The 461373-nt window shown below is 55.3% G+C and carries 371 protein-coding genes, 3 tRNA genes and 7 pseudogenes (2 of these 381 running past the window's edge); 242 read left to right on the forward strand and 139 right to left on the reverse strand.

The genetic code is table 11. The features are described from left to right. The 3 genes from RGU70_RS09425 to RGU70_RS09435 form a co-directional block, all read left to right on the forward strand. Window positions 1-16, forward strand: partial view of a peptidase domain-containing ABC transporter gene (locus tag RGU70_RS09425; RefSeq protein ID WP_322209138.1) — the 3' end only. 1757 nt of this gene lie to the left of the window's left edge; 16 of the gene's 1773 nt are visible here — the last part of the coding sequence; its start codon lies beyond the left edge, outside the window; its stop codon occupies window positions 14-16. Between the two features lie 65 nt (window positions 17-81). Continuing rightward, entirely contained in the window at window positions 82-9879 is a 9798-nt protein-coding gene (locus tag RGU70_RS09430) for a hypothetical protein (protein WP_322209139.1), read from the forward strand. A gap of 80 nt (window positions 9880-9959) precedes the next feature. Beyond that, a complete protein-coding gene (locus tag RGU70_RS09435) occupies window positions 9960-10895 on the forward strand; it encodes a hypothetical protein (protein ID WP_322209140.1) in 936 nt (311 codons plus the stop codon). Window positions 10896-10951: 56 nt separating this feature from the next. Here RGU70_RS09435 and RGU70_RS09440 read toward each other — a convergent pair whose 3' ends face one another. Next, window positions 10952-11878: a LysR family transcriptional regulator gene (locus RGU70_RS09440; RefSeq protein WP_322209141.1), complete on the reverse strand. Its 927-nt coding sequence runs from the start codon at window positions 11876-11878 to the stop codon at window positions 10952-10954. Between the two features lie 294 nt (window positions 11879-12172). Between RGU70_RS09440 and aceB the strand changes: the two genes are divergently transcribed. Then, complete coding sequence (aceB, locus tag RGU70_RS09445; protein ID WP_322209142.1) at window positions 12173-13759, forward strand: malate synthase A; 1587 nt, start codon at window positions 12173-12175, stop codon at window positions 13757-13759. A 448-nt stretch (window positions 13760-14207) separates the two neighbouring features. Here aceB and RGU70_RS09450 read toward each other — a convergent pair whose 3' ends face one another. The 3 genes from RGU70_RS09450 to ispD all read right to left on the reverse strand — a co-directional run bounded on the left by RGU70_RS09450 (window position 14208) and on the right by ispD (window position 15870). Further along, window positions 14208-14411: a cold-shock protein gene (locus RGU70_RS09450; RefSeq protein ID WP_322209143.1), complete on the reverse strand. Its 204-nt coding sequence runs from the start codon at window positions 14409-14411 to the stop codon at window positions 14208-14210. Window positions 14412-14623: 212 nt separating this feature from the next. Next, entirely contained in the window at window positions 14624-15127 is a 504-nt protein-coding gene (gene ispF / locus RGU70_RS09455; RefSeq protein WP_322209144.1) for a 2-C-methyl-D-erythritol 2,4-cyclodiphosphate synthase, read from the reverse strand. After that, the gene (gene ispD, locus RGU70_RS09460; protein ID WP_322209145.1) at window positions 15124-15870 is read right to left on the reverse strand and encodes a 2-C-methyl-D-erythritol 4-phosphate cytidylyltransferase; all 747 of its coding nucleotides are present in this window, start codon (window positions 15868-15870) and stop codon (window positions 15124-15126) included. Before ispD ends, ispF begins: the two co-directional genes overlap by 4 nt. Before the next feature lie 357 nt (window positions 15871-16227). Between ispD and mfd the strand changes: the two genes are divergently transcribed. The 6 genes from mfd (at window position 16228) to RGU70_RS09490 (ending at window position 23358) form a co-directional block, all read left to right on the forward strand. Beyond that, window positions 16228-19689, forward strand: a complete 3462-nt coding sequence (mfd, locus tag RGU70_RS09465; RefSeq protein ID WP_322210752.1) for a transcription-repair coupling factor — start codon at window positions 16228-16230, stop codon at window positions 19687-19689. A gap of 145 nt (window positions 19690-19834) precedes the next feature. Continuing rightward, window positions 19835-20677: a phosphoserine phosphatase SerB gene (serB, locus tag RGU70_RS09470; protein WP_322209146.1), complete on the forward strand. Its 843-nt coding sequence runs from the start codon at window positions 19835-19837 to the stop codon at window positions 20675-20677. A gap of 87 nt (window positions 20678-20764) precedes the next feature. Beyond that, on the forward strand, window positions 20765-21127 hold the full coding sequence (locus RGU70_RS09475; protein ID WP_322209147.1) for a hypothetical protein: 363 nt from the start codon (window positions 20765-20767) through the stop codon (window positions 21125-21127). Between the two features lie 188 nt (window positions 21128-21315). Continuing rightward, window positions 21316-22014 carry a CoA transferase subunit A gene (locus tag RGU70_RS09480; RefSeq protein ID WP_322209148.1) on the forward strand — a complete coding sequence of 233 codons (699 nt, stop codon included), beginning with the start codon at window positions 21316-21318 and terminating at the stop codon, window positions 22012-22014. A gap of 143 nt (window positions 22015-22157) precedes the next feature. After that, entirely contained in the window at window positions 22158-22808 is a 651-nt protein-coding gene (locus RGU70_RS09485) for a 3-oxoacid CoA-transferase subunit B (protein ID WP_322209149.1), read from the forward strand. Window positions 22809-22902: 94 nt separating this feature from the next. Beyond that, window positions 22903-23358, forward strand: a complete 456-nt coding sequence (locus RGU70_RS09490) for a MaoC family dehydratase (protein ID WP_322209150.1) — start codon at window positions 22903-22905, stop codon at window positions 23356-23358. 209 nt (window positions 23359-23567) lie between these two features. Here RGU70_RS09490 and RGU70_RS09495 read toward each other — a convergent pair whose 3' ends face one another. The 4 genes from RGU70_RS09495 to RGU70_RS09510 all read right to left on the reverse strand — a co-directional run bounded on the left by RGU70_RS09495 (window position 23568) and on the right by RGU70_RS09510 (window position 27523). After that, entirely contained in the window at window positions 23568-24260 is a 693-nt protein-coding gene (locus RGU70_RS09495; RefSeq protein WP_322209151.1) for a glutathione binding-like protein, read from the reverse strand. 192 nt (window positions 24261-24452) lie between these two features. Beyond that, a complete protein-coding gene (locus RGU70_RS09500) occupies window positions 24453-25583 on the reverse strand; it encodes a GNAT family N-acetyltransferase (protein ID WP_322209152.1) in 1131 nt (376 codons plus the stop codon). A 229-nt stretch (window positions 25584-25812) separates the two neighbouring features. Further along, entirely contained in the window at window positions 25813-27024 is a 1212-nt protein-coding gene (locus RGU70_RS09505) for a pyridoxal phosphate-dependent aminotransferase (protein WP_416186500.1), read from the reverse strand. Window positions 27025-27037: 13 nt separating this feature from the next. Further along, window positions 27038-27523, reverse strand: a complete 486-nt coding sequence (locus RGU70_RS09510) for a putative toxin-antitoxin system toxin component, PIN family (protein ID WP_322209153.1) — start codon at window positions 27521-27523, stop codon at window positions 27038-27040. A 36-nt stretch (window positions 27524-27559) separates the two neighbouring features. Here RGU70_RS09510 and yaaA point away from each other — a divergent pair, with 36 nt between their 5' ends. Then, window positions 27560-28342, forward strand: a complete 783-nt coding sequence (gene yaaA / locus RGU70_RS09515) for a peroxide stress protein YaaA (protein ID WP_322209154.1) — start codon at window positions 27560-27562, stop codon at window positions 28340-28342. A 93-nt stretch (window positions 28343-28435) separates the two neighbouring features. Here the strand turns inward: yaaA and RGU70_RS09520 are convergent, their stop codons facing one another. Continuing rightward, window positions 28436-29239, reverse strand: a complete 804-nt coding sequence (locus RGU70_RS09520) for an outer membrane protein assembly factor BamD (RefSeq protein ID WP_322209155.1) — start codon at window positions 29237-29239, stop codon at window positions 28436-28438. A gap of 141 nt (window positions 29240-29380) precedes the next feature. Here RGU70_RS09520 and RGU70_RS09525 point away from each other — a divergent pair, with 141 nt between their 5' ends. Both RGU70_RS09525 and pgeF read left to right on the forward strand, forming a co-directional pair. Further along, window positions 29381-30370 (forward strand): RluA family pseudouridine synthase, encoded by a 990-nt coding sequence (locus tag RGU70_RS09525; RefSeq protein ID WP_322210754.1) that lies wholly within the window; start codon window positions 29381-29383, stop codon window positions 30368-30370. 21 nt (window positions 30371-30391) lie between these two features. Beyond that, a complete protein-coding gene (gene pgeF, locus RGU70_RS09530) occupies window positions 30392-31150 on the forward strand; it encodes a peptidoglycan editing factor PgeF (protein ID WP_322209156.1) in 759 nt (252 codons plus the stop codon). A 16-nt stretch (window positions 31151-31166) separates the two neighbouring features. Here pgeF and RGU70_RS09535 read toward each other — a convergent pair whose 3' ends face one another. Then, window positions 31167-31391, reverse strand: a complete 225-nt coding sequence (locus RGU70_RS09535; RefSeq protein WP_322209157.1) for a hypothetical protein — start codon at window positions 31389-31391, stop codon at window positions 31167-31169. Between the two features lie 72 nt (window positions 31392-31463). Here RGU70_RS09535 and RGU70_RS09540 point away from each other — a divergent pair, with 72 nt between their 5' ends. The 16 genes from RGU70_RS09540 to RGU70_RS09615 all read left to right on the forward strand — a co-directional run bounded on the left by RGU70_RS09540 (window position 31464) and on the right by RGU70_RS09615 (window position 47631). Continuing rightward, complete coding sequence (locus RGU70_RS09540; protein WP_322209158.1) at window positions 31464-33185, forward strand: class I poly(R)-hydroxyalkanoic acid synthase; 1722 nt, start codon at window positions 31464-31466, stop codon at window positions 33183-33185. A gap of 114 nt (window positions 33186-33299) precedes the next feature. Then, window positions 33300-34040 carry a 3-ketoacyl-ACP reductase gene (locus RGU70_RS09545; RefSeq protein ID WP_322209159.1) on the forward strand — a complete coding sequence of 247 codons (741 nt, stop codon included), beginning with the start codon at window positions 33300-33302 and terminating at the stop codon, window positions 34038-34040. A gap of 158 nt (window positions 34041-34198) precedes the next feature. After that, window positions 34199-34756, forward strand: a complete 558-nt coding sequence (gene phaR / locus RGU70_RS09550) for a polyhydroxyalkanoate synthesis repressor PhaR (RefSeq protein WP_322209161.1) — start codon at window positions 34199-34201, stop codon at window positions 34754-34756. Between the two features lie 140 nt (window positions 34757-34896). Then, window positions 34897-36282, forward strand: coding sequence for a 30S ribosomal protein S12 methylthiotransferase RimO (gene rimO / locus RGU70_RS09555; protein WP_322209162.1), 1386 nt, complete (start codon window positions 34897-34899; stop codon window positions 36280-36282). Window positions 36283-36284: 2 nt separating this feature from the next. Continuing rightward, window positions 36285-36815: a hypothetical protein gene (locus tag RGU70_RS09560; protein WP_322209163.1), complete on the forward strand. Its 531-nt coding sequence runs from the start codon at window positions 36285-36287 to the stop codon at window positions 36813-36815. 156 nt (window positions 36816-36971) lie between these two features. After that, window positions 36972-38135: a cystathionine beta-lyase gene (locus RGU70_RS09565; RefSeq protein ID WP_322209164.1), complete on the forward strand. Its 1164-nt coding sequence runs from the start codon at window positions 36972-36974 to the stop codon at window positions 38133-38135. Between the two features lie 418 nt (window positions 38136-38553). Next, window positions 38554-38871: a flagellar transcriptional regulator FlhD gene (flhD, locus tag RGU70_RS09570; protein ID WP_322209165.1), complete on the forward strand. Its 318-nt coding sequence runs from the start codon at window positions 38554-38556 to the stop codon at window positions 38869-38871. A gap of 82 nt (window positions 38872-38953) precedes the next feature. After that, window positions 38954-39520 (forward strand): flagellar transcriptional regulator FlhC, encoded by a 567-nt coding sequence (flhC, locus tag RGU70_RS09575; RefSeq protein WP_322209166.1) that lies wholly within the window; start codon window positions 38954-38956, stop codon window positions 39518-39520. Window positions 39521-39604: 84 nt separating this feature from the next. Continuing rightward, on the forward strand, window positions 39605-40330 hold the full coding sequence (locus RGU70_RS09580) for a class I SAM-dependent methyltransferase (protein WP_322209167.1): 726 nt from the start codon (window positions 39605-39607) through the stop codon (window positions 40328-40330). A 183-nt stretch (window positions 40331-40513) separates the two neighbouring features. Continuing rightward, window positions 40514-41374 carry a flagellar motor stator protein MotA gene (gene motA, locus RGU70_RS09585; RefSeq protein WP_322209168.1) on the forward strand — a complete coding sequence of 287 codons (861 nt, stop codon included), beginning with the start codon at window positions 40514-40516 and terminating at the stop codon, window positions 41372-41374. A 192-nt stretch (window positions 41375-41566) separates the two neighbouring features. After that, complete coding sequence (gene motB, locus RGU70_RS09590) at window positions 41567-42496, forward strand: flagellar motor protein MotB (protein WP_322209169.1); 930 nt, start codon at window positions 41567-41569, stop codon at window positions 42494-42496. 45 nt (window positions 42497-42541) lie between these two features. Beyond that, window positions 42542-43093, forward strand: a complete 552-nt coding sequence (locus RGU70_RS09595) for a chemotaxis protein (RefSeq protein WP_322209170.1) — start codon at window positions 42542-42544, stop codon at window positions 43091-43093. 132 nt (window positions 43094-43225) lie between these two features. Beyond that, window positions 43226-43591 (forward strand): response regulator, encoded by a 366-nt coding sequence (locus tag RGU70_RS09600; RefSeq protein ID WP_322209171.1) that lies wholly within the window; start codon window positions 43226-43228, stop codon window positions 43589-43591. 156 nt (window positions 43592-43747) lie between these two features. Continuing rightward, window positions 43748-45877 carry a chemotaxis protein CheA gene (cheA, locus tag RGU70_RS09605; protein WP_322209172.1) on the forward strand — a complete coding sequence of 710 codons (2130 nt, stop codon included), beginning with the start codon at window positions 43748-43750 and terminating at the stop codon, window positions 45875-45877. A gap of 24 nt (window positions 45878-45901) precedes the next feature. Beyond that, window positions 45902-46408, forward strand: a complete 507-nt coding sequence (locus RGU70_RS09610; RefSeq protein ID WP_322209173.1) for a chemotaxis protein CheW — start codon at window positions 45902-45904, stop codon at window positions 46406-46408. 242 nt (window positions 46409-46650) lie between these two features. Then, window positions 46651-47631 carry a sensor domain-containing diguanylate cyclase gene (locus tag RGU70_RS09615; protein WP_322209174.1) on the forward strand — a complete coding sequence of 327 codons (981 nt, stop codon included), beginning with the start codon at window positions 46651-46653 and terminating at the stop codon, window positions 47629-47631. A gap of 172 nt (window positions 47632-47803) precedes the next feature. Here RGU70_RS09615 and RGU70_RS09620 read toward each other — a convergent pair whose 3' ends face one another. From RGU70_RS09620 to RGU70_RS09640, 5 genes are all read right to left on the reverse strand, one after another. Then, window positions 47804-49039: a DUF2863 family protein gene (locus RGU70_RS09620; RefSeq protein WP_322209176.1), complete on the reverse strand. Its 1236-nt coding sequence runs from the start codon at window positions 49037-49039 to the stop codon at window positions 47804-47806. A gap of 217 nt (window positions 49040-49256) precedes the next feature. Beyond that, window positions 49257-51968 carry an aconitate hydratase AcnA gene (acnA, locus tag RGU70_RS09625; RefSeq protein ID WP_322209177.1) on the reverse strand — a complete coding sequence of 904 codons (2712 nt, stop codon included), beginning with the start codon at window positions 51966-51968 and terminating at the stop codon, window positions 49257-49259. A gap of 54 nt (window positions 51969-52022) precedes the next feature. Further along, on the reverse strand, window positions 52023-52580 hold the full coding sequence (locus RGU70_RS09630) for a hypothetical protein (protein ID WP_322209178.1): 558 nt from the start codon (window positions 52578-52580) through the stop codon (window positions 52023-52025). Between the two features lie 15 nt (window positions 52581-52595). Continuing rightward, window positions 52596-53591: a CoA ester lyase gene (locus RGU70_RS09635; RefSeq protein ID WP_322210755.1), complete on the reverse strand. Its 996-nt coding sequence runs from the start codon at window positions 53589-53591 to the stop codon at window positions 52596-52598. Between the two features lie 81 nt (window positions 53592-53672). Continuing rightward, window positions 53673-54662: a malate dehydrogenase gene (locus RGU70_RS09640; protein WP_322209179.1), complete on the reverse strand. Its 990-nt coding sequence runs from the start codon at window positions 54660-54662 to the stop codon at window positions 53673-53675. A 379-nt stretch (window positions 54663-55041) separates the two neighbouring features. On the opposite strand from RGU70_RS09640, the gene RGU70_RS09645 reads away from it, so the two are divergent. The 18 genes from RGU70_RS09645 (at window position 55042) to rlmD (ending at window position 76000) form a co-directional block, all read left to right on the forward strand. After that, on the forward strand, window positions 55042-55827 hold the full coding sequence (locus RGU70_RS09645; protein ID WP_322209180.1) for a GntR family transcriptional regulator: 786 nt from the start codon (window positions 55042-55044) through the stop codon (window positions 55825-55827). A 158-nt stretch (window positions 55828-55985) separates the two neighbouring features. Continuing rightward, window positions 55986-56396, forward strand: coding sequence for a succinate dehydrogenase, cytochrome b556 subunit (gene sdhC / locus RGU70_RS09650; protein ID WP_322209181.1), 411 nt, complete (start codon window positions 55986-55988; stop codon window positions 56394-56396). Beyond that, on the forward strand, window positions 56397-56765 hold the full coding sequence (sdhD, locus tag RGU70_RS09655; RefSeq protein WP_322209182.1) for a succinate dehydrogenase, hydrophobic membrane anchor protein: 369 nt from the start codon (window positions 56397-56399) through the stop codon (window positions 56763-56765). Between the two features lie 2 nt (window positions 56766-56767). Then, entirely contained in the window at window positions 56768-58546 is a 1779-nt protein-coding gene (gene sdhA, locus RGU70_RS09660; protein WP_322209183.1) for a succinate dehydrogenase flavoprotein subunit, read from the forward strand. 11 nt (window positions 58547-58557) lie between these two features. Further along, a complete protein-coding gene (locus RGU70_RS09665) occupies window positions 58558-59268 on the forward strand; it encodes a succinate dehydrogenase iron-sulfur subunit (protein WP_322209184.1) in 711 nt (236 codons plus the stop codon). An 88-nt stretch (window positions 59269-59356) separates the two neighbouring features. Continuing rightward, window positions 59357-59626: a succinate dehydrogenase assembly factor 2 gene (locus RGU70_RS09670; RefSeq protein ID WP_322209185.1), complete on the forward strand. Its 270-nt coding sequence runs from the start codon at window positions 59357-59359 to the stop codon at window positions 59624-59626. A gap of 141 nt (window positions 59627-59767) precedes the next feature. Beyond that, window positions 59768-61072 (forward strand): citrate synthase, encoded by a 1305-nt coding sequence (gltA, locus tag RGU70_RS09675; RefSeq protein WP_322209186.1) that lies wholly within the window; start codon window positions 59768-59770, stop codon window positions 61070-61072. A 349-nt stretch (window positions 61073-61421) separates the two neighbouring features. Beyond that, window positions 61422-64286 carry a 2-oxoglutarate dehydrogenase E1 component gene (locus tag RGU70_RS09680; RefSeq protein WP_322209187.1) on the forward strand — a complete coding sequence of 955 codons (2865 nt, stop codon included), beginning with the start codon at window positions 61422-61424 and terminating at the stop codon, window positions 64284-64286. 79 nt (window positions 64287-64365) lie between these two features. Next, window positions 64366-65601: a 2-oxoglutarate dehydrogenase complex dihydrolipoyllysine-residue succinyltransferase gene (gene odhB, locus RGU70_RS09685; protein ID WP_322209188.1), complete on the forward strand. Its 1236-nt coding sequence runs from the start codon at window positions 64366-64368 to the stop codon at window positions 65599-65601. Between the two features lie 143 nt (window positions 65602-65744). Continuing rightward, a complete protein-coding gene (gene lpdA / locus RGU70_RS09690; protein ID WP_322209189.1) occupies window positions 65745-67172 on the forward strand; it encodes a dihydrolipoyl dehydrogenase in 1428 nt (475 codons plus the stop codon). A gap of 154 nt (window positions 67173-67326) precedes the next feature. Beyond that, the gene (zapE, locus tag RGU70_RS09695; RefSeq protein ID WP_322209190.1) at window positions 67327-68424 is read left to right on the forward strand and encodes a cell division protein ZapE; all 1098 of its coding nucleotides are present in this window, start codon (window positions 67327-67329) and stop codon (window positions 68422-68424) included. Between the two features lie 25 nt (window positions 68425-68449). Beyond that, window positions 68450-69205, forward strand: coding sequence for a hypothetical protein (locus RGU70_RS09700; protein WP_322209191.1), 756 nt, complete (start codon window positions 68450-68452; stop codon window positions 69203-69205). A 121-nt stretch (window positions 69206-69326) separates the two neighbouring features. Next, the gene (locus tag RGU70_RS09705; RefSeq protein ID WP_322209192.1) at window positions 69327-69533 is read left to right on the forward strand and encodes a YdcH family protein; all 207 of its coding nucleotides are present in this window, start codon (window positions 69327-69329) and stop codon (window positions 69531-69533) included. A gap of 86 nt (window positions 69534-69619) precedes the next feature. Further along, complete coding sequence (locus RGU70_RS09710) at window positions 69620-71671, forward strand: ATP-dependent DNA helicase (protein WP_416186560.1); 2052 nt, start codon at window positions 69620-69622, stop codon at window positions 71669-71671. Window positions 71672-71832: 161 nt separating this feature from the next. After that, window positions 71833-72570, forward strand: a complete 738-nt coding sequence (surE, locus tag RGU70_RS09715) for a 5'/3'-nucleotidase SurE (protein ID WP_322209194.1) — start codon at window positions 71833-71835, stop codon at window positions 72568-72570. Beyond that, window positions 72567-73520 carry a protein-L-isoaspartate(D-aspartate) O-methyltransferase gene (locus RGU70_RS09720; RefSeq protein WP_322209195.1) on the forward strand — a complete coding sequence of 318 codons (954 nt, stop codon included), beginning with the start codon at window positions 72567-72569 and terminating at the stop codon, window positions 73518-73520. The genes surE and RGU70_RS09720 overlap by 4 nt, the downstream gene beginning before the upstream one ends. A 169-nt stretch (window positions 73521-73689) precedes the next feature. Further along, window positions 73690-74622: a peptidoglycan DD-metalloendopeptidase family protein gene (locus RGU70_RS09725; RefSeq protein ID WP_416186501.1), complete on the forward strand. Its 933-nt coding sequence runs from the start codon at window positions 73690-73692 to the stop codon at window positions 74620-74622. Window positions 74623-74626: 4 nt separating this feature from the next. After that, window positions 74627-76000 carry a 23S rRNA (uracil(1939)-C(5))-methyltransferase RlmD gene (gene rlmD / locus RGU70_RS09730; RefSeq protein WP_322209197.1) on the forward strand — a complete coding sequence of 458 codons (1374 nt, stop codon included), beginning with the start codon at window positions 74627-74629 and terminating at the stop codon, window positions 75998-76000. Between the two features lie 96 nt (window positions 76001-76096). On the opposite strand, the gene RGU70_RS09735 is transcribed toward rlmD, so the two are convergent. Next, on the reverse strand, window positions 76097-76789 hold the full coding sequence (locus tag RGU70_RS09735) for a Bax inhibitor-1/YccA family protein (protein ID WP_322209198.1): 693 nt from the start codon (window positions 76787-76789) through the stop codon (window positions 76097-76099). Between the two features lie 218 nt (window positions 76790-77007). Between RGU70_RS09735 and ndk the strand changes: the two genes are divergently transcribed. From ndk to RGU70_RS09815, 16 genes are all read left to right on the forward strand, one after another. After that, a complete protein-coding gene (gene ndk, locus RGU70_RS09740; RefSeq protein WP_322209199.1) occupies window positions 77008-77433 on the forward strand; it encodes a nucleoside-diphosphate kinase in 426 nt (141 codons plus the stop codon). A 61-nt stretch (window positions 77434-77494) separates the two neighbouring features. After that, a complete protein-coding gene (gene rlmN / locus RGU70_RS09745; protein ID WP_322209200.1) occupies window positions 77495-78664 on the forward strand; it encodes a 23S rRNA (adenine(2503)-C(2))-methyltransferase RlmN in 1170 nt (389 codons plus the stop codon). After that, complete coding sequence (locus RGU70_RS09750; RefSeq protein WP_322209201.1) at window positions 78664-79125, forward strand: hypothetical protein; 462 nt, start codon at window positions 78664-78666, stop codon at window positions 79123-79125. Before rlmN ends, RGU70_RS09750 begins: the two co-directional genes overlap by 1 nt. Next, window positions 79118-80113 carry a helix-turn-helix domain-containing protein gene (locus tag RGU70_RS09755; RefSeq protein ID WP_322209202.1) on the forward strand — a complete coding sequence of 332 codons (996 nt, stop codon included), beginning with the start codon at window positions 79118-79120 and terminating at the stop codon, window positions 80111-80113. Before RGU70_RS09750 ends, RGU70_RS09755 begins: the two co-directional genes overlap by 8 nt. Before the next feature lie 4 nt (window positions 80114-80117). Next, on the forward strand, window positions 80118-81380 hold the full coding sequence (gene ispG / locus RGU70_RS09760) for a flavodoxin-dependent (E)-4-hydroxy-3-methylbut-2-enyl-diphosphate synthase (RefSeq protein WP_322209203.1): 1263 nt from the start codon (window positions 80118-80120) through the stop codon (window positions 81378-81380). 103 nt (window positions 81381-81483) lie between these two features. Continuing rightward, complete coding sequence (gene hisS / locus RGU70_RS09765) at window positions 81484-82830, forward strand: histidine--tRNA ligase (RefSeq protein ID WP_322209204.1); 1347 nt, start codon at window positions 81484-81486, stop codon at window positions 82828-82830. A gap of 76 nt (window positions 82831-82906) precedes the next feature. Then, a complete protein-coding gene (locus RGU70_RS09770) occupies window positions 82907-83557 on the forward strand; it encodes a tetratricopeptide repeat protein (protein WP_322209205.1) in 651 nt (216 codons plus the stop codon). Between the two features lie 53 nt (window positions 83558-83610). Next, entirely contained in the window at window positions 83611-84783 is a 1173-nt protein-coding gene (gene bamB, locus RGU70_RS09775) for an outer membrane protein assembly factor BamB (RefSeq protein WP_322209206.1), read from the forward strand. Window positions 84784-84789: 6 nt separating this feature from the next. Further along, window positions 84790-86130 (forward strand): ribosome biogenesis GTPase Der, encoded by a 1341-nt coding sequence (der, locus tag RGU70_RS09780; protein WP_322209207.1) that lies wholly within the window; start codon window positions 84790-84792, stop codon window positions 86128-86130. A 143-nt stretch (window positions 86131-86273) separates the two neighbouring features. Continuing rightward, complete coding sequence (hfq, locus tag RGU70_RS09785) at window positions 86274-86516, forward strand: RNA chaperone Hfq (RefSeq protein ID WP_322209208.1); 243 nt, start codon at window positions 86274-86276, stop codon at window positions 86514-86516. Window positions 86517-86618: 102 nt separating this feature from the next. Continuing rightward, a complete protein-coding gene (gene hflX / locus RGU70_RS09790; RefSeq protein WP_322210756.1) occupies window positions 86619-87743 on the forward strand; it encodes a GTPase HflX in 1125 nt (374 codons plus the stop codon). 140 nt (window positions 87744-87883) lie between these two features. Further along, complete coding sequence (gene hflK, locus RGU70_RS09795) at window positions 87884-89170, forward strand: FtsH protease activity modulator HflK (RefSeq protein WP_322209209.1); 1287 nt, start codon at window positions 87884-87886, stop codon at window positions 89168-89170. Then, window positions 89171-90064: a protease modulator HflC gene (gene hflC, locus RGU70_RS09800; protein WP_322209210.1), complete on the forward strand. Its 894-nt coding sequence runs from the start codon at window positions 89171-89173 to the stop codon at window positions 90062-90064. Window positions 90065-90231: 167 nt separating this feature from the next. Continuing rightward, window positions 90232-91386 (forward strand): ATP phosphoribosyltransferase regulatory subunit, encoded by a 1155-nt coding sequence (locus RGU70_RS09805; RefSeq protein WP_322209211.1) that lies wholly within the window; start codon window positions 90232-90234, stop codon window positions 91384-91386. Window positions 91387-91389: 3 nt separating this feature from the next. Then, window positions 91390-92703: an adenylosuccinate synthase gene (locus RGU70_RS09810; protein ID WP_322209213.1), complete on the forward strand. Its 1314-nt coding sequence runs from the start codon at window positions 91390-91392 to the stop codon at window positions 92701-92703. A gap of 50 nt (window positions 92704-92753) precedes the next feature. After that, window positions 92754-93293 carry a phosphoribosyltransferase gene (locus tag RGU70_RS09815; protein WP_322209214.1) on the forward strand — a complete coding sequence of 180 codons (540 nt, stop codon included), beginning with the start codon at window positions 92754-92756 and terminating at the stop codon, window positions 93291-93293. A 124-nt stretch (window positions 93294-93417) separates the two neighbouring features. Here RGU70_RS09815 and RGU70_RS09820 read toward each other — a convergent pair. After that, window positions 93418-93502, reverse strand: a tRNA-Leu gene (locus tag RGU70_RS09820). Between the two features lie 211 nt (window positions 93503-93713). Between RGU70_RS09820 and RGU70_RS09825 the strand changes: the two genes are divergently transcribed. Continuing rightward, the gene (locus RGU70_RS09825; protein WP_322209215.1) at window positions 93714-93914 is read left to right on the forward strand and encodes a hypothetical protein; all 201 of its coding nucleotides are present in this window, start codon (window positions 93714-93716) and stop codon (window positions 93912-93914) included. 109 nt (window positions 93915-94023) lie between these two features. Here the strand turns inward: RGU70_RS09825 and RGU70_RS09830 are convergent. Then, window positions 94024-94108 (reverse strand) — tRNA-Leu (locus tag RGU70_RS09830). Window positions 94109-94427: 319 nt separating this feature from the next. Here RGU70_RS09830 and rnr point away from each other — a divergent pair. The 3 genes from rnr to cysE all read left to right on the forward strand — a co-directional run bounded on the left by rnr (window position 94428) and on the right by cysE (window position 98594). Beyond that, window positions 94428-96851: a ribonuclease R gene (rnr, locus tag RGU70_RS09835; protein WP_322209216.1), complete on the forward strand. Its 2424-nt coding sequence runs from the start codon at window positions 94428-94430 to the stop codon at window positions 96849-96851. Window positions 96852-97034: 183 nt separating this feature from the next. Beyond that, window positions 97035-97778: a 23S rRNA (guanosine(2251)-2'-O)-methyltransferase RlmB gene (gene rlmB / locus RGU70_RS09840; protein ID WP_322209218.1), complete on the forward strand. Its 744-nt coding sequence runs from the start codon at window positions 97035-97037 to the stop codon at window positions 97776-97778. Window positions 97779-97838: 60 nt separating this feature from the next. Next, window positions 97839-98594 carry a serine O-acetyltransferase gene (cysE, locus tag RGU70_RS09845; protein WP_322209219.1) on the forward strand — a complete coding sequence of 252 codons (756 nt, stop codon included), beginning with the start codon at window positions 97839-97841 and terminating at the stop codon, window positions 98592-98594. A 131-nt stretch (window positions 98595-98725) separates the two neighbouring features. Here the strand turns inward: cysE and RGU70_RS09850 are convergent, their stop codons facing one another. From RGU70_RS09850 to RGU70_RS09870, 5 genes are all read right to left on the reverse strand, one after another. Continuing rightward, window positions 98726-99523, reverse strand: a complete 798-nt coding sequence (locus RGU70_RS09850; protein WP_322209220.1) for a UDP-2,3-diacylglucosamine diphosphatase — start codon at window positions 99521-99523, stop codon at window positions 98726-98728. A gap of 9 nt (window positions 99524-99532) precedes the next feature. Then, entirely contained in the window at window positions 99533-100021 is a 489-nt protein-coding gene (locus tag RGU70_RS09855) for a peptidylprolyl isomerase (protein ID WP_322209221.1), read from the reverse strand. Between the two features lie 65 nt (window positions 100022-100086). Further along, window positions 100087-100647: a peptidylprolyl isomerase gene (locus RGU70_RS09860; RefSeq protein ID WP_416186561.1), complete on the reverse strand. Its 561-nt coding sequence runs from the start codon at window positions 100645-100647 to the stop codon at window positions 100087-100089. 53 nt (window positions 100648-100700) lie between these two features. Continuing rightward, a complete protein-coding gene (locus RGU70_RS09865; RefSeq protein WP_416186502.1) occupies window positions 100701-101936 on the reverse strand; it encodes a L,D-transpeptidase family protein in 1236 nt (411 codons plus the stop codon). A gap of 2 nt (window positions 101937-101938) precedes the next feature. After that, complete coding sequence (locus RGU70_RS09870) at window positions 101939-103267, reverse strand: tetratricopeptide repeat protein (protein ID WP_322209223.1); 1329 nt, start codon at window positions 103265-103267, stop codon at window positions 101939-101941. Between the two features lie 172 nt (window positions 103268-103439). Here RGU70_RS09870 and cysS point away from each other — a divergent pair, with 172 nt between their 5' ends. The 4 genes from cysS to tilS are packed head-to-tail and all read left to right on the forward strand — an operon-like array spanning window position 103440 to window position 108037. Beyond that, window positions 103440-104843: a cysteine--tRNA ligase gene (cysS, locus tag RGU70_RS09875; protein ID WP_322209224.1), complete on the forward strand. Its 1404-nt coding sequence runs from the start codon at window positions 103440-103442 to the stop codon at window positions 104841-104843. After that, window positions 104828-105496: a DNA-3-methyladenine glycosylase gene (locus RGU70_RS09880; RefSeq protein ID WP_322209226.1), complete on the forward strand. Its 669-nt coding sequence runs from the start codon at window positions 104828-104830 to the stop codon at window positions 105494-105496. Before cysS ends, RGU70_RS09880 begins: the two co-directional genes overlap by 16 nt. 56 nt (window positions 105497-105552) lie before the next feature. After that, window positions 105553-106533, forward strand: coding sequence for an acetyl-CoA carboxylase carboxyltransferase subunit alpha (locus RGU70_RS09885; protein ID WP_322209227.1), 981 nt, complete (start codon window positions 105553-105555; stop codon window positions 106531-106533). 1 nt (window position 106534) lies between these two features. Further along, window positions 106535-108037, forward strand: a complete 1503-nt coding sequence (gene tilS, locus RGU70_RS09890) for a tRNA lysidine(34) synthetase TilS (protein ID WP_322209228.1) — start codon at window positions 106535-106537, stop codon at window positions 108035-108037. 102 nt (window positions 108038-108139) lie between these two features. Here the strand turns inward: tilS and RGU70_RS09895 are convergent, their stop codons facing one another. From RGU70_RS09895 to RGU70_RS09910, 4 genes are all read right to left on the reverse strand, one after another. After that, on the reverse strand, window positions 108140-108379 hold the full coding sequence (locus RGU70_RS09895) for a hypothetical protein (protein ID WP_322209229.1): 240 nt from the start codon (window positions 108377-108379) through the stop codon (window positions 108140-108142). A gap of 87 nt (window positions 108380-108466) precedes the next feature. Further along, the gene (locus RGU70_RS09900; protein ID WP_322209231.1) at window positions 108467-108700 is read right to left on the reverse strand and encodes a hypothetical protein; all 234 of its coding nucleotides are present in this window, start codon (window positions 108698-108700) and stop codon (window positions 108467-108469) included. A gap of 89 nt (window positions 108701-108789) precedes the next feature. Then, window positions 108790-109023 carry a hypothetical protein gene (locus RGU70_RS09905; RefSeq protein ID WP_322209232.1) on the reverse strand — a complete coding sequence of 78 codons (234 nt, stop codon included), beginning with the start codon at window positions 109021-109023 and terminating at the stop codon, window positions 108790-108792. A 175-nt stretch (window positions 109024-109198) separates the two neighbouring features. Next, a complete protein-coding gene (locus tag RGU70_RS09910) occupies window positions 109199-109351 on the reverse strand; it encodes a DUF3096 domain-containing protein (RefSeq protein WP_322209233.1) in 153 nt (50 codons plus the stop codon). A 575-nt stretch (window positions 109352-109926) separates the two neighbouring features. On the opposite strand from RGU70_RS09910, the gene RGU70_RS09915 reads away from it, so the two are divergent. Together RGU70_RS09915 and RGU70_RS09920 are read left to right on the forward strand one after the other, a co-directional pair. Next, on the forward strand, window positions 109927-111810 hold the full coding sequence (locus RGU70_RS09915) for a methyl-accepting chemotaxis protein (protein ID WP_322209234.1): 1884 nt from the start codon (window positions 109927-109929) through the stop codon (window positions 111808-111810). Between the two features lie 287 nt (window positions 111811-112097). Further along, window positions 112098-112967 carry an ADP-polyphosphate phosphotransferase gene (locus tag RGU70_RS09920; RefSeq protein ID WP_322209236.1) on the forward strand — a complete coding sequence of 290 codons (870 nt, stop codon included), beginning with the start codon at window positions 112098-112100 and terminating at the stop codon, window positions 112965-112967. 53 nt (window positions 112968-113020) lie between these two features. Here RGU70_RS09920 and RGU70_RS09925 read toward each other — a convergent pair whose 3' ends face one another. After that, window positions 113021-113458 carry a lysozyme inhibitor LprI family protein gene (locus RGU70_RS09925; RefSeq protein ID WP_322209237.1) on the reverse strand — a complete coding sequence of 146 codons (438 nt, stop codon included), beginning with the start codon at window positions 113456-113458 and terminating at the stop codon, window positions 113021-113023. A gap of 273 nt (window positions 113459-113731) precedes the next feature. Between RGU70_RS09925 and RGU70_RS09930 the strand changes: the two genes are divergently transcribed. The 8 genes from RGU70_RS09930 to RGU70_RS09965 all read left to right on the forward strand — a co-directional run bounded on the left by RGU70_RS09930 (window position 113732) and on the right by RGU70_RS09965 (window position 121277). After that, the gene (locus tag RGU70_RS09930; protein ID WP_322209238.1) at window positions 113732-114286 is read left to right on the forward strand and encodes a hypothetical protein; all 555 of its coding nucleotides are present in this window, start codon (window positions 113732-113734) and stop codon (window positions 114284-114286) included. Between the two features lie 178 nt (window positions 114287-114464). After that, window positions 114465-115715 carry an aspartate kinase gene (locus RGU70_RS09935; RefSeq protein ID WP_322209239.1) on the forward strand — a complete coding sequence of 417 codons (1251 nt, stop codon included), beginning with the start codon at window positions 114465-114467 and terminating at the stop codon, window positions 115713-115715. A 104-nt stretch (window positions 115716-115819) separates the two neighbouring features. Next, a tRNA-Ser gene (locus RGU70_RS09940) sits at window positions 115820-115913 on the forward strand. A gap of 124 nt (window positions 115914-116037) precedes the next feature. After that, window positions 116038-117297 (forward strand): alpha/beta hydrolase family protein, encoded by a 1260-nt coding sequence (locus tag RGU70_RS09945; protein WP_322209240.1) that lies wholly within the window; start codon window positions 116038-116040, stop codon window positions 117295-117297. Between the two features lie 107 nt (window positions 117298-117404). Then, window positions 117405-118178 carry an ABC transporter ATP-binding protein gene (locus RGU70_RS09950; RefSeq protein WP_322210758.1) on the forward strand — a complete coding sequence of 258 codons (774 nt, stop codon included), beginning with the start codon at window positions 117405-117407 and terminating at the stop codon, window positions 118176-118178. A gap of 20 nt (window positions 118179-118198) precedes the next feature. Then, on the forward strand, window positions 118199-119113 hold the full coding sequence (locus RGU70_RS09955) for an ABC transporter permease (protein ID WP_416186503.1): 915 nt from the start codon (window positions 118199-118201) through the stop codon (window positions 119111-119113). An 81-nt stretch (window positions 119114-119194) separates the two neighbouring features. Continuing rightward, a complete protein-coding gene (locus RGU70_RS09960) occupies window positions 119195-120220 on the forward strand; it encodes an ABC transporter substrate-binding protein (protein ID WP_322209241.1) in 1026 nt (341 codons plus the stop codon). A gap of 136 nt (window positions 120221-120356) precedes the next feature. After that, a complete protein-coding gene (locus RGU70_RS09965) occupies window positions 120357-121277 on the forward strand; it encodes a DMT family transporter (protein WP_322209242.1) in 921 nt (306 codons plus the stop codon). 8 nt (window positions 121278-121285) lie between these two features. On the opposite strand, the gene RGU70_RS09970 is transcribed toward RGU70_RS09965, so the two are convergent. After that, entirely contained in the window at window positions 121286-121708 is a 423-nt protein-coding gene (locus RGU70_RS09970; protein WP_322209243.1) for a thioredoxin family protein, read from the reverse strand. A 70-nt stretch (window positions 121709-121778) separates the two neighbouring features. On the opposite strand from RGU70_RS09970, the gene tsaB reads away from it, so the two are divergent. From tsaB to RGU70_RS09990, 4 genes are read left to right on the forward strand one after another with little or no spacing between them, the layout of a single operon-like run. Then, window positions 121779-122480: a tRNA (adenosine(37)-N6)-threonylcarbamoyltransferase complex dimerization subunit type 1 TsaB gene (gene tsaB, locus RGU70_RS09975; RefSeq protein WP_322209244.1), complete on the forward strand. Its 702-nt coding sequence runs from the start codon at window positions 121779-121781 to the stop codon at window positions 122478-122480. Next, complete coding sequence (gene rimI, locus RGU70_RS09980; RefSeq protein ID WP_322209245.1) at window positions 122480-122980, forward strand: ribosomal protein S18-alanine N-acetyltransferase; 501 nt, start codon at window positions 122480-122482, stop codon at window positions 122978-122980. Before tsaB ends, rimI begins: the two co-directional genes overlap by 1 nt. A gap of 8 nt (window positions 122981-122988) precedes the next feature. Beyond that, window positions 122989-123804, forward strand: coding sequence for a uracil-DNA glycosylase (locus RGU70_RS09985; RefSeq protein WP_322210760.1), 816 nt, complete (start codon window positions 122989-122991; stop codon window positions 123802-123804). Then, entirely contained in the window at window positions 123794-124798 is a 1005-nt protein-coding gene (locus RGU70_RS09990; protein ID WP_322209246.1) for a DUF1853 family protein, read from the forward strand. The genes RGU70_RS09985 and RGU70_RS09990 overlap by 11 nt, the downstream gene beginning before the upstream one ends. A gap of 85 nt (window positions 124799-124883) precedes the next feature. Here the strand turns inward: RGU70_RS09990 and lplT are convergent, their stop codons facing one another. Next, a complete protein-coding gene (gene lplT / locus RGU70_RS09995) occupies window positions 124884-126143 on the reverse strand; it encodes a lysophospholipid transporter LplT (protein ID WP_322210761.1) in 1260 nt (419 codons plus the stop codon). Window positions 126144-126579: 436 nt separating this feature from the next. On the opposite strand from lplT, the gene alr reads away from it, so the two are divergent. From alr to RGU70_RS10035, 8 genes are all read left to right on the forward strand, one after another. Continuing rightward, a complete protein-coding gene (gene alr, locus RGU70_RS10000) occupies window positions 126580-127665 on the forward strand; it encodes an alanine racemase (protein WP_322209247.1) in 1086 nt (361 codons plus the stop codon). A 171-nt stretch (window positions 127666-127836) separates the two neighbouring features. Further along, window positions 127837-129213 carry a DNA repair protein RadA gene (radA, locus tag RGU70_RS10005; protein WP_322209248.1) on the forward strand — a complete coding sequence of 459 codons (1377 nt, stop codon included), beginning with the start codon at window positions 127837-127839 and terminating at the stop codon, window positions 129211-129213. 286 nt (window positions 129214-129499) lie between these two features. After that, window positions 129500-130978: a basic amino acid/polyamine antiporter gene (locus RGU70_RS10010; protein WP_322209249.1), complete on the forward strand. Its 1479-nt coding sequence runs from the start codon at window positions 129500-129502 to the stop codon at window positions 130976-130978. Window positions 130979-131057: 79 nt separating this feature from the next. Beyond that, the gene (locus RGU70_RS10015) at window positions 131058-132284 is read left to right on the forward strand and encodes an arginine deiminase (RefSeq protein ID WP_322209250.1); all 1227 of its coding nucleotides are present in this window, start codon (window positions 131058-131060) and stop codon (window positions 132282-132284) included. Between the two features lie 9 nt (window positions 132285-132293). Continuing rightward, entirely contained in the window at window positions 132294-133226 is a 933-nt protein-coding gene (locus RGU70_RS10020; RefSeq protein ID WP_322209251.1) for a carbamate kinase, read from the forward strand. Between the two features lie 345 nt (window positions 133227-133571). Continuing rightward, entirely contained in the window at window positions 133572-134396 is an 825-nt protein-coding gene (gene fnr, locus RGU70_RS10025) for a fumarate/nitrate reduction transcriptional regulator Fnr (protein ID WP_322209252.1), read from the forward strand. Window positions 134397-134564: 168 nt separating this feature from the next. Further along, on the forward strand, window positions 134565-135218 hold the full coding sequence (locus RGU70_RS10030; RefSeq protein WP_322209253.1) for a BON domain-containing protein: 654 nt from the start codon (window positions 134565-134567) through the stop codon (window positions 135216-135218). Between the two features lie 72 nt (window positions 135219-135290). Continuing rightward, window positions 135291-135728 carry an Hsp20/alpha crystallin family protein gene (locus RGU70_RS10035; protein ID WP_322209254.1) on the forward strand — a complete coding sequence of 146 codons (438 nt, stop codon included), beginning with the start codon at window positions 135291-135293 and terminating at the stop codon, window positions 135726-135728. 93 nt (window positions 135729-135821) lie between these two features. Here RGU70_RS10035 and RGU70_RS10040 read toward each other — a convergent pair whose 3' ends face one another. The 6 genes from RGU70_RS10040 to RGU70_RS10065 all read right to left on the reverse strand — a co-directional run bounded on the left by RGU70_RS10040 (window position 135822) and on the right by RGU70_RS10065 (window position 156545). Next, entirely contained in the window at window positions 135822-137222 is a 1401-nt protein-coding gene (locus tag RGU70_RS10040; RefSeq protein ID WP_322209256.1) for an ATP-binding protein, read from the reverse strand. A gap of 66 nt (window positions 137223-137288) precedes the next feature. Next, the gene (ompR, locus tag RGU70_RS10045) at window positions 137289-138050 is read right to left on the reverse strand and encodes a two-component system response regulator OmpR (RefSeq protein WP_322209257.1); all 762 of its coding nucleotides are present in this window, start codon (window positions 138048-138050) and stop codon (window positions 137289-137291) included. Between the two features lie 454 nt (window positions 138051-138504). Then, the gene (locus RGU70_RS10050; protein WP_322209258.1) at window positions 138505-140502 is read right to left on the reverse strand and encodes an ATP-binding cassette domain-containing protein; all 1998 of its coding nucleotides are present in this window, start codon (window positions 140500-140502) and stop codon (window positions 138505-138507) included. Window positions 140503-140704: 202 nt separating this feature from the next. Continuing rightward, the gene (gene prmB, locus RGU70_RS10055; protein WP_322209259.1) at window positions 140705-141589 is read right to left on the reverse strand and encodes a 50S ribosomal protein L3 N(5)-glutamine methyltransferase; all 885 of its coding nucleotides are present in this window, start codon (window positions 141587-141589) and stop codon (window positions 140705-140707) included. Between the two features lie 210 nt (window positions 141590-141799). After that, window positions 141800-148738: a hypothetical protein gene (locus RGU70_RS10060; RefSeq protein WP_322209260.1), complete on the reverse strand. Its 6939-nt coding sequence runs from the start codon at window positions 148736-148738 to the stop codon at window positions 141800-141802. A gap of 646 nt (window positions 148739-149384) precedes the next feature. Next, window positions 149385-156545: a hypothetical protein gene (locus tag RGU70_RS10065; RefSeq protein WP_322209261.1), complete on the reverse strand. Its 7161-nt coding sequence runs from the start codon at window positions 156543-156545 to the stop codon at window positions 149385-149387. A gap of 428 nt (window positions 156546-156973) precedes the next feature. On the opposite strand from RGU70_RS10065, the gene RGU70_RS10070 reads away from it, so the two are divergent. Beyond that, a complete protein-coding gene (locus tag RGU70_RS10070) occupies window positions 156974-157705 on the forward strand; it encodes an SDR family oxidoreductase (RefSeq protein ID WP_322209262.1) in 732 nt (243 codons plus the stop codon). A gap of 138 nt (window positions 157706-157843) precedes the next feature. Here the strand turns inward: RGU70_RS10070 and dapE are convergent, their stop codons facing one another. From dapE to RGU70_RS10100, 6 genes are all read right to left on the reverse strand, one after another. Next, window positions 157844-158971: a succinyl-diaminopimelate desuccinylase gene (gene dapE, locus RGU70_RS10075; RefSeq protein WP_322209263.1), complete on the reverse strand. Its 1128-nt coding sequence runs from the start codon at window positions 158969-158971 to the stop codon at window positions 157844-157846. Then, window positions 158968-159333 carry an ArsC family reductase gene (locus RGU70_RS10080; protein WP_322209264.1) on the reverse strand — a complete coding sequence of 122 codons (366 nt, stop codon included), beginning with the start codon at window positions 159331-159333 and terminating at the stop codon, window positions 158968-158970. Before RGU70_RS10080 ends, dapE begins: the two co-directional genes overlap by 4 nt. A 92-nt stretch (window positions 159334-159425) precedes the next feature. After that, window positions 159426-160262, reverse strand: a complete 837-nt coding sequence (dapD, locus tag RGU70_RS10085; RefSeq protein ID WP_322209265.1) for a 2,3,4,5-tetrahydropyridine-2,6-dicarboxylate N-succinyltransferase — start codon at window positions 160260-160262, stop codon at window positions 159426-159428. 98 nt (window positions 160263-160360) lie between these two features. Beyond that, window positions 160361-161569, reverse strand: coding sequence for a succinyldiaminopimelate transaminase (gene dapC / locus RGU70_RS10090; RefSeq protein ID WP_322209266.1), 1209 nt, complete (start codon window positions 161567-161569; stop codon window positions 160361-160363). Window positions 161570-162548: 979 nt separating this feature from the next. Then, window positions 162549-163097, reverse strand: coding sequence for a hypothetical protein (locus RGU70_RS10095; protein WP_322209267.1), 549 nt, complete (start codon window positions 163095-163097; stop codon window positions 162549-162551). Window positions 163098-163568: 471 nt separating this feature from the next. Continuing rightward, window positions 163569-164282: a contractile injection system protein, VgrG/Pvc8 family gene (locus RGU70_RS10100; RefSeq protein WP_322209268.1), complete on the reverse strand. Its 714-nt coding sequence runs from the start codon at window positions 164280-164282 to the stop codon at window positions 163569-163571. A 277-nt stretch (window positions 164283-164559) separates the two neighbouring features. Between RGU70_RS10100 and smc the strand changes: the two genes are divergently transcribed. The 7 genes from smc (at window position 164560) to RGU70_RS10135 (ending at window position 177388) form a co-directional block, all read left to right on the forward strand. Further along, window positions 164560-168090, forward strand: a complete 3531-nt coding sequence (gene smc, locus RGU70_RS10105; protein ID WP_322209269.1) for a chromosome segregation protein SMC — start codon at window positions 164560-164562, stop codon at window positions 168088-168090. A 376-nt stretch (window positions 168091-168466) separates the two neighbouring features. Next, window positions 168467-169627, forward strand: coding sequence for a cell division protein ZipA C-terminal FtsZ-binding domain-containing protein (locus tag RGU70_RS10110; RefSeq protein WP_322209270.1), 1161 nt, complete (start codon window positions 168467-168469; stop codon window positions 169625-169627). A gap of 17 nt (window positions 169628-169644) precedes the next feature. Further along, window positions 169645-171741, forward strand: coding sequence for an NAD-dependent DNA ligase LigA (ligA, locus tag RGU70_RS10115; RefSeq protein WP_322209271.1), 2097 nt, complete (start codon window positions 169645-169647; stop codon window positions 171739-171741). After that, window positions 171738-172652, forward strand: coding sequence for a UTP--glucose-1-phosphate uridylyltransferase GalU (gene galU / locus RGU70_RS10120; RefSeq protein WP_322209272.1), 915 nt, complete (start codon window positions 171738-171740; stop codon window positions 172650-172652). Before ligA ends, galU begins: the two co-directional genes overlap by 4 nt. A gap of 139 nt (window positions 172653-172791) precedes the next feature. After that, window positions 172792-173328: a peptide deformylase gene (gene def / locus RGU70_RS10125; RefSeq protein WP_322209273.1), complete on the forward strand. Its 537-nt coding sequence runs from the start codon at window positions 172792-172794 to the stop codon at window positions 173326-173328. Window positions 173329-173706: 378 nt separating this feature from the next. Further along, complete coding sequence (locus RGU70_RS10130; protein WP_322209274.1) at window positions 173707-174957, forward strand: sensor histidine kinase; 1251 nt, start codon at window positions 173707-173709, stop codon at window positions 174955-174957. Further along, window positions 174947-177388, forward strand: a complete 2442-nt coding sequence (locus RGU70_RS10135; RefSeq protein WP_322209275.1) for an EAL domain-containing protein — start codon at window positions 174947-174949, stop codon at window positions 177386-177388. Before RGU70_RS10130 ends, RGU70_RS10135 begins: the two co-directional genes overlap by 11 nt. Before the next feature lie 203 nt (window positions 177389-177591). Here the strand turns inward: RGU70_RS10135 and cphA (RGU70_RS10140) are convergent, their stop codons facing one another. The 3 genes from cphA (RGU70_RS10140) to RGU70_RS10150 form a co-directional block, all read right to left on the reverse strand. Then, the gene (cphA, locus tag RGU70_RS10140) at window positions 177592-180162 is read right to left on the reverse strand and encodes a cyanophycin synthetase (protein WP_322209276.1); all 2571 of its coding nucleotides are present in this window, start codon (window positions 180160-180162) and stop codon (window positions 177592-177594) included. 78 nt (window positions 180163-180240) lie between these two features. Next, window positions 180241-182439: a cyanophycin synthetase gene (cphA, locus tag RGU70_RS10145; protein WP_322209277.1), complete on the reverse strand. Its 2199-nt coding sequence runs from the start codon at window positions 182437-182439 to the stop codon at window positions 180241-180243. 319 nt (window positions 182440-182758) lie between these two features. Further along, window positions 182759-183946, reverse strand: a complete 1188-nt coding sequence (locus RGU70_RS10150; protein WP_322209278.1) for a hypothetical protein — start codon at window positions 183944-183946, stop codon at window positions 182759-182761. 385 nt (window positions 183947-184331) lie between these two features. Here RGU70_RS10150 and RGU70_RS10155 point away from each other — a divergent pair, with 385 nt between their 5' ends. Both RGU70_RS10155 and RGU70_RS10160 read left to right on the forward strand, forming a co-directional pair. Further along, window positions 184332-186614 (forward strand): ABC transporter ATP-binding protein, encoded by a 2283-nt coding sequence (locus tag RGU70_RS10155; protein WP_322210762.1) that lies wholly within the window; start codon window positions 184332-184334, stop codon window positions 186612-186614. After that, window positions 186614-187084 carry a DUF1854 domain-containing protein gene (locus RGU70_RS10160; protein WP_322210763.1) on the forward strand — a complete coding sequence of 157 codons (471 nt, stop codon included), beginning with the start codon at window positions 186614-186616 and terminating at the stop codon, window positions 187082-187084. The genes RGU70_RS10155 and RGU70_RS10160 overlap by 1 nt, the downstream gene beginning before the upstream one ends. A gap of 129 nt (window positions 187085-187213) precedes the next feature. On the opposite strand, the gene RGU70_RS10165 is transcribed toward RGU70_RS10160, so the two are convergent. From RGU70_RS10165 to map, 3 genes are all read right to left on the reverse strand, one after another. Then, window positions 187214-187960 carry a pseudouridine synthase gene (locus tag RGU70_RS10165; RefSeq protein ID WP_322209279.1) on the reverse strand — a complete coding sequence of 249 codons (747 nt, stop codon included), beginning with the start codon at window positions 187958-187960 and terminating at the stop codon, window positions 187214-187216. Between the two features lie 84 nt (window positions 187961-188044). Continuing rightward, window positions 188045-190597, reverse strand: a complete 2553-nt coding sequence (locus RGU70_RS10170; protein WP_322209280.1) for a [protein-PII] uridylyltransferase — start codon at window positions 190595-190597, stop codon at window positions 188045-188047. A 26-nt stretch (window positions 190598-190623) separates the two neighbouring features. Next, the gene (gene map / locus RGU70_RS10175; protein ID WP_322209281.1) at window positions 190624-191436 is read right to left on the reverse strand and encodes a type I methionyl aminopeptidase; all 813 of its coding nucleotides are present in this window, start codon (window positions 191434-191436) and stop codon (window positions 190624-190626) included. Window positions 191437-191733: 297 nt separating this feature from the next. Between map and rpsB the strand changes: the two genes are divergently transcribed. The 16 genes from rpsB to RGU70_RS10255 all read left to right on the forward strand — a co-directional run bounded on the left by rpsB (window position 191734) and on the right by RGU70_RS10255 (window position 207597). Beyond that, window positions 191734-192480: a 30S ribosomal protein S2 gene (gene rpsB, locus RGU70_RS10180; protein WP_322209283.1), complete on the forward strand. Its 747-nt coding sequence runs from the start codon at window positions 191734-191736 to the stop codon at window positions 192478-192480. A gap of 164 nt (window positions 192481-192644) precedes the next feature. Continuing rightward, window positions 192645-193526 (forward strand): translation elongation factor Ts, encoded by an 882-nt coding sequence (gene tsf / locus RGU70_RS10185; protein WP_322209284.1) that lies wholly within the window; start codon window positions 192645-192647, stop codon window positions 193524-193526. Window positions 193527-193678: 152 nt separating this feature from the next. Then, window positions 193679-194395 (forward strand): UMP kinase, encoded by a 717-nt coding sequence (pyrH, locus tag RGU70_RS10190; RefSeq protein WP_322209285.1) that lies wholly within the window; start codon window positions 193679-193681, stop codon window positions 194393-194395. Window positions 194396-194513: 118 nt separating this feature from the next. Then, on the forward strand, window positions 194514-195074 hold the full coding sequence (frr, locus tag RGU70_RS10195) for a ribosome recycling factor (RefSeq protein WP_322209286.1): 561 nt from the start codon (window positions 194514-194516) through the stop codon (window positions 195072-195074). Window positions 195075-195271: 197 nt separating this feature from the next. Next, on the forward strand, window positions 195272-196030 hold the full coding sequence (gene uppS, locus RGU70_RS10200) for a polyprenyl diphosphate synthase (protein ID WP_322209287.1): 759 nt from the start codon (window positions 195272-195274) through the stop codon (window positions 196028-196030). After that, complete coding sequence (locus RGU70_RS10205; protein WP_322209288.1) at window positions 196030-196848, forward strand: phosphatidate cytidylyltransferase; 819 nt, start codon at window positions 196030-196032, stop codon at window positions 196846-196848. Before uppS ends, RGU70_RS10205 begins: the two co-directional genes overlap by 1 nt. A 13-nt stretch (window positions 196849-196861) precedes the next feature. Further along, on the forward strand, window positions 196862-198034 hold the full coding sequence (ispC, locus tag RGU70_RS10210; RefSeq protein WP_322209289.1) for a 1-deoxy-D-xylulose-5-phosphate reductoisomerase: 1173 nt from the start codon (window positions 196862-196864) through the stop codon (window positions 198032-198034). Further along, window positions 198031-199398, forward strand: a complete 1368-nt coding sequence (gene rseP / locus RGU70_RS10215) for an RIP metalloprotease RseP (RefSeq protein WP_322209290.1) — start codon at window positions 198031-198033, stop codon at window positions 199396-199398. The genes ispC and rseP overlap by 4 nt, the downstream gene beginning before the upstream one ends. Window positions 199399-199620: 222 nt before the next feature. Further along, a complete protein-coding gene (bamA, locus tag RGU70_RS10220; RefSeq protein ID WP_322209292.1) occupies window positions 199621-201960 on the forward strand; it encodes an outer membrane protein assembly factor BamA in 2340 nt (779 codons plus the stop codon). Between the two features lie 67 nt (window positions 201961-202027). Next, window positions 202028-202546 carry an OmpH family outer membrane protein gene (locus RGU70_RS10225; RefSeq protein WP_416186504.1) on the forward strand — a complete coding sequence of 173 codons (519 nt, stop codon included), beginning with the start codon at window positions 202028-202030 and terminating at the stop codon, window positions 202544-202546. A 163-nt stretch (window positions 202547-202709) separates the two neighbouring features. After that, window positions 202710-203765: a UDP-3-O-(3-hydroxymyristoyl)glucosamine N-acyltransferase gene (gene lpxD / locus RGU70_RS10230; RefSeq protein WP_322209293.1), complete on the forward strand. Its 1056-nt coding sequence runs from the start codon at window positions 202710-202712 to the stop codon at window positions 203763-203765. After that, window positions 203755-204225, forward strand: coding sequence for a 3-hydroxyacyl-ACP dehydratase FabZ (gene fabZ, locus RGU70_RS10235; RefSeq protein WP_416186505.1), 471 nt, complete (start codon window positions 203755-203757; stop codon window positions 204223-204225). Before lpxD ends, fabZ begins: the two co-directional genes overlap by 11 nt. 5 nt (window positions 204226-204230) lie before the next feature. After that, on the forward strand, window positions 204231-205019 hold the full coding sequence (gene lpxA / locus RGU70_RS10240; RefSeq protein ID WP_322209294.1) for an acyl-ACP--UDP-N-acetylglucosamine O-acyltransferase: 789 nt from the start codon (window positions 204231-204233) through the stop codon (window positions 205017-205019). Then, entirely contained in the window at window positions 205003-206163 is a 1161-nt protein-coding gene (gene lpxB / locus RGU70_RS10245; RefSeq protein WP_322209295.1) for a lipid-A-disaccharide synthase, read from the forward strand. Before lpxA ends, lpxB begins: the two co-directional genes overlap by 17 nt. Before the next feature lie 16 nt (window positions 206164-206179). Further along, a complete protein-coding gene (gene rnhB, locus RGU70_RS10250; RefSeq protein WP_322209296.1) occupies window positions 206180-206815 on the forward strand; it encodes a ribonuclease HII in 636 nt (211 codons plus the stop codon). Beyond that, on the forward strand, window positions 206812-207597 hold the full coding sequence (locus tag RGU70_RS10255) for an RNA methyltransferase (RefSeq protein WP_322209297.1): 786 nt from the start codon (window positions 206812-206814) through the stop codon (window positions 207595-207597). The genes rnhB and RGU70_RS10255 overlap by 4 nt, the downstream gene beginning before the upstream one ends. 36 nt (window positions 207598-207633) lie before the next feature. Here RGU70_RS10255 and RGU70_RS10260 read toward each other — a convergent pair whose 3' ends face one another. Then, window positions 207634-208452: a pyruvate, water dikinase regulatory protein gene (locus RGU70_RS10260; protein WP_416186506.1), complete on the reverse strand. Its 819-nt coding sequence runs from the start codon at window positions 208450-208452 to the stop codon at window positions 207634-207636. Between the two features lie 338 nt (window positions 208453-208790). Between RGU70_RS10260 and ppsA the strand changes: the two genes are divergently transcribed. From ppsA to RGU70_RS10275, 3 genes are all read left to right on the forward strand, one after another. Next, a complete protein-coding gene (gene ppsA / locus RGU70_RS10265) occupies window positions 208791-211199 on the forward strand; it encodes a phosphoenolpyruvate synthase (RefSeq protein WP_416186562.1) in 2409 nt (802 codons plus the stop codon). Between the two features lie 160 nt (window positions 211200-211359). Next, window positions 211360-211812: an NfeD family protein gene (locus RGU70_RS10270; RefSeq protein WP_322209299.1), complete on the forward strand. Its 453-nt coding sequence runs from the start codon at window positions 211360-211362 to the stop codon at window positions 211810-211812. Between the two features lie 96 nt (window positions 211813-211908). Beyond that, complete coding sequence (locus tag RGU70_RS10275; protein ID WP_322209300.1) at window positions 211909-212829, forward strand: stomatin-like protein; 921 nt, start codon at window positions 211909-211911, stop codon at window positions 212827-212829. A gap of 163 nt (window positions 212830-212992) precedes the next feature. On the opposite strand, the gene smpB is transcribed toward RGU70_RS10275, so the two are convergent. Next, window positions 212993-213442, reverse strand: coding sequence for an SsrA-binding protein SmpB (gene smpB / locus RGU70_RS10280; protein WP_322209301.1), 450 nt, complete (start codon window positions 213440-213442; stop codon window positions 212993-212995). 68 nt (window positions 213443-213510) lie between these two features. On the opposite strand from smpB, the gene RGU70_RS10285 reads away from it, so the two are divergent. From RGU70_RS10285 to RGU70_RS10305, 5 genes are all read left to right on the forward strand, one after another. After that, a complete protein-coding gene (locus RGU70_RS10285; RefSeq protein WP_322209302.1) occupies window positions 213511-213942 on the forward strand; it encodes a type II toxin-antitoxin system RatA family toxin in 432 nt (143 codons plus the stop codon). Then, window positions 213935-214237, forward strand: a complete 303-nt coding sequence (locus RGU70_RS10290) for an RnfH family protein (protein WP_322209303.1) — start codon at window positions 213935-213937, stop codon at window positions 214235-214237. The genes RGU70_RS10285 and RGU70_RS10290 overlap by 8 nt, the downstream gene beginning before the upstream one ends. 46 nt (window positions 214238-214283) lie before the next feature. Further along, window positions 214284-215741 carry an IMP dehydrogenase gene (gene guaB, locus RGU70_RS10295; RefSeq protein ID WP_322209304.1) on the forward strand — a complete coding sequence of 486 codons (1458 nt, stop codon included), beginning with the start codon at window positions 214284-214286 and terminating at the stop codon, window positions 215739-215741. Window positions 215742-215916: 175 nt separating this feature from the next. After that, window positions 215917-217494 (forward strand): glutamine-hydrolyzing GMP synthase, encoded by a 1578-nt coding sequence (gene guaA, locus RGU70_RS10300; RefSeq protein WP_322209305.1) that lies wholly within the window; start codon window positions 215917-215919, stop codon window positions 217492-217494. 294 nt (window positions 217495-217788) lie between these two features. Continuing rightward, the gene (locus RGU70_RS10305; protein WP_322209306.1) at window positions 217789-219045 is read left to right on the forward strand and encodes a tyrosine-type recombinase/integrase; all 1257 of its coding nucleotides are present in this window, start codon (window positions 217789-217791) and stop codon (window positions 219043-219045) included. Here RGU70_RS10305 and RGU70_RS10310 read toward each other — a convergent pair. From RGU70_RS10310 to RGU70_RS10375, 14 genes are all read right to left on the reverse strand, one after another. Beyond that, window positions 219023-219394, reverse strand: coding sequence for a helix-turn-helix transcriptional regulator (locus RGU70_RS10310; protein ID WP_322209308.1), 372 nt, complete (start codon window positions 219392-219394; stop codon window positions 219023-219025). The genes RGU70_RS10305 and RGU70_RS10310 overlap by 23 nt on opposite strands. Before the next feature lie 151 nt (window positions 219395-219545). Continuing rightward, on the reverse strand, window positions 219546-219773 hold the full coding sequence (locus RGU70_RS10315) for a DUF2274 domain-containing protein (RefSeq protein WP_322209309.1): 228 nt from the start codon (window positions 219771-219773) through the stop codon (window positions 219546-219548). Next, the gene (locus RGU70_RS10320; RefSeq protein ID WP_322209310.1) at window positions 219770-221023 is read right to left on the reverse strand and encodes a TrbI/VirB10 family protein; all 1254 of its coding nucleotides are present in this window, start codon (window positions 221021-221023) and stop codon (window positions 219770-219772) included. Before RGU70_RS10320 ends, RGU70_RS10315 begins: the two co-directional genes overlap by 4 nt. A gap of 2 nt (window positions 221024-221025) precedes the next feature. Then, complete coding sequence (gene trbG / locus RGU70_RS10325; RefSeq protein WP_322210767.1) at window positions 221026-222003, reverse strand: P-type conjugative transfer protein TrbG; 978 nt, start codon at window positions 222001-222003, stop codon at window positions 221026-221028. Window positions 222004-222035: 32 nt separating this feature from the next. After that, entirely contained in the window at window positions 222036-222743 is a 708-nt protein-coding gene (gene trbF / locus RGU70_RS10330; RefSeq protein ID WP_322209311.1) for a conjugal transfer protein TrbF, read from the reverse strand. Between the two features lie 25 nt (window positions 222744-222768). Then, window positions 222769-224025, reverse strand: a complete 1257-nt coding sequence (gene trbL / locus RGU70_RS10335) for a P-type conjugative transfer protein TrbL (protein WP_322209312.1) — start codon at window positions 224023-224025, stop codon at window positions 222769-222771. 3 nt (window positions 224026-224028) lie between these two features. Continuing rightward, window positions 224029-224304: an EexN family lipoprotein gene (locus tag RGU70_RS10340; RefSeq protein WP_322209313.1), complete on the reverse strand. Its 276-nt coding sequence runs from the start codon at window positions 224302-224304 to the stop codon at window positions 224029-224031. 10 nt (window positions 224305-224314) lie between these two features. Next, on the reverse strand, window positions 224315-225037 hold the full coding sequence (trbJ, locus tag RGU70_RS10345) for a P-type conjugative transfer protein TrbJ (RefSeq protein WP_322209314.1): 723 nt from the start codon (window positions 225035-225037) through the stop codon (window positions 224315-224317). Further along, entirely contained in the window at window positions 225034-227472 is a 2439-nt protein-coding gene (gene trbE / locus RGU70_RS10350; RefSeq protein WP_322209315.1) for a conjugal transfer protein TrbE, read from the reverse strand. Before trbE ends, trbJ begins: the two co-directional genes overlap by 4 nt. A gap of 19 nt (window positions 227473-227491) precedes the next feature. Continuing rightward, entirely contained in the window at window positions 227492-227773 is a 282-nt protein-coding gene (locus tag RGU70_RS10355) for a VirB3 family type IV secretion system protein (RefSeq protein ID WP_322209316.1), read from the reverse strand. Beyond that, window positions 227770-228129: a TrbC/VirB2 family protein gene (locus RGU70_RS10360; protein ID WP_416186507.1), complete on the reverse strand. Its 360-nt coding sequence runs from the start codon at window positions 228127-228129 to the stop codon at window positions 227770-227772. The genes RGU70_RS10355 and RGU70_RS10360 overlap by 4 nt, the downstream gene beginning before the upstream one ends. Then, on the reverse strand, window positions 228126-229142 hold the full coding sequence (gene trbB, locus RGU70_RS10365; RefSeq protein ID WP_322209318.1) for a P-type conjugative transfer ATPase TrbB: 1017 nt from the start codon (window positions 229140-229142) through the stop codon (window positions 228126-228128). Before trbB ends, RGU70_RS10360 begins: the two co-directional genes overlap by 4 nt. Beyond that, the gene (locus RGU70_RS10370; protein WP_322209319.1) at window positions 229139-229624 is read right to left on the reverse strand and encodes a CopG family transcriptional regulator; all 486 of its coding nucleotides are present in this window, start codon (window positions 229622-229624) and stop codon (window positions 229139-229141) included. The genes trbB and RGU70_RS10370 overlap by 4 nt, the downstream gene beginning before the upstream one ends. Beyond that, window positions 229621-231606, reverse strand: coding sequence for a conjugal transfer protein TraG (locus tag RGU70_RS10375; RefSeq protein WP_322209320.1), 1986 nt, complete (start codon window positions 231604-231606; stop codon window positions 229621-229623). The genes RGU70_RS10370 and RGU70_RS10375 overlap by 4 nt, the downstream gene beginning before the upstream one ends. Window positions 231607-232022: 416 nt before the next feature. Between RGU70_RS10375 and mads1 the strand changes: the two genes are divergently transcribed. The 7 genes and pseudogenes from mads1 to RGU70_RS10410 all read left to right on the forward strand — a co-directional run bounded on the left by mads1 (window position 232023) and on the right by RGU70_RS10410 (window position 239678). After that, on the forward strand, window positions 232023-232223 hold the full coding sequence (gene mads1 / locus RGU70_RS10380; RefSeq protein WP_322209321.1) for a methylation-associated defense system helix-turn-helix domain-containing protein MAD1: 201 nt from the start codon (window positions 232023-232025) through the stop codon (window positions 232221-232223). Further along, window positions 232223-232550: pseudogene (locus RGU70_RS10385) on the forward strand (SNF2-related protein); the annotation flags it as partial. The gene mads1 and the pseudogene RGU70_RS10385, both read left to right, overlap by 1 nt. Window positions 232551-232573: 23 nt before the next feature. Then, window positions 232574-234136 carry a type I restriction-modification system subunit M gene (locus tag RGU70_RS10390; protein WP_322209322.1) on the forward strand — a complete coding sequence of 521 codons (1563 nt, stop codon included), beginning with the start codon at window positions 232574-232576 and terminating at the stop codon, window positions 234134-234136. Between the two features lie 92 nt (window positions 234137-234228). Then, window positions 234229-234609 (forward strand): annotated as a pseudogene (locus RGU70_RS10395) (restriction endonuclease subunit S); the annotation flags it as partial. Window positions 234610-234819: 210 nt separating this feature from the next. Further along, window positions 234820-235356 (forward strand): restriction endonuclease subunit S, encoded by a 537-nt coding sequence (locus RGU70_RS10400; protein ID WP_322210768.1) that lies wholly within the window; start codon window positions 234820-234822, stop codon window positions 235354-235356. 1 nt (window position 235357) lies between these two features. Further along, on the forward strand, window positions 235358-236584 hold the full coding sequence (locus tag RGU70_RS10405; protein ID WP_322209323.1) for an anticodon nuclease: 1227 nt from the start codon (window positions 235358-235360) through the stop codon (window positions 236582-236584). After that, window positions 236577-239678, forward strand: a complete 3102-nt coding sequence (locus RGU70_RS10410) for a type I restriction endonuclease subunit R (RefSeq protein WP_322209324.1) — start codon at window positions 236577-236579, stop codon at window positions 239676-239678. Before RGU70_RS10405 ends, RGU70_RS10410 begins: the two co-directional genes overlap by 8 nt. Before the next feature lie 52 nt (window positions 239679-239730). Here the strand turns inward: RGU70_RS10410 and RGU70_RS10415 are convergent, their stop codons facing one another. From RGU70_RS10415 to radC, 12 genes are all read right to left on the reverse strand, one after another. Further along, complete coding sequence (locus RGU70_RS10415) at window positions 239731-241698, reverse strand: DUF3363 domain-containing protein (RefSeq protein WP_322209325.1); 1968 nt, start codon at window positions 241696-241698, stop codon at window positions 239731-239733. Between the two features lie 336 nt (window positions 241699-242034). Further along, window positions 242035-242544 carry a S26 family signal peptidase gene (locus RGU70_RS10420; RefSeq protein WP_322209326.1) on the reverse strand — a complete coding sequence of 170 codons (510 nt, stop codon included), beginning with the start codon at window positions 242542-242544 and terminating at the stop codon, window positions 242035-242037. Then, the gene (locus tag RGU70_RS10425; RefSeq protein ID WP_322209327.1) at window positions 242541-243074 is read right to left on the reverse strand and encodes a DUF2840 domain-containing protein; all 534 of its coding nucleotides are present in this window, start codon (window positions 243072-243074) and stop codon (window positions 242541-242543) included. Before RGU70_RS10425 ends, RGU70_RS10420 begins: the two co-directional genes overlap by 4 nt. Further along, window positions 243071-243316, reverse strand: a complete 246-nt coding sequence (locus RGU70_RS10430; protein WP_322125610.1) for a chromosome partitioning protein ParB — start codon at window positions 243314-243316, stop codon at window positions 243071-243073. The genes RGU70_RS10425 and RGU70_RS10430 overlap by 4 nt, the downstream gene beginning before the upstream one ends. Further along, entirely contained in the window at window positions 243313-243951 is a 639-nt protein-coding gene (parA, locus tag RGU70_RS10435) for a ParA family partition ATPase (RefSeq protein ID WP_322209328.1), read from the reverse strand. The genes RGU70_RS10430 and parA overlap by 4 nt, the downstream gene beginning before the upstream one ends. Window positions 243952-244156: 205 nt before the next feature. Further along, a complete protein-coding gene (locus tag RGU70_RS10440; RefSeq protein ID WP_322209329.1) occupies window positions 244157-245047 on the reverse strand; it encodes a replication initiator protein A in 891 nt (296 codons plus the stop codon). 22 nt (window positions 245048-245069) lie between these two features. Further along, complete coding sequence (locus tag RGU70_RS10445) at window positions 245070-245363, reverse strand: helix-turn-helix domain-containing protein (protein ID WP_322209330.1); 294 nt, start codon at window positions 245361-245363, stop codon at window positions 245070-245072. Between the two features lie 134 nt (window positions 245364-245497). Beyond that, window positions 245498-246244: a DUF2285 domain-containing protein gene (locus tag RGU70_RS10450; protein WP_322209331.1), complete on the reverse strand. Its 747-nt coding sequence runs from the start codon at window positions 246242-246244 to the stop codon at window positions 245498-245500. 447 nt (window positions 246245-246691) lie between these two features. After that, the gene (locus RGU70_RS10455; protein WP_322209332.1) at window positions 246692-246997 is read right to left on the reverse strand and encodes a DUF736 domain-containing protein; all 306 of its coding nucleotides are present in this window, start codon (window positions 246995-246997) and stop codon (window positions 246692-246694) included. Between the two features lie 313 nt (window positions 246998-247310). Next, complete coding sequence (locus RGU70_RS10460) at window positions 247311-247484, reverse strand: hypothetical protein (RefSeq protein WP_322209333.1); 174 nt, start codon at window positions 247482-247484, stop codon at window positions 247311-247313. 179 nt (window positions 247485-247663) lie between these two features. Beyond that, a complete protein-coding gene (locus tag RGU70_RS10465; protein WP_322209334.1) occupies window positions 247664-249658 on the reverse strand; it encodes a ParB/RepB/Spo0J family partition protein in 1995 nt (664 codons plus the stop codon). A 473-nt stretch (window positions 249659-250131) separates the two neighbouring features. After that, the gene (gene radC, locus RGU70_RS10470) at window positions 250132-250638 is read right to left on the reverse strand and encodes a RadC family protein (RefSeq protein ID WP_322209335.1); all 507 of its coding nucleotides are present in this window, start codon (window positions 250636-250638) and stop codon (window positions 250132-250134) included. 593 nt (window positions 250639-251231) lie between these two features. Between radC and RGU70_RS10475 the strand changes: the two genes are divergently transcribed. Genes RGU70_RS10475 through RGU70_RS10495 form a run of 5 tightly spaced genes read left to right on the forward strand, consistent with a single transcriptional unit; the run spans window position 251232 to window position 255205 of the window. Then, window positions 251232-251954 (forward strand): DUF6088 family protein, encoded by a 723-nt coding sequence (locus RGU70_RS10475; RefSeq protein WP_322209336.1) that lies wholly within the window; start codon window positions 251232-251234, stop codon window positions 251952-251954. Then, window positions 251951-253027, forward strand: a complete 1077-nt coding sequence (locus tag RGU70_RS10480) for a nucleotidyl transferase AbiEii/AbiGii toxin family protein (protein ID WP_322209337.1) — start codon at window positions 251951-251953, stop codon at window positions 253025-253027. Before RGU70_RS10475 ends, RGU70_RS10480 begins: the two co-directional genes overlap by 4 nt. After that, window positions 253027-253962 (forward strand): AbiJ-NTD4 domain-containing protein, encoded by a 936-nt coding sequence (locus tag RGU70_RS10485; RefSeq protein ID WP_322209338.1) that lies wholly within the window; start codon window positions 253027-253029, stop codon window positions 253960-253962. Before RGU70_RS10480 ends, RGU70_RS10485 begins: the two co-directional genes overlap by 1 nt. A 32-nt stretch (window positions 253963-253994) precedes the next feature. After that, complete coding sequence (locus RGU70_RS10490; protein ID WP_322209339.1) at window positions 253995-254660, forward strand: Hachiman antiphage defense system protein HamA; 666 nt, start codon at window positions 253995-253997, stop codon at window positions 254658-254660. Next, entirely contained in the window at window positions 254660-255205 is a 546-nt protein-coding gene (locus RGU70_RS10495; RefSeq protein WP_322209340.1) for a hypothetical protein, read from the forward strand. The genes RGU70_RS10490 and RGU70_RS10495 overlap by 1 nt, the downstream gene beginning before the upstream one ends. 1041 nt (window positions 255206-256246) lie before the next feature. On the opposite strand, the pseudogene RGU70_RS10500 reads toward RGU70_RS10495, so the two are convergent. Then, window positions 256247-256453: pseudogene (locus RGU70_RS10500) on the reverse strand (transposase); the annotation flags it as partial. Between RGU70_RS10500 and RGU70_RS10505 the strand changes: the two are divergent. Then, a pseudogene (locus RGU70_RS10505) lies at window positions 256440-256811 on the forward strand (TolC family protein); the annotation flags it as partial. The pseudogenes RGU70_RS10500 and RGU70_RS10505 overlap by 14 nt on opposite strands. A 154-nt stretch (window positions 256812-256965) precedes the next feature. On the opposite strand, the gene RGU70_RS10510 reads toward RGU70_RS10505, so the two are convergent. The 8 genes from RGU70_RS10510 to dgoD all read right to left on the reverse strand — a co-directional run bounded on the left by RGU70_RS10510 (window position 256966) and on the right by dgoD (window position 266795). After that, window positions 256966-257997 (reverse strand): porin, encoded by a 1032-nt coding sequence (locus RGU70_RS10510; protein ID WP_322210769.1) that lies wholly within the window; start codon window positions 257995-257997, stop codon window positions 256966-256968. Between the two features lie 624 nt (window positions 257998-258621). Continuing rightward, window positions 258622-259665 (reverse strand): aldose epimerase family protein, encoded by a 1044-nt coding sequence (locus RGU70_RS10515; protein ID WP_322209341.1) that lies wholly within the window; start codon window positions 259663-259665, stop codon window positions 258622-258624. 19 nt (window positions 259666-259684) lie between these two features. After that, window positions 259685-260584 (reverse strand): SMP-30/gluconolactonase/LRE family protein, encoded by a 900-nt coding sequence (locus tag RGU70_RS10520; RefSeq protein ID WP_322209342.1) that lies wholly within the window; start codon window positions 260582-260584, stop codon window positions 259685-259687. Between the two features lie 133 nt (window positions 260585-260717). After that, window positions 260718-261494: an SDR family oxidoreductase gene (locus RGU70_RS10525; RefSeq protein WP_322210770.1), complete on the reverse strand. Its 777-nt coding sequence runs from the start codon at window positions 261492-261494 to the stop codon at window positions 260718-260720. A gap of 142 nt (window positions 261495-261636) precedes the next feature. Further along, window positions 261637-262584 (reverse strand): L-arabinose ABC transporter permease AraH, encoded by a 948-nt coding sequence (gene araH / locus RGU70_RS10530; RefSeq protein ID WP_416186508.1) that lies wholly within the window; start codon window positions 262582-262584, stop codon window positions 261637-261639. Next, entirely contained in the window at window positions 262581-264122 is a 1542-nt protein-coding gene (gene araG / locus RGU70_RS10535; RefSeq protein WP_322209343.1) for an L-arabinose ABC transporter ATP-binding protein AraG, read from the reverse strand. Before araG ends, araH begins: the two co-directional genes overlap by 4 nt. Window positions 264123-264349: 227 nt before the next feature. Next, entirely contained in the window at window positions 264350-265330 is a 981-nt protein-coding gene (locus RGU70_RS10540; protein WP_322210771.1) for an arabinose ABC transporter substrate-binding protein, read from the reverse strand. Window positions 265331-265646: 316 nt separating this feature from the next. Next, window positions 265647-266795, reverse strand: a complete 1149-nt coding sequence (gene dgoD / locus RGU70_RS10545) for a galactonate dehydratase (RefSeq protein ID WP_322209344.1) — start codon at window positions 266793-266795, stop codon at window positions 265647-265649. A 271-nt stretch (window positions 266796-267066) separates the two neighbouring features. Here dgoD and RGU70_RS10550 point away from each other — a divergent pair, with 271 nt between their 5' ends. The 8 genes from RGU70_RS10550 to RGU70_RS10585 all read left to right on the forward strand — a co-directional run bounded on the left by RGU70_RS10550 (window position 267067) and on the right by RGU70_RS10585 (window position 275722). Beyond that, a complete protein-coding gene (locus RGU70_RS10550) occupies window positions 267067-267888 on the forward strand; it encodes an IclR family transcriptional regulator (protein WP_416186509.1) in 822 nt (273 codons plus the stop codon). A gap of 523 nt (window positions 267889-268411) precedes the next feature. Next, window positions 268412-269392 carry a 2-dehydro-3-deoxygalactonokinase gene (locus RGU70_RS10555; protein ID WP_322209346.1) on the forward strand — a complete coding sequence of 327 codons (981 nt, stop codon included), beginning with the start codon at window positions 268412-268414 and terminating at the stop codon, window positions 269390-269392. A 138-nt stretch (window positions 269393-269530) separates the two neighbouring features. Further along, a complete protein-coding gene (locus RGU70_RS10560; protein ID WP_322209347.1) occupies window positions 269531-271273 on the forward strand; it encodes an IlvD/Edd family dehydratase in 1743 nt (580 codons plus the stop codon). Window positions 271274-271326: 53 nt separating this feature from the next. Then, window positions 271327-272634 (forward strand): MFS transporter, encoded by a 1308-nt coding sequence (locus tag RGU70_RS10565; RefSeq protein ID WP_322209348.1) that lies wholly within the window; start codon window positions 271327-271329, stop codon window positions 272632-272634. 70 nt (window positions 272635-272704) lie between these two features. Beyond that, window positions 272705-274003 carry an MFS transporter gene (locus RGU70_RS10570; RefSeq protein ID WP_322209349.1) on the forward strand — a complete coding sequence of 433 codons (1299 nt, stop codon included), beginning with the start codon at window positions 272705-272707 and terminating at the stop codon, window positions 274001-274003. Next, entirely contained in the window at window positions 274000-274146 is a 147-nt protein-coding gene (locus tag RGU70_RS10575) for a hypothetical protein (RefSeq protein ID WP_322209350.1), read from the forward strand. The genes RGU70_RS10570 and RGU70_RS10575 overlap by 4 nt, the downstream gene beginning before the upstream one ends. Window positions 274147-274172: 26 nt before the next feature. After that, window positions 274173-274829, forward strand: coding sequence for a bifunctional 2-keto-4-hydroxyglutarate aldolase/2-keto-3-deoxy-6-phosphogluconate aldolase (locus RGU70_RS10580; RefSeq protein WP_322209352.1), 657 nt, complete (start codon window positions 274173-274175; stop codon window positions 274827-274829). Continuing rightward, complete coding sequence (locus RGU70_RS10585; RefSeq protein WP_322209353.1) at window positions 274826-275722, forward strand: dihydrodipicolinate synthase family protein; 897 nt, start codon at window positions 274826-274828, stop codon at window positions 275720-275722. The genes RGU70_RS10580 and RGU70_RS10585 overlap by 4 nt, the downstream gene beginning before the upstream one ends. A gap of 233 nt (window positions 275723-275955) precedes the next feature. Here the strand turns inward: RGU70_RS10585 and RGU70_RS10590 are convergent, their stop codons facing one another. The 3 genes from RGU70_RS10590 to RGU70_RS10600 all read right to left on the reverse strand — a co-directional run bounded on the left by RGU70_RS10590 (window position 275956) and on the right by RGU70_RS10600 (window position 278206). Then, window positions 275956-276618, reverse strand: a complete 663-nt coding sequence (locus tag RGU70_RS10590; protein WP_322209354.1) for an RraA family protein — start codon at window positions 276616-276618, stop codon at window positions 275956-275958. 60 nt (window positions 276619-276678) lie between these two features. Continuing rightward, window positions 276679-277008: an L-rhamnose mutarotase gene (locus RGU70_RS10595; RefSeq protein WP_322209355.1), complete on the reverse strand. Its 330-nt coding sequence runs from the start codon at window positions 277006-277008 to the stop codon at window positions 276679-276681. A gap of 94 nt (window positions 277009-277102) precedes the next feature. Next, window positions 277103-278206: a mandelate racemase/muconate lactonizing enzyme family protein gene (locus RGU70_RS10600; RefSeq protein ID WP_322209356.1), complete on the reverse strand. Its 1104-nt coding sequence runs from the start codon at window positions 278204-278206 to the stop codon at window positions 277103-277105. Between the two features lie 512 nt (window positions 278207-278718). Between RGU70_RS10600 and RGU70_RS10605 the strand changes: the two genes are divergently transcribed. From RGU70_RS10605 to RGU70_RS10645, 9 genes are all read left to right on the forward strand, one after another. After that, window positions 278719-279030 carry a UxaA family hydrolase gene (locus RGU70_RS10605; RefSeq protein ID WP_322209357.1) on the forward strand — a complete coding sequence of 104 codons (312 nt, stop codon included), beginning with the start codon at window positions 278719-278721 and terminating at the stop codon, window positions 279028-279030. Continuing rightward, window positions 279020-280312 (forward strand): UxaA family hydrolase, encoded by a 1293-nt coding sequence (locus RGU70_RS10610; protein WP_322209358.1) that lies wholly within the window; start codon window positions 279020-279022, stop codon window positions 280310-280312. Before RGU70_RS10605 ends, RGU70_RS10610 begins: the two co-directional genes overlap by 11 nt. Before the next feature lie 55 nt (window positions 280313-280367). After that, window positions 280368-281438 (forward strand): sn-glycerol-3-phosphate ABC transporter ATP-binding protein UgpC, encoded by a 1071-nt coding sequence (locus tag RGU70_RS10615; protein WP_322209359.1) that lies wholly within the window; start codon window positions 280368-280370, stop codon window positions 281436-281438. Between the two features lie 14 nt (window positions 281439-281452). Next, complete coding sequence (locus tag RGU70_RS10620) at window positions 281453-282511, forward strand: aldo/keto reductase (RefSeq protein WP_322209360.1); 1059 nt, start codon at window positions 281453-281455, stop codon at window positions 282509-282511. Between the two features lie 11 nt (window positions 282512-282522). Continuing rightward, on the forward strand, window positions 282523-283374 hold the full coding sequence (locus tag RGU70_RS10625; RefSeq protein ID WP_322209361.1) for an amidohydrolase family protein: 852 nt from the start codon (window positions 282523-282525) through the stop codon (window positions 283372-283374). 57 nt (window positions 283375-283431) lie between these two features. Continuing rightward, entirely contained in the window at window positions 283432-284751 is a 1320-nt protein-coding gene (locus RGU70_RS10630; protein WP_322209362.1) for a sugar ABC transporter substrate-binding protein, read from the forward strand. 261 nt (window positions 284752-285012) lie between these two features. Then, window positions 285013-285903 (forward strand): sugar ABC transporter permease, encoded by an 891-nt coding sequence (locus RGU70_RS10635; RefSeq protein WP_322209363.1) that lies wholly within the window; start codon window positions 285013-285015, stop codon window positions 285901-285903. 1 nt (window position 285904) lies between these two features. Continuing rightward, window positions 285905-286747 (forward strand): carbohydrate ABC transporter permease, encoded by an 843-nt coding sequence (locus tag RGU70_RS10640; RefSeq protein WP_322209364.1) that lies wholly within the window; start codon window positions 285905-285907, stop codon window positions 286745-286747. A 249-nt stretch (window positions 286748-286996) separates the two neighbouring features. Next, the gene (locus tag RGU70_RS10645; protein ID WP_322209365.1) at window positions 286997-287881 is read left to right on the forward strand and encodes an IclR family transcriptional regulator; all 885 of its coding nucleotides are present in this window, start codon (window positions 286997-286999) and stop codon (window positions 287879-287881) included. A gap of 494 nt (window positions 287882-288375) precedes the next feature. On the opposite strand, the pseudogene RGU70_RS10650 reads toward RGU70_RS10645, so the two are convergent. After that, window positions 288376-288543 (reverse strand): annotated as a pseudogene (locus RGU70_RS10650) (GlxA family transcriptional regulator); the annotation flags it as partial. Window positions 288544-288722: 179 nt separating this feature from the next. On the opposite strand from RGU70_RS10650, the gene RGU70_RS10655 reads away from it, so the two are divergent. The 6 genes from RGU70_RS10655 to rbsD are packed head-to-tail and all read left to right on the forward strand — an operon-like array spanning window position 288723 to window position 294672. Beyond that, window positions 288723-289676: a sugar ABC transporter substrate-binding protein gene (locus tag RGU70_RS10655; protein ID WP_322209366.1), complete on the forward strand. Its 954-nt coding sequence runs from the start codon at window positions 288723-288725 to the stop codon at window positions 289674-289676. Window positions 289677-289719: 43 nt separating this feature from the next. Beyond that, complete coding sequence (locus RGU70_RS10660) at window positions 289720-291285, forward strand: sugar ABC transporter ATP-binding protein (protein WP_322209367.1); 1566 nt, start codon at window positions 289720-289722, stop codon at window positions 291283-291285. A 36-nt stretch (window positions 291286-291321) separates the two neighbouring features. Further along, complete coding sequence (locus RGU70_RS10665) at window positions 291322-292281, forward strand: ABC transporter permease (protein WP_322209368.1); 960 nt, start codon at window positions 291322-291324, stop codon at window positions 292279-292281. A 1-nt stretch (window position 292282) separates the two neighbouring features. After that, complete coding sequence (locus RGU70_RS10670; RefSeq protein ID WP_322209369.1) at window positions 292283-293305, forward strand: LacI family DNA-binding transcriptional regulator; 1023 nt, start codon at window positions 292283-292285, stop codon at window positions 293303-293305. Between the two features lie 31 nt (window positions 293306-293336). Next, the gene (rbsK, locus tag RGU70_RS10675) at window positions 293337-294275 is read left to right on the forward strand and encodes a ribokinase (protein ID WP_322209370.1); all 939 of its coding nucleotides are present in this window, start codon (window positions 293337-293339) and stop codon (window positions 294273-294275) included. A 4-nt stretch (window positions 294276-294279) separates the two neighbouring features. Then, entirely contained in the window at window positions 294280-294672 is a 393-nt protein-coding gene (gene rbsD / locus RGU70_RS10680; protein ID WP_322209371.1) for a D-ribose pyranase, read from the forward strand. A 314-nt stretch (window positions 294673-294986) separates the two neighbouring features. Here the strand turns inward: rbsD and RGU70_RS10685 are convergent, their stop codons facing one another. Together RGU70_RS10685 and RGU70_RS10690 are read right to left on the reverse strand one after the other, a co-directional pair. Beyond that, complete coding sequence (locus RGU70_RS10685; RefSeq protein ID WP_322209372.1) at window positions 294987-295556, reverse strand: nucleotidyl transferase AbiEii/AbiGii toxin family protein; 570 nt, start codon at window positions 295554-295556, stop codon at window positions 294987-294989. Then, entirely contained in the window at window positions 295549-295983 is a 435-nt protein-coding gene (locus RGU70_RS10690; RefSeq protein WP_322209373.1) for a hypothetical protein, read from the reverse strand. Before RGU70_RS10690 ends, RGU70_RS10685 begins: the two co-directional genes overlap by 8 nt. A gap of 306 nt (window positions 295984-296289) precedes the next feature. Between RGU70_RS10690 and RGU70_RS10695 the strand changes: the two genes are divergently transcribed. Continuing rightward, a complete protein-coding gene (locus tag RGU70_RS10695) occupies window positions 296290-296622 on the forward strand; it encodes a helix-turn-helix domain-containing protein (RefSeq protein WP_322209374.1) in 333 nt (110 codons plus the stop codon). Continuing rightward, window positions 296612-297874, forward strand: a complete 1263-nt coding sequence (locus RGU70_RS10700) for a HipA domain-containing protein (RefSeq protein WP_322209375.1) — start codon at window positions 296612-296614, stop codon at window positions 297872-297874. Before RGU70_RS10695 ends, RGU70_RS10700 begins: the two co-directional genes overlap by 11 nt. Window positions 297875-298570: 696 nt before the next feature. Here RGU70_RS10700 and RGU70_RS10705 read toward each other — a convergent pair. The 9 genes from RGU70_RS10705 to RGU70_RS10745 form a co-directional block, all read right to left on the reverse strand. After that, window positions 298571-299677, reverse strand: a complete 1107-nt coding sequence (locus RGU70_RS10705) for an HD domain-containing phosphohydrolase (protein ID WP_322209376.1) — start codon at window positions 299675-299677, stop codon at window positions 298571-298573. A gap of 109 nt (window positions 299678-299786) precedes the next feature. Then, window positions 299787-302852: a PAS domain S-box protein gene (locus tag RGU70_RS10710; RefSeq protein WP_322209377.1), complete on the reverse strand. Its 3066-nt coding sequence runs from the start codon at window positions 302850-302852 to the stop codon at window positions 299787-299789. A gap of 455 nt (window positions 302853-303307) precedes the next feature. Next, window positions 303308-304819, reverse strand: a complete 1512-nt coding sequence (locus RGU70_RS10715; protein ID WP_322209378.1) for an FAD-binding domain-containing protein — start codon at window positions 304817-304819, stop codon at window positions 303308-303310. Next, the gene (locus RGU70_RS10720; protein ID WP_322209379.1) at window positions 304816-306210 is read right to left on the reverse strand and encodes an FAD-binding domain-containing protein; all 1395 of its coding nucleotides are present in this window, start codon (window positions 306208-306210) and stop codon (window positions 304816-304818) included. Before RGU70_RS10720 ends, RGU70_RS10715 begins: the two co-directional genes overlap by 4 nt. Further along, window positions 306194-307780, reverse strand: coding sequence for a cryptochrome/photolyase family protein (locus RGU70_RS10725; protein WP_322209380.1), 1587 nt, complete (start codon window positions 307778-307780; stop codon window positions 306194-306196). The genes RGU70_RS10720 and RGU70_RS10725 overlap by 17 nt, the downstream gene beginning before the upstream one ends. Next, window positions 307773-307946 (reverse strand): DUF2256 domain-containing protein, encoded by a 174-nt coding sequence (locus tag RGU70_RS10730; RefSeq protein ID WP_322209381.1) that lies wholly within the window; start codon window positions 307944-307946, stop codon window positions 307773-307775. Before RGU70_RS10730 ends, RGU70_RS10725 begins: the two co-directional genes overlap by 8 nt. A gap of 11 nt (window positions 307947-307957) precedes the next feature. Beyond that, the gene (locus tag RGU70_RS10735; RefSeq protein WP_322209382.1) at window positions 307958-309064 is read right to left on the reverse strand and encodes an SDR family oxidoreductase; all 1107 of its coding nucleotides are present in this window, start codon (window positions 309062-309064) and stop codon (window positions 307958-307960) included. A gap of 114 nt (window positions 309065-309178) precedes the next feature. Beyond that, complete coding sequence (locus tag RGU70_RS10740; RefSeq protein ID WP_322209383.1) at window positions 309179-309613, reverse strand: DUF3429 domain-containing protein; 435 nt, start codon at window positions 309611-309613, stop codon at window positions 309179-309181. An 11-nt stretch (window positions 309614-309624) separates the two neighbouring features. Beyond that, complete coding sequence (locus tag RGU70_RS10745) at window positions 309625-310365, reverse strand: SDR family NAD(P)-dependent oxidoreductase (RefSeq protein WP_322209384.1); 741 nt, start codon at window positions 310363-310365, stop codon at window positions 309625-309627. 148 nt (window positions 310366-310513) lie between these two features. On the opposite strand from RGU70_RS10745, the gene RGU70_RS10750 reads away from it, so the two are divergent. From RGU70_RS10750 to RGU70_RS10810, 13 genes and pseudogenes are all read left to right on the forward strand, one after another. Next, window positions 310514-311080 carry a DUF393 domain-containing protein gene (locus tag RGU70_RS10750; protein WP_322209385.1) on the forward strand — a complete coding sequence of 189 codons (567 nt, stop codon included), beginning with the start codon at window positions 310514-310516 and terminating at the stop codon, window positions 311078-311080. Between the two features lie 97 nt (window positions 311081-311177). After that, on the forward strand, window positions 311178-312932 hold the full coding sequence (locus RGU70_RS10755; RefSeq protein ID WP_322209386.1) for a methyl-accepting chemotaxis protein: 1755 nt from the start codon (window positions 311178-311180) through the stop codon (window positions 312930-312932). Window positions 312933-313115: 183 nt separating this feature from the next. Further along, window positions 313116-314201, forward strand: a complete 1086-nt coding sequence (locus RGU70_RS10760) for a molecular chaperone DnaJ (protein ID WP_322209387.1) — start codon at window positions 313116-313118, stop codon at window positions 314199-314201. Window positions 314202-314233: 32 nt separating this feature from the next. After that, a complete protein-coding gene (locus tag RGU70_RS10765) occupies window positions 314234-315403 on the forward strand; it encodes an MFS transporter (RefSeq protein ID WP_322209388.1) in 1170 nt (389 codons plus the stop codon). Window positions 315404-316115: 712 nt separating this feature from the next. After that, window positions 316116-318551, forward strand: a complete 2436-nt coding sequence (locus RGU70_RS10770) for an autotransporter domain-containing protein (RefSeq protein WP_322209389.1) — start codon at window positions 316116-316118, stop codon at window positions 318549-318551. A 579-nt stretch (window positions 318552-319130) separates the two neighbouring features. Beyond that, window positions 319131-322475, forward strand: coding sequence for a hypothetical protein (locus RGU70_RS10775; protein ID WP_322209390.1), 3345 nt, complete (start codon window positions 319131-319133; stop codon window positions 322473-322475). 1027 nt (window positions 322476-323502) lie between these two features. Further along, entirely contained in the window at window positions 323503-328131 is a 4629-nt protein-coding gene (locus RGU70_RS10780) for a hypothetical protein (RefSeq protein ID WP_322209391.1), read from the forward strand. 693 nt (window positions 328132-328824) lie between these two features. After that, complete coding sequence (locus tag RGU70_RS10785) at window positions 328825-330819, forward strand: autotransporter outer membrane beta-barrel domain-containing protein (protein WP_322209392.1); 1995 nt, start codon at window positions 328825-328827, stop codon at window positions 330817-330819. Window positions 330820-330864: 45 nt separating this feature from the next. Next, complete coding sequence (locus tag RGU70_RS10790; RefSeq protein ID WP_322208986.1) at window positions 330865-332208, forward strand: IS1380 family transposase; 1344 nt, start codon at window positions 330865-330867, stop codon at window positions 332206-332208. Further along, entirely contained in the window at window positions 332201-332728 is a 528-nt protein-coding gene (locus tag RGU70_RS10795) for an autotransporter outer membrane beta-barrel domain-containing protein (RefSeq protein WP_322210772.1), read from the forward strand. Before RGU70_RS10790 ends, RGU70_RS10795 begins: the two co-directional genes overlap by 8 nt. A gap of 78 nt (window positions 332729-332806) precedes the next feature. Beyond that, window positions 332807-333637: pseudogene (locus RGU70_RS10800) on the forward strand (tetratricopeptide repeat protein); the annotation flags it as partial. Window positions 333638-333642: 5 nt separating this feature from the next. Next, window positions 333643-334809 (forward strand): glycosyl transferase family 8, encoded by a 1167-nt coding sequence (locus RGU70_RS10805; RefSeq protein WP_322209393.1) that lies wholly within the window; start codon window positions 333643-333645, stop codon window positions 334807-334809. 89 nt (window positions 334810-334898) lie between these two features. Continuing rightward, the gene (locus RGU70_RS10810; protein ID WP_322210773.1) at window positions 334899-335693 is read left to right on the forward strand and encodes an alpha/beta hydrolase; all 795 of its coding nucleotides are present in this window, start codon (window positions 334899-334901) and stop codon (window positions 335691-335693) included. A gap of 42 nt (window positions 335694-335735) precedes the next feature. Here RGU70_RS10810 and RGU70_RS10815 read toward each other — a convergent pair whose 3' ends face one another. Together RGU70_RS10815 and RGU70_RS10820 are read right to left on the reverse strand one after the other, a co-directional pair. Further along, window positions 335736-337286 carry an argininosuccinate lyase gene (locus RGU70_RS10815; RefSeq protein ID WP_322209394.1) on the reverse strand — a complete coding sequence of 517 codons (1551 nt, stop codon included), beginning with the start codon at window positions 337284-337286 and terminating at the stop codon, window positions 335736-335738. A 202-nt stretch (window positions 337287-337488) separates the two neighbouring features. After that, the gene (locus tag RGU70_RS10820) at window positions 337489-338499 is read right to left on the reverse strand and encodes a zinc-binding alcohol dehydrogenase family protein (protein WP_322209395.1); all 1011 of its coding nucleotides are present in this window, start codon (window positions 338497-338499) and stop codon (window positions 337489-337491) included. A gap of 631 nt (window positions 338500-339130) precedes the next feature. On the opposite strand from RGU70_RS10820, the gene queE reads away from it, so the two are divergent. The 4 genes from queE (at window position 339131) to ldcA (ending at window position 341962) form a co-directional block, all read left to right on the forward strand. Then, on the forward strand, window positions 339131-339766 hold the full coding sequence (queE, locus tag RGU70_RS10825; RefSeq protein WP_322209396.1) for a 7-carboxy-7-deazaguanine synthase: 636 nt from the start codon (window positions 339131-339133) through the stop codon (window positions 339764-339766). Window positions 339767-339883: 117 nt separating this feature from the next. Continuing rightward, on the forward strand, window positions 339884-340330 hold the full coding sequence (gene queD, locus RGU70_RS10830; RefSeq protein ID WP_322209397.1) for a 6-carboxytetrahydropterin synthase QueD: 447 nt from the start codon (window positions 339884-339886) through the stop codon (window positions 340328-340330). 95 nt (window positions 340331-340425) lie between these two features. Then, complete coding sequence (gene tadA, locus RGU70_RS10835) at window positions 340426-340887, forward strand: tRNA adenosine(34) deaminase TadA (protein ID WP_322210774.1); 462 nt, start codon at window positions 340426-340428, stop codon at window positions 340885-340887. Between the two features lie 106 nt (window positions 340888-340993). Continuing rightward, the gene (gene ldcA, locus RGU70_RS10840) at window positions 340994-341962 is read left to right on the forward strand and encodes a muramoyltetrapeptide carboxypeptidase (protein ID WP_322209398.1); all 969 of its coding nucleotides are present in this window, start codon (window positions 340994-340996) and stop codon (window positions 341960-341962) included. Window positions 341963-342024: 62 nt separating this feature from the next. Here ldcA and RGU70_RS10845 read toward each other — a convergent pair whose 3' ends face one another. Further along, a complete protein-coding gene (locus RGU70_RS10845) occupies window positions 342025-342654 on the reverse strand; it encodes a DUF1439 domain-containing protein (RefSeq protein WP_322209399.1) in 630 nt (209 codons plus the stop codon). 269 nt (window positions 342655-342923) lie between these two features. Here RGU70_RS10845 and RGU70_RS10850 point away from each other — a divergent pair, with 269 nt between their 5' ends. From RGU70_RS10850 to RGU70_RS10895, 10 genes are all read left to right on the forward strand, one after another. Next, on the forward strand, window positions 342924-344522 hold the full coding sequence (locus tag RGU70_RS10850; protein ID WP_322209400.1) for an ABC-F family ATPase: 1599 nt from the start codon (window positions 342924-342926) through the stop codon (window positions 344520-344522). Between the two features lie 59 nt (window positions 344523-344581). Next, window positions 344582-345709 (forward strand): quinolinate synthase NadA, encoded by a 1128-nt coding sequence (nadA, locus tag RGU70_RS10855; RefSeq protein ID WP_322209401.1) that lies wholly within the window; start codon window positions 344582-344584, stop codon window positions 345707-345709. Window positions 345710-346091: 382 nt separating this feature from the next. Then, window positions 346092-347042: a TauD/TfdA dioxygenase family protein gene (locus RGU70_RS10860; RefSeq protein ID WP_322210775.1), complete on the forward strand. Its 951-nt coding sequence runs from the start codon at window positions 346092-346094 to the stop codon at window positions 347040-347042. Window positions 347043-347261: 219 nt separating this feature from the next. Beyond that, complete coding sequence (locus RGU70_RS10865; protein ID WP_322209402.1) at window positions 347262-348350, forward strand: ABC transporter substrate-binding protein; 1089 nt, start codon at window positions 347262-347264, stop codon at window positions 348348-348350. Window position 348351: 1 nt separating this feature from the next. Beyond that, window positions 348352-349047, forward strand: a complete 696-nt coding sequence (locus RGU70_RS10870) for an ABC transporter permease (RefSeq protein ID WP_416186510.1) — start codon at window positions 348352-348354, stop codon at window positions 349045-349047. A gap of 557 nt (window positions 349048-349604) precedes the next feature. Further along, on the forward strand, window positions 349605-350933 hold the full coding sequence (locus RGU70_RS10875) for an MFS transporter (RefSeq protein ID WP_322209403.1): 1329 nt from the start codon (window positions 349605-349607) through the stop codon (window positions 350931-350933). An 11-nt stretch (window positions 350934-350944) separates the two neighbouring features. Further along, window positions 350945-353491 (forward strand): nitrite reductase large subunit NirB, encoded by a 2547-nt coding sequence (gene nirB / locus RGU70_RS10880; RefSeq protein ID WP_322209404.1) that lies wholly within the window; start codon window positions 350945-350947, stop codon window positions 353489-353491. Window positions 353492-353522: 31 nt separating this feature from the next. Then, the gene (gene nirD, locus RGU70_RS10885; protein ID WP_322209405.1) at window positions 353523-353870 is read left to right on the forward strand and encodes a nitrite reductase small subunit NirD; all 348 of its coding nucleotides are present in this window, start codon (window positions 353523-353525) and stop codon (window positions 353868-353870) included. Then, on the forward strand, window positions 353867-355099 hold the full coding sequence (locus RGU70_RS10890; protein ID WP_322209406.1) for an NAD(P)/FAD-dependent oxidoreductase: 1233 nt from the start codon (window positions 353867-353869) through the stop codon (window positions 355097-355099). The genes nirD and RGU70_RS10890 overlap by 4 nt, the downstream gene beginning before the upstream one ends. Window positions 355100-355112: 13 nt before the next feature. Then, the gene (locus RGU70_RS10895) at window positions 355113-357869 is read left to right on the forward strand and encodes a molybdopterin-dependent oxidoreductase (RefSeq protein ID WP_322209409.1); all 2757 of its coding nucleotides are present in this window, start codon (window positions 355113-355115) and stop codon (window positions 357867-357869) included. A gap of 409 nt (window positions 357870-358278) precedes the next feature. Here RGU70_RS10895 and RGU70_RS10900 read toward each other — a convergent pair whose 3' ends face one another. From RGU70_RS10900 to RGU70_RS10925, 6 genes are all read right to left on the reverse strand, one after another. Further along, entirely contained in the window at window positions 358279-359400 is a 1122-nt protein-coding gene (locus RGU70_RS10900) for a porin (protein WP_322209410.1), read from the reverse strand. A 316-nt stretch (window positions 359401-359716) separates the two neighbouring features. Next, window positions 359717-360253 (reverse strand): hypothetical protein, encoded by a 537-nt coding sequence (locus RGU70_RS10905; protein ID WP_322209411.1) that lies wholly within the window; start codon window positions 360251-360253, stop codon window positions 359717-359719. A 147-nt stretch (window positions 360254-360400) separates the two neighbouring features. Then, complete coding sequence (locus RGU70_RS10910; protein ID WP_322209412.1) at window positions 360401-361354, reverse strand: NAD(P)-dependent oxidoreductase; 954 nt, start codon at window positions 361352-361354, stop codon at window positions 360401-360403. A 13-nt stretch (window positions 361355-361367) separates the two neighbouring features. After that, entirely contained in the window at window positions 361368-362051 is a 684-nt protein-coding gene (gene ligK / locus RGU70_RS10915) for a 4-carboxy-4-hydroxy-2-oxoadipate aldolase/oxaloacetate decarboxylase (RefSeq protein WP_322210777.1), read from the reverse strand. After that, complete coding sequence (locus RGU70_RS10920; RefSeq protein WP_322209415.1) at window positions 362044-363111, reverse strand: amidohydrolase family protein; 1068 nt, start codon at window positions 363109-363111, stop codon at window positions 362044-362046. Before RGU70_RS10920 ends, ligK begins: the two co-directional genes overlap by 8 nt. Window position 363112: 1 nt before the next feature. Next, the gene (locus RGU70_RS10925) at window positions 363113-364252 is read right to left on the reverse strand and encodes a 4-oxalomesaconate tautomerase (protein ID WP_322209417.1); all 1140 of its coding nucleotides are present in this window, start codon (window positions 364250-364252) and stop codon (window positions 363113-363115) included. Between the two features lie 139 nt (window positions 364253-364391). On the opposite strand from RGU70_RS10925, the gene RGU70_RS10930 reads away from it, so the two are divergent. From RGU70_RS10930 to RGU70_RS10940, 3 genes are all read left to right on the forward strand, one after another. Continuing rightward, a complete protein-coding gene (locus RGU70_RS10930) occupies window positions 364392-365597 on the forward strand; it encodes a LysR family transcriptional regulator (RefSeq protein WP_322209418.1) in 1206 nt (401 codons plus the stop codon). A gap of 303 nt (window positions 365598-365900) precedes the next feature. Beyond that, entirely contained in the window at window positions 365901-367229 is a 1329-nt protein-coding gene (locus RGU70_RS10935) for an MFS transporter (protein WP_322209419.1), read from the forward strand. 140 nt (window positions 367230-367369) lie between these two features. Continuing rightward, entirely contained in the window at window positions 367370-368674 is a 1305-nt protein-coding gene (locus RGU70_RS10940; protein WP_322209420.1) for a gallate dioxygenase, read from the forward strand. Window positions 368675-368775: 101 nt separating this feature from the next. Here the strand turns inward: RGU70_RS10940 and RGU70_RS10945 are convergent, their stop codons facing one another. Then, the gene (locus tag RGU70_RS10945; protein WP_322209421.1) at window positions 368776-369390 is read right to left on the reverse strand and encodes a recombinase family protein; all 615 of its coding nucleotides are present in this window, start codon (window positions 369388-369390) and stop codon (window positions 368776-368778) included. Between the two features lie 176 nt (window positions 369391-369566). On the opposite strand from RGU70_RS10945, the gene RGU70_RS10950 reads away from it, so the two are divergent. After that, the gene (locus RGU70_RS10950) at window positions 369567-372575 is read left to right on the forward strand and encodes a Tn3 family transposase (protein ID WP_322209422.1); all 3009 of its coding nucleotides are present in this window, start codon (window positions 369567-369569) and stop codon (window positions 372573-372575) included. A 206-nt stretch (window positions 372576-372781) separates the two neighbouring features. Here RGU70_RS10950 and RGU70_RS10955 read toward each other — a convergent pair whose 3' ends face one another. The 5 genes from RGU70_RS10955 to RGU70_RS10975 all read right to left on the reverse strand — a co-directional run bounded on the left by RGU70_RS10955 (window position 372782) and on the right by RGU70_RS10975 (window position 376591). Continuing rightward, entirely contained in the window at window positions 372782-373558 is a 777-nt protein-coding gene (locus tag RGU70_RS10955; protein WP_322209423.1) for a peptidylprolyl isomerase, read from the reverse strand. Between the two features lie 121 nt (window positions 373559-373679). Beyond that, on the reverse strand, window positions 373680-373991 hold the full coding sequence (locus RGU70_RS10960) for a BolA family protein (protein WP_322209425.1): 312 nt from the start codon (window positions 373989-373991) through the stop codon (window positions 373680-373682). Then, the gene (locus RGU70_RS10965; RefSeq protein WP_322209426.1) at window positions 373988-374608 is read right to left on the reverse strand and encodes a septation protein A; all 621 of its coding nucleotides are present in this window, start codon (window positions 374606-374608) and stop codon (window positions 373988-373990) included. Before RGU70_RS10965 ends, RGU70_RS10960 begins: the two co-directional genes overlap by 4 nt. Window positions 374609-374628: 20 nt before the next feature. Continuing rightward, window positions 374629-375030 carry a peptide-methionine (R)-S-oxide reductase MsrB gene (msrB, locus tag RGU70_RS10970; RefSeq protein WP_322209427.1) on the reverse strand — a complete coding sequence of 134 codons (402 nt, stop codon included), beginning with the start codon at window positions 375028-375030 and terminating at the stop codon, window positions 374629-374631. Between the two features lie 43 nt (window positions 375031-375073). After that, complete coding sequence (locus tag RGU70_RS10975; RefSeq protein WP_322209428.1) at window positions 375074-376591, reverse strand: protein adenylyltransferase SelO; 1518 nt, start codon at window positions 376589-376591, stop codon at window positions 375074-375076. Window positions 376592-376800: 209 nt separating this feature from the next. Between RGU70_RS10975 and RGU70_RS10980 the strand changes: the two genes are divergently transcribed. Genes RGU70_RS10980 through RGU70_RS10990 form a run of 3 tightly spaced genes read left to right on the forward strand, consistent with a single transcriptional unit; the run spans window position 376801 to window position 379723 of the window. Beyond that, the gene (locus tag RGU70_RS10980; protein ID WP_322209429.1) at window positions 376801-377751 is read left to right on the forward strand and encodes a branched-chain amino acid ABC transporter permease; all 951 of its coding nucleotides are present in this window, start codon (window positions 376801-376803) and stop codon (window positions 377749-377751) included. Window positions 377752-377795: 44 nt separating this feature from the next. Beyond that, window positions 377796-378965, forward strand: coding sequence for a branched-chain amino acid ABC transporter permease (locus tag RGU70_RS10985; RefSeq protein ID WP_322209430.1), 1170 nt, complete (start codon window positions 377796-377798; stop codon window positions 378963-378965). Next, window positions 378965-379723, forward strand: coding sequence for an ABC transporter ATP-binding protein (locus RGU70_RS10990; protein WP_416186563.1), 759 nt, complete (start codon window positions 378965-378967; stop codon window positions 379721-379723). Before RGU70_RS10985 ends, RGU70_RS10990 begins: the two co-directional genes overlap by 1 nt. Window positions 379724-379769: 46 nt before the next feature. Here RGU70_RS10990 and RGU70_RS10995 read toward each other — a convergent pair whose 3' ends face one another. From RGU70_RS10995 to RGU70_RS11020, 6 genes and pseudogenes are all read right to left on the reverse strand, one after another. Then, window positions 379770-381089 carry an MFS transporter gene (locus RGU70_RS10995; protein WP_322209432.1) on the reverse strand — a complete coding sequence of 440 codons (1320 nt, stop codon included), beginning with the start codon at window positions 381087-381089 and terminating at the stop codon, window positions 379770-379772. A gap of 214 nt (window positions 381090-381303) precedes the next feature. Continuing rightward, window positions 381304-381507, reverse strand: a pseudogene (locus tag RGU70_RS11000) (LuxR C-terminal-related transcriptional regulator); the annotation flags it as partial. Between the two features lie 34 nt (window positions 381508-381541). After that, window positions 381542-382885: an IS1380 family transposase gene (locus RGU70_RS11005; RefSeq protein ID WP_322208986.1), complete on the reverse strand. Its 1344-nt coding sequence runs from the start codon at window positions 382883-382885 to the stop codon at window positions 381542-381544. Between the two features lie 45 nt (window positions 382886-382930). Further along, window positions 382931-383473 carry a response regulator transcription factor gene (locus RGU70_RS11010; RefSeq protein ID WP_322209433.1) on the reverse strand — a complete coding sequence of 181 codons (543 nt, stop codon included), beginning with the start codon at window positions 383471-383473 and terminating at the stop codon, window positions 382931-382933. Between the two features lie 257 nt (window positions 383474-383730). Further along, entirely contained in the window at window positions 383731-384489 is a 759-nt protein-coding gene (locus RGU70_RS11015; RefSeq protein WP_322209435.1) for a glucose 1-dehydrogenase, read from the reverse strand. A gap of 86 nt (window positions 384490-384575) precedes the next feature. Continuing rightward, a complete protein-coding gene (locus tag RGU70_RS11020) occupies window positions 384576-386024 on the reverse strand; it encodes an aldehyde dehydrogenase family protein (RefSeq protein WP_322209436.1) in 1449 nt (482 codons plus the stop codon). 267 nt (window positions 386025-386291) lie between these two features. Here RGU70_RS11020 and RGU70_RS11025 point away from each other — a divergent pair, with 267 nt between their 5' ends. The 8 genes from RGU70_RS11025 (at window position 386292) to RGU70_RS11060 (ending at window position 398765) form a co-directional block, all read left to right on the forward strand. After that, window positions 386292-387104, forward strand: coding sequence for a FadR/GntR family transcriptional regulator (locus tag RGU70_RS11025; RefSeq protein WP_322209437.1), 813 nt, complete (start codon window positions 386292-386294; stop codon window positions 387102-387104). A gap of 155 nt (window positions 387105-387259) precedes the next feature. Then, entirely contained in the window at window positions 387260-388204 is a 945-nt protein-coding gene (locus RGU70_RS11030) for a LysR substrate-binding domain-containing protein (protein WP_322209439.1), read from the forward strand. A gap of 607 nt (window positions 388205-388811) precedes the next feature. Further along, complete coding sequence (gene proV / locus RGU70_RS11035) at window positions 388812-390032, forward strand: glycine betaine/L-proline ABC transporter ATP-binding protein ProV (RefSeq protein WP_322209441.1); 1221 nt, start codon at window positions 388812-388814, stop codon at window positions 390030-390032. 74 nt (window positions 390033-390106) lie between these two features. Further along, window positions 390107-391363, forward strand: a complete 1257-nt coding sequence (gene proW, locus RGU70_RS11040) for a glycine betaine/L-proline ABC transporter permease ProW (protein WP_322209443.1) — start codon at window positions 390107-390109, stop codon at window positions 391361-391363. A 148-nt stretch (window positions 391364-391511) separates the two neighbouring features. After that, window positions 391512-392489, forward strand: a complete 978-nt coding sequence (proX, locus tag RGU70_RS11045) for a glycine betaine/L-proline ABC transporter substrate-binding protein ProX (RefSeq protein ID WP_322210778.1) — start codon at window positions 391512-391514, stop codon at window positions 392487-392489. Window positions 392490-392963: 474 nt separating this feature from the next. After that, on the forward strand, window positions 392964-396632 hold the full coding sequence (locus RGU70_RS11050) for an indolepyruvate ferredoxin oxidoreductase family protein (protein WP_322209444.1): 3669 nt from the start codon (window positions 392964-392966) through the stop codon (window positions 396630-396632). A 193-nt stretch (window positions 396633-396825) separates the two neighbouring features. Beyond that, on the forward strand, window positions 396826-397986 hold the full coding sequence (locus RGU70_RS11055) for an acyl-CoA dehydrogenase family protein (protein WP_322209446.1): 1161 nt from the start codon (window positions 396826-396828) through the stop codon (window positions 397984-397986). Beyond that, window positions 397983-398765, forward strand: a complete 783-nt coding sequence (locus RGU70_RS11060; RefSeq protein ID WP_322209447.1) for an enoyl-CoA hydratase — start codon at window positions 397983-397985, stop codon at window positions 398763-398765. The genes RGU70_RS11055 and RGU70_RS11060 overlap by 4 nt, the downstream gene beginning before the upstream one ends. A gap of 50 nt (window positions 398766-398815) precedes the next feature. On the opposite strand, the gene RGU70_RS11065 is transcribed toward RGU70_RS11060, so the two are convergent. Then, entirely contained in the window at window positions 398816-399523 is a 708-nt protein-coding gene (locus tag RGU70_RS11065; protein ID WP_322209449.1) for a phosphatase PAP2 family protein, read from the reverse strand. An 89-nt stretch (window positions 399524-399612) separates the two neighbouring features. On the opposite strand from RGU70_RS11065, the gene RGU70_RS11070 reads away from it, so the two are divergent. The 8 genes from RGU70_RS11070 to RGU70_RS11105 all read left to right on the forward strand — a co-directional run bounded on the left by RGU70_RS11070 (window position 399613) and on the right by RGU70_RS11105 (window position 406954). Continuing rightward, on the forward strand, window positions 399613-400812 hold the full coding sequence (locus RGU70_RS11070) for a class I SAM-dependent methyltransferase (RefSeq protein ID WP_322209451.1): 1200 nt from the start codon (window positions 399613-399615) through the stop codon (window positions 400810-400812). A 17-nt stretch (window positions 400813-400829) separates the two neighbouring features. Beyond that, complete coding sequence (locus tag RGU70_RS11075; protein ID WP_322209452.1) at window positions 400830-401219, forward strand: hypothetical protein; 390 nt, start codon at window positions 400830-400832, stop codon at window positions 401217-401219. A 135-nt stretch (window positions 401220-401354) separates the two neighbouring features. After that, window positions 401355-401912, forward strand: a complete 558-nt coding sequence (locus RGU70_RS11080) for an iron transporter (protein WP_322209453.1) — start codon at window positions 401355-401357, stop codon at window positions 401910-401912. A 112-nt stretch (window positions 401913-402024) separates the two neighbouring features. Then, entirely contained in the window at window positions 402025-402357 is a 333-nt protein-coding gene (locus RGU70_RS11085; protein WP_322210779.1) for a cupredoxin domain-containing protein, read from the forward strand. Between the two features lie 14 nt (window positions 402358-402371). Next, window positions 402372-403247, forward strand: coding sequence for an FTR1 family iron permease (locus RGU70_RS11090; protein ID WP_322210780.1), 876 nt, complete (start codon window positions 402372-402374; stop codon window positions 403245-403247). 47 nt (window positions 403248-403294) lie between these two features. Further along, on the forward strand, window positions 403295-404635 hold the full coding sequence (locus tag RGU70_RS11095; RefSeq protein ID WP_322210781.1) for a 4Fe-4S binding protein: 1341 nt from the start codon (window positions 403295-403297) through the stop codon (window positions 404633-404635). A 98-nt stretch (window positions 404636-404733) separates the two neighbouring features. Next, entirely contained in the window at window positions 404734-405699 is a 966-nt protein-coding gene (locus RGU70_RS11100; RefSeq protein WP_322209454.1) for a bile acid:sodium symporter family protein, read from the forward strand. Window positions 405700-405739: 40 nt separating this feature from the next. Then, window positions 405740-406954 carry an MFS transporter gene (locus RGU70_RS11105; RefSeq protein ID WP_322209455.1) on the forward strand — a complete coding sequence of 405 codons (1215 nt, stop codon included), beginning with the start codon at window positions 405740-405742 and terminating at the stop codon, window positions 406952-406954. A gap of 61 nt (window positions 406955-407015) precedes the next feature. Here the strand turns inward: RGU70_RS11105 and RGU70_RS11110 are convergent, their stop codons facing one another. From RGU70_RS11110 to RGU70_RS11120, 3 genes are all read right to left on the reverse strand, one after another. Then, window positions 407016-407786, reverse strand: coding sequence for a glycosyltransferase family 25 protein (locus tag RGU70_RS11110; protein ID WP_322209456.1), 771 nt, complete (start codon window positions 407784-407786; stop codon window positions 407016-407018). 360 nt (window positions 407787-408146) lie between these two features. Continuing rightward, entirely contained in the window at window positions 408147-409736 is a 1590-nt protein-coding gene (locus tag RGU70_RS11115) for an ABC transporter substrate-binding protein (protein ID WP_322209457.1), read from the reverse strand. A gap of 93 nt (window positions 409737-409829) precedes the next feature. After that, on the reverse strand, window positions 409830-412997 hold the full coding sequence (locus tag RGU70_RS11120) for an EAL domain-containing protein (RefSeq protein WP_322209458.1): 3168 nt from the start codon (window positions 412995-412997) through the stop codon (window positions 409830-409832). Window positions 412998-413347: 350 nt separating this feature from the next. Here RGU70_RS11120 and RGU70_RS11125 point away from each other — a divergent pair, with 350 nt between their 5' ends. The 16 genes from RGU70_RS11125 to RGU70_RS11200 all read left to right on the forward strand — a co-directional run bounded on the left by RGU70_RS11125 (window position 413348) and on the right by RGU70_RS11200 (window position 434695). Then, complete coding sequence (locus RGU70_RS11125) at window positions 413348-415864, forward strand: type VI secretion system Vgr family protein (protein WP_322209459.1); 2517 nt, start codon at window positions 413348-413350, stop codon at window positions 415862-415864. 151 nt (window positions 415865-416015) lie between these two features. Continuing rightward, window positions 416016-418682, forward strand: coding sequence for a M23 family metallopeptidase (locus RGU70_RS11130; protein WP_322209461.1), 2667 nt, complete (start codon window positions 416016-416018; stop codon window positions 418680-418682). After that, the gene (locus RGU70_RS11135) at window positions 418679-419347 is read left to right on the forward strand and encodes a hypothetical protein (protein ID WP_322209462.1); all 669 of its coding nucleotides are present in this window, start codon (window positions 418679-418681) and stop codon (window positions 419345-419347) included. Before RGU70_RS11130 ends, RGU70_RS11135 begins: the two co-directional genes overlap by 4 nt. Before the next feature lie 328 nt (window positions 419348-419675). After that, window positions 419676-420314, forward strand: a complete 639-nt coding sequence (locus RGU70_RS11140; protein ID WP_322209463.1) for a hypothetical protein — start codon at window positions 419676-419678, stop codon at window positions 420312-420314. A gap of 47 nt (window positions 420315-420361) precedes the next feature. Continuing rightward, complete coding sequence (locus RGU70_RS11145; RefSeq protein ID WP_322209464.1) at window positions 420362-420730, forward strand: hypothetical protein; 369 nt, start codon at window positions 420362-420364, stop codon at window positions 420728-420730. A 274-nt stretch (window positions 420731-421004) separates the two neighbouring features. Then, window positions 421005-421376 carry a hypothetical protein gene (locus RGU70_RS11150; protein WP_322209465.1) on the forward strand — a complete coding sequence of 124 codons (372 nt, stop codon included), beginning with the start codon at window positions 421005-421007 and terminating at the stop codon, window positions 421374-421376. Window positions 421377-421603: 227 nt separating this feature from the next. Beyond that, window positions 421604-422164 (forward strand): hypothetical protein, encoded by a 561-nt coding sequence (locus RGU70_RS11155; protein WP_322209466.1) that lies wholly within the window; start codon window positions 421604-421606, stop codon window positions 422162-422164. Between the two features lie 378 nt (window positions 422165-422542). After that, window positions 422543-423649, forward strand: coding sequence for an S-(hydroxymethyl)glutathione dehydrogenase/class III alcohol dehydrogenase (locus RGU70_RS11160; protein ID WP_322209467.1), 1107 nt, complete (start codon window positions 422543-422545; stop codon window positions 423647-423649). 9 nt (window positions 423650-423658) lie between these two features. Beyond that, the gene (gene fghA, locus RGU70_RS11165; protein ID WP_322209468.1) at window positions 423659-424501 is read left to right on the forward strand and encodes an S-formylglutathione hydrolase; all 843 of its coding nucleotides are present in this window, start codon (window positions 423659-423661) and stop codon (window positions 424499-424501) included. 104 nt (window positions 424502-424605) lie between these two features. Then, the gene (locus tag RGU70_RS11170; protein ID WP_322209469.1) at window positions 424606-425286 is read left to right on the forward strand and encodes a response regulator transcription factor; all 681 of its coding nucleotides are present in this window, start codon (window positions 424606-424608) and stop codon (window positions 425284-425286) included. Next, the gene (locus RGU70_RS11175) at window positions 425279-426628 is read left to right on the forward strand and encodes a HAMP domain-containing sensor histidine kinase (RefSeq protein ID WP_322209470.1); all 1350 of its coding nucleotides are present in this window, start codon (window positions 425279-425281) and stop codon (window positions 426626-426628) included. Before RGU70_RS11170 ends, RGU70_RS11175 begins: the two co-directional genes overlap by 8 nt. A gap of 258 nt (window positions 426629-426886) precedes the next feature. Beyond that, complete coding sequence (locus tag RGU70_RS11180) at window positions 426887-427423, forward strand: DUF2846 domain-containing protein (RefSeq protein ID WP_322209471.1); 537 nt, start codon at window positions 426887-426889, stop codon at window positions 427421-427423. A gap of 248 nt (window positions 427424-427671) precedes the next feature. Then, window positions 427672-428772, forward strand: coding sequence for an efflux RND transporter periplasmic adaptor subunit (locus RGU70_RS11185; RefSeq protein WP_322209472.1), 1101 nt, complete (start codon window positions 427672-427674; stop codon window positions 428770-428772). Next, entirely contained in the window at window positions 428765-431878 is a 3114-nt protein-coding gene (locus tag RGU70_RS11190; protein ID WP_322209473.1) for a CusA/CzcA family heavy metal efflux RND transporter, read from the forward strand. The genes RGU70_RS11185 and RGU70_RS11190 overlap by 8 nt, the downstream gene beginning before the upstream one ends. After that, the gene (locus tag RGU70_RS11195) at window positions 431868-433322 is read left to right on the forward strand and encodes an efflux transporter outer membrane subunit (protein WP_322209474.1); all 1455 of its coding nucleotides are present in this window, start codon (window positions 431868-431870) and stop codon (window positions 433320-433322) included. The genes RGU70_RS11190 and RGU70_RS11195 overlap by 11 nt, the downstream gene beginning before the upstream one ends. A 14-nt stretch (window positions 433323-433336) precedes the next feature. Beyond that, a complete protein-coding gene (locus RGU70_RS11200) occupies window positions 433337-434695 on the forward strand; it encodes a carbohydrate porin (RefSeq protein WP_322209475.1) in 1359 nt (452 codons plus the stop codon). Window positions 434696-434741: 46 nt separating this feature from the next. Here the strand turns inward: RGU70_RS11200 and RGU70_RS11205 are convergent, their stop codons facing one another. The 7 genes from RGU70_RS11205 to cyoA form a co-directional block, all read right to left on the reverse strand. Further along, window positions 434742-435275 (reverse strand): response regulator transcription factor, encoded by a 534-nt coding sequence (locus RGU70_RS11205; protein WP_322209476.1) that lies wholly within the window; start codon window positions 435273-435275, stop codon window positions 434742-434744. Continuing rightward, complete coding sequence (locus RGU70_RS11210) at window positions 435265-436620, reverse strand: ATP-binding protein (protein WP_322210782.1); 1356 nt, start codon at window positions 436618-436620, stop codon at window positions 435265-435267. The genes RGU70_RS11205 and RGU70_RS11210 overlap by 11 nt, the downstream gene beginning before the upstream one ends. A 37-nt stretch (window positions 436621-436657) precedes the next feature. After that, window positions 436658-437416, reverse strand: coding sequence for an SURF1 family protein (locus tag RGU70_RS11215; RefSeq protein ID WP_322209477.1), 759 nt, complete (start codon window positions 437414-437416; stop codon window positions 436658-436660). Between the two features lie 65 nt (window positions 437417-437481). Beyond that, entirely contained in the window at window positions 437482-437886 is a 405-nt protein-coding gene (gene cyoD / locus RGU70_RS11220) for a cytochrome o ubiquinol oxidase subunit IV (protein WP_322209479.1), read from the reverse strand. Continuing rightward, a complete protein-coding gene (cyoC, locus tag RGU70_RS11225) occupies window positions 437883-438518 on the reverse strand; it encodes a cytochrome o ubiquinol oxidase subunit III (RefSeq protein WP_322209480.1) in 636 nt (211 codons plus the stop codon). Before cyoC ends, cyoD begins: the two co-directional genes overlap by 4 nt. Then, the gene (cyoB, locus tag RGU70_RS11230) at window positions 438511-440514 is read right to left on the reverse strand and encodes a cytochrome o ubiquinol oxidase subunit I (protein ID WP_322209481.1); all 2004 of its coding nucleotides are present in this window, start codon (window positions 440512-440514) and stop codon (window positions 438511-438513) included. The genes cyoC and cyoB overlap by 8 nt, the downstream gene beginning before the upstream one ends. A gap of 157 nt (window positions 440515-440671) precedes the next feature. Further along, window positions 440672-441673 carry a ubiquinol oxidase subunit II gene (gene cyoA / locus RGU70_RS11235; protein ID WP_322209482.1) on the reverse strand — a complete coding sequence of 334 codons (1002 nt, stop codon included), beginning with the start codon at window positions 441671-441673 and terminating at the stop codon, window positions 440672-440674. Between the two features lie 226 nt (window positions 441674-441899). On the opposite strand from cyoA, the gene RGU70_RS11240 reads away from it, so the two are divergent. Beyond that, window positions 441900-443228, forward strand: a complete 1329-nt coding sequence (locus tag RGU70_RS11240; protein ID WP_322209484.1) for an MFS transporter — start codon at window positions 441900-441902, stop codon at window positions 443226-443228. A 199-nt stretch (window positions 443229-443427) separates the two neighbouring features. Here RGU70_RS11240 and RGU70_RS11245 read toward each other — a convergent pair whose 3' ends face one another. The 3 genes from RGU70_RS11245 to RGU70_RS11255 form a co-directional block, all read right to left on the reverse strand. Beyond that, window positions 443428-444993 (reverse strand): DHA2 family efflux MFS transporter permease subunit, encoded by a 1566-nt coding sequence (locus RGU70_RS11245; RefSeq protein ID WP_322209485.1) that lies wholly within the window; start codon window positions 444991-444993, stop codon window positions 443428-443430. Between the two features lie 17 nt (window positions 444994-445010). Next, the gene (locus RGU70_RS11250; RefSeq protein ID WP_322209486.1) at window positions 445011-446219 is read right to left on the reverse strand and encodes an efflux RND transporter periplasmic adaptor subunit; all 1209 of its coding nucleotides are present in this window, start codon (window positions 446217-446219) and stop codon (window positions 445011-445013) included. 113 nt (window positions 446220-446332) lie between these two features. Then, window positions 446333-447763, reverse strand: coding sequence for an efflux transporter outer membrane subunit (locus RGU70_RS11255; RefSeq protein ID WP_322209487.1), 1431 nt, complete (start codon window positions 447761-447763; stop codon window positions 446333-446335). 203 nt (window positions 447764-447966) lie between these two features. Between RGU70_RS11255 and RGU70_RS11260 the strand changes: the two genes are divergently transcribed. From RGU70_RS11260 to RGU70_RS11290, 7 genes are all read left to right on the forward strand, one after another. Beyond that, on the forward strand, window positions 447967-448593 hold the full coding sequence (locus RGU70_RS11260) for a TetR/AcrR family transcriptional regulator (protein ID WP_322209488.1): 627 nt from the start codon (window positions 447967-447969) through the stop codon (window positions 448591-448593). Window positions 448594-448746: 153 nt separating this feature from the next. Next, complete coding sequence (locus tag RGU70_RS11265) at window positions 448747-449376, forward strand: methylamine utilization protein (protein WP_322209489.1); 630 nt, start codon at window positions 448747-448749, stop codon at window positions 449374-449376. Between the two features lie 29 nt (window positions 449377-449405). Continuing rightward, window positions 449406-451778 (forward strand): EAL domain-containing protein, encoded by a 2373-nt coding sequence (locus RGU70_RS11270; RefSeq protein ID WP_322209491.1) that lies wholly within the window; start codon window positions 449406-449408, stop codon window positions 451776-451778. A gap of 13 nt (window positions 451779-451791) precedes the next feature. Further along, a complete protein-coding gene (locus RGU70_RS11275) occupies window positions 451792-452754 on the forward strand; it encodes a DUF3034 family protein (protein ID WP_322209492.1) in 963 nt (320 codons plus the stop codon). 18 nt (window positions 452755-452772) lie between these two features. Continuing rightward, entirely contained in the window at window positions 452773-453210 is a 438-nt protein-coding gene (locus RGU70_RS11280; protein ID WP_322209493.1) for a group 1 truncated hemoglobin, read from the forward strand. 132 nt (window positions 453211-453342) lie between these two features. Beyond that, the gene (locus RGU70_RS11285) at window positions 453343-453534 is read left to right on the forward strand and encodes a YjfB family protein (protein ID WP_322209494.1); all 192 of its coding nucleotides are present in this window, start codon (window positions 453343-453345) and stop codon (window positions 453532-453534) included. A gap of 125 nt (window positions 453535-453659) precedes the next feature. Continuing rightward, the gene (locus RGU70_RS11290) at window positions 453660-454571 is read left to right on the forward strand and encodes a pseudouridine synthase (RefSeq protein ID WP_322209495.1); all 912 of its coding nucleotides are present in this window, start codon (window positions 453660-453662) and stop codon (window positions 454569-454571) included. Here the strand turns inward: RGU70_RS11290 and RGU70_RS11295 are convergent. The 3 genes from RGU70_RS11295 to RGU70_RS11305 all read right to left on the reverse strand — a co-directional run bounded on the left by RGU70_RS11295 (window position 454549) and on the right by RGU70_RS11305 (window position 458379). Further along, a complete protein-coding gene (locus tag RGU70_RS11295; protein ID WP_322209496.1) occupies window positions 454549-456258 on the reverse strand; it encodes a TIGR01244 family sulfur transferase in 1710 nt (569 codons plus the stop codon). The two genes, RGU70_RS11290 and RGU70_RS11295, sit on opposite strands and share 23 nt — an antisense overlap. A 61-nt stretch (window positions 456259-456319) precedes the next feature. After that, a complete protein-coding gene (locus RGU70_RS11300; RefSeq protein WP_322209497.1) occupies window positions 456320-457204 on the reverse strand; it encodes an MBL fold metallo-hydrolase in 885 nt (294 codons plus the stop codon). A 260-nt stretch (window positions 457205-457464) separates the two neighbouring features. Next, the gene (locus RGU70_RS11305) at window positions 457465-458379 is read right to left on the reverse strand and encodes a LysR family transcriptional regulator (protein ID WP_322209498.1); all 915 of its coding nucleotides are present in this window, start codon (window positions 458377-458379) and stop codon (window positions 457465-457467) included. Window positions 458380-458633: 254 nt separating this feature from the next. On the opposite strand from RGU70_RS11305, the gene RGU70_RS11310 reads away from it, so the two are divergent. The 3 genes from RGU70_RS11310 to RGU70_RS11320 all read left to right on the forward strand — a co-directional run bounded on the left by RGU70_RS11310 (window position 458634) and on the right by RGU70_RS11320 (window position 460861). Further along, window positions 458634-459014, forward strand: coding sequence for a DoxX family protein (locus RGU70_RS11310; protein WP_322209499.1), 381 nt, complete (start codon window positions 458634-458636; stop codon window positions 459012-459014). A 102-nt stretch (window positions 459015-459116) separates the two neighbouring features. Beyond that, window positions 459117-459986, forward strand: a complete 870-nt coding sequence (locus tag RGU70_RS11315) for a pirin family protein (RefSeq protein ID WP_322209500.1) — start codon at window positions 459117-459119, stop codon at window positions 459984-459986. After that, window positions 459983-460861 (forward strand): pirin family protein, encoded by an 879-nt coding sequence (locus RGU70_RS11320; RefSeq protein ID WP_322209501.1) that lies wholly within the window; start codon window positions 459983-459985, stop codon window positions 460859-460861. The genes RGU70_RS11315 and RGU70_RS11320 overlap by 4 nt, the downstream gene beginning before the upstream one ends. 95 nt (window positions 460862-460956) lie before the next feature. Here RGU70_RS11320 and hmpA read toward each other — a convergent pair whose 3' ends face one another. After that, window positions 460957-461373 carry the final stretch of an NO-inducible flavohemoprotein gene (gene hmpA, locus RGU70_RS11325; RefSeq protein WP_322209502.1) on the reverse strand. It continues 765 nt past the right edge of the window, so 417 of the gene's 1182 nt are visible here — the last part of the coding sequence; its start codon lies beyond the right edge, outside the window; it ends in the stop codon at window positions 460957-460959.

Below are 461373 nucleotides of genomic sequence, written 5' to 3' on the forward strand. Positions count from 1 at the left end.
CCAGATATTGAAGTAATAACAAAATCTAACGAATCATTCGGCGGGGTCAATAGAGGCTCTGCCCAACAAGGCATATTTCAAATGGCAACAACGTCCACTCCGAATGCAGCAACGACCCCTCCTGCCGGCGATAAAAGCGGCGGAGCGATCAAGGTCGCCACGCCGGATCAGGATGGCAATTTCCATCTGAATGTTGCCAAGAGTGCCGTAAGCAAGGTGCAGATTGTCGATGTCGACATGATACTTACGCTGAAAGACGGTACCAAAGTGGTGCTGGCCGGCGGTGCTATCGGCGCGATGGATGAGAGTACTTCTGTTCAATATAGTGATGGCAAGGATAAAGCCGGTCACATGATGGAGCAGGTTGGCAAGATCGCTTTGCAGAAAGACGATCATCCGCTGGTGCTCAATTCCACGGCAAGCGCGGACGACCCCAATCAGGCGGCCGCCGCCCATGCAGAGACCAACAAGAACCTGGCGGCGCAAGCGCAGGCAGCCAACGCGACACTGGCTGCCATCAGTCAGGCGCTGGCGCAAATCGCCGCCGTCATCCAGTCCAATGCTCCATCGGTGCAATCGACTAAAACGGGCGACTTCGCTACGGCCGTCGTAACGAAGCCCACAACCCGCCCGGTGCCGGAGGCATTGCCAGAGCGCGCGCCGGTGACGCCGGAGACGACGGTGATCGGGCCCAAGGCTCCGTCGATGGCGGTCAGCCTGTTTAACCTGACTTCGATTACGCAGGTCGGCAGTACGCTCTACGGTAGCGGCGGCACCCTTAAATCGGCAACGGACAGCACGAACGACACGCAGTTCGCCGCGCAGGTCATCAATGGCACGGCGACTGCCACCACGATCTATGCCGATGGCACCATGCCGACCGGCCAATTCGTCAAGGTGCTGGACGTGCAGCTCGGCGGCGATGGCAAGATGCAGACGCTGACGGTGTCCGGTGTGCCTGACGATGTGCATATTCTCAACGCCATCAATCTGGGTGGCGGGCTGTATTCGGTGACGGTTTCGGCCAACATCAAGGATTACCAGCTTCAACTGGCTTACAACACGCTGTTGGCCAATCCGAATGGCCCGGTGCATGAGCAATTCACCCTCAATATTTCGGCCAATATCGTTACCGCGACCGGTGTGCAAACGGTGGGCGCTACCATGCTCGTTGCGATTAAAGACGTCAGCGCTGCCACCGATCTGGTGTATGTCGATCCGGCCACGGGCCTCAACGTGTATGTGCTGCCGGCGCAGGGTGTGGCGCACATCATTCATGCTGGTGACAGTGGGGTGACGATTTATGGCAGCAATGCCAAGGATGTGTACTACGGCGGTGCCGGCAACGATACGATTATCGGCGGCAACGGCAATGACTATTTCGAAGGCGGTGCCGGTGCCGATACGCTGCTCGGCGGCAGCGGCAACAATACCGCTGGCTATACCTTGTCGGCCTCCGGCGTCACCATCGATCTGAGCACCGGTTTCGGCACCGGCGGTGATGCGCAGGGCGACAAGCTCACCAATATCAATTCCATCATTGGCAGCTCTTACGACGATACCTTCATCATCGGTCCGGCCACCGCCACCGTGAGTGGCGGAGCCGGGGGCAGCGATACGCTCAGTTTCGCACTATCGACGGCAGCGGTAACGGTCGATCTGAACGCCGGTACCAGCAGCGGCGGCTATGCCTCGCATGTCACTTACAGCCATATCCAGAATGTGATCGGTACGGCCTTTAGCGATACCTTTGTTGCCAGCAGTGACGCCAATCATTTCGACGGTGGCAGCGGCGGATCGGACACCGTCTCTTATGCCGCTTCCACCGCCGGAGTGACGGTCAATCTGGCCACCGGCGTCGGCAGTGGCGGCTATGCGGCCGGCGATAGCTACACCCACATACAAAACGTGATCGGTAGCGCCTATAACGACACCTTCGGCGGCAACAGCGATATCAATTATTTCAATGGCGGCAGCGGTGGCCAGGATACGGTCAGTTACGCCAATTCAGCGGCCGGGGTCACGGTCAATTTCGTGACCGGTCGCGGTACCGGCGGCGATGCCGAGGGCGATACTTACCTCAATGTGCAAAACGTCATCGGCAGTGCGTATGATGATACGTTTATCGCCGCTGTCGATAGCCGCAGTTTCAATGGCGGTTCGGGCGGTGCCGACACGGTCAGCTACGTGACGTCGAATGCCGGCATCACCATCGACACCATCAATAACGTCGGTTCCGGCGGGTATGCAAATAACAATACTTACACCAACATCCGCAACTTCATCGGTACCGGTTATTCCGATACCTTCATTGCCGGTTCTTCTCCGCATAATTTCGATGGTGGTACGGGCGGTTCCGATACGGTGAGTTTCGCCACGGCACCCGGCGCAGTGACGGTTGACTTGTACACCGGTACTTCCAGTGGCAGCTATGCCCAGGGCGATACGCTGACGCACATTCAGAATGTCATTGGCGGGGCAGGCGACGATCTGTTTTACGCCAGCGCGGAAGCCAATAGTTTTAATGGCGGCGCCGGTTCGAATACGGTCAGTTATCTGCATTCCACACTGGGCGTAGTGGTGGATTTGACCAACACGATCGGTACCGGCACGGCCGACGGTTATGCTGCCGGTGACTCTTTCGTCAATATTCAAAATCTGATCGGTAGCGTCTACGACGATGCCTTCGTCTCCGGTGCCGCTGCCAATACCCTCGATGGCGGCACCGGCTCGCTGCACAACCGGGTTTCTTATGCGGCATCGACGGCCGCTGTGACCGTCGATCTGAACTACCAAAATGGCACCGGCACTTTCGGCGGTTATGCCAGCGGCGATATCCTGATCAATATTCAGGACCTGACCGGTGGCGCCGGGAACGATACCTTTGTGGCCAGTGCAGCCGCCAATTATTTCGATGGCGGACTGGGCTTGAATACCGTCAGTTATTCCGCTTCCACTGCCGGAGTTACGGTCGACCTGGTGTCGGGACTCGGCAGTGGCGGCTATGCGGCGGGCGATACCTACGCCAATATACAAAACGTGACAGGCAGCAGCGGCAACGACCTCTTTTATGCCACCGGCGTGGCCAATGTATTCATCGGCAACGGCGGGGTTGATACGGTCAGTTATTTCAAAGCGACCGATGGCACGGGCGTGACCGTCAACCTCGATAGCGGCGTGGGTACCGGCGGGTTTGCCGCCGGGGATAGCTACACGGGAATTCAAAACGTGATCGGCACCAGTCACGACGATCTGTTCATTGCCAGTTCGCTGGCCAATGCCTTCGATGGCGGGCTTGGCAATAACACCGTCAGCTATGTGACGGATACCACTGGCGTGACGGTCAATCTGGTCACCGGTATTGGTACGGCAGGCTATGCCGCTGGCGATACCTACGCAGCAATTCAAAACGTGATCGGCGGCAGTGGTAACGATACGTTTGTCGCCAACAATATCGCCGGCATCTTTGATGGCGGCGTGAGTACGGCGACTTCGCATAACCGTATTGATTATTCGAATTCCATTGCGGCGGTGACGGTCGATCTGATCCAGCAAAACGGAGGCGGGACTTCCGGCGGTTACGCGACTGGCGATGTCCTGAAAAACATTCAGGACGTGACCGGCAGTAGCTTCGACGATATCTTTATCGCCAGTGCGGCTGCCAATTATTTCGATGGTGGCGTCAGTACGGCGGCGTCGCACAATCTGGTCAGTTATACCAATGACACGGCAGGCGTGAGCGTTGATTTATCTACTCCCGGCGCGCTGGGCGTGGGTGGTCTGGCGGCGGGCGACACCTTCACCAATATTCAGGATGTGACCGGCGGCAGCGGCAACGACAGCTTTATTGCCAGCGCCGCAGCGAATAATTTCGATGGCGGCAGTGGTGCGCATAACCGCGTCAGCTACCTCAATGACACGGCGGGTGTGACGATAGATTTGTACACGGTCGGGGCCTTGGGCGTGGGCGGTTTTGCGGCCGGCGACAAGTACACGAATATTCAGGATGTCACGGGCGGATCGGGTAACGATACGTTTATCGCTAATGCTGTCGCCAATTATTTCGACGGCGGCGTGAGTACGGCTTCATCGCACAATCAGGTGAGCTACGTCAACGATAGCGCCGGCGTGACGGTGGATTTGTTTACGGTCGGTGCGCTGGGTGTGGCGGGTCTGGCGGCGGGCGATACGTATACCAATATTCAGGATGTGACCGGCGGTAGCGGCAATGACAGCTTTTTCGCTAGCGCCGCAGCCAATTATTTCGATGGCGGCGCCAGTACAGCCTCGTCGCATAATCTGGTGAGTTACGTCAACGATACGGCAGGCGTGACAGTCAATTTGTTCACGGCGGGCGCGCTGGGTGTGGGTGGTCTGGCGGCGGGCGACAAGTATACGAATATTCAGGATGTGACCGGTGGTAGCGGTAACGATACGTTTATCGCCAGCGCCGCAGCCAATTATTTCGACGGCGGGGTCAGTACAGCGGCCTCGCACAATCAGGTCAGTTACGCCAACGACACGGTAGGCGTGACAGTGAATTTGTTTGTCGCCGGGACGCTGGGCGTGGGTGGTCTGGCAGCGGGTGACACCTACACCAATATTCAGGATGTGACCGGCGGCAGTGGCAACGATACGTTTATTGCCAGCGCCGCTGCCAATTATTTCGACGGTGGCACCAGCACAGCGGCCTCGCATAATCTGGTGAGCTACGTCAACGATACGGCAGGCGTGACGGTGGATCTGTCATCGACCGTGACCTTGGGCGTGGGCGGACTGGCGGCGGGCGACACCTACGCCAACATCCAGGACGTGACCGGCGGTTCAGGTGACGATAAGTTCATCGCCAGCGCTGCCGCCAATTACTTTGACGGCGGCGCCAGCACAGCGGCTTCGCACAATCTGGTCAGCTACATCAACGATACGGCAGGGGTGACGGTGGATTTGTCATCGACCGTGACCTTGGGCGTGGGCGGACTGGCGGCGGGCGACAAGTACACCAACATCCAGGACGTGACCGGCGGTTCAGGTGACGATAAGTTCATCGCCAGCGCTGCCGCCAATTACTTTGACGGCGGCACCAGCACAGCGGCTTCGCACAATCTGGTCAGTTACATCAACGATACGGCAGGCGTGACGGTGGATTTGTCATCGACCGCGATATTGGGTGTGGGCGGACTGGCGGCGGGCGACAAGTACACCAACATCCAGGACGTGACCGGCGGATCGGGCAACGATACCTTTATCGCCAGCGCTGCCGCCAATTACTTTGACGGCGGCACCAGCACAGCGGCCTCGCACAATCTGGTCAGCTACATCAACGATACCGCGGGTGTGACGGTGAACTTGTTTACCGCCGGGACGCTGGGCGTGGGTGGGCTGGCAGTCGGCGACACGTATACCAATATTCAGGATGTGACGGGTGGTAGCGGCAACGATACGTTCATTGCCAGCGCGTCAGCCAATTATTTCGATGGCGGTGCGGGTACGCATAATCTGGTCAGTTACGCGAACGATACGGTTGGCGTGACGGTGGATCTGTCATCGACGGTGACGCTGGGCGTGGGCGGTCTGGCGGCGGGCGACAAGTACACCAACATCCAGGATGTGACCGGCGGGTCGGGCAACGATACCTTTATCGCCAGCGCCGTAGCCAATTATTTCGACGGTGGAACCGGTCTGCATAATCGGGTCAGCTACACCAACGATACGGCGGGCGTGACGGTGGATTTGTCATCGACGGCGATCCTGGGCGTGGGTGGTCTGGCGGCGGGCGACAAGTACACCAACATCCAGGATGTGACGGGCGGATCGGGCAACGACACTTTCATTGCCAGCTCCCTGGCCAATTATTTCGATGGCGGTGGTGGTCTGCATAATCGGGTCAGCTATGCCAACGATACGGCAGGCGTGACGGTGGATTTGTCATCGACCGTCACCTTGGGCGTGGGGGGACTGGCGGCGGGTGACACCTATACGAATATTCAGGATGTGACGGGCGGATCGGGCAACGACACCTTTGTCGCCAGCACTCTCGCCAATTATTTCGACGGTGGTGCCGGTTTGCATAATCTGGTCAGCTATACCAGCGATACGGCGGGTGTGACGGTGGATTTGTTCACCGCAGGCGCGCTCGGTGTGAATGGTCTGGCGGCAGGCGATACCTATACCAACATCCAGGACCTGACGGGCGGATCGGGTAACGACACCTTCATTGCCAGCTCCCTGGCCAATTATTTCGACGGTGGAACCGGCCTGCATAATCGGGTGAGTTACGCCAACGATACGGCGGGTGTGACGGTGAACTTGTTTACCGCCGGGACTTTGGGCGTGGGTGGTTTGGCGGCAGGGGACACCTACACCAATATCCAGGATGTGACGGGTGGGTCGGGCGACGACATCTTCATCGCCAGCGCGTCAGCCAATTATTTCGATGGCGGTGCGGGTACGCATAATCTGGTCAGTTACGCGAACGATACGGTTGGCGTGACGGTGAACTTGTTTACCGCCGGGACCTTGGGCGTGGGTGGTCTGGCGGCAGGGGACACCTACACCAATATCCAGGATGTGACGGGCGGGTCGGGCAACGATACCTTTATCGCCAGCGCCGTAGCCAATTATTTCGACGGTGGAACCGGTCTGCATAATCGGGTCAGCTACACCAACGATACGGCGGGCGTGACGGTGGATTTGTCATCGACGGCGATCCTTGGCGTGGGTGGTCTGGCGGCAGGCGACAAGTACACCAACATCCAGGATGTGACGGGCGGATCGGGCAACGACACTTTCATTGCCAGCTCCCTGGCCAATTATTTCGATGGCGGTGGTGGTCTGCATAATCGGGTCAGCTATGCCAACGATACGGCAGGCGTGACGGTGGATTTGTCATCGACCGTCACCTTGGGCGTGGGGGGACTGGCGGCAGGCGATACCTATACCAACATCCAGGATGTGACGGGCGGATCGGGCAACGACACCTTTATTGCCAGCACTCTCGCCAATTATTTCGACGGTGGTGCCGGTCTGCATAATCTGGTCAGCTATACCAGCGATACGGCGGGTGTGACGGTGGATTTGTTCACCGCAGGCGCGCTCGGTGTGAATGGTCTGGCGGCAGGCGATACCTATACCAACATCCAGGACCTGACGGGCGGATCGGGTAACGACACCTTCATTGCCAGCTCCCTGGCCAATTATTTCGACGGTGGAACCGGCCTGCATAATCGGGTCAGCTACACCAACGATACGGCGGGCGTGACGGTGGATTTGTCATCGACGGCGATCCTGGGCGTGGGTGGTCTGGCGGCGGGCGACAAGTACACCAACATCCAGGATGTGACGGGCGGATCGGGCAACGACACTTTCATTGCCAGCTCCCTGGCCAATTATTTCGATGGCGGTGCGGGTACGCACAATCTGGTCAGCTATGCCAACGATACGGTTGGCGTGACGGTGAATTTGTTTACCGCAGGGACCTTGGGCGTGGGTGGTCTGGCGGCAGGGGACACCTACACCAATATCCAGGATGTGACGGGCGGGTCGGGCAACGATACCTTTATCGCCAGTCTGGCAGCCAATTATTTCGATGGCGGTACGAGTACGGCTGCGTCACATAATCTGGTGAGTTACGCCAACGATACGGCCGGTGTGACGGTGAATTTGTTTACCGCCGGGACGCTGGGCGTGGGTGGTTTGGCCGTTGGCGATACGTATACCAATATTCAGGATGTGACGGGTGGGTCGGGCAACGATACGTTTATCGCCAGCGCGGCCGCCAATTATTTCGATGGCGGGACCGGTCTGCATAATCGTGTCAGCTACACCAACGATACGACGGGTGTGACGGTGAACTTATTTAATACCGCAATCTTGGGCGTGGGCGGACTGGCGGCGGGCGACAAATACACGAATATTCAGGATGTGACGGGTGGCACGGGCAACGATACGTTCATCGCCAGTCTGGCGGCTAATTATTTTGATGGCGGTAGCGCCGGCACGGATACGGTGAGCTATGTCTCCTCGACAGCGGCGGTGACGGTCGATCTGTCCAATACCTTATCGGTGGGCAGTGGCGGTTTTGCCGCCGGTGATACCTATGCGCAGATAACGAATCTGATTGGTACCGCTTACGCGGATACCTTGACTGGCCTGACTGCAGGCGGTTCGACCTTGTTGGGCGGTGCGGGTGCGGATACCCTGACCGGCGTGGGCAGTAACAATACCGTCAGTTATGTGGGGTCGGCGGCGGTGGCGGTGGATTTGTATACCGGCGTCGGGACGATTGCCAATACCGGCGGCGATGCGGCGGGGGATATTTTGAGCAATATCCAGAACATCATTGGTAGCGCGAACAACGATACGTTTTACGCCAGTCTGGCAGCCAATATATTTACCGGCGGCGGCGGGACGGATACCGTCAGTTATGTGCATTCGACCAGTGGCGTGACGGTCAATTTGTCGAACGCTTCTGCGGGGACGGGCGGCTTTGCTGCAGGCGATACTTATTCCGCTGTTACCAATCTGATTGGTAGCGCTTTTGCCGATACGCTGACCGGTCTGGCAGCGGGCGGTTCGACCTTGTTGGGCGGGGCGGGGGCGGATACGCTGACCGGCGTTGGTAGCAATAACACGGTGAGTTACGTAGGTTCGGCAGCGGTGCAAGTGGATTTGTATACCGGGGTCGGGACGATTGCCAATACCGGTGGCGACGCTGCCGGGGATATCTTGAGCAACATCCAGAACATCATCGGTAGCTCGAACAACGATACGTTTTACGCGAGTCTGGCGGCCAATATATTTACCGGCGGCGGCGGCGTTGATACGGTCAATTATTCCCACTCGACTTCGGCTGTGACGGTCGATCTTTTCAACGGCTCACTTACTGCTGGCGGTTTCGCTGCCGGCGATACCTATTCAGGCATTCAAAATGCAAGCGGCAGTGCTTTTAACGATACGTTTATCGCCAACTCTCTGAGCAATGCCTTCGATGGCGGCAGCGGCGGTAGCGATACGGTCAGCTATGCCAACTCGACGGCTGCTGTGACCGTCGATCTCTATAACGGCGTCGGCACTGGCGGTTACGCTGCCGGCGATACGTATGCAAATATCCAGAATGTGACCGGCACTGCCTTTAACGATACCTTTATCGGCAACAGCAGTGCGAATGCATTTAATGGCGGCTCCGGTGGCACTACCGATACTGTCAGCTATATCTATTCCACCGGTTCACCGATTATCGCCAGCCTGACGACCAATACCGGTACGAGCGGTGATGCCAGCGGCGATACCTATACGCATATTTTTAATCTGATCGGCAGCCAAAACGTCAACAGCACCCTGACCGGCGACGCCAACAGCAATGTGTTGACCGCGCTCGGCACGACGACCACCAATATCCTCAACGGCGGCGCAGGCGGTACCGATACTCTGGACGGCCAGCTGGGTGGCCATAACACGTTGATTGCCGGTAGCGGCAGCACGACGACGATTGATGTCAAGGCCAACGGAGCGACCATCAGCAATATCGATAGTGTGGATGGCAGCCTTGGTACCACGTCGACCATGCTGGTATCGAATCTGGGTACCACGCTGGATTTGTCGACTTTTTCAACGAAGGTGTCTGGCCTCTCGACATTGGATGTGCGCGGCAGCAGCAATTCAACGGCGATCATCATCACTGAAGCCGACGTGGCGCACATGGGACGGACTTCCGCGTCAGAACAGGTGCTGACGCTGCGAGTCAATGCGAATGAGTTCCTGCAGTTTTCCGCATCGGATTTCGTCCGGACCGCCTTGACGGCGGGTGGGTCGGATTATGCGTTTTATTCAAACAGTAGTTTTACCACCGAGATTGCACGGCTTCATGTGCTGCTCACATAGGGACATTTTCGCTGGATTTATAAAAAATAAGATAGGGGAGTGTGTTGCCACGCCAATGGTGTTCAGCCCACAAAAATGATATGAAAAATCGCTTACAGACATCCAGTTTTCCTCATGTTGTCCAATATTTCGCCGCGATGGCATCGTGGTGGGCGGCTTACCAGAGCGCACGCTTGTATTTTGTCGCCAAGCGTGACGGTGATCGTTTGCTGATCCTGGCGGCACGTCTTTATCTGGATGTCTTTCGTGTTGAAAATCCTATGTCGGATTACCTCACGGATGCCCTCTGCGCCGTACAACTGGATTTGTCGCCATCGCTGCCGGTGATCGAGCAGGTGATTGATGCCTTGCTCTCTTCTGAGGGCTACGAGCTTGCCGGTATCGGGCGGCTTATGCTGGCCCCTAAGGAGGATGGCACGCTGGATGTGCCGGCAGCTTTGCCACTGCATCCGCGCGGCGTCAGTACCGGTTGCCGGCTTTCGGTGTTGACGGCCCACGGTGCGCCACGCGCGGCACTGGCGCCGCAGCCGGAATACGACTGGATGGTAAAGGCAGGGGACAATCCTTTCGATACGCTCGATGAATTGATAGCGCGGTATGGATTGGATGCCAAGGACTCTGATCGGAGCAGCCTGGAAATCATCGCTCAAACGGCGGTGAAGGTGTTTGCCGGTTCCGGTATTGCGGGTCGCAGTGCATTGCTGGGATTGTGGACGGCGAAATCTCTGGATAAGGCACACCTGCGCCTGGGTTATCGGGTGCTGGTGGGTGACGAGGTGGTCAATCGCGGCGTGATCGTCGGGGACGATCTTCACTGGAGTGAATCCGGTTCGGCGATGGTCGGGAAAATTCTGATCGAGGTGCCGCAGGGGGCTTCGGTGCAGTGTATTACTTCGTATCAGGGACTGGCGCATCATGAGCAGTGGATTGGCGCTATGGAGGGCGCACCTCCTGCGGGTTTGAGTTCTCATGTCGCCGTTGCGAGAGATATTTCGCGCTTATCCAAGGTGGTTTGAGCTGGCATTGACCAGCGCGTATGCACTTCAGGTGCGGTTTCTTAAGACTTGATTTTTCACGGCAGTTTTTGAGTGGCAATTTGCGGTCGCCAATAATCAGGCTGCGCATAGGCATGGCGCAGGAAATCAACAAAGGTGCGAATCCGCAGCGGTAAATGCCTTCTTTGCGCGTAGACCGCGTGGATGGCGTTGCCGGGGGCGGCGAACTGGTCGAGCACCGTGACCAGCTGCCCTGATTCGATGGCGGCACCCACTTCCCACATCGAGCGCCAGGCCAGACCTTTGCCGTTGAGCGCCCAGTTATGCAATACCTCGCCATCGTTGCACACCATATTCCCCGCCGCTTTGACAAGGTTGTCCTTGCCGTTCTGACGCAGCGTCCAGCCGCGCTGACTGCCTTCGCTGCTGATGGCCAGGCAGTTGTGGCGGGACAGGTCGTCTGGCGTCTGTGGCGTGCCGTGTCGCTGCAGATACGCCGGTGAAGCGACGATCACGCGGTGGTTATCGGCCAGTTTGACGCTGACCAGGCTGGAGTCGTTGAGCGCGGCGATGCGGATGGCCACATCGACCCCTTCGCCGATCAGATCGACCATGCGGTCGTTCAGGTTGAGGGTGAGCACCACTTCCCGCTGCTCGGCCAGATAGGAGGGAATCAGCGGCGCAACGTGCTGGCGGCCGAAACCGGCGGGAGCCGAAATGAGCAGGCTGCCGGTGGCGCGGACGCTGCGTTCGGAGACGGCGGCTTCGGCATCTTCCAGATCGGCCAGAATGCGCTGGCAGTCTTCCAGAAATACGCTGCCTTCGTTGGTGAGGGCGATCTTGCGCGTCGTGCGTTGCAGGAGTTTGATGCCGAGCCGTTCCTCCAGCGCATCGAGACGCCGTCCTATCATGGCAGGGGCCACGCCTTCGGCCCGGGCCGCAGCCGACAGGCTGCCTTTGGCAGCGATTTCGACGAAGGTGGAAATTTGTTTGAACTGATCCATGGCAGGGCCTTATCCGGGTTGCATCACGGGGAATTGCAGGAGAACTTCAGGAGAAGTGCCGGGTCGTTCCACTTGTGACTAAAATGCAAAGATAAAGTGATAAAACGATCCACTTCTATGTATTTAGTTTACTTATACTATGGGGACTCTGCAAGCCAAACGCGGCAGTGCCGCGTAGTACGTGCAGTACGTGCAGTACGTGCAGTCCGTGCAGTATCGGTTAGTATCGTAAATTCACTTTTATCGCCGTTATGAGGTCTGTAACGGTTGCCAACATTTGACAGGAGCACCAGCATGACGCAATTGACTCTGCCTACGGGCATGGAAATCACCGGCGCAATCGCCCCCGGTTACGAACATATTCTGAGCGCCGAGGCGCTCAAGCTGGTCGCTGACCTGAGCCGCGCATTTGAGCCGCGTCGTCAGCAATTGCTGGCTGCCCGTGTGGATCGCGCTGCGCGTATCGATGCGGGTGAGCGTCCTGATTTTCTGGCCGAAACGGCATCGATCCGTAGCGGCGACTGGAAAATTGCTCCTATTCCTCAGGCGCTGGAATGCCGTCGTGTGGAAATTACCGGTCCGGTCGAACGCAAAATGGTGATTAATGCGCTCAATTCCGGCGCGGATAGCTATATGACCGACTTCGAAGATTCGAACTCGCCGGTCTGGGCTAACCAGATTACCGGTCAGATCAATCTGTTCGATGCCATCCGCCGTACGATTTCGTTGGAGCAAAACGGCAAAAGCTATCAACTCAACGACAAGACTGCGACTCTGGTGGTGCGTCCGCGCGGTTGGCATCTGGATGAAAAACACGTCACAGTCGACGGCAAGCGCGTATCGGGCGGTATTTTCGATTTCGCTTTGTATTTGTTCCATAACGCCAAGGAATTGCTGGCACGCGGCGCAGGGCCTTATTTTTATCTGCCGAAGATGGAATCGCATCTGGAGGCGCGGCTGTGGAACGATATTTTTGTGATGGCGCAGGACGCGATCGGCATTCCGCAAGGCACGATCAAGGCAACGGTGCTGATTGAGACTATTCCTGCTGCTTTCGAAATGGATGAAATTCTGTATGAATTGCGCGCCCACAGCGCCGGTCTGAATGCCGGACGTTGGGATTACATTTTTTCGTGCATCAAGAAATTCAAGCTGGATAAGGATTTCTGTCTGGCCGATCGCGCCAAGGTGACGATGACTGCGCCGTTCATGCGCTCGTATGCCTTGCTGCTGCTGCAAACCTGCCACAAGCGCAATGCGCCGGCGATTGGCGGCATGGCGGCATTGATTCCGATCAAGAACGATCCGGCTAAAAACGAGATCGCGATGGCCGGTGTCCGTACCGATAAGGCGCGTGATGCGACCGATGGTTACGATGGTGGCTGGGTCGCACATCCGGGTCTGGTCGAGTTGTCGATGGCTGAATTCAAGAAGGTGCTGGGCGACAAGAAAAACCAGATCGACAAGCAACGTCCGGATGTCCATGTCGTTGCCGCTGACTTGCTGAACTTTCAGCCGGAAACGCCGATTACTGAGGCGGGTCTGCGTTACAACATCAACGTCGGTATTCATTATCTGGGCGCATGGCTGGCGGGCAACGGCTGCGTGCCTATCCATAATCTGATGGAAGATGCGGCGACGGCTGAAATCAGCCGGGCGCAAGTCTGGCAATGGATACGCAGCACCAAGGGCGTGCTCGACGACGGCCGTAAAGTGACCGCCGACATGGTGCGCGCGATGATTCCGGAAGAACTGCTGAAGGTGAAAGAAATCGCCGGTAACGGAGCCACTTATGACCGTGCTGCGACGATCTTTGAAGAGATGTCGACGTCGGCTTCATTCGCTGAATTTTTGACTTTGCCGTTGTACGAAGAGCTGTAATCGGGCCTGGCGTTAGCCAGTTAGTTGTTGTCTGAAAATAGTTAAAGCGCCGTTCCGGATTATTTCGGAGCGGCGTTTTTTTCATGACCGAATGGCATTAGCTCTGAGAGGTGGTGTTTTGCCTTGGAGGGAGGGAGGGAGTGGGGTAGTGCTGAAGTCATGCGCAGTGACTTTGTTCTTTCGGGCAGTGATTTCGACGGATCGGAAATTTTAGGGTTCGTTAATGCCACTTTTTTTAATCGAGCGCACGGAATCGAATCGAGCGCACGGCGAAATTTCAGGCGTTGATGTTTGATTCAATCTGGTGCTGCGGCTCTTCTTATGCGGGTGCTGTGTGGCTCACCAGTTCAAGTAATTTTGACCGACCTTATGGCGTAGATGAAAGCACGGGACGAAAAAAATCCCCGACGAATCGGGGATTTTTGTACAGCGTGTGAATCTCGTGCGATTAGATCGGCGCGATGTTCGAAGCTTGCTTGCCCTTAGGACCAGCAGTCACTTCGAAAGAAACACGTTGGTTTTCTTGAAGAGACTTGAAGCCGCTCGACTGGATAGCCGAGAAGTGAGCGAACAGATCTTCGCCGCCTTCGTCAGGAGTAATAAAACCGAAGCCTTTAGCGTCATTGAACCACTTTACGATACCAGTTGCCATTGCAATTCCTATTTAGTTAATTGGGCATGCGCCCGTGTTATATCGTTCAAAACCAAGACAAGAATGACAGACTAATACCGCACTACTAGCTCGAATCTTAACGACTAGCGAATTATAACTGCTTATTTAAAAAAGCCAACAGTTTTTTTACTAACAATTGAAAATAACTAATCCATGAAAGACGGGGGAACGCATTTATATTAATTTTTGCATTAATTTGCGCTGCATTCCTGTGCGCGGTGCAATAACACCACGGCTTCCGCAGCAATGCCTTCTTCCCGTCCCAGATAGCCCAGTTTTTCATTGGTCTTGGCCTTGATATTGACCTGGCCAGCGATAATTCCTAAATCCTGCGCCAGATTGGCCACCATCTGCCCGATATGCGGTGACATCTTCGGCGCTTGCGCGATGATGGTGGCGTCGATGTTCCCGACGGCATAGCCGGCAGCCGCCACGCGTTCCATCGCGACGCGTAGCAAAATGCGCGAATCGGCACCACGAAACTGCGCGTCGGTATCGGGAAAATGACGTCCTATGTCACCCAACCCGGCCCCACCCAGCAGCGCATCGGTGATCGCATGCAGCAAGACGTCGGCGTCGGAGTGACCCAGCAGGCCGGTCGGATGCGGGATGTCGACCCCGCCAATAATCAGCTTGCGGCCACCGACCAGCGCGTGGCAATCGTAGCCCTGGCCTATTCTGAAGGGAAAACTCATGACGATCCTTTTACATTGGAGTGCGGACGTGCCTGAAGTAATAATGCCTCCATCAGGAGAACATCATCCGGCGCAGTCAGTTTGAAATTACGTGAACTGCTTTCGATTAATCGCGGTGCCAGACCCAGCGCTTCTATCGCGCTGGCGTCGTCGGTAAAGTCGGCCGCCCCATCTTGTTCCAGCGCACGCAGTAACAGCGCGTGGCGAAACATTTGCGGCGTTTGCGCCGACCATAATCCGGCGCGCGCCACCGTTGCCGCGATTCGGGCCGCGGTTGTGCCATCACCGCGCTTGAGGGTATCGGCCACTGGCAGGGCCAGCAAACCACCCACCGCATCGTCGGACAATCCATCGATCAATCGCTGCAATAAGGCGGGAGTCAAACCGGGACGGGCGGCATCATGGACCAGAATCCAGTCCTCGGAATCCACCTTGTCAGGCATTGCCGCCATCGCACGCAAACCGTTGCGCACCGTTTCCTGGCGACTAGCCCCGCCGTGGCGCAATACCGTCACCTTGCCTTGCAAATGGGGGGCAGCGGCCAGCAGCGCATCGATATAGGCATCCTCCGCACTGACGACGACGAAGGTGGCCGCGATGGATGGCGCAGCGGCAAAGGTATCCAGCACATGCTGCAACATCGGCTTGCCGGCCAGCGGCAAATATTGCTTGGGACAGGCCGCGCCCATGCGCGCGCCGACACCGGCGGCGGGAATCAAAGCGAAATGGCGGGGTGTAGGCATCGGAGCAACGTGGAATAGTAATAGCAAGGCTGAATTTTACGGTACAAATCCGGCATACCGCTCTTGATTCTCGGGTAAGTGGGGGGGTGAATCTCTGATTAAGTGCTTGCAAGGCACAATTCTGGCGTGCTGATGCGCATCGTGCCAGTTGGCGGTGCCGTTTTTCGTCTGCGTTTGCGCCGCACAGCAGGGTTAATCGGAAGATGCTTGGGATCACGCAATCCAGGAGCAGGGGCAGGAAACCCGCCCAGGCTCCTTGCTGGTAAGATAGCGGGCGGCAAGAGCTGGCAGCAAAACGGCCAGCTTTCGCTGCATTTTTAGATGATTTCCCATAGTGCCGTACCCACCTCTTTCTTCATGTCCTTCGATTTAAAAAAATCCCTTCCCAAGCCCGGCATGCGCTTCGTGCCGCCAGCAGTACACGGCTCCGCCGACGCCTGCCTGATTGCGCAAGCCGCACAGGAACTCAAGGCCAAGGGGCGCATGCTGGCCGTGATTGTCGCCAATGCGACCGACGCCCAGCGCCTGCTGTCCGAAATCCGCTGGTTCCAGCGCGAAGGAGGGGAAGAGAATGCACTGCGCTGCCATCTGCTGCCCGATTGGGAAACCCTGCCGTATGACGCCTTCTCACCGCATCAGGATCTGGTGTCGGAACGGCTGGCTACGCTCTATGAAGTGCAAAACGGCCAATCCGACGTCCTGATCGTCCCCGCCACTACCGCCTTGCTGCGCATGGCGCCGCCGCAATTTCTGGCCGCTTACACCTTCTTTTTCAAACAGGGCGAAAAACTCGATGAAACGCGCCTGAAACAGCAACTGACGCTGGCCGGTTATGCGCATGTCAATCAAGTCATGTCGCCCGGCGAATATTCGGTGCGCGGCGGTCTGATCGATATTTTCCCTATGGGATCGGTGCTGCCGTACCGGCTCGACCTGTTCGGCGACACCATAGAAACCATCCGCACCTTCGATGCCGACACGCAGCGCTCACTCTATCCAGTGAAACAGGTGCGCTTACTGCCGGGTCGTGAATTTCCCATGGATGAAGCGGCGCGTGGCGCATTCCGCAGCCGCTGGCGCGAAGTGTTCGAAGGCGATCCGTCGCGCTCCGGGATGTACAAAGACCTCGGCAACGGCATCGCCGCCGCCGGTATCGAGTACTACCTGCCGCTGTTTTTTGAGCAGACTTCCACCTTGTTCGATTACCTGCCGGCCGATGTCACTCTCGCGCTGGTCGGCGATATCGACCAGACCATCCAGCGCTTCTGGAGCGATACCCGCTCGCGCTACCGCTTCCTCAGCGCCGACCGCGAACGGCCGGTGCTGCCGCCGGAATCCATTTTTCTCGGCGACGAAGATTTCTTCACGCTGGCCAAACCCTACGGCCGCTGGGCGATTCAGAACGACGATGCCGCGTCTGAATTATCGGCCGCCATTCCCAATGTGGCCGTCAACCGCCATCTGGACGACCCGCTGACCAATTTGCGCAGCTATCTGTTGCAGGCCGGTAAAGCCGGTCGGCGCGTACTGATTTGCGCCGAATCGAACGGCCGGCGCGAAACCTTGCAGCAATATTTCCGCGAATTCGATCTGCATCCGCAACTGTGCGACACCCACGCCGATTTCCTCACGGCCAGCGCGCCGCTGATGCTGGGCGTCGCCCCTTTGCACATCGGTTTTGAATGGCATGCCGACGGCGAAACGCTGATCTTCATTACCGAAACCGAGTTGTACGCCGGCTCCGGCCGCCGCATCGGTCGCAAGAAGCAAGAGGGCGCGACTCAGGTCGAAGCCATGGTGCGCGATCTGTCCGAACTGAAAATCGGCGATCCGGTAGTCCACGCTAATCACGGTATCGGCCGCTACATGGGCCTGGTCAGTATGGATCTGGGCGAGGGCGAAACCGAATTCCTGCACCTGGAATACGCCAAGGAAACCAAGCTCTATGTGCCGGTGGCGCAACTGCATGTGATCGCCCGCTATTCCGGCGCCTCGCCGGACGATGCGCCGCTGCATGTACTCGGCTCCGGTCAATGGGAAAAAGCCAAGCGCCGGGCGGCGCAACAGATACGCGATACCGCCGCCGAACTGCTCAATCTGTATGCGCGCCGCGCTTTGCGCAAGGGCCACGCCTTCGAATATTCAGCACAGGATTACCAGACCTTTGCCGACAGTTTCGGCTTCGAGGAAACGGTCGATCAGGCCGCTGCCATTCAAGCCGTCATCCGCGACATGACCGACGGCAAACCGATGGATCGCCTGATTTGCGGCGACGTCGGTTTCGGCAAAACCGAAGTGGCCTTGCGCGCCGCCTTCGTTGCGGTACTTGGCGGCAAGCAGGTCGCGATACTCGCGCCCACCACACTGCTGGCCGAACAACACGCGCAAACCTTTGCCGACCGTTTTGCCGACTGGCCGGTGAAAATCGCCGAGCTGTCGCGTTTTCGCTCCGGCAAGGAAGTCACGCAAGCGATCAAGGGCATGGCCGACGGCACGCTGGATATCGTCATCGGCACCCATAAACTGCTGTCCGACGACATCAAATTTTCACGGTTGGGACTGGTCATTATTGATGAGGAACATCGCTTCGGCGTGCGCCAGAAAGAAGCGCTGAAGGCCTTGCGCGCGGAAGTCGATGTGCTGACGCTGACGGCCACGCCTATTCCGCGCACGCTGGGGATGGCGCTGGAAGGTCTGCGCGAATTTTCCATCATCGCCACCGCGCCACAAAAGCGGCTTGCGATCAAAACTTTCGTGCGCAGCGAAGATGAATCGACGATTCGCGACGCTTGTCTGCGCGAACTCAAACGCGGCGGTCAGGTGTACTTCCTGCATAACGAAGTCGATACCATCGAAAACCGCAAGGCCATGCTGACGGCGCTGCTGCCGGAAGCACGCATCGCCATTGCACACGGCCAGATGCACGAGCGCGAGCTGGAAAAAGTGATGCGCGATTTCGTCGCTCAACGCTTCAATGTCCTGCTCTGCACCACCATCATCGAAACCGGCATCGACGTGCCAACTGCCAACACCATCATCATGCATCGCGCCGATAAATTCGGTCTGGCGCAGCTGCACCAGTTGCGCGGTCGTGTCGGGCGTTCGCATCATCAGGCGTATGCCTATTTGCTGGTCAATGACGTCAAGGGACTGACCAAACAGGCGCAGCGCCGACTGGATGCAATTCAGCAAATGGAAGAACTGGGCAGCGGCTTTTATCTGGCGATGCACGATCTGGAAATTCGCGGAGCTGGCGAAGTGCTGGGCGACAGTCAGTCGGGTGAAATGCACGAAATCGGTTTTCAGATGTATTCCGACATGCTCAACGACGCCGTGCGCGCATTGAAAAGCGGCAAGGAGCCTGATCTGGCCGCGCCCTTATCGAGTACTACTGAAATCAACCTGCACGTACCAGCCTTGCTGCCCAGCGATTATTGCGGCGACGTGCATGAACGGCTCTCGCTGTACAAGCGCCTGGCCAATTGCGCCAGTCCATCCGCGATTGACGATTTGCAGGAAGAACTGATTGATCGTTTCGGCAAGCTGCCGGACGCCGCCCGCGCCCTGGTGGAAACGCACCGCCTGCGCATTGCTGCCAAGCCGGTAGGAATCATCAAGATCGACGCTCACGGCGAATCGGCTACTTTGCAATTCACGCCCAATCCGCCGATCGACGCGATGCGCATTATTAATCTGGTGCAAAAGAACCGTCATATCAAACTGAACGGGCAAGACAAATTGCGCATCACGGTCGCTATGCCGGATCTGGCTGCCCGCGTGGAACAGGTCAAAACGACGATTCGCGCACTGATGGGATAATCAATCAGATTCAAGGGCGGCCAGCGCAACGTTGGCCGGGGAATAAAAATAAGGAAGCGCTGAGTAAAGACGCGTGACGCAAGCACAGAGCTGCGCATTCGCCTCATCAGCGCTTGCGTCATGAACATGGTTTAGGGAAACAAGAATGAATGTGATTTTGCAAGGTGTGCAGATGGAGCGGGCCACCGCAGAACGACTCGCTGCACTGGTGCAGGCGTCGCATATCGAGGCGGTAGGCGAACATGCTTTCCGTTGCACCGGACTCGCTGCCGACGCGCTACAGCACAAGCAAGAACTCGAAGCGCAATGTCTCGCGGCGCAGGTCGATTGCACCTTCATGGCGGGCGAGCGTCGTCTGTCCGATTTTCGCTTGCTGGCAATGGACATGGACTCGACGCTCATCACGATTGAATGCATCGATGAAATCGCCGATATGCAGGGCCTCAAGCCGCAAGTTTCCGCCATTACCGAAGCGGCCATGCGCGGCGAAATCGAATTCAGTGAAAGCCTCCAGCGCCGCGTGGGTTTATTGGCGGGGCTGGACGTCAGCGCTTTGGATCGCGTGCTGGAGCGGGTCAAGCTTTCGCCGGGCGCAGCGACCATGCTGGCGGCGGTGCAGGCAGCGGGTCTGAAAACCTTGCTGGTTTCCGGCGGCTTCACTTTTTTTGCCGAACGCTTGCAGGCCGATCTGGGATTGGATTATGCCCACGCCAACCAACTGGAAATGATCGATGGAAAACTGACCGGCAAAGTGCTGGGCGTGATCGTCGATGCGCAGGAAAAGCGGCGCAAGGTCGAAGCTGTGTGCGCTGAGTTGGGCATTGCCACCAGCCAGACGATTGTGATGGGCGATGGTGCCAACGATCTGGAGATGATGCGTATTGCCGGACTGTCGGTGGCTTTTCGCGCCAAACCGGTGGTGCGCGCGCAGGCCAATGTGGCGCTCAATTTTGTCGGGCTGGATGGGGTGTTGAACGTCCTTCGCTGAGCCTGTTCTTATGTCGCACCGGCGCATGGCCATGCCTGCTGCCGTTTGGCTCTAACCTGACTCCTATTTATTGAAAGAGAGAATGCAATGACTGATGGACTCGTAATTGACGGCAAACTGTACGTGGATAAAACCCAGGCCTGGTGGCTCTATTTATTTCACGGTGCCAGTATGCTTTTTTCGCTGGGCGCGCTGTCTTTTTTGCCGCTGATAGTCAATTATCTGAAGCGCGCAGAAACGGCTGATTCCTTCGTCGGCACCCATCACAGCTGGCAAATCCGTTCGTTCTGGTGGTATGTCGTGTGGATGATTGTGGGCGGGGTGTGTTTCATGAGTTTCGTCGGCATTCCGCTGGCATTGTTGGTTTGGGGCGTGGCCTGGGTATGGAAGGCGTATCGCCTGATTCGCGGCGTGATTGACCTCGGCAATAATCGCGCTATGCCGGTTTGAACTGGCTTTGTTTTAATCGATTAGAATGATGCGGCGCGTCTGCCTGCTCAGCGCCAGAGATAACCATAATCAAAAGGGATTGTTGATGAGGCGACGATGCTTATTCAGCCATTCTGCAAGAGAAAAAATTACCAAGAGACAAGTTATTTCAAACGTCAGTTTGATTCCTTACCTAGAGAGGGTGCTGCATGAATAAAGTATATCCGGACGCCAATACAGCCTTGGCCGATATCGTCAGTAATGGTCAGACAATCGCCGTGGGCGGTTTTGGCCTGTGCGGTATTCCAGAAGCACTGATCGCTGCCTTGCGCGATTCAGGCGTGCAGGATTTGACCGTGATTGCGAATAACGCGGGTGTTGATGGCTTCGGTCTGGGCCAATTGCTGACGACGCGCCAGATCAAAAAAATGATCGCGTCCTACGTCGGAGAAAACAAGGAATTCGAACGCCAATATCTGGCCGGCGAATTGCTGCTCGATTTCACTCCGCAAGGCACGCTGGCTGAAAAGCTGCGCGCCGGCGGTGCGGGCATTCCGGCTTTCTTTACCAAAACCGGTGTCGGAACGCTGGTCGCGGAAGGCAAGGAAATCCGCGAATTCGATGGCGAAAACTATGTGATGGAGCGGTCGCTGGTATCCGATGTGTCGCTGGTCAAGGCGCAAAAAGCGGATAAGGCCGGTAATCTGGTCTACAACAAAACAGCGCGTAACTTCAATCCGAACGTCGCGATGGCCGGAAAAATTACGGTTGCAGAAGTGGAAGAACTGGTCGAAATCGGTGAACTCGATCCCGATCAGATCCACACGCCGGGCATCTTCGTGCATCGCATTATCGTCAATGCCCATCCAGAAAAACGCATCGAACAACGCACCGTCAGCACGAAATAAGCGCCGGTCTGAATCACGGATAGGCGCCAGGGACGGGCTTCAGGTACGTTTAGTTAAGCAGACTTAGACAACTTTAGTTGAGCAGACTTAAGCAGAGCCCAGGCATCAGCGATGCCTGAGCGCAAACAATACGGAGAATACACATGGCTTGGACTCGCGATCAAATGGCGGCGCGCGCGGCGCTGGAATTGAAGGATGGTTTTTACGTCAACCTGGGCATAGGATTGCCGACGCTGGTGGCCAATCATGTGCCGTCGAACATCGAAGTATGGCTGCAATCGGAAAACGGTTTGCTGGGCATAGGCCCGTTTCCTACCGAAGACAAGATCGACGCCGATCTGATTAACGCCGGAAAACAAACGGTGACGACTTTGCCCGGTTCTTCATTTTTCAGTTCTGCCGATTCCTTTGGCATGATTCGCGGCGGCAAAATCAATCTGGCGATTCTGGGTGCGATGCAAGTGTCGAGCAAGGGCGATCTGGCCAACTGGATGATTCCCGGCAAGATGGTCAAGGGCATGGGTGGCGCGATGGATCTGGTGGCTGGCGTCAAGCGCGTTGTGGTGCTGATGGAGCATGTCGCCAAGAACAAGGACGGCAGCATTTCGCAAAAACTTTTGCCGGAATGCAATTTGCCGCTGACCGGTGTGGGCGTGGTCAATCTCATCATTACCGATCTCGGTGTGATCGAAGTGACACCGTCGGGCCTGAAGCTTATTGAGCTGGCGACCGATGTGACTAAAGAAGAAGTGATTGAGAAAACCGGCGCACCGCTCGACGTCAGCGCGGTCTAAGCGGTTCGGCTGATTCCTTATCGGCCTGTTAAAAATTCTGCGGCGCCCTGGCATGTTTGTCAGGGCGCCGTTTTTATTATTCGAGAGGCGGTATATGCGCGAAATTTCCACGCTGGCGGAATTAAAAGAGTTGGTCGGGCAGGAGATTGCTCTGACGGAGTGGATGGTGATCGACCAGCAGCGTGTCAACCTGTTTGCGGAAGCAACGGGCGACCGGCAGTGGATTCATGTCGATGTGGAAAGAAGCCGGCGTGAGTTGCCCTCCGGCGGCACGATTGCGCATGGTTTTCTGACGCTGGCGCTGATTCCTATGTGGCTGGAGCAGGCCATCAGCATGTCGGCAGTGGAGATGGCGTTGAATTACGGATTGGATCGCGTGCGTTTTCCTGCGCCACTACCGGTGGGCGACAAGGTGCGGGCGCGCATCGTACTGCTGGCAATGCAAGACATTGCCGGCGGTGTGCAGTTGACCTGGGAAATTACAGTCGAACGTGAAGGGGGCGAGAAACCGGTGTGTGTAGCGCAGTTCTTGATGCGGGCTTATCCCTGACGCGTAGTTTGAAGATCAGTCCGGGTGATGGCGGAAAATTTTACGGACTTGCTGATGATCTTGCTGCACGATGCAAACTCAGCGGCAAAGTGCATCGTACTCAAGTACATCGTGCTTAACTACATCGTGCTCAACTACATCGTGCTCAAGTACGGCGGTGTGGCTTGCTTCAAGTTTGCTGCGGCCGCCGTACTTCAGTCAGCGCCTGCCTATCGTTTTTTGAACTGGCTGGCACCGAACAGAATGTCCTTGGCTTTGTCGTCGGTCAGCGGTTTGCGCTGGTCGGCCAATACAGTGACGCCTTTTTGTACCGCCGGACGCGCAGCGATCTCATCGAACCAGCGTTTGACGTGAGGAAAATCTGCCAGCTCTACCCCTTGGTTGGCCCATGAGCGTATCCACGGGAACGAGGCTATGTCAGCAATCGTGTACTGGTGGCCGGCAAGGTAGAGGGACTGCGACAAACGCTTGTCCAGCACGCCATACAAGCGCTTGGCTTCATTGGTATAGCGGTTGACGGCGTATTCGATTTTTTCCGGGGCGTACAAGCGGAAGTGGTGCGCCTGTCCGAGCATTGGTCCCAGACCACCCATCTGGAACATCAGCCATTCCAGCACCATAAATTTTTCGCGGTCGCTGTCGCCCAAAAATTTTCCGGCTTTGCCTGCCAGATACACCAGAATCGCTCCCGATTCAAAAAGCGAAATAGGTTTACCGTCAGGGCCGTCGGCATCGACGATGGCGGGAATTTTATTGTTCGGAGAAATGCTTAAGAAATCCGGGGAGAACTGCTCGCCTGCACCAATATCAATGCTGTGGACGCGGTAGGGAAGGCCGCATTCTTCCAGCATGATGTGCACTTTGTGGCCGTTTGGCGTAGGCCAGCTATAGACGTCGATCATGGCATTGCTCCTTGTGTGGATAACGAAGATTTTTTTGTGGCGCGCGGGTGTGTCGCGGGTGTGTGCAAGACCTACTTTGATGCTTGCCCAGCAGATAATTCAGTGTAGCTGAATGCGTTGAAACGCGCTGTCGGGTCGCGGTTTCGGGAGTCAGGCGGAATGAGGCAGGCGCAGTGAATCAGGTGGAATGAATCAGGTGGAGTGCGACAGGCGGTGTGCAATCTTATAGCCGCGCAGCTGCTTGTAGATTCTGAAGAGCGGTGCTGCACGCAGACGTGGGGAGAGTTGAACTGCGCTGTAGGTCCATAAAACTTGCGGTTGCCAGCGCAACTTTGAATAGTCATTGCCGGTGGAGAGGTTGACACATTCAAAGGACTGCGCAATGGCCCATTGGATGGTGCGGACAACCAGTTTGGTCATGATGCTGTAGCGGCCCCAGGCAATGTCGTAGCCGGAATAATAGAGATAAAGGTGGCGTCCGCAAATCAAGCCGATGCGCGTGGCAACGACTTCATCATTAATAACTATTTGGAAAATACGCAGGCAATTTTTTGCGGCCATTGCTTGTGCGTAAGCGGATAAAAATTGCTGGCTCTTATCTTCCGAAAAAGCATTTGCATGTGGCACGGTGTTGTTGATTTTTGATCGCAGTGCATGCAATCGGAAGAATGTTTGTAGTGCGAAGGGGGTCTCTTCAGCGCTGCTGATAATGCGGAAGTCATGCGTGATATTGGCGCGTTTGAGGCTATTGGTGCATTTGCGGAGTGCTTCTTTCATGTTGCGTGATAAGCCGGCTTTCAATGTGTCCCATGTCGCAGGCAGTGGCAGGTAATACATTGGACGTGGGCTGCAGGCAAGGGTATCGAAGGACGCGTGCTGATCGGCCTGGGATTGCGTCAGGTTGGGCCATTCCACCCAGTCCCATTGTTGCTTGTGTTGTGCGAGATAAATTTGTATCGCCGCCATTGCCTGGTCAGCGTATTCGGGACGGCAAAGCAATCCACGAACCTCGGTGAGGTTGGGGTCTGCGCCCAGGAATTGCAGTATTCGGATATCGAACATGCCCATACCTGGCAGGATGCTGATGCTCATGGGGGCAATGGCGACTAATTCGCCCGACGTATTGCGAAGGGCGAAGGTATGCAGCTCATTGCGTCTTAGTAGCGAGGTGGAGCGCAGATGCTGCCACCAAAGAATATTCCAGCATGCAGAGGTAAATGGGATGCGAAAAGAATGAATTGCGTCCAGTGCATCCCATTCGTGCGACAACGAAATCAAGCGATCGATATCGCGGATAATTTCGAGTTGTAATTCTTCGCACATTATTTGTCTTTACAAAATTTTGCACCAATTTACATCTTTTTCGCCTTGAGCATTGAAAAATGTAAAGAGTGATTCACTGTAAAAGATAAGCAGGTGCGGTCAGCGCATATCCGGCAGTGCCTTTTCGCTGCCGAGCATGATGGAAAGACAGCGAGATAAATCGTTTATTTCATTACGAAGTTTCATTGCGGGATTTCACTGCGGAATTTCAATGCGGGATTTCAATACATCAAATCGCCGCGAGCCGTTTTAGCGCGAGTTGAAGCGTTTCATCCTTTTTGGCAAAGCAGAAACGCACGATGCCGGATTCTTTCGGCTGGGCGTAAAACGCCGATACCGGAATCGCCGCCACACCCAGTTCGGTGGTGAGCCATTTTGAGAAATCAGCTTCCGATTTATCGGAAATGGCGCGGTAGTCGACGCATTGGAAATAGGTGCCGCCGGAAGGTACCAGTTTGAAACGGGTGTTTTTCAAACCGTCGAGAAACAGGTCGCGCTTGCGTTGATAAAACGCGGGCAGTTCCAGATAGGGTGCAGGATTTTTCATGTAAGCGGCCAGTGCGTACTGCACCGGGGTGTTGACCGTAAACACATTGAACTGATGCACCTTGCGGAATTCGGCGCTGAGCGCTGCCGGTGCGGCGACGTAGCCGACTTTCCAGCCGGTCACATGATAGGTCTTGCCGAAACTGGAGTTGACGAAGCTGCGCGCGGCCAGTTCGGGATGCCGGCAAAGCGAGGCATGCTCCCGACCGTCGAACACCATGTGTTCATAGACCTCATCGGACAGGATCAGGATGTCGGTGCCGCGGACGATATCGGCCAGTTTTTCCAGGTCGCTGGTATCGAGTACCGAACCGGTTGGATTGTGCGGCGTATTGACCATGATCATGCGGGTACGAGGGCTGACCGCCGCAGCGACTTTATCCCATGGCACGGTATAGCCGGTTTCGCCCAGTTGCATTTGCACGAATACGGGTGTGCCACCGGCCAGTTCGATCGCGGGGACATAACTGTCGTAGGCGGGTTCAATGACGATCACTTCATCGCCTGTGCGCACGCAGCACAGGAGCGTGGTGAGAATGCCTTGCGTCGCGCCAGCGGTGACGGTGATTTCGCTTGCTGCATCGTAGCGATGGCCGTACAGCGCTTCGATTTTGTCGGCGATGGCAGTGCGCAATACCGGCACGCCGGTCATGGGCGGATATTGATTTAAGCCTTGTTTCATGGCGTCGGTGACGGCATCGATCAGCGCGGGGTCGCAATCGAAATCGGGAAACCCCTGACCCAGATTGACCGCGCCATGTTCGCTGGCGAGCGCCGACATGACGGTGAAAATAGTCGTGCCGACGCGCGGCAGTTTGGTTTCCAGAGCGGGGGTGACGGGCAAGCGATCAGGTGTGGAATTAGTCATGGCAGTGGTGGAGTGAGGAATGTTCATCAAGGCGGTCATTTTAGAGCAGCGGACAAAACCCGGCTTGCGTTGTTGTGCCGGCCTTGTTTTCGTCCGCGAGAGCCCAGGCTTGCGGGGGAATGATCGCAAACAGGCCGCTACGTCTTGCTTTGCCGGCGCATTTGAGCAGAGCTTTGTCTTTGGTGATCAGATACTGCGCCCCCGATTGGTAGGCCAGTTCCAGAAATTTCTGGTCGTCGGGGTCGCTGCATACCGGCAGGCGGATGTCGCATTCTGATACGGGCATCGGCAGGCAGGGGATTAAAGCGTCGAAGTCGGTTTGCGTAGCGGGCAGCAGGGCGCTGGGCGGGAGATGCTTGTAGTTCAGTACCAGCTGCCACTCGCGGCGGCAATCCTCGCGTGTGATGGCTTGCAGCGTGCCATTGCGCAAGGCTGCCAGCAGCGCCGCCCAGCGCGGATCGTAAAAAACGAAGAGGTCGAGGCAGACGTTGGTGTCGAGTACGACGATGTCGGGTTTCTGTATCATGGCGGCATTGTAAATTCTTATTGGACGAGGGCGCATATGCTCATGGTTTTATCTCCGGCGAAATCCTTGGATTACGACACTCCGGCTAACACTGAGCTGCACACGCAGCCTGATTTTATCGATCATTCAGCGGAGCTGATTGCGTTGCTGAAACAGCAGTCGCCCGCGCAGATCGCCAGTCTGATGCATATTTCTGATCCGCTTGCGGCATTGAATGTGGAACGCTACGCCAGCTGGTCGCGCAAGTTCACCACGGCTAACGCTAAACAGGCGGTGCTGGCGTTCAATGGCGATGTCTACGAGGGACTGGGCGCGGCTTCGCTCACGGCAAAGCAACTGGGCTATGTGCAGTCGCATCTGCGTATTTTGTCGGGCTTGTACGGGGTATTGCGGCCGCTGGACCTGATGCAGCCTTATCGGCTGGAAATGGGAACGAAGTTGCCGAATGCCGGTGGCAAGGACTTATACGCATTCTGGGGCGACCGCGTTACACAGGCCCTGAATGCTGAATTGTCGGCGCAGGGCGGTAAAAATAAGGTGCTGCTCAATCTGGCGTCGGAAGAGTACTTCAAGGCAGTGCGCCCCAAAGTGCTGGAGGCGCAGGTGATTACACCGGTATTTGAGGATTGGAAAAATGGCAAATATAAAATCATTTCCTTCTACGCCAAACGCGCACGCGGGCTGATGGCGCGCTACGCGGCAGTCCATGCAGTGAAACGGCCGGAAGATTTGCTGGCATTTGATAGCGAGTCTTACGCGTATGAGGCCCAGGCATCGACGGCGACGACGTGGGTTTTCCGGCGTCGGATAGCGGAGTAACAATAAAAAAGCCCGCATCGAAATGCGGGCTTTGGGACGAAGCTGGATCAGTTTTCGGAAAGAAGCCGTTTGCAGGCTTCTTTTTTTATTCTGTTACCAGATTTTCCACCATGGTGATTTCTCGTCTTTCGGGGCATTCCTTGGATCAATGCCCAACTCGCTGTTTTTGATGATGCGGTCGGTGTCATCGCGCAACTGGTTTTGGCCTAAGGCGTTGTAGGAGTCACGCATGATATACAGCGCTTTGGTCGTCGCTTCAGAATTCGGGTAATCGCTCACCGCCGCCTGGGCGCGGTTGACTGCCGAGATATAAGCGCCGCGCCGGTAGTAGTACTCGGCGACGTGGACCTCATGCTGCACCATCGCGTTAATCAGGTACTTCATGCGGGCGATGGCGTCCGGCGTGTATGGACTGTTGGGGAATTTCGTCGCCAACATTTTGAAGGAGTCAAAGGCGTCCCGCATGGCTTTCGGATCGCGTTCGGTATCGTCCTGATGGGAGAAAATGTCGAAGATGCTCGAGTGCTCATTGAAATTGACCAGCCCGCGCAAGTAGTACATGTAATCGACGTTCGGATGATTCGGGTGCAGTTTGATGAACCGGTCTGCCGCTGCCAATGCTTCCGGCTGTTCTTTCAGGCGGTAGTGGGCATAGGCGATATCCATTTGCGCTTGTTGCGCAAAAGTGCCGAACGGAAAGCGGGATTCGAGTTTTTCGAAGTACTTGATGGACTTCTCATAACCACCCTGATCGAGTTCGTCCTTGGCTTCCGCGTATAATTTGCCGGCAGACCAACCGACTGTTTCATCCTTCTGCTCGGGAATTAAGCCGCAGGCAGACAGTGCGAAGGATAAGGCGATGGCGGTGGCGATGCATTTCAATAAGATTTTTTGCATGACGTTCTAAAAATATACGGGTAAAAGAAATATTCACCTGACCGATTTTCAATCAAACGATTTCTAAGACGATTATAGCTGATGGCATCATTAAGCAAGCCTTCCCTGGCTAAAAAGAAAACCAGCCCGGAAGTGATCGAGATGGAGCAGACCCCTGACGCCCATCCCGAACCCGAATTCGATATCGAACCAATTCACGTGCAATTCACCGACGACGACTGCGGGACCCGGCTGGACAAGGCCTTGTCTGCATTGTTGCCGCAGTATTCACGCGGCCGCATTCAGCAATGGATAGAAGAAGGGCAAGTGACCGTTGACGGTGCCACTGCCAAAATCAGGATGATTGTGCTGGGCGATGAAAAAGTACAGATTCTTCCGCAACCCGCGCCTGACGAGCAGGCATTCACGCCGGAAGATATTCCGCTCGATATCGTCTATGAAGATGCGGCGATCCTGGTGGTTAATAAACCTGCCGGTCTGGTAGTGCATCCTGGTGCAGGCAACTGGAGCGGTACGCTGCTCAATGGTCTGCTGCACTATTGTCCGTCTCTGGTGGGGGTGCCGCGCGCCGGTATCGTGCATCGTCTGGATAAAGATACCAGCGGCTTGATGGTCGTCGGTAAAACACTGGTGTCGCAAACCGATCTGGTGCGCCAGTTGCAGGCGCGTACGGTCAAGCGTCAGTATCTGTCGCTGGTATGGGGCACGCCGCAATTGTCGGGCACCATCGATGCGTCGATAGCGCGGCATCCGCGTGATCGCATCAAGATGGGCGTATCGGAAAGTTTGTCGGCCAAACCGGCCATCACGCATTACGAACGACTGGCCGGCGGTTTGCTGGACCGGCGCTCGGTCAGTCTGATGCACTGCAAGCTCGAAACCGGACGCACGCACCAGATTCGGGTGCACATGCAATCGCTGGGTTTCGCACTGGTCGGTGATGCGCTTTACGGCAAAACACATTTGACGTCGGCGTTCGATCGTCAGGCCTTGCAGGCCTGGCGCTTGGGGTTGATTCATCCCACTACCGGCGAGCAATGCGAATGGACCGTGCCGCTGGCAGACGATTTCCTTGAGTTGCTGGAACGCGCCGGTATTGATATCGACGAAGCGCTCGCTTCGCATATTTGAGTATCTGAGCATCGGACACGCATGGAGTTGCTGATCCCTGACTGGCCCTCTTTACCACCGCACATCGGTGCGCTGACGACGCTGCGCAGCGGCGGCTATAGCCAGGGTGTGTATGCCGGCAGCGATGGCCGCGGAGGGCTGAATCTGGGGTCGCATGTTAAAGACGATGCCCTGCATGTACAACAAAACCGTGCCTTGCTAGGCCGCATCCTGCCGACCGCGCCGGTCTGGCTGTCGCAAGTACACGGGATTCGCGTGCTGGATGTGACCGGTGCTGATCCTGCTGTTGTTCCGGCCGCCGATGCCTGTCTGGCAACCCGGTCCGGCAGCATTTGTTCCATTCTGACTGCAGATTGCCTCCCGGTACTATTTTGTGACGCGGGCGGCGAAGTGGTGGCGGCCGCACATGCTGGCTGGCGTGGTCTGGCCGATGGCGTGCTGGAAAGTACGCTGGCGGCCATGCGTCGCGCCGGAGCCCAGGAGATTAGTGCATGGTTGGGGCCTGCGATCGGGCCGCAATGTTTTGAGGTGGGTATGGAGGTAAGGCAGATTTTTATGGAGCGCAATCCGCTGCATGGAGCCGCCTTTCAGCCTCTTGAAAACAGACCGGGTAAATACATGGCGGACATCTATGCGCTGGCCCGACGCGTGCTGACAGGGGCCGGCGTGCGTGCCATTTTTGGTGGCGACCTATGCACAGTCAGTGATGCGCAGCGGTTTTATTCCTATCGTCGCGATCGCGATACAGGCCGCATGGCCACCTTAATCTGGATCAAGTAGCGCATCAACGCATGCGTCAACTTGCCGATTCGTCCTCTTTTTCAGCGGCGGATTGCATCGCTTTCAATTTCTCTTGCTTTTGACGATTCCGCTTGCGCTGCGGTGTTCCCATCAGGTATAAAACTACAGAGAGAGGGAAAACACCGTACAAGAGAAAAGTCATCACGCCCGCGGTAGCGGATTGCTCGGTGATCGCCATCATGAACACCACGTACATCCAACCGATGGCAACGATATACATAAAATTCCAATCCTTCTCTGAAGTCAAATTAAAGACAAACGATAAAAACCGCAACCATACGCGAAAACTCCCATGAGCATGGATAAGCCCGATTATTTAGCCGCATGGCTGTCGCAGTATGCGGATCCACAAAAATGGAACCTGCCGGTCGCCATGCCGTCTGGCATTGCGCCCGTTGTCCCAGACTTAGAAGAAACGCTGAAATCCTTCGACATCAGCCTCGACCAAGCGCAAACGCTCAAATTGCAGCAAGAATATATTGAGCAGTATTCTGCCCTTTGCAGCGATATGGCCGCCGCGCGCGAACCGGCGCTGACCGACAAACGCTTCTCGGCTCCTGCCTGGCACTCCAGCGCCTACTTCGCTTTTCAGGCGGCCAGCTATCAGTTAAACGCTCACTTTTTAAATGCGATGGCCGAGACGGTACAGGCGCAGCCGAAAGTGAAGCAGCGCATTCGCTTCGCAGTACAGCAAATGGTCGATGCCTTATCGCCGGCCAATTTTCTGGCGACTAACCCGGACGCACAGCAAAAAATCATCGATACGCAAGGCGAAAGTCTGACGCAAGGCATCACGCAAATGATTGCCGATATGGGTAAAGGCCATATTTCCCTGACCGATGAAACCGCATTCGAGATCGGCAAAAATGTCGCGACGACAGCCGGCGCGGTGGTGTTTGAAAATCCGCTGTTCCAGTTAATTCAATACGCGCCGCTGACGAAAACCGTGCATCAGAAGCCGCTGCTGATCGTTCCACCGTGCATCAACAAATTTTATATTCTCGATTTGCAGCCGCAAAATTCGCTCGTTCGTTACGCGGTAGAGCAGGGGCATACCGTGTTCCTCGTTTCGTGGCGCAATGCCGATGCCTCGCTGGAACAAGCGACCTGGGATGACTACATCAGCAAGGCCGCCATCGAGGCAATTCACGTTGTGCAAAACATCAGCGGACAAGCGCAGATCAACGCGTTGGGATTTTGTGTCGGCGGAACCATTTTGTCTTGTGCGCTGGCGGCGCTTTACGCCCGAGGTGAAAAGCCGCTGGCGAGTCTGACGCTACTGACGGCCTTCCTCGATTTTTCAGATGTCGGCGCGATCGACGTCTATATCGACGAAATGCAACTGGCGATGCGCGAACAAAAAATAGGGCAGGGCGGACTGATGGCGGGCGGAGATTTTTCCAGCGCTTTTTCCAGTCTTCGTCCTAACGATTTGCTGTGGAATTACGTTGAGTCGAATTACCTCAAAGGCGAGGCCCCGACCCCCTTTGATTTGCTCTACTGGAATGCCGACAGTACCAATTTGCCCGGCCCGATGTTTTGCTATTACCTGCGGCAGATGTATCTGGAAAACGCCCTCAAAACACCGAATCGCCTGACGATGACCGGAGAGTCTATCGATTTGCGAAAAATCGATGCGCCCTGTTTTATTTATGCCTCGCGCGAGGATCACATTGTTCCCTGGAAATCGGCATACGCATCGACGTCGCTGCTTAACCCGGGCAAGCCAAAGAAAAACCGTTTCGTGTTGGGCGCTTCCGGTCATATCGCCGGCGTGATTAATCCCCCACCGAAAAACAAGCGTTGTTACTGGATCAATGAGGCTCCTGCTGCGGATGCGGAAAGCTGGCTGGCCGGTGCTGAAGAACATCCGGGAAGCTGGTGGGGCGCATGGTCTGAATTTCTATCCGGTCATGCCGGGAAAATGGTCGCTGCGCCGCGCAAGCCGGGCGCTGCCGCTTATCCGGCGATTGAATCTGCGCCAGGTCGCTACGTTAAGGTAAGAGCGGTCTGATGGGGTATCGGGTGGAGGTCCGTTGGTGGACACCACCCTTGGGAGTGTTGTAAAGTTGGGACGCAGTAGTGAGCAGCTAAGAATAGCGATGACTAATCATAAAGGGGACAAAAAATGACAAAACGCATCGCATACGTGACCGGTGGCATGGGTGGCATCGGCACCCCGATTTGTACCCGTCTGTGCAAGGACGGCTATACGGTAGTGGCGGGATGCGGTCCGAATTCTTCGCGCAAGGCAAAATGGCTGACCGACATGCGCGCACAGGGTTTTGATATCCATGCGTCGGAAGGCAATGTTGCTGATTGGGAATCGACCAAGGCGGCGTTTGAAAAGGTGATCGCTGAAATCGGCCCGGTTGATATTCTGGTCAACAATGCCGGCATTACGCGCGACGTTCAGTTTCGCAAGATGACCAAAACCGACTGGGATTCGGTGATCGATACCAACCTCAATTCTCTGTTCAATGTGACGAAGCAAGTCATCGAGGGAATGGCTGAACGCGGTTGGGGGCGGATCATCAATATCTCGTCGGTCAACGGTCAGAAAGGCCAGTTCGGGCAGACCAATTATTCCACCGCCAAGGCCGGCATTCACGGGTTTACGATGGCGCTGGCGCAAGAAGTGGCGACCAAAGGTGTGACGGTCAATACCGTATCGCCGGGTTATGTCGGAACCGAGATGGTGCGGGCGATTCGTCCGGAAGTACTGGAAAAAATCATCTCTGGTATTCCGCTCAAGCGCCTGGCTGAACCGGAAGAAATTGCCTCTATCGTAGCCTGGATTGCCTCCGACGAAGGTGGCTATGCTACCGGCTCGGACTTCTCCCTGAATGGCGGCTTGCACATGGGTTAAGTTCGTTGATGCAAGGCGGGTGTACATTCGTATTTCTGCCTTGCACGTACAATGAACAGATTGAGTGATAAAGCGTAGCGGGTGTTGTGTTGGTTACACCGTTACTAAACCAGGATTACCGAGGTATTGCGGCACCGAACAGAAGGTGGGAATGAGTAATGAGTAAAGCAAAGAAAAGCACTGAGCGCCTGATCAAGAAGTATCCCAATCGCCGCTTGTACGATACGCAAACCAGTTCTTACATCACCTTGTCCGATGTCAAACAGCTGGTGCTGGAGGACGATGTGTTTACCGTAGTGGACGCAAAAACCAGCGACGACCTGACACGCAGCATCCTGTTGCAGATTATTCTGGAAGAAGAGTCGCACGGCATGCCGATGTTTTCCAGCGCAGCCCTGACGCAAATTATTCGATATTACGGCCACGCCATGCAGGGCATGATGGGCTCGTATCTGGAAGAAAATATCCAGGCTTTCATTGATATTCAAAACAAGCTGACGGGAAATTCCAAAGGTCTGAGTGACGGCAAGCCCTTCAGTCCTGAAATGTGGACTCAGTTCATGAACGTCCAGGGGCCGATGATGCAGGGAATGATGAGCAACTACATCGAACAGAGCAAGAGCCTGTTCATCCAGATGCAGGAACAAATGCAAAGCCAGACCAAAAACATGTTCGGCAATTATGCTTTTGTCCCGACTGAGCCGCCAAACAAGTAAGTTATTGGCGCACACCTGTTGCAAGCTTGCACCGCCGCATCTGCATCAATGATGCCATCTTGACCCTATCTGCGGCGGTCAAATCAGGCTTCGGTCCGCTAGAGGTACAATAGAGGATTCGTTTTAGTCACAAGTCCCTCATGTCCATAGCTCCCCCGCTTTCTCCCTCATCCCCGCCACTCACCGCACCCAAGATAGGTTTCGTGTCCCTCGGCTGCCCCAAAGCGCTGGTGGATTCTGAACAAATCCTGACGCAGCTGCGCGCGGAAGGTTACGATACTGCCGCCTCTTATGAGGGAGCGGATCTGGTCATCGTCAATACCTGCGGTTTTATCGATGCAGCGGTGCAGGAATCGCTGGACGCCATTGGCGAAGCACTTAGCGAAAACGGCAAGGTCATCGTGACCGGCTGTCTCGGGGCAAAAAAAGACACCGATGGCGACGATCTGATCCAGAAAATCCATCCCAAGGTACTGGCCGTAACCGGCCCGCACGCGCTGACCGAAGTGATGCAGGCGGTGCATATTCACCTGCCCAAGCCGCATGCTCCGTTTTTCGATCTGCTGCCGGCGCAAGGCGTCAAGCTGACACCCAAGCATTACGCCTATCTGAAAATATCCGAAGGATGCAATCATCGCTGCAGTTTCTGCATCATTCCATCGATGCGCGGCGATCTGGTGTCGAGGCAAGTGGCCGACATCATGCTGGAAGCGGAAAATCTGTTTAAAGCCGGGGTCAAGGAATTGCTGGTGATTTCGCAAGATACCAGCGCTTACGGCGTTGACATGCGCTTCCGCATGGGATTCTGGAATGGTAAGCCGGTCAAAACCCACATGACGCAACTGGTGACCGCGCTCGGTGAACTGGCGCAGCAATACGGTGCCTGGGTGCGTCTGCATTATGTCTATCCTTACCCGCACGTCGATCACATCATTCCATTGATGAATGGCGGCCATGTATTGCCTTATCTCGATGTGCCGCTACAGCACGCGCATCCCGACGTGCTCAAGCGGATGAAGCGTCCCGCCAGCGGTGAAAAAAATATCGAGCGCATCCAGGCCTGGCGCGCACTTTGCCCTGACCTGACGATACGCTCCACCTTCATCGCCGGTTTTCCGGGCGAGACGGAACAGGAATTCGAATATCTGCTGGACTTCCTGAAGGAAGCGCAAATCGACCGCCTGGGCTGCTTTGCCTATTCGGCAGTCGAAGGCGCAACGGCGAACGAGCTGGCCAATCCGGTCCCCGAAGAAGTGCGTGAAGAGCGGCGCGGCCGCGTCATGCTGCTGCAAGAAGAAATTTCTAAGAAGCGCTTGCAGGCCAAGATCGGCACCACGATCCGGGTGCTGATTGACGAAGTTGATCGCACCGGCGGCATCGGTCGGTCCAGTGCCGATGCGCCTGAAATCGATGGCGTTGTCTACGTCAAGCCTCCGTTTGAACCGCATAAAAAACTGACTGTCGGCAGCTTTGTCGACGTCACCGTCACTGCCGCTGACGCGCATGACCTGTGGGCTGCGGCCTGATCATGCGTGCTTTGTCGGTAAGCCTTGTTTTGTTGGTGTCTGCCGCAGTATCGGGCGTAGCGATCGCTGCTGATATGACGACCGGGTCGGCCGGCCCGTTGGCGGCCTCAGCGTCCAATCCACCTGTTGCGACTGTCGTAGTCCCTGCCGCAAGCTCGGCACTCGGCACTTTGCTGTCGCGGCCAGTGGTATTGAACGGCTTGCTTGGCGACGCTTCCATACAAGTGTATTTGCACCCAAAGACTGATGAAAAAGAAAGTGTCGAAGGGACCTACTTTTTCCTCGGACAGCCAAAACAAATCCTTCTCGCCGGCGAGTTCGAGCAAGACGATCTGGTCATGGAAGAATCGGCCAACGGTCGCGATGTATCCGGTCAGTGGCAAGGCAAGTTGACCGGGACGACTCTGAGCGGCACCTGGACTTCCGACGATGGCGATGTCAGTAAGCCGTTTGTGCTGACGGCCGAAGAGCGCCGTCCAGCTTCTTCGCTACCTTTGCCGGGGATACGACGTAAATACACGCCGGGACAATAAACGCTCACAGTGGTTGTAGCAGCGGCTGTAGCAGTGGCTCCAGACAGTTTGCCAGCGTAAGCGGTCAGATTGAACCCGGCGATAGGGAGGGAATTCCCACCGGCGTCCGTTATCAGTGCGGTACGCCGGTCATCATCGATTGAAACGAGGTCATCAGTGAACAAGCCCGCTTTGCAAACCACCATGATTCACAGCGACTATGAGGCACCTGCCGGTTTTGAGGCTTTGTCCGTCCCTATCCATCACGCTTCCACTATTCTGTTCAAGGATCTGGCGTCCATGCGCGCCCGAAACTGGCAGGAAAAAAATTCCTATACCTACGGACTCCACGGCACGCCAACGTCCTTCGCGCTAGAGGGTCGGCTGGCCGAAATCGAAGGCGGCAAGTATTGCCGTCTGGCCCCGAGCGGTCTGGCGGCGATTGCGATGGTCAATTTTGCTTTGCTCAAAAGCGGTGACGATCTCCTGATACCGGAAAATGCCTATGGCCCAAGTGGCGAACTGGGTCATTGGCTGCGGCGCGATTTCGGCATCACGGTGCGGACCTACGATCCTCTGATCGGCGCGGGAATTGCCGATCTCATCCTTCCCAATACCCGGCTGATCTGGACCGAGGCACCCGGTTCGGTCACGATGGAAGTGCCGGATATTCCCGCCATTTGCCGCGCGGCGCATGAACGTGGCGTTCCGGTTGCGCTGGACAATACCTGGTCTGCCGGGCTGGCGTTCAAGCCGTTTGCGCATGGGATCGATATCACGATGCAGGCGCTGACCAAATATCAGTCGGGCGGGTCTGACGTGCTGATGGGCGCTGCGATCACCTGCGATCCGGAACTGCATCAAAAAATTGAGCGCGCCCATATGCTGCTGGGGCTGGGTGTGGGGATGGATGACGTGTACCTGATACTGCGCAGCTTGCCGAGCATGAAGCTGCGTTTCGACGCCCACGATAGCGCCGCCAGAAAGCTGGCTGCCTGGCTACAGACGCGTACCGAAATTGCCACTGTGCTGCACCCGGCCTTTGCCGATTGCCCCGGCCATGAAAACTGGAAGCGCGACTTTACGGGTGCCGCTGGCTTGTTTTCCGTCGTTTTCGACCCGCGCTATACGGAAGAGCAGACCGATCGCTTCGTCGAAAGCTTGCAGTTGTTCAAAATCGGCTTTAGCTGGGGCGGTGCTGCCAGCCTGTGCGTGCCTTATCGGGTGCATACGATGCGTAAAAACTGGGCGCATCAAGGTCAATTGGTTCGGATGAATGTCGGACTGGAAGCCGTTGAGGATTTGATTGCCGATATGGAGCAGGCATTTTTAAGAATGTAAGCTCTGTTCGACGCTTTGTTTTGCGCTGGATTTGAGATGATATGAGCATGTCAGGACGCAGCCGTATTGTTAGCGAAATCCACTGCATTCTTTTGACATCGCAGCAAGATGACTGATTTTGTGACAAAAAATCAACAAAAAGCATTTTTTCAGCAATCAATTTGATTGTCTAAAAAACACATTTTGTATCATCTTCTCGCAACACCTTCTTGCGAAGATGCCGTCTCCAAGCCCCTCATCGATATAGTCCTACTGCGCTGAATCTGACGAATACTAATTTGTAAGACAAACGCCTACATTCGCTGTAGGCGTTTGTCGTTGAAAAATACCGAAAAAGACTTATTTGCCGTCTTCCGTAAGCCCTTCAGAATCCACCAATGGCAATAAACCGTAACCGGTTTTCTGGAGAGGGATGGACATGGACACAAACGATATGATGGGCGAGATTCGCGACGCTAATCTGAGCTATCTGATGCTGGCACAGCAAATGGTCCGTTCCGACAAGGCAACTGCCATTTTCCGCCTCGGTATCAGCGGTGAAATCGCCGAACTCCTGATCGGTCTGAGCAACGCCCAAATCCTCCGTCTGGCCGATACCAATATGATGCTGACCCGCTTTCGCTTCGACGATGTGGCGATATTGGGGATGTTGACCAATTACAACAAAGATAAAAATCTCGCCCAGTCGCATGCGGCGATTTTGATGGCAGGCCAACCGATAGAGGAAATTCAATAATTTCCCTACTGGTTAATACGAGGGAGATCCTCTCGCAGCGGCATCACATCAACGGTTTGCAATCAGTCATCAAAGGTGATCTATGGCGAAGAAAAGCGTAATCACGGAAGCACAGGACATTCAGTTAGCCATTGAACTGATCAGGCTTGGTGCGCGGCTGCAATTGCTGGAGTCAGAAACCTCGCTATCGCGTGAACGTCTGCTGAAGCTGTACAAGGAACTGAAAGGCATCTCGCCACCCAAGGGGATGCTGCCGTTTTCTACCGACTGGTTCATCACCTGGCAGCCGAATATCCATTCGTCGCTCTTCATCAATATCCATAAGTATCTGGTCGATCACGCCAGCGTGACTGGCGTCGGGGCGATCATGAAAGCCTATCAGCTCTATCTTGAGCAAGTCGGCCATATCAATAGTGCGGAACAAGCTGTGTTGTCGCTCACGCGCGCCTGGACTCTGGTGCGTTTCTTTGAAAGCAAAATGCTGAGCACGGCTCCCTGCAGCAAATGCGGCGGCCATTTCGTGGTGCATAGGCTGGACTTGCATCATGGCTATCTGTGCGGTTTGTGCCACATGCCTTCGCGTGCCGGCAAAACCAAGAAGGCTAAAGATCTTGCCATCGAAGCAGTCGCTATTGAAATACTCCTCTGATTACTGCCTCGTTGCGTGAGTAAGGCTCTCGCCCCTTCGGAATCGCTCCGCCGGTCTTTCTTGCATGCGCCAGCGATACAGGCATTGTTCATTTCCCTTTTGGCCGTGGCGCTTATCAGTCTGTCTGATTTTGCGTTGGAAAATTATGCCGGAATAGTTTTTCCTCGCTGGCTCAATGTTTTGCTACAGGGATTGGTTGCCGCGATCATTGCCCGGGCGCGTGGAATGGCCATGTGGTGGTGGGGCATCCTGTTGATCTTTCCTGGTGCTGCCGCGCTCGTGAATGCATGGCAATTACCGCCACTATTCTTCTTTGTGGGATTCATTTTTCTCCTGCTCCTGTTCTGGAGCACGTTCCGCAGTCAGGTTCCTTTTTACCCTTCGCGTCCGTCGACATGGGCTGCCGTCGCGAGTGTGCTGCCATCTGGACGACCCTTGCGTTTTATCGACATAGGCAGCGGTTTGGGAGGCTTGGTATTGAATCTGGCGCGAGTCCGCCCCGACAGTCATTTTGTCGGTATAGAAATTGCCCCGCTGCCTTGGTTGATCAGCCGTCTGCGTGCATTTTTCACCGGTAGCGCGAGTAGTTTTGTACTTGGTAATTACCATGCCCTGGATTTCGCCGGGTACGACGTCATTTTCGCGTATCTGTCACCGGCAGCGATGGTGCAATTGTGGGACAAGGCATCCCGGGAAATGGTAACCGGTAGCATCTTGCTCAGTTATGAATTCCTGATACCGGAGGTGCCTCCCGATTTTGTGATTCAGCCTCGACCAGGGTCGCCGATTTTGTACGGTTGGCATATGTAAGCGCAAAGAGCTGTGTTACATTTTCATCAAGCTATCAAGTTTCGTGCGTTTTTGACGTAATCGATAAATGCGGCATTGTTTCTGTGAAATTTTGGATTAGTTGCGCCAACGGAAGAGCGTTATCGGTTATAAGCTGTATGCGATAAAAAAATCATTGAATGTCTCAGCGCAGGGGAGTGCGATTTGTTTGTCATCATTGGATATGTAATTGTTTGTTTCTCCGTTTTTGGCGGGTTTGCCATGGGCGGCGGGCATCTCGGCGCACTGTTTCAGCCGCTTGAATTGCTGATGATCGGCGGTGCCGGTGCCGGCGCTTTCATGGTGGGCAATACCACCACGGCAATCAAGGCGACGATCAAGGCATTGCCGGGTATTTTCAAAGGCTCTCGTTATAACAAAGCCTTGTACATGGAATTGATGTCGATGTTGTTTGAGATATTGACCAAGGCGCGCAAGGAAGGCTTGATGTCGATCGAAAGCGATATCGAAGACCCTCACGCCAGCGCCATCTTCAGCAAATACAGCAATGTCATCGCCGATCATCATCTGATTGAATTCCTGACCGATTACTTGCGCCTGATGGTATCGGGAAATATGGATGCGTTTCAAATCGAAAACCTGATGGATAACGAAATTGAAACCCATCATCATGAAGGCGAAGTTCCTGCGCATTGCATCGCCAAACTGGGCGATGGTTTGCCGGCTTTCGGTATCGTGGCGGCGGTGATGGGGGTGGTGCATACGATGGAGTCGGTGGGTATTCCACCGTCCGAGCTGGGCATGCTGATCGCGCATGCGCTGGTGGGTACCTTCCTGGGTATTTTGCTAGCCTACGGTTTTGTTGGTCCTCTTTCGGGATTGCTGGAGCAGAAGCTGCACGAATCCACCAAAGTATTTCAATGCGTCAAAGTAGCCTTACTCGCCAGTCTGAACGGCTACGCGCCGGCGCTATCGATTGAGTTTGGACGCAAGGTTTTATTCTCCACCGATCGTCCGACGTTTCTGGAACTGGAATCGCACGTTAAAAACTCCAAAAACAAGTAAGGGAGCCGCTGATGAAGCTGCTGCGCAGTGCAATTTCAGGACGGCGACGTTCACCGCACTCAAGTACAGCGGCGTTCCTTACCCTCGATTTCGGGTGACTCACTCCCCTTTATCCGCGGTTCCATAAGGCAGTAGCTGGAAGACTGTCCCTGCAATCTTAACCATTAACCATTAACCGCAACAGGAGTTCGCATGGCCGATGAAGGGCTACGCCCCATTATCGTCAAACGCATCAAAAAAGGCGGTGGCGGCCATCATGGCGGCGCATGGAAGATTGCCTACGCCGATTTTGTGACGGCGATGATGGCGTTTTTTCTGCTGATGTGGCTGTTGGGTTCGACTGCCAAAGGCGATTTGAACGGTATTGCTGAATTTTTCAAGACGCCATTAAAGGTGGCTATGGCAGGCGGTTCTGGTAGCGGCGATGCGTCGAGTATCTTGCCGGGCGGGGGTAAGGATTTGACGCGGCAAGATGGCCAGCTGCGACGAGGTCAAAACGACACCCCTAGCAAGAAGACCACTCAACGCGCGGCCAAGCAGGAGGCGCAGCGCATTGAAATGGAAAAGCTCAAAGAATTGAAGAAGCGCATTGAAGAAGCAATCGAGGCCAGTCCGAGCCTGAGTCAGTTCAAGAAACAGCTCTTGCTCGACATCACAACCGAGGGGCTGCGGATACAGATTGTCGATGAAAAAAATCGTCCGATGTTTGCCTTGGCGAAAGCAGATTTGCAGCCTTACACCAGGGACATTCTGCGTGAAATTGGCAAGGTACTGAATGACGTGCCGAATAAAATCAGCTTGTCAGGACATACGGATGCGACTCCTTACGCGACCGGCGAAAAAAGATATAGCAACTGGGAGTTGTCGGCCGATCGCGCTAACGCCTCGCGTCGCGAACTGATTGCCGGCGGCATGGACGAGTCGAAGTTGCTGAGGGTGGTTGGTTTATCCTCCGCAGTTTTGCTGGACAAGGAAGATCCTTTCAATCCAATTAATCGCCGAATCAGCATTATCGTCATGAATAAAGAAACTGAAGAAGCAATTGAAAAAGACAGCGGCGCGTTGGAGGTATCCACTGATGCGGACGTAAAGGAAGGCTTGGCGATACCGGCCGGCAAATAACAAAAATTCACTGACCTCTCTGTTGCGCAGAAAGGAAAATATCAAATGACCAATACAAAAATGCTGCATGAGATCAAACGAATGCTGTTTGACGTCGCCGGAGGCGGCAGCAGGCAGCTGACGGAAGTCGAAACCGACTTATTGCAGACCAATATTCTGCTGTCGGAAGCGATCGATAAGTTGGGTGCCAGTTTCATCTTGCTGCATCAATCCGTGCGCAATCAACAAGACACGATGGAACTGCTGCTCGATCCCCGGCAATTGGCCGTTCCTCAACTCAAGGATCGTCTCAAGGAGATGGGTAACGATATCGATACGCAAGTTAACTCAGTCGTTACCTGTCTTCAGTTTCAGGATATGACTAGTCAGTTGATCGAGCGCATTCTCAAGCGGGTGATTGGTTTGCGCAATGTGCTCGGTGTGCTTGAAACCAGCAGCTTTGAATTTTCCGCAGAGAATGAAGAAACCGAGGCCGTGGTGGATCTTTTGAGGGCAACCAATCTGACGATGGAAGAACAATTGATAGCACTTGAAAACGGTTTATGGAAAACAGTTCGTCAAAAACACATGCAAAGTGGCGACATAGATTTGTTTTAGATATGTAGTTGCGGCTACGAGCGAAAACGCTTCGAGAAAACGCGTGAATTTATGTATCCATGACGGTTTTGTGCTGTGAATGCGGCATAATGCCTGAATGTAAGAATAAGCAATTGAGAACGGGGAATTAAGATGGCAAAAACGATACTTGCAGTGGATGATTCTGGTTCATTGCGTCAGATGGTGGTGTTCAGTCTGAAGGCTGCCGGTTATCAGGTCGTCGAAGCAGTTGATGGACAGGATGGTCTGGAAAAAGCGAAGGCTCAAACTTTTGATTTGGTGCTGACCGATCAAAACATGCCGCGCATGGATGGTCTGACATTTATTCGTTCTTTGCGCGCCCTGACGAGCTATCAAAAAATACCCATCCTGATGCTCACGACAGAGTTCAGTGAGGAAATGAAAGCCAAAGGTAAAGCAGCGGGTGCGAACGGTTGGCTGGTCAAACCTTTCGATCCGCAGCGATTGACCGAAGTCGTCAAAAAAGTCATCGGTTAGTCGCAGCCCGGACAACTTTTGCAAATGCTGACATAACGATAAAAACGGCGCGAACAACGAACTCGGTGTTTAGCGGTACTTTGAACGGCCATGACGCCGTGATGAAAAACCAGCGATAGCAAAATATGAGCAAAACAGCCGCGGTGGAGCTTTATCATGACCATTGATATGAGCCAGTTTTTTCAAGTGTTTTTCGAGGAGACCGACGAAGGTCTCGCGGAAATGGAAAAGCTATTGTTGGGAATCAATATCGCGGATCCCGATCCCGAAGATCTCAACGCAATTTTCCGTGCGGCCCATTCGATCAAGGGTGGCGCATCGACTTTCGGCATGAACGACCTCGCCGAAGTGACCCACGTATTGGAATCCCTTCTGGACGGCTTGCGCAAAGGCGAAATGGCCTTGACGTCGCAGCACGTCGATGCGTTTCTGGCAGCCAAGGACATGCTCAAGGCGATGGTGGATGGTCATCGTTATGGCTCTGCCGTTGACTTGAATTCCGTTACAGGGCTGACAGCCTTACTCAAAAAATTGTCACAAGGCGGCGCTGCTGTCCCAGTACCGGTCGCGGTAGTTGCACCGGCACCCGCACAGCCAGAAGAGGTGCTGCGTTACCGCATCGAATTACCGGCAATCACGGATCGTGATACCGAAGCATTGACCCAGGAACTCGGTTTGTTAGGGGCGGTAGAAAAGCTGGCGCTGGATCACGAGGGTTGTGCATTCTTGCTCAATACCAGCGCGAGCCGGGATGACATCATCGCTTTATGTTCCTTCATCGTGAACGCGGACGACCTGAAAATTACGTTTGTCGCGCAGACGCAAGAAGAGAAGCAGGGTTATGGATTTATTGCTCCTTTTTCGCCGATCAATGCCACCGAGGAAGAGCGCGGATTTGGTTTCTTCGCGCCTTTTGTGCCTCAAAATTTGAGCGACGAAGAACGCGGGTATGGATTTTTTACCGATGAGCCCTCTGCAAGTCCAGAGGAAATCGTCAGACCTGTGGACAGCGCAGCTGAGGCACTGACGGCAGAGGTTGTCGAAGACGCCGGTGAAAAAAAGCATGTCTCCAAGCGTGATGAGAAAGCAGTTGCGCATGAATCCTCGTCGATACGGGTCGGTATTGAAAAGGTCGATCAGCTGATTAACCTGGTTGGTGAGCTGGTAATTACGCAAGCCATGATCGAGCAGCGCACCGATTCGCTCGATCCCATGGTGCATGAACGCTTGCTTAACAGTGTCAACCAGCTGACCCGTAACACGCGCGACTTGCAGGAAGCCGTAATGTCTATCCGCATGATGCCGATGGATTATGTGTTCTCACGTTTTCCGCGCATGGTGCGTGATCTGGCGACTAAGCTGGGCAAACGGGTGGAATTTCTGACGCGTGGTGCCGGTACCGAACTGGATAAGGGCTTGATTGAGCGTATCGTTGATCCGCTGACGCATCTGGTGCGTAATAGTGTTGATCACGGTATAGAAATGCCGGACGTCCGTTTGAGTGCGGGCAAGGGCGATACAGGTCGTCTTACGTTGTCTGCCGAACATCACGGCGGCAATATTCTCATTGAGGTGATCGACGATGGCGGTGGTTTGAGCCGCGAGCGCATTCTCGCCAAAGCCCGGCAGCAAGGGATGCCGGTAAGTGATTCGCTTACTGATAATGACGTCTGGCAATTAATTTTCGAGCCGGGCTTTTCGACTGCGGAGATCGTCACCGATGTCTCTGGTCGGGGTGTCGGCATGGATGTGGTTAAACGCAACATTACCGCAATGGGGGGTACGGTTGGAATCACCTCCGCCAAGGGATTGGGCACGACGATTTCTATTTCCCTGCCTCTGACGCTGGCTATTCTGGACGGTATGTCAATTCGCATTGGCGAGGAAGTCTATATTTTGCCGCTGGGATACGTGATCGAATCATTGCAACCGGCCAAAGACGATATCAAAGAAATAAGCGGGCAGGGTACGGTGATCAAAGTGCGTGGAGAATATCTGCCTTTGATACCGCTATATCAACTTTTTGGTATTGTCCCGACGTATACTGACCCCGCACAAGGTTTAGTTGTCATCTTGGAGTCTGCAGGAAAGAAGGCCGCATTGTTCGTGGACGATCTGGTTGGCCAGCAGCAAGTCGTGGTGAAGAACCTCGAGTCAAATTATCGTAAGGTTGCCGGAATTTCTGGTGCTACTATTCTTGGTGACGGTGGAGTTGCCTTGATTATCGATGTTGCTGCGCTTTTGCGCTCCAGCCGGCAGTTAAGCCCTGAGGCTGTTTATTCGTGATTATTAAAAAAGAAGGTTCCTATCATGTCAGATAACGCTATCAAAAGTGCATCGAGCTTCGGTGAAAAAACCGACAACACAGGCAATGAATTTCTTGCCTTCACTTTGGGTAAGGAAGAGTACGGCATCGATATCCTGAAGGTTCAGGAAATCCGTGGCTACGAAGCCGTTACGCGTATCGCAAATTCCCCTGAATTTATCAAAGGGGTCGTGAACCTGCGAGGGATCATCGTCCCCATCGTGGATATGCGGATTAAATTCAAACTGGGCGAGCCGACATACGATCAGTTTACGGTCGTTATCATCCTGAACATTTTTGGTCGCGTGGTTGGCATGGTTGTCGACAGCGTATCGGATGTGATCACGCTCGATGCCGAGCAAGTCAAGCCAGCACCTGAAATGGGTACGACTTTCGATTCCGACTATCTGATCGGTCTCGGCACTCTGGACGAACGCATGCTGATTCTGGTGGATATCGACAAACTGATGTCCAGCGCCGACATGGGTCTGCTGGAAAAACTGGCGGCTTAATATGGCTCAATGCAGGTCAATGCAGTAAGCGGTGCAACGCCAGGATCCGATAGCGATCTTGTCTGGCGATGTAATAAAAAATGGGTGTTGTCAGCTTTGCTGGCAGCGCCTTTTTTTTACGTTAAATTTTTAAGCGATGAATGCGAGTAATTTTCTTGTTTGGCCTACAGAAAACCGCGGCACGGTCGATACCAAAGACATAGCGTGCAACATGGCACACCGGTCAACCTCGTGGGCAAGTGATGACAACAACAAATCTTCCCTTATTTGATTCATTCCCTGCCAATACCCTGCATGCCTTCGGGTTTTTCAACGTCAACGCAGAAATGCGTTTCGACCGGCTCTCTCGCCTGGCTCGGCGTTTATTCAATGTGCCGATTGCGTTCGTCAGCATGGTGGACGCCAGAAATGCCATCACCAAGACGCCGCATGTCAACGGACTCACTCCGCATGCCAGTGACGATATTCTGATCGTTCCGGATACGGTACTGGATGCGCGTTTCAATGACAGTCCGCTGGTAACGGGCAGCCCCAATATCCGGTTTTATGCCGGCTGCCCGATCAGCATTGGCAATGGCGAAAAATTGGGCACGCTTTGCCTGATCGATCAACAGCCGCGTTCATTTGATGCCGCTGATCTGGCACTGTTACTGGATCTGGCGCAGATGGCCGATCAGGAACTGGCCGCCATGGAGCTGGCGACGATAGATGAACTGACCAAACTGTACAACCGGCGCGGCTTCGAGGCAGCGGGATCGCATGGGCTGAGTTTGTGCGCGCGTCTGGAGACGCCGGTGTCCATGCTGTATTTCGATCTGGATATGTTCAAGTGCATTAACGATCGCTTCGGCCATGCGGAAGGTGATTTTGCGTTGAAAAATTTTGCGCGGATATTGACCGAGACTCTGCGCAAATCGGATGTGATCGGACGTCTGGGCGGCGACGAATTTGCCGTGCTGCTGACCAATACTTCACCGGCGCAAGCCGCGCGGACGCTGCAACATCTGGAGCAAGCCGTACGAGGCTATAACGGCAGTAACGAGCGTGGTTACGAATTACGTTACAGCGTTGGGTATGTGCAGTATCAGCCGACGTTGCATCCGACTCTGGCTGAACTGATGCAGCATGCCGATACGCTGATGTATGAAAATAAAAAGCAGTCACCGAATCTCATCGGAAAAACGGTAACGCGATTTTTGAAGCTGGTTTCCAGCCGCAAATAAGGGTGTCAGAGGGAAGGCTTGCTGCGCACATCGGCATGTCATCACGAAACATGGCTTGAGGAGGGCGTTGCGGCTTGCTTGGGCTTGCAGCAGTAGCGCAGCGGGGGTAGTCGCTTCGACTTTCGATTGCCCCTCCTGCCGCCTCTCCGTGTTTCTTTCCAGCCGTATTTTTCTAGTGCAGATGTCCCGGCACTACGGGCATGTCTTCCGGCATTTCGGCGTGAACCAGAATCCCTTCCTCGTCGGGGAAAAAAGGCGCGCCGCAGTCTTCGCACACTTCCATCTCAAAACAACCCGCATGTTGCCTGACATGCACGATGCCATTTTCACGTAGCGCGCCGAGAATTTCTTCCAGCGGCGTCGGTTCCGTTGGCATCCCTCCGGGGGTCATCGGCGAGGGTTCTGCTTCGGCATCTTCCTGCCCGTACAGTGGCCAAACTACGCCGTAGACGATGTCTCCACCGCCGACGCTGAAGCCGATGCGGTATTCATCAACACGACCTTCCGGGCCATCTTCGCTGAAGCCACCGATGTTGGCGTGCAAGTCTTTGGAGTCGACGTTCAGGTTGTGAATCAAATAGTGATTAGCAGCATGAATGGATGCCTTGCGGATTTTTTTATCTGCTTCCCGGCAGGCGCTGAAATAGGCGGCCGGAAACAGAAATTCCAGATTGCAGCCCGGGAGTATCTGCGAAAGCGAAGGTCCGGCTTGTTGACTCCATTGCGTCAGGACATCGGCCTTGCTGGCCGCAATGTCGACTGGGGCCGCCTCTTGCCAGCGCAGCAGGGGCGCGCCGCATGGCGCCACCACACAAGCCAGCAAATAGCGTGTATCAGCCATGAAGGGTGCTGTTGGCAGGGGTTTTGAGGCCGCCTTTGGCAAACCTTCCGTCAACGCGGCCTGTGCCATGCGGCGTGTCAGCGCATGAACTTCAACGTGATCGCGAGGCAGCTGATCGATTGCATACAGGGTAGGGGACAGTGCAATACGCGCGCCCGCTGCCAGGATGTGTCCATGCAACTGGGCAAACAGATTGGCTTGTACATCGGCAGGCAAGTTGCCTGAGGCGATGGAAAAACGCGTCCATGCCAGTACCGGGAAGGCGATCAGCAGTGCATTGCAGAGCATGCCCTGATCGTCAATGATGCAGGATTCACTGGCGTTTTCAATTGCTTCCACCAGCACGTCGTAGGCTTGAATATCGGAATTGAATAAATGTTCGAGTGCTGCGTCCAGCGTGTTCTGCTGTTTGGCACCCAGCACCTTGGTGGCGAGAGCATCCAGTTGTAGCTCCCAGCCACGCTGCTCGATACGACTGGAGGCCTGTTCCAGCGCTTGCGACAAGGCGGTCAGACGCTGGCTGTCAGCGGAAAATTTTTGAGTGCTTTGTTTAACAGGACGACGCATGTTTTCTTAGGGCGATCAAGTATTCGGGTCTCTATTGTAGTGGATTCGCCGGGGCGAATTCTTCTGTGAGGAATTGATTTGTTTTCGGCGTGAAAATCACGCTTCAAAGTGAGGCGATAGCATCGGGTTTGCCCATAAAAAACGCCGGCTTGTGGCCGGCGTTGTTCAAACCCGCAGTAGCGGGCAGGTACGACGTTTTTTCAGATGCCGGCTTCTATCAGGCCACCAGCAATTGACGCAGCACGAATGGCAGGATACCGCCATGCTTGTAGTAATCCACTTCGATTGGCGTATCGATGCGCAGCAGCAAGGTCACTTTTTTGGTTTCGCCATTTTTACGATGGATCACCAGAGTGGCTTTCTGTTGCGGTTTGATTTCGCCGTCGATACCGATCAGGTCGAAGGTTTCATCGCCGACGATGCCCAGAGTTTCGACGCTGTCGTTACCCAGGAATTGCAGCGGCAAAACGCCCATGCCTACCAGATTGGAGCGATGGATACGTTCAAACGAGCGGGTAATCACGGCCTTCACTCCCAGCAGTTGCGTACCCTTGGCTGCCCAGTCGCGGGAGGAGCCAGTGCCGTACTCTTCGCCGCCGAACACCATCGTCGGCACGCCATCCTTGACGTATTGCATGGCTGCATCGTAAATCGATGTTTCCTCGCCGGACGGTTGTTGCAGAGTGATACCGCCTTCAATGCGCGAACCATCTGGTTTCACCGGAATCATCAGATTCTTGATGCGGACGTTGGCAAATGTGCCGCGCATCATGATTTCGTGATTACCGCGACGTGAGCCGTAGGAGTTGAAGTCTGCCTTCAATACGCCGTTGGCTTGCAGCCATTTTCCGGCCGGGCTGGATTCCTTGATGGAACCGGCTGGCGAAATATGGTCGGTGGTGATCGAGTCGCCGAAGATGCCCAGTGCGCGTGCGCCCATGATGCTGGTAGCCACGGCTGCCGGGGTTTCGGTGAAATTATCGAAGAACGGTGGTTCGGCGATATAGGTCGATGCCGGCCAATCGTAGACTTCGCCTGCAGCCACGCCCTTGATGTTTTCCCACAGCTTGCCGGGAGCGCCCTTGACGTCGGCATAGTTTTCCTTGAACGTCTTGGCGTTCAAGGCGAACTTCATCAGTTTTTCGATTTCATGCGAAGTCGGCCAGATGTCGCCCAGGTAAATATCCTTGCCGCCCTTGCCCTTGCCGACTGGCTCGGTCATCAGATCGCGCGTCATGGTACCGGCGATGGCGTAAGCCACAACCAACGGTGGCGATGCCAGGAAATTGGCGCGGATGTTCGGATGGATACGCGCTTCGAAGTTGCGGTTGCCGGACAGAACGGCAGCGGCCACGACATCATTCTTGGCAATGGCTTCATTCATTGCAGGTGTCAGATCGCCGGCATTACCGATACAAGTGGTGCAACCGTAAGCAGTCAAACCGAAGCCCAGTTTTTCCAGGTAAGGCAGCAGACCGGCTGCTTCCAGATACTTGGTGACCACACGCGAGCCAGGAGCCAGCGAGGTCTTGATGTGCGGCGATACTTTCAGGCCGGCTTCCACTGCCTTCTTGGCCAGCAGACCAGCTGCGAGCATGACACTCGGGTTGGAGGTGTTGGTGCAGGAGGTGATGGCCGCAATCAGCACATCGCCACTCTTGACCTTGACGCCGTCGGTATTGGTAAAGCTGGTGTCGAGGTCGGCGGCATTCTTGTTGAAGCCATTTTCCGCAGTCGGCTTGGAATACAGCTCGGCAAAATTGCTCTTGACCTTATCCAGATCGATCCGATCCTGTGGCCGTTTAGGACCTGCCAGGGAAGGAGTGACGCTGCCGAGGTCGAGCTTGACGACGCTGGAGTAGTCGATGTCGCCTTCGTTAGGAATACCGAACAGTTTTTGCGCTCTGAAATACGATTCGAAAGCATCGATTTCTGCTTTGGTGCGGCCAGTGCCCTTGAAGTAAGTCAGCGTGGCTTCATCGACCGGGAAGAAGCCCATGGTGGCGCCGTATTCCGGCGCCATGTTGGCGATGGTGGCGCGGTCGGTCAGTGACAGCGAACGGGTGCCTTCGCCGAAGAATTCGACAAACTTGCCGACGACTTTAGTCTGACGCAGCAGTTCAGTCACGGTCAGCACCAGATCGGTGGCGGTGACGCCTTCGCGCAGCATGCCGGTCAGGTTGACGCCGACGACGTCAGGGGTCAGGAAATAAACCGGTTGGCCCAGCATGCCGGCTTCTGCTTCAATACCGCCAACGCCCCAGCCGACCACGCCGATACCGTTGATCATGGTGGTGTGGGAATCGGTACCGACCAGAGTGTCCGGGTAGTAGAGGTCATTCTTTTTGTGGACGCCGCGCGCCAGGTATTCCAGATTGACTTGATGGACGATGCCGAAGCCGGGAGGCACGACGCCGAAGGTGTCGAATGCCTGCATGCCCCATTTCATGAACTGGTAGCGCTCGTTGTTGCGCTGAAATTCCAGTTTCATGTTCAGATCCAGCGCTTTTTTCTCGCGGAAATGATCGATTTGAATCGAGTGATCGACGACCAGATCCACCGGAACCAGCGGTTCGATGTTCTTTGGATTGCGGCCCAGTTTTTTGGCGACGTTACGCATAGCGGCCAGATCGGCCAGCAGTGGAACGCCGGTAAAGTCTTGCAGCACGACGCGTGAAACGACGAAGGGAATTTCATCGGTACGGGTACCGACCGCTTTCCAGCTGGCCAGTTGGCGAACGTGTTCTTCGGTGACTTTTTTGCCGTCGCAGTTACGCAAGACAGATTCCAGCACGATACGGATCGAGACTGGCAGACGGGAGATATTGATACCCAGTTTTTTTTCTAACGCAGGGAGGGAGTAGAACTTGCCTTTCTTGGTGGCAGTGATCTTGAATTCCTTCAGCGTATTTAATGTATTGCGGGACATGGCATCTTCTCCTTGAAGGGCAAAAATTATAGTAATTGCGGTGTGAATTCTGAGTTAGTTCTTGGCTATTGGTGTAGCCAGTATTCCGGTTTCGGCAGCTTCGTGGTCGTTGTTTTTACATTCGTTGGCGAGTTGCTGTCCTTTTTTGGCGTCGAGCAAAATACCTTTCGCCGGGATGCCTATCCATACCAGGCCGACTTTGCGGTTTTCAAAACGGTTTGCTCCGGTCGTCGTGCCCACGCGCGTGAGGCGGTTCAGGTGTTTGTTCCAGCGGATGGCGATGTGTTTGTCATCGGCGTCGTTTTTGAAAATCGTCAGCTTTTGTCCCAGGTCGCAGGAAAAATCAGCGGATTTGGTGGTGCCGACATCCGGTTCGTTTTCATCGTCTTCGTCTTCAGAGGACAAGAGCTGTTTTGGCTTTGCAGACTCGGCAGAAGCTGCTCTTTCTCCGGTCTTGCTCTTGACTGTTTTCTTGGCTTTTTTGACCGGCTTTTTTGCGACCTTCGCGGCAGTTGCCGTTGCGTCAGGCGTTGCGGTTTGCGCGTTTGCTAAAGGAAGAGTGGCAATCAGTGCGACGCTTAACAGGAGAGCAAGTGAAGAATGTTTTTTCATGGAATGGAGTGATATTTACTGAGAAGAGGATTCAGGGGTGGAAAAATAAGACTGTACCGAAGCTGGTAGCGTCACGCCGCTGGCGGCGGCACGTTGCAGCAGCGTCCAATAATAGCGATAACTGGCGCGATCGTGCAGGGTGCCGTTATGTTGTATCGGTCCCCATTGTACTAGCTGGGCTTGCGTCAGAATGTCGGCCGCTTCATTGAGCTCATTGCTGGCTGGCGAAAATGCGTCAACAATCGCTTCGATCTGATCGGGATGGATGCTCCACATTCGCGTATAGCCGAACTCATTTTTGGCACGCAGTGCGTCAGCGCGAACGACTTCCGGATGGCGAATATCCGTGGTGACATTGTGCGATGGCGATTTGCCATGTGCATGGCAGGCGGCGGCGATTTCCAGTTTGGCGCGGGCGACGAGCGGGTGATCGAACTGGCCCGGCGAACGCATCGCGGCGGAAGGGATGGCACCGAAATGTGCCGATACAAAATCCATGACGCCGAAGGACAGCGATTGCACTTGCGGCAGGGCGGCGATGGCGTTGACGTCGGCCAGTGCGCCATGCGTTTCAATGAGTACGTGCAGCGGCAGGCAATCGCGTCCGGCGAAACCTGCGTGCAGATTGATGATCTTGAGTGCTTTCTGAACGTCCGCCAGACCGTTGGCCTTGGGCAACATCAGATAGGCGATACGGTTGCCGGCTTCCCCACAAATCAGCGTGACATCGCGCTCGAAAAAGGGGCTGTTGACATCGTGTACCCGCGCACCGATGCGCAGGAAACGGTTGTCGTCGCCTGCAATCAGTGAGGCGACCAGACGTGCATGTGCTTCTTCGTTACCGGCGCTGGCACCGTCTTCACAATCGAGGGTGATGTCGAATACCGGCCCCAGCGTGTGCTGAAGGGCAATCGACTTGCGCATGAGTTTCTCGGAACCGGCGTAATGATCACAGACCGGTAAAAAAACCGGTTGTGCTGTGCCTGGGAACAAGACCTGGGTGGGATGCATGGTGATGATGTCGTCTCCGACTAGGCGTGACGCGATGGCCGTGCTGGTCATCGCGTCATCCGGGTTGAACGTCTGGGCTAATTAGCCAACCAGATGCTTGACGCCGTCCCGTTCTTCTTGCAGTTCCTGGAGGGTGATGTTGATGCGCTCTTGCGAGAAAGCATCAATTTCCAGACCTTGCACGATTTTGTATTCGCCGTTTTCCGTGGTGACAGGGAAGCCGAACATGGTGCCTTCAGGGATGCCGTAAGAACCATCGGATGGAATGCCCATCGTGGTCCATTTGCCGTTGGTGCCCAGTACCCAGTCACGGATATGGTCGATGGCGGCATTGGCTGCTGATGCTGCCGAAGACAAACCGCGTGCTTCGATGATGGCTGCGCCGCGCTTGCCGACGGTTGGCAGGAACACGTTCTTGTTCCATTCCTGATCGTTGATCGCTTCCTGAACCGATTTGCCGTCCACTGTGGCGTAGCGGTAATCAGCGTACATGGTTGGCGAGTGGTTGCCCCAGACGAACAGTTTTTCGATCGCCGACACTGGCTTGCCGAGTTTGGCGGCAATTTGCGACAGGGCGCGGTTGTGGTCCAAACGCAGCATGGCAGTGAAGTTTTTTGCTGGCAGGCTTGGTGCCGACTTCATGGCGATGTAGGCATTGGTGTTCGCAGGATTGCCGACGACCAGTACTTTGATGTCGCGCGAAGCGACTGCATCGAGTGCCTTGCCTTGCACGGTGAAAATCTGCGCATTGACTTCCAGCAGATCCTTGCGTTCCATGCCGGGTCCACGTGGACGCGCACCAACCAGCAGGGCGACATCGGCGTCCTTGAACGCTGTCATCGGGTCGCTGTGGGCGGTGATGCCGGCCAGCAGAGGAAATGCGCAATCATCGATTTCCATGATGACGCCCTTGAGCGCTTTTTGTGCCTTTTCGTCAGGGATTTCCAGCAATTGCAAAATCACTGGTTGATCTTTGCCGAGCAAATCGCCATTCGCGATGCGGAACAGCAGTGAGTAAGCGATTTGTCCTGCGGCGCCGGTAATGGCAACGCGCTTAGGGGCTTTAGTCATGATGAATCTCCAAAGTGGTGAGCAAATTGATGAAAAGCGATTCCGTCTTAGATTCCGTCTTGCGTAGATTTCGTCTTGCTTAGTACAGCCCGTAATCATACCGACGAAATAAGACATGGTCAGATGTTTTGGCGAATGGGGAGTGGGCAGTGTTCGTAATCCGGGCCGCTCCGCCCTTTAAATACGGACGGTTTGGTTTGATTCTCGGTACTTTCTCTGTACTTTCTCTGTACTGCTCGTAATCCCGATACGAAAACTTGCCCGTGAGTGTAGGCTTGCTCAGGATGCCTGTCAAATAATATCTTATATCTTATATAAGACATATAACTAATACATTCTGCTGGACGGCAAAGGTCATTCTGTGTTGAAATCCGTGTCTATGAGTTCCATCCATCCCAATTCCCCTGCAGCAGAGTCGCAAGGTCCAGTAAGCGGCGTAGCAGGAGCATCTCCTACTTTTAGTCCCCTCTATCAGCAAATTAAATTGCTGATTACCCAGAGTCTCGAGTCGGGCGAGTGGAAGCCGGGCGAGCTGATTCCCAGCGAAGTTGAATTAGGCATCCGTTTCAAGGTGAGTCAGGGAACGGTGCGCAAGGCAATCGATGAGCTGGCGGCAGAAAATCTGGTGGTGCGCCGGCAGGGCAAGGGTACGTTTGTTGCCACGCATCATGAAACGCATTCCCAGTTCCGATTTCTGCGCCTCGTGCCGGATGTCGATGAACCACAAAACCCCGAAAACAATATCGTCGAAGTCAAGCGCTGCCGTGCCAGCGTTGAAGTTGCTCGTCAGCTCGATATCAAGGCGGGCGATTCCGCGATTTTCATTAAGCGTGTTAAATCCTTCAACGGTGTGCCGACGATCCTTGAAGACATCTGGCTGCCCGGTGTGATTTTCAAGGGATTAACGGCGGAACGTCTGATGGAATACAAGGGCCCCTTGTATGGCTTGTTTGAGACCGAATTTGGTACTCGCATGATTCGCGCCCTTGAGCGCATACGGGCAGGAGCGGCCGATGTTGAAACGGCTGCCTTGTTGGGAGTGGAGTTGCAGGCGCCTTTGCTGATTGTCGAGCGCGCCTCCTTTACGTATGGCGACAAACCGGTCGAATACCGGCGTGGACAATATTTGACCAGGAATTACTACTACCGAAGCGAACTTAGTTGAGTCTTCTGATTCGTCACAGGTCCTGCAAAGGAATCTGAACGATGCCATACTAGCTGGCCTGAGACGAAATTGCTGCATTACGGTATGAAACTGATGGCTTGCCGATGAAAAATCGGTAAAAATTGTGAAATTGTCTTAAATCTGAGGAGAGCTTTTTTATGTCTGAAGCCGCTAAACCGAAACGGCCGCAATTTCGGAACATAGGCATTACCCAAATTGCAGGATATCGTTTGCCGCTGGCCGGTTTCGTATCCATTCTGCATCGCATCAGCGGGTTGCTCATGTTTTTACTGTTGCCGCTGATCCTGTTCATGCTTGAACGCAGTCTGTTGTCGGAAGATTCTTTCGATTACTTCAAAGGTTTTACCTCTAACTGGTTCGTCAAGCTGGTCATCCTGGCCCTGTCCTGGGCTTATCTCCATCATTTCTGCGCTGGTATCCGTCACTTAGTCATGGATAACCACATCGGCCTGGATAAAGACAGCGCCCGCAAATCGGCAGTTGCCGTTTTGTCGATCAGTCTGACGCTGGCAGCGCTGGTGGCCCTGAAACTGTTCGGAGCATTTTAAATGGCAAATAACAATAATATTGGTTCCAAGCGGCTCGTTGTCGGCGCTCACTACGGACTGCGCGACTGGTTGGCGCAGCGCGCAACGGCCGTCGTCATGGCCGTCTATACAGTCATTTTACTGTTGAGCTTTTTGACGGCATCCGATTTTAGCTACAACGGTTGGGCCGGCATGTTTGCGCATCAGTGGTTCAAGATGGCCACTTTTGCAGTGCTGTTGGCATTGTTTTTCCACGCCTGGATCGGCGTGCGTGATATTTGGATGGATTACGTCAAGCCGGTGGCAATTCGCCTCGTCTTGCAGGTTGCCACGATTTTGTGGCTTGTAGCATGTGCCGGATGGGCGGCGCAGATTTTGTGGAGAGTGTAATCGTGGCAGCTATCAAATCCACAATTCCAACACGCCGCTTCGATGCGGTTATTGTTGGCGCCGGCGGTTCCGGCATGCGGGCGTCGTTACAACTGGCAGAAGCCGGTCTGAACGTCGCCGTATTATCAAAAGTATTTCCAACGCGTTCACACACGGTTGCCGCTCAAGGCGGTATCGGTGCGTCGCTGGGCAATATGTCGGAAGACAACTGGTACTGGCACATGTTCGACACCATCAAGGGGTCGGATTACCTGGGCGACCAGGATGCAATTGAATTCATGTGTCGCGAAGCGCCGAAGGCAGTCTACGAGCTCGAACACTTCGGTATGCCGTTCGATCGTAATGCAGACGGTACGATCTATCAGCGTCCATTCGGCGGTCATACCGCCAATTTCGGTGAAAAACCAGTGCAGCGCGCTTGTGCCGCAGCCGACCGTACCGGGCATGCTTTGCTGCATACCTTGTATCAGCGCAATGTCCGCGCCAAGACGCATTTCTTCGTCGAGTGGATGGCGATTGATCTCATTCGTGATGCTGCAGGCGACGTGCTGGGTGTGGTCGCGATGGAAATGGAAACTGGCCAGGTCATGATGTTGCAAGCCAAGACCACCTTGTTTGCTACCGGCGGAGCAGGTCGCATCTGGGCGGCATCGACCAACGCCTACATCAATACCGGCGACGGCATGGGTATGGCGGCGCGCGCAGGTTTGCCGCTGGAAGACATGGAGTTCTGGCAGTTCCATCCGACTGGCGTCGCCGGTGCGGGTGTGCTGATTACTGAGGGTGTGCGCGGTGAAGGCGGCATTCTGATCAACAGTCTTGGCGAACGTTTCATGGAGCGCTATGCGCCGACGCTGAAGGATCTGGCGCCGCGCGACTTCGTTTCACGCTCGATGGATCAGGAAATCAAGGAAGGCCGCGGTTGTGGTCCGAACAAGGATCACGTCTTGCTGGATCTGCGTCACATCGGCGCCGAAACCATCACGAAGCGTTTGCCATCGATTCTGGAAATCGCACATAAATTTGCCAACGTCGATGCAACCAAGGAACCAATTCCTGTGGTGCCGACGATCCATTACCAAATGGGTGGTATCCCTACCAACGTGTACGGCCAGGTGGTTGTGCCGAAGAACGGTGTATCCAACGACGTGGTGCAGGGCATGTATGCGATTGGCGAATGCGCCTGCGTATCGGTGCACGGTGCCAACCGTCTCGGTACCAACTCCTTGCTCGATCTAGTCGTGTTCGGTCGTGCCGCAGGTAATCACATTGTGCAAAGCAATCTCAAGGATCGCAGCCATAAGCCTTTGCCGGCTGATGCGGCTGATTTGGCTTTGTCGCGTCTGGCTCGTCTGGAAAATAGTACCGGTTCAGAGCGCGTGCAGGATGTGGCCAACGACATCCGCTCCACCATGCAGCATTATTGCGGCGTGTTCCGGACGGATGAGTTGCTCACTGAAGGCTACAAGAAGGTCATGGAGCTGGATGAGCGACGCAAGCAAGTGTCGTTCAAGGACAAGTCCAAAGTATTCAATACTGCCCGTATCGAAGCACTGGAACTGGACAACCTGATCGAAACCGCTAAGGCAACCATTTCGTCGGCAGTCGCGCGTAAAGAGTCCCGTGGCGCGCATGCGCACCGCGACTACGAAAAACGCGACGATGAAAACTGGCTCAAGCATTCGCTCTGGTATTCCGAGGGGAATCGTCTCGACTACAAGCCGGTCAATCTGACCCCGCTGACTGTCGAATCGTTTAAACCTAAAGCACGTACTTTCTAAGAGGTCGATCAATGACACGCACGCTGCAATTTAAAATTTATCGTTACGATCCGGACAAGGACGAAAAGCCTTACATGCAGGACCTGACCGTCGAACTCAAGCCGACCGACAAGATGCTGCTCGATGCATTGCAGCGGATCAAGGCCGATGTCGATGACTCATTGGCGCTGCGCCGCTCTTGCCGTGAAGGCGTCTGCGGTTCCGACGCCATGAATATCAACGGCAAAAACGGTCTGGCTTGCACCACCAATCTGAACGAGCTGACTCAGCCTATCGTTCTGAAGCCACTGCCAGGTTTGCCGGTGATTCGCGATCTGATCGTCGACATGACCAATTTTTTCAAGCAATACGATTCGGTGAAGCCATTCCTGATCAACGACAACGTACCGCCGGAAAAAGAACGTCTGCAAACGCCGGAACAGCGCGAAGAACTCGATGGCTTGTATGAGTGCATTCTGTGCGCATGCTGTTCGACTTCCTGCCCGTCCTTCTGGTGGAATCCCGACAAGTTCGTCGGTCCTGCCGGGTTGCTGCAGGCATATCGTTTTATTGCGGATAGCCGCGATGAAGCGACTGCCGAACGCCTGGATAATCTGGAAGATCCATACCGTCTGTTCCGTTGCCGCTCGATCATGAATTGCGTTGACGTCTGTCCTAAGGGTCTCAACCCGAATGCAGCCATCGGCAAAATCAAGGAAATGTTGGTACGTCGGGCTGTTTAGTTTTTGTCCTGTCTTGTTTTATGCCATGATCGGGGCGGCGTATGTTGTTGCCGCTCCGCATGGCCGTTATCGATAAGTGAATTAATTTATGTCAGTCACGCATCAAGCCGATCCTCTTAACCGCGCCCGTTTGCGTTGGCGCGCCCGTCGTGGCCTGCTTGAAAACGACCTGATGCTCACGCGCTTCCTGGATGCGCATGAAATCGAGATGACCGACGAAGAAGTCGATGCATTTTCCCGCCTGATGGATATGCCGGATAATGATTTGATGGACTTGCTGCTGGTACGTAAGGAGCCGCAAGCCGCGCTGGATGTGCCTCAAGTCCACGCACTGTTAAAGAAGATGCGCACGGTCTAGCCGATGCGCGCACCGGCGCAGGGCAAGCTTTCCGTTTATCGGAGCGGGCTTGCAGCGCATGGTACAAGAAAAAAGTTTGCCCCTATTTTTGCAAGTCTATGTGTTTGAAATTCGATTCACCATCTCAGCAGAGGAAGAACCATGCCTAATTCGGATACAAAAGCAACCTTGTCGTTCTCTGACGGCAGCCCATCAATAGAATTTCCGATCTATAAAGGCACCGTAGGTCCTGACGTTATCGATATCCGCAAGTTGTACGCCGGTACCGGTAAATTCACCTACGATCCCGGCTTCATGTCGACTGCAGCGTGTAATTCGTCGATTACTTACATCGACGGCGACAAGGGTGAATTGCTGTATCGCGGTTATCCGATCGAGCAGCTGGCCGTTAATTGCGATTTTCTCGAAACCTGTTATTTGCTGTTGCATAGCGAGTTGCCTAATGCGGAGCAAAAAGAGGAATTCGTGAAAATGGTGACCGAGCACACGATGGTGCACGAGCAAATGAATTTCTTTTTCCGTGGCTTCCGCCGCGATGCCCATCCGATGGCCGTCCTGACCGGTTCGGTCGGCGCACTGTCTGCGTTCTACCATGACTCGCTTGATATCACCGATCCTTATCACCGTGATGTCTCGGCAATCCGCATGATTGCCAAACTGCCGACCTTGGTCGCGATGGCATACAAATACACCATTGGTCAGCCGTTCGTGTATCCACGCAACGACCTGTCTTACAGCGCCAATTTCATGCGCATGATGTTCGCTAATCCTTGCGAAGAATACAAAATCAATGAAGTGCTGGTACGTGCGCTCGATCGTATCCTGATCCTGCATGCAGACCATGAGCAAAATGCATCGACCTCGACAGTTCGCCTGGCCGGTTCTTCTGGCGCGAATCCATTCGCTTGTATCGCAGCCGGTATTGCGTGTCTGTGGGGTCCTGCTCACGGCGGTGCCAACGAAGCGGCATTGACTATGTTGGAACAGATCGGCTCGGTCGATAATATTCCTGAGTTCATCAGCCAGGTGAAAGACAAGAACTCCGGCGTCAAGCTGATGGGTTTTGGTCACCGCGTCTACAAGAATTACGATCCACGCGCCAAACTGATGCGTGAAACCTGCTATGAAGTACTGGAAGAACTGGGATTGCATGACGACCCATTATTCAAGCTGGCCATGGCGCTCGAAAAAATTGCGCTGGAAGATGATTATTTCGTTTCGCGCAAGCTGTATCCGAATGTGGACTTCTACTCCGGCATCGTCCAACGCGCGCTGGGTATCCCGACATCGATGTTCACCTGTATTTTTGCTATGGCACGTACTGTCGGCTGGATTGCGCAATGGAAAGAAATGATTTCCGATCCAGAGCAAAAAATCGGACGTCCACGTCAATTGTTTGTTGGCGAGCCGCATCGCGACGTTACCAAGATCACTGATCGCGCTTAAGTTTTCTTAAGCGTCTTTTCGGTATGTTGGGAAGTAGATTTTTGTTTTCATTAATACAGTAACAACGAGGCAGCTATCAACCGCTGCCGATTGACCCGCCATCCTGCCTCGTCAGCATGGCGGGTTTTTCTATGGCGTCGTAGGAAATGTATTGCTTTAAACTTTGATAGCTAAGGGCTTTTATTGTTATAAAGGGCTATAATCTAAAGCTATTCGCCGGATACTAGAAATCCAGGCGAATACAAGTCCTTCCCCACATCTTGATGTGCAATCCGCTAACCGGTCAGGCCGTGTCGCGGAAGGTTAAACAACCCGCTAATCTCGCGAAACGCGAAGAAAGGTGAGCAGAATGACGCGTATATACGAGCAATACAATGCCAACTCCTATCTGTCTGGAGGAAATGCCCCGTACATAGAAGAATTGTATGAGGCCTATCTCAATAATCCAGGTTCGGTATCAGACAGCTGGCGTACTTACTTCGATGCCATCCAGCATTTGCCTGCAACTGACGGCACCAACAAACCCGATGTGGCGCATGCGCCCGTCATTGCTTCCTTCGCAGAACGCGCCAAGCAGGGACCGATCCGTACCGTGGTCGCTTCCGCTGATTCTGAAATGGGTCGCAAGCGTGTTGCGGTAACGCAACTGATCGCTGGTTACCGCGATATGGGTTCGCGCTTCGCGAACCTCGATCCGCTGCAACGCCAGGAACGTCCTCATATTCCCGAACTCGATCCCAGCTTCTACGGCTTTTCCGATGCCGATCTGGACATCGTCTTCAATATCAACAACACGTATTTCGGCACGGAGACCGCATCGCTGCGCGACCTGCTCAATTCTTTGCGCGAAACTTACTGCCGTTCCATCGGTGCCGAGTTCACCTACATCAGCGATCCGACCGAAGTGCGCTGGATTCAGGAACGTCTGGAACCGACCCGCTCGCTGCCGGCTTTCACGGTCGAAAAGAAAAAACACATTCTCGATCGTCTGACCGCAGCCGAAGGCCTGGAGCGCTATCTGCATACGCGCTACGTCGGTCAAAAACGTTTCTCGCTCGAAGGCGGAGAAAGTTTCATCGCTTCCCTGGATGAGACGATTCAACGCGCAGGTGCCAACGGCGTCCAGGAAATCGTGATCGGCATGGCCCATCGCGGCCGTCTGAACGTGCTGGTCAATACGCTGGGCAAGACGCCGCAAGAACTGTTCTCCGAATTTGAAGGCCATCACGCCGACGACCTGCCTGCCGGCGACGTCAAATACCATCAGGGTTTCTCCTCCGACATCAGCACCCCGGGCGGTCCGGTGCATCTCTCGCTGGCGTTCAATCCATCGCATCTGGAAATCGTCAACCCGGTAGTGGAAGGTTCGTGCAAAGCGCGTATGGAACGTCGCGGCGACAAGGATGGCTCCCAAGTGCTGCCTATCCTGGTCCACGGCGATGCCGCTTTTGCCGGGCAGGGCGTGGTCATGGAAACGCTGAATCTGGCGCAAACTCGCGGTTACAGCACCGGCGGCACCGTGCATATCGTGATTAACAACCAGATCGGTTTCACGACTTCCGATCCGCGCGATTCCCGCTCGACCCTGTATTGCTCCGACGTCGTCAAGATGATCGAAGCGCCTGTGCTGCACGTCAATGGCGACGATCCTGAAGCCGTCGTGTTCGCCACCCAAATCGCTGTCGATTACCGCATGACCTTCAAGAAGGACATCGTGGTCGACATCATTTGCTTCCGCAAACTGGGCCATAACGAGCAAGACACACCTGCGCTGACGCAGCCGCTGATGTACAAGAAAATTGCACAGCATCCCGGCACCCGCAAGCACTATGCCGACAAGCTGATTGCCCAAGGTATTTTGCCGGCTGATGGTGGCGATGCCCTGGTCGCAGCGTTCCGCGACGCGATGGACGAAGGCAAGCTGACTTTCGATCCTGTCATCACCAATTTCAAGAGCAAGTATGCCGTTGACTGGATGCCTTTCCTGAACCGGAAATGGACTGATGCTGCCGATACGGCCGTGCCGCTGACCGAACTCAAACGCCTGGCAACGCGTATCACGACTATTCCTGAAGGCTTCAAGCCGCATGCGCTGGTGGAAAAAGTTCTGAACGACCGCGCAGCTATGGGTCGTGGCGAACTGAATCTGGACTGGGGCATGGGCGAACATCTGGCCTATGCATCACTGGTTGCTTCCGGCTATGCAGTGCGACTGGCCGGGCAGGATGCCGGCCGCGGTACTTTCGTCCATCGTCATGCAGTATTGCACGATCAAAATCGTGAGCGCTGGGATGCCGGCAGCTATGTTCCGCTGCAAAACGTGGCAGATACACAGTCCCCGTTTGTCGTCATCGACTCTGTCTTGTCGGAAGAAGCAGTATTGGGCTTTGAATACGGCTACTCCACAGCAGAACCAAACACGCTGACCATCTGGGAAGCGCAATTCGGCGATTTTGCCAATGGCGCCCAAGTCGTGATCGACCAATTCATCAGCTCCGGCGAAGTGAAATGGGGCCGCGCATCAGGCCTGACGCTGATGCTGCCACATGGTTACGAAGGACAAGGTCCGGAGCATTCCTCGGCGCGTCTGGAACGCTACCTGCAACTGTGCGCGGACAACAACATGCAAGTCGTGCAGCCGACCACTTCAGCGCAGATTTTCCATCTGTTGCGTCGCCAGATGATCCGCCTGTTCCGCAAGCCGCTGATCATCCTGACGCCAAAATCCCTGCTGCGTAACAAGGATGCCGGTTCACCGCTGGCCGATCTGGCCAAGGGTACTTTCCAGACCATCATCGGCGAGCTGGATGAGACGATCGACGCGAAGAAGGTCAAGCGCGTGGTGGCCTGCTCCGGCAAGCTCTACTACGACCTGGTCAATGCGCGCAAGGAACGTGGACAAACCGATACGGCGATCATCCGTGTCGAACAACTCTATCCGTTCCCGCACAAAGCTTTTGCTGCCGCACTCAAACAGTTCCCCAATTTCAACGAATTGGTCTGGGCTCAGGATGAGCCGCAAAATCAGGGTGCCTGGCTGCAAATCCAACACAACATTTTCGAGAACCTGACAGACGGACAAAAACTGGCCTACGCCGGTCGTCCTGCCAGTGCTTCGCCGGCAGTGGGTTATTACGACAAACACTATGCGCAGTTGAAAGCCCTGATCGACACGGCTTTCTCCAAGCTCAAAGGTTTTGTCCTGACCAAATAAATTCATTAATCAATCCCTACTGCGAACGGCGCACCGCCTGGCGGCGCGCCGTGAACGAACAAACTGAACGGAGAATTACATGGCCATAATCGAAGTTAAAGTTCCACAATTGTCGGAATCGGTTGCTGAAGCAACCTTATTGCAATGGCATAAAAAAGTGGGTGACCCTGTCGCCCGCGACGAAAACCTGATTGACGTTGAAACAGATAAAGTCGTGCTGGAACTGCCTGCGCCAAGCGCCGGTGTCGTTACCCAAATCATCCGTCCTGACGGTGCGACTGTAGTCGCTGGCGAAATCATCGCGATCATCGATACCGACGGCGCTGCGCAAATCAGCCCGCTGGAAGTCAAAGCCTTACCGGTTCCACAAGAAGGCCATGCGCCGACACCTGTCGCCGCACCTGAGCTGGCAAGCAAGTCGAATGTCGCCATGCCAGCCGCTGCCAAATTGCTGGCAGATAACAATCTGTCCACTACAGATGTGCTCGGTAGCGGCAAAGATGGCCGCGTGACCAAGGGCGACGTGCTGTCGACTCTTAGTGCTTCTGCTGCGCCAGCCGCCAAGCCGGCACTGCAACAGGTTGCCGCTCCGGTGACGATGGCAGGCCTGCAAAATCGTCCTGAAGAACGTGTTCCGATGAGCCGTCTGCGCGCTCGCGTGGCGGAGCGTTTGATTCAATCGCAATCGACCAACGCCATCCTGACGACGTTTAACGAAATCAACATGCAGCCTGTGATTGATCTGCGCAACAAGTACAAAGACAAATTTGAAAAAGAGCATGGCGTCAAACTTGGCTTCATGTCTTTCTTCGTCAAGGCCGTCGTTGCTGCGCTGAAAAAATATCCTATCGTCAATGCCTCGGTGGATGGTAACGACATCGTCTACCACGGTTATTTCGACATCGGCGTAGCAGTCGGTTCGCCGCGTGGGTTGGTCGTGCCAGTGCTGCGCGATGCGGATCAGATGTCGATCGCTCAGATCGAAAAGAAGATCGGCGAATTCGGCGCCAAGGCAAAAGACGGCAAGTTGTCTTTGGAAGAAATGACCGGCGGTACTTTCACGGTATCCAACGGCGGCACTTTCGGTTCCATGCTCTCGACACCGATCATCAATCCGCCACAATCGGCCATCCTCGGCATTCATGCCACCAAGGATCGTGCTGTGGTGGAAAATGGCCAGGTCGTCGTTCGTCCGATCAACTTCTTCGCCATGTCTTACGATCACCGCATCATCGATGGTCGTGAAGCGGTATTGTGCCTGGTAGCGATCAAGGAAGCGCTGGAAGATCCAGCGCGTCTGTTGCTCGACATCTAAGCTTAGAACCGCAGGCGCAGGGAAGCAGAGCAGGCGTCAATCGCCACTCTGCTTCCACTGCGCTTTTTGCTTTTTCTTTGCTTTTTTTCGCGGTTTGCGTCTCCAGAGAGACCCTGCACCATTACCTGTATGAGGAAAAAATCATGAGTAAAAATTTTGATGTAGTCGTTATCGGTGGCGGTCCCGGCGGATATGTTGCCGCTATCCGCGCTGCCCAGCTTGGTTTTAGCGTCGCCTGTATCGACGAGTGGAAAAATGAAGCCGGCGGCCCTGCGCCCGGCGGTACTTGCACCAATGTCGGCTGCATCCCGTCCAAAGCCTTGCTGCAATCGTCCGAACATTACGAACACGCCGGGCATGCCTTTGCCGAACACGGTATCGAGGTCAAGGGTCTGAGTCTGAATCTGGGCCAGATGCTGGCGCGCAAGAATACCGTGGTCAAGCAAAACAACGACGGCATTCTTTATCTGCTCAAGAAAAACAAAATCAGCTTTTTCCACGGCCGCGGCGCGTTTGCCAAAGCGAGTGCGGAAGGCTATGAAATCAAGGTCACTGGCAAGGCGGAAGAATCGCTGATCGCCAAGCATGTGATCGTTGCCACCGGTTCCAATGCACGCGCCTTGCCGGGTGCTGCTTTCGACGAACAATTGATTTTGTCGAATACCGGCGCACTTGCGCTGACCGAAGTGCCAAAGAAACTGGGCGTCATCGGTGCCGGCGTGATCGGTCTCGAAATGGGCAGCGTCTGGCGTCGTCTGGGTTCTGACGTGACGATACTGGAAGGGTTGCCGACTTTCCTCGGCGCGGTCGATGAGCAGGTCGCCAAAGAAGCATTCAAGCAGATGACCAAGCAGGGTCTCAAGATTGAACTCGGCGTGAAAATCGGTGATATTAAACCGGGCAAAAAAGACGTGTCGGTGGCTTACGTCGACAGCAAGGGCGCAGCGCAAACGGTTGTGTTTGACAAGCTGATCATTTCGATTGGCCGCACACCTAATACGACGGGTCTGAACGCCGAAGGCGTGGGACTGAAGCTGGACGAGCGCGGTTTCATCGCCGTCGATGACAATTGCAAAACCAATCTGCCGAACGTCTGGGCGGTCGGTGACGTGGTGCGCGGCCCGATGCTGGCGCACAAGGCCGAAGAAGAAGGCGTGGCTGTGGCAGAGCGCATTGCCGGTCAGCATGGTCATGTCAATTTCAACACGGTTCCATGGGTGATCTATACCTCGCCTGAAATCGCGTGGGTCGGCCGTACTGAACAGCAACTGAAGGCAGACGGCGTGGAATACAAAGCCGGAAGCTTCCCGTTCCTGGCCAACGGCCGTGCGCGTGCGCTGGGCGATACCACCGGTTTCGTCAAGTTCCTGGCAGACGCCAAGACCGATGAAATTCTCGGCGTGCACATCATCGGCCCTATGGCTTCGGAATTGATTTCAGAAGCCGTCGTGGCGATGGAATTCCGCGCTTCGGCGGAAGACATTGCCCGTATCTGCCACGCCCATCCTTCGCTGTCGGAAGCGACCAAGGAAGCGGCACTGGCAGTCGATAAGCGCGCATTGAATTTCTGATCGCGTTCATCATCCTGCTTAGTTAAGCGGGGCGGGCAGTGGGGCTGATTCCCCATTGCCCGCCCATTTTGTTTATCGGTTACGAGTCGATATAAGCCGATAATAAGCCGATATAAATCGATAAACGCACCACAGTAAGGACGGCAACCCCACCATGGATGTACGGGAATTTTACGCACAAGCGCTGGCTGAACGCGGCTATGTGTCCGATGCAGCGCAGCAGATGGCGATCGACCGGCTGCAACGCGCCGATGATGAGTGGATTGCCTTCAAGGGGCAGCGTTCCAGCACCTTCAAGCGGCTGATTAATCGCCCGGAAGTCCCGCGCGGTATTTACCTTTGGGGCGGAGTGGGGCGCGGCAAATCGTTTCTGATGGACAGTTTTTATTCGGTAGTGCCGGTGCAGCGCAAGACGCGTTTGCACTTCCATGAATTCATGCGCGCCGTACACCAGCAACTCGATGAACTTAAAGGTATCGCCAATCCGCTGGATGAAGTCGCTATCCGTATAGCGAAAAAATACAGGCTCATTTGTTTTGACGAGTTTCACGTCTCCGACATCGCCGATGCCATGATTTTGTATAACCTCTTGCGCGGCTTGTTCGCCAATGGGGTTTCGTTCGTGATGACCTCCAACTACCATCCCGACACGCTGTATCCCGATGGCTTGCACCGCGATCGCATGTTGCCGACGATTGCCTTGCTCAAGGAGAAGATGGACGTGCTCAACATCGACGCCGGCATCGATTACCGCAAGCGTGCTTTGGCGCAGGTGCAAACCTATCTTTCGCCACTCAATGCGCAGAACGATGAAATCCTGCGTCAGTCGTTCGCCAGTGTGGCCGAGATCGCCGATGAAGATCCGATCATCCGCATCGAGGCGCGGCAAATCAAATCCCTGCGTCGCGCAGGCAGTGCGATCTGGTTCGATTTCGCCACCCTGTGCGGCGGGCCGCGCTCGCAAAACGATTATCTGGAAATCGCCAGCCAGTTTCAAACAGTGGTACTGTCCGGCATCCCGCAGATGTCGGTGGCGATGTCGTCGGAAGCGCGGCGCTTTACCTGGCTCATTGATGTGTTTTACGACCATAAGGTGAAGCTGATCATGTCGGCAGAAGTGCCGCCCGAGCAGCTGTACACTGAGGGCACGCTGGCAAATGAGTTCCACCGTACCGTTTCACGTATCATTGAGATGCAGTCGAAGGAATATCTGGAGGCGGAACGCCGCCATGTCGCCGACACCATTGTTTAACTTTTATTTTTATGTCGCTTTCTGAATGAAAAAACACGATCTGAACCGATTCGTTCCGCTTTGCCTGTTTTTGGCAGGTATGGTTGCCGGCAGCGCCTGCGCGACGGAGAAAGTCCCGCTGGAAACGCCCTCCGTGATCTCTCTCGTGGCGCGTTACCCGACCGGATCGATTACCTCCGTTGCCGTCTCAGAACAAATCCTGACCGAGACGGACAGCGAGCGGCAAGCGCTGGAAATCCGCAACATTCAGAATCAGCGTGCGTGCTATCAGAGATTTTTCGTTTCCTCTTGTCTGAATGACGCCAAGGATATTTACAGCTCGGAAAAGAAAGCCATTCGTGATGTCGAAATCCAGGCCAATTCCTACCAGCGTCAGGCGCGGGTCGATGAGCGCGACAAGGATCTGGCCGATCAGCGCGAGGCCAATGAAGCCGATGCAGCCGACCGCTTGCGTCAGCAGCAGGAAAAAACGGTTTCCAATGCTGCCAAGACCAAGGAAAGCGCACAAAAACTGCAGGATCAGCAAGCCAAGGATCAACAGCCGCAGATTTCCATCGATCAGCGTGTCGCCGAACACAATGCCAAGATCAACGCTATTCGCGCGCAGGAAGCAGCGGACGCATCGCAGCGCGCCAGCAATGTACGCGACTACAACGACAAGGTGAAAGCGGCGGCGGAACACAAGCTCGAAGTGGAGCAAAAGAAGGCGGCAAAGTTAAAAGAAATCGCCCGGAAAAAGGATCAAGAGAAACCGCCCGTTCCTGCTCCGGCGGCCCCCTGATTTCCGTGGCGCACCGTTCCTCGCTGCCAGGTCAATTGCACTGGTCCACTGTCCCGAACCGCTTGTCGGTGTCGGGAGTGAAGCACACACCTCCGTTTTTCCCACCTGCCTGAGCACCCTTATGACCATGACGCACCGGGAAGACATACAGCACCGCATTATTGAACTGGAAGTAGAGCATCGGGACCTCGATGCGGTCATTGAGGTGATGACGCAGGGGATTCGTCCTGAGGAATTACAGTTGCGTCGCCTCAAGAAGCGCAAACTCCAGTTGAAAGATCATATTTCGCTGCTCAAGATGCAGCTGATTCCCGACATTCCTGCCTGAAATGAGCCCGGCGCAAAGATGGCGCATTGCCTGTTCAGTTTCCTATTTCCCGTTATTTTCAGTCGTACTCCGGTATTGACGCCGCTATCTTGACTCAAGACCTCCCACCAGAACAGACTCCCGGCTTGCACGATGCGGAAGTCGATCGTATTTTCGGCGCAGACGGATCGCTAGGCGAAGCCGTGAATGGATTCCGCTCGCGCCGCTCGCAAACTGAAATGGCCAAGGCCATCGCTGAAGCCATCGGCCAGCAAAAGACGCTGGTCGCCGAGGCCGGCACCGGTACCGGCAAGACCTTTGCCTACCTTGTGCCGGCGTTGTTATGGGGCGGCAAGGTCATCGTTTCGACCGGCACCAAAAATTTGCAGGATCAATTGTTTCTGCGCGATATCCCCACCGTGCGCAAGGCGTTGAAAGCACCGGTATCAATTGCGCTGCTCAAGGGACGCGCCAACTACGTGTGCCATTTTCATCTGGAACGCACCTTGCAAAACGGTCGCATGACGGCACGGGAAGATGCCGGCTATCTGCGCGATATTTCCCGCTTCATGAAAACCACGACCTCGGGCGATAAAGCCGAGTTATCCAAAATCCCGGAAAACGCCGCCATCTGGAATCTGGTGACGTCGACCCGGGATACCTGCTTCGGCGCGGAATGCCAGTATTACCAGGATTGCTTTGTGATGAAGGCGCGCAAGGAAGCGCAGCAAGCGGATATCGTGGTCGTCAATCATCACTTGTTTTTTGCCGATGTCGCCCTGCGCGATACCGGCGTGGCGGAATTGCTGCCCTCGGCCAACACCGTCATTTTCGATGAGGCGCACCAGCTACCCGATACGGCCACGATGTTTTTCGGTGAAACCATTTCCACTTCGCAGGTGCTGGAGCTGTGCCGTGATGTGCTGGCCGAAGGCTGGGCGCATGCGCGTGACGGTGCCGATTGGGCCGCGCTGGTCGCGCCGGTAGAGCGTGCGGCACGCGATTTGCGCCTCACTTTTCCGCAGGATAGCGTCAAGCTGGCATTGCCGCAGATTGCCTCGTCCAGCGATTTTTTCCCGGCATTGGAAACACTCAAGAGCAGCCTCCACGTCATGCTGGAGACGCTGGAGAAGCAGGCCGAGCGCGCCGAAACGATAGAGCAGTGCCGCAGCCGCGCCATCGTGCTGGCGACGCAGCTCGATAACTGGAAACCGACCGACAACAAGGCGGCGGCAACTGCCGAGGCCGATGCCGGTCATGTGCTGTGGGTGGAAGCCTATTCGGCTTCGCTGCAATTGCACAGGACGCCCTTGTCGATTGCGCCGATTTTCAACAAGCAGCGCGAAGGCGTGCCGCGTGCCTGGATTTTTACTTCTGCGACGCTGGCGGTCAAAAACGATTTCGAGCATTACACCTCGCAGATGGGCTTGTGGGATGAGGCAGCGCAGTCCTGGCCCAGTCCCTTCGATTATGAAAATCAGGGCCTGCTATATGTGCCGTCCGGCTTGCCGCAGCCGCAATCGCCGGACTATACGGACGCGGTGGTGGATGCCGCGCTCCCCGCGATTGAAGCCGCCGGTGGTCGCACCTTCTTTTTATGCACGACCTTGCGCGCAGTCAATCGCGTTGCCGAACGCTTGCGTACCGAATTTGCGGCGCGGGGACTGACGTACCCGCTGATGGTGCAGGGGGATGTCGGCCGTACCGAATTGCTGGATCGTTTCCGCGCCAGCGGTAACGCAGTCCTGATCGGTAGCCAGAGTTTCTGGGAGGGCGTCGATGTGCGCGGGGATGCTTTGTCGCTGGTCATTATCGACAAGCTGCCGTTTGCCCCGCCTGACGATCCGGTGCTGGCGGCGCGTATCGGCGAACTGGAGAAAAAGGGCTTGAACGGTTTCATGCATCATCAGTTGCCGGCCGCCATCATCAATCTGAAGCAGGGCGCAGGGCGTTTGATTCGCGACGAGACCGATAGCGGAGTGCTGATGATTTGCGACCCGCGCCTCATTTCCAAGGGCTATGGTCGCCGTATCTGGCAAAGTTTGCCGCCGTTCAAACGTACGCGTGAAATCGGTGCCGTGCAGGAATTTTTCTCGCGCCGTACTGCTGATGCCGCTACCGTTACCGCCATTCCTGCGCCGACGGACTTGTCGCCCTGAAAATGGGGGCGAGTCTTTGATTAATTCATTGCCTGGTTCTCTGTACTTAACTCACCGTATTTAACGTGGTTCAGGCAAGTAGTGCAGTGCTGTTTAACCTTGCGCTTTTGCTGATGCTATTTGCCGTTAAATTTCGATGACGCTTCGGGTAAAATGCTTACATGAATATACTCATCAGTAATGACGACGGCTATCTGGCTCCGGGCATCATCGCACTGGCCGATGCACTTGCCGCCATTGCTGACATCACCGTGGTAGCCCCCGACAGCAATCGCTCCGGCAGTTCCAATTCCCTGACACTGCACCATCCGCTGGTGGTCGAACAGACCGAAAACGGGGTGTATTTCGTCAGCGGGACGCCTGCCGATTGCGTGCACATCGCCTTAACCGGCTTGATGGACAAAATGCCGGATCTGATTGTTTCCGGCATCAATCAAGGCCAGAACATGGGCGACGATACTTTGTATTCGGGAACCGTCGCTGCTGCCACGGAGGGCTTTCTTTTCGGCATTCCTGCGATGGCCTTTTCACAGGCAGACAAGGGGTGGAAAGAGCTGGCCAGCGCCGCACGTATCGCGCGCGAGTTGGTGCAGCGACGCTTCGAGCAGTTGGATAAACCATTTTTGCTCAACGTCAACATTCCGAATCTTCCTTACGCCGAGCTGAAACCAGCGCTGGCTACCCGACTTGGCAAGCGGCATATGTCCGAGCCAGTGTTTAAATTGTGCGATCCCTACGGCAAAGATCTCTATTGGATCGGCCCCGCTGGTGGGGCCAAGGATGCCGGAGAAGGCACTGATTTTCATGCGGTTGCTCAAGGCCATGTGTCCATCACGCCTTTGCAGATCGACCTGACGCATAATTTGCAGCTCAATGCCTTGAAGAGAGATCTGGAGTGACCGGTAAATCGAGCCGTTTTCCTTTGACTCTGTCGTCGGTAGTGACGACCAAGACGCGCGGTTCCACCGACAGCGGCAGGACTGCCACCCCCCAAACCGCAACCAGAAATGCCGCGCAGCAAGGAATGCGACCCGGCACGTCGGTGACGCAGGCAGCGGTTAATGCACTCAGACCCACATCTAAACCGACATCAGGGCCGCTTACCGCAGCGACACCGGCGCCGCCGCGTTCATTGGTAACGTCGCGCTCGTCGTCCTTGCCGGTGACTCAGGTCTCTTCTGCTACGGCGCCCAGCCGCTCGAATTCGATGGTGTCGGAAGCGGTGCGAAAAGCGATGGTCGCGCGGGTGGCGCGGCAGGGGGTTAAAGATGCGAAAGTACTGGCGGCGATGGAAGCGGTGCCGCGTCATTTATTCATGGAGCCGGGCTTGTCTAGCCAGGCGTATATCGATGCGTCACTGCCGATCGGTCACCATCAAACCATTTCCCAGCCCTATATTGTGGCGCGCATGATTGAAATCCTGCGCGAAACGGGTGGTGGAAAAGAACTCGATAAAGTGCTGGAAATCGGGACCGGTTGTGGGTATCAGGCGGCGGTATTGTCGCAGGTGGCGAAAGAGGTGTATTCGATAGAACGGATCAGGCCGCTGCATGAACTGGCCAAAACCAATCTTCGTCCTTTGCGTATTGCCAATCTGAGACTGCAGTATGGAGATGGTATGCTGGGTTTGCCTCAGGCTGCGCCATTCGACGGGATTATCCTCGCGGCGGCAGGGATGGAGGTGCCGCAGACGTTGCTGGAGCAACTCACCATCGGCGGCAGGCTGATTGCGCCTGTCGGAGGACGGCACCAGGTGCTGCAGTTGATTCGGCGCATCAGCAAATTTGAGTGGACTAACGAAACGATGGAAGAATGTCATTTCGTGCCGCTCCGGCCGGGCATCGTATGATGGCCGGTACTCAACGGGCTTCCAGATTGCCGTCTGAAAAATAGTCGCTGTCGGCTGCTTTCCTGTGAGGAAAGTGGTCTGACGTGCCAATATATTGTCTATGAACTGTCACTGAACTCTGAGGCGAGCTCCGCGTCGACCTCAGCATTGTCTAAATAAAGTAACCAGAATGAAAAAAACCAGTTTTTTGTTGCCCGCAGTAATCATGAGTCTGCTTGCAGCCTGCACGACTACTCCGCGCATCGCCGCTCCTGTTATTGATCGTAACGCGGCACCCAATCCCGATGCGTCGAAGTCGTCGGCTGCCAGCGGTGAGTCGCGGCTGGCGAATAGTCCCGGCTATTACACCGTAAAGAAGGGCGATAGTCTGTTGCGGATTGCGGTTCAGTTCGGGCAAAGCTATCGCGATCTGGTGGCGTGGAATAACCTGAATAACCCCAATGATATTAAAGTCGATCAGGTATTGCGGGTTATGCCGCCTGATGCCGGTGCGCCTCAGACCGCAGCAGTGTCTGTCGCGGCTTCCGGTGTGGAGGTTAAACAGCTTGGGGCGCAGAATTCGGCGGCGGCCGCCTCCGTCAACAAGACGGGACCTCGGGGCGATAAGCGCCCTTATTCGGAAAGTACATTGGCTGAACTCGAAAAACCGGATGCTGCTCCAAGCGCTGCTCCGGCACCGGTATCGGTTAAACCTGAGATTGCGCCGCAACCGGCAGATAAAACATCACAGGAAGAGGCTCCTGTGACCTGGATATGGCCGACCGATGGCAAGGTGGTCGGAACATATGCTTCCGGCAAAAAAGGGCTCGATATTGCCGGCAAAGAAGGTCAGGCAATCATGGCAGCCGGAGACGGGAAGGTCATGTATGCCGGTAGCGGCATTAGGGGTTATGGCAATCTGGTGATCATCAAACATACCAATAATGTGTTGTCGGCTTACGCACACAACAAAACGATTTTGGTCAAAGAGGGGCAAATGGTCACCAAGGGACAGAAAATTGCCGAGATGGGTAAGTCTGACAGCGATAGCGTCAAACTCCATTTTGAAATTCGCCAGCAAGGGAAGCCGGTTGATCCTTCCCGATTCCTTCCTGCACAGTAAGCGTATGCCGACGCAATCTATTCTGACGCAATCTATTCTCGATATCGAATCGCTTGACATGGAAGGCCGTGGCATTGGCCATCTGGCCAATGAAGACGGGTCTCCCGGTAAAGTGGTGTTTGTCGAGGGAGCATTACCCGGCGAACGGGTAGCATTTCATTCTTTTCGTAAAAAAGCTAAATGGGAGGCCGCCAATATGACGGCCTTGCTGCATCCTTCGTCGCAGCGAGTCACGCCACGGTGTCCGGCGTTCGGCATGTGCGGCGGATGCGCGATGCAGCACCTTGAGCCGGCGGCTCAGGTCGCAGTCAAGCAGCGGGCGCTTGAGGATAGTCTGGCGCACATTGGCAAGGTCAGGCCGGACATGATGATGCGCCCGATTCATGGGCCCACCTGGGGTTATCGCTACCGTGCGCGGCTTTCCGTGCGTAATGTCAAAAAACGCGGCGGGGTGCTGGTCGGGTTTCACGAAAAAAAATCTGCCTTCATTACGGACATGAGCAGCTGCGCTATTTTGCCGCCCAATGTGTCAGCTCTATTGATACCCCTTCGTCGCCTGATTGAAAGCCTGACGATTGTCGATCATTTGCCGCAGATCGAACTGGCGATTGGCGAGGAGGATGGCAAGCCGGTCACGATCATGGTGTTGCGCATCATGGCTCCGCTGGGTGAGGGCGACGAGGGTGTGCTGCATGCTTTTGCCGATTTGCATGCTGTCCAGTGGTGGTTGCAGCCGCAGGGGCCAGACAGTGCTTATCCCTACTATCCGGCGCAAACGCAATTGCACTATACCTTGCCGGATTTTGGTATCCGCATGCCGTTTCGTCCTACTGATTTCACGCAAGTCAATCATCAGATCAATCGGGTATTGGTCGCCAAAGCCCTGCGTCTGCTTGATGTGCAAGCACAGGATAGGGTGGCGGACCTGTTTTGTGGTTTGGGTAATTTCACTTTGCCTATTGCCACTCAAGCCAGCGCTGTGGTGGGGATTGAGGGAAGTACGGCTTTAACTGTCCGTGCGCTTGAAAATGCTCGCCTCAATGGGCTGGAAGAGAAAACAGTTTTTCATTGCCGCAATTTGTTCGAGGCGACGACGGAAGACTTGGTTGCATTAGGCAAATTCGACCGCATGCTGATTGATCCTCCCCGGGAAGGTGCGTTTGAAATTTGCAAGGCGATTGTCGGGTTGGGCGCTTTGCATCCTGAGTTGAAACCGCAGCGCATTGTCTATGTGTCTTGCAATCCGGGGAGTCTGGCGCGCGATGCGGGCTTGTTGGTCGAGCAGGGCGCTTATCGTCTGACGCATGCGGGCGTGGTGAACATGTTTCCGCATACGGCGCATGTGGAGTCGATTGCTGTGTTTGATCTCATCGGCTGATTGACTGGTTGCCACATCCCGATGGACGCTTTTCCGTTGGGCATAAAAAAATGCCGCTCAGCAGGGCTGAACGGCATTGGCGTTGAGTGAGGGAGTTTAGTCGCGTCGCCCGCTCATCAGGCCCAGTATCGACAGTAAGTTGACGAAGACATTGTAGACATCCAGATAGATGCGCAATGTGGCCGAAATGTAGTTAGTTTCGCCGCCGTTGATGACGCTCTGAACGTCATACAGAATGTATGCGGAAAAAATGGCGATGGCCACGACCGAGATGGTCAGTTGTAGTGCCGGCAATTGCAGGAATATATTTGCCAGCGAGGCAACGACAATCACCAGCAAGCCGGCAAACAGCCATTTGCTCATCCCTGAAAAATCCCGCTTGGACACGGTTGCCACGGTAGCCATGACACCAAAGATCAACGCAGTTCCACCGAACGCGGTCATGATCAGCGTGCCGCCGTTCGAATAGCCGAGGGTGTACTCGATCAGTCTGGACAGCATTAAGCCCATGAAAAACGTGAAGCCGAGCAACACGGCGACGCCTAGTCCGGAATCTTTGGTTTTTTCGATGGCATAGAAAAAGCCAAACGCGATTGCCATGAATATTACAAAACCAATCATCGGGCTGCCTGCAAACAGACTGAAGTGCATCTGTACCCCAAGCCATGCGCCAAATACGGTAGGAATCATTGAAATTGCCAGCAACCAATAGGTATTGCGCAGCACTTGATGGCGTACTTGCGAGTTGACGCCTAAGGTGCCGTATGAGCGTTGTAGATTTTGATCCATAAAATTTCTCCAGTTCATTATGATACTGCCCTTGAAGGATAACATGCCCATGAAGAAGACAGCGGATAGGGCGTGGCGTTCCATCTAATTGACTGGGGAGGGGTCTTATTGGAACTGGTTTGATCCTGTCTTAACAGGGTATTCCATGATAGAATCAAAGGTTGAGTGAATTGTTTGACAATAGCTTTAACCCTTTCTTTTTATTGGAGTTTTTACAAATGGCAATTGAACGCACCCTGTCGATTATCAAGCCGGACGCAGTAGCAAAAAACGTGATCGGTCAGATTTACACCCGTTTCGAAAACGCAGGCCTGAAAATTATCGCCACGCGCATGATTCATTTGTCCCGTGCTGAGGCGGAAGGCTTTTACGCAGTGCATAGCGCACGTCCTTTCTTCAAGGACCTCGTTGACTTCATGATCTCCGGTCCTGTCAGTGTGCAAGTGCTGGAAGGCGAGTCTGCTGTATTGACGCATCGCGACCTGATGGGCGCTACTGATCCTAAAAAAGCAGAAAAAGGTACTATCCGTGCCGATTTCGCTGATTCGATCGATGCCAATGCCGTACATGGCTCCGATGCAGCTGATACAGCACAAACTGAAATTGCTTATTTCTTCCCTGCGCTGAACATCTACTCGCGTTAAGCGATGCATCACTACCGCACTGAAAAACTTCAGTGCGGTCACGAACAAGACATAAGCTGCCATGACTGCTCTCACCAACTTGCTGGATCTTGACCCTGCACAACTGGTCGCTTATTGCGGCGAGTTGGGTGAGAAGCCGTTTCGCGCCAAACAATTACAGCGCTGGATACATCAATTCGGCGTTGCTGACTTTACCCAGATGACCGATCTGGCCAAATCGCTGCGCGACAAGCTGGCGACGCGCGCCAAGGTTCTGGCCCCTGCCGTTATTAGTGATCACACGTCCACCGATGGCACACGCAAATGGCTGGTTGATGTCGGTCAGGGAAATGCCGTTGAAACCGTATTTATTCCAGAAGAGTCGCGAGGTACTTTGTGTATTTCGACTCAGGCCGGTTGTGCCGTCAATTGCCGTTTTTGCTCCACCGGCAAGCAGGGATTTAACCGTAATTTGACTGTCTCCGAAATTATCGGACAGTTATGGATGGCCGAATTTGCTTTGCGTCGGACCAAGGGTATCGAAGGCGGTCCCAAGGGCGAACGACAAATTACCAACGTCGTCATGATGGGGATGGGTGAGCCGCTGCTCAATTTTGAGCCTACCGTTACTGCCTTGAAGCTGATGCTGGATGATAATGCCTATGGCTTATCCCGCCGTCGCGTGACACTGTCTACCAGCGGTGTGGTGCCGATGATTGACCGCTTGGGGCAGGAGTGCCCCGTCGCGCTGGCTGTGTCGCTGCATGCGTCCAACGATGCCTTACGTGACAGCCTGATCCCACTCAATAAAAAACATCCCTTGCGCGAATTGTTTGCGGCCTGCCAGCGTTACCTGGAGTTTGCGCCGCGCGATTTCGTGACTTTTGAATATTGCATGCTGGATGGCGTCAACGATAGCGACAGCAATGCGCGTGAACTGGTGGCGCTGGTGCAGACCGGCGCTACTGCAATTTCATGCAAATTCAATCTGATTCCTTTTAATCCCTTCCCTGAATCGGGACTGACTCGTTCGCCTAATCCGCGTATCAAAGCCTTCGCGCAAATTTTGATGGACGCAGGCATTATCACCACGATACGCAAGACGCGTGGGGACGATATCGATGCGGCCTGCGGACAATTGGCCGGTGAGGTACAGGATAGAACGAAGGTGCAAGAGCGGATGCAGAAAATGGCTGAATACCAGCAAAAATTCGGACCTAACTTTGGCCGTTTGGTCGAGGTTGAGGGGTGATGCGTCAAACGCAGCTCAGATTGAGCGCGCTGTTTTTCGCGCTTGGCCTCTTCCTTCTTTTCGGATGTGCCGCTCCGGTTGACAAGCCGGCAGCCGAAGCGCGCGCTACGCGCGCTTCATTGCATCTGCCATCCTGCCTCACTACGGCCAATGCATTGAGCAATATCGGACTCTGTAGTCTGACAGGTGGCAATAGCGACGCGGCTCAACGATATTTTTCGCAAGCTTTAAGCCATGATTCTATGCATCGGCAAATTAACGCACAGTTGGGACAAATGTACGTAGAACGCCGTGATGATGAAAAATTGAATTTGACCGCGTCGCTGCTTTGGCGGGTCATCTACGCAGAGCACAAGCTGGATAATCGGGCTGGAGTGGTGCAAGTGGTGGCATTGCTGGACCGCCAATATCCCGCCTCGACTCAATATGCGGCGCACAGACGTGGAGTTTTTGATGAGTGAAGAGCAGATAAACGAATCCCTTGCAACTGCGCCTCCGGTTTCTCCGGGAGCCGTACTTACGGCGCGGCGGCAAGCCAAGGGCTGGACGGTAGAGCAAGTGGCAAGTCAGCTGAAGATGTCGACGCGTCAGATCGTGGCACTTGAGTCAGATGATCACGCATCCTTGCCTAGCGCGGTGGTAACACGTGGTTTTTTGCGGACTTACGCTAAGTTTCTTGATTTGGATGCCGCTCCTTTAGTCGCGACCTTGCCGGAAAATCCGACCGCCTCGGTGCAATCGTTTGTCCCGCATCGCATGCTAGCTACGCCATTTTCAGAGTCACCGTTGCCTCTGGGGACGCATCGAAGCGGGTTATGGCTTTGGGTGCTGGCCGTAGTCGTCCTGGCCCTGGCTGCCATAGTGGCGGTTGAGCGAACCGGGGTACTGGGAGCGTTTCATCCTATGGATTGGTTGTCTGCCAGTCAATCGCCTTCCACTGAGCATCCTTTGACGATTGCCTCTGCCGAATCCACTGAGTCAGCCTCCGATCTGCCTGAAATTGCTAGCAGCAATGCATTGAAAGAAACCGAACCCCCTCCGGCAAGCAGCGCCGTAGAAAATAAGGCGTCAGCAAATCCGGTTTCGAGTGCAAGCACTCCAGAGACTCCCAATGTTGTCATGCCAGCCCCGGCTGCTACGGTTGCCGCACCGACAACCGCCACTATTCCTGCGACAATGCCGGTGAAAGTCGCTGCCGCATTAAAAACAACCTCCGGCAAACTGAATATGGTTGTCCGAGTGGATACATGGGTGGAAATTCGTCGAGCCGATAAAAGCACGCTGGTCTCGCGCTTATTGAAGGCAGGAACCACCGAATCATTCGATATTGATCAACCGGTAAGCATGGTGGTGGGAAATGTTTCTGGTATCGACGTCACATTGCGCGGCGTACCGCTTGATTTGAAGACCGGTAACACGAACAACGTCGCGCATCTCAATCTGGAATAACGCCATGCCTTTATCTTCTGCTATTGCCTCCGGTCCTCTTGAGCGACATCAACGCCGCAGGGCAGTGATTCGTTATGGCGAGCGCGAAATCGTTGTCGGTGGTTGCGCCCCGGTGGTCGTGCAGTCGATGACGAATACCGATACGGCGGATGCTATCGGTACCGCCGTGCAGATTAAAGCGCTCGCACTTGCCGGGTCCGAGCTGGTACGCATTACCGTCAATAACGCCGAGGCGGCAGCCGCAGTGCCGGCCATTCGCGAGCAGCTCGATCGCATGGGGATCGACGTTCCCCTGGTAGGTGATTTCCACTACAACGGTCATACGCTGCTCCAGGATTTCCCTGATTGCGCCCGGGCTTTATCCAAGTACCGTATTAATCCGGGTAACGTGGGCAAGGGTGCCAAGCGCGATACCCAATTTGCGCAAATGATCGAGATCGCCTGCAAATACGACAAGCCGGTACGCATTGGCGTCAATTGGGGCAGTCTGGATCAGGCCTTGCTGGCGCGCATCATGGACGAAAATGCTGCGCGTAGTGCGCCCTGGTCGGCGCAGACGGTGATGTATGAAGCGCTGGTCACTTCCGCCATCGAAAATGCGCAACGTGCTGAAGAAATCGGACTTGCCGGCGATAAAATTATTTTGTCTTGCAAAGTCTCGGGTGTGCAGGATCTGATTGCCGTCTATAGGGAGTTGGCGCGCCGCTGTGATTATCCGCTGCACCTGGGATTGACTGAAGCCGGTATGGGCAGCAAGGGCATCGTCGCCTCTACTGCCGCGCTGGCAGTACTGCTCCAAGAGGGCATCGGTGATACCATTCGCATTTCGCTGACCCCGGAACCGGGCGGCGACCGTACTCGTGAGGTGATTGTCGGTCAGGAAATTTTACAAACGATGGGGATGCGCAAGTTCACTCCCATGGTAATTGCCTGTCCTGGCTGTGGACGCACAACATCGACAGTGTTTCAGGATCTGGCTGACAAAATACAGACTTTCCTGCGCGATCAAATGCCGCAGTGGAAAGGGGAATACCCGGGTGTGGAGGGCATGAATGTCGCCGTCATGGGTTGTATTGTCAACGGACCTGGCGAATCTAAACATGCCAACATCGGTATCAGCTTGCCTGGCACAGGGGAGTTGCCGTCAGCGCCGGTTTTTATCGATGGCGAAAAACGCATGACCTTGCGCGGCGAACATATCGCTGAAGAATTCCAGGTTATCGTGCTCGATTACGTGCGCTCGCATTACGGCAAGCAGACTGCATAAACGGATAGACAAGCCTATTTATCTTCCCCCCCCCCGATACTTTTTGAGTCGAAGGCCGGGGTAGAACCAGTACTTCATCATCAGGATTAACATCAGTAAAAGCATGGCAGACATTAAAAAAATCGACAAAATCGTGGGCGTGAAAGGAATGAATGACATCCTGCCCAGCGACGCCCCAATGTGGGAACTCTTTGAAAATACCGTGCAGACAGTATTGAAAAGCTATGGCTTTCAACAGATCCGCACGCCTATAGTCGAGCCGACTGCTTTGTTCGCACGCGGCCTCGGTGAAGTGACCGATATCGTTGAAAAGGAAATGTATTCCTTCACCGATTCAATGAATGGCGACGCTCTCACTCTGCGCCCCGAGTGCACCGCGAGTATCGTGCGCGCCGCTATCGAACATAATTTGACCTATGACGGCCCGAAACGGCTGTGGTATAGCGGCCCGATGTTTCGTCATGAACGGCCGCAACGCGGACGCTACCGGCAGTTTCACCAGATCGGTGCCGAAGCGCTGGGTTTTACCGGTCCGGATATTGATGCCGAACTCATCATGCTTTGCTTGCGCCTGTGGGACGACCTCGGTCTGACCGACGTCAAACTGCAACTCAACTCGATTGGTGACGCAGCCGAGCGCAGCCAGCACCGCATTGATCTGATTGCCTATTTCGAACAGCATCAGGATTTGCTCGATACCGATGCGCAGCGGCGACTACATTCGAACCCGCTGCGGATTCTCGATACTAAAAATCCCGCGATGCAAGAGATGGTGGACGCTGCGCCCAAACTGCTCGATTACCTTGGTGCGGAGTCGCGCGCGCATTTCGACGGCGTGCAAAAAATTCTGAATCACAACAATGTGCCGTTCACTATCAACCCTCGTCTGGTGCGCGGCATGGATTACTACAACCGCACCGTATTCGAATGGGTGACTGACCAGCTGGGTTCGCAAGGCACGATTTGTGGTGGTGGTCGTTACGATCCATTGATCGAAACCTTTGGCGGAAAACCCACTCCGGCCTGCGGTTTTGCCATGGGAGTGGAGCGCGTTCTTGAACTGATGAAAGCCAATGGCGAGCAGCATCAGCCCAATCAGTGCGACGTCTACCTGGTTCATCAAGGAGAGGCTGCGCAGTTGCAGGCATTTGTATTATCAGAAAGATTGCGCAATGCAGGGCTGGATGTTGTGCTACATTGCGCAGCGTCAAACGCAGGCGGCGGCTTCAAGGCCCAGATGAAAAAAGCGGATACGAGCGGCGCAGCGTTTGCCGTCATACTAGGCGAAGACGAAATTGCCGCAAACACCGCCACCATTAAGCATCTGCGCGACGGTGACGGGCAACAATCCACGGTCGCATTTGATGCGGTACCGGATTTCCTGGTGGACGAAATCGTTGGCGCCAGCGGCGGCGATGAACACGTGCACGATGCCCACTGCCATCACTAATCATTAGTGTGTTTTACCCGACGACTTACCCGATAAATACAGATAGATGATCCTTCGTGATCAGGACGATACCAAAATGGCATTTGATTTAGACGAACAAGAGCAATTGGCATCCATCAAGGATTGGTGGCGGCGTTTTGGCAATGCGCTTACCTGGCTGCTCATCGTTGCGCTGGTGGCGTACGCCTCATGGAGCGGCTGGAATTATTATCAGCGCGGCCAGTCACGACAGGCATCGCAGTTGTATGAGGAGCAGCAAAAAGCCGTTGCGGCCAAAGACAATGTCAAAGTGCAGCGTGCTGCTGGCGATATGGAAGAAAAATTCAGCGGTACTTCCTATGCGCAAATGAGTGCATTGGTGGCAGCCAAGTCGGCTTTCGATGCCAACGATGCGGCAGGAGCCAAAAAGCAACTGCAATGGACGATCGACCATGCCCGTGATTCCGAGTACAAGGCGATTGCTGCTGTGCGTCTGGCGGGGGTTCTGCTGGACGAGAAGGCGTACGACGAGGGTCTGAAAGTGCTGTCGGGAGATTTTCCGAAGCAGTTCGCTGGTATTGTCTCCGATCGCAAGGGGGACTTGCTTGCGGCGCAAAACAAAAATGATGCTGCCCGTACAGAGTACCAATCGGCTCTTGATCACACCGAGCAAAAAGACCCTGCTCGGCAATTGATACAACTGAAACTGGATGCGGTTGGCGGTGCTACGGCGAAGTCTGCAGCTTAATCAAGACCGGACGATCGGCTGCGGTGGAATACCGGGGCAATAAAGGGAATCTCATGCGTAATACAGTTAAAAAAGCAGCAAAATTTTCTGCGACAGGGATGATGTTGACGGCAGTGGTAATGCTGTCGGGCTGTTCCTTGTACTCATCTCTGTTTGCTGGAAAAAAAGAATCAAACCCGCCTACGCCGCTGACCGACTTTAAATCGACGGAAACGCTCAAGACGGTGTGGAGTCGCAGCGTCGGAAAGTCTGATAGTTTTGTTTTTTCTCCGGCATTTGCCGCTGGCAGCATTTATGCAGCAGCCGCTAACGGGAACGTAGTGCGGCTCGATGTGGCAACAGGCGCGGAAGTGTGGCGTATCAATGCGGGCATGTCATTGACTGCCGGGGTTGGCAGCGATGGTAATACAACGGTAGTCGTGGGTGAAAAGGGCGTTGTTCTGGCGTTTGATTCCAATGGCAAGGAACGCTGGAGAGCACAGGGGCCTAGCGTTGTTCTTTCGGCTCCGGCAGTTGGCCAGGAGCTGGTCGTTGTACGCAGTATGGATAATCACATTACTGCTTACGATGCGAGCACAGGTGAGCGACGCTGGAGTGCCGTACGTGCTGCTCCTGCGCTGACTTTGCGCACTGCGCCCGGCATTGCCATGGCGGCACAAACTGCTTTCGTCGCCTTGCCTGGAGGCAAGCTGAGCGCATTGGCATTGAACAACGGTGGTGCGCGCTGGGAAATTCCGGTTGGCGACCCACGCGGAACTACCGAACTGGAGCGTATTTCCGATGTGTCAGGAATGCCTGCGCTGATCGGACGAGATATTTGCGCCGTGGCCTATCAAGGTCGTATTGGTTGTTTCGATGTTGCCAATGGGGCGCTACGCTGGATCAAAGATTTTTCCAGTGATGTGGGTCTCGGGATTGACGAGCGCTTTGTTTTCGCGGCGGATGAAAAAGGCGCTGTAGTCGAGTTTGCGCGTGATACCGGCGCCGCATTATGGCGCAATAACAAGCTGGCTTATCGGCAGCTGTCTGCTCCGGTTTCCTTCCGTAATACAGTAGCTGTCGGCGATTATCAGGGGTATGTGCATTTCCTGTCGCGCGAAGACGGTGCTTTTGCTGCCAGAACAGCAACTGATGGCAGTGCAATTGTGGCCAATCCGGTCGCAGCCGACAATATTGTCGTTTTTCAAACTCAAGCAGGAACCGTGGTTGCCTTGGCAGTCCAGTAAAAAAAAATGAAGCCGGTAATCGCCTTGGTAGGTCGTCCTAATGTCGGTAAATCGACGCTGTTCAATCGGCTCACTCGCTCACGCGATGCGCTGGTTGCCGATATGCCTGGTTTGACACGTGATCGTCATTACGGTGAAGGTCGTGTAGGAGAGGTGCCGTTTTTGGTCATTGATACCGGTGGTTTCGAGCCGGTTGCCAAAGAAGGCATCATGTATGAAATGGCTAAGCAGACCAAGCAGGCAGTGGTTGAGGCTGATGTGGTGGTGTTTATTGTCGATGGCCGACAAGGTCTAACGCCTCACGATAAAACCATTACTGATTTCCTGCGGAAATCGGGACGCTCCGTCATGTTGGTGGTGAATAAAGCTGAGGGCATGAGATATACGGCTGTAACAGCTGATTTCTATGAGCTCGGTATGGGTGACCCCTATGTTATTTCTGCTGCGCATGGCGATGGAGTTGTCGATTTAGTCGAAGAGGCGCTGAAGGTGGCTTTTTCGCAGCGCACGGATACCGAGGAAGCCGTTAAGACTGATTCCGGTATCAAAATCGCCATCGTAGGGCGGCCAAATGTGGGTAAGTCGACCTTGGTCAATACCTTGCTTGGTGAAGAGCGTGTGATCGCATTCGACATGCCCGGAACGACTCGCGATTCGATTGAAATTGCCTTCGAGCGAGAGGGTAAAAAATACACCTTGATCGATACTGCGGGTATCAGGCGCCGTGGCAAGGTATTTGAAGCAATCGAAAAATTCTCAGTGGTCAAGACACTGCAATCTATTTCTGAGGCGAATGTCGTCGTCCTGTTATTGGATGCGCAGCAGGATATTTCTGAGCAGGATGCGCACATTGCCGGATTTATTCTCGAAAGTGGGCGTGCACTGGTCGTTGCCGTCAATAAGTGGGATGGCTTGCAAAGTGAGCAACGCGATCTGGTCAAGGTAGACATGGATCGCAAACTGAGTTTTCTTTCGTTTGCGAAAACCCATTTCATTTCGGCATTGAAATCAACGGGTATTGCGCCGTTGATGAAGTCAATCAATTCTGCGTATGAAGCCGCTACGGCTAATCTGACTACGCCTAAATTGACACGCGCATTGATTGAGGCTGTAGAGCATCAGCAACCGCGCCGGAAGGGCTCTATCAGGCCTAAATTGCGCTATGCCCATCAAGGTGGACAGAATCCACCGATTGTTGTGATTCACGGCAACGCATTAGAGTCGATAGAAGATAACTACAAAAGATATCTTGAAAAACACTTCCGTGAAACTTTTTCGCTTGTGGGTACTCCATTACGTATCGAGTTTAGATCCAGTAAAAATCCATTTTCGCGCCAGGAAAAATAAATTTAATTTTCAGTGTGATATTTATTTTTTACTGGTTAATCTCGGTGCATTTTTCATTAGATGCTAGTCATTATCCCAGTAGCACTTGATTTTTCATAAAGTGCCTCCAAATCTTCAGTTCACAACAACATAGTGGAGCAGTCATGAGCAACAACAAAGGGCAATTGTTACAAGACCCATTTCTCAACGCCTTGAGGAAAGAACACGTACCCGTTTCGATTTACCTCGTTAATGGTATTAAATTACAAGGTCATGTTGAGTCGTTTGATCAGTATGTGGTATTGCTGCGCAACACCGTTACCCAAATGGTTTACAAGCACGCTATTTCAACCGTAGTTCCTGCTCGTGCAGTTACTCTCAATTTAGATACCCCGGAAGCTGAGTAATCAGGTCAATGGTATTTTCCCCTACTGGCGCATCCGCCATTGTCTCCCCGATTGGTCGACAATTTAGCCGTGATGTGTCCAGTAATATTTCCGTTTATTAAGATGCGCGCTGCACTGGTAGGACTAGATTTTGGCAAGGGTGATTTTGCCGCTAGTCTGGATGAGTTATTCCTGCTTGCTCAGTCCGCTGGCGCCCAACCCGTGACGACCATTACGGGTAAGCGCTCAAGTCCTGATGCGGCTTTGTTTGTGGGTTCCGGTAAGGCTCAAGAGGTCGCCGATGCGGTTGTTGAGCTTGGCCTCGATATCGTGATTTTCAATCATGCTTTGTCGCCGGCGCAACAACGCAATCTTGAGCGCGTACTCAATATTCGTGTTCTTGATCGTACTAGCCTGATCCTGGATATTTTTGCCCAGCGAGCCCAGAGTCACGAGGGTAAAGTTCAGGTTGAGCTTGCTCAGTTACAACACTTGTCGACCCGATTGATTCGTGGTTGGACCCATCTGGAGCGGCAAAAAGGCGGTATTGGTTTGCGTGGGCCGGGAGAAACACAGCTGGAAACTGACCGGCGACTGATTGGCGAACGAGTTAAGGCTTTGCGCGCACTGCAAGAAAAATTGCGTCGCCAGCATGCTACTCAGCGCCGTGCTCGTGGTCGCAGCGCAGCTTTTTCTGTGTCTCTGGTCGGGTACACCAATGCGGGGAAATCCACAGTCTTTAATGCGCTGGCTAAAGCCGGCGTTTACGCTGCGGATCAATTGTTTGCAACTTTAGACACGACTTCCCGTCGGGTCTATCTGGGGGAGGCTGGTCACGTCGTCATGTCGGATACGGTCGGTTTCATCAGGGAGCTCCCGCATCAGCTAGTCGCCGCTTTTCGAGCGACGCTGGAAGAAACTATTCATGCCGATCTGTTGTTGCATGTGGTCGATGCGGCCAGCCCGGTTCGAATGGAGCAGATTGAGCAGGTCAATCTGGTACTCAAGGAAATCGGGGCAGATCATATTCCTCAGATTTTAGTTTGGAACAAGATTGATGCGGCAGGTTTGGAGCCGGGGATTGAAAGAGATGAATATGATAGAATTCATCGGGTTTTCACTAGCGCAAAAACGGGTGCAGGTCTGGATTTTTTGCGATTTGCCGTTAGTGATGTGCTCAAGGCAAGGAACGTTCAAAGTGCGGCTCGCTCGTCGGCAGGCAATGTAGTAGAAAATCTGTCCACCTGAGCAGCCTTGCAGGCGGGCATTATAAGCATCGAAAACTGTAACAATTACTACAGATAAATAGTGCAAGGCCATAGTTTTAGCTATGGTAGTAAAGGCTCACATGAGCATTCCACCTATTTTCATTAAGCCGATTGCAACTAATGCTTGTTACATTATTCAGAAAACTGGGTGTCAAATTCTCTTTGAATGATCCTCAATGGGGACGCGGTTCAAAAGAGGATGGAAAACGTCCTGCTCCCAACAACGACAATCAACGTGACAATCAGCGTGCGGATGGCCCGCCTGATCTTGATCAGTTGTGGCGCGATTTCAATCAGCGCTTGAGCCGGCTGCTGAGCGGGAAAAAAGGGGGCGGCGCACCCGATCAAGGTGATGGCTTTAATAAGCGCGACATGAAAAGCACAGGTATTGGTGTCGGCTTGATTGCAGCTGTTGTCGTCGTCTTGTGGTTGGCTAGTGGGTTCTTCATTGTGCAGGAAGGCCAGACCGGTGTCGTCATGACCTTTGGCCGTTATAGCCACACAACATTGGCGGGCGTTAACTGGCGTTGGCCTGCACCGATTCAGTCACATGAAACAGTGAATGTCTCACAGGTGCGTACGGTTGAAATTGGTTATCGTGGCAGCACGAAAAATAAACAGCCGCGTGAATCTCTGATGCTGACCGATGATGAAAATATCATCGATATACAATTTGCCGTTCAATACACCCTCAAAAATGCCGCTGACTGGATTTTTAATAATCGTGGTCAGGAAGACATGGTTGGTCAAGTTGCGGAAACGTCGATTCGAGAAATTGTCGGTAAAAGCAAGATGGATTTTGTTTTGTATGAAGGCCGTGAAAAAGTGGCGCTGGATGTGAGCCAATTGATGCAACAAATTCTTGATCGCTACCGATCGGGTGTGCAAATCACCAATGTGACCATGCAAGGCGTACAGCCACCTGAGCAGGTGCAGGCAGCGTTTGATGATGCGGTGAAAGCAGGGCAGGATCGGGAGCGGCTGAAGAACGAAGGCCAGGCCTATGCTAACGACGTGATTCCCAAGGCGCGCGGAGCGGCTTCGCGTCTGATTGAGGAATCCGGAGCTTACCGTGCACGCGTGGTAGCCAACGCAGAGGGTGATGCATCTCGTTTTAAACAAGTGCTTACCGAATATCAAAAGGCTCCTGCCGTGACGAGAGACCGTATGTACTTGGAAACTATGCAGCAGATATTTGCGAACACAACGAAGGTTATGGTTGATGCTAAAAACGGCAGCAATATGCTTTATCTGCCACTCGATAAGCTGATGTCGCAAACTGCAGCAGAACCCGCTAAGTCAACGGTAACTTTACCAACGCCAGCGGCAGTGGGTGCTGCGGAGGTTGCCGTAGCCTATCCGGCAGACTCTCGTGCCAGAGATACTCGCGATCGGGAGGTACGTTAAATGAACCGACTTATCAGCGCCGTCGTTGCCATCATTATTGCTATCTGGTTATTGTCGTCTACCGTGTTCGTTGTGAATCAAAGGCAGTACGCCATTGTTTTTGCTCTAGGCGAAATTAAGCAAATAGTTAGCACTCCGGGCCTATATTTCAAACTGCCACCGCCATTTCAGAACATCATTTATCTGGATAAGCGCATCCTGACTATCGATTCTCCGGATACTGACCGCTTCATTACTGCGGAAAAGAAAAATATCCTTGTGGACGCATTCGTCAAATGGCGTATTGTCGAGCCGCGGCTCTATTTCATCAGTTTTAATGGCGATGAGAAGAGAGCTCAGGATCGTATGTCGCAAATTGTTAAGGCTGCATTGAATGAGGAAATTACCAAGCGCACGGTGCGTGAAGTTATTTCTGGCGAACGCGGAAAAGTCATGAGTGCCTTGAAAGGCAAGGTTGCGGCTGAAGCCAAGCAAATCGGCGTTGAAATCGTTGATGTCCGTCTCAAACGTGTAGATTATGTAGACCAGATTAATAATTCGGTTTATGAGCGGATGAAATCAGAACGCGTACGGGTTGCGAACGAACTGCGTTCCACTGGTTCGGCAGAATCAGAACAAATCCGTGCTGATGCTGACCGCCAACGTACAGTGATATTAGCGGAAGCCTATCGCGATGCAGAAAGCACGCGTGGTATTGGTGACGCAAAGGCCTCGCAAATTTATGCACAGGCCTTTGGTCAGAACCCGGAGTTCTACAAGTTCTACCGCAGCCTTGAAGCCTATCGCGCCAGCTTCAAAAATCGTTCTGATCTTATGGTTCTTGATCCGAGTTCCGAGTTCTTTAAGTACTTCAAGGGATCAGGCACTGCGTCCGCTGGCAGTAGTAAAAAATAAGAGAGCCTCGCGATCGGTACTTGTCGTTGCCGATGACGTAGCAGGCAGTTCTCACTTTTAGTCCCCCCCGGTAAGGCTGGCCCCTATTTGATTTAAGGGCTGGCCTCTTATTTTGCGGAAAGCGCCAAAGCTGACCCTGACATTTTTTCCCTGTTTGATTTCATCTTATGCCGAATTGGCTTTTGCCCGAAAATATTGCTGACGTCCTGCCGTCGGAAGCCCGCAAAATTGAAGAGTTACGGCGTGGCCTGCTGGATCACTTTCGCCTCTACGGTTATGAATTGGTCATGCCTCCTTTGCTCGAATACCTGGAGTCGCTGTTGACGGGGGCCGGGCAGGATACTGATTTGCGTACGTTTAAGTTGGTTGATCAGTTATCTGGCCGTACGATGGGTATTCGCGCCGATATGACGACCCAGGTTGCCAGAATCGACGCGCATTTGCTCAATCGGAATTCCGTGACTCGTTTGTGCTACGCAGGAAGCGTGCTGCAAACTCGTCCATCCGGGCTCTATGCCACCCGCGAACCTTTGCAGATCGGTGCAGAACTCTATGGCCATGCCGGGCTAGAGGCCGATGCCGAAATTCAGCAATTGGCGCTGGCTTCGCTGGCTTTAGCCGGTATCACTCAAGTGCGTCTGGATTTGTGTCATGTCGGAGTACTGCGGGCGCTAATCGCTGACGACTCCTTAGCTAGCAAAGACGAGGCACGACTGTTCGAATTGCTCCAGTCTAAGGATTTGCCAGAACTGGACGTCATCAGTGTTGCCTATGACGCTACAACACGTGCGGCACTATTGGCATTGCCGGGTCTCTACGGCGATCGCACTGTGTTGCAACGTGCGCGACAAATTCTGCCTGCTAAACCGGGCATCACTCGAGCGCTCGATGAACTGGAGTCGCTGGTGCAACTCGCCGGGGGTGCTACTACCGTCACCGTCGACTTGGCCGATTTGCGCGGATATCACTATCACAGCGGCGTCATGTTCGCCGCCTACGTGCCGGGTTTGCCGAACGCGGTAGTACGAGGCGGCCGTTACGACCATGTCGGCGAAGCTTTTGGCCGCGCGCGTCCGGCCACGGGCTTTTCAATGGACTTGCGGGAGCTGGCCAGATTGATGCCGGGAGCGGAGCGCAAACGCGCAATACGCGCACCTTGGGGCATGCAAGCTGATTTGCTTGAAAAAATTGCCTTCTTGCGTGCCGCAGGTGAGACAGTCATTCAGACTTTACCCGGGCATGAGAACGATCAGGACGAATTCGACTGTGACCGGGTGGTCGAGTGGAATAATAAAAATTGGATTATCAAACAGGTAGGTTGAGCTATGTCACAGAAAAATATTGCGAAAAATGTCGTCGTCATCGGTACTCAATGGGGCGATGAGGGCAAGGGGAAAATTGTTGATTGGCTGACGGATCATGCGCAAGGCGTAGTTCGCTTTCAGGGCGGCCATAATGCAGGTCATACGCTGGTGATTGGCGGGAAAAAAACCGCATTGCAACTGATTCCTAGCGGCATCATGCGCCCCGGCGTCGCCTGCTATATCGGTAACGGAGTTGTGTTGTCCGTACCTGATTTGCTGCGCGAAATAGACAAGCTGGAAGCTGCGGGTGTAGAGGTCGCGTCGCGTCTGAAAATTTCTGCGGCGTGCCCGCTGATTTTGCCTTATCACGTTGCATTGGATGTGGCGCGCGAAGCGGCGCGTGGCGAAGCCAAAATCGGCACCACCGGTAAGGGCATCGGCCCAGCCTATGAAGATAAGGTCGCCCGTCGCGCCATTCGCGTTGGCGATCTGTTGAATGAAAAACGGTTCGCAGAAAAATTGCTGGAAAATCTGGACTATCACAATTTCGTGCTGACCCAGTACTTGAAAACACAGCCAGTCGATTATCAAAAAGCCCTGGATGACGCCCTGGCGAATGTGCCGCGTCTGCGTCCTATGGTGAGCGATGTTTCCAACGATCTGCATGTGGCGCATCAAAATGGAGCTCGTCTGTTGTTTGAAGGCGCGCAAGGCAGTCTGCTCGATGTCGATCATGGCACCTATCCGTTTGTGACCTCGAGCAATTGCGTTGCTGGCAATGCTGCTGCCGGTGCAGGTGTCGGCCCTGGCATGTTGCATTATGTGCTGGGGATTACTAAGGCCTACACCACCCGTGTAGGCTCAGGACCATTTCCTGCCGAATTGTCGACTGAAGAGGGTGTTGGCAAACATTTGTCTAGTGTTGGTCATGAATTTGGTACCGTCACCGGTCGGGCGCGTCGCTGCGGCTGGTTCGATGCGGCTCTGTTGAGGCGTTCGGTCCAGATCAATGGCGTGTCAGGCATGTGCCTGACGAAGCTGGACGTACTGGACGGGCTCGAATCACTCAAGCTCTGCACTGGCTATACCTTCAATGGTAAGCAAGTCGATATTTTTCCAGTCGGCGCGGAAGAAGCCGCAGCATGTCAGCCGATCTATGAAGAAATGCCAGGCTGGACGGAGTCGACTGTCGGCGTTCAAACGCTAGAAGGCTTGCCTGCTACTGCGCGCGCCTATATCAAGCGTATCGAAGAGCTGGTGGGCGTTCCTATCGACATGATTTCTACCGGTCCCGACCGCGAAGAAACCATCGTGTTGCGTCATCCATTCAAATAATCACCGTATGCGGCGCACGGGTTGCGCTGCATAAGCCGGGCTCAAAAATAATGAAAATCTCTGACGACAAAGATCTCTGGATCTCTTGGGAGCAATACCATCGCAGTATCGAGCAGTTGGCGCTGAAAGTGCACGCATCGGATTGGCGCTTCGACCAGGTACTTTGTTTGGCGCGTGGCGGCTTACGGCCGGGCGATGTATTTTCGCGTATTTTCGATGTGCCGCTGGCGATTCTGTCGACGAGTTCGTATCGCGAGTCTGCCGGAACCGTTCGAGGTGATCTCGACATTGCCAAATACATTACGATTACCAAAGGCAGCTTGGGTGGTCGCATTCTTTTGGTCGACGATCTGGTGGACTCCGGCGTGACTTTGCAGCGTGTGCAGACCCATCTGAAGGAACATTATCCGGCGGTGACGGAAGTCAAATCCGCAGTGATCTGGTGGAAAGCCTGCTCTGTGGTTGAGCCAGATTACTACGGTGAGCATTTGCCAACGAATCCCTGGATACACCAGCCGTTTGAAGATTACGACGGCCTTGGTCCACATCAGCTTGCTGCCTGGATCAAAAAAGGGGAGTCGCCAGCCTGACCGTGATTTTGTGCAAGATTTTTGCGTGGAGGGCCTGCTGCTGCAGGCTCTTTCTTTTATTGTGATTGTCAGATGCTCATAACGAAAAAGGCCGGTTGATCAAATCAACCGGCCTTTCGTATTTTGGTGCCCACGGAGGGACTCGAACCCCCACACCCTAAGGCACATGGACCTGAACCATGCGCGTCTACCAATTCCGCCACGTGGGCTTGAATGTGTTGCCGTAAAAATTTCGCGGCAACTCAAGCGAAGCCGAATCATACGAGCTATGCGGGAAGAGGTCAATCGGAGATTGCGTGGTGGGGTATGTATTTATTGTCTTGGTGGCAAGAACCGCCTCGGTCGCTTTCGCGGTATTGGTACAATACTGCGCAGAGCCTTGCATTTCCACTCGATTTTTGGCATCCATTAAGGAGCATCATGAAATTCAAATTTTTGTCACTGCTGGTTTTGGTGAGCGTTTGTGCGGCTGCAAATGCTGGCTCTGCACCATGGTATCGCTGGAAGAACATAGTCGATAAGACACTTACCTGCGCTCAAATCACGCCGGGCAGCGCCTGGGAGTCCGAGAGCGGTCCCTATATGGAAAGCGCATGCCGAAAGTTGGGTAAGCCTGCCTGATCACCCAACCGGCACCCACTCGGCCAAAGGTGTGTTGGCATTTTTTAGATGATGGGATCATCAAAAACGAAAAAGGCCGGTTGATCAAATCAACCGGCCTTTCGTATTCTGGTGCCCACGGAGGGACTCGAACCCCCACACCCTAAGGCACATGGACCTGAACCATGCGCGTCTACCAATTCCGCCACGTGGGCTATTACGTGAAGGACGCGATTTTAACTGATGTGGATGGAATGTCAAGCTGTTATCGACAAAGTTCGGCATTTATTTTTTTAGAGAAGCGCTGATTTGTCATCGATTAGGCAAATGTTGCTGCAGTCCGGTACACTGACGAGCTATGGGATCGAAATCCAGCTTTCAGCTACTATGCATCATGACGCAAACGTCCCGGCGGTCGCGTAGAGAAGTTTATGACGCAGGCTTACTCGCTGCGGCGCAAGGTGCAAATGCACAAGCCGCCGTCTCATTTCCAGCTGATTTGCAGCTGACTAACAATAACTCGCAGAAACCCTTTTGAGCCAATACTCTTACACCATCCCCAGCCGCGAAGAAATTCTTGGCCTCCTGCGCACCTCGTCCGAGCCGCAAAACATCACTGCACTGACTGCCGCGCTAAGCGTCAAACCCGAAGAAATGGATGGTTTGACTCGTCGCCTCAATGCAATGGAGCGCGATGGCCAGATCAAACTCGACCGGGCTGGCAATTATCAATTAACGAATTCCCCCAATTTCGTCGAAGGCCGCGTTAGCAGTCATCGCGACGGCTACGGATTCCTGATCCCCGACGACGCCAGTGCGGATCTGTTCCTGCCGGAAAAAGAAATGCAAAAGGTCATGCACGGCGATCGCGTCAAAGCGCGCCTGATCGGCACCGACCGCCGCGGTCGTCCTGAAGGCACCATTGTTGAAGTCGTCACACGGGCCAATACCCATGTCATCGGACGCCTGCTTAATGAAAACGGTGTCTGGATTGTCGCCCCGGAAGATAAGCGCATCGGCCACGATGTCCTGCTGGCGGGGCCTCCGGGCAAGGCCAAGGTAGGGCAGGTAGTCAGCGTGCAACTGACGGAGCAACCGTCGCGCTATACGCAGCCGGTAGGGAAAATTGTCGAGGTCCTGGGTGACATCGATGATCCCGGAATGGAAATTGAAATCGCCGTGCGCAAATACGGCGTACCGCACGAATTCTCCGATGCCGCACAAAAACTCTCGGCCAAACTACCGAAGGAAGTCCGTGCCGCTGATTTGCAGGAACGCGTTGATTTGCGCGACGTGCCGCTGGTCACGATCGACGGTGAAGACGCCCGCGACTTCGATGATGCGGTCTACTGCGAACCGGTCAAGATCGGTCGCGCTAACGGTTACCGTCTGATTGTCGCTATTGCCGACGTCAGTCACTATGTCAAACCCAACGATGCTCTCGATGTCGATGCACTGGAACGCAGCACCTCGGTGTATTTCCCGCGTCGTGTGATTCCGATGTTGCCGGAAAAACTGTCCAACGGACTATGTTCGCTCAATCCCGGCGTGGATCGCCTGACGCTGGTATGCGATGCCGTCATCACCGCCAAGGGCGACATCAAGGCCTACCAGTTCTATCCGGCAGTGATTCACTCCGCCGCACGTCTGACCTACACCGAAGTTGCCGCCGTCCTTTCCAACACCAAGGGACCGGAAGCCGCCAAGCGCCCCGGTCTGGTGCCGCATCTGCTGAACCTGCATGCCGTGTTTCAGGCCCTGTTGCTGGCACGTCACGCGCGTGGAGCGATTGACTTTGAAACCACCGAAACCTACATCGTCTGCGATGCCGCAGGCAAGATTGAAAAAATCCTGCCGCGTACCCGTAACGACGCTCATCGTCTGATCGAAGAGTGCATGTTGGCCGCCAATGTCTGCGCTGCCGACTTGCTGGCGCGTAACAAGCATCACGGTTTGTATCGCGTGCATGCCGGCCCGACCAAGGAAAAGCTGACGCAATTGCGGACTTTCCTCAAACAGATCGGCCTCAATCTGGGCGGCGGCGACAAGCCGGCTGCCTCCGATTACGCCGAACTGATGCCGAAAATCAAAGCGCGGCCGGATGCCTTGCTAGTACAGACCATGCTGCTGCGTTCCATGCAGCAGGCCGTCTATAGTCCCGATAATATCGGTCACTTCGGTTTGTCGTACGACGCTTACGCCCATTTCACCAGCCCGATTCGTCGCTACCCCGATCTGCTGACGCACCGCGCCATCAAGGCCATCCTGCAAGGCAAGCGTTACGAGCCAAAGGGCATGGACACGTCGTCGCTCAACACCTTGCTGTCACCTGCAGCGCGCAGGAAGCAAGCGGAAGACAAAGCGGCTGGCAATGAACGCAAGGAAGGCGGCTCCGCCATATGGGAAGCGCTGGGCGTGCATTGCTCGGCCAACGAAAGGCGTGCCGATGAAGCTTCGCGCGATGTCGAAGCCTGGCTCAAGTGCTATTTCATCCGCGACAAACTGGGCGAAGAATTCACCGGTACCATTTCCAGCGTCGCCACTTTCGGTATTTTCGTGCAGCTCGATACCTTGTTCATCGAGGGCTTGGTACACGTGACCGAGCTGGGTGCTGATTACTTCCAGTACGACGAAGCCCGCCACGAATTGCGCGGCGAGCGCACGGGGATTCGCTATCAGTTGACCGACCGCGTGACGGTGCAGGTCAGCCGGGTCGATCTCGATGCACGCAAAATCGATTTGCGTCTGGTCACCGAACCCGGCATTCATACCGTGCTGAAAAATGAATCACGGCGTGCTGATTCGGAAAAAGGCGGTCGCGGCGCTCCCCGTAATACCACAGAAAAACCGGGTAAAGCGGCGACCAAGGCCAAGCCCGAAAGCGTTAAAGTCAAGGCAGCGACGGGAGAGAAAAAACGCAGCGGCAAAGGTTTTTCTCGCCCGAGCAAAAAACGCTAAGACCGCTTACCGTCGGGAAGGCTTGCCGTGTAACTCCTTATGAGGTGCGTAGCAGGCATTTCCTGCTTCCGGCGTCAGGCATCCTCTCTCTATTTCAACGGCACTGGCAGCGACTTCGTTGCCGTGCCGATATCGAACCATCAGCGGCGTTTTGCGTCTGCTGCAACAAAATAAAGTCAGATCATGAAAAGTAAAATAGTCTTCGGTTTCCATGCAGTGACAGCGCGTTTGCGCCATGAAGCTTCCAGTGTGGAAGAAATTTATGTTGACGCCGATCGCACCGATCGCCGCATGCTGGAATTGATCAGTGTCGCCAAGTCTTTCGGCGTGCGCATCATCATGGCCGACGACCAGCGCCTCTCAAATATCGTCGGTACCCGTCGCCATCAGGGCGTGGTTGCCAAAGCAGGTGAGTTGTCGCTGGCGCGCAATCTGGACGAGTTGCTCGATGCGATTGACGGCCCACCGTTATTGCTGGTGCTCGACGGCATTACCGATCCGCATAATCTGGGTGCCTGTCTGCGCGTGGCCGATGGTGCTGGCGCGCATGCCGTGATTGCGCCTAAGGATCGCGCTGTCGGACTCAACGCCACCGCCGCCAAGGTTGCCAGTGGCGCAGCCGAAACGGTGCCTTACATCACCGTAACCAATCTGGCGCGCACGCTGCGCGAACTCAAAGAGCGCGACATCTGGCTCATCGGCATGACTGACGATGGCGAAAAGGGCTTGTATGAAGCCGAATTCAGCGGACCAGCGGCCTTGGTCATGGGTTCAGAAGGCGAGGGCATGCGCCGCCTGACGCGCGAAACTTGCGATGTGTTAGTCAGCATCCCGATGTTTGGCGCGGTGGAAAGCCTGAACGTCTCGGTGGCTTCCGGGATTTGCCTGTTTGAAGCCCGCCGCCAACGGATGGCGGCTGAAAAATAACAAGGCCCCGCCTTGCCTGCGCTCGCGCTTCTGATTCCTCCAACTAACGACTTCTGATTTATGTTTAGCAGACTGCGTGAAGACATTCACCACATCATCGAACGCGACCCTGCGGCCCGCAATGCCTGGGAGGTGCTGACTTGCTATCCCGGCTTGCACGCCATCATGCTGCACCGGTTGGCAGCCTGGTGCTGGGGGATGGGACTCAAGTGGGCCGGGCGGTTCATATCTCAAGTGGCGCGCTGGTTCACCGGCATAGAAATCCACCCCGGAGCCAGCATTGGCCGCCGGGTTTTCATCGATCATGGCTTTGGTGTGGTGATTGGTGAAACAGCCGTGGTAGGGGACGATTGCACTATTTATCAGGGCGTTACCCTGGGCGGAACGTCACTGACCAAGGGCAGTAAACGCCATCCGACACTGGATGTCGGCGTTATCGTGGGGGCCGGTGCGCAGATATTAGGCGGATTTACCGTCGGCGCAGGTGCCAAGATCGGTTCCAATGCCGTGGTCGTCAAGGAAGTCCCTCCTGGCGCAACGGCAGTGGGCAATCCGGCCCGAATCGTGCAAAAGAGCGCCGGCGATAAGCTTGACGGTGTGACGACGGCCACTGAGCTGTTTACCGCCTACGGCGTGACGGTCAACGGCGACGATCCGCTATCCAAGGCATTGCATGGCTTGATTCAGCAAGCGACAGTGCAGCAAAAGCAGATGGATACGGTACTGGCAGCTTTGAAAGCTTCAGGGATTTCCTGTGAAAAATTGCTGGAAATAGAAAAATTCAACGCCGAGCAGTTGAACAAACTGGTGGACTAATAGGGGTGGGTAGTCGCGCTGACCTTGTAGCGTTTTACAGCGCTGCTCAATGTTGTCGGCGCAATCAGGTGCTTCTGCTGCCCTTTTTTTTACTAGTACTGAGTGCCTTCAGCAGAGTAGTTTTCCCTTACTTATCCCGGGATGATTTCGCCATCCACATCGTAACGCTGCAATACGCCATCGCCACCTAGCGTGATCCAGCCCCCTCTTGCAGGTTCGGCATCGTAATCCCAATCAGGCAAGACATAACGCAGGCGTTCACCGTTTGCGCCGGCATGGACATGCAGCGCCGGGCGATGCGTATGGCCGTGAATCAGAATGTTGGTATCCACGCTATCGAATAGCGCATCGATCGCCGCGCCATTCACATCCATGATTTCTTCCGTTTTTTCACTGGTAGCGGCCTGACTGTTCTTGCGCAAGCCTTCAATGATGGCCTTGCGCTGAGCCAGCGGCAGTGCGAGGAAAGTCTTTTGCCAGTCTGCCTGCCGGACCTGCTGGCGGAAGGCCATGTAGCTCGTATCGTCGGTACATTGCGCATCGCCGTGCGCCAGCGCGATACGCAGACCTGCGCTATCGAGAACAAAGGGATCGGGCAGCAGCGTTAAGCCTGCTGCCGCAGCAAAATCGGCACCGGCCAGAAAATCGCGGTTGCCGGCAATCCAGAATATCCCCACGCCAGCGTCGCTGACCTGCCGCAGCGCTTGCGCTACGGTATGGTTGAAGGGGGTAGTGAGATCGTCGTCGCCGGCCCAGTATTCGAAAATGTCGCCTAACAAGAATAACTGGCTTGTCTGCATTGCCTGCTCTTGCAGGAAGCGGAAAAAGCGGTCGGCCGTGCGCGGCAGCGACGCCTGCAAATGCAAGTCGGAAACAAAAAGCGCAACCGTGGAAGGTTGCGCTGCGCTGATCGAGTTCAGAGCGGGCATGATGACCGTTTAGATGACTTCAGCTTTTTCAATCACGACGTCTTCGCTTGGCACATCGGCAAACATGCCGGTACGCGTCGTCTTGACGGCCTTGATTTTATCGACCACATCGGTGCCTTCAGTCACCTTGCCGAAAACGCAATAGCCCCAGCCGTCCTGACCAGGATGATCCAGAAAACCATTGTTCTTGATATTGATAAAGAACTGCGCGGAAGCTGAGTGCGGATCGCTGGTGCGGGCCATGGCCAAGGTGTACGGCGTGTTCTTCAAACCGTTTCCAGCTTCATTTTCTACTGGCGCATTGGTTGGCTTTTGTTTCATGCCTGGCTCGAAACCGCCGCCCTGGACCATGAAACCGTCGATGACACGGTGGAAGATGGTGCCGTTGTAGTGGCCGCTATTGACATAGGCGAGAAAATTCTCAACCGTCTTTGGTGCTTTTTCAGCATCGAGTTCTATCGTGATATTGCCGTGATTCGTGGTAAGCAGAACAGCCATGAAAACATCCTTAAAAATGGAGGGGTAAAAGGGAACGCAAAAAAAGCGATCCTGATTGGGAGGCCTTATTTGACCAGGCTTGCCGTCTCGATGACGATCGGTTTGGTAGGCACATTCTGGAACATGCCCATGTTAGTGGTGGACGTTTGCTTGATCTTATCGACCACGTCGGAGCCGCTGATGACTTTGCCGAAGACGCAATAGCCCCATCCATCACTACCCGGGTAATCCAGCATGCTGTTGTCGGCGACATTAATGAAAAATTGCGCCGTGGCGGAGTGGGGCGCGCCAGTGCGGGCCATGGCAATGGTGTAAATCTGGTTTTTCAGTCCGTTTTTGGCTTCATTGCGGATGGGCGCGCGGGTGGGCTTTTCGTTCATGTTGCTGTCAAACCCGCCACCCTGAATCATGAAGCCGCTGATGACGCGATGGAAAATGGTACCACTGTACTGGCCATCTTTCACATAGCGCAGAAAATTGGCGACGGTCTCAGGCGCTTTCTCCGGGTAAAGTTCGATCACGATATTGCCCATGGACGTCTTGAGCAAGACTTGCTGGGCAGCAGCAGCGGTGGCAGCCGATGCCGGCGGCAAGGGCGACAGCGCGAGCAATGCTGCAGCGACCATGCCGGACAAAATAACGCGGCGGGGAGTGATTTTTTTTATGGTGGTGAGAGACATCAGGCAATTCCTTCGTAAACGATTTTCCATTCAGCGCCTTCTTTGACCCAGTACTGGCGCTTGCGTGTGATGCTTTTGCTTTTGCCGACCCAGCTTTCCTGGGTAAAGGTGCTGACGATCATGTCGTCGCGTCCCGGATAAAGAAACTGGCTTATATCGTGCAACTTGACGCTCTGGATACGCGCGCCGTTCAGCATTTTTTGCTGGCGGGCGAACCAGGCGCTCAGATTTTCACCAATATTGGAGCGAAAGTTGGCGGAATAACTGCCTAGCAATTTTTCAGTACTCGGCGCTTCCAGCGCCTGCTGCCAGCCGTTGAGCAGCTTGTTGGCGCTGGCTTTTTCACGGGCCCAGTCTTCCTTGTCGATGAACTCGACGTGTTCGCTGATGACGACTGCTGTCTTGCCCATGGCGGTGAGCGCATACAAGCTTTGCAGATCGGGATTGGTCAGCACGACGCAGCCGTCCGAAGACAGTGGCGGCCGGCTGTAGTTGTTCGATGGCGTGCCATGCAGCCAGATGCCGGAGCCGCTGCGGCCGTTTCGTTTATCCCATTCATTGGGATAGCTGAGCGGCAGCGCGCCGGGACCGTAAAACTCGGGCAGCTTGGGGCCGGGTATGCGGCCGTTGACGTAGTACACCCCAATGGGCGTGCGCTGATCGCCTTCCTTGGTTTTATTGACGCCCAGCTTGCCTTGCGAGATGTAGAAGTCGGACAGCAGTTTTAATTCGCCGCCATGATTTTCATACACATACAGGCGCGAACGCTTGGTATCGACGAACAACACGTTTTTCTGGTCGTCGCCAATCTGCAGCATCGACTTGGGAATCATCTGCGGGTCAGGCCGGTGTTGCTGAGATTTCAGTCGGACGATGGCTTCGGCGCGCAAATCCTTGAGTTTTTCCGGCGGGGCATCGGCGACCGCACCCAGCGTATTGACAGGCCGGGCGTGCATCATCAACAGGTCGCCCCGGACCAGGTGGCCGAGCCGGAAATTCGGATAGGCCTGCACCAAGGCATCGGCCTTGGCCTGAGCGCTGCTTAGCCGGTCGGCCGCCATATCCTTGTAGATCGAACGTAGCAAGGTCTCGGGATTTTGCTGGATCGTCGCCTGCATCGACGGCTGCGGCGCCGGGGAGGCAGCCTCGCCGTTGAGCATGCATAGCGCACTCAGACCCAGTAGCAGCCGGGCGCAGCCGGATGCCGTTTTTCCGAGAGAGGGCCTCGCGTTCATTGTCATCCTCCGGTGCGTTCTTGTTTGATATACCAGCGATTACCCTGTTTAACCATGACAAGCGTCTTGCGAGTATCTGCCGTGAGGCGGTTGGAGGTATAAATCTGACGGAAACTCACTACTGCATTGCCAGCCTTGGCGGTAATTTTGAAGGCTTCGACATGGACATCAATACTGCCCTTGTTTTCAATACGCGCGCGGCGGCCCTCAGCCCACTGTTTGCGGGTTTCGCCTTTGGGCGGTTCAAAATCGGCGCTGTAGTAAGACAGATAGCCCTTGACGTCCTTATCGCCCCACGACTTGGCCCAGCCATTGATGGCCGACATGATGGCGGTGCGATCCTGGGTATCCACGCCGGCGGTTTTTTCTGCTGCTTTATCAGCAGCTTTGGCGGCGGCTTTTTCTGCGGCCTTGTCGTTGCCTTTGGCTGTCGCTGCCGCTTTTTCGCTGGCTTTGGCTGCGGCTTTTTCAGCCGCCTTGTCGACCGGTTTATCTACGGGTTTTTCAGCCGGCTTGGGTTTCGCCGAGGCTAGCGGCGGCAGCTCCGGTTTCAGCTTGGTTTCCGGTTTCGTTTCTGGTTTCGATGCGGTAGGTGCGGCCGGCTTGACGTTTGGCTTCACATCCGGTTTCACGTCCGCTTTGGCTGTTGGGGGCGGGGTAAGGTCTGGTTTGTCCTGCTTGCGCTCCACCTTGGCTGGGAGCGGCGTTTCCTTGTAACTGAATGGTTCCGCGTTGCTGGCCAGTTTAGGATTGGTGCCGCCGGTAAAGTTGCCGCTCAGAGCCCGTACCAGATTGAGCTTGGGAGGCGCTGCCGTACCGCCGGTATCGGCTTGCAGTGCTTTGTCGTAGGCCTGGCTGGCCAGTTTGGCATACACGTCGCCCAGATTTTCATACGCGGTGGCGTAGATGGGGTTGGTACGGATGGCCATATCGAGCGCTACGCGCGCCTTGTCGTACTGGCCTGCCGCGGCATACAGCACGGCCAGGTTGTTGTAGGGCTCGGGTAAATCGGGAAAATCGTCGGTCAGTTTGGCGAATACGGCAATCGCTTCGACTGATTTGTTTTGTTCCGCCAGGATCAGGCCGCGATAAAATCGCAGCTGGGCGTCGCGTGGATGGCGCGCCAGCAAGGCGTCGGTTTTACCCAGCGCTTCGCTCAATTTTCCGCTGCGCATCAGTTTGTTGACGTCCTCGACCTCACCGGCCGCAGACGGACCCAGGTGCAATATTGCCAGGAAACCAAGCATGCCAAGCTGGATGGAAGGCTTGCTCCATATCCCGTGCAAGCGAAACCGCAATTTGTTGTTATAGGAGGAGAGCGGTATTTTCATCAATGCTATACTCGAACGAAAAGAAGCATTTTAACAAAGAAGCCTGTAAAAAGCTTTTGGCAATCTTGTTGTTCCCGTATTGTTTGCCGCATGTAATACACCGATGCGGAAAACAGCGCGATGTAACTCCCCTTATGCAACAACGATCAGTCGAAACAAATTTTCCCCATTGATGAGCAGCCTAAAAATTTATAACACGCTGGCGCGTGAGAAGCAGCTTTTTGTCCCCATCGTTCCTGGAACGGCACGCCTGTATGTGTGCGGGATGACCGTTTACGACTATTGCCACCTCGGTCATGCCCGTGTGATGGTGGTGTTCGACATGGTCCAGCGCTGGTTGCGGGCGTCGGGTCTGGCCGTCACTTATGTCCGCAATATCACCGATATAGACGACAAAATCATCCGGCGCGCGCTGGAAAACAAGGAAACCATCGGTCAGCTGACCTCCCGTTTTATTGCCGCCATGGATGAGGATGCCGCCGCGCTCGGCGTGCAAAAGCCCGACCATGAACCGCGTGCGACGGCTTACGTGCCGCAGATGCTGGGCCTGATCGGCCAGCTGGAGCGCAACGGACTGGCCTATCTGGCCGAGGATGGCGACGTCAATTATTCGGTACGGGACTTTCCCGGCTACGGCAAGCTGTCCGGAAAATCGCTCGACGATCTGCGTGCCGGTGAGCGGGTGGAGGTCAATACCGGCAAACGCGATCCGCTCGATTTCGTGCTGTGGAAGGCCGCCAAAACGAATGAGCCAGAGGAAGTCAAATGGAATTCGCAATGGGGTCAGGGACGTCCCGGCTGGCACATTGAATGTTCCGCCATGGCGGGCGATCTGCTGGGCGAGCATTTCGATATTCACGGCGGCGGACAGGATCTGCAATTTCCCCATCATGAAAACGAAATTGCACAGTCCGAGGGCGCGCACGGCCATGCTTTCGTGAATTACTGGATGCACAACGGCTTTGTGCGCATCGACAATGAAAAAATGTCGAAGTCGCTAGGTAATTTTTTCACCATCCGCGATGTACTGAAAAATTACGATGCCGAAGTGGTGCGCTTCTTCATTTTGCGGGCCCACTACCGCAGCCCGCTTAACTATTCCGATGCCCATCTCGATGACGCCCGCCAGGCGCTGAGTCGCTTGTACACCGCGCTGAAAGAAGTGGACATGCCGGACCCCATCGCTATCGACCCCTTGCAGGCGCACGCCGTGCGTTTCGTCGAGGCCATGAACGATGACTTCAATACCCCTCTGGCACTGGCCGTTTTGTTCGACCTGGCCAATGAAGTCAATCGCACCGGTTCGCAGCTGCTGGCCGCGCAACTCAAGGCGCTGGCCGGAGTGCTTGGTTTGCTCGGTCGCGATCCGACGGCCTTTCTGCAGGGACGTCCTGCGGATGCCGGCAGTGCCGATGCTGCCGATGACGTCGTAATTTTGGAGCGCATTGCCGCCCGCGCCGCCGCCAAAGCAGCAAAAGACTTTGCCGCTGCCGACGGTATCCGCGCCGCTTTGCTGGCCGATGGCATCGTGCTGGAAGATCAATCCGGCGGTCGAACCGCATGGCGGAGAAGTTGAGCGCCGTTGGAAAGACTCCCCCCGACGCGATCTATCGCGTGCCTGATTACTGGGAGCAAGCCAAAAGCGAACTCATGAAGCGCGACCGCATCATGCGTAAACTGATACCGCAATTCGGTGATTTGCATTTGACCGGGCGCAGTGAAGCTTTTGCCACTTTGGCGCGTTCTATCATCGGTCAGCAAATTTCGACCAAGTCGGCCGAAGCGGTCTGGCAACGGTTTTTGCTGGTCTGCCCCAAATGTTCGCCGGCACAGGTATTGAAGGCCGGAAATGAAAATCTGGCATTATGCGGTCTGTCCAAGCGCAAAGCGGAGTACATCCTCGACCTGGCCGAGCATTTCAAGGCCAAGCGTGTCCATGCGGATAAGTGGATAGAGATGGCCGACGAGGACGTGATTGCCGAAATGATCCAGATTCGCGGCATAGGACGCTGGACAGCGGAGATGTTCCTGATATTTAATCTGCTGCGTCCGAATATTCTGCCGCTGGACGACGTGGGCTTGCTCAAGGGCATTAGTAATAATTATTTTTCCGGCGAGCCCGTTTCACGCAGCGATGCGCGAGAAGTGGCCGCCAATTGGGAACCGTGGCGTACCGTTGCCACCTGGTATCTGTGGCGCAGTCTGGAACCGGTCCCGGTAGTTTATTAATTGTGTATTCGTATTCATGCACTACATCTGCCAATTTATTGGCCTGAAGGAACAGGATGAGCAAATCGACAACGACCTTTCTCGGCTTTGAACAAGCCATCGCGGAACTCGACTCAAAAATCGAAGAACTCCGCTTTGTGCAAGACGATTCAGCCGTGGATATCTCCGAAGAAATCGACCGCCTGGTGGTGAAAAGCCAGCAGTTGACCAAAGACATCTACGCCAAGCTCACCCCTTGGCAAGTATCGCAAATCGCCCGCCATCCGCAGCGGCCGTACACCATGGATTACGTCAACCAGATGTTTACTGACTTCCATGAGCTGCACGGCGACCGTACTTATGCCGACGATCTTTCCATCGTCGGTGGACTGGCCCGCTTCAACGGCCAGGCCTGCATGGTCATCGGTCATCAAAAAGGACGCGATACCAAGGAACGCGCACTGCGCAATTTCGGCATGCCCAAGCCCGAGGGATACCGCAAGGCGATGCGACTGATGAAAGTGGCCGAAAAATTCGGTCTGCCAATTTTCACCTTTGTCGATACCCCCGGCGCCTTCCCCGGCATTGACGCCGAAGAACGCGGCCAGTCGGAAGCCATCGGCCACAATCTGTACGTCATGGCCGAACTGAAAGTGCCGCTGATCGCCACCATCATCGGCGAGGGCGGCTCCGGCGGGGCGCTGGCTATTGCGGTCGGCGATTCGGTACTGATGCTGCAATACGCCACTTACTCGGTGATTTCGCCTGAAGGCTGCGCTTCGATTTTATGGAAAACGGCCGACCGCGCCTCCGATGCCGCCGAAGCGCTGGGTCTGACGGCGCATCGTTTGAAAGCCATGGGCCTGATCGACAAAATCGTCACCGAACCCTTGGGCGGCGCGCATCGCGATCCAAAACAGATGGCTTCGCTGCTCAAGCGGGCGCTGGCCGATACCTTGCGTCAGTTCCAGGGTGTCAAGAGCAAGGATTTGTTGGCCGCGCGCCATGAAAAATTGATGAGCTACGGCAAATTCAAGGAACTGAATCCACAGGACTAAGATGGCCGCAGCACAACCCGCGGCCGCAACGGCTATCGCCGCCGGCGTCGAACAGACGCTGTACCGGATAGCCCGCGAACACGCAGCACCCTCCCAACTCATCCCGACTACGACTACGACTGCTGCGCTGTCTGCCCCCGGCAACAGCGAAGCGCCGCCCTTGCCCGAAGCGGCATTCGTCGCACGCTTTCCGGTCGTCGCGGTGGCTTACAGCGGCGGCCTCGATTCTTCTGTTTTGCTCGATATCGCGCAGTCGTTCGCGCAACGGCATGGCGTGACGTTGCTGGCCTTTCATATTCATCACGGTATTAACGAGCAAGCCGATGCATGGCTGGCGCATTGCGAGCAAACCTGCGCGCAGCGCGGTGTGCGTTTCGATGCCCGCCGTATCGCCTTGCACAACAGCGAAGACAGCGGCATCGAAGAAGCCGCTCGCCTCGGACGCTACGCTGCCTTGGGCGAACTGTGTCGCCAGCATCAGGTGAGCTTGTTGCTGACCGCGCACCATCTGGACGATCAGGCCGAAACCGTTTTGCTGCAACTGTTGCGCGGGGCAGGCGTTGCCGGCTTATCCGGCATGGATAGCGCCAATACCGCCGCTGCTTTGCTGGGCGATGCGCAACTGCTGATTGCCCGGCCGCTACTCACACTGGCCCGCAGCGATCTCGAACGGTATGCCCAAGCACAGGGCATTACCAATGTTGAAGATCCCTCCAATGCCGATACCCGTTATGCCCGCAATGCGCTGCGGCACCAGGTCATGCCGGTGCTGGACGCCAGCTTTCCCGGCTTCCAGCACCGGTTTTCCCGCGCCGCTCGTCACATGCAGGCGGCACAGCGCTTGTTGGTCGAACTGGCGCAGCAGGATCTGGCGCGCTGCGCGCAGGGTTCAACCTTGAACGTGCCATTACTGGCAGAACTGAATGCCGATCGGCTCGATAACCTCTTGCGTTATTGGTTTGCCGAACGCGGTTTGCGCATGCCTTCATCGGCGTGGTTGCAAGAATTACGCAGTCAATTGCTGGAAGCGAAATCCAGCGCCCAGTTGTGCGTCACGCATCCTGCCTGCCATATTCGACGTCACCGCGACCGGGTGTACCTGACGCCGCGCCGCGCCCCAGTGCCGGAAGAAATGGAAGCGAGCCTGTTCCGCTGGAACGGCGAATCGCAGCTGGACATGCCGGCGTATGGCGGTACCTTGCATATCGAACCGGCCTTGACCGGAATCGATCCCGACTGGCTGCGCGCGCAGCCGCTGGCGCTGGCTTATCGTAGCGGCGGCGAACGACTCCGGATTGCCGCCAACCGTCCCGCCAAGAGTTTGAAATATCACTATCAAACGCTCGACATTCCCGCCTGGGAGCGTCCTTATCTGCCACTGGTCACTGCGGCGGAGGCGATGGTCTACGCAGCTGGCATCGGCCATGATTGCGGCGTCATCAGCGAAGGACCGGGGCGCGTACTCTTGCGCTGGCAGGATGCGTATTTCATGGCACCGCAATAAGGCCTCTTCTGCATTTTCATTTTCATCCACGCCGCTTAACTTTCCTTCAGACGTAAAAAAACCCGACGGCAATTACCGTCGGGCATGGGTATTGCTATGCAATTACTTGGCAGGTACTGCGGCAGTCGGGGTTGCTGCAGGAGCTGCTTTTTCAGTTTTGCTGGTTTTTGCCTTCTTGACGTGCTTGGCCTTTGGCTTGGCAGGTGTTGTTGCCTCAGTCGTGGTGGTTGTCGTGGTTGTTGCGGCTGGCTTGGTAGCAGGCGCAGCGGCAGGCGATTGCGCAAAAGCTGGCAGTGTCAAAGCGGACAACAGAGCGACGAGCAGGATGGATTTGGATTTCATGATGTTTTCCTCAGAGAGTGATATTCGTGGGTAGTTATCGCTTGCCATGCACTTTCAGTGTGCGTCGGTGCATGGCGGATTACGGTATTACTTAGCAGGTGTCGCAGCAGCTGGCATTGCGGCCGGAGCAGCTTTTTCAGTCTTGCTGGTTTTTGCCTTCTTGACGTGCTTGGCCTTGGCTGGTGCTGCTGCTTCAGTCGTGGTCGTTGTTGTGGTCGTTGCGGCTGGCTTGGCAGCAGGTGCAGCGGCAGGCGATTGAGCAAATGCTGGCAGTGTCAAAGCAGACAGCAGAGCGACGAGCAGGATGGATTTGGATTTCATGATGTTTTCCTCAGAGAGAGTGATATTCGTGGGTAGCTGTCGATTGCCATGCACCTGCAGTGTGCATCAGTGCATGGCGGATTACGGTATTACTTGGCAGGGGTGGCGGCGGGTGTCGCGGCCGGAGCTGCTTTTTCCGTCTTGACGGTCTTGGCTTTATGTTTGGTGTGCTTGACCTTGGCCGGTGTTGCTGCCTCAGTGTTAGCTGGGGTGGTCACGGCTGGCTTGGTGGCAGCGGCAGGTGCTGCGGCTGGAGATTGGGCAAATGCTGGCAGTGTCAGAGCGGACAGCAGAGCGACGAGCAGGATCGATTTCGATTTCATGATGTTTCCCTCAGAAGTGGAGTGGTATGTTTCGGCGCCTGCCTGAATGCCGCGCCGTACTACCAATAACGACGCGCAGCTTCAGGCGCTGACACGGAGTTGTTTCATCTTCTGCGAATGTTGTAACAAGAAATCATGCGCGCCGATGAGGTCCGTTCTTGCTGAGGGAAAGCGATTACAGATGCAGCGTGCCGACGCCGACCAGGCCGACGACGCCGATGATGATCAGATACATCGCAATAATGAAATTGAGCAATCGCGGCATGACCAGGATCAGGATGCCGGCGATCAGGGAAGCGAGGGGGCCGATGGAGAGGTGGAGGTTCATGGTGGGATCCTGATGAGTGATTAATGGAGCGGCCATGGTACAGCACCCGATGTGCTGGTTCACAGGTCGGACATCGACAGGACGATTAGTCGGGATGCGGCGACTTCAGTTGCCTCTTATTACGCTGGGCAGTGAATGACGGGGGCTTGTCAGGGACAGTTTTCGATAAATCTATATTTTTTAACCGCTGTGCTGTCGTGAAATAGCGGTTCAGTTATTTTTCAAAAACAAGAATTTTTATTATTTGTAATTAATATTGCAATATGGAAATTATTTAATTTATTAGTTAATTGAAAGTAAATATTGCTTTTTATATATACATAAATCACAATCAATTTTTATTTAATTTATATTTAAATAAAAATATATTATTGAATAAATCAAAATAAATATATTTAAAATGGAAGGGGGGATAATGCTAATGACGGTTGTCTGCCGCCCGAGCGACTTAAATTCCCTGCAAGTAATTTTTTAATTATTTGCAGTTATGAATAAAAAATTTTAATAAAAGGTCACTCGTGCTTAAAAACTGGTTTTCACCCGGAATGCGATTAATGCGCAGTTTGCGCATGCCAATGAAATTTTCCATTATCGTCATTACTTTGCTCATACCACTGGCAATGCTTTTGTATTTGTATGTCAGCAAAGCCAACGAAGATATTGCTTTCGCCAGGTCGGAATTAATCGGTGTGCGTTATCACAAGCAAACCAACCCCTTGATGGATTCCATATTGCAACAGCGGGGGCAAAGCCTGCTGCTCTTGCTTGGCATGGAGGACAAGGCGCAGTCAGCCGCTGCCGTGGCTATCATCGACCGCCAGTTATCCCTGCTGGAAACGGAGTTGAGTGCGGACGATCCTTTCAAGCTCCTTCCTCAGTTACAGAAAATCAAGGCCGCCTGGACGAAAGCCTTCCAAACCCAATACACGGACGTTAATCAGATTACGGCGCAATACACCGCAGTCAATAACACGCTCATGGAGTTTCGCCGGCAGATATCGGAAGAATCGCAGCTGGCGCTGGATCCTGATGCGGATAGCTATTATTTAATGCTTGCGACGACGGATAAATTGCCGTTGGCCATCCAGAGTCTGGCGCCGTTACGGGGCTTGGTGACGTACATTGCCGCACAACCGGATCAAGCGTTGCCGATTCGTTTGCGCGTCGCGGCTTTCCGGTCTGTGCTTCAGATGGCACTGGAAGATTCCCGCGATGCATTGAAACGTGTGGCGAAGGCAACGCCTTCCTTGCTCACCCATGTGGATGCCAGGCAGCTGGATGCGACAGATAAATATCTGGCGCGCGTTCAGTCTTCCATCATGGATGCCGTCAGCACAGACGGCAAGAGCATCTATGCCGAAGGGACATCCGCGATGGGCCAGATATCCTCACTGAATGTCTCGGCTCTGGATGCGCTCAAAGTGGCATTGGAAAATCGGATCGAGCAACTGGTCCTGCGACGTAACAGCATGCTGGGCGGGGTGGTCTTCGCGCTGTTGCTTGCAGCCTATGCTTTGCTGGCTTATTTTTTCTCTGCGCAAAACGGTTTCAAGGGGATTATCAATCGGGTTGACCGGCTTGGTGTGGGCGATTTATCTCCCTCCAAAAAATCGACCGGCGACGATGAAATATCGGACACCATCAATGTCCTGCGCAAGAGCATTATTTCGCTGGCCTTGATTGTCAAAGGGGTGCGTGAATCGGCCGACTCTATCAGCGTGGCGACTTCGCAAATCGCGGCGGGCAATTTGGACTTGGCGGAGCGCGGTTCGCAAACTGCCAGCACGGTACAGCAGGCGTCGGCCAACATGAATTCGCTGGCGGTGAAAGTGTCGCAGAATCTGGAAAATGCCACGCAGGCGAATCAACTGGCGCATTCGGCGCTGGATGTGGCCAGCAAGGGCGAATCGATTGTTTCTGCGGCCGTCGGCGTGATGGAAAAAATCACTATTTCGTCCAAAAAAATTGGCGATATTACCGAAGTCATTAATGGCATTGCCTTCCAGACGAATATTCTGGCGCTGAACGCCGCAGTCGAGGCGGCGCGCGCCGGTGAACAAGGTCGGGGATTCGCCGTCGTCGCCACCGAAGTGCGCAGTCTGGCGCAGCGAAGCGCTGGTGCCGCCAAGGAAATCGGCGATCTGATTCGTGAATCCATCGGCAATGTCGATGAAGGGTCACGGTTCATCATTAACGCAGGCTCAACGATGAAAGAAATTTTGACATCAGTCCAGCGTGTGACCGACATCATGGAAGGGATTACCGAAGCGTCCCATGCGCAGTCCCAGGAAATATATGTGATGGCCGGCGCGGTCGGCGAAGTCGATGCCAGCACTCAGCAAAATGCCGCCATGGTGGAGGAAATTTCCGCTGCGGTGACATCGCTCAAAGAGCGCGCCGATTTCCTGGCTGCATCGGTACAGACTTTCCGGCTGGAAGGGGAATTTCTGCTTGCCTGAGTTTGCCCGGCGTTTTCCTTTAGCTTTTTTCCTTAACCTTATCGCTTGAGCGAAAGACGCCGGAGCGTCCGATTCAGGACCTGCATGCTTGACGTATGATGCAAGACCAGAGCCATTCTGGTCTGAGCGCACAGTCGCCGCCCTATTGCTTTCACGCATAGACGCGCACTTCTTGTTTGCATGGCATTGCGCTTCACATCCATTTTTGGGGTAGGGCACTCAGACCGGAACTGTACTTGTCAGCGCGCATTTCAAGCCGTATTTTCTGCTTCGTCCAAAGGGTAACGATGAACATCAACATTGACAATTTCCGCGTGCAAGAGGGCAGTGTGGTTGCCCTCCAGGAATGGCCGACACTGGTGGCGCCCGTGTATAAATCAAAGGCGCATTACCAAAGGATTTTGTCCGAGCATGTGCAGCAACTGAGTGCGCTACAACAGCTTTTATTTGCGTCCAACCGGCATGCCGTACTGCTGATTTTTCAGGCCATGGATGCGGCGGGAAAAGATGGCGTCATCAAGCATGTGATGTCGGGGGTGAATCCGCAAGGCTGTCAGGTATTCAGTTTCAAACATCCCAGCCCGGCGGAATTGCAGCATGATTTTTTGTGGCGCAGCGCCCGCGATCTGCCGGAGCGTGGGCAGATCGGCATTTTCAATCGTTCATATTACGAAGAGGTGCTGATTGCGCGCGTGCATCCCCACATCCTGCACGGCGAAGAGCTACCGCTGACGGCCGCCGGTAAAAAAACTTTATGGCTGGATCGCTTCCGCTCCATCACCAGTCTGGAGCAACATCTCGAGGCCAATGGCACCAAGATCATTAAATTTTATTTGCATGTATCGAAAGAAGAGCAGCGCAAGCGTCTGCTGGAGCGCATTGATGAGCCGGATAAAAACTGGAAATTCAGCCAGGCCGATATCGAAGAACGGAAATTCTGGCCGCAGTACATGGCCGCTTATGAAGCCTGCCTTGGCGCGACCAGCACTGCCAGCTCGCCGTGGCATGTGATTCCGGCGGACGACAAGCAAAATGCGCGGCTGATCGTGTCGCAGATTGTGGTCAATACGCTGGCCGGATTGGGAATGGCCTACCCGAAAACAACGGCGGCACGGCGCGCCGAACTGGCGGCTATCCGCAAGCAGCTCGCAAAATGAGCGCTGGCGCGGCTCATTGCGTATGAGTAGAGCAGTGGCCATCGCAGGGCTGTTTAGCGCTGGCAGGTGCCGTCTGGTGCCTGGCAGTTAATCATTTCCTGCAAGTCTCTGGACCGGGTCTTGGTCAGTTCGCTCAGGCAGATGGCACGTTGCATGGATTGGATGGAGCCGCCTTCCCATTCCGCGGCTTTGAAGCGGCAGGACAGGTCGCGGTATTTGATCCACGCCATTTGCACGTCGCGCAGCTGGTTTTGCCGGGGAGTGTTCGAGAGGCTGCTGCGATACTGCAAATACAGCTTATTGAGTTGGCGGTCTGCGCGGCCCAGATCGTCGTCCGCACATTTGTTCATGTCGGCTTGAGTTTCGGCTTTGTTGCAATCGACGGCTATCGTGCTGGTGGCGGTTGCCGGAGGTGCTGCCAGTGAGTTTGCCGCAATCAAAATCAAGGGAGCGGTCAGGCAGGCGCAAAGAAGGCGATGGATGGAATTCATGGTGTCCTAAGGGTTGCGGGCGTGGAAAGCAGGCGAATGCCAGAGGGTTTTCATCCTACTCCCCTGCGCCTTTCATGCGGCAGTGAAGGACGCGGGCCGCTATTGTGCCTTGTTTGCATTGGTGTTGAAAGATGTGCTCTACAAGGCGCTGAAGAGCCCGGATGGAACAAAATTCCCGCTCGATCGGTCTGGCAGGCGATAATAGCGGTTGGCACGATCGAACAATAGCGCGTTGACTACGACGCGCGCGCTCTACTGAATGGAAAATTTATTTTGAATACGACGACAACCAAACCCGCCAAGACCACCCGCACCAAGCGTTGGGACGGCAAAATTGACAGCCTGACTCCGGCTTATCTGAAGAGCGTTACGGAACAAATGGATACGTATGGCGACCGCGTGCAATTTGCGATTGGCAGCGGACAACGTCCTCACTATCTGGTCATCAATCGTTCCGAGAAAAAAATCGCGTTTGACAGCAATAGTCATTTGCTTCAGCCCGCGGATGATGAATTTGACGGCGCGAACGCCACCGCAATCTATACGCTGGAACAAGTGCAGGCCGTTATCGCCAGCGGCGGCAAGCGTCCGGCAGCACCACGCGCCGCGCGCACCACCAAAGCTGCCGGCACCCCTGCTGCCCGTGGCATTACCGCAGCCGCCCGTGCGCGGGAAGCGATCGATACGGAAAAATATACGTATTACAAGACTAACCGGCAAACCCTGCCGGCTGCTATCGGCGAGCATTCCGAAGAAATTGCGCAATTGATGTCCAAGGGCATGTCGGCGGAACAAGCTTTCGGTGACGTTCTCAAGAACCACTTCTGATTGACCCCGCGGAGCGGTTCCGGCAGCTTGAACGCATGCCGGGGCGCTCTCTTGCGACAGCTCCTGTGAAAAGCCCCGCCTTCCTTGTTCTTTTCCCGGGCGAACGGTAAAATCCAAGGCTTTTCCGCGCACTCCATTTTTAATCCCGTCGAACTACGCGACTCTCTTTTTACCTCTTATGGCTTTATTCGTTCATAAATACGGCGGCACTTCGATGGGCTCGACCGAGCGCATCAAGAATGTCGCCCTCCGTGTTGCCAAGTGGCACGATGCAGGGCACCAGATTGTGGTGGTGCCATCGGCCATGTCGGGAGAAACCAACCGTTTGCTCGGTCTGGCGCGCGAAATCATGCCGCAACCCGATCAGCGCGAACTGGATATGCTGGCCGCTACCGGCGAGCAGACTTCCGTGGCGCTGCTGGCCATTGCGTTGCATGCGGTCGGTAAAGAGGCGGTCTCGTACGCCGGATGGCAAGTGCCGATTCTTACCGATTCCGCTTTCGGCAAGGCACGCATCCAGTCGATCGATGACGTCAAGGTGCGCAAGGATCTCGATGCAGGAAAGATCGTGATCATTACCGGCTTCCAGGGAATGGATGAAGACGGCAATATCACCACGCTGGGACGCGGCGGTTCCGACACTTCCGCTGTCGCTGTAGCGGCGGCAATGGGCGCGGCAGAATGCCTGATTTATACCGATGTCGATGGCGTCTATACCACCGATCCACGGGTCGTCAGCGACGCGCGCCGGCTCAAGACCGTCACGTTCGAGGAAATGCTGGAAATGGCATCGCTGGGTTCCAAGGTATTGCAGATTCGTTCCGTCGAATTCGCCGGCAATTACAAAATGCCGACCCGTGTCCTGTCCTCGCTGACCGACCCCCTGATGCCGCTGGAGGTGGAAACCGTCTCCGGCACCCTGATTTCGTTTGAGAAAGAGTCTTCCATGGAACAAGCCACCATCACCGGCATCGCCTTCAGCCGCGACGAAGCCAAAATTACCATTCTTGGCGTGCCGGACCGTCCAGGCATCGCTTATCAGATCCTCGGCCCTGTGGCAGACGCCAATATCGAAGTGGACATGATCATTCAGAATCAGTCCGTGGATGGCAAAACCGATTTCACCTTTACCGTTTCGCGCGCCGACTACCTCAAGTCCAGTCAGGTGCTGGAAGCCAGCGTCAAGTCGCACATTGGCGCAGGCAGCATTGCGGGCGATACCAAGGTGTCGAAAGTGTCGGTCGTTGGCGTCGGGATGCGCAGCCATGTCGGGATTGCCTCGCAAATGTTCCGTACGCTGTCGGAAGAGGGCATCAATATCCAGATGATTTCCACTTCGGAAATTAAAATTTCGGTGCTGATCGACGAAAAATACATGGAGTTGGCAGTTCGTTCGCTGCACAAGGCATTCGGTTTGGAAAACGACTGAATTTCCTCTGCCCAACATGCATATCGTGATTGACCAACGCGGCATGAGAAGCTATCATGCTGGACTTTACCGGGGCGAGTAGTTGTAACGCTTGCCTCCAGTGTGGAGATGTGGCCGAGTGGTCGAAGGCACTTCCCTGCTAAGGAAGCATATGGGCTTAAACCTGTATCGTGGGTTCGACTCCCACCATCTCCTCCAGAAATTCGTAGTCAGGCGTTTTGCGACGCTTAAAAAAGCCGCTTTTTTCTTCGGGGAAAAGCGGCTTTTTTGTTGCCGGTTTTTCCTCCTCAGTTTGTCCTCCAGCGGAATTGCATTGGATAACATGGCGCTCCTCCACATGACTGGTTTCCCGCTGTCGCACCGCTATCCACATGGTCGTTGGCGTCGATGGGCGGCGTGGTATGTCTTGTCGGGCTTTTTCTGCTGCCTATCGATTGCCCATGCGCAGACGGCAGTCGAGACCGAGCTGGATCAAGCATTGCATGAACAAGTCCTGGACATTCCCGGCGATCCGGTTCGCCCGGTCATGCTCCAAGTCACCATGTTCAAGCCGGACGGTCCCGGTCCGTTTCCGCTGGCGGTGATTAACCACGGTAAAGACCGGGGCGATCCCCGTATGCAGCCGCGTTATCGTTCCGCCTACATTGCGCGCTATTTTGTCTCGCGCGGCTATGCTGTGGTGCTACCCATGCTGCGAGGCTTTGCCGGGTCTGGCGGGACGTTTAGCTATCAAGGCTGCGATGCCGAAGGGGAGGGCCTCAGTCAGGCCCGTGACATTTTGTCGGTGATTGCTTACATGACACGGCAACCCGAAATTGATGCCGGCCGCATCGTTGTTGCGGGCCAGAGTTACGGCGGCTGGAATACGCTGGCGCTGGGATCGTTGAACGTCAATGGCGTACGCGCACTGGTGAATTTTTCCGGCGGACGCAATGCCGCATTTTGTCCTGCCTGGCCAAGCGATCTGGCGACCGGCGCCCGTCACTACGGGCAGCGCACTCGCGTACCGTCCCTCTGGCTTTACGGTGACAATGATCGCTGGTTTCCTGCGGCCACCTGGCGCGAAATGTATCGCCAATATCGCGATGCCGGAGGCCCTGCCGAGCTGGTGGCCTACGGACGCTTTCATAACGATGCCCATGAATTGATCGGATCAATCGAGGCGCTGCCGCTATGGGTGCCACGAATCGATGCTTTTTTAACCCGGGCGGGTTTGCCGGGCAGGGAAGTGCAGGCCGGAGTGCTGCCGATGCTGTATCCCGCGGCGACGGGCTTCGCCAACATCGATGCCATCGACGCTATCCCTTTTCTCAACGAGCCGGGCCGCAAGGCCTATGCCGCGTTTCTTGCCTTGAAAATTCCCCGGGTATTCGTCATTGCCGCGGATGGGCTGTCAGTCACCTCGCAGGGCGGTCTGGACCCCCTGGCGCGCGCGCTGGAACTGTGCAGGAAAAACAGTCACGACTGCCGCGCTTACGCTATCAATGAGCAGGTCGTCTGGTCTGAAAACGCAGCGCTGCTGTCCGGCAGCAAGCCGCGTGAGGAAGCGCTGTCATCGGAAGTCATTCACGCTCACGATTGAGCACCCGGATTTCATTTTTAATTGCCCGCCTGGTCGCTTAAGGCTCTAGTATCTGGGCACGCATTAATAAAAAATCCGGAGACCATGTGACCGCCCCTACCGACTTCATTCCAGCAGCCGCAGCGCTGCCGCCACCCTTGCTGGAAATCGACAACGTGACGCTGCAATACAAAACCAGCGATTTTCTGGTGACGGCGGCGCGGCAAGTCAGCTTTAATGTCTACCCCTCAGATCGCTATATTTTGCTGGGCCCCTCGGGTTGCGGCAAATCGACGCTGCTTAAGGCCATCGGCGGCTACATCCAACCGACGCAGGGCGAGATTCGCTTGCAGGGCAAGAAAGTCAGCGTGCCGGGGCCGGATCGGATGATGGTATTTCAGGAGTTCGATCAGCTGCTGCCCTGGAAAACCGTTCGTCAGAATGTCGAATTCGCCTTGCATGCCAGCGGCCGTCTGAAAGGCCGTGAAGCCGTCGAGCGCGCCGCCTATTACATCGAGAAGGTCGGTCTGGCCAAATTCATCGACAGTTATCCGCACATGCTGTCGGGCGGCATGAAGCAGCGGGTCTCGATTGCACGCGGCATGGCAATGGAACCGGCGGTCTTGCTGATGGACGAGCCCTTCGCTGCGCTCGACGCCCTGACGCGCCGCAAGATGCAGGACGAGTTGCTGCGACTGTGGGACGACACGCGTTTTACCGTGTTGTTCGTCACCCACTCCATCGAAGAAGCGATCCGCATCGGCACGCGCATCCTGTTGCTGTCGCCGCATCCGGGGCAGGTCAAGGCCGAGCTCAACAGCATTTCCGCCGAAGAGATGGGAACTGCCAGCCAGGCCCAGCTGGAAACGCGCATCAATGACATGCTGTTCGCCCAGCCATGAAGGCCGACATGAAAACTGACATGACTACTCCTACCCCTACTTCTGCTACTTCTGCTGCTTCTGCTACTTCTTCCGCCTTGCCGGTGTTTCGTCCGGAAATCCTTCTCCAGCCACAACAAGGGGAAATGGCGCAAGTGCAACGGCCTTTATCCACCTTCGACAACCTGTATCAAAAAAGCTGGCTGCGTAAGCTGGTGATTTTGCTGGCGCTGGCGCTGCTGTGGGAAATCTACGGCCGCTGGCTCGATAATCCGCTCCTGTTTCCCTCTTTCAGCCAGACGCTGGCGGCATTTTTTACCGATATCGGCAATGGCATTCTGTTGCAGCGCGCCGCCGTATCGATGCAGACTTTGCTCATCGGCTACAGCATGGGCATTGTGCTGGCGACCTTGCTGACCACTTTCGCCATCGGTTCCAAAATCGGCACCGATTTCCTCGAAACGCTGACGTCCATGTTTAACCCTTTGCCAGCGATTGCACTGCTGCCGCTGGCGCTGATCTGGTTCGGCCTCGGCACGGGCAGCATTATTTTCGTGCTGGTGCATTCGGTGCTGTGGGCGGTGGCGCTTAATATGCACAGCGGTTTCCGGGCGGTGTCCCAGACCATGCGAATGGTGGGGCAGAACTACGGATTGAAAGGCTTTACGCTGGTGCGGCTGATCCTGATTCCAGCGGCGTTCCCCAGCATCCTGACCGGACTGAAAGTCGGCTGGGCCTTTGCCTGGCGCACGCTGATTGCGGCGGAACTGGTCTTTGGCGTATCGTCCGGCACGGGCGGGCTGGGCTGGTATATTTTCGAAAATCGCAATCAACTGGAAACGCCGAATGTGTTTGCTGGGCTGTTGTTCGTGATCCTGATCGGTTTGTTCGTGGAAAACATCGTCTTTGCTGCCATCGAAAATCGCACCATCCATCGCTGGGGAATGCAGAACTAAAAGGACCTGGTGCTACACTCGGCTGGATTTTATCGCCTCAGAGCCTTAGAAAAATAACGAATGATTCGTATCGGAGACAGTATGAAATGCAGCGCAAGAAAAACAGTATCGGGTTTGTTGGTAGCGGCTACGCTTGCCCTGGCTAGTCTGAGTGGAAATGCCATGGCAGAAGCGACGACGGTGCGTCTGTCGCACGGCTACGGCATTCTTTACCTGCCGCTGATGGTGATACGCGACCAGCATTTGCTGGAAAAACAGGCCAAGAAAATCGGACTGGGCGAGGTGACGACGACCTGGACGATTCTGGACGGCGGCAATGTGATCAACGATGCCATGTTGTCCGGCAATCTGGATATCGCCGGCACCGGTGCGCCCGGCTTCATTACCTTGTGGTCGAAAGCGCATGGTATTCCACGCTCGGAAGTGATAGGACTCGGTGCGCTGAGCACCTCACCGCTGTGGCTCAATACCAATAACCCCAACATCAAATCGCTCAAGGATTTCACCAGCAAGGACAAGATCGCCATTCCCGGTATCAAGACTTCGCTGTCGGCGGTGGTGTTGCAGATGGCTGCGGCCAAAACCTTCGGTGCTGCCAGCTACGCCAAACTCGATCCGCTGACGGTCAGTCTCGGCCATCCAGAGGCGGTCGGGGCGCTGATGTCCGGGAAAACGGAAATTACGGCGCATTTCACCTCGCCGCCGTTTTCTTATCAGGAATTGAAGAACCCGAAAATATCGCGCGTGATGAGTTCTTCTGAGGTGTTGGGAGATATCACGCTGGACGTGGTGTTCGGTCTCAAACAATTTACCGATAAGAACCCGAAGCTGACGCAGGCATTCATGGCGGCGCAGGAAGAAGCGAACGCCTATATTGCCAGGGACAAGAAGGGCGCAGCGGAAACTTTCCTGCGCGTTTCAAAAATCAAGCTGACGCAGGCGGAAGTGGAAACCATGCTGGCCGATCCCGATACCTTGTTTTCCACCACCCCGAACGGTGTCATGCAATATGTGCAGTTCATGGGGCTGGCCGGCACGATCAAAACGCAGCCGGCAAAATGGAGCGATTTGTTTGTCGCCGATTTTGCGACACGTAAAGGCAGTTAAGGAAGTTGAGGTTCCCCTCAGGCTACGGTTTTCCTGATGTGTTCCGTTTGTCCGCCTGGCGGTAGTCGAGACCCATAGGCAGAAATCGACGCTGCCGCAAGAGTGCCGTTCAGTAAAGCGCTGGACGGCATTTTTTATGCGCTTGGTAAGATGGCTGTTTTTGCGCAATCCCCCTATAAAAATGAATAAAGCGATTTTCTTTGCGCTGTCATGCGTGTTGTCATGGAGCTTCATCCCCGTCATTTCAAAAATCGCGACGGCGGATATCTCCCCCTTGCAATTTTTGTTTCTGTCGAATGTGCTTTCCGCAGGCATGATAGGCGGCTTGCTTTTCGCCTGGCGACACAAAATCGACGGGATTTTCCTGCAATGTAAAAATGCCTTGCCGGCGACTTTTTTGCCCGGTTTTCTCGGCTGTTTTTTCTACTATTTATGCCTGTATTACGGCTATTCCAAAGCCAATGGCATTGCGGTGCTGGTCGTACAGTATTTATGGCCGGTGCTGATTGTTCTGCTGGCACCCTTCATTCTGGGTGAAAAACTGACTTCCCGAGGCGGCGTGGCGGCCGCATGTGGATTCATGGGGACCGTGGTCGTGGCAACGAAAGGGGATTTCACCAGCTTTGATACGCAAAGCCTGCCGGTGCTGGGCATTGTTTTCGCCGGTGCGCTGGCGTTTGCGCTTTTTTCCTTGCTGTCCAAAAAAGTACGTTGCCACACGCTGGTGGCGACGTTTCTCTTTTTTGTCTGGGCCAGCCTGTTGTCGCTGTTTGCCTTGCTGCTCACGACAGGTGTCCGTCTTCCCAGTACCCGCGCTGCATGGCTGGGGCTGTTGCTCAACGGAGCCATCGTGAACGGACTCTCGTATTTTTGGTGGCTGCGCGCTTTGCAGCTGGAAAAAGTGTCGCGCATTGCCCCGCTGGTTTTCTTAACCCCCATCCTGGCGTGTTTGTGGCTGGTGGTTTTTTGGGGGGAGACGTTTTACGTCAGCTATGCCGCTGGGATTTTGATGTGTGTCGCCGCGGGCTTGATCGCGTCGAAAGCGGAGCGGATTTAAAGCAGGACTTAGCCGCCGCGCAGGCGGGTTTGCAGATTGCATTCTTCCTGCCAGCGGACATGCTCGGCAGAGGCACGGGCATCACGCATCAATTCTTCCGGCGATTTGTCGCGTTGCGCCTTGAAGAGGCGGTCGGCCAGCTGGATGTCGGGCTTGACGGTACCGAAAAACGCCACCGTGCCACCATGCTGAATGAGCAGGGTCGGGAAATTATCGACATCCAGGTCGCCGACCAGGTCGGCTTCGTCTTCGATATCAATCCAGACGAAATGATGCTGCGGATGGCGTTGCGCCAGTGCGGCGAATTGCTCGCCATATTCACGGCAACTGCCGCACCACTCGGCGCACAGGCAGGCAATCACCCAGCTACCGCTGTCGAGGGCGGCTTCCAGTGTGCTGTGCTTGCTGTTATCGAGTATGAAAAAGGACATGATGTGCGCATTCTACCGGGTTGCCAGGGCTTGTCGTCCGAATGCGGGCCGGGGCGCGGTAAAATGCGGCATGCCTGTCATCCTCTCCATTGAAACTTCCGCCGATCTTGCTTCCGCCGCCTTGCTGCGGGACGGTCATCTTGCCAGCCTGCAAACGGCCGGCGTTCATACCCATTCAGACACTATCCTGCCTATGGTGCAGACATTGCTGGCGCAGGCCGGTGTGAAACTGGCCGACTGTGCCGCCATCGCTTTCGGTGTCGGCCCGGGATCGTTTACCGGTGTGCGCACAGCGTGCGGCATCGTGCAGGGTCTGGCTTTCGGCGCGGATTTGCCGGTGGTGCCGGTCGTGACTTTGCTCGCCATGGCGCAAGCCTGCCACGAGCGTTGCGGCGCGGAGGAGGTAGTGGCGGTGATGGATGCGCGCATGGGCGAAGTGTATTGGGCTCAGTATCGCTACCAGCCGCAAGAACAGCGCTGGGAGGCGGTCATCGAACCGGTTCTGAGCAGCCCTGCGCTGGTCGTGCCGGTTGGCGTGCCAGTGGCCTGCGGCAACGGACTGGCGGCCTATGCGGGTCTGTTTGCCGGCATGGCGTCGATTGCCGCTGCCGGCCATCCGGACATCATGCCGCATGCGGAGCAGATCGCACGTCTGGGGGCGATCGAAGTCGCGCAGGGACGCAGCGTAGCGCTTGATCTGGCGCAGCCTTTTTATTTACGTAATAAAGTGGCGCTGACCACCGCAGAGCGGATGGCGAAGGTCGCCTCCTGATGGGTGCCTCACGATCCGCTAAAGCGGGGCGAAATAGCTCCCGACTCGCCGACACCATGCAAGTGACACCCATGCTGTCGCTCGATCTGGAGGCAGTCGTGGCGATTGAAAATGCCGTCCATACCCATCCCTGGAGCAAGGCCGGTTTTGTCGATTCGCTGCTCAACGATCATTTGGCCGAGGTGGCGCGTGACGCTAGCGCCCGTTGTCTGGGATATTTCGTGCTCATGCTGGTCGTCGATGAGGCGCATTTGCTCAATATCAGCGTGCGGGCCGATGCCCAGGGGCAGGGCGTCGGGCGCGCATTATTGACTCGCGCTTGCGAGCTGGCGCGGAGCAAGTCCATGGAGTCGGTGCTGCTGGAAGTGCGCCAGTCCAACCTGCGCGCCATCAACACCTATACGCGCCACGGTTTTGTTGAAATTGGCCGACGCAAAAACTATTACACCGTCACGCCGACCGCACGAGAAGATGCGGTCGTGATGCGATTTACTTTATGAATGCGATGATGAACGACACGCACCGTAGGCAATTATTGGATGCTATTGGCATCGGCCCGACGTGGGTGCGGCGCGCTCTGCCTGCCGTGATGGTGGATGGGGGCGCAAGCGCTGCGTCGGTAGCGGATCCGGTGGCTCTTATGCCTATTGAAACGGCAGATACGGCAGATACGGCGCTGGCCGTTGATGCAAACCCGCCAGCAATGGGCGCGCCGGTTCGCATGGAAACGGCCACTGCGCTATCGCCGGCGACCAACATGGACTGGGCGCAATTGCAGGCGGCGATTGCGGCTTGCCGTTTGTGCGGCTTGTGCGAGGGGCGCACGCATACAGTACCGGGCGTCGGCGATGCGAAGGCGCGCTGGCTGTTTATCGGCGAAGGCCCTGGACAAAGTGAAGACTTGCAGGGCGAGCCCTTCGTCGGGCCAGCCGGCAAGCTGCTTGATAACATGCTGGCGGCCATCGGTTTGCGGCGCGGGGACAATGTCTACATCACCAATGTCGTCAAATGCCATCCTACCGACGAGAGCGGGCACGACCGTGCGCCCTCGGCGGCTGAAATCGCGGCTTGCCTTCCTTATCTGCAAAGGCAAATTGCCCTGATCCAGCCGACGATGATGGTGGCGCTGGGTAAAACAGCGGCGCTGTCCTTGCTCGGTCTGCCACCGTCCACGACGGTCGCTGCCTTGCGCGGCACGGTGCATCGTTATGGCGAGTTGCCGCTGATCGTGACCTATCACCCGGCCTATCTGCTGCGACAACCGAGCGACAAGGCCAAGGCCTGGGCAGACCTGTGTCTGGCGACGGCGACGTATGCCGCCTGACTCCGGACTTCCCGTACCCTTCAATCCCTATCAACTGCAATTCCATCAGCGTTGGGGCCATCTGCGCGACCCCCATGTCCGTGCGCTGACCTTTCTGCTGGATGCCCCTGAGTTACTGGATGCGATGTCGCCGCAATGGTCTGGCCGGATCGCGGTGCTGGACGTCGCCCGGCACGGCGATCCTGAACTGGCTGGCTGGCTGGCCGCGCTCGATGCCGCTCCGCAAGCCTTGCATGCGATACTCGCCGCGCAATCAACGGCCCGGCTGGGACGCTATGCCGAACAGTTACTGACGTTCTATCTGCGCCACGCCGGACGGCTGGTGGCGCATAACCTCCAGGTGCGCAGCGACGCCAAACTGACGGTGGGCGAATTCGATTTTCTGTTGCCCGATGCGAGCGGCACCGGCTTGCTGCACTGGGAATTTGCCACCAAATTTTATTTGCTGGAATCGGCCTCCGCCGCTTCGCACATGGAGGGCTTTATCGGCCCCAATCTGGCCGATAGTCTGGGCGCGAAGATGCAAAAAATCATGGAGCAGCAATTGCGCCTGTCGGCCCATCCTGCCGCACAAGCCTGTTTGCCGCAGCCAGTGCGTGCGGCGCAGGCGCTGGTGAAGGGCTGGTTGTTTTATCGGCAGCCGGAATTGCCCTTGTCAGCGACTCTGGGTGTGGCCGCAGACCATTGTCGCGGCTTCTGGTGCGCTCTGGGCGATCTGGATCAGACCGCGCCTGCGTATGCGATCCTGCCGCGTCTGCAATGGCTGGCCCCGGCGCGCCTTGCGCTGGCGGAGTGCTTATCTGCCGAGGCCTTGAATGGATTGCTGGAGGCGCATTTTTCTGGCGCAGACCGGTCACCGGTCATGGTGGCCTTGCTACAAGCTGAGCATGCCGGTGACGGCAGTGCCTGGGAATACGCGCGTGGTTTCGTGGTAGCCGACGACTGGCGCGATCGTGCGGCCGAGTTCATGCGCTACGGCATCGTTCACGTTTAAGAGATTTTGGCGATTGAGCGGCTTAAAAGACTTAAGAGACTTAAGAGACTTAACAGACGCTCCGCAGAGCGTCTGTTGTGAGGAATCAGTGCTTATGTTCGCCGATCAACGCCAGCGAGTCATGCTCGCGCTGATTAGCGGTGTGCTTGCGCATGATGAGGTACATCAGTCCGGCCACGAAGACACCGAACATCAGAATCACGATGTTGACATTCAGGTCGAATCTGACCATGAACGAGTACAACACCAACATCATCAGCACGGACAGATTTTCATTGAAATTTTGCACCGCGATGGAATGGCCCGCGCTCATCAGGACGTGGCCGCGATGTTGCAGCAAGGCATTCATCGGCACCACGAAATATCCCGACAGCGCCCCTATGATCACTAACAGGGGGTAGGCGACCCAGACGGAATGCACCATGGTCATGCTCATCACCACCACGCCCATCGCAATCCCCAGCGGCATGACTGACAGCGACTTTTTCAGCGGCACGAAGTGTGCCGCCGCCACCGCGCCGATTGCTACGCCTACCGCCACCACGCCTTGCAGAATGGCCGCTTTGTCGAGCGGCATTTGCAGCGATTTTTCCGCCCACTTCAGGACGATGAATTGCAGGGTCGCTCCGGCACCCCAGAACAGGGTCGTCACCGCCAGCGAAATCTGGCCCAGCTTGTCTTTCCACAGCGTAGTAAAACAGCGCGCGAAGTCGACGATCAGCTTGGCCGGGTTGCGTTCCTGATGCGGATAGCGTGCGCCGGTGTCCTTGATGTTCAGGTTGAGGACGGTGGCGATAATGTAAATGACAGCGACGACCGACAGGGCGGCTTCGGTAGGGGTGTCGATCCAGCTCAGTAGGGGAATATCGAGCGCCATCATCATTGCTGAGATGTCTGGATTGACCAGTGTTCCGCCTAGTACGGTGCCGAGGATGATGGAAGCGACGGTCAGCCCCTCTATCCAGCCGTTCGCGGCTACCAGGTTATCCGGCGGCAGCAATTCGGTCAGGATGCCGTATTTGGCGGGCGAGTAGGCCGCCGCGCCAAAACCGACGACGGCATAGGCAATGAGGGGATGCACCCCAAAAAACATCATGCCGCACCCGACGATCTTGATCAGATTGGTGTAAAACATGACCCGCCCCTTGGGGAGGGAGTCGGCGAAGGCGCCGACAAAGGCGGCCAGCAGGACATACGATAAGACGAAAAACAGTTTCAGCAGCGGGGTCATCCATTGCGGGGACTGCATTTGTGCCAGCAGAGAAATAGCGGCGATCAGAAGTGCATTGTCGGCCAGCGATGAAAAAAACTGCGCTGCCATGATGGTATAAAAACCACGATTCATCGGATTGTGAGAACTCATTTTTTCTTCAGCGGCGCGGCATTGTCAGAAGTGTCTAACCCTGCCGCATTTGTGCGATAAAAACAGTTTCCTCAGCCGCTTGCGCATGGCGTCCAGCAGTCGCGACGCGTCGGCGGCTTGCCGAACCTGTGCGAGATTCATGGCGAAAATGACATTGGTCGCGCTGGCGGTGTGCCGGCAGTCGGTCTCGGATGTCCGCTTTGCCACGAATTATTAATTAGTCCATCCCTATCGGGATTGCCACGTACCCAATGCCGGTCACGCTACGGTACCCCGGCTAGCGTTATACCATGAAAATATTCGATTTCAGGGATATTGCCATCGAGCATGCTTCCCTGAATGTGGCCACTGTATCGGGAAGGGGCGTCCGCTCCGGTAAAATGACGGTCTGTTCTCCATGTAGAGTCACACGCCCCCTATGCCACGTCCGCTCATTGCCACCATCGATATTAACGCTTTATCCCATAATCTTTCGGTCGCGCGCGCGCATGCTCCTTTGGCCAAGGTCTGGGCGGTGGTCAAGGCCAATGCCTACGGGCACGGACTGGAGCGCGGTTTGCGGGGGTTTGCTACGGCGGATGGTCTGGCGCTGATTGAGCCGGAAAATGCGGTGCGCTTGCGTGAAATGGGCTGGGACAAGGAAATTCTCCTGCTGGAAGGGTTTTTCGAGCCTATCGATATTGCCTTGCTGGTTCAGCACCGTCTGCAATTTGCGGTGCACTGCACCGAGCAAATCGCCATGCTGGAAGCGGCCGGGCTCGGTCGTGAGGCGCAGTTGCATGTGCATTTGAAAATGAACAGCGGCATGAACCGTCTCGGCTTCAGGCCGGACCAGTACCGCGCGGCTTACGAACGTGTGCGCCGCTTGTCTGCGGTGCAAAACATCACCCTGATGACGCATTTCGCCAATGCCGACGACGCCGATAATCCGGCGTTGCCGTTAGCGGAGCAGGTACGTCGTTTTGAGCAGGCCACTCAGGGTTTGCCTGACCCACGCAGTCTGTGCAATTCTGCCGCCGATTTGCTGCATGCCGAAATAGGCGGGCAATGGATACGCCCCGGCGTCATGCTCTATGGCGCCACACCGGGCGGAAGCAGTGCGCAAGAGTTCGGATTGCGCCCCGCCATGACGCTATCGAGCGAAGTGATCGGCATCCAGGATCTGCTGGCCGGCGATGCGGTCGGCTATGGCAGTCGTTTTGTGGCGCATGAGGCGATGCGCATTGGCATTGTTGCTTGTGGCTATGCGGATGGGTATCCCCGCCATGCGTCCACCGGCGGCCCTGTCGTGGTGGACGATGTGCGTACGCGCTTGCTGGGAGGCGTATCGATGGATATGTTGTGCGTCGATCTGAGCACCGTGCCGGGGGGGGGTATGGGGAGCAAGGTGTGCTTGTGGGGTGAGAGCATGCCGATTGATGAAGTGGCCCATGCCGCCGGTACTATCGGCTATGAATTGATGTGCGCACTGGCACCGCGAGTGCGGGTGCAGGTGCTTGAGTAGAGCTTGCGCAAAAGCCCGCTGGCGTGGTTGCATCGCCTTGCCGAGCAACTTGCGCTGTCTGCGGCAATGCTGCTGGCCAGCGGGCTTTTGCGCAAGCCCTATTGTGCAAGCCCTATTGCGTAAGTCCTATTGCGTAAGTCCTATTGAAAAAACGAAGGATTAAAGAATCAGATGGCCAAAGCAAAAACCAACTTTACCTGCAACGAATGCGGCGGTATCGCGAACAAGTGGACCGGGCAGTGCCCTGCGTGCGGTCAGTGGAACAGTTTGCAGGAAACCATCGTCGAGAGCGGCAACAATCGTTTTTCCAGTCCGCCGCAAAGTCTGGCGCAGACCGCGCCGGTGCTGAGTCTGGCCGATATTGAGGCGATTGACGTGCCGCGTTTCGGTACCGGTATCGAGGAATTCGACCGTGTTCTGGGTGGTGGTCTGGTACCGGGCGGGGTGGTGCTGATCGGCGGCGATCCGGGGATTGGTAAATCGACCCTTCTGTTGCAGGCGATGGCGAATATTTCGCAAATTAAAAAAGTCCTGTACGTCAGCGGCGAAGAATCCGGGGCGCAGATTGCCTTGCGCGCAAAGCGTCTGGCGCTCGATGCGGACGATTTGAAATTGCAGGCGGAAATCCAGCTCGAAAAAATTCTCGGCACGATTGCCGAGCATAAGCCTGACGTAGTGGTCATCGATTCGATTCAGACCATGTATTCGGATGCGCTCAGTTCCGCGCCCGGATCGGTAGCGCAGGTGCGCGAATGCGCTGCGCAACTCACACGTACTGCCAAAGTCACCGGCGTGACCATCATCATGGTCGGGCATGTTACCAAAGAGGGCGCGCTGGCCGGGCCGCGTGTGCTGGAACACATTGTCGATAGCGTGCTGTATTTCGAGGGCGATACGCATTCGAGTTTTCGTCTGGTGCGGGCGATCAAGAATCGTTTTGGCGCGGTCAATGAACTGGGCGTTTTTGCGATGACCGAAAAAGGCTTGAAGGGGGTATCCAATCCTTCGGCCCTGTTTTTGTCGCAGCATGGGGAGCAGGTGGCGGGGTCTTGCGTCATGGTGACGCAAGAAGGAACGCGGCCTCTGCTGGTGGAAATTCAGGCGCTGGTCGATACCTCGCATTTGCCGAACGCGCGGCGACTATCGGTCGGGCTGGAGCAAAACAGGCTGGCGATGCTGCTGGCGGTGCTGCACCGGCACGCGGGTGTTGCTGCCTTCGATCAGGATGTGTTCATCAATGCCGTCGGCGGTGTCAAGATTACCGAACCCGCGGCCGATCTGGCGGTGCTGCTGGCGATCAATTCTTCGATGCGCAATAAGCCCTTGCCCAAGGGCCTGGTAGTGTTTGGCGAAGTCGGTCTGGCCGGTGAGATTCGTCCTGCGCCGCGCGGTCAGGAGCGCTTGCGGGAAGCTGCCAAGCTGGGGTTTTCTATCGCCATGATTCCCAAGTCGAACGCGCCCAAGCAAGCGGTGGAGGGTCTGCGCGTGATTCCGGTGGAACGCATCGACGAAGCGCTGCAAAAAATAAGAGACATCGGCGACGAATAAAGCAGTATCCGTGGGCGCTACAACAATGGTCGCTACAACAATGGCCGCTATCAATGCGGCGATTGCCGGGAAAGTAAACCTGCCCTTGTTTTTTCTTCTTTACACCGCTCTTTTATGGCGCGACTGACTATTTCTATATCGATTTATTCGGTGCTTTTTCCTCAAGTTTGATCCACATCAATTGACCCGTAGTAGCGCCCCTTAGCATTCGTTTCGGGGCGGTTTCCTCGCGCCATTTTTTTCACGCGATTCGGCGGACGACGGATTATTCAGGGGGGCAATGCGCATGGACAAGATACCCAAACTATTGGAAAAATCGACCGCGACGACGCAGTCATCCGCTTCACGCAAGTTGGGATTGCCACTGTTGAGCGCGATCATTTTTGCGTCGATGGTCGGTGGTGGAGCATTCAATCTGCCGCAAAACATGGCGCATGGCGCAGGACTGAAAGCCGTGACGATTGCCTGGGTGATCACATTTACAGGGATGTTTTTTTTGTCGGCGGCATTCCGTGCGCTGGTCGATAAACGCCCGGATTTGAAAGCCGGAATCTATTCGTATGCAAGGGAAGGTTTCGGCTTGTTTGCGGGTTTTGAGATGGCCTGGGGATATTGGCTGGCAGCGGTGTTTGGCAATGTCGCGTTTGCGTTTCTTCTGGTCAAAACTGCCGCTTATTTTTTCCCTCCGCTTGCTACTCAGAATAGCTGGCCCTCAATGACGGCAATCTCGGCACTGATCTGGGTCATGCACTTCATCGCCCTCTCCGGTGTCAGGCGTGCAGCGGTACTGAATCTGCTTTCCAGCACGCTGAATATAGTGATGATGGTGATTGCGTTGGGGTTCCTGGCGTTGGCGTTCGATGCAGATGTGTTCGTCGGAAATTGGGGGGGAATGCAAGCGCGTTTGGGTGGTCTGTCCGATCAGGTAAAAAGCACGATGCTGGTGACGCTGTGGGTGTTTATCGGCATCGAAGGGGCGGTGGTGGTTTCTGGCCGGGCCGCCCGAAGCGCGGATGTGGGCAGAGCGACGCTGATCAGTCTGATTGTTTGCACGGGACTGTATTTCCTGATATCGGTGCTGCCCTTCGGATTGATGCGTCAAGGGGCGCTGGCTGGTCTGGCGACGCCCTCACTAGCGTATGTCCTGGAGCGTGCGGCGGGCGAATGGGGGATGCATTTCATGCTGAGCGCGCTGCTGATTTCGCTGCTGAGTTCATGGCTTTCCTGGACCATTCTGACGGCAGAATTGCCGCATGAAGGGGCGAAGGATGGCGTATTTCCGCGCTTTCTCGCACAGCAAAATCGCCATCATGCCGCCGTGCCAGCCTTGTGGGTATCGAGTGTCACGATGCAGCTGGTTGTTATTGTCACGCTGTTTGCGGAGGACGCCTGGATGTGGCTGATTTCGATGACCGGCGTCATGATTTTGCCGAGCTATCTGGCTAGTACGGCGTTTCTGTGGCGACTGGCGAGACAAACAGAGACGGTCGGATGCTATGGGAAAGGGCCATCCTGGTCGCTGTGCGTAGGGGTGTCAGGCACGGCGTATGCCTTGTGGTTGCTGTATGCCGCAGGACTTCAGTTCTTGCTGCTCTCGACCATTCTTTATGCTTTCGGCGTCCCTGTTTTCTGGTGGGCGCGGCGCGAGCGTGCGTCGGATCAAGCCGCATTTTCGTCCCGGGAAAAAATGGCGGTCGCCTTGTTGGGCTTGTTAGCCGTTGGTGCGGTGGTCTTTATCGTGTTTGGTTTTCTGTCGCTCGGGTAATGGCAGAACGAATGCGCTGTGACTATGTAGATCCGCGTCTTTCCTTTCACCTCTTTTAATTTTTTACACTGTAAAAATCATGGCAACTTTAGGAGTGCATTCTGAAGCGGGAAAGTTGCGCACTGTCATGGTGTGCCATCCCTGTTTAGCTCACAGGCGGCTGACCCCCGCCAATTGCGAGTCCTTGCTGTTTGACGATGTGATGTGGGTGGAAAGGGCAAGGGAAGATCATTCAGTATTTACAGAGTGGATGCGAACGAGGGGGATCGAAGTCCTGGAGTTTCATCATTTGCTGGAAGATGTTTGCGACGATCCTGTTGGACGCGACTGGATACTGGATCGGCGTATCGTCGAGTCGGAGGTCGGTACCGGCATGCTGCGCGAACTGCGTGCATGGTTTCAGGAAATGCCCGCGAAGCAGCTTGCGGAGCTACTGATTGGTGGTGTGGCCAAGTCTGAGTTGCCGTTCGATCCGCGCGGATTGTTCGGCGCTTATCTGGAACGATCCGATTTTGTGATTGCCCCGCTGGTCAATCTGATGTTTCAGCGCGATCCCAGCGCATGGATTTATGGCGGGGTGACGCTCAATCCCATGTTCTGGTCGGCGCGGCGCAAGGAAACCTTGCTGGCTGCGGCGGTATACCGATTCCATCCCCGGTTTGCCGGTCAGGTGAAGATTTGGTGGGGTGATCCTGATCGCGATCATCACGCCGAAACGCTTGAAGGCGGGGATGTCATGCCGCTCGGCCGCGGCATTGTGCTGATCGGCATGAGTGAGCGTTCAAGCCCGCAGGCGATCACGCAGGTGGCGCGCAGTCTGTTTGCGCAGGGCGCGGCAAGTCGCGTGATTGCCTGTCAGTTACCGAAGGAAAGAATGGTCATGCACCTCGATACGGTTCTGACCTTTCTTGACGGAGATTTTGTCTGCATTTATCCAGAGGTGGTCAATGGCATCCGTTGCACCAGCCTTTTTCCCGGTGATGCGGCAGGCGAAGTGCGCCATGAACGGCATGAAGAGCCATTTCTTTCAGTTGTCGCCGATGCCTTGGGCGTCGGCTCCTTGCGGATATTGACGACCGGCGGCGATGTGTACGAAACCCAGCGCGAGCAGTGGGACGATGGCAATAATTTGTTGGTGCTGGATCAGCGCATCGTGGTGGCTTATGACCGTAATACCGATACCAATCGCAAGCTGCGACAGGCCGGTGTCGAGGTCATTGAAATCCCGGGCGGTGAGTTGGGGCGCGGTCGTGGCGGTAGTCATTGCCTGAGCTGCCCGATTGTGCGTGATCCGATTACTTGGTAGGAGGTGCCTGTGCGAATAGTGGTCGCTTTGGGAGGGAATGCCTTGCTGAAACCTGGCGAGGCTGTGAGTGCCGTAGCACAGCGCCGGAACTTGCGGATCGCCACGGCGCAATTAGCGAAAATGGCCCTGAGTCACGAGTTGGCAATCGTGCATGGCAATGGGCCGCAGGTGGGTCTGCTGGCCTTGCAGGAAATGTCTCGTCCTGTGGAAACTCGGTTTTCTCTCGATGTGCTGGACGCGGAAACCGAGGGGATGATTGGTTATCTGATCGAGCAGGAACTGCGTAACTCATTACCTGCTGCTGGCTATGCCTGTGCCACATTGCTGACGATGGTGGAGGTATCGCGTGACGACCCGGCTTTCGGCCATCCCGATAAACCTATCGGGCCTGTTTATACGGAAGCCGAGGCGACTGCGGCCATGCAAGTTCATGGCTGGACGATGGTGCATGACGGTGGTTTTTATCGACGGACGGTGCCTAGCCCTGCGCCTGTCCGCATTTTGCAGTTGGAGCCAGTGCGATGGTTGCTGGAACGTGGAAGCATTGTGATTTGCGCTGGCGGCGGGGGTATTCCGGTGCTTGCAAAAGTTGGCGGCGGTTATCAGGGTGTGGAAGCTGTCGTGGATAAAGACAGGAGCGCAGCGCTGCTCGCGTGCGAAATAGATGCGGATCTGTTACTGATTGCGACGGATGTGGAGGGTGTTTTTTTGGATTGGGCCATGCCTGCTCGTCGCTTAATCCGGCAGGCGCATCCCGATGATCTCGCCGGATTGACATTTCCGGCAGGGACGATGGGGCCGAAGGTGGAAGCCGCTTGCGCCTTCGCAAAGCGGACCGGGAGGCGCGCGGTTATCGGCGCTCTTAATGACATCGAACGCATGTGTGCCGGAAGTGCGGGGACCTTGGTTTCTTGCGATCAGAGTGGGATTGCTGCAGATTAGCGTGAATTTCGTGGCGTATTTTAGTCAATAGTATTCTTGCTATCGCACATAATATTTCCATGCCGAAATCCAATTGTGTCTCTCTTAATTTGTACTATTCTTTTGTCCGGGTATGCACTGCCAGAAAGATGGGTAATTAGATTCATCTATCTTTTTTAGAAAGCTTATTTAAAAATAATAATGGCTGTGAAAAAAATTAGAATTCGGCCGCCAATTTATTTTATTTCTGAATAGCATATCTAAGAATAAAAACTCCCCGCATTTTCTATTTCCGTTACCCATCAATCTCATTCGCAAAGCTTATGAGGGTTCATTTCGACTTATCAATATGAAGCGTTATATGCAATGAGTATTCCGATCGGACAGCCCCTTCTCCACATAACGCAACTCAGCTTGAAAAAGCAGGTGCAGAAAGTAAATTGTAGCGATTGCCGCATGCGCCAGTTATGTATGCCAATGAATCTTGGCGAGGAAGAAATCAAGCGATTTTATGAAATTATTAGTCGACGTCGCATACGACGTGGAGATTATTTGTATCGAATGGATGACCCGTTCAATAACTTATACGCCATTCATTGCGGTTACTTTAAAACATACCAAACTGATTTCAGCGGCAGGCAGCAAATCAATGGTTTTCAAATGGCCGGCGCATTGCTGGGTATGGATGCAATTCACACGGGCCGACATCAGTGCCATTCGATGGCGCTGGAAGATGGCGAGATTTGCATCATTCCATTTTTCCGTCTGGAGACTTTGTTCCGTGAAATTCCCCGGCTGCTCCATCATTTCCACAAAATGATGAGTGAAGAAATAACGCGTGAGCAGAACATCATGCTGTTGCTGGGAAGCATGAGGGCAGAGCAGCGGCTGGCTAGTTTTCTGATCAATTTATCCTCCAATTATGCAGTGCGTGGTTATTCCTCCACTTGCTTTCAGTTGCGTATGTCACGTGCAGATATCGGGAACTATATCGGTCTGAGTTTGGAAACTGTGTGTCGCCTTTTGACCCGATTTAAAAAACAAGGTTGGCTGATGGTTAATCAACGTGAGGTGAAATTACTGGATATTGAAAAATTGACGATGCTGGCAAGTTGTGGCGGTGAAGGTAGTTTGAAAGCTAGCAAGGCTGAGATCGTCAATCAAAAAAATATAAAAATAAAAGTTGGCTGAGTTAAAAATTCAGAGAATAAAAAAATTATTTTTTTAATTTTCTGATGTTTATTCTGCCTCAGAGAAACATAAAAATGTTGACTGAAATCAATAAAAAAGCACGCTGCATTACCTAGTATTGAGGTCGCTTCACGAAGCGATTTTTATTCATGGAAAAGGAGAAGCAATATGATTTCCGATAGTGATTTGCAGCAGAAAGTAACAGAAGAGCTTCATTGGGAACCCAGTATCGATGCGACACATATTGGCGTCGCTGCTAAAAATGGCATTGTGACCCTGACCGGATATGTGACCCGATATATCGAGAAACGGAATGCGGAACGTGCTGCAGAACGCGTCGCTGATGTCAAAGCTGTCGTGGACGATATTGAGCTGAAGATTCCCGGAGCCTCACAGCGTAATGATCTTGATATTGCAGAGTCCAGCCTGACTGCATTGAAATTGAATGCATTGATTCCCCGGGAGCGGATCAAGTTGGCGGTCGAGAATGGATGGATCACTCTTGATGGTGAAGTCGACTGGCAGTATCAGCGGATTGCCGTGGAAGATGCGCTGAAATTCATGTTGGGCGTAAAGGGAATTACGAACAAAATCATGGTGAAACCTGTCGCGCTGATTTCCGATATTCAAACCAAAATCAGAAATGCCTTGATCCGCAACGCGCAAATCGATGCCAGTCAGATCACGGTTGAAACCAGTGGCAACAAGGCTATTCTTGGTGGGAAAGTACGTTCGTGGGCAGAACGGCAACAGGCAGAAACTGCTGCCTGGTCTGCACCCGGAATCAGCAATATTGAAAATAATATTCACGTCAATTTTTGATTGATGTGAGTTTCAACTATTTTTATTTTTCAGAAATCCAATTCTGGATATCTCATTTTTAAGGAATGCATCATGACAACGATTTCTCTCTATGATCCATTGACTCGGCGCTTCAATAAATTTTTCCATCAGGTTTTTTTGTCACCGGCTTCGATGGATACATCGAATGAAGGTTTGGACAGGCTGCAACTGAAACTGGATGTATCGGAAGATGCGGAAAATTACTCGGTGCGTGCCGATTTGCCTGGAGTCAAGAAGGAAGATATCCGCATAGATATTGACGGCAACCAGATTACGATCAGCGCTGAAGTCAAAAAAGTAAAAGAGGAGAAAGGCGACGGCAATCTGATTTATTCAGAGCGCTATGAAGGCAAAGTATTTCGTAGTTTTACACTCGATAGCAGCGTGGACGAGTCGAAGGCCGAGGCAAAATATGCAGACGGCGTTTTGAAATTATGCTTGCCGAAAAAAAATAGTGAACAGTCCAGGAAGCGACTGTCCATACAATGATTCAGATGTGAATTATTCGACCTTGCATTTTTAATAAAAAGAATTGCGGAAAGGTCGGTACCGTATTGATTTTTTCAGTTGGCAGGGCAGTGCTTAGCTTTTACGTTTAGCTTCCGCCTGCTTGCGTCCCGCCGGTGCCAGTGGCAACTGTATTTGTACCGACAATCCGCCTCCGCTGCGGTTGCTTAAAGAGAGCTTGCCGCTGTGTCGCAAAATAATGCGCGACACGATGGCAAGCCCTAGTCCTGCACCGTTTGCCTGGCCCCGCGCCGAATCGAGTCGGGTAAAGGGGCGCTGCAACTGTTCTATTTCCTGTTCCGGCACGCCGCTGCCATGATCGCTGATTTCTATGATCGCATTGCCGCCTTCGGCGCGGCACACCAAGTCGATTTCTGCGATACCACTGTCGCCCGATTTTCCATAACGGCGTGCATTTTCCAGTACGTTATGAATGACTCTGCCAAGGTCGGTTGGATTTCCCATCACTTCCAGACCAGGACTCACCTGAGTCTTAACGCGTAAATCCGATTGGCGACTGGTGGATATGCTGGCATCGTCAATCACGTCGGACAGATTGACTAGCCCGAAATTATTGGCATCCAGCGGTTTGGCGTAATCGAGAAACTGACTGATGATTGCATCCATTTGTGCAATATCGCTATGCATGCCGTCGCGCGCTTCGGGCGATAAATGCGCCATTTCCACTTCCAACAGCATGCGTGCCAGTGGCGTGCGCAGGTCGTGCGAAATACCAGCGAGGATCACAACGCGATCCGACTCAACCCGGTTGAGATCGGCCACCATGTGATTGAAGCTGCGATTGGCTTCTTCGATTTCAGTCGGCCCCGTTTCTGGCAAGGGCAGGGGTTGCTGTCCTTTGGCAATGGCACGCGCCGCAGCGGTGAGTTGTGCCAGCGGACGATTGATCAGCGCCGAGAAAAATGCAGCTCCGAACAGCGAGAGCATGAGCGCGACGGCTGCCCAGCCAAACCACTGAAGGCCCGTAACACGATCTAGCCGACCGCGATCAAGCATGAGCCAATAGGCGTCGCGGTCGATATCGAAACTGATCCAGAAGCCCTCTACGCCATTGACGCTTGCAGCGAATTGCGTATCGTCGCCCAGCATGTCTGTGACATTGGCTTCCAGCTCGGGAAGGGTGGTCGAAGACGTCAGTTGCTTGATGACATCGGTCTTTTCCAGCGGATAGATGCGGATGCCTTCATTGCTGGACAGATCGAATAGTAATTCCCGGCGCATTTCCGGTGCCGAATGGGTCAGCGCGGCGCGGGTAATGGTCACGATTGACACAATTTGTCCGGCTAGCTGTTCTGTTCTCGGGCCACGTTCGACCATGCGATAACTCAGAACCCATGCCACCATGCTGGCGGTGATCAGAAATCCGAGCAGGAAAAAAGTACGCCAGAACAATCCATTCCTGAACCATCCTAAACCGTATCCTGGCGGCAGCCGGCGCGTGCTTTGATTAAACATATTGAATCCGGTTGCCGCTGCATACCGATAGATCATCTATCAATACCTTACCGCGCGCAGTAGGCATTAGCGCGGTTTTCCCTCAGGGATGAAGACATAACCGAGGCCCCATACCGTTTGTATGTACAGGGGGTTGCTGGGGTCCGGTTCGATGAGCTTACGCAAGCGCGAGATTTGCACATCGAGACTGCGGTCGAATACTTCATATTCGCGGCCGCGTGCCATTTCCATCAGTTTTTCACGCGATAGCGGATGGCGGGCATTACGGGCGAATACTTTCAGTACTGAAAATTCGCCGGTTGTCAGCGGAACTGTCGCACCGCTTTTGGTAAGGCTGCGCGTACCCAGATCGAGAATGAAATCGCCAAATTCGAACGATTGCGGCGTTTCCGACGGCGCTCCCGGCAACTCATCCGGCTCTTTACGGCGTAGTACGGCATGAATGCGCGCGACCAGTTCTCGTGGGTTGAATGGCTTGGGCAGATAATCATCCGCGCCCATTTCAAGACCGATGATGCGGTCGATGTCTTCGCCCTTGGCGGTCAGCATGATGATCGGTGTTTTGTCGTCGGCGCCGCGCAGACGGCGGCAGATTGCCAGGCCGTCTTCGCCAGGCAGCATCAGATCGAGAACCAGCAGGTCGTAGCGTTCCCGCAACCACAGCTTGTTCATGGTTTGCGCATTTTCGGCCGTGATGACGTTAAAGCCCTGTTCTGTCAGGTAGCGGCGCAGAAGATCGCGCAGACGGATATCGTCATCGACGACCAGAATTTTGAACTGCCCGGTTGTGACAGGGGGCGTGACGCTTGGGGTATCGGTTGTATTCATGCCTGTATGGTACCGTCATAAAATTATTCTGTAAGGCGTGCCGCCTCAGGCATTACAAAGTGTTACATCCCTTACGAGAAACATCTTATACCATCCCGCCTGTCGTCCTACACTCAGGCTGCTGGTTCTTCTCGCTGCTCCATGTCGGAGCCTCTCCAAAAAGACTTATGAATTTTTCTTCTCTCAAATGCGCTGTCCTGGCTCTGCTACTTGTTTGCAGCGCTTTGCCATCGGCTGCGCGGCAGCAGGGGAATGAATCTCAGGGGCAGAGTAATCACGGCAGTGAGCGCAGGCAGGAACGCGAGGCCCAAGATCCGCGCCGTGGCAAGTTAAGTCCGGACGAACGTCGCGAACTGCGCCGGCAGATCAATGAAGCAGGGCACGATATCTACGGTCGCCCAAGGGAGTAAAAGACCTGCCGGGAGAGTGGCGAGTCCTTTGATCCTACAAAGCCTTACGCGATCGATGCCTCAAGTTGTTCCAGCGCCTCTTGCTGCGCCAGCCAATCTTCTTCCAGTTGCGCCATTTCCTTCGAGTAATAAGACTGATCCGCCAGCAACTGCTTCAGTTTTGCCTTGTGGGCGGCATCGTAAATGGCCGGGTCGGCAAGCTGGGTCTCGGTAGCGGTCTTTTTGACCTGGCATTTGCCGATTTGCTCATTCAAACGCTTGATGCGCGCTTCGATCGGCTTCTTCAAGGCTGCCAGTTGCTGACGTTGTTCTGCCTGCACTTTCTTTTGTTCGCGACGGTCGACTGCCGGGGCCTCTGGCGCTGATTCTGCGACGGCTTCCTTGAAGGTGGAAACAGGAAGGGCCGCGACCGTTCCGGCCGCCTTGGCGGCCAGCTTGGTTTTGAACAGCCAGTCCTTGTAATCGTCCAGATCGCCGTCGAATATTTCCAGCTTGCCTTCTGCCACGATCAGGAACTGATCGGTGGTCGCACGCAGCAAATGGCGATCATGCGAGACCAGTACCAGCGTCCCTTCGAACTGCGCCAGCGCCATCGTCAGCGCTTCGCGGGTTTCCAGATCCAGATGGTTGGTCGGTTCATCGAGCAGCAGCAGGTTGGGGCGCTGCCAGACGATCAGCGCCAACGCCAGTCGTGCTTTTTCACCGCCGGAAAACGGGGCGATGCTGGAACTGGCCATGACGCCGTTAAATTGAAAACTACCGAGGAAATTACGCAATTCCTGCTCACGCACATTCGGCGCAATCCGCGCCAGATGCCACAGAGGCGATTCATCGTGACGCAGCATTTCCACCTGATGCTGGGCGAAATAACCGATCACCAGACCTTTACCGAATTGGGCGTCGCCAGAAAGCGGTGCGAGTTCGTTGGCGATGGTCTTGATCAGCGTCGATTTACCCGCGCCATTGACGCCCAGCAGACCGATGCGCTGGCCGCCCTGCAAGGAAAAATCGATGCCCGACAGGATAATGTTTTCCTGCATGCTGTGGTCGGCTTGTTCTGTGCGATAACCGGCATTGACTTTATCCATCACCAGCAGCGGATTCGGCGCAGCCAGAGGCTCACGGAACTCAAAAGAAAATTCAGCCGCAGCGCGCAGCGGTGCCAGCTCTTCCATCTTGGCCAGCATTTTGATCCGGCTCTGCGCTTGCCGCGCTTTCGAGGCCTGGGCTTTGAAGCGGTCGATATAGGACTGCAAATGGGAGCGCGCCCGCGTTTGCTTGGCAATCATGCCCTGCGCCAGCTCCAGTTGTGCTGCACGTTGGCGTTCAAAACCCGAGTAATTGCCGGAGTAGCGTTTCAGTTTGCGTTCATCGATATGCACGATCACGTTCACGACGCCGTCGAGGAAGTCGCGATCATGCGAAATGATGATCAGGGTGCCGGCATAGCGCTTGAGCCAGTCTTCCAGCCAGATGATGGCGTCCAGATCCAGATGGTTGGTCGGTTCATCGAGCAGCAGCAGGTCGGAAGGACACATCAGCGCCTGCGCCAGATTCAGACGCATGCGCCAGCCGCCGGAAAAACTGGCGACCGGACGTTCCATTTGCTGTAGCGAAAATCCCAGTCCCAGCAACAATTGCTCGCCGCGTGAACGCACGGTATAAGCATCGGCATCGGCCAGCGCCGTGTAGACATCGCTGATAGCGATGCCGTTGGCGGTGCTTTCCGGTTCCGCTTCCAGCGCGGCCAGATCGGCTTCCAGCTTGCGCAGAGTGATGTCGCCGTCGATGGCGTAGTCGATCGCGCAGCGTTCCAGTGGCGGGGTTTCCTGGGCGACGTAGGCCATGCGCCAGCGGGCAGGGAAGTCGATATCGCCCTGATCGGGGTGCAGTTCGCCGCGCAGCATGCCGAACAGGCTGGATTTACCGGCTCCGTTGGAACCGATCAGACCGATCTTGTCACCGGGGTTGAGCGTCAAATCGACGTTGTCTAACAGCGGCTTGACGCCGCGCATGAGGCTGACTTGCTGAAAACGGATCATCTGGTGTCGTAAAAAGTGAAAGCGACCATGGCCGTTGGGAGGGCAATGGTCGTAAAAAATAGCAACATGCTGATAGTAGGGAACGCAACCTGGGGCGGATAAATAGCCGGCGACGCCCGGAGATCAGGGCTTGCGGCGCATTGGAAGAGCATCCGCGCCGCAAGGGCGGGGACGTCTGTTGCAATGCGTCAAAGCACGGATTTTACGGCAATTGCTCGGCTGTGAGCAAAAACACCATATCGTCGCCGGCGCTGGTGGTGAGCCAGGTGAAGGGAAGGTCGGGAAATGCCGCTTCTGCATGCGCGCGTTCGTTGCCGATTTCTACCATCAGCAGACCGCCCGGTTTGAGTCTTGACTTGGCACCGGCCACGATCTTGCGCACCAGATCCATGCCGTCGCTGCCACCGTCCAGCGCCAGTTGCGGTTCGCGCAAATATTCCTGCGGCAGCGCTGCCATGGCGGTGCTGTTGACGTAAGGCGGGTTGCTAATGATGACGTCATATTGCTTTGCCGGCAGTTGCGCATACAGATCGGATTCGACCAGCGTAATGCGTTCCTGCAACTCGTAATCGCTGACATTGCGTCGCGCCACACCCAGTGCTGGCGGAGAAATATCGACGGCGTCGACGTGCGCTTCCGGGAAGGCATCGGCCAGCATGATGGGCAGGCAACCTGAACCGGTGCACAAGTCGAGCAGGTCGGTGACGGCATCAGCGTCCTTGATCCAGGGCGAGAAGCGCTCCGGGATCAGTTCGGCGATGAACGAGCGGGGGACGATGACATTTTCATCGACATAAAAACGGTAGCTACCCAGCCACGCTTCATTGGTGAGATAGGCGGCTGGAATGCGATCTTCAGCGCGGTGAATAATCACGCGCAAGAGCGCATCGATTTCGTCTTGCAGCAAGCGGGCATCGAGGAAGGGCTCCAACTGGTCCAGCGGCAGTTTCAGCGTATGCAGCAGCAGATAGGCTGCTTCGTCGAAGGCATTGCTGCTGCCATGGCCGAAAAACAGGCCTTCCTGGTTGAAACGTGTGATGGCATAACGCAGCACGTCGCGCAGTGTGGCGAAATTATTGGGTGTCATGACAGGGGGTCTCGATTTATACATCAAAAAAATGGGGGAATTGGTAAAAGCGTACGTGCCACCACAATACCATGCCCGTATCCTGTCCGGCTCCGCAAGTTGCTTCGTATAGCCTCCCTGCGACAGATTGCCGGCGGGCAGCGCTGTCCGGGAGGGCTGCCCGCTCTTTGATGATGAGAGAAAATTATCAGAAAGTAATGAATTCGCTACTTATTGAAGAGAATCGTTACTGCCGCTGGCAACGAGCAGAGTCTCACGCTGGCGGTGATCCAGTCCGCGCTGTACTGTGACCTGATCCAGCGGTCCCAGCTCAGTAAAGCGCAATTGCAGCGTATTGTTTTCCCTGTCCCGGAGGTCGGCGGTAAAAATAACCGAGTCGTCACTGACTTTAGTCTGAATAAGCGATCCCGGTATCAGCGAAAAATGCTCCGACACCACCAGCGAGTAATGCTGTGAGCGGGTTTGCCCGCCGTTACCCAGCAGCCAGATGCTCATGTTGCTCAGCGGAAGCGTCGTATAGTGCAGGTAAAGCGCGTAGTGCCGGTGTATCGGACGGTTGCGCCACACCACATAGTGCCGGATGTTCTCGCCCATTTGCCCGAGTGTGCCCTCCGTCGCCTCGTTGGACGGCATGATCATAAAAGAGCGGTCACCGCTTTCGCCGAACATTTCCACTTCATCCAGCTTTCCCATGCTGCTCCATTGGACGCCATCGGTAATGAAATACCAGCTGCCATCGATATGGTCGCGCGTGCCGCGTTTCCACAAACTATAGGGCTCGGCCAGCGCGATATTGACGGGGAACAAATCGCCGCTGAGATCGCCGTTGGCGTGGCTCATCGGCAAATCGGAAGGCGGGGCAATATATTGTCCGCGTTCAGGCAAGTAGAAGCCGTTTTTATACGCACCGGCAGTAACCGGCAGGCCGATTGCAATCACATCTGCCACTAACACCGACGTTGCGGCATAACGGGGGTCGTTCGCAAAGTAATTTTTCAGCGTGCGGTTGATCGTCACCGTATCGGTAGAGGCAATTTTTTCCAGGGTGAACCAGTGCGGCGCGATACGGATTAAACACGGCGTAAAGGGCGCGTCTTCAGGGAAGTTGAGATCGATCGGAAATTCGAGCACGCGGCCATCCTGTGTCGTCAGTTGCAAACTGTCCTCGACGATGGTGGCGTCTTGCAGGGTAGCGTTGAAGCGTGTCAGCGAAAACGGGGGGGCATCGCTGGTTTGGTTCAGATGGCTTAACAGCGAGGAGAGGTCGGTGGCGTGCAACCCCTCAAGCGACTGAAAGCGGCTGCTATGCAGCGTGGTATCGTTGAAGCGGTAAAAACAAGCGAGGTGCTCGTCGTGCGCGATCATGATGCTGCCTTGCGGCACCATGGCCATGGTGTGCGTTCTGACGTGAAATATCAGACGCTGCTTGCCGTGTTCAATGCTGAGGGCGGGAGCCAGTTCCACGTTGGCTTCTACCGCGACCGTTTGCAACTGTTCGCTCAGCCAGGTCCCGAGTGCCACGAGAGGCTGGGCCTTGGTACTGAGCCGTTCCACAAAGCTGGCGGTGATGCCCCACAACATGCCCAAACCATGCGGTCCGGGGCCTATCAGGCAACCGCTGTCGGCCGGCAGAGTGGGCTTCCAGTCAGCAGGCGGCGGCACTTGCAGATAGGCTGTTTTGCCCGGAAGCGCGGCGACGCCTTCGCTGCTTGTCGTGAACTCGGCAAAGGTGTGCGCAATCTGGCTCACATCGATATGGGTCTGTTCAAAACTTCCCGTCTGGTTTAATCGTTGCAGTGTCAGAGAGGGGGAGACGCCACTGACCGTACCTCTGATGTATTGCACCGGATAGACATCCTCGGTAGCGGTCAGGAAGGCGACGCGTTGTTCGGTATCGACATGGAGTACCTCATTGCGGGGCAAGTTGAGGTGCAGCCAGCCAACATGCGCCGGCAGCGCATCTTTGAGCGATGCCAGCCCCGAGTAGTCATTGTTTTGCATGAAATGCTGACGCCACCACTCGGCCTTTGCCCCGCACAGCAAGGGCTTGCCATTCGGCGCAAGCGAATAAATCAGCGAGTGGGCCGAGAGAAATTTCACCACTTCGCCCGCTTGCCACACCTTGATGACTTTCATTTTCAGGCGGTAGTTTTCGCCCGCATTGGTCGTGGCGAAGCTGCCGATTTCGGGCGGCAAGAGTGGGGCGGAGGGATGTGCTGTGTGTTTTTCGGCTTTCTTGCGCAGGGTGGTGTAGGCGTCTCCCGCGTCATTGCGGATCAGCCACAAGGGGCCGCCCAGACCAGATTTTTTCACCATCAGCTCGAACGAGTGTCCTCTCCAGCCAACGGCTTGCGGCGAAAACAAATCGTTCTTCTCCGCATCGTAAAAATAAGTGGCGTTGTTGGCATCGAGAATATGCACCGGCAGTGGAAAGAGTTCCGGCCTTTCCTTGCATAAGCCGTACAGAATGTTGACTGCGCCGAACTGCTGGTATCCGTAGGAATTGAGTTGCTTCGCCAGAATGATGTCGTCCTGTTCGGGCAGTTTGGCGCTGTCGACATGCGACAGGCGAATTTTTGCACCCGCCAGCGGGAAATCGTTTTTATCGTTCACGTGGTTGTTCGTCGGGTGCAGCAAATATTGCACGCCGCGCAGTATCACCATTAACGGCCCAGCCGCTCTGGCAGCGCTCAGATCGATGCGCGCCGTCGCCACATGCAGCGTATCGCCTTCCCAATGCACGGTTTGCTTGCCGAGGCCAAAAACTGGCGCAGCGTCATCATCGCCCAAGATAATCGCGCTGCCGGGCAGCAGGATGCCTGTCACACTCGCCTTCGCGTTGGGTCGCATGATCAGCGTGCAGATGTGGTGATGGACCTCCATCTGAACCGGCTTGCTGTCCATGACGAAGCAGACGAGGGGCATCTTACCCCCGGCCACGATGCGCGTTGCCGTGGTGGTTTGCAACTCGGAACTGAGTTGCGTGATGTGGTTGCCGTCTTTGAGCAGCAGAGGGAAACCAGGAAAAGGGCCGTGCAGATCCTGATCCTCCAGGTTGTACAAACTACCGCTGCTCCAGCTGATATCGGCATCGGCTTTTCCGTCGGGGGCGTAGAGCACGATGTGCGTAGCGTTGCGTGGTAACGGGACATCCAGCCATTGCCAGTCTGCGACTTGAGACAATTCGGCCAGACGCAAGCGGTGGTTCAGATCGGGTTTCACCGGGTTCCAGATGACCCGGCGAGTAGGGATCACAAATTGGGTGCGGGATTCGATGATCCAGTCGCGCAGGGTTTTATGACGGGGTATATGCGCGGTAGGCGAGGCGATAGTGGCATTACCGGCTTTGACGCCGATTTTCCCTTCGCCTATGCGCGACAGGTCGATGCCTCCTACCGAATTCCAGCGATGCCGGGTGGCGTTGGTACCGGCAATTTCTACCAGATTGAAATCCAGCTTTAGCCAATGCTTATACATTTTTACGTCGAGTGGGGCGCGATAATCGTTACGCACTTCTGTCAGCGTCTGGTTCACCAATCGTAATCCAGCGCGCTGCTCGAGCGGATCAAAATGGAGTTGATCGACCAGCCAGGCCACGGTGCCGATAAACATGACGAACAGGCTCAGCCCACTCGCCATGCCCGCCACCCCGGCCCCGTAGGCCACCATGGCGGTCAGCGAAGTGCTCGCATCAAGGACGGAAAAAGTCAGTTTCCCGCTGACGGCGGTATAGCGGTCAGGGTCGCTCGTGTGCTGCAACTGGTTGGCGTAGAACCCCATGTTGACCATGCTGATAGCGGTGTTGGCTCCCAGCGCCGCATTACCGATGAATTCCAGGCCGCTGTGAATCATGTGGCCGCTGTATTGCAATGCGCCCGGAACTTGTGCCGAGACCACGGCCAGATTACGCGCCAGCGCGGCTTTCATGCCGGAGGGCAAGGCCGAGGCTAAAACCAGATTGCGTGCATTGGAGGCAGAGTCAGCGACCGTTTTCGTCAGGAAGCCCAATTGCGTCGGCGACAGGTTTTGTAATCGCAAGGACATGGCCCAGTTCAGGGCATGTGAGGATGGCTGGATGAGCCCGGTTGAGGCGCGCCCTCTGGATAATTGTTGCAGAATATATTCGGGACTTTCTTTCGGCACATCGGGACCCAGCAAGGCGAGGAAGTCTTGCACGCTGGTCAGCAGCGCGCCGAGTTTGGAAAACAAGGTCATCCGGCGATAGGCATGTTGTGCCGGCTGGGCTGGTGCGTTCATCCATTTCAGCGCGGTTTGAAATTCAGGTGCTGCTTGCCAGCCCGTCGTGGGTAAATTCCCCCGGATGGCCGATGCGTAAAACTGCCGCAGTGCCGTCAGTTGTTTCGGTGCATGGAGCTGTATGCTTTGCGCAATCTCTTGCGTGTGTTGGTAAAGCTCAATCCCCTCGTGTACTTCTACCGAAATCAGGCGCGCGTATTCGGCATTGAGCTGCACGCGCTCAGTGGCATAGGAAAAGCCGCTGGACAAGCGCCTGTCGCTGAGAATGGCGCGGGTGAACAGCCACTGGATTTCTTCTCGAATATAAAAATTCATCCGGTGACGGCGATAGTTGGCAACGATGCCCATATCGGTGATGGTGTGCAGCACGACCCCCTTGGTATCTTTGATTTCCAGGTTGCCACTGGAGCAGGGAGTCTCGCCGCGCAGGCAGCGCGTTTGCGTGAGTTTGATCTGCAGTGGTTCATCCGGCGTGATGACGACATCGTCGGGGATGGCTTGTCGGATCGCGGGCGGCAAGGTATCGGGCATGAGCAATATGCTGTCGAAGACGCCCATGTCGGTGGAGGCGGGCAGGAATGCGGCTTCATATTCCGGCACGATTTTCATTTGATCGAAGGGTAATTTCAGCTGCGGCAGGGTTTCGCGCAAAATATCAAAGCGCGGCAGCAGAAGCCGTTCCTGAAGCAACTTGTCGGCGTTCGGCACGATGCTGATTGCCTTGAGCGCAAGGTCCGGGAAATAAAAAAATGGCGGCGCAATGTTAGGCGTAGTGGCGTGCCGGATGAAATCGCTCAGGGAGTCCACATCGCGGAAATGGAATTCGCCGAAGGTAGGGTCGAATAAATAATAGTGCAAATGGTCGGAGTTTCGTTTGGCCACTCTGAGCACGCAGGTATGCCCTATTGGCAGGCCTTTAATGGCATGTTGATGGAACAAGGCATGCATGCCGACCGGCAGGTTGCGCACATGCTCGATCACCTCTTGCGGCGTGGAGACTTTGAGGTAATCGTGGCTGTCGAATTTACTTTCATCACGGAAGATGGCGCCCTGATACAGCGAATGGAAACTGGCCGCAATAAAGCGGGCTTTATCCAGATTGCCTTGTTGCAGGGGGTTGATGGGATCGAGCAAGCCGGGAATCACGGCGAGCGGATTATATTTTTGAAAGGCCTGCGTGTCCTGGACCTGCTGCGCAGCCCGACCCAGGTTATCGCGCATGTTCTCCATGATCGCGTGATCACCGCCCGAGCTCAGATAAAGCAGTGCCGTCGGCAGACAATGGCTATGGCCGAAGCCGGCATGACTTAAGGCATATTGGTGAAACGGATAAAACTGATCGTAGCCATAGGTCTTGCTATTGAAATAGGTGGCGCTGCTTCTGATGATGCCTAAGGCGTCATCCAGATTTGCGGTTTCTGCTTGCGAGCGATAAATTTTCCATGCTCTTACTGCCCACTGCCGCAGGGCTTCTTGCTGCCGGTCTTCAATCTGAAATAATTTCGGACCGTAATGCGCCAGGGAAAATAATTCAGACAGATTGTCGGTATTCAATCCATCGCTCCGGATGGCGTGGGCAAGCGAGGCCAGTGGCGGAAAGCTCATGCCGTTGTGGTACCAATCGGTTTTCAGCGCGGCTTTCCAATCGTCGGCATTGTCGGTATCGATCTGCAGCGTGTCTGCTTTTTGCTCCAGAGCGGTGTTCCGGTGCCACCGGATCAGTTTGCTGTATGCACGACTTACATAGTCTTCCCATCCGGGTTCGACGGCGGATTTCGACAGCTGGTCAAGAACCCAGGGGTGGTGCATGAACTTGGGGAAGTCGTCGGGGACGAAGTGCATGTTGCGGAAAATTTCCAGCTTCGATTGTCTTTGTTCTTCGTAGATGGCGGTTAAACCAGCGTCTTTGTGAATGCCTTCCGTGAGAAAAATTTGCAGACTGTCGGGGGCGCGTTTCTGGACATGCGAGTTCGCGTGCAAAGCGCCGACCAAGGGCGGGAAAACCGGCAGGTGCGGCAAGGTCGGCAAGGTCGACCACAAGGATGCAGCGCTGGAACGCATGCGATCCATGGTGTTGTACATCCTTTGCATGGAGGACGCGGCGTCGTGCGGGGAGGGGTGGGCTGTGCGGGATGCCGGCGGAGCAATTCCTGTTGATGCGCACAGAAAGACCAGTCCCCAATCGCGTGGTCGCTGCGGCTTTAAGGTGGGAATGTCGGGCGGCAATAGCTGTTCCAGGCAGTAGGGACCTTCGCGCAGGGCGACGCACACTTGTTGTAAAAGAAGCTCGCGAAATGTCAGGCTGGCATCGGATGCAGCGCGCGCGGTCAGTCTCTTGGTTTGCGCCATGCTTTCCATTTCATATTTCAGAAGACGTATTGCCTGCCGCATTTCTGTCAGCGGTATCTGGTCGCCTTTGGTATCGGTGCCGGGTGCATATTCCACTTGAGCGTGGAAGTGACTGCGCAATTGCGGAAGGCTGGCAAGTTGCGGAGCATGGATATGCGCTAGTAGCAGACATAATTCGCCAGCGATTTTTTGTGCCAGCAGACTGAGCAAAGCGCGACCGATCTGATCGGGGCCGGACTCCAGTGTTTTGTGGCCGCGCGCTTCCGCAATCTCGTTATAGGCGGCGTGAAGGCCGGCCAGCAAATCCGGCGGCAGCGTGGGAAAGTTGACAGACCAGGTTTGTCGCAGCATGTCGGCGAATTCGGCTTCGCCGTTTGTAGAATGAGCTTCGCGACTCAGGTGAGTTGCCAGCGGTTCCAGGAAGGGGGCGGTGAATTTTTCCAGTTGTTGTTCCAGCGCGGGTGACAGGCCGCTCGCTTCCAGTTCGGCAATGACCTCATGTAGCCCTCTATTTTCAATAACGGGCTGCAAGGGATGCAACACCGCAGAGCATAGTCGTCGCCAGTTTGATGGTGGGCGGGGATGGATGGCGAGCGAAGGGGTGTTTCGATGAGGGCAGGAGCTGGAATGTCCCTGAAATTGGCTGGAGAAGCAGGTGTTGTTATGTGAGTTTGATGCGGGTGCAGCGACGACGGGATATTTTTGTTGTGAATTTGGTGCAATGAGGCGTGTGTGCATGAGATGTCCGTTGAAAAATAATCGGCACGGCCTTTGCCCGACAATTGTTCAAGGAATCCTTGATTTGAGGGCGACCGGGAATCCAGGGTCTGTTGACGTTTCATTTGCGAGATGCGCTTTCTGGGGAAAACCCTCCGGCAACAGCTGCAGGCGTCGCCTGCCGCGCGTTCGCACTCGTCAATGAAACGTCAACAGACCCTAGGACAAGACCAGTCCTTTCCGGTTGCAAGTGATTTGGTTAAATTGTTTTTTTGTATGGGAAGTGGTGCGGGTAGTTTGTGAAAGACTGTATTCAATGATTTTGTCGGCCTGTGTGCTGTTATTGAAGACCTTTGTCGCCGCATTGGTAAAACCCGACCGCTCCTATACCTGAACTGCCTTGACGGCGGCGGTTCAGGTAAGGCCAGTACCCGGCCCAGCACCCGGCTCAGTAATCGGCCCAGCACCCGGCTCAGTCATTCTCATTACCGGCACTACTGGCGACGAGCAGGACGTCGCGCTGCCGATGATCGAGCCCGCGATGGACAAGGACCTGATCCGAGGGGCCGAGCTGGGCAAAATATAATTTCAAGCGGTTATTTTTTTTGTCCTTGAGTTCGGCGGTATAAACGAGGAACGCATCGTTGACCCGGGTTTTGCCCAGGGAGCCAGGTACCAGCGATAACTGAGACGACACCACCAGGGAGTAAATTTGCGGGCCGGCGTGTCCATCGTTGCCGAGCAGCCAGATGCTCATTTCGTTGAGCGGCAGTATTTGGCATTGCAAGTAAAGGGTGTAGAGCGGGTGTGCCGGACGATCGCGCCAGACCACATAGTGCCGGATACTCTTGCCGGACGGGGCGATGACGCCCTCTTTGGCATCGTTGGCGGGGATCATCGAAAAAGAAACATTCCCGTTTTCGCCATAGAGTTCCACATCATGCATTTTCCCCAGCCGGGTCCACTGAATGCCGTCGGTGAGGTAATGCCAGCTTTCATCGGAATAGTCATTCACGGCGCGCTTCCATAGGCTATAGGGCGAGTTGAGTGTGATATTCACAGGCTGCAAACTCGCCTGTTTAGCTTCGTCGGCATGGGCTATGGCGGCGTCCGGAGGCGGGGAAATATATTGCCCGCGTCCGGGCAAATAGTAGCCATCTCCGGAGATGCCAGCGACCCTGGGCAAACTAATGGCAATCACGTCCGGCACGATGACCGATGCGTTTGTGTAACGGGAATCCTGCATAAAGCGATTGCGCAAGGTACGACTAATCGTCGCCGTATCGGTAGGGGAAATTTTTTCTACACTGAACCAGTGAGAGGCGAGACGGATTAAGGGCGGCGCAAAGTTACTTTCTCCCATGAAATTGAGGTCGGCAGGAAATTCGAGTACGCGGCCATCCTCTGTAGTGAGACGCAAACTGTCTTCGATGATCGTGACTTCGTGCAAGCTGGCGTTGAAGCGGGACAGGGAAACCGGCGGCGCATCCACAGTCTGATTCAGCCGGGTGGGGACCGAGAGGAGATCTGTGGCGGACAAGCCCTCCAGCGACTGGAAGCGGGCGCTTTGCAGTGTTGCATCGTTGCGCGTGTAAAAGCAGGCAACGCGGTCATTGTGGCCGAGCAGGATGCCGTCGTCCGGAGCGATGGCCATCGTTTGCGTCTCCACATGAAACAGGGTTCGCTTCATGCCGTAATCGAGATGGATCGTCGGTGCCAGCTCCACGGTAGCAATGAGTGTGGCTGCGTGTAATTGTTCGGACAGCCACTGTCCAAGGGGCGCGGACGCGCTGGCCCGGGTCATCAGGCGAGATAGGGCATCGGCGCTGATGCCGCTCAGTATGCCGAGGCCTTGCTGACCGGGGCTGATTAACCAGTCGATGTCGAGCGCTTGGGTCGGCCACCACGCTGCTGGCGGGGGTAATGGCAGATAGGCTGTCTTGCCGGCTGCAACGGTGACGCCTTGCGGGCTTGCCGTGAAATCGGAAAAATGGTGGGCAATCTGGCTGACATCAACCCGGGTCAGCTCGAAATCACCGTTCTGCACTACGCGTTGCAGGGTCACGGTGGGTTTGTCGCTGTCGTCTTTGCCGGATCGGTATTGCACGGGATTCATATTGTCGTCGGGGGCGGTCAGAAGCGCGATCTGTTGTCTGGTATTGATGTGCAGCACGTCGTGGTTGGGCAGGCTCAGGTGCAGCCAGTCGGCATGCGTCGGAAAAGCATTGTCTAGTGTGGACAGTTCGGTACGCTTGTCTTGCGCATTGAAGTACCAGCCCCACCAGTCCGCTTGCGCTCCGCACAACATGGGTTTGCCATTGAGTGCAAGGGAATAAATCAGCGATTGGTCGGAAAGGAATTTCACGACGTCCCCCGCTTGCCATACCTTCTGTACTTTCATTTCCAGCCGGTAGCTTTCGCCCGTATCCGTGATATTAAAATTGCCCCCCTCCGGCGGTATATTCGTCACAGGCGAGCGGGGATCGTTCTTGCCTGATTGTTTGCGCAAGCTGGTGTAGCCAACCCCTTCTTCATTGCGTACCAGCCACAAAGGTCCGCCCAGGCCGGATTTCTTCGCCATCAGCACGAAGGTCTGTCCGCGCCAGCCAGCCGCCTGGGGTGAAAATAAATCGCGCGGTGCGGGGTCGTAAAAGAGCGTGATGTTGTTTTTATCGAGGATGTGTACCGGTAGCGGAAACAGTTCTGGTCGGACCTTGTACATGCCGTTGAGGATGCTGACAACGCCGAACTGGCTCACGCCGTACATGTAATGCAGATAAGGTTTTTGCAGATCGAGTTTTCTGACCATGGTGATGCTGTCAGGCTCGGGCAGCGTGGCGCAGTCGATGTGAGAGATGCGCAGTGCGGCTCCGGCTAAGGTGAAACCGCTTTTGCTTGAGACGGTTTCGGTTTTCAGATGCAGCAGGTAATGCACCCCGCGCAGTGTCACCATCAATGGGCCGGTTGCTCTGGCAGCGCTCAGATCGATTTGCGCCGACTCCACATGCAGAATATTCCCCTCCCAGTGCACCGTTTGCACACCCAGGCCGAAAACCGGTGCGGTCTCTTCGTCGCCGAACACGATCGCGCTGCCGGGCAGAAGCACGCCGCGGATGCTGGCTTTCGCGTTGGGCAGCATGAGCAGAATGCAGGTGTGATGATCGGCTACCAGTTCGACCGGTTTGCCTTCGAACACGATGCACACCAGCGGAACATCGCCCCCTGCCACGATGCGTGTTGCGCTTATCGCTTGCGGTTTGGCATGGAGCTCAGTGATGTAATTGCCGTCGTTGAGTCGCAGAGGGAGTTCGGGAAAGGGGCCGTTGAGTTCCTGATCTTCCAGCGTATGGAGACTACCGGCGTTCCAGCTGATATCGACATCGGCTTTCCCGTCGGGGGCGTAGATCACGATATGTGTGGCGTTTTCTGGCGAGGGGGTGTCCATCCATTGCCAGTCAGGGACCTTGCACAAGTGTTTTAGTAAAAAGCGTCGGTGAGGATCGGAGTTTATTTTGCTCGGCATGACAGGCAGATAGTGCGGGCCGAAGGAGTAAAAAGGTTCTCTTTGCAGTAATTCCTCCATGTTTTTATAAATGAATTGGTAGGGGATTGGTTGGGCGATAGTGGCGTTGCCGGCTTTGATGCCGATTTTCCCTTCGGCTATGCGTGACAGGTCAATCAGATCGACTGCATTCCAGCGATGCCGCAGTTGATTCGCGCTGATATTTTCGACCAGATTAAAATTCAGTTCTAGCCGTTGGTTGTGCATTTGCGCGTTCAGCGGACTGCGATAATCATCGTGTAATTCTGTCAGCGTTTGATTCACCAATCGTAAACCGGCGCGTTGCTCCAGCGGAGCGAAATGGAGATTCTCGACCATCCAGGTAACAACACCGATAAGCACGAGGAACAGGCCAATCCCGCTTGCTGCGCCGGTCATCCCTGCGCCATAAGCGACCAGGATGCCCACTGAGGCGCTGGCATCGACGACCGAAAACGCCAGCTTTCCGGTAACGATGGTGTAGCGATCCGGGTCGTTGATTTCCACCAATTGGTTAGCGTAGACCCCCATTCTGGCGAGGCTGAGTGCGGTGCTTGTGCCGACGGCTGCGGTGCCGAAAAATTCCATGCTGCCTTGAAACAGGTTACTGCCTTGTCGCAACAGGCCAGGAACTTTCGTGGCGCTGGAGACCAGGTTGCGTGCTAATGCTGCTTTCAGCTCCGGCGATAAGACGGTTTTAGAGAAGAGATTGGAGGCACTCGACAGCGAATTCTCAACCATGTTTGCCAGAATGCGCAGATGTAGCGGCGAGAGATTGCTGAGTCGCCGTGCAGCGGCCCAACCCAGCAGACTTGCCGAGGTTTGGCCGAGCACGGCAGAGGCAATTCCTTTTGACAATTGTTGCAACATATATTCCTGATTCTCTCTCGGCAAATCAGGAAGCAGCAGGGTAATCACGGTATGTTCGATGTTGAGCACGCTGACGATTTTGCCAAATAAAGCCCTGCGGCGATAAGCATTTCGTTCTGCTTGATTGGGTGCGTTCATCCATTTCAGCGCAGCATGGAATTGCGGTGCGGCTTGCCATCCCAGTGCGGGTAATTTGCCTGTCATGGCCGAGTCATAAAATTGCAACAGCCCGATTATCTTTTGTGCCGCATGCAGGCAGATGCTTTGCGCGATAGATTGCGTGTATTGCTGAAGCTGAATTCTTTCATGCATTTCTAATGCGACCAGTCGCACATATTGCGTCCTCAGCAGCGGTCTTTCAATCGTGACAACGAAGCTGTTCGACAGCAGCAAATCGCTGAGTCTGGCGCGGTTGAGCAACCACTGGATTTCTATACGCGCGCGCAAATCGATGCGGTTTTGACGATAGTGGGCAATGGCCTTGGTATCAGTGATGCGCCGAACGACAGCGCCTTTGTTGTTTTTGATTTGCAGGGCCTCGCTGATGCAGGGCGTGTTGTGGCGCACGCAGCGCGTTTGCGTGAGTTCGATCTCAAGTGCTTCATCCGGGGCGGCGAGGGCTTCGGCGGGGATCGTCTGTCGGATGGCCGGCGGTAAGGCATCGGGCAGCATCAATATGCGATCGAACACATCCATGTCGCTGGCTTGCGGCAGGAATGCCGCTGCATAAGCGGGGGCAATCTGTATTTTGTCGAAGGGGACGATCAATTGCGGCAAGGCTTGGCGCAAGACCTCAAAGCGCGCGGGTTGCAGTCGTTTTTGCAGCTTCGCGTCAGCATGCTGGACGATGCTGATTCCCTTGAGCAGGCCATTTTTGAAATAGAAGAGTGAGGGGACAATATTCTGCGTGGTGGCGTGCCGGACGAAATCGGTCAGAGCATCGCTATTCCGGAAGCGGAACTCGCCAAATGTCGGGTCGAAAAAATAATAGTGTTTGTTATTCGGATCAAGCTGAATCACTTTCAGCACACAGGTATGCCCTATGGCGTTGTTGTTGAGGTCGTGCTGGTGAAACAAGAGGTGCATGCCTTCTGGCAGAGACTGTAAATGTGTACTGACTTCTTCCGGGGTCGATACTCGCCGGTAATGGCGACTGCCGAATTTGCTTTCCTCCCGGAAGAGGCCGCCCAGATGCAGCGCGTGGAAGGTAGCCGCAATAAAACGGGCCTTCTCCAGATTGTTTGGCGGTAGCGCATTACCGGGAGGGATGACCTCGGAAGCGGGCTTGGCCAAATCGTTTTTCTTGAAGATTTCTGCGTCCTGAACATGCGCCGCTACTTGGCCCAGGTTGTGGCGCATATTGTCCAGCAGGGCGTGATTGCCTCCGGCAAACAGGTAGAGCAGTGCGGTCGGCAGGCAATGATTCTTGCCAAAGCCGGCGTGGCTTAAGGTGTATTGATGAAACGAGTAAAAGCGATCATAGCCATAAGCCTTGTTCTTAAAATACTGCGCGCTATTTTTAATGATGTTCAATGCACCGGCAAGACGAAGCGATTCTTCATTGGCAAGATAATTTTTCCACGCATGCACCGCCCACTGTTGCAGTGCCGCTTGCTGTCGCGGTTCCAGTGTGAATAATTTCGGCGCGTAGTGCGTGAGAGAGAATAGTTCCGACAGATTGTTGCCGTTCAAGCCGTCGCGGCGGATGGCACTGGCAAGTCTGGCCATGGGAGGGACGCTGATGCCGTTGTGATACCAGTCGATTTTTAGCGCCGATTTCCAATCGTCAGCAAGATCGGCGTTGGCCATGAGCGTGGCGGCTTTCGATTCCAGAGGCGTGTTCTGGTGCCATAAGATCAGTTCATTGCATATTTCCTCTTTCGATGCGACCTGCCTCAGTTTGTCGATGACCCAGGAGTGACTGAGAAATTCGGGTAAACGATCCGGCACAAAACGCATGCTCTCGAGAACCTGTGTTTCTATTTGCCATTGATAGTCGTAGACGGTCTTTAACTCACTGACTTCCTCCACACCCTTTGTGAGAAAAATTTCCAGGTTGTCGCTGGTTTGCTTGAGGAGAGGTGCTTTCGTGGCAACAGCCAAAGGCATCGCGCCCGCCAGGGGCGGAAACGTCGGTAAATGCGGCAAGGCGGGCAATGCCTCCCACAGGGATATCGCGCTTGAGTGCATGCGCTGCACGACGCTCTGTCGGGGAGGTACTGCTTGCATGGATGATGGGGGCGCAGTGGCGGTGGTGGCTGAGTTGCGCATTCCTGCCGGCAACGTACATCCTGCCGAGGCGCACAGGAAGACCAGTCCCCAATCGCGTGGTCGCTGCGGCGTGAGGGTGGCAAGGCCGGGCGGCAGTAATTGTTCCAGGCCATAAGGCCCTTCGCGCAAAGCGACGCTTACCTGTCGCAATAGGATATCTCGAAAAGCCAGGTCGGCATCAGGTGCTGCCGGTGCGGCGAGCGAGCCGGTCTGCGCCATATTTTCCATTTCATAGATCAGCAGTCGCACTGCCTGCTGCATTTCTGCGCGTGACAGCGAAGCCCTTTCGGCATCCTTAGCCGGCGCATATTCCACCTGAGGGTGGAGGTAGCGACGCAATTGCCTCAGGTCTTCAAGCTGTGGTGTCGCGATTTGCGCGAGCAGCAGACATAATTCGCCGGCGATTTTTTGCGCGAACAGGCTCAGCAGAGCGCGACCGATCTGGCCGGGGCTGGATTCCAGTTGTTTGTGACCGCGCTCTTCTGCAATTACGTTATAGGCAGCATGGAGGCCCGTCAGCAAATCTGAGGGCGGCGCCGGAAAGTCAGCCGACCAGGCTTGCCGCAGCATTTCTGCGAACCGGGTTTCGCTATTGCCCTTTCTTGGTTGGTGGTCGAGATACCTTGCCAGCGGTTCCAAAAAAGGCGAGATGAATTCTTCTAACTGTTGCTCCAACGGATTCGACAGACCGCATTCTTCCAGTTGGGTCAGCACCTCATGCAGACCATTGTTTTCATGGACTGGCTGTAAGGGATGCCGCAGAGCAGATAAAAAGCGTCGCCAGTTGGAGGATGGGCGCGGATGGCAAGCAAGCAAAGGGGCGCTGAGTGCCGGACAGGAGACCGACTGAAAGCGGCTAGGAAATGGGAGTTTTTCCGCTGAAATAGCGACGAATGGGACGGCGATTTGATGAAAATTTTTCGAACCTGATGCGATGGAAACCGTAGGCATGGGACCTCCGTTAAAAAATAATCGGCACGGTCGTTGCCCCTAAATCACACATGATTTGATCGAGTTGAGGTCGACCGAAAACATGAGACACAGGCCTTCTTTTCTGGTTTCAAAAATTTTAATTTAATTATTTATATGCTGGAATTGATACAAATCCATTATTGGCAGAGCTTCTCAAATAGCTTTTTCTGAACCGGAGTCGATATGTTATCAAACATTGAATGAGGCAAAAATGAGGCCAATCCAGGTGGTAAATACGATGAACTTAAGACAGAAATTCGAGCAGACTCTGCAGATTTTTCCGTGGTCGGGTATGGTGGTCTACAACAACAGCTTTGCTGTGCGCTGCTTGTTGACTCATGAATCGACGGAAACGCATCTCGTCAACGACATGTCAGCAGGCCCAAGAAACAATAATGAGGAAATTTATGAAAATGCAAGATCTTACCGGCAAGGTGGCGGTGGTAACGGGTGCGTCGAGCGGGATTGGCGAGGCTGCTGCGCGTCTTCTGGTACAGGAGGGGATGCATGTGGTGCTGGTCGCTCGGCGTCGTGAGCGTCTTGAGGCGCTCGCGGCGGAACTCGGTGATGCGGCCTCTATCGTGGAAGCAGACGTTGCCGATTTGGCGCAGGTGCAGGCATTGTTTAAAACTGTCGGCGAACGCTTCGGTGGGCTTGACCTGCTGTTCAATAATGCGGGTTTAGGGATCAATGCCAAATTTGAAGCCAGTCAGCCGGATGACTGGAAAAAAATGATCGACGTGAATTTGTTCGGTGTCTTGAATTGCACCCAGCTTGCGATTGCGCATTTGCGCGGTCGTAAAGGGGCAATGATCTGTTCAGTATCGAGTGTGGGCGGGCGTTATGGGGTTGAAAACTGGTCGGTCTACAGTGCGACCAAATACGCCGTTGTCGGTTTTCACGATGCGCTGCGTAAAGAGCTGGGTCCGGAAGGTATTCGGGTCACGGTGATTGAACCGGGTGCGGTGTGGACTGAGTTTGGCGAAAACGTTGGCCCGGCGCTGAACGAACGTCGCGAGAAACTCAATGCCCTGACATCCGAAGATATCGCTCAGGCGCTGGTGTATGCCTTTGCGCAACCGGGCAATGTGCTGGTGGAAGAGATTTTGATCCGACCGGTATTGCAAGTCGCGCCTTGATGGCGATTTAATCTGCAATGGATTTCAAGGTCTTAATTGACCTTACCTATACCGTGGCCTTGCTTACCCCGCCAGCCCAAGCCATCCATGATCGCTTGGGCTGATTTTTTATAAGCCGAGTTTCGTTAAGTAAGGACCCTAAGCCAGCAGATTTTCCAGTGTCGCGCGGTAGATGTTCTTCAAGGGGTCAATGTCGCTGAGCAGGATGTGCTCATCGATTTTGTGAATGCTGGCATTGATAGGCCCGAATTCGATCACTTGCGGGCAGATGTTGGCGATGAAGCGACCGTCCGATGTGCCGCCGGTAGTCGATAGTTCGGTATCGATGCCGGTGTGGGTCTTGATGGCGGCGGACAAGGCATCGCTCAGCGTGCCGCGCGGCGTCAGGAAGGGCATGCCGCTGACATTCCAGGTCAGGTCGTATTCCAGCGCATGGGAGTTGAGAATGGCATGTACTCGCTGCTGCAAGCCTTCGACCGTGCTGGCGGTGGAAAAACGGAAATTGAAATCGATCACGACTTCGCCCGGAATCACATTTGATGCGCCCGCGCCGCCGTGGATGTTCGACATTTGCCAGGACGTTGGCAGGTAATAGTCATTGCCCTGATCCCATTCTTCGGCTACCAGTGCGGTCAGCGCCGGTGCGGCCAGATGGATGGGATTTTTTGCCAGTTGCGGATAGGCGATGTGGCCTTGGACGCCCTTGACGGTGAGCTTGCCCGACATGCTGCCGCGCCGGCCATTCTTGATGGTGTCGCCCAGCTTTGTGCCGGAGGTGGGTTCGCCGACGATGCAATAGTCGAGCTGTTCGCCACGCGCCTTCAAACGATCGCATACGACCACGGTGCCGTCGGTGGCGGGACCTTCTTCATCGCTGGTGATCAGGAAGGCGATTGAGCCACGATGCTGAGGATGTGCTGCGCAAAATTCTTGTGTGGCCACGACCATGGCGGCAATCGAGGTTTTCATGTCGGCTGCGCCGCGACCATACAACTTGCCATCGCGATGGGTAGGTACAAAGGGCGGGGACGTCCACTGATCGAGCGGGCCGGTCGGCACCACGTCGGTATGGCCGGCGAACACCAGCAGCGGTTGCGCGCTGCCCTTGCGCGCCCACAGATTGGTGACGGCGCCGGACTGGATGGTTTCGCAGACGAAGCCTAGGGGGGCCAGCAATTCGGCCAGACGCGCCTGGCAACCCTGATCGCTGGGGGTCAGCGAGGAGAGGGCGATCAATTCTTCGGTCAGTGCGAGGGTTGGGCTCATGGGGTCGTCTTGAAAATGTGTTGATAGCGTTCAGCGGAAAATCCGACATGCGTGTGGCCGTCGAAATAAAGTACCGGCCGTTTGACGATGGACGGGTTTTCCAGAATGAGGGGCAGTGCAGTGGCCGCATCGACGATGCTTGCTTGCCGTTCCGGCGACAGTGCGCGCCAGGTTGTGCCTTTGCGGTTGACCAAGGTATCCCAGGGGACCTCCTTGAGCCAGAGGGCGACTTGCGCCGCATCGAGACCGGCTTTCTTGAAATCGTGGAAAGTGAAGACAAGCTCATGCGCGTCCAGCCAGGTGCGGGCTTTTTTGACGGTGTCGCAGTTGGGGATGCCGTACAGAGTGAAGGGTGCGCTCATGATTGTTTTGCCTTGCCTGAAAAAAACCTGCCCCGACGCAGCGCCGGGGCAGTGATATCAGCTAATTCAAACCACTGATTCAGTTACCTGATTCAAATACCGCGCAGCAATTCGTTGATGGCGGTTTTGGAGCGGGTTTGCGCATCGACTTTCTTGACGATGATGGCGGCGTACAGGCTGTATTTACCATCGGCCGACGGCAGGTTGCCCGGCACCACGACCGAACCGGCCGGCACGCGACCGTAAAACACTTCGCCGGTTTCGCGATCATAAATCTTGGTCGATTGGCCGATATACACACCCATCGAGATGACCGAGTTTTCTTCGACGATCACGCCTTCGACGATTTCCGAACGCGCACCGATGAAGCAGTTGTCTTCGATGATGACCGGGCCGGCTTGCACTGGCTCGAGCACGCCGCCAATGCCGACGCCGCCGGACAGGTGGACGTTCTTGCCGATCTGAGCGGCCGAACCGACGGTTGCCCAGGTATCGACCATTGCGCCTTCATCAACATACGCGCCGATGTTGACGTAGGAAGGCATCAGCACCACGTTGCGACCGATGAAGGAGCCGTGACGCGCCACTGCTGGCGGCACCACGCGGAAACCGCCCTTGGCGAAATCTTCGGCGGTGTAGTTGGCGAACTTGGTTGGTACTTTGTCGTAAAACTGCGGGTAGCCGGGTTCACCGGAACCGACGACGACATTGTCTTCCAGCCGGAACGACAGCAGGATGGCTTTCTTGACCCATTGATTGACCTGCCATTGACCGACGCTCTGACGCTCGGCCACGCGCAGGGTACCGTCGTTGAGACCGGCGATAACCGTAGCGACTGCTTCGCGGATGGCGGCAGGCGCTGCTTTCGGTGACAGGCTGGCGCGATCTTCCCAGGCTTGGTCGATGATGTTTTGGATGGAACTGGTCATGGTGTCTGGCCTATGTGCAATGAGTAAAACAACGGGAAATAAAAAAATTAAGTGCGGCAGAAAATCAAATGCGGCGGTTCAGCTCAAGCCAACTTGGCTCAGGCGCTCAGCGTGCGGGCGAAGGCAACGATGCGGTGCGCAGCTTCCAGGCATTCTTCAACCTCGGCAACCAGCGCCATGCGTATTTTTTGCTGACCCGGATTGATGCCGTGTGCGTCGCGTGCCAGATAGCTGCCGGGCAACACCGTCACATTATATTCGGCATAGAGGCGACGGGCGAATTCGGTATCGCTGATCCCGCCCAGCTTGCCGACGCCGGCCCACAGATAAAAACCGGCATCCGGCAGGCTGACATCGAGCACTTGTTGCAGCAGCGGCGTGACCTGCGCAAATTTGGCGATGTATTTGGCGCGGTTTTCACGCACATGCTCTTCATCGTTCCAGGCGGCAGCCGAAGCGGCCTGCGTGGTCGGACTCATGGAACCGCCGTGGTAAGTGCGGTACAGCAGAAACTTGGACAGGATGGCGGCATCGCCGGCAACGAAGCCGGAACGCAGACCGGGGACGTTGGAGCGTTTCGAGAGGCTGGAAAAAGCAATCAGACGGCGGAAATCGCTGCGGCCTAGCTTGTGCGCGGCTTCCAGTCCGCCTAGCGGGGCTTCGGCTTTGAAGTAAATTTCCGAATAGCATTCGTCGGAAGCGATCACGAAGCCGTAGCGGTCCGACAGCGCGAACAATTGTTCCCAGTCTGCCAGTGACAATACGGCGCCGGTCGGATTGCCGGGCGAGCAAATATAGAGCAGTTGTACCCGTTCCCAGATCGAGGCCGGCACGCTGGCATAGTCCGGCGCGAAATTACGGGCCGGGTCGGAATTGGCAAAATACGGTTGAGCGCCGGACAGATAGGCAGCGCCTTCGTAGATTTGATAAAACGGATTCGGGCACATCACCAGGGCATCTTTGGACCGCGGATCGACGACCGTCTGCGCCAGCGCGAACAGCGCTTCGCGAGAGCCGTTGACCGGCAGTATCTGCGTGGCGGGATCAATCGAAGGCAATTGATAGCGTCGTTCCAGCCAGCCGGCAATCGCCGTGCGCAAGGGGAGGCCGCCGATAGTGGAGGGGTAAACCGCCAGCCCGTCCAGATTGTCGGCCAGTGCCTGACGAATGAACGCCGGGGTAGCGTGCTTGGGTTCGCCTATACCCAGACTGATGGCGCGATGGACGGGGTCGGGCGTGATTCCGGCGAACAGCTGTTTGAGCTTTTCGAAGGGATACGGATGCAACTGGTCGAGTAATGGATTCACGGATTCACAGATTCACGGAGGAAAACGGCAGCGGCCACTCATGGAGCAATGGCCGTTCGGCAGTGTCGGGGGAAGGGCATGCACCTTCTCGGTACAGGTCGCCATTATACCGTTCGCCTGTCAGGTCGGCTTTGGCTGGCATGTCTTGCTGCGGGAGGGGGAATTTCTTGCTTTGTTCGGAGCAAGGAGGGGTAGTTTGGCGGGAGGGAAATGTCGGTTGCGAGTGGCCTGGTATTAAGTTGCTTTGGTTAATTTCTTATTTGTTTGCTTAATGATTATTTTCAGAATTTTTGGTTTTTATTAATTTTTATTAATTTTAATTTCCGCATTGGTAACTCAGAGTTTATTTATTTCGTAGGCAAATACGTTTCCCCGTTTTGTTGACATATTCCACTTTTTTGAGAGTTACGGAATGTTTTGCGCGGTGATTTTATAGAGTCATTCATTTGTTGGGGATACATTCATATCGGTTGGTTTGATCAGTGTATTTTGCTTTTTGAATAATAGTTACTCCCGCTTCATTCCGATCGAGACAATAATTGGTCTCATATTTACGATTTTTCTTTTTTGTATAGACGCCCAAATGTGCGTTATAGGGAACATCATAGCGATGTGGATGTGCAGGTATTTTTTCGTTCGCCCCCGATGGAATAACACCATATTCAATACAAGATTCTGGGTTAGACGGAGAGTAATTTTTATCGCTGCTTTGTAAATGCCACTCCTCAAAATAGGGGATTTCCGATTTTCCCCCACGCCGATAAACAGAAAATGCTTTAAAAAAATGGTTCCTTCTTTGTTCTTGAATCTATCGGATAGGAGTAGCAGGGCATTCCATTGCGCAAGGTAACGATAAGATCACCATCGCTGATGGAGGAAATGGCGCAGGCGTTATTTAACAGAAAAAACGTAAATGAAAATGCACTACTAATATAAAAAATATGGAATGCTCTGCGCGCTGGTTTTTTATGGGGATTCATTAGTTCGGTACACATATATATTTACTGGTTTTGTCGACGTACTTTGCTTTATGGATAATCGTCTCGCCGCTAAAGTTGTGACTGAGGCAATAATAAGTCATATATTTTCGGTCTTCAGTGGGCGAAAATACTGTCAAATGCGCTCTGTAGGGGACATCATAACGATGTGGTTTTGCTGGTAATTTCTCACTCGTCCCTGGGGCAACAACGCCATATTTCAGACAAGATTCTGGACTAGAGGGGGAGTAGTCTGCATTGCCGCTCTCCAACCTCCACGTATCAAACGGTGGGAGTGACGTCTCCCGATCATTCCAAGAAACGTAAAGTACCCCCATGAAATAGGATCTCTTCGCCGTATGTGAATCTATTGGATAAGAATAGCAAGGGATTCCATCGCGCAAAGTAACAATAAGATCACCATCGCTGATGGAGGACATGGCGTAAGCGCTATTTGCCAGACCGTACATAAATGCAAATACGCTACCGATATAAAAAATGCTGAATGCTCTGCACATTTTTTTATCGGCATTCATTTGTTGGGTACGCAAATATATTTACTTTTTTTGTCGACGTACTCTGTTTTTTGGATCGTTGTGGCTCCTGCTGAGTCATGGCTGAGGCAATAGTAAGTCATATATTTTCGTTCGCCCATTTTAGAAAATACTGTCATGTGGACTCGATATGGCACGTCGTAACGGTGTGCCTTTGCGGGGAATTTTTCGTGAGTTCCTGGTGCAACTACACCATATGTCAAACATGATTCCGGACTAGACGGCGAGTAAATGTCATCCGGACTCTGTAGACTCCATTTATCGAAGGATGGAAGCGATGATTCTCTGTCATTCCAGGATACATAAAGTGTCCCAAAAAAATAGGGTTCCTTTTTTGTTTGTGAATCTATCGGGTAAAAGTAGCAGGGCATGTCATTGCGTAAGGTAACGATAAGATCACCATCGCTGATGGAGGACATGGCACAGGCATTATTTATCGACACACATGACAATACGGATAAGTAAAAATTATTTCGGAAGAAGTTCAGCATTTTTTGGATCCTTTATAAATTCAGTTAGCACGCGGGATAAAAAGAGAATTTTTTTTGTATATTTCTCGTGCTGAAGCATCAATGCTGCAAAGTAATGAGCAATCAAATCTCCTTGCTGCTCCATGTTGTAGTCAGGAAGTTTTGTATGCGTGGCAGTTTCATCATATTCGTAGGCGCTGCCATTCCGATAGCCGTGGCCGCTAGGCAGCTTATAGCGGTAGTCACAGCGGATGGAGGGATAGTGACGGAAGATTTCCATCGCCTGATCGTTGAGGGTCTGGTGACAAAACACGGCGTTGTTCTTGCGCTGGCGAAGAAAAGCCATCCAGGGTTTGAGCACCATGCGGTAAAACACGACGTTGCCTTCACAGCGCTCGAGGCCGAATTCAAAGACGTAGCCGTTGAAGTAGCGCAGGCTGCCGTCTTTGCGTTTGAGTGAGAGCGTGACCAGCTTGCCTAGCACCTCAGTCAGAGGAATGCGCGGATCGTCGGACAGGACTTCGACGGTGTAGGTGAAATCGCGGGAAAGGCCTTCGTCGGCGTCGAGACGATTGGGAACAAAGAGCGCGTCGCGCTGGTAGCGTTCGGGGCCGCTCTGGGGGCAGTTGTTATCGGGGAAATCGAGGGTGAGGATGCGTTTGTGCTGGCGGTTGTAGATCCAGCGTTCGAGGTCTTTGATGGGGGGCAGCATGCGGTGGATTCTGTGAAAGAAGAATCCTCGCTAGTGTAGGCATCTGCCAAAAAGCGTCAATCCGTGGGCAATGACTTGTCCGGTAAATGCTGGGTATATTTTGAAGTCTGATTTTTAGTCATAAGAACCGGCGTTTGTTCAGACCAGGGTGAGGCGCAGATGGGGGGGAGCAGGTGAGGGCGCACATACAGTCCGCATAGAGCGAGAATGTTATGATAGCGGGTTGCAGCGGCCACTCTGGCTTGTTTTTGCTAAACTCATTCAAACAGACGATAACGTGCGCTTAACTTCCATTAAATTGTCGGGCTTCAAGTCCTTCGTCGATCCTACTAATTTCCAGGTGCCGGGCCAGCTGGTGGGCGTGGTGGGTCCCAACGGCTGCGGCAAGTCCAATATCATCGACGCTGTGCGTTGGGTGTTGGGGGAGTCGAAAGCCTCCGAATTGCGCGGCGAGTCGATGCAGGACGTGATTTTCAACGGCACGACGCATCGCAAGCCGGCCGGGCGGGCGTCGGTTGAGCTGATGTTTGACAACGGCGACGGCAAGGCTGCCGGGCAGTGGGGGCAGTACGCGGAAATCGCGGTCAAGCGCACGCTGACACGAGACGGCACTTCCACTTATTACATCAATAACCAATCTGTTCGTCGGCGCGATATTCAGGATATTTTCCTCGGCACCGGACTCGGTCCGCGTGCTTACGCCATTATCGGACAGGGGATGATTTCGCGCATTATCGAAGCGCGTCCTGAAGAGCTGCGCATTTTCCTCGAAGAAGCCGCCGGCGTTTCCAAATACAAGGAACGCCGCCGCGAGACCGAAAACCGGATCAACGATACCCGTGAAAATCTGGTGCGGGTGGAGGATATTCTGCGTGAGCTGAATGCCAATCTGTCCAAGCTGGAAGCGCAGGCGGCGGTGGCGCACAAGTTTCATGCGCTGCAAAACGATCAGGATGAGAAGCAAAAATTGCTGTGGCTGCTGCGCAAGAAGGAGGCGCAAGCCGAGCAGGAAAAATTCTTCCGCGATATCGAACGCGCCCAGACCGATCTGGAAGAGCAAACCGCCAAGCTGCGCCATGTCGAAACCGCCCTGGAGCATATGCGGCAGGCGCACTACGCCTCCGGCGATCGCTTGCATCAGGCACAGGGGCAGTTGTATCAGACCAATTCTGAAATCGGCAGTCTGGAAGCGCAAATCAAGTTCGTGATCGAATCGCGCAACCGTTTGCAGACACAGCTCAATTCGCTGACGGCGCAACGCGATCAGTGGCAGCGTCAGGGTACGCAACATCAGGATGAATTGGTCGAGGCCGAGCAGTTTCTGGAAGAGCACGCCATCCGGGTTGAGCAGGCGCAGCAGGGCGTGCAGGATTGCAGCGATCGTTTGCCGATGCTGGAGCAAGCCTGGCGTGAAGGGCAGCTCAAGACGGCCGAGTCGCGCGCCAAGATCATGCAGGCGCAGCAACAGATCGAGCTGGAAGCCGCGCATCAGCGCAATGCCGCCAACATTCTGACGGGTCTTGGCGTGCGGCGTGAGCGTCTGGTGCAGGAGAAAAACGGCCTCAATCTGCCGGATGACGCCCATTTGTCGAACTTGAAGCTGCAACTGGAAGAAAAGCAGGCGACGCTGGAAGAAGCGGCGATGCAGCTTGAGGAAGCGCAGGAGCAGCAGCCGCAACTGGAAGAGGATCGCCGTCTGGCGCAGGAAACGGTTAGCCGCGAAAGCAGCCTTTATACGCAACTTGATGCGCGTCTTTCGGCACTGAAGCAATTGCAGGAAACCGTGCAGTCCAAGGGCAAGGTACAGCCGTGGTTGCAAAAACACGGTCTGGCCGAATTGCCGCGTCTGTGGCAAAAGCTGCGCATAGAAACGGGCTGGGAAACGGCGCTGGAATCGGTACTGCGCGAACGTACTGCCGCGCTGGAAGTGTCCAATCTGGACTGGGCCAAGGCCTTTTTCAACGATGCGCCGCCAGCCAAGCTGGCCTTGTTTTCTCCGGTAGCCGCCGCCGCGCCAACGGTGCCGTCGGCCTCCGCTTTCAAACCTTTCCTGAATTTATTGCAATTGAACGACCCGGCCTTGCGCGCTCTGCTGCAAGACTGGCTGCACGAAGTCTTTATCGCCGACGATACCGCCAGCGCCTTCGCCGAGCGGGGCAATCTGCCGCCGGGCGCGTGTTTCGTCACCCGCGAAGGACATGTCGTCAGCCGTTCCAGCGTGCGGTTTTACGCTTCGGATTCAGAGCAGGACGGCATGCTGGCGCGCCAGCAAGATATCGAAAATACCGGCAAGCAGCAGCGCGCCCAGCAAATGCTGGCCGACGAAGCCAAAACCCGCGCCGTTCGCGCCGAATCGACTTTGTCGCAGGCGGCGCAGCGCTTACAGGAATTGCGTCAGCGCGTCAATTCTCTGACCCAAGCGGCACATGCTTTGCAAATCGAGGTGATGAAACTGGCCGAAGTGCAGGACAGGTTCAATCAGCGCAGCACGCAGATTGTGTCCGACCTGGCCGAAATCGCCGCGCAGGAAAGCGAACAGCAGCAGGTGCGCGAGGAATCCGAATCCCGCTTCGAGCAGCTCGATATGGAACTGGCGGATATTCAGGAGCAGCATGAAAACAGCCAGACCGATTATCTCGGCAAGGAGCAGCAGCTCAACGATGCGCGCCAGCGTCTGCGCGAGCTGGAACGGGCGGCGCAGGAAGCCGCATTCGCGGAGAAAACCCACCGCGCCAGAATCGACGAACTCAAGCGCAGTATCGGTACCGCGCTGGAGCAGGCGGCGCAGTTGTTTGCCAGCATGCAGCAGGGCAGTCTGGAACTGGAAAGTCTGGACGATCAGGCCGCGCAGGCTGGTTTGCAGGATCTGCTGGACAGGCGCACCGATCAGGAGCGTGCGCTGGCAGATGCGCGTCATGAACTTGATCAGCTCGCGCAAAATCTGCGGCAGCATGAAGAAAGTCGGATGCAGGCGGAGCGTAGTCTGCAACCGCAACGCGATCGTATTACCGAATTGCAGCTGAAAGAGCAGGCTGCACGACTGAATCAAGAGCAATACGCGCAGCAACTGGCCGAAGTGCAGGCCGACGAAGCGGCGTTGGCGGAAAAACTGAGCGACGATTTGCGCCCTTCTTATTTGCAAGGCGAGGTCACACGTTTAGGCAATGCGATTGCGGCGCTGGGGGCAGTCAATCTGGCAGCGCTGGACGAACTGGCGCAGGCGTCGGAACGCAAGAATTTCCTCGACGCGCAAAATGCCGATCTGACCGAAGCTATCAACACCTTGCAGGACGCGATTCACAAGATCGACAAGGAAACCCGCGAGCTGTTGCAGGACACCTTTGACAAGGTCAATACGCATTTTGCCGAACTGTTTCCTATCCTGTTCGGCGGCGGGCAGGCGCGTCTGACCATGACCGGCGATGAAATTCTCGATTCGGGCGTGCAGGTCATGGCGCAACCGCCAGGCAAGAAAAACGCGACCATCCATCTGCTGTCGGGTGGTGAAAAAGCACTGACTGCCACGGCGCTGGTGTTTTCGATGTTCCAGCTCAATCCGGCACCGTTTTGCTTGCTCGATGAAGTTGATGCGCCGCTGGACGACGCCAACACTGAACGGTTCTGCAAAATGGTCGAGCGGATGTCGGAGCACACCCAATTCCTGTTCATCTCGCATAACAAGATCGCGATGGAAATGGCGCAGCAACTGATAGGCGTGACCATGCAGGAACAGGGCGTTTCGCGTATCGTAGCGGTGGATATGGAATCGGCGATTGGTTTTACTGCACCAGAAGGGCAGTTGGTCTGAAGTCGCATGCTTGTAAGGCAGACGGGGGATAGTCGGCTTCATGGATTCTGTCAGAGGGCCTCTGGCTTGACAACTCTGGGGCGTAACACTACCCTGAATGGCTGGTCGCATAGGGAGATGTGCGCCAGTATTGCCGTTTTACCACTTTTCCTTCGTGCCGGAGTTACCCGCAGGGCGTGCATGTATGTACCAAAGGTGCATCCATCGTGCATAAGTTGTGCATGAGGCATACATAAGTCGCGCACTACGGCCAGCAGGTGCTGCTCGTTGGCACCTGTCCGGCATCCTCGAATTGCATCATTGAAATGAATATGAATAACAGCGCGCATCCTTACACTGAATGTTTTCACGGCGGTTTCACCCGGGCGCGTGAGGTATGACTGATCTGCAATCGAGCCTGATCGCGATCGGCGGCGTGATTCTTGTCGGCGTACTGTCCTATAACAAATGGCAGGAGCACAAGGCCCGTCGGAGCGTGGATCAGGCGTTTCCTGTTGCGCATGACGATGTGCTGATGAAGTCTGACGCCTCGTCCGGCGATACCCGCCACCTGCAACGGCAAGAGCCGGCCATGTCCCCCGCATCGACTGTCGCCTCAGATCAGGAAGCGGCGTCCGAATTTGAACCCTATCTGAAGACCGCCTTAGCATCTACCAGCGAGCAAGCCGGTCATGCCGCGCCAGTTTCGCTCGAAGAAGATGCGCCGCAGGAACCTGTCTTTTCGCTGCCCCGGCCACGCAAAACGCTGCCGGTCGATGAGCTGATTGATTGCACTATTCCTATCGCCCTCGATGCGCAAGTGCGCGGCGACAAGCTGTTGCCCTTGCTGCAAAAATTGCGTCAGGTGGGCAACAAGCCGGTGCAGTTCATCGGCCAGAACAGCAGCAACGGCGAATGGGAAGCCGTTTCCCGCGGCAGCGTCTATAACGCTCTGGCCGCCGGTGTGCAGCTCGCCAATCGCAACAGCCCGCTCAATGAGCTGGAATATTCCGAGCTGGTCATGCGCTTGCACGAAATTACCGAAACCATTGGCGCCTCTCCTGATGTGCCGGACATGATCAAAGTGATCCAGAACGCGCATATCCTGCATCGCTTCATTTCAGAACACGACGTGCAACTGAGCGTCAATGTCCGCTCCAACGGCGCACCCTGGAATATCGTGACCTTGCTGGCAGCGCTGACACGGCAAGGTTTTGACCGCCGTACCGGCAGCACGCTGGTGATGCAGGATGGCGAAAATGAAGTGCTGTTTTCGCTCACCACCAACGTCGGCGTCACAACGGAAGTGACCGATTGCCTGACCCTGCTGCTTGATGTGCCGCGTGTCGATCCCGAGCGCGACGGTTATGGCGCACTGGTCGCCTGCGCACGCTCGCTGGCAATGCGACTGGGTGGCACGCTGGTCGACGACGGCAATCAGGTCTTGTCTGAGGATGCGCTAAGCGACATCGCCGGTCAGGTCGGCGCGTTTTACGGCGCGATGGAAGCAGCCGAAATTCCGGCAGGTTCCGGTCGCGCTCTGCGTCTTTTCAGTTAAGGCCTCTTATCTCCCTCATGTCCCCGGATACTCCCCAGTCATCCGGCGCGACGCCCCCCGAATGGGTGGCTCGTGCCGCAGAGCTTACTGCGCAGCTGAATCACCATAGTTACGCGTATTACGCACTGGATCAGCCCTCGGTTCCCGACGCCGAATACGACCGTCTGTTCCAGCAATTGCAAGCGCTGGAATTACAGCATCCTGAACTGATCACTCCCGATTCGCCTACCCAGCGCGTGGGAGCGACGCCATTACCGTTTTTCCGGCAAGTCACGCATGCGGTGCCGATGTTGTCGCTGGGGAATGGTTTCAGCGATGAGGATGTGCTTGCTTTCGGCAAACGGGTTGCCGACGCATTGGCCGCTGCTGCCGGCGCAAATACGATGGACGGCAATGTTGTCGATACCGCATCCGCTCCCGTCGAATATGCCGCCGACCTCAAATTTGACGGTCTGGCGATCAATCTTCGCTACGAAAATGGACTGCTGGTCCAAGCGGCCACACGCGGCGACGGCGCGACCGGCGAAGACGTCACCGCCAATATCCGCACCGTGCGCGCTATTCCCTTGCGACTGCGGGGCGACAACATTCCGACGCTGCTCGATGTGCGCGGCGAAGTGCTGATGTACAAGGCCGATTTCGCCCGCCTCAATGAACGGCAACGCGCCGCTGGTTTGAAAGAATTCGCCAATCCGCGTAATGCCGCTGCGGGTAGTTTGCGTCAGCTGGATTCCCGCATCACAGCGCATCGCCGCTTGCGCTTTTTTTCTTACGGCATTGGTTTGCTGGAAGGCGCGGCGATGCCTGATTCGCATACCGGCTTGATGGACTGGTACCGGCAACTCGGTTTGCCAGTGTGTCAGGAACGCGCGCTGGTGCAAGGCGTCGCCGGGCTGCTCGATTTTTATCGCGACATCGGCCAGCGGCGCGCCGAACTGCCGTATGAAATCGATGGCGTGGTCTACAAGGTCAACCGTTTCGATCAGCAACAGCAACTCGGTTTTGTCGCACGCGCGCCGCGTTATGCGCTGGCGCATAAATTTCCGGCAGAAGAGGCGCTGACCACGGTGCTGGATATCGAAGTGCAGGTCGGCCGCACCGGTGCGATTACTCCGGTGGCGCGCCTGAAACCGGTAGCGGTCGGCGGCGTGATCGTGACCAACGCCACCCTGCACAATGAAGATGAAGTGCGACGCAAGGATATTCGTATCGGCGACAGCGTGATCGTGCGTCGCGCTGGTGACGTCATTCCCGAAGTGGTCGCCTATGTGCCCGAGGCAAGGACCGAGCAGGTGCGAGAATTTCAGATGCCGGTTGCCTGTCCGGTGTGCGGTTCCCCGATTGTCCGGCTGGAAGATGAAACGATTGCCCGCTGCTCCGGTGGCTGGATCAAATGCAGCGCCCAGCGCAAGGGCGGCTTGCAGCATTTCGTTTCGCGCCGGGCGATGGATGTCGATGGTCTGGGCGAGCAGCTGATCGATCAGTTGGTCGATAAAAACCTGATCGTGACTGCGGCCGATCTCTACAAACTGGGATTCGTCGCGCTGGCGGAACTGGAGCGCATGGCCGACAAGTCGGCGCAAAATGTATTGGCGGCGCTGGAGAAATCCAAATCGACGACGCTGGCGCGCTTCATTTATGCGCTCGGTATACGCCACGTCGGTGAAGCAACCGCCAAGGAATTGGCACGTCATTTCGGCAGTCTGGATGCGCTGGTCGATGCCAGCGAGCTGCAATTGCTGGAAGTGGCCGATGTCGGTCCGGTCGTGGCGCAGTCGATGATCGGTTTTTTTACCGATCCGCTGAACCGCGAATTGCTGGAACAGTTGCGTGCCGCCGGTGTGCATTGGCCGGAACATGCCGCTGCGGAACGCACACCCATGCCTTTGCAAGGCAATACTTTTGTACTGACCGGCACCTTGCCCAACCTGAGCCGGGAGGCGGCGCAGGCGCGGATTGAAGCCGCAGGGGGCAAAGTGGCGGGATCGGTATCGAAAAAAACAACGTACGTGGTGGCCGGTGCTGAAGCCGGGAGCAAACTGGCCAAGGCCGAAGAGCTGGGCATCACGATACTGGACGAGCAAAAACTCATCGCTTTATTGGAGAACGCATGATTAAGAAAGTCAGAAAAGCAGTGTTTCCTGTCGCCGGTCTCGGCAGCCGATTTTTACCGGCCACCAAGGCACAACCGAAGGAAATGTTGCCTATCGTCGATAAGCCACTGATCCACTATGCGGTGGAAGAAGCCGTTGCGGCTGGCATTACCGAAATGATCTTTATCACCGGTCGCAACAAGCGGGCGATTGAAGACCATTTCGATACCGCCTACGAACTGGAAGCGGAACTGGAAGCCGCCGGTAAAAAGGTCTTGCTCGACATCGTACGCAACGTGATCCCCAAGACGGTCAATTGCATTTTCATCCGCCAGTCTGCGCCCTTGGGTCTGGGACATGCGGTGCTGTGCGCGCGGCCGGTGATCGGCGATGAGCCGTTCGCGGTCTTGCTGGCCGACGATTTTATGGATGCTGCACCCGGCCATCCGGCGGTGATGGCGCAGATGACGAACGTCTACGCCCAAGAAGGCATGAGTCTGCTGGCCGTGCAGGAAGTGCCGCGCAGCGAAACCAAGCAATACGGTATCGTCAGCGCCACGCCATACAAGCAAGACCTCGAAAAAGTCGACGCCATCGTTGAGAAACCGAAGCCGGAAGAAGCACCGTCCACGCTGGCAGTAGTGGGGCGTTACATACTCAATAACCGTATTTTTCAGTATCTGGAAACCATCGGTCAGGGCGCAGGGGGTGAAATCCAGTTGACCGACGGTATTGCCGCTCTGATGCAGGCGGAATCGGTTCTGGCCTATCGTTATGCCGGTCAGCGCTACGATTGCGGCTCCAAGCTCGGCTATTTGAAGGCGACTGTGGCGATGGGCATGAAGCATCCCGAAACCGGTGCGGCATTTACCGAGTATCTGAAGGGTCTGGCGCAGGAGGCGCACTTTCTGTCACAGAAAACCGGCAAATAGAAGCAAACGGGGAGGGGCATGGTCTGAGTGGTGTTGCCGCCGCCTCACCCGGTAAGCCGGAAAGGAAAAACTCCCCGTCTGCATGAACTGCGCCGGGGAGTTTTTTTGAGTAAAAATTCGCTATCAGGAGTTAAACATTATGAGAATTCATCAGATATTAAAGATGGGCGATCCACGCCTGTTGTTGCAAGCCAAGCCGGTCACGCATTTTGGTACGCCGGAACTGGAGGCCTTGATTGCCGATATGTTTTACACCATGCGCGCGGTGGAAGGCGCTGGTCTGGCTGCGCCGCAGATTGGGGTCGATCTGCAACTGGTGATTTTTGGTTTCGGCAAAAATCAGCGCTATCCCGATATGCCGCCCGTGCCGGAAACGGTGCTGATCAATCCCATCCTCACGCCGCTCGACGCGACGCTGGAAGAGGACTGGGAAGGCTGCCTGTCGGTGCCGGGAATGAATGGCATGGTGCCGCGCTGGCGCGCATTGCGTTATAGCGGTTTTGATCAGCATGGTCAGCCGTTCGAGCGCGAAGTGGATGGTTTTCACGCCAGAGTAGTGCAGCATGAGTGCGATCACCTCAAGGGAATCCTGTATCCGATGAGAATCACGGATTTCAGCCGCTTCGGTTTCACCGAGGCGCTGTTTCCTGACGACGTGCCCGATATGGCCGATTGAGCGTAGCTCCGCTTTTTTGGACGCCTCATTTTTTTACTTCATATTTTTATTCCGTATTTCTGCTTCGTATAAGGAATGTCTGACGAATTTACCGGATGGCATCCCCTAGGAACGGTGATGTCCATCAGCCCCCATACGTCTGCGCTCTCACCCTGGTCTCGCACCGATGACCAGACTTCCATCAGTGCCGCACAAGAATATACAGAGTGCTGCAAGTTGGTATTTGTACTACTATCTGGCAATAGTTTCTGATAGGTAATTGAGCTGTCTTGGGCATGAAACGAGGTATTGCCCGGGTATTGTTGTTTGACCTATATGGATGCAGAGGGCAATCGGCAAGGCGATGTTTTTCCATCGCAATAGCAGAGGAGTTCCGGGGTGAAAAATGTCGCATTTGATGATGTGCAACAGTTATTGCGCTTCTTGTCCGGCAGTACCCGCCGGTGGTTATTGCGTTACCTGCCCTGGGTAAGTGAACAAGCCGGCGCAATGTCCGCCGCGGAAGTAAGGAAAGGTCTCTTTGCGATCAATCAGGATGCCGATGCCGTTCTTCCCGATCCGTCTTTCCCTCGCAGCGACCCCTTGCCTCAGTCGGAAGAACAGTTTCATTCCGTCATTGAATCGATTGATGACGCGATCATCACCAAATCCCTTCAGGGCATCATCACCGGCTGGAATTCAGCGGCGGTACGTTTATTCGGTTATTCAGCGCAAGAGGCGATAGGTCGTCCTGTCACCATCCTGTTTCCGCAATCGAATTTGCTGGACGAGGTGGCACTGCTGCGGCGGATCTATCTCGGTGAGCGCATCCCTTCCTTTGAAACGGTGCGTGTCCACAAAAGCGGCCAGCCAATCGATGTCTCGGTCACGGTATCCCCATTGCGTAACCGTCAGGGCGACATTATCGGTGCGTGCAAACTGGCGCGTGATATTTCCGAACAGAAGCAGCAGCGCGATCTGATCGCCCATGCGCTGGAAGAAAAAACGGCCTTGCTGCATGAAGTCCATCATCGCGTCAAAAACAATCTGCAAATCGTGTCGAGCCTGCTGAATTTGCAGGCGCGCAAGGTTTCGCCAGCCGGGGCGCAAGCCATTGCTGAATGTCAGGGGCGGATCAGGGCGATGGCGCTGGTGCATGAGCTGCTCTATGAATCGGACAACATGTCCGAAGTCAATTTATCCGAGTACCTGCACCGCCTGATCGTGCTGACCAAAGCCACCCATAGCGCCTCGTCGACTGGAATTGGGTTGACGTTTTCAGGTGGGAAAGAAAGCATCACCCTCGATATTCAACGAGCGATTCCCTGCGGCCTGATTATTCACGAACTGGTACTGAACGCCATCAAGCATGCTTTCATCAAGGCCAGGCAAGGCAGCATCGAGGTCAAACTGGAGCGTGTGTCGCCTGAATGCATACATTTATCGGTCAGCGATAACGGTTGTGGCATACCCGAATGGTTTCAGTGGGGCGGAACCGGTAGTGGCCTGGGAGCGCAGCTTATTCCCATGTTTGTCAGTCAGCTGCAAGGCAAATTATTGACTTCATCGTCTGAAAACGGTGCTTGTTTCACCATAGAGCTGAGCCCCGAATTGCGCCACGGTACGCAGAAAGTTGTACATGAAATTTGAAAAAATTCTGGTGGTGGAAGATGAGCCGGTAGTCGCCCTCGATTTGCAACAGACGCTGGAAGATATGGGGCATCAGGTATGCGCCATCCGCTCCACGCGGGAAGGCGCGATTGAAGCCGTGGAGCAGTACCACCCCAGTCTGGTGCTGATGGATATTCATTTGCAGGGAAGCGGCGACGGTATTGATGCCTGCGCGGCGATTTACCAGCAGTGGCAACTGCCCGTGATTTTTCTGACTGCCTATGCCGATGGAAAAACCGTTGATCGTGCTGCTGCCTGCAAGCCTTTCGGTTATCTGATGAAACCGTATCAGACGAATGAATTGCATGCCGTCATGCAGATTGCCCGATCGCGGCACGACGTCGAAATGTCCCTGATTAAATCCGAAGCGCGGCTGGCGCTGGCTATCGAAGCGGCCGAACTGGGGGCCTGGGAATGGGAATCGAAGCTCGACAGGATTAAAGGCGACACCCGGTTTTTAGGCATGTGGGGCAATACGCTGAGCCCGTTTTCTGCCGGTCTGGCTTCGCTGTTTGAGCGCATTCATCCTGAAGACCGGCCGCAAGTGGAAGCGCATTTTGAAATCATGGGATTTTTCAATTGCTGTTTCCGCGCCCAGCGCGATTCCGGCGACTACGCCTGGCTGGAAATGTACGGCAATCTGCAAAATTACGGTCCGGGAAATCAAATCGTCGTGGGTGCGCTCAGAGATGTGACGCAGCGCAAGAAAACCGAAGAAAGCCTGCGTCAGGCGAGCGTCGTTTTTGCGACCATATCCGAGGGCATCATGATCCTCGATGAATCCGGGAAGCTGATCTCGGGGAATCCGGCTTTTTTCAAACTGACCGGTTACGTGGAGAGCGAACTGCAGGGCTCTTCTCCGCGCGAATCGCTGCTGACCAAGCGCTTCGGCGATCCGACTTACGCCGAAATTGCCGTCATGCAAGAAGGTGTCTGGTCCGGCGAAGTGACCTGCCGCAGGAAAAATGGCGTCACTTTTTCCGCCTGGCAGCAGATCTGCGCCGTCCGGGATGGCTCAGGCACGCCGGTGCATTACGTCCATCTGCTGTCCGATCTGACCGGGATTCAGGAAACCGAACACCAGCTTTTGCATTTGGCTTATCACGACTTTTTGACCAAATTGCCGAATCGACGATTGATGCTCGATCGCCTGAAACACGCCATGTCTGCCAGTGCGCGAAGCGGGGAAACGGGCGCGCTGCTGTTCATTGATCTTGATGACTTCAAGACGCTCAACGACACCCAGGGACATGACGCCGGCGATTCCTTGCTGGAACAGGTCGCGGCACGTTTATTGGCCTGCGTCCGGGAGAGTGACACGGTTGCCCGCTTTGGCGGCGATGAATTCATGGTGCTGCTGGAACAATTGAGTCCAGCCCTGAGCGATGCCTGTCTGTATACGGAAATGGTCGGCAAGAAAATAGTCGCCGCTCTCAACCGCCCGTATCGACTGGGTTCCCATGAATACCACTGCTCCGCCAGTGTCGGTGCGACCTTGTTCGACGGTACCCGGCAGAAAATAGATGAATTGATCAAGCAGGCCGATATCTCCATGTATCAGTCAAAGAAAAACGGGCGCAATATGCTCAGTTTTTTCGATCCTGACATGCAGCAATCGGTCAATAAGCGCGCCGGGCTTGAGGGGGAGTTGCACAAGGCGCTTGAAAACGAGCAGTTCCAATTGCATTTTCAGATTCAGGTGAATGACAGCGGCAGGGCGGTCGGCGCGGAAGCACTGATCCGCTGGATGCACCCGCAACGGGGGGTGATTCAACCCAACGACTTTATTCCTCTGGCGGAAGAGACCGGTTTGATTCTGCCGATAGGAAGTTGGGTATTGGAAACTGCCTGTCTCCAGATTCAGGCCTGGCAACAAGACGAACAAACGCGGGACTTGGTATTGGCGGTCAATGTCAGCGCCCGGCAATTGCGTCAGCCTGATTTTGGCGATCGGGTCCGGATGTTGGTGCAGTGCTACGCTATTGCGCCCAAACTGCTGAAGCTGGAGATTACGGAAAGCATGCTGCTCTCCAACATCGAAGAAACGATTGAGACCATGACCATGCTGAAAAAAGCCGGCATTCAGTTCTCGCTGGATGACTTCGGTTCCGGTTATTCCTCCTTGCAATACCTCAAACGCTTGCCGCTGGATCAATTGAAAATTGATCAGTCTTTTGTGCGTGATCTTGCCAGCAATCAGAGTGACCGGACTATCATCAAAACGATTATTACGATGGCAAAAAATCTGAATCTGGAGGTCATTGCGGAGGGGGTGGAGACAGAGGATCAGAAAAATCTGTTACAGGGCAAAGGCTGCAACCTGTTTCAAGGCTATCTGTTTGGCAAACCGGTGGCGATTGATGAATTCCATGCCTCGTTGCGTCGCCTGCAGGTGCCGCCAGCGATCTAAGGGCTGCGCTTGGCGCTCGGGGCGCCGCATAAAGCAGGCTGACTAAATCCCACTGGCTAGGCCCACTGGTTAAGGCCCACTGGCTAAGGCCGGCTCACGCTGCCTACCGGCTCTCTGGCGATCATTCCTCCGCCAGAGAGCTACCGGGCATAGCAGACTGCATCGAGCCAGATACCCGGGGCGCGGCATTTGGCTTTCTTGTATTACGCTTCCTTTATCCGCTTTGCGATATGTTCCAGCGCCTCTTCGACCTGATCGATCAGAATCAGGCACAGATCGCCCGGTGCCAGTCGCGCCAGAGCGGTATCGATGGCAAGGAATTCGCCATTGATTTCTTCCGTATGGCGGGTGCGGCGCGCATTCTTCAGACCTTCGCGCAACAGCCCCAGCACTTCGCCGTCAGGACGGCCGCGCTGGCATTGATCCTGATACAGCACCACATCGTCGAAGGCGTCGCCGAGGATTTCGGTCTGATGCCGGATATCGATATCGCGCCGGTCGCCGGCACCGCTGATGACGACGGAACGACGCACTGCCGGCATGGCATCGACCGCCTTGACCAGCGCCAGGATGGCATCGGGATTGTGGCCGTAGTCGGCAATCAGGGTCGCCCCGCGGTAGTCGAAGACGTTGAAACGTCCCGGCGCAGTCGCCGCATCGTTGACGAAGCTGGCCAGACCGCTGCGCAGCGTTTCCCATGGCAAACCAAGCGCCCATCCGGCCGCCAGTGACGCCATGGCATTTTCAGTCTGGAAGCTGATCGCGCCGTTGCGCGTGAGCGGAACCGATGACAGGGCGATACGTTGTTCCTTCTTGCCTTCGATGGCGACGATATCACCGCCGTCGAGGAATACCACGCGCTGACCCTGGGCGCGATGGGCGGCCATGATAGGCAGGTGCTGGTCGATGGCAAAGAAGATCACTGCGCCAGTGCAGGATGCGGCCATTTTGGCAACCATAGGATCGGCCGCATTGAGTACGGCGAAGCCAGTGGGAGCGACGTTTTCCACTACCACCCGCTTGACCACGGCCAGATCTTCCACGGTACTGATATAGCTCAGTCCCAGATGGTCGCCCATGCCGATATTGGTCACGACAGCGACCTGGCAACGGTCGAATCCCAGACCTTCGCGCAAGACGCCGCCGCGTGCAGTCTCAAACACCGCCGCATCGACATCGGGATGGAACAGGATATTGCGGGCGCTGCGCGGGCCGCTGCAATCGCCGGTATCGATGCGTTCGCCAGCGACGTAGACGCCATCGGAATTGGTCATGCCGACGCGCAAGCCGCGACAGGCCAGCAAATGCGCGATCAGACGTACAGTCGTAGTTTTGCCATTGGTGCCGGCGACTGCCACCACCGGAATGCGGCCGTCATCGCCTTCTGCGAACATGGTGGAAACGATGGCCTTGCCGACGGCGCGCCCCTTGCCGTAAGACGGGTTCAGATGCATGCGCAAGCCGGGCGCAGCATTGACTTCGACAATGCCGCCTTCCTGCTCTTCCATCGGTTTGTGGACGCTGTTGCAGACCACATCGACGCCGCAGATGTCCAGTCCGACCATTTGCGCCGCGGCAATCGCACGCGCTGCCAGTTCAGGATGAACGTCATCGGTGACGTCGGTGGCGGAACCGCCGGTACTCAGGTTGGCGTTGTTGCGCAGGACGATACGGACACCGTGGGCCGGGACCGATTCGGCGTGGTAGCTCTGTTTTTCCAGAGTCGCCACGGCGATTGAATCGAAGCGAATCTTGGTCAGAGCGGTGGCATGACCGTCGCCGCGCAGGGGGTCGCTGTTGACCTGATCGACCAGCTGACGGATGGTATGCACGCCGTCACCGATGACTTGCGGCGGATCACGACGGGCGGCAGCGATCAGGTTGCCGCCGATGACCAGCAGGCGGTAATCGTGACCGGGCATATAGCGCTCGACGATGATCTCCGAGCAGATGTGGGACGCCACCTCGAAGGCCGCCATCACTTGCTGTTTGGTGTTGATATTGACTCCCACACCCTTGCCCTGATTACCGTCGCGCGGCTTGACCACCACGGCGCTGCCGATTTCTTCCGCTGCGGCCCAGGCGTCTTCGGCCGTGCTGACGACGCGTCCGTAAGGCACCGGCACGCCAGCTGCGTGCAGCAGCATCTTGGTTAATTCTTTGTCCTGCGCAATCGATTCTGCAATCGCGCTGGTGGCATCGGTTTCTGCCGCCTGGATGCGATGCTGTTTGCTGCCCCAGCCAAATTGCACCATGCTGCCGTCGGTCAGGCGACGGTAGGGAATGCCGCGCTGCAAAGCGGCCTGCACGATCGAGCCGGTGCTGGGTCCGAGACGGACGTCTTCGTCGAGTTCACGCAGACTGGTCAGTGCGGAAAGCAGGTCGAAGGATTGGTTGGCGCTGGCAGCCAGACAAAGCTGCTGCGCCAGTTCAAATGCCAGACGACCGACGGCTTCTTCGCTGTATTCGACGATGACCTGATAGACCCCAATTTCCGTCGTGGGGACGGTGCGGCTGAAGGTGACCGGGCAGCCGGCTTGTGCTTGCAGCCCGAGGGCGGCGACTTCCAGTGCATGCGCCATGGAGACATCGCCAGTGCGCCCGGCCGGTTGCAGAAAACCGATTTGCGGAAAGCGGGCGCGCAGCCGGGTTTCGAACCCTGCAATGTCGCTGATGGCGCGTTCACTGTCGCCGCAGGAAACGATTGCTTCGATTGCCGTATGCCGGCTCCACAAGTTGGGGCCGCGCAAAACGCGGATACGGGAGACGTCCATCAACGGTATTCCTGAAAGTTGGGCAGGTCGCAGCGACCTGTTGCGGTAGTGGGAGAGAGCACTGTCGGGCAGGTTGGCTCAGACTGCATGGATTTTACTTTTGGTGATTTGCTCGGCGGCCTGTTCGGTTCCGAACAGTTCTATGCCGGCGCGAATCAGATCGGCGGGCAAGTCCAGCGCCCAGGCAGCGGCGACGGCGGCCAGTACATTTTCGATCTGGAAATCGACCGTGCCGCCCGCCGTCAGCGGAATGGCGTCGATGCGGGTCAGGACGGTTTCCTGTTTACCGGTCGCCTGAATAATGCTGCCGTCGCGCACGAAGACGGCGCGCTTTCCTTCTGCCAGATGGGCGGCAATGACCGCTGCGTTGCCGTCTATGCCGAAATACAGCACTTCGCCGTCGCATAAGGGTGCCAGACCGACCACGAGAGTATCGTCGGCGTTGAGGACGGCCACGCCGCTTGGCAGGACGACGTCGATCTGGGTGCGCTTGACCTTGGCGGCCATGTCGTCGGCGTTGTGAATATAGTATTCCGGCAGGCTCACGGTGGAACCGATGTTGGCGATCACGCCGACCTGGCAGCGGTCGTAGGCCAGCCCGTCGCTCAGGATGGATTCAGCGCCATTTTCAATGACGGCGGCTTCCACGGCGCGGTTGAGCAGGACGCGGCGACCGGCGTTCCAGGTGGCGCAATTGCTCTTGTCGGCCAGCCGTTCGGCAAAGTACAGGCCATCGCCGCAGGCCAGACCGACATGCTTGCCGCTGAGGTGGATGATGCGCGCCACCAGACGGGCAATAGTCGTTTTGCCGTGGGTGCCGGTGATGCCGACCACGGGAATGCGGCCATTCTCGCCAGCGGCGAACAAATGGGCGACGATGGCTTCGCCCACCGGACGCGGATTTCCCCGCGAGGGTTTCAGATGCATGAGCAAACCGGGACCGGCGTTGACTTCGACGATGGCAGCGCGTTGTTCGGCCAGCGGACGCGAAATATCTTCAGCAACCAGATCAATGCCGGCGATGTCGAGGCCGACGATGCGCGCAGCCAGTTCCACCGCAGCAGCAACGCTGGGGTGGACTTCGTCGGTGACGTCGATATCGATATTGCCGCTGCGCAGCAGCAGGACTTCTCTGCCGTCTTCCGGTACTGAGTCGGCATCCAGTCCCTGACGCGCCAGTTCCAGCTGGGCGGCCGGGTCTCTGTCGAGTTTGACCAGATTGAAGGGATGCTCTTCGGTATCGCCGCGACGCGGGTCGGTGTTGAGGATGGCGATCAGTTGCGCGATGGTGGACCGACCGTCGCCGTGCAGCAGGGTCGGTTCGCCGCGTGCGGCAGCGGCCAGTTTGCCGCCGACGACCAGCATGCGGTGTTCATTGCCGCGGATGTAGCGTTCGACGATGACATTGCTGCCTTCGTTGAGTGCGACGGCGTAGGCGGTTTCTATGTCTTGCCGGGTGCTGAGGTCGATGAAGACGCCGCGACCGTGGTTGGCGTCGGAGGGTTTGACCACGACCGGCAAGCCGATGTCTTGCGCGGCGTCCCAGGCGTCATCGGGACTATCGACGATGCGGCCTTCGGGAATCGGCACGCCGCAGGCTTGCAGCATGGTTTTGGTCAGGTTCTTGTCGCGCGAAATGCTTTCGCCGATGGCGGTGGTCTGGTCGGTTTCGGCCGTCCAGATGCGGCGCTGGCGTGCGCCATAGCCGAGTTGCACCAGGTTGCCTTCGGATAAACGCATGGAAGGGATGCGGCGGGCATCGGCGGCATCGACGATGCAGGCGGTGCTCGGCCCCAGACAGAGGGAATCCACCATGTCGCGCAGCTTGGCAATGCCGGTGGCGAGATCGTAGGGTTTGTTTTCGATGGCGGCCATCACCAGATCGCGGCCGATGTGAAGGGCGGTGCGGGTGACTTGTTCGTGCCGGGCGCGAACGACGACCTTGTAGATGCCGCGTTCGCCGGTTTCGCGTGCTTTGCCGAACCCGCCGGGCAGGCCGGCCAGGTTTTGCAGTTCGAGCGTGACGTGTTCCAGAATGTGACCGGGCCAGGTTCCTTCTTGCAGACGTTGCAGGAAGCCGCCGCGTTCGCCATAGCTGCAACGGTGTTCGATCAGGGTGGGCAGCCAGGCGGTCAGTCGTTCATTGAAGCCGGGCAGGGTGTCGGAAGGGCAGTCTTCAAGCTCTCCGATGTCGATCCATACTTCCAGTGCCGAGCGATAAGTCCAGATATTCGGTCCGCGTAAAGACATGATGCGGAGAAATTCGATATTTTTCATGTAATGGTAGTCAGGGCAGTAGGTCGCCAGAAAAACAGCGCAACGAGAGAGAATAACGCTTTCAATGCGGTTTGGTTTACCGGAAGCCCTCTGGGGAGTGGATAAATTTTCGAATTTATCCAGAAATTACTGGAGGAGGAGGAGGACTTATACATTTTTAACAATTTTTTTGTTTTTAACGGTTTTGTATTCCGGGGCGGGCTGGTTGTGCAAGGGGTCCTGTCTTGGCTCGGTAGTGTCATGCAGGCTTGAGCCAGACAGGATTTTTCTCTTGAAAATGGGAGGTATGCCTGCCTTGCGCACGCCCTTTGTGGGAAAGTCAGAGTAATTTGTAGCGGAGAGGCTCTGGGAGTGCAGTCAATGGGGGCGGGGAGAAAAAGGGAAGGGGGATGATCGTGGATTTTTTTCTCTGGCCGCGCTCTGTCAGGCTGCTGTCTTCGTGCATGAGCTGCCTTAGGTAATCCGTAGAAACGCCATGCATTTCTGCAATGCCTCTCAAGCCACCAGCCGCCCGGATGCCTGCTCCTCCCAATGCCTCAATCTGAATTAAGAGCCGGGCGGTGATCGGGTTTTTATAAAAAGGGGAGCGCTTCATTTTCTCTTCGCCGCGATTTGTCAGATCTCCTTGCCGGTCGATCAGGCTGCGCAAGTAACTGTAGGAAATGTGGTGCTGCCTGGCGACGCCCTTTAATCCGCCGTTAGCGAGAATTTTTGCTTTGCCTCCCTCTTTGATTTCTTTGAGATGTGTTGCGCAAAAAGACCTCTCTCCCGGTATTTTGTACTGGACGCTGGTGTGGTTCTGCGGCTTAAGGCGAGGGGATATTCTCTTAAGGCCTGCTGCTGCTTTCTCAGGTGCTGGCCGCAGGCGGTGGCGACGGGTGATGATGGGCGGCGTTATTTCTTCCGGAAGAAGCGTGTTCTGTGCAGGCTGTAATGCCGTGAGCGAGGGCGTTTCTTTAAGCAGCGGCGGCAGGACGAGATTGCCGAGCAGATCAGGAGCGCGCGCCAGTAGATCGGCAACGGCACTGCGTAGCTGTTCGCTGTCGGTCCGGCCGCCGGCGTGTGGATTGCGTAAAAGCAGTACCTCCAGATCATCCGGTCCCAGCGCTTGCGCTATAGCGGAGAAAAAGCTGTCGCCCTTGCTGGTTTGTTTTGGGACCGGGGAGTGCCAGGCGTCCTCGATCATGTCGATTGCCGTGAAAAACAGGCCATCGGTAAGCAGTCTGACCGGCGCTCTTTTGCATTGCTCATCGCCAACAGAAAAGACCGGTTGCCTGGATGCGGTGGGATTGAAAATGTGTAAGGCTCTGTCGCATGGCCATCCCGGCAATCTGGGGAAAAGTTGTGCCAGTATGGGCAGGGCATCCGGCTGCCAGCGGCCGGGTTCGCGCAAGTCAGCGGCCCATTCCCTGGTGCGCTGGAGATCAGGCGATGCCAGGACAGGTTCCTGAGAGGTGAAGATGGTCACGGTAGGGTTGGCAGGGGAAGGAAATTTACAGGGATGCATTCGTGGCTCCTGGTGAGGGATGGGTCGAGGAAGGCAAGTCGGGGGAGTTTGTGTCAGTGCAGGCACTGTGCGTTAGGGGGAACATAGATTATTGAAAATCCAAACGGATGGGGCTTTTCACCTGAAAATATCGCTGGTTTTTTACGTTTATCCCGTCATTCTCCCGGCGGCGGTCAACGGTATGGAAGGTGCTGCGATATAATCGCGTCGCGTCGCCGCGCTGCCTTGGATGATTTTTGCGGCGCGCAGTTCATCCTGCACCTACGTTTCTGTTTCCCGTTTCGGTTCCTCTCTTGTCGTCGTCGGCATTGTCCGCAGGCGCTTTTTTCTCCTATTTGTGCCGATGACCAGCGACTTAATTTCTCCCGTATTTTCTTCTCGCACTATGGATGTCGCTGCGTACGGCGATCTGTCGGCGCAACTGGCGGCCGACGAACAGGTCCTGGCGCTGTTGCCGCTGGATCTGGATGCGGCGTTGCATTTTCAGGACGGGCTGGTGGCGCTCACTGAGCATCGCTTGCTGGCTAAAAGCGGCGTCGGTGCTGATTGGCAATCGTGGCCTTTGATGGCCGGGCTGGTGCTGAGCCACCACGACCATGCGGGCGTTGGCAGTCTGGAATTGCATGAGCAGCAAACGCCTCTGGCGCACTGGCGTTACACGCTGGCGCATAACCCGGCGGCCTTATTGCTGATTAATCGGTTTGAGCGGCAATTGCGGCTGTCCTTGCCCGGCCACGAATCGCCAGGAGAGGAAGAGGCCGTCTGTCCGCAATGTCAGGCGCAGTTGCCGCCCGGTCAGGACGAGTGCGCCATTTGTCCTGAAATGAAAGAAGCACCGCCTTCTACCTGGGCGCTGTTTCGGCTGTGGCGTTTCGCCAAGCCGTACCGGAAATCGCTGCTGGCCGGTTTTCTGCTGACGCTGGCCTCGACCGCCGCCACGCTGGTGCCGCCCTACATGACCATGCCGCTGATGGATAACGTGCTGATTCCTTTCCAGAACGGCGCGCCTATCGATACCCGGCTGGTGACGCTGTACATGAGCGGCTTGCTGGCATCGGCGCTGGTGGCGTGGTCGCTGGGCTGGGCCCGGACCTACATTCTGGCGCTGGTCAGCGAGCGCATCGGTGCCGATCTGCGCACCACCACTTACGAGCATTTGCTGCGCCTGTCACAGGAATATTTCGGCGGCAAGCGCACCGGCGATCTGATGGCGCGTATCGGCTCCGAGAGCGACCGTATCTGCGTGTTTTTATCGCTGCATTTGCTCGATTTTGCTATCGACGTGCTGATGATCATCATGACGGCCGCGATTCTGATTGCGATCAATCCCTGGCTGGCGCTGGTGACTTTGCTGCCGCTGCCGTTTATCGCCTGGATGATCCACGTCGTGCGCGATCGTCTGCGCCACGGCTTTGAAAAAATCGACCGTATCTGGTCCGAAGTCACCAATGTGCTGGCCGATACCATTCCCGGTATTCGCGTGGTCAAGGCCTTTGCACAGGAACAGCGCGAAGCGGCGCGTTTCAAGGAAGCCAACCGGCATAACCTGAATGTGAATGACAAGGTCAATAAAATCTGGTCCTTGTTCACGCCGACGGTGACGCTGCTTACCGAAATCGGCCTGCTGGTGGTCTGGTCCTTCGGTATCTGGCAGGTGGCCAACCATCGCATTACGGTCGGTGTGCTGACGGCTTTTCTAGCCTACATCAGCCGTTTCTATACACGACTCGATTCGATGAGCCGCATTGTTTCGGTGACGCAAAAGGCGGCTGCCGGTGCCAAACGGATTTTCGATATCCTGGATCATGTCTCCAGCGTGCCGGAGCCGGCCAATCCAGTGCATTTGCCCGAAGTGCGCGGTGCGATCGAACTGCGCAATGTGGGTTTCCGCTACGGCAACCGGGCGGTGATGCGCGGCGTCGATTTGTCGATTGCGCCCGGTGAAATGATCGGTCTGGTCGGCCACAGCGGTTCCGGCAAAAGCACCATGGTTAATCTGATTTGCCGTTTTTACGATGTGTCGGAAGGGGCGATTCTGATTGATGGCGTCGATATCCGTTCGCTGCCGATCAGCGAATACCGGCGCAATATCGGGCTGGTACTGCAAGAACCGTTTTTGTTTTTCGGCACCATTGCCGACAATATCGCTTATGGCAAGCCACAGGCGACGCGGGCGGAAATCGTCGCCGCTGCGCGTGCCGCACATGCGCATGAATTCATTCTGCGTTTGCCGCATGGCTACGATTCGCTGGTTGGTGAGCGCGGTCAGGCGCTGTCGGGCGGAGAGCGTCAGCGGATTTCGATTGCCCGTGCTTTGCTGATTGATCCGCGCATTCTGATTCTGGATGAGGCCACGTCCTCGGTCGATACCAGCACGGAAAAAGAAATTCAGAAGGCGCTCGATAACCTGGTTAAAGGTCGTACCACGATTGCGATTGCGCATCGCTTGTCCACTTTACGCAAGGCCGATCGACTGATGGTGCTCGATCGCGGCCGCGTTGTCGAGGTGGGCGATCACGATGCGCTGATGGCCAGCGAGGGCGCTTATTACCGCCTGTATCAGGCGCAGTTGCGCAATACCGAGAGTGATGCCGACAGCACCATCGGCAGTGACCCCGACAGCGCCATCGGCTGGACCGCAGCACCGCTGAAAAAGGAAGAGGCATGATGAACGAGCCGGATTTCACGCTGAGCCGTAATAGTGCCGGCAAGCTGGTATTTGTCGGGGCCGATGGAGTGCTGACCGAGGGGGTGGTGCCGGTGCGGGCTTTTCCTATTGCCGCTCCCGACGAGGGGCTGGCGCTGGTCAATGCGGATGGTATGGAGCTGGCATGGGTAGAGCAGCTCGCCGATTTGCCGCCGGCCATGCTTGCGCTGGTAGAGGAAGAACTGGCGCGGCGCGAATTCATGCCGCAGATTTCCCGGATTTGCAGCGTTTCGACTTACGCTACGCCCAGCGTGTGGGCAGTGCAGACTGATCGCGGCGATACCAGCTTCATCCTGCGCGGCGAGGAAGATATCCGCCGCTTGCCTGATGCCGCGCTGTTGATTTCAGACAGTCACGGTATCCAGTTTTTGATCCGCAACATGGAAGCGCTGGATCAAAACAGCCGCAAGATTCTGGATCGCTTTCTCTGACGCGATTGCTTGGATGCTTTAGTTGTTTTTGATTCGTTATTTTTGATTCGCTATCGCTGATTGCGCGACGACAATGCGCAATCGCAGGGTGGTGAGCCTGATCGGATTACGATCTCTCGCCACCGTAGATCAGAACCCTTCGTCCGGCCCCAGATAACGCCATGCGCCTACCGGCAGATCGCCCAATCGGATATTGCCGATGCGGACGCGCTTGAGGCCGACGGCGCGCAGGCTGACTGCTTCGCACATGCGTCGGATTTGTCGTTTTTTTCCTTCATGCAGCGTAAAACTGAGCTGGTCTTCGTTCTGCCAGTAGACGACGGCCGGTTTCAGTTCCTTGCCATCCAGCGATAAACCATGGTTCAACAATTGCAGATCGCTTTCCGGCAGTTTGCCCGGTTTGTTGTACTTCACGCGTACCAGATATTCCTTGTCGACATCCGAGTCTTCACCGATCAATTGCTTGGCGATACGGCCATCCTGCGTCAATACCAGCAAACCGGTGGAGTCAATATCGAGCCGTCCGGCCGCGACTAAACTACGCAGCTGGGTAGGGTGGAACGCGGTATCGACGGTATCTTCTTCCCAGCGGCTGGCAGCGTTGATGAGGGCGATGGCGGGGGTGTAGCCATCTTCGGCCTGACCGCTGACATAGGCCATGGGCTTGTTGAGCAGAATTGTCACGCGCTTGGATTGTTCGGCGCTGGCCTGCCGTTCGACGCTTACGCGCTGATGCGGCAAGACCTTGCTGCCGAGGACATTGACGACGACGCCGTCGACGCGCACCCAGCCGCGTTCAATCCATACATCGGCTTCGCGGCGGGAACATAGGCCTAATTCGGACATGCGTTTGGAGAGGCGTACTGGTTCGGTCATTGTGAAAAAATAGAAAAGTTAAAAGGGCTGCGGTTTTATTGGCAATCGGCTATCTGAGCGCATGGGGCGGGCGCGGCGGTCTGCTTATACGCGCAAGGCCTGCAACAGCTCGGTTTCCAGCTGGATCTGGTTGCGCGGATTATTGAGCGCCTGACCATCGACCAGAAACACATCCTCGACCCGTTCGCCCAGGGTCATGATCTTGGCGGTGTGCAGGTTGATCTGGTATTTGGCGAGGATGCTGGAGACGCTGTACAGCAAGCCGTTGCGGTCATTGGCGGAGATCGACAGCAGGTAATACTGGCCGCGTTCGTCCGGCCGCAAATTCACGGTCGGCACCAGCGGGAAGGTTCGCGACTGGCGCGACAGACGGCCGCGACTCGGTGAGGGCAGGGCTTGTTCCGAGCTGAGCAATTCGGCCAGTTCGTGTTCGATCAGGTTGATGATGTCGCGGTAATTGTGGGCGAACATCGGGGCGCTGATCAGGAAGCTGTCGAGTGCATAGGCGTGTTTGGTGGTGTGGATTTTGGCATCCAGGATGCTGAAACTTTTTTCGTCGAAGTAGCTGCAAATCCGGGCGAACAAATCATTTTTGTCCTTGACGTAGACGGCCACCTGGACGCCTTCGCCTATGGGGGCCAGACGGCATTTCACCAGTGGGATAGGGCTGTCGATTTTGTCGAAAAAGGAGCGTGTCTGCCATGCAATTTCGGAGGCATCGTGGCGCAGGAAGTAGGACAGGTCGAGCGATTGCCAGAAGGCTTCATGGGCATCGCTGTCCATGCCGTAGAGGCGCAGGGTTTTGATTGCTTCCTGCTGGCGATTTTTCAATTCACGGTCGGCCGATGGCGCTTCTCCACCGAGCACGCGCAGGGTCATGCGATACAGGTCTTCCAGCAGCTTGCCTTTCCATGCGTTCCAGACTTTTGGGCTGGTGCCGCGGATATCGGCCACGGTGAGCAGGTAGAGCGCGGTCAGGTGGCGCTCGTCTTTGACACTGGCTGCAAACTGGGCGATGACGTCTGGGTCGGACAGGTCGCGTTTTTGCGCGACTTGCGACATGCTCAGATGGTGTTGCACCAGAAATTCGATCAGTTCGGTATTTTCCGGCGAGATCTCGTGCTGCTGGCAGAATTGCCGCGCATCGGCGATGCCAAGCTGGGAGTGGTCGCCGCCGCGTCCTTTGGCGATGTCGTGGAACAGGGCGGCCACCAGCAGAATCCAGGGTTGGCTGAAATTGGCGATCAGTTGGCTGCAAAACGGGTATTCGTGCGCATGCTCGCTGCGCTGGAAGCGGCGCATGTTGCGCAATACCATCAGGATGTGCTGATCGACGGTATAGACGTGGAACAGGTCGTGCTGCATCTGTCCGACGATATGGCGAAAATTAGGCAGGTAGCGGCCCAAAATGCTGGTCTGGTTCATGCGGCGGAAGGCGTTGGTGACGCCTTGTTTGGCCTGGATGATTTTCATGAACAGCTGGTGATTGACCGGATCGCGCCGGAAGGCGTTGTCGATATTGAGACGGGCGTGCCACAGCGCCCGCATGGTGCGCGCTGACATGCCTTTCAATTCCGGATTTTCGGCCATCACCAGGAATACTTCCAGCATGGCACTGGGCGCTGTTTCGAAGGTGTCGTCGTGGCTGATGTCGACGAAACCGTTGAGTTCGTTGAATCGTTCATTGATCTTGCGCGGGACGCTGTGCTGCGGGAATAACTGCGCCTCGATGTTTTGCATCAGGATGGCATTGAGCTGCGTTACGGTTTTCGCGGCCAGATAATAGCGTTGCATCAGGTATTCGCTGGCGCGGCGGGTATCGGTGGTTTTGAAGCCGAAAGTTTTGGCGATCGGGGTTTGCAGGTCGAAGACCAGGCGATCTTCGCGTCGGCCGGCTTCGAGGTGCAGCCGGATGCGGATGTCCTTGAGCGCACGTTCTTTTTGCGTCAGTTGTCGGGCTTCGGTAGGCGTAATCAGGCCGCGTTTGGCCAGTTTGCTCCAGGAATCGCCCAGACCGGCGGCGCGCGCTACCCAGAGAATGACTTGCAGGTCGCGCATGCCGCCGGGGCTTTCCTTGCAATTCGGTTCCAGGCTGTAGGGTGTGTCTTCGTATTTGGTGTGGCGTTGCCGCAATTCGAGCATCTTGGCTTCGAAAAAGGCGGTTGGATCGAGCGCTTCCCGATAACGCTTGAGCAGAGTAGAAAACAAGATGGCGTTGCCGGCGACGATGCGTGCTTCGAGCAGGCAGGTTTGTACCGTAATGTCGGCCGCTGCTTCGCTCAGACATTCGTCCACGGTGCGGATGCTGTGCCCGATTTCCAGGCCCATGTCCCAAAACAGTTGCACCAGTTTTTCGAGCTTTGCCTGCAAGGCCTCGTCCGGTGCGTCGCTCAGCAAAACCAGGACGTCCACATCGGAAAACGGAAACAGTTCGCCGCGGCCGTAGCCGCCGACGGCCACCAGCGTTGCACTGGCGGGCATTTTGTAGTCGGTCCAGGCTTGAATCAGTGCGGCATCGACATTGCGCCGCAATTGCGCCAGCAGACGATCCGGCCTTTGGTCTTCCGTAAATGCTGCCAGTGCCGTCAGGCGCTGAGTCTTTAATTGCTTCTTGAGCGTGGCGGCGAGTGGCGGCATGGTCGTTTTTCTGATGGCGGGATCGGTCAGGCGGCTTTGTCGATGATGGACGATGGCGGCGGCATGCCGGGCGATACGGTCAGCACTTCATAGCCGGTCTCGGTGACCAGGACGGTATGCTCCCACTGCGCTGACAAGCTGCGGTCTTTGGTTTTGATGGTCCAGCCGTCACCCATTTCACGGATTTCACGACGCCCGGCGTTGATCATCGGTTCGACGGTGAAAATCATGCCGGCTTCCAGTTTTTCCAGGGTGCCCGGACGGCCGTAATGCAGCACTTGCGGTTCTTCGTGGAAAACGGTGCCGATGCCGTGGCCGCAAAATTCGCGCACGACGCTGTAGCCGGCTTTTTCTGCGTGCTGTTGAATGACGTAACCGATATCGCCCAGATGCGCGCCCGGTTTGATTTTGTCTATGCCCAACCACATGCATTCGTAGGTGATGGCGCTCAGGCGACGCGCCAGGATGGACGGTTCGCCGACGAAAAACATGCGGCTGGTGTCGCCGTGGTAACCGTTCTTGATGACAGTGACGTCAATATTGAGCACGTCGCCGGATTTCATCACTTTGTCGCCGGGAACGCCGTGGCAGATGATGTCGTTGAGGGAGGTGCAGACTGACTTCGGATAAGGCGTGTAGCCGGGCGGGCAGTAATTCAGCGGCGCGGGGATGGTGCCTTGCACATTGACCATGTAGTCGTGGCACAGACGGTCCAGTTCGCCGGTGGTGACGCCCGGTTTGACGTAAGGGGTAATGAAGTCCAGGACTTCTGCACCCAGTTTGCCTGCGATGCGCATGCCTTCGATATCGGCGTTCGTTTTGATGGAAATATTGCTCATAAGTACCAGTACCAGATAGAAATTCAATCATGGATTATAAGCGACGCAGCGTTTGCTTGTAGCTAACGGCACAATGTAAGGCTGGTTGTATCCTCGTAAGTGGGGTGGGTAGTTGCGCGGCGCTTGAACAGGAGGGTGCTTATAGGGTAGAATGCCGGGCTTGCTTGGAGGAACCTTATCCGGGCAGTGAATTGGTAGTCTTATTGAATTATTGAAGTAAAAATGCGAATTCATCCGACAAGGGTGCCCGGAAGGGTGACCGGATGGATTCCAGACCTAACCCTGGAGAAATAAATCATGTCCGTAACCATGCGCGAAATGCTGGAAGCCGGTGTCCATTTTGGTCACCAAACCCGTTTCTGGAACCCTAAGATGGCTCCGTACATCTTTGGTCATCGCAACAAAATTCATATTGTCAATCTGGAAAAAACCCTGGGCATGTACCAGGACGCGATGAAGTATATCGGCCAGTTGTCATCCAACCGCGGCACTGTCCTGTTCGTCGGTACCAAGCGCCAAGCGCGCGAAACCATTGCACTCGAAGCACAACGCGCCGGCATGCCTTTTGTCGACCAGCGCTGGCTCGGCGGCATGCTGACCAATTTCAAGACGATCAAGACATCGATCAAGCGTCTGAAAGACATGGAAGCGGCGATTGCTGACGGTTCGGCTGAAAAACAAAGCAAAAAAGAAGCACTGCTGTTTTCCCGCGAAATGATCAAGCTGCAAAAATCCATCGGCGGTATCAAGGACATGGGCGGCATTCCTGACGCCATTTTCGTGATCGACGTCGGCTACCACAAGGGCGCTATCACTGAAGCGGCCAAGCTGGGTATCCCTGTCATCGGTGTGGTCGATACTAACCACTCCCCTGAAGGCGTGGCTTACATCATTCCTGGCAACGACGATTCCGCTAAAGCCATCACCCTGTATGCACGCGGCGTAGCCGATGCAATCCTCGAAGGCCGCGCTGCTGCAGTCAACGAAGTGGTCGAAGCAATCAAGGGCGGCGATGAATTCGTCGAAGTCAGCGAACAGGCGTAATTGTTCCTGCCCATAGAAATAAGCGTCCGCTTCGGCGGGCGCTGGTAATAAAAAAGGGGTAACAGCGGTTCGCCCCTTTTTTTTAAGTAAATTTCGGAATTTTCTGTCGCTGCACTCAATGTATTGAGTCGCACCGACGAGCATCATCGTTTAGGAGAAACAATATGGCGGTAATTACGGCTGCACTGGTAGGCGAGCTGCGCGCAAAAACTGACGCACCGATGATGGAATGCAAAAAAGCACTGACCGAAGCCGATGGCGATCTGGTCAAAGCGGAAGAACTGTTGCGCGTCAAGCTGGGTAGCAAGGCCTCGAAGGCTTCGTCCCGCGTGACTGCGGAAGGCGTTGTTGCTTCGTACATCGACGGTAAAGTCGGCGCACTGGTGGAAATCAACTGCGAAACCGATTTCGTGACAAAAAATGATGAGTTCCTGGCCCTGTCCGCTGCGGTTGCGAAACTGGTTGCCGAGAAAAACCCGGCTGACGTCGCTGCTCTGGGCGCTTTGGCATTGGACGGCTCGACAGTCGAAGCCAAGCGCGCTGAACTGATCGGCCGTATTGGTGAAAACATGACGATTCGTCGTTTTGCGCGCTTCGAAACACCGGCCTCGCTGACTTCTTATCTGCATGGCACCCGCATCGGCGTGATGATCGAGTTTGAAGGCGCGGATGAGCAAGTCGGTAAAGATGTTGCCATGCATGTGGCCGCGATGAAGCCGGTAGCCTTGTCTTCTGACCAGGTGCCAGCCGAACTGATCGAAAAAGAACGCTCGGTTGCCGCACTGAAAGCGGCTGAATCTGGCAAGCCGGCTGAGATCGTTACTAAAATGGTCGAAGGTTCGGTACAGAAGTTCCTGAAAGAAGTTTCTTTGTTCAATCAGCAGTTTGTCAAAAACGACAAGCAAACGGTAGAACAGATGCTCAAGGCGACGAATACTGTTGTGAAGTCATTCACGATGTTTGTCGTCGGTGAAGGCATTGAGAAGAAGCAGGATGACTTCGCTGCCGAGGTTGCCGCGCAAGTGGCAGCCGCCAAAGCGCAGTAACAGCAGGAACAAGCGGGCCGAAAGGCCCGTTTTTTTGGCATGACTGATCGTGGTTGCTGCTTGCATTCACGGCAACGACGGGGCGCAAGCCACCACCAATCAGGACTGCAAGTACAATCAGTACAATCGAATAGCACGACGGAACCCAGCCAATGACAACACCAGCCTACAAGCGAGTACTCCTTAAACTTTCCGGCGAAGCGCTCATGGGCGATGATGCCTACGGCATTAATCGCGTCACGATAGAGCGAATGGTGGCGGATGTCGCCGAAGTCGCACAGCTGGGTATCGAGCTGGCCATCGTCATTGGTGGCGGCAATATTTTCCGCGGTGTCGCTCCCGGTGCGCAAGGTATGGACCGGGCGACTGCCGACTACATGGGCATGCTGGCGACCGTGATGAATTCGTTGGCCTTGGCCGATGCCATGCGTCAAGCCGGCATCGTTGCCCGGGTAATGTCTGCCATTGCGATCGAACAAGTGGTAGAACCGTATGTTCGTCCCAAAGCATTGCAGTATCTGGAAGAGGGCAAAGTCGTGATTTTTGCAGCCGGTACCGGTAATCCGTTTTTTACTACGGATACGGCGGCTGCTTTGCGCGGTGCTGAAATCGGTGCTGAAATCGTACTCAAGGCCACCAAGGTGGATGGTGTTTATAGCGCCGATCCGAAAAAAGACGCTGCTGCGACCCGGTATTCAACCATCACGTTCGATGAAGTCATTTCCCGGCATTTGCAGGTCATGGACGCTACCGCTTTCGCGCTGTGTCGCGACCAGAAATTGCCGATCAAGGTGTTCTCTATCGTCAAGCCGGGTGCGCTCAAGCGCATTATCATGGGTGAGGATGAAGGCACTCTGGTACACGTATAAACGGCGTTGCAATCTCTGTTGGAAGTTGCGCGGAAGACGCATGCAATGACGTATTCATCGCGGGGGTAATGCCCCGTTTTAAAATTATTTAAAGTTATCGGTTCCCATAGGAGGCAGCATGAGTATTGCTGAGGTTAAAAAGAATTCTGAATTAAGAATGGCAAAGTCGCTGGAAACGCTGCGAGCTGATCTGGCGAAGGTTCGTACCGGCCGCGCGCACGTTGGTATTTTGGATCATGTGCAGGTCGATTATTACGGTACGCCGACCCATATTTCGCAGGTCGCCAATCTGACTTTGATTGACGCTCGTACGATAGGCGTGCAGCCTTGGGAAAAGAAAATGGTGGGTGCCATTGAAAAGGCGATCCGCGATGCTGACCTGGGCTTGAATCCGGCCACACAAGGTGAAATGATCCGCGTCCCGACCCCGGCATTGACGGAAGAGCGCCGCAAGGAAATGGTCAAGCTGGTCAAGAGCGAAGCAGAAGATGCCAAGGTTGCTGTGCGCAATATCCGTCGCGACGCCAACGAAAGCCTCAAAAAGCTGGTCAAGGATAAAACCTGCTCCGAAGATGACGAGCGCCGCGCCCAGGAAGACATTCAAAAACTGACAGACAAATCGATTGCCGATATCGACAAGATGGTAATCGACAAGGAAAAAGAAGTATTGACGGTGTAGTTTTTGTGGCCGGCATAATGTCGGCCAGTTTCACGGCTGGTACAGGATGCGGGCATAACAAAAATTTTTTGCGTATTCCTGTTTTGTTTTTTTGTAAGCTCTTAGTCTTAGCTCTTAGATTCGTTCTCCCGTCCATTTTCAGGCCCGTTTTCACACCTTCATCGCCTAGCGTATGAATGGCCCATCACTTGAGTTTTATGAAACATCATAGTTCTACACAATCGGTACCGGCCGTTTCCGCTGTGCCGCGTCATGTGGCTATCATCATGGATGGTAATGGCCGCTGGGCGACCAAGCGTTTCCTGCCGCGTGTTGCAGGACATGGCAAAGGCGTCGAAGCCGTGCGCGCTATCGTCGAGGCCTGCGCGGAACGCGGTATTGAATACCTGACTCTGTTTGCTTTCAGCTCGGAAAACTGGCGTCGGCCGCAGGATGAGGTGTCCTTGCTGATGCGCTTGTTCATGACGGCGCTGGAGCGTGAAATCGGCCGGATGCACACCAATGGCATTCGGCTCAGAGTGATCGGCGATCTGTCTCGCTTCGATCAGAAACTGCAGGACATGATCGCTCGTGGTGAAAAATTGACTGCCGGCAACCAACGCCTGACGCTGAGCATTTGCGCTAATTACGGCGGGCGCTGGGATGTGATGCAGGCCGTCGGCAAACTGGTGCGCGAACACCCGGGTGTCGCTGATTTCTCCGAAGAAGCGCTGGCACCGCATCTGGCGATGGCTTATGCGCCGGAACCCGATCTGTTTATCCGCACCGGCGGCGAACAGCGCATTTCGAATTTTCTGCTATGGCAATTGGCTTATAGCGAACTCTACTTCACTGAAACGTACTGGCCAGACTTCAACGCTGCCGCGCTGGACGAGGCGATTGCCTCCTACCGTCAGCGTGAACGGCGGTTCGGCCGCACCAGCGCCCAGTTGGCCCAGCCAGGCGAGATCTCCTGATGCTCAAAACACGGGTACTGACCGCGCTGGTCTTGCTGGCAATTTTATTGCCGATACTGTATTTCCGGCATTTCGGCGCATTTGCTTTGGTCGCACTGGTATTTTTTTTTGCAGCATCATGGGAAAGCGCGCGGCTGTTTGGTTTCCGTCGCCCGCTGTTAATTGCCGTCGTCTGGTCCGCGCTGATCGTGGTGGCAATGCTCAATCCTTCTCCTCCCAATATCGCACTGTTATTTGTTCTGTGCGTGGCGCTGTGGGCGATTCGTTTCGTGCCTGCGCTCAGAACCGGTTTGCCGGTTCTGGCTTCACTCGGCAACAACTTGCTGGGGATAAGCTATGGCATGGCGATTTTCGGCTGCTTTATTGCTATCGCTACGCTGTTTTTGCGTTCGCCTCTGTATTTGCTGTCGGTGATGGCGCTGGTCTGGCTCGCTGATATCGGCGCTTATTTTTGCGGCAAAGCCTGGGGCAGGCGTAAGCTGGCTCCCAGTATCTCTCCCGGCAAGTCCTGGGAAGGCGCTATCGGCGGCTGGCTGGTAGTCTTGCTGGTGGCTGCAGGCAGCGCCATACTGCCATCCCTTCAGGACACTTTCTCTGCGCAGGTACAGCAGCGCTGGGGATGGGCTATCTGGTTCGTTATTCTTTCTCTGCTGGTTGCCGCCAGTGTCGTTGGCGATCTGTTTGAATCGCAACTCAAACGTCGTGCCGGGTTCAAGGACAGCAGCACGCTGTTGCCCGGTCATGGTGGTGTGCTGGACCGTATTGATGCTCTGATACCGGTGCTGCCGCTGGCAGCTTTGTTAACACTGTCGATCTAAGGCGCTATTCCTGATGCAGGCAATTACCCTCCTGGGATCTACCGGCTCGATTGGCAAAGCCACTCTTGACGTCGTGGCGCGTCATCCTGAGCTTTATACGATACATGCCCTGACGGCTCATCGCAGTGTCGATGCGCTGGCGGCTCAATGCGCGCAGTTTCGCCCACGCGTGGCAGTGGTCGGTACGGCAGCGGCAGCGCACACCTTGAGCGCTCTGCTGCGCGCGCAAGGTCTGCATACCGAGGTGGAGTATGGCGAGCAGGCGCTATGCGCGGTCGCCGCCGACGCTGCCTGCGATATCGTGATGGCCTCCATTGTTGGTGCCGCCGGGCTGGCTTCCACTCTGGCAGCAGCCCATGCCGGTAAGAAAATTTTGCTGGCCAACAAAGAGGCGCTGGTGATGTCCGGCCCATTGCTGATGGATGCCGTTGCGGCCAATGGGGCGGCCTTGCTGCCTATCGATAGCGAACACAACGCTATTTTTCAATGCCTGCCGCATGATTATCAGCGTTCTCTGACGTCGCACGGCATAGCCAAAATTATGCTGACGGCTTCGGGCGGGCCGTTCCTCCATCGCGCCGTGGAAAGCCTGACGACGGTGACGCCGGACGAGGCAGTAGCGCATCCGAAATGGGTGATGGGGCGCAAGATTTCGGTTGATTCCGCGACCATGATGAACAAGGGGCTGGAAGTGATCGAGGCGCACTGGCTGTTCGGCGCTCCGGCTGACAATATCGAAGTGCTGATCCATCCGCAGAGCGTGATTCACTCGATGGTGTCGTACGTCGATGGTTCGGTACTGGCGCAGCTTGGCAATCCCGATATGCGCACACCGATCGCCCATGCTCTGGCCTACCCGAACCGCATCGCATCCGGGGTTGCGCAACTCGATCTGGTGCAGATTGGTCAACTGGCTTTTATGCGTCCCGACATGCAACGTTTTCCCTGTTTGCAGCTTGCGTATGATGCCCTCAGAGAGGGCGGTAGTGCACCGGCCATCCTGAATGCCGCCAATGAAATCGCAGTGGAGGCGTTTCTGAACCAACAAATTGGATTTCGCATGATCGATCAACTGATCGCCCGGGTAATGGACAGTCTGCCATCGCAGCCAGTGACTGACATAGAGACGCTGCTGGAGCAAGATCGTCTGGCGCGTGCGACGGCGACGGCAGGGCTGAACCGATGAATTTACTGCATACCTTACTGGCTTTTGCGGTCGCTCTCGGCACGCTGATCGTCGTGCATGAACTTGGCCATTACTGGATGGCGCGCCTGTGCGGCGTCAAAGTGTTGCGTTTCTCGGTCGGGATGGGGCGTGTGATTTTTTCGCGTCGCTTCGGCCCCGATCAGACTGAATGGGCATTGTCGGTGCTGCCATTAGGCGGTTACGTGCAGATGCTCGATGCGCGTGAACAAGATGTCAGCCGCTTGTCGAGCACCGATCTGCGCCGCGAGTTTACCGGGCAATCGGTATGGCGGCGTATTGCGATTGTGGCCGCGGGTCCGCTCGCCAATTTTGTGCTGGCAATCCTGTTGCTTGCCGGTCTTTACATGCATGGCGTACCGGACCCATTGCCAAAACTGCGGCAGGTCGCCGAGCAATCGGTGGCTTATCAGGCCGGGCTGCGCGGAGGCGAGCTGATTACGGCGGTTAATGGACATCCGGTGCAGAACTGGACTGAGCTGCGCGGCCAGCTCTTGCCTCTGGTCCTGGATAAATCGACCGCGCGACTGGATACGAGTCGCGTGAATTCTGGCTCTGGCGGTGGAAATATACTCGACACCTATAGTTTGTCGCTTGCCTCGCTGACCGTGGAGGATCTGGAAACCGATTTTCTGGGCAAGCTGGGACTGGTATTGGCGAGGCCGCCAGCCACATTGGGGAAAATTGCACCGGGGCCGGCAGAACGCGCCGGCTTGCAAAGTGGCGATCTGATTCTTGATATCGATGGTCGACGGATTGTAGACGGCCTGGCGCTGCTTGAACTGGTGCGGGCGTCACCCGGCAAAAAATTGCAGATACATGGCTTGCGCGATGAACGTGAATTTAGTTCCGATCTGGTGCCGGATACCGTCGTTGAAAACGGCGTGGAAATCGGCCGCATTAAGGTAGAACTACCTATGGCGCCGGAAATGACGACGATTAGCGATGCTCCGATACCGGCCTTGTCGAAGGCAGTGCAGAAGACATGGAATACCAGTTTTCTGACCGTGAAAATGTTAGGGAAAATGCTTGTCGGGCAGGTGTCATGGAAAAATATCACAGGCCCGATTACGATCGCGGACTACGCCGGACAAACGGCGCGAATCGGCGTCGTGAGCTACCTCAGCTTCATTGCATTCATCAGTATCAGCCTCGGGGTAATGAACCTGCTGCCCATTCCCGTGCTGGACGGAGGGCATTTACTGTATTATTCGCTAGAGATTTTAACTGGTCGCCCTGTGTCGGAACGCTTCAGTAACATCGCGCAGCGCGCCGGAATGGGTCTCTTGCTGATGTTGATGCTGGTAGCGGCATTCAACGACATCGTGCGACTGGCATTTAGTTGATCGATTCTTGTGCTTGCGGTAGGTTTGGCGGCGATCCTGTTTTGGCATCTCCGTCGTTGTTGCCAAGGGTGAAAAGCAGGGAGCTTCCGAATAAACGTAACGATGCATCACATTGCCGCATAGAAATCCCGGAAGAATAGTTTTGTTTATCCCCGTCGCTACGATTTGATCTGCTGCAAACGTGGCGTGTTGCCGTATTACCGTTAATTAACGAATTAGCTAATGAAATTACATACTGCGTATTTCCCCTTGCCGAGTTTTTCCCGAAGCCTTGTTGCCGCAGCAGTATTCGCGCTCTGTTCCAGTCAGGCGCAAGCTGTCGAACCGTTTGTCGTCAAGGATATTCGCGTTGAGGGAATACAGCGAACTGAGGCTGGCACCGTATTCGGTTATTTGCCCGTGCATGTTGGCGATACCTTCAACGATGACAAGGCAGTCACGGCGATCAAGGCGCTGTATGCGACCGGTTTCTTCAAGGATGTGCGAATTGAGTCCGAAGGAAATGTGCTGGTCGTGCAAGTGGAAGAGCGTCCGGCAATTGCCAGCATCGAATTCATCGGTACCAAGGAATTCGATAAGGATCAACTGAACAAGGCGATGAAGGAAATCGGTGTCTCGGAATCGCGGATTTTCGATAAGTCGCTGGTTGATCGCGGTGAGCAGGAACTGAAGCGGCAATACCTGACGCGCGGCTTGTACGGCGCGAAGGTGACAACGACAGTGACTCCGGTTGAGCGCAACCGCGTAGCAATTACTTTCAACGTCGATGAGGGTGAAGTTTCACGCATCAAGCTGATCACCATCGTCGGCAACAAGGCATTTTCTGACAGCGCATTGCGCTCAGAGCTGAAACTGACTACTCCCGGCTGGTTCACCTGGTACACCAAAGCAGATCAGTATTCGAAGCAAAAATTGTCGGTTGATGTCGATGCCTTGCGTTCGTTCTATCTCGATCGTGGGTATCTGGAAATGCAGGTCGATTCCAGCCAGGTATCGATTACGCCAGATAAAAAAGACATTTACATTACGATCAATATCAATGAAGGTGAAAAATATACCGTGTCCGGCGTCAAGCTGGAAGGTGACACCTTAGGTCTGGAAGATCAGATCAAGCCGCTGATTCAGTTCAAGGCCGGCGAAATTTATTCAGGCAGCAAACTGACTGAGACCAGCAAAAAAATCAGCGAACGTCTCGGTAATTTCGGCTACGCATTTGCCAATATCAATACCATTCCTGCCGTTGACCGCGAAAAAAGAGAAGTTGCCTTTACTCTGCTGGTCGATCCTGGCAAGCGCGTCTATGTGCGCAAAGTCAATATCAGCGGTAACACCGGCACGCGTGACGAAGTCGTGCGTCGCGAGTTCCGGCAGTTTGAGGACTCATGGTATGACGGAGCGAAAATCAAGCTGTCGCGCGATCGTGTCGACCGCCTTGGTTACTTCAAGGAAGTCAATATTGATACGCCTGAAGTTCCGGGTGTCGTCGACCAGGTCGATGTCAACATGAGCGTGGTAGAAAAACCGACCGGCAATATCATGCTCGGTGCCGGGTTCTCCCAGCAGGACAAGGTCAGCCTGACAGGTTCGATCACGCAAGCAAACGTATTTGGTAGCGGCAATACTATCGGTGTTGAAGTCAATACAAGCTCAACGAATCGCACCATCGCCGTATCGCAAACGACGCCATACTTCACCGATGACGGTATTAGCCGTACGTATGATGCTTATTTGCGCACTACTCAGCCGTCGGTCTACACAACGGGTTACTACAAAGTGCGTACTACCGGTGCGGATGTTCGGTTCGGCGTACCATTTTCAGAGTTGGATACTATATTTTTCGGTCTCGGTATCGAAAATACGGCGGTCTACACGGATAGCACCAGTCCTAACCTTTACCAGCAATACGTGACGAGTTTTGGTAACAGCCCCTCCGGTATCGGAAGCGCAAATACGACCAGCTTCCCATTGACCGCCGCATGGCAGCGCGACAGCCGCGATAGCTCGATGGTGCCGACAGAAGGTCGTTTCCAGCGCGCCAATATCGAAGTGTCCGGTGTGGGTAATCTGCGCTACTACCGGGCAACATATCAGCATCAGTATTTCCAACCTTTGTTCAGCAAAGCTGTCACCCTGGCATTGAATGGCGAGCTTGATTATGGTCGCGGTTTCGGCGGTCAGCCGTATCCGATTTTCAAGAATTTTTATGCGGGTGGTATTGGTTCCGTGCGTGGCTATGAGCCGTCATCTTTGGGCGACAAGGTCGATCAATACGGTAATTCCATGGGTGGTGCTTCGCGGGTATTGATGAATGCGGAATTCCAATTCCCGTTTCCCGGATCAGGTCAGGATCGCACCTTGCGTTGGTTTACCTTTGTTGATGGCGGGAATGTATTCGCCGATCAGGCGCAGATCAAACTCAATGGCCTGCGCTACGGCGCTGGTATCGGTATCAGCTGGTTGTCGCCGATCGGTCCGATTAAGTTGAGCTACGGCAAACCTCTGAATGCCACATCGACAGACAAGGTTCAGAACTTCCAGTTTCAACTTGGAACAGGCTTCTAAGTAATAAGTACATCAGTGGCATAATAGTTAGTGGTCAACCTAGTAAATTGAATTGCGGAGAATTACCTTGAAGTTCATCAACAAATCATTCGTGTCGTTCCACGCTGCGGCGCTGGCCTTGTGTATTTTGACGATTGGCAGTGTTCAGGCGGAAGAGTCAAGCAAAATCGGTTTTGTCAGCACGGAACGGATTTTCCGTGAAGCGGCACCAGCCAAGGCGGCAACGGCCAAGATCGAGCAGGAATTTTCACGCCGCGACAAAGAATTGCAAGACATGGCTGCGCGCATGAAATCGGTATCGGAAAAACTCGACAAAGATGCTTCCGTTTTATCCGAGTCCGATCGCCTCAAGCGGCAGCGCGACCTGTCTGACATCGACAAAGAATTCCAGCGCAAGCAGCGCGAATTCCGCGAAGATTTGAATCAGCGTCGTAACGAAGAGTTGGCGATTGTGCTGGAACGCACAAACAAGGTGATCAAGCAAATCGCCGAAGCTGAAAAATTCGACATCGTATTCCAGGAAGCTGTGTACGCCAGCAAACGCATCGACATCACCGACAAAGTACTCGCCGCGCTGGGCAAATAATAGCGACAGTATTGCCGTTTCTGCGATTGGTCGGTAGCTGCCTTTGAGGCAGCTACTTGCTATAGAAGGGGATGTTTCATGCGTCGCCCATTTGATAGCGCCGCATGACTTCCACTGGCTCTCCTGATTTAATTCATTCTTCATTTACAGAATAAAGGCCCGTATGAGTATTCGGCTGGGAGAATTAGTCGAACGCTTGGGTGGTCAGCTGACCGGTGATGCCGATATCGAAGTGACCGGCATCGCACCGCTCGATACGGCCAACGCTTCGCATATCACCTTTCTCTCCAATTCAAAATTCCGTGCTCAGGCCGCGCAAACGCAGGCAGCGGCACTAATTTTATCTGCGGCTGACGCCGCCGTGATTCAGCCGGATTACCACGGTGCGTGCATCATTGCATCGAATCCCTATGCCTACTTTGCTCGCAGCGCGCAATTATTTGTCACGCTTTCGGAACCGGCCGCCGTGCCAGGTGTGCACCCCAGCGCCATCATTTCCGACAGCGCCCACGTAGCAAGCAGCGCAACGATCGGACCGCATGTCGTGGTCGAAGCCAACGCCAGCATCGGTGAGCACGCAATAATCGGCGCAGGGAGTTTTATTGGCCGCGATGCTCGGATTGGCGACGGCACTCGCTTCCATCCCCGTGTGACCTTCTATGCCGCCTGTGTAATAGGGCAGCGCGGGATTGTTCATTCCGGCGCGGTCATCGGTGCCGATGGTTTTGGTTTTGCCAACGATGGCGGGGAATGGGTCAAAATCCCGCAGGTGGGGCGTGTGCTTATCGGTGATGATGTCGAAATTGGCGCGAACACCACCATCGACCGTGGTGCGCTTGCCGATACCGTCATCGAGGAGGGCGTCAAACTGGATAATCAGATTCAGATTGCACACAACTGCCATATCGGCGCCCATACCGCCATTGCCGCCTGTGCCGGTATCGCGGGAAGCGCCACCATCGGCAAATATTGCTCCATCGGCGGAGCCGCCATGATTCACGGACACATCACCATTGGCGACCGGGTGCATGTGTCGGCGGGTACGCTGGCGATGCGTTCTATCCCGGAAGCGGGGCAATACACCGGTTTTTATCCAGTCACCAAACACGGCGAATGGGAAAAATCTGCAGCGCTGGTGCGTAATTTGCCAGCCTTGCGTGAGAGAATTCGGGCCTTAGAAAAAACCGTTAAATCGTTTACAGAAAATCATGATGACTAATATCCTCGACATCAACCAGATCAAGGAATACTTGCCCCACCGTTACCCCATGCTGCTGGTGGATCGCGTGTTGAGTTGGGAAAGCGGTAAAACCATTACCGCAATCAAAAACGTCAGTGCCAACGAAGAGTTCTTCAATGGCCATTTCCCGCACAAACCGGTAATGCCGGGCGTTCTCATGATTGAAGCGCTGGCGCAAACCGCCGCCTTGCTTTCCTTCCTGACCGAAGGCCGCAAACCCGATGCCAATACCGTCGTTTATTTTGCCGGCATCGATAAGGCGCGTTTCAAGCGTCCGGTCGAGCCAGGCGATCAGTTGGTCATGCAAGTGACCATCACACGCCGGGCGCGGGGAATCTGGAAATACACGGCCATTGCTACAGTCGACGGCAAGGTCGCGGTAGAAGCTGATCTGATGTGCACCATGCGCAGCGCCACCGACGCCAGCCAGGCGGGATAAGCCCGATGGTCAGAATTCATCCCACTGCCGTCATTGACCCAGCGGCACAACTCGACAGCACGGTCGAAGTCGGTGCCTATTCTGTCATTGGCCCCCATGTCTCTATCGGTGCTGGTAGCCGGATCGGGCCGCACGTCGTCATCGAAGGCCGGACCACGATCGGCAGCGACAATACGATTTTCCAGTTCGGCTCCATCGGTGCCGTACCGCAGGACAAGAAATATGCCGGCGAGCCGACCGGCCTGGAAATCGGCGACCGCAACACCATCCGCGAATTCGTTACGCTCAATCTGGGCACCGCGCAAGACGCCGGTGTGACTCGCATCGGCAGCGATAACCTGCTCATGGCCTACGTCCATGTGGCGCACGACTGTCAGCTCGGCAATCATCTGGTGCTGGCCAACAATGCCACGCTGGCCGGCCATGTCCATCTTTACGACTGGGTATTTTTGGGCGGATTTACCTCCGTGCATCAATTCTGCCGTATCGGCGCGCACGCCATGACCGCTTTTACCGCCGCCGTCAGCCAGGATGTGCCACCGTTCGTGACTGCCGCCGGTAACCGTGCCATTCCGGCCGGTATCAACAGCGAGGGATTGCGTCGCCGTGGCTTCAGCAGCAGCCAGATCATGTCGATCAAGCGCGCTTATAAGCTGATTTATCGTGCCGGACTCTCGCTGGAGCAGGCGCAGGAAGCGATCCTGGCAGAAGAGCAGAAGGACGCCGAGTCCGCCGTCCATCTGAAGCTGTTGCGCGAATTCATCGAGACATCTTCCCGTGGCATCATCCGCTGATGTAACGATCGCCATGGTGGCCGGTGAAAGTTCCGGAGACCTGTTGGCGAGCCGTTTGTTATCCGGCTTGCGGCCGCGTTTGCCGCAGGCGCATCTGCACGGCATCGGCGGCGCGAAAATGGCCGAGTACGGCTTCGAAAGCCACTGGCCGATGGAAAAGCTGTCGGTCAACGGGCTGTTTGAAGTGCTTGCGCACTACCGCGAACTCAAGGGCATCCAGATTGCCCTGCGCGACCGTCTGCTGATCGAACGGCCGTCGCTGTTCATCGGCGTCGATGCTCCCGATTTCAATTTCGGACTCGAAACCGCGCTCAAAGAAGCCGGCATCCCCACCATGCATTTCATCGGTCCCTCGATCTGGGCCTGGCGTGGCGGTCGCATCAAGAAAATCGCCCGCGCGGTATCGCACATGCTGGTGGTGTTTCCGTTTGAAGTCGAGATATACCGGCGCGCCGGCATCCCCGTGACTTATGTGGGACATCCGCTGGCGCAAGTTATTCCCATGCAGGCCGATGGCGCCGCCGCACGACGCGAACTCGGCTTGCCGACTGACGCAAGGGTGATCGCCGTCCTGCCCGGCAGCCGCATGTCGGAGCTCAAACACAATACCGCCACCTTTATCGGCGCGGCCCGTCTGCTGGCGCAACGCACACCGGGCACGCGATTTATCGTGCCGATGGCGGGTGCGGCGCAGCGGGTCTATTTTGAGCAGTTATGCCGCGAAGCCGGTCTGGACGATCTGCCACTGCAGGTACTGGACGGGCAGTCGCACACGGCGATGGCCGCAGCTGATGCCGTACTGGTTGCTTCCGGCACGGCCTCGCTGGAAGTCGCGCTGTACAAAAAACCGATGGTGATCGCCTACAAGATGACATGGGCGACGTACCAGATCATGCGTCACATGAATTACCAGCCGTGGGTCGGTTTGCCTAACATCCTCGCCCGTGAATTTCTGGTTCCCGAACTGTTGCAGGATGCCGCCACACCCCAGACCATGGCCGATGCCTTGTCGCGCCAGCTGGACGATCCGCAACATCTGGCCATGCTGCAAGAGCGTTTTACCGATATGCACAATAGCCTGCTTTGCGATACCGCCAGCGTGAGTGCGGAAGCGGTGTGCCGTTTGCTCGAGAGCGGCCGTTAATGGAGTTGTTTGCCGTATGAAATCCCCTAATTTTGAATTTGCGTTTGTCGATTACGGCAATGAAATCATGTGCGGCGTCGATGAAGCCGGGCGCGGCCCGTTAGCCGGTCCGGTGTTTGCTGCTGCTGTCATTTTGCATCCCGATCATCCGATTAGCGGCGTGCGCGACTCCAAAAAACTGAGTGCAGCGCAGCGTGAGCGCTTAGCCGAAGAAATCAAGACGCATGCCATCGCCTGGTCGATAGCGCAGTGCTCGGAAGCCGAGATCGACAGTCTTAACATCTTGCAAGCCAGCCTGCTCGCCATGCGGCGCGCCGTGGAAGGGCTGAGTACCGTCCCGACGCTGGCCCTGATTGATGGCAACCGTTGCCCGGTCATGGCCGTTCGGTCGGAAGCGATTGTCGGTGGCGATGACAAGGTGGCCGCCATTGCCGCCGCCTCCATCCTCGCCAAGACTGCGCGCGACGCGCTGTTGTTAGAGTTGCACGCCAGCTATCCGCAATACGGATTCGACCAGCACAAAGGTTATCCGACCAAGCTGCATCTGGATCGCTTGCAGCTGCATGGCGTTTCCCCGGTACATCGTCGGTCGTACGGACCCGTGCGGCGCTTGCTGGAAGCGGCTGTCGCGCAGAAAAATCCTGTCACATGAAACATATTTCCTCCCGCGATAACCCGTTTTATAAAGAGTTGAAGTCGCTCGCCGCCAGTTCTCAGGCGCGCCGCAAAGCCGGGCGCACTGTGCTCGATGGCATTCATCTGGCGCAGTCCTATCTTCAGCATCGTGGTTTGCCCTTGTTTTGCGTGGTGTCTGAAAGCGCGCTTGGACATGCCGAGGTGGCCGCGATTGTCGCCCGCTGTGACGGGCAGACGGGGGTGGTTATCGTGCTGCCTGATAGCTTGTTTGCACCGTTGAGTCAGGTCGAACATGGGGTGGAGGTGCTGCTGGTGATTGCCACTCCCGAATCGATTGCCCCGGCGAACCTGGAAGTCAGCGCCGTGCTGCTCGACAATTTGCAGGACCCGGGCAATCTGGGGTCGATTTTGCGCAGCGCCGCCGCCGCCGGGATCCGTCAGGTGTATTGCTCTTGCGGGACGGCATCCGCGTGGTCGCCCAAGGTACTGCGGGCGGCGATGGGCGGACATTTCTTGCTTGATATCGTGGAACAGGCCGATCTGGCCGAATTGCTGCGTCATACCCGGCTACCGGTACTGGCGACCAGCTCTCACGCCGTGCAGAGCCTGTATCAGACCGATTTGCGACAGCCGCTGCTGTGGCTGTTCGGCCATGAAGGGCAGGGCGTGGCGGAAGATCTGCTGGCCTTGGCCAGCCAGCACATTTCCATTCCGCATGCGGGCGACATGGAGTCGCTCAATGTCGCTGCTGCCGCTGCTGTCTGTTTTTTCGAACAGGTGCGTCAGCAGCAAGCCTGATTCCGACACGGGCTTCCTGACCCGTATCAGAATTGCTTAGGGTGTTTCCGTCTTGATTTCCTGCATCACCGTCGCTGCAATTTCTTCGATCGACTTGGACGTCGACGACATCCAGCGTATGCCTTCCTTGCGCATCATTTTCTCCGCCTCATTGATTTCGTAACGACAATTTTCCAGCGCCGCATATTTGCTGCCGGGACGGCGTTCATTGCGGATCGCCGTCAGGCGGTCGGGCAGGATGGTCAGGCCGAATATCTTGTTTTTGTAAGGCAGCAGGTCGTTCGGCAATTTTTCACGCTCAAAATCTTCGGGAATCAGTGGGTAATTGGCCGCCTTGATGCCGAATTGCATCGCCAGATACAAGCTGGTCGGTGTTTTTCCGCAGCGCGAAACCCCGACCAGAATCACATCGGCTGCCGACAAATTCTTGTTCGACTGGCCGTCATCGTGCGCCAGCGAAAAATTAATGGCTTCAATGCGGTTTTTATATTCTTCTGAATCGGCGGTATTGTGGGTGCGGCCTATCGTATGGCTCGATTTGACGCCCAGTTCCTGCTCCAGCGGCTCGACAAAACTCTGAAACAGATCCATGTGCAGCGCGCGGCAGCGGCGGATGATGGCCGACAGCTCGGTCTGCACCAGGGTGGAGAACACGATAGGCAGATGGCCGTCCAGGTCGCCCGTATCGTTGATCTTGCGGGTGGCTTCGTGCGCTTTTTCCGGCGTATCGAGGAAAGGCAGCCGGATTTGCTTGAATCGCATCTCAAACTGGCTCAGAACCGAATGGCCCAGCGTTTCGGCAGTGATGCCGGTACCGTCCGAGACGAAAAACACGGTACGAACCGGGGCGGGCAAGACTTGTCCAGTGGGGTTAATTTCAAGCATAGTCGATTAAAAATAAATAATAATTTGTGTTGTTTGTCGAAAAAACCCGGTTTCCAGCCTGTAGAATGGCACGCTCAATGAGGAGGTTCGTCCGCATGCCTTTACGACTGCCACAGTTGCTACCGCACAATTCGCCTGCTTACGGATTACCGTCAGCCCGCGCGAGCCGGTTTGCCCTGTCGCTTAGCCATGCGTTTCCACTCTCCTGCTGCCTCCGCCCCAAGAATAACAAAAACATATCAGTCTGAGGCCGCCAATGAAGATTTCTTATCATCAAACCAGAGGTTGTTATGTCCAATGCAGCAAATATGGGTGCTACCCAGGGGGTCGTGTACGTCGTTCCCTTTGAAAAACTCCGCATGACGGATGTGGAGTCCGTCGGCGGTAAAAATGCATCACTAGGTGAAATGATCAGCCAGCTCGCGCAAGCCGGAGTACGTGTGCCGGGTGGCTTTGCTACGACGGCTCAGGCTTTCCGCGATTTCCTGGAAAATGACGAACACGGCGGCGTTTCGCTGGCAAAGCGCATCGCTGACCGACTCGTCAATCTGGATATCGAAGATGTGCGCGCACTGGCCGCGGCCGGTGCTGAAATCCGCGAATGGATCGTGGAAACGCCTTTCCAGCCGCGTCTGGAGCAGGAAATCAAGGCGTTTTACGACCAGTTAGTGGCCGATTCCTCTGCCGAGATGTCGTTTGCCGTGCGTTCTTCCGCCACCGCCGAAGATTTGCCGGATGCGTCTTTCGCCGGTCAGCAGGAAACTTTCCTCAACGTGGTCGGTATCGACAACGTGCTGGAAGCCATGAAACACGTCTTTGCGTCCCTGTACAACGACCGTGCAATCTCCTATCGCGTTCACAAGGGTTTCACGCACGCTGAAGTTGCCTTGTCGGCCGGTGTGCAGCGCATGGTGCGTTCCGACCTCGGCGCAGCCGGTGTCATGTTCACGCTGGATACCGAATCCGGCTTCAAGGACGTGGTATTCATCACTTCCAGCTATGGTCTGGGCGAAACAGTGGTGCAGGGCGCAGTCAATCCCGATGAGTTTTATGTTCACAAACCGATGCTGGCACTGGGCAAATCGCCTGTGATTCGCCGCAATATCGGTTCCAAGATGATCAAGATGGAATTCACCGGCGAAGCCAAAGCGGGCCGTTCGGTCAGAACCGTCGACGTGTCGATCGAAATGCGCAACCGTTATTCGCTGGACGATGCCGAAGTGGTCGAACTGGCCAAGTACGCCACCATCATCGAAAACCATTATCAGCGTCCTATGGATATCGAATGGGGCAAGGATGGCCGCGACGGCAAGTTGTACATCCTCCAGGCGCGTCCTGAAACCGTCAAATCGCAGCAAAAATCCAGCGACGCGCAATTGCGTTTCAAGCTCAAGGGAAGCAGCAATGTGCTGACCACCGGACGTGCCATCGGCCAGAAAATCGGCGCCGGTCCGGTACGGGTGATCCGCGATGCGTCCGAAATGGAGCGCGTGCAACCCGGCGATGTGCTGGTTGCCGACATGACCGACCCCAACTGGGAACCCGTCATGAAGCGCGCCGCCGCGATCATCACCAACCGTGGCGGCCGTACCTGCCACGCGGCGATCATTGCGCGTGAACTGGGTGTGCCTGCCGTGGTTGGTTGCGGCAATGCGACCGATCTGCTCAAGGATGGCACCCTGGTGACCGTGTCCTGCGCCGAAGGCGACGAAGGCAAGATCTATGACGGTTTGCTGGAAACCGAAGTGACTGAAGTGGAGCGCGGTGAGTTGCCGTCGATTCCATTGAAAATCATGATGAACGTCGGCAATCCGCAGCTGGCCTTCGATTTTCAATCGATTCCCAATTCCGGCGTGGGTTTGGCCCGACTGGAATTCATCATCAACAACAATATCGGCGTGCATCCGAAAGCGATTCTCGACTATCCGAATATTGATGCCGATTTGAAAAAAGCGGTGGAGTCAGTCGCGCGCGGTCACGCTTCGCCACGGGCGTTTTATGTCGACAAGCTGGCAGAAGGGATTGCCACGATTGCGGCGGCGTTCTGGCCTAAGCCGGTGATTGTGCGTTTGTCCGACTTCAAGTCGAACGAGTACAAAAAACTGATCGGCGGTTCGCGCTACGAGCCGGATGAAGAAAATCCTATGCTCGGTTTCCGCGGCGCTGCCCGTTACCTGTCTGCCGATTTTGCCGAAGCCTTCGAAATGGAATGTCTGGCAATGAAGCGGGTGCGCAACGACATGGGTTTGACCAACGTCGAAATCATGGTGCCGTTCGTCCGTACGCTGGGTCAGGCTGAAAAAGTGATTAACTTGCTCGGTAAAAACCAGCTGGTGCGCGGCGAAAACGGCTTGCGCGTGATCATGATGTGCGAAGTGCCATCCAATGCGATTCTGGCCGAAGAGTTCCTGGAATTCTTCGACGGTTTCTCCATCGGCTCCAACGACCTGACGCAGCTGACGCTGGGTCTGGATCGCGATTCCGGTCTGGAGCTGCTGGCCGCCGATTTTGACGAGCGCGATCCGGCAGTCAAGGCGTTGCTGGTCAAGGCGATTTCTACCTGTATCGCCAAGGGCAAGTACGTCGGCATTTGCGGTCAGGGGCCTTCCGATCACCCTGACTTTGCCTTGTGGTTGATGGAGCAGGGCATTGCTTCCATTTCGCTCAATCCTGACTCGGTGATCGATACCTGGAAAAAATTGGCGGAAAGCAAATAAAGCAATCAAGCTTTTATTTCGATCTTGAAAACGCGAGCTTCGGGCTCGCGTTTTTATTGGTCGGCGCGGATGCATTAAGCCTTTGGGGTATCATCGACCGCATCGGCGAGTTTATCCGCGTGTTCTGCTTCGTTGCAGTAATCCATTTCAGGAAATCGCCATGGGCGTCATGAGTAATTGGACAATCTGGTGGCTGATGGCCGGCGTATTAGTCGCTGCTGAATTGTTTACCGGCACTTTTTATTTGCTGATGATCGCAATCGGTTTTGCCGCTGGTGGCGCAGTCGCCTTATTTGACATCCCGGTGTCAGGGCAATTGCTGATCGCGGCGATTGTTTCTATCATCGCCGTCGTCGCCTTGCGTCGCAGCCGCTTAGGTGACTGGCACAAGCGAGATGCAGTGCGTGACCCCAATATCAATCTCGACATTGGCCAGAGCATCCAGGTCGCGCTCTGGCATGAGCAGGGCGATACCTACACCGCACGCGTCAAGTACCGTGGCGCGGATTGGGACGTCGATCTTATCCCCGGCAGCGCGCCTGTCGCAGGTCAGTTCTTCATCCATGAAGTGCGCGGAAGCCGCTTGCTGGTCGATCGTTCTCCCGATGCCTGAATCCTCCTGAGCGCATGAGGCTGTGACTACCGTGTCATGGCTTCCTGCGCTTTGCCATGCACTCAATTAAACGTCCAACTCCAAGGAGTCATCACCATGTTCCAAAGCCTCACGTTTGCCATTTTCATCATTGTTGTCATCTTTATCATCAAGACCATGAAGGTAGTGCCGCAGCAACATGCCTGGGTGGTCGAGCGACTCGGGAAATACCATGCAACGCTGGGGCCGGGACTCAATATTGTGGTGCCCTTTGTCGACCGGATTGCCTACAAGCACATACTCAAAGAAATTCCGCTCGATGTGCCGCCGCAGGTGTGCATTACGCGTGACAACACGCAGTTGCAGGTAGACGGCATTTTGTATTTTCAGATCACCGATCCTATGCGCGCTTCGTACGGTTCATCGAATTACATCTCTGCGATCACGCAACTGGCGCAAACCACGCTGCGTTCCGTGATCGGTCGGATGGAGCTGGACAAGACTTTCGAGGAGCGCGATCACATCAATACGTCAATCGTCAACGCAATCGACGAATCGGCCGCTAACTGGGGCGTGAAGGTTTTGCGCTATGAAATCAAGGATCTGACGCCGCCCAAGGAAATCCTGCACGCCATGCAGGCGCAGATTACCGCCGAGCGTGAAAAGCGCGCCTTGATCGCCGCATCGGAAGGGCGCAAGCAGGAACAGATCAATATCGCGACCGGTAAGCGCGAGGCATCGATTGCGGAGTCGGAAGGGGAACGCGCTGCTTCAATCAACCGCGCCCAGGGTCAGGCTGCTGCGATTCTTGAAATTGCCGAAGCGAGTGCCGAAGCGATTCGCAAGACCGCTGCGGCGATCATGGCCCCCGGCGGCTCGGATGCAGTCAATCTGAAGGTTGCGGAACAATATGTCGCGGCGTTCGCGCAACTGGCCAAGACCAATAATTCGATTATCGTGCCCGCGAATCTGGGGGACATGAGCAGTCTGATCGCCAGCGCCATGCAGGTGGTCAAGACGCAAAAAAAAGAGGGATAAGTTGAAAGGCAAGTAAGCAGATCGCTGCCCTCCGCATTGCGTTATGGAGGGCAGAAATACGATAGGAGCGCCCAAATAATTTTGGCAGCGTCCTTGTGTGGATTGATGGCAATAGGGGGATTCTGCCGGGCTGCAGCGACCCGAATGTTGAAACCGGGTGCGCTTAACGGCGGTGGACTTTCATGGCCGCCTGCACTTCACGCTGACCGTCGCGGTCTTTTTCAGTGGCGCGTTTGTCGTGCTGTTTCTTGCCCTTGGCCAGCCCGATATCGCATTTGATGAGGCCGCCCTTGTAGTGCAGGTTCAGCGGCACCAGCGTATAACCGGAGCGTTCCACTTTGCCGATCAGTTTGCTGATTTCCGTCGATTTCAACAGCAGTTTGCGGGTGCGGGTAGCTTCGGGATGGATGTGGGTCGAGGCGGTCGCCAGCGCACTGATGTGGGCGCCGAACAAAAATATCTCGCCATGCCGGACGATCACGTAAGCTTCTTTCAGCTGCACGCGCCCGCCGCGAATCGCTTTGGCTTCCCATCCCTGGAGAACCATGCCGGCTTCAAATCGCTCTTCGACAAAGTAATCGAAGAACGCCTTTTTATTATCAACTATGCTCATTGGATGGAAAAACCTGTGTGGTCGGTTAAAATTTCAACTTCGTAAGTTTATCAAACGGTATATCGCCCATGGCAGTCGTACATAAAACAGTGCTCATCGGCTATAGCGCGCAACAAATGTTTGCGCTAGTCGACAGGGTGGAAGCGTATCCTGAATTTCTTTCCTGGTGCGGTGGCGTTGAAGTACGCGACCGGACGGAGGACAAACTGACCGCCAAAATTAACATCAATTTTCACGGCATCAAGCAATCGTTTACTACCGAAAACACCAACGCGCCGCCGACTTCGATGACGATGCGGCTGGTCGAAGGGCCGTTCAAGCAGTTCGAGGCTGCCTGGAATTTCAAGGAGTTGCGGGCTGACGCCTGCAAGATCGAATTCGACATGCGTTACGAATTTTCGAATCGCTTGCTGGAAACCGTGATCGGACCGGTGTTCAGCATGATTGCCGACAGTTTCGTGGATTCTTTTTGTACCCGGGCGGAAACTATCTATGGCTGACGTCTCGCTTTTGCAAGTCCAGATTTGCTACGCCTCGCCTGAGGCCCAGATTCTGCACGATTTCACGGTAGAGCAGGGTACCACGTTGCAGCAGGCGATTCTCGACAGCGGGCTGCTGCGCCAGCAAAATGGTATCGATCTGGCAGCCTGCCGGGTCGGCATTTTCGGTAAGCTCAAGACGCCGGACACCCTGCTGCGCGACGGCGACCGCATAGAAATCTACCGGCCGCTGATTGCCGATCCCATGGATTCGCGCCGCGCCCGGATGGAAAAGAGCAGCAGGGAGTCGCGCTGATCATAGCTTTTCTGTATAATTCGCTTTTGCGCCTATAGGAATTACTATGCGTTTGCTCCAGAAAGCACTCACGTTCGATGATGTGCTGCTCGTCCCGGCTTATTCGGACATCCTCCCTAAAGACACCTCTCTCTCCACGCGCCTGACCCGTAACATCGGTCTGCATATTCCCCTGGTTTCCGCTGCAATGGACACCGTCACGGAAGCGCGGCTGGCAATCGCCATGGCGCAGGAAGGCGGCATCGGCATCGTCCACAAGAACCTGACGCCGAAAGAACAGGCGCGCGAAGTGCTCAAGGTCAAGCGTTTCGAATCCGGCGTGGTACGTGATCCGATCACGATTCCACCCACCATGAAAATCCGTGACGTGATCGCTTTGTCGCAGCAACATGGCATCAGCGGTTTCCCCGTAGTGGAAGGCAAGAGCCTCGTCGGCATCATCACCAACCGCGATTTGCGCTTTGAAGTCGAGCTGGACGCGGAAGTCCGCGCCAAGATGACTCCGCGCGACAAGCTGGTCTATGTCAAAGAAGGCGCCGAACTCGAAGAAGCCAAGCGCCTGATGAACAAGTTCCGTCTCGAACGGGTCATGGTCGTCAACGACGAATTCGAATTGCGCGGCCTCATTACCGTCAAGGACATCCAGAAATCGACCGAGCATCCTTTCGCCTGCAAAGACGAACACGGCAAGCTGCGCGTCGGTGCTGCTGTCGGCGTGGGTCCTGACAATGACGAACGCATCGAGTTGCTGGTTGCTGCCGGCGTTGACGTGCTGGTGGTCGATACCGCCCACGGCCACTCGGCTGGCGTACTCAACCGCGTCAAATGGGTCAAGACCCGCTATCCGCACATCGAAGTGATCGGCGGCAACATCGCTACCGCGGCCGCAGCCAGAGCCTTGGTAGAGCACGGCGCAGACGCAGTCAAGGTCGGCATCGGCCCCGGTTCGATCTGCACCACCCGCATCGTCGCAGGCGTCGGCGTACCGCAGATTTCCGCGATTGCCAATGTGGCGCAGGCACTCAAGGGCACCGGCGTCCCCGTGATTGCTGACGGCGGCATTCGTTTTTCCGGCGACGTCGCCAAGGCACTGGCAGCAGGCGCTTCCACCGTGATGATGGGCAGCATGTTCGCCGGCACGGAAGAAGCGCCGGGTGAAGTCATCCTGTTCCAGGGACGCAGCTACAAGTCGTATCGCGGCATGGGCAGTCTGGGTGCGATGGCGGACGGCTCAGCCGACCGTTATTTCCAGGATGGCGAAAACAACGACAAATTCGTGCCGGAAGGCATCGAAGGCCGCGTCGCTTACAAGGGCAGTGTGCTGGCCATTCTGTATCAACTGGTCGGTGGCGTACGTTCCTCGATGGGCTACTGCGGTTGCGCCACTATCGATGAATTCCGCGAAAAAGCCGAGTTCGTTGAAATCACCTCGGCCGGTATGCGCGAATCGCATGTGCATGACGTGCAGATCACCAAGGAAGCCCCGAACTACCGGGCCGATTAATTCACGCTCATAGCGCATTAGCGCATTAGCGAATTCATCGGATGCACCACCGCCATCGGCATTTTGCGATGGCGGTATTTGTTTTTTTAGAGCGGCCATTTGGCTACCGGCGTTCCGCGCCACGGTCGAACGACCCGACTGTTCCCACCTCACTACCGGACACATTGCTCCCATCATGCACTCAAAAATTCTGATTCTCGATTTCGGTTCCCAGGTAACGCAATTGATCGCCCGCCGCGTGCGCGATGCAGGCGTGTTTTCCGAAGTATTCCCTTACGACGTCAGCGATGAGTTCGTGCGCAATTACGGCGCTGCCGGCGTCATTTTGTCTGGTGGCCCGAATAGCGTGACCGAGGGCGATACGCCCCGCGTACCGCAAGCCGTGTTTGAGCTGGGCGTGCCGGTACTGGGCATTTGCTACGGCATGCAAAGCATGGCCGCGCAACTGGGCGGACAAGTGCATAACGGCGTGCTGCGTGAATTTGGCTATGCCGAAGTACGCGCGCACGGCCACACGGCCTTGCTCAAAGACATCGCCGATTTCACCACGCCCGAAGGTCACGGCATGCTCAAAGTCTGGATGAGCCACGGTGACAAGGTCGAACAAATGCCCCCCGGTTTTAAACTGATGGCCTCCACCGACAATTGCCCGGTCGCCGGCATGGCCGATGAAGCGCGCCGTTTCTACGCCGTGCAATTCCATCCCGAAGTCACCCATACCGTGCAGGGCGCTGCCTTGCTCGGACGTTTCGTGCATGAAATCTGCGGCTGCCAGTCTGACTGGAACATGCCCGACTATATCGCCGAAGCCGTTGCTTCGATCCGCGCCCAGGTCGGCAGCGACGAAGTCATTCTCGGCCTGTCCGGCGGCGTCGACAGCAGCGTTGCTGCCGCACTGATCCATCGCGCCATCGGCGACCAACTGACCTGCGTTTTCGTCGACCACGGCCTGCTGCGGCTGGACGAAGGCAAAATGGTGATGGAGATGTTCGGCAAAAATCTGGGCGTCAAGGTCATCCATGTCGACGCCACCGCCCAATTCATGGGCCATCTGGCCGGCGTGACTGACCCGGAAGCCAAACGCAAAATCATCGGCCGCGAATTCGTCGAAGTATTCCAGGCCGAATCCGGCAAACTGAAAAACGCCAAGTGGCTGGCACAAGGCACCATTTACCCGGACGTGATCGAAAGCGCCGGAAAGGGCAAGAAGGGCCACACCATCAAGAGCCACCACAACGTCGGCGGCCTGCCAGAAACGCTCAACCTCAAGCTGCTGGAACCGCTGCGCGAATTGTTCAAGGACGAAGTGCGCAAACTCGGTGTGGCGCTCGGCCTGCCGCCTGAAATGGTGTACCGCCATCCTTTCCCCGGCCCCGGTCTGGGTGTGCGCATCCTCGGCGAAGTGAAGAAAGAATTCGCCGACCTGCTGCGCCGCGCCGATGCGATTTTCATCGAAGAATTGCGCAACACCAAAGACGCCGACGGCGCCAACTGGTACGACCTCACCAGTCAGGCCTTTGCCGTATTCCTGCCGGTCAAATCGGTCGGCGTGATGGGCGACGGCCGCACCTACGAATACGTCGTCGCGCTGCGCGCCGTGCAGACGCAGGATTTCATGACCGCCCACTGGGCGCATTTGCCGCACGAATTGCTGGGCAAGGTCTCGAACCGCATCATTAACGAAGTGCGCGGGATTAATCGCGTGGTTTACGATATTTCAGGAAAGCCGCCGGCGACGATTGAGTGGGAATGATTTTAGGTCTTTCGGCAGCTTTCGCGGACTATCGGAAAAGTCACTTAAATTATTGATTTATATAAGTTTATATCGCGAAAGCTATCGGCATCTATTGACGGCAAGCGAAATTTTTTGTCGGTAATCCTGACGGTAATGAAAGCTAGGCAAGTCATCTAAAAATATTTACCGTCTGACTGTTTTCGGCTCTGACGGTAAAAAATAATAGAAAGAGCTAGTATTCATGGGGGGTTTCAGAGAATTCTGTGTCTTTTGAGTCGTTGACGGTAAAATTGCCGTTCTCAGGAGGACACCATGCTGACCGATACCGCACTGAAGAATCTCAAACCCAAGGATGCGCCCTACAAGGTGACGGACAGGGATGGCATGTATGTGACGGTCTCGACGGCGGGTACCGTCACGTTCCGTTATGACTACCGGATCAATAGCAGGCGCGAAACGCTGACGATTGGCCGCTATGGGCCAGGCGGTCTGTCGCTGGCCCGTGCACGCGAAAAGTGCATCGACGCGAAGCGGGCAGTTTCGGAAGGACAGTCCCCGGCGCAGGAAAAGCAGCGAGAGAAGAGGCGCCTTTCGGACGCCAAAACCTTCCAGGAATTTACCGACGAGTGGTACGAGGGTGCGCGGATGGCCGACAGCACGCGGTCGATGCGCAAGAGCATCCTTGACCGGGACATCCTGCCTGTGTTCAAGAGCCGCTTGCTGAGCGAGATCAGTCCTGATGACCTGCGCGATCTGTGCGACAAGGTGAAGGGGAGGGGAGCGCCAGCAACGGCAATCCATGTTCGCGACATCATCAAGCAAATCTACGGTTTTGCCATCTTGCACGGCGAGAAGGTGGCCAACCCTGCCGACGACGTTGGACCATCGTCGATCGCCACTTTCGTGGCACGGGATCGAGCGCTGTCGCCGTCCGAGATACGCATCATGCTCAAGCAGTTGGAGTACGTCGCTTCGTACCCGACCATCAAACTGGGTCTGCGGCTGATCTTGCTCACGCTGGTGCGCAAAGGCGAACTGATCCACGCGACATGGGATGAGATCGATTTCGAGAAAGCACTGTGGACTATCCCAAAAGCCCGCATGAAGGCCGGCAAGGCCCACAACATCTACCTGTCGCAGCAGGCGCTCGACATCATGATCGCACTGCGCACCTGCGCCGGTGGCTCAAGATACCTGTTACCTTCGCGCTATGACGGCGACAAGTGTATGTCGAACGCCACGCTGAACCGTGTCGGGCAGATAGTCGTGGAGCGGTCGAAAGCGAAGGGTCTGCCAATCGAAAATTTCACTGTGCATGACCTGCGCCGCACCGGTTCGACCATCCTCAACGAGTTGGGCTTCAACAGTGACTGGATCGAGAAGTGTCTTGCCCACGAAGATGGCCGTTCATCACGCGGCATCTACAACAAGGCTGAATACGCCGAGCAGCGCCGCCACATGCTGCAAGAGTGGGCCGACATGGTTGACGCCTGGGTGGCCGGCGAATCGCACACCCCGACGTTGCTGCCCCCGTCGATGAAGATCATCACGACACAGGCGTTACTTTGACGGGGCGGTGCTTGCGCTGACGAACGTCCGGCGAGGGGGCTCGTTTTATCTGCGCGCTGTCGGAAGCTTGGCGGCGCGCATCAAGCCATGCCTCTACCTCCGTCAAATCCCACACCACGCAGCGTGCGGTTAGATTGAACCTGCGCGGAAATCCACCGCGCCGTTCCATGTCGTAGATCGTGGTGTCGGCCAGAGGCACGATTTGTCGCAACTCGGGACGGCGGATCGTGCGTCGGAACGGCAAGATATTCGGTGCGATCAGTCGTGGTAGCGGCATGCCGTGCAGGTCGTTTGCATCAGAGTCGTTGTTCGACCTCGCGGCCTGCAAACTTCGATCTGCTTTGTTCATGATCTTCTCCATCAGCAGGGCAGTTGCTGCGTGCATTGCAACCGCCGATATAAATACGGTCCTGTGATGGTGATCTTTCCGGCATCTATTGAAAACTCGCTCAGGCGTGCATGAGCGTATTCCGATTGCGCTCACGCGGCGTGGTTGTGCATCACTTCGCGTTGATCTTCTTGAAGCCGCGATCCCGCGCCATGAACGCTTCGAGCATGTGCGGGATCAGCGTCGTGGCATCAATCGGCTCACCGTAGGTCTGAGCATGTTGCGCGGCGTAGCGTTCCAAATCGGTCTTCAACGCGGTGGTGAGCGCAATGGTGATTTTGACTGTCTCGGTCTTGATCGGCAGCGGCCCCAGCCGCAGTTTGCTGGTGGATATGCTCATTGCGACGATCCCCTTTGGAAGAACAGCGGCTGGTACGGCCGCAAGATCAGATCCTTGTTCACCATGACCCTCATCGGGAAGCCGGGCCGAATTGTGAGCGTCGGCTGGATGCTCACATTGCGTTTGGTGATCTCCTGACCGACCTGGTTCACAGTGTCCTGCCCGCTCTGGCGCGTGGCAATGATGATTTTGCTATCGCTGCCGGTGCGATCAGGTGCAGCCAGTTCGGCACCCACGCCGAGCAGCGTGGACAACGCCGCACCGGCGAGGATGCGATCCCAATGCCAGTCGACGCCATCTTCCAGTCCGGCATAACCGGCCGGGTCGATGCCGGGCAAGCGGTCGAGCGAAATGGATGAAGTGTCGGGCAGGATCAACCGCGTCCACACCAGTAATACGCGTCGCTGGCCGAATGACACCTGGCTGTCGTAGCGCCCGATCAGGCGGGAGCCCTGCGGAATCAGCAGGAAGCGACCCGTGGCCGTGTCGTAGACCGCCTCGGTGACGTTGGCGATGACTTGTCCCGGCAGGTCGGAGTTAATGCCTGTCACCAGCGCAGCCGGAATGATGGTGCCCGCCATCACTTGGTAGGGAGAGGCTGGCAGTTGCAAACTGGCCGGATTGCGGGTGGCGGTGTCGCCGCCATTGGCGACAAACGCCTGCTTCTGCTCCTGCCGGTTTTGTACCACCGTCGGGTCGGTCGGCTGCGCCGACGCGATGGCAGGGACCATCGGATTGAATGGCTGGTTGCCCGATACCGGATCGGGCGTGGCCGTACTCGCAGTGGGCGATGGTGCTGCCTTTACCGCACCGCTGCGAAAGAAAACCCCCGAACGTGCCGCATCCTCGGCATCACCCGGCTGCGCAATGCGCCCAGTCTGCGCGGGAGCTCCCGCATTACGCTGCGCAACGATGGCCGGACCCAAGTCGCCCGGTAATGGCTCGCCCAAAACGGGCACCGGCTTGGCAGCTACCGGCACCTTGGAATAATCCTTGGGCAACTGGTCGAGGTTCTCGGCATGCGAGACACGGTCTACGTTGTAGAGTTCGGAGGCCGCGTTGCGCTCGCGCTTGTGCGATTGCAGCGACCACAGCGTGCCGCCCAACACGACCGCACCCAGCGTTCCCGCAAGGACGGCCAGCATGCGCCGGTTTAGTCGCGTGACCGGGCGCGGCGAAGCGCGCAGAGCCATGGTGTCCGGGTGGGCCTTATTCGACCCAGTTGGTGGTGGCGTGGCGGGCGTGCTCATGCTCAATGCCTCCGTGCCGTACTGCTCACACCATCGGTGCGCTCGATGCGAACAACGGCGGCCTTGTCAGCGCCCAGCCGCAACTCGGCCGCACCGAACAACCGATCTACCACGTAGTACGGTGAGCGAAAGCGGTAGTTCACGAGCTGGCCATCACCCTGCGCTCCGATCACGAACAGCGGCGGCAACTCGCCCTGGGCGATGCCGGCGGGGAACTGGATATAGACCCGCTCGCCATCGTCGAAGGCGCGCAGCGGCTTCCACGGTGGGCTGTCGCCGGAAATCGCGTAGCGGAACTTGATCTGCTCCAGCGACAAGCCGGAGTCCACCGGCGCAGCCGTCTGAGCTTGCTGCGCTTGCTTTTGCAAGGCCAGCAGGCGGTCCTTCGGGTAGTCCCACGATGCGGACGCCATCCATGCCTGCGGCGTCGAAGACAATTCGAGCAGGTAGGTACGGCGATTGGTGGTGATAACCAGGTTCGTCTTCAGTCCGATGCGCGTTGGCTTCACGAGAATGTTCACACGCAGGCTGGCGCCCGCACCGCTGGCCGTGTCGCCGACGATCCAGCGCACAGTGTCGCCGGCCGAGACCGTCACCAACTCTTCGCCCTGCTGCAAGGCGATGACGGTGACGCGGCCCGGACTGGTGTAGACCTGATACAGCGCGCCGTCCGCATAGGGCCAGACCTGAATGGCGTTGATGTAACCCTCGCGACTTGGTGCCACGCGCGCTTCTGCATTGGCGCGTGCCACGCGGCTTTTCTCATCGAGCGAATCAGTTGCCGGTTTGTCCTCGGGTGCGTTGCGCAAGGACTTCAATTGCTCGGGCAGCGGCATTGGTTTCGGCATCTCGACTACCTCGATAGATTTGGGTGGCTCAGGTAGCGCGTGCGCCGCGACAGATTCATCCAGCCTGATGTCCGGAGGCGGCTGTCCATGCGTGGCGCAGCCGGTGACGGTTGTCAAGGCGACACTCAGCATCAACGGCCAAGCGACGATAGGGATTTCGGGTTTCATGGTTTCTTTACTCCTTCGGTCACGTCGAGTTCTCGGCTCCAGGACAGACCGTTGACATAGATTCCCAGCGGGTTTTTGCGCAGTCGCTCTTCGGTGCGCGGCGGCTGCAACACCACGGACAGCACGGCGGTCCAGCGCTCGGTGCCCGAGGGCGAACCGTTCGAGTAGTGGCGCTCGATCCAGCGCACCTGGAACGAGGATTCGCTGGCGCGAACCACACTGGTGATCTCTACCGTCGTTGATGTCTGACCGATGCGCGCAAATGGATCGTTGCTACGTGCGTAGTCGTTTAGCGTGGAAGCACCCTTGTCCGTTGCGTAGTCGTAGGCTTCGAGCCAGTTTTGGCGGACAACGATCGGATCAATCGACAGCGAGCGCACGTCGACGATAAAGCGTGCCAGGTGGAAGGCGATCTGCGCGTCGTTCGGCTTGTACGGCGTGGTCGCTTCGCCGACCGCGCGCACTTGGCCGCCGGCAGCCACCTCCACCACATACGGCGTGACGATGGATTGCCCTGAGCGCCAAACCAGACCGCCCGCCATCAGCAATGCCAGCGATAGACAGCCGAAGGCCATCAACCTCCAGTTCTTCGCCTGCACGCGGGCGCTGCCGATACGCTGGTCCCAGACCTGCGCGGCGGCCTGATAGGGAGTGACGGGCTCGGGCGTTTCTGAATAATGCACTTGAGGTCGTTTGAATAGCATGAAGTTATCTCCTCATGGGTTCGAGTCAGTTGCTGGAGTCATCGCGCAGACTTGGGCTGGCACCGCTGCCTCCGTGGTCGCCTGAGCGCAGCGCGTGCGCCACCGTCGAGGCTGCGTGGCTTACTCGCTGTTTGCGCCGCATTTGTTTGGCCCAAGCTGGTTCGCCTGTAGGGCTTGTTGTTCCGCCCGATCCGGTTGAACCGGCTGCCTCTGTAGGTGCAGCAGCCTCCGCGATGAAATTCGCTACCTGGCCCTTGACTGCTTTTGCAGCATTTGAGAAACGTTGGCCGATAGCACCGTCTTGGTAAGCGGATTTTGCACTGCTTGCCATTGAACTGGCAGCATGTCCGGCCGATGCTGCGCTACCGATAGCTGCACGAGCGGCATCCGGGATCATGCGAGCACCAGCGGCTACCGCTGCGCCACCGCCCGCCGCCAACCCAGCTACAGCGAGTGATGTTCCGGCGGCAGCGCCTGCGCCTAGTTGTGGCGCGCCTGACACTAGTCCAGTCGCGATGCTCGGCCCGAAAATACCTAACCCCAACATCGCTAGCGAGGCAAGCATAATGGTCAACGCCAGATCAATGGATGGTTCGGTACCGGGAGGAACATGAAATTCCGTAAACAGTCCTGTGCCAATGCCCATAATAACCGCCAGCACCAGCACCTTGATGCCCGACGACACCACATTCCCCAATACGCGCTCGGCCAGAAACGCCGTCTTGTTCCACAGTGCAAACGGCACCAGCACAAAGCCTGCGAGTGTGGTCAGTTTGAATTCGATCAGCGTGACGAAGAGCTGTACTGCCAACACGAAGAAACTGATGATCACTACTAACCAGGCGAGGAACAGCACGGTGATGACATCAAAATGCGCGAACACTTCCGGGAAACCCATCATCTCGCCAATCTGCGCCATGATGGGTTGCGCTGCATCGACGCCGACTTTGGCTAGTCGACCCGGCAGCAGAAACTGCGCTTGCGTCAGCTTAGAACCGGATGCCACCAGCCCGAGTCCGGCAAAGGAGCGAAACAGAATGCCTGCCAGATGATTAAAGTTACTGATGATAAAAGCGAAGGCGCCGACGTATAGAGTTTTCTTGATCAGTCTGCCGATGACCTCTTCGCCACCCATGGACCAGAACAGTCCGGCTAGCGTCATGTCGATCACCACCAGCGTGGCGGTGAGGAACGCTACCTCGCCATGCAGTAAACCGAAACCCGAGTCGATATAGCGCGAGAAGACATCAAGAAAATGGTCGATAACCGACAAGTCGTTCATATCTCAGTCTTTTGGCGCAGGACTTGACGTAGCCGGTGGCGCTGGCGTTGGTGCCGACGTGTATGGCGTGCCGCTGCCCATGAAGCGTCGCCGCGTGGCCTCGGCAGCCATGGCGCATAGTGCATCGCCAACCTTGGCGTGGTCAGCTTTGCACTGGGCGCGGACTTCCTTCAGTCGTTCGGGATCGGCCATTAGCGATTCGATTGAATCGGTGGGGGCCGGCTTGCTGCACGCCGTCAGTAACAGGGTATAAGCGGCAAAGATCAGGAAGATTTTCATGGTCGAGTCCTCAGGGATTGTAGTAGTTGATGGTGGTGGGCGTGTAGGGAGTACCGCTGCCCTGGAAGCGCCGATGCACTTCACGCGCCCGTTCTTGGACTGCCACCTGCCGTGCTTGTTCCAGTGCGGCGGCCCGGTCCTGCGTGAGCTGGAGCTGCTGCGCCTGGATGGCTTGACGGGATTGCAGCGCCAGCAATTGGTTCGTCGCTTGCGTGGCCTGAAGTGCGCCAACGGCGGACTGGCTGCGGTTCACAAGGTCGGCCAAGGTCTGCTCGTCGGATGCAAAGTTCTGTACTGCTTGCGACTGCACCTGGGTCGCGGTGCGCAGCGCCTCCAACGAATTGCGCCAGCGTGTGCGGGCATCGGTTGACATCTGATTTCCGGATGTGGAAGCGTCATAGGCATTGGGATACAGTCGCGCGAAGTTGGTTTCCATCTGCGACAGATTGAAGGCCATCCCCTGCGCCTGTTGTAGGAGTCGATTCGTTACGTATAGCGTCGAACGTAGTTCTTTGAGCGTGCTGAAGTCCAGACCCTCGAGATTTTTCGCCTGATTAGTTAACATTTGAGCTTCATTCTGAAGCTGCCTGATTTGGTTGTTAATCTGTTCTAGTGTGCGTGCTGCTGTCATGATGTTCTGCATGAGATTGGTCCGATCGATCACAGCCCACTGTGCGTGCGCAGCAGGCACGACGCTCATCAGAACGGCGATTGTAAGTAAGAGATTCCTCATAGATATTTCTCTTTGGTTGTGAAGGAGCATGATGGGCGAGATTGGATCAGGTCTGCGGCCCAGTCGAGGCCGCGATGGCGCAGCCAGGCGGCTGCAAAGTCCGCTGGCGGCACCGACGCGGACACGGTGTCGATAGCGCGTTGGTCTTCGGGCTTGGCCGCACCGGCAAATGCCAGCGCCACCGGCCCAAGCCCCAAATCAAAGACCCGGTTTCCGAGGCGCGACTGGTAGTAGTAGTCGCGCTTGGGCTGGGCGGTCGCCACGATATTGATCTGCCGCGCATTGAGGCCGAAGCCTTCGTAGATAGAGCGAATCTGCGGTTCGGTCGCCTGTGGGTTGGGCAAGAAAATACGGTTCACGCAGCTCTCGATGATGGCTGGCGCAATACTGGAATCTTTGATGTCCGCCAGCGATTGCGTGGCGAAGATCACCGACACATTCTTTTTGCGCAGTGTCTTCAGCCACTGGCGAATGCGCGCGGCGAACACCGGGTCATCGAGGAACAGCCATGCCTCATCAAGGATCAACAGTGTTGGAGCACCATCAAGACGTTCCTCGAAGCGCGCGAACAGGTAACGCAGCACGGCCAGCGCAGCCGCCTTGCTGTGCATCAGTTCTTCCATCTCGAAGCACTGCACGTCGGCGAAACCCAGCCGGTCGTGGTCGGCATCCAGCAGCTTGCCGTGCGCGCCACCCAACACATAGGGTTGCAGGGCTTGCCGCAGCGCGTTCGATTGCAGCAGCACAGACAAGCCGGTCATGGTGCGCTGATCAAGCGGCGCGCTGGCGAGACTGTTCAGCGCCGACCACACAGCTTCCTTCACGTCTGGCCCAACGGCCACGCCTTCGTGAATCAAGCGGCCTTCGACCCACTCGGCCGCCCAGGCGCGGTAGCTGTCCTGGTCGATGCGGGCCAGCGGCTGGAAAGCAATAGCACCATCCGCGCCCAGGTCGTAATGCTCGCCACCGAGTCCGAGCACGGTGGCGCGAATCGAACGCCCCATGTCGAACGCGAAGATGCGCGATCCGGCATAGCGGCGGAACTGCATGGCCAACGTGGCGAGCAGTACCGACTTGCCCATGCCGATGGGGCCGACCACCAGCGTGTTGCCCACGTCACCGATGTGCGTGACCAGCCGGAACGGCGTTGCACCATCGGTGCGGGTCACGATCAGCGGCGGGCCGTCAAGATGCGCATTGCGCTCTTGACCGGCCCATACTGCCGACACCGGCAGCATGTGGGCCAGATTTAAGGTCGAGACAATGGGCTGGCGCACGTTAGCGTAGGCGTGCCCCGGAATTGACGACAGCCACGCATCGACCGCGTTCAAAGTTTCGGGGATCGTCACGAAGCCACGGCCCTGGATAGTCCGCTCCACTGCGCGCAACTTTTCGTCGGCGGCCGCCGCATCGGTATCGAGTACCGTCACGGTTGCGGTAACGTAGCCGAACGACACCTGGTCACTGCCCAGTTCCTGCAATGCGGCATCGGCATCCGCTGCCTTGTTCGAGGCATCGGAATCCACCAGCGGGCTTTCCTGTTGAAAGATGGTTTCGCGTAGCAGCGCGACGATGTTCTTGCGCTTGGAGAACCACTGACGGCGCAGCCGTGTCAGTTCCTTCTCCGCCTCGGCCTTGTCCAGGCACAGGAAGCGGGTGCTCCAGCGGTAGGCAAAGCCCAGGCGGTTGAGGTCGTCGAGCAGGCCGGGCCAGGTCGAGGTCGGGAAGCCGCGCACCGATGCCACGCGCAGGTGCTGGTTCCCGAGCATCGGTGCCAGCCCACCCGTTAGCGGTTCATCGGCCAGCAGCGCATCCAGGTGCATCGGCACTTCGGGCACGGCCACCGTATGGCGGCGCGTGGACACGCACGCATGCAGGTAGGTCAAGGTTTGGCTATCGTCGAGCCAAGCGATCTCCGGCATGACCCCTTCGAGCAATCCGAAGAAGCGTTCGGTCTCCGACACGAAGCCCTCCAGCCGTTCGCGCCAGTCCACGCCTTCGACCTTGCTGTTCTCATACAGCAGCTTGGCGGCGCGGGCCGTCGATTCCTCGGGCGGTAGGTAGAGCAGCGTCAGGTGGTATGTGCTCTCGAAGTGGCTATCGGCTTCCTCGAAAACGGCGCGCCGTTCTTCATCGACTAGCCACGACAGCGGCTCCGGAAATGCCGAGTCCGGGTAGTCCGCCGCTTCGCGCCGTTCGGCTTCCACGAACAGCGCCCAGCCGGAACCGAACCGGCGCAGCGCGTTGTTCAACCGCGCCGCCGTGGCGATCATTTCACCTTGCGTCGCGCTATCCAGATCCGGCCCGCGAAACCGCGCCGTGCGCTGGAACGAGCCGTCCTTATTGAGTACGACACCCGGCGCGACCAGCCCGGCCCAGGGCAACCAGTCTGCCAGCAGAGCGGGGCGTGTGCGGTATTCGGCAAGATGCATCATGGCGTGTTCTCCGTGGGTCTCATACGTCCAACAACATGCGGTGCTTGATGTGTCGCGCGAACACCACCATGAACTGCGCGTCCAGCCGCGCGCCCCAGACCGCCAACGAGTGCCCGACGATCCACAGCGCAAGTCCGGGGAGCCAGAGTTGTAACCCGAGACCCACCGCAGCGGCCAGCGTGCCGTTGGCAATCGCCACCGTGCGTGGTGCGCCGCCCAGCAAAATCGGTTCGGTCAAGGATCGGTGCAGCGGCACTTCAAAGCCAGGTGTGTCGACCGATTGAATCCGCAGCGCGTTCATGCGATCACCGCGCCGCCGGCGAAGCTGAAGAAGGTCAGGAAGAACGAGGACGCGGCGAACGCGATCGACAGGCCGAAGACGATCTGCACCAGCTTGCGGAAGCCGCCGCTGGTGTCGCCGAACGCCAGCGTCAGGCCGGTAGTAATGATGATGATTACCGCGATGATGCGGGCCACCGGTCCCTGGATGGACTCCAGCACCGATTGCAGCGGTGCCTCCCACGGCATGTTGGAGCCCGCTGCGTGCGCCGGCAGCGCTACGCATAGCAGCAGCGCCGCCATGACGATGATCTGCATGCCGCCTTGAAGGCGGGCGTTGTGCAGAAGCGGATTTACGGAAGTGTGCAAGGATGTCATGAGTGTTCTCGGGGTGTTGATAAAAGTGAGGGAAAGGAAGGCACCAGCTCCGTGCTAAGTTGGTAGCAGTGGCTGTCGAAGCCGGTGACGCGGGCGATTTCCTGCACGCGGCGCGCATTGCCGCGACCGGCGATGTAGACGATGACGTTCACGGCCTCGGCGATCAGGGCGCGTGGTGCGGTTACCGCGACTTCAAGAATCAGTTGTTCCAGCCGCAGCAACGCGCCCGCTGCGGAACCGGCATGAACGGTTGCGATGCCGCCCGGATGGCCGGTGCCCCAGGCTTTGAGCAGGTCGAGCGCTTCGGCGCCGCGCACCTCGCCCACGACGATGCGGTCTGGCCGCAGCCGCAGGGTCGAGCGCACCAGCTCGGCCATGGTCACGACACCCGCGCGGGTGCGCAGCGGGACGTGGTCAAGTGCCGTGCATTGCAGCTCCACCGTGTCTTCGAGCACGATCACGCGGTCTCCAGTGGCAGCGATCTCGTCGAGTAGGGCATTGGCCAGCGTGGTCTTGCCGGTGCTGGTGCCACCCGCGATCAGGATGTTCTGGCGTTCGCGCACGGCTGTCCGCAGGAACGTCGCCTGCGCCTCGGTCAGGATGCCGTCGGCCACATAGGTGTCGAGCCGGATCAGGTTGACTGCGCGTTTGCGAAGCGCGAAGACCGGCCCCGGTGTCACGGGAGGTAATGCGCCCTCGAAGCGTTCGCCCGTTTCGGGCAGTTCGGCGGACAACAGCGGCTTGCCTGCATGCACTTCAGCACGCACATGGGCGGCGACCAGCCGGATGATGCGTTCGCCATCGGCCGGTGTGAGGCTGACACCCAGCGGCTCGCGCCCACTGCTCAGTCGATCGATCCACAGCGAACCGTCGGGGTTGAGCATGACTTCCACCACGTCGGGGTCGTTCAAGGCCTTGGCGATGTCCGGCCCCATCGCCGTGCGCAGCATGCGCACGCGACGTTCCAGTGCCAGCGAGGCCGACAAGCCCTGATCGCGCGGCGGGTTGCTCATGACGGTGCTCCCGCAGCTTCATCGATAGGCGCTGCGGCGGGAACGTTGTCCTGCTGGCCGAAGAACTGGCTGGGGTCGGGCTGGATTTCCTCCACCACGTCCTTGACCAGGCTGCGCCCACGCAGCAAATGCCGACCGAGCTGTTCGATAAACTGCTCGAAGCGTGCGCGACCCTGAGCGCGTGCCGCTTCCTGATGCGCTTCCGGCACCGGCGTGCTGACGGTAAGGAAGTAGCGCACGTAGAGCGCCAGCGTCTCGATCAAGATGTTCTGATCCCGCTCCAGCTTGTCGAGCTGGCGAGACAAGCGGTCCAGCCGTTTGGCGATGGCCGCTTCGCGCTGGTCGCCGGAGTCGGGCGACAGGAACGAGGCCAGCGCGGCGGCGATGATTGAGGACTTGGACAAGCCCTTCATGGTCGCCAGCTCGTCGAGCCGCTTGGCGTGTTCGTGCTCGATGAAAAGGTTCAGGCGTGTGCGGCTCATAGGGATATCCCGTCATCAGGGTCAAGTGCGGCTAGCCGCGCCGTGCGTAGCAGGCGTGGATCGAGCTGGGTGGGCAGCGACAAGTCGTCGTCATCGAACAGGCCCAAGTCGTCCATTGGGTGTTCTGGTTCCGGCGTGAATACGACTTCGGACAATTCCGGCTGCTGCTGGTGGCCACCGTCGTCGATGGACTCGCCGTGCGCAGGGATGACCAAGCCGAGAATCGGTGCGGCAGGTATCGCCAGTCCGGTCCAATCGTCCGGCCGCAATGGCGGTGCATCGGCGTAGTGCCCGAGTTGCAATGGCGGCGGAGCCAGCAAGCGCGTCTTGAAATTAGCATCCAGGTAGTGACGAATTTTTTGCGCCTTGATCGGCGGATGACCGGACACCATCACCAGCTCGTCGTCGGGCGGTAGTTGCATGACCTCGCCGGGTGTGAGCAATGGGCGTGCCGTCTCTTGCCGCGATACCATCAAGTGACCTAGCCACGGGGCCAGCCGGTGGCCGGCGTAGTTGCGCTGCGCGCGTAATTCGGTCGCGGTGCCCAATGCTTCGGAAATACGCTTGGCGGTGCGTTCGTCATTGGTAGCGAAGGCGATACGCACATGACAGTTGTCGAGGATCGAATGGCTTTGGCCATAAGCCTTGTCGATCTGATTGAGTGACTGCGCAATGAGAAAGGCGCGCAGTCCGTAGCCCGCCATGAAGGCTAGGGCAGACTCGAAGAAGTCGAGTCGACCCAGCGCCGGGAACTCGTCGAGCATCAGCAGCAACTTGTGGCGGCGGGCAATGCCGTCCGAGCCATCGAGCGACTCGGTCAGGCGCCGCCCGATCTGGTTGAGAATCAGGCGGATCAACGGTTTGGTGCGGCTGATGTCGGAAGGCGGCACCACCAGGTACAACGACACCGGGTGATCGGCATCGATCAGATCGGCGATGCGCCAGTCGCAGCGTGAGGTGACTTCGGCCACGGTGGGATCGCGGTACAGGCCCAAGAAACTCATCGCGGTGGACAGCACACCGGATCGCTCGTTTTCGCTCTTGTTCATTACCTCGCGCGCCGCCGATGCGACAACCGGGTGCGTTGTTTCGCCCAGGTGGCGCGTCGTCATCATCCGGTGCAGCGTCACCTCGAATGGGCAGGCCGGATCGGACAGAAAATTGGCGACGCCACGCAGCGTTTTGTCTTCGTTGGCGTAGAGCACATGCAGGATCGCGCCGACCAGCAGTGCATGCGAAGTTTTTTCCCAATGGTTGCGCCGCTCCAGCGCGCCTTCGGGATCGACCAGAATGTCGGCGATGTTCTGCACGTCGCGCACTTCGTGCATACCGCGCCGCACTTCGAGCAGCGGGTTGTACGCAGCCGAGCGTGCATCGGTCGGGTTGAACAGCAAGCAGTGTGAGAAGCGCGAGCGCCAACCGGCCGTCAAAGTCCAGTTTTCGCCCTTGATGTCGTGGATGACGGCGGAGCCGGGCCACGAAAGCAGTGTCGGCACCACCAGGCCGACACCCTTGCCGGAGCGAGTGGGCGCGAAGGCCATTACATGCTCGGGACCTTCGTGGCGCAGGTAGTCGCCCTCTTTGCGGCCCAGGAAAACGCCGGCAGGGCCGATCAGCCCGGAACTGCGGATTTCAGCGGGCAGCGCCCAGCGTGCCGAACCGTAGGTCGTGACCAGCTTGGACTGCCGTGCGCGCCACACCGACATGGTGACGGCCACCATGGCACCGGCTAAGCCGCTGCACGCCGCGATGGCACCGCCGCGCAGGAAGATGTCGGGTGCATAGGCATCGAAAAAATACCACCACTCGAACAGCCGCCACGGGTGATAGATCGGCGTGCCAAACAAGTCGAACCAGGGTGCGCCGAGGCGAATCTGGTATCCCAGTGCAGCCGCCGTCCACTGGGTGGCACTCCATAGCCCCAGCAAAGTGGTGGCGAAAACCATCGTGATCTGGCCAATTAGCACGCCGGTCGGCACCATGCGCTACCCCTCTTGTGATTTCTCGATTCAGTCCATTTCGATGGGCCGTCAACGCGGTACACGCGAATCAGGATCGGCCTATCGTTACGGTTCGAAGCGGCACCGATACGGCACCGTTTTAAGCATCACAAGTTTGGGGGCGCCGCAACTATGAGCAAACCTGCTCCGGCGAAAGTCGGCTAAGAGGGGAGTACAGCGATGATTATTTCCTGTCACTGGCACGAACCACGAAGCCTATCGTGTGGTATTTCCACAGTCGAACCCGCGTCCGTAGTGACTTTGATGTACGGCCTGCCGCCGCCATTGAATCGTCATACGTTGCTTATATGACTCTAGCCAATTCTGCACTTCATACGGTAAAATTGGCCAGACTTGGCAAACAGAATTCATTGTAGGCCAGCATTGCGAAAGAAACAATGACCGACTCAGATGGCGAAATCCTTACGCTCGACGAAGTTGCTGCCTACCTGAAAGCTGGCAAGCGGACGGTCTACCGGCTCGCCCAGAAGGGTGAGATTCCCGCATTCAAGCTTGGTGGAACTTGGCGTTTCCGTCGCTCTGAGCTTGATATTTGGATTGCCGAGAGCATTAGCAAAACGAAACAGGAAGTGAGTTGATGACACAACAGCTACTCACTCCGTACCAAAGCCAATATTGCGCGTGGCTGCTGACCCGTCGCGCGGCGAGCGACACAGTGGAATCGCTGGCGTGCACCCTCGTGGACTCGCAGGTTGACCTCAATCCGCATCAGATCGAGGCGGCACTGTTTGCCTACAAGAACGCGCTTTCTCGTGGTGTCATCCTGGCCGATGAAGTTGGGCTCAGGAAAACTATCGAAGCTGGTCTCGTCATATCTCAGCGTTGGGCTGATCGCCGCCGCCGCATTTTGGTCATTGTTCCGGCGCAACTTGCGCAAACAGTGGCATCAGGAACTGCAAACCAAACGAATTGAAACAGGAACAACACCATGACCAGCGCCCAACAACGTGCCGCATTACAACGCCAGATCTGGCAGATCGCCAACGATGTCCGAGGTGCCGTTGACGGCTGGGATTTCAAGCAGTATGTCTTGGGCACCCTGTTCTATCGCTTTATCAGTGAGAACTTCGCCAGCTATATCGAGGCCGATGACGACAGCGTCAACTATGCAGAGCTGCCCGATAGCGTGATCACCCCGGACATCAAAGACGACGCTATTAAGACCAAGGGCTATTTCATCTATCCCAGCCAGTTGTTTGCCACCGTCGCCGCCGGTGCCAACACCAACGAAAGCCTGAACACCGATCTGGCCGCCATTTTTTCCGCCATTGAAAGCTCGGCCAACGGCTACCCCTCCGAGCGCGACATCAAAGGCCTGTTTGCCGATTTTGATACCACCAGCAACCGCCTCGGCAATACTGTCGTCGACAAAAACACCCGCTTGGCAGCCGTACTCAAAGGCGTAGCCAAGCTAGACTTTGGCGAGTTTGACGCCAACCACATTGACCTGTTTGGCGATGCCTACGAGTTCCTGATCTCCAACTATGCCGCCAACGCCGGCAAATCCGGTGGCGAGTTTTTCACCCCGCAGCATGTCTCCAAGCTGATTGCCCAGCTCGCCATGCACAAGCAAACCAGCGTCAACAAAATTTATGACCCGGCGTGCGGTTCTGGCTCGCTGCTGTTGCAAGCCAAAAAACATTTTGACGCCCACATCATTGATGACGGTTTTTGGGGGCAGGAGCTCAACCACACCACCTACAACTTGGCGCGGATGAATATGTTCTTGCACAACATCAACTACGACAAGTTCAATATCCAGCTTGGTGATACGCTGCGAAATCCGCATTTTGGTGACGAGAAACCCTTTGATGCCATCGTCTCCAACCCGCCTTACTCGGTGAAATGGATCGGCGCAGACGACCCCACCCTGATCAACGACGACCGCTTTGCCCCGGCCGGTGTGCTGGCCCCGAAATCCAAAGCCGACTTTGCCTTTGTGCTGCATGCGCTGAGTTATCTGTCCAGCAAAGGCCGCGCCGCTATTGTCTGCTTCCCTGGTATTTTTTACCGTGGCGGTGCGGAGCAGAAAATCCGCCAGTATCTGGTGGATAACAATTACGTCGAAACCGTGATCTCACTCGCGCCCAACCTGTTCTTTGGCACCACCATCGCAGTCAATATTCTGGTGTTGTCTAAACACAAAACCGACACCAATACCCAGTTTATTGATGCCAGCGGTCTGTTCAAAAAAGAAACCAATAACAATGTGCTTCTGGACGCGCACATCGATCACATCATGCAAGTGTTTGATAGCAAGGCGGATGTTGAACACTTTGCCAAATCGGTGCCTTTCTCGGAAGTGTCATCTTCCGAGAAAGATTACAACCTATCGGTCAGCAGCTACGTCGAAGCCAAGGACAATCGCGAAGTTGTGGATATTGGCGAGCTCAATGCTGAGCTAAAAATCACCGTCGCAAAGATCGACCAGCTGCGTGCGGATATTGACGCCATTGTGGCCGAGATTGAAGACGAGGAGCTGGAGGCATGAGCAGCAAGAACTTCATGGAAAAGCTGCTGGATGACGCCGAGGTGGAATGGAAGGCGTTGGGGAAAGTGGCGAACCTAAGGCGCGGTCGCGTAATGTCAAAAGAGTATCTCGCGGAGAATGCTGGAGACCATCCCGTATACAGCTCGCAAACAGCAAATAATGGTGAGATTGGAAAAATAAAGACATTCGACTTTGATGGAGAGTTCATTAGCTGGACAACTGATGGAGCCAATGCAGGCACCGTTTTCTATCGGACAGGCAAATTCTCTATTACCAATGTTTGTGGATTAATTAAAATTAACCATGAAAAAGAATTAAATTACAAGTTTTTGTTTTATTGGCTCACAATAGAAGCATAAAAGCATGTTTACTCAGGCATGGGTAATCCTAAACTTATGAGTCACCAAGTTGAAAAAATCCCAATCCCCATCCCATGCCCGGAAAACTCAGAAAAATCGCTTGAAATCCAAGCCGAAATCGTCCGCATTCTTGACGCCTTCGCCGAACTGACCGCCGAACTGACCGCCGAACTAACCGCCCGCAAAAAACAATACAACCACTATCGCGACCAGTTGTTAAGTTTTGAAGAAGGGGACGTTGAGTGGAGGGCGTTGGATGAGGTTACTTTACCAACAAGTAATATTCGCTGGCGCGAGGCAAACCGATCATATCGTTATATTGACTTGACCTCAGTAAGTCGTGAAAGCAATGCGATCGTAGAAACAATCGAAATTACAGCGCAAAATGCGCCAAGCAGAGCACAAAAATTAATTGAAAAAGATGATGTTATTTTTGCCACAACTCGACCAACTCAACTTCGACTCAGTTTGATTGGTGACGAATATTCTGGCGAGATCGCCAGTACGGGCTATTGTGTTCTGAGAGCAAAAAGCAATGTAGTGCTGCCAAAATGGATTTATTTTCATTTGTCTTCAACTGAATTTTTTAATTATGTTGAAGAAAATCAAAGTGGCTCCGCGTACCCCGCAATTTCTGACTCCAAAGTTAAAGAGTTCAAATTGCCGATACCCTATCCAAACGATCCTGAAAAATCGATTGCGGAACAGGCTCGTATCGTCGCCATCCTCGACAAATTCGACGCCATTACTAACTCGATCAGAGAAGGCTTGCCGCGCGAAATCGAGCTGCGCCAAAAGCAATATGAGCATTACCGCGATTTGCTGTTGAGCTTCCCGAAGCCAAAAGAAGTGGCGGCATAACATGAGCAAGACGCTAACGGAAATTGCTCAACAACTGAGAACACCAAGAACGGTCAAAAAAAATGTAACTGAAAAAACCAAGGAGGTTGAAGAAACCAAGCCGGTTCCAAAGGTGCAGCTGATATACGCCTTTAATGGCACGGGTAAGACACGCCTTTCGCGGGAGTTTAAGAAGCTGATTGCGCCCAAAGCCGATGGCCATGAAGAAGCCCATCAACCCGAATTGTCGCGTAACAAAATACTGTATTACAACGCTCTCACGGAAGATTTGTTTTACTGGGATAACGATCTGGAGCTGGACGCCGAGCACAAGCTGAAAATCCAGCCCAACTCGTTTACCGACTGGGTGCTGAAAGATCAGGGCCAAGATCGAAACATCATTACCAGCTTTCAACGCTACGCCAGCGACAAACTTACGCCTCGATTCAACGAAGAATATAAAGTTAAAGGCGAAGACGACAAAGAGATCACTGTCAAAGCATTTTCGGAGGTAACTTTCTCGCTGGAGCGTGGCGACAATGAGCACTCCGGAAATATTAAAATCTCCAAGGCGGAAGAAAACAATTTTATCTGGAGTATTTTTTACACGCTACTGGATCAGGTGGTGACGATCCTCAATGTTGCCGACCCAGGCGAGCGAGAAACAAACCAGTTTGATCAGCTTGAATATGTTTTTATCGACGATCCAGTCAGTTCGCTGGATGAAACCCATTTGATTGAGCTAGCAGTCAATTTGGCGAGCTTGATCAAACTCAGTCAATCTTCTCTGAAATTTATCGTTACGACGCACAGCCCCCTGTTTTATAACGTGCTCTTCAATGAGCTGAACGGCAAAACCTGCTACATGCTGGAGAGATTTGAAGATGGTAGCTTTGCCCTCACCGAAAAACCTGGTGATTCCAACAAGAGCTTTTCCTATCATCTGCATTTAAAGCGAACCATTGAGCAGGCGATTGCGGAAAACAAGATTGAAAAGTATCACTTCACGCTGCTGCGGAATCTTTACGAGAAAACGGCCAGCTTTCTGGGCTATCCAAAGTGGTCGGAGCTTCTGCCTGATGACAAACAGCTCTATCTAAGCCGAATTATCAATTTTACAAGCCATAGCACGCTATCCAATGAAACCGTTGCGGAACCAACGCAACCGGAGAAGGCGACAGTCAAATTATTGCTCGATCACTTGAAAAGCAACTATGGGTTTTGGCATCAGGAAGAACAAAATGGTTGATTACACAAAACCCATCGCTGAATCCAATAGCTTTATCGTTCTCGATAAATACGCCAAGGAATGGCAGTGCAATGAAAGTTACCAGAGCGAAGGCGATCTGGAGCGGGAGTTCATTCAGGACTTGCAGAATCAGGGCTACGAATATGCTCCCGGTATAAACGCGCCCGATAAGCTGCTGTCCAACGTGCGCGAGCAGTTGCAGGCATTGAACAACATGCAGTTTGCCGACGGTGAGTGGCTACGTTTCGTGGAGGCGTGGTTGGACAGGCCCAGCGACAGCATCGTCGATAAAACGCGCAAAATCCATGATGACTATATCCATGATTTTGTGTTTGACGATGGCCATATTCAGAACATCTACCTGCTGGATAAAAAGAACATTGCCCGCAACAAGGTGCAAGTCATCAAGCAGTTTGAGCAAACCGGCAGCCACGCCAACCGCTACGATGTGACGATCTTGGTCAATGGCCTGCCCTTGGTGCAGGTGGAGCTTAAAAAGCGCGGCGTAGCCATTCGTGAAGCATTCAATCAGGTGCATCGTTACAGCAAGGAGAGCTTTAACAGCGGGCATTCTTTATTCAAATATTTGCAGATGTTTGTCATTTCCAACGGCACCGACAGCCGTTATTTTGCCAACACCACGGCGCGCAACAAAAATAGCTTCGACTTCACCATGAACTGGGCGAAGGCCGATAACGGCCTGATCAAAGACCTGAAAGACTTTGCCGCTACCTTCTTCCAGAAAAATACCCTGCTAAATGTGTTGCTGCATTACTCGGTGTTTGATGTGAGTGATACCTTGCTGGTGATGCGCCCATACCAGATTGCCGCCACAGAGCGCATTTTGTGGAAAATCAACAGCGCCTTTCAAGCCAAGAACTGGAGCAATCTTGAGGGCGGTGGCTTTATCTGGCATACCACCGGCTCGGGCAAGACCCTGACCAGTTTTAAGGCGGCGCGTTTGGCCACCGAACTGGATTTCATCGACAAGGTTTTCTTCGTGGTGGATCGTAAAGATCTGGATTATCAAACCATGAAGGAATACCAGCGCTTTTCGCCGGATAGTGTGAACGGTTCTGACAGCACCGCCGGCCTCAAACGTAATCTGGATAAAGACGACAACAAGATCATCGTTACCACTATCCAGAAGCTCAATAACCTGATGAAGAGCGAAGGCGACCTTCCCATCTACAACAAGCAGGTAGTGTTTATTTTTGATGAGTGCCACCGCAGCCAGTTTGGTGAAGCACAGAAAAACCTGAAGAAGAAGTTTAAGAAGTTTTATCAGTTCGGCTTTACCGGCACGCCGATCTTCCCGCAAAATGCTCTAGGCGCAGAAACGACCGCCAGCGTGTTTGGTCGTGAACTGCATTCGTACGTGATCACCGACGCGATTCGTGATGAGAAGGTGCTCAAGTTCAAGGTGGACTACAACGATGTTCGCCCGCACTTCAAAGCCATTGAAAGCGAACAGGACGAGAAAAAACTCAGCGCGGCGGAAAATAAGCAAGCCTTGTTGCACCCCGACCGTATTCGGGAAATATCACAGTACATCTTGAATAACTTCCGGCAAAAAACCCATCGCTTGCAAGCGGGTGCCAAGGGTTTTAATGCCATGTTTGCCGTGAGCAGCGTGGATGCAGCCAAGCTGTATTACGAGTCGTTCAAGGATTTGCAAAAAGGCAGTGATAAGCCACTGAAAGTCGCCACCATCTTCTCGTTCACGGCCAATGAAGAACAGGATGCCGTAGGCGATATTCTTGATGAAAGCTTTGATGTTTCGGCAATGAATAGCAGTGCCAAAGAGTTTTTAAGCGCGGCCATCGCTGACTATAACGCGCTGTTCAAAACCAACTTCAGCGTGGATAGCAATGGTTTTCAAAACTATTACCGCGATCTTGCCAAGCAAGTTAAGACTAAGGAAATCGACCTGCTGATTGTGGTGGGCATGTTCCTGACCGGCTTTGACGCCCCCACGCTGAACACCTTGTTTGTTGATAAAAACTTGCGCTACCACGGTTTGATGCAGGCCTATTCGCGCACCAACCGTATTTACGATGCCACTAAAACCTTCGGCAATATCGTTACCTTCCGCGATTTGGAACAGGCGACCATCGATGCCATCACCTTGTTTGGCGATAAAAACACCAAAAACGTCGTGCTGGAGAAGAGCTACAAGGAATTCATGGAAGGCTTTACCGATGTGGTTACCGGTGAGGCTCGGCGTGGCTTTGTGGAAGTTGTGAGGGAGTTGGAACAGCGCTTTCCTGACCCTGCAGCCATTGAAAAAGAGTCCGACAAAAAGGCCTTCGCGAAATTGTTTGGCGAGTATTTGCGCGTTGAGAACGTGCTGCAAAACTACGATGAATTTGCCAGCCTGAAGGCCTTGCAAAACGTCGACATAAATGACCCTGTGGTAGTTGAGGAGTTCAAGGCTAAGCATTATTTAAGCGATGAGGATCTGGCTGCGCTGCAAGCGATCAAGATACCGGCTGAACGGAAAATTCAGGACTACCGTTCAACCTACAACGATGTTCGCGATTGGCTGCGTCGGGAAAAATCTTCCACTGAAAAAGAAAAATCCACTATCGATTGGGATGACGTGGTCTTTGAGGTAGATCTGCTGAAGTCACAAGAGATCAACCTGGACTATATTCTGGAATTGATTTTTGAGAATAGTAAAAAGGTCAAGGACAAAACCTCACTGGTTGAAGACGTACGCCGGGTGATTCGCGCGAGCCTGGGCAACCGCGCCAAAGAAAGCCTGCTGGTCGATTTTATTAACCAGACCGACCTGGACCAGATTGACGATAAGGCCAGTGTGATAGACGCCTTCTTCACTTTTGCCCAAGCGGAACAACAGCGTGAGGCACAAGAGTTGATTAACGCCGAGAACCTGAATGCAGAGGCGGCCAGACGCTACATCGCCACCTCGCTAAAACGTGAGTTCGCCAGCGACAATGGCACTGAACTCAATACCGTTCTGCCCAAGATGAGCCCGCTGAATCCGCAATACCTGACCAAAAAGCAAAGCGTGTTCCAGAAAATCGCTGCTTTCGTTGAGAAGTTCAAAGGTGTGGGTGGGCAGGTCTAGGCGCGCATGAGGTGCGAGCAATGGTGGCCGCCATTTCATAGTGGCCTTGCGCCTACCGGCCAAGTCGCCGCCCCATATCCCAGGTGACCGATGACCCTCGGACAACAGCAGCCACTTGTTGCCCAAGCCGCTGTTCCACCACCGGCCGCCATGGCACCAGGCTGAAACCCATGCCGTCGTCCAGCATCGCGAAGCGACCGCTGGCGAGCTGGACTGAGCGACGGTAGATGCCGTTTGCGCGCTCGCCATCGCGCAGCGGGCGGTGGGCCAGCCCGGTCTCCTGCTGGATCACTTTGCCCGCAGCAGCCAATTCTTGGTTGCGCAAGCTGGATAGCAAGTTGCGCGCTAAAACCACACGCGAGCCGCGCCGCTCGGCCAAGCCCTGCTCGACGAGGAAATTGACTCGGCCTTGCAACGCATCACGCACCTGGACGCCGAAGCCGCGTGGCGACAGTTCTTTCGCATCGCCCACCATTTGATGGTCCAACCATGTTGCGCCTTGGGCGCCTACTTGCTGTTCGATCGACAGGTGCGAACGCAATTCAATAGTGCCCCCTGCGGCCCGCTGCGCATCGTGCGCTTGCGTGCGTGACAAGAAGTCAGGCGGTATGCGCCAAACGCCGTCGGTCATGCGCTCCACGGCTCCAGAGCGGCGCAGCGCTTCGAGTCGGCGCACGTGGGCATCGACCGCAGTTTGCGGATCTGCGGCACCTTCCTGTCGAAGCTGCACAAGATGGTCAGCGCTGCGGTAGAGACCTTCACGCGCGATTCCGGCGATGTTGCGGTCTACCGCTCGTTCCCGTTCGGCAGGCTTCACTTCCACTATGCCACCCACTGGCAGCGCGGCCAGGTCCGCGCCAACCGGCAGGCGGACATAGTGCGCGCGGCCGTCGATGCCATCCACCACCAGATAGCCCCGGTCATTGAGTTCGTCGGCCAGACCCTTGGCGGCGATGCGGCCCAATACTGGTGTTGCCGGCGCAGTTTCCAGTACCAGCTCCCGCTGCTCGCCCCGCAAGGCCTTATGCATCGTGCGCAGGATGTCGCCACGCTCGCCCATGGTGGTCAATGTTTGTTGCATGCTCGGCGATAGACGCCAGTGGTTCGCGTCGATTCGCCCGGCGAGCTCCATCGCCTCCAGCCGCTGCAACCGGGCGCGCAGCACGGTTTGGTACTGCCGGTCGTTGGGCTGCTGGGTCAGGTCCACGATATCCGCGCTGACCTGCCGCAACAGCGTCCGGTCCAGGCTCGTCAGCCGCTCCTGCTCGACTTCCCGTAGCTGCCCCTGCCGGATATCCAATTCGGTGCGCGGCCCCAGCCATTCGGTCGCCAGTTCGCTGGCGCGCATGCGCATGCCGTGCGCCATATAGTCCGGTGCAATCACCAGGTCTTGACCCATGTCTTGACCATTCCTTCGACCAATCCCGGCGTGCCCGCGCAGCACGATGTGCGTGTGCGGATTGTCCGTATCCCAGTGATCGACAGCCACCCAGTCCAGTTTGGTTTCCAGGTCGGTGGTCATGCGCTGCATGAACTCGCGCGTGTAACCGCGCAGGTCTTCCAGCTCCCCCGCATCCTCCACCGAGACGATGAAACGGAACTGATGGCGGTCGCCTTTGCCGCGTTCCTCGAAGGCCTTGAGGTCAGCCGTGTCGGTCTCGGCGCCGTAGGCCTGGCCTCGCTCGCCATCGCGCGTCACGCCGTCGCGTTCGATGTAGCGCAAGTGCGTCGATACGGAATTGGCGCCAACCTTCTTCAGCACCACAAAACGAGACTTGATGATCACGCGCCGCGCGTCTGCTCCAAGCGTGCGGCCCGCCATGCCTGAAGCCACGCGGCCCCGTCCAAAGGTCGATGCGGGACGCGCTCCGCGCCCGCCCGAGGACTTCCCACCGGCCTTCGAGACCTGCTTCAGGACTTTCGACACAAAGCGCTGCGCGCGCTGGCCGCTTTGCGATCCATCCGAGCGCTTAGGTGCGCCCGGCTTGATGCGCAAACGGTCGTCGTCACGCGAGGCCATGACACAAGCTCCATCGTAGGGTGGCGTACCGCATCGAAGACGGCACACGGGAAACCTTGAGCCCGTCCGGCTTTGCGCTCCACAACGGCACGCTGGCTGCAAGCCGCCGTGCCGTGCCAAACCCACGTGCAGACTGCCATTGCGACACGGTACGTGCCGCCCCTTTTATCTTGCCCTCCGCCTTACCCGATCGCTGACGCGACCGGCCCCGACGGTCTGGCTGCGATTGTCTGCACGGGTGAAGCACCGCAGCCGCAGGCCGTGGTGCAAACGATGTGCAGCGAGATTGCACGAAGAGCGGTATGCAGCGCTGCACGTTCATGGCCTGTCCCATGTTCACCACGTCCATAAAGGTTGCGCGCTGCCGATCACGGCGGAGACAGCCACGGGACCGAAGTACCGGCTGTCAAACGATGCCGGATTGGTTGCACTGAGCAGGAACAACTCGCCATCGTGAAGCCGCCGACATTGCTGCCATGCCGACAGTGGACGGCCACGGCCATCTGTTGCATGGACGCCAGCCACCGGTATGCCGTCGATGCGAACGATGTGCTTCTCAATGCACACCTGCTGCGGTGACATCGCGCCGATGCGTTTGAGCAGCGGAACGTGCTCAGGCAGGTAGCCACGCTGCGCAGCCAGCGCGGCGGCGTCTGCCGGAAGCCGAACGAGCACGATGCTGCCGATGTGCAGCGATTCAGGCGGGTCGATGCGATACCAGCCAGGCGGTACGCTGTCGCTGGGGTTGTAGACGATGCGCGCCAGTGATGTGTGCAGCGACGGCAAGGCAAGCGCAGCGATGCCGAGGCCAGCGAATAGCGCGACCACAACGCGACGGGTGTTCATCGCAGCACCTCGCCCGCGAGGTAAGCCGCATGCCGTTCGACCGTATAAGCCGGTAGTGGTAGCCGCGCAGACAGCCGGTTGCCCAACGTGCGCCAGTACGCGGGCGACACGGTAACCGGATCGATGCCGAGCGTTTCGATGGCGTCGATCTGCGGCAGAACTGACTGCACTTGCTGTTCGCCTTCGGCGTGCAGCAACAGGCGCGCACCAGGTTGGATGCCAGCGATGCGCTGCACCGCATCGAGTGGCGTGCAGGTTTGCAGCACCAGGAGCTGCCAGCGCGTCGTGCCGTAGTCGTTGGACGCCCAGCGCACGCGGCAGAACAATGCGGCAGGCAGGAACAGCGCGCAGCGCCGCCAGCGGTCTAGGCGCAGCTCACGAACTGGATGGCCGAAGCGCAGATAGAGGTTGATCCGACGTTCGACGAACGCCAGCGACACGCGCGTCAGCGGCGTGCTATTCGTGACGTTTGAAAACACGGGACTTGGTATGGGTGGTGCGTTGCTGGCCGCCTTTAATATTGCACTCATGATTGCTTCTCCGGGAATTCATGTTCCAACAGACCGCGCAGCATCTCGGCCACCGTGATGCCCCGTGTGAAGGCGTCAACCTTGATGCGGGCGCGCAGCGCCGGCGTCACGTCGATGGTCAGTCTGGCGGTGTAGAGGTCGGCTTTGCCGATGTCCGCACCGTCGCCTTGGCGCACCCATGCATCGGCATGCGGGTCGGCAGGCGGACGCGCACCAATGGCAACCCGTTTGCTGTTTTTCATCGCGCCATCCTCAATACTTCATCGGTGAGCGCTACGATCTCGCGTGCAGCGATGCTGTCTGCGTCAAGTTCACGGGCAAGTCGGCCAGCGGCCACGCTGTCGGCGAATACGATGCGTTGCCGAACCTCCGACAACAGCGAGGGCAGCGGTTGATCGGCGAGCGCACCGCGTGCCTCGCGCCCGATCACCGTGGTGCTGACACGCCGGTTGATGACGAAGGCCGCGCGCAGCGCCGGCCGAAACACCTGCGCCTCGCGGATCAGCGACACCATCTCGGCGCTGGCCCACACGTCGTAGGGACTGGGTTGCACGGGAATCAGCACCAGGTCCGCCGCGAGCAGCGCGGAGCGCGCGAGGGCGGCGATCCGGGGCGGGCCATCGATCACGATGTGATCGCAGCGCTTGGCGAGTTCTGACGCCTCCTGATGCAGTGTTTCTCTTGCCAGACCGACTGCACCGAACAACCTGGGCAGATTGTTCTGGCTACGGCGCTGTGTCCAATCGAGTGCCGAACCTTGGGGATCGGCATCGATCAGGATTACTGAGCTGCCTTGCGTTGCCAGCTCACCGGCGATGTGCGTGGCGAGGGTTGTCTTGCCGACCCCGCCTTTCTGGTTCAACAGTGCAATGATCATGATGTGCGGCCTCCTGCCCGCCGACTTGTCCACAGCGCGCGGGGGCTTCTTATCGTTAGTTTTATAGATTCAAAGTTAGAACCTAAGTTAGGAAACGCGCAAACCATTGCTGCGAAAGGCTTTTCGACGCGTTCGCACTCCTGATAGCACGACAGCACTGCGCCTGATAGCACGAGGATTCCCACTCCCGATAGCACGAGCGTATTCACCGTTTGTCCACAGGCTTTGCACCGGCATTGAAGCTGCCACCGGGGCGCAGCGGTGCCGTGGACGGCACGGCGCGGAAGGTCAGCACCTCCGGCCCATGCCTGGGCCGCAGGACGGCGAGCGTGTAACCGGGCAAGGGTTGCCGCGCCACGATGCAACGCAGGTCGTAGGCGAAGTCGGTAAAGCGCGCCATGCTGCCGGACTTGCGGTGCAGGTGCGGGAAGTCGAAACGCCAGCCTTCGCGCTGCCAACCACCGTGCTTGCGCACCAGTCGATACAGCCAGCGCTCGATACCGCCGGTCAGGCGGAAGTAGTTGGCGTCGATCGTCAGCACCAGGCTTTCCTCGAACACCCCGGCATAGAACCAGTCCGGCAGGATCAGCTCGATGCCCAGCGGCCGGCCTTGGCCGTCCGCACGTTCCTTCCATTCGTTGATCCACGAGAAGCGGTGCAGGCGCCGGGCATTGGCTTGGCGAATTGATGTGGCTACGCTGGTGGACTGCAAGCGGTCCAGCGCAGCCTTGAGGCGCTGGTAGTCGCGCAGCGACGTGCCGCGACCGATAAAGCGCAGAATCTCGTAGGGTGTGGCGGCCATGAGCCGCGACGAACGCAACCCCGCATCGCGCGCCTCGACGATCTGGCTGGCGGCCCAGATCAGGATGTCGGCATCCCATATCGTCGCCAGGCCATGCTCGGCCGTGCCTTCGACCCGCACGGTCACGCTGTTGGTGCGGAAGTCGATCGGCGCCGTGCGCTTGTTCTTGGCCAAGGAAAAAAACGGATAGGCCATCAAATCTTGCGCATCGCGTGCCGGCAGCGCGCCGGAGAAGGCATGGAACAGTTCGAGTTGTTCGCGCTGCGGATCGTGACTGAGGTGCCCGATGGCCATTGGTAACGGTGTCCATCGCCGATCACCGCGCGCCGGGACGGCGCGCGGTGTGTTGTTCGGCGTATTCGGGATCGGACGTCATCTCAAAGCTGCGTGCATCGGCCCAGGCTTCGATGTCGATGACGGCGTACATTACGCGCCGGCCGAATTTGCGAAAGCGCGGCCCGCCGCCGATGACGCGCTGCTTTTCCAGCGTGCGCGGCGACAGCCGCAGGAATTCGGCGGCTTCGTTGTTGGTCAGGTAACGCGCCGTCTGCGGGGCGGCGGTGGGTGTGGCTGCGGGTAGGTGTTGCGGCGGTAGCGGTTCGGGTCTCATGGCATGTGCCTCCATCGGTCAAGATCGCCGACGAAGCAATCGCCGCCGGATGGAAGCAGTCTCCGGAAAGTCAGGCGTGTTGTGCAGGGACGTTTTGCGCCGCCGCGCGAACGTCCCTGTACGGCCTTGCCGAATTAGAGTAGGCGGTGGTATCCACCATCCATGAGCGTTTGCCCGCGCCGGATCATGCGGCGGACCTGGGCGCGCAGATCGCCGTCGTCGTACCAGCGCTCCGTAACGGCGGCGATGCCGAACAACACTTCGGCCACGCCGCGCTGCGAAGCGCCGGCCAGCGTGCCGTCGAGCGCCTGCAGGGTGCGCATGTGGAGCATTGACGCGCGGCCCGGTCGGCCGGTGGTGATGGCAGTGAGGTGAACCGTAGCGACATCAAGCAAGGCTAGCTCGGCTTCGATGGTGCGCCAACGCTCAATGAGCTTGCAACCCGCACGCACGGCATAGGCGTAAGCCATGCCATCTTCCAGTGCGGGAGAGATCGCCATGCGCAGCATGCGATTGACGAGCTGAGTGCTCAACACCAGACGCTTGCCGTCATGCATCAGGTGTTTGCGACCGGGGACGCGCCAGAGCCGAAACGGTAATGCATCGGCCGGAGGATTGGCATCCGGCGTGACCTGGACGACCGAGGCTGGATCAGGGAACCAATCGGGGTAAGCATCGCGGGCATTGAGAGCGGGATCTTCCAGCAGGCGCAAGCCCCAGCGCAGCGCATCGTGCTGCGGATGGCGTCGGTGACGTTGCCAGGCGCGCCGGTATTCCGGGTTGCGCCGCAGGTATTCCCAAGCCAGCCCGGGCCCGTCCAGATGCAGGACATACAGGTAGGCAGCACTAGGGTGCCAGTGAACGGTATTCGAATCCGCCATGTTGTAAATTCCTCTCGAAAAAAAAGGAAGCTAATAGCCATAGGGGGATGTGGGGCGCAAAACCATGTCAGTTTTTGACCGGGGTGAGTCAACAAGGTTTTTAGTTGATGAAAACAAGGAAGGGGAGTGCGATCCTCAGCCTGCGCCGGCAAATGAATGTCATCCACGCCGATGCACAAGGATTTGTAAACCTTGGGATGTGTCGTTATCCAAGTCTTGACAACCCCTAAAACCGTTTTTACGCATCTCCGTGAAACAACAGAACCGACAATCCGTAGAAGCGGCTTGGTGCTCAAATACGGAGACGGACGCGCGCTTCCACGCAACGCCGTACTCCGCCAATCGGTATGAAGCGCATGAAACGAGTAGGCCCCGCATTGAGGTCACAGGCTGCGGCGGCAGAACGCAAAAACGCCCCGCTGTTGGACGGGGCATCAAGGGTGAGTATCAGTCGCCCTTGCTGCGCGACCAGATCAGGTTGTGCGCGCCGTCCTCGCCTTCGACCAGGCGGGCATAGATGGTCGCCGGAAACGACGGGTCATCCAGGGTTGCCGACAGGTAGGGCCGCTCCGCCTTGCTGACTTTCTTCCACGCCGCGCCGATCTCGAAGTTGCCGGCGACGATGCGGTAGTCGGGGGCGTTGTCGCTCTCCTTGGTGTTGGGAACGAATTTGACCTTGACGTTGAGCGTCAGGGTGCGGACCGTGCCGATGAAGCTGTCGTTCTGTGCGGTAAAGATGCCGATGTTTGCCATGATGATTTCCTTTTGGTGAATCAAGGTCGCGCCCATCGCGGCCTTGTCGGTGATCCAAAGGGCGCGGTACGGGCGGGCTGCACCGCATAGCGGCCGCAACGCAGTGGAGGACCGGGAGTCGCTGCGATTTTGTTGCGCGAGGAAGGCATACCGTGCCGGGGAAAATCGTTGCGCCGGACGGTTGCGGCCATGAAGCCCGAGGCGCAGCCGCTGCCGCGCCAGGATTCACGACAAGTCAAGGCCGCCGTTGGGTGCGATCCTCACCGGAAGGCAGCATGGCTCCGGCATTTCAGCACAGACGCTGCGTCGAAACTCACCCATTCATCATCAAGGTCATTTCCGAATCACCAAGGGTGAACGCTCCTCGCGCATTGGCGCGGGCTTGATCGATTGCGGTGTGGATGGTTCTGGTCATGGTGGACGGCCTGTCGGTGAGCCGCCGTCGTTTCTGGCGACGCTGCCCGGCAGCGTTGGGGGGGGGCGTCATTGCACAAGCGCGCGCAGCAAAGCTGTCGCACTCCGGCGTCCCGCCTGTGCGGCGGGGCGCGTTTTTGGGAATTGGTTGGGGTTGTCGGCTGTTAAAACGCGCGCGGCATACTTGCCGCGCGCGACGCGCAAAAAATGCCCCGGCGGAAACTCGACGGGGTATCTTGCTTATTCGCTTACTTATTCACTTACAGACTCGTCCGTCTCAGCATCCGGGAGCGTTTCTGCTGGTGCCTCCTGTACCGCTGCCCGCAACATCACCGGCAGCCAGCCCGTGCCGACCGCCAGCCGTTCCGCTTCGCTGGCCAGATCGTTCTTCTTGAGCTTGGCGAGCCGCGCCGCATGCTCCGGCGCGAACACCTGCACCGCCTCGATGGCCTTGGCTTTCGACACATGGGCGAAGTAGCCTTCGGCGGTCGGTGTCCACCACGAGTGCATGTCAAGGCCTACCGCCTGCGCCAGTGCGGATGCAGGCAATGTGTCTTCGCGTGGCGTGACCGCGCCCACCGTCGTAGCTACGCACACCGCCAGCAACGATAGCAGTTCCTGCTGTGGCAACGCCAGCAGTTCCGCGAACAGTGCGTCCGGGTCACTGGGTAGCCGTGCTGCCCACGCCTGCCGCACTTCCCGCATGCCGATCAGGGCGAGCGACTGCGCCACGTCTGGCGCGAACGTATCAAGTCCATCCTGCGGCGAAGCGCTGATGTTGATCGGCGAATCGTCCGAACGGTAGCCATCGACCACCACGCGCAACGCGAGGCGATGCACCACGGCCACCAGCGCCACTTGCGGATGGCGGGCGACTTCCGCTTGCAGCGCTGCCGTGCGATGTGCGCTCAAGCGCCGTGCCAGCTTCTCGGAAATGTTCGGCGTGGTCGGTTGCTGCGCCTCGCCTTCGCTATCATCGCCAGCCTGCATGCCCTGCCGTTCCTGCGCCCGTAGTGCTTTGGCCTCGGCCTCACGCAACAGGCCGCGATGGATGACGATTTCGCCAGTGTGATCGACGGCCACGATAGCCCCGGCTATTGTCAGCACCTCGGGTGCAAACACCAACAGCGATTGCTCGATGATGTCGAGTTCCGCACCAAGTTTGTCGCTTTCCTCATAGAGGGGCGAGGCTTCTTCCTCCGCGATGTCCTCGGCATCGTCGGCATTCAGCTTGTCGTCGATGGCCTGCTGCCGCGATTGCAGCTTGGCGATGCGCTTGGCCTCGCTCTTGTTTGGCGTGCGCCGCTCACGGCGGGCACGCTGGAAGCTGTGCAGTTCTGCCGATGTGATGCGCGGCACCGTTTCGACCCATGCCCAACCCTCCGCACGGGCACTGTCCGCAGCGGCTGCAAGTTTGTTTCGCGCCAAGGTATCCAGCAATGCGGCATCGGAGAGGAACACGCCGCGTGTGTCGTCCGAGAACAGGTCGCGCCGAACACCACCGCCTGCGGCCTCGTAAGCGTCGATGCCGACGAATCGCGCCAGCGCATCGCGCGTGGCGTCGATCTCGCGTTCGGTCAGGTGTTCGCGCAGCGCCTGCGCGCTACGCTGCCACTGCGGTGCGTCATAGAACGCCGCCTCCTGTGCGCTGTGGTCGTCCGTGATGGCGAGCGCCATCAACTGGTCGAGCGTGACAGTGTCGGCGCGATAGTCGGCCAGCAGGCGCGGCGACACATTCGCCAACTTCAAACGGCGCTGCACCACAAGCGGTGTCACACCAAAATCAGCGGCAATATCTTCGACAGGCCGACCTTCGGCCACCAATGCGGCGAACGCCTCGAACTGCTCGCCGGGGTGCATGGCCTCACGCTGCACGTTCTCGGTCAGGCTCACGGTGCGTGCGGATGCATCCGGCACCAACAGGCAAGGCACTTCATGGGTCTTGGCAAGCTTGCGCCGCTTCGCCAGCAGCTTCAATGCTGCCAGACGCCGCTTGCCTGCGACGACTTCGTAATGCTCACCATCGCTCGATGCGGTGACAGTGAGATTTTGCAGCAGACCGACGCGGGCAATGCTCGATGCAAGCTCGGGAATCGACGCGCCGCCGCTCTTGCGCACGTTGCGGCTTGAAGGCCGCAACTGCGACAGCGGAATCAACAGCAGGTCGTATGCCGCAATGGTAGCGGCGGCTGGGGTAAAAACTGCCGCGTGCAGTGCTTGGGATTCTTGATGGGTGATGGTGTTCATGGTGAGAGCTCCTATCCCTCGCGGGACGTTGAAAACAAAATGGATGAAGAAAAATTCGTTGTCGATTTCACGGTGTCGATGTCTGCATGCGCTGCCTCCTGTGGTTTTCAAAGCTGACCGGATTCCAAGATTCGGAGCCCGTTGTGGCTTTGGTTGGTTCGGCGCAGAGACCTGGGCCGGTCCCTGTTTGCCGCCGTCTTTCCTGAGTTCATCGCCCGCGAAAAACCGGGCCTGCGAGGGCATGGCCGTCAAGGAAGAAGCGCAGGGTTGGTGCGGCCCGCAGTGCAGCGAGGACTCGGCCCTGCGCGCCTTGACTGCCAGGCACTGCGGGCTACGGTCGCGGGAGAAAGCGATGAACTTGGGGAAAGACGAACAGCGGCCGATGGGCCAGGGGCTGCGCTGAAACCAACGCCGCGCGCAGCCGTTCTGCACGTCAAGGACGCAAAAAAAAAGGGGGGCAATACCCCCTCGGGTTACAACAAGCCGCGTTCGGCAAAACTCAGGATGTCGCCACCTGCGACGATCAGGTGATCCAGCACGCGCACGTCCACCAGCGCCAGTGCCGACTTCAGCGCCTGCGTGAGCGTCTCGTCGGCGCGCGACGGTTGGGTTGAACCGCTCGGATGGTTATGCACCAGCAATAACGCAGCGCTGTTTCTGGCCAGGGACTCCTTGACCACCTCGCGCGGATACACCGATGTCTGGCTCACCGTGCCGCGAAACATCTCGACGTATTCGATGACACGGTTCTGTGCATCCAGATGGATGACGGCGAACACCTCGTGCTCCAGCGCTCCCAGCTTCACCCGCAGGAAGTCGCGCACCACCTGCGGCGAGTTCAGGACTTCGCAGTCGCGCATTTGTCCTGCGAGTACGCGCTGCGCCGCCTGCAACACCTCGTCGGCGTTGGCAGGACGGTAGTCGCCCGTGACATCGCGAACGAGAAGGGAAGAATCGAGAGAATGAGTAAGTTGCGACATGATCGTGCTCCAGTCCGAATCGGGCGGAATTGCCTGGAACCGAAGGAACACGCCGCAGCGCAAGCAGTCAGGGGTCGTAGACGGCCGCATGGACGCCAGCGTGCAGGGCACGCGCAGCCCTTGACGGCGAGAACGGCGTGGTACATTGAAGGGAACAGCAAGACCACCCCACACACTCCACCGCCTTTACGGCAAGCAGCGCGCGCAGGCCCAAAGGGCCGGAGGCGTCAGGGATCAATGCCGAATGGCCGTGACTCGGCACGAGGCGCGGGGCAACGCCCGCGAGCTCGACGGCGGCAACGCCGGGACGCGTGAAAGCAAATATCAATATTTACGTTTCCGCAGGGTAGTACCTCCACCATGCTTGACTGCCAGGGCAGGCGGAGCGGGCAGGGCCATGATCAAAGTCGCATAATCCTAATTCGGTGCGAGACGTATGCGGGACTGCCTTCGCTCTGTGCGGCGGATGCGGAACAAGTGCTGAAACGCCATCCTGCCATTAATACGGCTGTCCGAAATAAAACTACATTTTTCGGACAAAATGCTTGCTTCCGGTCCGAAAAACATGTACAAAGATCGGACAGGATAAAATTATGTCTGATCTCAAATCCATCATCGCTGCGCAAATCAAGGCTGGCGACCCAGGCCAAGTCTGGGTGCCGACTGATTTTGCTCAACTTGGCAATCGCGATGCCATCGACAAAGCCTTGCAGCGTATGGTGCAGGCCGGTGATCTGCGCCGTATCGACCGTGGTCTATATGACAAACCGACGCTTAACAAATTAACGAAGCGCCCGACCACGCCAGATTACCGCGCCGTGGTGGGGGCCATCGCCCGTCGCGACCAGTTGCGCTTGCTGGTAGACGGGATGACCGCCGCCAACGATCTCGGTCTGACCGATGCCGTGCCGGCCCGCGTCACCATCCATACCGATGCTCGCCGCCGCGCCATCCAGCTCGACAAGCTAACCATAGACTTCAAGCAAACCGCGCCCAGCCGTCTCTACTGGGCAGGGCGTCCGGCCATGCGCGTTGTGCAAGCACTGCATTGGCTGAAAGACACCTTGGTTTCTGATCGCGACCGTATTCTGCGCCGATTGACTCAAGTGTTGGCAGACCCCACCCACGGTGCAGCGATCCGCCAAGATCTGATCGATGGCTTTAGCGCGCTACCAGCGTGGATGCAAAGCCTGGTTCGTGAACTGCCCGGCGATGATCAGCAGCTAGTAGCGGCCAAGACATCGCCACCGCATAAAGGCACAAAATCGCCAACGACCCGTCGCCGTTCGGCCAAACATCTAGAGGTCACCGATTGAACCCGTCTTTCCACGAAGTGATTGTCGCGAGCGATGCTGAGCGGCGCGATCTGTTTCTCGGAACTGCCGCTCGATTGGGTACCGCAGTCCAGAATGTCGAAAAAGACTTCTGGGTTTGCTGGACGCTTGATGTACTGTTCAACGGATTAGACGCTGGCGGTCCTCGCCTGCTGTTCAAGGGCGGCACCTCCCTGTCCAAAGCCTTCGGCCTGATCTCGCGATTTTCCGAGGACATCGACATCACCGTCTTTCGCGACGATCTGGGACAGTCAGCCGATGTGGCTGAGTTGAATGCTCTGAGCGGAAAGAAGCGTCGCGCACGTCTCGAAGCCATCCGCAACGCTTGCCAAAGCTACATTGCTGGACCATTGACGGAGCAGTTCACCCAGCTCGCCACCTCTATCATTCCAGATGCCCGTTTCCGGCTGGAGCCCGACCCCGAGGATAAGGATGGCCAGACGTTACTGTTCTGGTATCCCGCTGTTACGGCCACCACCGGCGACTACATCCGCTCTGCGGTCAAGATTGAGGCCGGCGCAAAGTCGGCACTGGACCCGCACGTCGCAGCCACGGTCACGCCCTACGTGGCGCAGGACCTATCCGACCTGAACCTGACCGTGGCCAACGTCACGACCGTGAAGCCCGAGCGCACCTTCTGGGACAAGGTCATCATCCTGCACGGTCTGCGCCAATGGTACGACCGTCGCGGCGAACTACGCCATGGTGGACAGCGCGTTTCGCGCCATTACTACGACGTACATCAGCTAATGCAGGCCGTGTCGGCACACGAATGGCAGGCCGACCATGCGCTGGCGATCGATTGCGCGCACCATGCGCGGCTGTTCTTCGGTAGCGCCGATCTAGGGCTCGATACTGCAATCCCCGGCACATTCACGCTGACGCCCAGTCCGGCGATGCGGGATGCAATCATCAGGGACTATGCGGCCATGTCGGGAATGATTTTCGGTGAAACTGTGCAGCTTGATGCGGTACTCGCCAGCGCCGAGAGATTCGAGCAGATGGTCAACGGCGCCGCACCAGTCGCGCCGCTTACGCAAGAGGAGCCGCGCTAATGGTGGACTATTTCAGCGACCGAGAGAACGGCCCACGTGCTCGTACCGAGCAGATGATTTCGCCCACTGTCTGGGCGGGCCTAGTGGGAACGGTGCAGGCGTTAATCAACAGCGCTGCCTTCGGTTTGCAGTTTCCCGCGCGTTGCCCGGATGGGCAAGCTATTTGCGGAAGCGATCCCGATTCGTTGGCGGCAGCCGTGATTGCGGAAATGCCAGAGTTGGCTTGGCCGCTTGAAACCACGAGCGAGGTGGAGGATGGCTTTTTCTTGCAGCGCCAGCCGTTCGCGCCGAACACGTTGCTCATCCTGGACTTTATTGAGTTCGTCTACGCTTCGGTGGCGAAGCCGAATCCCGGCAAGTACCACGACTTCTTCAGTCACCACCATCTGAGTTTCGATCAACAAGTCGGGCAGGAGGAGTTGCGCGCTACCGTCAACCGCATCTTTGCACGCAATGGCGTGGCCTTCGAAATGCTCTCGACAGGTCGTCTTGTGCGCGTACTCCCGTTGGTGTTGGGTGATGATCTGCGGCGAACGGTTTTCAACACCGGAGACCGCACGCTCGACAATATGCTGGAGGAATGTCGGGCGAAGTTTTCAGACCGCAACCCCCTGGTTCGCCGAGAAGCGCTGGAGCGTTTGTGGGACGCATGGGAACGGCTCAAGTCCCTTGCAGACCCAAGCGACAAGAAAAGGTCGATCAAGATCATCCTGGACGCCACAGCTTCGGAGCCATCGTTGCGGGCAAGACTGGATGCGGAGGCGCTGGAGTTGAACTCCATCGGCAACAGCCATTTGATCCGTCACTCCGAGGTCAACCAGGTGCCGATAATCGATGTGGACCATATCGATTATCTCTTTCATCGCCTGTTCGCGATGATCCAGCTGATACTGAGAAAGCAGGGCGATCCACGGTCGCTCATGTCACGCACATAAAACAAAACAAGTAAGAACGTGTAGGAGGAGCCATGGCTTTATACAAGGATTGGTGCGCTGGCACCAAGCAGAAAAACAAAAAGAAAACGCTCCGAACCTACACGGAGAAAGCTGGTGGTCGCGCTGCTGCTCTTGAGCAGCTCGGTGAAGCGGTTAGAACCCATTACGACCAAGCTGATCGGATCGCAGACGATGTCGCCCGACTTGGGTACGACGGGGCCGCCGAGATTTTGAGGGCATTGCTGCCCCAGTCAAAACGAGCGCGATCAGGTGATCTCGGCGAGATCCTCGCTTCCGAGCTGGTCGAGGAGGAGACTAATTTCCGCGTTCCCGTTTGGCGGATGCGATTCAAGGACGGACGCGAAGTAGCTATGCGCGGGGATGATTTCATCGGCGTGGGCGTTGGCTCTGATGGCAAACTTTGGCTCCTGAAGGGCGAATCAAAAAGCCGCGCCAATCTGGGCAACGTAACGATCGCGGAGGCACGCGAAGCCTTGAGCGATCGCAATCAACATGTGATCAGCCTCCACATCGAGGATCATCAAGCGTTCATTGCGGAAGTCTATGAGGAGGCGATCGTTTCGCCGTCGCGCGCATCGTTCGCACATTGTCACCACTACTCAGTGGTGACAAACTCCGGGCGACCGAAGATCAGTCGACGCAGTTGCGTCATGCTAGAGAGTCGATCGACAGCTTGATGTTGCTTTGGCAGGCCGGCGCTGAACCGACTTTCGGCGATGTCCTGCGCAACGTTGCGAGCAGTGGACTCTTCGCCGTGCCTGACGCACTTCGACCAAACGTCGACCGCGATCTCTCGCTAGATGCGGTGGAAGAGGACGGCGATGATGAGGCCGATCGTCAAACCCAGAAGGCGACAGCGATAGACGAGTTTCTCGCGGCGCCTTTTTTACAGATCGCTCCCTACGCCGCCTATGTCTCCGGAAAGGCGCATTTCGATACCCACCAAGGCGTCAAGGGGCTTGAGTTTTCGAGGGTCATGGTCATCATGGATGATGTCGAGGCTCGGGGTTTCCTCTTCAGCTACGCGAAACTCTTTGGCGGGAAGGAGGCAGGCGACGCTTCGGTCGAATCCACGCGGCGGCTGTTCTATGTCACCTGCAGCCGGGCGGAACGTAGCTTGGCGCTGGTGGCCTATTCGACACAGCCGGATCTGGTTCGCCAGTTTGTTTTGAGAGAAAAGTGGTTCGAGTCCGAAGAGGTAGTGGCTGGCGTTCCGACTTGACCAATCGGTTCCATCCGAAGTGCGCTGCAGTCTGGTGTCGGTAGCTGAGCGACGCGACTTAGCACTGACTGTGCCCGCTCTTGGATTTCAAAGATTGGAACACGCTCGCTATATAGCGTTTGGTAACGAGAAGTCGTTGCTTTATACTTGGTCCTTAAGCGGAAAAACGTAGGATGCAATGCCTTCGATGGGCTTCCAGTTCCTGTCGATAGTTGATGACTGATGTAGCAGAGTAGTCGCCGCGCAAACCGAGTGCATCTCCCACGCCATTCAGAGCGTTTGTTTTTTGACGGTAAATATGACGGTAAAGTTAGATGGTAACAACCAAGAAAGCCTGTATCTATGCGGGTTTAAAGGCCTAGGAAACAATTGAGTGGGAGTAATATCGAATCTGGCATCGGCTGGCAACCGATGGCACTAGAACACATGGAGGCCCGCGATGATGCGGGTTTTTTTTCGTCTGATGTGAGCGATAAAACCGCCAATATCACCCCTCGTCTCCCGACTCAAGCGGTTCGCGCTCTCCAATAGACTCAGACTTTTGTTCTCTTCGTGTATGCGGAGAACGTGCGTCAGCCTGTTCAGCAGGTCGCGCCGGTATGTCGTGGTTTCCGGATTACCTTGAATAGCGGCCAAGAAGCACGTGAGATTTGTGCTCGAAGCATCTGCCAAATAACGATTGGCGGCTTCCAACAACGTTGGATACTTGGTTGCCTGCGTCGTCTTCGCGTGCTCACCGCGCTTGGTCGCGGCGCTCAAGATTCCATCCACTGCATTGCAGCACTTCTTAGCGAAGTCGATCGCCAGGCAGAGCCGTTGCTTGACCGTCCCGGCGGCTTCGAGCTTCTTTATGAAGCTGAGCAAATCCTTGCCTTCAACCTCCTCGATACTGGAAAATTTTCCAGCAAGCGACTGTGCCAGTTTGTGGGTCTTGTTCTTGGATTGCTGATTGCCTGAATAGATGGCGATCACCGCATCTTCATGATCCAGAAATGCATAAAAGAAGTTGACACGCGCTCGATTCGTAAAGTCCGTCAGGTCATGCAGCAAAGCATGCGCCTGCGTCACATCATGTGTATTGGCTGCAGTCGTCGTGACGGTGTGCACCAAGCCAGACTCGGCGTCCACGCCAATGTGGGCCTTCATGCCAAAGTGCCATTGGTTGCCCTTCTTGGTCTGATGCATTTCAGGGCCGCGCTCACCTGTGCTGTTCTTGGTGGAGCTGGGCGCAGCAATCAAAGTGGCGTCTCTCTTCGCGACCGCAGCCGCTATTCTGGTGGCGGGTTGCTCCTTACCGCCGACCTATGAACGCCCCGATGCGCCTGTCGCTACCTCTTTCCCTGCCGGAGGGGTGTACGACGCGCAACCAGACCGCGCTGCTGCCACCAGCAATGGTGGCAGCGCCGATGGTCAGGCCGCTGTTGATATAGGCTGGCGCAATTTTTTCTCCGATGCACGCCTGCAAAGGATAGAAGAACTTGCATTGAAAAATAATCGCGATCTGCGCGTCTCCATGCTGAATGTGGAAGCCGCGCAGGCGCGATATCAGATCACGCGTGCCGGGCTGTTTCCGTCGGTCGGTGCCAGCGGATCAAAAGACAGGCAGGGGTGGCTCAGGTGCAGCCCTGAATTGAAGGCGCGAACATAAAAAAAGAGGCCGCAGTCGTTCAACTGATGCCTCTAGTCCAAAAATTATGACGAGAATGGAAGAGTCTGCCGCACCGAGATTGCCGGGAGCAGTCGCTTAAACCAGAACTCCCTTAGAACGAATGGCTGATGCCAGCATAACCACCGCTCTGGGCATGCCCGGGCAAGGGATTGTCATACTCAGTGCCGAAATTCGCTTTGCCCTTGTTGTGTACCGTACCTATGCTCGCGTATAACAATGTTCGTTTCGAAAGGTTATAGTTAGCGCCGACCAAAAACAGGTTGGCGCTGCCGGCGTCATTATTGAGCTTGCTATGGTAAGCAGCACCGATCAAGGTCAATGCTGGCGTTATTGTGTAGTTGAGGCCGACCCAGTAATGATTGAGTTTGTTGGGATCAGTCGGTGCTAAGGTGTTCGGTGCTGAAATATTTTCATATCCGGCAAATAGTTTTAGTTTGTCCACCGTGTAAGTTCCGCCCAGGATCCAATCTTTGGAAGCCGTATAGAGGTTCGTGTATTTGCCGTTGGTGTCACGAATCACGTCATATATGCCACGCAGTTCAAGGTCGCCGTTAGTGTAGAGCAGAGAGATGCCATCTTTCCGACCGGCAGTGGTTGAGCCCGCCTGTTCACCCAGGCCGGTTTGCACGGTGGCGTTAAAACCGGACCAAGTGGGTGTTTGATATTCGATTACGTTGTCAGCACCTGGCCAGTTACGGCCGCTGACTAAGCTAGCCGACCCCATCCATTGCTGTCCGGTAGGATCGAGATACCAAACGTCGTTGACGATGAACAAATTTTTACCGAGCTTGACCGAGCCGAGACCGCCGTTGAGCCCTACATAAGAGCGCCGATTAAACAAGGCGCCACCGTTAAGCGAACCTTTGGTAGCGTCAAAGCCGGCTTCCAGCAAGAAAAGAGCACTCATCCCGCCACCCAGATCTTCAACGCCCTTGAAGCCGATCATGCTGGTGCCCCACTGATTACCGGATGCCCCCATTTTGCTGCCGGTTTGTCCGGTCAGATTCCCATTGGCGTCTTTCAGTGCAACACCAGTTTGAAAATCGACGCCAGCGTCAATCCGGCCATAGATGGTCACATTGGTCTGTGCTTGTGCCTGAGTACAGATGGCACCGATCATCATGGTGGTTACCGCTATCCCCAGGCAATGCAATTTGGTATTTTTTTGTTTCACGTTGGCTCTCCTCTTATAGTTTAATTTTTATCATTTTTGATTCTTCTCAATTTTTATCGCAGAGATAAAAACCAAGCCTTCTTTCGAAGCTTAGCGAGAGGACGGTGGCATTAACTCGTTGCGATAAGTGACGATAACGGGCGTCGTCGATATCACATTCCAGGTCAATTCCCCTGCCATCTCAATGCGGTGCGTCTTCAATCTGATCGGTGCGCTCAGCGTGCTCATCGCGCATCAAGTGCATAGCGTGTCAATGCGCGCGATACGAAGCGCATCACTGCATTCCACGTGGTATGACGTGGCTTCAATGCCTGAGAGCTGGTGGTAAGGCGTTATGCCGACAACGACGAGATGCTAAGTCGGGGCGATTTACTGTGGCTTACTTTGTGCCAGCCTCGTTGGTTTATCTGGGAATTTTCGGAGGGAGGATTTTGATGTACTTTATGTCAAGTTATGCGATCTGTCAATATATGATATTCAGTACCATTATATGGGATTTAATTTTCAGTTAATTGGTAGCAAGTGACCTGAAAGAGTATCGGGCCTCCAGATTGTTCGGGACGTCATCCCTCATCAACCACGCTCTGATAATCGATAAATAATGGTTCGGAAATACGGTTGTGATGGACTTACTGTCGCGGAGGGCCACTCCGGATGATTGACGCAATCCGGGAAATTTTGTGGCTCGATACACAATCCGGAGCAAGCTTTATACCGACCAAAAGTCTGCTCTCTGGAAAGAGAAAATCCGTTGTAAACAATGATGCCCGGAGCATCGGTACCCACGCTCAGCAGCCACGAAGATGTTGGAGCGCTAACCTTTACCAATCTATGCATGGGATCGCGTTGGGGGTTCACAAAGGTAGTGTTGAGCCAGCCATTGGGCCTGCGTGGCACCTGATCGGATAAGGCGCGCGGCCGGCGAAAATCGAAACCTGTGCCTTCGACATCCAGCACCGCACCTGAAGGAATAAAATCACCGCGATCATGCAAGTACTGGTCCGCAGAAATGTGCAAGTGGTGATCCATGATGCTTGGCAAGGGCAATTCACTTGCTGCCATCGAGGCGCCATGCAGATTGAAATAGGCATGGTTAGTGGTATTGATGATCGTGTCCTGCGAGCAAATAGCGCGGTGCACGATGCGCAATTGATCTTCTGATTCCAGTTCATAACGCACTGTCATATCCACAGCACCTGGATAGCCCTGGTCCCCATCCGGCGAATGTAAACTGAACTCAACGCTATGCGAGTCGCTTTGTTTCAGGTGCCACAGACATTGACCAAATCCCTGCGTGCCACCGTGAAGATGGTTTTTTCCGTCTTCATTCCGCTCCAGATGTATCGTTGTTCCGTTCAGTCGAAATTCACCGCTGGCGATACGGTTGGCAAATCGCCCGATAGTCGCTCCCATTGCGACTGTATCCGCCAGGGCGCACCGAGGATCCGGATAGAAAAGACACAGATCTATCCACTCACCATCGCGATTGAGACGACGCCAGCGTTCGATGCGCGCACCGACATTGAGAAAGCTCAGCCAGACATGTGAACCGCGCAGATGCATGCGAAACAAACCAGGGGCAAGCGACTCCAGTGATTCATGCCAAATTTGCATCATCAGCTTGCCCTTGTTTTGGTCATGAAATGAGGCCGTTGAAGCGTGCTTCTGGTAAGCCGTGTACATCATCCAACCGGGTATGAAACAACCCTCCGGCCAAGGGCTGATCGGCAAGCTGAGTGAGCGTAAGCGCTTCCCGCGCAGTCGTCACAAACAGTTGGTTCAGCCGGGCGCCGCCAAGGCAGACGCAGCTAGGCTGCGATATCGAAAGTTGCAGCATGCGTTCGACGCTGCCGTCTGGCGCATAACGCACCACGCGAGCGCCACCCCATTGCGCGCTCCACAGAAATCCGTCGGCGTCGATGATGGCCCCGTCAGGCGCAGCAGAGCCGGGACTGAGATCGGCAAACACGCGGATAGGGGTGGTGTCCCCGCGTGCGTAACCATCCCAGCGGTAGATGATTTTTTCGACCGAGTCGCAAAATAGCATCGCGCTGCCATCGGGACTGAAACAAATACTGTTGGCGATGGCAATTTTCGGTAAGGGCAGACGCTCCAGTGTCAGATCGGGATGGAGTCGATAAAAACTGCCGATTGCTTCTTTGCTGGCTCGCTCATCCATGGTGCCGAACACGAAGCCGCCTTGACGGTCACAACGGCCGTCATTGACTCGCGTCATCGCCAGGTCGGATTCGACGTCGCAGATAGCGCTCACAGTGTCGGTCAGCAGATTGAAAAATGCCAGGCGCGATGCCAGGCCGATCAGCAGAATATGTTCATCTTGCGTGAACGCAAAGCACGACAATCTCTCCGGCATGCTCCATACGCGGGAGGTGCCGTTCTCCGGCGAATAACTATGCAGCCGCTGCGCAGGAATATCGGTCCAGAAGACGCGATGACTGCGTTCACACCACAGCACGTTTTCTCCCAGAATATTCTGCGCATCAATCAGTAGTTCAAGTTGAGTCGCCCCGTTCATATAAATCCTTGTGTAGTAAGAGCAGCTTTTCCGAGAGGATTTTCAGTACAGGAAGCTCTGAATTTCTTCATCCATCCCAACTGGCTCAGACGTCAACATCGGATGGAGGCGCGTGTGGCTGTAGTCAGTCGTTTCAGTCGTGATAAAGAACCGATCGCCCGCCATCCACGACAAGGGTAATGGCATTGATGAATGGCGCCTCATCAGACGCGAGAAATACGGCCGTCATGCCGATTTCCTCGGGACGTCCGATGCGCTTGGGGGGCAGCAGATCGCAGGTGGCTTGGCGGGCAGCAACCGGATCGGGAAAACTGTTCCAGTAATCGATATTGAGCCGCGTTTCGATATAACCTGGCGCAATCGCATTGACGCGCACACCGCGGGCCGCATATTCCAGCGCCAGGGCGCGGGTCAGGCCAATCACGCCATGCTTGGCCACCGGATAGGGAAAGCAGCCGGGAATAATGGAAAAGGAATGGGTAGATGCCATATTGATAATGCTGCCGCCGCCACCGTCAAGCATGGCGGGCAAAACCGCCTGACAACAATGCCACACCCCATCCAGATCAACCGACATGCATAACTTCCAGTCATCCAGGGTGGCTTTTAAAGGTTCGCGAAAAACGTTGATACCCGCGTTGTTGACCAGGACATCAATGCGTCCAAACCGCGCCAGAGTTTCTGCCACCATGGCCTGAATCGAATCGATCTGCGTCACATCGGTGTGAACAAATAAGGCGGCAGTACCTTGCGCGGCGAGTTCGCGTGCCTTGGCTGCCCCCAGAGCTTGATCCAGCTCGGCAATCACCAGACTGGCACCTTCCCTTGCAAAGCAATCCGCTACTGCGGCCCCAATGCCTTGGCCGGCGCCGGTGACGATACAAATTTTTCCTTGAAGTCGATACGTCATATTTATCCCGTTTAAATGTTCGTTAAATGGTCGCTGAATGTTTGCTAAAACAAGCGAGAATGTCGGTCTATTTTGAGGCAGGCCACTTCCGCTTACTGCCAGCAGACCGATCCGTTGGCAGAAAATCGGCATTTGCAATGACTTACTCCCTGCGGCTCTTGAGCTGGTCCACCAACACGGCCAATAACAAGATCGTGCCTCGCACCACATATTGATAAAAGGAATCCACATTTAGCAGACTCATGACGTTCTCCACCGTACCCATGATGAGAACCCCCACCACCACGCCACTGATAGTGGCGCGTCCACCCATCAGCGAAACTCCTCCCAGCACACAGGCCGAGATCACACTAAGTTCAAAACCTTGCGCTGCATTAGGTTGGCCACTCGTAATCCGCGAAGCCAGAATGACCCCTGCCAAACCGGCTACCGCGCCCTGAATCAAAAAGATATAGACACGCGTTTTCGCCACGTTGACGCCCGCTAAGCGCGAAGCTTCGGGATTCCCGCCTATGGCGAGGGTATTGCGCCCGTACACCGTCTTGTTCAACATCACGCCGAACATGACAAAACACAGCACCGTGATCCAGATCGGGGTAGGGACGCCCAATAGCATGCTCGTGCCAAGTGCGAAAAAACTCTCGTTGGTCACGCCAACGGCCTGTCCGCCGGAGGCAATGAAGGCCATGCCGCGGACGATTTGCATGGTCGCCAAGGTCGTAATCAAGGCATTGATACGCAGATAGGAGATCACGGCACCGTTGAACCAACCGATCATCGCTCCGCATGCCACACTGGCCACAATACCGATGGCGATGCTGTCTGTTTTATTGAGGACCATCGCGCACACGACGCCCGCACATGCCACGGTGGAACCAATCGACAGATCGAAGTCACGCGAGGCCAGACAAAACATCATGGTGCAGGCGAGCATGCCAATTTGCGATACGGAAAGTCCTAGTCCAATGATGTTTTGCCGTGAAAAGAAATACGGCACGGTCAAGGACAAAGCGACGAACATCACGACAAAGATAACAATCAGGCTGTAGTCTGCGACCAGACGTCGCATTAATGATGGCTGGGTATTCATGTTCTCTTACTTTCCAATGTGTGATCGGTAGCGTGTGAATCGATAGCGCTCTTGGGCAAAGCCATTTCAAGCACCGTGTTTTTATTGGCCGCATCGTGGCTGACTTCACCCACAATCTGACCCTGGCACATCACCACAATGCGGTCTGACACGCCAAGGACCTCTGGTAATTCACTCGACACCATTACGATGCTGCAACCCTTGCGGGCCAACTCGTACATCACGGCGTAAATTTCATGTTTGGCTCCGACGTCGATGCCGCGAGTGGGTTCGTCCATGATGATGACTTTGACCTCCGGTTCGGCCAGCCAGCGCGACAGAATGGCCTTTTGCTGATTGCCGCCCGACAAAAAACGAATTTCCTGATCCCGGTTCGGCGTTTTAATTTTCAGTAACTCAATAAACCGGTCTGCTATAGCGGCTTCTTTTTTGTCGTCGACGAAAAATCGGAATTTGCGATGATGACGTCGCACGCTCATATTGATGTTCTCCGAAACCGAACTTCCGCGCACAATGCCTTCTTCTTTTCTATCCTCGGGGCAAAACACCATCCCTTTGGCAATCGAGTTTTGAATGTCCGATTGGAGTAACTCCTGATTGTCGAGAACAATTTTCCCCGCATGCAGTTTGTCTGCCCCATACACCAGCTTCATCAATTCGCTTCGGCCTGCTCCCACCAAACCAAAAAAACCGAGAATTTCGCCTTGATGAACTTCAAAGCTCAATGGCCGTGGTACGGACTTGCCCTGCACGTTCTCGACCTTCAGAATCTGCTGACCCAAGGGGCGAGGCTGATAATCGTAGATGTCGACAATTTCACGGCCCACCATCTGGTTGATCAACTCGTGCTGATCAACCTGCTCCAATGAGGGGTAGGACACCACTTTACGTCCGTCCCTGAGTACAGTGCAGCTGTCGCACAAACGATAGATCTCTTCCAGGCGGTGAGAGATATAAATCAAGGCCTTGTTCTTGTGCTTCAGGTCATCTACTAGGCGAAACAGTATGTCGGTTTCGCGGTGAGAGAGGCTGCTGGTGGGTTCGTCCAGAGCGATGACTTTGGCATCACGCATCAATGCCTTGCAAATCTCCACCATCTGTCGCTGCGCAATGGACAGATCGCGTAACTTCGCACGCGGATCGATATCCACACCCATCCGCGCTAATTCCGACCTGACCAATTCGAGGGCAGAGGAATCACGCAGAAAGCCAAACTTGGAAATGAAATGACCCAGCATGAGGTTGTCGGCCACCGACATGTCGGGAATGTATTGGAGTTCCTGATGGATGATCGCAATCCCGGCAGCAATGGAATCGCTGGCGCGGTGGAAGATCTGTTCCTGGCCCCCGATCAAAATTTGACCGGAAGAGGGCGTGTATTGACCACCGAGTATTTTTAGCAGCGTGGATTTTCCAGCGCCGTTTTCGCCCATGAGTCCATGGACTTGTCCTCCGGCGACCTCAAACGAAACGCCGTCCAGCGCTTTCACACCAGGAAAGGTTTTGCTGATGGATGAAAATTGCAGATAGGTGCTCACGGGTAGTCTCCTCGCGCAGGGCGATCTGCTGTGGTTGATCAGGACTTACGCAAAAAGCCGCAGGTGTTGGTATCGCCTTGCCTAGCCACATCGCCGCACGGACTGCGGCGATGTGGCTAGGGCCTGTTGCGTAAGTCTGATGATGAAGCGCTGCGCCAACCGTCTGAGCGATTCTGGCGCAGTCTGTCTTCTGCTGGCAGACGGGCAGAAGCCCGCCTGCGTATGGCCTAAAGACCCATTTCTGCTTTGATTTCTTTTTGATTGTTGCGATACATGACGGTACCGCTGGTCAGGGTAAGGGCTGGCGGGACTTTGCCGTTTTTGACCCATTCGTACATGTTCATCGCTGTTTCGTAGCCATGACGTTTAGGGCTGAGCAGAACCGTACCCACGAAGCCTGTCGCTTCTTTTTTCGCAAACTCGCTGAGGGCTGAGGCGCTGCCACCTATGCCAATCGCAATCATGCTGTCTGCCTTGATGCCCTGGCCTTCAGCGGCGCGCACGGCACCTAAAGCCGCTTCATCGTTCAAGCCAAAAGCTAGCCACTTTTTGAATTTCTGATTTTTCAGTAAGGCAGTGCTACCGGCGTTAAAGGCACTCTCGGTATCCGTCTTCGCTTGCGGGGCACTGATTACGTTCGCCGTTGGAAAGCCGGCGGCCTTCAGCGCTGCAAGAACGCCGTCGGTACGCTCTTTTGCAGTAGGAAGTTCGTCAAACGAAATGCGTAATGCGCCAACTTCATTCATATTCCATTTGCGCACTTTCATCTCTGCCACCAGACCCGCGCCTAGCTGTTTGCCGATTTCAAACGCGGAAATGCCCATATGCGGCACACTTTCTATGGGCTTACCTTTGCCGTCAATCAGGCGATCGTCGACGGTGGAGAACTTAAGCTTGAGTTGTTTGGCCTTGGCAGCAATCGCTGTGCCTAACTTGACGTCCGGCACGCAAATCACAAAACCTTGTGCCTGCTGTGCTGCCAGGTTATCAATGGCGCTCATCACTTTTTCGCCATTCGGGACACCAATTTTAATGATGGTAAAACCCTTTTCTTTCGCTGCTTGTTCTGCAAAACGCCACTCGTCCTGAAACCAGCCTTCTTCAGGCATTTTGACCAGGAAGCCGATCTTGATGTCTTCCGCTATTGCACCATGACTACTCAGTGCTATTGCGGCAAAGCCCAGCGTGGCAATCGTTTTTCGAATTATAGTTTTCATGTCAAAGTCTCCTTGTTGATGTCAAAACAGAGCGGAATTTCAGTAATCAGCTCCGCTGTCCGGCGCGCTACAACATCGGACCGATGCCCGTGACTTCATCGGTTCAGATACTCCTCGGAATGGCAATCAATCCATAGTGCGGAATTTTTTAGTATGCCCCGCACCCAATGACAGGTGTATGCGTGGGCATGAATTGTGATTATTCTGGGATCGGAATTCGTAGAATGCGGGATGAGAGCTTGCGACATGAAGTCTCCACTCTTCTTCTCGATATGCGCCTATGGCAGCCCTTTGTTAAGCGATATCTTTACCATTCTGCGAAGCTGCCATCCTTGTGGCGCCAGATCGGATTACGCCAGCGATGGCCGATGGCAGTGCGTTCCTTGACATACTCCTCGTTGATTTCAATGCCTAGTCCAGGTCCTTGTGGAATGGTGACGTAGCCTTTGTCGTAGGCAAATACTTCCGGGTTTTTCACGTAGTCGAGCAAATCGTTGCTCTCGTTGTAGTGAATGCCCAGGCTTTGTTCCTGGATGAAGGCGTTGTACGACACGGCGTCCACTTGCAGGCAAGCTGCCAGCGCAATCGGACCGAGAGGACAGTGCAATGCCACCGCGACATCAAAGGCTTCGGCCATGGTGGCGATTTTTCGGGTTTCGGTGATGCCGCCTGCGTGGGAGACATCCGGTTGGATGATGTCCACATATCCTTCGCTGAGGATGCGCTTGAAGTCCCAGCGCGAACACAGCCGTTCGCCCAACGCGATCGGGGTACTGGACAATGGCGCCAGTTCTTTCAAGGCTTCGTAGTTTTCACTAAGTACCGGTTCTTCGATGAACATCAGCTTGTATTGATCCAGTTCCTTGATCAGGATCTTCGCCATCGGCTTGTGCACGCGGCCGTGGAAATCGACGCCGATGCCGATATGCGGACCGACCGCCTCGCGCACGGCGGCAACGTTAGCCAGCGCCGCTTCTACTTTTTCGTAGGAATCAACGAACTGCAGTTCTTCAGTACCGTTCATCTTCACTGCGGTAAAACCGCGCGCGACGGCATCTTTGGCTGCCGCCGCAGTATCGGCCGGGCGGTCGCCGCCTATCCATGAATAGACGCGGATGCGATCGCGCACCGATCCACCCAGTAACTGACTGACTGAAACGCCGAGCGCCTTGCCCTTGATATCCCATAGCGCCTGGTCGATTCCGGCCAGCGCACTCATGTGGAGGGCGCCGCCGCGATAGAAGCCGCCGCGATATAGCACCGTCCAATGATCTTCGATATGGCGCGGATCTTTGCCAATCAGGTAGTCGGATAATTCTTCAACGACTGCCGCCACGCTGTGGGCGCGTCCTTCGACTACCGGCTCGCCCCAGCCGACCACACCTTCATCGGTTTCTATTTTCAGAAAGCACCAGCGTGGCGGCACGATGTAAGTGGTCAGTTTGGTGATCTTCATGAATCTCTTCTCCTGGTCAGTTCTTTTCGGCGTAGCCAACTGGGTTTGCTTCCGCTCTTGATGCAGTGACTGTTTAATACGATGGCCTAAAAACAATTGCTAAAGTGGCATTTGATTGACTGTATTGGAAGTTATATGCGTTGTCAATATATGATATATCATCCCAATATGTAGTATTTAACCAAAAGTATTCAGTGACCCTCGCCGTTTCTCCTCCAAACAGGTATCCTGTGAACTTGTTCAACACTGATTTTTATGATGTCCGACTTCCATGATGCGTAAGGCACCCGACTTGACTGAGATCACTCAAAATAATGGCACTCCTACTGGGACCCAGACACTCACGCGCGGATTGGCGGTACTACAGGCGGTCGCCGGCGGTGCTCGTGAGCTGATGGAAATTTCGCGGGTAGTCGGCACCACTCGTAGCACGACGCACCGCCTTGCGAGTTGCCTGGTGCAGGAGCGCTATTTGCGTTTTACGGCGAATGCCGGATATGTGCTGGGGCCGAAGTTGATTGAACTGGGTTTCCAAGCGCGAGATGAAATCTCATTGACAGTCGTGGCGCGCCCTTATCTGGACCAACTGGCAGAGCTGTCTGGCGACACGATACATTTAGCGATACGCGATGTTGACGATGTACTTTACCTGGATAAAATTCCTGGAAAAAGGGGATTGGAAATGCGTTCGCGTGTCGGTCATCGGATGCCGATCGCGACCACTGGTGTCGGTAAGGGATTGATGCTGGGTATGTCAGAGGATGAATGGAAAATCCTCTTTCAAAAACGTAATGCGACAAGTAACTCCGATGCATCCAAACTGTTGCCGAAACGCAGCTGGACCGAATTTCGCGATCAGATGCGCCAATATGCGGCAGGGGGCTATGCCTTCGATCTGGAGGACAATGAACCGTCGATTCGCTGCGTGGCCGCGCCGATATACGACGCTCGTCACACGATTGTTGCTGCGATCAGCGTTTCCAGCACCAATCCTTACATGCCGCTCAAACGTATGGAATCTCTGGTCGACACCGTCAAACAAGCGGCCTTCGGCATTTCCACCGAGCTTGGCGCGACGGCGCTAAGGATGTAACTACCTCCCTAATCCCTGACCCCACGACCACCGAGCTAGGTGGTTTCGGCAGGAAAAACATCTTTCCGATTGCCCTGTCCGACGGCTCTGCCAATGGACTCAAATAAGAATGAGCCCCTTCTTCCCGCGCGACCTCCTCGTGCGCTTGAAAGCCTAGTCGGCTCAGGGCATATCTGGCATTGGCTACAAAACTCAGGCAAAGCTCTTGCGCCAGGTATCTCTAAAGCCGGTGCGTCGTACCGCGAGTAGCGTAGTCGTGATTGCCTGCGCCATCGCCATTAACTCACAAGTACTGTCGGCGTCAGCGTGCAGGTAACAGTGCAATTGTTCTATTTGCTGGATACAGATCGGACTCAATGTGCGATATGAACCCACATATCTAAGAAGTGCATGCGACGCCTGAGTTATAACAACGCTCCAAAGTAAATACCACATGTTGAATGAGTGTTTCATATATTGACAATCTATGTAGCTTGAAATACTGTGTATCAACTTTCCTTTAAAAGGTTTTTCCAACAAACCGATGAATCAAGCACAGAGTCAAGCACAGCTAATTGCCCTCGATTGGGGCACCTCCTCCTTGCGCGCCTACTTGCTGGCGGGGCCGGAGAAGGTTGTAGAAAGTCGCCAGGCCGACTGGGGCATCATGCATTTGCCAGAGAATGGCTTTGCAGGCGCATTGACAAGCTTATGCGGTGACTGGCTGATGCAATATCCGCAGCTTCCGATACTTGCCGCAGGCATGGTCGGCAGCGCCCAAGGGTGGCGTGAGGCTCCCTACGTTGAAACTCCCGCTAATGTCGTGGATCTGGCCTTGCATCTGGTCACCACCGCTGGCCCGCAGGGGCGGCCTGTGCATATTGCTCCGGGCGTGATAGCAGGCGGGTTGTTCCCGAATGTTATGCGTGGCGAGGAAACCCAAATTCTGGGAGCGCTGCATCTGTATCCAGCACTCACGGCAAGTGATCAAGAGCAGTTAATTGTGCTACCAGGAACCCATTCAAAATGGGTGAAAGTGCAAGCGGGAAGAATTGAAAATTTCACTACGTTCATGACTGGCGAAGTGTATTCGGCATTACGCCAGCATACGATTTTGGGACGGTTGATGTCCTATGAGGAGGATCAGGATCTTGAGCGTCCGTCAGCCTTCGAACGTGGGCTGCATGTTGCCAGAGATCATCCGCAAAGTGGTGTACTGTCAAAACTCATCAGCGTGCGCACACTCGGTTTGACAAATCAGCTTGCGCCGACACAACTAGCGGATTATTTATCCGGGTTGCTGATTGGTTACGAAATCGTCGAAGCGATATTAGCCTTTCCTGACAACGTATCAAGCAAGGCGCCACCACTGATCCTGATAGGCGACAAGCTGCTTTGCGAGCGCTATCGCATTGCTATATCCCACTTCGGTCTGTCTGCTGACAGAGATGAAATCGTTGATCCAACCCAGGCCGGGCTCTGGCATCTGGCCAGTGCCGCCGGTCTGATCCCCACAGCCAAATGACTCATTCACTAACAGGACTTACGAAAAATTCCGCTGGCGTTGTCACATCACCTTGCCGTGCACATGCACTGCCTGCGGCAATGGGCCTAGTCAGCGGCTTATTGCGTAAAACCTCATTCCCAATTTTTGGAGACCGCCATGTCGCAAGACAATACAAACGACAATAAAAAAAATCCACCATTACGGAGTCAGGCGTGGTTTGGCAAGCAAGACAAAGATGGCTTCATTCATCGCAGCTGGATGAAGAATCAGGGTTTGCCGCACCATCTGTTCGACGGTAGGCCGGTTATCGGTATTTGCAACACATGGTCTGAGCTGACACCTTGCAACGCGCATTTCCGCGAGCTCGCCGAATACGTAAAAAAGGGGGTGTATGAAGCGGGCGGCTTTCCTGTCGAGTTTCCGGTGATGTCGTTAGGCGAATCCAATCTGCGCCCGACGGCGATGTTGTTCCGCAATCTGGCGTCGATGGATGTCGAAGAATCGATCCGCGGTAATCCGATCGATGGCGTCGTGCTGCTGATGGGCTGCGATAAAACCACACCAGCCCTGTTAATGGGGGCGGCCAGCTGCAATTTGCCGACGATAGGCGTGTCGGGCGGGCCGATGTTGAATGGCCGCTACAAAGGTAAGACCATTGGCTCTGGCACCGGCGTCTGGCAAATGTCGGAAGAAGTCCGGGCCGGCAAGATCGGGATGCAAGAATTCATCGATGCAGAATCCTGCATGAACCGTTCGCGTGGACATTGCATGACGATGGGAACCGCGTCGACGATGGCTTCCATGGTCGAAGCGCTCGGCATGTCGCTGCCGCATAACGCGGCCATTCCTGCTGTCGATGCGCGTCGTCAGGTACTGGCACACATGTCCGGCAGACGGATTGTAGAAATGGTCAAGGAAGACCTGACCATGAAAAAAATTCTGACGCGCAAAGCTTTCGAAAATGCGATCCGTGTCAATGCTGCGATCGGCGGCTCTACCAATGCCGTGGTGCATCTGCTGGCGATTGCCGGACGTATCGGTATTGATCTCAAACTGGAAGACTGGGATGCCATTGGTGCCGATACGCCTTGCCTGCTCAACTTGCAGCCATCAGGGGAATACCTGATGGAAGATTTTTATTACGCCGGCGGATTGCCTGCCATTATCCGTGAACTAGATCACCTGATCTATCAGGATGCATTGACCGTCAATGGTTTAACCATCGGTGCCAATAATGCCGAGGCTGAATGCTATGACCGCAAGGTGATTCTGCCGCTGGCAGCACCGTTCAAGGACAAGGCCGGAATTGCGGTACTGAAAGGTAATCTTGCATCCAACGGTGCGGTCATCAAACCGTCGGCGTCAACGCCGTCGCTGCTGGTGCATCGAGGTCGTGCGGTGGTCTTCGAAAGCGTTGAAGATTTGCATGCCCGCATCAACGACGAAGAACTCGATATCGATGAGACCTGCGTGATGGTGCTCAAAGGGGCCGGCCCTAAAGGCTATCCCGGCTTTGCCGAGGTCGGCAATATGCCCTTGCCACCCAAAGTGCTGCGCAAGGGTATTACCGACATGGTGCGGATTTCCGATGGCCGCATGAGTGGAACGGCCTACGGCACAGTGGTCTTGCATGTGTCGCCGGAAGCTGCGGTAGGCGGGACGCTGGCGCTGGTGCTAAGCGGCGACATGATTGAACTCGACGTGCCGGGCCGGCGCTTGCATCTGGATGTGAGCGAGGAAGAACTGGCGCGGCGTCGTGCCTTGTGGGTCGCTCCTCCAACGCCGACGCGAGGCTGGTACAAGATTTATGTCGATGGCGTGCAGCAGGCACATCTGGGTGCAGACCTGGAAGTCCTGGTAGGGGCAAGCGGGGCAGCCGTGCCGCGCGACTCACATTAGCGCTTGTTGACGGTTCATAGGCAATAAAAACTAAAGAAACAGCAGGAGGCAGTATGTTGAAACAAACAGCCATCATCAATGGCGATCGGGTAATACAACGCGCCACACTTAAGCTCATGCCATTGCTGGGCTTGCTCTATCTGATCGCTTATATCGATCGCCAAAATATCGGCTATGCCAAGTTGCAGATGGTGGCCTCACTCGGCGTCAGCGAAGCGGTCTATGGACTCGGCGCATCGCTCTTTTTTATTGGCTATCTTTTGTTCGAGGTGCCCAGCAATATGATGCTGGCCAAGATCGGTGCGCGCCGCACGTTTTCTCGCATCATGCTGTCCTGGGGTGTGGTGACAGTCGCTCTGGCCTTCACCAATAGCACCTGGATGTTTTATATCCTGCGGTTTTTGCTAGGAGTTTGCGAAGCCGGATTTTATCCAGGGGTGTTGTATTACCTGACGCTTTGGTTTCCTGCTCGTTCCCGCTCCCGATTGGTCGGCTACTTCATGATCGGCAGTGCCGTCGCGAATGCAATTGCCGCTCCGATTGGGGGCGCTTTGCTCGACCTGAATGGTTTGCTGGGTATGCATGGCTGGCAATGGGTCTTTATCGTCACCGGTATTCCAGCGATAGTGATGGGCGTGGTGGTGTTAAAAATATTGCCGGACACGCCGCGCGAAGCGAAATTTCTTAGCGCTTCGGAAAAAATGTGGCTATTGACCACCTTGCACACCGAAGAAAAAAATATCGCGCCAGGCAAGCCTGCCAACCCCTCCGAAGTATTGCGCGATGGACGTGTTTATCTGATGGCGTTCTATTTTCTGTTTTTCCCGCTATCGGCTTATGGCCTGAGCTATTGGCTACCGACCATCGTTAAGGGTTTTGGCGTCAGTAATACCGTCAACGGTTTACTCAACATCATCCCGTGGGTAATCGTCGCTTTTGCTCTCTGGTGGGTACCACGGCGCTCGGTCATCAAAAATGAACAAACCTGGCATATCGTGCTGCCGGCTTTGTTTGGCGCGCTGTGTTTGTTACTGAGCGTCGTGGTTCCCGGCAACACGTTTAAATTCATTTTTCTGTGTTTGGCGGCGGCCGGAATTTTTGCCGGTCAGCCGGTGCTATGGACCTTGCCTGGCCGCTTCCTGGTCGGTGCCAATGCCGCTGTGGGACTGGCAATGATTAACTCGATAGGAAATCTGGGCGGATTCATTTCGCAAAACGTGGTGCCGATGATCAAGGATCGTACTGGCAGCGATGTTGCCCCCATGCTGTTTTTGTCCGCATGCCTGGCTTTTGGCGGATTGATGACTTTTGTGATGCAGGCAGTGATTCGAACTTCGGAGCGACGCATGGCGAACAAATGAAATAAGAAGCTGATTGGCATGATCCATGAACAACAAGTGTCCTTAAAAAAAGGACCATTGAGGAGACAAAATGATGAACATCACATCGGCGTTTAAAGAAGAAACTCTGGGCATCGTCACCCGAAGATTAATTCCATTTTTGATGCTGTTGTATCTTGTCGCTTATCTTGACCGTTCCAATATTTCGGTAGCGGCATTGCAAATGAACGCTGATCTGGGTCTGAGCGCCAGGATGTATGGCCTGGGGGCGGGCCTGTTTTATGTTTCCTATATTATTTTTGAAGTCCCCAGTAATGTGATTCTGGTACGGGTTGGTGCGCGCCGCTGGATCGCCCGCATCATGCTGACCTGGGGTTTGGTGGCTTGCGGCATGGCATTCATTCATACGCCCACTCAGCTTTACTCGATGCGCTTGTTGCTGGGCGCGGCGGAAGCCGGTTTCACACCGGGCATTATTTATTACCTAAGCCGCTGGTTTCCCTCCAGCAACCGCGCCCGCGCCATGTCTTTTTTTTACATCGGCGCAGCGCTTGCTTCGGTCATCGGGCTTCCGCTGTCCGGCGGCTTGCTCAAGCTGGATGGCTTTTTCGGAATCGCCGGCTGGCGCTGGCTTTATCTGGTCGAAGGGGTGCCGGCAATGCTGCTCGGTCTGGTCGTACTGAAGTGCCTTCCGGATAGCCCGAGTGATGCGAAGTGGCTGTCTCCCGCGCAAAGCGAATGGCTAACGCGGACGATCGCAAAGGAATCGACTCAAGCTCCGGGCGGGCATGCCGCCGGCTGGCGTCATGCCTTTACCGATAGCAAAGTGTGGTTGTTGAGCGCATTCTGGCTGCTGCAAGCATTCGGTACCATTGGCGTGACCTTATTTTTGCCGCAGATACTGAAAGGACTTTCCGGTGCGTCCAACTTTGAAGTCAGTCTGCTTTCTGCGTTGCCTTTTCTGTTGGCGTGCGTATTGATGTATTTCAATGGTCTGCATTCCGATGCGCACCAGGAGCGTCGCTTGCACCTGGGCGTGCCGCTGCTGATTTCCGGGTTCCTGCTTGCGATCAGTATTTATGCCGGTAATCTGACGGCCACCTATTTGCTGTTGCTGGTAGCGGTCGGACTTAATTGGGCGGTAACGCCGGTTTTCTGGGCCGTGACGACCGAGTATCTCGCCGGTGGCGCTGCCGCTGCCGGGGCAATTGCATTGATCAATGCGGTTGCTAACCTCGCGGGCGTCGGTTTGCCGCCGGTGATGGGCTATATCAAGGACGCGACCGGCAGCTATGACGACGGTTTATTGCTGGTGGCCGGCGCATTGGTATTGGGCGGCGCACTGGGGCTTTCGCTGGCGCGCAGATGTGCCGTACGACCTTCATCATGAAAACTGAAATCCTGTTGATCGGCAAGCGCACTCCTTTTCTGATGGGATCGCGCGAACAAAGGTACACCGCAGATCATTTTTACCGGCGCAGGATACGGATTTTATCGACCGCACCGAATATTCACGTCATCGTTCCTTCGTAACACCAGTCTAAAACAGGGAGTTTTTCATGCTTAAAATTACTATTCTGCAACGCATTCTCTCCGGTGGCATGGTTGCCATCGTGCGCGCCGATTCTGCCGAAGCGGCGCTGGCGCTGGCAGAGGCTTGCATCTCCGGTGGGATTACGGCGCTGGAAGTCGCTTTCACGACGCCGGACACGCTGGACGTGTTGAAGACCTTGCGCCAACGGCATGGCGCTGATGTCTTGCTCGGTGCCGGTACGGTACTCGATCCGGAAACGGCGCGCATGGCGATACTGGCAGGTGCGCAATTCATCATCTCACCCAGTGTGAACGTGGAGACCATTCGCATGTGCAATCGTTATCAGGTACCTGCCATGCCGGGAGCGATGACACCGACCGAGATTGTGACGGCACTGGAAGCCGGTGCCGATATCGTCAAAATATTTCCCGGCGATAGTTTTTCCCCTTCCTATATCAAGGCACTGCGCGCACCGCTGCCACACGCACCGTTGATGCCCACCGGCGGGGTTACGCTTGAGAACATGGAGGAGTGGTTCAGATACGGCAGCGTGGCGGTCGGTATCGGCAGCAGTCTGACCGGCCCGGCGCAAACCGGCGACTATGCCGCCGTCACTGTGAAGGCGCGTGCCTTTGTTCACCGCATGAAAGAAATTAAGGCCGACATTAAGGACTCAGCATGACAACTTATCAGGGCATTTATCCGATTCTGTACGCATTTTTCAAAGCGGACGGAACGCTGGATCGTGACGCGATGCGCCGTCAGGTCGAGGCCAGCATTCGTCATGGCGCGCACGGCATTGCCATTCTTGGATTGGCGACCGAAGCCAACAAACTATCGACCGGCGAACGTCGTCAAGTGATGGAGTGGGCGGCAGAGGATATTGCTGGTCGGCTACCGTTAGCGGTGACGATTAGCGAGCCGAATATTCCGGAGTATGTGGCGTTTGCCAAAGCCGCCGCCGCACTGGGTGCCAACTGGGTGGTGCTACAACCGCCATCCGGCCGCAGCGTGCCGGAGATTGAATATATTCGCTTTTTTGGTGCCGTGGCGGATGCTTGCCCGGTGCCGGTAGCGATTCAAAACGCAGCGATGTATTTAGGCACGGGTTTATCGGATACTGGTTTGAAAACGCTGGGTCGGAATCACTCGAACGTTAAGATTCTGAAGGCCGAAGGCGCTGCGGCCGCAATCCGTCAAACCATTGAAACCACGGAAGGCATGTTCACTGTATTTAACGGGCGGGGTGGTTTAGAACTCCCTGATAACTTGCTGGCCGGCTGCGCCGGACTGATTCCTGCACCTGAATGTTTCGATGTCCAGGTCAAGATTTACAACCTCATTCGGCAGGGCGGCGAAGATAATCTGCAACAAGCTTTGGTGCTGTACCGCGAGATATTGCCTCTGATTGTGTTCCTGATGCAGTCGATCGATAATTTTCTGTGCTACGGCAAGCGCTTGACCGCACGCCGACTTGGACTGAAGCAGGTATTTGATCGTGCCCCAGCGCAAGCACCTGATGCGTTTGGCTTAGCAACCCTCAAACGCTATAGTGAATATTTGCCTATCTGGTAGTGCTTCAGACCCGATTATGAAGTACGGGATTGTGCTACCTAGTGGCGATGGAATCGTAATCACCAACATCTACACATGATATTGGGCGTATCTACCCTGAAACAGCAACTGGCATTGATCGCTTGAATCCGCCGTCATTAAAAATGGGCGGGGCTTGCCGCAAGCTTCTTGAAAATACGCCAATCAGGGAGAGCTTTGCGTACGTCTTATTTATGGAATGAGTCGGCTGTCTCTTAAAATTTTCCATATTTAAGATAAGCTTCCTGCGGATCGATACCTTCCAGGATTGCTGTACGTACTTTGTTTTCCTGAGCCATTGCCGCCTCGGCCAGTCTTAGCGTCGATTCGATCGCTTCCTTGGGGATGCGGATCAGGCCATCAAGGTCACCGAACAGATAATCGCCGGGGCTGATCGATACCTCGCCGATGGTCACTGGTTGATCGATGGCATCGGGTAGCCAGCAGTCGACAACATCGCGCGGCGTAAAGTAGCGATGCCAGACCTGAAAGCCGAGACCGATGATGAACTCGGCATCTCGTACACCACCGTCGGCTATCACGCCACGAACGCCTTTTAGCTTGAGTGTTTCTGATGATAATTCACCCATGTGCGCAACGGTCGAATCGTTCGGCTGGATCACCAGTACATGGCCGGACTTGGCTTGGGATAGCATCCCGGTCCATTGCACCAGCGTCTCGTGCGCGTCGCTGCTGATGCTGACGCGCCCGCTCACCGTGAATGCCGGACCACACAGCTTTTGACCAGGGATCAGCGGCCGTAGTGTTGGCGGCAAGGTGAAGTTACGCAGGCCTGCGGCGCGCATTACGTCATGTAAAATTCCTGAGTAGCAGCATTCAAGGCGCTTAACGAAGGGGAAAGATTGGTGGTTCAGCATGGTTTCTCCTGATTTTTTGTGGAGTTTTTCGGTCTGCAGCAGGGGACTGTCACGCTGGCGCTAATCCATGTGAAACACCTTTTTCATCGTCGCCCAATGCTCGCCATCGGCCCGTGATGCAAGCGGCACCTGGCATGGATCACAAAACAGCCACCATTGCTGCGTCTGCGGATCTTGGGCCAGTTGGCGCATGTCGGCATCAAAGTCGTTTCCGACATACTCCCAATAGCTAAACAGCAGATTTTCCGGTTCACGTAAGAAAATACTGAAGTTCTTTATATTGGCTATGTGTAAAGCGTTCAATACGGTTGGCCACACGGCAGCATGCAGTGTTTTGTATTCGTCAATTTTGTCCGGCTTGATCCCAATCATCATTCCCATGCGTTGCATGATGAGTCTCCCGCTTGTCGTGACATTTCGTTGAGGGGGTCTTGGGCCGATATCAATGGTGACATTCCCAGTTTTTCAACATCAATTATGTCGACTATGAAATACGTTGACGTCGAGCCGCATTTGTTTCAATTTGCGTCCAGTCCCATTCAATCCCCAATCCTGGCGTCATCGGGGGACGCGCGTATCCGTCTTCAATGCTAATGCGTGAGCTTGTGATGCTGTCGAGTTGCGGAATGTACTCAACCCACGCGGCATTGGATACCGCGGCACTCATCGAGACGTGGAGTTCCATCAAGAAGTGGGGACATACTGCGACGTTGAAACTCTCTGCCAGATGCGCCACTTTCAACCAGGGCGTTATTCCTCCGATACGGGCAACGTCGACTTGCACGATGGAGCACGCGCCGTGTTGCAGGTATTCGCGGAAATGCGCGATGGAATAGAGCGATTCACCCACCGCAATGGGCACACTGGTATGGGCCGACAGTCGCATATGCCCATCCATATCGTCTGAAGGCAGTGGTTCTTCGAACCAGGCCAGATCAAATGCTTCAAATTGGCTTGCGCGTCGCATGGCTTCGCTGACGGTAAATGCCTGATTTGCGTCAACCATCAACTCAAAGGCGGGTCCCACTGCTTCTCGTACAGCCGAAATGCGCGCGATGTCTTCGCTGACATGGGACTTTCCCACTTTCATCTTTGCCCCTTTGAATCCTTGATTTTTTGCGACCAGCGCCTCTTTTACCAGGATATCAACCGGTAATTGCAACCAGCCGCCTTCGGTTGTATAGACCGGTATTTTTTCTTGCGCACCGCCTGCCTCTATCCACAGTGGGTTATTGCTTCGTTTCGCCCGCCAGTCCCATAACGCCGTATCGATAGCCGCTAATGCCAGACTGGTGATGGCGCCGACCGCGGTTGCGTGTGTGCTGAAGTAGAGCTGGCGCCAGATCTGTTCGATATTCGCGGGTGAGACGCCGATTAATTGTGGCAGTAAGTGGTCAGTTAGCAAGGAGACCACGGACGTGCCTCCTGTGCCTATGGTGTAGGTATAGCCGATACCTTCAGATCCATCATCGCAAAGGAGGCGAACGATGGGTGTTTCCTGTTCGACGAATGACTGTATCGCATCGTGGCGAACTACCTTCGGCGTCAGGTTAACGAGAAAAACTTCCGCTGAGACAATGTGAACCATACGCATCTTTCAGTCATATTGAAGAGCTACTGCTGGCGACGGGGCGTTGAAATGGCATCGACCTTGATCATCAGCAGTTCTGATCTTGATTCATTAATCAAGCATCGATCAACGCCGGTTCCCAACTACGGGTGGGGGTTGTCGCGGCTTGCGCAGATTGACGGAAAATAATTTACCAATGAAATGATATACCTACTTATAAAATTTAAATGACATATTTTCTTATTTAATTCCATCTTGAACTGCAAGCCTAGTTAGGCTGTCGCATAAAAAATTACTCGTCATCGATAAGTTGATTGGCTGAATAATTGCCTACGGATGGGGTTAAATCTCAATTTTAGATCTGATGCTATGCGAGAATTCTAGAAATGGAGACAACGCTGCTAACGTGAAAATATAATGAAAACTATTTTTATTGATAAAATTAAAAAGGCGCTATATACTCGTTTCATGGATGTGTCCTGGTGGCAATAATGACCTTCCGGAAAACCACGAATGAGGTAGAAGCAAGCATGAACTCGCAAACTATTTTGTTGGCCCCCGAAGATAACTGCGTGGTTGCCACTACGAACCTGGAGCAGGGAGCGCATCTGGAACTGGATGGTGACGTGGTGGTGGTGTCTGTCTCGGTCACGTTGGGTCACAAGCTGACGCGCCGGGCGCTGTGGGCGGGGGAGAGAGTCATCAAATACGGTGCGGTGATCGGTCATGTCACTGAAGATGTCGCCAAAGGTGTGCATCTCCACACACATAATATGGTCAGCGATTACATCCCGACTTATACGCTCGATAGCGGTAAAAGTTTCGTACAGCATGACCATTAAAAAGGAAGAAACTGAGGTGATCACATCGGCGAACACACTCCGTGGTTATTTGCGTGATGATGGCCGCAAGGGCATACGCAATGTGGTCGCGGTCGCTTATCTGGTCGAATGTGCGCATCATGTGGCGAGCGAAGTTGTACTGGAATTCCGCAAGATGAGCGAGCCATCTTTGTGCGTACATCTGATCGGCTTTCCCGGTTGTTATCCGAATGTCTATGCCGAACAAATGATGGAGCGTTTGCTGACGCATCCGAATGTCGGTGCCGTGCTGCTGGTATCGCTTGGCTGTGAGAGTATGAACAAGCGTCATCTGGAGCAAGCAGTGCGCGCATCAGGCAGGCCCGTGCACACCTTGACCATCCAAGAGACCGGCGGTACCCGGAGCACGATTGCCAAAGGCGTCGAATGGGTGCAATGGGCCTTAGCGAGTCTGCGACTGCAAAAAACAGTGACTATGGCCTTGTCTGAATTAGTGGTCGGCACGATTTGCGGCGGCTCGGACGGTACTTCCGGCATCACTGCCAATCCCGCCATCGGTCGTGCTTTCGATCTGCTGATAGAGCAGGGTTCAGTCTGCATTTTTGAAGAAACTGGCGAACTCGTCGGTTGCGAATTTCATATGCAGAAGCGCGCCGTGACTCCAGAACTCGGGGAAGAAATCGTCAAGTGTGTTGCCAAGGCGGCGCGCTATTACAGCATCATGGGCCATGGTAGTTTCGCCGTCGGCAATGCCGAGGGTGGCTTAACCACACAGGAAGAAAAGTCCATGGGCGCCTACGCCAAAAGTGGCAGGTCGCCCATCGATGGCATCATCAAACCGGGTTATGTTTCCACTCCGGAAGGCAAAAACGGAGGTTTGTATTTGCTGGACGTGGTGCCGGATGGCGAGCCGCGTTTCGGTTTTCCGAATATTGCCGACAACGCCGAAATTGTTGAGCTGATCGCTTGTGGATCACATGTCATTCTGTTTTCCACCGGCCGCGGTTCGGTTGTCGGCTCAGCGATTTCGCCGGTGATCAAAGTCTGCGCCAATACCGAGACCTACAAAAAAATGACCGATGACATGGACATCAATGCCGGTCGGATTCTGGATGGTGAGGGCACGCTGGAAGAAGTCGGGCAAGAGATTTTTGATTTGGTGCAACAAGTGTCCAGAGGGATTAAAAGTAAGTCCGAAGATCTTGGTCATCAGGAATTTATTCTAACTTACAAATCCTTCGATCCGGTCGGCCCTTCCTGCTTGCCTGCAGGTACGCGCATGCGGAGCTTGAACAGCGCCTAGCGTCCACGAACACCAGTTAAAAAAATAATATCAGGAAGTTTGAGGAGAGTATTTCATGGCGTCAGTCAGCATCAATCAGATATACAAATCGTATGGCAGCACGCCTATTCTGAAAGGCATCAATTTCGAGATCGCCAATGGTGAATTTGTGGTCTTGGTTGGTCCTTCCGGTTGTGGAAAATCAACCTTGTTGCGCATGATCGCTGGCCTGGAAGAAGTCAATCAGGGCGAAGTGAAAATCGATAATCAGGTCGTCAATACGCTGGCACCGAAAGATCGCGATATCGCCATGGTGTTCCAGAACTATGCGCTGTATCCGCACATGTCAGTGCAGGATAATATGAGCTTTTCCTTGCGTCTGGCCAAGCGTCCGGCGGCGGAAATCGAAGCACGCACCAAGGCCGCAGCGGATATTTTGGGATTAGATCAATTGCTGCTCCGCTTTCCCCGGGAGTTGTCAGGCGGTCAGCGTCAGCGTGTAGCGATGGGGCGTGCCATCGTTCGCGATCCTAAAGTATTTTTGTTCGATGAGCCGTTGTCGAATCTCGATGCCAAGCTCCGCGTACAAATGCGCACTGAGATCAAAGCGCTGCATCAGCGCCTAAAAACCACCTCTGTTTATGTCACCCACGATCAAATCGAGGCGATGACCATGGCGGACAAAATTGTCATTATGCATGACGGGATGGTTGAGCAAATGGGCGCACCGCTGGACGTCTATGACAACCCGGAAAATCTGTTCGTTGCTGGTTTTATCGGTTCTCCTGCGATGAATTTTTTGCGCGGAACCTACCGACAAAAAGGCGATGCGGCCTGGGTCGAATTCGTCGACGGCGGAAAATTGGCCGCTCCCGTTAGCGATATTCACGATGGCCATGCTGTGATCTTCGGCATGCGTCCTGAGCATCTCAGTCTGGCGAATGGCAGCGTTGGGTTGAGCTGCAAAGTCAATGTCGTTGAGACCACCGGCGCGACGACTGAATTATTTTGTCTGCATGGCAAAACTGAAATTTGCGTAATTTTTCATGACCGGCATCACTTCGTTTCTGGCGAGACAGTAACGCTGGTACCGAAATCCGGTCGCGTCTATTTGTTCGATGTGGAAACTCAACAGCGTTTACGTTAAGACTGAAGCACACAATGAAAACCAACGCCCGAAAACAACTCGGTAAAACCGATTTACAAACTACTGCGCTCAGCATGGGCACGGCTGGTCTGGCGGGTTTGTATCACGGGGTACCGTTTGATGATGCCATCGCTGCGCTGCAAGCCGCCTGGGATGCCGGCATGCGCTATTTCGATACCGCCCCTTATTACGGTTACGGCAAAAGTGAGCACCGGGTAGGGCATGTCTTGCGCAATTTCTTGCAGTATGCGGAACGCAGCGAATTTGTCTTGTCTACCAAGGTTGGTCGCATCCTGAAATCGCGTTCGCGTCCCGGCGCCCAGCCACGCGACATCAATGATGGCTGGAACAACCCGTTTCCTTTCGAGCCAGTGTATGACTATAGCTATAGCGGCGTCATGCGTTCGTTTGAAGACAGCTTGCAACGGCTGGGCATGGCTCACATTGATATCTTGCTGGTACACGACATCGGCAGCGCGACGCATGGCGAATTGCAAGCGCAGTACTGGCAGCAATTGACGGGTGGAGGCGGCTTTAGGGCGCTGGATGAATTGCGCCGCAGCGGTACGATCAGCGCGGTCGGACTGGGGGTGAACGAAACCGACGTCGTCATGGCGGCGATGCAGGAATTCGATCTTGATTGCTGTTTGCTGGCGGGGCGTTACACCTTGCTGGAGCAACAGGCATTAGATCAATTCATGCCGGAATGTAGCCAACGCAAGGTCTCAATTCTGCTCGGCGGGATCTTTAATTCCGGCATTCTCGCCAAAGGCATGAGTGACAGCAAGGGGCTTACCTACAACTATGGCCCGGTCCCGCCAGCGGTGATCTCGCGTGTGAAGCAACTTGACGCAGTGTGCCTCGAATTCGATGTCTCTTTAGCGGCAGCCGCTCTTCAATTCCCCTATGCCCACCCACAAGTGGCAAGCATCATTGCCGGGGGGCGCAATGCGCAGGAAGTCAATGAAAATACGCGATCTTTCAGACAATTAATTCCAGATGAATTCTGGCATGCATTGCAGTCCCGCGGACTCTTGCATGCTGCTGCTCCACTACCTGTGGGCAAAAAATGAATGATGTCCCGATGACAACATGGCGCATCGATGCGCATCAACATTACTGGACAACGCAACGTAGCGACTACGGCTGGCTGACACCCGCATTACCTACGCTTTACCAGGATTTTCAACCGAACGATCTGGCGCCCTTGCTGCATCAATATGGCATAGACAAATCTATCGTAGTGCAAGCGGCTGCTAGCGTGGCAGAAACAGAATACTTGCTTACCTTGGCGGACACGAATGACTCCATTGCCGCGGTAGTTGGCTGGGTCGATATGCTGGCCGACGATGCGTCTGCAACGATTAGTCAGTTCGCGCAGCACAAGAAATTCAAGGCTCTGCGTCCCATGCTGCAAGACTTGCCGCAGGATGATTGGATCAGTATGGCCGCACATCAAACCGCGCTGGACTCCGTAGTGCAAGTCATGCTGGAACATGAACTGGTTTTCGATGCGCTGGTGCAGCCACGTCATCTCAGTCCTCTGCACTTATTCGCACAACGCCATCCCTTGTTGCCGATTGTGATTAATCATGCCGGCAAACCCAACATTGCGGAAAGCGCCTGGCAACCCTGGTCAACGCAAATGGCTGCACTGGCCTGTCTGCCTAATGTGAGGTGCAAATTATCCGGTCTGATTACTGAAGCCAGTCCCGACTGGGTAGAGGAGCACTTACGTCCTTATGTCAATTATTTGATCCAACATTTCGGCGCAGGGCGCTTGATATGGGGCAGTGATTGGCCGGTACTTAATCTGAATGGCAGTTATGCCGATTGGTGGAACGCCAGCGAAATTTTGCTGGACGCGTTAAGTGATGCCGAACGTGAGGCGGTGTTCGGAACGAATGCCAACGCTGTTTACCGCTTAATGTTGTAGAGAGGAGTAGGGAGTGTAGTTTTATTTTTCTCAATAAAAAACATAATGGAGACACGTATGAAATTGAACTTATTGAAAGTAAGTCTGCTTGCTGCCGCCGCTATCCTGGCTTGTAGCAGTTCTCTGAGTCATGCCGATAATGAATATAAAGGCCAGACCTTACGGATCAAACTCATCGGCGGGGAGCAATATGAGACCCTTTATTCCATTATTCCAGAATGGGAAAAGAAAACCGGTGCCAAGGTGGACATCTTGTCGCGCAAGAGCCATTTCGAGTTTGACCGTGAACTTAAGCAGGATATTGCGGCCAGAAAAATAGATTACTGCGTGGCTTCAAATCACACTAACTTTGCGGCGCAGTATCCGATTTTCCGTGACCTTAACGGCATGTTTCCGGTTGCATTCATACAAAAATTCTCCGCGCCCGTCATCAAGCATTCCACCATCGACGGCAAGCTGCTAGAAATTCCGCGTCACTCCGACGTTAGCGCTTTGTACTACAACAAGCTCGTTTACAACGATCCCCAAAACAAAAAAGCCTACAAAGCCAAGTTCGGTAAGGAGTTGGCTCCACCACAAACATGGATTGAAGCGACACAGCAAGCCAAGTTTTTCTCCAAACCGCCAAAATTTTACGGTACGCAATTTCCGGGAAAAGATGAGGCGATCACCGGTCGGTTCTACGAAATGCTGGTCGCGGACGGAGGGACTTTATTCGACAAGAACTGGAACCCTACTTTCAATTCGGAGGCGGGTATCCGTGCACTGAACTGGTTCGTCGATATTTACAAAGCAGGAGCAGTACCTAAGGGTTCACCTAATTATGTCTGGGATGATCTCGGCAATGGCTTTGCCAGCGGCAATATTGCATTTGATCTGGATTGGAGCGGTTGGTCGCAATTCTTCAACGATCCAAAGTCTTCCAGGATTGCCGGTAATGTGGGTGTGACACGTGCACCAAAAGGCAGCGCCGGAGTACGTACCGGCTGGTCCGGATCACATGGTTTCTCCATCACACAAAAATGTGAGAATCCTAAAATGGCCGCCGATTTCATCATGTATATGACGAGTTTTGATGCGCAAATGCTGGAAGCGCACAAGGGCCTGATACCGACCCGCATTGATGTTCAGGCCGCCATACAAAAAGAGTTTGAGGAAAAAAACAAATACATGGGAGAAGTCTTCAAAGTTTTCTCCACTGCCATGGCTGAAGATGCCTTCACCCCACCGAAAATCGCTGAATGGAATGAGCTGTCTAATATCCTCTGGCCAGAATTGCAAAAAGCAATTATCGGCGATAAAACCGCGAAACAAGCATTGGATGATGCGAGCAAGAAGGCAACGGTGATGATGAAAGAAAATGGCATGCTGAAATAAGTCACTAGCAGCCTGTCGGACTTAGGAGTCATCGGCGGCAAGATCACCTGAGCGCTCCCTATTTTTTGGCTATTTTTTTAGTCAATACACGCGGGATTGACGTAAAAAATAGTCAAAAGCTGTCCTCACTCAGTCGATTTTTTTCTGCGATGTCTTAAGTCCGACAGGCTGCTATGGGCAATATCGATCTGCCGCAGAGAGCAACATCGGCAGAAGAGTTGCCCCGGTGCTGCGCAAGTCTTCATTTTTCACGGATACCCAATGCGACTTTCCCCTCCCTTTAAACTTCTTCTGCCTGCGTTTATCGTAGTCAGCCTGGTTGTGGCGCTGCCCTTACTGTTTTCGCTCTACACCAGTCTAACGACGTATAAATTAACCAAGCCAGACACCATCTATAACTTCATCTGGTTCGCGAACTACTGGACGCTGATGCATGATGAGGATTTCTGGTGGGCCTTCGGCCGCACCATTTTTTTTCTGACGCTGGTATTAAATTTAGAAATGCTACTCGGACTGGGTATGGCTTTGCTGGTGAATCAAGTGACGAAGGGGCAGCGTACTTTGCGGACTCTTATGATGTTCCCCATGATGTTTTCACCGATATTGGTTGGATTTCAATTCAAGTTTCTTTTGAACGACAACACGGGTGTTATCAATAATCTGCTGCAACAGTTCTTCGGCGTGAAAGACTCTATTCCCTTTCTGGTCGATGGAAAATTAGCCTTGTTGTCGCTGGCAACGGCAGAGATATGGAATTCCACTCCCTTATTTACAATCCTGTTACTTGCAGGTCTGATGGCGATGCCAAAAGATCCGCTGGAAGCCGCAAAAATGGATGGCTGTAATAGCTGGCAAGCTTTCCGCCATGTCACCTTACCTTTCATGATGCCTTTTATCTGGATCGCGATGACGATACGTTCACTCGATGTTGGCCGCGCTTATGACATCGTGAAGATCATGACCAATGGCGGCCCTGGCGGTCGTACCGAATTATTGTGGACGCTGACCAGTCGCATCGGGTACGAAGATGCGCGGATGGGAATGGCGAATGCGATGGCATATATCTCCGTGATTGTCTCCGTCATTTTCACCATTCATTTTTTTAGAAAACTAAATGCATCAAGGCGCTACATGGATGGATTGGGGGTGTGATATGAAAAAAATTAACGGTAGAAAATTCGCGATATGGATGGGCATTTTTATCGCGATGTGTTTTATTTGTCTGCCTGGTGTCTGGGTGATGCTCAATGCCTTTCGCCCGAATGTTGCCATTTTGTCGAACGAGAGTGTGTTTACGTTCGGTTCTTATACCTTGCAGAATTTCAGGAACATTCTCGGGCAGGGTGACATGATGCCCCTTCCCGTGGTCGACTATTTTTTCAACTCTGTCATCATTTCCGTGGTCAGCACCGTCGCTTCGATCGCCGTCGGTATCATGGGCGGTTATGCGTTTGCGCGTTATCGTTTCAAGTTTAAATCGTCCTTGTTCGTGACCCTGATGCTGACACGTGCCATACCAGGTGTTGCCTTGTCGTTACCTGTATTTATTCTGTGGTCATGGCTGGGCATGGTCGACACTAAACTTGGCTTGATTCTTGTGTATATGGCGATGAATGTGCCGTTTTCGATTTGGTTGATCGACGGTTTCTTCCGTCAGATTCCCGAAGAGTTGTATCAGGCCGCCGAGATCGATGGCTGTAGTCGCTGGCAGGCATTCTGGAGGGTCGAATTTCCATTGGCCAAATCTGGCGTTGCCTCGGCCGCTATTTTTTCTTTCCTTACTTGCTGGAACGAATACGCTCTCGCTTCGCAATTGACCAGCAGCACCGATACCAAAACTTTACCAGTGGGTCTGATGGATTTCACTGCGCAATTCACCATCGATTGGGCTGGTATGTGCGCACTAGCCGTGATTATTATCATTCCGGCGCTGATTCTGACATTTATCGTGCAAAAGCATTTGATTGCCGGACTGACGTTTGGTGGTGTGAAGTAGTGGCGTATTTCCGTCACTATTTGTCCCGAGATACGAACGCCGTCGTTGCCGCAGTTTTTGGGTTTTTTGTAATCGCGAGTCATTGACAGTAACCAGGCAGAGCGATGCTCAGTTCTAGTGGTAGCCAGGCCACACACGGCTGCTTTTCATGCGCTATTTAAAAATCAATTTGTGTTGCAGACGTATAATCTGGGGACTTGAATTTCAATAATAAAATTACTTTTTTAAGCCAATTTAACTCCATCTGAAATGCCAAAATCTCCACCACCTTCCGAACACAAGATAGTCGCAACAGCATCGACCGTTGCCTCTGAAAAAAAAGAGAATGTCGCGAAGCAAGAAAAGGGTGATGCCAGTGCGCCGCGCTACTCTGCCCCGGCACTAGAAAAAGGGCTGGATATTTTAGAATTACTGACCGAGACGGAAACCGGTTTGACACTGAATCAGATCGCAAAGAAGCTCGAACGCAGCGTCAATGAAATTTTCCGGATGATAGTCACCCTCGAGCAGCGCGGTTACCTGATCGCCGGCGACGGTGACCGCTACCGCTTAACGCTAAAATTATTCGAACTCTCGCACCGTCATCTTCCTATCAAATCGTTGGTCTCAACGGCTCTGCCGCACATGCGCGAGCTGGCAAATCGCACCATGCAGTCCTGCCATTTGACACTCTATTCAGGGGGACGTTTGATCGTGGTCGCGCAAGTTGATAGCCCGGAGCGCTGGGCTTTCGGCCTTAAAGTTGGGGCACTGGTCGGCTTGGTTGATACCGCTTCCGGTTATATTTTGCTATCGTTTCGCGACGATGCTGAACGTGGTCGCATGCTGGCAGAACATATCAAGATCGAAGGTGAACTGGATGTCGATACTGCACAGCTTTTACGCGAAATCCAAGATACTAAAGAGCGCGGTTTTTCTATGATGCCGAGCAAACAGATACGCGGAGTGACTAATATCTCTTATCCGATATTTGGAGAGGGCAAGCAATCGGTGGCAGCACTGAATGTGCCCTTTATCGAACGCATTGATAAGAAAGTGAATCCAAGCCGTGAAGAAGTCCAGTTTATTGTGAATGAAATCGCAGGCCGGATTTCGGTGTTGATGGGATGTGGTGAAAGCAGTTTTTCACTCTAATAATTGGCGCTCCCTAGCTGTCTTTCGGACTTAGGAGCCACCGGCTGCAAAATCACCTGAGCGGTACTACACGGTCAGAAAATTGACCGCTCAGCTCTGACATATGTAAGCAGGGGGTAATCCCCCATTTTTAAGCAAGGCGGATTACTATGCGACCAAGACCGCACTTAGCCAGGCTTATGTGCCCGGAACGGCTGGTAGCGCGAGCGGTAATAGCCAGTCGATCTTTCGCGTCGCGTTGCGCCACTAATTCTAATTGCGCGCCGCTTGTCCCGCGGCATGGCAGAATATCGAGTCCATGTGAAATGCTGGGGTAGCTGAAGGGAATAAAGAGAATGGGGTGGAATTCATATTCCACCCCATTTTTTTAGGAGCTTCTGAGTATTACTATTAAGCAGACGTCGCCATCTCCTGGAATGACAGCGCGGCAAGTGGCTGGATAGGTTGCATGGCGATAGCCGAGCGCTGACGGCGCTCGGAACTGGGGGCCACCAGAATTGATCGGCAATGGTGGTCTTGCCCACTTGTCGTGAAATAAGGTTGAGCATCATGTCCAGCGGCGCAATACCTCCGGCGCAGGTGATGCGGTCGCTATCAATCACAAACAGTTCATGCGAACACGATAGCGTCGTAAAACTTTTACGCAGTGCTGCCATGGTTTCCGGTGCGGTTCAGTATTGACTGGGAGGAAAGTTCTTTTGATGAAGGTGTTGCAAGCAATAAATAATGAAATTGATCTGCTTGGTTAGGGTTTCCAGGTGTAATATCGGCGTTGCGCAAACGTTTGCGCAACGCTTCAAGCATTCCCAGAAATGCACACACGACACCTTGGAGACACCCAATGAACATCCGTTTTTGTTTCGGTCTGATCGCATCCGCCGCATTCCTCCTGTTGCCTGTCACGTCCGTGAACGCGCAGGAAGCCAAGCCCAAAGTGGCTCTGGTAATGAAATCTCTGGCCAATGAATTTTTCCTGACTATGGAAAATGGCGCCAAGACGCATCACAAAGCCAACGCCGCCAAATACGACCTGATTACGAATGGCATCAAAGATGAAACCGACACGCTCAGCCAGATCAAACTGGTCGAGCAGATGATCGTCTTGCGCGTCAATGCGCTGGTGATTGCTCCGGCCGATTCTAAGGCGCTGGTACCGGTCCTCAAGAAAGCCGTCGACGCCGGCATCATCGTCGTCAATATCGATAACAAGCTCGACGATGCCGCGCTCAAGGAAAAAGGATTCACTGTGCCGTTCGTTGGTCCGGACAACCGCAAAGGCGCAAAGCTGGCGGGAGATTTCCTGGCGCAGCAACTGAAGAAGAGCGACCAGGTTGGCATCATCGAAGGGGTTTCGACGACGTATAACGCACAGCAACGCACGCTCGGATTCAAGGATGCGATGGCAGCTGCGGGTGCTAATGTCATCGGCGTTCAGTCCGGCGAATGGGAAATCTCACCGGGCAACAAGGTCGCGTCGGCCATGCTGACGGCACATCCGGATATCACGGCCCTGCTGTGTGGCAACGACAACATGGCGATCGGCGCGATTTCGGCGATCAAGGCCGCAGGTAAAACCGGCAAGGTGCGCGTGATCGGTTACGACAACATCAATGCAATCCAGCCGATGCTGGCCGACGGCCGCATGCTGGCGACCGTTGATCAGTTCGGTTCGCAGCAAGCCGTGTTCGGCATCGAAACGGTGCTCAAGGCGCTGGCGGATAAAAAGGCTCAGGCAGCACTTGGCGGTACGGTAGAAACCAAGGTGCAGCTGGTGACCAAGGCAGTGAAATCCTGATACGTCCGCAAAGGGTGGTCTTGTTTATTTTCCCGGAGCGTATATGGACGTTGCCCTGAAGGCCGGCTCTGACACGGCTGCACTGCTGACCTTGTCGGACATCGGTAAAACCTACGCCCAGCCAGTGCTGCACGCCATCACACTGCAACTGCGTGGTGGCCAGGTGCTGGCACTGACAGGTGAAAACGGCGCCGGCAAAAGCACGGTGTCGAAAATTATCTGCGGGCTGGAGTCCGCCACTGTCGGCGGCATGCTGCTTGATGGTCAGGCTTACCTGCCTTCATCCCGCGCCGATGCAGAAGCGCAGGGCATACGAATCGTGCTGCAGGAACTGAATCTGATTCCGACCTTATCGGTCGCAGAAAACCTCTATCTGCGACAGTTGCCCGGCCGCTTAGGCTGGATCAACCGGCGTCAGCTCGAAAAGGATGCGCGGGTGCAGATGGCTCGCGTCGGATTGACCGATATCGATCCGTGGACGCTGGTCGGCGAGCTGGGTATTGGTCATCAGCAGATGATAGAAATCGCCCGCAACCTCATCGGCGACTGCCGCCTGCTGATCCTCGATGAACCGACCGCGATGCTGACGCATCGTGAAGTCGAATTGCTGTTCCTCCAGATCGCCCGCCTCAAATCTGAAGGGGTGGCGCTGGTCTACATTTCGCATCGGCTTGAAGAACTCAAGCGGGTAGCCGATCGCATCGTCGTACTCCGCGACGGCAAGCTGGTCTGCGACGATTCCATCGCCGGCTATAGCAGCGCTGATCTGGTTAAGCTGATGGTCGGCCGGGCCGCCGATGCGGACATCGATCTTGGTGGTCGCATCCCTGGCGCGCCGGTGTTGCAGGTGCGCGGTCTGGGCCGACAGGGAGTCGTCGCTCCTACCTCGTTTGATCTCCACAGCGGCGAGATCGTTGGCATCGCCGGTCTGATCGGTTCGGGTCGGACCGAATTACTGCGCCTGATTTTCGGTGCTGACCGCGCGGATCAGGGCGAGGTCTTCGTCGGTGACGCGACTGTTGCGGCGCGCATCCGCTCGCCGAAGGACGCGGTTGCGGCAGGGATTGCGATGGTGAGCGAAGACCGTAAGGGGCAGGGCTTGCTGTTACCGCAATCGATCGCTCTCAACATGACGCTAGCCAGCCTGCCGACGGTCAGCCGCGCTGGTTGGCTCAATGCCGATGCCGAGTCGACTGTCGCAGCTGACTACCTGCAGCGGCTCGGCATCAAGGCGCGCGATGTTGCCCAGTCAGTGGCTGAATTATCCGGAGGGAACCAGCAGAAGGTCGTGATGGCACGCTGGTTTTATCGTAACTGCCCGGTCATGCTATTCGACGAGCCTACCCGCGGTATTGATATTGGTGCCAAATTCGATATCTATCAGTTGCTGATCGGACTGGCACGCGAGGGCAAAGGACTGGCGATTGTCTCCAGCGATTTGCGCGAACTGATGCTGGTGTGCGACCGCATCCTCGTCATGAGCGCTGGCCGGGTTGTTGAAACATTCGAGCGCGCAAGCTGGAGTCAGGCAGCGTTGCTGGCAGCGGCCTTCAGCGCTTACCTGACGCCTTCTGTCTCTGAAACAGACGCTCTCGCCGCAGTGAGCTGATCCCCCCCTATACCCGTCCCGGAACCCGGAGATTTCATGTTGCTCACTTCCCTGTCACGCTACCTCGCTGGTCTGAAAAACTATGCCGGACTGCTCGGTACTTTAGTCGGATTGTGCGTTTTATTTTCCTTTGCCAGCGAACATTTTTTTTCGCTACAGACGCTCGCCACGTTGGCCAATGACGTACCGACCTTGCTCGTCATGGCCGTCGGCATGACCTTCGTTCTGATCATCGGCGGTATCGATTTGTCGGTCGGATCAGTGATGGCGCTGGCCGCGTCGATTATGTCGCTAGCGATGGTGCACTGGGGCTGGCCCTTGTATGCCGCCAGCCTGTTGGGCATGCTGGCGGCGGCTGCGCTCGGCTCACTCACTGGTTTAGTTTCAGTAGGGTGGCGGGTGCCGTCGTTCATCGTCTCGCTTGGCGTGCTGGAGATTGCACGCGGTCTGGCATATCAGGTCACGGATTCACGTACCGAATACATCGGCGGCATCGTCGCGGGGATCAGTGCCCCGGTCTTCATGGGCATGTCGCCGGCGTTTATGGCCGCGATTCTGATCGTCATCGCCGGACAGTTGGTACTCACCAGGACGGTACTCGGCCGCATGTGGATAGGCATCGGGACCAACGAAGAGGCGGTACGCCTGTCCGGTATCGATCCGCGTCCATCCAAGATACTGGTGTTCGCATTGATGGGGCTGCTGGCGGGCATCGGCGCGTTGTTTCAGGTTTCCCGACTGGAAGCGGCCGATCCGAACGGCGGCGTCGGGCTTGAATTGCAGGTGATTGCCGCCGTCGTCATCGGTGGCACCAGTCTGATGGGCGGACGCGGGTCGGTCATCAGCACCTTCATCGGTGTGATGATTATTGTCGTCCTGGAAGCCGGGCTGGCGCAGATCGGCGTGAGCGAGCCGCTCAAGCGCATCGTCACCGGTCTGGTGATTGTCACGGCCGTGGTGCTGGACACTTATCGCCGGCGCGGCAAGCGGGTCTGACATGGCGACTATCAAACAAGTCGCCCGGCTTGCCGGCGTATCGTTCACGACGGTGTCGCACGTCATCAACGATACCCGCCCGGTCAGTGCTGCTGCGCGTGCGCGCGTGCTGGCGGCCGTCGAGCAACTGCACTACGTACCGAGTGCGCTGGCGCGTTCGCTCAAGAGCCAGCACACCGGCACTATCGGCCTGATTATTCCGAACAATACCAATCCCTATTTTTCCGAGGTCGCGCTCGGTATTGAAGATTATTGCTACCGCGCCGGTTACAGCGTCATCCTATGTAATTTCGGTGATGACCCGGCACGCCAGCGCAACTATCTCAATGTCTTGCTGGGCAAGCGTTGCGACGGCCTGATCATGGCGGCCTTGGGGCAGGCCGATGGCGAGCTGTTGCACACTAAAAAAATTCCTGTGGTGCTGCTCGACCGCGCACCGCGCGGGCATGCCTTCGATGCCGTCGATGTCGATCATGTCGCCGGCGGCATGCTGGCCGCGCAACATTTGCTGGAGCTGGGTCGCCACCGTATCGCCTGTATCGGCGGGCCGGAAGACATTCTCCTTTCGCGCCAGCGCATTGAGGGTGTGCATATTGCGCTGGAACAGGCTGGGCTGCACCTGGCATCGGCGCTCTGTCGCAATGCCGATTTCACCAGCATGGGTGGCTACCAGCAAGCGAGCTCCTTGTTGTGCTTGCCGCCTCTGCAGCGTCCCGATGCGATTTTTTGCTGCAATGATCTGATGGCCATCGGCGTGCTGCGCGCCGCAGCCGAGGCCGGAATCGCGGTGCCGCAGGCTCTGGCCGTGGTCGGGTTCGATGATATCGATCTTGCCCAGTTCGTCCATCCAGCGCTGACGAGTGTTTCCCAAAATGCCCGCGCACTGGGCCGCATGACCGCGCAATGTCTGCTGGCCCGGATCGCCGATCCCGATCTGCCGTTACAGCAGCACAGGATCATGCCGCAATTGCATGTGCGGGCATCGAGCCTTGAGTCGGGCATGGAATCAACGCTGCCATCGTGAACCTCTTTTTTGCAGTGAACGGAAACCCCTCATGATCGTCGTCATTGGCAGCATCAATATGGACCTGGTATTGCGCGTGCCGCGCATGCCGGGCGCAGGTGAAACCCTGACTGGCAGCGCATTCCGCACCATCCCCGGCGGCAAGGGGGCGAATCAGGCGGTTGCTTGTGCCCGGCTGTCTGCCGGCAGTTTTCCGGCGGTGAAAGTGGCGCTGGTTGGCTGTCTTGGCGACGATGCGTTTGGCGATATCCTGCGTGCCGCGCTGGTCGCCGAAAACATCGATGTCAGTCAGATCAGCACGATGCCCGGCGTAGCGTCCGGGATTGCCTCCATTCTGGTTGATGCAGACGGACAGAACAGCATCGTCATCGCCGGTGGTGCCAACGACCTGTTGGCACCGTCGCATATCGATGCGGCGCGCGACCTGATCGCGCAGGCCCGCATCGTCGTGCTGCAACTGGAAAGCCCGCTGGCAACTGTCGAGTACGCGATCAATGTCGCGCATGCGCTCGGAAAAATCGTGGTGTTGAATCCTGCACCGGCAGCACACTTGCCTGCCGCGCTGCTGGCCAGCGTCGATTATCTGATCCCGAATGAAATTGAAGCGGCGATGCTGGCGGGTACTGCCTTGGGTGACGTCGTAGCGGCAAGTGCCGCTTTGCGCGCGCAAGCTTGTCGCAACGTGCTCGTTACACGTGGTGCGAAAGGGGTCCATGCTTCATTGGCCGATGGCATGCACTCGTTCGCAGCGCACTCGGTTATCGCCGTGGATACCACTGCGGCCGGCGATACTTTCATCGGCGGATTTGTCGCCGCACTGGCGGCCAGCGAATCGGTGGAGGAGGGGATTGTCCTGGGCCAACGCGCTGCGGCATGGAGCGTTACTCGGCACGGTGCGCAAACCTCGATTCCGTATCGCCATGAATTACCTGATGCCAACGCTGATTTCAGCAGACTATCCACTCACTGATCGCATGAAAAAAACTCACTTACTCAATATCGCCCTGTCGCAACTGATCGCCTCGCTCGGGCATGGTGACGCCATCGTTATCGGTGACGCCGGCTTGCCGGTACCACCCGGCGTGCCGCTGATCGACCTTGCGCTGACACGCGGCATTCCGGGCCTGATGGAAACCCTGGAAACGATATTGACGGAAATGCAGGTCGAGCAGCATGTGCTTGCTAGCGAGCTTGCGCTACAAAATCCGCTGATGGCGCACGCCATTGCTGAACTGAAATTGCCCGGCAGCATGACTATGACCCACGCAGAATTCAAGCGGTGTAGCTGCTCCGCACGCGCGATAGTGCGCACTGGTGAATGCACCCCTTACGCCAATATCATTTTGATTGCCGGCGTCGTTTTTTGATGTGCGGCAGGACTCTCATTGAGCATGGCGATCAGGGCGCAGGGTGAGATCGTATCCGGCTCAGGGTAATCCGCGCAACGTCAGCGCCAGAATTTTCTAGGGCTTGGCTTCTTTCCCCCATTATGGCTGCTCAGGTAACTGGCGTTACTGACGCATATGCTCCGATACAGCGAGTTCTACAGAGGTGGCCTCAGCAATTCGGACAGTTGTTTAAGTGGACTTTGCTTACTCATCAAACACCTCCCTTAGCGAGTATTTTCGCCTAAATTGGTGTCCGAGTTTATTAGACCACTACAGGTGCGCAAACGAATCATTCAGGGGCGCAGGCATGAGTGCGCCTGCAGCATGGGCGAAGGCCCAGAAACAAGGCCCAAGGGGCCGAAAGTGCGGGAAATGTGCGAAGAATTTAACGTTGATTTCACTAAATGAATATTCAGGTAGTCGATGAACACTTTGTCGCCCTCGGCCCGCACGGTTGCTGGCAAGCCGTTTTGCTCAAGATCGTGTTTGAGACGCGGCACGATCTCGGCGCCGACCCAGTCCGACAGGCGCGCACGAATCTCCTTGCTCCACGTTTTCTCCTGACTCTTGCTGGCTGGCAGCGGCGCATTCGCTTCACCCACCAGATCGGCGGCGATGGCACGGATGTTGTAAGTCAGGTCCACGTCTTCGGAGAAGCGCCGGATGACACCATAGGCCTTCGACAAGGACGTGCCACCCTTGAATGCCAAGTGGTCAGCGTAAGGGCCGGCAAAGAGGTGCCGCAGCGACCAGACTACCCAGATGTCTTTTTCCAGCAGATGGGGCAGTAGGCCCGATGTGTTCGCTGCGAGGTCAAGCGCCTCCATGCGTTCGGCGGTGGAGAGCTGGAAGAATTCAGTCATAGGCCACCAGGGCGCTGATCTCTTGGGCCATCCACGTCGGCAGGCGTGACCGCGCCGACACGACTTCTTTCAGCTCGGACGGTGGCAGTTTGGCGCGCAGCTTCTGGATCGCTTCCCCGGCTTTTTCCGGGCCTAGCCAAGCCCGTGCCCGCACCACCTCGCCCGCCGCCCGCCCAGGAAAAATCAGTTGCCAAATTGGCGCGTGTCGGAACTCGACCATCTGCGCACGGGTGCCGAAGCGGCTTTCGACGGGCAGGACATAGATGCCGCGACCGGCGCGCAATAGGGCGCCGCGCTGCACCAGGCGGGACAATACTTGATCCACGGCGGCGCGACTGCCCAGCTGCAATAGTTCTTTGGCGACCAAAGGCGTACCTTCCGGCGCTCCGGTGGCGTGTTCCGAGACTTGTTTGGCGAGGGTCTGCATGGCGATATCTCCTGACTCGAAGAAATATGAGGCTATTTCTGACACTTTTCAAGTCATAAAGCATGGGAGAGCAAAGTCGGTCAAAAGTCGGCTCGGACGCAAACAGGAATCTACGTCTACGCAAGGCGGCATCCGCAAAGCCGAGTGCGTGTGTGCTGCAACGTATTCGGAAGCTGGTTTGCCCACTTAGCTAGACATTGATGTGATTTATGCCTATTATTTTAATCAAATAGGAATTATTGACCTTGCGGTATTACCATAACTTGCCTAGTATGATGGTCGTTAAGTGTATATAAGCCCAAAATCATGAGCAATTTCTCCATTCCGTTGCATGTTTCCGAGCGTGTCGCCCAGCTAGGCCAGCGCATCCGCGTCGCGCGGATTCGTCGCGGCTGGTCAGTGGTGGACCTTGCCAGTAAAGCAGGGATCAACCGCAATACGCTCACGGCACTGGAACTCGGCAAGCCCGGCACAGCCATCGGCGTCTGTTTCACCGTGCTGTGGGCGCTCGGCCTGGAAAAATCTCTGGACGCCATGGCCGACCCCGACAGCGATGTTCACGGCAAGGCGCTCGAAGCCTCCCGCCGCCCCACCCGCGTCGGCAAACCACGCAAGAGCGGCAACGACTATGACTTCTGAGCGCGAAGCCTACGTCTACGTCCAGCTCCCCGGCACTCTGAACACCGTACCGGCGGCGCTGCTGAAAGTGCAGACTTTGCCCGACGGCACGCAGATCGGGCGCTTTCGCTATGGCGATCGTTATCTCCAGCGTGCCGCAGCGGTTGCACTCGACCCGTACCGCCTGCCGCTGGATAAAACCGTCCATGAGTTCACCCAACTCAAGGGTATTCCCGGTGCGCTGCGCGATGCGAGCCCAGACGCTTGGGGGCGGCGGGTCATCGAGCACAAGCTCGAACGCGCTGCCGGCGATCTACATGAAATCGACTATCTGCTGCATGGCCCGCAGGATGGCGCTGGCTATCTGAGCTTCGGCCTCAAGGCTGAACCACCCGCCCCCAAGCGGCAGTACAACCGCACCCATCAGCTCGCCGAACTGGTTGCTGCTGCGCAGGCTATCGAGGAAGGCAGGCCGGTGCCCGTGCATCTGCTGGAACGGCTCGATCCCGGCACCAGCATGGGTGGTGCCCGACCCAAAGCCACCATTGAGGACGCGCAGTGTCTGTGGCTGGGCAAGTTTCCAGCCAAAGATGATCGATGCAACTTGCAGCGCATCGAGTACGCCACGCTCGACCTCGCACGCCGCTGCGGCCTGAACGTCGCGCAGGCACGCCTGCAGGCGGTCGGCGACAGCGATGTGTTGATGCTGCAGCGCTTCGATCGTGAACACACGGACAAGGGCTATCTGCGCTTTGGACTGGTCAGTGGACTCACGGTGCTCGACTGCGACGATAGCTATCTGAACCGTGAACGCTGGTCTTATCCGCTGCTGGCCGACAACCTGCGTCGCTGGTCCGACAAGCCCGAAGCCGATTGCGCTGAACTGTTCCGGCGCATGGTCTTCAACGCCGCCGTGACCAACAACGATGATCACCCGCGCAACCACGCGTTGCTGCGTCGGCCAAAGGGATGGCGCCTATCGCCCGCTTACGACTTGGTGCCAGCACCTGTGGTGAGCCTTGAGCGACGCGATTTGGCACTGACCGTGGGCAACTACGGCCGCACGGCCAGTATCTACAATTTGCTATCGCAGTCAGGTCGCTTCGGGTTGTCAGCCGAAGAGGCTCGCAGGGAAATCGACCAGATCGTGGCAGTCGCGCGCCAGTGGCGCGAGAGTTTTTTCGCTTGTGGCGTGTCTGCCCAAGACGTGGACTACATCGCTACGGCCATCTTGCCTGAATGCTTCTTCTTTGAAGCAACGCCCGATCGTTGAAGCGCCGGTATGAGCGCCAAGTTCTCCGCAAATGACACTGAGCGGCAAGTTCGTGTCCTTGTGGGAGACGAATTGAGCGTACAAGGAACAATGAAAATTCGTTGGCGAAATTCGCTATAAGCAGCACCAAAGTAGGGAGTTGTTCGCGTTTGACTTCCTTTTAACCCAGGATGCCGGAAATTATTGAACAACCGGCTTGCTCGGCAAACGATTGCCCGCTCTTGGATTTTAAAGATTGGAACACGCTCGCTATATAACGGTTGGTAACGAGAAGTCGTTGCTTTGTACTTGTTCCTTGAAGGAAAAACGTAGGATGCAATGGCTTCGGCGGGCTCCCAGCTCTCGTCGATAGTTGACGATTGATGTGGAAAAGTAGTCGCCGCGCAAACCGAGTGCATCTCCCGCGCCAGTCAAAGCGCTTGTTTTTTGACGGTAAATATGACGGTACAGTTAGATGGTGCACACAAACAAAGCCAGTATCCATGCGGGTTTGCAGGCCTTGGAAACAATTGAGTGGGAGTAATATCGAATCTGGCATCGGCTGGCAACCGATGGCACTAGAACACATGGAGGCCCGCGATGATGCGGGTTTTTTTTCGTCTGATGTGAGCGATAAAACCGCCAATATCACCCCTCGTCTCCCGACTCAAGCATTGAGCCTGTTACTCAAGCACGAGAATCAAATCAGCCTGAGATTTATTGCTTCACATTAAACAATCCTGCCTGTTCAGCAACCGGTTCAGAAGTCAGCGTGTCAAAAATAGTCTGGAATGTGTCGCTATTCTTGACAAACGCGGCCATCACCTGGGGATCGAAATGGTCGGGCCGGGTGCGTCCGTCGCCTACGGTGATGATGTCCATTGTTTTCTGGTGATTGAAGGCCAGCTTGTAGGGCCGCGCGCTGCGTAAGGCATCGTAAATGTCACAGATATTCATGATGCGTGCGGCCAGTGGAATATCCTCACCGCATTTGCCGTTGGGGTAACCGCCGCCATCCCAGCGCTCGTGGTGATTGAGCGCGATTTCAGCGCCCAGGCGCAGATAGGGTGATTTGCTGTTGCCAAGGATCTCCGCGCCCATGATGGCATGCGTCTTCATGATGTCCCATTCGGGCGGCGTAAAGCCTCCGTTCTTGAGCAGGATGTGATCCGGAATGCCGATTTTGCCGATGTCGTGCATCGGGCTGGCAATAAAAATACGGTCCACAAATTCGGCGTTCTGCCCCATCTCCTGCGCCAGTTCACGGCAGTAGTAGCTGATGCGCTGCACGTGGGAACCCGTGTCTTCGTCCTTGTGTTCGGCGGCGCGGGTCATGGCGAAAATGGTCTCCACGTAGCCGTCGTGCAAATCCGATGTGCGCTCGCGCACGCGCAGTTCCAGCATGGCGTTGAAATCATGCAAGCCCTGGTGCAGCAGACGCACTTCCAGCATGTTGTGGACGCGGGCCAGCACTTCCACCATGTCGAAGGGCTTGCTGACGAAATCCTTGGCGCCGGCGCGCAGGGCGCGCAGTTTGAGTTCCGGTTGGGCGGTGATTACCAGCACCGGAAGATAGGCATCCAACTCCAGCGATTTCAATCCCTCCATGACTTGAAAACCATCCATCACCGGCATATGCAGGTCCAGCATGATGAGGTCGTAGCCGTGTTCAGCGTGCAGGGCGCACACTTCGCTGGAATGCGTGGTCGAGCTCACGTTGGTATAACCGGCCCCGCGCAGCATGCGTTCCAGCAACAGTACGTTGGGAGCCTGATCGTCTACGATCAGAATTTTCCCTTGGTGAATGTCGGTCGGAAATTGCATGATGCCGCTCAAGCAACACCTGCCGGATCTGTCAGGGGTCTGGAAGTGGCCGCCAGATAGTCACCTGATCCCATCAGGGTGTGTGCCGCAAAAGGGAGCAGTTGAGTTGTCATGATTTCTTCCTCTCTGAAACTTCGAGTGCAGCATCCAGGGCCAGTAAAAATTCGTCCACCTTGATGGGCTTGGTCAGGTAGCGCAAAAAGCCTGCCTCCTGCCCCCGTCTGACATCGCTCGCCATGGCGTTGGCGCTGATGGCCAGAGCAGGGATATCGGCTGTCAGCGGGTCTTCGCGCAGCAGCTTCAGAACCTCTAATCCGCTGATACCCGGCAGGTTGATATCGAGCAGAATCACATCGGGCAATGCGGCCTTGGCCAGTTCAATGCCGGTGCTGCCATCGCCGGCCATCAGGAGACAGATTTCCGGGCGCCGCTCAATAAGCTTCTGCATCAACTTCATGTTGGCCGGGTTGTCCTCCACGTACAGCAAGGTGCGCATCTTGGTGGCGGTCAGAGCCGGGCTCGGGTTGGGCACTGCGTTGAGGCCATCCAGTGCCAGCATCGGGGCATCCACGATGGCCAGTTCAAACCAGAACACGCTGCCCACGCCAACCGTGCTTTCCACGCCTATGGTGCCGCCCATCAGTTCGATCAGTTGCTTGGCGACCACCAGTCCTATGCCCGTTCCCTCCACACCGCTGGCCTCTTGTCCTAGCCGGTTGAAAGCCTGGAATAGCTGCGCCAGTTGGTCCGGGCGCAGGCCCAGACCGGAGTCTTTAATCAGGATTCGAACCCGCCGCTGCGGTTGCAGCGTGTAACTCACTTCCACGCTTCCCTCCGACCTGTTGTACTTGATGGCATTGGTCACCAGGTTGATCAGCACCTGGCTCAGGCGGGTGTGATCGGCCAGCACATGCAGTACGGTGTCTTGCGCCGGGAAACGCATCGCTATACCGCGCTGCTGCGCCTGTGGCTCGCACATCCTCTGGCATTCGGTCAGGATCTCGGTCAGCTGCACCGCCTCTTTGGAGAGCGCGATCTGGCGCGATTCGATTTTGGTCAGGTCCAGGATTTCGTTGATCAGCTTGAGCAAATGCCAGCCGGCACGCAGGATTTGCTCGATGCTTTCCTGCTGTCCTGTGGTGGGTGCGGGCGACTCCGACTCCATCAGTTGGGCAAAGCCCAGAATGGCATTGAGCGGACTGCGCAACTCGTGGCTCATGCTGGAAAGAAAGTCCGACTTGGCGAGACTGGCCTTGTCCGCTTCCGCACGGGCCGCTTCCAGTTCCTCGTTTTTATCTTCCAGAACGCGGTCCAGACGCTTGCGCTCGGTCACATCACGCGCTGCGGCAAACACCCCCAGCAGCTTGTTTTCACGGTCGTAAAAAGTGGTGGCGTTGTAGGAGACCACGGTTTCGCGTCCGTCCCGGGTGCGCGCAGTAAGCTCGTAATCGGACACACTCTTCTGATGCAGCACCAGCTTGATGCCGGCTTCGGCACGCTCCGGGTCGGTAAAGCATTGCTTGAACGGCGAGCCAATCAACTCATCGCGCGTGCGGCCGGTGAGCGACTCCATCTGCTTGTTCACATCGGTGATGATGCCCGCCGGGTCCGTGGTCATCATGGCGTCAATATTCGCCTCAATCAGCGAGCGGGTATAGAACTGCTGGTCGCGCAAGGCTTCTTCCGCCCGTTTGCGGGCGCTGATGTCACGCAAAATTCCGGTGTAATGAAGCTCGCCAGCCAGATGCATTTTGCTCAGCACAATTTCCAGCGCGAAGGTGCTGCCGTCCTTGCGGCGTCCGGTGACTTCGTAAGCGGAAAAAACTGCTTCCTGCCGGGTCGGGTGTGGCTGCTGCTGATCTGCGGTGCGGTCTATGTCGGGCTGGATTTCATCGAAGGCAGGAATCAGTACGCGGATGTCTTTGTCCAGCAGTTCTGCGGCCTCATAGCCGAACATGCTTTCCACCTGGGGATTGAGCATGGTCAGCCGCATGCCTTCTCCCTGGACGGTGAGAATGCCCTCGGCCACGGTATTCAAAACGGTTTGAATCAGCGCGCTACTGTCACGCTGGGCTTGTTGCACCACATATTCTTCGGTCACGTCCCGGAACACCAGCACGGCACCAATCACCTCGCCGTCACGCGCCCGTATGGGGGCGCAACTGTCGGCAATGTCGTATTCACTGCCGTCTTTGGACAGCAGCACGGTATGGTTGGCGAGCGCCTGAACCGAGCCATCCAGCAAGGCAGCCATCACCGGTATGGCGACGGGTTGTCGACTGGTCTTGTTGACGATATGCAGGACATCCGAGATCACGTGACCCCGCGCCGCGCCATTGGACCAACCCGTGAGCCGTTCTGCCAGCGGGTTGAGGCTGGTCACACGGGCCTGCGCATCGGTGGTGATGACGCCATCTCCGATTGAATGGAGCGTGACGGACAGTTGCTCTTCGCTGATTTGTAGCGCGGTGTTGCTGCGTTGCAATTGCTGGTTCGAAATCTCTTGCTGCTCCAGAAAGTACTGTGTTTCCTCAAGCGCCTGTTGGCTTAGTTGCAGCAAGCCTTGACGATAGATCAGTCGGGCAAAGACCAGGGCAGTAAGCAATCCGAATACGCTGGCAGCGACGATGATGGCGAACAGGCTGGCCATCGTCTTTTGGAACTCGGCTTCGCGTTCTGCCAGAGCGCTATCTTCTATCTGCGCGAGCTCGTGCAGCAGCGTACGAATCGCATTCATCTGATCCTTGCCCTTGCCGCTGTTGACCAGCGTGAGCATGTCGGCGTGCTTGTGCGCGCGTTCGAGTGCAATCGTCTGCGCCAGCTCCGCCATCTTGGCCTGCAGCATGGGGGTGAGTGCAGCGACGAGTGGTTTGGCAGCAGCCACAGAAGTCTGTTGTTGCAAGCTTTGTAATTGGGTATGGATGTTGTCGCGCGCTACCAGATAGGGGGCGAGAAATGTTTCATTGCCCGTGAGCAGATAGCCACGCTGCCCGGTTTCTGCATCTTTCAGAGTGGACAGAAAATCGTCTGCGGCGGCGATCACCGTGGTCACGTGTTGGCGTGCCTCTGCGGTGACGGCAACCTGCTGGTAGGTGCGAAAGCCAAACGCGATGCTGGTACCCAGCAGCGCTACGGCAAGCCCGAGGGTGGCCCATATTTTGAAGCGGAGTTTCACGATGTTGCCCTCTGCGCGGCTGCCGATCGGGACGGGTCATATTCTTGCGCTTGCAGTGCGCTCGATAAAATCCAATGGAGCGCATTCGCGCAGAAGAACGGTAGCGTGATGACGCTACCGGTTGTGTAGTCAGCTAGCTGATTCATTGCTGGCCTTTGAGGTGATGTGCGCTACGTGCATGCAAACGCATTGCGCAGTTTGCGGGGTAAGTTACGGAAATTGTTAAAATTGCAAAAAATATAAAATAATTGAAAAAATTATAATAAATGCCATCATCGCATAGGTGCTGCTTCAAACATACAATAATTTTTTGTAATGCTTTGGTATGTCGTTTTCCGCCACAGTGGGGAACGAACGGCCGTTGCATTCATTCCTCCGGGGCAACATGGGTGCCGAAGTTCTGTCACAGGCCATGAGCAGGGGGAATGCACAACGTATTTGATGAAGGGGAAGTGCTAAAAAAGCTGTCCCTGGCTTTGATCTTGAACTTGATCTTGATCTTGAATTTGACCTTTTTGCTTGATTTTGGCACCGCGTTTGCCCGACGCTGGCGAAGCTGTCCGTTTTTTGCGTGAGCCGTGTTTTTCCTGAATCGCCCCGGCTTCCGAGCGGGCGTCCTGCGTCCGGCGCAGGGCATAGAGTTTCTCTTTTGCTGCGGCCACTGCGCTGCGTTCCTCGACGATAGGTGCCGGGTAAGCGGCCGAATCCAGCTCGGGTACCCATTGCCGGATGTAGTGGCCGAGCGGGTCCTGGTCGCGCGCTTGCTTGGAAGGAGAATAGATACGCAGCGTGTTGATGCCGGTCGTGCCCGATTGCATCTGCATCTGGCTCCAGTGAATGCCCGGCTCGAAGTCCAGAAATTGCCGGGCCAGAAACAGACCCGGCTCACGCCAATGCAACCACAGGTGGTAGGCGGCAAAGCTGACCAGCATGGCGCGCATGCGGAAATTCACCCAGCCGGTGGCGCGCAGCTGACGCATGCAGGCATCCACCATGGGATAGCCGGTGCGGCCTTCGGTCCATGCGTCCAATTTTTCCTGGTCGATAGGCTGATAGTCCATGCCATCGCCCGGCCGCATGCCATTCACGGAGCGCGCCATGTTGCGCCATTCGATGGCGGGTTCATCTTCCAGTTTCTGCATGAAGTGACAGTGCCAGCGCAGACGGCTGGCGAATCCGCGCAAGGCGTAGGCTAGTCCCGTGTCGTGGGTGGTGGCAATGCAGGTTTCGGTGGCTTGATGGACGTTACGCATCGAGATGGAACCGAAAGCAAGATGTACGCTGAGACGGCTGCAGCCCGTGGCGGCGCTAAGGGGGCTAGACATGGCCTTGCGGTAATTTCTGGCTCGCCCCGACAGGAAACTATCCAATGTCGCCCAGGCAGCGCGCTCACCGGCGGGCGGTAAGGGCAGGGCAGGGGTGACAAGACCCAGATCGCGTAGCGTCGGCAAGGCATCCGGCGTCATGCCGGGAATGGTCGGGAAGCCTTCAACAGAGGGGGCTCGCGGCGCATTCATGCGCTTGGTCCACTGCGCGGCCCAGCCCGCTCTGGAGCGCAGACCCCGTATCACGCCCGTTTGCGACCACTCCTGCCAATGCACACCGCTGGCGCGGCACCAGCGAGCCACATCCAGATCGCGGGCATAACTCCAGCCGGGACCGGTTTCTTCGTGACTGAGCAAGTGGGTGAACCCGAATTCGCGACGCAGGGCTTCCAGCACATTGACCGCCGATCCGACACGGATCAGCAGAGACATGCCTCTTTCGGCCAGATCGCGTTGCAGCTCTCGCACGCAAGTCAGCAGCAAGCTGACATGGCGGGTATCGCATTCGGGACTGGTGAGCCATTCCGGTTCGATCACGACCAGACCGAATGCGGCCTCGAACAGCGTGGCTTCCGCCAGCGGTGCGTGATCGTGTATGCGCAGATCGCGCTTGAACCAGACCAATGCGCCGAGTGCGGTCATGCGTCCCCTGTGCTGTGGGGATTGGTCGGCAAATCGGGAACCGGGCTTTCATCGGGATGGAGAGCGGATGCTTTGTTGGCAGCGATCAAGGCCAGCAATTCCGCTGCGGTCTGGAGGCCGCGTGTTGTGCGCGTCCACCATTGCGAGAAGGAGGTACAGGGCCGATCCACCGCAGGAAACAACATCGGTGTCGGCTCACATTCGGCCCACTGCGCCAGCCAGGGCCGCAGGTGGGGTTCGCCGACGGTACGCACCCGGCGCGCGCGGCGCAATGCCTTGCCGACGCAATCGGCATTGCCGTACCAGCGCACGCTCGCCAACTCCGCCATGCGCGTGCCGACAAAGCGCCAGCGTGCTTCGTCCCAGGGCCATGCGTCGTGAAAATCGGAGAGGAAGAGGGCGATCACCACGGTATCCGGCGGCAGATCGGCTGGCAGCTCGCCCAGATTCCAGGGATGCAGCAGCCAGACTTCACGTCCCTCAATGCCAGCCGCATCAGGTACATCAGGTACATCAGGTACATCAGGTGCATCAGGTGCTTCAGGTGCGGTGGCGCTTATCCATGCGGGGGGTGCGCTCAGTAGCGGGGGTTCGGTCAGCCCCGCTCTCAGCAGATGGGCATTGCGCGGATTCCCTGATGCCTGCGCCGGACTGCGGGCGATCTTGTCCAGCATCTCGTAGGAGGTATCGACGATGCTGCCCGGACTGTGCCAGTCGGGCGGCGCATAGCGGGCGACATTTTCCGCGTTGAACAGGTAGGGCTTGCTACTGCCGGTGCCAGCCACCCACTGCCAGCTCAGGTGATTGCTGGCCAGGTCGCCGTCGAGCAAATGGGCGTAGAGCCAGTCGGCACCCGCACGCCAATGCACTTTGCGCAGATGCACGACATAGCTGGCCAGCCACATGCGCGCATGGTTGTGCAGTGTCCCTGTCGCGTACAGCTCGCGCACGGCCCTATCCACGACGGGAACGCCGGTGCGGCCTTCACGAATGTCGGCCGGGAGTTCCTCCGCATAGGTTTGCTCGGGTAGAGGGCCTTCATGCAGGGAAGTGAAAATCGCCTTGTCCTGTTGCTGCCAGACATGGCGGAAAAATTCGCGCCAGCCCAGTTCGTAGACGAATTTGTGCTGCATATCGAGCGTGTGGCGCTTACTCACGCCCCCCAGCACTTCTTCCAGCGTGACGAAGCCGTGTGTGATGTAGGGCGATAATGCGCTGACCGCGCCGCCCAGCGCATTGCGGGTGCGGGCGAAGGCGGCGGGTCTGACGGCGGCAATGCGGGATCGGGCTGCCTGGAGCGTTGGAAGCGTGGCGTCAAAAGCGAGGTTTTGCGCGAGGTCTTCAGGAAACAGGTCGTCGCTGGACTGCTCGGGTTTATGCCTTTGGCGCATGCCCGACCTCATTGCAGCGGATTGCCGTTGCGCGTGCGTTGATGGCCTGTTTATCGTCTTCACTCAGACGGGCCACATTTCTGACCTGTAAGGCCATGCGCGGATTTTTCCCCATCAGGCTTTCATGGCGCATCAGGAAATCCCAGTACAAGGTCGTGAAGGGGCAGGCGTCGTCACCGACTTTTTTTCCGGGATCGTAGCGGCAGCCCTTGCAATGCGGACTCATGCGCTGGATGTATTTGCCCGTGGCGATATAGGGTTTGCTGCCCATTACGCCGCCGTCGGCGTACTGACTCATGCCCAGCGTATTGGGCAGTTCGACCCACTCGACCGCATCGACATACATCGCCAGATACCAGCCATGCACCTGCTGCGGATGCACGCCGAACATCAGTGAAAAGAGGCCGGTCACCATCAGACGCTGGATGTGATTGGCATAGCCGTGGGCCAGCGTTTGCGTCAGGGCATCGCGCAGGCAGGCCATGTCGGTTTCGCCGGTCCAGTACCAGGCGGGCAGGTCGTGCTGCGCATCGAGTACGTTGCGCTCGGCGTAGTCCGGCATGAAGGTCCAATAGATGCCGCGTACGTATTCGCGCCAGCCCAGAATCTGACGGATAAAGCCTTCGACGCTGGCCAGCGGCGCTGCGCCCTGGTGGTACGCGGCTTCAGCGGCGGCGACCACTTCGCGCGGATTGAGCAGCTTCAGGTTGAGCGCGGCAGAAATGTGGGAGTGATACAGCCAGGGATCGCCCGGCCACATGGCATCCTGAAAGCGGCCGAACAGGGGCAGTCTGTCCTCGATGAATGCCTGCAAGGATTGCAGCGCCTGCTCCCTTGTGACGGGCCAGGAAAAACTGTCGAGCTGGCCGGGGTGGTCGGCGAATTCGGTGTTGACCAGCGCGATGACCTCCTGTGTCAGCGCATCGGGTGCGAAGCGGCTGCGCGGCGGCAATAAGCCCGGCCCTTTGGCATCGAAAGCCTCGCGGTTGTCTTTGTCAAAGTTCCACTGTCCACCCAGCGGCTCGTCGGCGGTGTCGCCAGTGCCCATCAATACCTGATGGCGCTTGCGTTGCTCGCGGTAAAAATATTCCATGCGCAGTGATTTGCGGCCTTTGGCATGGGCGGCAAACTCGTCGGCGGTGACAAAGAAATGCCGGTCTTCGCGCACTTCTAAAGGCAGGCCGGTGGCAGCGGCTACGGCCTTGATGGACTGGAGCACACGCCAGTCGCCCGGCGTGGTCATCAGCAGTTGCGTCGGTTTCAGGTGGAGGATATCGGCCTGTAGCTGGGCATCCAGACTGCCGGCGTTGTGGACGGCATCGAGCCGGGTGTAGTGCAGGGGATGGCTCTGCTCTTCAAGGGCAAGCGCGAAGTGGCGCATCGCTGACAGAAACAGTGCCGTGCGCGGCTTGCCCGACCACACATGGGTCGATTCTTCTGTCACTTCGGCCATCCAGACCATATCCTGCTGGGGATCAAAGCCATCGAAAGCGGCGGCATCCAGATCGAGCTGATCGCCCAGCACGACGATTAATGAACGCAATGAAGGTAATGAAGGTAATTTAGTCATGGGACGCCTTATTGCGTCGGCAAGCATCCGAGCAGTATTTGACCTCGTCCCAGTTCTTGGCCCAGCGCCGTCGCCAGCTCATGGGTAAACCGCAGGCAACACAGGGTTTGCTCGGTAAGTTGGCTTTGTTGCCGCGGTGCTGGGAGGTGCCGGGTGATCCATTCATGTTTATCCTGACTACTGCGATGTATCGAGCCTGAGTTCTGTCCATTGAAGGCTGGAATCCAGTTTATTTTTTTGGCGCAAATGATTTAGGGTGTTCAAGCGGATTAAATGCGAGTTTCTGAAATCCGTCATTCTGAATGGGGATTCGTTGATATTGTTAATCAACTCGCTGATCGTGGTTTCGATGGATTTATGCGGTTTTCCATCGGAGGCCAGCGATTTGTAGAGCGAAAAATCGACGCGGTATGAGCGCTTGTCCGGCGCGGCAGAGGGGTTGATTTTTACTGATGTCGTTGTCAGTACGTCTTTCACCGCGTAGGCCAGATCTTTAATGGTGTAATTCCACTCATCAAAGCCGACATTCACCGTGAGATAAGCGCCTGCTTTGATGTCGTCACGTTCTATGGCCCAAAGAATGGCTTTGCTCATTTCTTCCACATCGATGAGCGGACGCCACGGCGTGCCATCTGACAGTATTTCAATTTCATTTTTCAGCAATGCGCTGGCGACAAAGTCATTGAGCACCAGATCGAGCCGCAGCCGTGGACTTGCGCCGCAGGCCGTGGCGAAACGCAAACAAGTGACAAAAAAATCCTGGTCCGCAAAAGATTGAAGTTGTTGCTCGGCGTTTATTTTCGATTTGGCGTAAGCGGTGAGCGGGTTTAATGCCGAATCTTCACTCTTCGCTATCTCGCCACCAGCACCATAAACCGAACAGCTACTGGCGTACACAAACCGCTTTGCGCCATTCTTTTTAGCCAGTGCCGCAAATTGAATGGCGGCAAGTTCATTGATTTGTTCGGTCGGTATGGCGTAAACATTGCCCATCGGGTCGTTGGAAATGGCGGCCAGATAAATGACGTTATCGATGTCTTTCAGATGTTCTTCTTTGACGTTTCTGACGTCATCATAAATTTGCAGCGTCAGAAACTGCTCTGTCGTTTCAAAGGGATTGATGAAGCAGCCTGAAAAATAGGCATTGTCGAAACCAATCAGATCGGTGTCGGGTTTATTTTTTGATAAAAACTGAGCGAGTACCGGGCCGATATAACCAAGATTTCCCACGATCATGGTGCGGCTGGTTTTGCTGCGTACTGCTTGCTGTAGGTCTTTATTCATTGTCAGTCTCGTTGTTTAGTTCACCAAGAGTCTGATTTTACTGGTCGCAATTATTCCGGCATCGCTGAATCAGAAGTGCTTTCGTTGACGTCTGGATATGTTCATGTCCGCGCTTCAGCCCCGACTCGCAAAACTGGTTCCGATCAGACTCAGTGCCGCCACCACCGATAGCTGCAAGCGCATTGGCAAATACCACTGCGGCAATCCGGTATGCCGCATCAGTCGCCAGTCCTGCATGAAGTGGGCGGCAAAGCCGGCGGCGAGCAGGGCGCTGGCGGCGATCGGGTCGAGCAGCAGGGCAAGCCAGGCCAGCAGCGCAGGAATGACGCTCCAGGCAAAGCACACGGTACGCTTGCGTTCGCTCATGTCAGGTGCGCTCATCGCTATGCCCCAGTGCAGTGCGCCGACAAAACTCAGAATCACCGCGCCATAGTTCAGTAATAACTGTTGCCAGACGCCGCTGCGTGGCGCGTCCAGCAGGCTGGCGCTCATCAGGCAGACAAACGGGAGCAAGCCGCCGTACGCCAGCCATGCCACGATGCGAGGCATGCGCGACTGGCTCATTTGACCAGCGGCCGGATAGTCGAGAAGCCGCCATCCATTGACCAGACCTGTCCGGTGACCCGGGAGGCATGTTCCGACAATAACCACGCCATCAGATTGGCCAGTTCAGCGCTGCTGCCTATCCCCGGCAAGGGATACTGGCGTGCTGCGGCTTCGCGCACGGCGGCATTGGCTAACATGGCGGCGGAGGCCGGGGTGTCCATGATGCCGGGCGCGACGGCGTTGATGCGAATGCCTGCCGGCGCATGGGTGGACGCTGCGCCGCGCACCAGACCCTCTACGCCTGCTTTGGCCGCTGCGATGGCTTCGTGGTTGGGCGTGCCTATCCGCGCGGCCGCCGAGGATACCAATACCGCCGCTCCGGGGCTGCCAGCTTCGCGCAGATTGCCAATGAAGCCTGCCAGCGTATGAAAAGCGCTGATCAGATTGGCGTTGATGCAGTCCATGAAGTCTGCTTCGGCCATCCGGTGCATGGCGCCGAGGCGAATGTTGCCGACGCAATGGGCCAGCGCCGTTGGCACCAGCTCATGTTCGCGCGCCACCTTGAAGATTCGGCGCACTCCGGCAACGGTGGTGCAGTCGGCTTCTATTTGCAGATGCGCTTCACCATAGACATGCTTCAGACGGGCGAGATCGCGACCGGCAAGTACCAATATCCAGCCATCGGCGGCGAGTGTGGCCGCGAGGGCTTGTCCGACACCGCCTGTTGCGCCAGTGATTAAGGCAATTTTTTGCATAATTTTCTCCTGCGCACAAATGACCCTGGTAGCGAAAACCACTACCAGAACAACGCACAATTGAATTCTAGCTATAATGAACCGCTTTTGTCACATATAATTACGGTTCAATATCGGTTCATTTGTTGTTAATCTTGGTTTTTATGCCTTGGTCGGCAATTTTTTACGCAAGAATGCCCAACTTGAACCGGCACACAAAAGTATTCCTATCTATCCTGGGTTTTTGTTCTATTTGCGCCTGCACCATCGCAGGAAAACAGTGCCGGGCGTGATTGACGCAATGAATTTTTATGTCGGGAAAGTGCAAGAAATGAATTCACACACTCAAACCAAGGGCATTACCACTGTTTTTTTCGATGGGTCTTGCCCCCTGTGCCGAAGAGAAGTCAGCGTCTATCAACATGCGGTTCCTTCGACGCCGATCGAATGGGTGGACGTCAGCGTTCGTAGCGAAGGCTTGACGGATGGCCCCAGTTGCGGTGAGCTGATGGCGCGATTCCATGTGCAGACGGCAGAGGGCGTCTTGCTCAGCGGGGCAGCTGCTTTTGTATCGCTCTGGTTATTGTTTCCGGGCTGGCGCTGGTTGGGTAAGTTCGGCTCGCTGCCCGGCATGCCTCGTATTTTGGAACTTACTTACCGGGGCTTTCTGGTGATAAGACCCGGTATCCAGTGGATATTCAGAAGGATGGAGGCGAGGCATACGCCTCAAAAATGACAGGCGCCAGGGCAATGCATAAGCCGCTTGAATAAAAAGTAGCAAATTCGCAGAATAGTTTGTTTGTAAGTAAAAAATACCAATAAAAAAGGTTGTCATGAGTATTCATAATGAAGTTCACGGTTTTACTGTTAAAGCCCGCATTTGGGCTGGTTTCGCCCTGGTTTTATTGATGATGGTGATTCTCACCATTATCGGTATTCGGGAAGTCAATTCAATTTCCAGGGGACTCTCAACGATAGGGGATGTGAACAGCGTTAAACAACGCTTTGCCATTAATTTTCGCGGTAGCGTACACGACAGAGCCATTGCTCTGCGAGACGTCATCCTTGTTCCCAGCGAGGCCGAACTGGCGCCAGTGCTGGCGAAAATCGACAGTTTGTCGGCCGACTATGAGAAGTCAGCCGGGCCCCTGGACAAAATGTTCAACGAAGGCAAAGAGATCAGTGATGAAGAAAGGCGCATTCTGGCCAGTATCAAGGAGACGGAAGCTCGCACCCTTCCCATGATTAAAAAAGTCGTTGAATTGCGCCGTGCTGGCAGCGATGATCTGGCAAAGCAAATGATGCTCAGTGAGGCTCGTCCGGCTTTCGTCGAGTGGCTGGGCCGTATCAACAAACTCATCGATTTTGAAGAGAATCTGAACCGCAACGAGTCGGCTTTCGCGCGCGGTACCGCGAGTGGCTTTCAGACATTAATGTTGTTGATCTGCCTTGGCGCGCTTATTGTCGGCGCAGTGATTGCCACCTTGATCGTCCGTAGCATCATGAAAGCTTTGGGCGGCGAGCCAAGCAAAGCCAGTGCCATTGCCCGCAGCATTGCTTCGGGTGATCTGAGCGTGGTCATCGACATCGACTCTCGCGATCAGACCAGTGTCTTGTCGGCAATGAAAGAAATGCGTGACAGCCTGGTCGGCATCGTTGGCCGGGTGCGTAGCAGTACGGAAACGATTTCGACCGGCTCTGCGGAAATTGCCTCGGGTAACCAGGACTTGTCTTCGCGCACCGAAAATCAGGCATCGTCGCTGGAAAAGACTGCAACCTCGATGTCGGAATTGACGTCGACGGTGCAACAAAACGTCGAGAACGCGAAACAGGCGAATCAGCTGGCGGTTACGGCTTCAGGCGTCGCCGTCAAGGGTGGAGAAGTGGTCGCCCAGGTGGTCGTGACCATGGGTTCCATCAACGACTCTGCCAAAAAGATCGTCGATATTATTGCCGTCATTGATGGCATTGCTTTCCAGACCAATATTCTCGCCTTGAATGCGGCGGTTGAAGCCGCCCGTGCCGGCGAACAAGGTCGTGGCTTTGCGGTTGTCGCCAGTGAGGTGCGTAGTCTGGCGCAACGCTCGGCCGCTGCCGCCAAGGAAATCAAAACGCTGATCGGTGACTCGGTAGAGAAAGTCGATGCGGGCAGCAAATTGGTTACCGAAGCTGGCGGGACGATGGATGAAATCGTTGGCAGCGTCAAACGGGTGACCGATATCATGGCGGAAATCATGGCGGCCAGTCAGGAGCAGAGCGCCGGTATCGCGGAGGTTAATCAGGCCATCAGTCAGATGGATCAGGTAACTCAACAGAATGCTGCGCTGGTGGAACAAGCGGCGGCGGCGGCGGAGTCGATGCAGGAGCAGGCCAGCCAGCTGTCGCAGACGGTTGCTATCTTTAATCTTGGCGGCAGTCAGTCAGGGCAGTTCTATGAGGCTGCTCAGCCGCGGCCTGTCAAGACCAGCTTGCCTGTGCGCAAGTTGCCAGCGGTAGCGCCGGCATCGGGCAGTATCGCGCATGCCTCTGCCGCCAAACGCATCGCACCGGCACCGGCTGCCGCCGGGAAAGATTGGGAAGAGTTTTGATGCACCCTTGCGCTTAACTTAAATCGTAAATCGTAAATCGTAACTCGGAAGTCGCAAGTCGCAAGTCGCAAGTCGCAAGTCGCAAGTCGCAAGTCGGGGAAGGCTGTTGAGGTGCGCTGTTGATGTGTCCAGTCATTCAGTGCAGCGAGTGCAGCCGTTTCCAGCCCCTGTATGATCTGCCCGATGATCGATTCCTCCTCCAAACTCCTCCACATTGCCGGCCAGCCTGAACAGGCTGGCTTGTCCGCTTCTCAGCAACTCTTCAATCGCCTTGTCGAAGAAATAGAAACGCAGCGCACAGTGCTGGCGAGCTGGCAGGAAGGCATCCTGCTTTTTCAGCAAAAATATGCGGAAGAATTTGTGCCGCAGATCAAGCTATTTAACGGGCTGCGTGCCGATTTCGTGCATCTGCTCGATCAGGCTTACGACGAGAAAATATTCGACAAGCTCGACAAATCCAAAATCAAAGAGCTGATTTGCTCCATGGCGGAAGAGCTGATCGAAAATCATGGCGATGTCAGCCTGAAGTCGATTCTCGGCAAGTACCGTGAAAGCGATGTTGCCGACAATGCTGCCCCGAAATTCGCTGAGAACATTCTGGCGCTGGAAAACGGCGCGCCTGAGTTCGCCTCGCCCGAAGACATGATGGCGCACGCAGAAGCCGCCAGGGAAGCTCAAATGGAGCGGGACGCGCAGTTTCGGGAGGCGCAAAAAGCGCAGCATGACAAACGCAAGCGATCCGGCAAATCACGCGGCCAGCGCGTGCAAATGGAGCAGTTGCTGGAAGAAGCCAAAAAAATCAGCCATTCGATCCGCGCCGTGTATCGCAAACTGGCCAGTGCCTTGCACCCGGACAAAGAGCAGGACAGCATGGAACGCGAGCGCAAGACGGTATTGATGCAGCGGGTCAATGTTGCTTACGATCAGAAAAATCTGCTGGAACTGCTGGAGTTGCAACTGGAAGTCGAGCAGATCAGTCAGGCCGGCATCGACACCATGAGCGAAGAGCGGCTGGAGTACTACAACAAGGTGCTGACCAGTCAGGCCAGTGAGCTGCGGCGCGAAATTGCCGATGTCACGCAGTCCTTCAGCCAAAATTACCAGCTCTCGTTTGGCGCAAGCTCATCTCCTGCCAAAGCCATGCGCAGTCTGGAATCCGATATCAAAACCATCAAACGTGACATCGTCGGATTGAGAAACGATGTGCGGGCCTGCCGGGACAGTCAAAACATCAAAAGCGCGCTAAAAAACCAGCAGTTGTCTGTATAAATGCCCATGCCTCTTTTGAAACGAGCCCTCTGATGTCCGCTGTAACGCAAGCGCCTCCCACTCTTCCCTCTTCCGAAGAAAGCAGTCCTGCGCCTTACTGGCCGCTGTGGCTGGCCTGTCTGTGCGGCTATGCCGCGATCGGCATGACCATCCAGGTGATGCCCACTTACGCCCACAGCATGGGGGCGGGTGCGGTCGCTGCCGGGCTGGCGGTGACGGTAGGGTCGCTGGCGACGATGGTGGTGCGTCCGATCGCCGGGCGCTACGCCGACCGACATGGCGCGCGCGGCATCGTGATGGCCGGTGCCTTGCTGGGACTGGCGGGCGGGATCGGGCATTTGCTGGCCATGAATCTGACCACGCTGATTCTGGCGCGCCTGATTCTTGGCGCAGGCGAGGGCATGTTGTTTACCGCTTCGATAGGCGCAGTGCTGGCCTCGGCTGCGCCGGCGCGTCGCGGAAAAATCGCCGGCCATTTTGGTTTGTCGATGTGGCTGGGACTGGCGGGCGGGCCGATTATCGGCGCGGCGGTGCTGACTGTTGGGGGTTATCAAGGGGTGTGGCTGGTTGCCAGTCTGCTGCCGGCGTTTGCCTGGGTGTTGCTGGCGTTGACGCCGCGCTGGCAGGATTCACTGGCGCATGGCGCAAAAGGCACGCTGCGGCATGCCTTCTTGCCACGGGCGTCCTGGCTACCGGGCGTATCGAATGCCTTTGCTGGTATCGGTTATGGCGTGATTGCCGCGTTTCTCGTGCCGCGTTTTGCGGCCTTGCATCTGGCGGGGCAAGACCTGGCGCTGGCCGTGTTTGGCCTGGCCTTTATTCTGACTCGCTTCGTTGGCAGTCCTTGGGTTGATCGTTTTGGCGTCCGGCCGGTCTTGTTCATCGCGTTTTTGTGTGAAGCCGCCGGACTTGCCGGTCTCTCTGTTGCCGGAACGACTGCTGCCGGTTTTGCCTTCGCCGCTTTGACCGGCGCGGGTTTGTCGATGCTCTATCCGTGCATTGCCGCATGGGTCAGCAAGTCAGCCAGTCCACACGAACGTACGGCTGCGCTCGGCTCCGTCACGTCGGCCTGGGATTTGGGACTGGCGCTGGGTGGGCCGCTGGGCGGTGTCGTGGCGGGTGCATGGTCCGGCGGGCCGTTTGTGATTGGTGCGCTGGCTGCTTTGATCGCTACCTTGCCGCTGGTATTCAGATCGCGCTGAGGAAACTGCCTCAACAGCCAACTGCTGGTTCTTGTTAGCTGACTGGCGCAGCTAGTACTGCTCAGCGCAGTCGCTCAGGCGACCCTGCGTAAATTGTCGGCCTGCTTCGCACGACCATTTTTGATTCTTTGCCTTTTAGCAATGCCATAACGCTCATTTTCCGCGAGGGAGGTGGGCGTTTTTATTTTCCGTCTAATAAGCAATATTATGGAAAAGTTACCTGATATTAATTTTTTTTGGTTAATTATAAAAAATATTTTTATTTGATTAATGGTTTTGCATGTTGTATTTAAATGACGTTTTTATATAAATTAAAGTTAATTGATATAAATTATATTCCGTCATGAAATTAATATTTAATTATTTGTGAATGAGCATTAATTAAATATAAAAATTCACTTATAAAAATAGTTTATTTATTGTAATAATTGCATATAAAAATCATATTTATAATTAGATATGTAAATTATTATTAATTAATCGAGGAATTGCGCGCTACTTAATCAAATGCAAATACGCCGATATGGAGATTCGCTTATTTCTGATGTTGCGGAATGAGAGTCGTCAGGCTGGTAGTCGCAGCTAATTGAATAAATTTGGATAAATTTATCAAGGAGAAACGTTCATGGAGAGATCCACGCACCATCCAAAATTGAGCTTAGTTGTACTTGCCTTGACCGCTGCACTGGCCGCTATGGCACCCTCAGCAGTCATGTCCCAGACTGGCCCGATCAACATTAGCAGCGGTGATTTCGCTTTGCCCAGCGACGGTGTCATCACCGGGGCTTCGGTCGGTATTAATACCAGCGGTGCCATCGGTACGTTGAGCAATAGCGGTGCCATTAACGGCACTGGAATCGGCATTAGCAGCGCCAGCGGAACGATCGACACGCTCAATAACGGCGGCGTTATCAGCGGCGGCAACGGTGGCGGTATCGTTACTAAAGGCGGGATTGGCACGTTGATTAATAGTGGCACGATCAGCGGCGGTCAATCTGGTATCCGACTCAATGCCGGAGCGATCGGCATGTTGGACAACAGTGGAACCGCCATTGGTAACTCTTACGGCATTTGGCTCAACTTTGGTACGATCGGCACGCTGAACAATAGCGGAACACTCGGTAACACTGGCATCGGCGCTCCCGTCACCGGCATTATTATGAACGGCACGATCGGCACTCTGAGCAACAGTGGCAACATCGGCGGTCCGACGGGAATCCGGCTCAGTAGCGGTACGATTGGCGTACTCAATAATAGTGGCACTATCAGTGGCGACACCACCGGCATTTGGAACCTGGGTACGATCGGTACCTTGAACAATAGCGGCCTGATCAACAGCGCCGGGCTTGCTCTTAACCTTAGCCCAGCAGCCAATCAGGGCGTGATCACTAATTCAGGGACGATCGCGGGTGGTATCACCAATGCTTCGACGAACGATTTGACCATCAATGGCGGCACAGGATCTGTATTCGGGACTCTGACCGGTTTTGGCGGCACTATCGGCACCATCACCAATACCGCTTCAAACGTAGTGTTCGGTTCGGGCAATCAATTGCTTAACAGTCATATCAATGTCGGCATTAATACTGTGACGAATGTCGGCACCGGTACCTTGCAAGTCGACAATCCGATCAGCATTACCGGCAATTATAGTCAGGGCGCTAACGCAACATTGAATCTCGGAGGGGCCGGTGCTGTCACATTGGGCGGCGCTAGCGATGCCGGTGAAGGCCGTCTCATCGTGTCGGGTAGCGCGACGATAGCAGCGAATTCAACCGTGGCGCTGACGAAACTCAACAGCTACGGGTTTGCCCAGGGTCAGCGTTTCATCGCAGTTGAAGCGGCCAACAGCGGCACTAATTACAATGCAAATAATCTGGTCTACAAGGCCAACGGTTTTAATGGCACGGTGAAAGGAACGACAGTTCTCGATGGTGGCAATCTCTATTTACTGCTGACACTGGTTGGGGCCAGTAATCCAAGTAATTCGAACTCATCGTTACCGAGCACCGTTGCTCCGACGCCCGATGCCGAGGCAGCGCTGACTGGGCTGTTCGACTATAACGGCGTGAATCCCAATATGCTGAATTTGTTGGATGCGGTAGCTGCTGCCGGATCGTCAGCCGCCGCCAATCACGACGGCGCTCAATTGGGGCCAGCTGCGAATACTGGTGCGTCAAGGGAGGGGAGTAACGTGTCGACGCAGGCAGTACTTAATGTGTTGACGGCGCACCTTGATAGCCTGAATCTGGGATTGGGACGTACGGGTCTCGCCACAGGTGAGAGCGGGGCTAATCTGGCCATGTGGGGTCAGGCTTTTGGTGGTGTGAGCAATCAGGGGCAGCGTGATAGTGTGTCTGGTTACCGCGCCAATTACGGCGGGGTTCTGATTGGAGCCGATACGGAGGTTAGCGATCAGTGGCGGGCAGGCGGTCTGGTCAGCTATGCCAATACCTCGGTAAACGACAGTGGCGATAATGCCGGTAGCTCCACCCGAGTGGCTTCCTACGGGCTGGTCGCTTACGCTCGTTATACCAACAATCCATGGTATGTTGATTTGGAAGCTGGTGCAGTCAGGCAGCAATACAGTACCTCACGCAGCATCAGCTTCCCCGGTTTCGCTGGCACAGCGGAAGGAGATTTTAATGGTCTGCAATATATTACTGCGGTGCAGACAGGCTATCCGATCAAGCTCGGTGAGGGTTTGTTCAATGCAACCGTGACGCCGATTGCTGGGCTGACCTACAGCACTCTGCATCAAAACGGCTATACGGAAACCGGTGGTAATGGCGCCGCATTGTCTGTGAGTGCCGCCGACAACACGTCATTGAAGAGCGAGCTGGGTGCCAAGCTGGAGCGGTCGTTTGCTACCGATTATGGTGATCTGGTGCCGTCGGTGCAATTGAGTTGGCGTCATGAATACCACAATACCCCTCTGCAATCGGTGGCAAATTTTTCGGCGGATAGTCTGGGGACGACTACCTTCACGACGCGAGGGGCATCGCCGATTATGAACACTGCGGTGTTGTCCCTCGGGTTGACGCTGTTGCGTAGCGAGACGCTCACTCTCTCGGCCAAGTATGCGGTGGAAGCCGCGTCTGGCTACACCGCGCAAACCGCCTCGTTACGGCTACGGTACCAGTTCTGATTCTTTAAATGTTGTCAATACTGAAACGCTCATTTTCCGCGAGGGAGGTGGGCGTTTTTTTTGGTCTGTTAATAATATTTAAATTTAGATAATAATTAATCAATGGTAATTTAATTATTATTTAATTAATTATTGCAGTGAATAATAAAATATTTCAATTGGTTAAGTTAATTTTTGTTAACTATAAAAGTAGCATTTAAGTAATAATTTACTATCTATCAATGATCTATTAGTTTTATTAATATTTCCATATTGCAATTCTGTTTTATATATGATTCATTTTATGGTTGTGTTTGTGCGACATTTTTATTTGGATTAAATTTAATGTGATGAAACTTTAATTTTATTAACGTGTTGATTATTAAGAGGTAAATTATTTTTCTGATAAATTTAAGGGGTTAATAATTCATGCCGACAATTTACTTTCTATAAAGTAATTTTAAAATCACGCTATTTTCAAACAAATTAATAATTGTCTTGATATGATTAAAATCATGCGTCTATGATTAATTGGTAAATGCTTATTTGAAAAAACTTAATAATAAACAGAAATAAATACTCAGGGGCTCTAATCCAAATATGACCTTGATCACTTTGCCAAAAATCACACTGCTGACGACATTAATTCTGGCCGCTTATGCCATGTCGAAAGAAAGTTGTGCGCAGGAACTGAGTGCGCCGGAAGAGCAGGCCACTATCGATCCACGCTTTGTTCCTAATGTCACGCCGCCAGCGAAGACCAGCTCTGCGGAAACATTCGCCAATAGTCCGGGTATTCCTGGCGCGCTGGTACAGGAGTCGGTCAGGGGCGATCACGTTGCCCAACTGCCGATTCCCGCCCAGATTGATCAAGCGCACGATGAAGAAAGTGTGCCCCTCAATACTTTGCCCCATATCGGTGTGCGAGCGAGTCCCAAAGAGACGATAGTGCAGCGCGAAATTCAGTTTTTGCCTTTTGCCAAAACATTGGCAACAGGCAATCGTATTGAAGTCCAGTTGGAGAAGCAAAATATCGTTGCGGATGGTCTTAGCGGTATACGCCTGAAAATCATGACGCAAGATGCCGCAGGGCAAGCCATTACCACGCCGATATTGGTCAGGTTGGAAACCACTCTGGGACGGTTTCGCCTGGCAGATGGCAAAGAGGCTTCTATCGCAAGCATTGTCGTGACAGGAGGGGTCAACACCTTGCAGTTGATGTCTTCTCTTATTCCCGGCACTGCCAATATCCACATTAGCAGCGGAGATGTCGTTGCGAGTGGGAAATTGCATTTTCTTGCTGAACAGCGACCTTTGCTTGCGGTTGGAATTATTGATGTATCGCATTCTATCGGGCGCTCTGACAAGGACAGCAATGCCGCCAGTGTGGTCAATCCAGGATTTGAAGATAATTTTCTGGACTGGAGCGATGGGGACGGGTCTACCTACACGATTACCTCTAACCGTATGGCCGGCTTTATAAAAGGGACGATTTTTGACGACTATTTACTCACGGCTTCCTACGACAACAAAAAAATCAATAACAACAAGTATTTTTCAGATATCGACCCGAATGAGTACTACCCGAATTATGGCGATACCTCGGTTATCCAGTACGACGCGCGCAGCACAAGCAAGCTTTATGCGCGGGTAGATCAGGGAAAAAGCTACCTGATGTACGGCGACTACACTACGAATGACGGCAACTTGTCCCGTCGCCTGGGAAGCTATACGCGGACCTTGAATGGTGGAAAAGGCTATTTTGAGAACGACCAGTTCAGCGTTTTGTATTTTGCCGCCCGCACTGGCTATACCAAACAGGTCAATGAACAGCCGGCATTAGGATTGTCAGGCCCTTATACGATTGCCAATTCAGCGCAGGCGGTCTTAAATTCAGAGCAGGTGACCCTCGTCACGCGGGATCGGTTTCAGCCGTCTATCGTATTGCATACGGTGGCGATGACACGGTACGTCGATTATGATTTTGAGCCGTTTTCCGGGCGCATCATTTTTCGCAAACCGGTACCCAGCGTCGATGAAAATCTGAATCCGATATCGATCCGTATTGCCTATGAAGTAGATAAGCAGAATGCCAATCAGCACTGGGTAGCCGGGATAGATGGGGCTTATCGCATCAACTCCACGTTGACCGTGGAAGGGCGCTATGCAAAAGATGAGAATCCGCTGATTCCCAACAACCTGAAAGGGGCAACGGGACAAATCAATTTAGGCAAAGACACCCAAATTGTTGTTGACTATGCAACAAGTCAGGGATCAGAGACCTTGCCTGTGTCAGGCGCGTCCTTAAACCAGATTCCAGGCAGTGGCGCCTCTGCCGCAAATTTATCCGATTTGTCCGGCGACGCGAAAAGCATTGCCTTCACGCATGAAGATGAATCGCTCAAAGCGCATTTTTTGGCAACGAAAGTCGATGCCGGTTTTTCTAATCCCAGTGCGAATGTGACGCCGGGACGCAAAGAAGAAGTCGGAAATGCGGAATATAAAATCAATGATGACACCGCCATCGTGACGCGTGGGCGGCATACCAGCGATACCCTGAGCGGTGGTTATCAAACCGCGGGCTCCGCAGGTGTGCGCAAACAACTTACCCCGGCTTTACAGATAGAAGCGGGCATTAATCACGTCGATGAAAATTACTCGACTTCTCTCGGCAGTGGTTTGGGCGGCAATGGTTTCCGGTATGTATCAGGCAGCGGCGCGCTCGATCCCAACAGCGGGAGCAAGAATTTGTTATCCGACCCCTCTGCATTGCAATGTACTGGGGTGAAAGACTGCACGGTGGTCAATAAATATGATTCGGCCTATCTCAATGCAAAATATCAAATCACGCCGGCATGGTGGGTTTCTGCTGATGCGGAACAAGCCATCAATGGTAATAGCGGGCAGCGGGCCTCAGTCGGTACCGAATACACCATTTCCACATTAGGACGTGCCTACGGGCGCTATGAATGGACCGATGGTTTATCGGAAGGATTCGGTCTGGGCGACAACATGGGCGCCAGTAAACGTGCCGTCGTTGGACTCGATACCTCTTATATGCACGGCGGCAACGTCTTTGGCGAATACCGTGCCGGGGGTATTTCCGCCAACGACAACACCACCGCCACCGGGGTGCGCAATACTTTTGAGCTCACCCCCAATTTAGTCGCCACCGGCTCGTATGAACGTCAGCTATACCGTTCCCAATCATTGGGAATGCAAACCGCGAACGCTGTCACGTCAGGACTGGATTACGTGGGCGATCCGATGTGGCGCGCGGGAGGTCGTTTGGAATATCGCATTTCCAATACGCAGCAAGATTGGCTATCGACCATGCAGGTGACGCATAAACTAGATCAAAGCTGGTCCTGGCTGGCGCGTGACGTCGTATTGAAATCGCGTCCCTTGGGCAGCGATAACAGCTTGCGCAATAATCAAAATCGCTTCCAGCTTGGGCTGGCGTATCGCGATATGGAAACCAATCATTTAAATGCCTTGTTGCGCTACGAAAATAATATCAATGTCAGCGGACCATCCGATGACCGTACGGACTCTCGCAATAACGTACTGGCGGCCGGAGCCAATTATCGGGCCGATCCTAAATGGACTTATAGCGTTTCCACTGCCTGGAAATCACAGACGGATCGTCTCAGCGGCGTAAGCAGCAGCTTTAATGCGGCCTTGATTTCGGGACGCACCATGTACGACATCAATGATCGTTGGGATGCGGGAATTCTGGTATCGCATGCCTGGGGTGGCGGTGTCCGTGATTCCGGATATGGCGTGGAAGCCGGTTATCAACTGATAAAAAATTTATGGGCTTCCGTTGGCTACGTTACCGGACGGTATGCCGACAGTGAAATGTTTGCCACCAATAGCAGCTGGCGTGCCGTCTATTTCAGATTGCGCTTCAAATTTGATGAAAATGTATTTAATCGATCCTGATAAATAAGGCCGTCGCCATAAAAAATAATGGCGGAGTGCGCACTGGCGTTGGCGTACCTCATCCGCTTATTGCGCGCTTGCACTGCAAGTCTGATGCAAATACGTTCGCTCAATGCGTGACGGTTCCATGAACAAGATGCCGGTAAATAGATAAGCATATAACCCTGGATGAGGCATGAGAATGTTCAATCGATTAAATGACTTTTTCCACCGGCGGATGTCGTGGTTGGCGCATGGTCATGCGTTCAAAAATAGGCGGATGCAGATGTTGATGCAGATAAGCAAGCATGCCTGCTTCGGCAAGGGATTGGTCGTCGGCATGATGCTGGGGATATGGGGCGTGCTTCCCGCTCAGGCGGGGATTGGGGTGAGTTTTGATCCGACGGAAACGACTTTAAATCAATTAGGTAACACTGGCGGGAATATTTTTACCCCTCTTGTGTGTCCTTCTGGACAAGTCATTTCAGGTCTTTCAATATGGGGAAACTATGACATACAGGGTAAGTGTTCGCGAATAGTGGTGGATCACCTGGTTCGCAGCAGTGATACAACCCTTAGAGCCCAGGCAATACTGAGTACTACTCACACTAAGAACACTGCGGATTGCCCGGATGGAGAGGCGTTGACCGGTTGGCGGCCAATGACTGATAGTACAAGCCCATTTATAGATAATATTCAAGTTTCTTGTTCTACGTTTGCGATCAATCCCGCTTCCTCTCCCCCTCTCACAGTAGGTCCGTCTACTCTAAAGGACTTTGCGAAGCCGCCGCCGTCGCCAAGTTTTCCTAACAGCTATACCCACTCTGTTTGCCCTCCTGGTAAGCTTTCTACGAAAATTAATGGTGCTGTGGGCGATAAACTGGACCGTGTAGGACTTACTTGTATCGGTATTGCGATACAAAAAGTGACAGTGACTTTTGATCTGCCGCCTTCCATCACTGACTACAGCCTTTTTTCTGTCAACTTAACTGACGCCACTGGCCCTACACCGTTTCCAGCCTCAGCGACGAATACCGCGACCCACTACATGACCAGTGGCAGTTATGCCGTCACTCCCATCGTCTCACCGGCATACATTGTTACCTCCAATACCTGCGGCGCTAATCTCACGCTGGCCAATAATGTAGATGCTGCTTGTACTGTTAAATACGAGTTACGGGTGCCAAATCTTGAGCTGACTAAATCGGCGCCTAATCCCTCCTTGGTCGTTGGCGTCACTTCTGAATACACCTTGAGTGTGACCAATAACGGAACGGGGCCTGCCACAAGCGCGACGATTCAAGACCAATTGCCGATTGGGATGGATTATGAGTCGTCCACGGGAACCAATTGGGCCTGCACTAACAACAGCGGCTTGCTCACTTGTACCTACAGTGGAACGATTGCTGCTGCTGGCACTGCGGAAGTGAAAATCCGGGCAAAGCCGGCACCCACTATAGCGTCGCCGGCGATTAACCATGCATCGATTGATACGACAGGCGGCACCGCTCCACCGCTACCGGGGGCAGCTTGTGCCGGTGCCGGTTGTACGACGGAGAGTGGCGGCGGTTCCACCGTCGGGAGAGGAATTAACTTAACGCTGGCGAAGGCCGCGCCTAGCCCAACTTTGGCGGTGGGGCGATCCTCTAGCTATGTGTTAACCGTGACCAACTCAGGGACGGGGCCAGCCACAAGCGCGACGATTCAAGATCAATTACCGAGTGGAATGGATTATGAGTCGTCCACGGGGGCAAATTGGGTTTGCATCAACAACAGCGGTTTGCTCACTTGCACTTTTACTGGAACGATTGCGGCGAGCGGCGGCACACAGGCGCTCACCCTCCAGGTAAAGCCGACGCCCACTATAGCGTCGCCGGCGATTAACCGCGCATCGATTGATACGACAGGCGGCACCAATCCACCGTTACCGGGGCCAGCTTGTAGCGCTACCGGTTGTACGACGGAGAGTGGCGGCGGCACCACCACCGTCGGGAACGGAATTGATTTAACGCTGGCGAAGGGCGCGCCTAGCCCCGCTTTGGCGGTGGGACGATTATCTAGTTATGTGTTAACCGTGACCAATAATGGTACGGGGCCTGCCCCAAGGGCGACTGTTAAAGATCAATTGCCGAATGGAATGGGTTATGACTCGTTCACGGGGACCAATTGGAGCTGCGCTAACAGCAGCGGATTAGTCACGTGTACTTTCACGGGAACGATTGCGGCGAACGGTGGCACGCAGGCGCTCACCATCAAGGTAAAGCCGACACTCGCTTTAGCGTCGCCGGCGATTAACCATGCCTCGATTGATCCTACCGGCGGCATTAATCCACCGGCACCGGGGGCAGCTTGTACCGGTCCCGGTTGTACGACGGAGAGTGGCGGCGGCTCCACCGTCGGGAGCGGAATTGAATTAACGCTGACGAAGGGCGCGCCTAGCCCCGCTTTGGCGGTGGGACGATTATCCAACTATGCTTTAACCGTGACCAATGCAGGAACGGGAGCTGCCACAAGCGCGACGATTAAAGATCAATTGCCGGGCGGGATGGATTATGAGTCGTTCACGGGGACCAATTGGAGCTGCATTAACAGCAGTGGTTTGCTCACTTGCACTTACGCCGGGACGATTGCCGGGGGCGGTGTTGCGCAGACGCTCACCATCAAGGTAAAGCCGACACCCACGATGGTGTCGCCGGCGATTAACCATGCCTCGATTGATCCCACAGGCGGCACCAATCCACCGATACCGGGGCCAAGTTGTAGCGGTGCCGGTTGTACGACGGAGAGTGGTGGCGGCTCTACCGTCGGAAGCGGAATTAACTTAACGCTGACGAAAGGTGCGCCCAGCCCCGCTTTGGCGGTGGGACGATTATCTAGTTATGTGTTAACCGTAGCCAACACAGGAACCGGGCCTGCTGCAAGCGCGACGATTAAAGATCAATTGCCGGCTGGGATGGGTTATGAGTCATCCACGGGAACCAATTGGGGCTGCGCTAACAACAGCGGCCTGCTCACTTGCACTTACACGGGAACGATTGCCGCGGGCAGTGGTGCGCCGACGCTCACCCTCCAGGTAAAGCCGACACCCGCTTTAGCATCGCCAGCGATTAACTATGCCTCGATTGATCCCACAGGCGGCACCACGCCACCGGTACCGGGGCCAGCTTGTGGCGGTGCCGGTACCGGTTGCACGACGGAGAGTGGCGGCGGCTCCACCGTCGGGAGCGGAATTAACTTAACGCTGGCGAAGTCCGCGCCTACCCCCGCTTTGGCAGTGGGGCGATCCTCTAGCTATGTGTTAACCGTGACCAATACAGGAACGGGGGATGCTGCAAGCGCGACGATTAAAGATCGATTGCCGGGTGGGATGGATTATGAGTTGTTCACGGGGACCAACTGGGGCTGCATTAACAGCAGCGGTTTGCTCACTTGCACTTACACCGGGACGATTGCTGCGGGCGGGAGTGCGCCGACGCTCACCATCCAGGTCAAGCCGACACCCACTATGGCGTCACCGGCGATTAACTATGCCTCGATTGATCCCTCAGGCGGCACCAATCCACCGATACCGGGGCTAAGTTGTAGCGGTGCCGGTTGTACCACGGAAAGTGGCGGCGGCACCACTGTCAGTAGCGGAGTGAGCTTGGCGCTGGCGAAGGGCGCGCCTACCCCGGCTTTGGCAGTGGGGCATTCATCTAGCTATGTATTAACCGTGACCAATAATGGAACCGGGCCAGCCACAAGCGCGACGATTAAAGATCAATTGCCGGGTGGCATGGATTATGAGTCGTCCACGGGGACCAACTGGAGCTGCATTAACAGCAGCGGTTTGCTTACTTGCACTTACGCTGGAACGATTGCTGCGGGCGCTGCTGCGCAGGCGCTCACCCTCCAGGTAAAGCCGACGATCGCTATCGTGTCGCCGGCGATTAACCACGCTTCGATTGATACTACTGGCGGCACCAATCCACCGGTACCGGGGTCAGGTTGTGGTGCTGCTGCTGGTTGTACGACGGACGGTACTACCGGCGTAGTCGGCAGCGGCGGCGCTTTGACGCTGGCGATTGCGGCGGCGGCACCGCCTTTTGCCGTGGGGCAGCAATCCGGCCATGTATTGAAAGTGACCAATACTGGCGTGGGGATTGCGTCAAGGGCGAGCGTCCGAAGTCAGTTGCCGCCCGGGCTGCAGTATGTGTCGGTAAGCGGCGCAGGTTGGACCTGCACTGAAAGCGGTGGTTTGGTCACCTGTGACTTCATTGGTGCGATTGCGGGTGGCGGCATTTCGGAATTTACCCTCAATGTCATCCCGAGAATCCCTATGTCGGGCGCTACAGTGGTTAATTACGCCTCGATTGATCCGACAGGCGGCAGCAGCCCACCGATACCGGGGCCTGCCTGTACCGGAGCGGCTTGCACCACTGATGGGGGGAGCACAGGAGCCCTGCAAAATTTAAGCCTCACTAAATCTGCGCCTTCACCGGCGTTGACGGTAGGCCTTAATTCCGCCTACACCTTGACGGTGACTAATAGCGGCAGCGAATTGGCACCGACGGCGACGGTTAAGGATCAGTTACCGGCGGGGATGAGTTATGTCTCGGCAACGGGGGCAAATTGGACCTGCGCTGACAATAATGGTTTGGTCACCTGCAACTTCGTTGGCGCGATTGCTATTGCCGGAAAGGCGGCAGTCAATCTCACCGTCATACCCAAACCGGAGGCGGCAGGGAATCCGGTGATAAATTATGCATCGATTGATAAGACAGGCGGGGCAAGTCCACCGACGCCGGGCGCAGGCTGCACTGATCCCGGTTGTACGGTAGGTGAGGGTGGCCCCCACGTCATTGGGGGCGGCACGGATTTATATATTGAAAAAACCGCCAATAAGGCAGAAGCCAGTATTGGTGAGATCGTGTTGTATCGCCTCAAAGTGACTAATCCAGGCCTTGGCGTGGCGACCAATGTGAAAGTCGAGGATCGTTTGCCGCTTGGATTCAGATATATTCCAGGAACCACCCGCGTGCGTAATGCCAAGGGTGCGGCAACGGCCATCGCTGATTCGGGTGATGCAAAATTAAGCAGAGTCATCCCCATTGGAAATATTGCCGCCAAAGGTGCGGTCGAATTATCGTATCGGGTGCGGGTTGGTATCGGCGCCCAACGTGGCAATGGCACTAATAGTGCGCGAGCGTTTGCTGCCAACGGCCCCCAATCGCGGGTAGCCACAGCAAAGGTCAAGGTAACCGGAGGGGTTTTTACGACGGATGCCTGTATTTTGGGCAAGGTCTATACCGACTGCAATGGCAACCGCAGGCAAGATGCCGGCGAAGTTGGCATACCCAAGGTGCGCCTGTACCTGGAAGACGGGACCAACATGACGACGGATGCCAACGGCAACTACAGCATTTGCGGCGTGCGCCCGCTTACCCATGTAATGAAAATCGACCGTTCAAGTTTGCCGGCAGGCGCCACGCCCTTGATCAGTTCCAATCGCAACAGCGGCGATCAAGACAGCCTGTTTGTCGATTTGAAAAATGGGGAATTCCATCGGGCAGATTTTCTGATTGATGCCTGTACGGCAGAGCAGAAAAAGGCGATCAGGACGCTGAGGTCTACGGAGGAAAAAGCAGCCAATGATCGCCGCAAGTCAAATTATGATTTTAAATTTAAATCCAATTGATTTTGCCCTGCTGAGCGTACCAATCGCCAATGAGCAATCGGACTATTTTCAGCGTGATGCAATTTCACGCTACAGGCGCTCGGTACGCTCATGATGGCACCTGACCATCATGACGTGCAGACGCCGAGAACCGCATCGAAGACGGTCCTGCGTCAGTAATAAAACGTGACCTCCGATATGCCGTGCCTGCGACCTCAATTCGCCACTTCCATCCCGGCATCGGCTTCCTGCAAAAAATCAATCATCTGTCCTTCCGTCAATCTCTATTTCTTCATGACTAGCTCCGTAATGATTAATGAGTGTTGGATATGCGCAGCATGGGAGATGGTAAATAAAAATTCATCTATGGCAATAATTTTTAATTAACTTGTTGATTATTAAGTAATTGTATAAATAAAAATTATATTAATATTAATTATTAAAATTGCATTTTGTAATTATATTTCTTAAGCGAAATTATTAATGCTAATTAAGATATTTATTTTGTATTTATAATCTAATATATAAATTAATATTGTAATTAATTATTTGGTCGATATTTTTAATGCGCTTTAATTAAATACAGATGGCCGAGTGTGACTTTTTAATTTCACATTCAACAATGGCAGGTGGCAGTGCGGAAATAAGATGCGGTGCGACAAGAATGGTCAGGCGGATAGCCGGAGTCAAATAAGTCAACAAGGGGAAAAGTTCATGGGAAAATCCACGTCGCACCCGCAATTGAGTGCAGTCACTCTTGCCTTGACCGCCGCACTGGCCGCGATGGTGCACAACACGGCCATGTCCGTTACCCTGACTGGCCCCATCGCTGTTAGCAGCGATTACACGGTGGTCAGCGGAGACGTCATCACCGGCGGCATCGAGGGTATTACCACCAGCGGTGTCATCGGTACCTTGAGTAACAGTGGCACCATCCACGGCAACAGCAGTTCCAACGGTATTAACGCCGGCGCCGGTTCGACGATTGGCGTTATCAACAACCAAGGCTCCATTGGAAACGCCGGCATCGGCGGCGGCATCAAATTCAACGCCGGAGTGATTTTAGGGACCTTGAATAACAGCGGAACCATCGGGGGTGGCCCTGGCTCTCAAGGTATCTGGCTTAGCAGCTCTGGCACGATAGGTACGCTGAACAATAGTGGCACTATCACAGGCACTAATAACGGGATAATTTTTGCCAATGCGAGCGGTAAGATTGGTACGATCAACAACAGCGGCACCATTAACGGCGGCGGGAATGGCATCCAGCTCAATCTCGGCACGATAGGTTCGCTGACGAATAGCGGCACGATCAGCGGTGGCTCGCATGCGATTAACGTGGGTGCGACGGCCAGTATGAGCCCCATCAATAACTCAGGGGTGATCGCGGGTGCGATTGCCAATGCCGCGGCGCATGATTTGATCATCAATGGCGGTAGCGGATCGGTATTCGGTACCCTGACCGGTCTCGGCGGCACGATTGCCAACATCACCAATACCAGCTCGAACGTCGTGTTCGGAACGGGTAATCAGGTGTTGAATAACAATATCAACGTCGGTACCAACACGGTCACAAATATCTCTACCGGTGTCTTGCAGGTCAACAACCCGCTCACCATTACCGGCAACTACAACCAGGGCGCGAATGCGAGCCTGATTATCGGCGTGGCCGACAGTGCGACCGCGACCGGGAGCGTCAGCGATACCGGCTACGGCCGTTTGATGGTGTCGGGCAGCGCGACGTTTGCGGCCAATTCCACCGTGACCCTGATGAAACTCAACAGCTATGCCTTTGCTCAGGGCCAGCGCTTCGTCGTGGTGCAAGCCGCCAGCAGCGGGACTAATTACAATGCCGGCAGTCTGGTCTATTCGGCCACGGGTTACAACGGCACCGTGACCGGATCAAGCGTCGTCGACGGCAGCAATCTGGATCTGCTGCTGACGATAGGCTCGCTCAACCCTGCCGCGCCAGTGCTGCCCGTCATCGTTGCCACCAAGTCCAATGCGGGTTCTGCGTTGACGGGCTTGTTTGGCTATGGCGGCGTCAATCCCAATTTGCTGAATTTATATAATGCTTCCGCCGCGCTCAGCTCCACATCCACCTCCAACCACGCCGGAGCCCAACTGAGCCCGGCTGCCACTGCCGCTGCATCAAGGGAGGGGTCCAAGGTATCGACGCAGGCCGTACTGAACGTGGTGGTAGCGCACATCGATTATCTGAATCTGAGAAAGTCCAATAGCGGTGTCACCACCGGCGAGAGTGCGCCCAATCTGACGCTATGGGGTCAGGCCTTCAGTGGGGCGAGTAATCAGGATGAGCGTGAAGATGTCGCCGGTTACCGCGACAGTTACAACGGTCTCATGATTGGTGCTGACACCAGACTCAGCGAACAGTGGCTGGCAGGCGGCTTGCTCAGCTACGGCAATACCTGGGCCGACAGCACTGGCGACAATGCAGGCAGCTCGGCCCAGGCGACTTCCGTCGGCCTGATGGCTTACGCCCGCTATTTCGATGACCCGTGGTATCTCGATCTGGCGGCGGGCGCGGTACGACATCAATACCGCACTTTGCGCAGCATCAGCTTCCCCGGCTTCGATGGCGCGGCGGCAGGACAGTTTAACCGAGATTGTCCATTAGACCCCGGACTGCTATCGTGCACCAGTCCGGTGTGTCCCGGATACGCCCGGATTTCTAATGGATACCATTAGAAATCCCCAATGAAATCAACGAGCTCAGTGCAATTTGGAGTGACCATGCCCCCAGAAACGCCGTTCGATCTCAAATTCACATCCCGCGAAGTCACCGCCTGGGGTGGCCTGGCCCTTTTGAAGCGCATGCTTGACGGCATGGGTTTCAAAGAAGCTCTGAAAAGCTGGGATCTACCCCAGCCCGGCTCCAACCGGGGCTATGCGCCAGAACAACTCATTGAACAAATGATCGTCAGTATCTGGTGCGGCGCGGCGCGCTTTGCCCATGCCGACATCACCCGCCTGGACAGCACCCTGGTGCGCCTGTTCGGCTGGGGCAAAGCCGCAGGCCACAAAGCCATCGTCAGGTTATTCCAGCGCTTTGACCAACCCAGCGCCAGTCGAGTGCAAAGCAGCAGTTACCGTTGGCTCTTCGACAAACTCCAACTCAACCCCATCACCCTGGATGTGGACTCCACCGTATTGACCCGCTGGGGCAGCCAGATCGAAGGCGGCGCCAAGGGCTACAACCCCAAGAACAAGGGTCGCGCCAGCCACCACCCGTTGTTGGCGTTCGTAGCAGACTGGCGCCTGGTGGCCAACTTCTGGCTGCGCCCGGGCAACACCGCATCGAGCAACAACATCGAGAGTTTTATTGAGTCCACACTGGAGAACCTGGGGGCCACCAAGGTGGGCCTGTTTCGCGCCGACAGTGGTTTTTATGACAAGACCATAGTGACCCTGCTCAAAGCCAAGAAGATCAGCCACATCATCAGCGCCCGACTGACGCATGCACTACAGCAATCTATCGTAGATCAGTGCAAGTGGCAGCAAGTCGAGGTGGGTCTGGAAGTCTCCGAGTTGAGCTACCAGCCGCAGGGCTGGGGGACACCACAGCGCCTGGTGGTGGTGCGCCAGCATATCAAACGCAAGAATGGTGCGGTGGCGGGCAAGACGCTATCGTTGTTTGCCGATGACCCGGATCTGCAGGGCTGGCGCTATGGTGCCATGCTCACCGACTTGAGCATTCCGGCGCTGGAGGTGTGGCGCCTGTACCGCGGGCGTGCAGATTGCGAGAACCGGATCAAGGAGCTCAAGGCGGACTTTGGCTTGGGCAGCTTTGTGTTGCGCGACTTCTGGGCTACCGAGGCGGCACTGGGGGTGACGATGCTGGCCTACAACTTGATGAGTGTATTTCGCCATGCGGTGATGCGCCAAAAGGTGCATCACACGCTGGCAACGCTGCACCACCAGGTGCTGGCTGTGGGGGCACTGTGGGATGACAACACGAAGAACACCAAGCAGACGTTCCGTCTGGCAGTGGCGCGCAAACGAAGACCGTGGTTTGAGGGCTTGTGGGCCAATGCGGGAGAGCCAGTGAAGCTCACGCCGAGCCCATCAAATTCCTAATGGACAATCTCGGTTTAACGGCCTGCAATACCTTACTTCAGTGCAGGCGGGCTATCCGATCCAGCTCAATGAAGATTGGTTCGATACCACCCTCACGCCGATTGGCGGGCTGACTTACAGCACCTTGCGCCAGAATGGGTATACCGAAACCGGCGGCAATGGCGCGGCCTTGCAGGTGAATTCCGCCAACAGCACCTCATTGAAGAGTGATATTGGTGCCAAGCTGGAGCGCTCGTTTTCCACTGAATACGGTGAACTGGTGCCATCAGTGCAGTTGAGCTGGCGGCGTGAGTACCACACCACTCCCTTGCAATCGGTGGCTAACTTCGCGGCCGACAGCGCAGGGGAGACCACCTTCACAACCCGAGTGGCATCGCCCGTGACCAATACCGCAGTGCTGACCCTGGGTACGACGTTGCTGCATAAAGATACGCTGAGTCTGGCGGCCAGATACACGGTGGAGGCCGCTACCGGTTACCGCTCACAAACTGCTTCTTTGCGGCTGCGTTATCGGTTCTGATTTTGTGCAAAAAAGGCGGGGGGAGTATTTTTAAACGTCAACACGCCCTAGGTTCTTAATCTTTTTATAAAATCCGGCATGCCGACTACCGACCGTTTTCCCACCGCAGCAACACAGCTGAGCCTTGAAGAAGCCTTGAATCGCGCTTACGCGCACTGGGATGCAGGGCAGGCGGATCAGGCGCAGCAGCTGTGCCAACGCGTGCTGGCGGTCTTGCCGGGTCAGGCCGATGCCTTGCACTTGCTGGGGGTGATGCTTCATGCCTACGGCAATCCGGCTCTGGCCATCGACCATGTGCGTCAGGCTTGTCTGGCGTCGGGCGTGCCGGCAATCTATTTGAGCAATCTGGCAGAAATGTGCCGTCAGCAAGGTTTGCTGGAGGAGGGCGAACGAGCCGGGCAGCGTGCCGTGATACTCGATCCCGGACTGATTGCCGCCTGGAATAACCTGGGAATTATTTTGCAGGATAGCGGCAAGCTGGAGGCTAGTCTGGAGTGTCTGGAACGGGTAGTGGCCTTGCAACCGGACAATGCCGAGGCACACAATAATCTGGCCAATACCTATACCCGTCTGGAGCGTCCGGACCGTGCCGAATGGCATTACCAGCAGGCACTGACCCTCAACCCCGGCTATGCCGAAGTACACAGCAATCTGGCTTTTTTACTGAGCATGCAGGGGCAGTTCGATCGTGCCGCTGCGGCGGCGTTGCAGGCGATCGAACTCAATCCGCAACTGGCCGACGCGTATCTGAATCTGGCAGCGGCGGAAACCGCACGCCTGCGCCATGATGAAGCACTGCACTGGCTCAATGCCTTGTTGTTCTTCGCACCACAGCATGCGGGCGGTCTGGCCGCACGGACTCAGGTGTTAAACAATGCGGAGCGCACTGAAGACGTGCCGGGAACCGCCCTCTCATGAGTGAAGATCTCGCCGCACTGGAGCAGCAGGCCCGTCTGCTGATTGACGCCGGGCAACTGGTCGAGGCCGAAGCGTTGCTGCGTCCCGCGCTGGCCTCGGGCACTGGCCCTATCGTGCTTTGGCGTTTGCTGGTGAAGGCCATTCGCCCGCAGGGAAAAATCAGCGAAACCCGCACTATTCAGGAAATGGTGGTGCAGACGCTGCCCGGCGATCTGGGGGCGCGTTTCGATTTATCTGAAACCTTGCTCTTGCAGGGCGAATTCACACGCGGCTGGCGCGAGTATCGCTTTCGTTACAGCCTGGAACACACCACCCGTATGGCGCGCAAGGTGCAGCGCCCGCGCTGGGAGGGCCAGCCGCTGCCCGGTAAAACGCTGTTGATCCATGATGAGCAGGGCTATGGCGACACCTTCCAGTTTTTGCGCATGGCGCAGTGGGCGCGTGCGCGCAGCGGCGCGCGCGTGATTCTGGAAATCAATGCCGAAAGTTATTCGCTGGCGCAACGCAGTGGCGGCTTTGACGACCTCATTGTGCGCGGCACCTTGCCGCCTGCCTTCGATTTCCATTGCGAAATGATGAGCCTGCCGATGGCGATGAAGCTGCAGTTATCCGATCTGCCTGGGCCCGACCCTTACCTTCCTTATCTCACGCCAGACCCGGTGCGCGTGGCGCGATGGCAGAAACGTCTGGCGCACTTGCCGCGTCCGCTAGTGGCCTTGGTCTGGGCGGGTCGCCCGGAGCACCATAACGATGCGCGGCGCTCGCTGGCACTGGCCGATCTGGCCCCGCTGGCGCAGCCCGGGGTCACGTTCCTGGGCTTGCAAAAAGGGCCGGCTGCCGCGCAGGGTGCGTCGCCGCCGGAGGACATGCACTTCTTGTCCCTGAGTGATGAGATTGCCGATTTTGAGGATACGGCAGCCATTCTGAGCCTTGCCGATCTGCTGATCTCGGTGGATTCCTCCCCGGTGCATCTGGCCGGGGCATTGGGGCGACCGGCATGGGTGATGTTGCCTTTTGTGCCGGACTGGCGCTGGCTGCTGGAACGTGAGGACAGTCCCTGGTATCCCGCTATGCGGCTCTTTCGCCAGCCCGTCATGGATGAATGGGGGCCGGTGCTCAATACCCTCGCCGGGGAACTTGGCCGTCTGAAAGCGGCGTGCTGAAGCCGCGCTTTTTTTGCCTCGTCGGGGTGCGCCTGCCGTGGTTCTGGCGTGCATTGCCAGGCGTGTTGATAGTGTTGTTGCCAGCTGCGCTGGCCGGGTGCGCCGATCCTAGCGTCCATGCCGACAACATGACTCAAGCGGTCGGTCTGCGGCGCGAGCAGCTCGATACCGATAGTTTCGTATTAACGACCTTTGTCCGTATTACCCGCCCCGACTTGCCGTTGACCGTGTACATCGAGGGCGATGGATTGGCCTGGCGCTCGCGCTACCAGCCCTCCGCTGATCCTACGCCGCATCAGGCCTTGGGCCTGACGCTGGCCGTGGCAGACCCGGGGGCGAATGTGGTGTATCTGGCGCGGCCCTGTCAATTTACGCCGATGGCGCTGAACCCGCGCTGTGGCCTTGCCTATTGGACCGACAAGCGTTATGCCGAAGAAGTGATTGTTTCCATGAATCAGGCAGTCACGCATTACGCGGCGAAGGTGCCGGGGCAGCGCATCCACCTGGTCGGTTATTCGGGCGGCGGTGCGGTGGTGGTGCTGGTGGCAGTCCGGCGCAGCGACGTTGCATCCTTGCGCACGGTGGCGGGTAATCTCGATCACGCCGAAGTCAATCGCCTGCATCGGGTAACGGCGATGCCGGAATCGCTGAACGCTATCGATGTGGCGCAGCGGGTGGCGAGCATTCCGCAAATCCACTTCAGCGGTGCCGATGACACCGTCGTGCCGCCGGTGATTGCGCAAAGATTTGTTGCCGCAGCGGCCGGTCAGTGCGCCCAGCGGCGCATCGTGTCCGGCATGTCGCACGAAAGTCGTTGGGAGCGCTTGTGGCCGGACTTGCTGGCCGTGGCACCGGTTTGTTCTTCCGTAAAAGTGACGGAATAGCCGCCGCGAAATGCTCAGGCAATCCCCCCGCCAGATAAAAAATCAGCGGCCTAGCCGGTAAAAAATGCTGTCCAGAGTGGCGGAAGCGCGGGCCAGTTTGTCGAGCTGCGTCTGCCGCCATGCGACGTCCTTGGCCAGCCTTTCTTTCTCCGCCGCAAGCATGCGAACGACTTCAGCGCGCTGCGGGCCACCCAGACCTTTACTTGATGCCAGCATGTTTTGCGCCGTCAGCGCGGTTTTGTATTGCGCTTGCGTCAAGGGGAACTGCGCCCGCTCGAAGCCGAATTTGCCCAGCGCTTCCGCATAAACGGTTTGCACCACATCGAAAGGAATGTCGCCCGGTTTGAGCTTGTGGCTGCGCCCGTAGCTGACCAGATCGGAGGCGAAATGATGGCCTACGCGAAAGGGAATATCGGAGTCGCGTTGCAGGATATCAGCCAGTTCCGTCGTCGTCGAATAGTCGGCGTCCACTTCTGCCAGCGCGCGGTCTTTGTCGATGGCCAGATTGTCGAGCAGATCGGCCAGTTTGACGAAGGCATCGGTGGTCAGGTCCAGCGTTTTTTCGACCTGATCGCGTTTGTAATCGGGCATGCCAGGTGTGACGTTGTGCGCTTCGATCTGATAAGTGATGGCGCTGCCGAGAATTTCGCTGGCTTGCAGACGCAAGATGTTCAGGCCGTAGGGATTGCGCTTTTGCGGCATGATGCTGCTGGTGCCTGTAAGGCGACCTTCGCGGATCATCAGCCACGGATACGGCTGGTGATATTGGGTGTGGATATCCTGCATCAGGATGCCGATGGTCAGCGCGGCATTGCTGCACAGGCCGGACAGTTCGACGCCTTCGTCGAGCGCGCCCAGTTGCGTGGCATCGTAGGAGTTTTCAATCGGGCCGTCGAATCCGAGCAAGTCGGACAGGCGCTGGCGGTTGATGGGGAAACTGGATGTACCCAGCGCAGCAGAACCCAGCGGACTCAGATTAAGACGGGCGTAAGCTTCTTGCAGCCGGGCGCTGTCGCGTCCGAAGGCGGCGGCAAAAGCCAGCAAATAATGCGCGTACGTCGTCGGTTGCGCCTGCACGCCGTTGGTGTAGGCGGGGACGATGGTGTCCAGATTGTTTGCCGCCAGTTGCAGAAATTCGGCTTTCGACCGGTTCATGGCGTCCATCAGTTTCAACACGCGTTCGCGCTGCATCAGTCGGCGGGTGGTGGAGAGGATGTCCTGACGGCTACGGCCGGAATGCATGCGCGAGCCGTCAGGCCCGGCGATGGCGAGGATCAAGGGTTCGTATTGCAGATAATCGGCCGGGCGTTTCGCACCGGGTAAATCGCCGTTTTTGATGACCTGATCGACTGCCGAAACGATTTTTTTGCCTAAGTCCGGCGGCACGATGCCGGTTTCGATGACCATGACGGTCGAGGCCTTGTTCATTTCACCGAGGTAATAGAAATTATCGTGTTCGGGAGCTGCCTGCTTATCGGCGGCGATTGCTGTTCCGAACAGCATCACGGGGAGTAGCAGGGCGGTTTTGAGCAGGGATTGCAGGGCGGATTTGTTTGCTACGGTACGGACGGTGGAGGGGCTGCGGAGTTTCATTCGTCTCTTTCTTTGATCGTCCGGATGGGCCGTAAGCCAAGTCAGACTCATTTTTATATTCGGGCGCTTGCCGATTATCCTTATTTTTGGAATTGTTTGCCGGACGATGGCGCAGGGGGTCTCTTAGCGAACGACGGCAGGTGTGGTTTGCCGTACGTTCGCCATCGCCCATCAAATCTCAACAGGCTTCAGGGACGGCGGATTAAAACCCTTCCAGCACCAGTTTGCCTTGCGATTTTCCGCTTTCGATCAGGGCATGTGCCTTGCGCAGATTGGCGGCGTTAATCGTGCCGAAGTGGGCGTTGACCGTGGTGCGCAGACGGCCGGCGTCAATCAGTTGCGCTATCTCGGTGAGCAGTTTCCCCTGTTCATCCATATCGGGGGTTTCGTAGAGTGAGCGGGTAAACATCAGCTCCCAATGCAAGGAAATGGACTTGCTCTTGAGCAGCATGAGATCAAGCATTCCCATGTCGTCGATCACACCCAGACGTCCTTGCGGTTTCAGGCTTTCGATGATGTGTGTGTAGTGCTGCCTGGTTTGCGTCAGACAGGCAACAAAATCGACTTCGCCGAAACCGCCGGTTTTCAATTCGTCGGACAGCGGTTTTGCGTGGTCGATGACGGCGTGCGCGCCGAGGTCGAGGCACCACTGGCGTGTTTCAGGGCGCGAGGCGGTGGCAATGACCCGCAGCTTGGTCAGTTGGCGTGCGAGTTGTATCAGGATGGAGCCGACGCCACCGGCTGCGCCGACGATGAGCAGGGTCTTTCCTTCACCGCCTCCTTTGGGGACGCAAAGCCGGTCAAACAGCAGTTCATACGCCGTGATCGAGGTCAGCGGCAGCGCGGCTGCTTGCGCGTTGTCGAGGGAGGCGGGGGCGAGTGCGACGATGCGCTCATCCACGGCGTGCAATTCGCTGTTCGTGCCAGGACGGTTGATGGCACCGGCGTAATACACCCGATCGCCCGTCTTGAATCGGGTCACTGCGCTGCCGATGGCCTCGACTGTGCCGACGGCATCCCAACCCAGTACTTTCGCTGCGCCAGCTTCAGGGGCGTTGCCGCTACGGACTTTGGTGTCGACCGGATTGACAGAAATCGCCTTGACGCGCACCAGCAGGTCCCTTTCTTTCAGTGTGGGGGTCGGTAGTTCGATATCTTCAAGCGCATGGCTATCGTCGATAGGCAGGGGGTGGTAGTAGCCGACTGCTTTCATGTGAGTCCTTTCAAGAAAGAACCCACTATAGGATATAAAGACAAAACGGATGCGCAGGGGCTATAAAGCGGTATTTCGACACGCGGAGTGAAAATCCAGCAACTCTTTAGACATTGCTTCAAATGGCGCATGCGCCATTACTTGCTGGGCCTTACTGCGCAGGTCCACCCATGCGGATAAAGACTTTAATGAGCGCCAGCGTAAAACGCTGCAACAATTGCTCGATGCCGGGGATGGCGGCTTTCTGGGCGGTCTGACTGCCGATAAATATTGCAAGATCACCGGCGCCTCCAAAGCGACTGCCACGCGGGATCTGGCTAATTTATTGCAAAAAGGGGTATTGATTGCTCGCGGGGTAGGGACGGCCAGTAAATATGATGTTCATGTACCGGGGTGGAATCAGTCCCAAGCCTCATTCCCCCCAAAGCCTAATTCCGCCCGCCATGCGACAATAACGCCCGGATACCCTCTCCATGCAGCCCGGCGCGGCTGCATTTTTCGGGTTTACGCAAAAAGCCGCTGGCGTCGTTGCCTTGCCTTGCCGTGCCGTGCCACTTGCACTGCCTTCGGCAATGCGCCTAGCCTGCGGCCTTTTCCCTAAGCCCTATTTATTTTCTAAGAACGGTTCAACGTGGCTTACAGCATCAAGGAAATTTTCTACACTTTGCAGGGCGAGGGGACGCATGCCGGTCGGCCGGCGGTATTTTGTCGTTTCAGCGGCTGCAACCTGTGGAGCGGGCGCGAAAGCGACCGGGCGACTGCTACCTGCCGTTTTTGCGATACCGATTTTGTCGGCACCGATGGCGAACTGGGCGGTAAATTCAAGGATGGCGACGCCTTGGCGGCCACCATCAACAGCCTCTGGCCAGCGACCTATGCCGCCAGCAAATACGTGGTGTTTACCGGCGGTGAGCCGCTGTTGCAACTCGATGCGGCGCTAATCGCCAGCATGCACGCAGTCGGATTTGAAATTGCGATTGAAACCAACGGTACTCTGCCGGTGCCGCCAGGAGTCGACTGGATTTGCGTCAGTCCGAAAATGGGTGCGCCGCTGAATGTGCTCAAGGGTGATGAACTGAAAGTCGTCATTCCGCAACAGGAGCAGGTGCTGGCTGAATACGAAACGCTGGATTTCCAGCATTTCCTGCTCCAGCCTATGGACGGCCCCGATGCGCAGCGCAATACCGAGCTGGCGATTGCGCTGGTGAAACAGAATCCGCGCTGGAAACTCAGCATACAAACGCATAAATTGCTGCACATTCCCTGAGTATGCGGGGCTGGTGCGCAGCAGCAGACTACAATGTTGCATTGCCCTGACAGTGGGTGCCGCTGAAGCAGGGCGCTTTCACTGCTTACTCTCACGATTTCACTTATCTCCCCATTCATGCTGACTATTACCCGCAAGCTGGAATTCGATGCCGGACACCGGATTCCCGATCACAAAAGCCAGTGCCGCAATCTGCACGGACACCGCTATACGCTGGAAATCACCCTGACCGGGGCCGTCATCGAAGTCGAAGGTAATTCTGACAACGGCATGATCATGGATTTTTCCGACGTCAAAATGCTGGCCAAGAAACATCTGGTCGACGTCTGGGACCATGCTTTTCTGGTCTACGTCAAAGACACGGCCGTCAGGGATTTTCTGGAGACTTTGCCGGACCACAAAACAGTGGTGATCGATCAGATCCCGACCGTGGAAAATCTGGCCAGAACCGCTTTCACGATTTTGCAGACCGTTTTTCAGGATCACTTCGGTACCGGTTTGCGCCTGCATAAGCTGGTACTGCACGAAACGCCCAATTGCTGGGCCGAAATCACTGCGGACTAAGCGCAATGTCCGTCACCTTACCCCCCTCGTTTATTGCTGACATTGCGGCGGCTGATTCGGCTGCTGTCGATGCTAACGACGGGCATCTGCCCTTCATGCGGCAGGCGCTGGCGCTGGGGAAAGAGGCCTGGGCGCTGGGAGAAGTCCCGGTCGGCGCGGTCGTGGTGCGCGACGGGGTAGTGATTGCCACAGGTTTTAACCGTTCTATCGTCGGGCATGACCCCACTGCGCATGCGGAAATTGTCGCTTTGCGCGCCGCGGCAGCGATTGTCGGCAATTACCGTCTGCCGGGCTGCGAACTGTATGTGACACTGGAACCCTGCGTCATGTGCGCCGGAGCCATGATGCATGCAAGGCTGGCGCGGGTCATTTACGGTGCCAGCGACCCTAAAACTGGCGCTTGCGGCTCCATCCTTAATGTGTTTGGACAGGAGCGCCTGAATCATCACACCGAAGTGGTGGGCGGTGTTCTGGCCGTCGAATGCGGGCAATTGCTGAAAGCGTTTTTTGCCGAGCGGCGAGCCAACAGCCGGAAAGCGCAGAGTGATGTGTCGTAACTGTGTCGTAACTGTGGCGTAAGTTTTTCCCCTTATTCTTTTGCCATCTGAACGGTTTGACTCAGATCGCGAGCTCCACCCTCTCAGCCACCTTAGCGGAATCGTTATGACTGATTTAGCCGACAGAAGACAGCCCAAGACTGACAACTCCCGCCATAATTTCTCGATTCCTCCCGGAACCTGCGTGGCCATCGTCGCTCCCGGCGGTTATGCGCCGGACAATGCGGCGGTCAAACAGGGCATTGCACTGCTGGAGGCGCAAGCCTGCCGCGTCAAAAATTATTATCAGCATGACGCCCGCTATCTGCGCTTCGGTGGCACCGATGAAGCGCGGGCAGCGCAGTTGCACGCGGCGGCGGCTGATCCCGAAGTCGATATTGTGCTGGCTTTGCGTGGTTCTTACGGCATGTCGCGTTTGCTGGGTTTGCTGGACTGGCAAGCGCTGGCCGACAGCGGGAAATTATTCGTCGGTTATAGCGACCTGACGGCCCTGCATCTGGGCCTGCTGGCGAAAACCGGCGCCATCAGTTTTGCCGGGCCGATGCTGTGCGGCGATTTCGGCGGCGATAATCCTTGCGCCTGGACTTTGCGGCATTTCTGGCAAGTCATGACGCAGCCTAGCCATGTGATCGACGTGGCCGGTGTCCATCCCGAGGTGGAGGCGGAAGGCGTGTTGTGGGGCGGTAATCTGGCGGTGCTGGTGCATTTGCTCGGCACGCCATATTTTCCGCAGATCGACGGCGGCATCTTGTTTGTAGAAGATGTGAATGAGCATCCGTACCGCATCGAACGCATGATGTTGCAGCTCTTGCATGCCGGCGTGCTGGCGCGGCAAAAGGCGGTGCTGTTTGGTGATTTCTCTAACTACCGGCTGTCGGAATACGACAATGGCTATGACTTCAATGCCACGCTGGCCTATCTGCGCTCGGTGTCGCCGGCACCGATTCTGACCGGACTGCCGTTCGGTCATATCGCCGACCGGGTGACGCTGGCAGTGGGCGCGCAGGCGCAGCTACGCTCTGGCACAGACGGATTTTCACTGAAGATGAGTGGATATCCGTATTTGAAACCATAAGGCCGGAAGCAGGGCGGTATCACGACCGGGCTAGTCGGGCGAACAGCGCCATCTGCATCACCCTAAGGCGCGATCTGCACACTCAAGGCGTCTTTTTTCACCGTAATCGCCCCGGGCGTGATGGTTTTTCCGTTGAACTGAAGTTGTTCTGGCGTGAAGATATAGAGCGGGTAATCGCGCAATAACTGATCGGCCACCAGATTGCCCAGCGCATTCATTTGCGAGGCGTACTGCGCGGGCATGCCCTGGACATCCACCTTTTCGGCGCGTGGCGCATCAAGTTTGACCGCGCGCGCGGCGGCATCGTATTTCAAACCGCTGCTGATCGACAGCACCCCGTCGACCGGTGGCCCGCCCAGCATCGGTGCGGCGATGTGCGCATCGACTTGCGTCACGAGCCGGTTACCGGCCTCATCCAGCGATAACTGCGGATTCGATAAATGCACCTTAAACACGCCCAGATACGTCAGGTCGCGCGGAAAACGGGTGGCGATGGCTTTTTGCAAATCATTGCGTCCGACCGTGTAATCGCCGGTCCACAGGTTGTAATCGGCGTGGGCGTTGCTGGCACCCAGCGTTAGCGACAGCAGCAGTGCCGAAAGTGCTGTACGGCAGGCGCGTTGGCTGCCTGTGCGCAGGGGCGAGCTTGAAAACAGTTGTCGGGCGATAGCGAGGGTAGAGAAAAATGTCATCTGATTGATCCGGTAAAGTGGCGTTGCAGTGATCAAACGCAGCCTGCATCCTAGCAGGGCTGGGTGGAAAGCAGGGCGGAGAGGCGATTTCAGGCATCGCTTACGAGGCGCAGCAGGCAAACCCGCTGAAACGCCACGACCCGCGCAATGGTAAAATGCTCCATTCCCAAGTTAAACCGGCAATCGCTATCCCCCTGCATGCAGCGGACGGCCGCACCCGGTTTTGCTTTTGCTCCCCGTATTCCTGTCTCTTAGATAAAGGTTGTTCCGTGCTATCTACAGCAAATATCACCATGCAGTTCGGCCCCAAGCCCTTGTTTGAAAACATTTCCGTCAAATTCGGCGACGGTAACCGTTACGGTTTGATCGGCGCCAACGGCTGCGGCAAATCGACTTTCATGAAAATTCTCGGCGGCGATCTTGAGCCATCGGGCGGCAACGTCATGCTCGACCTCAACGAGCGGCTGGGTAAGCTGAGCCAGGATCAGTTTGCCTTTGAAGACCGGCGCGTGCTGGATGTGGTGTTGATGGGACATACCGAAATGTGGGCCGCGATGGCCGAACGGGATGCCATCTACGCTAACCCCGAAGCGACCGACGACGACTATATGAAAGCCGCCGACCTCGAAGCCCGCTTTGCCGAATACGACGGCTATACCGCCGAAGCGCGTGCCGGTGAACTGCTGCTGGGCGTCGGCGTGCCGCTGGACCAGCATCAGGGCCCGATGAGCAACGTCGCTCCCGGCTGGAAACTGCGGGTGCTGCTGGCACAGGCCCTGTTTTCCAATCCCAACATCCTGCTGCTCGATGAACCAACCAACAATCTGGATATCGACACCATCCGCTGGCTTGAAGACGTGCTCAACGAGCGCAACTCGACCATGATCATCATTTCGCATGATCGCCATTTCCTCAATCAGGTCTGCACCCACATGGCCGACATGGACTACGGCACGCTCAAAGTCTATCCCGGCAATTACGATGACTACATGCTGGCCTCGACGCAGGTCCGCGCGCAGCAAATGTCGAACAATGCCAAGGCCAAGGACAAAGTCGCTGAACTGCAAGATTTCGTGCGGCGCTTTGCGGCCAACAAATCGAAAGCGCGTCAGGCCACTTCGCGCGCCAAGCAAATCGAAAAAATCAAGATCGAAGACCTCAAGCCGTCCAGCCGCGCCAATCCCTTCGTCCGTTTCGAAGGCGAGAAAAAGCTGCACCGTCTGGCAGTTGAAACCGACTATATCGGCAAGAGCTACGACCAGCCGGTGTTCCGCAACTTCAGCATCATGGTTGAGGCCGGCGAAAAAATCGCCATCATCGGTGCCAACGGTATCGGCAAGACCACGCTCTTGCGCTGCATCGCGGGCGATATCGCCGGACTGCAACCGGATACCGGCGTCGTCAAATGGGCAGAAAACGCCAATCCCGGCTATATGCCGCAGGATGCCACCGAAGATTTCGCCAAGGGCGAAACGCTGACCGACTGGATCGACCAGTGGACCCAGGAAGGCGACGACGACCAGGCCGTACGCTCGATTCTGGGACGCTTGCTGTTTTCCGGCGACGACGTGAAGAAATCGGTCAAGGTCCTATCCGGTGGCGAAAAAGGCCGCATGATGTACGGCAAGCTGATGCTGGGCCGCCACAACGTGCTGCTGATGGACGAGCCGACCAATCACATGGATATGGAATCGATCGAATCGCTCAATATCGCCCTCGACAAATATGCCGGCACGCTGATTTTTGTGTCGCACGACCGCGAATTTGTATCCTCGCTGGCGACCCGCATACTGGAAATCAAGCAGGACAAGATCATCGATTACCAGGGCAACTATGAAGATTACCTGCGTAGCCAGGGCATCGAATAAGTTCGTCTGCCGTCGTCTACTTTAGCCATTTGCCATATTAGCCAACCGAGGCTTGCGCCATGATCAAGACTATCGAATTCGAACGTCCCGCCATGAACACCGGCGGCAGTTGCACCGCTGAAGCCTGGGCGCGTACTCCGGCAACGCCGACACCCGTTGAGCGTCTCGCCCTCAAAGAGCGCATCAAGGTGCTGCTGAAAGAAAAAAAAGCAGTGCTGGTGGCGCATTACTACGTTGACGCCGATCTGCAGGATCTGGCTGAAGAAACCGGCGGCTGCGTTTCCGATTCGCTGGAAATGGCGCGCTTCGGGCGCGATCATGAAGCGCAAACGCTGGTCGTGGCCGGCGTGCGCTTCATGGGCGAAACCGCCAAGATACTGAGCCCGCACAAAACCATCCTGATGCCCGATCTGGATGCCACCTGTTCGCTCGATCTGGGCTGTCCCGCCGACGAATTCGCCGCCTTCTGCGACGCCCATCCCGACCGCACCGTCGTGGTCTACGCCAACACCAGCGCGGCTGTCAAAGCGCGGGCCGACTGGATGGTCACATCCTCCATCGGACTCGACATCGTCGCCCACCTGCATGCGCAGGGCAAAAAAATCCTGTGGGCGCCGGACAAGCATCTGGGCGGCTACATCCAACAGAAAACCGGTGCCGACATGCTGCTGTGGCAAGGTTCCTGTCTGGTGCATGACGAATTCAAGGGCGTGGAACTGGAACTGCTGCGCGCCGCACATCCACGGGCCAAGGTGCTGGTGCATCCCGAATCGCCGGCAGCAGTAGTGGCGCAGGCCGATGTGGTCGGCTCCACCTCACAACTGATCGCCGCCGCGCAATCGCTGGACGCGCCCGAATTCATCGTCGCCACCGACAACGGCATCCTGCACAAGATGCGCATGGCCGCGCCCGGCAAACACTTCATCGACGCTCCTACCGCCGGCAACAGCGCCACCTGCAAGAGCTGCGCGCATTGCCCGTGGATGGCGATGAACGGCTTGCAAAACCTGCTCGACGTTCTCGAAAGCGGCCGCAATCAGATTCAGGTCGAACCAGCAATTGCCGCCAAGGCCGTGCTGTGCATCGACCGCATGCTCGATTTCGCCGCGCAAAAGAAAGCCAATGTCCGTCCCTCGTCCGATCTGGCGCAGGAACAGAAATTGTTTGCAGGGATTGGCCCGGCCTGAGCATTGCGCAAGACAATGTCGGCGGCAAGGCCTCTACAGCGCCTCTTGCCGCACCTCTTGCAACACCTCAGTAATTCTCCCTCGCAAAACATTCACACAAGATTCACTGCTCCCTTGCAGTGAATCTTGCAGTGAGTTTTTCTGCGAACCATCTTTCCCCCTGCGGTTTTTGTCCGATCGAATTTACTCTATAGATATGTGAATTCATTCTTGGACGATGAAAACGCGCGACTCCATAATCGTTTTCAATTCAGAGCGCAGCGGAAAACAGGGAAGCGGATTCAGTGTGGCGAACATCGCCGTCCTGAGATGGCCTCGTGCAGTCGTTTCGTCCGCATTTCCCAAGACTGCCGTTCTGACCGAATAACATCCAGGAGAAATGATGAACGCCCTTGTCAAGAACATTACCTCACCCGCTTACCAGGTCATCACGGTAGAGCCGCAGTCCGTCTATACCGGCGCAGAAATATCCGGCGTCGATCTGTCCCGTCCGCTGACGCCGCAGGCCGTCGCTGAAATCCGCGCCGCGCTCTTACAGTGGAAAGTGATCTTCTTCCGCGACCAGCCGTTGAGCCATGAACAGCACGTCGCCTTCGGCAAACAATTCGGCGACCTGACGGTAGGGCATCCCGTCTTCGGTTTCGTCGAAGGACATCCCCACATTTATTCGGTCGGACGCAACCGACTGAAGGAGCGCTTCACCGACGAACGCTTGGTACGCAGCTGGACAGGCTGGCATACCGATGTCACGGCAGCGGTCAATCCGCCGTTCGCCTCCATCCTGCGCGGCGTCAGCATTCCTCCCTACGGCGGCGATACGCAGTGGACCAATCTGGTCGCGGCCTATCAGGGCCTGTCACCAACCCTGCGCAGTTTCGTCGACACCCTCAAAGGCGAACACCGCTTCACCGTCCCTGAAGGCGGCGGCGCGAGACCTGAATTCACTCAGAAAGTCGCCGCCACGCCGCTGGTCAGCCATCATCCGCTGGTGCGGGTGCATCCTGAAACCGGCGAGAGAGCGCTCTACGTCAGTCCGTCTTTCCTGAAACGCATCGTCGGTTTGCAGCCGCGCGAAAGCGAACAATTGCTGGCGCTCCTGTTTGAACATGTGGTGCGTCCTGAATACACCGTGCGCTTCAAATGGCGCGAAGGCTCGCTGGCGTTCTGGGACAATCGTTCCACCGCGCATCTGGCCCCGGTCGATATTTTCGATACCGATTTCGACCGCCAGCTTTATCGGATCACGCTCGTCGGTGACGTGCCGGTCGGTCCTGATGGTGTGGCGTCGGTCGCCATCGAAGGCAAACCGGTGATAGCGCATAGCGTCGAATAATTTCACCGTATTTTTCCGCCGCAAAAATAAGCAAGCGCCATCATCGTGGTGCTTGCTTTTTTTATGCGGATTTCAGGCTCTGGCAGCCCATCCTATGGTGTATCGAAATTTCGCATATCGACATGCAAGCCCTCCAGATAAGGACATGCAAATACATTCGTTTGTTACTGCGCAGACTATTTCTATACTTATTCATCGGGAATTGAATAAGGAAATCTCATGACGTTGGATCGCAGAACACTCTTGAAACATGCCGCAGTGGCAGGTCTTGGCCTGAGTACTTCGCTGCTCAGCCTGTCGGTACGTTCCGCCAACAAGCCAGCGGTCATCCGTATCGGCGTGGCGCAACCTGCCTTTGGTAATCCGCCCGCATTTTCCGGCAGCTCTGCGGCAGTCGCCAACAGCAAGGGCTGGATAGAGGAAGAGTTTCGCCCAGACGGGATCAAGGTCGAATGGTACTTCTTCAAGGGCGCAGGTCCGGCCGTCAACGAAGCGCTGTCCAACAAGCAGCTGGACTTTGCCTTTCAGGGCGATTTGCCAGCCATCGTCGCCAAGGGTGCCGGATTGAAAACCAAACTGGTGTTAGCCACCGGCGTTCGTTCCAATATTTATCTGGCGGTGCCGCCCGATTCGCCTATCCAGTCGATCAAGGATTTGCGCGGCAAGCGTGTGGCGATCTTCAAAGGCACCAACGCACAGCTGCCGATCAACCGCGTGCTGGAAGCCAACGGCTTGCAGGAAAAAGATTTCAAATCGATTAACCTCGACCAGGCCACCATGCTGGCGGCACTGAGCGGCAAAGACATCGACGCCGCCTTCGGCAACATCAACCTGCTACGCCTGCGCGACAAGAACGCGGCGCGCATTGCGTTCAGCAGCAAGGGCGGTTCTCCCATTTTTACTACCCAGTCGCACGTACTGGTGAGCGAAGACTTCGCCGGGCAATATCCCGACATTACAGCGCGCACGGTAAAGGCTTTCGTCAAGACGGCGAAGTGGGCCTCCGATGAAGTTAATCGCGAAGAGGTGCTGCGGCTGTGGGCCAAAGCCGGCACACCTTACGAGCATTGGAAAGAAGATTACGCCGGCGAACCTTTGCGCGTGCGCATCAATCCCAATTTCGATCCCTTCCTGATTGCCCGTTACAAGGATTCGGTGGAGCAGGCTTACCGCTTCAAACTCAGCCGTCACAAATTCGATGTCGATCAATGGATAGACCAGCGCTACCTGAAGGCCGCATTGAAAGAACTGAAGCTGGAAAACTTCTGGCCGGTTTATCAGGCTGACGGCAAGATACTCGGGGCCTGAGGTGGGGGTTTCTCTCCTCTCCTCCGACAAGGCAGACACCTCCGCAGGGGAGGTGAAGCCGGCATCGACGCACACCGCTTTTAGATGGCTGCGTCGGCATGTAGGAATCAACTCCCGCTGGCTGGGACTGCCGTTCCCGCTGCTGTTGCTGCTGCTCTGGTATGTCGCCGCACAACATGAATGGGTCGCACCGCAAGTGCTGCCTTCACCGCAATCGGTGGCCTTGACCTTCATTGATCTGGCGCGCTCAGGCGAACTGTTCGATAACCTCCAGATCAGCCTGATACGGGTGCTGGCTGGCTTCGGCATAGGACTGGTCGGCGGCTTGTTGCTCGGTGTGGCGATGGGATTGTCGCCGCTGTTCAAGGATTACGTTTATCCCTTGTTCAAAGCCTTCAGTCAGGTGCCGGTACTTGGCTGGCTGCCTTTGCTGATGCTGTTGGTCGGTATCGACGAGGCGCTGAAAATCATCCTCATCTCGCAGGCGGCGCTGGTGCCGATTGCCCTCAATACTTACAAGGGACTGGAAAACGTACCGGCGCGTTATGTGGAAGTGGCGCGGGTGCTGACACAGCGAAAGCCCCCAGTTTTTGCCACAAACGTACGTGCCCGAGTCGATTTTTCATGGGAGTGTCCCCTTTGTTATTGTTCAATTAAGAGGGCATATCAAGCACTGCGTGTGAGACAGTCGTATTGATTTTGTCGTGATCCAAAACAAAAAAGGCGTCCGTCGCATGCATTCCTACATGTGACGAGACGCCTTTGTCTCGTGCTGTAAAGCGGCGACGCCGGCAATGGCGTCTGGGTATTGCTTCGCCATCGTTGGCGCTTAATTGCATCTCAGTAATATATATGACATGTATGCGCTGTGAAGTTGTCTGCTGGTGATTCAGGTAAAAATTTCGGTGCGTAATAAGGCTTCTGCGCCGGTTTGTTCTTCTGCAGCCAAGCTGTTAGCGGTAACGCACTCTGCAATTTCTTTAATCATTTCCATGCCGCACCATTTAAAAGCGCGCTGACTAATCCACGCGCATTGTTAGTGCGCGCCTCCCTCAAAATGATCGTGAATTTTCTGTCGCCATAGACAGCATTGCCAGGCACGGAAGTTGCTGATGTGTTCGGTGCGGAGTCAACGATGATTGCGTAAAAAATTTGAAGAAGATCCCACAGACGGGGTCATCAGGACAACGGCGTCCGCCTGATCAGGTAATCCACCTGATTGGCGGACGCTTTTTTGTTTTCAGGGGAATAACAATGAGCGCCAAAGCAAGCAGCATCCAACTTTTCAGTTTCAGCACGCCGCAAATGCGGGCATTTCATGTGACCTGGATGGCGTTCTTCGCGTGCTTCTTCGCCTGGTTTGCGTGTGCGCCACTGATGCCGGTCATCAAGCAAGAGTTTGGTTTGACGATAGGCCAGATTGCCAACATCAACATTGCGGCTGTTGCGGTGACGATTCTTGTGCGGCTGGTGGTTGGGCCTATGTGTGATCACTACGGTCCGCGCAAAACTTATACCGGGTTATTGATTTTGGGCGCGATTCCGGTGCTGGGCGTGGCGCTGTCGCAGAGCTATGAAGTGTTCTTGTTCTTCCGTCTGTGCATCGGTGCGGTCGGTGCGAGTTTCGTTATTACGCAATATCACACCTCGGTGATGTTCGCGCCGAATGTGGTCGGGACTGCCAACGCCGCGTCTGCTGGCTGGGGTAATACCGGCGGCGGCGCAGCGCAGGCCTTGATGCCATTGATGCTGGCAGCGCTGGTGATGATGGGGGTCAGTGAAACAATGGGCTGGCGTCTGGCGCTGTTGGTGCCAGGTGTGTTGATGCTGATCATGGGTGTTGTTTACTGGCGCTTCACACAGGATTGCCCTGAAGGTAATTACGCGGACATGCGCGCCAAGGGCATGGCCATCGAAGGCGGCAAGAAGGGCGGCTGGTCCAGCTTCATTGCCGCTGGCCGTAACTACCGTGTCTGGTTATTGTTCGTCACTTACGGCGCTTGTTTTGGTGTGGAAATTTTCATTCACAATATCGCGGCTATTTACTACGTCGATCAATTCGGTCTGTCCTTGAAAAGCGCCGGCATGGCCGCTGCCAGTTTCGGTTTGCTGGCCTTGTTTGCGCGGGCTTTGGGTGGTTATGTTTCCGATAAGGTGGCACTGAAAGGGAGCCTGAATAGCCGCTCTGGTTTGCTGTTTGTGCTGATGTTGGGTGAAGGTCTGGGATTGTTGTGGTTTGCGCACGCCAGCAGCGTCACTCTGGCAATCGTCGCCATGCTGAGCTTCGGTCTGTTCACGCACATGGCTTGCGGTGCGACTTATGCGCTGGTGCCATTCATCGACCGCAAGGCCCTGGGCGGCGTGGCCGGCATCATCGGCGCGGGTGGCAATGTGGGTGCTGTGCTGGCCGGATTTCTGATGAAGGGTGTGGGCAATGTGCAGCAAACGCTGGGCATGCTGGGCATCTTTGTCATCGTTGCGGCTCTGTGCGCGATGGCGGTGCGTTTCGGAGCGGCACACACATCCCGTGAATCTCGTGAATCCGGCGCATATCTGCCGCTCAATAACAACGTCGCTATTTAAAGAGGCAGATCATGAAAATCATCCTTATCGGTCATGGCATGGTCGGGCAAAAATTTCTGGAAAGTCTGGCCGATAGCAAGGCGCCGGATCTGCAAGTGACGGTGCTGTGCGAAGAGCCGCGCCCGGCCTACGACCGCGTGCATCTGTCCGAGTTTTTCTCGGGTAAATCGGCGGAGGATTTGTCTTTGGTGCCGGCTGGTTTTTTCGAGCGCAACAATGTCTTGCTGAAACTGAACGCCAAAGCCGATTTGATTGATTGTGCCGCCAAAACGGTGACGGTCAGTACCGGTGAAATTCTGGCCTACGATAAGTTGGTCATAGCCACCGGCTCCTATCCCTTCGTGCCGCCGCTGCCGGGCAAGGATCGCAAGGACTGCTTCGTTTATCGCACTATCGAAGACCTGGAAGCCATGCTCGAATGCGGCAAGCGTTCCAAAACTGGCGTGGTCATCGGCGGCGGTTTGCTCGGTCTGGAATGCGCCAAGGCTTTGCGCGACATGCAACTGGAAACGCACGTTGTCGAGTTTTCCCCACGCTTGATGGCGGTGCAGGTCGATGAAGGTGGCGGTCGCGTGCTGCGCAAGAAAATCGAAGAGCTGGGCGTGACTGCGCATACGCAAAAAAATACGCTGGAAATTGTTGATGGCGAAAACGGTACGCATCGTATGAACTTTGCCGACGGCAGTCATCTCGATACCGACATGATTGTTTTTTCCGCTGGTATCCGTCCTCGCGACGAATTGGCGCGCGTCAGCGGACTGAGCGTCGGCGAGCGTGGCGGCATCACGATCGATAACCGCTGCCTGACTTCCGACGCCGACATCTACGCCATCGGCGAATGCGCCTTGTGGAACGGCAAGACCTTTGGTCTGGTCGCGCCCGGTTACGACATGGCGCGTACCGCAGCGAAACATTTGCTTAATGCCGCCGATGACAGCGCCCAGTTTAATGGCGCTGACATGAGTACCAAACTCAAGCTGATGGGCGTGGATGTGGCCAGTATCGGCGATCCGCATGGCGTTGCGGAAGGCTGTCTGTCGTATCAGTTCACCGATGAGCGCAAACAGATTTACAAAAAAATCGTGGTGTCTGGTTGTGGAAAATATTTGCTCGGCGCAGTGATGGTGGGTGACGCCAGCGAATACGGCACGCTGCTACAAATGATGCTGAACCGTATCGAGTTGCCGGCTGCGCCTGAATTTCTGATCTTGCCGCAAGCTGATGGCAATGCCAGACCGGGCCTGGGCGTGGATGCTTTGCCTGATGTGGCGCAAATTTGTTCCTGCAATAACGTGAGCAAGGGCGCGATATGTGCCGCCGTCAGCGGCGGCGCGACTTCCATCGGCGCACTCAAAACCTGTACCGGCGCGGGGACTTCCTGCGGTGGCTGTGTGCCGCTGGTGACGCAAATCATGAAGGCAGAAATGAAAAAGCAGGGCATGGCGGTCAATAACCATGTCTGCGAACACTTTCCCTATTCGCGTCAGGAGTTGTATCACCTGGTGCGGGTGGAGCAGATCAAGACCTTTGGTGAATTGCTGAGCAAACACGGCAAGGGCCTCGGCTGCATCGTGTGCAAACCGGTGGCGGCGAGCATCCTGGCTTCTTGCTGGAATGATTTCGTGCTCAAGAAAGAGCATGCCAGCTTGCAGGATTCCAACGATTATTTTTTGGGCAACATTCAAAAGGATGGCACTTACTCGGTCGTGCCGCGCATGGCGGGTGGGGAAGTGACTGCGGATGGTTTGATCGCCGTCGGGCAAGTGGCCAAGAAATATGGTCTCTACACCAAGATTACTGGCGGTCAGCGGGTTGATCTGTTCGGTGCGCGTGTGGAGCAGTTGCCGCTGATCTGGGAAGAACTGATCGCGGCCGGATTTGAAACCGGCCATGCCTACGGCAAATCTTTACGCACCGTCAAATCCTGCGTCGGTTCGAGCTGGTGCCGTTATGGCGTCGATGACAGTGTCGGTCTGGCGATTGAGTTGGAGAATCGTTACAAAGGTTTGCGCACGCCGCACAAGATCAAATTTGGCGTGTCCGGTTGCACCCGTGAATGTGCGGAAGCGCAAAGCAAGGATATCGGAATTATCGCGACGGAAAAGGGCTGGAACCTGTATGTCTGCGGCAATGGCGGCATGAAGCCGCGCCATGCAGAATTGATGGCATCCGATCTGGACAAGGCCACGCTGGTGCAATACATCGACCGCTTCCTGATGTTTTATGTCCGTACGGCAGACCGTCTGCAACGCACCAGCGTCTGGCGCGACAATCTGGAAGGCGGGCTGGAGTATCTGCAGCAAGTGGTGCTGGAAGACAAACTCGGCATTGCCGCCGAGCTGGAAGCGGAAATGCAACTGGTGGTCGATGCCTACGAATGCGAATGGAAAAAGGCCGTCAACGATCCTGAAACCCGCAAGCGCTTCCGTCATTTCGTCAACAGCGATAGCGCTGACAGCAATGTGGTCTTCATGCAGGAGCGCGGGCAAATACGTCCTGCCACGCTGGAAGAGCGCAAGCAAATTCCGATTGCGATTCCGGTCGTGAGCATCGCCTAACCAACAAACTCGCTCTATCAAAGGACCTATCATGCCTGGCACTCAACAGGAAATACGCTGGATTCCGATCTGCAAGACGGACGATATCGTTCCCAATACCGGGGTCTGTGCGCTGGTCTTTGATGAACAGATTGCGGTATTCCATGTGCATGACGGCAGCGACCGTTTCTTTGCGATTCACAATTTTGATCCGAACGCGAATGCGGCGGTGCTGTCGCGTGGTCTGGTCGGTAATCTGGGCGAACGCATTGTGGTGGCCTCGCCGCTCTACAAGCATCATTTCGATCTGCAAACCGGTGAGTGCCTGGAAGTGCCTGAGCATTCGGTGAGCGTCTATCCGACGCGTATTGATCAGGGCATGGTCTGGGTCGGCGCATGAATCCGCCGCTTCCGCGTCGACAATCCTTGGTCGTAGTCGGCAATGGCATGGCCGGTATGCGGACGGTGGAAGAAACGATGAAGCTGTCACCGCTGATGTACGACATCACGGTGTTCGGCGCGGAGCCACACGGTAATTACAATCGTATCCTGTTGTCGCCGGTGCTGGCCGGCGAGAAAAAACTGGAAGACATCATGCTGCATACGCGCCAGTGGTATGTGGATAATGACATCACTTTGTACGCGGGCGATCCGGTAGTGTTTATTGATCGCAAGCGGCGTTACGTGCGTTCGCGCAGCGGAGTGGAAGTGTTTTACGACCGGCTGCTGCTGGCGACCGGTTCGACGCCGTTCATCATTCCGGTACCGGGACATCAGCTGCCGGGCGTGATTGCCTTCCGCGATATTGCCGATGTGGAAACCATGCTGACTGCGGCGCGTAATCACCGGCATGCGGTGGTGATCGGTGGCGGTTTGCTGGGACTGGAAGCGGCTAATGGCTTGTTGCGTCAGGGCATGGACGTGACGGTAGTGCATGTGGGCGATAACTTGATGGATAGACAGCTCGATAAACCGGCGGCAGATTTATTGAGGAAGGCACTGGAGACAAAAGGACTGCGCGTGCTGGTGGCAACGCATACCAGCGAGATCGTCGGACGCAATGCCGTGACGGCGGTGCGGTTTGCCGATGGCAGCGAGATTCCTGCTGATCTGGTGGTGATGACTGCGGGCGTTCGTCCCAATATTGCGTTGGCACAGCAGGCGGGTTTGCATTGCGAACGGGCGATTGTGGTCGACGATACCTTGCAAACCTACGATCCGCGAATTTATGCGGTGGGGGAATGCGTGCAGCATCGTCAGGCGACTTTCGGTCTGGTCGCACCGATCTGGGAGCAGGCACGCGTGTGCGGCGCGCATCTGGCAGGTACCGGGCATCGACGTTATGCGCAGCAAGCAACGGCAACCAAACTGAAAGTGACCGGGGTCGATCTGTATTCGGCGGGCGATTTTATCGGCAGCAGCGGCACGGAAGATCTGGTCTTGCGCGATCCGCGTCGCGGCATCTACAAACGCCTGGTGGTCAGAGATAATCAGGTCGTTGGCGCGGTGCTGTACGGCGATGTGAAAGACGGTCCCTGGTATTTTGAGCTGATTCAAAAGAAAATCGATATTTCCTCGTGGCGTCATCATTTGCTGTTTGGCGAAGCGCTGTGTACATCAACTGCCTGAGGAGGACTCTCTCTTGAAACTTGCCGCGCCTCTGTTTTCTCCTGTTAGTACGTTAACCACTTGCCCGTACTGCGGCGTTGGCTGCGGTGTGCGCGCCACCGTTCTGGAGGACGGTAAAGTGGGTATCGAAGGCGATGTCAGTCATCCCGCCAATGCCGGTCGGCTGTGCGTGAAAGGTTCTGCGCTCAATGAAACGGTGGATCTCGATGGTCGTCTGCTTTATCCGCAGATGCGTGTGGGCGGCGTCATGCAGCGTACTGGCTGGGATTTTGCGCTCGATACGGTGGCGTCGGGACTCAAGGAAATTATTGCGCAACATGGCCCGGATGCCGTGGCGCTGTATGTCTCCGGTCAGTTGCTGACCGAGGATTACTACATCGCCAACAAGCTGATGAAGGGCTATGTCGGCAGCGCCAATATTGATACCAATTCACGGCTGTGCATGTCTTCGGCTGTGGCAGGGCATAAGCGGGCCTTCGGCGAAGATCTGGTGCCGGTCAGTTACGACGATCTGGAACTGGCCGACATGATCGTGCTGGTCGGTTCCAATACCGCCTGGTGCCATCCGATTCTGTTTCAGCGCATCGTGCAGATGCGCAAGACGCGGCCGGAAGTCAAACTGGTGGTGATTGATCCGCGCCGCACCGCGACCTGTGAACTGGCCGATCTGCATCTGCCGGTCAAGTCGGGTACCGATGTCTGGCTGTTCAATGGCTTGCTCAGTTATCTGGCGCGTCACGGTGCGGCTGACAAGGGGTTTATCGCGCAGCACACCAACGGGTTTGATGCGGCATTGGCCGCGGCGGAGATCGATTGCGCCGACACCGCCGCCGTCGCCAGAATCTGCCAGATTGCCGAAGCGGATTTGCTCGATTTTTACCAGCAGTTCTGCGCGACGCAGAAGGTGATTACGGCCTTCTCGCAGGGGGTTAATCAGTCGTCGTCGGGCACGGACAAAGTCAACAGCATCATCAATTGCCATTTGTTGACGGGTCGTATCGGTGCGGCTGGCATGGGGCCATTTTCGATTACCGGGCAACCGAATGCGATGGGTGGGCGCGAAGTGGGCGGACTGGCCAATATGCTGGCTGCGCACATGGAGCTGGATAACGCGGGTCATCGTGAGACGGTGCAGACCTTTTGGGAATCGCCTGCGATGGCAGATCGCGCCGGATTGAAGGCGATTGATCTGTTTCAGGCGATTGAGGCCGGGCGCGTCAAGGCGGTGTGGATTATTGCCACCAATCCCCTGGTCAGTTTGCCGGATGCCTATCAGGTGCGGCGGGCGCTGGAAAAATGTGAGCTGGTGGTGGTGTCCGATATCATCGAACGCACTGATACCAATGCTTTTGCGCATGTGCTGTTGCCTGCGCTCGGCTGGGGTGAAAAGGATGGCACGGTCACGAATTCGGAGCGTCGCATTTCGCGGCAACGCGCGTTTTTACCTGCACCGGGCGAGGCGAGGGCGGACTGGCAGATTCTTTGTCAGGTGGCACAGCGCATGGGGTTTCGTGGTTTTGAGTTCGATGCGGTGCATCAGGTTTTTGATGAACATGCGCGCTTGAGTGCGTTTCGTAATGGTGATGCTGAAGGGAATGACGCTGGGGTACCTACGTATCCGCGTGTGTTTAATCTCGGTGGTCTGAGTGGATTGGATCAGCAGCAATTCGACGCCTTGCCACCGATTCAGTGGCCGGTGTTGAGTGCGGCATCCGGCCTCGTCAGCGGTACGCCGCGTTTGTTTGGCGATCAGCGCTTTGCACATGCAGACGGGAGAGCGCGTTTTATCGCGACGCCGCCGCGTGCGCCGGGGCATCTTCCGGACACAGCGCATCCGCTCATCCTTAATACAGGACGTGTGCGCGATCAGTGGCACACCATGACGCGCACCGGGAAATCGCCCAAGCTGGCAGACCATGTGCCGGAATCGTTTGTCGATATGCATCCGCAGGATGCGCTGCTTTATGGTGTGCGCGAAGGCGGACTGGCGCGGGTTTCTTCGCAATGGGGCGAGATCGTGGTACGGGTGCAGCATGGCGGTGGAATTGCGCGGGGCAATGTCTTTGTGCCTATCCATTGGAACAATCAGTCGGCTTCCGATGCGCGTGTTGGTGCGCTGGTGAATCCGGTGCAGGACCCGGTGTCGGGGCAGCCGGAATTCAAACATACGCCGGTGCGGGTGGAGGACTTTCCGGTGTCCTGGCATGGTTTTGTGTTGAGCCGGCGTACGATAAACCTGGACGGTGTGACGCACTGGACGCGCATTCAGGGCAGGGAGTTTGTGCGTTATGAGCTGGCTGGACGCAACGTGATGCAAGATCAGGGGCAATGGGTGCGTGACTTATTGGACATTACCGATCCCGATGCCGACTGGCTGGAATATGCGGATACTACTGCCGGTGTTTATCGTGCTGCGCATCTGGTCGATGATCGTATCGATACCTGCGTATTCCTTTCACCCAGGCCAGACTTGCCTTCCCGCGCCTGGCTGGCGGGATTGTTTGCCAAGGAGTTGCTGGAGGATGTTGATCGTGTCGGATTATTACTCGGGCAGCCGATTGAAAAGGGTATCGATGTCGGGCCGACGATTTGTTCTTGTTTTGGCGTTGGCCGCAATACGATTTGCGATGTGATCCGGGAGAAAAAATTGACGACCGTCACACAGGTGACTGCATGTGTGAAGGCGGGCGGGAATTGCGGCTCGTGTGTGCCGGAAATCAAGAAGTTGCTGGTTTCGACGCTGGAGTTGGCGTTGGAGACGACGAGTTAATTAAGGCGGTGCTGAGGTCTGGTGTTGGTGATGGCAGCGCAAAGTATTACTGATGAGCATCGTCAGAAACTTGGATAGTTGCTTACGGACTCATGCCGTATTTGGGGTATGGGGAGCAACGGAACAGAAACTACGGTTAAGCGTTACAGTTATATAGCTTCTTCCCAACTATAGATTTTTTATATATTGCAGATTTTTATTATCTGAAAATTATAAGATTCACGCATAATTGTAGCGAGCTGCATTCAGCGGCTTTTTCGACCAGAATTAACTGCGCGCCCTCACATCAAACCAGAGATAGTTGCGAATGAACCCGCATTCAGCCGTGTTGGTACCAATACGTAGAAACACGTCTCGTACACAAGCGAGGCACTAGGCCTCACCTGCGTGAATACCGCTTCTTCAATAATTAGAACAAATGACGGATTCCGACCTGAACACCTGTTTCACTTTGCCCAGCGCCAGGCGTCAGAAAAGATCCAGTCGTGATGCTGGCGCCGGCCATCTTGAACTGCGCGGTATTGGAATTATTCAATCGCGACGCAACGGAATAAAGTCGTGTCCGTTTAGATAGATCGTAATTCACGATCAGGCTAACCTGTCTGGCATTATTCCCAAAAGCAGAGCTATCCTTGATCAAGCCATAGCCAGCACCAATCGTCGTTGCGGGGTTGACGCGATAGTCTGCGGAAACGCTATAAGTGTTGTGATAGTTACCCGGCGTGTTACCTACCGGACCGACAGTCGGATCGTATTTTCCCGCAGGATTGCTGAGCGCGTTGCCCGTCGTTGCCGATATCACCTCATTCGCACGGAAATAGCCAAGATAGACTTTGCCGTGGCCATACTCTACATTCCCGCCGGCCATGAATTCCTGAACGCGATTGGTGTTGGTCGCATTTGCCGCGGTCAGATAAGCCAATGCAAAGAAAACAGGCCCCTGCTGGGTCTGTCCCGCCGCCTGATAGACCGCATTGCCTGCAATATTGCCGGCTTTTTCGCCCAGCGAGTAATGCAATTCGATTTGTGAATTGTAGATTTTTGGGGAAGTATAGCTAATGTCGTTATCGACGCGCGCCAGCCAATTGGAAAAGTTGTTGTAAGCAGACCCATAGGTTGCTGCCCCGAATGCATCCATATTGCCGCTATAAGCAAACATTGGTGTGTTCTGGCGCCCGGCGCGCACTTCGCCGAAATTCCCTGAAATGCCTACCCAAGCCTGGCGATCGAACAAGCGAAAGGAATTTTGTTGTTGGCCTGTCCCTGGATCAAATCCATTTTCGAGATCGAACGTGGTCTTGTAGCCGCCGCCGAGATCCTCGTTACCACGGATGCCCCAGCGACTTGTCATTTCACCGTTGTTACCGAGTACCGTCAGTGAAGTGTGCTTACCTCCGACCGTTGACGATTGATAGCCACTGAACATATCGAGTACGCCGTAAAGGGTTACCGAAGACTGTGCGAATGCTGCTGAACTAGCGACCATTCCCAGCGATGCGGCCATTAATGTAATGTTGATATTCTTTTTCATAAATTTTCCTCTTTTTTTGTATATTTTTTGACGCATTTCATTCAGAAGACGCTTGTATTCTTCTTTAGAGTGGGTGCGACAGGTTGATTCGATATTCTTTTTGGCGTGTAGACAATGCCATCATTTATCCTGAATGCGCGAAAAGCGGTCGGCGCGCACCTCGCGCTTTAGTCACTCAAGGATGCGTCCATAAATCACCAAAAAGACGGCGGTGCAATCGCTCACCACGCGACAAGCAGCCTCTACTTATCGCGAAATGGGTAATGATCGTTACAGCGCCGCTCGTGAAGTATTTACGAAGGTAGTGCTAGCGTATTTATTGAATAGCCAATCGGCGCTTGACAGTCAATGCCAAGGGCACCGTAAAGAAGAAGTGCGACATGAATCCCCCGATGATCACGACAGGATCATAGTAATTAGGGTGGTTGTCGGAGGCGATCATGATCGCCACATGCATGATGATCCAGGCAAACATGGCGTAAAAAAGCGCTACTAGCGTTACTTCATACCCGCGTCGGCGAAAATACGGCCAAATGGCGGCAAATAAGACACCCCAGGCACTTGAGAAAATAAAGTGGATGGCGATACCGATGATGTAAGCCCATAGGCCGATCGACTCTTGCACCTCTTTTCCGAACACCAAGCCCGTTGCGTTTCTAGGAATTCCAGCCAGTGGCAATAAATGCTGCGCTCCTACCCAAACAAGGGCTTCGTAGATCCAGATAACTACTCCGCCGGTCAAACCAGCGATCACTCCGGCGCGTATGATTGCTTTCCAACTCGGCATTTCTGAAGCGTATGATGTCGAAACACCGTTGCCTTCAACGCCGCTTATATGTATGTTGCTAGCCATGTCTAATCTCCTCTTTTTTATTAAAAAATACTGCCTTACAAACATCACGTTTCACCACATCCTTCAATTGCACGCATACCGCGTACACTTTCGAATTTTCGCCAGCGGACATTTGTGAAACAATGCCGCTGTCATTGATAATCGTCACTAGTCAGCGGTCGCATTAAGTACCGGGTGCGGTGCTGTCAATTCTCCTGTCATCTCTTCTTTACCTGCAAAAAGTAGTCGTTCCGCATACTCCTGCCATGACGCATTCTTTGGGACTTTGTCGAACAAGCCGTCACTTGCCAGCGTAGCGACCCAGTCAAGTTTTTCTGCGATGCCGACGGCCATCAGTGGCGCAAATCCGGCCTCGCGCACTGTGGCGGCAGATTCCCGCATTTCTTCAGCCCGCCGCTTGCCATGCTGTACAACACGACTAAAGAAATAAGTGCCTTGGGCCGACCAGTCAATTTGCGGGAAGGTTTCAGCCAGCGTCGGCAGCACCTTGTCGGCCACCCCGTAGTACAGCGCGGTGCTGTAGCTTTCGATGACCAGCGTTTCCATACCTTTGATCATGATGCTGCGGCACATTTTGATTGCGGAAGCCACACCGATGTCGACGGCAACTATCGTGGCATCCATACCCCAGGCGCGCAGCGCAGGTGCCAGCTCGCCGGCTCTTGCACCACCAAGAAGCATTGGCACTTTAATGCCATGCGGCGGTACCGAGCTCATCACCCCGGCTTCCACATAATGGCCTCCTGCCTCTTCAATGGCCTGCGCCGCCTGACGTTTAGTACCGGGCGAAGCCGAGTTCAGGTCTAGGAATAGGGTACCCGGCCGAATATGTCGGGCTGCTTCCTGTGCCACCGCCAGCGTATTAGAAGCGGTCACCGCCGAAATAATCAGTGTTGCCGCGTCGCATAAGGCTCCCAAATTGGGGGCAATATCGATGCCAGCGCGAGCGGCAGTCTTTAAAAGCTCCAGCTCCGTACCAGAATTCTCAAGCTTTCGGTCGTAGGTTGTGACGGACGTAATCCCACGCTGTCCCTTGAGCCCGGCAGCAAATATCCTACCGACCTCGCCATACCCGATTATTCCAATGTAGTTATTTGTCATGGTGCAGGTCATATCAGTCGATGTAACGCAGCCCTGCCTTGGCCAGTAAATCGCGCATTTGATACATGTCCAGGCCCAGGACGCCGCTGGCAAGCGTTTCCCTTTTTTCGGCTTCATTGGCTTCGCGCGCCGCCGCCGCCGCCGCAGTCGCGGCCGCGAATTGGGCTGGTACCACAACGATGCCGTCGTCGTCGGCGATCACCACATCACCCGGATTGACCAGCGCGCCGCCGCAGACCACGGGTATGTTGACCGAACCCAAGGTCGCCTTGATGGTGCCCTTGGCGCTGATCGCCTTTGAAAATACCGGGAACTGCATCGCGGTCAGATCCTTGATATCGCGTACGCCAGCGTCGATGACCAGACCCTTGGCGCCGCGAGCACGAAAGGAAGTCGCCAGCAGGTCGCCGAAATAGCCATCGGTACACTCCGCCGTAACGGCTGCTACCACGACATCTCCCGGTTCAATCTGCTCGGCGGCGACATGCATCATCCAGTTGTCGCCAGGTTGTAGCAACACTGTTACCGCTGTGCCGCACATGGTTGCACCGACATAGATAGGACGGAGGTACGGTCGCATCAGGCCAACCCGCCCCATGGCTTCATGAATGGTGGCGGAGCCGAAAGCTGAGAGAGCTTCGACGTCGGCCTTACTTGCACGTTGGATATTGCATTTGACGATACCGAGATTATTCAGTGACATGATGTGTATCCTCTTGTTTTGTTTTAGCCTTCAGAGCAGCGTCCAGACGCGGGAATACACGGCGGGCATTGCCTTCGTAAATCTTGTAGCGGTCTTCAGCGCTTAGCTGGACTGACGCTTCGATATAACGCTTGGTATCGTCGAAATAGTTACCGGTCTCGGGATCGATTCCCCGTACCGCGCCGATCATTTCGGAGGCGAACAAAACGTTGTCAACCGGGATAACTTTGGTCAGTAAATCGATCCCCGGCTGGTGATAGACACAAGTGTCAAAGAAGATGTTGTTGAGCAGATGCTCTTTCAGTAGCGGCTTCTTCATTTCTTGCGCCAACCCGCGGAAACGGCCCCAGTGATAAGGCACGGCGCCGCCACCGTGCGGAATCACGAACTTCAACGTGGGGAAGTCATGGAACAGGTCGCTGGACAAGAACTGCATAAAAGCCGTGGTGTCGGCATTCAGGTAATGCGCGCCGGTGGTGTGAAAGCACGCGTTGCAACTGGTGCTGACATGGACCATTGCCGGAATTTGATATTCAGCCATCTTTTCATAAAGGGGATACCAGTGGCGATCCGACAGTGGTGGCGATGTCCAGTGGCCACCGGAAGGGTCGGGATTCAGATTGATGCCGACAAAGCCGTATTCGGTCATGCATTTTTCAAGCTCGGGAATGCAACTGCTCGGATCCATACCGGGTGACTGCGGCAACATCGCCGCGCCGATAAAGTTATCCGGGAACAGTTGCGATACCCGGTAACACAGCTCATTGCAGATCGCAGCCCAGGTGGCGCTGGTGTTGAAGTCGCCAATATGGTGCGCCATGAAACTTGCGCGCGGCGAGAAAATCGTCATATCCAGGCCACGCTGCTTCATTAGACGCAACTGGTTAGTTTCAATCGATTCGCGCAGTTCGTCATCGCTGATCCGTAACTCCGAAGGTTTCGGTCCCAGCTTCGGCGTCGCAAGGTTGGCGATCTGGCGATTGCGCCAATCCTCCAGCGCTTTAGGGGCGGTAGTGTAATGGCCGTGGCAATCAATGATTAACGGATGTTGCATATTATTTTCCTTTCCAGGCTGATGCGGGAATCATGACTTCGCCGCGCATGATCAGACGAGCGGTGCGAAGCAGGGCAGCGCGGGTAACGCTTTGTGGATGAGCAGGATCCAGTCCGAGTTCGACGCTAAATTCACCGGTCGGATGCTCGACCGATATGATTTTGGTGATGCCATCCGGAACGACAGCCAAGCCTTGGGCGACCGATCCTTCCAGTACGCAAGCGGTGGCCACGGTCACTGCGGCTAGTACGCCGATGGCGTCGTGACAGACGTGAGGAATAAAACAGCGGGTAGCAATATTACCTGCGGCTTGTGGTAGGGCAAGCAGGCACATCTTTGGATAATTTTTTTTACTGACGTCGCCCAGTCCCATCATCGGGCCTGCCTGTAGCCGTAAGGCTTCTAGTTTTCCCTGCAGTTCGGTGTCGGCGTCTAGCTGTGCCACGGTCTCGTTACCACTGCGGTTGAGATCTGCAGCCCGTACCAGCACCATCGGCATGCCATTGTCTATCAGTGTCGCGTCGATGGTGAAAGGCGCAACGTTACTACCTTGCACGGCGATGGTGTCCAGTACGCGTCCCGTTGGCAGCAACGCAGGGCATACTGAACCGGCTGTATCGAGGAAGTTAATAGTGACGGGTGCGGATGTACCGGGTACGCCGTCGATTCTGGCATCGCCGCCATATTGCATCCGACCGTTTGGTGTTTGTACTGTGATGTCGCATTGCATGCCGGTGTTCAGGGTCAACACTCTGACGGTCGTGGTGTCGCCTTGGGCAACGATGATGCCGCGCTCTAGCGCGAAGGGGACAACGGCGGCCAGCATATTACCGCAGTTAGGCGTGGTATCGACCGTGTTGTTGTCGGGCTGCAATTGCGCAAACAAGAATTCGAGGTCAACGCCAGGCTTGCTGCTGAGGCCTACGATGCCAGCCTTGCTGGTCAGCGGATGAGCCCCTCCCAGTCCATCAATCTGGCGGCGGTCCGGCGAACCCATGACGGCCAGCAATATGCTGTCGCGCAAGGCCCGATCCTCCGGCAAGTCGGCGTTGAGGAAGAATGGTCCGCGTGAGGTGCCACCACGCATCAGCATGCAAGGCACCGGAAGCAGATCAGATTCAGTGTTAAATGTGGTGGTCATGGTAAAAAGGTCATCTGACTTGAATGTGTCTAGTATCTGCAGGTAAGCGCATGTCTTGGTTGCCTTATGCCGCGATAAGCGTTCTAATTTGCTTATCAAGTTGTATCAGTGCGCGCGTCTTCAGCTATCCTCCTACCCCATGCCTATCCTGAACCTTCACCATCTTCATGTATTTAGTACCGTTGCTGCCACGGGAGGGATACGTCGCTCTGCGGACCTGTTGTATCGCGCGTCTTCTGCGGTGGGGAGATCGGTGGCGGCGCTGGAAAAACACCTTGAAATTCAGCTGTTTGAGCGCAAAGGAAACGGTATGCTATTGACGGCGGCCGGAGAAACCGTGCGCTTGCGGACCCACATTATCGAGGCGGAGTTGCGCGATGTTCGCGATGACGCGGTGCGGTTTGCTGCGCGCGAAGGCGGCTTTGTTGGGAGCATGGAAGCACTGTTTAATGAGCGCCGCCTGCAGAGCGCGGTCCTGCTGGCTGACGTGCATCACATGCCAAGCGTGGCACGTGTGATGGGCATGTCGCAGTCGGCGATTAGCCAAGCGATAACAAAACTGGAGGACGCTCTTGGGCAGACGCTGTTCCGTCGTACCGCGCAAGGGATGATGCCTACTGACGCTGGAACACGCTGGATTTTACGATTCAATCGCGCGCTGGTGGAACTGGATCATATCGTCTCCGACATTGCTGCGCTCAAAGGCGTGCTCGAAGGCGTCATCACGGTGGGGGCGCTTCCGCTTGCGCGCACGTTGGTGCTACCCACTGCGATCACATCCATATTGAAAAAGTATCCGCAACTGCGGGTGCGTTCGTTGGAAAGTACTTACGAGGAACTCACCGCAGGACTGTTAAGCGGTCGGATCGATTTCATTATCGGCGCGCTACGAACCCCAACCGAGAACGGGCTGCAGGCGTCGACTTTGCTTCAGGACCAGACCGCGGTGATCGCCCGAGCCGACCATCCGTTGGCATCAAAGCCCGTGCTAAGCTTTGATGATTTGCAACAGTACGCCTGGGTGTTATCCCGTGCCGGGACGCCGCTACGCGTGTCGTTGGAACAATTTTTTCAAGACCACGGTAGAAAACCGCCACAACCCGCAGCAGAAACAGGAGACCTTGCCCTCCTTCGCGGACTGCTTGTGTCAAGCGATATGATCACTGTGCTGTCTGCTCATCAGCTGCATTATGAAATTACCACTGGGCAGTTGACGGTATTGCGGTTTCCAATGGATGGTCTCAACCGGCAAATTGGCGTGACAACGCGTGCCGGCGCTTACTTGTCTCCCGGTGCAACTGCGCTGTTGGCAGAACTTCAATCCGTGGCCGAAACTTGGCAATAGCGCATCTTTTATCGGTCTTACCTCGATAAGTTCGCCACTGCACAGAAAGTCATAATTTCGCAGCGTGAGACTAGATACGTCTGTATTTAGTCCACGACCTGAGTGTGCCACCTACCTCCAATAAGTAAATTGCAACGCTCTCGAAGCTCAGAGCAATGCGACATACAGGCACTCTGCGTAGACTTCAATTATCAAGTGACGACATCTGCGTGCCAGCAGTAACAGCGTCTTGGTGGCCCGCTACTGCGGTAATTAGCCCCATAAATTACAAAAACAATAATTGAATTTCTCTCAGGAGACGAAATGACACCTTCTCAAACGCTCGATGTTCGGGCTTATATTAATGACCGGAAAATGACCAGTTACCAATGGTTATTGCTTGGGCTTTGCTTTCTCATCGTGGCGACTGATGGTATGGATGTCGCCATCATGGGTTTTCTCGCGCCGGGCATCACCAATGAGTGGGGTATTAGCCGTGCGGTCTTTGGTCTTGTGATGAGCGCCGCCCCACTCGGTCTGGCTGTCGGCGCATTGCTTGTCGGCCCTCTCTCGGACCGATTCGGTCGCAAAAAATTATTAATGACCGCCGTGGCGTTGTTCAGCATATTCAGTATCCTGAGCGCCTACAGTACAGGCGTGACATCGTTGTCTGTTCTGCGCTTTCTGACCGGACTTGGGTTAGGTGCGGCCATGCCGAGCACTACCACGCTGTTATCGGAGTATCTGCCCGAGCGGTCACGCAGCACGTTGTTGGCGTTGATGTTCACCGGGTTTAATCTCGGTTCGGCTCTGGTCGGGTTCGGTGCCGCGGCGTTGTTGCCGCATTACGGATGGCGCACGGTGTTGATGGTCGGCGGTGCGATTCCACTGGCCTGTCTGCCATTTTATTTGTGGCTCATACCTGAATCAGCACGCTTTTTGGTAGTACGAAACTTTTCCAGTGACAAGATCGCGCGTACCCTGCGGAAAGTTTGCGGTGGCAGCTTTTCCAGCGGTACGCGCTTCGTTCTCAATGAACCACCGGTACAAAAAGGCATGTCTGTAAAAGCATTACTGTCGCCGTCCTATCGCAAGATGACGATCGCGCTATGGGTTACCTATTTCATGGGATTGCTGGTCATCTATCTTCTCAGCGGCTGGTTGCCGACGCTTATTAAAGATGCTGGCCTGCCAATCGAGCGTGCCGCAAATCTCACCGCGCTGTTCCAGCTCGGTGGCACCGTTGGTGCTTTGGTCGTAGGTTACTACATGGATAAATTGACGCCGAACCGTGTTATTGCAACGGCATATATTGGCGGAGCGATATTCATTGTGTTGCTGGCTTCGGGCAGCGTCGTCTCAAGCTTGTTCGGCGTATATGTACTGCTTGCGGGCTTCTGTATGAGCGGTGCGCAGACCGGCATGAATGCTTTCGCACCGGCATGCTATCCGACTGCAGTGAGAGCGACGGGCGTGAGCTGGATGTTGGGCATCGGCCGCTTTGGCAGCATCTCCGGCTCGTTTGCCGGTGGTCTAATGCTATCGATGGGATGGGGATTCAGCGCGGTCATCGCTATTCTTGCAGTGCCCGCGATGATCGCAGCATTTTCAATTGTTTTCACCAAGTTTGCCCCCCGCACCGCGAGCGCATAAGGCATGCCGGATGAACGTTAAGCAGGTACGCCCCGCTATCCGTTTGTCCGGCAATTCCATTGGAACTGGCGCAATATGACTATCGCATTTTTCCTTTCTACACATTAAGTCTGTGCCTACGCGCGGATCAGGAGCTCATTATGGCCACCATCATCGGCGCGATAGCGTCATCCCACACTCCCACGATTGGCTTTGCGCTGGATACCGGCAAGCAACAGGACCCAGCTTGGGCTCCCATCTTCAAGGCTTACGAACCGGTCAGGCAATGGCTTTCGGAAAAAAAACCAGATGTGATTCTGATGATCTACAACGATCACGTCACCTCTTTCTTCTTCGATCATTATTCTGCGTTCGCACTCGGCATCGGTGATTCCTGGCGGGTTGCAGATGAAGGCGGCGGTGCGCGTGCATTGCCGCCAGTCGACGGCCATCCCGCACTGTCGCGGCATATCGGTGCGTCGCTCATGGCCGACGAGTTCGATATGTCTTTTTTCCAGGATAAAGGGCTGGACCACGGCTGCTTTTCTCCGCTCTCTATTCTGTGGCCAAACACACCAAGCTGGCCCGGTGCCATCGTGCCACTGCAGGTGGGCGTGCTGCAATTCCCGGTGCCATCCGCACGCCGTTGTTACAAGCTGGGTCATGCGTTGCGACGTGCAATTGAAAGCTATCCCGACGATATAAAGGTCGTACTGGTTGCCACCGGTGGACTATCCCACCAAGTACATGGTGAGCGCGCCGGATTTAACAATACCCCGTGGGACCACGAATTTCTGAACCTGATTGAAAACGACCCTGAATCCCTCACCAACATGACCCATGCCGATTTTGCGCGGCTAGGCGGATTTGAAAGCGCCGAGGTCATCATGTGGCTCATCATGCGCGGCGCTATGTCAAGTCACATCAAGTGCCTGCATAAAGACTACTACCTGCCGTCCATGACCGGCATCGCCGTTGCGCTGTATGAGAACGACGCTACCGCGTCAGAGGCTGTCACTGCGCGCGCCCGTGAAGAACATCTGAAGCACATGAATCACCAATTAGCGGGTATCGAAAACTTGCCCGGGACCTATCCTTACACGCTTGAGACCAGCGTGCGGACCTACCGCATAAACAAGTATCTCCATCAACTGGTAGAGCCAGATTTTCGGGTACGTTTTCTTGGCGATGCCGAAAGCACCTTTGAGGAAGCGGGGTTGACCGAGGTAGAGAGGAAGATGATTTCTGAGCGCGACTGGCGGGCCATGATTCACTACGGCGTTATTTTCTTTTTGTTAGAAAAGCTAGGAGCAGTCGTCGGAGTGTCCAACCTGCATATTTATGCCGCCATGCGCGGCGAATCATTGGATACATTTCGCCAGACGCGCAATGCGCCAGGTGCACTGTATTCGGTGGCAGGAAAGGTAGATAAGGATTTAGTATGGAATAGCGAAATCAGGAAATGAATCGTCATAAAGTTGACTTGATATGTGATCGATAATTTTATTTTGTCGAGCAATCAACCTTATGAAGCAGATTTTGGGTGGACTATAAGACTCACACCTAATTAGCCCTTTGATAGCAATTTCTGGCCGTCCGGCCGGAGTTCTCCCTGAGGAGAAACGTGCCGATACAACGTCTGCCGGGTAATTCCCATTTCTTCGCAAAGATCGCCTACGGTTGTCTCAGGCTGCCCCATGGCAGCCATTGCCAGACGCAGCTTGGCAGGTGTCATTTTGAATGGTCTCCCACCTTTTCGGCCCCGGGCGCGTGCCGAAGCCAGCCCGGCAATGGTACGTTCGGAAATGAGTTCTCGTTCGAACTCAGCCAACGCGGCGAAGATACCAAAGACCAGTTTGCCAGCGGCGGTCGTGGTATCGATTGCTGCACCATGTCCGGATAACACCTTGAGTCCCACACCTCGACCGGTTAGATCATGCACCGTGTTGATAAGATGACGTAAATTCCGGCCGAGCCGATCCAGTTTCCACACCACCAAGGTATCGCCTTCGCGCAATGCTTTGAGGCATGCGGTGAGGCTGGGGCGATCTTCTCGTTTGCCAGAAGCTTGGTCTTCATAAAGATGTTTTGGATCGACGCCAGCAGCCACCATAGCATCGTGCTGCAAGTTGGTGTTCTGGGAGCCGTCCGCCTTTGATACGCGCATGTAGCCAATTAGCATATTTTTACCTGTCACTCACTTGTCACTTATACGGTCGATTATGTGACATTGTCCCGCAGTATTACTTCTTCAACAAAATTTGTCACTTAACCCGTTATTTATTGTATGACATACAAAGGGCTATAATCGATAAAAATGTGACACCCATTCGACCCACGTTCTTATGATCATTTATTGTGCCTGTTAATTTTCTTACTCCTAGTCAGATTCGGAGCCATGGCCGTTACGATGGTCCGCCTACCACAGACGAACTCTCACGCTATTTTCATCTGGACGACACCGATCATGCGTTGATCAATACGCGTCGGGAAAAACACACCAGGCTTGGATTTGCACTTCAACTCGCCACCGTCCGGTTTCTCGGTACCTTTCTCGATGATCCGGCGGACGTCCCCAACGAAGTTATCAGGATACTGAGCCAGCAACTGGCGATTGACGATGGCGATTGCCTTTCAAAATACCGCAATAGTCGGCAACGCTGGGAACACGCGGCTGAAATACGCAGGTATTACGGCTACCGGGAATTTACCGAGTATCCGGTTGGTTTCCTTCTGGGGCGATGGCTCTATGCCTTGTGCTGGACCGGAACCGATCGGCCGAGCGTGTTGTTCGAGCGCGCCACTACTTGGCTATTGACCGGCAAGGTTCTACTGCCAGGCGCGACCGTGCTGGAACGTTTCATCGCGCGATTACGGCAGCGCGTGGAAGCGCGGCTTTGGCGCATGTTGTCGCACGGACTGAGTCTCGAACAGCGTATGCGGTTAGATGACTTACTCACGGTTCCGGCAGGCAACCGCAATTCGACGCTTGACCGACTGCGTACCGGTCCGGTTATGGTCAGTGCCTCGGCGCTGGTTCGCGCTCTTTTGCGCATCGAGGCCATCCGTGCGTTAGAAATTAGGTTGCCGGGGACGGCGAAAATTCCGCCGAGTCGCATTGCCGCGTTGGCCCGCTTCGCCAACACATCGAAAGTCACGGCGGTGTCTAGACTGCCTGAGGCACGCCGCATGGCAACGCTGGTGGCTTTCGTTTATACGCTGGAAGCCACAGCGCAGGACGATGCGTTGGAAGTCATGGAAATATTGCTGCATCAGTTGTTCAGCGGCGCGATGAAAGCTGATCAAAAAGCGCGCCTGCGCAGTCTGAAAGATCTGGATGCGGCAGCGACGGTGTTGGCGCAGGCTTGTGCATTTCTGCTCGACGTCGAATTGCCCGATAAAAAGTTGCGCGCAATGGTGTTCGAGAAAATTCAACAGGAACGACTCGCTGAAGCTATGCAAAAGGTGAGCGCCTTAGTCCGGCCGCCACAAGACGTTTTTTATCGGGAACTACACGCCCGTTATCGTCGGGTGCGGCGGTTTTTGCCTTCGCTACTGCAACATATCCATTTTGGTGCCGGACCCGCCGGCCGCACTGTGCTGGAAGCCATCAAATATCTGCATGTGCATGAAATCGATCATAAACGGAAGATCGATCCGCCGATGGCGATCGTGACAAAAGCATGGTTACCGCATGTGATCCCGGGAGAGGGCCAGCTGGATCAACGGGCGTATATGTTTTGTGCGCTTGATCAGTTGCGTTCTGCATTGCGCCGACGCGATGTATTTGCTGACCCGAGTTGGCGCTACGCCGATCCGCGCAAAGGATTATTGTCAGACGCCGACTGGACGGCGGCGCGTCCGGTTATTTGCCGCACGCTCGGATTTTCTCCGGACGTCACACCGGTGTTGGCGGCCTTGGCGACAGAACTGGATCAAACGTATCGCGCTGTGGCGACACGCCTGCCGGAGAATCCGGCTGTGCGCATTGTGTGCAATGACGAGCAACATGATCTCGTTCTGAGTCCGCTTGACAAGATCGAAGAGCCACCCTCCTTGCTGGCATTGCGAGCAGAAGTGGCGGCGCGTCTGCCGCGTGTCGATGTGCCGGAAATTCTGCTTGAGATTGCCGCCCGTACCGATTTTGCGGAGGCGTTCACGCATGTGAGCGAACGCGAGGCGCGGGCGGCCGACTTGGTCACCAGTGTCTGCGCCGTATTACTAGCCGAATCGTGCAACACCGGATTTGAGCCTTTGGTGCGGCAAGATGTCGCGGCCCTGCGACGTGATCGACTGTCTTGGGTCAATCAAAATTACATTCGCGATGAAACGCTGATTGCCGCGAACATGCGTCTGGTGTCGGCGCAAAACAAGATCGGATTGGCGCATGCCTGGGGCGGAGGCGAAGTCGCTTCTGCTGATGGCATGCGTTTCGTAGTTCCGGTGCGCACCGTGCACGCCGGACCAAATCCCAAGTATTTTGGTATTGGCCGCGGCGTTACCTGGTACAACATGCTGTCCAGCCAATTTACTGGCTTGAATGCCATCACGGTACCCGGTACATTGCGCGACAGCCTGGTCTTACTAGCCGTCGTGCTGGAACAGCAAACCGAGCTGCAGCCGACCCACATCATGACCGACACGGGCGCTTATACGGACATCATCTTCGGTCTGTTTAGATTGCTGGGATATCGCTTCAGTCCACGCCTTGCCGATGTCGGCGGCACGCGGTTTTGGCGCATCGATCCCGATGCCGATTACGGTCCGCTCGACAAGATTGCGAAACAACGGGTCAACATGGCACTGATCGCTGAGCAATGGGACGATATTTTGCGATTAATCGGTTCGCTGAAGTTAGGACGAATACCGGCGACAGGGATCATGCGCACGCTGCAGGTCGGTGACCGACCTACGCGAATGGCCAAAGCCCTGGCAGAATTCGGACGTATTGAGAAATCGTTACACACACTGACCTTCATCGATAATGAAACCAAACGCCGCAATATTCTGATCCAGCTAAACCGTGGCGAAAGCCGCCACGCTCTGGCGCGGGCCATATTCCATGGAAAACGTGGCGAGTTGCATCAGCGTTATCGGGAAGGCCAGGAAGACCAACTGGGTGCTTTGGGACTGGTCGCCAACGTCATCGTATTGTGGAATACCATTTATATGGAAGCGATTTTGAACAAGCTACGCAGTGAAGGTTACGTGGTGATAGACGAAGATGTGGCGCGATTGTCACCCTTGATTCATGAGCATATCAACATGCTGGGACGCTATTCTTTCGCGGTTCCAGAATCTGTGCTTCGCGGAGAATTGCGACCGCTTAGGTCGCCGGGCGATACGGATAGGGAGTCTGTTCCGTAATCTTTTATATGAAAATTCGGTGGCTATCTGGTGTTTATATGACTTTTAGGCTTAACCGCAATTTCTGTTCCGTTGCTCCCCACCCCCCTATTTCTCTTCTGATATGACGCCACTTGGTGTTCGACAAGGCAATAAAAAAGGCACCGCATGCGGTGCCTTTTTCTCGTTTCCCTCCTTGCCAGTGCGGCAAAAAGAGGAAAGAGGTATTACTGGATCTTGGCTTTTTTACGCAACTCTTCTTGATACGCTTGCAATTTCTTCTGTTGCAGCGCTTCGGTGATTTGCGGTTTGACTTCTTCCAGCGTAGGGATCTTTGCCGCACGTGTATCTTCCAGCTTGATCACGTGAAAACCGAACTGAGTCTTGACCGGTGTTTCGGTGATCTCGCCTTTTTTCAGTGCGACCAGCGCGTCTGAAAATGGTTTGACGAAAGAAGCTGGGGACGCCCAGTCCAGATCGCCGCCATTGGCAGCTGAGCCGGTGTCTTTCGATTGCTTGGCCAGATCTTCAAACTTGGTGCCGGCTTTGAGTTTGGCGATGATGGCCTTGGCTTCTTCTTCGGTGGCTACCAGGATATGGCGGGCATGGTATTCCTTGTCGCCAGCCTGCGACTTGAAGCGGTCGTATTCGGCCTTGATGGCGGCGTCGGTCACTGGATTCTTGCGCAGGTAGTCAGCAACGACCGCACGGACCAGAATCGACTGGCGCATCAGTTCCATCTGCGCTTTGACTTCGGCGCTGCTGTTGAGGCCAAGATGTTCCGCTTCCTGCATCAGGACTTCGCGGCCAATCAGTTCTTCTTTGGCGGCGCTGCGCAGTTGTGGGGTGTCAGCCTGACCTTGAGTGACCAGTTGTTTGACCATGGCATCGGCGCGCGATGAGGGGATGGCCTTGCCGTTGACGACGGCAATATTTTGAGCGAACACAGGTAAGGCGATGGCAGCAATTAATGCGACCAGCAATTTAGCAGGTTTAAAAGTCATTGTGATTCCTAAAATGAAAAGAAACGTGGGAAGGTAATGTGCTGGAAGAGTTGATGAAGATCTGAGATATGAAATGGGTCGGTCGGAGTATTTATGGACATTGTTAAGGTCGGGTCCGACTTTAAGGCATCTCTGATGACTGGCTTTCTGCATCCGCCAGTCTCGCTGCATCTGCCGGCGTTAATGCAGTAATCGCCAGCGCATGAATATCGTCTTGCATCATGGATGAGAGGCAATCATACACCAGCCTATGGCGTGCAATGCGGTTTTTACCCTCAAAATAAGATGTAACAATATTTATCCGAAAATGCCCGCCACCGCTGGCGGCACCGGCATGGCCGGCATGCAAGGCCGAATCATCTTCGACGATGCAGGACTGCGGCGCAAAAGCAGTTTCCAGTTTTTGCTGGATGGCGTCGACGCGCGCGTTCACTCTGCTTCCTTGATGTATTTGGACAGCATGAGCGTTTGCGCCACGATGAAGATGAACATCAGACCAATGCCGCCGAACAACTTGAAGTTGACCCAGTCGGCCGTTGAGAAATGAAAGGCGACGTACAAATTGAGCCCACCCATGACGGCAAAGAAAGCCACCCAGACCAGGTTCAGGCGCGCCCATATCGGTTCTGGCAAGACCATTTGTTTTTCCATCATCACGCGGATCAGGTTTTTTTTCAGGATCAACTGACTGCCCAGCAGCGCGGCGGCGAAACACCAGTACAACACGGTCGGCTTCCATTTGATGAAGGTGTCATCATGGAAATAGATGGTCGCGCTACCAAGGAAAGTAATGATCAGCAGGGATACCCACAACATGCCGTCGACTTTCTTGCGGCGTGCCAGCAGGTAGCCGATCTGCGCTAACGTGGCGATGATCGTGACCGCTGTTGCCAGCAGGATAGGGGCTTGCGACGGCAATATCGATCCGCCCGACATCAGGCCCGACATGGTGTCGGTAACCAGTGATTGCGCGGCGGCGACATTCCCTTCGCCCCATTTGAAGACGATGAAAAATAATATGACGGGGAACAGATCAAACAAAAACTTCATGGGGAAATCACTTATTCAGGTTAGGCAGCAGGGTCGAAACGCAGTGAGGCCGAATTGATGCAATAGCGCAGTCCGGTCGGCGGCGGGCCGTCTGGAAAGACATGACCCAGATGCGCATCGCAGACATTGCACACGATTTCAGTGCGTTGCATGCCATGCGAACGGTCCACTATTTCACGCACATTGTCGGCATTCAATGCCTGGAAGTAACTGGGCCAGCCGCAACCGGAATCAAACTTGGTATCGGAAGCGAACAGCGGCGTGTTACAGCAGACGCAAGTATATATGCCGGCTTCATGGTGGTCCCAGTATTGCCCGGTAAAAGCGCGTTCGGTCGCAGCCTGCCGGGTGACCTGGTACTGCATGGTGTCGAGCATGGCACGCCATTCGGCGTCGGTCTTGCGGATTTTTTCTGTGCTCATTGCGGGTTGCTCCTAATCGAAAATGCGTGCGTTTCGGTCGATCTCATGATGAACAACTTACCTCCAGATGCTGCGCCCAGTCGGGTGGCAGTTCAGCGTAGCGCTCATATTCCGGTTGTTCGTCAAACGGATGTTGCAGGATCTGTAACAAGGTGGCGACTTCGGAAAAATCTTTCTGTTCCGCTTTTTCTATCGCTTGCTGCGCGAGGTAATTGCGCAGCACATACTTGGGGTTGATTTGGTCCATTGCTAGTTTACGCGGCTGGTCCTGGCTATTTTCCTGCCGCAGACGGGCGCGATATTGCACCGCCCAGGCATCGAAAGCGTCGCGGTCGATAAACAGGTCGCGCAGCGTATGTTCCGCTTCAGCAGCGGGACTGTGCGCGTCTGTTGATGGTTCGACAGTGAAGTTGCCTAGTGAGCGGAAAAACAAAGTGAAATCGACATGACTCGCTTGCAAGATGGCAAACAAGGCATCGCTCAGGGTAGTGTCGTCGGCCTGTTCGGTTTGCAAACCGAGTTTGGCGCGCAGCAGGCTTTGAAAGTGTTCGGCAAAAGCGGGCTGATAGACGGCCAGTGCTGCTTTGGTTGTTTCGACATCGTCGATCAGCGGCAGCAGCGCTTGCCCTAAAGCGTAGCAATTCCATTCGCCGATTTGCGGTTGCATCGCATACGAGTAGCGTCCCTGCTGGTCGGTATGGTTGCAGATATGTTTGGCATCGAACGCTTCCATGAAACCGAAGGGGCCGTAATCGAGGGTCAGTCCGAGGATGGACATATTGTCGGTATTCATCACGCCATGCATGAAACCGACCGCCTGCCAGTGCGCAATCATGTGCGCGGTGCGGCGCGTGACTTCGCTGAGCAAGGCGGCATACGGCTGCTCCAGCGCGGCCAGTTCCGGGAAAGACTGTGCAATCACGGTATCGGCCAGCAGCTTGAGCTGATCATGGCGCTGGCCGTAATACCAGTGTTCAAAGGAACCGAAGCGGATAAAGCTGGGAGCCAGACGCGTGACGACCGCGGCGGTTTCGGCGGTTTCGCGCACCACGGTCTGATCCGAGCCGGTGATGCACAGCGCCCGCGTGGTCGGAATGCCAAGCGCGGCCATGGCTTCGGAGCAGAGAAATTCACGGATCGATGAACGCAGTACAGCGCGCCCGTCACCCATGCGCGAATAGGGGGTCTTGCCGGCACCCTTGAGTTGTACTTCCAGCGTGCCGTTGCCGGAGACGACGTCGCCCAACAGAATGGCGCGGCCATCGCCCAGTTGTCCGGCCCAGACGCCGAACTGATGGCCGGAATAGACGGCGGACAGCGGCTGCGAACCTGGGGCGATCTGGTTGCCGGTCAGGATGGCGAGCAGTTCCGGCCTTGCTACTTGTTCTGCGCTCAAGCCTACCAGTGCCGCCGCCGATGCGCTAACCGCCACCAGATAAGGGGCGGGCAAGGGGGTAGGCATCAGCCGGGTATAAAACGCGGGCGGTAATGCGGCAAAGGCATTTTGAAACGTCAGGCCGGACGATTCAGCGTGCAGCTCTGGCTGAATGGAATTTTGCATGCCGTTTCCTTGAGTGAAGAGGGGATGTCGAAGGCGTAGCGCTATGTCGCGCGCAATCTGGCATTTTAAAGGATTACGCCATGCCGCGTCGCCACCGCTCATTCGAGGGAGGCGGTGCGCCACCAGCCGGAACCGCTAAAATACGCCACGGCTAAACTCCGGCCGCGAGAAATAGGGAAAGAAATAGAAAAAGAAAGGGATGACGTCGTTTGGAATTTTTTTCAGTCACTTTGCTCAACGGCCTCAGTTACGGGCTCCTGTTGTTCCTGCTGTCGTCCGGCTTGACGCTGATTTTCAGCATGCTGGGCGTGCTCAATTTCGCCCATGCCAGTTTCTATATGTTAGGGGCCTATCTGGCCTCGACCCTCAGCGCGCGTTGGGGTTTCTGGCTGGCCTTGCCGCTTGCGCCTTTGCTGACGGGAGTCATGGGGGCGCTGGTGGAGCGTTACGGCCTGCGACGGGTGCGGCGGCATGGACATCTGGCTGAGCTGATGTTTACCTTCGGCCTCGGTTACGTGATGTTGGAACTGGTGCAACTGGCATGGGGGCGAGGCACGCAGCCGTACGCCGTGCCGCCCGGCTTGCAGGGCACACTCTTTCTGCTGTATTCCACGGCGTTCCCGATCTATCGCGGCTTCATGCTGGCGGTGGCTTTGCTGACGCTGGTATTGCTGGCAGCGGCGCTGCGGTATAGCCGCGCCGGACTGCTGATTCAGGCGGCCTTGCAACATCCGTCCATGGTGCAGGCGCTGGGGCATGATGTGCCGCGCCTGTACATGCTGACTTTTGGCGGCGGTTGCGCATTGGCCGGACTCGCCGGTGTATTGGGTGGCAATGCTTTCGTGACGGAGCCGGGCATGGCTGCCACGGTCGGCAATGTGGTGTTTGTCGTGGTCGTGCTGGGTGGATTGGGATCGCTGGCCGGTGCTTTCTGCGGTTCACTGCTGATTGGCTTGCTGCAAACGGCGGCGGTCTCTATCGATTATTCGATGGCGCATTTGCTGGCCGTGATGGGTGTTGATGCGGCCGCGCTGCCGCTGGCTCTGGCACCGCTCTGGCAATTGAGTCTGGCGCAAATGGCGCCGGTGCTGCCTTATATGCTGTTGGTGCCGATGTTGATTTTCCGGCCCCGTGGCTTGCTTGGACGACGCGCAGGATGAGGCCGCGCCGCCTTTTCTGGATTGCTGCCGCTTGCGCGATCACTTTGCTTATAGCGCCTTGGATCTGGAGCGACGGCACTGCCCTGTCGCTCTTGTCGCAAATGGCAACGCTGATGCTGCTGGGGCTTTCCTACAACATGCTGTTGGGGCAGGGCGGGATGCTGTCTTTCGGGCATGCCGTGTATTCGGGCATGGGGGCGTTTGCAGCGATCTACGCCTTGCAAGCGATTGGTGCCGGCAGTTTGCCCTTGCCAGTCACTTTGCTGCCGCTCGTCGGGGGCGTCGCCGGTTTGTTGTGCGGCGCGCTGTTTGGCTATCTGACAACGCGCCTGGGCGGGACGACTTTCGCGATGCTTACCTTGGGGATCGGAGAGCTGGTGGCAGCATTCGCAGCAATGTTGCCCGACTACTTCGGCGGCGAAAGCGGTATCAGCGCCGATCGCGTGACAGGGAGCGGCTGGCAGGGGCTCAATTTTGGCGTCACTTACGGGCCGCAGATCGAAGTCTATTATCTGATTGCGGCCTGGCTGTTCCTCTGTGGCGCGGCGATGTACGGTTTTACGCTTACTCCGCTGGGGCGCTTGCTCAAGGCCGTGCGCGACAATCCCGAGCGTGCTGAATTCATCGGTTGCGATCCGCGCCGGGTGCGTTATCTGACGCTGATGCTGTCGGCATTTTTTGCTGGAATTGCCGGTGCCTTGAGCGCCATCAATTTCGAAATCGTCAGCGTTGAAAACCTCAGTTCTTTGCGTTCCGGTGCTTTGCTGGTCTTGACCGTCATCGGCGGCAGCGGCCATTTTTTCGGACCGGTTCTCGGTGCGGCCATCAGTATCGGGTTTTCAGGTTGGCTTGCTACTCGTAGCAACGCATGGCAACTGTATATGGGTCTGTTTTTCATGCTGGCGGTCATGTTTGCGCCGGGCGGGGTGGCCGGTGCTGTGGCGTCTCTGGTCGCGGTTTGTCGTGACGGTGGCTGGCGGCGCTTGTGGCGGCCGATCTTCTGTGTGGCAATGGCGGCTTTATGCGTTACCGCAGCGGGTGTGATGTTGATCGAATTGCTGTACCGCTGGCGTTACGGTGCGGCAGATACCGGCCTGCCGATGTCCGTGGCCCCGATGGCATTGATGGCTTGCATCGTTGCGTTGCTCGTGAGTTGTGCGGCATTGGCGTTTCTCTGGCGCTGGTTGCAGCGTTGCCGGGATGTGAGGTCATGATGCCTCCGGCGCTGGAATTGATTGACGTGCGCAAGCGCTATGGCGGTACCGATATTCTCTGCGGGGTGAATCTTTGCATACCGCAGGGACAGCGTTGCGTGATTATCGGGCCGAATGGAGCGGGCAAGTCCAGCCTGTTTAATCTGATTTCAGGACGCCACGCACCTGACGCTGGCGATATCCGTTTGCATGGCAAGTCCATCTCGGGCTTGCGACCGTATCGCATCAGCCGGATGGGTCTGGCGCGCAGTTTTCAGCTGTCGCATATTTTTTCCCATCTCAGTGTGTTTGAGAATCTGCAGTGCGCGGTTCTGGCGCAGCGCGGGGATCGGTATGCTTTTTGGCGGGGTGCCAACAGTATTCTGCCGGTGCAAAAAAAAGTGAGGGAAGTCCTGGGTCAGTTGGGTTTGCAAGATCGGCAGGCGGTGCTTGCCAGTGCGTTAACGTATGCCGAGCAGCGCATGCTGGAACTGGGGATGACGCTGGCGGCGGAGGCGCAAGTGCTGTTGCTCGATGAGCCGACGGCGGGTATGGATGGCGCGGAGGCAATGCGGATGGTGGAATTAATCCGTCAGGTCAGCACAGGGCGTACTTTGCTGATGATTGAGCATGATATGGATGTCGTGCGGGAACTGGCAGACCATATTGCGGTGCTGGTGGATGGCCGGATTATTGCCAGCGATACGCCGCAGCGCATCGTTGACAATCCGCTGGTGCGGCGGCTTTATCTTGATGCCGCCGGCCCAGTGCGCGATTAAAACGGTGCGCTGGACCGGCGGGTATTTCTTTGTACTTGCTAGCTACTTACTTATTGACCAGTCGCGCTGGCACTGAAATGACCAGCAGGGCACCCAGCACCAGCGAGCCCGCCAGGACGAACATGCCGCTGTTGGTGCTGCCGGTCATATCCTTGAGCGTACCGATCAGGAACGGGCTGACGAATCCGGCCAGGTTACCCAGGGAGTTGATCAGGGCGATACCGGCTGCTGCTGCGGTGCCGCCAAGGAAGGCCGTCGGCAGACTCCAGAACAAGGGCAAACTGGTGATGATGCCAATGGCAGCCAGTGTCAGGGAAACGATGGCCAGACCAGTGTTGTGGTCATAAATCGTGCTCAGGATCAGACCGATGCTACCGACCAGTGCCGGAATGGCAACGTGCCAGCGACGTTCACGGTGACGGTCGGCGCTGCGGCCAATGAACACCATGACGACAGCGGTGATGGCATACGGAATCGCCGACAGCAAACCGATCTGGAAGGTATCCGTCACGCCGGTAGTCTTGATGATGGTCGGCAGCCAGAAGCCCACGCCATACAGACCCATCACGAAGCAAAAATAGATCAGTGCGCATTGCCATACGCGCGGGTTGGCAAACATCTTGCCAAGGCTGACTTCTTTTTCCGCCGAGGACTCGGCCTTGATGTTGGTTTCCAGCAATTTAATTTCTTCTGCCGTGAGCCATTTCGCATCGGCGATCCGGTCTTGCAGATAGAAAATGACGACGATACCGAGGATGATCGATGGCAGCGCTTCGATGATAAACATCCACTGCCAGCCAGTCAGTCCGGCTACGCCCGGCAAGGCTTTCATGATCCAGCCCGACAGAGGGCCGCCGATCACGCCAGACAAAGGCACGGCGGTCATGAACAGTGCGGTGATTTTGCCGCGTCGGTTAGCGGGGAACCAGTAGGTCAGATACAGGATGATGCCAGGGAAAAATCCGGCTTCAGCGACGCCCAGCAAAAAGCGCATGAAATAAAACATCGGCGCCGAATTGACGAAAATCATGGCGCCGGAAATGATGCCCCAGGTCAGCATGATGCGAGCGATCCAGATGCGGGCGCCAACGCGATGCAGAATGATGTTGCTTGGAACTTCAAAGATGAAATAACCAATGAAGAAAATACCGGCACCAAATCCGTACACCGCTTCGCTGAACTGAAGGTCGTTAAGCATTTGCAGCTTGGCGAATCCGACATTGACCCGGTCAAGATAGGACGCGATGTAGCAAAGGAACAGGATAGGCATCAAACGCCAGGTGATCTTGGTATAAGTTGCCTCTTCGAAAGACGGCAGGGCTGGATTGCCGCCGGAAGCGGCGGTCAGGTCGGGCTGAAGGGGCATTGTCTCTCTCGCTTATTATGATTATGGTGTAACGGTGGAATTGAATTCCGCCGGGTTTAGCAACAACGCGGTACGCAGAAAAGGTCTTTGCCTCTTTGTGTGTCCAGGTCAGTGAAAAGGGAGTTTTAATCCTATGACCAGCAAGGGTTTATATCATGCCTACTGGAGAAAGCGCCGATTAAGTTACGAGTGGGTATTGATTAGGTGATGTTCGCTATAGAAAACCGAACTCCAGCGCATATTTAAAGAGATCCGCATCGCGTTCTATACCAAGTTTTTTCATGGCGGTATTTTTTTGTGAACTGATGGTTTGCTTGCTCCTGTGCACATGACCTGCGATTTCATTAACGGTCATCCCCGCGACGAATAAACGCACTACCTCCAGCTCGCGCGGGGTCAAACCCCTCTCTTCCGACGGGCTTTTCTCAATAGCATTAAACCGAGATTGTCCATTAGGAATTTGATGGGCTCGGCGTGAGCTTCACTGGCTCTCCCGCATTGGCCCACAAGCCCTCAAACCACGGTCTTCGTTTGCGCGCCACTGCCAGACGGAACGTCTGCTTGGTGTTCTTCGTGTTGTCATCCCACAGTGCCCCCACAGCCAGCACCTGGTGGTGCAGCGTTGCCAGCGTGTGATGCACCTTTTGGCGCATCACCGCATGGCGAAATACACTCATCAAGTTGTAGGCCAGCATCGTCACCCCCAGTGCCGCCTCGGTAGCCCAGAAGTCGCGCAACACAAAGCTGCCCAAGCCAAAGTCCGCCTTGAGCTCCTTGATCCGGTTCTCGCAATCTGCACGCCCGCGGTACAGGCGCCACACCTCCAGCGCCGGAATGCTCAAGTCGGTGAGCATGGCACCATAGCGCCAGCCCTGCAGATCCGGGTCATCGGCAAACAACGATAGCGTCTTGCCCGCCACCGCACCATTCTTGCGTTTGATATGCTGGCGCACCACCACCAGGCGCTGTGGTGTCCCCCAGCCCTGCGGCTGGTAGCTCAACTCGGAGACTTCCAGACCCACCTCGACTTGCTGCCACTTGCACTGATCTACGATAGATTGCTGTAGTGCATGCGTCAGTCGGGCGCTGATGATGTGGCTGATCTTCTTGGCTTTGAGCAGGGTCACTATGGTCTTGTCATAAAAACCACTGTCGGCGCGAAACAGGCCCACCTTGGTGGCCCCCAGGTTCTCCAGTGTGGACTCAATAAAACTCTCGATGTTGTTGCTCGATGCGGTGTTGCCCGGGCGCAGCCAGAAGTTGGCCACCAGGCGCCAGTCTGCTACGAACGCCAACAACGGGTGGTGGCTGGCGCGACCCTTGTTCTTGGGGTTGTAGCCCTTGGCGCCGCCTTCGATCTGGCTGCCCCAGCGGGTCAATACGGTGGAGTCCACATCCAGGGTGATGGGGTTGAGTTGGAGTTTGTCGAAGAGCCAACGGTAACTGCTGCTTTGCACTCGACTGGCGCTGGGTTGGTCAAAGCGCTGGAATAACCTGACGATGGCTTTGTGGCCTGCGGCTTTGCCCCAGCCGAACAGGCGCACCAGGGTGCTGTCCAGGCGGGTGATGTCGGCATGGGCAAAGCGCGCCGCGCCGCACCAGATACTGACGATCATTTGTTCAATGAGTTGTTCTGGCGCATAGCCCCGGTTGGAGCCGGGCTGGGGTAGATCCCAGCTTTTCAGAGCTTCTTTGAAACCCATGCCGTCAAGCATGCGCTTCAAAAGGGCCAGGCCACCCCAGGCGGTGACTTCGCGGGATGTGAATTTGAGATCGAACGGCGTTTCTGGGGGCATGGTCACTCCAAATTGCACTGAGCTCGTTGATTTCATTGGGGATTTCTAATGGTATCCATTAGAAATCCGGGCGTATCCGGGACACACCGGACTGGTGCACGATAGCAGTCCGGGGTCTAATGGACAATCTCGGTTAAACAAGTGCTGCATCGCTGTGATTGCCGGCGAAAGATATTGCCCGCCGGCATGGGCAGCATGCACGGCCGGTATCAAGTGCATGACATCATCAGATTTGTGCACCAGGCAACGAACACCATTTTTCAATAATGTTTTGAGCAGGGCGGGATTGTCCATCATGGTCATCACGACAATGTGCAGGTGCGGATGACTTCTTTGGATAAGACCGAGCAAGGGCAGCCCATCTCCGTAATCGCCGCCCGGCATCGAGTAATCCGTCACGAGCACATCGCACTCCTCAACAGCCAGCATGCGAATCAGCTCATGCGAATTTTTTGCCATGCCAACAACGTCTATCGTCTTCCCAGCGACCAATGCATGTTTAATGCCCAGAAGCACTGTGGGATGGTCATCCGCGATAATCACACGAACCGTCAACTCCATGTAGCCACCTGATATTTCGTGCTTCATCCTCAGGGATCCCCGAGGGGTTATCGAATGTCCGGGACAAACGGTAAATTCAATTTTGTAATTTGTCAAACCTTGCACAAGGGCTACTTGTTATTTGATAAGTGAGTTGTTACCAGTCTGATAAGACCCTGCCGGAAAAGCGCCGGGCAGGGGGAAATGGAGTGCTTGAATAAAGCAGCTCGATGAAGCCGCTTAATAAAGCCGCTCAATGAAGCCGCTTAATAAAGCAGCTCAATGAAGCCGCTTAATAAAGCTGTTTAAACGCAACGACCGCCGTCCACCTCAAGGCAGGCTCCACTGATAAATGCCGCTTCATCCGAACCAAGATACAAGCAAGCGTTGGCGATATCGCTCGGTGTAGAGAAGCGACCCAAGGGAATGCTGGCAGTGAATTTCTGACGGTTTTCCGGGGTGTCCGGTACGCCCATGAATTCGCTCAACAGACCCGTTGCGGAGATCACCGGATTGACGCAATTGACGCGGATATTATCCGGTCCCAGCTCCGCCGCCATCGACTTGCTGGTAATGATTACCGCCCCTTTGCTGCCGTTGTACCAGGTCAGACCCGGGCGCGGGCGGATGCCTGCGGTAGAGGCGATATTGATGAACACGCCGCCGCCTTGCTTGCGGAACTGCGGCACAAAATGCTTGGCGGTGAGGAAAATACTTTTTACGTTGACGGCGTAAATGCGTTCAAATTCTTCTTCCTCGATTTCCAGCATGGGCCGATTGCGATGCGTCGTGCCCGCATTATTAACCACGATGTCGACTCCGCCGAAAGCATCCAGCGTCGCGGCCAGCAGGGCGGCGACATCAGCATTTTTGGAGACATCGGTTTGAACAAAGCGGGCGTCACCGCCAGCTTGCCGGATTTCTTCCGTGACGCGCAGACCGCCGACGATGCCGATATCGGCCAGCATGACGCGAGCGCCTTCGCGTGCGTAGGTTTTGGCGATGGCTTCGCCGAAGCCTGATCCTGCGCCGGTGACGATGGCAATTTTATTTTCTAAACGCATGATGTTATTCCTTGATGTGTTTGCCCGGCAGCAGAGATAGTGCCGGGCAGGAGTTCGTTAATTGTCGTTTTAGTAAAGACGGAGGTTCAGTCGTGTTTGATGGCGATAGTCTTGAGCACCGTAAAACCGTACAGCGCCTCAAAGCCTTTTTCGCGCCCGTGACCGCTGGCCTTGACACCGCCGAAAGGCAATTCCACGCCGCCGCCTGCGCCATAGTTGTTGACGAAGACCTGGCCGCAGCGCATCGCCCGCGCCAATCTGAGTTGACGACCGCCGTCGCGCGTCCAGACGCTGGCGACCAGACCGAAGTCGGTACCGTTGGCAATGCGGATGGCATCGGCTTCATCATCGAAAGGCATGGCTGCCAGCACCGGGCCGAACACCTCTTCCTGCGCCAGCCGATGTTGCGGCGGCACATCGCGCAATAAGGTCGGTGCCTGATAGAAGCCGCCCTTGGGTGCATCAGGATGGATGCGGCCACGACCGGCGACGGTAATCTTGTCGGCCGCAGCTTCCTCCAGAAAAGCGGCGACGCGCTGCAACTGGCTCTGACGGATCAGCGGGCCACAGTCCAGATCCATCTGCGATGAACCGACTTGCAGTTGATTGAACGCCGCGCCAGCTCTTTCCATCACTTGTTCATAGATGGAGCGCTGCACCAGCAAGCGGCTGCCTGCGGAGCAGGTTTGTCCGGCGTTCTGGATGATGGCATTGACAACGACTGGCAGCATGGCATCGAGATCGGCATCGGCAAACACGATTTGCGGCGATTTCCCGCCCAGTTCCAGCGTCACCGGCGTGTGATGTTCGGCCGCGGCGCGCACCACCATCTTGCCCACATTGGGCGAACCGGTGAAGGACACATGGTCGATGTCCGGGTGCTTCACCAGCAGATCGCCCACTTCGTGACCATAGCCGGTGACGATATTGATCGCCCCGGCAGGGAAACCCACTTCGGCCGCCAGTTCCGCTACGCGCAATAGAGAGAGGCAAGCGTCTTCAGCAGGCTTCACCACGCAGGTATTTCCCGCCGCAAGCGCGCCGCCGACGCAGCGGCCAAAAATTTGCATCGGATAATTCCAAGGGACGATATGCGCGGTCACGCCGTGCGGTTCACGCAGGGTCAGGACGGTGTAACCGCTCTGGTAGGGGATGGTATCGCCATGCAATTTATCGGCGGCACCTGCGTAAAACTCGAAATAACGGGCAATGGCCGTGGCATCACCGCGTGCCTGCTTGAGCGGTTTGCCGCAATCGCGGGCTTCCAGTTGCGCCAGTTCTTCGTGATGGTCTTGCAGCTTGAGCGAGAGTTTGAACATGAGTCGGCTGCGTTCTGCTGCGCTGAGGCGACCCCACGGGCCATCGAACGCGCGTCGTGCCGCTTGCACTGCGCGTTCGATATCTTCGCCGTTGCCGCGTGCGATATGGTCGAAAATTTCGCCGGTGGACGGGTCGATGACGGGAATGCTGTCGCCGGAGCTGGATGCTTGCCAGCGGTTGTCGATGAAATGCTGTCTGGTGCTTGGGCTGCTCATAAATCTCCTTGGTTTTTATTTATAGGACTGACGCAAAAGCCAGCGGCTTTTTGCGTCAGTCTTTGCTCATTGTTTTCAGTAAACTAATTCAGCAAGCAAAACATGTCAACAAAACTTACTACTTTGCTTCGAGTTGTTTGGTTATTGGGGGATTGTCATTTAGTATGTGGAGCAGAAACCAGCATGGGGCAGTACAAGGTAGGCACCAAGCGGCACCAAGTTGCACCAAGCCTTACAAGCAGCATCATCCCAAAGGAAGTCCTCAGCATGGCCAAAACACGATTAACCGTCACCGGCGGAATACCTAAGCCTGATGACTCAGCGCGCGAGGCGAAAGCCGCTCTGTCGCCGGAAATACTGGCGTTGAGCGCATCGGGAATGGGGCCTATCCGCACCGATCGTTTTGCCGAACGGGTGTATGAGCATCTTTTTCACGCCATCGTTGAAGGCAAGATCGCGGTCGGCAGCCGTCTGCCATCGGAAAACGATCTGGCGGCGCTGTTCGATGTCTCGCGTCCCATTGTGCGGCAGGCGCTGGATCGCTTGCGCGAAGACAAGATGGTGGAGTCGATTCGTGGTTCCGGCACCTATGTGAAACAAGCCGCTGGTAACGAACAAGCATCCGGGGAGCCGGCGCAGCGCATCGGCCACATTCTCAATGGTCTCGAATTGCGGCTGGTGATGGAGCCGGAATGCGCGTTCATGGCGGCCTTGCGTCGCCGCACCTCCGATCTGGAGACGATGGACAGGATGCTCTGCGGTTTCGAAGAGGCCAATGCCAGCGGTGGTATTGCCCACCATTTCGATTTCGGATTTCACGAGGCTATTGCCGCAGCTACTGCCAATGCGCGTTTGGTGCAGGTCATGAAAAGTCTGGAATACGACATCAGTCATGCCGTGAATCTGCTGCGGCATCTGGTGCATATTCAGCCGTGGGAGCGCACTCAGGATGCGATCGACGAGCATCGCAATCTGTTTCAGCTGATTAAAATTCAGGATGCGGAAGGCGCGCGCCGGGCCATGCGCGGACACCTGGAAAATGCGCGGACACGGATGTTCAACAGCCGTCCGGGACTATGAATTGTCGCTAAGGGGCGAGAGGATGGCGTGCCGGGGCAGGGCATCTTGTAAATAAATTTAACAAATGTATTCGGCAAACGTATTCGGCAAACGTATTCAGCAAATACATTCAGCAAATACATTCAACAAAGAAATTCATTAAAAAGCGGACAGCTATGGAATTGCGTCAATTGCGGTATTTCGTTGCCATCGTCGATCACGGCTCCCTCTCGCGCGCAGCGCGGGTGCTGCATATCGCTCAGCCGGCACTGACGCAGCAGGTGCGGCAGCTGGAAGAAGAACTGGCGGCGCAATTACTGCATCGCTCGGCGCAGGGGGTGATTGCGACTGATGCCGGCAAGATTTTCTATGAACATGCACAAGCCATTCTGAAGCAGGTGACGGACGCCCGTTCTGCCGTCAGTCAGACCACGGACAAACCCTCCGGCACGGTGGCACTCGGCATTCCGCAAAGCGTGTCTGGCGCGCTGGCCTTGCCTATGCTGACCGCGATCCGCGCCAGTTATCCCGATATCGCCTTGCAATTGACCGAGGAACTGACCGGTAATCTGATCGTGCAATTGCGCTCGGGCCGCATCAATCTGGCGATTCTGTTTGACGACGGGCAGCTCGGGGCCTTTTCCTGCACGCCGATGGTGGAGGAGGAAATGATGTACATCACCCGCGCCGACTCTCAATACGGCATCGGTCGTGCCAAATCGGTGACATTGGCCAAGGCCTTGCGCGCGCCACTGATCCTTCCTGGCTTGCAGCATGGCGTGCGTCCCCGGATCGAGGATGTGGTGCGCGGCGCAGGGATGGCGCTGGAAAATGTGATTGAGATCAATTCAGTGACCATCATGAAATCGGCCATTCTGGCCGATCTGGGCGCGACTATTCTGCCGGTGGCACCTTTGCTGTCGGAAATTGAGCGCGGCAACATGATCGCCACGCCGATCAGTGATGCGCGTCTGACGCGCACGCTGGTGTTGTGCGCGTCGAAAAACATTCCTCTTACTACGGCCGCCGCCGCGGTCTCCAGGCTGGTGCTGGAGGTAACCGACAGCCTTACTCAAACCGGCGCATGGGCGCATACGCAAACGCTGGCGCGAGCGGTTTGAGATTGCGAATCAGGTTATTTTTCAGAGGATGACTTAAAAAGAACTGACGCAAAAGGCCGCTGGCATATCGCTGGCGTTGATCTGGTGTTGCTCTGGCTTTGTCGTATCACCTTGCCCCATTGCTTGCGCTACCAGCGATCTTTTGCGTAAATTCCATGAAAACAGCATTTAACGTGCGTTCATTTGGTGCTATTTCCGTTTTTTTGGCTAAAAAGGGTGTCCGAAAATAAATACTTACATTTTTTTTGAGGGGTCTTTTTCCTCAATATTCAATGATGTTTAAGTGGGAATTAAAACGGCAATTTCAGCGTCATCTTCCTACTGAAACGGTTTTTTTCGCGGATTTCTGCGGCGTAAAAAGTACCCCTCAAATAAGTTCCCCAAGCTCTTCATAAAGCTGGCGCGTGCTTTGCTTTGTGCAATTTAGCGTGCTATTTTAATTACAGACCGTAGCGCACCATTGTCGAAATCATTGATTTACAAGGTGTTTTTTCACTGCGTGTCGCGCTGAGAGGGCAATGTATAGCTCAATGCATAGCTGGCATTCGCCAACAGATGCCATTACCGTCTCCATCATTTCCAAAATCATTAAGGAGGTTCCAAACTAATGATTTCTGAAAAATTAGTCGTAAAAAACTTATACAAAATCTTCGGCGACAAGCCCGAACAGGCCATGCAACTGGTCCGCGAAAACCTCAGCAAGGATGAAATTTTCGCCAAAACCGGCAATACCCTTGGCGTCATCGATGCCAGTTTCAGCGTCGCTGAAGGTGAGATTTTTGTGATCATGGGTTTGTCCGGATCGGGAAAATCTACCCTGGTGCGTTTGCTTAACCGTCTGATCGAGCCGACTTCCGGCGAAGTCTGGATTAACGGTCGTGATATCAGCAAACTACCGAAAAAACAGTTGCGCGAAGTGCGTCGCAACGAAATGAGCATGGTCTTTCAATCTTTTGCCCTGATGCCACATCTGACCGTGCTGGAAAATGTCGGATTCGGTTTGGCCCTGTCCGGAGCCAGCAAGCAAGCGCAGCGGGACGCTTCCATGATCGCTCTGGAAAAAGTCGGCCTGTCGGCACGGGCCGACAGTTTCCCCGATGCTCTTTCGGGCGGCATGCAGCAGCGGGTCGGTCTGGCACGCGCTTTGGCGACCAATCCGCAAATACTGCTGATGGATGAGGCATTTTCTGCGCTTGATCCCTTGATCCGCGCTGAAATGCAGGACGAACTGGTGAAGCTGCAAGCGACTGAAAAACGGACCATCATTTTCATTTCGCATGATCTGGATGAAGCGATCCGCATCGGCAATCGCATTGCCATCATGCAAGGGGGCAATGTGGTGCAGGTCGGTACCGCAGAAGAAATTTTGCGCAATCCTGCCAACGATTACGTCCGTTCCTTTTTCAATGGCGTCGATGCAACCACGGTATTGTCGGCTGCCGATATTGCCCGTAAAACGCAGGTCAATATCATTGATCACGTCGGCATGGGTGTACACAGCGCGCTGGAACGTTTGCGTCAGTACGATCGGGAATACGGCTATGTCGTCAGTCCGGATCAGCGTCTGCTGGGCGTTGTTTCTAAAGATTCCCTGAAACACGCAGCAAAAACGCTGCAACAACCATTTCTGCGCGATGCGTATCTACCGGATTTAATCACCATATCGGACGACACGCCGATTAACAATCTCTATGCGCCACTGGCGCAATATCCTTACGGCTTGCCCGTAGTCGATCGTAACGGCCGTTATCGCGGGTCCGTCACACGCAACAATCTGCTGGAATTTTTGCATCAGCAAACACATGAGTCTGCCGACGAGGCAGCCTGATCATTTTCCCGTTACCCGAGCTTTTCGCTCGGGCTTAGACGCGGCATTGATTTAATTTGCAGGGGAAATAAAAAATGAGTACTAACTCAAGCAATCCTTGGGCGGCTTTGGCTCGTCCTGAAACACCCGTAGACGCTAGCGCAGTGCAGGCGGCGGCCACCCCACCACCCGATGCGGCAGCCGCTGCAGCCAATCCCTGGGGCAGTTTGTCCGCCCCAGCGCCAACCGGAAATGCCGCCGCGCCGGTCGACTGGCTTCAGGGTGCCGCGCCGAGTCCGGGCGATGTGCCTGTCCCGAGTTTCGACATCCTGCATCCCTTCAAAAATGCGGTACTTCCGCTGGATCGTTGGGTCGAACATGGTTTGAACTGGGTCGTGACCAATTTCCGTGAAGTGTTCCAGCAAGTCCGCTTGCCTATCGATGGCAGTCTGACTTTCGTTGAACATACCCTGCAATCGGTACCGTCCCTGCTGATGATTGCGCTGTTTGGCTTAGCCGCCTGGCAGGTCAGCGGACGTCGACTTGCACTGGGAACGGTTGTGTCGCTGCTGCTCATTGGCTTTCTCGGTGTCTGGTCGCAAGCGATGACGACCCTGGCGCTCGTCATTACCGCCGTGGCGTTTTGTTTTGTGATCGGTTTGCCGCTAGGTATTCTTGCGGCCCGTTCTGACCGGCTGGAAAAATTTCTGCGGCCTGTGCTTGATGCCATGCAAACCACGCCAGCCTTCGTCTATCTGGTTCCGGTCGTGATGCTGTTCGGTATCGGCAATGTACCTGGTGTGGTGGTGACGATTGTGTTCGCCCTGGCCCCGCTGGTGCGATTGACCAGTCTCGGTATCCGGCAGGTGCGGCCTGACCTGATCGAAGCCTCCCGCGCTTTCGGTGCCACACCTTGGCAGATGCTGACCAAAGTGCAATTGCCGCTGGCGATGCCGACCATCATGGCGGGCGTCAATCAGACGCTGATGCTGTCCTTGTCGATGGTGGTGATTGCTTCCATGATCGCCGTGGGTGGTTTAGGACAGATGGTATTGCGCGGTATCGGACGTCTCGATATGGGACTGGCGACGGTGGGTGGACTGGGTATTGTGATTCTGGCGATTGTGCTGGATCGTATGACGCAGGCGCTGATCCGGCAGGACGTGCATTCCGTACGCTTTACGGAACGCGGCCCGATAGGATTGTTGGTGCGCTTGCTGGCGCTGTTATTCAAACGGAAAAACACGCCGGGCGCTGAACACGACGATCAGACGAGGCCTCAGCAACCCGCCTCAACCGATAACGCCACAGATAAAGATGCAGATAACAGCGGTCAGCTACAAACCGCCTAAATCGCTATCCGAAATTGAGCCGACGAAATTGAAGCAAAGAGGCTCTGAGTAAGCGTCGCGCAGTCGCTTAATCAGAGGTTCCCCAAATTAATCAGTTACTTCAGGAGATAAAATGAATTTATTGCATACCAATAAGAAACTCGCTGCCATGTTGCTTGCCGCCGGCATGTTCGCTGGCGCGGCGATGGCGGCCAATACGATGCCGGGCAAAGGCATTAAGGTTTCGCCAGTCAAAAGTTCTATCGCAGAAGAAACGTTTCAGACTTTGCTGGTGATGCATGCCTTAAAAGATCTGGGCTATGAGGTTGAACCAATCAAAGAGGTCGAATATGCCACGGCCTATCTGGCGCTCGCCAATGGCGACGCTACCTTCCTCGCTTCCAGCTGGCAGCCCTTGCATGATGAGTTTTACGATCATGCCGGCGGTGACGCCAAAATGTACCGTAAAGGGATTTATTCATCGAATGCCCTGCAGGGTTATCTGATCGATAAAAAAACGGCCGACAAGTACAAGATCACCAATATCGCGCAACTGAAAGACCCTAAAATTGCCAAGCTGTTTGATGTCAACGGCAATGGCAAAGCGGATCTTGCCGGTTGTAATCCCGGATGGGGATGTGAAGGGGTGATTGAGAACCAGCTGGACGCCTATAAGCTGCGCGCCACCGTGACGCATAATCAGGGAAGTTATTCGGCCATCATTGCGGATACCCTGGCACGCTTCAAGCACGGCGATCCTATTCTCTACTACACCTGGACTCCATACTGGCTGAGCGCCGTGTTGGTGCCGGGACGTGATGTGGTCTTTTTGCAGGTGCCGTTTTCATCCCAGCCTAAGCCGAACGACAAGGTGGATACCCGTTTGCCCGATGGTAGTAACTACGGCTTCCAACTCAATAATCAGCATATTGTGGCGAATCTGAAGTGGGCAAATGCCAATCCGGCTGCGGCCAAGCTGTTTTCCATCATGCAATTGCCGAATGCCGATATCAATGCGGAAAATCTGCGCATGACCAAAGGGGAAAACAAGGCTGCTGACATAGAGCGTCACACCAGTGGCTGGATTGCTGCGCATAAGGCGGTCTATGACGGTTGGTTGGCCGAGGCGCGTAAGGCAGCGAAGTAGGGACGCATGGGTGAGTGGAGGGGTGAGGTGCCTTATCTCGGAGCAGTAGAGGTAATGCCTTGATGAGCCGTGTGCGCACGGCAGAGTTTCTGGCCCTGACCCTGATTTTTTATTTGCACTCGCACTTGCACTGCTTGCGACACAATGGCAAAAATTGTTACTGATTGACGTTCGACCTGCGCGCTGCCTCTCCTTGAAGATGCGGCGCGTTTTTTTGTGTGCCTCCTCCACAGATACCGCCATTGGCGGCATATCCCGGCTTGCCCCATCATTTAAACTTATACCCCTATCCAGAATCGGTATTTCCCCCCGTGCCTCAAGGGACTATAGACTTCAGTCACAGCAGAGTTACCGCAAAACACCGCGCTCTACCTGCTGTGAAGACCGCACCACGGTCCCGTTGCCTGCCAGTGATGCACCCTACAGGATGCAGTGATGACAGGCGCTATCTGAATCAAGATTTTGGAGAATGTCATGGAAGTTCGTTCAGCCAGCGAATCCGCAGGAAACCCCGTTGCCGGCGCGACGCATCAAGCCGCCTCCGCAACGGGCGACCGGCCTGCAGGACTGTCGTCAGCCACCTCGTCAGTCCTTTCCTCTCATCCGATTGCTACCGATCTACAGCCGACCTTGGCCGTCGTCGGTCTGGATGACAAATACACCGCCACTTCCGGCACTATTTTCCTCTCCGGCATTCAGGCGCTGGTCCGTTTGCCGATGCTGCAACAATGGCGCGATCAGGCCGCCGGGCTGAATACAGCAGGTTTCATTTCCGGCTATCGTGGCTCGCCGCTAGGTGGTCTCGACGAAGCCTTGTGGAAAGCGCAGCCGCATCTGGCAGCGCACCGCGTCAAATTCCAACCCGGCACCAATGAAGACATGGCCGCCACCGCGGTCTGGGGCTCGCAGCAGGTCGATCTGATCGGCCCTGCCAGATACGACGGCGTATTCGCCATGTGGTACGGCAAGGGGCCTGGCGTGGACCGCTGCGGCGATGTGCTTAAACACATGAATCACGCCGGTACTTCGGCACTGGGCGGTGTGCTGCTGGTGGCGGGCGACGATCACGGCGCGTATTCCTCGACGCTGCCGCATCAGTCCGACCATATTTTTTCCGCCTCGATGATCCCCATGCTCTACCCTTGCAATGTGCAGGAGTATCTCGATCTCGGTTTGCATGGCTGGGCCATGTCGCGCTTCTCCGGCTGCACAGTCGGCTTCAAAGCGCTGGCCGATACGGTGGAATCGAGTGCCTCGGTCGATGCTGATCCGTTCCGCGTAAAAATTTCCCTCCCTACCGATTTCGTCATGCCGCCGGGCGGCCTGAACGCCCGCTTGTCCACCGAAACGCTGGGAGTACAAGCGCGCAAGCAGGAAGCGCTGATGCAGGATTACAAGATTTACGCGGCGCTCGCTTATGCCCGCGCTAATCATCTCAACCGCGTGATGATCGATAGCCCGAATGCGCGGTTGGGCATTATCGCCTCCGGCAAGTCGTATCTGGATGTGCTGGAAGCGCTGAGCGAACTCGGGATCGACGAAGCCTTCGCCGCCGAGATCGGCCTGCGGCTGTTCAAGGTTGCCATGCCCTGGCCGCTGGAACCGGAAGGTGTGCGCGAATTCGCTCAGGGGCTGGATGAAATTCTGGTGGTCGAAGAAAAACGCCAGATGGTCGAATATCAGCTCAAGGAGCAGCTCTATAACTGGCGCGACGATGTGCGTCCGCGCGTGATCGGCAAGTTCGATGAAAAAGGCGAATGGGTCGCCCCGCGTGGCGAATGGTTGTTGACCTCCAAGGCTGATTTCTCGGTAGCTCAGATCGCCCGCGTGATTGCGGCGCGGATTGCGCGTTTTCACACCAGTGATCTGATTAAAGCGCGACTGGCGTTTCTCGACGCCAAAGATGCGGTACTGAACAAAGCCGTCGCTACGCCACCGCGTCCGGCTTACTACTGCTCGGGCTGTCCGCACAATACCTCGACCAAGGTGCCGGAAGGCAGCTTTGCGCTGGCCGGTATCGGCTGTCACGTCATGGCGACGGCGATTTATCCTGAATTCAACAAACTCACTACCCACATGGGCGGCGAGGGCGCGCCGTGGATAGGGCAGGCCCCGTTTTCCAAGGTGCCGCACGTCTTTGCCAATCTGGGCGACGGGACCTATTTCCATTCGGGATCGCTGGCGATCCGGGCGGCGCTGGCGGCGGGCGTCAATATTACCTACAAGATTCTGTACAACGATGCGGTCGCCATGACCGGTGGCCAGCCGGTGGACGGCATGATCTCGGTGCCGATGATGGCACGTCAGGTCGCAGCCGAAGGCGTGGAGCGTATCGCGCTGGTGACTGAAGATCTGGAACGCTATCGTGACCGCAGCGATTTGCCGGCCAACACCACGCTGCACGACCGCAAGGATATGGATGCCGTACAGCGTCTGTTGCGCGAAGTGCCGGGTGTCTCCGTGCTGATTTACGATCAGACCTGCGCGGCGGAAAAACGGCGGCGGCGGAAAAAAGGCGAGTATCCCGACCCGCAACAGCGGATGGTGATTAATGCTGCCGTCTGCGAAGGCTGCGGCGATTGCGGCGTGCAATCGAACTGCACCTCCATCCTCCCGCTGGAAACCGACTTCGGCCGCAAGCGCACCATCGATCAATCCTCCTGTAACAAGGATTACTCCTGCGTCAAAGGTTTTTGTCCTAGCTTCGTCACCGTCAATGGCGGCAAACTGAAGAAATCGAAAACTGGCGCACGCCTTACCAGCGCCGATCTGGGCGATTTCAGTAATTTGCCTCAGCCTTTGCTGCCTTCTTGCGCCACTCCTTTCAATATCCTGATTAATGGCATTGGCGGCACCGGCGTCATTACCGTCGGCGCATTGCTCGGTATGGCGGCGCATCTGGAAGGCAAGGGTGCGTCGGTGCTGGATATGACTGGCATGTCGCAAAAAAATGGTTCCGTTACCTCGCATGTCCGCATCGCCGCCACCTCACAAGCGCTGCGCGCCCAACGTATCGCCACTGGCGAAGCCGATCTGATTCTCGGTTGCGACATGCTGACCGCCGGTGCGCACGATGCTATTTCCAAGATGCGGGTTGGACGCACCCGCGCCGTCGTCAACCTGCACCAGCAACCGCCGGGTCAGTTCGCGAAAAATCCGGACTGGCAATTTCCGCTGGATCAAGTTCGCACGCTGATCACTGAAGCGGTGGATGGGGAGGTCGATTTCATTGACGCTACCCGACTGGCAACGGCGCTGATGGGCGATTCGATTGCCGCCAACCTGTTCATGCTCGGCTATGCCTGGCAGCGTGGAGCCGTGCCTCTGAGTGAAGCGGCGCTGCTGCGTGCCATTGAAATGAATGGCGTGGCGGTGGAATCCAATAAAACCAGCTTCCTGTGGGGTCGGCGCGCTGCCGTCGATCTGGCGCGTGTCGAGAAAATCGCCGTGCCGGAGCAACCGGTCGTATTGCGTATGCCCCCCAACTTGGATCAACTGATTCAGCAACGTACCGTTTTTCTGACTGATTATCAGGATGCTGCCTACGCCAAACGCTACACCGAGGTCGTCGAACGGGTGCGTGCCGCCGAAGCCGGACTGGGGCAAAGCCGCACGCTGACGCAGGCCGTCGCCCAGAATTTGTCCAAGCTGATGGCGTACAAGGACGAATATGAAGTCGCGCGGCTGTACACCGATGGCAGTTTTATCGAGCAGCTCAAGCAGCAATTTGAGGGCGATTTTTCTCTGACTTTCAACCTGGCACCGCCCTTGTTCTCCAAAAAAGATGCGCAGGGTCATCTGCTGAAAACGCAATATGGCCCCTGGATGTTCCGGGCATTCCGGCTGCTGGCAAAACTGAAAGGCTTGCGTGGCGGCTGGTTCGACCCCTTCGGTCACAGCGCAGAACGCAAGGTCGAACGGCGTTTGGTAGAGGATTACTGCGCCACGTTGCTGATCTTGTTGCCGACTTTGCGCCGCGACAATCTGACGCTGGCGGTCGATATTGCCCGCTTGCCGGAAAAAATACGTGGTTTCGGTCATGTGAAGGACGCGGCGATTGCGCTCTCGGAACAACAAAAGACGCAATTGCTGGATCGCTATCTTGGCGCATCCTTGCCTGCACATGCGCCGGTCGCTGCCTGAATTTGCCCGAATTTGGCTGAAGTAGATTGAGGACGGTGCTGCGCAATGTCGTCAGGGCGACACCCCGGGTCGGCATTATCGGTTAGCCTTGGGCATAACTTGCCTCAGCAAGAACACCTTACCAAGTCCGGCCTGCGCCATGACGCGCACCGGGTCTGGCCGAGAGTTCCCATAAAAAACAATGGAGACAGTAATGGATTTTGAACTGAACGAAGACCAATTGGCTTTTCAACAAAGTGCGCGTGACTTCGCCGCCGGTGAAATGGCGCCGCATGCCGCCCGCTGGGACGAGGAGGCGTATTTCCCGGTGGAAGTCATCGCAAAAGCCGGCGGACTCGGTTTTTGCGGGCTGTATACGCCGGAAGCCGTGGGCGGACTGGGCTTGTCGCGGCTGGACGCCTCGATTGTCTTTGAGGAGCTGGCCAGCGCTTGCCCTTCGACGGCCGCGTTTCTGACGATTCACAACATGGTGAGCTGGATGATCGCCTCCTGGGCCACCGACGAAGTCAAATCGGTCTGGTGTACGGCTCTTGCCAGCGGCAGCAAAATTGGTTCTTACTGTCTGACCGAGCCGGGCGCGGGTTCGGATGCCGCCTCGCTTAAAACCAGTGCCAAGCTGGTCGATGGCCACTATGTTATCAATGGCACCAAGGCGTTCATCTCCGGTGCGGGTGCGACCGATGTGCTGGTGCTGATGGCGCGTACTGGCGGCGAGGGCGCAAAAGGCATTTCGGCACTGGTCGTGCCGGCCAATGCCGAAGGCATCACTTACGGGCGCAAGGAAGTGAAAATGGGCTGGAATAGTCAGCCCACGCGCACCATCAGCTTCGATAACGTCAAGGTACCTGCCAGTCATTTGCTGGGCAATGAAGGGGAGGGCTTCAAGTTTGCGATGAAAGGGCTGGATGGCGGGCGCATCAATATCGCCACCTGCTCGGTCGGCGCGGCACAGGCGGCATTGAATGCGGCACATGCTTATATGAAACAGCGGCATCAGTTCAAGCGGCCGCTGGCCGATTTTCAGGGGTTGCAATTCAAACTGGCCGACATGCAGACCGAACTGGTCGCGGCGCGTCAGATGGTGCGGCTGGCGGCCTGCAAGCTGGATGCGCAAGCGCCTAATGCCACCGCTTATTGCGCTATGGCCAAGCGCTTCGCGACCGATCTTGGTTTCAAGATTTGCAACGATGCGCTGCAAATCCACGGCGGTTACGGCTATATCCGCGAATATCCGCTGGAGCGTTACTTCCGCGACGTGCGCGTGCATCAGATTCTGGAAGGCACCAACGAAATCATGCGGGTCATCGTCGCCCGCCACATGCTGGCTAATGAAAATACAGAGGATTTGCGATGAGTACTTATACCAACCTGAAACTGGAAATTCTGGGCCATACCGCAGTGCTGACGCTGGCTAATCCGCCGGCCAATACCTGGACGGCCGAATCGCTGGCATCGTTACGTCAACTGGTGCTGGACCTGAACGCTGATCGCACTATTTATAGTCTGGTCGTGACCGGTGAGGGCGAAAAATTCTTTAGCGCCGGGGCGGAATTGAAATTGTTTGCCGATGGCGACAAGGGGGTGGCGCGCAATATGGCGGAACTGTTTGGTGCGGCGTTCGAAACGCTGAGCCAGTTTCGCGGTGTATCGATTGCCGCCATCAACGGTTATGCCATGGGCGGCGGACTCGAATGCGCTCTGGCCTGCGATATCAGAATCGTGGAAGAGCAGTCGCAGATGGCCTTGCCCGAGGCCGGTATTGGTTTGTTGCCCTGTGCCGGCGGCACGCAGTTGCTGCCACGGCTGGTCGGTGAGGGCTGGGCCAAGCGCATGATTTTATGCGGCGAACGGGTGGATGCGCAGACGGCACTGCGTATCGGGCTGGTCGAGCAAGTTGTGGCGAAAGGAACTGCGCGCCAGCATGCGCTGGATCTGGCCGCGAAGGTGGATAAGCAAAGCCCTTCCAGTGTGGCGGTGTGCAAAACGCTGATTCAGTCTGCCCGTCATCAGCCATCGGCGGCAGGCTTGCCTCTGGAACGCGATCTGTTCGTCGGTCTGTTCGATACGCAAGACCAGAAAGAGGGCGTCAATGCCTTCCTGCAAAAACGCTCGCCTGAGTGGAAAAATGCCTGAACTTGAGGGCGGTGGGTTCAATCGCTTGAATCCACCGCCGGTTTTTTTGCTTATCCGGCATGTTTCAACGCAGTGGTGCGCCATCCGCTATGGAAAATGACCATGAACCATAGACTGACCCAGGCAATTCCCAGTGCCGATGCCGCCAGCACATCGCTGAGGTAATGCGCGCCAAGATAGACCCGGCTGACGGCCACCAGCGCCGTCAGACACAATGCCCCGCCGAAAATCAGGATGTGCGCCCCGGTGCGTCGCTCGTTGCGAACAAGATATAGCGCCAGCACGCCGTAAAAGACGGCGCTGCCAAAGGTATGTCCGCTAGGGAAACTATAAGAATGCAGCGTCACCAGCGGCAAATCGAATTGCGGACGCGCCCGGTGGAAAAAATGTTTCAGGCCCGTATTGAGGACGAAGCCAAGCGGCACGCTTGCGAGCAGAAAAACGATCCATCGCTTTGCATCGGTGTGCCACATGTGCAGACCGACCAAAATAGCCAGGCCGATTATCGCGAGTGCGCCGTGCAGCGCCGATATGCCCCGCATCAGGGCGGTCATCGATGGCGATGTCTGATTTTGCACCCAGCGCGAAATCGCCATGTCTTGCAGCGCCAGCGGGCAGTCGGGCGCAAGATGCAGTGCAATGCCGACGAAGATAGCGAGCGCTACGGCCAGCAGCGCCAGGTTCAGGATCAGTGAGTACTTCTTTGCGTCAATGTGGGAAATGTTATGGATAATATCTTTCGTGATTGTTTCATTCATATCTGAAAATAAGTGCTCAGTCGCTGCGCTACAATGCGCCACCGTCCATTTTTGGGGTCGGGCAACGAATTTTACCAATGGATCAAAGCGTGAACTCAGAATGCCTCATCGAATGGACTCAAAACGACGTCCTGCACACTGCCTGCTGGCAATCTGCCAATGGTTCGCCGCCACCCGCCAAAGTCCTGCTGGCTGATGATACGCTCGGCGCGGATCTGGCCTATCGCCTTGCTTGCGAAGGCACTGCCTTGTTGTGGCAAGGCGATTTTCAAAATGCGCGCCAGCTATTGCAGGCGCTGGCAAGGCGTTGCGATGCGCTGCCGCGTCCCGGTTCGCGTCGCGGTCGTACGGCAGGAAAACGCGAAACGGCAGCGGCGAAATTAGCGGTCGATACCGCTGTCGCTCCTTTGGCGGAAGCACCTGCACGCTTGTTTCATCGGCACCGGCAGGCGCGGGCGCAACGTGCGCGTGTGCTGGGCATGCTGTTAATTCCTTTTGATTCCGCTTATGGGATTCCTTTGCGCCGCGCTCCCGATGTGCAGCAGGCGTGCATGGAAGCCTACGGAAAGAAGTCGCCGGCCTTTGTCATGTCTTTGCGCGAATTGCTGGGGGTGATCGGCGGGCATGAGTGGCGCGTCAAGGGCGTGCAAATTCCTGTGCTGCAAGCGCGTATCCATCCGCATTATGGTGTTTTCTCGCCGGTGCGCGGCGAATACATTGATCTGGTGGCGCAAGCGCCATTGCCTGCCAGCACGCTGGCGTTTGATATCGGTACGGGTAGCGGCGTGCTGGCGGCGGTTCTTGCGCAACGCGGTGTGGCGCGCATTGTGGCGACCGACAGCGATCCGCGCGCACTGGAATGCGCCCGCGACAATATGCGTCGTCTGGGTTATGCCTCGCAGGTAGAGGTGGTGGATGCCGACTTGTTTCCACCCGGGCGCGCGCCGCTGATTGTCTGTAATCCGCCGTGGTTGCCGGCGACACCGAGCGCGGCCATCGAACATGCGATTTACGATCCCGACAGCCGCATGCTCAAGGGTTTCCTGAACGGCCTGGCCGAACATTTGACACCGCAGGGAGAGGGTTGGCTGATTTTGTCTGACTTCGCCGAACATCTGGGATTGCGCAGCGCCGACCAGTTGGCGCAGTGGATTGCGCAGGCAGGTTTGCACGTTGTCCATCGGCAGGACATCCGGCCGCGTCACCCTGGCGCGACCGATGCCAGCGACCCGCTGCATGCGGCGCGTGCGGCGGAAGTGACCTCCTTGTGGCGTCTGGCTGTGCGATAAACGAGAGGGAGGCTGACATGAAGGCATTATTTTGTGCGACCGGTTTGGCCTTACTGATAACCGCGAGTGTCGGGGAGGCGGTGCAGGTGCGGGTTCAGGTGCCTTCTCCGCAAAATCAGGCTAATACGGCTCTTGGGGCGCCTCCCATCGTTACTTCGGGCAACTCTTGTCGTTGCGAAATCAGCGAACGCGACAGCAGCGCCTGCGCCATCTATTTACGCAATAACCTGGCGACCTGGATTGCTGCCCATGCACCGGATACCCAAATGAGTTCTTCAGCCAATGGCCGGTATTACGCGGCTCCTTTTTCTGTGGCGGCGAGTGCCTGTGCGGGACACAAAGTCAATCCCGCGCAGATCAAGGTGCACTGGATGGATGATAGACACGTCATTCTTGAGTGGCATTGATTCTGTTGCACCGAGATGGTGTGCAGGCGTAATTCCAGTTTCATCTTTGTCTGATACCGCTTGCCAATAAAATTTCCGATGTGATGGTACAATCTTAATTGATAATCATTACCATTCACATACGGAGAGAATTCCATGGCTCGCATTCACCCACTGACATCACGCGCCGCACAGGCAATTTTACTTACCTGCATCGCCATCGGATCGGCTCAGGCTGCCGAATATCCCATCGGCAAGCCGCAAATTCTGAACGGCCTCGAAGTCAATGCCGTCTATCTGCAGCCGGTCAAGATGGAACCGGACGGCATGATGCGCAAAGCGGAAGAATCCGATATTCACCTGGAAGCCGATATCCACGCCGTCGCTAAAAATCCCAACGGATTCGCAGAAGGCGACTGGATGCCTTATCTGGTTATCAAATTCGAATTGAGCAAAGTCGGTTCGCCTCAGGTGATTCGTGGCGATCTGATGCCTATGGTCGCCAGCGACGGACCGCATTATGGCGATAACGTCAAAATGGCCGGCCCCGGCAAATACAAACTGAAATTCATCATCTCTCCGCCATCGGCGAACGAGCACGCGCATTTCGGCCGTCACGTTGATAAAGAAACCGGCGTCAGCCCCTGGTTCAAGCCATTCGAGCTGAATTACGACCTCGTCTTTGCCGGCGTCGGTAAAAAGGGCGGTTATTAAGAAGCTGTCTATTCAGCAGTGAGGGCGAAGGGCCGAGCAATCATGCGCATCGCAGCCCTCTCTTTCCAGTCCTATTATCGGGAGTGAAATCAGGATGAACATGCAGACCTTAATGCGCCGCGGCGTCAAGCTGCTGACTGGCAGCATCATGTTGACGGCCTTGGCCGCCGGGGCGTCGGAACTGCCGACGTTCAAGCTGGAAATGAGCGACGGAAAGTTGATTCCGGCCCGTCTCGAAGTACCGGCCAAAACCAAGTTCAAGATCGAACTGCACAACATCGGCACCAGCGCCGCTGAATTTGAAAGCATCCAGCTCCGCAAGGAAAAAGTGCTAGGCCCGGGAGCGCAATCCTTCGTGGTCATCGCTCCTTTGCAACCCGGAGAATACAAATTTTTCGATGATTTCCATCTGGATAAGCCACCGGGTGTGATCGTCGTCAAATAACGAAAGGAAAAATGATGGGTCAGGTCATGTTTATTGTCTGGCGCGAAAGCGTCGAAGCCCTGCTGGTCGTCGGCATTCTGTATGCCTGGCTCAACAATGGCGACGCAGCGGCGCGGCGCGGACTGCCTTACCTGTGGGCCGGAGTAGCCGCAGGAGTGCTACTGGCGATCCTTCTGGGTTTCGCCTTGCTAGGATTCAGCGAACTGCTCTCGGGTGAAGCGCAAACCTACTTCCAGATCGGCATGGTGCTGATAGCGGCGATGTTGATCGTTCAGATGGTGCTGTGGATGCGCAAGCATGGACGCACGCTCAAGAAGGATATGGAAACCTCGCTCAAAAGCAATTACGACAGCGGCAACTGGTGGGGTGTTTTCACGCTGGCCGCACTGGCGATTGCGCGCGAAGGCAGCGAAACGGCGGTTTTTCTGTATGGACTTGGCGTGGGTCAGCAAGGCAATATCGGCCCGATGTTGCTGGCGGCGCTGTTGGGTCTGGCGCTGGCATTCCTGACGTTCTATCTGCTACAGCTGGGCGGAAAGCTATTCTCCTGGCGGCGTTTTTTCCAGGTCACCGAAATCATGTTGCTGCTACTGGCAGCCGGGCTGATGTTGACCGGCGTGGAAAAATTGTTTGATCTCCTGCTCGAAAATGTCGACTGGGTATCGAATCTTTCCTTTGCGTCGACGCTTACCGCACCGATGTGGGATAGCAGCGCCTTACTGGATGATTCGGGAGTGGCAGGCGGGCTGATGGCGAGTCTGGTCGGTTACCGGGCGCATCCAACGCTGCTGGCGCTCTTCGCCTATGTCGTCTACTGGGCGCTGATCTGGCGTGCGCTGCAACCGCGGTCTGCGGCGGCGTCCTCTTCTCCGCTACCGAAGACCTCATGACGACGATGGCTTTACCGCAAACCCGTTTGCTGCGCGTGGGCGAGTGGATGCGGCGTTATGGCGGTGCCATACGCGGCATCCAGTGGCTGATCGTTCTGACCTACGCCTTCCTGATCATCGTCCCGATCTTTTTGCCGCTGCCCGACGAGACCGCCCACTTGTGGTCCAACCTGACCCTGATCGCGCAATTTTCCTTCTGGGGCATCTGGTGGCCGTTTGTTCTGGTCACGATGGTGTTGATGGGACGGGTCTGGTGCGGCGTGCTGTGTCCCGAAGGGACGCTGACGGAATTTGCCAGCAAATACGGCCTGGGCAAAGCGATTCCCCGCTGGATGCGCTGGGGCGGCTGGCCCTTCGTCGCTTTTGGTTTGACAACCATTTACGGCCAGATGGTCAGCGTGTATCAATATCCCAAAGCGGTATTGCTGGTGCTGGGGGGTTCCACGCTGGGCGCGATTATCGTTGGCATTATTTATGGCAAGGAAAAACGGGTCTGGTGCAAATACCTGTGCCCGGTCAACGGCGTATTCGGCTTGCTGGCCAAGCTCTCACCATTTCATTACAAGGTCAACGAAGATGCCTGGCGCGCCTCATACCAGACGCATGGCGTCAGAGTCATTGCCATCAATTGCGCTCCGCTGGTGCCTTTGCGCAAAATGACCGGTGCTTCCGACTGCCACATGTGCGGTCGTTGCAGCGGTCATCGCGATGCCATCGGACTGAGCTGGCGCGCCCCGACCGTGGAAATCGTCCAGTTCGGCAAAACCAACAACAACCTGTGGGAAAGCACGCTGGTGCTGTTCGGCCTGTTCGGCATTGCTATCGGCGCTTTTCACTGGAGTGCCAGTCCCTGGTTCGTCCAGATCAAGCAGATCGCCGCCGGCTGGCTGATCGATCGCGATATTCTGTGGCCGTTCGGCACCCAGGCGCCGTGGTGGTTGCTGACGAACTATCCGGAGCAAAGCGATGTGTTCACCTGGCTCGATGGCAGTCTGGTCGTGGCTTATATCGGGACGACCGCCTTGCTGATGGGATGCGCACTGAGCGTCCTGTTTGCCGTCAGCACCCGTGTGCTGGGTCAGTGGAGTACTTCCCGCTTCAATCATCTGGTGCAATCGATGATCCCGCTGGCCAGCTGCGGCGTGTTTGTCGGATTGTCGGCAACAACGATCAGCCTGTTGCGCGCCGAGCATTGGCCGGTTTACTGGGCCAACGACGTGCGCGCCGCCTTGCTGACGGCGACGACGCTGTGGAGTCTGGTGCTGGCCTGGAAAGTCATTGGCCGCTATGAAGTATCGCTGCCACGGCGGATCGTCGCGGTATTGCCGGTGCTGGCCGCGCTGACCCTGGTGAATTTTGCGTGGCTGTTGATGTTCTGGATTTGGTAATCAAAGACTGAGCATTCTCTGCTCGCGTACAATGGCAAACTTGCCCGCCACCGTCCCGGTGCGGGCACATCTGCCACATAACAACAAAACGCACAGCCATGACCCGTTCCCGCTTCCTGCCCGATAACCTCACCCTGTTGCTCATTACCACCGTCATCACGGCAAGTTTTCTCCCCTGTACCGGCGTCGTTGCCCAGGGCTTCGAGATACTGACCACGTTCATGATCGGTTTGCTGTTCTTTCTGCATGGCGCCAAATTATCGAGAGAGCAGGCCATGGCAGGCCTGATGCATTGGAAATTGCATTTGACCGTGCTGACATTTACGTTCGCCGTCTTTCCGCTGTTGGGTCTGATACTGAAACCCGCATTGCTATGGATGGTGACGCCGGATTTGTACATCGGTTTCCTTTACCTCTGCGTACTGCCCTCGACCGTGCAATCCTCGATCGCTTTTACTGCCGTCGCACGCGGTAACGTACCGGCCGCTGTCTGCAGCGCCTCGGCATCGAACTTGCTGGGTATCTTTTTAACACCACTGCTGGTCGGACTGATCGTCGTATCGAATAACGCGGCGCATTCCTCGTCGGGTGCGATTTTGACAATTATTTATCAGTTGCTGCTGCCTTTCGTTGCCGGACAAATCGCCCGCCGCTGGATAGGTCGCTGGGTCGATTCCCATAAGGCCATGCTGAAAGTCGTGGATCAAAGTTCTATTTTACTGGTGGTGTATGTCGCGTTCAGTGCCGCTGTCATACAGGGTTTGTGGAGCCAGCTTCCGCTGACCAGTCTGTTTGGCATTCTCGGCGTCAGCGCTATCTTGCTGGGCTTGCTCATCGGATTGTCGATGTATGCCAGCCGCCGTTTCGGGTTTGCCAAAGAAGATGAAATCACGATTGTATTTTGTGGTTCCAAAAAAAGTCTGGCGAGCGGCGTCCCCATGGCCAAGGTGCTGTTTTCCAGTCATACGGTAGGCGTTATTTTGCTACCGCTGATGATTTTTCATCAGTTGCAATTGATGGTCTGCGCCGTGCTCGCGCAACATTACGCACAACGCAAACCATGATGCCGTCCGCTTACCCCGGCCATTAAGCCGGGGACTTCCGTTGTATCATCACCGCAATTTCCGCCTGTTCTGGCTGGCTAGCGTTGCTTCGACCATTGCGTTGCAAATGCAGGTCGTCGCTGTCGGCTGGCAGATCTACCAGCTCACGCACAGCGCTTTTGACCTCGGCATGGTGGGCCTGGCGCAATTTATCCCCTCGCTTTTTCTTGTTTTTATCGTCGGCCATATCGCCGACCGCTACGACCGCAGACGTGTAAGTCAGGTATCGCTTGTGATCGCCGGACTTTCCGCCGTCCTGCTCGCGACCGGCAGCATAGGCGACTGGCTCAATCGAGAACTGATCTTTATCATCGTGTTTCTCATCGGTGTCGGCCGCGCATTCAATAAGCCAACGATGCAGGCTTTGTTGCCAGAACTGATGCGGCCAGATGAATTGCCGCGCGCTGTGGCAGGGGCCTCTTCGGCGACGCAGGTTGCCGTTATCGTGGGTCCCGCGCTGGGCGGTTTTTTGTACGTTGTCAGTCCGGTGGCGGTGTATCTGGTCAGTGGCGGGCTATTTCTGGTTTCTGCTCTGCTATTAGGACAGATCCAATCGATCCGTCGTGTGCCGCAAAAGGAAAAAGCCAGCCTGTCCTCGCTCTTCGCGGGTATCGCTTTTATTCGCAGCCGACCGGCCGTGATGGGTGCGATATCGCTGGATTTGTTTGCGGTGCTGCTCGGCGGCGCTACGGCCTTACTACCGATTTACGCGACGGATGTGCTGCATGTCGGGGCTGTGGGACTTGGGTTCTTGCGTTCTGCGCCAGCGGTCGGCGCGCTGTCCGTTGCTTTTTTCCTGGCAAGACGACCGCTCAGCAAGAGAGTGGGGCGCATCATGTTCATCGCGGTGGGCTGCTTTGGATGCGCCACGATTATTTTTGGCTTGTCGCATAATTTCTGGCTGTCGCTGGTGGCGCTTACCGTACTCGGCGCGGCCGACATGATTAGCGTAGTGGTGCGTTCCGCCTTCGTGCAATTACAGACCCCGGATGCCATGCGAGGTCGAGTCAGTGCGGTGAATTCAGTCTTCATCGGCACCTCGAATCAATTAGGGGAGTTTGAGTCCGGCATCACCGCTGGCTGGTTTGGAGCCATGCCGGCGGTACTGATTGGAGGTATTGGTACCTTGCTGGTCGTGGCCTTGTGGATACGATTATTTCCGGCGCTGTGGCAGGTAGACCGTATCGATATTGCGCCGCGTGAAGAAAATAAATAGGACTGACGCAAAAGCTCGCTGGCGTTGAGGGATTCTCCGCCCGCCGAAGTCTCCGAGTAAATCAGATCGCAGTATCTGAAGCGGTTTTTTTCTCGCGTCGTCGCCAGGCATAGATACGACGATTCAGGCTATCTCTGCCCATATAAAATTCACGTATCAGTTTTTGACGCAAATTGCGTTTGGCCTTTTCGCGGCCGATGGTGGTTCCCATCAAGTCATTGCGATGCTTGAGGACGTCGGGAGAAATCGATGCCATCGGGATTCGATGTTCCCAGTTACGGTTGAGTACATCGTCGATCGGATAGAGGATGCGTTCGGCATAGGCCAACAGAGTTTTCGCAGCTTCACGGTGAATCACATAGCCTTGCATGCCGAACGGTTGCTTTCTATGGTCCTTGAGCACGCTTCCGTCAGGGAGTCTGCCGATCTGCCAGGAACCCTCGCCGCCATAGTCATAAAGGCGAATGAATCCGTAGGGTTGCGTTAGTGCGGCGACTTGCATCAGTACTGGCGCAAATCTGTCGGAGAGCTCCACATCATCTTCCAATATGCACCAGGCTTCATCTTCGGAATCGACCAGTTGTTGCCATGTCTGGTAATGGCTGCCATAGCAACCGACCTCTGACAGATTCATGTGGTTGCCATGATTTTTCATGCGGGTAACGGCATCATACTGAGGCGGGTAAGTCTCAAGCCGCGTGGCGTCGTAGAAGCGAAACGGGACGCCGAATTTGGATAATTGCTCACCTACGTAAGACCTGCGGTCGTGACTTTCTAACAAGGAGATGACAACCACAGGTAAAAAAAACGCACCTTGGGATGAGTTCGTCATGTGAACAATTCCTCTTTTAGATTTCGGAAATAGTCGCGAGCCTGCCCCCATGCTCGTGACTACTTGTATTTTGATGCGCAATTATAGGGGGTGTTTGTGCTCCTGAGCGGTGTCCTCGCTTAAACATTTCGCCTGGATAGTGATGCCCTAAGGGATCGTTTTTTCATGGCAATCTATGCTCTTGTCAGAGTGGAAAGAGAATGCCTGAGGAGAATGCCGAAGCAGCTCATGGTCTGGCCGCGATTGACCGCGTGCGTATCGCTGAAAGGAAAGTCTTAAAATAAAAAATGCCTCCCGCAATAAAGCCGGGAGGCATGTTCAATTTTTCGCTGAAACCTGTATCAACGAAGGCGCTTCTGTTCAGCCAGGATGGAACTGATGCGCAAACGTGAATTCATCGGTGCGGGGTGCGTACTTGATTCCTTTGCGTACAGCCCAGGTTGCATACTGGTGGTACAAGGGAATGACGGCATAATCCTGCAGCGCCATCACTTCGGCCTGTTTTGCATAGATCTGACGCTGTTCGGGATTGACCGAGCCCAGCGACAATTGCACCAGTTGGTCAACTTTCGGATTGGTGTATTTCCCCCAGTTCCATGAACCCCAGCCTGTTTCTGGATTGATCGTTCCGACCAGTGTGCGCAGTCCGAAATCGGCTGCCAACGTGCCCCAGCCGAGTAGCGCGACACTGAATTCACCGGCGCGCGCTTTACCAAAATACACCGACAGCGGGAAGGTTTCGACCTTGGTTTGTATACCGATACGGCTCAGGAATTGCGCTACGGTCTGCACTACGCGCTCATCGTTGATATAGCGGTTGTTCGGGCCATGCAGCGTCAGATTAAAACCGTTTGGATAGCCCGCATCTGCCAGCAGTTTTTTTGCAGCAACGGGATCGTATTTTTCTACTTTCAGATTGTCGGCGTAGCCAAGAATGCCTGGCGCAACGATATTGGAAGCGGGGATGGCCAAACCTTCCAGCGTGCGATCCGACAAGGCCTGACGATTGATAGCCTTCGAGATCGCCTGTCTCACGCGGATATCCTTCAAGGGATTTTTCGCCAGCGGCTTGCCGTCCTTGCCGGTGATGTCAGGGGAGGTATCGCGTGCCTGATCCATAGTCCAGAACAAAGTGCGCCAGGAAGTTTTTCGCTGCAACTGGAATTTCGGATTGGCTTTCAGGCTAGGCACATCAGCGGGCGGTACGCTTTCAATCGCATCGACTTCACCAGCAAGTAATGCGGCCACGCGGGCGCTGTCGGAAGTCAGGATGCGGAAGGTGACCTTGTCCCATTCAGGCTTGCTGCCCCAGTAAAGATCGTTACGCAGCAATTCAATACGGTCGCCACGTGCAAAGCTGCCGAACTTGAAAGGGCCAGTACCGATTAGTGCTTTACCGCTGTTGAAATCTTCGGTAGTGGCACTGAGCGCCGCTTTTTTGGAAACGATGAAGATCGTGCTTAGATCCAGGGCCAGAGGACCGTAAGGAGTGGCCGTCTTGAAGCGGATTGTATCGGCATCGACAATCTGCTTGCTGATAATTTGTTTGGTGTAGCTGGTGAACGGGCCGGGACTATTCGTGAGTTTGGCGGGACGATCAATCGAAAACACAACATCCTCTGCCGTCAATGCCGTGCCATCGCTGAATTTAACGCCAGGACGTAGTTTAAATTCCCAGGTAAAAGGATCGATTGCACGCCAGGAAGTGGCTAATCCGGGAATCAATTGTCCATTAGCGTCGACGTTAACCAGCGCATCGAAAAAATGGGAAGACAGCGAAATATTCGGGGCGATATTGTTGAAATGAGGATCGAGGGAAGAGATGTCGGCGAAGAGACCGATTTTCAATTCGGCAGCGTGTGCGCTAAAACTCATCAGAGGCAGTGTCAGTGCGGCACTGACGCAGGTGAAAGCCAATGCGGCAATTTTTTTTCGGAACGACAAACGCATGGAAACTCCTGGATAAAATGGTTCGATCAGAATGGCAATTGCTAAGCATCATAGCGTGTTTCTCGGCTTAGCATTCTGCCGCGGAGCCTTCCTTCATTTGTTTTTTGCCCCCAGTACAAGCTCATCAGGCGTGGCATGTAATTGCAGCAACTTCAGGAATTCTGCCGCAGGCAAGGCTTTGCTAAAGAGAAACCCCTGGTACTCGTCAGCACCGAATTGCTGCATGGCAGCCAGTTGCACGGTGGTTTCCACTCCCTCAATAATGACTTTCAGCTTCAGCACACGCGCCATGGCGATGATGGCTTGCACGATGGCGCAGCTATGAAGATCGTCGGGAATCGCATCGATGAATGATTTGTCAACTTTGACGCTGTCGATCGGAAATCGCTGAAGGTAGGCGAGTGATGAATAACCCGTGCCGAAATCATCGACGGACATGGAACATCCCAATGCGCGGATGCGATCCATAATCGACACCGCCTGTTCGAGGTTCTGCATCATCATGCTTTCGGTGATTTCGAATTCGATGCGGGACGAGGGCGTTGCCGAAGCGTCAATAATGCGTTTGATGTCGTCGACCAGACGGTGGTCGTTCAATTGATTGCCTGCCAGATTGACCGCAAGCCGGTCGAACGTGGCGCAATGTTGCAAAAAAGAGGGGAGGTCGGCGCAGGACGCGGCCAACACCTGCAAACTGATTTGCCCGACCAGTCCGGTTTCCTCCGCGAGGGAAATGAAATCGCCCGGAAACAGCAGGCCGCGCGTCGGATGTCGCCAGCGAACCAGGGCTTCGGCACCCACGATCTTGCCGCTATGCAAATCGATTTTCGGCTGGTAGCAGGCAATGAATTCACGTCGCTCCAATGCGCGACGCAGATCAGCCTCCATTGCCACGCGTTCCACCGTATTCGTGTTGAGTTCCTCCGAGTAGAAGCGGTAATCATCCTTGCCGGTATGTTTTGCCCGGTACATGGCGATATCGGCACTCTTGATCAGCGTTTGTGAATCGCCGCCATCTTCCGGGTAAGTGGCGATGCCGATACTGACGCTGAGCATGAACTCATGTTCGCCGATCCCGAACGGACGGCGTGCTTCGCGCAACAGTTTTTGTGCAATCTCAGACAGTTGCAGCGGATCTTCGTAATCGTCGATCAGGACAACGAATTCATCACCACCGACACGCGACAGAATATCTAATTCGCGCAAGACCGAACGAAAGCGCGTAGCGATGGTTTTCAGCACAGCTTCACCGGTCTCATGACCGAAGGTGTCGTTGATATTTTTGAACCGGTCCATATCCAACAAAAATACGGCCACTTTTCCATTGCGATGCTCGGCATGTGTCAACGCATTAGCGATGTGCTGAAGACACAGAAAACGATTGGGCAGGCCGGTGAGTTTGTCGTAATGCGCCAGATGCAGGATACGTTCTTCGGTATTACGATTTTCGATGGCAATACTGGCGAGGTCGGCTACTGCGCTGGCCAGCGCCATGCACTCGCTTCCTGCAATGCCGGATTGTTTAAACAGGATGGTAAAGACACCTAGAATCTGACCATCCTTGCCAAATATTGGCCAGGCGCTCGAAGCGCGGTAAGTACTGTCGGGGAAAAGTGCGTGTAGTGTTTTTGCGGAATCGTCTGCGCTCCAGTCTTCGATGGCATAAGGCTTCAGTGTCCGCACCACTTCGCCGCTGGCCCCGCTACCGTGAAGAATGGGTAAGGCGCGGATCATTTCTGTTGAATGTTCCGACAAAGAGGTGGAAATAATCTCTGTGAAGTGACTATGCGACGCATTGAGCAGCATCACAATGGACATGCTGGAGGGAATCTGGCTGTCGGAAAACTCGGTGATCTTGCGCAGAGTAATGGTCATGTCTTCTCCTGCCATGACCATGTGCAAAATCTTATTTTGCGTTGCCTGGAGGATCTCCGATCTCTTGCGCGCAGAAATATCGCGCAAGATGGCGCACATGGCGTAGCCGTCATTGAAAACGGTACGATTGAGTGTGACATCGGTATAAATCAGACGCTTACCGCGCGCAGTGATCCATTCGAATTGTTGCGGCTGGCCAGCCATAGCCAATTGCGCTCTATCGGCGACATTTTGCATTTGCGAGCGATGTGAAGCCAGCCTGAAAAATAGCCCGACCTTCCTGCCTATCAGCCGTTGCTTGTCAGCAATTCCCAGAAATTTAGCCGCAGCGGTGTTGCAACCCAGATAGCGCATTTCTGTGCTGATCAGAAAAATCGGATCATCGCTTTCTTCATACAGTATCCGATACCGTTGTTCACTGGAATTGAGGATCACATCTGATTTGTGTCGCCGCCGCTGATAAACCGAAAAGACGATGAACATGCCCAAAATCAGCAGAACCACTGCGGCCGACAGCAACATGCTGTTGAGGGTACGTTTCCTCCAGGGGATCAGAATGTCGTCCATTGTTCGGCCATAGGTGACCAGCAAGGAAAACTGCGGTATTTTTTTATAACTCAGCAGCATCTGTTTTCCCGTGATGGTCGAGAGACTGACGACGCTACCTTCATCCGCGTTTTTACCGTGGATGCTCTTGAAACCGGCACTATTGCGCACATCCAGATTGAGCATGTTTTCATCAAATGGCAACCGTAACAGTAGCGTACCGTTTTCTTTGGTGAGCAAAATGATGTCATCTCGCTTGGAGATGTCGTCATAAAAATTCATGAAATGCGATATTTTGATATTGACAATGATGCGACCGGCAAACTGATGATGCGAGTCATATAGATCACGCTCAACCGGCAACATCTGCTCGCGGCCGACATCGTTGGAGACGATGTCGTCAATCCGGATATTTTTAGTCGCCGCTGGCTGGCTATAACGGAATCGTTCTGACTCAAGGGAGGGGAGGGGGTATGGGTTCGCGCTGGTGTACCGCAATCCCTGTTTGTTGATATACGACAAGGAATCCAGGTACGACATTTTTTTCTTGGCGGCAACGAGAATGCCGATTATCGCGGCATCGCTGTGACGCGCCTGATCGTCTGCGCGCAGGATTTCAGCGGCACTCTGATGGATGACAGTTTCTACCTCCAGCAGCGCTATGTTGGCATTATTATGAATGCTGCGAACCACGATCAAAGCGCTACCGGCTTCTGATTCAATGGTCAGCTCCCGATCTAACGATATGCCCCACCAGGTTTCGCCCGCAATGGCGATGATGGTGAGGCATAGGAACATCGATAACATGCGGAAAGTATTTAACGGTCGCGCAACGGTCATTTTTATCGTTTATGTCTACGTTCAGTAACCGGATAATGATCGACAATATCCCGACCATTCGTTTGTCATCCCACCCTCACTGCACGATACCGTAATGCCTGTTGTTTGTCACTCGGGCAACTGATACTGCATCGTAATTTTTTTCTAAACCCAAACGCATTCAAAAATTGAATAAATAAACGCGACAAATAGACTCAAGCACAGATTTAAAAAAAGATTCAAAAAATAAGCAGCGTTTATCCATAAATAAATATAAAAAACATTTACCGGACAAGTCATTGCGCACGGATTGACGGTTTTTGAGAGATGCCTAAACTGCGTGAGATTCCCATGACGCAAGGATCTCGCGAATGCTGCCCCCCATCAAAGACCTCGAACGCTGGCTCTACAACCGCCAGCACAAACGCCTCCTCACCCTCGATTTCCCCGATAACAACTGCCCCCAGAGCGGCCCCGAACGCTACCAGCGCGACGCCCTGTTCGTTCCCAACCGCCTCGATGCCGACGAAGGCCTTTCCCGCGATTTCACCTACACCGTCGAAGTGCTGTCCGACGACCCGCGCATTCCTTTAACCGAGGTGCTAGGCAAGCTGGTCACCCTGTCGCTGAAACGCAAAGACGGCAGCCTGCGCTACTTCAACGGCTACGTGTTCGAATTCGGCCTCGAGCGCTGCGAAGGCAACGTCGTGTTTTACCGCATGGTGTTGAAGCCGTGGATGGCCTTCCTGCGCCAGCGCAAAAACAACGCCGTGTTTTGTCACCAGACCCTCAACGATCAGGCGCTGGAAATCTTCCGTCACTACCCCTCCATCCGCTGCGACTACCGCTATGCGTTCCCGAGCGGCCACGCTTATCTCAAGCTCATGCACATGGGCTGCCAGTTCAATGAAACCGATGCCAACTATCTGCACCGTCGTTGGGAAGCGTTAGGTCTCAGTTATCGCTACGAACACACCGAGCGCGGCCATCAGCTCATGCTGTGTCACAACACCGCGCAGGAAGCCAATCCCATCGATGGTGGCACCCCCGACATCCGTTTCCACAGCGAAGACAACGACGCCGAACAGCACGAGGCCATCCACACCTGGCGCCCCGGGCGCATCATCTCTCCCGGCAGCCGCACGACCACCGCCTACAATTTCAAAACCGCGCATCTGCCCAGCCATCAAGCCTGGGCCACGAGCCCCAATGCGCAAGGCAACAACGTCCCCGAGATCGAAAGTCACGATTACGTCGGCGCGTATAGCCTCCACCACAGTCAGAACGGCTACGGCGAAACGCAGGCGCGTTACCGCATGGATGAAACCGACGCGCAGGCCAAACAGCACCCGATGGCGGGCAACAACCGCTACGTCGCCCCGGGTCGCTGGTTCCAGATGCGCAAACATCCGCGCCTGCGCGATCTGCTGGGCTTCGAGGTGCGCGAAGAAAAACAACGCTTCCTTATCATCGACGTGCGTCACACCGTCACCAATAACTACCTGCAAGAAAACGAACCGGCCGACTACCGCAATACCTTGAGTTGCATCCGCAAAAACATCGTCTGGCGACCCGGCCCCGGCTATTGCAGCAACGACACCCGCATCCACGGCACGCAGACCGCACTGGTGGTCGGCTACGAGCAAGGCGAAATCGCCACCGACAAATACGGCCGTCTGCGCGTGCAATTTCACTGGGACTTGCTGGGCAAGAAAACCCCGCTCAGCTCGGCCTGGGTGCGCATGGCCACACCGTGGGCCGGCAACATGCACGGCCTGCACACGCTGCCGCGACCCGGGCAGGAAGTCGTCGTCACCTGGCTCGACGGCAATCCCGACCATCCGCTCATTCTCGGCAGCGTGCATAACGGCTGCAACCCGCCGCCCTGGAATTTGCCGAGCGAGAAAGCGTTAACGGGCCTGCGCAGTCGCGAACTGATTCCCGGCAAAAGCAACTTCGGGAGTGGGCGCAGTAATCATCTGATCCTCGACGACACGCTCGATCAAATTCAGGCGCAGCTTAAAAGCGATCATCAGCACAGCCAGCTTTCGCTGGGATTTATTACCCGCATCGAGGACAACTACGGAAGAAAGGACGCGCGCGGAGAAGGCTATGCGCTGGAAACCGAAGGCTCTGGCGCACTGCGCGCCGGCAAGGGTTTACTGCTCACGACGGACGGTCGCGCCCAAGCGGTCGGCGGCACGCTCAGTCGCGACGAACTGGTGCATTGCCTGGAACAAGCACTCGAAATTGCCAAAGGACTCGGCAGTGCCGCCGTCACCCATCACGGCAGTCACCGTGACACCGCCCCGCAGCAACATCTGAGCGCGGCCGTCGATGCGCTCGGCAAGGGCAGCGGCCCGGAAACCAGCTCCACCAGCACCGCTGCCGCCGGACAAGCGGTCATCGCCATCAGTGCCGCCGCCGGACTGGCCAGCGCCACCCCCAAAGATCAAACCCATTACGCCGGTCACAACATCGACACCGTTGCCGGCAACAACCAGCAGCACTACGCCATGGGCCACATCCTGCACACCGCGCGCGGCGATATCGAACAACTCGCAGTCGAAGGCGATCTGCGCCAGATTGCCGGTAAAGGCAAAGTCACCGTGCAGGCGCAGCACAACAGCATGGAGCTGATTGCCGAACAGGTCCTGCGACTGATTTCCACCAGCGACCGCATCGAAATCGTCGCCAAAAAAGAAATCGTGCTGGGCGCAGGCGGCTCCGCCATCAAGATCAGCGCCGAAGGCATTACCGATATCACCAGCGGCAAGCGGGTGATTCATACGTCGGGGTTGGATGTGACGGGGCCTCAGCAACAGCTCTTTGTCATGCCTAAATTTCAGCGCGGCGAACTAAAAGAAAAAGTGAAAGCTTCAATCTAAAAAAATTCTGATTAAGAGCGGTAAACGCGGCCATCTCTAAATAAAAAGTGCAGCCGTACTTGAGTGCGCTAAGTACGCTGTACTGGAGATCATAGCACGCAGTAGCTTAATCAAACACTCCCTCAACCCTGCTGACCATGTGAGAACAACCATGCTAATTAGCCCTCCATTTATTATTAAACCACCTGCCTCACAAGTAGAAGCAGCAAACGCAATCGACGACGCCGACAGTACCGGAAATGACGCAACGGAAGCGCCCGAGAAAACTGCTGCTGAAACCGGACAAGAAACAACTGAAATATCCGGAGCAAACGGCGGGCGCATCGACACTCACGCTCCACACCCTCACACCCCATCCCCCCGCGCCTTACGCAACCCGGCGAGCACCGCTGCCGCGCAGGCAGCGCGTGCCGCCCCGGTCGCAAGCACCTCCGCAACACGGCCCCCTCACGCAGCGACTGTCTCAACGCCCGTCGACAAAACGGCCTTAGTCGCCGCAACAGGACCAACCAGCATTTCTAATTCCGCTCACATTCTCGACAATGGCTTAAAAACCGTTGCTGCCACCGAATCAAGCACCCTGGCCCCGGAAGGCAACTATCCCCTCGGACAAAGCCTGATGTGGCACACCGGCCTCCACCTGCAAGCCCCCTTGGAATCCCCACACGTCTACGCCGACGTACGCGCCATTGCCGACGGCAAAGTCATCTTCGTGCACCCGCCACGCAGCAAGGTCAGCGATGCTGACGACCCGCAAGCCTACAACCCCTTCGGCGACCAAGCCAGCTGGACCGACAACGGCATGATCATCATCGAACATGAAACCGACATCGGCGCGCAAGAAGAAACGCTCACGACAGTCAAGTTTTACTCGGCCTACATGCATCTATCGCAGATCAAATCCGGCGTGGCCGTCAACAGCAAAGTATTCCGCAAGGACGCCATCGGCAGACCCGGCGACATCTACGGCCACGACGGCCAGATTGAACTCTCGATCTGCTGCAACACCACAGAACTCCAGCACCTCATCGGCCGCCGCCCGGAATGGAAAGACCCGAAAACCGAACCCAGCGCCCACGGTCGCATCGACAGCGTATTCGGTAAAACTTACATCTTCTTATCCGCGCGCACCCCCGTCATTTTCACCACGCCGACCGCCCACCACCACAACCACACCCACGGCAGCACCCGCCTGGGCACCGCGCAATGGGTAGAAATCGACTACACCAAAGGGCAGGCCACGCTGACCACCTACCGCACCGACGGCAGTCGAGGCCATTCCACCAGCGAACCGGACTTTGAATACCAGCTCTACAAGGAATCGCAGCTGCGCCACGACTGCGTCGTGAAAGCCGGCATATCGCCGAGCAGCGCCAGTGGCTGGTTTGAGCTACTGCACTTTGGCCGCAACCTCGGGCGCGGCCCCAAGCCAGAGCAAAAAGACCCGCTACCGGAGAACGCCGTACACTGGCGCAAAATTAAAACCGTGGACGGCGTCGACCTCTGGGCCGACCTGCACGACTGCGACAACTACGTCTTTAGCGAAGCCGATTTTTTACCTCTCATGGGATGGAATTGCTACGGCGACGACACCAAGCCCAACGACCAGCGCTGCGACTCGCCCACCCTCAAAGCCCTGATCGCCGACCCGGCTGACCCGAAGTCTATCGGAGACAACGCCGCACTGGCGCAGCGCATCGGCCGACCCGACGTGCTCCCCAAACTGGCACGTACCATCTGCCAGTTCCCTAACGAATGGGACCGGGACACCATCGCCACGCGCTACGGCTGCATCAAAGCCGACCTCGAAGCCCGCGGCAAAGCGCACGTCTGGCCGCCCTTCGAAGCACATCTCAACAGCCTCGCCATGAGCAACTTACCGGCGAACTTCAAAGCCGCGGACTGGCATTTCCACCCCGGAGAATTCATCCGTACCTTCAAGAAATGCGCCTGGCTGAGCGTGGCCGAACTCAAGCAGCTGATTCCTCCCAAGGCGCTGAGGAAATCGAAGGGAGAATGGGTGAGTGAGACGGTTAACCCGCCGTCTTTAGTTCTGACAAAAAAAGATGACGACAATCCTTGGCCCGACCGTCTGCGCGAATTGAACAGGGCAAACCGGAAATTCTGCGTCAACAACCCTTCGCGCATGGCGGCATTTTATGGGAATGCGTTGCAGGAAACGCAATGGCTTGAGTTGATTCGTGAAGGTAGCAATAAATTTGGAAATAAAGATGCCCAATATTGCCCATGGGATGGCCGAGGATTTTTTCAATTAACTTGGCCCGATAACTATATTAAATATTTTGAATTTAGAGGAACAGTAATTGATAGAAGAATAAAAGAAAAGCTCAACGCTGCGCAAATAATTGCAAACAGAGACAGGGACAATTCTGGTTTGGATGATTCAAAAACAGCTATCCCTAAATCATTAAGAGAATCACGCGATAATATTACAGAAGATGAATATCCTTATGAATTAGGAAATACAGCAGGAGCATACTGGATGTGGAGTGGCGCCATAAACAAATCCGACAAAGAAGCGTCCAATATTAGAAAAGAGGTAGGCAATTTAAAGAATAAATATATTTATTATGAGCATAAATCATTTGGAGAAATTGCCGCCACAATTAATATTGGCTCGCCGAATAATAAATTTGAAAAAATTAATGGTATCCAGGCAAGGTTCCAGGCATATGCCGTCGCGCAATCAGTACTTTTTGATTTCCCGCAATTTAAACATGGAGGAAGCACAAAAAAAGAGGGGAGGACTATCAAAGAAACCCCTGAGGGCGTCATATTAAGAAGGGACACAAAATGAATATCGTAAAAATAGTTGGCGCAATATTAATCTGTAGTGGCTTGATGAATCCCGGAATAGCCTTCTCTAAAAATGCTAAATTTAAATTATTGGATATAAATACTGAACCTGGAGCCGCTGCATTTATTGGCCCCGGTACAGCGATCATCAAGCTTCGTAACTGTAAAATAAAATTCAACCTCGTAAAAGGTGAAATGATCACCTTCAATCCCAAAGGTATTGGAATTGGAATCCATATTGAACCTGGCGGTTTTTATAGTCTTAGCTGTTACTCAGGAAAAAAGATGGAGGGAATAAGAGAATCATATACAACTCCAGACGGAAAACTCGGTATGGATGAAGATGATATCGCTCGGGCGAAAGAATATCCTGATTTAAATATACATGCCGAATTTTTTAATGGGAAAAACTGGAAAGGAGTAGGCGTCACCGAAGATTATCTCGCAACAGATAAGCCGATTCAAAACATGCGTTTCTGTCTTATTGGCGATAAGCAAGCACTTTGTGGCGGAACCACTGTTATAGAATTATTCAATCTGAAAGACCGTGGATTTGAAGAACTTACAGAGCAATTAAATCGCATCGAATTCATAGATGATGAAATTGGAAAGCCCGAACCGACACCGCCCGAACCAGAAGCGCCCCCAAAAAGAAAATGCCATTGATGCACGGCACTTCGTCCACTCATCTAGAATGAAAGATATTATAAAGCATCAGTACAAAAAACTTTGCCATACATAAAATATAATATTTTTAATTTTTACTATTTTGGATATATTTGTTAAAAATAATGAATTTTAAGATAATATTGGTATATATAATATATATTATATTATTAACATTCGAAAATATTATAATCATTGGATATTTTTTACGAAATACGCGTAAAGGATATATATGATTTGAGAACGAACGCATAGAAATAAATATTAAAATGACACGATCACACTGAGTCAATTAAAAAAAATATTTCCAGGAGCAGAAGGAAATTATTTGCAAGAAGTAGCAGATGAATTGAATACCGATTTAGAAAAATATAAGCTCGATACAATATTGCGACGCGCACATTTCTTTGCCCAGGTCCGTGAAGAGGCCGGGTCGCATTTAAAAGCTTCTGAAGAGAATCTTAATTATTTGCCAGAAAAATTAAAATCTTTATTTCGGTACTACAAAAAAAATCCTGAGGAGGCCCTGAACGATGGGCGTTCCGTTTGTAAAAAAACAGGAAAAATAACACGCTTAGCAAATCAAGAAAATATTGCAAATAAAGCTTATGGAAATCGAGAAGGAAATGGGCCTCCATCGACTGGAGATGGGTGGCTATATAGAGGAAGAGGAATATTTCAATTAACAGGAAAGAATAATTACACTAAATTTGAAAACGAGTACCAGAATTATTGGGGTACTCCAAGTCCAAACTTCATAAAAAATCCAGGAGAAATAAAAAATTTCCCCTATGATGTAAGGTCTGCCGTTTGGTATTGGGCTAGCAATTCAATTCAGACTATTGCAGACGAGGGGTCAAGTGAAGATGTGGTTGAAAAAGTAACATTTAAGATTAATATTGGAAAAGCCAATTTAAAAGAAAGAAAATCTAATTTTACAAATTTAACTTATCCGGCATTTAAATGAAAAAATTATATAAATGTATTATATTAATTTTAATATTGACAATCAATATGGCAAAATCAGAAGAAATAGAAACACATTGCAAAAAAGATGAAAATATTTATTTTTCATGTAGAACAGGAAAGAAAATAATATCATTTTGCGAGTCAAAAATAAATTCTCAATCAAAATATCTTGAATATCGATTTGGAAGTCCTGGAAAAGTCGAGTTTATATTTAAAGGAAGTAGTGACAATAAATTCAATAGGGCACATATTTTATGGTCAGGAAACGCTGCCAATGCAATATGGTTTGAGAATTATGGTTTTGTTTATGTGGTTACTGATCCAATGAGGGGAGACGTTACTTTGGATGTCATAAAAAACAAACAAAAGATTGGTAAATTTGTATGCGAAAAAGATTATTACGGTGATTTTTAATCTGGATCTTTTTTGATGGAGAAAAAAACTAAAAGAATATTTTAATTTATATTTAAAATAAATATAAATATTTAAAATTATATTTATTTAATTTAAATTTATCATGATAAAAATTCTAATTGTTTTAAATAATTATTAATTTTTATGCGCATATATCTTTTGCAAAAATATAACTATTGATGCATTAAAAAATAAAAATAAAAATAAAATGTAAAAAATTAAAAAATCGACCAAAGAATTAAATGAAACGGTTTATGTTGACACAAGAAAAATAGTGAAAATAAAAAATTTTGATGACGAATTCTATGTTGTTCCTGTTATTAAATTTGGTGGCGGCGTTCGTAGTGGATGTTACATACAAAAATTAAATTCTCGTTTTGAATTAGAAGAATTTATTCCTGTGGCTATTGTTGAAGGTGAAGCTTGCTATGGAATAATTTCAATATATGCATGTAATAATAAAAAATATACTGGCATTGGAGTTATTTCAGACATGAAATTTGGGGCAAATAATTATCATCCGCAAGGAGCATTTTTAGATGTCGATGTTGTTTCACAAGTCCGCTTGAATTCGGAGTTATCAGCGATGTTAGAAGTCACTCCTACAGCGAGTGATGCAAAAAAAATACTGAACTGTGATAAATAGTGAATTCTGATAATTTTAAAAATGCCAGATATTATCGAATCTTAACCAGCGAAATACCTGCACTTACTGCGGAAAATATTTTCCGATTTATAAAGCTTCTTCCGTATTAAATTCTCACCTTGCCCAGGCTCTCGGTCAAAACCAAGATCGAGAGTGCTCCTTTAAAAAGTAATGACGGTATATAAATTGTAAAAAATATAAGGAATTAATTTTAATAAGGAATTAGAGTGAAAAAAAATTTAATTGTATTTTTAATTATTAATTTATATGTGCAGATATCTTTTGCGAAAGATATAGTTGTTGATGCATTAAAAAACAAAAAAGAAATATCGGAAATTAAAGAGGCGACTAAAGAATTAAATGAAAAAGTTTATGTGGACACAAGTAAGATAGTGAAGGTTAAAACAGTAAATGATAAATTTTATATTGTCCCCGTTATTAAATTTGGTGGTGGTGTTCGTAGTGGGTGTTACATACAAAAATTAAACTCTCATTATGAATTAGAGGAATTTATACCTGTAGGTGTTATTGAAGGTAAGGCTTGTTATGGAATAATATCAATATACTCATGCAATCATAAAGATGATACTGGTATTGGAATTATTTCAGATATGAAATTCGGAGCAAATAATTTTCACCCACAAGGAGCATTTTTAGATATCGATGTCGTTTCACAAGTTAGCTTAAATCCAGAGTTGTCATCAAAAATACAAGTTGCGCCTACCGCGAGCGAGGCAAAAAAATGTTGGGCTGTGATAAATAGTAAAATGCTGCGCTGTGATAAATAGCAAATTCAGATAATTTGAAAAAATTAAAAAATTAAAAACTTATCGAAACTTATCGAATTCGAATAATAAAGAATGTGCACAAGAAAATTGCTTGTACTTGTCCCGGTAAATTTTTCTTCTTTCCCATAACCCATCCAGCACTAATCTCAGCGCCACTCCCGCACCACCCGCGCCCTCGATCAAAACCAGGATCGGGGGCGCTCCTGTCAGCTTCGTCCAAGAATGCGATAATCATGCTCCCGGCACACAGGCGGATCGCTAAGATCATGCCGAATGCCTGTCAGTTTTGCGCTTCCCCATTGCGCCGTCGCCAAAGCGATCGGTATCACCAGCGGTCATCCGCTGCATCCGCACCATCCCCTCTGCACAAGGACCCCCATGAAGACGAAAGCCGCTATTGCCTGGAAAGCAGGACAACCCCTGACAATTGAAGAAGTGGAATTGGGCGGCCCCAGAGAAGGGGAGGTGTTGGTGGAAATCAAAGCCACCGGCATTTGCCATACCGATTACTACACCTTGTCGGGCGCTGATCCTGAAGGCATCTTCCCTTCGATTCTGGGCCATGAAGGCGCGGGCATCGTGGTCGATGTCGGCCCGGGTGTAAAAAGCCTCAAAAAAGACGACCATGTAATCCCGCTTTACACGCCGGAATGTCGCCAGTGCAAATTCTGCCTCTCGCAAAAAACCAATCTGTGTCAGTCGATACGCAGCACGCAGGGCAGGGGACTGATGCCGGATGCGACCAGCCGCTTTTCCATCGACGGCAAACCTATCTACCATTACATGGGGACTTCGACCTTCTCCAATTACATTGTGGTGCCCGAAATTGCGCTGGCTAAAATCCGCGAAGATGCGCCGTTCGACAAAGTTTGCTATATCGGTTGCGGTGTCACCACCGGCGTCGGCGCAGTGCTGTTCACCGCCAAAGTAGAAGCAGGCGCGAATGTGGTGGTGTTTGGTCTGGGCGGTATCGGGCTCAACGTTATACAAGCGGCGCGTATGGTCGGTGCAGACAAAATTATCGGCGTCGATCTCAATCCCGCACGCGAAGCAATGGCGCGCAAATTCGGTATGACGCACTTCATTAATCCGAAGGAAGTCGGCAACGTGGTCGATGCCATCATCGGCCTGACCGACGGCGGCGCAGATTATAGTTTTGAATGTATCGGCAACGTCAACACCATGCGTCAGGCGCTGGAATGCTGCCACAAAGGATGGGGTCAATCGATCGTGATCGGCGTGGCTGACGCGGGACAAGAAATCAGCACGCGTCCCTTCCAATTGGTGACAGGACGTGTATGGAGAGGGTCGGCTTTCGGTGGCGCGCGTGGTCGCACCGATGTGCCGAAAATCGTTGACTGGTACATGGAAGGCAAACTCAATATCGACGATCTGATTACCCACAAGTTGCCGCTGGAGCGGATCAACGAAGGTTTCGATCTGATGAAAAGCGGTGAGTCTATCCGCACCGTCGTCGAATATTAAGGCGTGGCAATGGAACTGATCAGCTCCCACTCATGCTGGGGCGGAACCCAATTTTTTTATCGGCATGATTCGATTGAAATTGGTTTGCCCATGCGCTTCTCTGTGTTTCTGCCACCGCAGGCAGCGCATGGCCCGGTGCCGGTTCTGTTTTATCTGGCCGGACTGACCTGCAACGAGGAAACATTTCCCACCAAGGCCGGTGCGCAGCGCTATGCCGCGCAACACGGCATCATGCTGGTCGCGCCCGACACCAGCCCGCGCGGTGCGGGTATCGAAGGCGAATCTGACAGTTGGGATTTCGGTGTCGGCGCCGGGTTTTATCTGGATGCGACCACAACGCCGTGGAGTCAGCATTACCGCATGTATTCCTATGTGTCGCAGGAATTGCGAAACCTGATCATGGAGCAATTTCCGGCAGCACCCGGTCGGATCGGCATATTCGGTCACTCGATGGGCGGTCATGGGGCATTGGTGCTGGCCTTGCGGCAGCCGGAGGTTTATCGCTCCGTCTCGGCGTTTGCGCCAGTTGCCGCTCCCAGCTTGTCGCCGTGGGGAGAAAAGGCTTTCACGAATTATCTGGGCGAGGATCGTAAAAGCTGGGCCGCCTACGATGCCAGCGCGCTGATGAGTCAGGCCAGCAGGCCATTTCCGCACGGCATACTGATTGACCAGGGTCTGGGCGACAAATTTCTGGAAGCGCAATTATTTCCGCAACATTTTGAAGAGGCCTGTCAGCGGGCGCAGCAAGCACTCGACTTGCGGCTGCACGCCAGATATGACCATGGTTATTACTTCATCCAGTCGTTCATGGAAGATCATCTGGCCTTTCATGCCCGCATCCTGCATGGTTAAATATTGGGGATGATTGTTGAAGCGCGAATTTAGGTTGTCTTATTTAATCCGAATTTCAGGCTGAGACTTGTTAAACTGCTCGCTTGTTTAGCCCGGGCTTAACCATGCGTTTCCTGATAATCGAAGATGACAGCGATACCGCCCGCTACATTTGCAACGGGCTGGAAGAACACGGGCACACCGTTGCCTGGTGCAACGATGCGGTGGTGGGACTGAACCGCGCCGCCAATGAAGCATGGGATTTGATTATTCTGGATCGCATGCTTCCTCAAAATGCCGATGGTTTATCGATCATCACCGCGTTACGGGAAACCGGCAAGACCATACCGATACTGATTCTCAGCGCGCTTTCCAGTCTGGACGACCGTGTGCAGGGCCTTCGTGGTGGTGGTGATGATTACCTGTGCAAACCCTTTTCTTTTGCCGAATTGCTCGCGCGTTGCGAAGCACTGCTGCGGCGTGCCGGCATTCAGGATGAATCGCATGAATTGCGCGTGGCCGATCTCAGGCTCGACTTGAGAACGCGGCGCGCTATTCGCGCCAACCAGTCCATTGAATTGCAACCAAGAGAATTCCGTTTGCTGGAATATCTCGTCCGCCATCAGGGGCAGGTGGTGACACGCACCATGCTGTTAGAAGGGGTCTGGGACTATCACTTCGATCCGCAAACCAATGTGATTGACGTTCAAATCAGCCGGCTGCGCAATAAAATCGACAAAAATTTTTTACCTGCTTTGCTGCATACCGTGCGTGGTGTCGGCTACATGATTGCGGTCAATGACTAAACTCTGGCGCTCTGAAGCGCTGCGCTTATCCCTGATTTGCGGCGGTTTGATCGCGCTTGCGATATTACTGCTCTCTCTCGTTTTTTATTTCGGTACTGCCGGTGTTTTGGCGAGAAATGTTGATAACAAAATTACGTCGGCAGCCGATCGCCTGACACAGTCGTACGCGCATGGCGGCACTATTCATGTCGGAGAAAAAATAGAACAATACCTGAGTGACGATGTGGATTCGGATACCGAAATTTATCTGCTCATCAATACCGAGGGACAAAAAATTGCGGGCAATCTCAGTGTACTGGCCTCATTTCCAAAGTTGGATGAGGTAATTGATCAGAAAGTGGTGCGCAACAATCGGCCCTCGTTTTCCAGAATGTTATCGCGTCGCCTGCCTGACGGAGCCTTATTGGTAGTCGGGCGCGACATGAATGACCTCAACGAGATCAACGCACTCATCTGGCGCGCCATCGCTGGCGGCGGCTTGCTGGCATTACTTCTTTCTGCTGTGGGAACCATTTTTTTGCGTTCCCGGATAGAGCGCAAAATTTTAACGATCCGCCATGCCGCGATAGAAATCGAAACCGGCAATCTGAGTCGTCGCATTGTCGTGTCCGACGACGACGATGAATTCTCCCGCTTGAGTCAGGATCTCAATCGTATGCTTGACAGAATTGAGCATCTGATGGACGGCGTGCGCCATGTCTCCAATACCATTGCCCACAATCTGCGTACGCCGCTGGGTCGAATCTGCGCGCACCTCGACGAAGCATTACGCGACGATGCGGACGAGAAAAAAATGCGTGCCGCAGCGCAATTCGCCATTGAAGAAATCAATGAGTTAACTTCGCTACTGAACAAGGTGCTTCAGGTTGCAGAGGCAGAGTCCGGCATGCGGCGTCGGTCCTTTGAGTTAGTAGATTTGTCGGAAGTGATTCGCGACATTGCCGAACTCTATGATGCGGCAGCAGAAGAGATGGACGTCAAGCTGATCACGAAAGTCGACGGCAGTCCCCATCTGCGCGGTGACAGGCAGTTGCTGGCAAGCGCACTAGCTAATCTATTGGACAACGCCCTGAAATACGCAGGTCATCCGACCACTATCACGGTCAATGCCATGCAGCGCGGACGTCAACTGATTTTGCAAGTTGCCGATAACGGTCCCGGTATTCCGGAGCAGGAACGCAAGAATGTCTTACAGCGTTTTTACCGACTCGATCATCAGCAGCAGGGAAATGGCATGGGACTATCCATCGTTGCGGCAATTGTTCATTTGCATGGCGGCACGCTTGAGCTTGCCGATGCTACGCCGGGTTTGATGGTGCAAATGGAATTCCCGATTATTTAAACCTTCCTGCTTCACCTATTGCGCGTCTCATTTCCTGGCGACAATGCCCTCCATGCCTGAACAGGCAACTTTGTTTTACCTATTTATATCCCTTCATTAGCGGCATCTCCAAAAAATTTCCTAACCAAATGGTAATGTTTTGTTCATGTTGCGACGTAGCACCGACTGTTAAAATTTTGCAGCTTCGATGTCACTGCAGAAAAATTTTGCAGAAGTGCAGATCGAAATAAAATGCCCGTCAAGGTTGCAGGAAAAACGATGGAAAAATATATAAGAAAATTTTTAAAAGAAATATTTCCCTGCGTTTTCTTCACGCTGGTCACGCTGTCCGTCACCGTGCATGCCCATGCCCACGCTGACAATGCCTGCCACCACTTCGTGTTGAAATTGCCTTGTGTCGTAGTGCCGTTGGCACCTGCAGCGCAGGATGCCGAAGCGAAACAATTTATTACGCCGACGAACGGCATGGCTCGCCTGTACATGATCCGCGATTTCGTCAGCGTGCACGAGCAGCGTATGACGCTCCTGGTGAATGGCCAAGCAGTTGCGGATATCGCTCCGTTCACTTATGCCGCCATCGATATCGCAGCGGGAAAATATCGCATTAATGCTCTCTCGACAAACAAGGCCGAGATAGCGCTCGATGTCAAAGCCGGAAAGTTGTACTTTCTGAAAGCTAATCTGCATTTAATGCTGAACACTGTCAGCGCCAATTTGATGATGCTTGATGAGGCGGAAGGAAAGCGGGAAGTGAGTGAGTCGGACAGAGTTATTGCCTTACCGTTTGCACCATAACTGGTGTAGCACTTTGTGCCTCCGCAGTGATCACTGCGCCGTGTTAACTCGAAAAATGCAGCGCAAAAAAATCTGTCATTCGCTTGACACACCCCGAGCGTAAAGTGCATCTCCATTGGAGAACTGTGGTCGCGTTCGCGCAAAGCGAGGAGCGTGCAGCGATCAGCCCGCCAGTACGCATTTGCTTTCCCAATCACGCAATCCACCCGCACGAAAATCCAAGGATAAACATGTTGTCAAGGTTTGATATGAAATGGATCGTCCTGTGTTTCAGCGTCGCATTCGCCAGCAGCGCTTGCAATCGAAGTGCCTCTCAAGAGACGACTGACGTGCCGATGTTCAGCATGGTAAGCGGTCGTTATGTGGTCGCCGAAAAATCCGCGTTACGTAGTCACCTGCAAGTGCAAACAATCACCGACGCTCAACTGCCACGGACAGTTACTTTGCCGGCGGCGGTCGAGGCCGATCCGGCACGCATCGTCAATATCCTTGCGCCGTTGACCGGAAAAATTCTTTCCCTGAAAGTCAGCCTGGGCGACCGTGTTAAAGCTGGTCAGATCGTGGCGACGCTGGGTTCCGGCGATCTGGCTGCCGCCTGGTCCGATCAGGACAAAGCGCGCGATGCTTTTGCTTTGGCCAAACGTGCGGCAGAACGCGCCAGTGGTGTCAGGGAAGCGGGCGCTACTGCGGATAAAGATCTCGAAGCAGCAGAAAGCACCATGCACCAGGCACAAGCCGAATTGACGCGGACAGAATCGCGCTTGCGTGTGCTCGGCGGACGTCCCGGTGATCTGCAGCGTGAATTACATCTGACCGCGCCGGCTGCCGGTGTGGTGACGGCGCTCAATGTCGGTCAGGGTTCCAATGTCAACGACCTCACGGCCACCCTCATGACGATTGCCAATCTGGATGAAGTGTTCGTCACAGCGAATGCAGCGGAATCCGATGTGGAGGCTATCAGCGTAGGAAGTCCGGTCGACATTACCCTGACCGCGTATCCGGGGCGGATCATCAAAGGCGTGGTGGCTTCCGCCAATGCCCTCATCGAACCGGATACACGCCGCCAGAAAATACGCGTTCGTTTACGCAATACCGATGGCGCATTGAAACCGAATATGTTCGCCAGCGTCAGAGTCATCCTTCCCGGTAGTACTTATCTTTCGGTACCGCAATCGGCGTTGCTGATGAATAACGACACTATCACGGTACTGGTCGAAACCCCCGCCTGGACTTTCGAGCGACGCAAGGTGCAAACCGGCGACGAGGACGATAACAGTGTGCAGATTTTGTCGGGCCTAAAAGCAGGCGATCGGGTTGTGGTCAAGGGCGGAGTCTTGCTCAATGATTAACCGGATTCTCGCATTCTGTTTCCGCAACCGCATTGCCATCATTGCGCTAACTGTATTTCTCACCGCATTCGGTTATTACTCATGGACGCGGATCGCAGTAGAAGCCTATCCCGAGCTGGCCGACGTCGGTTGCCAGGTGACCACGCAGGTGCAAGGTCTTGCTGCGGAAGAAATCGAACAGCAAATTACTACCCCGTTGGAACGCGCCCTTAGCAGCACGCCGGGTCTGGTATCCATGCGCTCCTCCAGCACCTTTGGTTTGTCGCTGATTACGCTGGTGTTTCGCGATGGCGCTGAAGATTATTGGGAACGTCAACGTGTGATGGAGCGCATTGCCAGCGTTCCCATGCCTGCCGGTGTGACTCCAGGACTCGATCCTGTGAGCGGCCCCTCCGGTGAGATTTATCGCTACACGCTGGAATCTGAAACGAAGAATTTGCTTGAGCTATCTGAGATCCAGCGCTGGACCGTCATCCCGGCCCTGAACTCGATCCAGGGTGTAGCCAATGTCGATAATTTCGGCGGCTTTACTAAGGAATTTCAACTCGAACTCGATCCGGCGCAATTGCTGCGCTTCGGTATTGCCGTCAACGACGTCGTGACCGGCATCAATAATAATTCTGCGATAGCCGGCGGTGGTCGTGTTTCCCGTGGCGAGCAATCGTATATCGTGCGCGGAGTGGGACGCGTGTTGAGTCTGAAAGATATTGGCAATATCTTGATCGCTCAGCGCAATGGCATACCTATTCTGGTGCGCGATGTGGGTCGTATGCAATTCGGGCATCAGGTGCGGCAAGGCATTCTGGCCAAGAACAATAATCCCGATACGATCGAGGGCATCGTCGATCTTCTGAAATATGAAAATCCATCGCGTGTTCTCAAGCTGGTGCACAAGCGTGTCGACGAGTTGAATGCAACAATGGCACCGATGGGCGTGAAGATTGTCCCGTTTATCGACCGCGATGAACTGGTGCAGGCGACCGTGGATAAAGTCTCGCATACGGTTATCGAAGGCGTGGGGCTGGTGTGTATTGTCCTGATACTGTTTCTCGGCAGTCCGCGTGCGGCACTGATCGCAGCCATTACGATTCCTTTGTCGCTGGTGACGGCCTTCATCCTGATGCACTTCGCCAAAATGCCGGCGAATCTGTTTTCGCTGGGCGCGATCGACTTCGGCGTAATCGTCGATGGCGCGATTGTCATGATCGAAGCCATCCTTCGCTTGCGAGAAGAAAGACCGACGGAGCATCTGAGTTCCTCGCTCGTCATTTCAACGGCCAACCACGTCGCCAGGCCGATCTTTTTTGCCACCTGCATCATCATCACGGCCTACTTGCCACTGCTGGCGTTTGAACACGCCGAAGGAAAACTGTTTGCGCCTATGGCGTACACCGTGGGCTTTGCCTTGTTTGGTGCTTTGCTGTGCACGATTACGCTGGTGCCCGGACTGGCTTATATGGCGCTGCGCAAGCCGCGTCGCATTCCGCACAATCGGGTACTGACGGGTCTGCATAATTTATATCGCCAATCGTTGAGCGCATTGCTGCAACGCCTGCCGCTAGCCTATCTTTGCAGCGCCGTCACCCTCGCGGTCGTGATTTTCATGGGTATGACCGTAGGGCAAGAATTTTTGCCGGAACTTGACGAAGGTTCTCTCTGGCTGCAAGTGCAGATGCCGACCGGTCTCTCGCTCGACAAAGCCGCTGAAATGACTGCCGAATTGCGACGCACCGTGAATGCGTTTCCTGAAGTGTCGTATATCGTGACGCAAACCGGGCGCAATGATTCCGGCACCGATCCCTGGACTCCTTCGCATACTGAAGCATCGGTAGGATTGAAGCCCTATTCGCAATGGGCTAATGGTGAAACCAAGGCTGAGTTCGTGCGCAAACTGAATGCCAAATTCAAACAATTGCCCGGTATGGATATCGGCATCAGCCAGCCGATTGTCGATGGCGTCAACGATGCGGTCGGCGGCGCGCACAGCCCGCTGGTACTGCGCGTGTATGGCGACGATCTGCCGCAAATGCGTGAGTTGGCCGGCAAGATTGTCGATTTGCTGCGGCTGGTTCCGGGAACGGCGCAAGCGTCGATTTTCCAGGAGCCGCCGATTCCGCAAATTGTTGTGGAAACTAATCGTGAAGCCGCCGCCCGTTATGGCATCAATTCCAGCGACATCATGTCCTTGGTGCAAAATGCCGTCGGTGGCGCACCGGTAGGGCAAGTCTATAACGATGACCGTATCCATAATATTGCCTTGCACTTGCCGCATGCCGTTGCTTCCGATCCTAAGCAGTTAGGCAATCTGGTTCTGACGTCTTCTTCGGGCGCGCAAATTCCCTTGAAGCTGGTGGCCAATATCAGACTTCAAATGGGGGAGAGCACCATCTCCCATGAACACAGCAAGCGACAACTGACGATACGCATTGACAACCGTGACCGGGCGCTGTCGGAATATTTGAAGGATGCCCAGGGTCGGATTGAAAAAGAATTGCAATTCGATCACAGCCACTTCAGTCTGGAATGGGCGGGGCAGTTTGAAAATGCACAGCGTGCCGAATCCCGTCTGATATTCGTGATGTTGCTGGTCGTTGCGGTAATGGCGGTGCTGCTTTACACGCAGTTTAAAACGCTGCGCCATGCCTTGCTCATTCTCGGTGTGGTGCCATTGGCGATGCTGGGTGGATTGATTGCACTCCATGTTCGAGGAGAAACGCTCAATATCGCGACCTCGGTCGGCTTCATTGCCTTGTTTGGTGTGGCTGTGCAGAACGGCATCATCATGGTGTCCAATATTAATCGGGTGCGGATCAATAACACCAATCTGGCAGAAGCTGTAATGGCCGGTGCTGCGGAGCGTTTCCGGCCCGTACTTCTGACGGCGACGGTGGCGTCTGTCGGGATGTTGCCGGCGGCGCTGGCCACGGGAGTGGGGACTGATGTGCAACGCGGGCTGGCAACGGTTGTCGTTGGCGGTTTGCCGATTGCCACTCTGCTGACCTTGTTCATTTTACCTGCCCTGTATTTTGCGATAGAAAAACGTTTCGACAAGTCGGCGGGTAATAGAAGCAGTTCGGAACCGGAGCTCTTGCATAATGATTTATAAAAATACGCTCGGTCTGGCAGTGATGCTTGCTCTCGGCATGCTGGCCAGTGGCTGTGCTGTCGGCCCTGATTATAAGCAACCAAGCCTGTCGCCGGACGCTGCTTATCCTGCGCAGAAAACCGGCGCAGGACAGCAGACCATTGTGTCCGGCATGGACATTCCTGCTCAGTGGTGGGAGTTGTTCCAGTCGAAACAACTGGCTGCGTTCGTCAACGAAGTTCTGCTGAAAAATCCTACGCTCGATGCGGCTAAGGCAGCACTTCGCGTGGCACATGAAGCGAGTCGCGCTCAGGCCGGTGCTTATTATCCGACGCTTGCCATGGGTATTGAGCCCAGCCGTCAACGCATTGCCAACACACTGGCCAGTCCGGCGGCGTCCGGCGACAATCTTTATAACCTGACGACGGCACAGCTCAGTGTGTCGTTCACGCCCGATTTGTTCGGTGCCAATCGTCGCGCGGTGGAATCGCTGGTGGCGCAGGAAGAGGTGCAGCGCCATGAGTTGGAGGCGGCGCGCCTTTCGCTGGCAGCCAATGCTGTTTCTGCGGCGATTACCGAAGCTCAGTTGCGCGCGCAGATAGAGGCCGCCCAAAGTGTCTTGTCGATTCAAATCAATATTATTAAATCTTACGAACGACAAGTCGAATTGGGTCAGGCCTCGCAACTGGATATGGCGCTACAGCAATCGGTTCTTGCGCAGGCGGAGGCGGCGTTGCCACCTTTACAAAAACAATTTGATGCGAATCGTAATTTGCTGTCGGCACTGGTCGGCCGGACTCCCGGCGAGTCTTTGTCTTACCAATTCACGCTTGATGGCTTGATTCTTCCCGCCGAACTGCCCTTGTCTTTGCCTGCGCGTTTGCTTGAGCAACGTCCTGATGTGTTGATGGCCGAAGCGCAGTTACGGGCAGCGAATGCGCAAATCGGCGTTGCGGTAGCAGCACGTTTGCCGAATATCAATATCACGGCCAGCGGTGGCAATGCGGCAGTAAGAGCAGCGGATTTGTTTTCCGGCCCGACCACTTTTTGGAATCTGGCGGCATCGCTGACGCAACCCATTTTCGATGGCGGCACTTTGCGCCATAAACAAAAAGGGGCGGAAGCTGCCTACGATTTTTCTGCCGCGCAATATCGCAGCACAGTCATTGGCGCATTTCAAAATGTCGGCGATGCATTGCACGCGATTGAGTCCGATACCGCCGCATTGTTAGCGGCACAGCGGGCAGAACAGGCCGCTACTAAAACGACGCAGATCGCCAGACGTCAATGGCAATTAGGCGATATTAGCCGGCTGGCTTTATTCGCTGCTGAGCAGGCTACTGCGCAGTCCCGGTCGGCACTGGCGCAAGCGAAGGCCAGTCGTTTGAGTGATACGGCGGCCTTATTTCAGGCATTGGGTGGTGGTTGGTGGAATCGCCAGGAATCATTCGAACTTAATAATTAACTATAAAGCACCTTATGTTCCATCATAAAAAAAATATTCTGGCGAGTGTCGTGTTTGCGCATTTGTTCAGCTTGCCGCTCATAGCGCAAGCGCAGGAAGTCCTTGCTACCGCGTCGGAACTGCCGCCGATTCAGAATGAAGTCTGGAATGCAAAACTTCAGGGGACGTATATCTGGCAGAAGAAACCTTCTATCAATTCTCCATATGCCGGCACCAATAGCTTGCTGCCGCAATCCGAAACGGCTTACTCGTACACCTCGACGGCTTATTTTGGCTTGCGTTTGTGGCAAGGCGCTGAGTTATATTTCAATCCGGAAGCGACACAGTCAGTGGCGTTTTCTACTTTGCATGGTCTGGGTGGTTTGACTAACAGCGAACAGCAAAAGGGCGGTGGGGCAGTCGTCAAAACCTATGTGGCACGGATGTATCTGAAGCAGACGTTTGGCTTTGGTGGCGGGCAAGATGCTGTCGAATCGGGGCAAAACCAATTGGCCGGTATGGTCGATAAGCGGCGCCTGGTAATTACGGCCGGTAAATTGGCGGTGATCGATATTTTCGACAATAACGCCTATGCGCATGATGCGCGTACTCAGTTCACTAACTGGGCTTTCCTTACGCAAGGTGCATTCGATTATGCTGCCGACGAGAAGGGCTACACCGTCGGTATTGCTGCGGAATATTATTTTGACGAATGGGTATTTCGCGGCGGCCGTTTTGAAGTGCCTATCCTGTCGAATGGCCCGCAGCTCGATAGCAAACTGGCGACGCGGTATGGCGATCAGATTGAACTTGAGCACGCGCACACTCTGGCCGATCAGCCGGGAAAAATCCGTTTGCTGGCATTTCGCAACCGGGAAATCATGGGGAGTTTTACGGATGCTTTAGCCTATGCGCGCGCCAATGGCGGTACGCCGGATGTCGGTAATGTGCGTAAAGACAGTTTTAAAACCGGCTACGGACTTAATCTGGAACAGAGTTTGCGTTCTGATGTTGGTATGTTCGCCCGCGCCAGTTGGTCGGATGGAAAATCAGAAACTTACTCGTTTACTGAGATCGATAATTCGGTGTCGACCGGTATCGTCGTCAAGGGCGCACGCTGGGGCCGCGAGAGGGACTCTATTGGTCTGGCCGTTGCTCAGAACGGATTGAGTAAATCGCATCGGGATTATCTGGCGCAAGGTGGTTTGGGCGCATTCCTCGGTGATGGGCGACTCAATTACAAGTCGGAGAAAATTAGCGAGCTTTACTACAACGCCCGCGTGATTGACAGCACGTCTATGATGTTTGGATTTCAGCACATCGTTAATCCCGGATATAACGCCGACCGTGGGCCAGTGAACGTGATGACGGTGCGGGTGCATATCGAACTCTGATCAGCCGGGCAGAAATTCCTATTGGGGTCGGGCCGAAAAAACCGCTTTATTTGATGGGTTGTTTTTCAAGCTTGCGCGCCAGTGTGCGCCGGTGCATGCCCAGGCGACGGGCGGTTTCTGAGATGTTGAAATTGGTTTCCACCAGTACTTCGTGAATGCGCTCCCATTCGAGGGTCTTGATGGAGGTCGAGCGGTTGGTCAGTTCGACTTCGGCAACGCCGGCGATATGCCCAAATGCCGCTTCAATATCATCGGTGTTGGACGGCTTGGCCAGATACTGGCAGGCGCCGAGTTTGATCGCTTCGACTGCCGTAGTGATGCTGGCAAAGCCGGTCAGCACCACGATCAGCATCGAGGGATTGTGATTGTGCAGCATCTTCACGCATGCCAGACCGGAGGTGTTGTCGTTGAGTTTGAGATCGACCACCGCATAGCCTGGCGCATGCACCAGCAGTGTTTCCGCTTCTGCCATCGTCGCCGCAGAAAAAACGGTGTACCCGCGTCGCTCGAATGAACGCGCAAGGGTGCGCGAGAAAGCGGCATCATCTTCAATGATGAGAATACGTCGTTCAGTTGCCATCTTTGTTGCTGTCCTCTTTACCGTGCTCGTTACCGTCTTCCAGACTGATTGCGGCCAGCGGCAAGATGAGTTCAACCGACGCTCCGCCCTTGTCCTGATTACGCACCGACACGGTGCCTCCCAGTTTGCGCGCCACATTAACGACGAAGAACAGTCCTAATCCGCTGCCTGCCCGGCCCTTGCTCGAAACGTAGGGTTTGCCGAAATGTGCCAGTATCTCTGGGGTGAATCCCGGGCCGGTATCCGTAATTTTCAAGTGGATTGCGCCGGACTCCATCGTGACAGTCAGCGCAAGCCATTGGGGTGAGGCCTCCAGGGCATTGTCGAGTACATTGCAAATCATTTGCTTGAGCGCGGAATCGAAGACCACAGGAGCGTCCTGACCAATATGGTTTGCATAAATGAATGTACCAATCGCACGGGACGAGCGCCAATCGCTGGCAAGATCATTCAGGAAGGTATTGAGCGTCGTTCTTACCGACGATTCGCCACGCGCTTCTCCGGCTGACAGCAGAATGCCGCTGACGATGCTTTTGCATCGTTGCAATTGAAATTCCATGACGCCGAGCTCTTCCAGTAACTCGGGATGCGCGCGGAATTCGGGCATTCGTTTCCAGTCGCCCAAAATAACGGATAGGGTGGCCAGGGGAGTGCCGAGTTCATGCGCCGCGCCGGAAGCGAGCAGACCCATTCTGACGATGTGATCTTCTTCCGCCGCACGCTGGTTTAGTTCGACTAATTGCGTATCGCGTGCGCGCAGGTTGCGGCCAATGCGGGTAATAAAAATCACCAGCAAACCGGCATTGAGGACGAAGCAGATGACCATACCAAGAATAAACAGGCCGGACAATTCATGGTTATGGTCGGCGGGCAGTATCAGTGGCCGGGCAAACAACGCCAGTCCGGTCAGGCAGATGCTGGTGATGACGACGATGATCCAGGTGGACCATGCTTCCAGCAATACCGCGCTCAGGATCACTTGCAGCAAATAAAGAAAAACGAAGGGATTCGCCGTGCCGCCGCTCAGATACAGCTGTGCGGTGAGACTGCCGACATCAACAAGCAAGGCGAAAAATAATTCCCGGTTGCTGACGATTTGCGTTTCATGCCAGCGCAAATGGCTGGCGATATTGAAGGCGATGAGGCAGGCCAGAAAAGCCAGCATTGGCGGCATCGGGAGTTCAATGCCGAAGACCAGGGTCACAACAGAAATGGTGGTGATTTGCCCGACCACGGCCATCCAGCGAAGCTGGATCAGATGCATCATGTTCTTGTGGCCGGCGGCGAATTCAAAATCCGCTGCTACTGCACCTTTGTCATTGATTTTTGGGCCGCGTACCGGCATCTCGGTTTTATTAATGGTATTCAGTGGTTCCACTCTTTCAACTTGGCTGGTCGTCACCCCGCGACACATTTTTTCCCTTGCGGCTGACGTGCCAGCAAGCGCCGGCAAGCATAAGCGCAAGGACGTACCAAGTTATAGCATAAACAAAATGATTGTTGGCGAAGGCGATGATTGTGAGACCGCCCACCGGATAGTCTGGCGAGTCGGTGTCAGATTGGCTCTCGCCAGAGGGCTTGCTTGCGTCGGCATCAATAAAATAAGGTGCCACATTGTTCAGATTTTGTGCTGTGGCAATGGCTTGTACGTCGCGGGAATACCAGCGGCCGGAAGAGGGCGCGTTGCTGCGCAGAAAACCTCCATGCGGTTCGCTCATGCGGAGTAAACCACTCACCACCGTGATGTTGAAATCCTGTACCGATTTGCTGGAATTCGGGGTGACTTGAGCAGCCGTTGCAGCAGAAATGAAGCCGCGATTAATCAGCACGACGTTGCCGTCAGTTGTTTGCAGAGGGCTTATTAGCCAAAAGCCACTGCCAAGTCTGGTGACTGCCTGAACCTCCACGCTACGGTCGAGCAAAAAGCGACCTGTTACACGAACGTGTCGGTATTCATCGGATTGCGCGGTGATTGTTGGCCAGAGTCGCTGGCCGGGAGCATCAACCGCGGGAGCGCGTACTCTTTGTTCTACCCGTTCAATGAGATTGAGCTTCCACTGCAAACGAAAGAGCTGCCAGGTACCCAAAGCAAACAAGCAGGCAGTGATGAGCAAGATAGAAAAAAACAGCGCTAATTGCAAGGCTGTCCGCGGGGGAGGTGCGCCATTGGGCGCATCCCCGCGGCCGGTGCCAAGCGGCACCGGGTTCATGGCATGTTGCGCATTTCGCGTATGGAATCAGGCATGATGCCTGGCATCATATTGTGGTTCAGGTGATACATCACCCACAGCGAGCCGCTCATCATAATCACAACGATCAAGACTGTGAACAGAAGGGCCAGCATCGACCAACCACCTTCAGATTTGCCGTTCATGTGCAGGAAATACACCATATGCACGATGACTTGGATTGCTGCCAGACCCAACACAACCAGTCCGGTGGTGCTGGACTTGTCGAATACCTTGCCCATGACCAGCCAGAATGGAATAGCAGTCAGGATGACGGCGAGCACAAATCCGGTAAGGTAGCTTTTGAAGCTGCCATGATCGGCATGCATGTGCTGATCATCGTGGCCGGCGTCATGCGCCGGATGTTCCTGGTGCGCGCTCATGGCAACACTCCCATCAGATAGACAAAGGTGAAGACGCCAATCCAGATCACGTCCAGAAAGTGCCAGAACATCGACAGGCACATCACACGACGACGATTTTCAGGCGTGATGCCATGGCGTTTGAGTTGGAATATCAACGTGACCAGCCACAGGATGCCGAAACTGACGTGCAAACCGTGCGTGCCGACCAGCGCAAAGAAGCCCGTCAGAAAGCCGCTGCGTTGTGGACCGTTACCTTCAGCAATGAGGTGGGTGAATTCCGACAGTTCGAAATAAATAAACAACGCACCGAGCAGACCGGTAATGATGAGCCAGAACATGGTGCCGCGCAGACGTTCGCGTTGCATTTCCAGCATCGAGAAGCCGTAAGTAATCGACGACAGCAGCAGCAGCGCGGTGTTTAGCGCGACGACGGGTAGTTCGAATATTTGCGCGCCCGATGGACCGCCTGCATAGTTGCGACCGAGTACCGAATAAGCGGCAAACAGACAGGCAAAGATCAGGCAATCGCTCATCAGATAAATCCAGAAACCGAGCAAGGTGCCGTTTTCAGGATGGTGCTCCTGCACGTAATAACGTGTGCTTGAGTCAGTGTCTACGACACCGTTGGGGGGAGAGATAATTTCAGACATGGCTGCCTAACAAGCGTGTGCGGTTGTCTTCCGTGCTGGTAACTTCGTCAGCAGGGATGTAGTAATCGCGTTTGTAATTAAAGGTATGAATGATGATTGCCGCCAGCATTACTACAAGGCTCACGCCAGCCAACAACCACATTTGCCAGACCAGACAGAAACCGCATGCCGCACTGAGTCCGGCGATGATGATGCCGGCAGGGGTGTTCTTTGGCATATGGATCGCTTTAAAGCCTTTCAGCGGTCTGGTGTAGCCGTGTTTTTTCATGTCGGTCCAGGCGTCGATGTCATGCACCTTTGGGGTGAATGCAAAGTTGTAAGCCGGTGGTGGCGATGAGGTTGACCATTCCAGCGTACGACCGCCCCATGGATCGCCGGTATGGTCGCGCAGTGATTCGCGACGACGATAGCTGACCACGATCTGGATGATGAACGAGGCAATACCCAGTGCAATCAACACCGCACCGAAAGCAGCGATCTGGAACCAGATTTGCAATGATGGGTCCTCAAAGTGGCTGAGGCGGCGTGTGACACCCATCAGGCCCAGCACGTACAGCGGCATGAAAGCCATGTAGAAGCCGATGATCCAAAACCAGAATGAACATTTGCCCCAGAACGCATCGAGCTTGTAACCGAAGGCTTTTGGATACCAGTAGTTGATACCGGCAAACATACCGAACACGACACCGCCGATGATCACGTTATGGAAATGCGCAATCAAGAACAGGCTGTTATGCAGCACGAAGTCGGCCGGTGGCACTGCCAGCAAAACGCCAGTCATGCCGCCGATGACGAAAGTAATCATGAAACCGACCGCCCACAACATCGGCACTTCATAGCGAATGCGACCGCGATACATGGTGAACAGCCAGTTGAATAATTTCGCTCCGGTCGGGATCGAGATAATCATCGTGGTAATGCCGAAGAACGAATTGACGCTGGCACCAGAGCCCATGGTGAAGAAATGGTGCAGCCAGACCAGGTAAGACAGGATGGTGATGACGATGCTGGCATAGACCATCGAGGTGTAGCCGAACAGCCGCTTGCTGCTGAAAGTGGATACGACTTCCGAAAAAACGCCGAAGGCTGGCAATATCAGAATGTAGACTTCAGGATGACCCCATATCCAGATCAGATTGACATACATCATGGCGCTGCCGCCCATGTCATTCGTGAAGAAGTTGGTGCCGAGATTACGGTCGAGCCCAAGCATGGCGAGTACTGCCGTGAGGACAGGGAACGCTGCGACGATCAGTACGTTGGTGCACAAGGCGGTCCAGGTAAAGATCGGCATTTTCATCATGGTCATGCCTGGCGCACGCATTTTGACAATGGTGGCGATCAGGTTGATACCGGACAGTAAGGTCCCGACGCCGGCAATCTGCAGCGACCAGATGTAATAGTCAACCCCCACATCCGGGCTGTACAAAATACCCGACAGTGGCGGGTAAGCCAGCCAGCCGGTGCGAGCGAATTCGCCGACGAACAGGGAGACCATTACCAGACCACCACCGAAGGTAGTCATCCAGAAGCTGAAATTATTCAGGAAAGGGAAGGCGACATCACGTGCGCCGATCTGGAGCGGCACGACGTAGTTCATCAGACCCGTCACCAATGGCATGGCCACGAAGAAGATCATGATCACGCCATGCGCGGTAAAGACCTGGTCATAGTGATGCGGCGGTAGGAAGCCGGCAGAGTCGCCGAAGGCCAGTGCTTGTTGCAGACGCATCATCAATGCGTCTGCGAAACCGCGCAGCAACATGATGATAGCCAGCACGATGTACATGATGCCGATGCGTTTATGGTCGATGCTGGTAAACCAGTCGCGCCACAAGATGCCCCACACCCGGTAATAAGTCAGTGCGGCAAAAACTGCCAGTCCTCCGAGAGCAGCGAAGGCAAACGTCATCACTAATATCGGTTCGTGGATGGGAATGGCATCCCAGTTGAGCCGTCCGAAGATCAGCTTGGTTAAATCAATGTGGTCTAGCATGTGATACTTTCCGAGAAAAACGCGGGTAGGGCCAGTCGTAGCAAAAATCTTTAGAAAAAGCTGCCGGCAAGGCTTTGATGCAGGTAAAAATTTTTACTGTTCACTCAGGCTCCTTATTGCCTCTATCAATGTAGTAAGCGCTGAGGAGCCAGTCGTATCAGCGCGTCAGGATAGCGCTGATTCCTGTTTCCCGTTTTACCGGGGAAAATTCTGGTTTGTTCATCGCAATTTGCGAAGGGCTTTTACATACGCCGCCCAGAGCATCCATCGCCATCATTTCGTCCATGCACATCTTGCCGGACTCGACACAGCGGTTGAGGATCGCATGGTAAAGGCTGGCGTCAACCGAGCTGTAGCGGCGTGCCTGATCGCGAATGCTTGGTTTTTCAAGTTGCAGATAATCGTCGCGGTTCAGCTTGGTTTTGCCAGACTTGGTGGCTTGCACCCACTGATCAAAGTCGTCGGAACTCATGCCTTTGAATTTGAAGCGCATGTCTGAAAACCCGGCACCGCTGTAGTTGGCAGAAAATCCGTCAAATACGCCGGGCTTGTTGATGACCGCATTCAGTTCGGTTTGCATGCCAGGCATGGCGTAAATCTGTCCGGCAAGCGCAGGGATGTAGAACGAATTCATCACCGAAGAAGCCGTAATTTTGAAATGGATAGGCATATTTATCGGGGCGGCCAGTTCGTTGACTGTGGCGATGCCCAGATCGGGATAAATAAAGAGCCATTTCCAGTCGAGCGCGACCACTTCGACATTGAGCGTCTTGGTTTCGGACGTGATCGGAAGCGTTGCATCCAGTCGCGACAGTTTGCGGTAAGGATCGAGGGTATGGGTGTTGATCCAGGTCAGCAGGCCAAGAGCGATGATAATGAGCAGCGGTGCGCCCCAGATAATCAGTTCCAGCTTGGTGGAGTGATCCCATTCCGGTTCATAGACCGCCGCGGTGTTGTTGTGGCGGTAGCGCCAGGCAAATAATATCGTCAGTGCAAGCACCGGGACGATAATTAACAGCATCAGTGCTGTAGAGATGATGATGAGATTAGACTGCTGGGCGGCGATATCTCCTGACGGATTCATCACCACCATATTGCACCCGGTCAACAAAATAGCTGGGGTGAGCGCCAATACGCGGCGAGCGTTCAGGGTAGACATGCAGGGAAGTCCATTAATAAAGGGGAAACCATGCTAATGTACATGAAGGGTCTTGCAATGACGATTGGACGTTTTGTCCTACCTCTTTGTGTATCGCTGTATAAGTATCAGCGTGCAGGTATTGCTGTGCTGGTATCACTGGAAGGGCAGCAAAGCAGATGTTGGGTGTTCGGCAGAGACAAGTAATTATTAAATAAATAATCAAAACGATAGAGAGGCAGTCATTATGTCCACCATCCGTAGTCACAACGGCGAAATTCCCGGTAATTATTCTAACGCAAGCAGCAGCGCGGATCATGCGTCCATCGCTCCGGGCGAAATCGCGATTGGCGTCGTCATTGGTCGCGCGTCCGAGTATTTTGACTTTTTCGTCTATGCGATCGCCTCGGTGCTGGTGTTTCCCTCCGTATTCTTCCCTTTCGAGTCGAAGCTGGAGGGTACCTTATATGCATTCGTCATTTTTTCCTTCGCCTTTTTGGCCCGGCCTTTCGGCACGGTCATTTTCATGGCCATCCAGCGTCGTTTCGACCGTGAAACCAAACTGACGATGGCGCTGCTGCTGCTCGGCATTTCCACCGCTGGCATGGCATTTTTGCCGACCTACCTGGATTTAGGCTTCACTTCTATCGTATTTTTGTCTTTGCTGCGCATAGGGCAGGGCATTGCGCTCGGCGGGGCATGGGATGGATTGCCTTCCTTGTTGGCGCTCAATGCCCCGCAAAATAAACGCGGCTGGTATGCGATGCTGGGACAGTTGGGTGCGCCGGTCGGATTCATGATTGCCGCAGGCCTGTTCGCCTACCTGTTAGCCGATCTGACAACGGAAGACTTCCTCGATTGGGGATGGCGCTATCCGTTTTATGTTGCCTTTGCTATCAACGTCGTGGCCTTGTTTGCCCGTTTGCGTCTGGTCTCAACCAAGGAATATGCGCGCCTGCTGGATGAGCGTGAGCTGGACAAGACGGACGTCATTGAAATGGCGGGGTCGCAAGGCCGTAACGTGATCATCGGCGCCCTGGCTGCCTTAGCCAGTTATGCCTTGTTTCATCTGGTGACGGTATTCCCGCTTTCGTGGATTAGCCTGTACTCGATGCGTTCCATCAGTGATTTTCTGGTGATCCAGATGTTTGGTGCCGGTCTGATGGCATTGGGGGTGATTGCATCGGGTCTGATTGCTGATCGTTTCGGCCGTCGCACCACGCTGGGATTTCTGGCGGCGATGATTGCCGTCCTCAGCGGCTTTGTCCCGACCTTAATCAACGGTGGTGATGCAGGACAAGACATTTTCATCCTGGTCGGTTTCGCTCTGCTCGGTTTGTCGTACGGACAAGCTGCGGGCGCCGTGACCGCCAACTTCCCGGCGAAATACCGCTATACCGGCGCAGCTCTGACTTCCGATCTGTCATGGCTGGTGGGTGCGGGTTTCGCCCCGCTGGTGGCATTGGGACTTTCAGCGCACTTCGGTCTGGCCTACGTCAGCTTGTATCTGCTGTCGGGAGCCGCCTGCTCTCTGGCCGCATTGAGCCTCAATCGCGCGCTGGAAGTTCAGAACTAAGTAAGAGAACTAAGTAAGCTCCGACGCAGCATGCAAAACGGCGCAATTTCAGGATAGGCAACACCCCCCTGAAATTGCGCCGCGTTGCAGATGAATCCGCAAGTCTCTCAGTCCTTAGTCCTTAGTCCTTAGTCCTTAGTCCTTAGTCCTTAGTCCTCAGTACGCTTACTCCAACGTCAATTTCCTTAACTTACGCCGCTTAATGCGCGGCTGCGGCTGCTTCCGCGCTGGCCTTGCTTGCACGGGCAGGCTTGGTGATCCAGATCAGTGGAATGATCGCGAGGAAAATGATGGACGAGGCCCAGAAAATATCATTCAGACCCAACATCGCCGCCTGGGCATTGAGCGTCCGCTCAATGAGTCCCAGCGTTTGTCCCTGATCCAGATTGAGCGCCTGACTGGTGCCCCTGATGGTTTCTTGCAGCCACGGACTATAGACAGTGGCGTGCTCGGTCAGTTGGGCGTGATGGACGATGGTGCGATGATCCCACATCGTGGTGGCGACCGAGGTGCCGACCGCGCCGCAAAATACCCGCGCAAAATTCGACAGACCGGCTGCAGCGGGAATTTTATCCGGCGGCAAACCCGACAGGATAACCGCCGTCAATGGCACGAAGAACAAGGACATCGGGATGCCTTGCAGCAAGGTGGGATAAATCAGTGTCCAGCGGTCGACATCCAGGTTGTAACCTGAGCGCATGAAAAATACGAGGGCAAACCCGACAAAGGCAACCGTCGCCATCTTGCGTGGATCAATGACGGGCAAATATTTGCCGACGAACGGCATCATGATTACGGCAAAAATACCGATCGGTGCCGTGACCAAACCCGAATCGATAGAACGATAGCCGAGGTATTGCTGCATCCATTGCGGCAACAGCACCAGTCCGCCGAAAAATACTCCGTAGGCAATGGAAATGGCCAGCGTTCCACCAGCAAAATTGCGTCGTTTGAACAGTCGTAAGTCAACTACAGGGTGAGCGTTGTTCAATTCCCACACCACGAAATAGCAAAAACTGACAGCCGCAATCAAGCCCAGCGCCACAATCACCGGGGAGGCAAACCAGTCCAGATCCTTGCCCTTGTCCAGCATGATTTGCAGCGTCGCCACCCACGTCACCAGCAACGCCAGACCGACTTTGTCGATAGGCAGCTTATGCGTCGGGGTTTCCCGCGTGCGGTAAATGCTCCAGGTAATGCCGGCAGCAAGCAAACCGACCGGGATGTTGATGTAGAAAATCCAGGGCCAACTGTAATTGGTGGTGATCCAGCCGCCCAGCGCCGGGCCAGCCACTGGCGCGACCACCGCCGTCATGCTCCAGAGCGCGAGCGCAAAAGTGGCTTTGGTTTTGGGATAGGAGCCGAGCAAAATCGATTGCGACAGCGGCACCATCGGCCCGGCGACCAGCCCCTGCATCACCCGCGCCGCCAGCAATATCGGCAGGGTAGGTGCCAGACCGCACAGCCAGGAGGCGACGATGAACAGCAAAATCGACGTGACGAACAAGCGCACCTGACCGATACGCTGAGTCAGCCAGCCGGTCAGCGGAATCGATATGGCATTGGCCGCCGCGAAGGAGGTGATGACCCAGGTTCCTTCATCGATCGACACACCCAGATTGCCGGAGATGGTGGGGATGGCGACGTTGGCGATGGATGTGTCGAGCACGTTCATGAACACGGCCAGAGAAACCGCAATCGTGGCCAGCACCAGGGTGCCGCCTTTTAATGGCGGCGGCGGAGCAAACGGAGGACTAGTCGCCATGATTAACTTGGTATCGGTCAGGTATTGGGCGTCGTGAGGACGGCCCGGGGTGATTTGGCCGGAACAGGGACGCTGTTGGCACCACTGTTGTCGCTGATGATGCGGGCGACGATGTTGTCGGATTCTTTGCCGAGCTGCTCGTAGACGGAGGTCTGATAGCCGGTGTTGGCAGCGCCGGTCAATGCTTTGCCATCGCCGTGGATATCGACCGTAGCCGTAGTGGACAAGCCAATCCGCAGAGGATGGGCGCGCACTTCATCCGGGTTCAGAGCGATACGGACCGGTACGCGTTGCACGATCTTGATCCAGTTGCCGGTCGCATTTTGCGCAGGCAGCAGCGAGAAAGCGCCGCCGGTACCAGCGGAAAATCCAGAGACAGTGCCATGGAATACGACGTCGGAACCGTAAGCATCCGCGATCACCTCAACCGGCTGACCAATGCGGATGTGCTTCAACTGAGGTTCTTTGAAATTGGCATCAATCCAGACTTGTTCCAGCGGCACGATGGCCATCAGCGGGCTGCCTGCGGCGATACGCTGGCCGACTTGTACCGAGCGCTTGGAAACATAGCCGGGAATCGGTGCGATCACCGTGCTGCGGGCGTAGGTCAGATACGCGTTGCGGACCTGCGCGGCGGCTTGACGCACTGCGGGGTGATTGACGACACTGGTGCGGTCGGTCAGCGCCCGGTTGGCAGCCAGGCTGGCGCGGGTTTGCTCCAGCATCGCTGTCGCGCTCTTGAAGCTGTCCATGGCGTGGGAAACGTCTTCTTGCGCCACAGCACCCGAAGCGACACCCGCCTGACGGCGGCGCAAATCTTCTTTCGCCCGTTCCAGATTGGACTGGCTGGCAGTCACAGCGGCTTCCAGCGTGTCATTGTTGAGGAACATTTGGCGTGTCTGCCGCACGGCTTGCGCCAGCGCAGCTTCGGCTTGCGCCAGGCCCACATTGGCATCGGTGGCATCGAGCGTAATGAGCTGCTGGCCGGCTTTCACCATTTGCGTGTCGTCTGCCTTGATGGCAGTGACCGTTCCGCTAATCTGCGAGGAAATCTGCACGACATTACCGCCGACATAGGCATCGTCGGTATCTTCAAAATAACGCGAATGCAAAAACCAGTACAGGAACAAGATCAGCGCAATGGCCAGCACGATCAGTGTGACCAGGATTAATTGAAACTTGCGGCGGCCATTGCTGCCGCGTTCGGGCGAAGAATTATCACTCATGTATTGCTCCGGGATTTCTATTGATTTTGAATTGCCAGGAAAGGTGCTTCATGCTGCCACCCCTGGCGTATTGATGATGTGTAGATCGCTTGATTTTTATGGATGCTGACTTTTTATTCCGGCCCTGATGGCTGTGCGGCAAGCGCCAGACCACTTTGCTGCGCATCGAAACCGCCGCCCAAGGCTTTAATCAAGCCTATTTGCAGGGCGCGGCTGTTGGCTTGCAGCGCGGCCATTAACTGTTGCTGCGCCAGAAACGCAGTTTCGGCATTGAGTACCGCCAGTTTCGACACCAGTCCGATCCGGAAACGCTGCTGCGCAGATTGCCAGACACTTTCTGCGGCATTGATTGCTTCGCGCCGGATCGGCAATTGCCTTTGTATCGAATGAATCGCTGCAATCTGGTGCGCCACGTCGGCAAAAGCATCATTGAGCGTCTGGTTGTAGTTGGCTACGGATAGTTCGTAAGTCGCATATTCGCCTTTTAGATTGGCGCGCAATGCGCCGCCTTCAAACAAGGGCAAGCTAATGGCGGGGCCAAGATTAATGCTGCGACTGGCTGCAGTGAATGGATTTCTGCTGAGAAGGCTGTCGAAACCGTAGCTGGCCGATAAATTAATATCGGGATAAAACTTGGCTTTGGCTACGGAGATGCCGCTTTGGGCCGCTTCCACTTGCCAGCGTGCCGCGACGATGTCGGGACGACGTCCCAGCAGGTTCAGGGGCAATTGCTCCGGCAAGTTTGCGCTGATGAACTCATTGAGATGCGGAGTGGCGATTTGCAGGCCCCGGTCAGGCCCCTTGCCGAGCAAGGCACCGAGTTGCTGCCGGGTCAAGACGATCTGACCTTCGTTTTCTACCAGCTGCGCACGGGCATCGGCTTCGGTACCGCGCGACTGATTGCGTTCGCTCTGAGGATCGAGACCCGTTGTCACTCGATCTTTCGTGATCGATTGCAACTGGCTGCGCTGGGTGACGATATTGGTCAGAATCGTTTGCTGCGTGTAAAGCGCCGCCAGCTGGTTATAGACGGAGGCGACGGTAGCGGCAATGGTCAGACGCACTTCCTGGCCACTGGCTTGGGCGGCTTTTTCACGCGACAGTGCCTGATCCAGCGCGCTGCGGTTTTTGCCCCATAAATCCAGTTCGTAACCGACATGCACCAAGGCCACTTTGTCGTTGTACCAGCCACCGCCGTAAGGAGGCGGGTAGATCGACGATTCGGAAAAGCGGTTGCGTATCACCGACGCCTGCGCATCGACGGTCGGTAGCAGCGGTGCGCCCTTGCTTTCTGCCAACGCGCCGGCAGCGGCGATACGCGCCTGTGCTTGTTGCAGGCTAGGGTTGTTGGCAAGGGCTTCTTCTATCAGTGCGCTGAGTTGCGGGTCGCCGAAGCGGCCAGCCCAATCGATGCGCGGCCATTCGCCTTTTTCACTTGCCAGACTTTGCTCGGTAGCAAAGTCGCTTGTTTTGGCAATCTGCTTGTCGCTGTGAATGCCATTGAAACTGGCGCAACCGGCGAGGCCAAGTGTGCTGGCTGCCATGCAGGCAAGCAGGCTTCGCTTGAGTGTCAATGTGTTGAGCGATGTAGGGGAAAGAATGTCTGAAGTGCGGCAGGCGAAGAGCGTCATGTCATTTATTGGTTGGTAAATCCATCGTGGTGCTGCAGGGTGATTTGAATTATACTTGGGAATACGAATAATTGCTCACCTTGCATTATTTCTTCAATTTTCACAGAAACCCACCCATGAAACCGCAGTCTCCGCAGTCCCGCAAGGAACCCCAGCAAGCCCGCTCCAGAGCCATGGTCGATACGATTCTCGATGCAACCGCCCGGGTTCTTATTGCCCGTGGTTATGCCAAAACAAATACCAATCTGGTGGCGGCCGAGGCTGGCATCAGTGTCGGTTCTCTGTATCAATATTTTTCCAACAAGGATGCTTTAATTTTTGCTCTTCGTGAGCGTCACCTGAATGGCATGTTGGAAATTTTCAGAAAAATTGCCCGTTGCGGAACGATCAGCGATACGCTCAGCAGCGATCTGAATGTGCTGATCGGGGCAATGGTCGCAACCCATCTTGTGCAACCCGAGTTGCATCGTATTTTTAACGAAGAAGTGCCCGCCAAAAATTTCCCTGTCGACGACAAAGTGCGCCGTCTGATATTCGAGGAAATCAAGGCCTTGCTGGAAAAGCACCGCAAAGTTCTGACCGTGCCGGATATCGATCTGGCGGCATTCATCCTGATCAAAATATTCCGTGTGTTGGTGACGTCCGTCGTCCGTAGCACACAGGAGGGGATCGACCCCAAGCAGCTTCAATCGGAAATATTGCCGGTCATCATCGGTTATTTGTGCGCCGTGCGCGAAGCATGAACGGCATTGTGTAGCCACGCTTGTTATTAGTACGATTTTTTACCGCTAGTCGCAGGGGAAATAGTGTAAATTCCCGGTTGATATTGCCTATTTTTAAAAATAATTTTAGTGATAACGAGCAATATTCACCTGCTTCTGGTTGGATATCCCGATATGAGATCGCAATTTCTCAGGCGCTGGACGCTGATTTCCCTGCTGTTGACGGCACTGCTCTGGAGTTCGTCGGCAGTTTGTCTGGCCAATAGCATTACCGTACATGTGCTGGACGCAACCGGCCGGCCGGTACCCAATGCGGTGGTTTATGTAGAAGCGGCCTCGGGACAAACGCTGCCGAAGCCGCTCAAACAAGCTGAAATCGAACAGCGTGAATTGCATTTTCAGCCGCTGGTGACCGTCGTGCAAACAGGAACCTCGATTCTGTTCCCCAACAACGATAAAGTGCGCCATCACGTCTATTCGTTTTCCCCGGCCAAACCATTTGAGCTAAAACTTTATTCCGGCGTACCGGGCAATGCCATCTTGTTCGACAAGCCAGGCACCGTCGTCGTGGGTTGCAATATCCATGACTCGATGGTGGCCTATATTCACATCGTCAACACCCCGTATTTTTCCAAAACCGATGCCGCTGGAATGGCCCGGTTGCCCGAACTCGTCAGCGGTAAATATCGCCTGAAAGCCTGGTATTTCACCATGCAAGGCGACACTGTCCCTGAGCAGTCGCTCGACTACCAGGGCGGCGATACCAGCGCCAACGTCAAACTGAGCGTCAAAGTATCCCTTTAATAAAACGATAAAACGGAAGGTTTTGCTCTGTGCGTAGTCTACAAAGTCGCATTGTCGCGCTGTTCACACTCCTGATACTGCTAGTCCAACTGGCCGGTTTTTTTGTTATCCGCTCTGCGATTGAAGCAAACGCACGTACTTCGATTCAGGAAAATCTGATCGTGGGCGAAAAAGTGTTCATGCGTCTGCTGGACCAGAACGCGCAAAAACTGACACTGGGTGCGCGTCTGCTGGCCGCTGATTTCGGCTTCCGTCAGGCCATCGCTTCGGATGACAGAGAGACGATACAGTCGGTGTTGACCAATCACGGCGCACGTATCGGCGCATCGCTGGCCATGCTGATCGGTACGGATCAGAAAATTAAGGCCTCGACCCTGAATGCCTCCATGCCCGATCTGGAGAGCAGCAGTCTGGAGCTGGTCGAAAAGGCCGGGGAGGGCAGCATCACCTCCGATTTCGCCGTAGTTGATCAGCGCATTTATCAATTGGTAGCCGTGCCGGTCAAAGCCCCTCTCACTATTGCCTGGGTCGTGATGGGCTTCCCCATCGATAACAGCCTGATTTCCGACATGAAGGCATTGTCATCGCTTCAGGTGACGCTGCTGGTGCGGGACGCTGACAAAAACTGGGTGCCGGACGTCTCGACCATGTCGGCCGAAGCGGAAAGCATGCTGGCAAAGCATCTGCAAGACAAGTCAAACGCCGCCTTCATGCGAGAACTGGAGATTGACGGCAACCAGTACAGCGCCCGCAGGCTGACGCTGATCCAGACACCCAAGCACAGTGCCGTCGTCGTCTTGCAGCGCTCCATCAGTGAAGCCATCGCCCCTTACCGGCTCCTGCAATTCAACTTGCTGATGCTGACGATTGCCGGTGTGATCGTTGCCGTGATCGCCAGCATGCTGACCGCCAAACACCTGACCAGTCCTCTGCGCGCACTGGCTGACACGGCCAAGCGTCTTGGCGAGGGCGATTATCTGGCGAAAATTGCGGTCAAACGCGAGGGTGAAATCGGCAAACTGGCCGATTCGTTTGAGCACATGCGCGACGGCATTGCGCAACGGGAACTGGAAATCCGCCGACTGGCTTATTGGGATGCGCTGACCGGCTTGCCGAACCGCACGCAGTTCGCCAATCTGCTGCAAAGCGCGATCGACAAAGCCAAAGAGACCGGGCAGCAGTGTTACGTCCTGATGCTGGATCTGGACCGCTTCCAGCACGTCAACGATACGCTCGGCCATACGCTGGGCGATTTGCTGCTGCAACAACTGGGCGCGCGCATCCGGGAACAACTGGTGCGCGACACTTATCATGTGGCGCGCCTCGGCGGCGATGAATTCGCCGTCCTGTTGCCCGATACTGAACTGGCAGGTGCGCGCATTCAGGCCCTGCGCATACTGGAGTCGCTTGAATTGCCTTTGTCGCTGGAAGACCACAAGGTCGATCTTGGCGCGGGCATCGGTATCGCCGGTTACCCGGAACATGGGGCCGATACCGACACCTTGCTCAGTCATGCGGAAATGGCGATGTACAACGCCAAACGTGCCGGCACCGGCGTGGTGGTCTACGAAACCGCGCTTAACCGCAGCAGTCAGGAAAGCTTGTCCTTGCTGTCGGAATTGCGGCGCGCGCTCGATCGTGATGAATTCCAACTCTACCTGCAACCTAAAGTGGCCTTGGCCAGTGGCAAGGTCGTCGGCGCGGAAGCGCTGATACGCTGGTTGCATCCGACCAAGGGTTTGCTGCCGCCCGACAGCTTCATTCCTTTCGCTGAAACCACCGGTTTCATCCGACAAATGACGGTGCAAATTTTCAACCGCACCGCCGCCATTTGCGCTCAATTGACCGGGCAGGGGATTGTGTTGAAATATTCCGTCAACTTGTCGGCGCGCGATTTGCACGATCAGGAGTTGCCGGTCATTCTGGGCAATATTCTTCAGGAACATGGCGTGTCGGCGAGCGCGTTTTGTCTGGAAATTACCGAGAGTTCCATCATGGACGATCCGGCGCACGCCCAACTGACGCTGGAGCGTTTGCACAACATGGGTCTGGATTTGTCGATTGATGATTTCGGTACTGGGTATTCCTCGCTGGCCTATCTCAAGCGGCTGCCGGACGATGAATTGAAAATCGACAAATCCTTTGTACTGAATATGGAGCAGGACGCCGACGATGCAAAAATCGTCAAATCGACTTTCGACCTTGGCCATAACCTTGGCTTGCGGGTGGTTGCCGAGGGCATAGAAAGCGAAGCGGTCTGGCATTTGCTGTCGGCCATGGGATGCGATCAGGCGCAGGGGTATTTCATCAGCAAACCGATGCCTGCCGCCGCGTTTCAGGGCTGGTTGGCCGGCTGGCAGGCGCCCGGTGGATCGGCTATTTCAGTAAAAGGGACTGCGTGAGCAGGGCGTACTAATGATGACTCAGACCGCTTACTTCAAAAAAATGCGCATGCGATGTGATGGACCGAACAAGGGACAAGTGAAGGTCAGTCGTCAGGGGGGCGTTGTTTTGGCGCTGGCGCTGGGACTGGCCTGGCGAACCGCCGCTGCCGAGTCTTTCCCTGTGCCGGACATGGGCCGACTGGCGGCTACTGCCGGTGTCAGTCAGGTCGAAGGTGCTGCTGGCGGCGGGCTGACGCCGTGGGCGGTGATTGCCGGTTACGGCACGCGCGACAGCTACGGTGGGGCGGCGCACATCACCTATTTGCCGACGCAGGATTACGCCTTGACCTCGTACGGCGTCGCCGTCGGGATTGCCGACCGGGTCGAGTTTTCGCTCAACAAGCAAATATTCACCGGCAGTCAGGCACCGCTCAATCATTTGCGACTGGAGCAGGATATTGTCGGCGTCAAAGTCAGGTTGAGCGGCAACCTGGTTTACGATCAGGACACCTGGGTGCCGCAAATCGCTGTCGGGGCCATGTTCAAACACAATAACGGTGTCGGCGGTTTAAGCGGCGTGAATAACGTCACCCAGCTTGGCGCAGCCAGCGACCACGGCATTGATTACTACCTGAGCGCCACCAAACTGTTCATGGAACAAAGCATCCTGCTTAACGGCACTCTGCGCGCCACCAAGGCAAACCAGATGGGTTTGATGGGTTTTGGCGGCGATCTGCATAACCGCTATCAATTGATGGCGGAGGGGTCGGCCGCCTATCTAATTTCGCGCCAACTGCTGGCCGGTGTCGAATACAGGATGAAGCCGCGCAATCTCGCCATCGATCAGGAAAAGGACAATTACGATGTTTTTGTTTCCTATTTCCCCATCAAAAATGTCTCGGTGACACTCGCTTACGTGGCGCTGGGCGACATCACTATTTACAATACCCGCCGGCAAAACGGCGCCTATTTGTCCTTGCAGGCTGGCTTTTAAGTTGCGATCAGGAATCTGATGAGAAAATTTTCCTTCCTTCCTCTGGCGATGCTGATGCTGATGCTTTTGCTAACGCTATCGTCGGCGCGAGCCGAGACTACTGAAACCCTTTACGACAGCCTTGGCGGGCAAGCCGTGATCAACAATATCGTTGACGGTTTTTTGAAGATCGCGCTGGACGATCCGCGTATCAAGGAAACATTTTCTGAGAGTGAAATGAAACGCTTGCGGGCCATGCTGGCAGAGCATCTGTGCAAGGTGGTCGACGGCCCCTGTGTCTATACCGGCGATCCAATGAAGGAAGTGCATCAGGGCCTGGGCATCAATCAGGCCCGTTTTAATGCCATGACCGAAGATTTCCAGACCGCCATGGTGCAGCTCAGTATTCCTGCGCCTATCCAATACCGCGTGCTGGCCAGACTTGCTCCTATGCAAAGAGATATCATCAGTCGGTGAGCGCAGGGCATGCAAGCGGCGTATGCTTTGGACGAGGCAGGCATTCAGGTTTTGGGATTTGCTGCCGATAATTCGAATGTACCCACTCTTGGTACTTACTTCCGGTACCCACTTCTCATATAAGGATCTAGCATGGACATCACCTCGGCTATTGAAAAAATTGCAACGAAAATGGCGTCGGATAAAAATACCGATTCGATTGATATGAAGATGCTGAAAAAAGCGATGGACATTCAGGCAAACACCGGCGCGCAACTGATTAGCGCATTGCCGCCCGTGCCTGCCAATCCGAATATCGGCCGCAACATCAATACGACAGCCTGAGCTGAGTATTGCGCGTCAACGGTGTCGGGCGACATGGTCTTACCCCAAGGTATTGCTCCATCGTCTTATCCTCGTGTGGCCGGAAACGATCGCCCTGCGCCGTATTTCTCCTGAGTTGAATTGAATTGAACAATCGCTGCACCCCGCCGTTGCCCTTGCGTGATGGCGTTTCACCTTCGTATTTATGGTTGCCTGAAGGTGACTGGCCGGATATGGCGACTTTCCTGGTGTCGCATTTCCCGGGAGTCTCTGCCGCTGAATGGGCGGCGCGCATGCGCGCCGGCGAAGTCGTCGATCAGCATGGCAATCCCTTTCACGCGCATAGTCCCTACCGTCGCGGCGACTGCGTGTATTACTACCGCACGCTGGACGACGAAGAATCCATCCCGGTCACCGAGCGCATCCTGTTTCAGGATGAACATCTGCTGGTGGCCGACAAACCCCATTTTCTGCCCGTCATCCCGTCCGGTCGTTTTTTGCAGCAAACTTTGCTGGTGCGGCTGAAAAAAAGCACGGGACTGGAGCATCTATCGCCGCTGCACCGCATCGATCGCGAAACTGCCGGTCTCGTCCTTTTTTCGACGGATCCGTCTACCCGGGGTCTGTATCAATCGATGTTCCAAAAAAAGACCATGCAAAAAACCTACGAGGCGATTGCAGCGTCGTTGCGCGATACCGTTTTCCCGATTACGCATTGCAGTCGGATGATAGAAGGGGAGCCGTTTTTCCGCATGCAGGAAGTGCCTGGCACGCCTAATTCTGAAACCCGCATTGATTGTATTGAGAAGCGCGGCGAACTGAGTTTGTATCGTCTCAATCCAGTCACCGGCAAGCGGCATCAGCTACGCGTGCATCTGGCGGGACTCGGCATGCCTATCCTGAATGATCAGTTTTATCCGCATCCGGTGCCGGTGGGTCATCAGGATGACTTTACAAAACCGCTCAAACTTTTGGCGAAGGCAATTTCTTTCACCGATCCTTTAAGCGGACTGGAGCGGTACTTTGAGAGCCGTCTTAGCCTGGACGATGCGGTTTAGTCTGACGAAAGTTGTTTGATTTTTCGTTGGCACTATCCGATTGAAACCGCAGTTCCCGGCCCCTCAGCATCCCTTGCCAGTACAAGGCCGGCAAAATGCGCTCCTTTAACAGCCATGCCAGTCGCGCAGGATGGGGGCCGTTGATGAGCCAGTCAGGAAAATTCGGCATGACTTTTCCGCCATAGAGAAATTCTGCGAGAGCCATCTTGCCGCTCTCCACTGTCAGCGGACTCGCCCCATCCCCGCTGTAATGACTTTCCCCTTCGGCCATGCCCAGTCCGGCCAATACATTATGCACAACCACCGGCGCCTGCAACCGGGCGGCGGCTGCCGTTTTCGCATGGGGTGCATGGATGACATCGCCGAGCGCGTAAATATTGCTGAAGCGGCTATGACGCAGGGAAGTCGGATCGACGCTCACCCAGCCCGAGGCATCGGACAGCGGGCTGGCGTGAATAAAATCTGGAGGAGCCTGCGGCGGAACGACGTGGAGCATATCGAATTTTTTTTGAATGATTTCTTTCGATTGCTCTTCGTTTTTACGAGAAAAAGTAGCGACCTTCGACCCGCCATCGACCGCAATCAGTTGATGGTTGAATTGAAGACGAATACCGTCGGCTTCGACATACTCCATGAGCGCCGGCACATAGGCCGCTCCGCCAAAAAAAACTGCTCCGGCGTTACAAAAATCAATATCCGTTTTTGACAGGTCCCCAGTTTTTTGCCAATAATCGGCCGACAAATACATCTCTTTTTGCGCTGCCCCTGCGGTTCTTACCGGTAGGGGCGGCTGAGTGAAAAGGGCATGCCCGCCCCGCATTTTTTGCACCAGTTCCCAGGTTTGCGGTGCCAGCTCAAACGTATAGCTTGAGGTAACGCCATTTCTCCCCAGCGTATCGGACAGTCCTTCTATCGCATCCCAATCGGGCTTCAGACGGGGGCAGATCACCAGTTGCCGGTAGTGGAGGGCGTCGCCGTCTTCGAGGATTACCGCATTGCGCTCCGGTTCGAATGCAATGATGCACTTCTCTATCCATCGAACCCCAGTGGGAATTTTATTCGCCGTCGTGTGCGTGGTGCTTTCCGACAAAAATTCACCGTTGCCGACCAGCGTCCAGCCCGGTTGGCAACGCCCTTCAGAGGGCTCGATGAGGACGATACTGAGCCCCTGCTTGCGTTTCAAAAGACCGATTGCCGTCATGATTCCCGCCGTACCGGCACCGACGATCACCACATCGTGCAGAGTTTCTTTCACCGCAGACGGGGCCGCTTCGGTGGGGACAATGCCATGCGATACGGAGGGGGCATCTGGTGTAGAACCAGATGCCGGCAAGGGACTGTCGGCGGCTGTTTTTTTCAAGGCCTTGACCAGGTCCCACAGAATATTGGCGCGTGCGCCTGTGCGGCAAAACGCCAGGACAGGCTTGGGCAATTTGCCGACCAGATCGTCGAATTGCATGAGCAGCATGTCGGTAATCTGATCTGCCGTCACCGGGAAATAAAGTGCTTCCATTCCCAGTGCCCGGGCTTCTTGTTCGAGGGTACTAAACAGCGGTTGCTCCGCTGTTTCCCCATCCGGCCGACAACAGACCAGGGAGCGGTAGCCAGCCGCATGAATAGACGCGATGTCGCTTGGAAATAGTTGGGCGGAAACTGAATAGGTGTTGGTCAATGGTCGAATGAGCATCTGGCAGTTCCCCCTGTGTTTGTAAAACAATGACACAGAGCAGGGTAGTGCGCGATATCAATCAAACAGCATTAATAGGTATTTTTAAATAGTGCACACCGTTTTTTTCAGGGGCAGGAAAATGCCCGGCGCGCATGTTAACTTGCACAGAAGGAAGAATTAATGCGGGCATCTCCAATGTGCCGTCCCGCTCGTTACGCATGGCAACGAAGGCCTCTTCGGTGATGCCGTTTTTCACATGGATATTGTGTTCGCGTTCTTGCGCGACAGTGCTGACGAACTGCACTTCACGCCCTCCCGGCTGGTAGTCATGGCACATGAATAATCGGGTCTCGCCGGGCAGGCTGAGGACTTTATTGATCGATTGAAATAACTCCTGCGCATTGCCGCCAGGGAAATCGCAACGGGCGGTGCCGTAATCGGGCATGAACAGGGTATCGCCGACAAATGCAGCGGGGCCGGCGCCGTCGTCAAAAACATAGGTCATACAGGCCGGTGTATGACCCGGCGTATGCAAGGTTTTTATACGGATATTGCCGATGGAAAATTGCGCGCCATCCGAAAACAGTTCATCGAACTGACTGCCGTCAGTGGCGAAATCTTCGCTCACGTTGAACAGTTGACCGAATACGTTTTGCACCATCGTAATCTGGCTGCCAATACCGAGCCGGCCACCCAGTTTCTGCTGAAGGTAAGGTGCTGCGGATAAATGATCAGCATGCACATGCGTTTCGAGTATCCATTGCACATGGCCTTCCAGCGCCTGTACGCGGGCAATCAAGCGGTCGGCGCTGGCGGTGCTGGTGCGGCCGGAAGCGGGATCGTAATCCAGCACGGTGTCGATCAGCGCGCAATCGCGCGTCGCCACGTCCATGACGATGTAGCTGATTGTGCTGGTAGTCGGGTCGAACAAACCCTCGATATGCATCGGCAATATGGCTGGCATGGCGGCATTCCTTTCCTTATTCGGACTTACGCAAAAAGGCGCTGGCGTTGTTGCATTGCCTTGCCGTGCATTTTGTACTGTCTGCGGCAACACGCCCTGGCCAGCGGCTTTTTGCGTAAGTCCTGCGTATATAAACGGCCCCTGAGTGATTGTAATTTTTTATAAAGGTTCATCGTCCTTTACATTTCCTTTGCATGTCCTTTGCATGTCCTTTATCGACCTGCTTGTTTGCAGGAGAAAAGGGGACACACCGGATATTTTTATGCGGTCTCTTGCAAGGTCTTCAGCGCGGCAAGGGCATCCAGCCACCAGGCCAGCGCAGGTCCGGCCGGGCGATCCGGGCGATAAACGCATTGCATCGGCAAGGAAAGCCCCTGTGGCGAGTGGGCAAAGGTAGTCAGTTCACACAAGCGTCCTTGCGCCAGATCGTCCGCCACCACATGGCGCGGCATATAGCCCCAACCGATACCGGCGCGCAGCAGCGCATGCTTGGTACCCAGGTCGCTCATGCGCCAGGACAGCCGTGAGTGTACCGAGAACTCCAGATTGGCGGTCAATTCGCTACGGTCGCTCAGGACGAGCTGTGTTTGTTGCGACAACAATCGCTCGGAAATGCGGCCGGGCACGGCCGCCAGCGCATGGCCCGGCGCAGCGACCGCCACCAGCAGCACATCCGGCAGCACGATGCGCAACAGACTGGCCGGGATAATGGGCAGCGAGCCCAGTACGCCTAGCATGGCGCGACCATCCATCACCCGTTCCGCGACCGCGCCCAGCGCTTCAATTTCCAGCCGCAAGGTGACCGCCGGAAAATCGTGACTGAAGCGACGCAATAAATCGACCAGCACATTGGTAGGGAAAAAAACGTCCAGCGCCAGCGTAACCTCCAATTCCTGCCCGAGGCTGTAGGCGGCGGCGCGCGCTTGCAGGGCATCGGCCTGATCCAGTACCTGTCGCGCGTCGCGCAGCAGGGCGATACCTGCCGGTGTGAGCTGTGGCCGGTAGCCGCTGCGATCGAACAGAGCAACGCCGAGTTGCTGTTCCAGCGTGGCAATGGCGTAACTGACGGCAGACTGGGCGCGGCCCACCACGCGTGCCGCCGCCAGGAAACTACCGGAATCGACCACCTGCGCGAATACCCTTAACTGATCCAGCGAAAGACGTTCTATGTTCATGCGGAGCAAGCCTTGTCAAAGACAAACAATATCTAATAAATGGATACTAATAATCTTAACATTAACTGTTTTATTGAATGTTGCGACAAGGTATTCTCGCCTCACTGACCAAAATGCTGCTTTAGCTCCGCGGTACGGTGAGATGAGCGGGGCGCCTCAGGGCAACTCGCAGTAACGAGCAGTAACACGCAGTAACAAGCCGACGTACATCAATTCGTTCAAACCACCGCTTCAATTTTCATAGGAATTTCATCATGACCATTACTTCCCCCGTCTTTCGTATCGGCCGCGCCTTGTTGGGCCTTCTGTTTTTAGTCGCCGGTATCGGCAAGATCACGGGATTCGCCGGTACCGTCGGTTATATGGGCTTTCTGGGTTTCCCTATGCCGGAACTGGTCACTATCGTGACAATCGTGGTGGAAGTCGGCGGCGCTCTGGCCTTGATTACCGGTAAATTTGCACGTCCGGCGGCACTGGTCGTGGCCTTGTTCACGGTCGGCGCTACTTTGGCCGCACACCGCTTCTGGCAAGCCGATCCGGCTGCCGCACAAGCACAGATGACCAACTTCCTGAAAAACCTGTCCATCATCGGCGGTTTGCTGATGGTGTGGGCAGTCAAGCCAGAAAATAAATAAGCAATCCTGATCAAGATACAGACCGCGCCGGGCTTGTCCCGGCGTTGTTATTTCAAAGCCTGTTAAGGTGGTACTTCATGTTGTCCAGCGAAGGAGAGAGTTATGCCCCACAGCCATAGCAGGCAAGTCGAACAATTGATTACCGGCGTTCCGGTTCAGGATGGGGCAGGTGTGCGCATGATGCGGATTCTGACGCCCAACCTGCAACGCCGTCTCGATCCCTTCCTGATGCTCGACGCCTTCCATTCCGATACGCCGGACGACTATCTGGCCGGTTTCCCCAATCACCCGCATCGCGGTTTTGAAACCGTCACCTACATGCTGGCCGGGCGGATGCGCCATCGCGACAATGCCGGTAATGAGGGGCTGCTGGAGCCGGGCGGGATGCAATGGATGACCGCTGGTCGTGGCATCGTCCATTCGGAATTACCGGAACAGGAAGACGGGCTGATGAGCGGCTTTCAGTTGTGGGTCAATCTGGCGGCGGCGGACAAAATGATTACGCCGGCTTATCGCGATCTGCCGGCGGCAGAGATTCCTGAGGTGACGCCGCTTGCTGGTGTCGCCGTCCGTGTTCTGGCGGGTAGCGCATTCGGTGTTGCGGGCGCAGTGCAAAAAGCCACAACGGAACCCTTGTACCTGGATGTGCGAATGGCGGCCGGGACGGCGCAAGTATTTGATATTCCAGACTCCCACAATGCCTTTTTATTTGTGATTCAGGGCGAACTGGCCATCGGGGCGGAGCGTCTTGCTGTCGGCGCGCGCAACATGGCGATTCTGAGTAATGCCGAGCCGGGCGCAGGAGTGGCGGTGCAGGCACTGGCAACGGAGACGCACTTTTTACTGATTGCCGGGCGGCCTTTGCTGGAGCCGATTGTGCAGTGGGGGCCGTTTGTGATGAATAGTCGCGAGCAGGTCGAACAGGCGATGGAAGATTTCCACGCTGGCCGTTTTGGACCGGAGGTCGTATGAACAGCATCCTGCATCTGATTCACCCGCAGCAGCGCGATATCGGCTTCCCGGTGCGGCGCTTGCTACCGGCAGCGGAGGCGCGTTCGGTCGGCCCCTTCGTTTTCTTCGATCACATGGGGCCGGCGCATTTTTTGGCGGATACCCGTGCCGGCGACGTCCGGCCGCATCCACATATCGGTCTGGCAACCGTCACCTACCTGTTTAGCGGCGCGATGATGCATCGCGACAGTCTCGGTAGCGTGCAGCGCATCGCTCCGGGCGATATCAACTGGATGAGCGCGGGACGCGGCATCGTCCATTCGGAGCGGGTGCCTGAAGATATCCGTCGGCAGGGTAGCGCGGTGCAGGGTTTGCAGATGTGGGTGGCGTTGCCGCAGGAAGCGGAGGAGAGCGAGCCTGCTTTCTTGCATTATCCGGCGGCGGCTTTGCCACGGGTGGAGTTGCCCGGGGTGCTGCTGCATGTCCTGGCAGGACAAATAGCGGGGGCGATATCGCCCGTCCAGTCGTACAGCAGAACGCTATACGTGTACGGAGAACTGAGTGACGATACCAGCCTGCCGCTGGCTGCCGATTATCCCGAACAAGCGGTGTATGTCCTTGAGGGTGAAGTTGCCATTGACGGCGAGTCCATTACGCCGGGGACCCTGGCAATTCTGAAACCGGGCCAGGCCGTTATCCTTCACGCCCGCGGAGATAGCCGCTTCATGCTGCTCGGCGGCGACGCGCTGGATGGGCCGCGTTATCTGTGGTGGAATTTTGTCGCCAGCTCGAAAGAAAAGATCGAGGCAGCAAAAATGGCGTGGGAGCGGCAAGATCCGCTGATATTCGCGCCGGTACCGGGCGATGCGGAGGAATTTATTCCTTTGCCGGCTTAGATTTGTTGACGGATGCGGCACAATTTCCGGGGTTTCAGCATCGTTTGAGCGTCTTTCCCGGAAATGCGCCGCTGGCCACACGCATTCGTAAGTCATTAATCCAGCGCAGAAGCCGGGCCGAAAAACTCAAAATGGCTTTGCTGGGCCGGTACGCCGATCTCGCCAAGGTAGCGCTTGATGGCTTTCATGAACGGTTTCGGTCCGACAAAATAGGCGTCGACGTCGCGGTCTTGCGGCAAGCAGCTAATGAGTAACTCCTTGTTGAGATGACCGACGGCATCGGGTTTGGCATAGCCTCCCTTGACCTCGCCGTAGCAAAAGAACAGCTGCAACTGCGGATGCCTTTTTGCCAGCTCCTTGAGGTGGTCGCGGAAAGCATGTACGCCGCCATGCCGTGCTGAATGAATGAAATACAACGGGCGCTTGGTCGGCAATGCGGCTTCCAGCATCGCCATCATGGGAGTAATCCCGACCCCGCCACTGACCAGTACCAGCGGTTTGGTTCCCGCCGT

The sequence above is a fragment of the Herbaspirillum sp. RTI4 genome (genome assembly GCF_034313965.1).
Lineage (GTDB): Bacteria > Pseudomonadota > Gammaproteobacteria > Burkholderiales > Burkholderiaceae_D > Herbaspirillum.

What these genes read in the sequence shown, in the direction of transcription:
- RGU70_RS09430 (WP_322209139.1), top strand. Translation starts at nt 82, where the DNA reads ATGGCAACAACGTCCACTCCGAATGCAGCAACGACCCCTCCTGCCGGC.
- RGU70_RS09435 (WP_322209140.1), top strand. Translation starts at nt 9,960, where the DNA reads ATGAAAAATCGCTTACAGACATCCAGTTTTCCTCATGTTGTCCAATAT.
- RGU70_RS09440 (WP_322209141.1), bottom strand. Translation starts at nt 11,878, where the DNA reads ATGGATCAGTTCAAACAAATTTCCACCTTCGTCGAAATCGCTGCCAAA.
- aceB (WP_322209142.1), top strand. Translation starts at nt 12,173, where the DNA reads ATGACGCAATTGACTCTGCCTACGGGCATGGAAATCACCGGCGCAATC.
- RGU70_RS09450 (WP_322209143.1), bottom strand. Translation starts at nt 14,411, where the DNA reads ATGGCAACTGGTATCGTAAAGTGGTTCAATGACGCTAAAGGCTTCGGT.
- ispF (WP_322209144.1), bottom strand. Translation starts at nt 15,127, where the DNA reads ATGAGTTTTCCCTTCAGAATAGGCCAGGGCTACGATTGCCACGCGCTG.
- ispD (WP_322209145.1), bottom strand. Translation starts at nt 15,870, where the DNA reads ATGCCTACACCCCGCCATTTCGCTTTGATTCCCGCCGCCGGTGTCGGC.
- mfd (WP_322210752.1), top strand. Translation starts at nt 16,228, where the DNA reads ATGTCCTTCGATTTAAAAAAATCCCTTCCCAAGCCCGGCATGCGCTTC.
- serB (WP_322209146.1), top strand. Translation starts at nt 19,835, where the DNA reads ATGAATGTGATTTTGCAAGGTGTGCAGATGGAGCGGGCCACCGCAGAA.
- RGU70_RS09475 (WP_322209147.1), top strand. Translation starts at nt 20,765, where the DNA reads ATGACTGATGGACTCGTAATTGACGGCAAACTGTACGTGGATAAAACC.
- RGU70_RS09480 (WP_322209148.1), top strand. Translation starts at nt 21,316, where the DNA reads ATGAATAAAGTATATCCGGACGCCAATACAGCCTTGGCCGATATCGTC.
- RGU70_RS09485 (WP_322209149.1), top strand. Translation starts at nt 22,158, where the DNA reads ATGGCTTGGACTCGCGATCAAATGGCGGCGCGCGCGGCGCTGGAATTG.
- RGU70_RS09490 (WP_322209150.1), top strand. Translation starts at nt 22,903, where the DNA reads ATGCGCGAAATTTCCACGCTGGCGGAATTAAAAGAGTTGGTCGGGCAG.
- RGU70_RS09495 (WP_322209151.1), bottom strand. Translation starts at nt 24,260, where the DNA reads ATGATCGACGTCTATAGCTGGCCTACGCCAAACGGCCACAAAGTGCAC.
- RGU70_RS09500 (WP_322209152.1), bottom strand. Translation starts at nt 25,583, where the DNA reads ATGTGCGAAGAATTACAACTCGAAATTATCCGCGATATCGATCGCTTG.
- RGU70_RS09505 (WP_416186500.1), bottom strand. Translation starts at nt 27,024, where the DNA reads ATGAACATTCCTCACTCCACCACTGCCATGACTAATTCCACACCTGAT.
- RGU70_RS09510 (WP_322209153.1), bottom strand. Translation starts at nt 27,523, where the DNA reads ATGATACAGAAACCCGACATCGTCGTACTCGACACCAACGTCTGCCTC.
- yaaA (WP_322209154.1), top strand. Translation starts at nt 27,560, where the DNA reads ATGCTCATGGTTTTATCTCCGGCGAAATCCTTGGATTACGACACTCCG.
- RGU70_RS09520 (WP_322209155.1), bottom strand. Translation starts at nt 29,239, where the DNA reads ATGCAAAAAATCTTATTGAAATGCATCGCCACCGCCATCGCCTTATCC.
- RGU70_RS09525 (WP_322210754.1), top strand. Translation starts at nt 29,381, where the DNA reads ATGGAGCAGACCCCTGACGCCCATCCCGAACCCGAATTCGATATCGAA.
- pgeF (WP_322209156.1), top strand. Translation starts at nt 30,392, where the DNA reads ATGGAGTTGCTGATCCCTGACTGGCCCTCTTTACCACCGCACATCGGT.
- RGU70_RS09535 (WP_322209157.1), bottom strand. Translation starts at nt 31,391, where the DNA reads ATGTATATCGTTGCCATCGGTTGGATGTACGTGGTGTTCATGATGGCG.
- RGU70_RS09540 (WP_322209158.1), top strand. Translation starts at nt 31,464, where the DNA reads ATGAGCATGGATAAGCCCGATTATTTAGCCGCATGGCTGTCGCAGTAT.
- RGU70_RS09545 (WP_322209159.1), top strand. Translation starts at nt 33,300, where the DNA reads ATGACAAAACGCATCGCATACGTGACCGGTGGCATGGGTGGCATCGGC.
- phaR (WP_322209161.1), top strand. Translation starts at nt 34,199, where the DNA reads ATGAGTAAAGCAAAGAAAAGCACTGAGCGCCTGATCAAGAAGTATCCC.
- rimO (WP_322209162.1), top strand. Translation starts at nt 34,897, where the DNA reads ATGTCCATAGCTCCCCCGCTTTCTCCCTCATCCCCGCCACTCACCGCA.
- RGU70_RS09560 (WP_322209163.1), top strand. Translation starts at nt 36,285, where the DNA reads ATGCGTGCTTTGTCGGTAAGCCTTGTTTTGTTGGTGTCTGCCGCAGTA.
- flhD (WP_322209165.1), top strand. Translation starts at nt 38,554, where the DNA reads ATGGACACAAACGATATGATGGGCGAGATTCGCGACGCTAATCTGAGC.
- flhC (WP_322209166.1), top strand. Translation starts at nt 38,954, where the DNA reads ATGGCGAAGAAAAGCGTAATCACGGAAGCACAGGACATTCAGTTAGCC.
- motB (WP_322209169.1), top strand. Translation starts at nt 41,567, where the DNA reads ATGGCCGATGAAGGGCTACGCCCCATTATCGTCAAACGCATCAAAAAA.
- RGU70_RS09595 (WP_322209170.1), top strand. Translation starts at nt 42,542, where the DNA reads ATGACCAATACAAAAATGCTGCATGAGATCAAACGAATGCTGTTTGAC.
- RGU70_RS09600 (WP_322209171.1), top strand. Translation starts at nt 43,226, where the DNA reads ATGGCAAAAACGATACTTGCAGTGGATGATTCTGGTTCATTGCGTCAG.
- cheA (WP_322209172.1), top strand. Translation starts at nt 43,748, where the DNA reads ATGACCATTGATATGAGCCAGTTTTTTCAAGTGTTTTTCGAGGAGACC.
- RGU70_RS09610 (WP_322209173.1), top strand. Translation starts at nt 45,902, where the DNA reads ATGTCAGATAACGCTATCAAAAGTGCATCGAGCTTCGGTGAAAAAACC.
- RGU70_RS09615 (WP_322209174.1), top strand. Translation starts at nt 46,651, where the DNA reads ATGACAACAACAAATCTTCCCTTATTTGATTCATTCCCTGCCAATACC.
- RGU70_RS09620 (WP_322209176.1), bottom strand. Translation starts at nt 49,039, where the DNA reads ATGCGTCGTCCTGTTAAACAAAGCACTCAAAAATTTTCCGCTGACAGC.
- acnA (WP_322209177.1), bottom strand. Translation starts at nt 51,968, where the DNA reads ATGTCCCGCAATACATTAAATACGCTGAAGGAATTCAAGATCACTGCC.
- RGU70_RS09630 (WP_322209178.1), bottom strand. Translation starts at nt 52,580, where the DNA reads ATGAAAAAACATTCTTCACTTGCTCTCCTGTTAAGCGTCGCACTGATT.
- RGU70_RS09635 (WP_322210755.1), bottom strand. Translation starts at nt 53,591, where the DNA reads ATGCATCCCACCCAGGTCTTGTTCCCAGGCACAGCACAACCGGTTTTT.
- RGU70_RS09640 (WP_322209179.1), bottom strand. Translation starts at nt 54,662, where the DNA reads ATGACTAAAGCCCCTAAGCGCGTTGCCATTACCGGCGCCGCAGGACAA.
- RGU70_RS09645 (WP_322209180.1), top strand. Translation starts at nt 55,042, where the DNA reads ATGAGTTCCATCCATCCCAATTCCCCTGCAGCAGAGTCGCAAGGTCCA.
- sdhC (WP_322209181.1), top strand. Translation starts at nt 55,986, where the DNA reads ATGTCTGAAGCCGCTAAACCGAAACGGCCGCAATTTCGGAACATAGGC.
- sdhD (WP_322209182.1), top strand. Translation starts at nt 56,397, where the DNA reads ATGGCAAATAACAATAATATTGGTTCCAAGCGGCTCGTTGTCGGCGCT.
- RGU70_RS09665 (WP_322209184.1), top strand. Translation starts at nt 58,558, where the DNA reads ATGACACGCACGCTGCAATTTAAAATTTATCGTTACGATCCGGACAAG.
- RGU70_RS09670 (WP_322209185.1), top strand. Translation starts at nt 59,357, where the DNA reads ATGTCAGTCACGCATCAAGCCGATCCTCTTAACCGCGCCCGTTTGCGT.
- gltA (WP_322209186.1), top strand. Translation starts at nt 59,768, where the DNA reads ATGCCTAATTCGGATACAAAAGCAACCTTGTCGTTCTCTGACGGCAGC.
- RGU70_RS09680 (WP_322209187.1), top strand. Translation starts at nt 61,422, where the DNA reads ATGACGCGTATATACGAGCAATACAATGCCAACTCCTATCTGTCTGGA.
- odhB (WP_322209188.1), top strand. Translation starts at nt 64,366, where the DNA reads ATGGCCATAATCGAAGTTAAAGTTCCACAATTGTCGGAATCGGTTGCT.
- lpdA (WP_322209189.1), top strand. Translation starts at nt 65,745, where the DNA reads ATGAGTAAAAATTTTGATGTAGTCGTTATCGGTGGCGGTCCCGGCGGA.
- zapE (WP_322209190.1), top strand. Translation starts at nt 67,327, where the DNA reads ATGGATGTACGGGAATTTTACGCACAAGCGCTGGCTGAACGCGGCTAT.
- RGU70_RS09700 (WP_322209191.1), top strand. Translation starts at nt 68,450, where the DNA reads ATGAAAAAACACGATCTGAACCGATTCGTTCCGCTTTGCCTGTTTTTG.
- RGU70_RS09705 (WP_322209192.1), top strand. Translation starts at nt 69,327, where the DNA reads ATGACCATGACGCACCGGGAAGACATACAGCACCGCATTATTGAACTG.
- surE (WP_322209194.1), top strand. Translation starts at nt 71,833, where the DNA reads ATGAATATACTCATCAGTAATGACGACGGCTATCTGGCTCCGGGCATC.
- RGU70_RS09725 (WP_416186501.1), top strand. Translation starts at nt 73,690, where the DNA reads ATGAAAAAAACCAGTTTTTTGTTGCCCGCAGTAATCATGAGTCTGCTT.
- rlmD (WP_322209197.1), top strand. Translation starts at nt 74,627, where the DNA reads ATGCCGACGCAATCTATTCTGACGCAATCTATTCTCGATATCGAATCG.
- RGU70_RS09735 (WP_322209198.1), bottom strand. Translation starts at nt 76,789, where the DNA reads ATGGATCAAAATCTACAACGCTCATACGGCACCTTAGGCGTCAACTCG.
- ndk (WP_322209199.1), top strand. Translation starts at nt 77,008, where the DNA reads ATGGCAATTGAACGCACCCTGTCGATTATCAAGCCGGACGCAGTAGCA.
- rlmN (WP_322209200.1), top strand. Translation starts at nt 77,495, where the DNA reads ATGACTGCTCTCACCAACTTGCTGGATCTTGACCCTGCACAACTGGTC.
- RGU70_RS09750 (WP_322209201.1), top strand. Translation starts at nt 78,664, where the DNA reads ATGCGTCAAACGCAGCTCAGATTGAGCGCGCTGTTTTTCGCGCTTGGC.
- RGU70_RS09755 (WP_322209202.1), top strand. Translation starts at nt 79,118, where the DNA reads ATGAGTGAAGAGCAGATAAACGAATCCCTTGCAACTGCGCCTCCGGTT.
- ispG (WP_322209203.1), top strand. Translation starts at nt 80,118, where the DNA reads ATGCCTTTATCTTCTGCTATTGCCTCCGGTCCTCTTGAGCGACATCAA.
- hisS (WP_322209204.1), top strand. Translation starts at nt 81,484, where the DNA reads ATGGCAGACATTAAAAAAATCGACAAAATCGTGGGCGTGAAAGGAATG.
- RGU70_RS09770 (WP_322209205.1), top strand. Translation starts at nt 82,907, where the DNA reads ATGGCATTTGATTTAGACGAACAAGAGCAATTGGCATCCATCAAGGAT.
- bamB (WP_322209206.1), top strand. Translation starts at nt 83,611, where the DNA reads ATGCGTAATACAGTTAAAAAAGCAGCAAAATTTTCTGCGACAGGGATG.
- der (WP_322209207.1), top strand. Translation starts at nt 84,790, where the DNA reads ATGAAGCCGGTAATCGCCTTGGTAGGTCGTCCTAATGTCGGTAAATCG.
- hfq (WP_322209208.1), top strand. Translation starts at nt 86,274, where the DNA reads ATGAGCAACAACAAAGGGCAATTGTTACAAGACCCATTTCTCAACGCC.
- hflX (WP_322210756.1), top strand. Translation starts at nt 86,619, where the DNA reads ATGCGCGCTGCACTGGTAGGACTAGATTTTGGCAAGGGTGATTTTGCC.
- hflK (WP_322209209.1), top strand. Translation starts at nt 87,884, where the DNA reads ATGCTTGTTACATTATTCAGAAAACTGGGTGTCAAATTCTCTTTGAAT.
- hflC (WP_322209210.1), top strand. Translation starts at nt 89,171, where the DNA reads ATGAACCGACTTATCAGCGCCGTCGTTGCCATCATTATTGCTATCTGG.
- RGU70_RS09805 (WP_322209211.1), top strand. Translation starts at nt 90,232, where the DNA reads ATGCCGAATTGGCTTTTGCCCGAAAATATTGCTGACGTCCTGCCGTCG.
- RGU70_RS09810 (WP_322209213.1), top strand. Translation starts at nt 91,390, where the DNA reads ATGTCACAGAAAAATATTGCGAAAAATGTCGTCGTCATCGGTACTCAA.
- RGU70_RS09815 (WP_322209214.1), top strand. Translation starts at nt 92,754, where the DNA reads ATGAAAATCTCTGACGACAAAGATCTCTGGATCTCTTGGGAGCAATAC.
- RGU70_RS09825 (WP_322209215.1), top strand. Translation starts at nt 93,714, where the DNA reads ATGAAATTCAAATTTTTGTCACTGCTGGTTTTGGTGAGCGTTTGTGCG.
- rlmB (WP_322209218.1), top strand. Translation starts at nt 97,035, where the DNA reads ATGAAAAGTAAAATAGTCTTCGGTTTCCATGCAGTGACAGCGCGTTTG.
- cysE (WP_322209219.1), top strand. Translation starts at nt 97,839, where the DNA reads ATGTTTAGCAGACTGCGTGAAGACATTCACCACATCATCGAACGCGAC.
- RGU70_RS09850 (WP_322209220.1), bottom strand. Translation starts at nt 99,523, where the DNA reads ATGCCCGCTCTGAACTCGATCAGCGCAGCGCAACCTTCCACGGTTGCG.
- RGU70_RS09855 (WP_322209221.1), bottom strand. Translation starts at nt 100,021, where the DNA reads ATGGCTGTTCTGCTTACCACGAATCACGGCAATATCACGATAGAACTC.
- RGU70_RS09860 (WP_416186561.1), bottom strand. Translation starts at nt 100,647, where the DNA reads ATGGTCGCTGCAGCATTGCTCGCGCTGTCGCCCTTGCCGCCGGCATCG.
- RGU70_RS09865 (WP_416186502.1), bottom strand. Translation starts at nt 101,936, where the DNA reads ATGAACGCGAGGCCCTCTCTCGGAAAAACGGCATCCGGCTGCGCCCGG.
- RGU70_RS09870 (WP_322209223.1), bottom strand. Translation starts at nt 103,267, where the DNA reads ATGAAAATACCGCTCTCCTCCTATAACAACAAATTGCGGTTTCGCTTG.
- cysS (WP_322209224.1), top strand. Translation starts at nt 103,440, where the DNA reads ATGAGCAGCCTAAAAATTTATAACACGCTGGCGCGTGAGAAGCAGCTT.
- RGU70_RS09880 (WP_322209226.1), top strand. Translation starts at nt 104,828, where the DNA reads ATGGCGGAGAAGTTGAGCGCCGTTGGAAAGACTCCCCCCGACGCGATC.
- RGU70_RS09885 (WP_322209227.1), top strand. Translation starts at nt 105,553, where the DNA reads ATGAGCAAATCGACAACGACCTTTCTCGGCTTTGAACAAGCCATCGCG.
- tilS (WP_322209228.1), top strand. Translation starts at nt 106,535, where the DNA reads ATGGCCGCAGCACAACCCGCGGCCGCAACGGCTATCGCCGCCGGCGTC.
- RGU70_RS09895 (WP_322209229.1), bottom strand. Translation starts at nt 108,379, where the DNA reads ATGAAATCCAAATCCATCCTGCTCGTCGCTCTGTTGTCCGCTTTGACA.
- RGU70_RS09900 (WP_322209231.1), bottom strand. Translation starts at nt 108,700, where the DNA reads ATGAAATCCAAATCCATCCTGCTCGTCGCTCTGCTGTCTGCTTTGACA.
- RGU70_RS09905 (WP_322209232.1), bottom strand. Translation starts at nt 109,023, where the DNA reads ATGAAATCGAAATCGATCCTGCTCGTCGCTCTGCTGTCCGCTCTGACA.
- RGU70_RS09910 (WP_322209233.1), bottom strand. Translation starts at nt 109,351, where the DNA reads ATGAACCTCCACCTCTCCATCGGCCCCCTCGCTTCCCTGATCGCCGGC.
- RGU70_RS09915 (WP_322209234.1), top strand. Translation starts at nt 109,927, where the DNA reads ATGAAATTTTCCATTATCGTCATTACTTTGCTCATACCACTGGCAATG.
- RGU70_RS09920 (WP_322209236.1), top strand. Translation starts at nt 112,098, where the DNA reads ATGAACATCAACATTGACAATTTCCGCGTGCAAGAGGGCAGTGTGGTT.
- RGU70_RS09925 (WP_322209237.1), bottom strand. Translation starts at nt 113,458, where the DNA reads ATGAATTCCATCCATCGCCTTCTTTGCGCCTGCCTGACCGCTCCCTTG.
- RGU70_RS09935 (WP_322209239.1), top strand. Translation starts at nt 114,465, where the DNA reads ATGGCTTTATTCGTTCATAAATACGGCGGCACTTCGATGGGCTCGACC.
- RGU70_RS09945 (WP_322209240.1), top strand. Translation starts at nt 116,038, where the DNA reads ATGGCGCTCCTCCACATGACTGGTTTCCCGCTGTCGCACCGCTATCCA.
- RGU70_RS09955 (WP_416186503.1), top strand. Translation starts at nt 118,199, where the DNA reads ATGACTACTCCTACCCCTACTTCTGCTACTTCTGCTGCTTCTGCTACT.
- RGU70_RS09960 (WP_322209241.1), top strand. Translation starts at nt 119,195, where the DNA reads ATGAAATGCAGCGCAAGAAAAACAGTATCGGGTTTGTTGGTAGCGGCT.
- RGU70_RS09965 (WP_322209242.1), top strand. Translation starts at nt 120,357, where the DNA reads ATGCGCTTGGTAAGATGGCTGTTTTTGCGCAATCCCCCTATAAAAATG.
- RGU70_RS09970 (WP_322209243.1), bottom strand. Translation starts at nt 121,708, where the DNA reads ATGTCCTTTTTCATACTCGATAACAGCAAGCACAGCACACTGGAAGCC.
- tsaB (WP_322209244.1), top strand. Translation starts at nt 121,779, where the DNA reads ATGCCTGTCATCCTCTCCATTGAAACTTCCGCCGATCTTGCTTCCGCC.
- rimI (WP_322209245.1), top strand. Translation starts at nt 122,480, where the DNA reads ATGGGTGCCTCACGATCCGCTAAAGCGGGGCGAAATAGCTCCCGACTC.
- RGU70_RS09985 (WP_322210760.1), top strand. Translation starts at nt 122,989, where the DNA reads ATGAACGACACGCACCGTAGGCAATTATTGGATGCTATTGGCATCGGC.
- RGU70_RS09990 (WP_322209246.1), top strand. Translation starts at nt 123,794, where the DNA reads ATGCCGCCTGACTCCGGACTTCCCGTACCCTTCAATCCCTATCAACTG.
- lplT (WP_322210761.1), bottom strand. Translation starts at nt 126,143, where the DNA reads ATGAATCGTGGTTTTTATACCATCATGGCAGCGCAGTTTTTTTCATCG.
- alr (WP_322209247.1), top strand. Translation starts at nt 126,580, where the DNA reads ATGCCACGTCCGCTCATTGCCACCATCGATATTAACGCTTTATCCCAT.
- radA (WP_322209248.1), top strand. Translation starts at nt 127,837, where the DNA reads ATGGCCAAAGCAAAAACCAACTTTACCTGCAACGAATGCGGCGGTATC.
- RGU70_RS10010 (WP_322209249.1), top strand. Translation starts at nt 129,500, where the DNA reads ATGGACAAGATACCCAAACTATTGGAAAAATCGACCGCGACGACGCAG.
- RGU70_RS10015 (WP_322209250.1), top strand. Translation starts at nt 131,058, where the DNA reads ATGGCAACTTTAGGAGTGCATTCTGAAGCGGGAAAGTTGCGCACTGTC.
- fnr (WP_322209252.1), top strand. Translation starts at nt 133,572, where the DNA reads ATGAGTATTCCGATCGGACAGCCCCTTCTCCACATAACGCAACTCAGC.
- RGU70_RS10030 (WP_322209253.1), top strand. Translation starts at nt 134,565, where the DNA reads ATGATTTCCGATAGTGATTTGCAGCAGAAAGTAACAGAAGAGCTTCAT.
- RGU70_RS10035 (WP_322209254.1), top strand. Translation starts at nt 135,291, where the DNA reads ATGACAACGATTTCTCTCTATGATCCATTGACTCGGCGCTTCAATAAA.
- RGU70_RS10040 (WP_322209256.1), bottom strand. Translation starts at nt 137,222, where the DNA reads ATGTTTAATCAAAGCACGCGCCGGCTGCCGCCAGGATACGGTTTAGGA.
- ompR (WP_322209257.1), bottom strand. Translation starts at nt 138,050, where the DNA reads ATGAATACAACCGATACCCCAAGCGTCACGCCCCCTGTCACAACCGGG.
- RGU70_RS10050 (WP_322209258.1), bottom strand. Translation starts at nt 140,502, where the DNA reads ATGATCCGTTTTCAGCAAGTCAGCCTCATGCGCGGCGTCAAGCCGCTG.
- prmB (WP_322209259.1), bottom strand. Translation starts at nt 141,589, where the DNA reads ATGACACCCAATAATTTCGCCACACTGCGCGACGTGCTGCGTTATGCC.
- RGU70_RS10065 (WP_322209261.1), bottom strand. Translation starts at nt 156,545, where the DNA reads ATGCCTACGGTTTCCATCGCATCAGGTTCGAAAAATTTTCATCAAATC.
- RGU70_RS10070 (WP_322209262.1), top strand. Translation starts at nt 156,974, where the DNA reads ATGAAAATGCAAGATCTTACCGGCAAGGTGGCGGTGGTAACGGGTGCG.
- dapE (WP_322209263.1), bottom strand. Translation starts at nt 158,971, where the DNA reads ATGAGCCCAACCCTCGCACTGACCGAAGAATTGATCGCCCTCTCCTCG.
- RGU70_RS10080 (WP_322209264.1), bottom strand. Translation starts at nt 159,333, where the DNA reads ATGAGCGCACCCTTCACTCTGTACGGCATCCCCAACTGCGACACCGTC.
- dapD (WP_322209265.1), bottom strand. Translation starts at nt 160,262, where the DNA reads ATGACCAGTTCCATCCAAAACATCATCGACCAAGCCTGGGAAGATCGC.
- RGU70_RS10100 (WP_322209268.1), bottom strand. Translation starts at nt 164,282, where the DNA reads ATGCTGCCCCCCATCAAAGACCTCGAACGCTGGATCTACAACCGCCAG.
- RGU70_RS10110 (WP_322209270.1), top strand. Translation starts at nt 168,467, where the DNA reads ATGACTGATCTGCAATCGAGCCTGATCGCGATCGGCGGCGTGATTCTT.
- ligA (WP_322209271.1), top strand. Translation starts at nt 169,645, where the DNA reads ATGTCCCCGGATACTCCCCAGTCATCCGGCGCGACGCCCCCCGAATGG.
- galU (WP_322209272.1), top strand. Translation starts at nt 171,738, where the DNA reads ATGATTAAGAAAGTCAGAAAAGCAGTGTTTCCTGTCGCCGGTCTCGGC.
- def (WP_322209273.1), top strand. Translation starts at nt 172,792, where the DNA reads ATGAGAATTCATCAGATATTAAAGATGGGCGATCCACGCCTGTTGTTG.
- RGU70_RS10135 (WP_322209275.1), top strand. Translation starts at nt 174,947, where the DNA reads ATGAAATTTGAAAAAATTCTGGTGGTGGAAGATGAGCCGGTAGTCGCC.
- cphA (WP_322209276.1), bottom strand. Translation starts at nt 180,162, where the DNA reads ATGGACGTCTCCCGTATCCGCGTTTTGCGCGGCCCCAACTTGTGGAGC.
- cphA (WP_322209277.1), bottom strand. Translation starts at nt 182,439, where the DNA reads ATGAAAAATATCGAATTTCTCCGCATCATGTCTTTACGCGGACCGAAT.
- RGU70_RS10150 (WP_322209278.1), bottom strand. Translation starts at nt 183,946, where the DNA reads ATGCATCCCTGTAAATTTCCTTCCCCTGCCAACCCTACCGTGACCATC.
- RGU70_RS10155 (WP_322210762.1), top strand. Translation starts at nt 184,332, where the DNA reads ATGGATGTCGCTGCGTACGGCGATCTGTCGGCGCAACTGGCGGCCGAC.
- RGU70_RS10160 (WP_322210763.1), top strand. Translation starts at nt 186,614, where the DNA reads ATGAACGAGCCGGATTTCACGCTGAGCCGTAATAGTGCCGGCAAGCTG.
- RGU70_RS10165 (WP_322209279.1), bottom strand. Translation starts at nt 187,960, where the DNA reads ATGACCGAACCAGTACGCCTCTCCAAACGCATGTCCGAATTAGGCCTA.
- RGU70_RS10170 (WP_322209280.1), bottom strand. Translation starts at nt 190,597, where the DNA reads ATGCCGCCACTCGCCGCCACGCTCAAGAAGCAATTAAAGACTCAGCGC.
- map (WP_322209281.1), bottom strand. Translation starts at nt 191,436, where the DNA reads ATGAGCAATATTTCCATCAAAACGAACGCCGATATCGAAGGCATGCGC.
- rpsB (WP_322209283.1), top strand. Translation starts at nt 191,734, where the DNA reads ATGTCCGTAACCATGCGCGAAATGCTGGAAGCCGGTGTCCATTTTGGT.
- tsf (WP_322209284.1), top strand. Translation starts at nt 192,645, where the DNA reads ATGGCGGTAATTACGGCTGCACTGGTAGGCGAGCTGCGCGCAAAAACT.
- pyrH (WP_322209285.1), top strand. Translation starts at nt 193,679, where the DNA reads ATGACAACACCAGCCTACAAGCGAGTACTCCTTAAACTTTCCGGCGAA.
- frr (WP_322209286.1), top strand. Translation starts at nt 194,514, where the DNA reads ATGAGTATTGCTGAGGTTAAAAAGAATTCTGAATTAAGAATGGCAAAG.
- uppS (WP_322209287.1), top strand. Translation starts at nt 195,272, where the DNA reads ATGAAACATCATAGTTCTACACAATCGGTACCGGCCGTTTCCGCTGTG.
- RGU70_RS10205 (WP_322209288.1), top strand. Translation starts at nt 196,030, where the DNA reads ATGCTCAAAACACGGGTACTGACCGCGCTGGTCTTGCTGGCAATTTTA.
- ispC (WP_322209289.1), top strand. Translation starts at nt 196,862, where the DNA reads ATGCAGGCAATTACCCTCCTGGGATCTACCGGCTCGATTGGCAAAGCC.
- rseP (WP_322209290.1), top strand. Translation starts at nt 198,031, where the DNA reads ATGAATTTACTGCATACCTTACTGGCTTTTGCGGTCGCTCTCGGCACG.
- bamA (WP_322209292.1), top strand. Translation starts at nt 199,621, where the DNA reads ATGAAATTACATACTGCGTATTTCCCCTTGCCGAGTTTTTCCCGAAGC.
- lpxD (WP_322209293.1), top strand. Translation starts at nt 202,710, where the DNA reads ATGAGTATTCGGCTGGGAGAATTAGTCGAACGCTTGGGTGGTCAGCTG.
- fabZ (WP_416186505.1), top strand. Translation starts at nt 203,755, where the DNA reads ATGATGACTAATATCCTCGACATCAACCAGATCAAGGAATACTTGCCC.
- lpxA (WP_322209294.1), top strand. Translation starts at nt 204,231, where the DNA reads ATGGTCAGAATTCATCCCACTGCCGTCATTGACCCAGCGGCACAACTC.
- rnhB (WP_322209296.1), top strand. Translation starts at nt 206,180, where the DNA reads ATGAAATCCCCTAATTTTGAATTTGCGTTTGTCGATTACGGCAATGAA.
- RGU70_RS10255 (WP_322209297.1), top strand. Translation starts at nt 206,812, where the DNA reads ATGAAACATATTTCCTCCCGCGATAACCCGTTTTATAAAGAGTTGAAG.
- ppsA (WP_416186562.1), top strand. Translation starts at nt 208,791, where the DNA reads ATGGGTGCTACCCAGGGGGTCGTGTACGTCGTTCCCTTTGAAAAACTC.
- RGU70_RS10270 (WP_322209299.1), top strand. Translation starts at nt 211,360, where the DNA reads ATGGGCGTCATGAGTAATTGGACAATCTGGTGGCTGATGGCCGGCGTA.
- RGU70_RS10275 (WP_322209300.1), top strand. Translation starts at nt 211,909, where the DNA reads ATGTTCCAAAGCCTCACGTTTGCCATTTTCATCATTGTTGTCATCTTT.
- smpB (WP_322209301.1), bottom strand. Translation starts at nt 213,442, where the DNA reads ATGAGCATAGTTGATAATAAAAAGGCGTTCTTCGATTACTTTGTCGAA.
- RGU70_RS10285 (WP_322209302.1), top strand. Translation starts at nt 213,511, where the DNA reads ATGGCAGTCGTACATAAAACAGTGCTCATCGGCTATAGCGCGCAACAA.
- RGU70_RS10290 (WP_322209303.1), top strand. Translation starts at nt 213,935, where the DNA reads ATGGCTGACGTCTCGCTTTTGCAAGTCCAGATTTGCTACGCCTCGCCT.
- guaB (WP_322209304.1), top strand. Translation starts at nt 214,284, where the DNA reads ATGCGTTTGCTCCAGAAAGCACTCACGTTCGATGATGTGCTGCTCGTC.
- guaA (WP_322209305.1), top strand. Translation starts at nt 215,917, where the DNA reads ATGCACTCAAAAATTCTGATTCTCGATTTCGGTTCCCAGGTAACGCAA.
- RGU70_RS10305 (WP_322209306.1), top strand. Translation starts at nt 217,789, where the DNA reads ATGCTGACCGATACCGCACTGAAGAATCTCAAACCCAAGGATGCGCCC.
- RGU70_RS10310 (WP_322209308.1), bottom strand. Translation starts at nt 219,394, where the DNA reads ATGAACAAAGCAGATCGAAGTTTGCAGGCCGCGAGGTCGAACAACGAC.
- RGU70_RS10315 (WP_322209309.1), bottom strand. Translation starts at nt 219,773, where the DNA reads ATGAGCATATCCACCAGCAAACTGCGGCTGGGGCCGCTGCCGATCAAG.
- RGU70_RS10320 (WP_322209310.1), bottom strand. Translation starts at nt 221,023, where the DNA reads ATGAGCACGCCCGCCACGCCACCACCAACTGGGTCGAATAAGGCCCAC.
- trbG (WP_322210767.1), bottom strand. Translation starts at nt 222,003, where the DNA reads ATGCTGAGTGTCGCCTTGACAACCGTCACCGGCTGCGCCACGCATGGA.
- trbF (WP_322209311.1), bottom strand. Translation starts at nt 222,743, where the DNA reads ATGCTATTCAAACGACCTCAAGTGCATTATTCAGAAACGCCCGAGCCC.
- trbL (WP_322209312.1), bottom strand. Translation starts at nt 224,025, where the DNA reads ATGAACGACTTGTCGGTTATCGACCATTTTCTTGATGTCTTCTCGCGC.
- RGU70_RS10340 (WP_322209313.1), bottom strand. Translation starts at nt 224,304, where the DNA reads ATGAAAATCTTCCTGATCTTTGCCGCTTATACCCTGTTACTGACGGCG.
- trbJ (WP_322209314.1), bottom strand. Translation starts at nt 225,037, where the DNA reads ATGAGGAATCTCTTACTTACAATCGCCGTTCTGATGAGCGTCGTGCCT.
- trbE (WP_322209315.1), bottom strand. Translation starts at nt 227,472, where the DNA reads ATGATGCATCTTGCCGAATACCGCACACGCCCCGCTCTGCTGGCAGAC.
- RGU70_RS10355 (WP_322209316.1), bottom strand. Translation starts at nt 227,773, where the DNA reads ATGAACGCGCTGCGGATTCAATCGGTCGACACACCTGGCTTTGAAGTG.
- RGU70_RS10360 (WP_416186507.1), bottom strand. Translation starts at nt 228,129, where the DNA reads ATGACATCCTTGCACACTTCCGTAAATCCGCTTCTGCACAACGCCCGC.
- trbB (WP_322209318.1), bottom strand. Translation starts at nt 229,142, where the DNA reads ATGAGCAACCCGCCGCGCGATCAGGGCTTGTCGGCCTCGCTGGCACTG.
- RGU70_RS10370 (WP_322209319.1), bottom strand. Translation starts at nt 229,624, where the DNA reads ATGAGCCGCACACGCCTGAACCTTTTCATCGAGCACGAACACGCCAAG.
- RGU70_RS10375 (WP_322209320.1), bottom strand. Translation starts at nt 231,606, where the DNA reads ATGGTGCCGACCGGCGTGCTAATTGGCCAGATCACGATGGTTTTCGCC.
- mads1 (WP_322209321.1), top strand. Translation starts at nt 232,023, where the DNA reads ATGACCGACTCAGATGGCGAAATCCTTACGCTCGACGAAGTTGCTGCC.
- RGU70_RS10390 (WP_322209322.1), top strand. Translation starts at nt 232,574, where the DNA reads ATGACCAGCGCCCAACAACGTGCCGCATTACAACGCCAGATCTGGCAG.
- RGU70_RS10405 (WP_322209323.1), top strand. Translation starts at nt 235,358, where the DNA reads ATGAGCAAGACGCTAACGGAAATTGCTCAACAACTGAGAACACCAAGA.
- RGU70_RS10410 (WP_322209324.1), top strand. Translation starts at nt 236,577, where the DNA reads ATGGTTGATTACACAAAACCCATCGCTGAATCCAATAGCTTTATCGTT.
- RGU70_RS10415 (WP_322209325.1), bottom strand. Translation starts at nt 241,698, where the DNA reads ATGGCCTCGCGTGACGACGACCGTTTGCGCATCAAGCCGGGCGCACCT.
- RGU70_RS10420 (WP_322209326.1), bottom strand. Translation starts at nt 242,544, where the DNA reads ATGAACACCCGTCGCGTTGTGGTCGCGCTATTCGCTGGCCTCGGCATC.
- RGU70_RS10425 (WP_322209327.1), bottom strand. Translation starts at nt 243,074, where the DNA reads ATGAGTGCAATATTAAAGGCGGCCAGCAACGCACCACCCATACCAAGT.
- RGU70_RS10430 (WP_322125610.1), bottom strand. Translation starts at nt 243,316, where the DNA reads ATGAAAAACAGCAAACGGGTTGCCATTGGTGCGCGTCCGCCTGCCGAC.
- parA (WP_322209328.1), bottom strand. Translation starts at nt 243,951, where the DNA reads ATGATCATTGCACTGTTGAACCAGAAAGGCGGGGTCGGCAAGACAACC.
- RGU70_RS10440 (WP_322209329.1), bottom strand. Translation starts at nt 245,047, where the DNA reads ATGGCCATCGGGCACCTCAGTCACGATCCGCAGCGCGAACAACTCGAA.
- RGU70_RS10445 (WP_322209330.1), bottom strand. Translation starts at nt 245,363, where the DNA reads ATGAGACCCGAACCGCTACCGCCGCAACACCTACCCGCAGCCACACCC.
- RGU70_RS10450 (WP_322209331.1), bottom strand. Translation starts at nt 246,244, where the DNA reads ATGGCGGATTCGAATACCGTTCACTGGCACCCTAGTGCTGCCTACCTG.
- RGU70_RS10455 (WP_322209332.1), bottom strand. Translation starts at nt 246,997, where the DNA reads ATGGCAAACATCGGCATCTTTACCGCACAGAACGACAGCTTCATCGGC.
- RGU70_RS10460 (WP_322209333.1), bottom strand. Translation starts at nt 247,484, where the DNA reads ATGACGCCCCCCCCCAACGCTGCCGGGCAGCGTCGCCAGAAACGACGG.
- RGU70_RS10465 (WP_322209334.1), bottom strand. Translation starts at nt 249,658, where the DNA reads ATGAACACCATCACCCATCAAGAATCCCAAGCACTGCACGCGGCAGTT.
- radC (WP_322209335.1), bottom strand. Translation starts at nt 250,638, where the DNA reads ATGTCGCAACTTACTCATTCTCTCGATTCTTCCCTTCTCGTTCGCGAT.
- RGU70_RS10475 (WP_322209336.1), top strand. Translation starts at nt 251,232, where the DNA reads ATGTCTGATCTCAAATCCATCATCGCTGCGCAAATCAAGGCTGGCGAC.
- RGU70_RS10485 (WP_322209338.1), top strand. Translation starts at nt 253,027, where the DNA reads ATGGTGGACTATTTCAGCGACCGAGAGAACGGCCCACGTGCTCGTACC.
- RGU70_RS10490 (WP_322209339.1), top strand. Translation starts at nt 253,995, where the DNA reads ATGGCTTTATACAAGGATTGGTGCGCTGGCACCAAGCAGAAAAACAAA.
- RGU70_RS10495 (WP_322209340.1), top strand. Translation starts at nt 254,660, where the DNA reads ATGTTGCTTTGGCAGGCCGGCGCTGAACCGACTTTCGGCGATGTCCTG.
- RGU70_RS10510 (WP_322210769.1), bottom strand. Translation starts at nt 257,997, where the DNA reads ATGATGATCGGTGCCATCTGTACTCAGGCACAAGCACAGACCAATGTG.
- RGU70_RS10515 (WP_322209341.1), bottom strand. Translation starts at nt 259,665, where the DNA reads ATGATGCAAATTTGGCATGAATCACTGGAGTCGCTTGCCCCTGGTTTG.
- RGU70_RS10520 (WP_322209342.1), bottom strand. Translation starts at nt 260,584, where the DNA reads ATGAACGGGGCGACTCAACTTGAACTACTGATTGATGCGCAGAATATT.
- RGU70_RS10525 (WP_322210770.1), bottom strand. Translation starts at nt 261,494, where the DNA reads ATGACGTATCGACTTCAAGGAAAAATTTGTATCGTCACCGGCGCCGGC.
- araH (WP_416186508.1), bottom strand. Translation starts at nt 262,584, where the DNA reads ATGAATACCCAGCCATCATTAATGCGACGTCTGGTCGCAGACTACAGC.
- dgoD (WP_322209344.1), bottom strand. Translation starts at nt 266,795, where the DNA reads ATGAAGATCACCAAACTGACCACTTACATCGTGCCGCCACGCTGGTGC.
- RGU70_RS10550 (WP_416186509.1), top strand. Translation starts at nt 267,067, where the DNA reads ATGATGCGTAAGGCACCCGACTTGACTGAGATCACTCAAAATAATGGC.
- RGU70_RS10555 (WP_322209346.1), top strand. Translation starts at nt 268,412, where the DNA reads ATGAATCAAGCACAGAGTCAAGCACAGCTAATTGCCCTCGATTGGGGC.
- RGU70_RS10560 (WP_322209347.1), top strand. Translation starts at nt 269,531, where the DNA reads ATGTCGCAAGACAATACAAACGACAATAAAAAAAATCCACCATTACGG.
- RGU70_RS10565 (WP_322209348.1), top strand. Translation starts at nt 271,327, where the DNA reads ATGTTGAAACAAACAGCCATCATCAATGGCGATCGGGTAATACAACGC.
- RGU70_RS10570 (WP_322209349.1), top strand. Translation starts at nt 272,705, where the DNA reads ATGATGAACATCACATCGGCGTTTAAAGAAGAAACTCTGGGCATCGTC.
- RGU70_RS10575 (WP_322209350.1), top strand. Translation starts at nt 274,000, where the DNA reads ATGAAAACTGAAATCCTGTTGATCGGCAAGCGCACTCCTTTTCTGATG.
- RGU70_RS10580 (WP_322209352.1), top strand. Translation starts at nt 274,173, where the DNA reads ATGCTTAAAATTACTATTCTGCAACGCATTCTCTCCGGTGGCATGGTT.
- RGU70_RS10585 (WP_322209353.1), top strand. Translation starts at nt 274,826, where the DNA reads ATGACAACTTATCAGGGCATTTATCCGATTCTGTACGCATTTTTCAAA.
- RGU70_RS10590 (WP_322209354.1), bottom strand. Translation starts at nt 276,618, where the DNA reads ATGCTGAACCACCAATCTTTCCCCTTCGTTAAGCGCCTTGAATGCTGC.
- RGU70_RS10595 (WP_322209355.1), bottom strand. Translation starts at nt 277,008, where the DNA reads ATGCAACGCATGGGAATGATGATTGGGATCAAGCCGGACAAAATTGAC.
- RGU70_RS10600 (WP_322209356.1), bottom strand. Translation starts at nt 278,206, where the DNA reads ATGGTTCACATTGTCTCAGCGGAAGTTTTTCTCGTTAACCTGACGCCG.
- RGU70_RS10605 (WP_322209357.1), top strand. Translation starts at nt 278,719, where the DNA reads ATGAACTCGCAAACTATTTTGTTGGCCCCCGAAGATAACTGCGTGGTT.
- RGU70_RS10610 (WP_322209358.1), top strand. Translation starts at nt 279,020, where the DNA reads ATGACCATTAAAAAGGAAGAAACTGAGGTGATCACATCGGCGAACACA.
- RGU70_RS10615 (WP_322209359.1), top strand. Translation starts at nt 280,368, where the DNA reads ATGGCGTCAGTCAGCATCAATCAGATATACAAATCGTATGGCAGCACG.
- RGU70_RS10620 (WP_322209360.1), top strand. Translation starts at nt 281,453, where the DNA reads ATGAAAACCAACGCCCGAAAACAACTCGGTAAAACCGATTTACAAACT.
- RGU70_RS10625 (WP_322209361.1), top strand. Translation starts at nt 282,523, where the DNA reads ATGACAACATGGCGCATCGATGCGCATCAACATTACTGGACAACGCAA.
- RGU70_RS10630 (WP_322209362.1), top strand. Translation starts at nt 283,432, where the DNA reads ATGAAATTGAACTTATTGAAAGTAAGTCTGCTTGCTGCCGCCGCTATC.
- RGU70_RS10635 (WP_322209363.1), top strand. Translation starts at nt 285,013, where the DNA reads ATGCGACTTTCCCCTCCCTTTAAACTTCTTCTGCCTGCGTTTATCGTA.
- RGU70_RS10640 (WP_322209364.1), top strand. Translation starts at nt 285,905, where the DNA reads ATGAAAAAAATTAACGGTAGAAAATTCGCGATATGGATGGGCATTTTT.
- RGU70_RS10645 (WP_322209365.1), top strand. Translation starts at nt 286,997, where the DNA reads ATGCCAAAATCTCCACCACCTTCCGAACACAAGATAGTCGCAACAGCA.
- RGU70_RS10655 (WP_322209366.1), top strand. Translation starts at nt 288,723, where the DNA reads ATGAACATCCGTTTTTGTTTCGGTCTGATCGCATCCGCCGCATTCCTC.
- RGU70_RS10660 (WP_322209367.1), top strand. Translation starts at nt 289,720, where the DNA reads ATGGACGTTGCCCTGAAGGCCGGCTCTGACACGGCTGCACTGCTGACC.
- RGU70_RS10665 (WP_322209368.1), top strand. Translation starts at nt 291,322, where the DNA reads ATGTTGCTCACTTCCCTGTCACGCTACCTCGCTGGTCTGAAAAACTAT.
- RGU70_RS10670 (WP_322209369.1), top strand. Translation starts at nt 292,283, where the DNA reads ATGGCGACTATCAAACAAGTCGCCCGGCTTGCCGGCGTATCGTTCACG.
- rbsK (WP_322209370.1), top strand. Translation starts at nt 293,337, where the DNA reads ATGATCGTCGTCATTGGCAGCATCAATATGGACCTGGTATTGCGCGTG.
- rbsD (WP_322209371.1), top strand. Translation starts at nt 294,280, where the DNA reads ATGAAAAAAACTCACTTACTCAATATCGCCCTGTCGCAACTGATCGCC.
- RGU70_RS10685 (WP_322209372.1), bottom strand. Translation starts at nt 295,556, where the DNA reads ATGACTGAATTCTTCCAGCTCTCCACCGCCGAACGCATGGAGGCGCTT.
- RGU70_RS10690 (WP_322209373.1), bottom strand. Translation starts at nt 295,983, where the DNA reads ATGCAGACCCTCGCCAAACAAGTCTCGGAACACGCCACCGGAGCGCCG.
- RGU70_RS10695 (WP_322209374.1), top strand. Translation starts at nt 296,290, where the DNA reads ATGAGCAATTTCTCCATTCCGTTGCATGTTTCCGAGCGTGTCGCCCAG.
- RGU70_RS10700 (WP_322209375.1), top strand. Translation starts at nt 296,612, where the DNA reads ATGACTTCTGAGCGCGAAGCCTACGTCTACGTCCAGCTCCCCGGCACT.
- RGU70_RS10705 (WP_322209376.1), bottom strand. Translation starts at nt 299,677, where the DNA reads ATGCAATTTCCGACCGACATTCACCAAGGGAAAATTCTGATCGTAGAC.
- RGU70_RS10715 (WP_322209378.1), bottom strand. Translation starts at nt 304,819, where the DNA reads ATGACCGCACTCGGCGCATTGGTCTGGTTCAAGCGCGATCTGCGCATA.
- RGU70_RS10720 (WP_322209379.1), bottom strand. Translation starts at nt 306,210, where the DNA reads ATGCGCCAAAGGCATAAACCCGAGCAGTCCAGCGACGACCTGTTTCCT.
- RGU70_RS10725 (WP_322209380.1), bottom strand. Translation starts at nt 307,780, where the DNA reads ATGACTAAATTACCTTCATTACCTTCATTGCGTTCATTAATCGTCGTG.
- RGU70_RS10730 (WP_322209381.1), bottom strand. Translation starts at nt 307,946, where the DNA reads ATGAATGGATCACCCGGCACCTCCCAGCACCGCGGCAACAAAGCCAAC.
- RGU70_RS10735 (WP_322209382.1), bottom strand. Translation starts at nt 309,064, where the DNA reads ATGAATAAAGACCTACAGCAAGCAGTACGCAGCAAAACCAGCCGCACC.
- RGU70_RS10740 (WP_322209383.1), bottom strand. Translation starts at nt 309,613, where the DNA reads ATGCCTCGCATCGTGGCATGGCTGGCGTACGGCGGCTTGCTCCCGTTT.
- RGU70_RS10745 (WP_322209384.1), bottom strand. Translation starts at nt 310,365, where the DNA reads ATGCAAAAAATTGCCTTAATCACTGGCGCAACAGGCGGTGTCGGACAA.
- RGU70_RS10755 (WP_322209386.1), top strand. Translation starts at nt 311,178, where the DNA reads ATGAGTATTCATAATGAAGTTCACGGTTTTACTGTTAAAGCCCGCATT.
- RGU70_RS10760 (WP_322209387.1), top strand. Translation starts at nt 313,116, where the DNA reads ATGATCGATTCCTCCTCCAAACTCCTCCACATTGCCGGCCAGCCTGAA.
- RGU70_RS10765 (WP_322209388.1), top strand. Translation starts at nt 314,234, where the DNA reads ATGTCCGCTGTAACGCAAGCGCCTCCCACTCTTCCCTCTTCCGAAGAA.
- RGU70_RS10770 (WP_322209389.1), top strand. Translation starts at nt 316,116, where the DNA reads ATGTCCCAGACTGGCCCGATCAACATTAGCAGCGGTGATTTCGCTTTG.
- RGU70_RS10775 (WP_322209390.1), top strand. Translation starts at nt 319,131, where the DNA reads ATGACCTTGATCACTTTGCCAAAAATCACACTGCTGACGACATTAATT.
- RGU70_RS10780 (WP_322209391.1), top strand. Translation starts at nt 323,503, where the DNA reads ATGACCAGTGGCAGTTATGCCGTCACTCCCATCGTCTCACCGGCATAC.
- RGU70_RS10785 (WP_322209392.1), top strand. Translation starts at nt 328,825, where the DNA reads ATGGGAAAATCCACGTCGCACCCGCAATTGAGTGCAGTCACTCTTGCC.
- RGU70_RS10790 (WP_322208986.1), top strand. Translation starts at nt 330,865, where the DNA reads ATGCCCCCAGAAACGCCGTTCGATCTCAAATTCACATCCCGCGAAGTC.
- RGU70_RS10805 (WP_322209393.1), top strand. Translation starts at nt 333,643, where the DNA reads ATGAGTGAAGATCTCGCCGCACTGGAGCAGCAGGCCCGTCTGCTGATT.
- RGU70_RS10815 (WP_322209394.1), bottom strand. Translation starts at nt 337,286, where the DNA reads ATGAAACTCCGCAGCCCCTCCACCGTCCGTACCGTAGCAAACAAATCC.
- RGU70_RS10820 (WP_322209395.1), bottom strand. Translation starts at nt 338,499, where the DNA reads ATGAAAGCAGTCGGCTACTACCACCCCCTGCCTATCGACGATAGCCAT.
- queD (WP_322209397.1), top strand. Translation starts at nt 339,884, where the DNA reads ATGCTGACTATTACCCGCAAGCTGGAATTCGATGCCGGACACCGGATT.
- tadA (WP_322210774.1), top strand. Translation starts at nt 340,426, where the DNA reads ATGCGGCAGGCGCTGGCGCTGGGGAAAGAGGCCTGGGCGCTGGGAGAA.
- ldcA (WP_322209398.1), top strand. Translation starts at nt 340,994, where the DNA reads ATGACTGATTTAGCCGACAGAAGACAGCCCAAGACTGACAACTCCCGC.
- RGU70_RS10845 (WP_322209399.1), bottom strand. Translation starts at nt 342,654, where the DNA reads ATGACATTTTTCTCTACCCTCGCTATCGCCCGACAACTGTTTTCAAGC.
- nadA (WP_322209401.1), top strand. Translation starts at nt 344,582, where the DNA reads ATGATCAAGACTATCGAATTCGAACGTCCCGCCATGAACACCGGCGGC.
- RGU70_RS10860 (WP_322210775.1), top strand. Translation starts at nt 346,092, where the DNA reads ATGAACGCCCTTGTCAAGAACATTACCTCACCCGCTTACCAGGTCATC.
- RGU70_RS10865 (WP_322209402.1), top strand. Translation starts at nt 347,262, where the DNA reads ATGACGTTGGATCGCAGAACACTCTTGAAACATGCCGCAGTGGCAGGT.
- RGU70_RS10875 (WP_322209403.1), top strand. Translation starts at nt 349,605, where the DNA reads ATGAGCGCCAAAGCAAGCAGCATCCAACTTTTCAGTTTCAGCACGCCG.
- nirB (WP_322209404.1), top strand. Translation starts at nt 350,945, where the DNA reads ATGAAAATCATCCTTATCGGTCATGGCATGGTCGGGCAAAAATTTCTG.
- nirD (WP_322209405.1), top strand. Translation starts at nt 353,523, where the DNA reads ATGCCTGGCACTCAACAGGAAATACGCTGGATTCCGATCTGCAAGACG.
- RGU70_RS10890 (WP_322209406.1), top strand. Translation starts at nt 353,867, where the DNA reads ATGAATCCGCCGCTTCCGCGTCGACAATCCTTGGTCGTAGTCGGCAAT.
- RGU70_RS10900 (WP_322209410.1), bottom strand. Translation starts at nt 359,400, where the DNA reads ATGAAAAAGAATATCAACATTACATTAATGGCCGCATCGCTGGGAATG.
- RGU70_RS10905 (WP_322209411.1), bottom strand. Translation starts at nt 360,253, where the DNA reads ATGGCTAGCAACATACATATAAGCGGCGTTGAAGGCAACGGTGTTTCG.
- RGU70_RS10910 (WP_322209412.1), bottom strand. Translation starts at nt 361,354, where the DNA reads ATGACAAATAACTACATTGGAATAATCGGGTATGGCGAGGTCGGTAGG.
- RGU70_RS10920 (WP_322209415.1), bottom strand. Translation starts at nt 363,111, where the DNA reads ATGCAACATCCGTTAATCATTGATTGCCACGGCCATTACACTACCGCC.
- RGU70_RS10925 (WP_322209417.1), bottom strand. Translation starts at nt 364,252, where the DNA reads ATGACCACCACATTTAACACTGAATCTGATCTGCTTCCGGTGCCTTGC.
- RGU70_RS10930 (WP_322209418.1), top strand. Translation starts at nt 364,392, where the DNA reads ATGCCTATCCTGAACCTTCACCATCTTCATGTATTTAGTACCGTTGCT.
- RGU70_RS10935 (WP_322209419.1), top strand. Translation starts at nt 365,901, where the DNA reads ATGACACCTTCTCAAACGCTCGATGTTCGGGCTTATATTAATGACCGG.
- RGU70_RS10940 (WP_322209420.1), top strand. Translation starts at nt 367,370, where the DNA reads ATGGCCACCATCATCGGCGCGATAGCGTCATCCCACACTCCCACGATT.
- RGU70_RS10945 (WP_322209421.1), bottom strand. Translation starts at nt 369,390, where the DNA reads ATGCTAATTGGCTACATGCGCGTATCAAAGGCGGACGGCTCCCAGAAC.
- RGU70_RS10955 (WP_322209423.1), bottom strand. Translation starts at nt 373,558, where the DNA reads ATGACTTTTAAACCTGCTAAATTGCTGGTCGCATTAATTGCTGCCATC.
- RGU70_RS10965 (WP_322209426.1), bottom strand. Translation starts at nt 374,608, where the DNA reads ATGAAGTTTTTGTTTGATCTGTTCCCCGTCATATTATTTTTCATCGTC.
- msrB (WP_322209427.1), bottom strand. Translation starts at nt 375,030, where the DNA reads ATGAGCACAGAAAAAATCCGCAAGACCGACGCCGAATGGCGTGCCATG.
- RGU70_RS10975 (WP_322209428.1), bottom strand. Translation starts at nt 376,591, where the DNA reads ATGCAAAATTCCATTCAGCCAGAGCTGCACGCTGAATCGTCCGGCCTG.
- RGU70_RS10990 (WP_416186563.1), top strand. Translation starts at nt 378,965, where the DNA reads ATGCCTCCGGCGCTGGAATTGATTGACGTGCGCAAGCGCTATGGCGGT.
- RGU70_RS10995 (WP_322209432.1), bottom strand. Translation starts at nt 381,089, where the DNA reads ATGCCCCTTCAGCCCGACCTGACCGCCGCTTCCGGCGGCAATCCAGCC.
- RGU70_RS11005 (WP_322208986.1), bottom strand. Translation starts at nt 382,885, where the DNA reads ATGCCCCCAGAAACGCCGTTCGATCTCAAATTCACATCCCGCGAAGTC.
- RGU70_RS11010 (WP_322209433.1), bottom strand. Translation starts at nt 383,473, where the DNA reads ATGAAGCACGAAATATCAGGTGGCTACATGGAGTTGACGGTTCGTGTG.
- RGU70_RS11015 (WP_322209435.1), bottom strand. Translation starts at nt 384,489, where the DNA reads ATGCGTTTAGAAAATAAAATTGCCATCGTCACCGGCGCAGGATCAGGC.
- RGU70_RS11020 (WP_322209436.1), bottom strand. Translation starts at nt 386,024, where the DNA reads ATGAGCAGCCCAAGCACCAGACAGCATTTCATCGACAACCGCTGGCAA.
- RGU70_RS11025 (WP_322209437.1), top strand. Translation starts at nt 386,292, where the DNA reads ATGGCCAAAACACGATTAACCGTCACCGGCGGAATACCTAAGCCTGAT.
- RGU70_RS11030 (WP_322209439.1), top strand. Translation starts at nt 387,260, where the DNA reads ATGGAATTGCGTCAATTGCGGTATTTCGTTGCCATCGTCGATCACGGC.
- proV (WP_322209441.1), top strand. Translation starts at nt 388,812, where the DNA reads ATGATTTCTGAAAAATTAGTCGTAAAAAACTTATACAAAATCTTCGGC.
- proW (WP_322209443.1), top strand. Translation starts at nt 390,107, where the DNA reads ATGAGTACTAACTCAAGCAATCCTTGGGCGGCTTTGGCTCGTCCTGAA.
- proX (WP_322210778.1), top strand. Translation starts at nt 391,512, where the DNA reads ATGTTGCTTGCCGCCGGCATGTTCGCTGGCGCGGCGATGGCGGCCAAT.
- RGU70_RS11050 (WP_322209444.1), top strand. Translation starts at nt 392,964, where the DNA reads ATGGAAGTTCGTTCAGCCAGCGAATCCGCAGGAAACCCCGTTGCCGGC.
- RGU70_RS11055 (WP_322209446.1), top strand. Translation starts at nt 396,826, where the DNA reads ATGGATTTTGAACTGAACGAAGACCAATTGGCTTTTCAACAAAGTGCG.
- RGU70_RS11060 (WP_322209447.1), top strand. Translation starts at nt 397,983, where the DNA reads ATGAGTACTTATACCAACCTGAAACTGGAAATTCTGGGCCATACCGCA.
- RGU70_RS11065 (WP_322209449.1), bottom strand. Translation starts at nt 399,523, where the DNA reads ATGAATGAAACAATCACGAAAGATATTATCCATAACATTTCCCACATT.
- RGU70_RS11075 (WP_322209452.1), top strand. Translation starts at nt 400,830, where the DNA reads ATGAAGGCATTATTTTGTGCGACCGGTTTGGCCTTACTGATAACCGCG.
- RGU70_RS11080 (WP_322209453.1), top strand. Translation starts at nt 401,355, where the DNA reads ATGGCTCGCATTCACCCACTGACATCACGCGCCGCACAGGCAATTTTA.
- RGU70_RS11085 (WP_322210779.1), top strand. Translation starts at nt 402,025, where the DNA reads ATGCGCCGCGGCGTCAAGCTGCTGACTGGCAGCATCATGTTGACGGCC.
- RGU70_RS11090 (WP_322210780.1), top strand. Translation starts at nt 402,372, where the DNA reads ATGGGTCAGGTCATGTTTATTGTCTGGCGCGAAAGCGTCGAAGCCCTG.
- RGU70_RS11095 (WP_322210781.1), top strand. Translation starts at nt 403,295, where the DNA reads ATGCGGCGTTATGGCGGTGCCATACGCGGCATCCAGTGGCTGATCGTT.
- RGU70_RS11100 (WP_322209454.1), top strand. Translation starts at nt 404,734, where the DNA reads ATGACCCGTTCCCGCTTCCTGCCCGATAACCTCACCCTGTTGCTCATT.
- RGU70_RS11110 (WP_322209456.1), bottom strand. Translation starts at nt 407,786, where the DNA reads ATGACGAACTCATCCCAAGGTGCGTTTTTTTTACCTGTGGTTGTCATC.
- RGU70_RS11115 (WP_322209457.1), bottom strand. Translation starts at nt 409,736, where the DNA reads ATGCGTTTGTCGTTCCGAAAAAAAATTGCCGCATTGGCTTTCACCTGC.
- RGU70_RS11120 (WP_322209458.1), bottom strand. Translation starts at nt 412,997, where the DNA reads ATGACCGTTGCGCGACCGTTAAATACTTTCCGCATGTTATCGATGTTC.
- RGU70_RS11125 (WP_322209459.1), top strand. Translation starts at nt 413,348, where the DNA reads ATGCTGCCCCCCATCAAAGACCTCGAACGCTGGCTCTACAACCGCCAG.
- RGU70_RS11130 (WP_322209461.1), top strand. Translation starts at nt 416,016, where the DNA reads ATGCTAATTAGCCCTCCATTTATTATTAAACCACCTGCCTCACAAGTA.
- RGU70_RS11135 (WP_322209462.1), top strand. Translation starts at nt 418,679, where the DNA reads ATGAATATCGTAAAAATAGTTGGCGCAATATTAATCTGTAGTGGCTTG.
- RGU70_RS11145 (WP_322209464.1), top strand. Translation starts at nt 420,362, where the DNA reads ATGGCAAAATCAGAAGAAATAGAAACACATTGCAAAAAAGATGAAAAT.
- RGU70_RS11160 (WP_322209467.1), top strand. Translation starts at nt 422,543, where the DNA reads ATGAAGACGAAAGCCGCTATTGCCTGGAAAGCAGGACAACCCCTGACA.
- fghA (WP_322209468.1), top strand. Translation starts at nt 423,659, where the DNA reads ATGGAACTGATCAGCTCCCACTCATGCTGGGGCGGAACCCAATTTTTT.
- RGU70_RS11170 (WP_322209469.1), top strand. Translation starts at nt 424,606, where the DNA reads ATGCGTTTCCTGATAATCGAAGATGACAGCGATACCGCCCGCTACATT.
- RGU70_RS11175 (WP_322209470.1), top strand. Translation starts at nt 425,279, where the DNA reads ATGACTAAACTCTGGCGCTCTGAAGCGCTGCGCTTATCCCTGATTTGC.
- RGU70_RS11180 (WP_322209471.1), top strand. Translation starts at nt 426,887, where the DNA reads ATGGAAAAATATATAAGAAAATTTTTAAAAGAAATATTTCCCTGCGTT.
- RGU70_RS11185 (WP_322209472.1), top strand. Translation starts at nt 427,672, where the DNA reads ATGAAATGGATCGTCCTGTGTTTCAGCGTCGCATTCGCCAGCAGCGCT.
- RGU70_RS11190 (WP_322209473.1), top strand. Translation starts at nt 428,765, where the DNA reads ATGATTAACCGGATTCTCGCATTCTGTTTCCGCAACCGCATTGCCATC.
- RGU70_RS11195 (WP_322209474.1), top strand. Translation starts at nt 431,868, where the DNA reads ATGATTTATAAAAATACGCTCGGTCTGGCAGTGATGCTTGCTCTCGGC.
- RGU70_RS11200 (WP_322209475.1), top strand. Translation starts at nt 433,337, where the DNA reads ATGTTCCATCATAAAAAAAATATTCTGGCGAGTGTCGTGTTTGCGCAT.
- RGU70_RS11205 (WP_322209476.1), bottom strand. Translation starts at nt 435,275, where the DNA reads ATGGCAACTGAACGACGTATTCTCATCATTGAAGATGATGCCGCTTTC.
- RGU70_RS11210 (WP_322210782.1), bottom strand. Translation starts at nt 436,620, where the DNA reads ATGCCGGTACGCGGCCCAAAAATCAATGACAAAGGTGCAGTAGCAGCG.
- cyoD (WP_322209479.1), bottom strand. Translation starts at nt 437,886, where the DNA reads ATGAGCGCGCACCAGGAACATCCGGCGCATGACGCCGGCCACGATGAT.
- cyoC (WP_322209480.1), bottom strand. Translation starts at nt 438,518, where the DNA reads ATGTCTGAAATTATCTCTCCCCCCAACGGTGTCGTAGACACTGACTCA.
- cyoB (WP_322209481.1), bottom strand. Translation starts at nt 440,514, where the DNA reads ATGCTAGACCACATTGATTTAACCAAGCTGATCTTCGGACGGCTCAAC.
- cyoA (WP_322209482.1), bottom strand. Translation starts at nt 441,673, where the DNA reads ATGTCTACCCTGAACGCTCGCCGCGTATTGGCGCTCACCCCAGCTATT.
- RGU70_RS11240 (WP_322209484.1), top strand. Translation starts at nt 441,900, where the DNA reads ATGTCCACCATCCGTAGTCACAACGGCGAAATTCCCGGTAATTATTCT.
- RGU70_RS11245 (WP_322209485.1), bottom strand. Translation starts at nt 444,993, where the DNA reads ATGGCGACTAGTCCTCCGTTTGCTCCGCCGCCGCCATTAAAAGGCGGC.
- RGU70_RS11250 (WP_322209486.1), bottom strand. Translation starts at nt 446,219, where the DNA reads ATGAGTGATAATTCTTCGCCCGAACGCGGCAGCAATGGCCGCCGCAAG.
- RGU70_RS11255 (WP_322209487.1), bottom strand. Translation starts at nt 447,763, where the DNA reads ATGGCAGCCAGCACACTTGGCCTCGCCGGTTGCGCCAGTTTCAATGGC.
- RGU70_RS11260 (WP_322209488.1), top strand. Translation starts at nt 447,967, where the DNA reads ATGAAACCGCAGTCTCCGCAGTCCCGCAAGGAACCCCAGCAAGCCCGC.
- RGU70_RS11265 (WP_322209489.1), top strand. Translation starts at nt 448,747, where the DNA reads ATGAGATCGCAATTTCTCAGGCGCTGGACGCTGATTTCCCTGCTGTTG.
- RGU70_RS11275 (WP_322209492.1), top strand. Translation starts at nt 451,792, where the DNA reads ATGATGACTCAGACCGCTTACTTCAAAAAAATGCGCATGCGATGTGAT.
- RGU70_RS11280 (WP_322209493.1), top strand. Translation starts at nt 452,773, where the DNA reads ATGAGAAAATTTTCCTTCCTTCCTCTGGCGATGCTGATGCTGATGCTT.
- RGU70_RS11285 (WP_322209494.1), top strand. Translation starts at nt 453,343, where the DNA reads ATGGACATCACCTCGGCTATTGAAAAAATTGCAACGAAAATGGCGTCG.
- RGU70_RS11295 (WP_322209496.1), bottom strand. Translation starts at nt 456,258, where the DNA reads ATGCTCATTCGACCATTGACCAACACCTATTCAGTTTCCGCCCAACTA.
- RGU70_RS11300 (WP_322209497.1), bottom strand. Translation starts at nt 457,204, where the DNA reads ATGCCAGCCATATTGCCGATGCATATCGAGGGTTTGTTCGACCCGACT.
- RGU70_RS11305 (WP_322209498.1), bottom strand. Translation starts at nt 458,379, where the DNA reads ATGAACATAGAACGTCTTTCGCTGGATCAGTTAAGGGTATTCGCGCAG.
- RGU70_RS11310 (WP_322209499.1), top strand. Translation starts at nt 458,634, where the DNA reads ATGACCATTACTTCCCCCGTCTTTCGTATCGGCCGCGCCTTGTTGGGC.
- RGU70_RS11315 (WP_322209500.1), top strand. Translation starts at nt 459,117, where the DNA reads ATGCCCCACAGCCATAGCAGGCAAGTCGAACAATTGATTACCGGCGTT.
- RGU70_RS11320 (WP_322209501.1), top strand. Translation starts at nt 459,983, where the DNA reads ATGAACAGCATCCTGCATCTGATTCACCCGCAGCAGCGCGATATCGGC.